General features: G+C 44.6%; 434 protein-coding genes, 4 pseudogenes, 3 riboswitches and 1 other annotated feature (2 of these 442 only partly in view). Of the genes and pseudogenes, 341 read left to right on the top strand and 97 right to left on the bottom strand.

The features are described 5' to 3' along the window. The 4 genes in view from thiO to BLW49_RS08480 are tightly spaced (at most 2 nt apart) and all read left to right on the top strand, a layout consistent with a single transcriptional unit that may run on beyond the window. Positions 1 to 928, top strand: the 3' portion of a protein-coding gene (thiO, locus tag BLW49_RS08465) for a glycine oxidase ThiO (protein WP_090724074.1). It extends 212 nt beyond the left edge of the window; the window shows 928 of its 1,140 coding nt (coding positions 213–1,140); its start codon lies off the left edge, out of view; it ends in the stop codon at positions 926 to 928. Continuing rightward, entirely contained in the window at positions 925 to 1,128 is a 204-nt protein-coding gene (thiS, locus tag BLW49_RS08470) for a sulfur carrier protein ThiS (protein ID WP_076312766.1), read from the top strand. The genes thiO and thiS overlap by 4 nt, the downstream gene beginning before the upstream one ends. Positions 1,129 to 1,130: 2 nt before the next feature. Continuing rightward, positions 1,131 to 1,898, top strand: coding sequence for a thiazole synthase (locus BLW49_RS08475; protein ID WP_090724519.1), 768 nt, complete (start codon positions 1,131 to 1,133; stop codon positions 1,896 to 1,898). Next, positions 1,895 to 2,956, top strand: coding sequence for a thiazole biosynthesis adenylyltransferase ThiF (locus BLW49_RS08480; RefSeq protein WP_305728140.1), 1,062 nt, complete (start codon positions 1,895 to 1,897; stop codon positions 2,954 to 2,956). The genes BLW49_RS08475 and BLW49_RS08480 overlap by 4 nt, the downstream gene beginning before the upstream one ends. Before the next feature lie 64 nt (positions 2,957 to 3,020). Here the strand turns inward: BLW49_RS08480 and BLW49_RS08485 are convergent, their stop codons facing one another. After that, positions 3,021 to 3,662 carry a thiamine diphosphokinase gene (locus BLW49_RS08485; RefSeq protein ID WP_090724077.1) on the bottom strand — a complete coding sequence of 214 codons (642 nt, stop codon included), beginning with the start codon at positions 3,660 to 3,662 and terminating at the stop codon, positions 3,021 to 3,023. A gap of 136 nt (positions 3,663 to 3,798) precedes the next feature. On the opposite strand from BLW49_RS08485, the gene BLW49_RS08490 reads away from it, so the two are divergent. Beyond that, positions 3,799 to 4,455: a trimeric intracellular cation channel family protein gene (locus BLW49_RS08490; RefSeq protein WP_090724521.1), complete on the top strand. Its 657-nt coding sequence runs from the start codon at positions 3,799 to 3,801 to the stop codon at positions 4,453 to 4,455. Between the two features lie 43 nt (positions 4,456 to 4,498). Then, entirely contained in the window at positions 4,499 to 4,966 is a 468-nt protein-coding gene (locus BLW49_RS08495) for a low molecular weight protein-tyrosine-phosphatase (protein WP_076312763.1), read from the top strand. 186 nt (positions 4,967 to 5,152) lie between these two features. Here the strand turns inward: BLW49_RS08495 and BLW49_RS08500 are convergent, their stop codons facing one another. After that, positions 5,153 to 5,887, bottom strand: coding sequence for an alpha/beta hydrolase (locus BLW49_RS08500; protein WP_076312762.1), 735 nt, complete (start codon positions 5,885 to 5,887; stop codon positions 5,153 to 5,155). Positions 5,888 to 6,146: 259 nt separating this feature from the next. On the opposite strand from BLW49_RS08500, the gene pdhA reads away from it, so the two are divergent. The 8 genes from pdhA to BLW49_RS08540 all read left to right on the top strand — a co-directional run bounded on the left by pdhA (position 6,147) and on the right by BLW49_RS08540 (position 17,309). After that, entirely contained in the window at positions 6,147 to 7,214 is a 1,068-nt protein-coding gene (gene pdhA / locus BLW49_RS08505) for a pyruvate dehydrogenase (acetyl-transferring) E1 component subunit alpha (RefSeq protein WP_047910617.1), read from the top strand. Between the two features lie 82 nt (positions 7,215 to 7,296). Continuing rightward, positions 7,297 to 8,277, top strand: coding sequence for an alpha-ketoacid dehydrogenase subunit beta (locus BLW49_RS08510; RefSeq protein ID WP_076312761.1), 981 nt, complete (start codon positions 7,297 to 7,299; stop codon positions 8,275 to 8,277). A gap of 114 nt (positions 8,278 to 8,391) precedes the next feature. Continuing rightward, a complete protein-coding gene (locus BLW49_RS08515) occupies positions 8,392 to 9,702 on the top strand; it encodes a dihydrolipoamide acetyltransferase family protein (protein ID WP_090724079.1) in 1,311 nt (436 codons plus the stop codon). A 4-nt stretch (positions 9,703 to 9,706) separates the two neighbouring features. Continuing rightward, the gene (gene lpdA, locus BLW49_RS08520; RefSeq protein WP_076312759.1) at positions 9,707 to 11,122 is read left to right on the top strand and encodes a dihydrolipoyl dehydrogenase; all 1,416 of its coding nucleotides are present in this window, start codon (positions 9,707 to 9,709) and stop codon (positions 11,120 to 11,122) included. A 258-nt stretch (positions 11,123 to 11,380) separates the two neighbouring features. Next, positions 11,381 to 12,175 (top strand): thymidylate synthase, encoded by a 795-nt coding sequence (locus BLW49_RS08525; protein ID WP_090724080.1) that lies wholly within the window; start codon positions 11,381 to 11,383, stop codon positions 12,173 to 12,175. Between the two features lie 19 nt (positions 12,176 to 12,194). Beyond that, positions 12,195 to 12,680, top strand: coding sequence for a dihydrofolate reductase (locus tag BLW49_RS08530; RefSeq protein WP_090724082.1), 486 nt, complete (start codon positions 12,195 to 12,197; stop codon positions 12,678 to 12,680). A gap of 377 nt (positions 12,681 to 13,057) precedes the next feature. Beyond that, positions 13,058 to 14,545, top strand: coding sequence for a glutamate synthase subunit beta (locus BLW49_RS08535; protein ID WP_076312756.1), 1,488 nt, complete (start codon positions 13,058 to 13,060; stop codon positions 14,543 to 14,545). A gap of 430 nt (positions 14,546 to 14,975) precedes the next feature. Further along, positions 14,976 to 17,309, top strand: a complete 2,334-nt coding sequence (locus BLW49_RS08540) for a type IA DNA topoisomerase (protein ID WP_090724083.1) — start codon at positions 14,976 to 14,978, stop codon at positions 17,307 to 17,309. Between the two features lie 113 nt (positions 17,310 to 17,422). Here the strand turns inward: BLW49_RS08540 and BLW49_RS08545 are convergent, their stop codons facing one another. Next, entirely contained in the window at positions 17,423 to 18,175 is a 753-nt protein-coding gene (locus tag BLW49_RS08545; protein WP_090724084.1) for an HAD family hydrolase, read from the bottom strand. A gap of 29 nt (positions 18,176 to 18,204) precedes the next feature. After that, positions 18,205 to 19,122, bottom strand: coding sequence for an ArsR family transcriptional regulator (locus BLW49_RS08550; RefSeq protein ID WP_076312753.1), 918 nt, complete (start codon positions 19,120 to 19,122; stop codon positions 18,205 to 18,207). 213 nt (positions 19,123 to 19,335) lie between these two features. On the opposite strand from BLW49_RS08550, the gene BLW49_RS08555 reads away from it, so the two are divergent. The 6 genes from BLW49_RS08555 to BLW49_RS08580 all read left to right on the top strand — a co-directional run bounded on the left by BLW49_RS08555 (position 19,336) and on the right by BLW49_RS08580 (position 25,365). Beyond that, complete coding sequence (locus BLW49_RS08555; RefSeq protein WP_256209666.1) at positions 19,336 to 20,517, top strand: MFS transporter; 1,182 nt, start codon at positions 19,336 to 19,338, stop codon at positions 20,515 to 20,517. A gap of 87 nt (positions 20,518 to 20,604) precedes the next feature. Then, positions 20,605 to 21,330: a phosphonate ABC transporter ATP-binding protein gene (locus tag BLW49_RS08560; RefSeq protein WP_090724087.1), complete on the top strand. Its 726-nt coding sequence runs from the start codon at positions 20,605 to 20,607 to the stop codon at positions 21,328 to 21,330. A gap of 20 nt (positions 21,331 to 21,350) precedes the next feature. Further along, positions 21,351 to 22,682, top strand: coding sequence for a hypothetical protein (locus tag BLW49_RS08565; protein ID WP_076312751.1), 1,332 nt, complete (start codon positions 21,351 to 21,353; stop codon positions 22,680 to 22,682). Continuing rightward, a complete protein-coding gene (locus BLW49_RS08570; protein ID WP_047910605.1) occupies positions 22,683 to 23,381 on the top strand; it encodes a response regulator transcription factor in 699 nt (232 codons plus the stop codon). After that, complete coding sequence (locus BLW49_RS08575) at positions 23,378 to 24,811, top strand: sensor histidine kinase (RefSeq protein WP_076312750.1); 1,434 nt, start codon at positions 23,378 to 23,380, stop codon at positions 24,809 to 24,811. The genes BLW49_RS08570 and BLW49_RS08575 overlap by 4 nt, the downstream gene beginning before the upstream one ends. Before the next feature lie 26 nt (positions 24,812 to 24,837). After that, positions 24,838 to 25,365, top strand: coding sequence for a GNAT family N-acetyltransferase (locus BLW49_RS08580; RefSeq protein ID WP_090724089.1), 528 nt, complete (start codon positions 24,838 to 24,840; stop codon positions 25,363 to 25,365). A gap of 81 nt (positions 25,366 to 25,446) precedes the next feature. On the opposite strand, the gene BLW49_RS08585 is transcribed toward BLW49_RS08580, so the two are convergent. Next, entirely contained in the window at positions 25,447 to 26,670 is a 1,224-nt protein-coding gene (locus BLW49_RS08585) for a glucose-1-phosphate adenylyltransferase (protein WP_090724090.1), read from the bottom strand. A 166-nt stretch (positions 26,671 to 26,836) separates the two neighbouring features. Here BLW49_RS08585 and glgB point away from each other — a divergent pair, with 166 nt between their 5' ends. Both glgB and glgA read left to right on the top strand, forming a co-directional pair. Next, positions 26,837 to 28,897 carry a 1,4-alpha-glucan branching protein GlgB gene (gene glgB / locus BLW49_RS08590; protein ID WP_371264547.1) on the top strand — a complete coding sequence of 687 codons (2,061 nt, stop codon included), beginning with the start codon at positions 26,837 to 26,839 and terminating at the stop codon, positions 28,895 to 28,897. 54 nt (positions 28,898 to 28,951) lie between these two features. Next, the gene (gene glgA, locus BLW49_RS08595) at positions 28,952 to 30,382 is read left to right on the top strand and encodes a glycogen synthase GlgA (RefSeq protein ID WP_090724092.1); all 1,431 of its coding nucleotides are present in this window, start codon (positions 28,952 to 28,954) and stop codon (positions 30,380 to 30,382) included. Between the two features lie 248 nt (positions 30,383 to 30,630). Here the strand turns inward: glgA and BLW49_RS08600 are convergent, their stop codons facing one another. Further along, the gene (locus BLW49_RS08600; RefSeq protein WP_090724094.1) at positions 30,631 to 31,803 is read right to left on the bottom strand and encodes a M20 family metallopeptidase; all 1,173 of its coding nucleotides are present in this window, start codon (positions 31,801 to 31,803) and stop codon (positions 30,631 to 30,633) included. A 235-nt stretch (positions 31,804 to 32,038) separates the two neighbouring features. On the opposite strand from BLW49_RS08600, the gene BLW49_RS08605 reads away from it, so the two are divergent. From BLW49_RS08605 to BLW49_RS08615, 3 genes are all read left to right on the top strand, one after another. After that, the gene (locus BLW49_RS08605) at positions 32,039 to 33,490 is read left to right on the top strand and encodes an ABC transporter substrate-binding protein/permease (RefSeq protein WP_177178683.1); all 1,452 of its coding nucleotides are present in this window, start codon (positions 32,039 to 32,041) and stop codon (positions 33,488 to 33,490) included. Next, on the top strand, positions 33,477 to 34,199 hold the full coding sequence (locus BLW49_RS08610; protein WP_090724095.1) for an amino acid ABC transporter ATP-binding protein: 723 nt from the start codon (positions 33,477 to 33,479) through the stop codon (positions 34,197 to 34,199). Before BLW49_RS08605 ends, BLW49_RS08610 begins: the two co-directional genes overlap by 14 nt. A gap of 158 nt (positions 34,200 to 34,357) precedes the next feature. After that, positions 34,358 to 35,023 carry a 3D domain-containing protein gene (locus BLW49_RS08615; RefSeq protein WP_090724097.1) on the top strand — a complete coding sequence of 222 codons (666 nt, stop codon included), beginning with the start codon at positions 34,358 to 34,360 and terminating at the stop codon, positions 35,021 to 35,023. 72 nt (positions 35,024 to 35,095) lie between these two features. On the opposite strand, the gene BLW49_RS08620 is transcribed toward BLW49_RS08615, so the two are convergent. Next, positions 35,096 to 35,920 (bottom strand): polysaccharide deacetylase family protein, encoded by an 825-nt coding sequence (locus BLW49_RS08620; protein ID WP_090724098.1) that lies wholly within the window; start codon positions 35,918 to 35,920, stop codon positions 35,096 to 35,098. 148 nt (positions 35,921 to 36,068) lie between these two features. Between BLW49_RS08620 and BLW49_RS08625 the strand changes: the two genes are divergently transcribed. From BLW49_RS08625 to mobB, 7 genes are all read left to right on the top strand, one after another. Then, positions 36,069 to 37,091, top strand: coding sequence for an NADH:flavin oxidoreductase/NADH oxidase (locus tag BLW49_RS08625; protein ID WP_090724100.1), 1,023 nt, complete (start codon positions 36,069 to 36,071; stop codon positions 37,089 to 37,091). A gap of 103 nt (positions 37,092 to 37,194) precedes the next feature. Continuing rightward, positions 37,195 to 37,863 carry a PspA/IM30 family protein gene (locus tag BLW49_RS08630; RefSeq protein ID WP_090724102.1) on the top strand — a complete coding sequence of 223 codons (669 nt, stop codon included), beginning with the start codon at positions 37,195 to 37,197 and terminating at the stop codon, positions 37,861 to 37,863. A gap of 128 nt (positions 37,864 to 37,991) precedes the next feature. Continuing rightward, the gene (locus BLW49_RS08635) at positions 37,992 to 38,396 is read left to right on the top strand and encodes a DUF350 domain-containing protein (RefSeq protein WP_076312739.1); all 405 of its coding nucleotides are present in this window, start codon (positions 37,992 to 37,994) and stop codon (positions 38,394 to 38,396) included. 35 nt (positions 38,397 to 38,431) lie between these two features. Continuing rightward, positions 38,432 to 38,938: a DUF4178 domain-containing protein gene (locus BLW49_RS08640; protein WP_047910595.1), complete on the top strand. Its 507-nt coding sequence runs from the start codon at positions 38,432 to 38,434 to the stop codon at positions 38,936 to 38,938. Between the two features lie 12 nt (positions 38,939 to 38,950). Next, a complete protein-coding gene (locus BLW49_RS08645) occupies positions 38,951 to 39,706 on the top strand; it encodes a DUF4247 domain-containing protein (RefSeq protein WP_076312738.1) in 756 nt (251 codons plus the stop codon). A gap of 177 nt (positions 39,707 to 39,883) precedes the next feature. Beyond that, positions 39,884 to 41,158: a molybdopterin molybdotransferase MoeA gene (gene glp / locus BLW49_RS08650; RefSeq protein ID WP_090724104.1), complete on the top strand. Its 1,275-nt coding sequence runs from the start codon at positions 39,884 to 39,886 to the stop codon at positions 41,156 to 41,158. A gap of 16 nt (positions 41,159 to 41,174) precedes the next feature. Then, complete coding sequence (gene mobB, locus BLW49_RS08655) at positions 41,175 to 41,702, top strand: molybdopterin-guanine dinucleotide biosynthesis protein B (protein ID WP_090724106.1); 528 nt, start codon at positions 41,175 to 41,177, stop codon at positions 41,700 to 41,702. On the opposite strand, the gene xerS is transcribed toward mobB, so the two are convergent. After that, the gene (xerS, locus tag BLW49_RS08660; protein WP_076312735.1) at positions 41,677 to 42,759 is read right to left on the bottom strand and encodes a tyrosine recombinase XerS; all 1,083 of its coding nucleotides are present in this window, start codon (positions 42,757 to 42,759) and stop codon (positions 41,677 to 41,679) included. The genes mobB and xerS overlap by 26 nt on opposite strands. Positions 42,760 to 42,981: 222 nt before the next feature. On the opposite strand from xerS, the gene BLW49_RS08665 reads away from it, so the two are divergent. Continuing rightward, positions 42,982 to 43,464: a GNAT family N-acetyltransferase gene (locus tag BLW49_RS08665; protein WP_076312734.1), complete on the top strand. Its 483-nt coding sequence runs from the start codon at positions 42,982 to 42,984 to the stop codon at positions 43,462 to 43,464. A 295-nt stretch (positions 43,465 to 43,759) separates the two neighbouring features. Continuing rightward, positions 43,760 to 45,346, top strand: a complete 1,587-nt coding sequence (locus BLW49_RS08670; protein WP_090724107.1) for a bifunctional metallophosphatase/5'-nucleotidase — start codon at positions 43,760 to 43,762, stop codon at positions 45,344 to 45,346. Positions 45,347 to 45,495: 149 nt separating this feature from the next. Here BLW49_RS08670 and phnE (BLW49_RS08675) read toward each other — a convergent pair whose 3' ends face one another. The 4 genes from phnE (BLW49_RS08675) to BLW49_RS08690 all read right to left on the bottom strand — a co-directional run bounded on the left by phnE (BLW49_RS08675) (position 45,496) and on the right by BLW49_RS08690 (position 49,129). Beyond that, on the bottom strand, positions 45,496 to 46,302 hold the full coding sequence (phnE, locus tag BLW49_RS08675; RefSeq protein ID WP_076312732.1) for a phosphonate ABC transporter, permease protein PhnE: 807 nt from the start codon (positions 46,300 to 46,302) through the stop codon (positions 45,496 to 45,498). A gap of 13 nt (positions 46,303 to 46,315) precedes the next feature. Further along, positions 46,316 to 47,131 (bottom strand): phosphonate ABC transporter, permease protein PhnE, encoded by an 816-nt coding sequence (gene phnE, locus BLW49_RS08680; RefSeq protein WP_090724109.1) that lies wholly within the window; start codon positions 47,129 to 47,131, stop codon positions 46,316 to 46,318. Further along, complete coding sequence (phnC, locus tag BLW49_RS08685) at positions 47,124 to 47,906, bottom strand: phosphonate ABC transporter ATP-binding protein (RefSeq protein WP_090724110.1); 783 nt, start codon at positions 47,904 to 47,906, stop codon at positions 47,124 to 47,126. Before phnC ends, phnE (BLW49_RS08680) begins: the two co-directional genes overlap by 8 nt. Before the next feature lie 116 nt (positions 47,907 to 48,022). Next, positions 48,023 to 49,129, bottom strand: coding sequence for a phosphate/phosphite/phosphonate ABC transporter substrate-binding protein (locus BLW49_RS08690; protein WP_256209667.1), 1,107 nt, complete (start codon positions 49,127 to 49,129; stop codon positions 48,023 to 48,025). A 371-nt stretch (positions 49,130 to 49,500) separates the two neighbouring features. Here BLW49_RS08690 and BLW49_RS08695 point away from each other — a divergent pair, with 371 nt between their 5' ends. The 3 genes from BLW49_RS08695 to BLW49_RS08705 all read left to right on the top strand — a co-directional run bounded on the left by BLW49_RS08695 (position 49,501) and on the right by BLW49_RS08705 (position 52,329). Next, entirely contained in the window at positions 49,501 to 49,755 is a 255-nt protein-coding gene (locus BLW49_RS08695; protein WP_090724112.1) for a hypothetical protein, read from the top strand. Between the two features lie 187 nt (positions 49,756 to 49,942). Continuing rightward, positions 49,943 to 50,839, top strand: a complete 897-nt coding sequence (locus BLW49_RS08700) for an aldo/keto reductase (protein ID WP_090724114.1) — start codon at positions 49,943 to 49,945, stop codon at positions 50,837 to 50,839. A 242-nt stretch (positions 50,840 to 51,081) separates the two neighbouring features. Beyond that, the gene (locus BLW49_RS08705) at positions 51,082 to 52,329 is read left to right on the top strand and encodes an MDR family MFS transporter (RefSeq protein ID WP_090724115.1); all 1,248 of its coding nucleotides are present in this window, start codon (positions 51,082 to 51,084) and stop codon (positions 52,327 to 52,329) included. Positions 52,330 to 52,404: 75 nt separating this feature from the next. On the opposite strand, the gene BLW49_RS08710 is transcribed toward BLW49_RS08705, so the two are convergent. From BLW49_RS08710 to BLW49_RS08725, 4 genes are all read right to left on the bottom strand, one after another. Then, positions 52,405 to 53,118: a 4'-phosphopantetheinyl transferase family protein gene (locus tag BLW49_RS08710; protein ID WP_083655858.1), complete on the bottom strand. Its 714-nt coding sequence runs from the start codon at positions 53,116 to 53,118 to the stop codon at positions 52,405 to 52,407. Positions 53,119 to 53,123: 5 nt separating this feature from the next. Then, a complete protein-coding gene (locus BLW49_RS08715) occupies positions 53,124 to 54,617 on the bottom strand; it encodes an amidase (protein WP_076312727.1) in 1,494 nt (497 codons plus the stop codon). Between the two features lie 166 nt (positions 54,618 to 54,783). Next, positions 54,784 to 55,185 carry a DUF4279 domain-containing protein gene (locus BLW49_RS08720; RefSeq protein WP_177178684.1) on the bottom strand — a complete coding sequence of 134 codons (402 nt, stop codon included), beginning with the start codon at positions 55,183 to 55,185 and terminating at the stop codon, positions 54,784 to 54,786. 19 nt (positions 55,186 to 55,204) lie between these two features. Beyond that, positions 55,205 to 56,164, bottom strand: a complete 960-nt coding sequence (locus BLW49_RS08725; protein ID WP_076312726.1) for a DMT family transporter — start codon at positions 56,162 to 56,164, stop codon at positions 55,205 to 55,207. Positions 56,165 to 56,308: 144 nt separating this feature from the next. Beyond that, positions 56,309 to 56,466: riboswitch (FMN riboswitch) on the bottom strand. Between the two features lie 277 nt (positions 56,467 to 56,743). On the opposite strand from BLW49_RS08725, the gene BLW49_RS08730 reads away from it, so the two are divergent. From BLW49_RS08730 to BLW49_RS08785, 11 genes are all read left to right on the top strand, one after another. Next, positions 56,744 to 58,129 (top strand): amino acid permease, encoded by a 1,386-nt coding sequence (locus tag BLW49_RS08730; RefSeq protein ID WP_076312725.1) that lies wholly within the window; start codon positions 56,744 to 56,746, stop codon positions 58,127 to 58,129. Positions 58,130 to 58,300: 171 nt separating this feature from the next. Further along, positions 58,301 to 59,566 carry a WD40/YVTN/BNR-like repeat-containing protein gene (locus tag BLW49_RS08735; RefSeq protein WP_090724117.1) on the top strand — a complete coding sequence of 422 codons (1,266 nt, stop codon included), beginning with the start codon at positions 58,301 to 58,303 and terminating at the stop codon, positions 59,564 to 59,566. Positions 59,567 to 59,682: 116 nt separating this feature from the next. Continuing rightward, positions 59,683 to 60,075 carry a DUF2500 domain-containing protein gene (locus tag BLW49_RS08740; RefSeq protein WP_076312723.1) on the top strand — a complete coding sequence of 131 codons (393 nt, stop codon included), beginning with the start codon at positions 59,683 to 59,685 and terminating at the stop codon, positions 60,073 to 60,075. 220 nt (positions 60,076 to 60,295) lie between these two features. Continuing rightward, positions 60,296 to 61,045 (top strand): SDR family NAD(P)-dependent oxidoreductase, encoded by a 750-nt coding sequence (locus tag BLW49_RS08745; RefSeq protein ID WP_076312722.1) that lies wholly within the window; start codon positions 60,296 to 60,298, stop codon positions 61,043 to 61,045. A 144-nt stretch (positions 61,046 to 61,189) separates the two neighbouring features. Continuing rightward, on the top strand, positions 61,190 to 63,139 hold the full coding sequence (locus BLW49_RS28755; protein WP_177178685.1) for a hypothetical protein: 1,950 nt from the start codon (positions 61,190 to 61,192) through the stop codon (positions 63,137 to 63,139). A gap of 396 nt (positions 63,140 to 63,535) precedes the next feature. After that, positions 63,536 to 64,555: a zinc-binding alcohol dehydrogenase family protein gene (locus tag BLW49_RS08760; protein ID WP_076312721.1), complete on the top strand. Its 1,020-nt coding sequence runs from the start codon at positions 63,536 to 63,538 to the stop codon at positions 64,553 to 64,555. A 63-nt stretch (positions 64,556 to 64,618) separates the two neighbouring features. Beyond that, a complete protein-coding gene (locus BLW49_RS08765) occupies positions 64,619 to 66,919 on the top strand; it encodes a glycoside hydrolase family 95 protein (RefSeq protein ID WP_090724118.1) in 2,301 nt (766 codons plus the stop codon). A 295-nt stretch (positions 66,920 to 67,214) separates the two neighbouring features. Further along, positions 67,215 to 67,637 (top strand): cell wall hydrolase, encoded by a 423-nt coding sequence (locus BLW49_RS08770; RefSeq protein WP_076312719.1) that lies wholly within the window; start codon positions 67,215 to 67,217, stop codon positions 67,635 to 67,637. Positions 67,638 to 67,675: 38 nt separating this feature from the next. Then, positions 67,676 to 68,122, top strand: coding sequence for a spore coat protein GerQ (gene gerQ, locus BLW49_RS08775; protein ID WP_076312718.1), 447 nt, complete (start codon positions 67,676 to 67,678; stop codon positions 68,120 to 68,122). Positions 68,123 to 68,156: 34 nt separating this feature from the next. Continuing rightward, complete coding sequence (locus tag BLW49_RS08780; protein WP_083655856.1) at positions 68,157 to 69,635, top strand: hemolysin family protein; 1,479 nt, start codon at positions 68,157 to 68,159, stop codon at positions 69,633 to 69,635. Positions 69,636 to 69,868: 233 nt separating this feature from the next. After that, positions 69,869 to 70,357 carry a DUF6147 family protein gene (locus tag BLW49_RS08785; RefSeq protein WP_076312716.1) on the top strand — a complete coding sequence of 163 codons (489 nt, stop codon included), beginning with the start codon at positions 69,869 to 69,871 and terminating at the stop codon, positions 70,355 to 70,357. A gap of 134 nt (positions 70,358 to 70,491) precedes the next feature. Here the strand turns inward: BLW49_RS08785 and BLW49_RS08790 are convergent, their stop codons facing one another. Further along, the gene (locus BLW49_RS08790; protein ID WP_090724120.1) at positions 70,492 to 71,424 is read right to left on the bottom strand and encodes a hypothetical protein; all 933 of its coding nucleotides are present in this window, start codon (positions 71,422 to 71,424) and stop codon (positions 70,492 to 70,494) included. Beyond that, entirely contained in the window at positions 71,402 to 71,992 is a 591-nt protein-coding gene (locus tag BLW49_RS08795; protein ID WP_076312714.1) for an RNA polymerase sigma factor, read from the bottom strand. The genes BLW49_RS08790 and BLW49_RS08795 overlap by 23 nt, the downstream gene beginning before the upstream one ends. Positions 71,993 to 72,189: 197 nt before the next feature. On the opposite strand from BLW49_RS08795, the gene BLW49_RS08800 reads away from it, so the two are divergent. Continuing rightward, the gene (locus tag BLW49_RS08800) at positions 72,190 to 73,326 is read left to right on the top strand and encodes a zinc-dependent alcohol dehydrogenase (RefSeq protein WP_076312713.1); all 1,137 of its coding nucleotides are present in this window, start codon (positions 72,190 to 72,192) and stop codon (positions 73,324 to 73,326) included. Positions 73,327 to 73,441: 115 nt separating this feature from the next. Here the strand turns inward: BLW49_RS08800 and BLW49_RS08805 are convergent, their stop codons facing one another. Beyond that, complete coding sequence (locus tag BLW49_RS08805) at positions 73,442 to 74,674, bottom strand: aminopeptidase (protein ID WP_076312712.1); 1,233 nt, start codon at positions 74,672 to 74,674, stop codon at positions 73,442 to 73,444. A 217-nt stretch (positions 74,675 to 74,891) separates the two neighbouring features. Here BLW49_RS08805 and BLW49_RS08810 point away from each other — a divergent pair, with 217 nt between their 5' ends. From BLW49_RS08810 to BLW49_RS09065, 52 genes are all read left to right on the top strand, one after another. Next, positions 74,892 to 75,158 (top strand): hypothetical protein, encoded by a 267-nt coding sequence (locus tag BLW49_RS08810; protein WP_256209669.1) that lies wholly within the window; start codon positions 74,892 to 74,894, stop codon positions 75,156 to 75,158. A 197-nt stretch (positions 75,159 to 75,355) separates the two neighbouring features. After that, positions 75,356 to 76,162, top strand: a complete 807-nt coding sequence (locus tag BLW49_RS08815; RefSeq protein ID WP_076312711.1) for an MBL fold metallo-hydrolase — start codon at positions 75,356 to 75,358, stop codon at positions 76,160 to 76,162. Between the two features lie 258 nt (positions 76,163 to 76,420). Next, entirely contained in the window at positions 76,421 to 77,434 is a 1,014-nt protein-coding gene (locus BLW49_RS08820; protein ID WP_090724122.1) for an aldose 1-epimerase, read from the top strand. 63 nt (positions 77,435 to 77,497) lie between these two features. Further along, positions 77,498 to 78,886, top strand: a complete 1,389-nt coding sequence (fumC, locus tag BLW49_RS08825; protein ID WP_047910561.1) for a class II fumarate hydratase — start codon at positions 77,498 to 77,500, stop codon at positions 78,884 to 78,886. 397 nt (positions 78,887 to 79,283) lie between these two features. After that, a complete protein-coding gene (nikA, locus tag BLW49_RS08830; protein WP_371264540.1) occupies positions 79,284 to 80,771 on the top strand; it encodes a nickel ABC transporter substrate-binding protein in 1,488 nt (495 codons plus the stop codon). Then, a complete protein-coding gene (gene nikB, locus BLW49_RS08835; protein ID WP_090724123.1) occupies positions 80,772 to 81,716 on the top strand; it encodes a nickel ABC transporter permease in 945 nt (314 codons plus the stop codon). Next, entirely contained in the window at positions 81,716 to 82,561 is an 846-nt protein-coding gene (gene nikC, locus BLW49_RS08840) for a nickel transporter permease (protein ID WP_090724125.1), read from the top strand. The genes nikB and nikC overlap by 1 nt, the downstream gene beginning before the upstream one ends. A gap of 1 nt (position 82,562) precedes the next feature. Then, positions 82,563 to 83,357: an ABC transporter ATP-binding protein gene (locus BLW49_RS08845; RefSeq protein WP_090724127.1), complete on the top strand. Its 795-nt coding sequence runs from the start codon at positions 82,563 to 82,565 to the stop codon at positions 83,355 to 83,357. Next, entirely contained in the window at positions 83,354 to 84,115 is a 762-nt protein-coding gene (locus BLW49_RS08850; protein WP_090724128.1) for an ABC transporter ATP-binding protein, read from the top strand. The genes BLW49_RS08845 and BLW49_RS08850 overlap by 4 nt, the downstream gene beginning before the upstream one ends. A gap of 87 nt (positions 84,116 to 84,202) precedes the next feature. Further along, positions 84,203 to 85,405 (top strand): staphylopine family metallophore export MFS transporter CntE, encoded by a 1,203-nt coding sequence (locus BLW49_RS08855; protein WP_090724130.1) that lies wholly within the window; start codon positions 84,203 to 84,205, stop codon positions 85,403 to 85,405. Positions 85,406 to 85,593: 188 nt separating this feature from the next. Beyond that, positions 85,594 to 86,019, top strand: coding sequence for a DMT family transporter (locus BLW49_RS08860; protein WP_090724131.1), 426 nt, complete (start codon positions 85,594 to 85,596; stop codon positions 86,017 to 86,019). A 23-nt stretch (positions 86,020 to 86,042) separates the two neighbouring features. Then, positions 86,043 to 86,513 (top strand): DMT family transporter, encoded by a 471-nt coding sequence (locus tag BLW49_RS08865; RefSeq protein WP_076312703.1) that lies wholly within the window; start codon positions 86,043 to 86,045, stop codon positions 86,511 to 86,513. Positions 86,514 to 86,705: 192 nt separating this feature from the next. Continuing rightward, complete coding sequence (locus tag BLW49_RS08870; RefSeq protein ID WP_090724133.1) at positions 86,706 to 88,313, top strand: PucR family transcriptional regulator; 1,608 nt, start codon at positions 86,706 to 86,708, stop codon at positions 88,311 to 88,313. 164 nt (positions 88,314 to 88,477) lie between these two features. After that, on the top strand, positions 88,478 to 88,984 hold the full coding sequence (gene uraD / locus BLW49_RS08875; protein WP_256209707.1) for a 2-oxo-4-hydroxy-4-carboxy-5-ureidoimidazoline decarboxylase: 507 nt from the start codon (positions 88,478 to 88,480) through the stop codon (positions 88,982 to 88,984). 5 nt (positions 88,985 to 88,989) lie between these two features. Next, entirely contained in the window at positions 88,990 to 89,973 is a 984-nt protein-coding gene (pucL, locus tag BLW49_RS08880; protein WP_090724137.1) for a factor-independent urate hydroxylase, read from the top strand. Then, entirely contained in the window at positions 89,973 to 90,329 is a 357-nt protein-coding gene (gene uraH, locus BLW49_RS08885) for a hydroxyisourate hydrolase (RefSeq protein ID WP_090724138.1), read from the top strand. The genes pucL and uraH overlap by 1 nt, the downstream gene beginning before the upstream one ends. A 62-nt stretch (positions 90,330 to 90,391) precedes the next feature. Continuing rightward, entirely contained in the window at positions 90,392 to 91,804 is a 1,413-nt protein-coding gene (gene allB / locus BLW49_RS08890; protein WP_090724139.1) for an allantoinase AllB, read from the top strand. Continuing rightward, positions 91,797 to 93,095 (top strand): M20 family metallo-hydrolase, encoded by a 1,299-nt coding sequence (locus tag BLW49_RS08895; protein ID WP_090724140.1) that lies wholly within the window; start codon positions 91,797 to 91,799, stop codon positions 93,093 to 93,095. Before allB ends, BLW49_RS08895 begins: the two co-directional genes overlap by 8 nt. Continuing rightward, positions 93,082 to 94,335: a pyridoxal-phosphate-dependent aminotransferase family protein gene (locus BLW49_RS08900; protein ID WP_076312697.1), complete on the top strand. Its 1,254-nt coding sequence runs from the start codon at positions 93,082 to 93,084 to the stop codon at positions 94,333 to 94,335. Before BLW49_RS08895 ends, BLW49_RS08900 begins: the two co-directional genes overlap by 14 nt. Beyond that, positions 94,329 to 95,924, top strand: coding sequence for a gamma-glutamyltransferase (ggt, locus tag BLW49_RS08905; protein ID WP_090724142.1), 1,596 nt, complete (start codon positions 94,329 to 94,331; stop codon positions 95,922 to 95,924). Before BLW49_RS08900 ends, ggt begins: the two co-directional genes overlap by 7 nt. A 66-nt stretch (positions 95,925 to 95,990) precedes the next feature. Continuing rightward, positions 95,991 to 97,325 (top strand): 5'-deoxyadenosine deaminase, encoded by a 1,335-nt coding sequence (locus BLW49_RS08910; RefSeq protein ID WP_090724144.1) that lies wholly within the window; start codon positions 95,991 to 95,993, stop codon positions 97,323 to 97,325. A 100-nt stretch (positions 97,326 to 97,425) separates the two neighbouring features. After that, entirely contained in the window at positions 97,426 to 98,493 is a 1,068-nt protein-coding gene (locus BLW49_RS08915) for an XdhC family protein (protein WP_090724145.1), read from the top strand. Further along, on the top strand, positions 98,441 to 99,097 hold the full coding sequence (locus BLW49_RS08920) for a nucleotidyltransferase family protein (protein ID WP_090724148.1): 657 nt from the start codon (positions 98,441 to 98,443) through the stop codon (positions 99,095 to 99,097). The genes BLW49_RS08915 and BLW49_RS08920 overlap by 53 nt, the downstream gene beginning before the upstream one ends. Before the next feature lie 21 nt (positions 99,098 to 99,118). Further along, on the top strand, positions 99,119 to 100,042 hold the full coding sequence (locus BLW49_RS08925) for an FAD binding domain-containing protein (protein WP_090724150.1): 924 nt from the start codon (positions 99,119 to 99,121) through the stop codon (positions 100,040 to 100,042). A 6-nt stretch (positions 100,043 to 100,048) separates the two neighbouring features. Then, positions 100,049 to 102,340, top strand: a complete 2,292-nt coding sequence (gene pucD / locus BLW49_RS08930; protein WP_090724152.1) for a xanthine dehydrogenase subunit D — start codon at positions 100,049 to 100,051, stop codon at positions 102,338 to 102,340. Further along, complete coding sequence (locus BLW49_RS08935; protein WP_076313499.1) at positions 102,340 to 102,840, top strand: (2Fe-2S)-binding protein; 501 nt, start codon at positions 102,340 to 102,342, stop codon at positions 102,838 to 102,840. The genes pucD and BLW49_RS08935 overlap by 1 nt, the downstream gene beginning before the upstream one ends. Positions 102,841 to 103,084: 244 nt before the next feature. Further along, positions 103,085 to 103,555: a GNAT family N-acetyltransferase gene (locus tag BLW49_RS08940; protein WP_090724153.1), complete on the top strand. Its 471-nt coding sequence runs from the start codon at positions 103,085 to 103,087 to the stop codon at positions 103,553 to 103,555. A gap of 231 nt (positions 103,556 to 103,786) precedes the next feature. After that, the gene (locus BLW49_RS08945; RefSeq protein WP_090724155.1) at positions 103,787 to 105,304 is read left to right on the top strand and encodes a glycoside hydrolase family 43 protein; all 1,518 of its coding nucleotides are present in this window, start codon (positions 103,787 to 103,789) and stop codon (positions 105,302 to 105,304) included. A 511-nt stretch (positions 105,305 to 105,815) separates the two neighbouring features. Next, positions 105,816 to 107,504 (top strand): ABC transporter substrate-binding protein, encoded by a 1,689-nt coding sequence (locus BLW49_RS08950; protein WP_090724156.1) that lies wholly within the window; start codon positions 105,816 to 105,818, stop codon positions 107,502 to 107,504. A 312-nt stretch (positions 107,505 to 107,816) separates the two neighbouring features. After that, complete coding sequence (locus tag BLW49_RS08955; protein ID WP_090724158.1) at positions 107,817 to 109,040, top strand: Bcr/CflA family efflux MFS transporter; 1,224 nt, start codon at positions 107,817 to 107,819, stop codon at positions 109,038 to 109,040. Positions 109,041 to 109,180: 140 nt separating this feature from the next. Continuing rightward, positions 109,181 to 111,082, top strand: a complete 1,902-nt coding sequence (locus tag BLW49_RS08960; RefSeq protein WP_177178686.1) for a PAS domain-containing protein — start codon at positions 109,181 to 109,183, stop codon at positions 111,080 to 111,082. Between the two features lie 253 nt (positions 111,083 to 111,335). Continuing rightward, positions 111,336 to 112,367 (top strand): ABC transporter substrate-binding protein, encoded by a 1,032-nt coding sequence (locus tag BLW49_RS08965; RefSeq protein ID WP_256209671.1) that lies wholly within the window; start codon positions 111,336 to 111,338, stop codon positions 112,365 to 112,367. A 92-nt stretch (positions 112,368 to 112,459) separates the two neighbouring features. Then, positions 112,460 to 114,457, top strand: coding sequence for a Fe(3+)-hydroxamate ABC transporter permease FhuB (gene fhuB / locus BLW49_RS08970; protein ID WP_256209672.1), 1,998 nt, complete (start codon positions 112,460 to 112,462; stop codon positions 114,455 to 114,457). A gap of 310 nt (positions 114,458 to 114,767) precedes the next feature. Next, entirely contained in the window at positions 114,768 to 115,427 is a 660-nt protein-coding gene (locus tag BLW49_RS08975) for a GntR family transcriptional regulator (protein WP_076312683.1), read from the top strand. Positions 115,428 to 115,502: 75 nt separating this feature from the next. Beyond that, positions 115,503 to 116,840, top strand: a complete 1,338-nt coding sequence (locus BLW49_RS08980) for an extracellular solute-binding protein (RefSeq protein WP_076312682.1) — start codon at positions 115,503 to 115,505, stop codon at positions 116,838 to 116,840. Positions 116,841 to 116,896: 56 nt separating this feature from the next. After that, complete coding sequence (locus BLW49_RS08985) at positions 116,897 to 117,796, top strand: carbohydrate ABC transporter permease (RefSeq protein WP_090724162.1); 900 nt, start codon at positions 116,897 to 116,899, stop codon at positions 117,794 to 117,796. Then, positions 117,796 to 118,659 carry a carbohydrate ABC transporter permease gene (locus BLW49_RS08990; RefSeq protein ID WP_090724164.1) on the top strand — a complete coding sequence of 288 codons (864 nt, stop codon included), beginning with the start codon at positions 117,796 to 117,798 and terminating at the stop codon, positions 118,657 to 118,659. The genes BLW49_RS08985 and BLW49_RS08990 overlap by 1 nt, the downstream gene beginning before the upstream one ends. A gap of 37 nt (positions 118,660 to 118,696) precedes the next feature. Beyond that, positions 118,697 to 119,764: a DUF6282 family protein gene (locus tag BLW49_RS08995; RefSeq protein WP_090724165.1), complete on the top strand. Its 1,068-nt coding sequence runs from the start codon at positions 118,697 to 118,699 to the stop codon at positions 119,762 to 119,764. A gap of 16 nt (positions 119,765 to 119,780) precedes the next feature. Next, complete coding sequence (locus BLW49_RS09000; protein WP_076312679.1) at positions 119,781 to 120,182, top strand: PucR family transcriptional regulator; 402 nt, start codon at positions 119,781 to 119,783, stop codon at positions 120,180 to 120,182. Between the two features lie 179 nt (positions 120,183 to 120,361). Beyond that, positions 120,362 to 121,342 carry an ROK family protein gene (locus tag BLW49_RS09005; RefSeq protein ID WP_256209673.1) on the top strand — a complete coding sequence of 327 codons (981 nt, stop codon included), beginning with the start codon at positions 120,362 to 120,364 and terminating at the stop codon, positions 121,340 to 121,342. Positions 121,343 to 121,367: 25 nt separating this feature from the next. Continuing rightward, complete coding sequence (locus BLW49_RS09010; protein WP_090724167.1) at positions 121,368 to 122,588, top strand: MFS transporter; 1,221 nt, start codon at positions 121,368 to 121,370, stop codon at positions 122,586 to 122,588. 273 nt (positions 122,589 to 122,861) lie between these two features. Further along, a complete protein-coding gene (locus BLW49_RS09015) occupies positions 122,862 to 123,176 on the top strand; it encodes a restriction endonuclease (protein ID WP_076312677.1) in 315 nt (104 codons plus the stop codon). 187 nt (positions 123,177 to 123,363) lie between these two features. Then, a complete protein-coding gene (locus tag BLW49_RS09020; protein ID WP_256209708.1) occupies positions 123,364 to 123,975 on the top strand; it encodes a TetR/AcrR family transcriptional regulator in 612 nt (203 codons plus the stop codon). Between the two features lie 68 nt (positions 123,976 to 124,043). Next, positions 124,044 to 125,285, top strand: a complete 1,242-nt coding sequence (locus BLW49_RS09025; RefSeq protein ID WP_090724168.1) for an MFS transporter — start codon at positions 124,044 to 124,046, stop codon at positions 125,283 to 125,285. Between the two features lie 521 nt (positions 125,286 to 125,806). Next, positions 125,807 to 126,310, top strand: a complete 504-nt coding sequence (locus BLW49_RS09030) for a nucleoside deaminase (protein WP_076312675.1) — start codon at positions 125,807 to 125,809, stop codon at positions 126,308 to 126,310. Between the two features lie 73 nt (positions 126,311 to 126,383). Next, positions 126,384 to 127,412: an ABC transporter substrate-binding protein gene (locus BLW49_RS09035; protein WP_090724170.1), complete on the top strand. Its 1,029-nt coding sequence runs from the start codon at positions 126,384 to 126,386 to the stop codon at positions 127,410 to 127,412. A 218-nt stretch (positions 127,413 to 127,630) separates the two neighbouring features. Next, the gene (locus BLW49_RS09040) at positions 127,631 to 127,960 is read left to right on the top strand and encodes a YnfA family protein (protein ID WP_081872244.1); all 330 of its coding nucleotides are present in this window, start codon (positions 127,631 to 127,633) and stop codon (positions 127,958 to 127,960) included. A 134-nt stretch (positions 127,961 to 128,094) separates the two neighbouring features. Then, positions 128,095 to 129,174 (top strand): class II fructose-bisphosphatase, encoded by a 1,080-nt coding sequence (gene glpX / locus BLW49_RS09045; RefSeq protein WP_076312672.1) that lies wholly within the window; start codon positions 128,095 to 128,097, stop codon positions 129,172 to 129,174. A 162-nt stretch (positions 129,175 to 129,336) separates the two neighbouring features. Further along, a complete protein-coding gene (locus BLW49_RS09050; RefSeq protein ID WP_256209674.1) occupies positions 129,337 to 130,410 on the top strand; it encodes a LacI family DNA-binding transcriptional regulator in 1,074 nt (357 codons plus the stop codon). A gap of 19 nt (positions 130,411 to 130,429) precedes the next feature. Continuing rightward, the gene (locus BLW49_RS09055; protein WP_076312671.1) at positions 130,430 to 131,599 is read left to right on the top strand and encodes a Gfo/Idh/MocA family protein; all 1,170 of its coding nucleotides are present in this window, start codon (positions 130,430 to 130,432) and stop codon (positions 131,597 to 131,599) included. Positions 131,600 to 131,710: 111 nt separating this feature from the next. Beyond that, the gene (locus tag BLW49_RS09060) at positions 131,711 to 132,433 is read left to right on the top strand and encodes a ThuA domain-containing protein (protein WP_076312670.1); all 723 of its coding nucleotides are present in this window, start codon (positions 131,711 to 131,713) and stop codon (positions 132,431 to 132,433) included. Positions 132,434 to 132,472: 39 nt separating this feature from the next. Then, entirely contained in the window at positions 132,473 to 133,579 is a 1,107-nt protein-coding gene (locus BLW49_RS09065; protein WP_076312669.1) for a Gfo/Idh/MocA family protein, read from the top strand. A gap of 167 nt (positions 133,580 to 133,746) precedes the next feature. Here BLW49_RS09065 and BLW49_RS09070 read toward each other — a convergent pair whose 3' ends face one another. Beyond that, entirely contained in the window at positions 133,747 to 136,278 is a 2,532-nt protein-coding gene (locus tag BLW49_RS09070) for a pectate lyase family protein (RefSeq protein WP_090724172.1), read from the bottom strand. A gap of 253 nt (positions 136,279 to 136,531) precedes the next feature. Between BLW49_RS09070 and BLW49_RS09075 the strand changes: the two genes are divergently transcribed. The 4 genes from BLW49_RS09075 to BLW49_RS09090 all read left to right on the top strand — a co-directional run bounded on the left by BLW49_RS09075 (position 136,532) and on the right by BLW49_RS09090 (position 140,586). Then, entirely contained in the window at positions 136,532 to 137,311 is a 780-nt protein-coding gene (locus BLW49_RS09075) for an AraC family transcriptional regulator (protein ID WP_090724173.1), read from the top strand. 185 nt (positions 137,312 to 137,496) lie between these two features. Further along, on the top strand, positions 137,497 to 137,850 hold the full coding sequence (locus tag BLW49_RS09080; RefSeq protein WP_090724175.1) for a hypothetical protein: 354 nt from the start codon (positions 137,497 to 137,499) through the stop codon (positions 137,848 to 137,850). 273 nt (positions 137,851 to 138,123) lie between these two features. Further along, the gene (locus tag BLW49_RS09085; protein WP_256209675.1) at positions 138,124 to 139,476 is read left to right on the top strand and encodes a cation:dicarboxylate symporter family transporter; all 1,353 of its coding nucleotides are present in this window, start codon (positions 138,124 to 138,126) and stop codon (positions 139,474 to 139,476) included. 240 nt (positions 139,477 to 139,716) lie between these two features. Next, positions 139,717 to 140,586, top strand: a complete 870-nt coding sequence (locus BLW49_RS09090) for an SDR family oxidoreductase (protein WP_090724178.1) — start codon at positions 139,717 to 139,719, stop codon at positions 140,584 to 140,586. A 141-nt stretch (positions 140,587 to 140,727) separates the two neighbouring features. On the opposite strand, the gene BLW49_RS09095 is transcribed toward BLW49_RS09090, so the two are convergent. Further along, positions 140,728 to 142,080, bottom strand: a complete 1,353-nt coding sequence (locus BLW49_RS09095; protein ID WP_090724180.1) for a lytic polysaccharide monooxygenase — start codon at positions 142,078 to 142,080, stop codon at positions 140,728 to 140,730. Between the two features lie 295 nt (positions 142,081 to 142,375). On the opposite strand from BLW49_RS09095, the gene BLW49_RS09100 reads away from it, so the two are divergent. From BLW49_RS09100 to BLW49_RS09125, 6 genes are all read left to right on the top strand, one after another. Continuing rightward, entirely contained in the window at positions 142,376 to 143,530 is a 1,155-nt protein-coding gene (locus tag BLW49_RS09100) for a type III polyketide synthase (RefSeq protein ID WP_090724181.1), read from the top strand. Further along, positions 143,517 to 144,230, top strand: coding sequence for an SAM-dependent methyltransferase (locus BLW49_RS09105; RefSeq protein WP_090724183.1), 714 nt, complete (start codon positions 143,517 to 143,519; stop codon positions 144,228 to 144,230). Before BLW49_RS09100 ends, BLW49_RS09105 begins: the two co-directional genes overlap by 14 nt. Positions 144,231 to 144,267: 37 nt before the next feature. Beyond that, complete coding sequence (locus BLW49_RS09110) at positions 144,268 to 145,449, top strand: NAD(P)/FAD-dependent oxidoreductase (RefSeq protein WP_256209677.1); 1,182 nt, start codon at positions 144,268 to 144,270, stop codon at positions 145,447 to 145,449. Positions 145,450 to 145,865: 416 nt separating this feature from the next. Beyond that, on the top strand, positions 145,866 to 146,201 hold the full coding sequence (locus tag BLW49_RS09115) for a hypothetical protein (RefSeq protein WP_090724185.1): 336 nt from the start codon (positions 145,866 to 145,868) through the stop codon (positions 146,199 to 146,201). 15 nt (positions 146,202 to 146,216) lie between these two features. After that, the gene (locus BLW49_RS09120) at positions 146,217 to 146,849 is read left to right on the top strand and encodes a hypothetical protein (RefSeq protein ID WP_143042097.1); all 633 of its coding nucleotides are present in this window, start codon (positions 146,217 to 146,219) and stop codon (positions 146,847 to 146,849) included. A 43-nt stretch (positions 146,850 to 146,892) separates the two neighbouring features. Further along, positions 146,893 to 147,393, top strand: coding sequence for an LURP-one-related family protein (locus BLW49_RS09125; RefSeq protein ID WP_090724188.1), 501 nt, complete (start codon positions 146,893 to 146,895; stop codon positions 147,391 to 147,393). 79 nt (positions 147,394 to 147,472) lie between these two features. Here BLW49_RS09125 and BLW49_RS09130 read toward each other — a convergent pair whose 3' ends face one another. Together BLW49_RS09130 and BLW49_RS09135 are read right to left on the bottom strand one after the other, a co-directional pair. Then, positions 147,473 to 148,714: an MDR family MFS transporter gene (locus BLW49_RS09130; RefSeq protein WP_177178687.1), complete on the bottom strand. Its 1,242-nt coding sequence runs from the start codon at positions 148,712 to 148,714 to the stop codon at positions 147,473 to 147,475. Positions 148,715 to 149,148: 434 nt separating this feature from the next. Beyond that, a complete protein-coding gene (locus tag BLW49_RS09135; RefSeq protein ID WP_090724190.1) occupies positions 149,149 to 149,700 on the bottom strand; it encodes a dihydrofolate reductase family protein in 552 nt (183 codons plus the stop codon). Between the two features lie 209 nt (positions 149,701 to 149,909). Here BLW49_RS09135 and BLW49_RS09140 point away from each other — a divergent pair, with 209 nt between their 5' ends. The 8 genes from BLW49_RS09140 (at position 149,910) to BLW49_RS09175 (ending at position 158,843) form a co-directional block, all read left to right on the top strand. Continuing rightward, positions 149,910 to 150,827: a TIM barrel protein gene (locus BLW49_RS09140; protein WP_090724192.1), complete on the top strand. Its 918-nt coding sequence runs from the start codon at positions 149,910 to 149,912 to the stop codon at positions 150,825 to 150,827. A 39-nt stretch (positions 150,828 to 150,866) separates the two neighbouring features. Further along, positions 150,867 to 151,355 carry a tetratricopeptide repeat protein gene (locus tag BLW49_RS09145; protein ID WP_090724193.1) on the top strand — a complete coding sequence of 163 codons (489 nt, stop codon included), beginning with the start codon at positions 150,867 to 150,869 and terminating at the stop codon, positions 151,353 to 151,355. 148 nt (positions 151,356 to 151,503) lie between these two features. Further along, positions 151,504 to 151,761, top strand: a binding site (T-box leader). A gap of 72 nt (positions 151,762 to 151,833) precedes the next feature. Further along, positions 151,834 to 153,498: a 2-isopropylmalate synthase gene (gene leuA, locus BLW49_RS09150; protein WP_076313576.1), complete on the top strand. Its 1,665-nt coding sequence runs from the start codon at positions 151,834 to 151,836 to the stop codon at positions 153,496 to 153,498. 205 nt (positions 153,499 to 153,703) lie between these two features. Beyond that, the gene (locus BLW49_RS09155; RefSeq protein ID WP_076313577.1) at positions 153,704 to 154,444 is read left to right on the top strand and encodes a FadR/GntR family transcriptional regulator; all 741 of its coding nucleotides are present in this window, start codon (positions 153,704 to 153,706) and stop codon (positions 154,442 to 154,444) included. 307 nt (positions 154,445 to 154,751) lie between these two features. Continuing rightward, positions 154,752 to 156,095, top strand: coding sequence for an MFS transporter (locus tag BLW49_RS09160; protein ID WP_076313578.1), 1,344 nt, complete (start codon positions 154,752 to 154,754; stop codon positions 156,093 to 156,095). A 166-nt stretch (positions 156,096 to 156,261) separates the two neighbouring features. After that, positions 156,262 to 157,095, top strand: coding sequence for a transketolase (locus tag BLW49_RS09165; RefSeq protein WP_076313579.1), 834 nt, complete (start codon positions 156,262 to 156,264; stop codon positions 157,093 to 157,095). Further along, positions 157,095 to 158,048, top strand: a complete 954-nt coding sequence (locus BLW49_RS09170; RefSeq protein WP_090724532.1) for a transketolase family protein — start codon at positions 157,095 to 157,097, stop codon at positions 158,046 to 158,048. The genes BLW49_RS09165 and BLW49_RS09170 overlap by 1 nt, the downstream gene beginning before the upstream one ends. Positions 158,049 to 158,084: 36 nt before the next feature. Beyond that, on the top strand, positions 158,085 to 158,843 hold the full coding sequence (locus tag BLW49_RS09175) for an SDR family NAD(P)-dependent oxidoreductase (protein ID WP_076313581.1): 759 nt from the start codon (positions 158,085 to 158,087) through the stop codon (positions 158,841 to 158,843). A gap of 74 nt (positions 158,844 to 158,917) precedes the next feature. Here the strand turns inward: BLW49_RS09175 and BLW49_RS28515 are convergent, their stop codons facing one another. Then, complete coding sequence (locus tag BLW49_RS28515; RefSeq protein ID WP_143042098.1) at positions 158,918 to 159,049, bottom strand: sporulation protein YjcZ; 132 nt, start codon at positions 159,047 to 159,049, stop codon at positions 158,918 to 158,920. Positions 159,050 to 159,096: 47 nt separating this feature from the next. Continuing rightward, entirely contained in the window at positions 159,097 to 159,240 is a 144-nt protein-coding gene (locus tag BLW49_RS28760) for a hypothetical protein (protein ID WP_177178688.1), read from the bottom strand. A gap of 778 nt (positions 159,241 to 160,018) precedes the next feature. Here BLW49_RS28760 and BLW49_RS09180 point away from each other — a divergent pair. The 5 genes from BLW49_RS09180 (at position 160,019) to BLW49_RS09200 (ending at position 167,633) form a co-directional block, all read left to right on the top strand. Next, the gene (locus tag BLW49_RS09180; protein WP_090724195.1) at positions 160,019 to 163,981 is read left to right on the top strand and encodes a S8 family serine peptidase; all 3,963 of its coding nucleotides are present in this window, start codon (positions 160,019 to 160,021) and stop codon (positions 163,979 to 163,981) included. A gap of 103 nt (positions 163,982 to 164,084) precedes the next feature. Then, on the top strand, positions 164,085 to 165,320 hold the full coding sequence (locus BLW49_RS09185; RefSeq protein ID WP_090724197.1) for an S-layer homology domain-containing protein: 1,236 nt from the start codon (positions 164,085 to 164,087) through the stop codon (positions 165,318 to 165,320). 165 nt (positions 165,321 to 165,485) lie between these two features. Then, positions 165,486 to 166,523 carry a serine hydrolase domain-containing protein gene (locus tag BLW49_RS09190; RefSeq protein WP_177178689.1) on the top strand — a complete coding sequence of 346 codons (1,038 nt, stop codon included), beginning with the start codon at positions 165,486 to 165,488 and terminating at the stop codon, positions 166,521 to 166,523. Positions 166,524 to 166,630: 107 nt separating this feature from the next. Then, positions 166,631 to 167,155 (top strand): GrpB family protein, encoded by a 525-nt coding sequence (locus BLW49_RS09195; RefSeq protein ID WP_177178690.1) that lies wholly within the window; start codon positions 166,631 to 166,633, stop codon positions 167,153 to 167,155. Positions 167,156 to 167,348: 193 nt separating this feature from the next. After that, positions 167,349 to 167,633 carry an HPr family phosphocarrier protein gene (locus BLW49_RS09200; RefSeq protein WP_090724533.1) on the top strand — a complete coding sequence of 95 codons (285 nt, stop codon included), beginning with the start codon at positions 167,349 to 167,351 and terminating at the stop codon, positions 167,631 to 167,633. A gap of 89 nt (positions 167,634 to 167,722) precedes the next feature. Here the strand turns inward: BLW49_RS09200 and BLW49_RS09205 are convergent, their stop codons facing one another. The 3 genes from BLW49_RS09205 to garR are packed head-to-tail and all read right to left on the bottom strand — an operon-like array spanning position 167,723 to position 171,474. Next, the gene (locus tag BLW49_RS09205) at positions 167,723 to 169,165 is read right to left on the bottom strand and encodes a four-carbon acid sugar kinase family protein (protein ID WP_090724202.1); all 1,443 of its coding nucleotides are present in this window, start codon (positions 169,163 to 169,165) and stop codon (positions 167,723 to 167,725) included. A gap of 41 nt (positions 169,166 to 169,206) precedes the next feature. Then, positions 169,207 to 170,550, bottom strand: a complete 1,344-nt coding sequence (locus tag BLW49_RS09210; RefSeq protein WP_090724203.1) for a GntP family permease — start codon at positions 170,548 to 170,550, stop codon at positions 169,207 to 169,209. Between the two features lie 30 nt (positions 170,551 to 170,580). Then, positions 170,581 to 171,474: a 2-hydroxy-3-oxopropionate reductase gene (gene garR / locus BLW49_RS09215; protein ID WP_090724205.1), complete on the bottom strand. Its 894-nt coding sequence runs from the start codon at positions 171,472 to 171,474 to the stop codon at positions 170,581 to 170,583. A gap of 280 nt (positions 171,475 to 171,754) precedes the next feature. Between garR and BLW49_RS09220 the strand changes: the two genes are divergently transcribed. From BLW49_RS09220 to BLW49_RS09240, 5 genes are all read left to right on the top strand, one after another. Then, positions 171,755 to 172,372, top strand: a complete 618-nt coding sequence (locus BLW49_RS09220; RefSeq protein ID WP_090724206.1) for a GntR family transcriptional regulator — start codon at positions 171,755 to 171,757, stop codon at positions 172,370 to 172,372. Between the two features lie 88 nt (positions 172,373 to 172,460). Further along, on the top strand, positions 172,461 to 172,670 hold the full coding sequence (locus BLW49_RS09225) for a hypothetical protein (protein WP_143042099.1): 210 nt from the start codon (positions 172,461 to 172,463) through the stop codon (positions 172,668 to 172,670). Between the two features lie 269 nt (positions 172,671 to 172,939). Continuing rightward, positions 172,940 to 175,174 (top strand): bifunctional alpha,alpha-trehalose-phosphate synthase (UDP-forming)/trehalose-phosphatase, encoded by a 2,235-nt coding sequence (locus BLW49_RS09230; protein ID WP_090724209.1) that lies wholly within the window; start codon positions 172,940 to 172,942, stop codon positions 175,172 to 175,174. Beyond that, positions 175,171 to 176,049 (top strand): UTP--glucose-1-phosphate uridylyltransferase GalU, encoded by an 879-nt coding sequence (galU, locus tag BLW49_RS09235; protein WP_047910485.1) that lies wholly within the window; start codon positions 175,171 to 175,173, stop codon positions 176,047 to 176,049. The genes BLW49_RS09230 and galU overlap by 4 nt, the downstream gene beginning before the upstream one ends. A 212-nt stretch (positions 176,050 to 176,261) precedes the next feature. After that, entirely contained in the window at positions 176,262 to 177,236 is a 975-nt protein-coding gene (locus tag BLW49_RS09240) for a phosphotransferase (protein WP_090724211.1), read from the top strand. Between the two features lie 24 nt (positions 177,237 to 177,260). On the opposite strand, the gene BLW49_RS09245 is transcribed toward BLW49_RS09240, so the two are convergent. Together BLW49_RS09245 and BLW49_RS09250 are read right to left on the bottom strand one after the other, a co-directional pair. Continuing rightward, positions 177,261 to 178,295 carry a serine hydrolase domain-containing protein gene (locus BLW49_RS09245; protein WP_256209678.1) on the bottom strand — a complete coding sequence of 345 codons (1,035 nt, stop codon included), beginning with the start codon at positions 178,293 to 178,295 and terminating at the stop codon, positions 177,261 to 177,263. A 144-nt stretch (positions 178,296 to 178,439) separates the two neighbouring features. Continuing rightward, positions 178,440 to 179,318, bottom strand: a complete 879-nt coding sequence (locus BLW49_RS09250) for a helix-turn-helix transcriptional regulator (RefSeq protein ID WP_090724212.1) — start codon at positions 179,316 to 179,318, stop codon at positions 178,440 to 178,442. 215 nt (positions 179,319 to 179,533) lie between these two features. Here BLW49_RS09250 and BLW49_RS09255 point away from each other — a divergent pair, with 215 nt between their 5' ends. From BLW49_RS09255 to BLW49_RS09265, 3 genes are all read left to right on the top strand, one after another. Further along, positions 179,534 to 181,477: a glycoside hydrolase family 127 protein gene (locus BLW49_RS09255; RefSeq protein WP_090724214.1), complete on the top strand. Its 1,944-nt coding sequence runs from the start codon at positions 179,534 to 179,536 to the stop codon at positions 181,475 to 181,477. Positions 181,478 to 181,561: 84 nt separating this feature from the next. Next, complete coding sequence (locus BLW49_RS09260; RefSeq protein ID WP_090724216.1) at positions 181,562 to 182,908, top strand: glycoside-pentoside-hexuronide (GPH):cation symporter; 1,347 nt, start codon at positions 181,562 to 181,564, stop codon at positions 182,906 to 182,908. A 586-nt stretch (positions 182,909 to 183,494) separates the two neighbouring features. After that, positions 183,495 to 184,172: a hypothetical protein gene (locus BLW49_RS09265; RefSeq protein ID WP_090724217.1), complete on the top strand. Its 678-nt coding sequence runs from the start codon at positions 183,495 to 183,497 to the stop codon at positions 184,170 to 184,172. Positions 184,173 to 184,274: 102 nt separating this feature from the next. Here the strand turns inward: BLW49_RS09265 and BLW49_RS09270 are convergent, their stop codons facing one another. From BLW49_RS09270 to BLW49_RS09280, 3 genes are all read right to left on the bottom strand, one after another. Next, positions 184,275 to 186,098 (bottom strand): UbiD family decarboxylase, encoded by a 1,824-nt coding sequence (locus BLW49_RS09270; protein WP_090724219.1) that lies wholly within the window; start codon positions 186,096 to 186,098, stop codon positions 184,275 to 184,277. 139 nt (positions 186,099 to 186,237) lie between these two features. After that, the gene (locus BLW49_RS09275; protein ID WP_090724220.1) at positions 186,238 to 186,774 is read right to left on the bottom strand and encodes a chromate transporter; all 537 of its coding nucleotides are present in this window, start codon (positions 186,772 to 186,774) and stop codon (positions 186,238 to 186,240) included. Positions 186,775 to 186,784: 10 nt separating this feature from the next. Then, entirely contained in the window at positions 186,785 to 187,414 is a 630-nt protein-coding gene (locus BLW49_RS09280) for a chromate transporter (RefSeq protein ID WP_256209679.1), read from the bottom strand. A 335-nt stretch (positions 187,415 to 187,749) separates the two neighbouring features. On the opposite strand from BLW49_RS09280, the gene BLW49_RS09285 reads away from it, so the two are divergent. The 3 genes from BLW49_RS09285 (at position 187,750) to BLW49_RS09295 (ending at position 190,692) form a co-directional block, all read left to right on the top strand. Continuing rightward, complete coding sequence (locus BLW49_RS09285) at positions 187,750 to 188,649, top strand: serine/threonine protein kinase (RefSeq protein WP_076313642.1); 900 nt, start codon at positions 187,750 to 187,752, stop codon at positions 188,647 to 188,649. Between the two features lie 34 nt (positions 188,650 to 188,683). Beyond that, positions 188,684 to 189,610: an AEC family transporter gene (locus BLW49_RS09290; protein WP_076313643.1), complete on the top strand. Its 927-nt coding sequence runs from the start codon at positions 188,684 to 188,686 to the stop codon at positions 189,608 to 189,610. A gap of 188 nt (positions 189,611 to 189,798) precedes the next feature. Beyond that, on the top strand, positions 189,799 to 190,692 hold the full coding sequence (locus tag BLW49_RS09295) for a chemotaxis protein (RefSeq protein WP_076314083.1): 894 nt from the start codon (positions 189,799 to 189,801) through the stop codon (positions 190,690 to 190,692). 69 nt (positions 190,693 to 190,761) lie between these two features. Here the strand turns inward: BLW49_RS09295 and BLW49_RS09300 are convergent, their stop codons facing one another. The 4 genes from BLW49_RS09300 to BLW49_RS09315 form a co-directional block, all read right to left on the bottom strand. Beyond that, entirely contained in the window at positions 190,762 to 192,081 is a 1,320-nt protein-coding gene (locus tag BLW49_RS09300) for an MFS transporter (RefSeq protein ID WP_371264541.1), read from the bottom strand. 161 nt (positions 192,082 to 192,242) lie between these two features. After that, positions 192,243 to 192,983, bottom strand: a complete 741-nt coding sequence (gene tatC / locus BLW49_RS09305) for a twin-arginine translocase subunit TatC (RefSeq protein ID WP_076313645.1) — start codon at positions 192,981 to 192,983, stop codon at positions 192,243 to 192,245. Then, entirely contained in the window at positions 192,980 to 193,219 is a 240-nt protein-coding gene (gene tatA, locus BLW49_RS09310) for a twin-arginine translocase TatA/TatE family subunit (protein ID WP_076313646.1), read from the bottom strand. Before tatA ends, tatC begins: the two co-directional genes overlap by 4 nt. A 65-nt stretch (positions 193,220 to 193,284) precedes the next feature. Continuing rightward, positions 193,285 to 194,961 (bottom strand): PhoX family protein, encoded by a 1,677-nt coding sequence (locus BLW49_RS09315; protein WP_256209680.1) that lies wholly within the window; start codon positions 194,959 to 194,961, stop codon positions 193,285 to 193,287. Between the two features lie 384 nt (positions 194,962 to 195,345). Here BLW49_RS09315 and BLW49_RS09320 point away from each other — a divergent pair, with 384 nt between their 5' ends. The 15 genes from BLW49_RS09320 (at position 195,346) to BLW49_RS09390 (ending at position 209,626) form a co-directional block, all read left to right on the top strand. Beyond that, positions 195,346 to 195,669, top strand: a complete 324-nt coding sequence (locus tag BLW49_RS09320; RefSeq protein WP_076313647.1) for a DUF3870 domain-containing protein — start codon at positions 195,346 to 195,348, stop codon at positions 195,667 to 195,669. A 222-nt stretch (positions 195,670 to 195,891) separates the two neighbouring features. Then, positions 195,892 to 196,716 (top strand): M55 family metallopeptidase, encoded by an 825-nt coding sequence (locus BLW49_RS09325; protein WP_076313648.1) that lies wholly within the window; start codon positions 195,892 to 195,894, stop codon positions 196,714 to 196,716. Positions 196,717 to 196,731: 15 nt separating this feature from the next. Then, positions 196,732 to 197,664: an ABC transporter permease gene (locus tag BLW49_RS09330; protein ID WP_090724223.1), complete on the top strand. Its 933-nt coding sequence runs from the start codon at positions 196,732 to 196,734 to the stop codon at positions 197,662 to 197,664. A gap of 3 nt (positions 197,665 to 197,667) precedes the next feature. Next, entirely contained in the window at positions 197,668 to 198,594 is a 927-nt protein-coding gene (locus BLW49_RS09335; protein WP_076313650.1) for an ABC transporter permease, read from the top strand. A 6-nt stretch (positions 198,595 to 198,600) separates the two neighbouring features. Further along, positions 198,601 to 199,677: an ABC transporter ATP-binding protein gene (locus BLW49_RS09340; RefSeq protein ID WP_076313651.1), complete on the top strand. Its 1,077-nt coding sequence runs from the start codon at positions 198,601 to 198,603 to the stop codon at positions 199,675 to 199,677. 104 nt (positions 199,678 to 199,781) lie between these two features. Beyond that, positions 199,782 to 201,407 carry a peptide ABC transporter substrate-binding protein gene (locus tag BLW49_RS09345; protein ID WP_076313652.1) on the top strand — a complete coding sequence of 542 codons (1,626 nt, stop codon included), beginning with the start codon at positions 199,782 to 199,784 and terminating at the stop codon, positions 201,405 to 201,407. A gap of 104 nt (positions 201,408 to 201,511) precedes the next feature. Then, positions 201,512 to 202,435, top strand: coding sequence for a S66 peptidase family protein (locus tag BLW49_RS09350; RefSeq protein ID WP_076313653.1), 924 nt, complete (start codon positions 201,512 to 201,514; stop codon positions 202,433 to 202,435). A gap of 70 nt (positions 202,436 to 202,505) precedes the next feature. Continuing rightward, positions 202,506 to 203,609, top strand: a complete 1,104-nt coding sequence (locus BLW49_RS09355) for a dipeptide epimerase (RefSeq protein ID WP_076313654.1) — start codon at positions 202,506 to 202,508, stop codon at positions 203,607 to 203,609. Continuing rightward, positions 203,606 to 204,700 (top strand): C40 family peptidase, encoded by a 1,095-nt coding sequence (locus tag BLW49_RS29120; RefSeq protein WP_256209681.1) that lies wholly within the window; start codon positions 203,606 to 203,608, stop codon positions 204,698 to 204,700. Before BLW49_RS09355 ends, BLW49_RS29120 begins: the two co-directional genes overlap by 4 nt. Positions 204,701 to 204,828: 128 nt before the next feature. Then, positions 204,829 to 205,869, top strand: a complete 1,041-nt coding sequence (locus tag BLW49_RS09365; protein WP_090724225.1) for a DUF1835 domain-containing protein — start codon at positions 204,829 to 204,831, stop codon at positions 205,867 to 205,869. Positions 205,870 to 205,927: 58 nt separating this feature from the next. Next, positions 205,928 to 206,800: a DUF1835 domain-containing protein gene (locus BLW49_RS09370; protein WP_090724226.1), complete on the top strand. Its 873-nt coding sequence runs from the start codon at positions 205,928 to 205,930 to the stop codon at positions 206,798 to 206,800. Positions 206,801 to 206,914: 114 nt separating this feature from the next. Continuing rightward, the gene (locus BLW49_RS09375) at positions 206,915 to 207,193 is read left to right on the top strand and encodes a YkgJ family cysteine cluster protein (RefSeq protein WP_076313658.1); all 279 of its coding nucleotides are present in this window, start codon (positions 206,915 to 206,917) and stop codon (positions 207,191 to 207,193) included. A 437-nt stretch (positions 207,194 to 207,630) separates the two neighbouring features. Next, positions 207,631 to 208,011, top strand: coding sequence for a GntR family transcriptional regulator (locus BLW49_RS09380; protein WP_076313659.1), 381 nt, complete (start codon positions 207,631 to 207,633; stop codon positions 208,009 to 208,011). Beyond that, a complete protein-coding gene (locus tag BLW49_RS09385; RefSeq protein WP_090724228.1) occupies positions 208,008 to 208,877 on the top strand; it encodes an ATP-binding cassette domain-containing protein in 870 nt (289 codons plus the stop codon). The genes BLW49_RS09380 and BLW49_RS09385 overlap by 4 nt, the downstream gene beginning before the upstream one ends. After that, positions 208,874 to 209,626 (top strand): hypothetical protein, encoded by a 753-nt coding sequence (locus BLW49_RS09390; protein ID WP_090724229.1) that lies wholly within the window; start codon positions 208,874 to 208,876, stop codon positions 209,624 to 209,626. The genes BLW49_RS09385 and BLW49_RS09390 overlap by 4 nt, the downstream gene beginning before the upstream one ends. Before the next feature lie 93 nt (positions 209,627 to 209,719). On the opposite strand, the gene BLW49_RS09395 is transcribed toward BLW49_RS09390, so the two are convergent. Further along, positions 209,720 to 210,496, bottom strand: coding sequence for a sporulation protein (locus tag BLW49_RS09395; RefSeq protein WP_076313662.1), 777 nt, complete (start codon positions 210,494 to 210,496; stop codon positions 209,720 to 209,722). 235 nt (positions 210,497 to 210,731) lie between these two features. On the opposite strand from BLW49_RS09395, the gene BLW49_RS09400 reads away from it, so the two are divergent. Together BLW49_RS09400 and bshB2 are read left to right on the top strand one after the other, a co-directional pair. Next, on the top strand, positions 210,732 to 211,076 hold the full coding sequence (locus tag BLW49_RS09400; RefSeq protein WP_076314085.1) for a YojF family protein: 345 nt from the start codon (positions 210,732 to 210,734) through the stop codon (positions 211,074 to 211,076). A 15-nt stretch (positions 211,077 to 211,091) separates the two neighbouring features. Further along, positions 211,092 to 211,742, top strand: a complete 651-nt coding sequence (gene bshB2 / locus BLW49_RS09405; RefSeq protein WP_076313663.1) for a bacillithiol biosynthesis deacetylase BshB2 — start codon at positions 211,092 to 211,094, stop codon at positions 211,740 to 211,742. Between the two features lie 73 nt (positions 211,743 to 211,815). Here the strand turns inward: bshB2 and hflX are convergent, their stop codons facing one another. After that, complete coding sequence (gene hflX, locus BLW49_RS09410; RefSeq protein ID WP_090724231.1) at positions 211,816 to 213,087, bottom strand: GTPase HflX; 1,272 nt, start codon at positions 213,085 to 213,087, stop codon at positions 211,816 to 211,818. Positions 213,088 to 213,684: 597 nt separating this feature from the next. Here hflX and BLW49_RS09415 point away from each other — a divergent pair. From BLW49_RS09415 to BLW49_RS09435, 5 genes are all read left to right on the top strand, one after another. Continuing rightward, positions 213,685 to 214,032, top strand: coding sequence for a hypothetical protein (locus BLW49_RS09415; protein ID WP_090724232.1), 348 nt, complete (start codon positions 213,685 to 213,687; stop codon positions 214,030 to 214,032). An 84-nt stretch (positions 214,033 to 214,116) separates the two neighbouring features. Continuing rightward, entirely contained in the window at positions 214,117 to 214,707 is a 591-nt protein-coding gene (locus BLW49_RS09420) for an SLOG family protein (RefSeq protein ID WP_090724234.1), read from the top strand. Positions 214,708 to 214,807: 100 nt separating this feature from the next. After that, entirely contained in the window at positions 214,808 to 215,134 is a 327-nt protein-coding gene (locus tag BLW49_RS09425) for an antibiotic biosynthesis monooxygenase family protein (protein WP_076313667.1), read from the top strand. A gap of 132 nt (positions 215,135 to 215,266) precedes the next feature. After that, positions 215,267 to 216,283, top strand: coding sequence for a pectinesterase family protein (locus BLW49_RS09430; protein WP_218145883.1), 1,017 nt, complete (start codon positions 215,267 to 215,269; stop codon positions 216,281 to 216,283). Positions 216,284 to 216,393: 110 nt separating this feature from the next. Beyond that, positions 216,394 to 216,849, top strand: a complete 456-nt coding sequence (locus BLW49_RS09435; protein WP_076313668.1) for a GNAT family N-acetyltransferase — start codon at positions 216,394 to 216,396, stop codon at positions 216,847 to 216,849. A 123-nt stretch (positions 216,850 to 216,972) separates the two neighbouring features. On the opposite strand, the gene psiE is transcribed toward BLW49_RS09435, so the two are convergent. After that, the gene (gene psiE / locus BLW49_RS09440) at positions 216,973 to 217,380 is read right to left on the bottom strand and encodes a phosphate-starvation-inducible protein PsiE (RefSeq protein ID WP_256209682.1); all 408 of its coding nucleotides are present in this window, start codon (positions 217,378 to 217,380) and stop codon (positions 216,973 to 216,975) included. Positions 217,381 to 217,553: 173 nt separating this feature from the next. Between psiE and BLW49_RS09445 the strand changes: the two genes are divergently transcribed. The 4 genes from BLW49_RS09445 to BLW49_RS09450 all read left to right on the top strand — a co-directional run bounded on the left by BLW49_RS09445 (position 217,554) and on the right by BLW49_RS09450 (position 221,701). Continuing rightward, positions 217,554 to 218,243 carry an N-acetylmuramoyl-L-alanine amidase gene (locus BLW49_RS09445; protein WP_090724236.1) on the top strand — a complete coding sequence of 230 codons (690 nt, stop codon included), beginning with the start codon at positions 217,554 to 217,556 and terminating at the stop codon, positions 218,241 to 218,243. Positions 218,244 to 218,307: 64 nt separating this feature from the next. Further along, a complete protein-coding gene (locus BLW49_RS28520) occupies positions 218,308 to 218,628 on the top strand; it encodes a hypothetical protein (protein WP_143042100.1) in 321 nt (106 codons plus the stop codon). 147 nt (positions 218,629 to 218,775) lie between these two features. Beyond that, positions 218,776 to 218,943 carry a hypothetical protein gene (locus BLW49_RS29125; RefSeq protein WP_256209683.1) on the top strand — a complete coding sequence of 56 codons (168 nt, stop codon included), beginning with the start codon at positions 218,776 to 218,778 and terminating at the stop codon, positions 218,941 to 218,943. Then, a complete protein-coding gene (locus tag BLW49_RS09450; protein WP_256209684.1) occupies positions 218,927 to 221,701 on the top strand; it encodes a family 10 glycosylhydrolase in 2,775 nt (924 codons plus the stop codon). The genes BLW49_RS29125 and BLW49_RS09450 overlap by 17 nt, the downstream gene beginning before the upstream one ends. A 78-nt stretch (positions 221,702 to 221,779) precedes the next feature. On the opposite strand, the gene BLW49_RS09455 is transcribed toward BLW49_RS09450, so the two are convergent. From BLW49_RS09455 to nirB (BLW49_RS09465), 3 genes are read right to left on the bottom strand one after another with little or no spacing between them, the layout of a single operon-like run. Next, positions 221,780 to 222,613, bottom strand: a complete 834-nt coding sequence (locus BLW49_RS09455; RefSeq protein ID WP_090724238.1) for a formate/nitrite transporter family protein — start codon at positions 222,611 to 222,613, stop codon at positions 221,780 to 221,782. 32 nt (positions 222,614 to 222,645) lie between these two features. Next, positions 222,646 to 222,969 carry a nitrite reductase small subunit NirD gene (gene nirD / locus BLW49_RS09460; protein ID WP_090724239.1) on the bottom strand — a complete coding sequence of 108 codons (324 nt, stop codon included), beginning with the start codon at positions 222,967 to 222,969 and terminating at the stop codon, positions 222,646 to 222,648. A gap of 22 nt (positions 222,970 to 222,991) precedes the next feature. Further along, positions 222,992 to 225,409, bottom strand: coding sequence for a nitrite reductase large subunit NirB (gene nirB / locus BLW49_RS09465; protein ID WP_090724240.1), 2,418 nt, complete (start codon positions 225,407 to 225,409; stop codon positions 222,992 to 222,994). A gap of 276 nt (positions 225,410 to 225,685) precedes the next feature. Between nirB (BLW49_RS09465) and BLW49_RS09470 the strand changes: the two genes are divergently transcribed. The 6 genes from BLW49_RS09470 to BLW49_RS09495 all read left to right on the top strand — a co-directional run bounded on the left by BLW49_RS09470 (position 225,686) and on the right by BLW49_RS09495 (position 235,654). Next, positions 225,686 to 227,479, top strand: coding sequence for a sensor histidine kinase (locus BLW49_RS09470; protein WP_177178691.1), 1,794 nt, complete (start codon positions 225,686 to 225,688; stop codon positions 227,477 to 227,479). Then, positions 227,454 to 229,070, top strand: a complete 1,617-nt coding sequence (locus BLW49_RS09475; protein WP_076313675.1) for a response regulator transcription factor — start codon at positions 227,454 to 227,456, stop codon at positions 229,068 to 229,070. The genes BLW49_RS09470 and BLW49_RS09475 overlap by 26 nt, the downstream gene beginning before the upstream one ends. 183 nt (positions 229,071 to 229,253) lie before the next feature. Then, positions 229,254 to 230,192 (top strand): ABC transporter permease, encoded by a 939-nt coding sequence (locus tag BLW49_RS09480; protein ID WP_076313676.1) that lies wholly within the window; start codon positions 229,254 to 229,256, stop codon positions 230,190 to 230,192. A gap of 21 nt (positions 230,193 to 230,213) precedes the next feature. Further along, positions 230,214 to 231,122 carry a carbohydrate ABC transporter permease gene (locus BLW49_RS09485; protein ID WP_090724243.1) on the top strand — a complete coding sequence of 303 codons (909 nt, stop codon included), beginning with the start codon at positions 230,214 to 230,216 and terminating at the stop codon, positions 231,120 to 231,122. 40 nt (positions 231,123 to 231,162) lie between these two features. Then, complete coding sequence (locus tag BLW49_RS09490) at positions 231,163 to 232,725, top strand: ABC transporter substrate-binding protein (RefSeq protein ID WP_090724245.1); 1,563 nt, start codon at positions 231,163 to 231,165, stop codon at positions 232,723 to 232,725. 373 nt (positions 232,726 to 233,098) lie between these two features. Then, on the top strand, positions 233,099 to 235,654 hold the full coding sequence (locus BLW49_RS09495) for a beta-mannosidase (protein ID WP_090724246.1): 2,556 nt from the start codon (positions 233,099 to 233,101) through the stop codon (positions 235,652 to 235,654). Positions 235,655 to 235,790: 136 nt separating this feature from the next. Here the strand turns inward: BLW49_RS09495 and BLW49_RS09500 are convergent, their stop codons facing one another. Then, entirely contained in the window at positions 235,791 to 236,852 is a 1,062-nt protein-coding gene (locus tag BLW49_RS09500; RefSeq protein WP_090724248.1) for an anthranilate phosphoribosyltransferase, read from the bottom strand. Between the two features lie 21 nt (positions 236,853 to 236,873). Then, complete coding sequence (locus BLW49_RS09505; RefSeq protein WP_076313694.1) at positions 236,874 to 237,461, bottom strand: ANTAR domain-containing response regulator; 588 nt, start codon at positions 237,459 to 237,461, stop codon at positions 236,874 to 236,876. A gap of 412 nt (positions 237,462 to 237,873) precedes the next feature. Between BLW49_RS09505 and nirB (BLW49_RS09510) the strand changes: the two genes are divergently transcribed. The 24 genes from nirB (BLW49_RS09510) (at position 237,874) to BLW49_RS09615 (ending at position 256,794) form a co-directional block, all read left to right on the top strand. After that, on the top strand, positions 237,874 to 240,300 hold the full coding sequence (gene nirB, locus BLW49_RS09510) for a nitrite reductase large subunit NirB (protein WP_090724250.1): 2,427 nt from the start codon (positions 237,874 to 237,876) through the stop codon (positions 240,298 to 240,300). 25 nt (positions 240,301 to 240,325) lie between these two features. Then, entirely contained in the window at positions 240,326 to 240,640 is a 315-nt protein-coding gene (locus tag BLW49_RS09515) for a Rieske 2Fe-2S domain-containing protein (protein ID WP_076313696.1), read from the top strand. Then, positions 240,637 to 241,419, top strand: a complete 783-nt coding sequence (cobA, locus tag BLW49_RS09520) for a uroporphyrinogen-III C-methyltransferase (protein ID WP_090724251.1) — start codon at positions 240,637 to 240,639, stop codon at positions 241,417 to 241,419. Before BLW49_RS09515 ends, cobA begins: the two co-directional genes overlap by 4 nt. A gap of 222 nt (positions 241,420 to 241,641) precedes the next feature. Further along, entirely contained in the window at positions 241,642 to 242,193 is a 552-nt protein-coding gene (locus tag BLW49_RS29130; RefSeq protein ID WP_256209685.1) for a serine hydrolase domain-containing protein, read from the top strand. Continuing rightward, the gene (locus BLW49_RS29135; protein WP_256209686.1) at positions 242,184 to 242,525 is read left to right on the top strand and encodes a serine hydrolase domain-containing protein; all 342 of its coding nucleotides are present in this window, start codon (positions 242,184 to 242,186) and stop codon (positions 242,523 to 242,525) included. The genes BLW49_RS29130 and BLW49_RS29135 overlap by 10 nt, the downstream gene beginning before the upstream one ends. Before the next feature lie 6 nt (positions 242,526 to 242,531). Then, complete coding sequence (locus BLW49_RS09530) at positions 242,532 to 242,999, top strand: NUDIX domain-containing protein (RefSeq protein WP_076313699.1); 468 nt, start codon at positions 242,532 to 242,534, stop codon at positions 242,997 to 242,999. Between the two features lie 32 nt (positions 243,000 to 243,031). Then, positions 243,032 to 243,412 (top strand): VOC family protein, encoded by a 381-nt coding sequence (locus BLW49_RS09535; protein WP_256209687.1) that lies wholly within the window; start codon positions 243,032 to 243,034, stop codon positions 243,410 to 243,412. A 24-nt stretch (positions 243,413 to 243,436) separates the two neighbouring features. After that, positions 243,437 to 244,306 carry a protein kinase family protein gene (locus BLW49_RS09540; RefSeq protein WP_076313700.1) on the top strand — a complete coding sequence of 290 codons (870 nt, stop codon included), beginning with the start codon at positions 243,437 to 243,439 and terminating at the stop codon, positions 244,304 to 244,306. A 792-nt stretch (positions 244,307 to 245,098) separates the two neighbouring features. Beyond that, complete coding sequence (locus BLW49_RS29460; RefSeq protein ID WP_143042109.1) at positions 245,099 to 245,224, top strand: DUF3977 family protein; 126 nt, start codon at positions 245,099 to 245,101, stop codon at positions 245,222 to 245,224. 57 nt (positions 245,225 to 245,281) lie between these two features. Then, positions 245,282 to 246,280 carry a phosphotransferase enzyme family protein gene (locus BLW49_RS09545; protein ID WP_076313701.1) on the top strand — a complete coding sequence of 333 codons (999 nt, stop codon included), beginning with the start codon at positions 245,282 to 245,284 and terminating at the stop codon, positions 246,278 to 246,280. A 152-nt stretch (positions 246,281 to 246,432) separates the two neighbouring features. Further along, a complete protein-coding gene (locus BLW49_RS09550) occupies positions 246,433 to 247,281 on the top strand; it encodes an MBL fold metallo-hydrolase (protein WP_076313702.1) in 849 nt (282 codons plus the stop codon). Positions 247,282 to 247,608: 327 nt separating this feature from the next. Further along, complete coding sequence (locus tag BLW49_RS09555; protein WP_143042101.1) at positions 247,609 to 247,827, top strand: hypothetical protein; 219 nt, start codon at positions 247,609 to 247,611, stop codon at positions 247,825 to 247,827. Positions 247,828 to 247,830: 3 nt separating this feature from the next. Then, the gene (locus BLW49_RS09560) at positions 247,831 to 248,307 is read left to right on the top strand and encodes an NUDIX hydrolase (protein WP_076313704.1); all 477 of its coding nucleotides are present in this window, start codon (positions 247,831 to 247,833) and stop codon (positions 248,305 to 248,307) included. Between the two features lie 78 nt (positions 248,308 to 248,385). Beyond that, a complete protein-coding gene (locus BLW49_RS09565; protein WP_090724253.1) occupies positions 248,386 to 248,886 on the top strand; it encodes a P-loop NTPase family protein in 501 nt (166 codons plus the stop codon). A gap of 255 nt (positions 248,887 to 249,141) precedes the next feature. After that, positions 249,142 to 249,624: a GNAT family N-acetyltransferase gene (locus BLW49_RS09570; protein WP_090724254.1), complete on the top strand. Its 483-nt coding sequence runs from the start codon at positions 249,142 to 249,144 to the stop codon at positions 249,622 to 249,624. Between the two features lie 32 nt (positions 249,625 to 249,656). Beyond that, positions 249,657 to 250,142 (top strand): hypothetical protein, encoded by a 486-nt coding sequence (locus BLW49_RS09575; RefSeq protein ID WP_143042102.1) that lies wholly within the window; start codon positions 249,657 to 249,659, stop codon positions 250,140 to 250,142. A 19-nt stretch (positions 250,143 to 250,161) separates the two neighbouring features. Continuing rightward, the gene (locus tag BLW49_RS09580; RefSeq protein WP_090724257.1) at positions 250,162 to 250,557 is read left to right on the top strand and encodes a DUF6508 domain-containing protein; all 396 of its coding nucleotides are present in this window, start codon (positions 250,162 to 250,164) and stop codon (positions 250,555 to 250,557) included. 185 nt (positions 250,558 to 250,742) lie between these two features. Then, entirely contained in the window at positions 250,743 to 251,180 is a 438-nt protein-coding gene (locus tag BLW49_RS09585) for a NucA/NucB deoxyribonuclease domain-containing protein (RefSeq protein ID WP_143042103.1), read from the top strand. Between the two features lie 166 nt (positions 251,181 to 251,346). Next, complete coding sequence (locus tag BLW49_RS09590) at positions 251,347 to 252,084, top strand: response regulator transcription factor (RefSeq protein ID WP_090724259.1); 738 nt, start codon at positions 251,347 to 251,349, stop codon at positions 252,082 to 252,084. Beyond that, positions 252,081 to 253,607, top strand: coding sequence for a HAMP domain-containing sensor histidine kinase (locus BLW49_RS09595; protein ID WP_090724261.1), 1,527 nt, complete (start codon positions 252,081 to 252,083; stop codon positions 253,605 to 253,607). Before BLW49_RS09590 ends, BLW49_RS09595 begins: the two co-directional genes overlap by 4 nt. Continuing rightward, positions 253,564 to 254,700 carry a LolA family protein gene (locus BLW49_RS09600; RefSeq protein WP_090724263.1) on the top strand — a complete coding sequence of 379 codons (1,137 nt, stop codon included), beginning with the start codon at positions 253,564 to 253,566 and terminating at the stop codon, positions 254,698 to 254,700. The genes BLW49_RS09595 and BLW49_RS09600 overlap by 44 nt, the downstream gene beginning before the upstream one ends. A 217-nt stretch (positions 254,701 to 254,917) precedes the next feature. Then, on the top strand, positions 254,918 to 255,346 hold the full coding sequence (locus tag BLW49_RS09605; protein WP_090724265.1) for a GNAT family N-acetyltransferase: 429 nt from the start codon (positions 254,918 to 254,920) through the stop codon (positions 255,344 to 255,346). A gap of 67 nt (positions 255,347 to 255,413) precedes the next feature. Beyond that, the gene (locus tag BLW49_RS09610; RefSeq protein ID WP_090724266.1) at positions 255,414 to 256,031 is read left to right on the top strand and encodes an AAA family ATPase; all 618 of its coding nucleotides are present in this window, start codon (positions 255,414 to 255,416) and stop codon (positions 256,029 to 256,031) included. Between the two features lie 154 nt (positions 256,032 to 256,185). Then, a complete protein-coding gene (locus BLW49_RS09615; RefSeq protein WP_177178692.1) occupies positions 256,186 to 256,794 on the top strand; it encodes a TetR/AcrR family transcriptional regulator in 609 nt (202 codons plus the stop codon). A gap of 50 nt (positions 256,795 to 256,844) precedes the next feature. Here the strand turns inward: BLW49_RS09615 and BLW49_RS09620 are convergent, their stop codons facing one another. Then, a complete protein-coding gene (locus tag BLW49_RS09620) occupies positions 256,845 to 257,615 on the bottom strand; it encodes an SDR family NAD(P)-dependent oxidoreductase (protein ID WP_090724270.1) in 771 nt (256 codons plus the stop codon). A gap of 672 nt (positions 257,616 to 258,287) precedes the next feature. On the opposite strand from BLW49_RS09620, the gene BLW49_RS09630 reads away from it, so the two are divergent. The 11 genes and pseudogenes from BLW49_RS09630 (at position 258,288) to BLW49_RS09680 (ending at position 266,059) form a co-directional block, all read left to right on the top strand. Continuing rightward, on the top strand, positions 258,288 to 258,872 hold the full coding sequence (locus BLW49_RS09630) for a GNAT family N-acetyltransferase (protein ID WP_218145884.1): 585 nt from the start codon (positions 258,288 to 258,290) through the stop codon (positions 258,870 to 258,872). Between the two features lie 39 nt (positions 258,873 to 258,911). Then, positions 258,912 to 259,439 (top strand): tunicamycin resistance protein, encoded by a 528-nt coding sequence (locus BLW49_RS09635; protein WP_090724272.1) that lies wholly within the window; start codon positions 258,912 to 258,914, stop codon positions 259,437 to 259,439. Positions 259,440 to 259,457: 18 nt separating this feature from the next. Then, positions 259,458 to 259,922: a DUF402 domain-containing protein gene (locus BLW49_RS09640; protein ID WP_090724273.1), complete on the top strand. Its 465-nt coding sequence runs from the start codon at positions 259,458 to 259,460 to the stop codon at positions 259,920 to 259,922. Then, positions 259,912 to 260,940 carry a phosphotransferase gene (locus BLW49_RS09645; RefSeq protein ID WP_090724275.1) on the top strand — a complete coding sequence of 343 codons (1,029 nt, stop codon included), beginning with the start codon at positions 259,912 to 259,914 and terminating at the stop codon, positions 260,938 to 260,940. Before BLW49_RS09640 ends, BLW49_RS09645 begins: the two co-directional genes overlap by 11 nt. A 21-nt stretch (positions 260,941 to 260,961) precedes the next feature. Beyond that, positions 260,962 to 261,624 carry an HAD family hydrolase gene (locus BLW49_RS09650; RefSeq protein WP_090724277.1) on the top strand — a complete coding sequence of 221 codons (663 nt, stop codon included), beginning with the start codon at positions 260,962 to 260,964 and terminating at the stop codon, positions 261,622 to 261,624. Positions 261,625 to 261,659: 35 nt separating this feature from the next. Further along, positions 261,660 to 262,187, top strand: coding sequence for a GNAT family N-acetyltransferase (locus BLW49_RS09655; protein ID WP_090724278.1), 528 nt, complete (start codon positions 261,660 to 261,662; stop codon positions 262,185 to 262,187). A 195-nt stretch (positions 262,188 to 262,382) separates the two neighbouring features. Beyond that, a complete protein-coding gene (locus BLW49_RS29465; protein WP_090724279.1) occupies positions 262,383 to 263,498 on the top strand; it encodes a pectate lyase in 1,116 nt (371 codons plus the stop codon). A 186-nt stretch (positions 263,499 to 263,684) separates the two neighbouring features. Continuing rightward, positions 263,685 to 264,165 (top strand): annotated as a pseudogene (locus tag BLW49_RS09665) (Type 1 glutamine amidotransferase-like domain-containing protein). Between the two features lie 147 nt (positions 264,166 to 264,312). Beyond that, on the top strand, positions 264,313 to 265,167 hold the full coding sequence (locus tag BLW49_RS09670) for an SPFH domain-containing protein (RefSeq protein ID WP_090724281.1): 855 nt from the start codon (positions 264,313 to 264,315) through the stop codon (positions 265,165 to 265,167). Between the two features lie 18 nt (positions 265,168 to 265,185). Continuing rightward, entirely contained in the window at positions 265,186 to 265,371 is a 186-nt protein-coding gene (locus BLW49_RS09675) for a type II toxin-antitoxin system antitoxin (RefSeq protein WP_090724283.1), read from the top strand. 265 nt (positions 265,372 to 265,636) lie between these two features. Continuing rightward, complete coding sequence (locus tag BLW49_RS09680; RefSeq protein WP_076313717.1) at positions 265,637 to 266,059, top strand: cupredoxin domain-containing protein; 423 nt, start codon at positions 265,637 to 265,639, stop codon at positions 266,057 to 266,059. A gap of 97 nt (positions 266,060 to 266,156) precedes the next feature. Here BLW49_RS09680 and BLW49_RS09685 read toward each other — a convergent pair whose 3' ends face one another. Further along, positions 266,157 to 267,389 carry a nitrate/nitrite transporter gene (locus BLW49_RS09685; protein ID WP_090724284.1) on the bottom strand — a complete coding sequence of 411 codons (1,233 nt, stop codon included), beginning with the start codon at positions 267,387 to 267,389 and terminating at the stop codon, positions 266,157 to 266,159. A 459-nt stretch (positions 267,390 to 267,848) separates the two neighbouring features. Between BLW49_RS09685 and nirB (BLW49_RS09690) the strand changes: the two genes are divergently transcribed. Further along, entirely contained in the window at positions 267,849 to 269,870 is a 2,022-nt protein-coding gene (gene nirB, locus BLW49_RS09690) for a nitrite reductase large subunit NirB (RefSeq protein WP_076313719.1), read from the top strand. 66 nt (positions 269,871 to 269,936) lie between these two features. Next, a pseudogene (locus BLW49_RS09695) lies at positions 269,937 to 272,068 on the top strand (molybdopterin oxidoreductase family protein). Between the two features lie 476 nt (positions 272,069 to 272,544). On the opposite strand, the gene BLW49_RS09705 reads toward BLW49_RS09695, so the two are convergent. Next, complete coding sequence (locus BLW49_RS09705; RefSeq protein ID WP_090724288.1) at positions 272,545 to 273,570, bottom strand: glycine-rich domain-containing protein; 1,026 nt, start codon at positions 273,568 to 273,570, stop codon at positions 272,545 to 272,547. A 154-nt stretch (positions 273,571 to 273,724) separates the two neighbouring features. Between BLW49_RS09705 and BLW49_RS09710 the strand changes: the two genes are divergently transcribed. The 6 genes from BLW49_RS09710 to rbsB are packed head-to-tail and all read left to right on the top strand — an operon-like array spanning position 273,725 to position 279,412. Then, positions 273,725 to 274,714 carry a LacI family DNA-binding transcriptional regulator gene (locus BLW49_RS09710; protein ID WP_090724289.1) on the top strand — a complete coding sequence of 330 codons (990 nt, stop codon included), beginning with the start codon at positions 273,725 to 273,727 and terminating at the stop codon, positions 274,712 to 274,714. After that, positions 274,711 to 275,598, top strand: coding sequence for a ribokinase (gene rbsK / locus BLW49_RS09715; protein WP_076313723.1), 888 nt, complete (start codon positions 274,711 to 274,713; stop codon positions 275,596 to 275,598). The genes BLW49_RS09710 and rbsK overlap by 4 nt, the downstream gene beginning before the upstream one ends. Further along, complete coding sequence (gene rbsD / locus BLW49_RS09720) at positions 275,598 to 275,993, top strand: D-ribose pyranase (RefSeq protein ID WP_090724290.1); 396 nt, start codon at positions 275,598 to 275,600, stop codon at positions 275,991 to 275,993. The genes rbsK and rbsD overlap by 1 nt, the downstream gene beginning before the upstream one ends. Before the next feature lie 30 nt (positions 275,994 to 276,023). Further along, a complete protein-coding gene (locus tag BLW49_RS09725; protein ID WP_090724292.1) occupies positions 276,024 to 277,508 on the top strand; it encodes a sugar ABC transporter ATP-binding protein in 1,485 nt (494 codons plus the stop codon). A 1-nt stretch (position 277,509) separates the two neighbouring features. Then, positions 277,510 to 278,478 (top strand): ABC transporter permease subunit, encoded by a 969-nt coding sequence (rbsC, locus tag BLW49_RS09730; protein ID WP_090724293.1) that lies wholly within the window; start codon positions 277,510 to 277,512, stop codon positions 278,476 to 278,478. A 16-nt stretch (positions 278,479 to 278,494) separates the two neighbouring features. Next, positions 278,495 to 279,412 carry a ribose ABC transporter substrate-binding protein RbsB gene (gene rbsB, locus BLW49_RS09735; protein WP_090724546.1) on the top strand — a complete coding sequence of 306 codons (918 nt, stop codon included), beginning with the start codon at positions 278,495 to 278,497 and terminating at the stop codon, positions 279,410 to 279,412. Positions 279,413 to 279,892: 480 nt separating this feature from the next. Here rbsB and BLW49_RS09745 read toward each other — a convergent pair whose 3' ends face one another. After that, positions 279,893 to 280,204, bottom strand: a complete 312-nt coding sequence (locus BLW49_RS09745; protein WP_090724296.1) for a hypothetical protein — start codon at positions 280,202 to 280,204, stop codon at positions 279,893 to 279,895. A gap of 18 nt (positions 280,205 to 280,222) precedes the next feature. Then, positions 280,223 to 280,651 (bottom strand): hypothetical protein, encoded by a 429-nt coding sequence (locus BLW49_RS09750; protein ID WP_076313730.1) that lies wholly within the window; start codon positions 280,649 to 280,651, stop codon positions 280,223 to 280,225. A gap of 30 nt (positions 280,652 to 280,681) precedes the next feature. Here BLW49_RS09750 and BLW49_RS09755 point away from each other — a divergent pair, with 30 nt between their 5' ends. Beyond that, positions 280,682 to 281,212 (top strand): DinB family protein, encoded by a 531-nt coding sequence (locus tag BLW49_RS09755; protein ID WP_076313731.1) that lies wholly within the window; start codon positions 280,682 to 280,684, stop codon positions 281,210 to 281,212. Between the two features lies 1 nt (position 281,213). Here BLW49_RS09755 and BLW49_RS09760 read toward each other — a convergent pair whose 3' ends face one another. After that, entirely contained in the window at positions 281,214 to 282,062 is an 849-nt protein-coding gene (locus tag BLW49_RS09760; RefSeq protein WP_090724298.1) for a helix-turn-helix transcriptional regulator, read from the bottom strand. 259 nt (positions 282,063 to 282,321) lie between these two features. On the opposite strand from BLW49_RS09760, the gene BLW49_RS09765 reads away from it, so the two are divergent. The 4 genes from BLW49_RS09765 (at position 282,322) to BLW49_RS09780 (ending at position 287,664) form a co-directional block, all read left to right on the top strand. After that, positions 282,322 to 284,619, top strand: a complete 2,298-nt coding sequence (locus BLW49_RS09765) for a beta-L-arabinofuranosidase domain-containing protein (protein WP_090724299.1) — start codon at positions 282,322 to 282,324, stop codon at positions 284,617 to 284,619. A 65-nt stretch (positions 284,620 to 284,684) separates the two neighbouring features. Next, on the top strand, positions 284,685 to 285,656 hold the full coding sequence (locus BLW49_RS09770; protein ID WP_090724301.1) for a glycoside hydrolase family 43 protein: 972 nt from the start codon (positions 284,685 to 284,687) through the stop codon (positions 285,654 to 285,656). Between the two features lie 264 nt (positions 285,657 to 285,920). Then, entirely contained in the window at positions 285,921 to 286,772 is an 852-nt protein-coding gene (locus BLW49_RS09775; protein ID WP_090724303.1) for an amidohydrolase family protein, read from the top strand. Positions 286,773 to 286,914: 142 nt separating this feature from the next. After that, entirely contained in the window at positions 286,915 to 287,664 is a 750-nt protein-coding gene (locus BLW49_RS09780; protein WP_076313735.1) for a glycerophosphodiester phosphodiesterase, read from the top strand. A 129-nt stretch (positions 287,665 to 287,793) separates the two neighbouring features. On the opposite strand, the gene BLW49_RS09785 is transcribed toward BLW49_RS09780, so the two are convergent. Then, complete coding sequence (locus tag BLW49_RS09785) at positions 287,794 to 288,651, bottom strand: helix-turn-helix transcriptional regulator (protein ID WP_090724305.1); 858 nt, start codon at positions 288,649 to 288,651, stop codon at positions 287,794 to 287,796. Positions 288,652 to 288,809: 158 nt separating this feature from the next. Between BLW49_RS09785 and BLW49_RS09790 the strand changes: the two genes are divergently transcribed. Continuing rightward, positions 288,810 to 291,515, top strand: coding sequence for an alpha-L-rhamnosidase (locus BLW49_RS09790; RefSeq protein ID WP_090724306.1), 2,706 nt, complete (start codon positions 288,810 to 288,812; stop codon positions 291,513 to 291,515). A gap of 135 nt (positions 291,516 to 291,650) precedes the next feature. Here BLW49_RS09790 and BLW49_RS28765 read toward each other — a convergent pair whose 3' ends face one another. Next, positions 291,651 to 291,821, bottom strand: a complete 171-nt coding sequence (locus BLW49_RS28765; RefSeq protein ID WP_177178693.1) for a hypothetical protein — start codon at positions 291,819 to 291,821, stop codon at positions 291,651 to 291,653. 146 nt (positions 291,822 to 291,967) lie between these two features. Then, positions 291,968 to 292,546: a TetR/AcrR family transcriptional regulator gene (locus BLW49_RS09795; RefSeq protein ID WP_090724308.1), complete on the bottom strand. Its 579-nt coding sequence runs from the start codon at positions 292,544 to 292,546 to the stop codon at positions 291,968 to 291,970. A 203-nt stretch (positions 292,547 to 292,749) separates the two neighbouring features. Between BLW49_RS09795 and BLW49_RS09800 the strand changes: the two genes are divergently transcribed. Then, positions 292,750 to 293,508 (top strand): SDR family oxidoreductase, encoded by a 759-nt coding sequence (locus BLW49_RS09800; RefSeq protein ID WP_090724309.1) that lies wholly within the window; start codon positions 292,750 to 292,752, stop codon positions 293,506 to 293,508. Between the two features lie 181 nt (positions 293,509 to 293,689). After that, positions 293,690 to 294,325: a DUF1796 family putative cysteine peptidase gene (locus tag BLW49_RS09805; RefSeq protein WP_177178694.1), complete on the top strand. Its 636-nt coding sequence runs from the start codon at positions 293,690 to 293,692 to the stop codon at positions 294,323 to 294,325. Here BLW49_RS09805 and nrdG read toward each other — a convergent pair. Both nrdG and BLW49_RS09815 read right to left on the bottom strand, forming a co-directional pair. Continuing rightward, positions 294,322 to 294,834 (bottom strand): anaerobic ribonucleoside-triphosphate reductase activating protein, encoded by a 513-nt coding sequence (gene nrdG / locus BLW49_RS09810; protein ID WP_076313741.1) that lies wholly within the window; start codon positions 294,832 to 294,834, stop codon positions 294,322 to 294,324. The genes BLW49_RS09805 and nrdG overlap by 4 nt on opposite strands. Then, a complete protein-coding gene (locus BLW49_RS09815) occupies positions 294,831 to 296,798 on the bottom strand; it encodes an anaerobic ribonucleoside triphosphate reductase (protein ID WP_371264542.1) in 1,968 nt (655 codons plus the stop codon). Before BLW49_RS09815 ends, nrdG begins: the two co-directional genes overlap by 4 nt. Positions 296,799 to 297,068: 270 nt before the next feature. Here BLW49_RS09815 and BLW49_RS29150 point away from each other — a divergent pair, with 270 nt between their 5' ends. The 9 genes from BLW49_RS29150 (at position 297,069) to BLW49_RS09855 (ending at position 303,957) form a co-directional block, all read left to right on the top strand. After that, on the top strand, positions 297,069 to 297,638 hold the full coding sequence (locus BLW49_RS29150; protein ID WP_256209688.1) for an MFS transporter: 570 nt from the start codon (positions 297,069 to 297,071) through the stop codon (positions 297,636 to 297,638). Beyond that, positions 297,608 to 298,597, top strand: a complete 990-nt coding sequence (locus BLW49_RS29155; RefSeq protein WP_256209712.1) for an MFS transporter — start codon at positions 297,608 to 297,610, stop codon at positions 298,595 to 298,597. Before BLW49_RS29150 ends, BLW49_RS29155 begins: the two co-directional genes overlap by 31 nt. Before the next feature lie 205 nt (positions 298,598 to 298,802). Continuing rightward, on the top strand, positions 298,803 to 299,636 hold the full coding sequence (locus BLW49_RS09825) for a hypothetical protein (RefSeq protein ID WP_090724313.1): 834 nt from the start codon (positions 298,803 to 298,805) through the stop codon (positions 299,634 to 299,636). Next, positions 299,636 to 300,232, top strand: coding sequence for a hypothetical protein (locus BLW49_RS09830; protein ID WP_090724315.1), 597 nt, complete (start codon positions 299,636 to 299,638; stop codon positions 300,230 to 300,232). Before BLW49_RS09825 ends, BLW49_RS09830 begins: the two co-directional genes overlap by 1 nt. A gap of 78 nt (positions 300,233 to 300,310) precedes the next feature. Beyond that, complete coding sequence (locus tag BLW49_RS09835) at positions 300,311 to 300,853, top strand: hypothetical protein (protein ID WP_090724316.1); 543 nt, start codon at positions 300,311 to 300,313, stop codon at positions 300,851 to 300,853. A gap of 299 nt (positions 300,854 to 301,152) precedes the next feature. Further along, the gene (locus BLW49_RS09840) at positions 301,153 to 301,629 is read left to right on the top strand and encodes a DUF2975 domain-containing protein (RefSeq protein ID WP_090724318.1); all 477 of its coding nucleotides are present in this window, start codon (positions 301,153 to 301,155) and stop codon (positions 301,627 to 301,629) included. 11 nt (positions 301,630 to 301,640) lie between these two features. Beyond that, entirely contained in the window at positions 301,641 to 301,871 is a 231-nt protein-coding gene (locus BLW49_RS09845; RefSeq protein WP_076313747.1) for a helix-turn-helix domain-containing protein, read from the top strand. 308 nt (positions 301,872 to 302,179) lie between these two features. Next, positions 302,180 to 303,244, top strand: a complete 1,065-nt coding sequence (locus BLW49_RS09850) for a copper amine oxidase N-terminal domain-containing protein (RefSeq protein ID WP_177178695.1) — start codon at positions 302,180 to 302,182, stop codon at positions 303,242 to 303,244. A gap of 203 nt (positions 303,245 to 303,447) precedes the next feature. Further along, the gene (locus BLW49_RS09855; RefSeq protein ID WP_076313749.1) at positions 303,448 to 303,957 is read left to right on the top strand and encodes a PTS sugar transporter subunit IIA; all 510 of its coding nucleotides are present in this window, start codon (positions 303,448 to 303,450) and stop codon (positions 303,955 to 303,957) included. 61 nt (positions 303,958 to 304,018) lie between these two features. Here BLW49_RS09855 and BLW49_RS09860 read toward each other — a convergent pair whose 3' ends face one another. Both BLW49_RS09860 and BLW49_RS09865 read right to left on the bottom strand, forming a co-directional pair. Next, positions 304,019 to 304,756 carry a class I SAM-dependent methyltransferase gene (locus BLW49_RS09860; protein ID WP_090724321.1) on the bottom strand — a complete coding sequence of 246 codons (738 nt, stop codon included), beginning with the start codon at positions 304,754 to 304,756 and terminating at the stop codon, positions 304,019 to 304,021. Positions 304,757 to 304,954: 198 nt separating this feature from the next. Continuing rightward, complete coding sequence (locus BLW49_RS09865) at positions 304,955 to 305,698, bottom strand: cupin domain-containing protein (protein ID WP_090724323.1); 744 nt, start codon at positions 305,696 to 305,698, stop codon at positions 304,955 to 304,957. Positions 305,699 to 305,911: 213 nt separating this feature from the next. On the opposite strand from BLW49_RS09865, the gene BLW49_RS09870 reads away from it, so the two are divergent. Next, complete coding sequence (locus BLW49_RS09870) at positions 305,912 to 308,155, top strand: AraC family transcriptional regulator (protein ID WP_076313752.1); 2,244 nt, start codon at positions 305,912 to 305,914, stop codon at positions 308,153 to 308,155. Between the two features lie 107 nt (positions 308,156 to 308,262). Here BLW49_RS09870 and BLW49_RS09875 read toward each other — a convergent pair whose 3' ends face one another. Further along, a complete protein-coding gene (locus tag BLW49_RS09875) occupies positions 308,263 to 309,159 on the bottom strand; it encodes a carbohydrate ABC transporter permease (protein ID WP_076313753.1) in 897 nt (298 codons plus the stop codon). A gap of 374 nt (positions 309,160 to 309,533) precedes the next feature. Between BLW49_RS09875 and BLW49_RS09880 the strand changes: the two genes are divergently transcribed. The 6 genes from BLW49_RS09880 (at position 309,534) to BLW49_RS09905 (ending at position 317,177) form a co-directional block, all read left to right on the top strand. Further along, entirely contained in the window at positions 309,534 to 310,439 is a 906-nt protein-coding gene (locus BLW49_RS09880) for an ABC transporter permease (RefSeq protein ID WP_081872274.1), read from the top strand. 35 nt (positions 310,440 to 310,474) lie between these two features. Further along, positions 310,475 to 311,989 (top strand): extracellular solute-binding protein, encoded by a 1,515-nt coding sequence (locus tag BLW49_RS09885; RefSeq protein WP_076313754.1) that lies wholly within the window; start codon positions 310,475 to 310,477, stop codon positions 311,987 to 311,989. A gap of 147 nt (positions 311,990 to 312,136) precedes the next feature. Next, positions 312,137 to 313,303, top strand: a complete 1,167-nt coding sequence (locus BLW49_RS09890; RefSeq protein WP_090724324.1) for a glycoside hydrolase family 88/105 protein — start codon at positions 312,137 to 312,139, stop codon at positions 313,301 to 313,303. Continuing rightward, positions 313,300 to 314,658: a glycoside hydrolase family 28 protein gene (locus tag BLW49_RS09895; protein WP_090724326.1), complete on the top strand. Its 1,359-nt coding sequence runs from the start codon at positions 313,300 to 313,302 to the stop codon at positions 314,656 to 314,658. Before BLW49_RS09890 ends, BLW49_RS09895 begins: the two co-directional genes overlap by 4 nt. Beyond that, entirely contained in the window at positions 314,655 to 315,554 is a 900-nt protein-coding gene (locus tag BLW49_RS09900; protein WP_090724327.1) for an alpha/beta hydrolase family protein, read from the top strand. The genes BLW49_RS09895 and BLW49_RS09900 overlap by 4 nt, the downstream gene beginning before the upstream one ends. Before the next feature lie 114 nt (positions 315,555 to 315,668). After that, positions 315,669 to 317,177, top strand: a complete 1,509-nt coding sequence (locus tag BLW49_RS09905; protein ID WP_090724550.1) for a glycoside hydrolase family 43 protein — start codon at positions 315,669 to 315,671, stop codon at positions 317,175 to 317,177. Positions 317,178 to 317,317: 140 nt separating this feature from the next. On the opposite strand, the gene BLW49_RS09910 is transcribed toward BLW49_RS09905, so the two are convergent. Next, positions 317,318 to 318,838, bottom strand: coding sequence for a phytoene desaturase family protein (locus BLW49_RS09910; protein ID WP_090724328.1), 1,521 nt, complete (start codon positions 318,836 to 318,838; stop codon positions 317,318 to 317,320). A gap of 170 nt (positions 318,839 to 319,008) precedes the next feature. On the opposite strand from BLW49_RS09910, the gene BLW49_RS09915 reads away from it, so the two are divergent. Further along, the gene (locus BLW49_RS09915; RefSeq protein ID WP_177178696.1) at positions 319,009 to 320,130 is read left to right on the top strand and encodes a glycosyltransferase family 2 protein; all 1,122 of its coding nucleotides are present in this window, start codon (positions 319,009 to 319,011) and stop codon (positions 320,128 to 320,130) included. Between the two features lie 26 nt (positions 320,131 to 320,156). Then, the gene (locus BLW49_RS09920; RefSeq protein WP_090724332.1) at positions 320,157 to 320,675 is read left to right on the top strand and encodes a glycosyl-4,4'-diaponeurosporenoate acyltransferase CrtO family protein; all 519 of its coding nucleotides are present in this window, start codon (positions 320,157 to 320,159) and stop codon (positions 320,673 to 320,675) included. Positions 320,676 to 320,699: 24 nt separating this feature from the next. On the opposite strand, the gene BLW49_RS09925 is transcribed toward BLW49_RS09920, so the two are convergent. The 3 genes from BLW49_RS09925 to BLW49_RS09935 all read right to left on the bottom strand — a co-directional run bounded on the left by BLW49_RS09925 (position 320,700) and on the right by BLW49_RS09935 (position 323,387). Further along, positions 320,700 to 321,263, bottom strand: coding sequence for a maltose acetyltransferase domain-containing protein (locus BLW49_RS09925; RefSeq protein ID WP_076313761.1), 564 nt, complete (start codon positions 321,261 to 321,263; stop codon positions 320,700 to 320,702). A 131-nt stretch (positions 321,264 to 321,394) separates the two neighbouring features. Then, positions 321,395 to 322,339, bottom strand: a complete 945-nt coding sequence (locus tag BLW49_RS09930) for an aldo/keto reductase (RefSeq protein ID WP_076313762.1) — start codon at positions 322,337 to 322,339, stop codon at positions 321,395 to 321,397. A gap of 49 nt (positions 322,340 to 322,388) precedes the next feature. Further along, positions 322,389 to 323,387 (bottom strand): Gfo/Idh/MocA family protein, encoded by a 999-nt coding sequence (locus BLW49_RS09935; RefSeq protein ID WP_076313763.1) that lies wholly within the window; start codon positions 323,385 to 323,387, stop codon positions 322,389 to 322,391. 127 nt (positions 323,388 to 323,514) lie between these two features. On the opposite strand from BLW49_RS09935, the gene BLW49_RS09940 reads away from it, so the two are divergent. The 3 genes and pseudogenes from BLW49_RS09940 to BLW49_RS09950 all read left to right on the top strand — a co-directional run. After that, on the top strand, positions 323,515 to 324,363 hold the full coding sequence (locus BLW49_RS09940) for an AraC family transcriptional regulator (protein ID WP_090724333.1): 849 nt from the start codon (positions 323,515 to 323,517) through the stop codon (positions 324,361 to 324,363). A 51-nt stretch (positions 324,364 to 324,414) separates the two neighbouring features. Continuing rightward, positions 324,415 to 324,741: a hypothetical protein gene (locus BLW49_RS09945; RefSeq protein ID WP_076313765.1), complete on the top strand. Its 327-nt coding sequence runs from the start codon at positions 324,415 to 324,417 to the stop codon at positions 324,739 to 324,741. Positions 324,742 to 324,902: 161 nt separating this feature from the next. Continuing rightward, positions 324,903 to 325,138: pseudogene (locus BLW49_RS09950) on the top strand (Tn3 family transposase); the annotation flags it as partial. Between the two features lie 118 nt (positions 325,139 to 325,256). On the opposite strand, the gene BLW49_RS09955 reads toward BLW49_RS09950, so the two are convergent. The 3 genes from BLW49_RS09955 to BLW49_RS09965 are packed head-to-tail and all read right to left on the bottom strand — an operon-like array spanning position 325,257 to position 328,047. Further along, positions 325,257 to 325,658, bottom strand: coding sequence for a hypothetical protein (locus tag BLW49_RS09955; RefSeq protein ID WP_090724337.1), 402 nt, complete (start codon positions 325,656 to 325,658; stop codon positions 325,257 to 325,259). Between the two features lie 48 nt (positions 325,659 to 325,706). Then, entirely contained in the window at positions 325,707 to 326,663 is a 957-nt protein-coding gene (locus BLW49_RS09960) for an NADP-dependent oxidoreductase (protein ID WP_090724339.1), read from the bottom strand. A gap of 25 nt (positions 326,664 to 326,688) precedes the next feature. Then, positions 326,689 to 328,047, bottom strand: coding sequence for an MFS transporter (locus tag BLW49_RS09965; protein ID WP_090724340.1), 1,359 nt, complete (start codon positions 328,045 to 328,047; stop codon positions 326,689 to 326,691). A gap of 122 nt (positions 328,048 to 328,169) precedes the next feature. On the opposite strand from BLW49_RS09965, the gene BLW49_RS09970 reads away from it, so the two are divergent. After that, complete coding sequence (locus BLW49_RS09970; protein ID WP_090724342.1) at positions 328,170 to 329,042, top strand: LysR family transcriptional regulator; 873 nt, start codon at positions 328,170 to 328,172, stop codon at positions 329,040 to 329,042. 75 nt (positions 329,043 to 329,117) lie between these two features. Next, a complete protein-coding gene (locus BLW49_RS09975; RefSeq protein WP_090724344.1) occupies positions 329,118 to 329,366 on the top strand; it encodes a hypothetical protein in 249 nt (82 codons plus the stop codon). A 62-nt stretch (positions 329,367 to 329,428) separates the two neighbouring features. Here the strand turns inward: BLW49_RS09975 and BLW49_RS09980 are convergent, their stop codons facing one another. Continuing rightward, positions 329,429 to 331,147 (bottom strand): ABC transporter substrate-binding protein, encoded by a 1,719-nt coding sequence (locus BLW49_RS09980; protein ID WP_090724345.1) that lies wholly within the window; start codon positions 331,145 to 331,147, stop codon positions 329,429 to 329,431. A 116-nt stretch (positions 331,148 to 331,263) separates the two neighbouring features. On the opposite strand from BLW49_RS09980, the gene BLW49_RS09985 reads away from it, so the two are divergent. The 21 genes from BLW49_RS09985 (at position 331,264) to BLW49_RS10080 (ending at position 347,697) form a co-directional block, all read left to right on the top strand. Further along, complete coding sequence (locus BLW49_RS09985) at positions 331,264 to 332,877, top strand: DUF4153 domain-containing protein (RefSeq protein WP_090724347.1); 1,614 nt, start codon at positions 331,264 to 331,266, stop codon at positions 332,875 to 332,877. A gap of 47 nt (positions 332,878 to 332,924) precedes the next feature. Continuing rightward, a complete protein-coding gene (locus BLW49_RS09990; protein ID WP_090724349.1) occupies positions 332,925 to 333,590 on the top strand; it encodes an HD domain-containing protein in 666 nt (221 codons plus the stop codon). Between the two features lie 81 nt (positions 333,591 to 333,671). Next, positions 333,672 to 334,175 (top strand): CYTH domain-containing protein, encoded by a 504-nt coding sequence (locus BLW49_RS09995; RefSeq protein WP_090724350.1) that lies wholly within the window; start codon positions 333,672 to 333,674, stop codon positions 334,173 to 334,175. Between the two features lie 157 nt (positions 334,176 to 334,332). Beyond that, a complete protein-coding gene (locus tag BLW49_RS10000; RefSeq protein ID WP_177178697.1) occupies positions 334,333 to 335,478 on the top strand; it encodes a copper amine oxidase N-terminal domain-containing protein in 1,146 nt (381 codons plus the stop codon). Between the two features lie 186 nt (positions 335,479 to 335,664). Continuing rightward, positions 335,665 to 335,853, top strand: a complete 189-nt coding sequence (locus BLW49_RS10005; protein WP_090724352.1) for a hypothetical protein — start codon at positions 335,665 to 335,667, stop codon at positions 335,851 to 335,853. Positions 335,854 to 336,023: 170 nt separating this feature from the next. Continuing rightward, the gene (locus BLW49_RS28530; RefSeq protein ID WP_143042104.1) at positions 336,024 to 336,428 is read left to right on the top strand and encodes a hypothetical protein; all 405 of its coding nucleotides are present in this window, start codon (positions 336,024 to 336,026) and stop codon (positions 336,426 to 336,428) included. Next, positions 336,326 to 337,171: a membrane protein insertase YidC gene (gene yidC, locus BLW49_RS10010; protein ID WP_090724354.1), complete on the top strand. Its 846-nt coding sequence runs from the start codon at positions 336,326 to 336,328 to the stop codon at positions 337,169 to 337,171. Before BLW49_RS28530 ends, yidC begins: the two co-directional genes overlap by 103 nt. Before the next feature lie 191 nt (positions 337,172 to 337,362). Further along, the gene (locus tag BLW49_RS10015; RefSeq protein ID WP_256209690.1) at positions 337,363 to 339,381 is read left to right on the top strand and encodes a bifunctional diguanylate cyclase/phosphodiesterase; all 2,019 of its coding nucleotides are present in this window, start codon (positions 337,363 to 337,365) and stop codon (positions 339,379 to 339,381) included. A 100-nt stretch (positions 339,382 to 339,481) separates the two neighbouring features. Then, positions 339,482 to 339,709 (top strand): hypothetical protein, encoded by a 228-nt coding sequence (locus BLW49_RS10020; RefSeq protein ID WP_090724355.1) that lies wholly within the window; start codon positions 339,482 to 339,484, stop codon positions 339,707 to 339,709. Positions 339,710 to 339,794: 85 nt separating this feature from the next. Then, positions 339,795 to 340,391: a hypothetical protein gene (locus BLW49_RS10025; protein WP_143042105.1), complete on the top strand. Its 597-nt coding sequence runs from the start codon at positions 339,795 to 339,797 to the stop codon at positions 340,389 to 340,391. Positions 340,392 to 340,638: 247 nt separating this feature from the next. Beyond that, positions 340,639 to 340,869, top strand: coding sequence for a hypothetical protein (locus BLW49_RS10030; protein ID WP_090724358.1), 231 nt, complete (start codon positions 340,639 to 340,641; stop codon positions 340,867 to 340,869). 258 nt (positions 340,870 to 341,127) lie between these two features. Beyond that, entirely contained in the window at positions 341,128 to 341,637 is a 510-nt protein-coding gene (locus tag BLW49_RS10035) for a DinB family protein (RefSeq protein ID WP_090724360.1), read from the top strand. A gap of 115 nt (positions 341,638 to 341,752) precedes the next feature. Continuing rightward, positions 341,753 to 342,175, top strand: coding sequence for an NUDIX hydrolase (locus BLW49_RS10040; RefSeq protein WP_090724361.1), 423 nt, complete (start codon positions 341,753 to 341,755; stop codon positions 342,173 to 342,175). A 112-nt stretch (positions 342,176 to 342,287) separates the two neighbouring features. Then, a complete protein-coding gene (locus BLW49_RS10045) occupies positions 342,288 to 342,758 on the top strand; it encodes a DinB family protein (RefSeq protein WP_090724363.1) in 471 nt (156 codons plus the stop codon). Between the two features lie 201 nt (positions 342,759 to 342,959). Then, complete coding sequence (locus BLW49_RS10050; protein ID WP_090724364.1) at positions 342,960 to 343,775, top strand: AAA family ATPase; 816 nt, start codon at positions 342,960 to 342,962, stop codon at positions 343,773 to 343,775. Positions 343,776 to 343,912: 137 nt separating this feature from the next. After that, positions 343,913 to 344,161 (top strand): type B 50S ribosomal protein L31, encoded by a 249-nt coding sequence (locus BLW49_RS10055; RefSeq protein WP_090724366.1) that lies wholly within the window; start codon positions 343,913 to 343,915, stop codon positions 344,159 to 344,161. Positions 344,162 to 344,190: 29 nt separating this feature from the next. Continuing rightward, positions 344,191 to 344,340, top strand: coding sequence for a 50S ribosomal protein L33 (gene rpmG / locus BLW49_RS10060; protein ID WP_076313791.1), 150 nt, complete (start codon positions 344,191 to 344,193; stop codon positions 344,338 to 344,340). Between the two features lie 66 nt (positions 344,341 to 344,406). Beyond that, on the top strand, positions 344,407 to 344,676 hold the full coding sequence (gene rpsN, locus BLW49_RS10065; RefSeq protein ID WP_090724367.1) for a 30S ribosomal protein S14: 270 nt from the start codon (positions 344,407 to 344,409) through the stop codon (positions 344,674 to 344,676). Between the two features lie 153 nt (positions 344,677 to 344,829). Beyond that, positions 344,830 to 346,035, top strand: coding sequence for a GTP-binding protein (locus tag BLW49_RS10070; protein ID WP_090724369.1), 1,206 nt, complete (start codon positions 344,830 to 344,832; stop codon positions 346,033 to 346,035). Positions 346,036 to 346,249: 214 nt separating this feature from the next. Beyond that, positions 346,250 to 346,774, top strand: coding sequence for a GNAT family N-acetyltransferase (locus BLW49_RS10075; protein WP_256209692.1), 525 nt, complete (start codon positions 346,250 to 346,252; stop codon positions 346,772 to 346,774). Positions 346,775 to 346,902: 128 nt separating this feature from the next. Continuing rightward, positions 346,903 to 347,697 (top strand): DUF2935 domain-containing protein, encoded by a 795-nt coding sequence (locus BLW49_RS10080; RefSeq protein ID WP_090724371.1) that lies wholly within the window; start codon positions 346,903 to 346,905, stop codon positions 347,695 to 347,697. A gap of 240 nt (positions 347,698 to 347,937) precedes the next feature. Here BLW49_RS10080 and BLW49_RS10085 read toward each other — a convergent pair whose 3' ends face one another. Next, positions 347,938 to 348,393: a hypothetical protein gene (locus tag BLW49_RS10085; RefSeq protein WP_090724372.1), complete on the bottom strand. Its 456-nt coding sequence runs from the start codon at positions 348,391 to 348,393 to the stop codon at positions 347,938 to 347,940. 433 nt (positions 348,394 to 348,826) lie between these two features. On the opposite strand from BLW49_RS10085, the gene BLW49_RS10095 reads away from it, so the two are divergent. Continuing rightward, positions 348,827 to 349,345 carry a hypothetical protein gene (locus BLW49_RS10095; protein WP_090724375.1) on the top strand — a complete coding sequence of 173 codons (519 nt, stop codon included), beginning with the start codon at positions 348,827 to 348,829 and terminating at the stop codon, positions 349,343 to 349,345. On the opposite strand, the gene BLW49_RS28535 is transcribed toward BLW49_RS10095, so the two are convergent. Beyond that, a complete protein-coding gene (locus BLW49_RS28535) occupies positions 349,342 to 349,470 on the bottom strand; it encodes a sporulation protein YjcZ (RefSeq protein ID WP_143042106.1) in 129 nt (42 codons plus the stop codon). The genes BLW49_RS10095 and BLW49_RS28535 overlap by 4 nt on opposite strands. Positions 349,471 to 349,669: 199 nt before the next feature. Here BLW49_RS28535 and BLW49_RS10100 point away from each other — a divergent pair, with 199 nt between their 5' ends. Further along, the gene (locus BLW49_RS10100) at positions 349,670 to 351,037 is read left to right on the top strand and encodes a PD40 domain-containing protein (protein WP_143042107.1); all 1,368 of its coding nucleotides are present in this window, start codon (positions 349,670 to 349,672) and stop codon (positions 351,035 to 351,037) included. Between the two features lie 100 nt (positions 351,038 to 351,137). Further along, the gene (locus tag BLW49_RS10105; RefSeq protein ID WP_090724377.1) at positions 351,138 to 351,665 is read left to right on the top strand and encodes a P-loop nucleotide/nucleoside kinase family protein; all 528 of its coding nucleotides are present in this window, start codon (positions 351,138 to 351,140) and stop codon (positions 351,663 to 351,665) included. Between the two features lie 91 nt (positions 351,666 to 351,756). On the opposite strand, the gene cyoE is transcribed toward BLW49_RS10105, so the two are convergent. The 3 genes from cyoE to BLW49_RS10120 all read right to left on the bottom strand — a co-directional run bounded on the left by cyoE (position 351,757) and on the right by BLW49_RS10120 (position 354,322). Then, complete coding sequence (gene cyoE / locus BLW49_RS10110) at positions 351,757 to 352,686, bottom strand: heme o synthase (protein WP_090724379.1); 930 nt, start codon at positions 352,684 to 352,686, stop codon at positions 351,757 to 351,759. Between the two features lie 244 nt (positions 352,687 to 352,930). Beyond that, positions 352,931 to 353,389 carry a DUF4385 domain-containing protein gene (locus BLW49_RS10115; protein ID WP_090724380.1) on the bottom strand — a complete coding sequence of 153 codons (459 nt, stop codon included), beginning with the start codon at positions 353,387 to 353,389 and terminating at the stop codon, positions 352,931 to 352,933. Between the two features lie 54 nt (positions 353,390 to 353,443). Beyond that, positions 353,444 to 354,322 (bottom strand): LysR family transcriptional regulator, encoded by an 879-nt coding sequence (locus tag BLW49_RS10120; protein ID WP_090724383.1) that lies wholly within the window; start codon positions 354,320 to 354,322, stop codon positions 353,444 to 353,446. A gap of 152 nt (positions 354,323 to 354,474) precedes the next feature. On the opposite strand from BLW49_RS10120, the gene zwf reads away from it, so the two are divergent. From zwf to BLW49_RS10165, 9 genes are all read left to right on the top strand, one after another. Then, entirely contained in the window at positions 354,475 to 356,031 is a 1,557-nt protein-coding gene (zwf, locus tag BLW49_RS10125) for a glucose-6-phosphate dehydrogenase (protein ID WP_090724554.1), read from the top strand. Positions 356,032 to 356,176: 145 nt separating this feature from the next. Continuing rightward, positions 356,177 to 356,842: a fructose-6-phosphate aldolase gene (fsa, locus tag BLW49_RS10130; protein WP_090724385.1), complete on the top strand. Its 666-nt coding sequence runs from the start codon at positions 356,177 to 356,179 to the stop codon at positions 356,840 to 356,842. A gap of 41 nt (positions 356,843 to 356,883) precedes the next feature. Next, positions 356,884 to 358,320 carry an NADP-dependent phosphogluconate dehydrogenase gene (gene gndA, locus BLW49_RS10135; RefSeq protein ID WP_090724386.1) on the top strand — a complete coding sequence of 479 codons (1,437 nt, stop codon included), beginning with the start codon at positions 356,884 to 356,886 and terminating at the stop codon, positions 358,318 to 358,320. 509 nt (positions 358,321 to 358,829) lie between these two features. Then, positions 358,830 to 360,470, top strand: coding sequence for a hydroxysqualene dehydroxylase (locus BLW49_RS10140; protein WP_090724388.1), 1,641 nt, complete (start codon positions 358,830 to 358,832; stop codon positions 360,468 to 360,470). 250 nt (positions 360,471 to 360,720) lie between these two features. Continuing rightward, positions 360,721 to 361,053, top strand: coding sequence for a hypothetical protein (locus BLW49_RS10145; protein WP_090724390.1), 333 nt, complete (start codon positions 360,721 to 360,723; stop codon positions 361,051 to 361,053). Then, positions 361,046 to 361,849: a lipase family protein gene (locus BLW49_RS10150; protein WP_090724391.1), complete on the top strand. Its 804-nt coding sequence runs from the start codon at positions 361,046 to 361,048 to the stop codon at positions 361,847 to 361,849. The genes BLW49_RS10145 and BLW49_RS10150 overlap by 8 nt, the downstream gene beginning before the upstream one ends. A gap of 1 nt (position 361,850) precedes the next feature. Beyond that, positions 361,851 to 362,996: a hypothetical protein gene (locus BLW49_RS10155; RefSeq protein WP_090724393.1), complete on the top strand. Its 1,146-nt coding sequence runs from the start codon at positions 361,851 to 361,853 to the stop codon at positions 362,994 to 362,996. Between the two features lie 111 nt (positions 362,997 to 363,107). After that, positions 363,108 to 366,572 (top strand): ATP-binding protein, encoded by a 3,465-nt coding sequence (locus tag BLW49_RS10160; protein ID WP_177178698.1) that lies wholly within the window; start codon positions 363,108 to 363,110, stop codon positions 366,570 to 366,572. Between the two features lie 57 nt (positions 366,573 to 366,629). Next, entirely contained in the window at positions 366,630 to 368,264 is a 1,635-nt protein-coding gene (locus BLW49_RS10165) for a GAF domain-containing sensor histidine kinase (protein ID WP_090724396.1), read from the top strand. On the opposite strand, the gene BLW49_RS10170 is transcribed toward BLW49_RS10165, so the two are convergent. Beyond that, entirely contained in the window at positions 368,237 to 368,995 is a 759-nt protein-coding gene (locus BLW49_RS10170) for a response regulator transcription factor (protein WP_076313810.1), read from the bottom strand. The genes BLW49_RS10165 and BLW49_RS10170 overlap by 28 nt on opposite strands. 240 nt (positions 368,996 to 369,235) lie before the next feature. On the opposite strand from BLW49_RS10170, the gene BLW49_RS10175 reads away from it, so the two are divergent. Then, positions 369,236 to 369,916, top strand: a complete 681-nt coding sequence (locus BLW49_RS10175; protein WP_090724398.1) for a CPBP family intramembrane glutamic endopeptidase — start codon at positions 369,236 to 369,238, stop codon at positions 369,914 to 369,916. A 100-nt stretch (positions 369,917 to 370,016) separates the two neighbouring features. On the opposite strand, the gene BLW49_RS10180 is transcribed toward BLW49_RS10175, so the two are convergent. From BLW49_RS10180 to tlp, 5 genes are all read right to left on the bottom strand, one after another. Next, positions 370,017 to 370,313 carry a putative quinol monooxygenase gene (locus BLW49_RS10180; RefSeq protein WP_076313812.1) on the bottom strand — a complete coding sequence of 99 codons (297 nt, stop codon included), beginning with the start codon at positions 370,311 to 370,313 and terminating at the stop codon, positions 370,017 to 370,019. 29 nt (positions 370,314 to 370,342) lie between these two features. Further along, the gene (locus BLW49_RS10185; RefSeq protein WP_076313813.1) at positions 370,343 to 370,771 is read right to left on the bottom strand and encodes a MarR family winged helix-turn-helix transcriptional regulator; all 429 of its coding nucleotides are present in this window, start codon (positions 370,769 to 370,771) and stop codon (positions 370,343 to 370,345) included. A 99-nt stretch (positions 370,772 to 370,870) separates the two neighbouring features. Further along, positions 370,871 to 371,509 (bottom strand): nitroreductase family protein, encoded by a 639-nt coding sequence (locus BLW49_RS10190; protein WP_090724400.1) that lies wholly within the window; start codon positions 371,507 to 371,509, stop codon positions 370,871 to 370,873. A 221-nt stretch (positions 371,510 to 371,730) separates the two neighbouring features. Next, positions 371,731 to 371,919, bottom strand: coding sequence for a hypothetical protein (locus BLW49_RS10195; RefSeq protein WP_047910314.1), 189 nt, complete (start codon positions 371,917 to 371,919; stop codon positions 371,731 to 371,733). Between the two features lie 39 nt (positions 371,920 to 371,958). After that, complete coding sequence (gene tlp, locus BLW49_RS10200) at positions 371,959 to 372,186, bottom strand: small acid-soluble spore protein Tlp (protein ID WP_076313815.1); 228 nt, start codon at positions 372,184 to 372,186, stop codon at positions 371,959 to 371,961. 302 nt (positions 372,187 to 372,488) lie between these two features. On the opposite strand from tlp, the gene BLW49_RS10205 reads away from it, so the two are divergent. The 5 genes from BLW49_RS10205 (at position 372,489) to BLW49_RS10225 (ending at position 378,848) form a co-directional block, all read left to right on the top strand. Further along, positions 372,489 to 373,841: an amino acid permease gene (locus tag BLW49_RS10205; protein WP_090724401.1), complete on the top strand. Its 1,353-nt coding sequence runs from the start codon at positions 372,489 to 372,491 to the stop codon at positions 373,839 to 373,841. Positions 373,842 to 374,117: 276 nt separating this feature from the next. Further along, positions 374,118 to 375,104 (top strand): ABC transporter substrate-binding protein, encoded by a 987-nt coding sequence (locus BLW49_RS10210; protein ID WP_076313817.1) that lies wholly within the window; start codon positions 374,118 to 374,120, stop codon positions 375,102 to 375,104. 32 nt (positions 375,105 to 375,136) lie between these two features. Beyond that, positions 375,137 to 376,372 (top strand): amidohydrolase, encoded by a 1,236-nt coding sequence (locus BLW49_RS10215; protein ID WP_090724403.1) that lies wholly within the window; start codon positions 375,137 to 375,139, stop codon positions 376,370 to 376,372. Continuing rightward, complete coding sequence (locus BLW49_RS10220; RefSeq protein WP_090724405.1) at positions 376,369 to 377,565, top strand: amidohydrolase family protein; 1,197 nt, start codon at positions 376,369 to 376,371, stop codon at positions 377,563 to 377,565. The genes BLW49_RS10215 and BLW49_RS10220 overlap by 4 nt, the downstream gene beginning before the upstream one ends. Beyond that, complete coding sequence (locus tag BLW49_RS10225; protein WP_090724406.1) at positions 377,562 to 378,848, top strand: amidohydrolase family protein; 1,287 nt, start codon at positions 377,562 to 377,564, stop codon at positions 378,846 to 378,848. The genes BLW49_RS10220 and BLW49_RS10225 overlap by 4 nt, the downstream gene beginning before the upstream one ends. A 127-nt stretch (positions 378,849 to 378,975) precedes the next feature. Here BLW49_RS10225 and BLW49_RS10230 read toward each other — a convergent pair whose 3' ends face one another. Beyond that, positions 378,976 to 380,637, bottom strand: a complete 1,662-nt coding sequence (locus BLW49_RS10230; protein ID WP_090724408.1) for a PucR family transcriptional regulator — start codon at positions 380,635 to 380,637, stop codon at positions 378,976 to 378,978. Between the two features lie 155 nt (positions 380,638 to 380,792). Between BLW49_RS10230 and BLW49_RS10235 the strand changes: the two genes are divergently transcribed. From BLW49_RS10235 to BLW49_RS10250, 4 genes are all read left to right on the top strand, one after another. Continuing rightward, on the top strand, positions 380,793 to 381,275 hold the full coding sequence (locus BLW49_RS10235; protein WP_090724410.1) for a hypothetical protein: 483 nt from the start codon (positions 380,793 to 380,795) through the stop codon (positions 381,273 to 381,275). Positions 381,276 to 381,454: 179 nt separating this feature from the next. Further along, entirely contained in the window at positions 381,455 to 382,918 is a 1,464-nt protein-coding gene (locus BLW49_RS10240) for a MocR-like pyridoxine biosynthesis transcription factor PdxR (protein ID WP_090724411.1), read from the top strand. Between the two features lie 32 nt (positions 382,919 to 382,950). Beyond that, entirely contained in the window at positions 382,951 to 383,895 is a 945-nt protein-coding gene (locus BLW49_RS10245; RefSeq protein ID WP_090724413.1) for a D-alanine--D-alanine ligase, read from the top strand. Next, on the top strand, positions 383,885 to 385,063 hold the full coding sequence (locus tag BLW49_RS10250) for an aminotransferase class I/II-fold pyridoxal phosphate-dependent enzyme (RefSeq protein ID WP_090724414.1): 1,179 nt from the start codon (positions 383,885 to 383,887) through the stop codon (positions 385,061 to 385,063). Before BLW49_RS10245 ends, BLW49_RS10250 begins: the two co-directional genes overlap by 11 nt. On the opposite strand, the pseudogene BLW49_RS10255 reads toward BLW49_RS10250, so the two are convergent. After that, positions 385,038 to 385,307, bottom strand: a pseudogene (locus tag BLW49_RS10255) (PhzF family phenazine biosynthesis protein); the annotation flags it as partial. The gene BLW49_RS10250 and the pseudogene BLW49_RS10255 overlap by 26 nt on opposite strands. 400 nt (positions 385,308 to 385,707) lie before the next feature. On the opposite strand from BLW49_RS10255, the gene nhaC reads away from it, so the two are divergent. Continuing rightward, positions 385,708 to 387,105 carry a Na+/H+ antiporter NhaC gene (nhaC, locus tag BLW49_RS10260; RefSeq protein WP_090724556.1) on the top strand — a complete coding sequence of 466 codons (1,398 nt, stop codon included), beginning with the start codon at positions 385,708 to 385,710 and terminating at the stop codon, positions 387,103 to 387,105. Between the two features lie 150 nt (positions 387,106 to 387,255). Here nhaC and BLW49_RS10265 read toward each other — a convergent pair whose 3' ends face one another. Both BLW49_RS10265 and BLW49_RS10270 read right to left on the bottom strand, forming a co-directional pair. After that, positions 387,256 to 387,771 carry a hypothetical protein gene (locus BLW49_RS10265; RefSeq protein WP_083655940.1) on the bottom strand — a complete coding sequence of 172 codons (516 nt, stop codon included), beginning with the start codon at positions 387,769 to 387,771 and terminating at the stop codon, positions 387,256 to 387,258. 279 nt (positions 387,772 to 388,050) lie between these two features. Continuing rightward, entirely contained in the window at positions 388,051 to 389,466 is a 1,416-nt protein-coding gene (locus tag BLW49_RS10270) for a catalase (RefSeq protein ID WP_090724417.1), read from the bottom strand. Between the two features lie 267 nt (positions 389,467 to 389,733). Here BLW49_RS10270 and BLW49_RS10275 point away from each other — a divergent pair, with 267 nt between their 5' ends. Further along, positions 389,734 to 391,047, top strand: coding sequence for an alkaline phosphatase (locus BLW49_RS10275; protein WP_256209696.1), 1,314 nt, complete (start codon positions 389,734 to 389,736; stop codon positions 391,045 to 391,047). A gap of 255 nt (positions 391,048 to 391,302) precedes the next feature. On the opposite strand, the gene BLW49_RS10280 is transcribed toward BLW49_RS10275, so the two are convergent. Beyond that, positions 391,303 to 392,178, bottom strand: coding sequence for a hypothetical protein (locus BLW49_RS10280; protein ID WP_076313827.1), 876 nt, complete (start codon positions 392,176 to 392,178; stop codon positions 391,303 to 391,305). A 315-nt stretch (positions 392,179 to 392,493) separates the two neighbouring features. Between BLW49_RS10280 and BLW49_RS10285 the strand changes: the two genes are divergently transcribed. From BLW49_RS10285 to BLW49_RS10295, 3 genes are all read left to right on the top strand, one after another. Beyond that, positions 392,494 to 393,072: a TetR/AcrR family transcriptional regulator gene (locus BLW49_RS10285; protein WP_076313828.1), complete on the top strand. Its 579-nt coding sequence runs from the start codon at positions 392,494 to 392,496 to the stop codon at positions 393,070 to 393,072. A 58-nt stretch (positions 393,073 to 393,130) separates the two neighbouring features. Further along, complete coding sequence (locus BLW49_RS10290; protein ID WP_076314099.1) at positions 393,131 to 394,612, top strand: DHA2 family efflux MFS transporter permease subunit; 1,482 nt, start codon at positions 393,131 to 393,133, stop codon at positions 394,610 to 394,612. A gap of 448 nt (positions 394,613 to 395,060) precedes the next feature. After that, on the top strand, positions 395,061 to 396,770 hold the full coding sequence (locus tag BLW49_RS10295; RefSeq protein ID WP_076313829.1) for an ABC transporter substrate-binding protein: 1,710 nt from the start codon (positions 395,061 to 395,063) through the stop codon (positions 396,768 to 396,770). A gap of 97 nt (positions 396,771 to 396,867) precedes the next feature. Here BLW49_RS10295 and BLW49_RS10300 read toward each other — a convergent pair whose 3' ends face one another. Further along, entirely contained in the window at positions 396,868 to 397,848 is a 981-nt protein-coding gene (locus BLW49_RS10300) for a YpdA family putative bacillithiol disulfide reductase (RefSeq protein WP_177178699.1), read from the bottom strand. Between the two features lie 231 nt (positions 397,849 to 398,079). After that, positions 398,080 to 399,558, bottom strand: coding sequence for a DHA2 family efflux MFS transporter permease subunit (locus BLW49_RS10305; RefSeq protein ID WP_076313831.1), 1,479 nt, complete (start codon positions 399,556 to 399,558; stop codon positions 398,080 to 398,082). Positions 399,559 to 399,725: 167 nt separating this feature from the next. On the opposite strand from BLW49_RS10305, the gene BLW49_RS10310 reads away from it, so the two are divergent. Beyond that, positions 399,726 to 400,289, top strand: a complete 564-nt coding sequence (locus tag BLW49_RS10310; protein ID WP_090724422.1) for a TetR/AcrR family transcriptional regulator — start codon at positions 399,726 to 399,728, stop codon at positions 400,287 to 400,289. A 73-nt stretch (positions 400,290 to 400,362) separates the two neighbouring features. On the opposite strand, the gene BLW49_RS10315 is transcribed toward BLW49_RS10310, so the two are convergent. Beyond that, positions 400,363 to 401,316, bottom strand: coding sequence for an L-lactate dehydrogenase (locus tag BLW49_RS10315; protein ID WP_076313833.1), 954 nt, complete (start codon positions 401,314 to 401,316; stop codon positions 400,363 to 400,365). A gap of 391 nt (positions 401,317 to 401,707) precedes the next feature. Further along, entirely contained in the window at positions 401,708 to 401,812 is a 105-nt protein-coding gene (locus BLW49_RS29160) for a DUF6254 family protein (protein WP_256209697.1), read from the bottom strand. Positions 401,813 to 402,088: 276 nt separating this feature from the next. On the opposite strand from BLW49_RS29160, the gene BLW49_RS10320 reads away from it, so the two are divergent. The 12 genes from BLW49_RS10320 to BLW49_RS10370 all read left to right on the top strand — a co-directional run bounded on the left by BLW49_RS10320 (position 402,089) and on the right by BLW49_RS10370 (position 415,996). Beyond that, the gene (locus BLW49_RS10320; protein ID WP_076313834.1) at positions 402,089 to 402,865 is read left to right on the top strand and encodes a TerC family protein; all 777 of its coding nucleotides are present in this window, start codon (positions 402,089 to 402,091) and stop codon (positions 402,863 to 402,865) included. A 267-nt stretch (positions 402,866 to 403,132) separates the two neighbouring features. After that, entirely contained in the window at positions 403,133 to 404,281 is a 1,149-nt protein-coding gene (locus BLW49_RS10325; protein ID WP_076313835.1) for a glycosyltransferase family 4 protein, read from the top strand. A 16-nt stretch (positions 404,282 to 404,297) separates the two neighbouring features. After that, positions 404,298 to 405,188: a patatin-like phospholipase family protein gene (locus tag BLW49_RS10330; protein WP_256209698.1), complete on the top strand. Its 891-nt coding sequence runs from the start codon at positions 404,298 to 404,300 to the stop codon at positions 405,186 to 405,188. Between the two features lie 14 nt (positions 405,189 to 405,202). Then, entirely contained in the window at positions 405,203 to 406,408 is a 1,206-nt protein-coding gene (locus BLW49_RS10335; protein ID WP_090724424.1) for an NAD-dependent epimerase/dehydratase family protein, read from the top strand. Positions 406,409 to 406,665: 257 nt separating this feature from the next. Next, positions 406,666 to 407,865 (top strand): MFS transporter, encoded by a 1,200-nt coding sequence (locus BLW49_RS10340; RefSeq protein ID WP_090724558.1) that lies wholly within the window; start codon positions 406,666 to 406,668, stop codon positions 407,863 to 407,865. A 37-nt stretch (positions 407,866 to 407,902) separates the two neighbouring features. Then, positions 407,903 to 408,079 carry a hypothetical protein gene (locus BLW49_RS28770; RefSeq protein WP_177178700.1) on the top strand — a complete coding sequence of 59 codons (177 nt, stop codon included), beginning with the start codon at positions 407,903 to 407,905 and terminating at the stop codon, positions 408,077 to 408,079. Positions 408,080 to 408,259: 180 nt separating this feature from the next. Then, positions 408,260 to 410,515 carry an ATP-binding cassette domain-containing protein gene (locus BLW49_RS10345; protein WP_090724425.1) on the top strand — a complete coding sequence of 752 codons (2,256 nt, stop codon included), beginning with the start codon at positions 408,260 to 408,262 and terminating at the stop codon, positions 410,513 to 410,515. A 73-nt stretch (positions 410,516 to 410,588) separates the two neighbouring features. Continuing rightward, positions 410,589 to 410,897, top strand: a complete 309-nt coding sequence (locus BLW49_RS10350; RefSeq protein WP_090724427.1) for a hypothetical protein — start codon at positions 410,589 to 410,591, stop codon at positions 410,895 to 410,897. Between the two features lie 324 nt (positions 410,898 to 411,221). Continuing rightward, a complete protein-coding gene (gene helD / locus BLW49_RS10355; protein WP_090724429.1) occupies positions 411,222 to 413,645 on the top strand; it encodes an RNA polymerase recycling motor HelD in 2,424 nt (807 codons plus the stop codon). 145 nt (positions 413,646 to 413,790) lie between these two features. Then, positions 413,791 to 414,975: a serine hydrolase domain-containing protein gene (locus tag BLW49_RS10360; RefSeq protein ID WP_090724430.1), complete on the top strand. Its 1,185-nt coding sequence runs from the start codon at positions 413,791 to 413,793 to the stop codon at positions 414,973 to 414,975. Positions 414,976 to 415,008: 33 nt separating this feature from the next. Further along, entirely contained in the window at positions 415,009 to 415,548 is a 540-nt protein-coding gene (locus BLW49_RS10365) for a LytTR family DNA-binding domain-containing protein (RefSeq protein ID WP_076313841.1), read from the top strand. Positions 415,549 to 415,558: 10 nt separating this feature from the next. Beyond that, positions 415,559 to 415,996 carry a hypothetical protein gene (locus BLW49_RS10370; RefSeq protein WP_090724431.1) on the top strand — a complete coding sequence of 146 codons (438 nt, stop codon included), beginning with the start codon at positions 415,559 to 415,561 and terminating at the stop codon, positions 415,994 to 415,996. A 144-nt stretch (positions 415,997 to 416,140) separates the two neighbouring features. On the opposite strand, the gene BLW49_RS10375 is transcribed toward BLW49_RS10370, so the two are convergent. Next, positions 416,141 to 417,472: an APC family permease gene (locus BLW49_RS10375; RefSeq protein ID WP_090724433.1), complete on the bottom strand. Its 1,332-nt coding sequence runs from the start codon at positions 417,470 to 417,472 to the stop codon at positions 416,141 to 416,143. Between the two features lie 253 nt (positions 417,473 to 417,725). Next, a riboswitch (guanidine-I (ykkC/yxkD leader) is annotated at positions 417,726 to 417,834 on the top strand. 71 nt (positions 417,835 to 417,905) lie between these two features. Between BLW49_RS10375 and BLW49_RS10380 the strand changes: the two genes are divergently transcribed. From BLW49_RS10380 to BLW49_RS10415, 8 genes are all read left to right on the top strand, one after another. Beyond that, entirely contained in the window at positions 417,906 to 418,631 is a 726-nt protein-coding gene (locus tag BLW49_RS10380; protein WP_090724434.1) for an urea amidolyase associated protein UAAP1, read from the top strand. Then, positions 418,631 to 419,305 carry an urea amidolyase associated protein UAAP2 gene (locus BLW49_RS10385; RefSeq protein WP_177178711.1) on the top strand — a complete coding sequence of 225 codons (675 nt, stop codon included), beginning with the start codon at positions 418,631 to 418,633 and terminating at the stop codon, positions 419,303 to 419,305. The genes BLW49_RS10380 and BLW49_RS10385 overlap by 1 nt, the downstream gene beginning before the upstream one ends. Further along, positions 419,298 to 422,915 (top strand): urea carboxylase, encoded by a 3,618-nt coding sequence (gene uca, locus BLW49_RS10390; protein ID WP_090724436.1) that lies wholly within the window; start codon positions 419,298 to 419,300, stop codon positions 422,913 to 422,915. Before BLW49_RS10385 ends, uca begins: the two co-directional genes overlap by 8 nt. After that, on the top strand, positions 422,912 to 424,645 hold the full coding sequence (locus tag BLW49_RS10395) for an allophanate hydrolase (protein WP_090724437.1): 1,734 nt from the start codon (positions 422,912 to 422,914) through the stop codon (positions 424,643 to 424,645). Before uca ends, BLW49_RS10395 begins: the two co-directional genes overlap by 4 nt. A gap of 164 nt (positions 424,646 to 424,809) precedes the next feature. Beyond that, positions 424,810 to 424,908: riboswitch (guanidine-I (ykkC/yxkD leader) on the top strand. 101 nt (positions 424,909 to 425,009) lie between these two features. Continuing rightward, complete coding sequence (locus BLW49_RS10400; protein ID WP_047910280.1) at positions 425,010 to 425,342, top strand: DMT family transporter; 333 nt, start codon at positions 425,010 to 425,012, stop codon at positions 425,340 to 425,342. Positions 425,343 to 425,345: 3 nt separating this feature from the next. Next, on the top strand, positions 425,346 to 425,660 hold the full coding sequence (locus BLW49_RS10405) for a DMT family transporter (protein WP_047910279.1): 315 nt from the start codon (positions 425,346 to 425,348) through the stop codon (positions 425,658 to 425,660). Between the two features lie 358 nt (positions 425,661 to 426,018). Continuing rightward, positions 426,019 to 426,594, top strand: a complete 576-nt coding sequence (locus BLW49_RS10410; protein ID WP_076313848.1) for a LysE family translocator — start codon at positions 426,019 to 426,021, stop codon at positions 426,592 to 426,594. Positions 426,595 to 426,615: 21 nt separating this feature from the next. Next, positions 426,616 to 427,401 (top strand): AraC family transcriptional regulator, encoded by a 786-nt coding sequence (locus BLW49_RS10415; protein WP_090724439.1) that lies wholly within the window; start codon positions 426,616 to 426,618, stop codon positions 427,399 to 427,401. Positions 427,402 to 427,452: 51 nt separating this feature from the next. Here BLW49_RS10415 and BLW49_RS10420 read toward each other — a convergent pair whose 3' ends face one another. Beyond that, complete coding sequence (locus tag BLW49_RS10420; protein ID WP_090724441.1) at positions 427,453 to 428,415, bottom strand: helix-turn-helix transcriptional regulator; 963 nt, start codon at positions 428,413 to 428,415, stop codon at positions 427,453 to 427,455. A gap of 109 nt (positions 428,416 to 428,524) precedes the next feature. Here BLW49_RS10420 and BLW49_RS10425 point away from each other — a divergent pair, with 109 nt between their 5' ends. The 3 genes from BLW49_RS10425 to BLW49_RS10435 all read left to right on the top strand — a co-directional run bounded on the left by BLW49_RS10425 (position 428,525) and on the right by BLW49_RS10435 (position 430,500). Further along, positions 428,525 to 429,004, top strand: a complete 480-nt coding sequence (locus BLW49_RS10425) for a GyrI-like domain-containing protein (protein WP_090724442.1) — start codon at positions 428,525 to 428,527, stop codon at positions 429,002 to 429,004. Between the two features lie 19 nt (positions 429,005 to 429,023). Further along, the gene (locus tag BLW49_RS10430; protein ID WP_090724444.1) at positions 429,024 to 429,503 is read left to right on the top strand and encodes a phage tail protein; all 480 of its coding nucleotides are present in this window, start codon (positions 429,024 to 429,026) and stop codon (positions 429,501 to 429,503) included. A 214-nt stretch (positions 429,504 to 429,717) separates the two neighbouring features. Continuing rightward, positions 429,718 to 430,500 (top strand): tyrosine-protein phosphatase, encoded by a 783-nt coding sequence (locus BLW49_RS10435; RefSeq protein ID WP_177178701.1) that lies wholly within the window; start codon positions 429,718 to 429,720, stop codon positions 430,498 to 430,500. A 97-nt stretch (positions 430,501 to 430,597) separates the two neighbouring features. Here the strand turns inward: BLW49_RS10435 and BLW49_RS10440 are convergent, their stop codons facing one another. After that, positions 430,598 to 431,368 carry an EcsC family protein gene (locus BLW49_RS10440; RefSeq protein WP_090724447.1) on the bottom strand — a complete coding sequence of 257 codons (771 nt, stop codon included), beginning with the start codon at positions 431,366 to 431,368 and terminating at the stop codon, positions 430,598 to 430,600. A 394-nt stretch (positions 431,369 to 431,762) separates the two neighbouring features. Between BLW49_RS10440 and BLW49_RS10445 the strand changes: the two genes are divergently transcribed. From BLW49_RS10445 to BLW49_RS10475, 7 genes are all read left to right on the top strand, one after another. After that, positions 431,763 to 432,407 (top strand): FusB/FusC family EF-G-binding protein, encoded by a 645-nt coding sequence (locus BLW49_RS10445; protein WP_090724449.1) that lies wholly within the window; start codon positions 431,763 to 431,765, stop codon positions 432,405 to 432,407. A 144-nt stretch (positions 432,408 to 432,551) separates the two neighbouring features. Further along, positions 432,552 to 433,460, top strand: a complete 909-nt coding sequence (locus tag BLW49_RS10450; protein WP_090724451.1) for a DUF3885 domain-containing protein — start codon at positions 432,552 to 432,554, stop codon at positions 433,458 to 433,460. 19 nt (positions 433,461 to 433,479) lie between these two features. Further along, a complete protein-coding gene (locus BLW49_RS10455) occupies positions 433,480 to 433,938 on the top strand; it encodes an NUDIX hydrolase (protein WP_090724452.1) in 459 nt (152 codons plus the stop codon). Continuing rightward, positions 433,931 to 434,614, top strand: a complete 684-nt coding sequence (locus BLW49_RS10460) for a hypothetical protein (protein WP_090724454.1) — start codon at positions 433,931 to 433,933, stop codon at positions 434,612 to 434,614. Before BLW49_RS10455 ends, BLW49_RS10460 begins: the two co-directional genes overlap by 8 nt. A gap of 168 nt (positions 434,615 to 434,782) precedes the next feature. Then, complete coding sequence (locus tag BLW49_RS10465; RefSeq protein WP_090724455.1) at positions 434,783 to 435,766, top strand: aldo/keto reductase; 984 nt, start codon at positions 434,783 to 434,785, stop codon at positions 435,764 to 435,766. Positions 435,767 to 435,820: 54 nt separating this feature from the next. Next, positions 435,821 to 436,354 carry a P-loop NTPase family protein gene (locus BLW49_RS10470; protein WP_090724457.1) on the top strand — a complete coding sequence of 178 codons (534 nt, stop codon included), beginning with the start codon at positions 435,821 to 435,823 and terminating at the stop codon, positions 436,352 to 436,354. Between the two features lie 73 nt (positions 436,355 to 436,427). Continuing rightward, the gene (locus tag BLW49_RS10475) at positions 436,428 to 436,790 is read left to right on the top strand and encodes a DUF423 domain-containing protein (protein WP_090724458.1); all 363 of its coding nucleotides are present in this window, start codon (positions 436,428 to 436,430) and stop codon (positions 436,788 to 436,790) included. Between the two features lie 151 nt (positions 436,791 to 436,941). Here BLW49_RS10475 and BLW49_RS10480 read toward each other — a convergent pair whose 3' ends face one another. Further along, a complete protein-coding gene (locus tag BLW49_RS10480; RefSeq protein WP_177178702.1) occupies positions 436,942 to 437,757 on the bottom strand; it encodes a MerR family transcriptional regulator in 816 nt (271 codons plus the stop codon). A 159-nt stretch (positions 437,758 to 437,916) separates the two neighbouring features. On the opposite strand from BLW49_RS10480, the gene BLW49_RS10485 reads away from it, so the two are divergent. Continuing rightward, a complete protein-coding gene (locus tag BLW49_RS10485; RefSeq protein WP_371264543.1) occupies positions 437,917 to 439,122 on the top strand; it encodes an MFS transporter in 1,206 nt (401 codons plus the stop codon). A gap of 59 nt (positions 439,123 to 439,181) precedes the next feature. Here the strand turns inward: BLW49_RS10485 and BLW49_RS10490 are convergent, their stop codons facing one another. Further along, the gene (locus BLW49_RS10490; RefSeq protein ID WP_090724463.1) at positions 439,182 to 439,541 is read right to left on the bottom strand and encodes a MerR family transcriptional regulator; all 360 of its coding nucleotides are present in this window, start codon (positions 439,539 to 439,541) and stop codon (positions 439,182 to 439,184) included. 120 nt (positions 439,542 to 439,661) lie between these two features. On the opposite strand from BLW49_RS10490, the gene BLW49_RS10495 reads away from it, so the two are divergent. Then, entirely contained in the window at positions 439,662 to 440,300 is a 639-nt protein-coding gene (locus BLW49_RS10495; protein WP_090724464.1) for a nitroreductase family protein, read from the top strand. Between the two features lie 123 nt (positions 440,301 to 440,423). After that, entirely contained in the window at positions 440,424 to 440,966 is a 543-nt protein-coding gene (locus tag BLW49_RS10500; protein WP_090724466.1) for a hypothetical protein, read from the top strand. A gap of 1 nt (position 440,967) precedes the next feature. On the opposite strand, the gene arsC is transcribed toward BLW49_RS10500, so the two are convergent. Genes arsC through BLW49_RS10515 form a run of 3 tightly spaced genes read right to left on the bottom strand, consistent with a single transcriptional unit; the run spans position 440,968 to position 443,055 of the window. Then, on the bottom strand, positions 440,968 to 441,390 hold the full coding sequence (gene arsC / locus BLW49_RS10505) for an arsenate reductase (thioredoxin) (RefSeq protein ID WP_177178703.1): 423 nt from the start codon (positions 441,388 to 441,390) through the stop codon (positions 440,968 to 440,970). A gap of 40 nt (positions 441,391 to 441,430) precedes the next feature. Continuing rightward, positions 441,431 to 442,723, bottom strand: coding sequence for an arsenic transporter (locus BLW49_RS10510; RefSeq protein WP_090724469.1), 1,293 nt, complete (start codon positions 442,721 to 442,723; stop codon positions 441,431 to 441,433). 14 nt (positions 442,724 to 442,737) lie between these two features. Then, complete coding sequence (locus BLW49_RS10515) at positions 442,738 to 443,055, bottom strand: ArsR/SmtB family transcription factor (RefSeq protein WP_090724471.1); 318 nt, start codon at positions 443,053 to 443,055, stop codon at positions 442,738 to 442,740. A 237-nt stretch (positions 443,056 to 443,292) separates the two neighbouring features. On the opposite strand from BLW49_RS10515, the gene BLW49_RS10520 reads away from it, so the two are divergent. The 4 genes from BLW49_RS10520 (at position 443,293) to BLW49_RS10535 (ending at position 446,743) form a co-directional block, all read left to right on the top strand. Further along, positions 443,293 to 443,628, top strand: a complete 336-nt coding sequence (locus tag BLW49_RS10520; protein ID WP_305728141.1) for an ArsR/SmtB family transcription factor — start codon at positions 443,293 to 443,295, stop codon at positions 443,626 to 443,628. Positions 443,629 to 443,693: 65 nt separating this feature from the next. After that, the gene (locus BLW49_RS10525; protein ID WP_090724474.1) at positions 443,694 to 445,025 is read left to right on the top strand and encodes an NAD(P)-binding domain-containing protein; all 1,332 of its coding nucleotides are present in this window, start codon (positions 443,694 to 443,696) and stop codon (positions 445,023 to 445,025) included. A 232-nt stretch (positions 445,026 to 445,257) separates the two neighbouring features. Next, positions 445,258 to 446,097, top strand: a complete 840-nt coding sequence (locus tag BLW49_RS10530) for a sensor histidine kinase (protein WP_090724476.1) — start codon at positions 445,258 to 445,260, stop codon at positions 446,095 to 446,097. Next, entirely contained in the window at positions 446,090 to 446,743 is a 654-nt protein-coding gene (locus BLW49_RS10535) for a response regulator (protein WP_371264544.1), read from the top strand. Before BLW49_RS10530 ends, BLW49_RS10535 begins: the two co-directional genes overlap by 8 nt. 107 nt (positions 446,744 to 446,850) lie before the next feature. Here BLW49_RS10535 and BLW49_RS10540 read toward each other — a convergent pair whose 3' ends face one another. Beyond that, positions 446,851 to 448,224: a PepSY-associated TM helix domain-containing protein gene (locus tag BLW49_RS10540; protein ID WP_090724479.1), complete on the bottom strand. Its 1,374-nt coding sequence runs from the start codon at positions 448,222 to 448,224 to the stop codon at positions 446,851 to 446,853. Between the two features lie 320 nt (positions 448,225 to 448,544). Between BLW49_RS10540 and BLW49_RS10545 the strand changes: the two genes are divergently transcribed. Genes BLW49_RS10545 through BLW49_RS10570 form a run of 6 tightly spaced genes read left to right on the top strand, consistent with a single transcriptional unit; the run spans position 448,545 to position 453,086 of the window. Next, complete coding sequence (locus BLW49_RS10545) at positions 448,545 to 449,930, top strand: right-handed parallel beta-helix repeat-containing protein (protein ID WP_090724481.1); 1,386 nt, start codon at positions 448,545 to 448,547, stop codon at positions 449,928 to 449,930. Then, positions 449,927 to 450,508, top strand: coding sequence for a nitrous oxide reductase accessory protein NosL (locus BLW49_RS10550; protein ID WP_090724483.1), 582 nt, complete (start codon positions 449,927 to 449,929; stop codon positions 450,506 to 450,508). The genes BLW49_RS10545 and BLW49_RS10550 overlap by 4 nt, the downstream gene beginning before the upstream one ends. Positions 450,509 to 450,528: 20 nt before the next feature. Further along, a complete protein-coding gene (locus BLW49_RS10555) occupies positions 450,529 to 451,350 on the top strand; it encodes an ABC transporter permease (RefSeq protein ID WP_090724484.1) in 822 nt (273 codons plus the stop codon). Then, positions 451,343 to 452,053: a heme ABC exporter ATP-binding protein CcmA gene (gene ccmA / locus BLW49_RS10560; protein WP_090724486.1), complete on the top strand. Its 711-nt coding sequence runs from the start codon at positions 451,343 to 451,345 to the stop codon at positions 452,051 to 452,053. The genes BLW49_RS10555 and ccmA overlap by 8 nt, the downstream gene beginning before the upstream one ends. A 10-nt stretch (positions 452,054 to 452,063) precedes the next feature. Beyond that, positions 452,064 to 452,588: a redoxin domain-containing protein gene (locus tag BLW49_RS10565; protein WP_256209699.1), complete on the top strand. Its 525-nt coding sequence runs from the start codon at positions 452,064 to 452,066 to the stop codon at positions 452,586 to 452,588. A 39-nt stretch (positions 452,589 to 452,627) separates the two neighbouring features. Continuing rightward, a complete protein-coding gene (locus BLW49_RS10570; RefSeq protein ID WP_371264545.1) occupies positions 452,628 to 453,086 on the top strand; it encodes a disulfide oxidoreductase in 459 nt (152 codons plus the stop codon). A 170-nt stretch (positions 453,087 to 453,256) separates the two neighbouring features. On the opposite strand, the gene BLW49_RS10575 is transcribed toward BLW49_RS10570, so the two are convergent. Next, positions 453,257 to 453,766, bottom strand: a complete 510-nt coding sequence (locus tag BLW49_RS10575; protein WP_143042108.1) for a hypothetical protein — start codon at positions 453,764 to 453,766, stop codon at positions 453,257 to 453,259. 130 nt (positions 453,767 to 453,896) lie between these two features. Between BLW49_RS10575 and BLW49_RS10580 the strand changes: the two genes are divergently transcribed. The 8 genes from BLW49_RS10580 to BLW49_RS10615 form a co-directional block, all read left to right on the top strand. Beyond that, entirely contained in the window at positions 453,897 to 454,649 is a 753-nt protein-coding gene (locus tag BLW49_RS10580) for an alpha/beta hydrolase (protein ID WP_090724489.1), read from the top strand. Between the two features lie 72 nt (positions 454,650 to 454,721). After that, the gene (locus tag BLW49_RS10585; protein WP_090724491.1) at positions 454,722 to 455,168 is read left to right on the top strand and encodes a VOC family protein; all 447 of its coding nucleotides are present in this window, start codon (positions 454,722 to 454,724) and stop codon (positions 455,166 to 455,168) included. A 117-nt stretch (positions 455,169 to 455,285) separates the two neighbouring features. Beyond that, positions 455,286 to 455,918: a LysE family transporter gene (locus BLW49_RS10590; RefSeq protein WP_090724492.1), complete on the top strand. Its 633-nt coding sequence runs from the start codon at positions 455,286 to 455,288 to the stop codon at positions 455,916 to 455,918. An 85-nt stretch (positions 455,919 to 456,003) separates the two neighbouring features. Next, on the top strand, positions 456,004 to 456,840 hold the full coding sequence (locus tag BLW49_RS10595; protein ID WP_090724494.1) for a manganese catalase: 837 nt from the start codon (positions 456,004 to 456,006) through the stop codon (positions 456,838 to 456,840). Between the two features lie 229 nt (positions 456,841 to 457,069). Then, entirely contained in the window at positions 457,070 to 457,642 is a 573-nt protein-coding gene (locus BLW49_RS10600; RefSeq protein ID WP_090724496.1) for a DUF6609 family protein, read from the top strand. A gap of 162 nt (positions 457,643 to 457,804) precedes the next feature. After that, on the top strand, positions 457,805 to 458,572 hold the full coding sequence (locus BLW49_RS10605; protein ID WP_090724497.1) for an IclR family transcriptional regulator: 768 nt from the start codon (positions 457,805 to 457,807) through the stop codon (positions 458,570 to 458,572). A 233-nt stretch (positions 458,573 to 458,805) separates the two neighbouring features. Continuing rightward, entirely contained in the window at positions 458,806 to 459,537 is a 732-nt protein-coding gene (locus tag BLW49_RS10610) for a type 1 glutamine amidotransferase (protein ID WP_090724499.1), read from the top strand. A gap of 223 nt (positions 459,538 to 459,760) precedes the next feature. Continuing rightward, on the top strand, positions 459,761 to 461,373 hold the 5' portion of the coding sequence (locus BLW49_RS10615) for a heavy metal translocating P-type ATPase (protein ID WP_090724500.1). 835 nt of this gene lie beyond the right edge of the window; only the first 1,613 of its 2,448 coding nucleotides appear in the window; it begins with the start codon at positions 459,761 to 459,763; its stop codon lies off the right edge, out of view.

Here is a 461,373-nt window from a genome sequence, read left to right on the forward strand (position 1 = left end):
AAAAAATTTGGCTGAACGCAGTCTTAAGCTAATCAAACCTTTAATTGATGATTTATCCGCTCTAACTCCTATCGATGTCGCATTGAATAGTGCTGGTTTTGTCTCACCGTTTATGAATGATTCTATGGAATCCATGAAAACGGATTATCAAGAGTACTGGAATCCACTCAAGCTTAGAAGGGAGATTCCCGCGATCTGTGACCAAGCAGAAGGCGCTTATTATTATCCTGATCAGCTTCAGCTGCTGCCTGCCCAATTGAATAGAGCTCTGATTGATGGAGCTAGGGTCAAAGGTGCACGTTATCTGGAGCAACAGCCCGTGGTTTCACTTAATATTCGGAATGGAAACGTTTGTGGTGTCGAAACATCAACAGGAAGCTACGCTTGTGACAACATCATTATCGCATCAGGACTCGGACTGGGTATCAGAGGGGGGCTGTCCAGCCTGGGGATCGATCTTCCTACAGTAGCTGTCAAAGGTGAAATTGTAGCCGTTTACTCACCTGAGATCAGATTGGATTATACCATTTATACACATGATGTTTATCTTGTACCTAAGCCAGGAGGGGAGATATGGATTGGGGCGACGAGCCTCCCTTTTCATAACGATAAGACGGTATCAGTAAAAGGAATACTTCAACTGCTCCAGAAGGGAAGCAAATGGATTCCGCAGCTTGAACACGCTGCTTATGCTCGTTGCTGGGCAGGACTCAGACCACAAACGATCGATGGATTGCCTTATATCGGCCAGTACAAAGGGATTACAGGATTATATATTGCGGCAGGGCATTATCGTAATGGAATTCTTCTAAGTGCAGTAACAGGAGAAATGATCAGCAGACTTGTCGCAGGTGAGAGTGAAGAAGAACTCGGAATAACCGAATTCTCACCTATGCGAAGCTTGGAGAAAGGCAGGTTGGTTCATTGAAGCTAGTCATTAACGGACAATATAAGCCAATTGACGATTCTATTATCTCGGTTAGCGATTTAATAGATTCTCTTGAGTTAGGTGTCAAAACGGTGGTGGTTGAGTGGAATGATCAAATATTAACAAAAGATTTGCATTCCACAACGAAGCTTACAGACGGAGACAAGATCGAGATCGTTCATTTTGTGGGAGGCGGTTAATGATGCTTAATATTGGAAATTATAGCTTTGGTTCACGGCTGTTATTAGGTACAGGTAAATTTGATGATCTGCATGTTCAGCGTAAAGCAGTTGAGATCTCCGAGACGGAAGTGCTTACTTTTGCAGTACGCAGACTGAATCTTGAGAAGAAGGATGAACCGCATTTTCTGGATCAGCTCGACTTATCCAAGTATACATTATTGCCGAATACGGCTGGAGCAAGAACGGCGGAGGAAGCTGTGAAAATAGCCAGACTAGCAAAAGCCTCTGGACTATGTGATATGATTAAGGTAGAAGTGATCGGGGATCAGACAACACTACTTCCAGACCCGCTGGAAACATATACAGCCTGCGAAACACTGCTTGCAGAAGGGTTTATTGTACTGCCATATATTTCGGACGATGTAATGCTTGCAAAGAAATTGCAGCAGCTGGGTGTTCACGCGATTATGCCGGGAGCATCCCCAATAGGTTCAGGACAAGGACTTAATAATCCGAGGGCACTGGAGCTGATCATTGAACAGGCGGCTGTTCCTGTTATCGTCGATGCAGGTATTCGTTCTCCTCGGGATGCATCCTATGCAATGGAGCTGGGGGCGGATGCCGTTCTACTGAACTCCGCAGTGTCTGGAGCAGGAGACCCTGTGAAAATGGCGGAAGCGATGAAATACGCGGTATGGGCCGGAAGGAAGGCCTACGAGTCTGGAATGATCCCGGTCAAACGCTACGCATCGGCAAGCAGTCCGATGGAAGGGATGATTCATACGTGAATAGACAGGATTTGAGCACAAATGCGTTAACCATACCTGATCGATACTCGAGACAGGAGCTGTTCGCGCCATTTGGCAAAGAAGGACAGCAGAAGCTGAAAAACAGCCATGTGGTCGTTGTTGGAGCAGGGGCACTTGGAACGGGAATTGCGGAAACGCTGGTTCGTTCGGGCGTAGGTCGTATAACGATCGCTGACCGTGACTATGTTGAATGGAGCAATCTCCAGAGACAGCAGTTGTTCAGTGAAGCAGATGCAATGTCCCGTCTTCCTAAAGCGATTGCTGCCGAGAACCGGCTTCGGCTTATTAATTCGGAAGTGCATATTAATGCTTATGTTCTGGATGTAGGCGCAGAGGAATTAGAAGAATTGATTACAGGCTCGGATCTGATCATGGATGCCACCGATAATTTCGATACCCGTCTGATCATTAATGATATCGCCCAAAAGCACAGTACGCCTTGGATATATGGGGGGTGTGTCGGCAGCTACGGTATTACATATACCATTTTACCTGGGAGAACCCCTTGCCTGAATTGTCTGCTGGGTGAGGTCCCGCTTGGTGGAGACACATGCGATACGGCAGGAATTCTTCCGCAGGCGGTCCAGATGGTCACTGCGAATCAGACAGCTGAGGCGTTCAAGCTCCTTACCGGAAACGATGAGGCGCTGAGAAGAAAGCTTCTTTCTTTTGACATGTGGCGCAATGAATATACTACGATTGGTGTTGATCTGGCGAAAAATCCGAGCTGCCTCTCCTGCGGGCATGAGAGAACATATCCTTATCTAAGTGCAGCAAATACCGATCGAACCGATGTGTTGTGTGGGAGGGATACGGTACAGATCAGGCCTGCACGCAGAAGAGAGCTTAACCTGCAAGAAACAGCCGATCGTTTGCGCGGTCTTGATCAAGGCAAGGTTGATGTGAATCCTTTTCTTGTCTCTTTTCAGCTAAAAGAAAAGGTTCGACTGGTCATTTTCAAGGATGGAAGAGCGCTGGTTCATGGAACGAAGGATGTAGCGGAAGCACGAACGATTTATCATCGATATTTTGGCTGACTCAATATAGCTGTAAAACAAAACAAAAATCCATTCCGAATCGAATGGATTTTTGTTGTTAGATTTAATCCTTGCTCTGAATGACAAGCAGAATGCCTTCCTTAATGCGAATCGTTCCTTTTGAGTTCACAATTTGATTGCTGATCCCTAGTGAATCCCCGATGGACAATACTGCGCCCGACAGAGGGTACATAAAGCCATCCAGATCAATACCGCGAACCTCAGTCGTTAAAGGGATTAGAGATATGTAGTCATATTCGCTTTTATGTATAGTAAGACAAGAATCCATTGCAGTAATCAGGTTGTTACGGTTTATGATACTGCAGCGTACACCTTGCTTGAGGGTCTTGGATAAGATCTGTATATTCGCCAGCGTATGATCGAGTCTCGAGCCTGTTGCGCCAAAAATAACAATTTCGGCTGGATGAAATGAGTAGGCATATTTTAGAGCAAGCTCTGTGTCAGACAGGTCCTTGTCAATGGGATCACACCTGACGACTTGGTGACTGTATTCTTCAATGCGTCTATATTGCTCCTCCGATACAGAATCAAAATCTCCAACCGCAATCGTAGGCTTGAGCTGCTGATTGACTAAGTACCAAGCGCCGTAATCGGCACCAATTAAGATGTCGTCTGCATTCAGCTTCTCAATATATTCCTCATGAAGCTCCCCGCCTGTAAAGATGGCAACTCGTGTGTTCAGCATTTGGTCACTTCCTTGCTACTTGTTATTCTTTTGAGTATAGTCCACAAATAAAGGTTGCACAAATGGATCGCCCTTGACTACAATGATACAAGTATTGAATATGACTTAATGAGTGAGGTATAGATCGTAAGTGGAAATGAATGTGTTTGAGATCTTTAGTATTATAGGCACAATTGCTTTTGCCATGTCCGGGGCGTTCGTTGCGATGGAAGAGGATTATGATATATTAGGCGTCGTCGTTCTCGGTATGGTTACGGCATTTGGCGGCGGAGTCATACGAAATATATTGATTGGTGTCCCCGTTACTACCTTGTGGAGTCAAGGCACGTTTATTATGCTTGCATTGTTCTCGATAGCAATCGCATTTATTCTGCCAAACTCATGGATCGGGCATTGGAAGAAGACAGAAATGTTCTTTGACGCGATAGGCTTATCGGCATTTGCCATTCAAGGCGGACTCTATGCTGCGGATATGAATCATCCGATCAGTGCGGTGATTGTTGCAGCAGTGTTAACAGGGATTGGCGGCGGAATTATTAGAGATCTGCTGGCTGGACGCAAGCCGCTGGTGCTCAGAGATGAAATTTATGCAGTGTGGGCTATTCTTGCCGGCTTGATGATTGGACTTCATATTGCGGAAGATACAGTAAGTTTACTCATTTTGTTTAGTTTGGTTGTCTTCTTCCGTATGCTATCTGTCCACTATCGATGGAGGCTGCCGAAGCGTACGCTGCAGACGGTTGAGAATGAAGCTCCGGTTACACCAAGCAAGCAGCACACTATGAATAAATAATATATTTGTTGATATAGCGTGGAAGAAGGGAAGAGTGCAAGAAATGATTCGTGTATTATTCGTATGCTTAGGCAATATTTGCAGATCTCCGATGGCCGAGGCTATTTTTCGCCACAAAGTAAAAGAGAGAAATTTAGAGAAACACATTCTCGTTGATTCTGCTGGAACAGGGGACTGGCATATTGGAAAGCCTCCTCATGAAGGGACACAAAAGATTTTAAATCTGCATTCGGTTAGTTTTGAAGGGATGACCGCAAGACAGGTTACAAACAGCGACTTCGGTTCCTTCGATTATATCGTGTGCATGGATAACTCGAATGAGCGAAATGTCCGTAAATTACCCGGTGCAGAACAAGCAAATATATTAAAATTCATGGATTTCCTTCCTGATGAGACACATAGAGAGGTGCCGGATCCATACTACACAGGGAATTTTGATGAAGTGCATAGACTGATTGATTTGGGGAGCGACGTGCTGCTGGATAGAATTACGACAGAGAAGTTGAAATAAAAACAGGCCGGCTCAAGGCAGAGCCGGTTTTTTTGTGTCAACAATTGGTGTATGATAGAACCTGGAATGTAAACGTTAACAAAGATTATGGGCAAATCGGGGAGGAAGAAGAGTTTCTCCTGAGCCGGATCTGTTTTTAGAACAGCTGTTGTGAACTACCTCATCCCCACACCCGTAGTGAATGTATTATTGTTTATCGAGGAAGTATTCGAGCGCGTCGGGCAGCTCATTTTGCCAGAAGCCCCACTGATGGCGGCCGTCTTTTTCTGTATACTTCACTTTTGCACCACGCTCTTCTAACAACTCACGAGTATCCTGATTCATTTCTACGAAGTTGAAGATGCCATGATCCGTCTCGAAGCGGTCTTCTTGCAGTCCCACGATCATCCAGATGCTGAGCCATGACAGATCGGTGGACTGTGCATACAGCTCTTGGGATTCGGGGTAAAAGGCACCGGACAAGCTGATAACCTTGCTGAACATTTCTGAATACATAAGCGCAATGTGAAGCGAAACACTGCCGCCGAGAGAGTCCCCGGCAAGAATTCTTTCCTCTTTTGTACGCCGAACCGGATATTTTTGCTCGATATAGGGAATGATTTCTTTCGCAAAGGCAGAAGTGTAAGCCTCAAATTGTTCTCCAAAAGGGGCATACTCCTGAGTACGAGTTTTTATGTCAACTTCAACGCCGACAATGATAAAAGGCTCTACACCTTCATCTAAGATCAAACGATTGGCGGTAGTAGCTATACGGCCGAAGTTGAAAAACTCCTCACCGTCCTGACAGTAGACGACAGGATAGCTTAATACTTCATTGTAGCCCGGCGGGAGGTAGATCCGGAGATTTCTTTTTGCGTTTAAAAACCGGCTTTCAATTTCATCCTTCAGGATGGTTCGTTTCAAATAGCGAGAATCCGTCATAAATCGTCACCTTTCTTCGTCTATGTTTTGCATTCGTTTTAACAATAAGATAAGATTAACCCTAGTTGCTCGGCTAGTACAAGCAACAGGTTTTTTCCACAACTGTTATACTAATATAAAACAACTGTTATACATACAAACAAAAGAAAAACTTGAAAAAATCAACGTTTATCTTTGACGTATGTGACAAAACAGGTGTATAATAATTCTATAACAGCGGAACTTGATATTCAAATTTTTTGTTGAGGTGAAGAAAAAAATGAGCAAGGTTCCTTATGAAGTTTATACAGAGGATGTAGAGGCTCTCTCCGTATTGTCTCCTGACGGTGAAATCGTTAACAAAGACAAAATGCCTGAGCTGTCCGATGATCAATTGAAAGAAATTATGTACCGTATGGTATTTACACGTACTTGGGACGACCGCGCAGTTAACCTGGGCCGCCAAGGGCGTCTTGGATTCTACGCTCCAGTATCCGGTCAAGAAGCTTCCATGATCGGCAGTGAGTTTGCCATTGAGAAAGAAGATTACGTAGTACCTGGCTACCGCGACATTCCGCAGCTTGTATGGCACGGTCTTCCGCTGTATCAAGCCTTCTTGTACTCCCGTGGACATCAACATGGTGGTCAAATTCCTGACGGCGTAAACGTTATGATGCCGCAAATCATCATCGGTGCTCAAATTTTGCATGCGATGGGTATTGCTATGGGCTTTAAACTGAAAAACCAAAAGAACGTTGCGATCACTTACACGGGTGACGGCGGTTCTTCTGAAGGTGACTTCTACGAAGGTCTGAACTATGCAGGTCGTTTCAAGCTGCCGGTTATTTTCTTCGTACAAAACAATGGCTATGCCATCACAACACCTTTCTCCAAACAAACTGCAGCTCTGTCTATTGCACATAAAGCAGTAGCAGCTGGTATCAAAGGCATCAAAGTTGACGGAATGGACGTATTCGCAGTAATCACCGCTGTTAGAGAAGCTGCTGAACGTGCTCGCAATGGAGAAGGCGCTACTTTGATTGAAGCAGTGACTTACCGCTACCGTCCGCATTCCCTGTCTGACGATGCTTCCAAATATCGTACAAAAGACGAAGAAGGCGAGTGGAACGAAAAAGATCCAATCAATCGTCTTGCTAAGTACCTGGAGAAAAAAGGTCTCTGGACTGAAGAAGATACAGCTCGCGTGAAAGATGAAGCGAAAGCGAAAGTGAACGATGAAATCAAACGCGCTGAGAAAACAGAAAAAATGACAATCCCTGGCTTGATTGACAGCATGTTCGAGCATACTCCAAAACATCTGGAAGAGCAAAAAGCTGATTTTCAATAAAACTTTGGTGTAAGTAATCGTTCCGCTGACCCGGAACTCATATAGGCACGAACTGTTAAATGTTTAAGGAGGATATGAAGCAATGGCACAAATGAACATGAAAGAAGCAATCCGCGACGCCATGCGCGTCGAGCTTAAACGCGATCCGAATGTCTTGATTTTCGGTGAAGACGTGGGTAATGTCGGCGGTGTATTCCGTGCGACGGAAGGTTTGCAAAAAGAATTCGGCGAAGAGCGCGTATTTGATACACCACTTGCAGAGTCCGCTATCGGTGGTCTGGCAGTAGGTCTTGGTGTGACGGGCTTCCGTCCAGTTGCAGAGATCCAATTCGTAGGTTTTATTTTTGAAGCACTTGACCAAATGGCGGTTCAAGCTGCACGTATGCGTTACCGCTCCGGCGGCCGCTACAACTCCCCGATCGTGTTCCGTACACCTTTCGGCGGCGGCGTAAAAGCAGCTGAGCTTCACACAGACTCCCTCGAGGGTTTGCTCACGCAAACACCGGGTATTAAAGTAGTAGTTCCTTCTAACCCTTATGATGCAAAAGGTCTTCTGATTGCGTCTATCCGTGATAACGATCCAGTATTCTTCATGGAGCACTTGAACCTGTACCATGCTTTCCGTGCAGAAGTTCCAGAAGAAGATTACACAGTAGAGCTTGGTAAAGCGAACGTGGTACGTGAAGGTTCTGACGTAACGATTATCGCTTACGGTATGATGGTTCACACTTCTGTTAAAGCAGCTGAAGAACTGGAAAAAACAAAAGGAATCAAGGCAGAAGTTATCGATCTTCGTACGATCAGCCCGATCGACATCGATACCATCCTTGAGTCCGTTAAGAAAACAAACCGTGCTATCGTGGTTCAAGAAGCTCAAAAGAGCTCAGGCGTAGCAGCTGAAGTCATTGCCCAAATCAATGAAAAAGCGATCCTGCACCTGGAAGCACCTGTACTTCGTGTGGCTGCTCCTGACACGGTTTATGCATTCGCTCAAATTGAGGACTCTTGGCTCCCAACTCCTAATCGCGTAATTGATGCGGTTAACAAAGTACTCGAATTCTAATAATTAGATGAACGAATGGACGAATCGTTCGTCCTAAACAGCATAAGGAGCTGAAGTATCAGCTCCTTATGTACAGTTCTTCTATGTAGTCATCTAAAGTAGGAGGTAATACAAGTGGCAAAATTTAATTACAAGTTCCCTGAGCTCGGTGAAGGTCTTCACGAAGGCGAGATCATCAAAATGCACATCAAACCAGGTGATAAAGTAACTGACGACGATATCATCATGGAAGTACAAAATGACAAGGCAGTCGTAGAAGTTCCTTGTCCAGTTAACGGTACAGTACAAGAAGTATTCGCTAAAGACGGCGACATCTTCACTGTAGGTGCTGTTGTGGCTGTAATTGATGCAGAAGGCGATATTCCTGAACAAGAGGAAGAAGAGCAAGCATCTCAAGAAGCTGACGCAGCTAAAGGCGGAGCTGATACAACTTCTTCTCCTGCAGCAAGCAGCCCAAGCGAAGCAAAAGAAGGCGGAGAGAAAGAAGTATCTTCTGCATCTGCAAAAGAAGTTCTGGCAACTCCAAGCGTTCGCAAATTTGCTCGTGAGCAAGGCGTTAACATCGCTGAAGTTACAGGTACTGGCAACAACGGTAAAGTAACGAAAGAAGATGTTGAAGCATTCAAAAATGGCGGCGGTCAAGCAGCTTCTGCACCAGCAGCATCTGCAGCTGAAGAAACGAAAGAAGCAGCTAGCGCACCGGCAGCAGCAGCGAATGCTCGTGCTGAAGAAGAGCGTGTACCATTCAAAGGTATCCGTAAAGCTATTTCCAATGCGATGGTTAAATCTGCATACACAGCACCACACGTTACAATCATGGACGAAGTGGATGTAACTGAGCTGGTTGCTTTCCGTACTCGCATGAAGCCAATCGCTGAGAAAAAAGGTACAAAAGTAACTTACTTGCCATTCATCGTCAAAGCACTTATTGCAGCTACTCGTGAGTTCCCTGTAATGAACGCAATGATCGACGAGCAAGCTAACGAAATTGTTTACAAAAAATACTACAACATCGGTATCGCTACAGATACAGACAACGGTCTGATCGTACCTGTTATCCATGACGCAGATCGTAAGAGCATCTGGATGATCGCGGACAGCATCCGTGATCTTGCTTCCCGCGGCCGTGATGGCAAACTGTCCCCTAACGAAATGAAGGGCAGCACAATTTCCATCACGAACATTGGTTCCGCAGGCGGTATGTTCTTCACTCCGATCATCAACTTCCCTGAAGTTGCAATCCTCGGAACTGGACGTATCAGTGAAAAAGCGGTAGTTAAAGACGGTCAAGTGGTAGCAGCTCCTGTTATGGCTCTGTCCCTAAGCTTCGACCACCGTATTATCGATGGTGCAACAGCTCAAAACTTTATGAACTACATTAAATCCCTGCTCGCTAATCCCGAGCTGCTGGTAATGGAGGTATAAAAACATGGTAGTAGGAGACGCTTCTCTCGATATTGATACTCTAGTCATTGGTGCTGGCCCTGGTGGTTATGTTGCTGCAATTCGTGCGGCACAGCTTGGACAAAAAGTGCTTATCGTTGACAAATCCGAGCTTGGCGGTGTGTGTCTGAACCGCGGTTGTATTCCTTCCAAAGCTTTGATCTCTGCAGCACATGCATTTGAGAATGCAAAACACGCGGATCAATTCGGTGTAACTGCTGAGAATGTAACAGTGGACTTTGCAAAAACTCAAGAATTCAAAAACGGCGTTGTTAAAAAGATGACTGGCGGCGTAAGCTCCCTTCTTAAAGGCAACAAAGTTGAAATATTCAACGGTGAGTGCATGTTCATTAACGAAAACGAAGCGCGTGTATTCAATGATCATGAATCTCCGCGTTACCGTTTCAAAAATGCAATCATTGCAACAGGTTCCCGTCCAATCGAACTGAAGCCATTCCCGTTTGGCGGACGCATTCTGTCCTCAACAGAAGCTCTGAACCTGCAAGAAGTACCTGGAAGCATGATCGTTATCGGCGGCGGCTACATTGGTGCTGAGCTGGGTCAAATGTACTCCAAATTCGGAACGAAAGTAACTATCATCGAAGGTATGGATACAGTGCTTCCTGGATTTGACAAAGACATGACTACGCTTGTTGCGAAGAACATGAAGAAAACAGGCATCGAAATCGTAACGAATGCAAAAGCAGAAAGTGCTGAGCAAACGGATAAAGATGTTACTGTTAAATACAGCGTAAACGGCGAAAGCAAAGAAATTACAGCTGACTACCTGCTCGTAACTGTAGGACGTCGTCCTAATACAGATGGTGAGCTTGGTCTGGATCTGATCGGTGTTGAAACAGACGAGCGCGGCTTCGTTAAAGTTGACAACCAAGGTCGTACTAACCATAAGCACATCTTCGCAATCGGCGACATCGTTGCAGGTCTTGCACTTGCACACAAAGCTTCTTACGAAGGTAAAGTAGCAGCAGAAGTTATCGCAGGAATGCCGTCTGTTGTTGATTATAAAGTAATGCCAGCAGTTGTGTTCACGGATCCTGAGTGCTCCAGCGTGGGTTACACGGAAAAAGAAGCAAAAGAGAAAGGATACAAAGTTAAATCCGGTAAATTCTCTTATGCAGGTAACGGTCGTGCCGTTTCCCTTGGACATCCTGAAGGCTTCGTGAAGCTGGTTGCTGACGAAGAAACAGGTCTTGTACTGGGCGGACAAATCGTTGGTCTGGAAGCTTCAAACCTGATTGCTGAAATCGGTCTTGCGATTGAGATGGGTGCTACGCTTGAGGATATTTCCTTGACGATTCACGCGCATCCAACACTTGGTGAAATCGTAATGGAAGCATCTGAAGTGGTACTGGGTCATCCAATCCACACAATGGTACGTTAATTAGTCACACTAAAGTTTCATTCATTAAACAGCATGCATTGATTTGGAGGCAAGAGAGCCATTCGTTCTCTTTGCCTCTTTTTTTCTGCTGACTGACCATGTTCCACATGGTAAACTGTTAAAATAGTGAATCCAATTCATAATACCTTTAGCTGCTTTATGAAATAGATTCTAGTGTTTTTACTATGATATAAATGACATCACATATTGAACTTCTATACTTATGGAATGGTTACTCAGAAAGGGGCAAGGTTTGTTGTGAAGGACTATCAAGAGCTGCTTAGAGATATTTTAGAGCATGGAGTTAAAAAAGAAGATCGCACCGGAACCGGCACGATCTCTGTCTTTGGACGTCAACTTCGGTTTGACCTGTCGAAGGGATTTCCGCTTGTTACCACCAAGCGTATACATCTTAAATCCGTCATCCATGAGCTGCTATGGTTTATTAGTGGGGATACGAATATCCGGTATCTCAAAGAAAACGGAGTTCGGATCTGGGATGAATGGGCCGATGAGAATGGAGATTTAGGACCTGTATATGGCTCACAATGGAGAGCCTGGGAGACTCCAGATGGGAAGTTTATTGACCAGATTGCGAATGTCATTGATTCAATTAAAAACAATCCGGATTCCAGAAGACATATTGTCAGTGCCTGGAACGTAGCCGAGATTGAGCATATGAAGCTGCCACCGTGCCATTTTGTGTTTCAATTCTATGTAGCCGGAGGCAAGCTGTCCTGTATGTTAACGATGCGTTCGGTTGATACCTTCCTGGGACTTCCATTTAATATTGCAAGCTATGCACTTCTGACACATATGGTCGCACAGCAATGTGACCTCGAAGTCGGCGATTTTGTATGGTCTGGTGGAGATGTTCATATTTATCTGAACCACCTGGAGCAAGTGAACACTCAGCTGGCGCGTGAGCCGTACCCATTGCCAACGCTTGTTATTAAACGCAAGCCGGATTCTATCTTCGACTATAAATATGAAGATTTTGAGTTTGAGAATTATGAGCATCATCCGGCCATTAAGGCACAGGTATCTGTCTGATTAGAATAGGAGGTGTACCATGGGAATTACGATGATATGGGCGATGAGCGCTAACGGTGTAATTGGCAGGGACAATGGCATGCCTTGGCGGCTTCCGAAGGATATGGATTTTTTCAAAGCACAGACCACTGGGCACACCATCATCATGGGCCGTAAAACCTGGGAATCCCTTAGGGGCAGAGCACTGCCTAATCGCCGAAATGTTGTGCTTACTCGTCAAGCGCTGGTGCTTCCGGGTGCAGAAGTGATTCATTCGGTTATGGAGGGTGTTGAGCTTGCGAAAGAAGAGGAATTGTTCGTCATTGGCGGTGCCAAGGTATATGAGGAGTTTCTACCTTATGCAGATCAGCTCATCGTCACCCGAATTCGTGAAACGATCGATGGAGACACCTACATGCCCGATATCAACTGGGATGAGTGGGATTTGATGGAAGAGATCCAAGGTGAGAAAGATGAGAAAAATCCATATGAGTTTTCGTTCCAATTTTATAGAAAAATCGTGTGAACAACTTAAGTGGTATGTTGGTACAAACACTTTTTGTGAAAACCCTGATAAATAAAATCGATCATAAGTTGACGCGATTTGTGATGAATAATACAAATTATTGTGCGCATAGTCCATTTAACATCAGGATTTGCGGGTGCTACTATAGTTGAAATATAGATTTAGGTGAGTTTCTGAATGTTGTTCTATGATAGGGATAATAGCTGTTTGTACATAAGGATTAAAAATTCGTTATTCCGATAAGTACAAATTATGCTTTTTTGTGATACAATAGTCAAAAACTCTACACGAACTGTCAACTATAGCGCTATTGTTCGGATTTTATAGGATAGCCCGTATCGTTGATGCAGATGAGAATGGATGGGGGAAATTGTAACATGTCTACACCTACAGGATTTATGGAGTATAAAAGACAGCTGCCGGCTGACAGACCTCCCGAAGAGCGGATTAAGGACTGGGAGGAATTCCACAAGCACATGTCAGAAGAAGAACTCCGTACTCAAGGTGCACGATGCATGGATTGCGGAACACCTTACTGTCACACCGGAATCGATATGATCGGGGGAACTTCAGGCTGCCCGGTGCACAACCTGATCCCTGAATGGAACAATCTTGTTTACCGTGGTCTCTGGAAGGAAGCGCTTGACCGTTTGCATAAGACGAACAATTTCCCTGAGTTTACGGGTCGAGTGTGCCCTGCCCCTTGCGAAGGTTCTTGTACGGTGGGCTTGATTGGTCAGCCTGTAACGATCAAGACGATAGAGGAAGCTATTATTGAAAAAGGATTTGAAGAAGGCTGGGTCGTTCCGAATCCGCCTGAAAAACGGACGGGCAAACGTGTAGCAGTCGTTGGATCAGGTCCTGCGGGACTTGCAGCAGCTGCACAGCTGAACAAAGCCGGGCATTTCGTGACGGTCTATGAGCGTGCTGATCGCGTCGGCGGACTGTTGACTTATGGTATTCCTAGCATGAAGCTGGATAAAGGTGTTGTAGAACGCCGTGTGAATCTGCTAAAAGCAGAAGGTATTACGTTCATTACGAATACGGAGATTGGTAAGGATATCTCTTCCCAGGAGCTTACGGAGCAGTATGATGCAGTTGTATTGTGCGGAGGAGCGACGAAGCCGCGGGAGTTCAATATTGAAGGAAGCGAGCTTAATGGTGTACATTATGCGATGGACTTCTTGAATGGAACGATCAAGAGCTACCTGGATTCCAATCTTGCCGACGGGAACTATATTTCTGCAGAAGGCAAGAAGGTCATCGTCATTGGCGGCGGCGATACGGGATCTGACTGCGTTGCCACTTCACTGCGTCATGGCGCCAAAAGCGTGACTCAATTCGGTACTCATGATAAGGCACCGCTTGAACGTGATCCGATTACGAATCCTTGGCCGCAATTCCCTAACGTGTACACGCTCGATTATGCTCAAGAAGAAGCAAAAGCCGTATTTGGCAACGATCCGCGTGAATTCTCCATCATGACAACCAAATTTGTCGGTGACGAGAAGGGTAACCTGAAGGAGCTGCATACCGTACAAATTCAGCGTATCGTCGATGAAACAGGCCGCAAAATCTACCAGCCGATCGAAGGCACGGAGCGCGTCTTTGAAGCGGATCTCGCTTTTATCGCCATTGGTTTTGATGGACCGGAGCAAACGATTCCTCAGCAGCTCGGACTGGAAACGACTCGGCGTTCGAATGTCAAAGCCCGCTATGGCAAATATACGACGAATGTGGATAAAGTATTTGCAGCAGGTGACATGAGACGTGGACAAAGCCTTGTCGTATGGGCGATTAACGAGGGACGCGAAGCCGCTCGTGAAGTGGATAAGTACCTGATGGGCTCCACTGTTCTTGTATAATTTATAACTTTGTAACAGAGATATTGCTATTATCTTTATCATCATATCAGCCCCTATCGAACCTTTCCCAGGTTCATAGGGGTTTTTGCTTCTTCCTTAACTTGATGTTCTCGTTTTATGAAAAGTTTGTCTTATTGTACTGCGTCGCTGTAGCGTAGGACATGGAATGGTCTTGAAGGAGCGAAGCGTGCGTTTTTGTTTGTTGATATTCACTGCTAATATTAATTAATAATATCAAGAAACAATTGGCGCCCGGAAGGACCATCCATGGACGAAGCGGTCATGCGAGCACCAGCAATCATGCTTGAAACTTACGAAACATCAAGTTTTCTGCTATAATGAGGTTACTTAGAAGCAAGGAGCTTCCGTCAAAATATGAGGGAAGCTCCTTTTTGGCTCGTACAGGGCTAAATTAGGGAGGAACGGACGGATGAAGACGCTCATAATCGCGGAAAAGCCCGACATGGGACGAACGATAGCAGCCGTGGTGGAACCGCGTGCCAAAAACAACCGAACGTATCTGGAGGGAGAAAGGTACATCATTACTTGGGCGATTGGCCATCTGCTGGGACTGGCTCAGCCGGAGGCATATGACTCCAAGTATAAGAGATGGAGTATAGATGATCTGCCCATCATACCGGATCGATTCAAGATTGTACCGAATCCGAAGACGAAGGATCAGCTCAAAACCATTGGGGAGCTCGCGCGAAGGGCGAATCTGATCATCAATGCGTGTGATGCAGGGCGTGAGGGTCAGTATATATTCGACCTCATTCAGCAGCAGCTTAAGCTGAACCAGCCTGTTAAGCGGCTATGGATTTCGGATTTGACCGCAGAGAGCATTAAACGCGGCTTCGACCAGCTGCATGACGCGTCGGATTTCTATCATTTGACGGAAGCGGCAAGAGCACGGAGCGAGGCAGATTGGTTGATTGGGATGAATGCATCTAGAGCCTTTACCACTAGACATAATGCTCTTCTGTCCGTCGGCAGAGTACAAACTCCTGTTCTTGCTCTTATTTATGACCGGGAGAAGGAAATTGAAGCATTTGACTCGCAGACTTACTACGAAGTCGCAGCCACCTTCAAGCAGGACAAGACGGAGTATCGAGGGGTATGGCAAGGAGATCGGTTGACATCGAGTGAGACAGCCCAGAATATAGCGGACAAGGTTAAGGGTAAGCCGGGTCGCATTGCCAAATACGATGTGAAGAATACGAAGGAATATCCGTTTAAGCTGTATGACCTGACACTATTGCAGCGAGAGGCCAACGCCAAGTTTGGTTTTCCTGCCAAAAAAACATTGGATATTGCTCAGGCACTGTATGAGAAGCACAAGATTATTTCTTACCCGCGGACGAATTCGAATTATGTGACCGAGCAAAATATTGATGGCATGCAGAAGACACTTCAGCTTCTAAAAAATGGGCCATATGCCGAGCTGGCGGGAGGAGCGAATCCTTCACTCGTGCACAAAGGTAATCGAAGCGTCTGCAATCCGCAGCGGGTCGAGGATCATCACGCGATTTTGCCAACACTTAAAAAAGCAGGCTCCTTAAGTAAGGATGAGAATCAGATTTATGATCTGATCGTGCGCCGTTTTCTATCCCATTTCTATCCTCCGGCAGAGTATAAGCAGCATACCGTGTTTACGGAAGTGGAAAAAGAGACCTTCAAAACGAATGTGAAGGAGCTGCTCTCCTTAGGCTGGAAGGTTGTTCTGCCACCCGAGGATACCGCTGCCAAGAAGCGCCGCAGTAAGAAAGACGGGGAAGATGAGGAGCAGGAGGAGCATACGTCTGAACCTTTCCATCTGAACAAAGAGCAGCCGGTCTCATGCAAGAAGAGCGAAATGAAGGAGAAGCAAACCCAGCCGCCTAAGAGCTACACAGAAGGAACTCTGCTGAAAGCGATGGAAAGTGCAGGGAAGCAGATTGAAAATGATGAGCTTCGAGATGCAATGAAGGATGCAGGTCTGGGAACACCAGCGACAAGAGCGGCGACTATTGAACGGCTTAAACAGGTTGGTTACATCCAGCTGACGGGCAAGAAGATGACGATTACGCAAAAAGGACGCACCGCTATAGAATTAATACGCAGTGCAGGAGTCGATCTGCTCGCTTCTCCCGAAATGACAGGACAATGGGAGCGCAGGCTGAATCAAATATCCAAGGGCGAGGCTGCACAGGACAAGTTCATGGACAATGTTAAACGGTTCACGATCTCCATTATTGAGAAGGTCCGTGTTCAGCAGCCTGCAGCAAAGGACGCTTTTGGTGATGAGGATATGAAGAAGAGAGGCAGAGGAAGCCGCAGCACTAAGGGCACCAAGCGAGGGACAAGCGTGTCAGCATCAGCTGGTTCGAGTACAATGTCTACGTCGAATACTTCCTCTACATCCAAAGGAAGTTCAGCTTCCCGAGTATCGACTACTCCAAATGCTCCTTCGGCAACCCGCACAACGACTACAGCCAAGACTTCTAGTAGGCGCACCGCACTCGGCAGCTGCCCGCGCCCGGGCTGCGGCGGGACGATCATTGAAGGCCGGAAAGGATATGGCTGCAGTCATTTCAAGCAAGGCTGCGGATTTGTCATATGGAAGGATTTTGCCGGCAAACAAATCTCAGAGAAGATGCTTGAGTCCTTACTATCCAAAGGCAAGACACAGCTGCTATCATTCAAGACAAGTACAGGAGCTGTCAATAAAGCCAGAGTGGTACTGGCAGACGCAGCATCTGGGAAGTTGACGCTAGAGCGTGAGTAGTAGCAGTTGATCCCGGATCAAACGAGTACCTAACCCACATTACAAAAAGAACTGTCTCACTCCCCAAACAGCAATCTTGAATGGGAGAGGACAGTTCTTTTTTAAATTACGCCTTAATTTTGCAGACCGGATAAGTATCCTTGAATTACATCAGGAACATCGACCAGCTTTTTGATCGTGTATAAGGAATAATTGTCCGGCTTGTTCAGCTGAATTACGTTATATTGCCATTCCACGTCCTGCTCGATGTAGATTGCATGGATTCCTGCAGTTATTGCAGGCTCAATATCCGTACGCAGCGAGTTACCAATCATCCAGGTGACGGAGCGGTCAAAATTCCCCTTCTGCATGATGGCTTCGAGTGCCTCGATATTTTTATGCTTCGTAATGTAGATTCGATCATCAAAGTACTCGCCAAGCTTCATTTGGTCGATTTTGCGCTGTTGGATCATACGCTCTCCACCTGTATACAGATGGAGCATATGACCCTGGTCACGGAGCAGCTCCAGCGTTTCTACCATGCCAGGATAAGCTTCAACCTCCTGTTCGTATACGCTCATACCAAGCGATTGGAGCTGGGCCTGTTCATCCTGGTCAATGGCTCTGTGAACTTTTTTGGAGAAAAATACGTATGTATCAATCAGGGATTGTGGAAAGTGCTGGGAGGCGAAGCCGAAAATTTTAACCCCGGACACATCGATCTCTATTTGCTTCGATCTCACTTCATCAATCGTAATGTTGTAATCGCAAAACCATTCCTGCATGAGTTCGTAAAACGCACCGAGCGTTAAATTGAAGTATTTGTTGCAGTGTATGAGTGTATCGTCAAGATCAAATATAATCTGCTGCGGTACGTAGGATTTCATTATTTTCACTCCTTGCTGTTCTAACGTTGTCATATTTGAATGTAAGCTTCCAGATACATGTTAAGCTCTGATAGTCCGTCGGTTCTAAGGCTATATTTTTCACTTTGGTCCTCACCTAAGTGGGTTTGCAGCAAGCCGGATACACGAAGAGCCATGAGATGGGGACGAAGAAATTCTTCGGACTGACCGAGCTCACTGGACATCTGTTTAATGGATTTAGGCTGATTGGATATATAACGAAGCAAGCGCAGTCTCTCAGGATCAGAAATGGCTTCGGTAAGTCTCAGCAAGCTGACAGGCGGTTCATCATCACGTTCTTCAGGCACATCAACCGGATACTGGATTAGCAGCATACCCTCATAGAAGCAATACATATTAATCGGCCTGTTATGAACGGTGGGAAACAATATAATTTTTTTTAACCCTGGTATGTCTTCCACGATAAGGCCTGCTGTTGCATAGTCAACCAGTCGGTCAGGACTCATCTTGGTCAATAGCAGTTCTTTCTCTGAGCTGTCTTCCTCTATTAGCTTCCGGTATTCAGGAAGGAGCGATTGATAATAATGCTTGTCCCATAGCTGAAGCAGGGGAATGTAATGATCACGAATGCGGGAAGCTTCTTCAATCGTCAGGCTTGGAAGCACGGAACGAACGATATGAAAGAGCTCCTCAATCGGTCTGTCAGACATTTCTTCAAGGAATGGCTGCACCTCGCTCGTCTGCTCTCGCAGCGCTGTCCATGCAAAAAGCACATCATAATCGCTGAAAGGCCATGCAGCGGCAGCTCTAATGGAATCCCGCACATCCAAGCTTAGTGTGCTGTCTATGTTCTCAATCCATTCTGGACCGAGATCAAGACTGCGAACCCATCTTCTCGTCACATAGACCATAAAGCTGTTCAGCAGCTCGTAAATGGGAGAAACGTCAACTTTCACCTGATAACTCATCTGTATAAACAGACCTCCTATCACAGGTATCAGCTTATCTTTTACAAAAAGTAAGCGTTCATTTCATTATCGCTTGTATTTGGGCGTATTGTCCACTATAATGTTGAATACTTTGTAACCCGTTTCCACTGTCTGAGGACTATAATAGAGGACAGTGACAGGTCGTCAGCGATGACGATTTTTCTTTTTGTTCAATTGAAAGGTAGGTTCGCATTGAAGAAGGGAATACACCAAGAAGGATCATCACGGCATTTTTTGATATTAATTGCAATCATTATTGTAGCAGGCTTAAGTCAAGGTTTATTATTACCCGTTCTTTCCATATTTATCGAGAAGATGGGCGTATCATCAAGTGTGAACGGCATGAATGCCGCAGTCATGTATGTCGGTTCTTTTGCCATGACTTTGGTTGCAGAACGAATTCTGGGTGCGGTCGGCTTTAAGAAATTGATTGTTGCCGGACTTATCGTCGTCATGATCCCGTTAATTTTATTTCCGATCATCCCGGACCTGAGGTTATGGTTTCTGCTTCGGTTTCTGGTCGGCATTGGAGACAGCGCATTACACTATGCAACACAGCTATGGGTTCTGCTGGTGACACCAACGGGCTCAAGAGGGAGAAATATATCTATCTACGGAATGTCATACGGTATTGGATTTAGTCTTGGGCCGTTAGGTATTAAATTGCTGGATACCAATCAAATGCTGCCGTTCGCCATATTGTTTCTGATCATGCTTGTTGTGCTGTTCTTTGCACTACGACTGCCGGATACACGTCCGGAGAAAATGAGTTCGACCGACCAGGTCAAAGGACGATACAGAAAAGGCTTCATTCTTGCGTGGTATGCACTCCTGCCCGCCTTTCTGTATGGTTATATGGAGTCGGGAATGAACAGTAACTTCCCAATATATGGGCTGCGGATTGGATTCACCGAGAATGATATTTCAACACTCCTGCCATTTGTAGGGATTGGCGGACTGCTGCTGCAGCTCCCGCTAGGTGCACTTAGTGACAAATACGGGCGTAAAAAGATACTGATGATCAGTGGAATATTAGGTGGTTTATTCTTTCTGATGATACCAGTGGTCGGCACTCATTTTTGGTATACCTTGATTCTTCTTACACTTGCCGGTGGACTGGTGGGTTCATTCTTCTCGCTGGGGCTCGCTTATGCGGCGGATATTCTTCCTAAGCAGCTGCTTCCATCTGCGAATGTCGTCGCTTCTTTTCAATTTAATATAGGAAGCATCCTAGGACCGAATCTAGGAGGTATCATGCTGGGCCTCGGTGCTCCGGGCGCTATGTTCTGGTTACTTGGCGGATGCTACTTGGTATTTGGAATAGCAGGCTTCTTTTTTCGATCGAAACAGGGATCAAATATAAAACGAATCTGAGGAATGTTTGTTCTCATATGGTAAATCGACTCTTTTTCCAATAAACTAAGAATATACAATCTACGGATAAGAGGAGTTTAAGCGTAAATGATCAGAGTAGAGAATCTAGCAAAAAGCGTAGGTCCGGACAAACTTCCGGTGCTTCGTGAGATAAGCTTTGACATGCAGCAAGGGGAATTTATCGGGATTGTGGGCGGCAGCGGCAGCGGCAAAAGCACGCTTCTTCGTTGTTTGGCCCTGAAGGAACAATGGGATAAAGGAAAATTTACGGTACATGGTACTGATATCTTTGGTGCTGGTTATGCTGGTAAAAAGCAGATTAAGCGCGAGTGGGCCTATTTAGAGCAGAACCCAGAGCTGTTCACGAATAAGACGGTGCTCAAGAATGTGCTTATTGGACGTTCTGGGCAAACGCCTTGGTGGAGAATGGTGACGGGAATGGTGCGTTCGGATGATTATATGGGAGCCATGGACATTATTGAGAGTGTTGGTTTGCTTGATAAAGCCCATATGAAGGCTGGACAGCTCAGCGGGGGAGAGCGGCAGCGTGTGGCGATCGCCAGAGCGCTCACTCATGGTGCCAAGGTTATCCTGGCAGATGAGCCTGTCATTGGACTCGATCCGAAGTCAGCAGACAGTGTGCTTGAGAATTTTAAAAAGCTGTGCTCGGAAGATAATGTTACCGTGATTGCCGTCCTGCCTATCGAGCTTGCGGAACGTCACGCGGCAAGGATATGGGGACTTTCCGAAGGAAGGATTGCCTTTGATATCCGGGGCCGGCGTCTGACCATGCACGAAAAAAACAAGATTTAACGAGTGGAAAGAGTGATCAGGTGTTAAATGCACAACATATAAAAAGGATATTTCATGCAGTGCTGCTGTTTGCCGTACTTATGCTGCTTACTGCCTGCGCGAACGGACTTGATTCTTTCAACGATCCCAAGTCGCTTATGAAAACGCCGCAGCTGACATCGGAGCGGGAGAATCTGCTCAGCGTTATTCAGGGGGAATTGCCTGAAGGCTCTACGATTACACAGCCAAGAGAGATGTCTAACAAGATTATTCAGAAGGATTTGAATAATGACGGAATAATGGAGGCTGTCGTCTTCTACGACACACCAGATGAAGAAGTAAAAATTCATGGGATGGTGCTAGAGAAGCGAGGGGTTACCTGGGTCAAGAAATTAACCTTTGATGGTCTTGGATCCGTCCTCAATTCCTTTCGGCTGCAGGACATCACAGGAGATGACGATCTGGAGATTATCGCCGGCTTCTCCAACAGTGTAGAGCAGAATGCTCAGAACTGGCTCGCATCCTATAGCTATAATGGCAGCACCCTTCAAAAAATACTGGAAATGCCGTACTCCAAGTATGTCATTGTAGATGAGTCCCGCAACCCGATGGACATGAATGGTGACGGAATTAATGATCTGACGATTATGAATATATTGCCGACAAGCGGTCAAGGGACCGTAACGGTCTATCAATATAAAGATGAAGTATTCGAACCGATTGACAAGCTGACAATCGAAACTCGCATGAGGGATTTCTACAACGTATCAGCGGGTAAAATTTCACCGAATCATACAGGTATTTTGCTTGATATTGGTCTAGATGCGTCAAATTCCTATACAGATGTTGTGTATATGGAGAACAACCAGCTTGTTGAGGCCTATAAAGGAATTGATATCACCTTCAAGCCACGAAAAATTATAAGTGAAGATATTAACAACGATGGAATTGTTGAATTTGGACTGCTGGAAATTCCGCCAGGATGGGAGATGTTCGTCGACAGCGAGAAGCTCTACTTCTATTCCTTCTATCAGTGGAACGGGAAGGATGACATGACCTTTGTCATGCAGCAGTACCGTGATGATCAGGATCGTTTTTATTTCAACCTTAAGCCTGAGCAGCACGGAAATGTTACACTGGATACGAAATCGGTCAAGGATAAATACCTTCGCTTCAAGCTGGTCGATACGGATGAGACCGTAGCAGAGATCAAATTCTTCTCACTTGATGAGTGGGAGAAAGTAAAAGTTGAATGGAAACAGATCGTCCGGTCGAGCAATCAGGTCATCGGATATCGTTTACCCAAACAGGCAGGTGTAACTGAATCGGATAATATCCCGCAAGAGATGGAACAGGAAGGAATGAGTGAATAAATGAGTAAAGTATTGATTATGGAAGACGAGGAATCGATCCGCAGTTTTATCGTGTTGAACTTGAAGCGAAACGGCTTTGAAGTGCTTGAAGCAGGAGACGGCATGGAGGCCATGAGAATTATCAACTCTGTAAATGATATCGATATTGCGCTTCTGGACGTCATGGTTCCTGGAATAGATGGCTTTGAAGTCTGCCGCAGAATTCGGGAAACAAACGAACGCATCGGGATCATCTTCTTGACAGCTAAGGTGCAGGAGCAAGATAAAGTCTATGCGTTATCCGTTGGAGCGGATGATCATGTCAGCAAGCCATTTAGTCCTACTGAGCTTATTGCACGGATTCAGTCATTGCTCCGGAGAGTGAACGTTCACCGTGAAACAGCTGCCAAGGTCACATTTGAATCAGGTCCGTTCTCATTAGATCTTATTTCTAAGCTGTTCAAAAGAAACGGTCAAGCAATTGAACTTACACCGACCGAATTTTCACTGGTGCAATTCTTCCTGGAGAAAGAAAATACACCGCTTAGTCGTGATGTGCTTCTAGATCATGTCTGGGGCAAAGAATATATGGGAGATCCCAAAATCGTGGACGTGAACATTCGGCGTCTGCGGCAAAAAATTGAAGACAACCCTTCAGAGCCGGAATACTTGCAAACGGTTTGGGGGCATGGCTACAAGTGGAAGGGTAGAGCTCAATGATGAAAGGCATACGCAGGCAAATAGTTCTGCAATATTTTATTCTCGTTCTGCTTGCGCTATTGCTGATCGAATCTATTTTCCTGGTTGCGATGCAGAAATATTATTATGACAGTATCTATAATTACATTGAATCCAATTCGAAAAATGTAATCCGATACTATAATTCTTCATTTATAGACAGCAGCAACGAAAGCTCGTTTATTTCCAATCTGATGTACTATCTCAAGCTGGACAATACCTCACTTGAGATATTGGATACAGAAGGAAATGTACTTGCCTTGTCCTCAGGCTTCGAGTCCGACCGGACAATTCAGACAAGTGACATACCTCAGGCACTGAAGGGAAGCACAGGGCGTTGGATCGGGAAAGACTCCGTAACGGGTGAGTCTGTAATGGCCGTGTCGACGAAGATCGACTACGGTAATGATAATGTGTACATCGCCCGTTACGTAACAAGCATGGAGCGTGTCAATGAAGCATTGATTGATATCCTTATCTGGTCCAGTCTGATTGTCGTTGGTGTCCTCGTGCTCGTCTTTACGATAAGTATCGGGCTTGCCAATTCCATTGTAAGGCCCATCAACATTATTACAGGAGTCTCCGCTGAAATGGCAAAGGGCCGGTTTGATGTTCGGATTGAAGGGGATTACAAATATGAGATTGGAGAGCTGGCCTCTACGCTGAATTATATGGCTCAAGAAATTGTGCGCAGTAACCAGGTCAAGGATGATTTTATCTCGTCGATCTCTCATGAGCTCAGGACGCCGCTTACCAGCATCAAAGGCTGGAACGAAACGCTTGAATCCGGAGGTTATGATCCTGATGAGACGCGGATGGGTCTAAAGATTATATCGAATGAAACGAATCGATTAATCGGGCTTGTAGAGGAACTGCTTGATTTCTCCAAACTGCAGCAAAACGAAATGAAAATGGTTAAAGGTCCGGTTAGTGTACGTGAAATCATGCAGGAAGTGATGCTGAATGTATGGGCCAAGGCAGAGCAGAAGCAAATCCAGCTGAAGATGGACGCTGAGGAAGAGGAATATCTTATTCTTGGCGATGGCAATCGTTTGAAGCAGGTATTTCTGAATGTCATTGACAATGCAATCAAGTTCTCGCACATGAATTCTTGGATCCACATTACACTTCAACGGGAAGATGAGTTCATCATCGTGTCGGTTCAGGATACGGGGATCGGCATCAGTGAAGAACACTTAGCAAGAGTAAAAGACCGCTTCTATCAAGTGGATCACCAGCATGGAGGTACGGGTCTTGGACTTGCTATCAGCCAGCAGCTCATCGAGCTTCATGGGGGCACCATGAACATGCAAAGTGAACTCGGCAACGGGACGACAGTAACGGTTCGTTTGCCTGCCTTGCAGGAAGAGTCTCATGAGGAGCAGGATCAGCAAGGAACCATTGAAGCATAAAATGGTTATTGAAGGGGAGAGAGATCGTGTTAGACAATCTGGAGCTCATTAAGCAAAGAGAAGAACAAGAGGGCATGCTTGTACTCGTTAAAGCCACCCCTGATGAAACGAATGATATTGTATTTCTATTGAAGGAAGCAGCGGAATGGATGGTCGCAAGCGAATTGAAGCATTGGACACCGGACATGTTTACACCGGAATCTGTCCGCTCCTATTTTGATGACCGTGAAGTATATGCCGCTTATCTGAACCAAGAACCAGTCGGTATGTTCACGCTGCAAGGCAGTGATCCATCGTATTGGGGCCCGCTTAATGATGATCAATACGGCTATCTGCATCGACTAACGGTTCGCCAAGCGTTCCGGAAACGTGGAATTAGTGAGTGGCTGCTTGAAGCGGCAGAAGAGATTGTCCTCTCCCAAGGTAAGAAGGCACTAAGGCTGGATTGTATTACGCACAGTCCTAAGCTGAACGCATTTTACCAAGGTCTTGGGTTCAAGCATCAAGGTGTAACGGATATGGGGGTCCGGGTCGTTAATTTGTACGAACGATAAGAACGTAAGTAAGCGCGGGTATTATAGAAAGTGAAAAGAGCACTCCTATAAGAGGGGTGCTCTTTTCATTTGAAAATGTTATTATGAGGATAAGCCTTCCGCACGAAGGCGGCCTGTTTTTTCATATACTTCTTTGAGCAGACGATTAGGCTGAGTACGTACCGCAGGCTTAGAAACGACGGTCTCATAAGGTCCAATGACCACGATTTCGTCCACTTTGCCTTTGATGACTGCGCCATCTCTTACGATGGCACCTTCGCCAATAATCGCGTGCTCGATTGTTACATTACGACCAATCTTCGCATTCGGCATCACTACACTGTCTTTAATGGAACTGGATTTACCAATCTCGACACCGTAGAAGATGACCGAACGGTCTGCATTTCCTTCAATGGCGCATGAATCATGAACCATACAAGTGTCGAAGCTGCTTGTTCTCGGTTTATGGGCACTTGGTTTGGTACGCCATTGGCGGGTAAACATCGGCCATGTTTGTTCAGTTTCCTTGTTTAAGGTTATTCCGTTCAAGAGGTCCATATGGGCATCCCACAGTGATTGAACGGTGCCAACATCTTTCCAGTACCCGTTGAAGTTGTATACATATAGCGGATCTTCGCTTGTAAGCATAGCGGGAATCAGGTCTTTACCAAAGTCATGCCCAGATTCCTGAATGGCTGCATCGCGAAGCAAATGCTCCTTCAAGTAGCTCCACTTAAATACATAAATACCCATTGAAGCTAGGTTACTCTCTGGTTTTGCTGGCTTCTCAACGAACTCGGTAACACGCATGTCTTCATCCGCACCCATCACACCAAAGCGATGCGCCTCATTCCATGGCACTTCAATAACAGCGATTGTAGCCTTAGCACCTTTGTTGGTGTGGTATTGAAGCAGCTCGCGATAATCCATTTGATAAATGTGATCTCCGGAGAGAATAAGTACGTCCTCTGGATCATGTTGGTCGATAAATTCCATATTTTTATATATAGCATCAGCAGTTCCGCAATATCCTTCTTCACAACCGATATTCCATGATGGAAGGAGTGATATGCCGTTTTCGCCTGATTGGTTCAGTCTCCAAGGCTCACCCTCACCAATATGCTGATGCAGTGATTCAGCCTCATATTGTGTTAATACTCCTACTGTATCGATTCCTGAATTTACACAGTTGCTGAGAGGAAAATCGATAATTCGATAATTTCCACCAAAGTGAACAGCAGGTTTAGCAATGCTCGATGTCAAAGGCGCAAGGCGCTTTCCTTCTCCTCCTGCGAGCAACATGGCGATGCAATCTTTCTTAGCCATTTCGTTTTCCCTCCCGAATGTTAATGTTGACGTTGAGATATTATTAAACGGCGACCTTCATCCGTGAAACAACATTTTCAGAAAACTTGAGAAATAAATAAAAAAATGTTTTTTGAGCTATTTTTGCTATTCAAATTGGTGAAAATGGGGTAATAATGTGTTTGAAATTCTAATTAAAAAAGCAGGTGATCTTTTGATCGAGAACAAATGGTTGGAACAATCCATCACTTCTGAAGATATTTATTATTTTCATGAAGGGACGTCTCATTTCAGTCATCACTTTCTGGGGGCACACCCCGTTGTGGAAGACGGAGTTAAGGGTTACCGATTTACGGTATGGGCTCCCAACGCGATAAAAGTGGGTCTTGCTCACGATCGGAACGGTTATCATGGCCTTGACGAGTCTGATCTCTTATATAAGATACCCGATTCGGGGCTTTGGACTCGTTTTTTTCCTGAAATAAAAGAAGGAATTTTTTACAAATATCATATTATTTCTCCCCAAGGTGAATCCTTGCTCCGTGCAGATCCCTATGCCTTCCATGCAGAAGTAAGACCGGCAACGGCATCGATAACAGCGGATATCGAAGGATATGTATGGCATGATGCGGCTTGGCGTCGCAAACAGAAGGAGCCTTATAATAAACCGCTCCATATATATGAAATGCATTTTGGAACATGGAAGCAAAAGGATGACATGAGCTTTTATACATACCGTGAAATGGCGGAGCTGCTCATTCCTTATCTTCATGAAATGTCCTATACTCATGTCGAGTTCATGCCGCTGAGTGAACATCCTTACGATCTGTCCTGGGGATATCAGAATACAGGTTATTTTGCCCCAACCAGCAGGTATGGTACTCCTAAAGATTTGATGTTTCTGATTGATCAGCTTCATCAAGCAGGGATAGGCGTTATTTTAGACTGGGTACCCGCTCATTTTGCCAGAGATGCGCACGGACTTCGCATGTTTGACGGTACACCGCTCTACGAATACGCGGATCCGCTCAAATCCGATAAGCCGGGATGGGGTACGCTGAGCTTCGATTATTCAAAGCCTGAGGTGAGATCTTTTCTGATCTCTAACGCCATTTACTGGATGGAAAAATATCATATAGATGGACTGCGTATTGATGCGGTTACCAGTATGCTAAGGCTGGATTTTGAAAAAAATGAAGGTCAATACGCTCTTAATGAGTTTGGCGGTGTCCAAAATTTGGAAGCCATTGATTTTATTAAACAGTTAAACACGACGATCTACCGCTATTATCCTAATGCGTTGATGATGGCTGAAGAATCAAGTGCATGGCCTGGCGTGACAAGCCCTGTATTCGCGGACGGACTCGGTTTTAACTACAAATGGAATATGGGCTGGATGAACGATACATTGGAGTATTTCAAAACGGATTTCCATGATCGGCCGAATAAACACAATTTGCTGACCTTTCCTGTCGTATATGCACAGGCGGACAACCACCTGCTACCTCTTTCACATGATGAGGTGGTGCATGGGAAGAAGTCGCTGCTGGACAAGATGCCAGGCAGCTATGAGCAGAAATTCGCAGGTCTTCGTACGCTCCTCGGTTATTTCATGACCTTTCCTGGCAAAAAGCTGCTCTTTATGGGAGGGGAATTCGGTCAGTTTATCGAATGGAAGGACGAAGAGCCCCTAGATTGGTTCTTGCTGGATTATGAGAGTCATCGTAAGCTCCATGCCTATTCTAAGGCGCTGAATGAACTGTATATTCGCGAAAAAGGACTATGGGAACTGGATCACTCGGGTGAAGGCTATGAATGGATATCAGCAGATGATCACTCACAAAGTGTTATTTCCTATCTCAGAAAAGGCAAGAAGCCAGGTGACACCCTGATCGTAGTCATTAATCTTCAGCCTGTGGCTAGACAGAATTATCGCATTGGAATTGCAAGACCTGGTTCATATACAGAAATTTTTAATAGTGACTATAAAGAATTCGGCGGAGAAGGGCAGCATGTAAATAACGAGATCCGCACAGAGAAAACTTCCTGGCATGGACAGCAGAACAGTCTAGTTCTCACGCTTCCGCCACTCAGTGTTGTTATTTTGAAGAAGACAACCCGTGGCAGAGTAAAAGCGGACGCTAAGCCTGTGGATCTCAAAAGTGAGACTGCACAGGATAAGAAAAAAGCTGTCAAGCCCAAAAAACGACAAACTAAGAAAGCACTGCAGGATGTCCCGATTGTATAAACACACCAGCAGTATATATGTAGAGCGAAAGCATCGATCAAGGAGGAAGCACTAATGAATGTACTATTCGCCGCAGCAGAAGGGCATCCATTCATCAAAACGGGAGGACTGGCCGATGTCATCGGCGCATTGCCTCAGGCATTGCGTAAAAATGGGGTTGATGTTCGAGTTGTGTTACCCAAATATAAAGGCATCAATGACCGTTACCGTGAGAAGATGGAGCCTGTAACGGTGGCCGATGTATACGTCGGCTGGCGCAAGCAGTATTGCGGAGTAGAGCGTCTCGTTCATAACGGCGTTACATTCTATTTCCTTGATAATGAATATTACTTCGGCAGAGATGGAATATACGGTTATATGGATGATGGTGAACGATTCGCCTTCTATAATCGTGCAGTTCTGGAAGTAATACCATATCTGGATTTCGAGCCGGATGTCATTCATTGTCATGACTGGCATACAGGAATGATTCCGCTAATCAAAAAGGCGCATTATGATCATCTCCCTGAATATCAGTCGATTAGAACGGTGTTTACGATTCATAATCTGTTGTATCAAGGTATATTCCCGTATGAGGTACATCATGACTTATTAAATTTACACGATCAGTATTTTACGATGGATGGTGTAGAGTACTACGGTAATCTTAACTTTATGAAGGCCGGTTTAGTGTACTCCGATCATGTGACCACGGTTAGTCCGACTTATGCTGAGGAGATTAAGACAGCTCACTACGGCTACGGTCTTGATGGACTGCTCCGATCGCTTGGCAACAAGCTGTCGGGAATCGTTAATGGGATTGATACGGACAGTTATAACCCTAAAACCGATAGAGATCTTGCTGCGGTTTATACCTCAGTAGATATGGATTTAAAACTAAAAAATAAGGCTGCTCTACAGCAGGAGCTTGGATTGCCCGTTCGACCTGAGGTTCCTGTTATCGCAATGGTTACTCGTCTTGTAGAGTCCAAGGGTCTGGATCTGGTATGCAGAACACTTGATGAACTATTGTATTATGATGATGTCCAGTTTATTCTGCTGGGTACGGGTGAACATGCATACGAGCACTGGTTCTATGAGGCAGGTCTTCGTCATCCTGAGAAGATGTCAGCGCAAATAAGGTTCAATGAAGGCTTATCCAGAAGATTCTATGCCGGCAGTGATCTGTTTCTGATGCCTTCCATGTTTGAGCCTTGCGGAATCAGTCAACTGCTCGCATTGCAGTATGGAAGCATCCCGATTGTACGTGAGACAGGCGGACTGAATGATACGGTACAGGCATACAACGAGTTTACAGGAGAAGGAACAGGCTTTACTTTCACCAATTACAACGCACATGACATGCTGTTTACAATTAGAAGAGCAATGCAGTTCTATGATCGAAAGGATCATTGGGAGAAGATCATGTCCAATGCGATGAACGGAGATTACAGCTGGGAAGTATCGGCAGAAGCCTATTTGGATATATACGATAGGCTGCGATAAGGTGATTTACATGAGACTTAACTTAGCGCTTCTAGCTTGAGCTCGTGGGTAGAATAAGGCTTTAACTTATTCGCTTCATAATAAAAAGGGTACCGAGAAATTACACTCGGTACTCTTTTTCTTTTGAGGGGAATTAATATATGTTATTTGAATCAATTTCATAATACCTTTAGCTGCTTCAATCAAGGGGATATATAGTTTCTAAGCCACCTTGATAATAATTGATGAAATTGATTCATTTGCTGAATTTAAATGTTATTTACTGCACGGTGGGCTGTTTTAATGCGGGTAAGCAGTTCTGGTTGTGTGATGACATCATACGCCGTGTTTCCGAGAGCCTTGGCAGCGAGAAGCATGCCTGAGAGTGCTCGTTCCTCCATAGCCAAATCTCTAAATTCTTTTGAATGAAGCGCATACTTCTCCTCAATAATTTTGATGTATGGATGGATGGCTGGAATTCTTAAAGATACATTGCCCATATCCATGGAGCCGTGATCGTCTCCGGTACTGATCTCGCCCTCGCTAATACCAAGCTCTATTAAGTTCGCGCTAAAGACATCAGACAAAATCTCATTTGTGTTCATTTCATCATATGAAGTTTCATAATTGGAGGTCTTCAAAGTACAGCCGGTTTGAAGAGCACTTCCTTCTGCAATTTTAATGACACGTTCCGTCAGCACTTCAAGCTCTTTACGTGTAGATGCCCGGACATAAAACTGGGCTGAGGCGTAATCCGGAATAATATTGGCAGCTTCACCGCCATGGTTAATAATGCCATGGATCCGAACCGTGCTCTTCACTTGCTGACGGAAGGCATTAATTCCGTTAAACGTTTGAATAACGGCATCAAGTGCGTTAATCCCTTCATGGGGGCTTGCGGCTGCATGTGAGGATTTACCAAAGAACTCAAATTGAATAGCATCCATGGCCAGGGAAGTACCTGATTTCTCATATGCATAGAACGGATGCGTCATCATGGCAATATCACAGTCATCAAATAATCCGGCAGCAGCCATGGGTACCTTGGCTCCTTTGGTTTCCTCCGCAGGGGTTCCGAATACTTTGATGGATCCCCCGATCTCATCAATGACGGATTTGAGACCAACTGCAGCGCCTAAGCTCATCATACAGATTAAGTGGTGGCCGCAGGCATGCCCTAGTTCAGGAAGGGCATCGTATTCACACAGCAGTGCAATTCGCGGTCCGGGCTTAGCAGCGCTGTAAGTACCGATAAATGCGGTCGAAAGGCCAAGCACAGGTGCTTCGACTTCAAAGCCATGGAAAATAAGTTCTTCCTTAAGTCTTGCGGATGCAAGAAATTCCTCGTTACCGAGCTCCGGGTTCTGACCAATATATAATGAAATCTCTTTGAAACGGGAACTATATTGATCAATGGTTTGATTAATGGTTTGTTTGCTCAATTCAAATCGCTCTCCTCGTGGCGGCCTGAATATAAACGGCCTTATTACACAAGCATTATAGCACTGTCAGCATAATGTCGTCTTTAACTTTGTCGAATTCATACTGTTTGAGTCGATTTCCGACGAATAAGCGTGAAAATTATTGGAAGTTCATTGCATATTCATACATTTTCACTTATAATGATGTTTCGATTATTAATAATTTAATTATATGTAAGTTAAGGAGAGACAAGGCTTGAAGAAAACATTTCGGTTGCTAATGCTCTTTATGTGCATGCTCATCCTGCTTCCTGCAGGACTTCAGACGGCTTATGCACAGGATGCTAATAGTGACAAACAGCTAATATTGGGAACTAGTGCAGATTTTCCCCCTTATGAATTTCATACAACGATAGATGGTCAAGATCAAATTGTAGGTTTTGATATCGAAATTGCAAAGGCAATCGCGGAGAAGATGGGAGCAGAGCTGGTCATCCAGGATATGGGCTTTGACAGCCTGCTTCCAGCACTGCAGAGCGGTCGTGTTGACCTTGTAATATCCGGTATGACTCCGACGGATGAACGTCGGCAAAGCATAGATTTTTCCGATCCATATTATAAAGCAAGACAGGTTGTCGTGATTCGTGCTGAAGATACTGAGAAGTACAAGACGATGGCTGATCTTGAAAATACGAAGATTGGTGTTCAGAAAGGCTCTGTTCAAGAGGAAATTGCGCAGGGCGTGCCGAATGCGAGTATAACCTCACTGGATAAGATCGGCGATATCATAATGCAGCTTGAAACGGAGCGGGTAGATGCGCTGATCGTAGAGGATACCGTTGCTGCCGGTTACCTAAATGATGACATTGTGCTTGCTGATGCTGTACCGGATGAATCGGAATCCGATGCTGCGATCGGTGTACAAAAGGGGAATACGGAGCTGCTGGCCGTCATCAATGAAACACTTGCTGAGCTTAAAGCAGACGACAGAATTACGGAAATGGTAGAGGAAGCAAGTCTTCTGGCAGCAGGCAAAACTGGAGACAAAAATATTTTTGAAGTAGCTTGGGAATACCGCAGCTATTATGCCAAAGGGATTGGATACACGTTATTGCTATCCGCTCTGGGTGTCATCTTCGGTTTCCTGATTGGTCTAATCATTACACTGGTTCGCATGTCGGGAATTAAGGTTCTTGCGTGGCTGGGTACTGCTTATGTTGAGGTGCTGCGCGGTACACCAATGCTCGTTCAGCTGATGATCATTCACTATGGTTTGGCCCTGGTATTTGGCATAAATCTGTCACCGCTGCAATCGGGTGTGATCACATTATCCATTAACAGCTCCGCCTATCTTGCAGAAATTTTCAGAGCAGGAATTCAGGGAGTGGACAAAGGACAAATGGAAGCTGCCCGTTCACTCGGTATGACGCGTGGAGCGGCACTAAGACATATCATTTTGCCGCAGGCGATGAAGACAGTCCTTCCTGCCATCGGTAACGAATTTATTACCATTATTAAGGAATCGTCTATCATTTCCGTTATCGGTATGATGGATATTATGTACCAGGCGAATACGGTTCGCAGTATTACGTATCAAGGTCTGAGCCCGTATATCATTGCCGCGGTCATCTACTTCATCCTTACCTTCATGCTGTCCAAGCTGTTAGGTGCATTTGAAAGGAAGTTGAGAACAAGTGATAAGCGTTAAAAATTTGCATAAATCCTTTGGGGATCTAAATATTCTGAAGGGAATCGACATCGAGATCGGTAAAGGCGAAGTTGTCGTCGTAATTGGGCCTTCGGGATCAGGCAAAAGTACATTTCTACGCTGCCTGAATCTGCTGGAAGTGCCGACAGATGGAACCATATTGTTCGAAGGTAATTCGATAACGGATCCGAAGCATAACATTAACTCTACCCGTGAAAAAATGGGCATGGTATTCCAGCACTTTAATCTGTTTCCACATAAGACAGTAGGAGAGAATATTACGCTTGCCCCAGTCACGGTTAAAAATATTGCTGCACAAGAGGCTGACAAAATTGCCGATGATCTTCTTAAAACCGTGGGATTGTCTGATAAGAAAAACATTTATCCAAACCAATTGTCAGGCGGACAGAAGCAGCGTATCGCGATCGCGCGAGCTCTTGCGATGCAGCCGCATGTCATGCTGTTTGATGAACCAACCTCAGCGCTGGATCCCGAGATGGTTGGAGAAGTGCTGGATGTCATGAAGAAGCTTGCTGAAGGCGGAATGACGATGGTCATCGTCACTCATGAGATGGGTTTTGCCCGTGAAGTGGGTGATCGAATTCTATTCATGGATGGCGGTAAGATCGTCGAAGAAGGAACGCCAGAGGAAGTATTCACAAACCCTCAGCATCCACGTACAAAGGATTTTCTCAGCAAGGTATTATAACGATTATATTCTGTAATGAAACTGCCCCAGACATTGATGTCTGGGGTATTTTTGTGTATGAATTAGACTGATTAATTTACGGTTTCCAACATTTACATAATACAAGGTTACAAAATTGTGATATATTTACGTCAGTCAAATTCATGAGGGAGGACAATATGTTTAAATCTTTCAAGAAGACTAGCATTGCTGCAGCGATCTTAAGTGCGGCTTTGATGGTTCAGGTTGTTCCCGCGCAGGCGGCAAAGATTCATACTGCTGTAGAAGGGGACACATTTTACACCCTATCCAAAAAGTATAAAGTAAATTTACAACAATTAATGAATGCAAATAATAATATCTCACCATACAACATCTATGGCGGACTGAAGATTACAATTCCAACGACATCGAAATTAACGGCTCAAGCGGCTGGCAGCAACAGCAACCAGGCAGTGACTGCAAGCTTAAATGTAGACAGCTCGAACAAAGTGGTAGAGGCTTGGGGCAAGACATTTGATTATAGCAAAACACTGAATGTCAAAGCGACAGCCTACTCCTCCGATCCTGCGGAGAACGGCGGATATGGAGCGGTCGATTATTTCGGTAATGATCTGAAGCTTGGTACCATTGCGGTTGATCCTGATGTCATCCCTCTTGGTACCAAGGTACTCGTAACAGGACATTCCCATGACGGGCTGCCTGATAAGGCTTATGTAGCCACGGCGACGGATATTGGCGGTGCAATAAAAGGTAACAAGATTGATATCTTCATTCCTGGAAGTCCGGGCTTTGTAAGTGAATTCGGAATACAGGACGTGAAATTATATTTCATTAAAGAATAAGCTAAGAATTTGAATTCAAATATTTGAATAATCAGCAAACTCGTGATGAGCCAGGGGCTTTCACGAGTTTTTTTATTTTTCCAGGCTGATTCCGAGCAGCTCAGGTACCGTGACAAGCTCATAGCCCAAGGCTTGGAGCCTAGTAATTACCTCAGGAAGAGCCTGAATCGTACCGCTGAGATCTGAGCCTACTCCACCTCCACCATGCTGAAGCACAATCGCTCCTGGTCTGATGTCAGACATAATGTTTTGTATAACCTCGTTTTTACCGAGTCCCTTCCAATCGAGAGAATCTACATTCCAATTCACAATACGATAGGAGTTGTCAGCAGCCCACTTTAATTGTTCCTCGGTAATCTCGCCATAAGGGGGACGGATCATTTTTGGATAATAATGAATAATTGGATAGGCAGCCTGCTCTGTTCTTTGAATTTCATTCACAAATTCAGGAACGGTCAATCGGTTAAAGTTAGGATGGGAGTAGCTGTGATTACCGATGGCGTGACCTTCTTCATGAATTCTCCTAAAAATGTCGGGATATTTCGCAATCCGATGACCATTCACGAAAAAGGTAGCTGTTACACCATGGCTCTTAAGAATATCGAGTATTTGAGGTGTAAACCTAGGATCAGGAACATCGTCAAATGTCAGAGCTACCTTATTAACTCTGGGTCCATTGGTCAGGAAGTAATGGCTGTATTTCTTGCGGAGCTGTCCCAGAGTCGGCGGATGATGTTTTGAGGAAGCATTTGAAGAATCAGGCTTCTGAATGGCTGCTGGCTGGTCAGCATTTGTATGATTCTTATAGAAGGCAGCCGATAAGTCAGTGGAAATCAAAGCACTAATAATGGCAACACAGGGCAATAAAATGAAGATGTAAAATGACAAACGCTTCATAAATCATTTAACTCCTTTTTATGTATTTGAATGGCTAAACGGCATCGCTTTATGCAACAACGTGAATAACTACAAGTCATTACCTGTTTGTTATAACCTTAGCAGGATGATATTATTCTAGAAAAAAGGACGAGGAGCTGAGGAGCACTTGAGCCAATTGTTTGAGCCAATTAAGATAAAGGGCCTGGAAATAAAAAATCGCGTGGTCATGCCGCCGATGTGTCAATACAGTGTTACGGAGGAGGATGGAATTCCTAATGAGTGGCACTACGTACATTATGTCAGCCGTGCTGTAGGCGGTACGGGATTGATTATTGTTGAAATGACGGGTATACATCCGGATGGAAGAATTACTAATCTGGATACAGGACTATGGAGTGATGATCACATTCCATCCTATCGCAGGCTGGTGGACGCTGTTCACTCCTACGGTTGTAAGATCGGGATTCAGCTGGGGCATGCAGGCCGCAAGGCTCAAGATGCGAAACCGCCTGTTGCACCTTCTGCCATTCCATTCAGCGAGCGGTATGATATGCCAAGAGCGCTTGAGTATGAAGAAGTGAAGCAGTTGGTTATTGATTATAAAGAAGCGGCGAGAAGGGCAGTAGAAGCTGGGTTTGATACGATTGAAATACACGGAGCACATGGTTACTTGATTCATCAATTCCATTCTCCTCTCACAAATATCCGTGAGGACGAATATGGCCAGGATTTGTCACGATTCGGTGTTGAGATCATCACTGAGGTAAAAGAAGTGATTCCAAGTGATATGCCGATCATCATGCGCATCTCAGCGAAGGAATATGTAGATCATGGCTATGATGTCCGTTATGCGGTTGAACTCGGGCAAAAATATAAGGATGCGGGTGTAGATATCTTCCATATTACCTCTGGAGGAGAGGGCCCGATCGGTTCGGATGGAGGTCCTGCGGCGAGAGCCGGATATCAGGTGGATCTTGCTCATATATTCAAGAATGAGCTGGAGCTTCCGGTAATTGCTGTCGGCCTGCTGGAGGATTATGAGGATGCGAGAAACGTGGTTGAATCGGGTCAAGCCGATCTTGTTGCGGTCGGTCGGGGAATGCTGCGTGATCCGTACTGGGCTCTGCACGCATCTCAAGCCATTGGCGGCAAGCAGTCTATACCCAAGCCTTATTTAAGAGGATTTTAATTATTTGAAACGCTTTTCAACTTGATTCGTAATATTGGATTAGAAGCAGCTTGCTGAGTTATGAAGAAGAATGCTTATAGAAAACCATTGGGAGGAATACGAAATGTCGTTTTTCAAAAGATTGCGTGATGTTACGATGTCTAACCTTAATGCACTAATTGATAAAGCAGAGGACCCGATTAAATTAACAGATCAATATATTCGTGATATGCAGGAAGACCTGGAGGACGCAGAAAAGGCGGTTGCCTCTCAAATTGCCCTAGAGAAGAAATTCAAAGCGCTGTACGAGGAACAAGAAGCGTTGGTTAAGAAGCGTGAAGAGCAGGCTCACACCGCTGCCAAAGCGCAGAATATTGATCTGGCGCGTCGTGCATTGGAAGAGAAGAAGAATGCAGAAGCGAAGCTTACAGAGTACAAGACAAGTTATGACCAGAACAAGGCAGCCGCTGATAATCTTCGCAGTAAGCTTGAGGAAATGCGTAAGCAGCTCGCTGAAATGAAGAGCAAGCGTGAAACTCTGGTAGCTCGATATAATGCAGCCAAAGCACAAACTGAAATTAACAAGGCAATGAATGATTTTAGCTCAGATTCCGCAACTGCAGGTCTGAAACGGATGGAAGATAAAATGCTGCAGGCTGAAGCTTTAGCAGAAGCAAGCAATGAAATGAACAAGAAGGATAAATCTCTCGACGAAGAGTTTGAGAATCTTGGCAAAGACCAGGCTGTTGAGGACGAACTCGCTGCGCTGATGAAGCAATACGACAATAAATAAGCGTTTTATTGATCAATCTAAGAATGGATAACAGGATCAGCACATATATAAGCGAGGGAGAGACCTTTAAAGTTTCTCCTTCGTTTTTCATGAGGAGTTATCTTGAACAGTGGGGGATGTAGGCCAAGATGGAATTTATGGATATTTTACGCATGCTGGTATGGACAGGATCGGGAGCTGTATTGCTTTTTATACTGATGTATATCGATTCGCTGTTTACGAAGTATAAGGATTTTGCAGAAGTGAAGGCAGGCAATATGGCGGTGACAACGAGACTCATTATGAAGCTGTTCGCACAAGGCTACATTTTGTCATCGTCGATATCTGTTTCGTATCATTTAGGAGACGCATTAATCGTCTCCGTTATTTCTTTTATCATTCTGCTTGTGATCGAAGCGGTTGTCCATTTCATTATTCGCAGGTTCGCTGCCTTTGATATTGATGGAGGCATGCAGCAGGGCAAGATTGGATATGGGTTGTTCTCCGGAACACTGCATATGGTAGGGGCACTGATCATTTCGGCTTCACTATAATTAGGATCGAGTAAGAAATAGGGGATTGATAGATAATGAGTATATGGAAAAGAGTAACGAATCTGCTGTCGAAGCCAAAGCCAGAACCGCAAGAGAAGAGCATGCTGCAGCTGGCTCCTGGAGATATATGCGAGGTATCACTTATCACTTACGAGGTCGTCGGCAGAGTGCAGAATCGTGGACGTAATGCAGTTGTGCTTACGCTTCAAGACGGCAATCAGCTTGCGTACCTGCATATAGAAGAGAGAGAACGACTCACCTACGGACTGTACCAGCCCATTGATGGGCGACTCGACAGCCCGGATGAAGTACCGACAACAATAGAGCTTGATGACAGAGATTATCATATGGAAGAACAATACGCAGGGCATGTACTGACAACAGGAAGAACTCCTTTCTCCCAGAGCGGAGAGCAGCATGTCTGGCAGTATCAGTCTGATGACAATCACCTGCTCAGGATTGAATGGCAAAATGGACGTTTTATGCTGTACGAGGGAGAGCACATCATTCCAGCAGATGTTAAAGTTATTCGGGCAACCTAGGAGAGGTTAACCATGAACAAGCGTTTTTTTTACATGATCAAAATTGTACTTGTCCTCAGTTTATTCGTCTCTGTACTTAGTGGATGTGGAACAGCATCTGCGGTCAAAGAGAGCTACCCGCTCGAATCTGTGAATGGCAGTGGCAATTCAACTTCGTATGTATATCGTGCCGCGGGTATGACCGTACCTGAGGTTGCAGATGAACTGATGGAAGAGAGATCACCGGAAGAAGTATCTCCGCAGGATACAGAGCGAATGTTCCTAGTATATCCTGATGAGTTATATCATCTGCAGCAAGACCCGGAAGCACCGGAAGATACGCTCATTGAAGTGGACTCGCAAGAATATGTCAGACAGAACTACAGCTCCTCTTTTCTCCAGGGTTATATAACGGCATCGATTCTCGACAGTATGTTTGATTCGTTAAAAGGCGCAGGGAAATATCGGGGTTACACAACTCAGAAGACTTATAAACCATCCCAAGGAACGTATCGGACGCCGACGGATAACGATAAGTCGATCGCACCTCCACTAACGACGAACAAGAGTGGATCCATTATTAGAAGAGGACTGGGAGATTCAGGAGATACAAGCAAGTCAACCTCAGGAAACAGCGTGCTCGAACGAGGCTCCTCATCGTCCTCTTCTTCTAGCAAAGGAAAGATTGAACGAGGGAAGAGCAGTGGATCAAGCATATTCTCATCTCCGAAGAAGAGCAGCCGGCCCAAAACGAAAATTGGTTCAGGGCGAATTACAAGGCGAAGGTAAGTAAAGGTAAACAGGGAACACAAACAAATAAGAACTGAGCTGAATTTAAAGTGCATTTGCACTTTAGATTCAGCTCTTTTTTTGAACAGAATTATGGAATCAGGCTGTGCAGGCCTTGCAGGGATCGTAAGAAGCCGCTACACTTTGGAAAAAGATGATAAACATAAGGAGTATAGGATGACAAATCTATCAACAGATCCCAAGTTTAATCGTAAAGCGATACAAGTCGAAGCTGCTCAGCAGATGATAACGAGTTATATACAGGAGATGGACACGGAGCTCATAAGTATTGATGAGGTGCATGGCCGTACGATTAGTCGAGATATTCACGCACCGCACCCCTACCCTTATTTTCGGAGATCAGGGATGGATGGATATGCTGTGAAGAGCAGCGATCTTCATGAGGCTTCGGGTACGAATCAAATATGGCTTCAAGTCATTGATGAGATTCCATGCGGATATGCGTCAGATAAAGTTATTCACTCTGGAACAGCGGCCAGAATTATGACCGGAGCACAAGTGCCGGATGGAGCCGATGCGGTCGTTATGATTGAGGCTACCGAGGTCCGAAATGAAGCTGAAGCTAAGGCTGTCGGTTTTAAACGTTCTATCACAGCCGGCACCAATATTACACCCATCGGATTAGAAATCTCAGAAGGTGACCTGCTGATCAAAAAGGGAACGCTGCTGTCTGCAGGAGAAATTTCGGTCCTTGCTACCTTCGGATTTCATGAGGTACCGGTATATCGTAAGCCACAGGTCGCTGTCTTCGCAACAGGAACAGAGCTGCTTCGTGTAGATGAAGAACTGCAGCCCGGCAAAATTCGAAACAGCAACAGCTATATGCTCGTATCTCAAGTGAAGCAGGCCGGCGGTGAACCGCATCTGCTGGGTTCGATCGTGGATGATATTGAGCTTGCGCGGCGCATGCTGGAGGAATCGGTACAGAAATACGATGTAATTATAACGACCGGCGGGGTCTCTGTCGGGGACTATGATATTATGGGCGATCTTGTTCGGCAGGATGATGTAGAAATGCTGTTTAACAAGGTCATGATGCGGCCTGGCAGTGTGACCACCGCTGCTGTCGTGCAGCGTAAATTACTGTTCGCCCTGTCGGGTAATCCAGGTGCATGTTATGTCGGGTTTGAGTTATTTGTAAGACCGACTCTTCGAATGATGCAGGCATCGGATTCGCCTTATTTGGAGAAGTGGACCGCAACCTTAGGAGAAGATTATTCCAAGGTAAACAATTTCACTCGTTATGTTCGGGGCAAATTAAGCATTAAGGACGGAAAAGTATACGCATCTGCGGCAAAAGTGGACGAGTCGAGTGTCATGGTCACAATTAAGGATAGTGATTGTCTCATTATAGTTCGTCCAGAATCCAAAGGGCTTAAGGCAGGGGACTCCGTAGAGCTGCTTAAGCTGAACACGGCAGCCGGATGCTAGAAGAAGGGGGAGCAGGATGAGTTCTCATGATACACACTGCGTTCAATCGAGGATTTGGCAAGTCATTGGGTATAAGAATGCGGGGAAAACGACGCTCATTACAAAATTGGTGCAAGAGCTGAGAGAACGAGGGTATACGACGGCTGTAATTAAGCATGACGGGCATAACCATTTTGATATAGATCATCCAAACACAGACAGTGGAAAATATAGTGAAGCTGGCGCGGAAGCCGTTGCAGTCATTTCTGATACCAGACATGCGGTCATCGAGAAACGGAGTGCATCGCTTGAGGATATCATCAAGCGATTCTCTGTCTATGATTACATTTTGGTGGAGGGCTTCAAGAATGCAGCTTATCCAAAGCTGCTGATGGTGCGAGAACAAGAGGATCTTGCTTTACTTAAGCTGGAACAGGTGAGAGCAGTTATTGCTGCCGAGTCAGAATGGCTGGATAAAGAACAGCTGCCTGAATCGGCAGCCTGTTACAATCGTGACGATGTCACGGGGATTGCAAATTTTATGATTCGGTGCGGCGTTCAATAGCTTCGGACATTGTTTTGTCGGTTAGATGGGCATAGACCTCTGTCGTTTCTGTAGAGGCATGACCCAGCTGCTCCTTGGTCTTATAGATATCATTCTGTAAATAGTAGTCGGTCGCAAAGGAATGGCGAAGCTTATGAACCGTGAGATAAGGCTTCCCAAAGCGTTTGGCATACTTGATAATCATCGCTTGAATGGCACGCTTTGTCATGCGTTTCCCTTCTTTTTGACCATTGGGGACCGTGACGAAGAGTGCTTTTTCTCTTTTGGGTGTATGGTAGCGAAGTGTCCGCAGCTGCATATAGGCGAGAAGATCGTCTTTTGCCTGCTCTCGGAAATAGACTGGATTCTTAAAGGTCTCATCGTTGTTACCCTTGCGGTATACATAAAGTACCTTGTTATTAAGATCAAGATCATCAACGTTTAGATTCACGACTTCAGATACCCGCAGTCCTGAATTGAGAATAAGACTAGCAATGCATGCATCTCTTTCCTTATTCTGTTCATGGGAGTACAGTGCTTGCTTGTTCTTCTCGACATCCTTCGCATATCCCTCTAATATGTAGCCGATAAATTCAAGCAGCTCATCCTCCTCGAGTATTTTACCTTTGAGCTTGGCCGCTGTATCCTTGGGTTTATGAACTCGCTTGATCTCGATTTTGGCCATAATATTGCGCTTCAGGAGCGGGTAAAACTCCTCATCCTCGGCAATCTGGCTGAGATAATGAAAGAGTGAGCGAAGAGAGGACAGCTTGCGGGAGATGGTAATTCGTGAATTCGCACCTTCTCTCTTCGTCGTTAAGTAGATCCGATAGCCTGTGATACTGTCCATACGGAGTACTTCCAGATCCTTCAAGGTGACATCCGAGTTCTTCTCCGCCGCAGATAATCCCTCTGCACGAAGCCAGGTAAAAAATGTATCGTAATCCCTGACATACTCCAGCAGAGTGGAGGGTGACAGGTCCGGCAGTTTGTAGTCAATGAATTGCTGAACGAACCAGGGCATGGTTACAACACGTTCATCAAGCTTCTTGCGGTCGGTTTCTTTTTGTATATGCATAGCAATGTAACCCCCGGTTTATTAGATTTATGGATTGACCTTATTTTACCACATTGATTTTTCAAAGGAAAAACACTCCGGCTTAGAAGAAGGAAGAAGATCAGACAGTACGCTTGAAGGTCAGAAACGAAAGTTTTATAGTTTAGTAGAATGGACTCGGTGTAATCGTGTTTAATAGACGTAGAGTGTATATAAAAAAGAACAAGCACGGGGTGATATAAAATGGAATTAAGCCTCACCATTGTATCCAGGGAAGAGAGCCAGGTTATAAGGCATTTGATGCAATTCTATTTATATGATTTTACCAAGTATTTAGATATTGATGTGAACAGTGATGGTGTCTTCCCCGAATATCCGAACTTGAACGAGTATTTTATCCGTTCGGACAAGTTCCCCTTTCTTATTCGAAGCGGACAAGTGCCTGCTGGATTTGCGCTAGTTGAACGATTGTCCGAACGCCGTGAAGGTGATTACTATATGACAGAGTTTTTTGTGATGCAAAAATATCGTCGCAGCGGTGTTGGCACCTGGGCAGCTCAGGAGCTGTTCCGCCGCTTCCCGGGGGAATGGAAGGTGTCGCAGGTCCGTACGAATGTTGCTGCCCAGGCCTTCTGGCGGAAGGTGATCGGTTCGTATACGGACGGCCAGTTCCGTGAGCGATTCCACCCCGAGTCAGGGAATCCAAGCCAGCATTTCGTGACTTGAACCTCGGTTCAGTCCATGTGGTATGTCCAGGTCTGATTGAGACAAATATTTTTGAATCACAAAAAGAATCGGAGCAAAAGGCTGGTTTGATTCTGTTTAAACCAAGTAGATAGCGCATTGTGAGGACCACCTTTTCCTGTAATGAGGGAAGGTGGTTCTTTAGTGTGCATACAGAGGACCATTGTAAACGGATAATTAACTTTAAATCAACAAATCTTTACGATGCGTTATTGGTTTTCTTTTACAATAGAATGGGAGTATTACGCATTTAGAGCATGGGAGGATACATAAAATAATGAATTCAACAAATACAGTAACGATTACACTGCTCCAGACAAGTGATGTACATGGTCATATCTATCCAACAGACTACCGGGGACCGGGGGATAAGCCGCTCGGCTTTGCCAAGCTGTCAGAGCTCATCCATAAAGAAAGGATGGAGGATCCGTCTCTGCTGCTGGTGGACAATGGAGATCTATTGCAGGGGACTCCCTTCATGTATCATTATGTCAAGTACGATAGGAAGGGTGTCCATCCTGCAGCGACTGTGTTAAATACGCTGCAATATGATGCAGCGATAATTGGCAATCATGAGTTTAACTACGGGCTGGACCTGTTACAGCGCACGATGGGGGATACGAAATGCCCTTATCTCTCCGCTAACATTGTGAATGAGACGGATGGCCGGCCGGCGTTTGGACAGCCTTATCGTCTATTTGAGATGCAGGAGGGCATTCGAATTGCTGTTCTGGGTGTGACGACCCACTATATTCCGAACTGGGAGGAACCCTCGAACATTCAAGGTCTGGCATTCGAGGATGCGCTTGCCTCCGCGCAGCGCTGGGTAACTCACATTCGGGAGATGGAGAACCCGGATGCCATCGTCGTAAGCTATCACGGCGGGTTTGAGCGTGACCCTCATACAGGAGACGCCACGGAGCCTCTGACAGGAGAGAATCAGGGCTATGAGATGTGTATGCGGCTTGACGGTGTTGATGTGCTGCTCACAGGTCATCAGCATCGTCTGCTTACCGGAGAGCTGAACGGCGTGATCTATGTACAGCCGGGCTCTTCAGGACAGGCGATATCCAAGGTGCAATTGATGTTTAGCCGCAAGCCGGAAGGTGGATGGGTGATCCGTGACAGGAATGTCATGCTTCTGTATGCAGAGGATGCACAGGCAGATCCTGAAATTCTTCAGATCTTTGCCGAAGGTGAACGAAGAACTCAGACATGGCTGGATCAGCCGATTGGCAGAGTCGAAGGGGATATGTCGATTGCAGATCCCATGGCCGCAAGACAGAGGGATCATGCCTTTACGGAGTTCGTTAACCGGGTACAAATGGAGACAACAGGGGCACCCATCTCCTGTGCAGCGATTTTTACCAATGAAGCGAGAGGGTTCACCGAGCACATTACGATGAGAGATGTCGTTTCTAATTATATTTATCCTAACACACTCAAAGTGCTGCTTCTGACCGGCAGCGATATCCGGGCTGCACTAGAACAGAATGCTCGTTATTTCAGTCTGGATGAGAATGGAATAGGTCTTAGAACCTCCGAGAGCTATCTTCAACCGAAGCCGCAGCATTTTAATTATGACATGTGGGAAGGAATCGAATATGAATTGGACATTTCCAGACCTGAAGGAAGCCGAGTCACGAAGCTGTTATTCAAAGGCTCTCCATTAGCGGATGACGCTGAATATGAAGTGGTCATGAACAGCTATCGGGCAGGAGGGGGAGGGAACTTCTCCATGCTGGTGAACAAGCCTGTCGTACGGGAGATCCCGACAGATATGACGGAAATTTTGGCAGACTATATCATGAAGCGAGAAACCATACATGCTTCCTGCAATAACAATTGGAGAGTTATCTACTAAACCAGCTGTACTCTCCCGCTCAGAACATAGTAAAGAAACCTCCGAATGCATTCGGAGGTTTTTGGCTTGCAATGATTTTTTTAATATAAAAGAATCGATTTCATAATACCTTTATCTGCTTAGCTCAAGGGTATATTTGATTCAAAAGATTAGCCATTAACGAGCTTGGAGCGAAGTCGATTGGACATCCATTCGATAAGAAGGATAAAAATCACTAAGCCAATCAGAATGGAGCCGACTTGGTTCCAGCGGTAGCTGTTCATCGCAAAGATAAGAGGAGCACCGATTCCTCCTGCACCAACGAGACCCAGGATCGAGGCTTCACGCATATTCATGTCGAAACGATAGATTGTCACCGACAGGAACAGTGAAAAGAGCTGTGGGATGATACCGTAGCGGATCTTCTCAAATGTGTTGCAGCCAAGAGAGGTCATTGATTCCAGTACCTGCTTGTCCAGTTCTTCAATGGAGTCAACATACAATTTGGACAGCATGCCGATAGAGGTGAGTCCGATGGTCAGCACGCCTGCAAACGGTCCGGGTCCAGTTACCCCAATGAACATAAGTCCATATACGAGCGCGGGAATCGTTCGAATCATAATGAGCAGCAGTCTTGTCAGCCAAGCGATAGGCTTTGGCACGATATTGGATGCTGCTAAGAAAGAGAGCGGAACAGACAGCACGGCACCGACAAGTGTTCCCAGTATGGCGATGGCTGTCGTTTGAAGCAGCAGGTAGAGCACTCCTTGCTCCGTTAGACTGAACAGCAGTTCGAGATCGGGAGTAACAATACCTGTTAATATATTTAATGCAATCGAAATTCCTTTTTGATTCACGTCCTCGAAGCTTACGGTGTCTAGTGACCAGATGAACAGAATCAGCACAATAATGGTAACCGTCAAAATATATCGATGATTCCGAGGGGAAGCACCCAATTGCTTCTCAATGGTTGTCATAGCATGGATCTCCTCATGTTAACTTTTTTCTGAAATGTTCACTGATCGATTCGATAATATAAACCGTGATAACCAGTGCAAAAACGATCATGCCAACGTTCGAATAATCACGCCAGCCCAGGTTCTCCTTGATGAGAAGACCGATCCCTCCGGCGCCTACATAACCAAGAATGGCTGCATAGCGAACATTCCCCTCGAAGCAGAACAAGGATGTAGATAGATACCGGGAGAGCACTTGTGGAAAAATAGCATAGCGAAAAGCTTCCACCCGATTCATTCCAATCGACTCCATCGCTTGGAAAGGTCCCATGTCGACGTTCTCAATTTGCTCATATAGAAGCTTACCGACATAAGATAGCGTGAATAAAATAATGGCGACGAGGCCTGCCATAGGTCCGAGTCCAAAGATAAAGGTCGCAATCAAGGCGGTGACCAGCGTCGGCAATGTTCTTAATAAGCTCATCATAATCTTGAAGATCGAAGTGATCACCTTGTTCCTCATCACGTTGGAAGAAGCGAGCAGGGCAAACGGCAGAGCGAGGATCGCTCCAATCATAGAGCCGAGCAGTGACATTTGCAGTGTCGCGAGAAGTGCTTCCAGCAGCTTCGGGAAGTAGCTCCAATTCGGAGGAACCATTTCACCTAATATTTTGAAGAAGTTTTTGATTCTCGAAAATAGCAATTGAAGATCAAAGCCGGTTAATTGAACGGATGCTGCAGTCAGAATCGCAAGAATAATAAGAATCAGCGGAAGTCGAGTTCTTTTTTGCATAACGACCTTGCCGTTATCCAGCACCATCTGTTTTGGCGGAAACAATTTATCATACATGAGTCAGTGCCACCTCCTCCGGGAGGGGAACATCCTTGAGGTTGCTGCCGTAAATTTCATCCAGGGTGTCCTTAGTGACTTCAGACGGTGGACCGTCAAATACAATTTCGCCTGCTCGAACCCCGATAATACGCTCCGCATACTCGAGTGCGACCTCCACATGGTGGATGTTCATAATGACAGAGATGTTCAAGGTTTCATTGATGTTCTTAAAGTCATCCATCACAATTCGGGAGGTGACCGGGTCAAGGGAAGCGATCGGCTCGTCCGCTAGGATGATGTCAGGATTCTGGGCAAGTGTCCGTGCAAGTGCTACCCGCTGCTGCTGTCCGCCCGACAACTGGTCTACCCGAACATAAGCTTTGTCGAGAATGCCTACTTTATCTAAAGCCTCGAGTGCTTTTATTCTCTGTTCTTTGGTGAAGATTCCGGTCAGCTTGCGCCACATCGGAAGATGCGGGACAAAGGCGACAAGGACGTTGTTGATCACGCTGATTCGGTTGACTAAATTGAAGGATTGAAAAATCATACCAATTCTCTTACGAAAATTTCGTACCTGCTTGCCTCTTAGCTTGGATACATCGACTTGATCTACAAACAGCTGTCCGTCTGTAATATCATGCATACGATTAATGCACCGAATGAGGGTTGACTTACCTGCTCCGGACAGTCCGATGACAGCAACGAATTCGCCTTGCTCAATCTTGAGGTTAATATTTTGCAGTGCAGTTGTGCCGTTCTGATAGGTCTTTTGTACATTGATAAACTCGATCATGGGTCAAACTCCATTCCTATGGTTTTTGCTGCCGAGATGAAAAAGGAGAACATCATTAGAAGCCTGATGCTCTCACTTTTTTTAAAAGCATATTATTTGGTTTGGTTCCGTTTATCTTATTGATTTTTCATGTTACGAATCAGCTCTTGTGCTTCTCTCTCACCGTCATAGTCAGAGGATTGAGCTTTTTGGTAGCCTTCGTGGCTGTATACAGCAATGACATTCTTACCTTCTTCTGTCTTCGCGATCTCGATAAATGCTTCCTGAAGAGCGGCTTTGAGATCATCGGTAATGACTTCACTGTTCTTGCTCACGCTGATTGTATCATTGTAGATTCCTTGGGTTACACCGATGACATTCGTCTCATCCCAGATCGGGCTTGTGCGGTTAAATTCACTAGTCCATTGTTCAGCGTAATCGCGTCTAGCGTCAGCAAATGCAACGATAACATCGACCTGCTCTGCAGCCAGTCGGCCAAAGGAGCTGCCGTAAGAATCGGATGTCACGACATTGGACAGATCCGTGATGCTCTTCTGGTAGTTGCTTTGCAGCCACAGCGTTGGATAAATATAACCTGCAGAAGAAGTTGTTGACATAACTGCCCAGTTAGCGTCATTCAATTCTTCCCAGGAGAGTTCTTCGCCGTTATTCACTTTCTCAGCAAGCTCTTGTCCTTTAGCAGATGGCCCTGCGATGACCAGGGAGCGATAATAGGTTGCTTGCTCACTAGTTGGTTCCGTTGGTTTGTTTTCATTCCAGTCTTTTGGAGCATCAGAGTCGTTAGACAATCCTGCACGAGTTGCGGTCAGAATGACATCAGCTCCGTCATCATACAGCGCGTAGGTTCCGCCGGGAATAAAGCCGATATCTGTCGTTCCTGCGGATAGTGCTTCACCGACAGCTTCATAGGTCGTACCTACATCGATGCTGATTTCTCCAACTTCAAAGCCTTGTGTAGAGAGCTGCTCCTTCAAGAGATCCTTAAGCGGGTCCGTTGCTGTAATAATATCTTCCGGGTCTTTGGAAGGAACAAAGCTGATTTTGAGCTGATCAATGGTTTGGGTTGTACTGGCTGCTTCGCCAGATGTTCCTGTGTTATCCGAAGTCTGTGAAGTGGTAGGCGCCGTTGGTTCTTGTGATGAAGTGCCGGCATTAGAGCCACAGCCTGCAATTAGAGCGGTAACCAGAGTAAAAGTAGTAAGAAGCATGTTTCTTTTTTTCAATTCATAACCCCCGATAGATTTGATTATTCAAGGCAAGGCGCGTATCCCTATCTTGAAAGACAAGCTCATTGTACCTTTGGAATGTTATATATTTATAAACGTAGTGTCAGAGGGATTATAAATTTGGCTAGGTTTCCATCAATTTCTACATATTGAGTCATGATTCGTGGTGTTTTTCGAGTACATTGTAAAATCATCTGTCTGTTGAGCCGCAATTTTCGCTTTTATACCTATGGTCGAATTTCAAAAAGAATTTACAATAATGAATGGAAAATGTAGCTATGTATACTAAATTGTAGATTTATCGTTCTCCTTCCTTGTAGTATAATTTCTTGGACAACAAGAATATTGCTGACTAGGAGATGAGAGAAATGCAGTTATTTAAGAGATTTAGTTTTTGGCTACCCGTCTTGAGTGTATTGGTGTGTATTTTTAATGCTACGGGCATAGATGACTACAATATGTTGTTGGTATTAACGAGTCCGCATTTGGCACTACTTGAAAATATTCCGTCTATTGGACGTCATTTAAGTGGGATGACAATTATTTATTTTATTAATGTCATTGGCTGGTTGGTCATTGGATTGATCATAGATTTGATCATTAATCAATTTAAGCCGGTTTAATATCACTTAACTAAGAAGTGCAGCAGTCATAATATACCGCTTTTTGTAGTCTAACTCAGGACGAAGCTTTGAAATTGAAATAAATATGGAGAGAGTACCTCGTATTGTTTCGCTTTTTCATGAGGTGGTAATACGAACATGTCAGATATTTTAATAAAATTGACATTAACCCAAGGAGGCTAGATTTATGGAACAGCGCTCTTATGGAAACACAGGAATGAAGGTCAGCGTACTGGGTTTCGGCGGGTCAGAGATAGGGTCTGGCATTTCGAAGCCTGAGGTGGATCGTCTGCTCGGAAGTGCGATTGAAGCTGGATTGAATGTGATTGATACGGCAGAATGTTACGGAGACAGTGAGGAATTGATCGGGCAGGTGCTTGGTCCCAAGAGAGAGGAAGTGTATCTGTTCACGAAATGTGGACATGCTTCCGGATATGACCAGCCGGATTGGGATCCGGTCATGCTGTCTAATTCGATCGACCGCAGCTTAAGAAGACTGAAGACAGATTATGTGGATATGATTCATTTGCACAGCTGCTCGGAGGAAGTGCTTCGGGAGGGCTCCGTCATTGAAGTACTGAATCGGGCCAAGGAAGCAGGAAAAACAAGATTTATTGGCTACAGCGGAGATCATAAAGATGCATTGTATGCCGTTCAGACGGGCGTGTTCGATAGCCTCGAAACTTCTGTCAATATAGCGGACCAAGAGGCTATTGAGCTGACCATTCCTGAAGCCCGGAAGAGGGGCATGGGCGTGACAGCGAAACGGCCGCTGGCCAACGTTGCCTGGACTTATGATACGCTTGAAGAAACGGCCTACCCATTCGTGTATTGGAATCGATTACGGGACTTGAATTACGGATTCTTAGGTGAGAGCAATGAGGGGGAGGCTATTGCTAAGGCGCTAGGTTTTACTTTATCTGTGCCTGGTGTGGATACGGCCATTGTAGGCACCAAGAAGCCAAATCGTTGGCAGGAGAATGCGGATTTATTACGAGAGCACCTGCTTGCCAAGGAAGATTATGAGATCATCCGTGAGCGGTGGAGAGAAATTGCATCCGATGACTGGACCGGTAGAACCTAATATCGTATTTGATCAGAACCTTAGGGTGAATAAGTCATCCTAAGGTTTTTTTATGGGAAATAACTTGAATTATTATATGATTATTACAACATATGAAAAATTCATAATAGAATAGTATAGAGGTATCTATTTACTATGGATTGTCATGCCTCTTGAGCGCGTGTTACATGTATTGACAGATAGCGGATTAGCTGAAATGATATGTATTAACTTACTTATTAGCAGATTCAGATGGAGGCAATATGAACAGTCATTTAAAACAGATTCACCCGCTCGCTTGGACCATTATCGTAGGAACGATGTTCGGAAGAATGGCCACCTCGATGAGTATTCCTTTTCTGTCGATCTATCTCATTAAATCGATGGAAGCAAGTCCAGCGGAGGCAGGTATGGTTGTCGCTGTCAGCTCGCTGATCGGCGTATTTGCCAGTTTTTATGGGGGATACATATCGGACCGAATAGGACGTAAAAAAGTTTTGATCTTCTCGATTTTTAGCTGGGCGCTTGTATTTATCGGCTTTGCCGTGGCCAATCAGATTTGGATGTTCTTTGTTATGAACGCATTGAATGGGCTGTGCCGAGCTGTTTTCGAGCCAACCTCACGAGCGATGCTGTCGGATATTACAGATCCGAAGAACAGGCTGTTAATTTTTAACTTGAGGTATGCGGCCATTAATGTCGGTGTCGTGATCGGTCCTTTACTCGGATTGCAGTTTGGAACCTCACAGAGCGGAGCCCCATTCATAGCCGCAGGGTTGGTATACATCTTATATGGACTGGTTCTTGTATTCCAGTTCGGTAGAAAAAGTGATATTGACCTTGGCCGTGCTGCCATAGCTCAGTCCGTATCTTTAAAAGAAGCTTTTATGGTGACTAGCCGTGATCGTACCTTTATGTATGTGCTAATCGGGTCTATATTCTGTGTGTTAGGATATGGACATTTTAGTTCGACGCTCCCGCAATATCTTGAGCTCAGCCCGAGCTTCGAGAATGGAGCAGAGATGTTTACTTACATGCTGTCCATGAATGCCGTAGTCGTGCTGATCGTGCAGTATCCGCTGGTAAGATGGTTTAAGAATTTTCCTCCTGCGGTATCTTTAATCGTAGGTAATGCTTTTGTGGCCAGTAGTTTGCTTGTATTTGGTTTGTTTGAATCCAGATGGATGCTGCTGCTTGGTGTCGTAATATTTACAATTGGAGAAGTGCTCATGTTTACGCTTATGGATCTATTAGTAGACAGGATCGCTAAACCAGAGCTGCGTGGGACTTATTTCGGTATGAGCGGATTTAACAATATGGGGAATGTACTCGCCCCGGTCATTGGAGGGTGGTTGTTAACCTCGCTATCTGTGGATCAACCGGTAATGATATTTATGCCTTTGACGCTAATGACAGCATGTGGCATTCCATTCTTGCTGCTCGCCCACTTTAAGATGCGTGATCGGAAGATGGATCAGCCAGCTGACAAACAAGCTAATGTCGCTAGTTAACATGAAGTGAGCTCATTAAGTTTAATATAAAATAACGCCAGCATGGTAATGACTCTGCTGGCGTTATTTTTATTTTTACGACTTGCTTCGGAGTATCGAATGACCTGCCAAGAGCTGATCCAAGGTCATGAAATCTATGGATTCTGGTACATGTCCTGATCGGCTGCAAACCGCGAGAGAGTAATCAGGGTCGATTGCATAACTTCTAAAGGACCAAGCTTCTTCGTTCCCCTCGTTAGAGCTAGAGAATGTGATTTCTCCCTGATGGGTTATATCAAATTCGAAAGAATCAAGGGGAATGGAAAGTCCGGCACCTTTCGCTTTTACATAGCTTTCCTTAAGCGTCCATAGGGAATAGAATATATGCTTCTGCTCTAAGTTGACCTGGTTATGCACCAGCTCCGCTTCGTTCCGAGTAAAGAATCGATCTGCTAGAGTCAGGTCCACATCATTTATTTCTTCAATATCAATACCAACAGGGTGTCGATCAAAAGCAGCTACCACCCATGCCCCTGAGTGAGAGATATTGTAATGATGCGTGGGATAATGAACAAATTCAGGTTTACCGAAGCGATTGATCTGCCTGTCCAACTGGTTAGGGGACAGATTCCAATGTTCGACAGCGTAGCTCTGAATTAGCAGCTCTCCGCATAGAGATCTTAATTGGTCCGCATACCGTCTGAACCTGCGAATCTTCTTTTGCTGTTCGCACGGCAAAGCTCCTACGATCTCATTCAAATCAATGGGCTGCTCCATTGCAGTGTGCAGTTTGACCCCAAGAATGTCCATTGGCCTTAATGTTCACCTCCGGGAGTCAAAGGAGAGATCCACAGGTCTGTATTCTCAAGCAGGTGAGCCAGCTGCAGCATCTCATGCTCTCTTCCTTTAGCAGACATAAACTGAACACCCATAGGCAGCCCAGACTTACTAAGATGAAGGGGGAGGCTCATAGCCGGTGTACCTGTCAAATTAGCAAGCTGTGTGAACGGAGTGTAAGTTAAGCTAGGTTCAAACATGTCATAGATAAGCTCTTGCTGCTTGTCCTTAGATAACTCACTTACCCTAAGCAACTGCTCAATCTTCGCTGGCCCAGGCGTCAGTTCACCAATCTGTGGAGCCGGATAAGCATTGGTCGGTGTGATATAGAAATCATATCGGTCAAAAATAGTGGCCATTTGTGCGGCAGCAACGTCCCACTCTGCAAGACTATGTACAAATTCCGCTGCGGACAATTTTCGGCCAGCCTCTAGGAGCACCCAGCCTTCAATTTCAATATCCTCTGAAGTAATGGTTCTTCCAAGTCCACGCTCCATCTTCAGTACCATAGCTGCCATCTCACCGCTGTTCATCATATAATAGTTCTCCATGAGATGAACACCGTTTACTGGACTTTGCTTTTCTTCGACAAGATGTCCTTCGGATTCCAGGTATTTCACGACCTTGAGCACTGCCTCCTTGGCATCCTCACTGACAGGCGTGCCTACTGGAGAATCCATCGTATAGGCAATTCGATATTTCCGTTCAAGCGATAAATACATATCCTCCAAGTGCCTTCCAGGGTACAGCGGAACTTGGAATGCAGCTTCGTTCTGAATCACCTGCAGTACATCGAGTAGTGCCGCACTGTCCCTCACCGTTCTCGATAGGGCAAAATCAATGGATGCACCCTGCCACTGCCGGCCAACCCCGGGGCCTACAGGAGTACGTCCACGGGTAGGCTTTAATCCAAACAGTCCACTGAACGAAGCGGGAATGCGAATTGATCCTCCGCCATCACTTGCTCCGGCGATGGGTACCATGCCGGAAGCAACGGCTGATGCCGATCCTCCACTGGAGCCGCCGGGAGAGTGGCCTGTATTCCATGGGTTTCTTGAAGGGCCGTGCAGCTTAGGCTCGGTAATATTCTTAAGACCAAATTCCGGGGTATTCGTGTGTCCGATCGGAATAAAACCGGCTCTCCGAAGCTTGGCTACATAATGAGAATCGTAGAGCGGCCTGTGTTCAGCAAATAATTTGGAGCCTGATGTCAGAGGCTCTCCAGCAATGGCTTGTGAAATGTCTTTGAGCAATATGGGGACACCTGCAAATGGCTGGGCGAGTGTGTTCACCTCACCTGCTTCTTGCAGTGCAGCTTCGTAGCGAGTACGGACCACCGCATTCAGCTCAGGATTCAACTGATCGATCTGTTCAATGGCAGCAGTTACAAGCTCTACTGGAGAAATTTGTTTATCTCTTATCAACTGGGCGAGCCCTACTGCGTCATATGATGTATACGGAAAAGAAGTCATAGGCTAATTGATCATCCCTTTCTAATCGTTCTCTCTATCATAACGCATATATCTGTCAGGTTTCCATGTGCAGTTGGAGGAGAGATGGAGGAGAAAGTGAAAATTCATTTAGATATAAAAAGTCGCCGTCCAAACGGACAGCGACTTTACAATAACTCTTTAAGATCTAAAAGACATAGAGATCAAAATCCAGCTCAGCTCCAATGTCATTCACGAATGAGATCGTATCAATATCTAAATAAATGGCGGGTGTCTGATTCTGTTCAATTTTTATAACGATAAAGAATTTATAAAATAAGTCATGTGATCTTTTTAATTCGAGCAATTCATTCTTTTTGTTTTTTAGGACAGAAATCAATTTATTCAACTGCATATTTATATCCAGAGATTCCTCGTATCCAGTACTGATCGACCATGCGGATTCTTTCCGAACGATGTCGCGGTTCTTTATTTTGTCTCCCTTAGTATAGAACTCTGAGGGTGCGATCTCTAGTTGACTTGTTATATCCTCAGCAGTGAAAAGTTCGCCGATGATTGAAAACTCAGTCATAACCGAAGTAGTATGCATCCTTCTTAATCCTTTCATCTCATGTCGTCCGCGAGACCAGCTGCTGGCTGCTCTGTTGCTGCTGACGAGCAAATATAAACAATGTTGTCCAGATCAGCACAAAACCAATGAGCTGAGCAGGAGTTACCAACTGTCCAAAAGCGATCCAGTTCACGAGCACACCCATCATCGGGAAGCTAAGCTCCGCAAGGGTAGCCATCGATGCTTTGGTCGAAGATAAGCCTTTATAATATAGCAGCAGACTGAGCAGTCCAGGAAGCAATGCCTGTGCCAACAAGTTAACTCCGATGCTTGCAAGATCCGCTCCTGCCTGTGGAAGATTCATCGATGCTCCTTCCAGCCAGGTCATGATGAGGAGTAAAGGCAGTGCGAGTACATATCGCAGGGAGGTTACCGTCTTGTATTGCGCCTGGCCAAGAAGCAGGCGTCCCATCACCGTGGATCCACCCCATAAAGCTGCGGCGAGTAAGGATAAGAGGCTTCCCAACTTAATCCATTCGCTATTCGTTCCAAAAGGAATGGTGAATCCAAAGGTAAGCAAATACGTTCCTACAATAGCAATGATGAAGAAGAAGCCGAAACGTTTGGGCAGCGTCTCCTTAAGAATCAGCTTTGCGAGCAGGATGGCAAAAATCGGCTGCATTTTTTGCAGCAGCACAACCGCATTCAGATCACCACTGGACAGAGCCATCGTAAAAATAACGGTAGCCAGTGCAGAACCTCCCCAAGAGATGACAAGCAGAGCGAATACATGCTTTAAACGCAGGTTTTTCAGTTCAGATCGATTGACCCATAGAATCGGTACAGCAACCAGACAGACAAGAAGATGCTCAATCAGGACGACTTGTGTCGAGGTCATGTAGTCCAGCAGATGAATACGGAACAGGGGACCGATGCCCCACAGTGCTGCCCCGAGTGCGACGAGCCAGAAGCCGGTTGAGCCGGCTGCAGGTAATGCTTTTTTGTTCGTGTGTTCCATAATCCAAACTCCTTCGTAATTGAGAATTTGAATATGGTATCTTCAGATAGTAAAAAACCCCCGTGAATACGCACATGTAGCCATGCACGATCAACAGGGGTGATCAAATAAACATGCGTATTAATATAACAACCGCATGTAATCGATGATCTTCTCTCATCCGGACTGTAACCGTCGGCCTTGGAATTGCACCAAGTCAGTCGCGTGCGCAAGGAATGCTTGAGCAGCGAGTCGCGGGCTTCGCTCTTCATTGCAAGAACGTCACCGCCGATTGGGAATTTCACCCTACCCCGAAGATCCATTATTCATTTATTAAGATAATATAAAATCGTAAGTAAATAATTAGTTGTAACCTACTCAAACATAATAATATAGAAAGCGCTATCGTAGCAACACTTATTTTTCGCCGGTTGGTCAATTAATAATAAAAATTCAAGTTCAGGGCAATCTGTTACCGAGGCTTTAGCCATATAATTCTAATTGAATGATGAAAGTTGACAACCCGTGCTAACTTTCGCATAATAATTGTTTGTGCTTAATTGCACTAAAGCGTTGCAACATTCATCTAGGAGTGACATTATGGATTTATTTCGCAAGAAGCATTTTGACCTGAACAAGGGAACCGGCCTCAAGAAGACACTCGGGGCGCTGGATCTGATATCACTTGGGGTCGGTGCTATTATTGGTACCGGTATTTTCGTCATTACCGGACAAGCCGCTGCAGAGCATGCTGGGCCCGCACTAATGATCTCCTTCGTTATTGCCGCCATCGCCTGTATTCTGGCAGCGTTGTGTTACTCAGAACTGGCTTCCACAGTTACTGTATCGGGTAGTGCCTATGCATACAGCTATGCTGCATTCGGTGAAGTGGTCGGTTGGTTAATGGGCTGGACACTGGTACTTGAGTATGGTGTTGCTGCGGCATCGGTAGCAAGCGGATGGTCAGCCTATGTACAAGGGCTGCTGGAAGGCTTTGGCATACATCTTCCCACCGCTATATCCGGTGCTTTTAATTTGTCGCAGGGACAAATCATAGATTTGCCGGCCGTTCTCATTATTATGGCTATATGCTTATTACTCACCCAGGGAGCGAGGGAAACGGCAAGATTTAATGCAATTATGGTTTTTGTCAAAATAGCAGTCATCATCATTTTCATTCTGGTTGGTGCATTTTATGTTAAGCCTGACAATTGGACTCCTTTCATGCCGTTTGGTTTCTCTGGGGTAATGAGTGGCGCGGCTGTTGTGTTTTTTGCCTATATTGGATTTGATGCGGTGGCTACAGCGGCTGAAGAAGTCAAAAACCCGCAGCGTAATCTTCCTATAGGAATTATTGGATCACTTATTGTATGTATGATTATGTATTCACTTGTTGCCGTCGTCCTGACGGGGATGGTTCCTTTTACGAATCTTGGAGTTGCAGACCCTGTAGCCTTCGCATTACGCTTTGTAGGACAAGACTTTGTAGCAGGACTTATTTCAGTGGGAGCCATTGTGGGTATTACGACGGTGCTGCTCGTTCTATTGTTTAGTCAGACCCGGCTCTTGTTTGCGATCTCTCGGGATGGACTGCTGCCTAAGTTCTTATCTAAAGTGGATGAGAAGAAACAGACCCCTGTTCGCAGTACATGGATGGTAGGCATTATTATCGCACTCCTGTGCGGATTGCTGCCGCTGGATCAGCTTGCCAGCTTGACCATCATTGGAACCCTGTTTGCATTTGCTGTCGTATCCCTTGGTGTTATTGGTCTGCGCAAGTCCAGACCAGATCTCAAACGAGGATTTTCTGTACCGTGGGTGCCGTTTCTTCCACTGCTGAGCGCTGCATTCTGTGTGCTGCTGATGCTTCAGCTGGACGGATCAACTTGGGGTGGATTTGCCGTATGGATTCTCGTCGGTCTAGGTATTTATTTCTTCTATGGATACCGGCACAGTGAGCTTGGAGACAAACCATCTAAGAAATAATAACAAGAATAAAGTACAACCATTTTCGCCCTTCTGATAGAGATCAGGAGGGCGAAATGTATTACAGAATAAAGAGGAACAAGTAACAGTTTTGACTCTCATTCAAAATAAAGTATGCTATAATGTCTAACTTAGAGGACAGCCTTAACAGGCACAAAGAGGTGGAATAGCATGCGAGAAACGACAAAGCGGGCTCTAGTATGTATGCTTATGATCACACTTGCGCTGACAGCTTGCACATCTTCGGAACCCGAGGAGGCTCAGCCAGTAGTCGTAAAGGAAGAGCAGCTGGAAGATGGCCAGACGATAACACTTATTGAACCTAGCAATTATGAAGTCGCTGAAGTAAACAAATATCAAATTCAGACACGATTAACAGATTTTCAACTAATCCATGGTTATGGCGGTCTGGCTTGGGGAGTGACGAGAAGCGAGCTTCGTTTATATTATACCCGTGACAATGGGGAGACCTGGACGAATATTTCTCCTTCATCTAATGTGAAGTTCGCGACGAATCCAGTTTACGGAGAGGATATTTTTTTCCTGGATGGCATGAATGGGTGGATTGTTCGTTCCGGAACAGATGGAACTGACAATGTGGTACTGCGAACAAATGATGGTGGAGAGAGCTGGATGATTTCTTCGCTCGAGGAAACTCAGAAGGTAACAGCGCTTCACTTTGCTTCAGCTAAGGAAGGCTTCTTAATGACAAGTGACAATGCTGGTACGGGTAAAGAGGAGAAGAAAATATTCTCGACGCTTGACGGGGGAATGAATTGGTCTGAAGTGATGACAAGTTCTCCGCTTCAGCAAACGAATCATGCCATACCGCTGCGCGGATATGCTGAGGGTATGCAGTTCATCGACGGAGAGCGCGGTGTTGTATCCGTGCTGGAGCTTGGGGCTCCTAAGATTTATTTAACCCAGAATGCGGGGAAAGCCTGGTCTATTAACGAGCCGTATTTCAACAGATCCTCATCATTGTATGAGTCCTGTTCTTCTTATTCTCTTGGCGAGATTGAGAGCTTAAGTACGGACCATCAGAAACTGTATCTTCCTTTAGGCTGTGCGGAAGGCAGCGGAGTTCAGTACAGCGGTCTGTTTACGACAGATGGAGGCTCCATATGGGAGCATGTCCAGTTTAATCTGCCTTCACAGAGTGGGGTGAACAAGGATTTGTATCCGACTTTTGTCAGTGAGTCTGAAGGCTGGGCATTGCAAGGCACTTATGTCTATCATACGAGGAATCAAGGCGAAGATTGGGACAGACTGCCTGTGAGTGAAGTTCTCTCAGAGAAGCTTGTAGAATATCCTGAGGTTGTCAAGCTGCAGTTCGTAAGCCCTAAAGTAGGGTGGGTGCTGCTTGAGAATGCTAGTGAGAAAAAATCAATATTAATGCAATCAATGGATGGCGGGACCAGTTGGAGTGTCCTTTAAGATTAATCCCATGAAGTATTTCTTACCCGAACTGACAAGTTGACCGTACTACGGCATATACATAAACAAGTAGTCGGTTATTTTCAGACAAGAATTAGAGGACGGGAGGAGACGGCATGGGATTTGAATCTTTCTGGATGTTTGATTTTTTCGGAACGGTATTCCCGGCGGTATTTGTCGTGATTCTCGGTATTATCGCATTGACCCTGGGAAAAGAGCTCCTTGCTTGGGGACGGAACAACAAGCAGCCGGTATTGACTGTCTCTTCAAGAATTACAGGAAGAAGGATTCAGGTATCACAGCAGAGTCAAAGCGAAGGGCAGAATACGCGGACACTCTATTTTATTACATTCGAAGTGGACAGTGGAGATCGGATTGAGTTCAAGGTTGGCGGAGATGAGTATGGTTTATGCTCTGAAGGCGATGAAGGCCAGCTTACTTTTCAGGGGACTAGATATCTCGGGTTCAAGCGCTATAACAGAGTATATACCGAACGTGTTCGAGGTTAGTATGTGAAGGATCAGCCGTCCCAATGGGGCGGCTTTTTGTTTTCCAGCTGAATTGTACCGTTTCAATTGAGATATACTGGATTAATTATTCTTTATTAGGGGGATTGTTTATATTTCGTTAAGAAATTGATTCGGATATATGTTAATACTTAAATTGTGTAATATATTGTTATCAGAGAACTATAGCTGGTTCTAATCTCTAGTCGTAAGGAGAGGTATCATGAAATTCAAAGATGATGTCGTCATCGTTACAGGCGCAGCGCAAGGTATTGGTAAAGTTGTAGCTGAAGCATACGCTGAGCAGGGAGCGAAGGTGGTCCTTGCCGATCAAAATGAAGAAAAAGGGGCCGCGGCAGCCGCAGCCATTCGTCAAAAAGGTGAAACTGCCATATTTGTTGCCTGCGATGTTAGGTCTGAAGAAGCAATTGTACATTTAATGAATACAGCCATGCGGGAATATGGGAAGATCGATATCCTGATTAACAACGCAGGTTATGGCATCTGGAAGTCTCCGCTTGAATTGTCCCTGAATGAATGGGATGATGTCATGAACACCAATGTTCGCAGCTGTTTTTTAACGACAAGAGAAGCGGCTAAATATATGGGGAATAATAAACAGGGCGGTGCTGTAATCAATATGGCCTCCACGAGAGCGACGATGTCCGAGCCGAACTCTGAAGCCTATGCTGCTTCCAAAGGAGCTATTGTTGCACTGACTCATGCGATGGCTGTTTCACTGGCAGATAAACGGATTCGGGTCAATAGTATTAGTCCGGGATGGATTGAAAAAGGAGACTACAGTAAACTTAGAGAAATAGATCATGTCCAGCATCCGTCGCAAAGAGTTGGCAAGCCGGAGGATATTGCAAGAGCTTGTTTATTTTTAACGGCACCTGACAATGATTTTGTAACTGGCGAGAACCTGGTCATTGATGGCGGTATGACAAGAAAAATGATATATGAGCCCTAATCCTGGGACTGGAATCGAATAATCAGGCTAAAGACCGAATATAGAAGAATGAGCCCAAGTTGAGCACCTGGGCTCATTCTTTTACTTTTGTCCACTGCTATAATAGCGTTGGTTCAAAAAAGAGAGGAGAATTGGAGGGAGGATATGATACGCAATCAATCCCGCGGTTTATTATGGGTTGTCTTATTCATAAGTGTTATATTTATGACTGCTTTTGAATCGACAAATTCATCTACGCGGGCAACATGGTTATGGCAGGCAGAGACCATTGCAGATGGCGGCCAAGATGTACTGGAATATGCCGACAATCAAAATATTGATCATATTTACTTAAGAATTGATATGAATCAGCCAGAGGAAATGTACCAGACCTTTGTACGAAATGCTCAGGAGCGGGGAATCAAGGTTGATGCACTCGCAGGCCATCCTTACTGGGCGACAGAAGGTGGAAGAGAACGGCTGCTTCAATTTGCTAACTGGGTTGTTGATTACAATGCTGAATCTGAGGAATCGGAACAGTTTGCAGGAATTCATCTTGATATTGAACCCTATGTCCTGAATGATTGGAGCGAAGACAGCGAGCCTGTCATTCAATCCTATTTAACCAATCTTGAGCTGTTTTTAGACATTGCGAATCAGGATGCTTCCCTAATCAGTGCCATTGATCTGCCTTTTTGGTATGACCAATATGAAGTGCCTGAGACCGATACGCCGCTAATTCAATGGTTCATGAGCAGGTTTGATCAAATAACTTTAATGGCTTACCGTGATAAAGCGATGGGTGACGACAGCATTTCTCATGTGATTGAGCAAGAGATGGAATGGTCGGAAGCTTATGATGCGAAGATGGTTGTCGCTGTAAACACAAAACCGATGCCAGGTGAAGAGTACACCTCATTTGCAGGCAAATCAGCGGAAGAAATGGAAGCTGTACTTAACGAGGTGTCATTATCACTGCAGGAATACCGCAATTTTGCCGGCGTAGCGGTGCATGATTATGTGTATTGGTCTAACCTTAGCGAAAACGGTACAGAACCTGAGCCAACGCCAGAACCTGAGCCAACGCCAGAACCTGAGCCAACGCCGGAACCTGAGCCAACGCCGGAACCTGAGCCAACACCGGAGCCTGAGCCAACGCCAGAACCTGAGCCAACGCCGGAACCTGAGCCAACGCCAGAACCTGAGCCAACGCCGGAACCTGAGCCAACGCCGGAACCTGAGCCAACGCCAGAACCTGAGCCAACGCCGGAACCTGAGCCAACGCCGGAACCTGAGCCAACACCGGAGCCTGAGCAGGGCTCTATTCGTGGGACGTACATTTGGCAAGCAGAGCAAGTGATTCATGACAGTGAACGCGTGCTCGAATTTGTAGAAGAGAAAAATATAAATTATTTGTATGTAAGACTTGATCTGGAGCAGCCGTTTGAGCTGTATCGAAATTTTGTCAGCCAGGCAGCAGCCATGGGGATTGAGGTTCATGCAATGGGAGGCCATCCGATATGGGGGCTTGAAGAGAACCGACCTCGTATTACCCGGTTAATCAATTATGTTAAGGAATATAATCAGCATGCTTCGGAGCAGGAGAAATTCCATGGTATCCATGTTGATGTAGAGCCGTATACAAATGAAGCCTGGCATATTGATCGTGACCGTGTACTTACAGAATGGGCTGCAAATATGGAATACTTTGCACAAGAAACCAAAAGAAATTCTGATCTGGAGACGAGTGCCGATCTTGCTGTATGGCTTGACGCATATGAGCTTCCAGGGAAAAATATGACGGTTAGCGAATGGATGATTCAGACACTTGATCATATTTCACTCATGGCCTTCCGTGATACCGCAGAGGGATCAAACGGGATAGCAGCAGTTGCAGCACGAGAAATGGAGATTGCAGACCGTTTAGGTAAGCCGCTTCTCGTCTCTGTTGAGATGAAACAAAGCCATGAAGGCGATCATATTACCTTCTATGAAGAAGGAGAAGCTTACATGGAAGAAGAGCTTGCTAAATTACCGGATTTGCTTGCTAACTATGAAGCTTACCAAGGGTATGTTGTTCATTCCTACGATTATTGGATTACTGCTAATCCTTAATGAAAATGATGAAATGCATGACAGATATTACAGAGCTGCCCACGTCAGGGCGGCTCTTTTTTTCGTCTATAGACGATTATACATATTTAGGATAGATAAAAAGAGACAAATCTGTTACACCACATGAACGAGGTGGAGAATTGGAGCAGATATCATTACAGATGCCCAAACCATGTTTATCATGGGGCAAATTGAGGAAGCAGCTTGGAAGGCCGAGGTTGAAAGATGGAGAACGAGCGCCGGAGATCAAATGACAGCAGAATATAAAGAATCCTACGAGAATACAAAATAAGAGTTACCGAAGAAGGCAATGGAGGTCTTTCCCGCGAATATTTGAATAGGAATAAACATTTAATTGTAACCGCATTCATTGAGAGTCGGGAGGGGAAATGAAGAATGAGAGGTATCCTTTGCGAACAAATCGGAACATTTCGTTATGCTACAGATTTACCGGAGCCAGAACCGGGGCAGGATGAAGCAGTGATTGAAATAAAGCGGGTCGGTATTTGCGGTACCGACCTGCACGCCTATAAAGGGAACCAGCCTTTTTTTGAATATCCGCGCATCTTAGGACATGAACTGGCTGGAATCGTCACAAAGATTAGCAACCGTGATCAAGGCATATTACCAGGAGACCAAGTTAGCATTATTCCTTATTTACACTGTAATCATTGCATAGCCTGCAGATCTGGCAGAACCAACTGCTGCATGCAGCTTCAAGTGTTGGGAGTACATGTTGACGGCGGTATGCGAGAAAGAATTAAGGTTCCGATATCACATTTATTAAAGACAGAAGGATTATCACTGGATCAGACAGCGATGATCGAGCCGCTGGCTATTGGTGCTCATGCGGTTCGCCGAGCCGGAATTTCTCAAGGTGCAGCAGTCCTGGTTATTGGAGGCGGACCGATCGGACTTGGTGTCATGGCACTTGCAAAAGAGGCAGGAGCAAGAGTCATAGCTATGGATGTAAACAAGGAACGATTAGCCTTTTGCCGCTCCTGGGCTAAGGTCGATCTTACCATTAACGCAGCAGAGGAGGATCTACTTGAGCAGGTCTCAAAGTTAACGGCAGGAGAGCTTGCACCCATCGTCATCGATGCAACGGGTAATGTGACATCTATGACAAATGCCTTCGATTATACTGCTCATGGCGGGACTTTGATATATGTAGGTCTCGTTAAGGGCAATATCACATTCAACGACCCAGAGTTTCATAAACGAGAACTAACCATTATGGGTAGCCGGAATGCAACAAAAGAGGATTTCGCTCACGTCATCAAGACCATTTCCACAGGCAGGATCGATATGGATCAGTACATTACCCATCGCGCTCCGTTAGAAGAGATGGCTTATTTGTTTGATGAGTGGCTAAAGCCTGAATCCAAAGTGATTAAAGCCGTAGTGGAATTATAGATGGAAGTCGATTGCAGCTAAAGTATAAATTATATAAATGACCTATATTTCAGGAGGAATCACATGTCTTTATCTGCCGAAACGATGCTATGGTACGACAAACCAGCTCAAAACTGGAATGAAGCCCTTCCGATCGGGAATGGAAGATTAGGAGGTATGGTGTTTGGATTCGTTGAAGAGGAGCAAATCCAATTTAACGAGGATTCGATCTGGTATGGAGGACCTAGAGATCGAAACAACCCGGATGCTCTAGAAAACCTCCCTCGTATTCGCGAGTTACTGTTTGAGGGAAAACTGAAAGAAGCCCATCGTTTATCAGAAGCCGCCTTTTCCGGAACACCACGCAGTCAGAGGCATTACTTAACGGCGGGGGACTTTTTCATTCATTTTGATCATCCTGAAGGGGAGCTGTCCAATTATCGCAGAGAACTCGATTTAGAAAAAGCGGTGACCGTCACAACCTATGAATACGGTGGAATTACCTATCGACGGGAGGTATTTTGCAGTTATCCGGATCAGGTGATGATGATAAGACTTGAAGCGGGCCGCCCTGGTGCATTGTCGCTCACTTCCTGGTTCGACCGGAAAAACGGCAAGCATATGGATGAGTCTCATCGGTATGGAACGGATACGCTTGTTATGACAAATGATTGCGGTGGAAGGGAGGGGCTCGTTTATAGCGCGGCTGCCAAAGCCATCCCTGTCGGTGGAACCGTTAGGGTAGTGGGTGAGCATCTGATGATAGATCAGGCAGATGAGGTTGTTATCCTCCTCGCTGTCGCGAGCACTTTTCGTTTCAAGGACCCAAAGAAGCAATGCTACGAGCTGTTGAATCAGGCCGCAGCTAAGGAATTTAATCTCTTAAAAGAAACACATATTCAGGATTATCAGCATTTGTTTAATAGAGTGCAGCTTAACCTTGGAAAGCCCTCCGAATCGCCTTCTGTTGAACCCGTAAATAAACGGCTGGAAAGGCTGCAATCAGGAGGGGAGGATAAGGGTCTATACGCGTTACATTTTCACTTTGGGCGATATTTGCTTATTTCTAGCAGCCGTCCTGGATCACTGCCAGCCAACCTGCAAGGGATATGGAATGATTCGATGTCTCCGCCTTGGGACAGTAAGTTTACGATTAATATTAATACCCAGATGAATTATTGGCCAGCGGAGAGCTGTAATCTTGCAGAATGTCATCAACCTTTGTTTGAATTGATAGAACGAATGAGGGCGAACGGCCGTGTAACAGCACAGAAAATGTATGGCTGCCGTGGGTTTGTTGCTCACCATAATACCGATATTTGGGCTGATACCGCGCCGCAGGATATTTATCCACCCGCTACACAATGGGTTATGGGCGGCGCTTGGTTGACGCTTCATCTATGGGAACACTATAAATTTAACCCTGATCCAGTATTCTTGGAACAAGCATATGAAACCATGAAAGAGGCTGCCTTGTTTTTTCAAGACTTTCTCGTCGAAAGTCCTGAAGGGTATCTTGTGACCAATCCCTCCGTCTCACCTGAGAATCGTTATGAGCTGCCGAATGGAGAGTCAGGTACACTATGCTATGGTCCTTCTATGGACACTCAAATTTTAACGGAGCTATTGAATGCCTGTATTGAGGCCAGTAAATTGCTGAGCACGGATGAGAATCGCCGTGAGGAATGGGCCATGATCATTTCTCGTCTACCTGATATGAAGGTAGGCAAATATGGTCAACTGCAGGAGTGGCTAGTGGATTATGAAGAACAAGATCCTGGACACAGACACATCTCACATCTGTTTGCTCTTCATCCGGGAACGACGATTCGTCCCGATTCTACACCGGAACTAGCAGATGCGGCCAGGATAACACTTCATAGACGATTGGAGAATGGAGGAGGACATACGGGATGGAGCAGGGCGTGGATTATTAATTTTTGGGCTCGTTTGTTGGACGGAGACCAGGCTTACTATCATACAAGAGAGCTGCTGAGGAAATCAACACTTCCTAACTTGTTTGACAATCACCCTCCATTTCAGATTGACGGCAACTTTGGCGCTGCTGCTGGAATTGCCGAAATGCTGCTGCAAAGTCATCTTGATGGTATTCGAATTCTTCCGGCCTTGCCACAAGCTTGGGAGCAAGGGAGTGTAACAGGGCTCCGCGCAAGAGGAGGCTTCACCGTAGATATGGAATGGAAGGAGCATAAACTGACTAACGGCGTAATTACTTCGGATTGTGGAGAGAAGCTTCGCATTTACTCGGATTCCCTCATCCGTATTACTTCACCAGATGGAAGAGAATTGCCGGCAGAACGCGTTGGGAATTTATTAGAGTTACCGACTGTAAAGGGCGATAAGTATATAATAACTGCTGAGTAAGTTCCTTTGTTGGATGAAGGTGGCCTTGTTATCTAGCGAAGAAGAACGCTATGTTGTATTTACAGAATATTTAAAGATGGAGATTAAGAAATTATTTGTCACTGGTGACACTCCTCCTATTAGGTTATTCGTTATTTTCATTGGTTTTGCTTATCCTGTACACGCTGCTTGATGCGGATACAGGATTTTTTTTGTATTTTTTTTGTAGAGAAGTGTCACGAACTGGGCGAATGCACAATAGGATATAGGGTATTAGGCGCGAGGCTTACGACTTACAGGGGAGGAGGGAACGTAATTGGCGGTTATTAAAGCAAATTCTGAGGATGTAAAAGTGCTCGCAAGGCTGATGAGAGCCGAAGCAGAGGAAGACGGCGAAACAGGGATGCTTCTGGTAGGGAATGTTGGTGTGAACCGGATCCTTGGCGGATGTCTTGATTTTCGTAATATTCGCTCCATTAATGATATGGTATTCCAGTCACCAGGCGGCTTTGAGGCGATTCAAAAAGGATACTTTTATCAAGCGGCGAGAGAGTCGGACATTCGTCTAGCCAGACGTGTAATTAACGGCGAGAAAATATGGCCTGCGAGCAATGCCCTCTGGTTCTTCAGACCAGCTGGAGCATGCCCGGCAACTTGGTATAATCAGCAGAATACGGGAAGATATCGTGCACACTGTTTCTTCAGCCCATCCGGGGCAGATTGTCCGGCAGTTTTTTAGCACAATGATGTACACCTTACTATTAGGGAGGTAATTAAATGTTTAACCAACCATATCAGCCTGTATCGTATAAGATCGGGAATTCGGGGCCTGCAAATGCTCCGAGAAACATGCAAGGGATGCAGGGAGGGATGACTGTCGTTCCACCAGAAGTTACGAGCGGAAGTGTAATGACGCCTAGTGGCACAGTCATCCAACAGAATATTCCGTTTACAGAGCAATCTTTTGTTGAAAATATACTTAGATTGAACCTTGGGAAATATGGTACTTTCTATGCGACATATGAAGGCAACAGAGAGTGGAATGCTAAAGTATTTCAGGGGATCCTTGAAGCAGCAGGCCGTGACCATATTATTATCAGTGATCCAAACACAGGTCAACGGATCATCATCCTGATGGTTAATTTTGATTATGCAACATTTGATGAGCCGCTGAATTATGAATATCCATATGCTCCAACAGCGCCTCGTGGCGGAAGACGTTAATAAATTGGTGTCACATTAAGAATTAGAATAGTCTTTGATCTCCAGTGGGTTAAGAAGTCTGGATATCAAAGACTATTTTATTGCCATTATTTCATCCGGAGCAGCATATATATCAGCAATTGTATGTGGTGTGATGACTCCATACTTGATAAAAAGGAGGTGGACCCGTTACCGAATTCGGGATACGGGACCTTATTTGAGTGACCCTCTATCGTTTGGGATTTATGCAATAATTATATTGGTATTAGCTCTGATCAGCGGGTTATTTGCAGCCCTTGACAGTGCAATTGGCCGATTGTCACTAGTGCGTCATAAGGTGAGCAGCCAGGAGACCGATCGTCAAGAAGCACTGACCATACTAGCAGCTGATAAAGCTAAATATCGCACCACCTGTCAGCTTGGCATATTTCTGCCTGTTATTGGGCTCGGCTGGCTCAGTGAAGCTGCAATCTCCTCGAGATTAGCGCCGGTTCTGGAAAATATGGGTTTAGATATATGGCCAGCGGCAGTGCTGTCTACAACTCTTGCCATTGTTGTCATTACTTTAACCTATCTTGGAGCAGGAAGATGGATCCCCTCCGTGTTGTCTTCTCATTTTCAAGAGCACCTCTTAAGGAAGTCAGGAAGATTTCTTATCTTGTTTACGTTCTTCATGTCCCCTCTCATTTGGTTCTTGAATATAGGAGTGAGAGGTCCTGCTCATCGGGAGAGTACACATCTATCTGTGAAGAGGGAAAAGGTTCAGAGTGAAGAAGAATGGCTGCAGCTTATGAAGGACAGTAAAAACGACGGAATAATTGACGCATTTGAATACACACTGCTTGATAACATATTCGATTTCTCCGCAACAACCGCTAGAGAAATTATGATTCCACGTACGGAGATGATCTGCTTGAATACCGAATGGACGATTCAAGAGAATTTGACTATCGCTAGCATGCAAATGCGGACCCGTTATCCCGTCTGTACCGGTGATAAGGATCAGATTATCGGCTTTGTTCACCTTAAGGATTTGTTTATGTCAGGGATGGAAGAGTATTTAACGACAATTCGTCCCATTCTTTCGGTTCCGGAATCGACCTCAATTGCCATTCTGCTGAAACAAATGAAGATGGAGAGAACTCAGATTGCCATTGTAATTGATGAGTATGGAGGAACCTCTGGACTAGTAACGCTTGAAGATATCGTGGAGGAGATTCTTGGTGAAATCCAAGATGAGTTTGATAATGAGAGGCCGCTTGTGGAATATATAGGAGCTTCTGAATATTCCATTGATGGACTCATTCTGCTGGAGGAGCTTAACCAGCTCTTGTCCCTCGATATTGAAGAGTCTGGCTATGACACCCTTGGCGGCTGGGTATTATCCATGCTGAATTCCTTCCCGCCGAAACCAGGGGATTGCATCTCGTATGGTGATTACCAATATCGGATTGAGGAAGTGGATCATCATCGAATATCCAGAATTGAGGTCAAGAAGAAGACAGTGAGCAATCATAAGGAAGCTGGGGCTTAATTTAATTTATTTATAGTATAGCCATTGTTTAATACTTTGCGGACATTACCGTAAAGTATTTTTTTGTGCCATAGAGTCAATTTCAGAATAACCTCAGCCGCTCTTCTAAGGATCTAAGAGATTCATAATTTTTTGTCATCACCAAATTACAATCTATTAACCTGTGGAACGAGTACAAAACTTCGTCCGTACTATTTGATAGATTTAACCAAATAACATAGTGAGGAATGGTGATGTTAATGTTCAAGTCTAAGAAAACTCAAAAAATGAATGTTGTATTTCCTCTAATGCTCATCTTATCTTTGTTTGCTGCCAGCTTAGCGGGAGCCGAAGAACAACGTGAACCCGGAGCATTAACGTCAAAGCCGCCTGAGGAATCGGGTTTTATTACACCGTTTGCGACTTATCAATATCTTGGTGGTTTTAAATCGGAGTTAACGATGAGTGCCAGCAGTATTTACATAGCAGGACATACAGAAGCGAAGCTTGCTGCTGATTTTGTCAGTGTGGATGTGGCACTGCAAAGATGGGATGGTTCGGCCTGGAGGAACGAAAGATTAATTTCAAATTCAACAACTCATTCCAATAATGTGGAAACTAGCCAGACGGTATACAATTTAACTAAGGGTTATTATTACAGAACGCTCTCTACGCATATGGTTAGAAGCAATGGTACCGTGGAAAAGGCTTCATATTATACACCTGGCTATTTGTATAACTAGCATCTAGAGAATGTGAAAATTCAACATTTAATACGAATAATTCAGATAACAACCATTAATCGAAAAGATAAATAGACCAACAGAACATGAAAAAGGTGTCCTACGTAAATGTAAGACACCTCTTTTTCTCTCAGCTATTCTTTCATTGGAAATTTATTCGTCTCTTGAATGATATTAGCAAATTGAAGGAGCTCTTCCTTTGAAATAGACTTGGACCCCGTCAGCATGACCATTACCAGATTGCTTCGGTAAGTCAGCTGATCATAATCGGAGTCCTCGTAGAAAACAGCGACTGTGCCATCGTCGAGTGTAACTTCCTCAGGAACTCCACTAAATGCTGGAGCTTGCTCTGGTGCACCAGGGTTCACCGAGAACATTTTTTTAATGGAAACCTTAGCTAATCTTTCATCTCCATCAAAGTATTCAATATAAATTTGATCTGATAAGTAGGGGTTTTCCGGATAAAGCGGATTCTCCTGGTCCAGAAGCAGTTGATACTTGATATGCGTTGGAGTCAGCGGGAGATCGAAATTGTTTATATGAAATGTGGTATTGCTGAACGCCTTTTCTTTGGGTACCTCCACGAGAAATAAATTGTGCTGTACACTGTCTTGATTCTCGAATTGGCTGTACAGCTCTTCTGGGTCCCCGCTGAAATTTTGGCTTGGATCCTCAAGCAAACCTGGAGGCGGAGCTGTCTTCGCTCCCGAGAAATCCTGCCTGGGTCCCTGGAACACAAGAACCAAATTATCGCCAACCTGCTGAAGTCTCTGAACAAACGTATTTGCCTGAGTTCCTAACGGAGAGCTGAATATGGTTGCACCTATCGTAATCGAAGCGGCGATAACACCTGCAAGCTGCCAGCGTTTGATTCTTTTCTTGCGTTTTTTTATATTCTTAATTTCGTGATTAACCTTGTTCCAGGATGCTGCCATAGCTTCCTTATTCACTGATGTGGAGGCAGCTGCAGCATTCTCGAAAGCGAGGTCGAAGGCCTCCTCAAACTCTCGTTCGTATACTTCGTCAAATGGCTCATCGAGCCAATCATTTGACTTTTCTTTGCTCATGTGCTGCACCCCACTCTCTATGCAACAATTTTTTGATGCGTTCTCTGGCGCGGAAGAGACGCTGCTTAATGACATCTTCTCTTGTGTCCAGAAGTTCTGCCATCTCACGATAGCTGAGTCCTTCCTTCCATCGTAATTCGATCAGAGACCTGTACTCGGGCTTGAGTTTATCCATATAGCGCTCTATGGATTCCTGCATCATCTTCGTTTCCACTACGGATTCAATTGAGACTGATGTCTGCTGCGCGGTCTCTACATCTAAGAAAACACTGTCCGCGTCAAGTTGGTTACGATATTTTTTATTTTTTCTCAAATAATTAATGGCCGTGTTTTTGGTAACAACCTTCAGCCATGCTTTCAGTTTGGCTTCATTTTCAAATTCGGGCTTATTTTTAATAATTTTGATGAATGCTTCCTGAATAATGTCCTCAGCGGCGGAGTGATCCTTCAACATATATACGATAAACCCGTACATCATCTGATAGTATTCATAGTAGATCTCTCTCTGCAGGGATTCGCCTAGATCATTATAGTCCGCAGCCAACAGCAGTTGGATCCGGTCTGACATAAATATCCCCTCTCTATCATGAAGCTTCTCTATTTTTGGGCAATCATTCCACTATTTTACTATAATTTGAAGGTTTACTCCATAATTTTGAAATATAAGTTGCTATTGTCATTTAGCTGATTCCGTAATAAATGTGATAAATCTGATAATTAATCAAGCCATATGGTTAAAATATGCGTGAAAGGAGTGATATTTAGATGAAAGCATTAACATATCAAGGTAAAAAGAAGGTAAAAGTGAAAGAGGTCGCAGATCCCGCCTTACAGGATAATAACGATATCATTATACGAGTCACTTCAAGTGCAATATGCGGATCCGATCTGCATATTTACAATGGGCTGATTCCTGGTATGCATGAAGATTATGTGATCGGGCATGAGCCCATGGGAATCGTAGAAGAAGTTGCCAAAGGAGTAACCCATGTCAAAAAAGGGGACCGTGTCATCGTCCCGTTTAACGTCTCCTGTGGAGAATGCTTCTTCTGTAAACACGAAATGGAAAGTCAATGTGACCATGCCAATGATACGAAGGACAGCGGCGGTTATTTAGGGTATTCAGATACCTATGGAGGATATCAGGGAGGCCAAGCGGAATATCTCAGAGTGCCCTACGGTAATTTTATGCCCTTTGTTATTCCGGAAGATGCTGAATTGGAAGATGACAAATTGTTGTTCTTATCGGATATTCTTCCGACGGCCTACTGGGGTGTCAAGAATGCGGGAGTGAAGCCTGGTGATACGGTGATCGTGCTTGGCTGCGGTCCTGTAGGACTCCTCACTCACAAGTTTGCCTGGCAGGCAGGTGCCAAACGGGTTATTGCTGTCGATCATTTGAATTATCGACTTGATCATGCAAAGTCGACGAATCAGGTCGAGACCTATAATTTTGAAGAAATCAAAGGCTTTGAAGGATATATGAAAGAAATTACGCACGGCGGGGCCGATGTTGTCATTGATTGTGTCGGTATGGATGCCAAGAGAACAGCTGTAGAGAAGGTGGAGACAGCACTGATGCTGCAAGGCGGTTCGCTTGGTGCGTTCAGAACTGCATCTGAGGTTGTGCGCAAGTTTGGTACCATTCAACTAATCGGTGTGTACGGGGCCAATTACAATATGTTCCCGCTCGGCCACTTGTTCGAACGGAACGTAGAGCTGAAAATGGGACAGGCTCCCGTAATTCACTTGATTCCAGAGCTGTACGCACAGATTAAGTCAGGTAAAATCGACCCGACCGATATCATAACACATCAGATGAGATTGGAAGATGCGGAGAGGGCTTACGAGGTGTTCAATAATAAGGAAGAAAACTGCATGAAGGTCATTCTCAAGCCGTAGCCTACCACAAACCTACGTGGATAAAAGGACATAAACGGCAAACCTCGTTCATGAGCACAAGTAAAGAGCCCAGGTCTTCTAAGGACCTGAGCTCTTTGATGTTTGTTATTTTAAATTAAAACGCCCAATTTCCTTTTAGGAAGATCGGTTCTTCCGTTCCATCCGCTGTAACGCCATAGATGTCCATTTCACCCGATCCAATCATGAAATCGACATGAGTTAGGCTCGTATTCAGTCCAGCTGCTGCAATTTGCTCCTGATCCATTTCTTTGCCGCCTTCGAGACAGAAGGCATACGCGCTTCCGATGGCAAGGTGATTACTCGCATTCTCATCAAACAAGGTGTTATAGAACAGAATGTTCGTGTCCGAGATCGGAGATTGATGGGGCACAAGTGCGACTTCACCAAGGTAGTGAGAGCCTTCATCAATTTCAACCAGGTTTTGCAGTGCTTCCAGCCCTTCTTCTGCGGTTACGTTTACGATTCGTCCATTCTCGAATGTGAGCGAGAACTTATCAATCAGATTGCCTCCATAGCTGAGCGGCTTCGTACTGGACACCGTTCCATTCACACCTGTCTTAAGGGGTGCTGTAAATACTTCTTCTGTTGGCATATTAGCTACAAACGTAAAGCCCTTCTCATTGATACTATCGCCTTGAGCCCAGAGATGTCCTTCCGGAAGCTCAATTGTAAGATCCGTACCCGGTGCCTTGTAGTGCAGCTTCTTATATTTCTTCTCGTTCAATGTCTTAGACTTGCTCTCCAGTGTGGAGAGATGTGTCTGCCAAGCAGCTACCGGATCTGCTTCTCCGATTCGAACGGTATGGAAAATAGCGTCCCATAATAACGATACTTGTTCTTCTTGTGGTGCATCAGGGAACACTTTAGCTGCCCATTCGGGTGATGGAACAGCGATGAGGCACCAGCTGAATTTATCAGCCTGCTGATAAGCACGGTACTTCGCCATCGCTTTGCCGCGTGCCTTTTGAGAAGCGACGATTCGTTCCTGCTTGACGCCCTTCAATAGGTCCGGATTCTCAGACAAGATATGTAACACGGCTGCACCTTGCTCAACGAGCTCGGTCATTTCTCCTGCAGTCCATTTCGGCTCTTTGGAGAATACTTCATCAGCTGCAAGTTCATACTGCATGCGGGTAATCTGCTCATCATTCCACTGAACCTTGACGAGAGCAGCTCCCGAATCATAGGCTTCCTTAACGATCAAACGAACGAATTCCTTGGATTCGACTGGAGCATGAACGATCAAGGTTTGGCCAGGCTGGATGTTGACGCCAACTTTTACAGTAAGCTCAGCATATGCTTTTAATTTTTGTTCGAAATCATTCATTTCATTAATCCTCCAATACTCGCTGTGAATTCACAGCGCAATAATAATTTACCTATGGTAGAAAAGAACAAGCTTCCCTAGTTTAACGTAAACGGGTTGCTTTCGCATATCTATTTTATTATTGTACAATATACGTGGTATTCATGAATAAAACCATTAAAAAATTCATTAAACCAGCTGCATTAAAAAATAGCTGTCTAATAAGGAGAGAAGAAAAGTGAGTTACAAAGTAATCAGAGCCTCTATGGGTAAGAATGAGGATAACGAATGGCTGGGCAGTACGGTATTTACGATGGATGAGAGTCCGGTGGAATATGAGATTTCATTCTACAGCAAGAAAGGAAAGGACTGGGATTACAGTCTTCATTTTGCCGGAGAGCCTGGAGAAGAAGAGGAATTTCTGAAGCTGGATGCCAGAATTGAAGAAGACGATGATCTGTTCGACGATTTGCTGGATGCGGCAATTGATACCATTCCGGAGTAAAGGAACGATAGAGACGGTTTGTAAGTTTAAGTCTTGGACCGTTAATACTTGGTCTATTCCTATGACATGCTGACTATATTTAATAAGGTGAGTTCTCTGCTGTTTGACCATGCATACCGGACTAAGGCTCGGGGTACTCTATAATCTGGTTACATAAAGGAGCGCATTCCAATATATTTATGGGAGGTATCCGTCATATGGAGTCTGACAATCTGATTACTGAGGGCAAGACGGCACTGGAAGAGGCTGCACCCGATATATTGAGTTTGCGCACGTTATTTGTCAATGTCTTGTTTGTAGGCATGCCTGGTACTAGACATTGGGTACTGATCGATACAGGACTTGCAGGCTTTGCGAGCGATATTATCCATATTGCTGAAGAAAGGTTTAAAGGACCACCGGCGGCAATCATTTTGACGCATGGACATTTTGACCATGTAGGCAATGTTATAGAACTGGTACAGCATTGGGGGTCGCCTGTGTATGCCCATCCAATGGAGCTGCCCTATCTGACTGGAGTAAGCGATTATCCTCCTGCGGACCCGTCAGCGAGCGGAGGGCTTCTTGCCAAGCTGTCTTTTGCATATCCGAATGAAGCGATTCATTTGGACGATCGGGTAGCTGAGCTGCCTGCAGATCATTCTATACCTGGAGCCCCGGATTGGCGCTGGGTTCATACACCGGGACATTCACCGGGGCATGTTTCGTTGTTTCGAGACGCAGATCACGCGCTGATAGCAGGGGATGCGGTGATTACCGTGCAGCAAGAATCTCTATGGCATGTATTATTTCAGGATAAAGAGCTGAACGGACCTCCTGCATACTTCACAACAGACTGGAAGCTGGCTAAACGTTCTGTTGAGAGCTTAAACCAATTACAGCCGGAACTGCTGATTACGGGTCATGGGCATGTAATGAGAGGCTCCCAAATGACTGAGCAGTTCGAAAGACTGGCTCGTAATTTTGAGATTCAGGCTGTCCCTAGGCATGGGAAATATGTGTAACAGATATTGTTGAGTAACTGATCAACTTAAATCATTGGAAGATATATCTAAGGAAGATTGCAGTCTCGACTGATGTAGAGCTGCAATCTTTTTTTCGTGTGTCTAGAGGCGCTCCTTACCTGTGCTGGATAGAATTTTTTTGAATAACATGGTATATTCGTTCAGTAGGTAAGTCATTTTCATATAAAAAAATGGATTCACGGTACTAGTTCAATACTAGATATGAAAGCGCTACATAATAGGAGGAATGATGAGAGAATGGCATTAGAACAAATTTATTCTGCAACAGAAGGTGTGTACGGCGGTCTTGCCGCGATCAAGCTGAAGCACGGTGCTTATGAAGCTGCGCTCATTCCAGAGATCGGGGGCAATCTTGTCTCTTTTCGAGATGTAGAGCGTAATCACCAGTATCTCAGAGAGCCTGGGGAAGACAACGTTGAAGAATTGAAGGCGAACCCAGGTATTTATGGTATCCCTGTACTGTTCCCGCCGAATCGATATGAAGATGGTAAATTTCCATGGAACGGCGAGGTTTATCAGCTTCCTGTAAATGAAGAAGCAACGGGCAACCATCTGCATGGATTTTTACACTACATCCCTTGGAATGTGGTCAGTTATGGTGCAAATGATCAGGAGAGCTATGTCACAGTTGAACAAGTGGTTCGAGAAGGTCATGAGTATTATCAATACCTCCCGTTTGAATATACGATTCGTTTACGCTATACATTGAGTGCAGCAGGTCTGCAGCAGCAGATCACGATACAAAATGAAGGTCAGACATCCATGCCGAATCTTCTTGCCTTCCATACCGCCATTAATGCACCGTTTGAACCGAATAGCACGGCTGCGGATTATGTAGCCAAAGCGACGATTGGACAACGGGTAGAGCTGAATGAACGCAATCTTCCAACGGGCAATACACAGCCTCTGACAGATGATGAAGTGCTGCTGAAGACGGAAGGAGTGAGCCCTTATTTTGCTTCGATGGACAACCATTACACTGCAGAGCCGCAGAACGGTCGCAATTACATGGAGCTGACGAATACGAAATCCGGAACCAAGCTTGTGTATGATGTAGGCACATCTTATAAGCACTGGATGATCTGGAACAACAATGCATGTGAGCAGTTCTTCTGTCCGGAACCTCAGATGAATTTGGTCAATGCGCCGAATGTATCAGGACGATCCTCCGAGGAGATTGGTCTTGTTGCCCTTGAACCTGGAGACATCTTTGAGGAGACAAGCCGTCTGTATATCGTGAATCCAAAGTAACGCCGAATCTATATGCCAAGATGATAAAACATCCTATCTCATATACCTAAGGAGGAGTTGCAAGTGGAATATCGCATCGAGAAAGACACATTGGGTGAAATGAAGGTGCCTGCTGACCGCTTATGGGGTGCACAAACGCAGCGCAGCAAGGAGAACTTCCCGATCGGGCAAGAGAAAATGCCAATTGAAGTGATTCGAGCTTTTGCGATACTGAAAAAAAGCGCAGCCGAGAGCAACTTGAAGCTCGGTAAATTGTCCGAGGACAAAGCAGCTGCCATCCGCTATGCAGCTGACGAAATTCTTGCAGGACGTATTGATGATCATTTCCCACTGGTTGTATGGCAGACCGGAAGCGGTACACAATCCAACATGAACACGAATGAGGTTATTGCCAATCTCGGGAATAAATGGCTTGCTGAGCAAGGCAAGGAAGAGCGACTTCATCCGAATGATCATGTAAATATGTCTCAGAGCTCTAACGATACGTTCCCAACAGCGCTGCATGTCGCGGGTGTACTGGCAGTTGAGGATCAGCTCCTTCCTGCGATCTCCGTGCTGAAAGAAACATTCCGCAAGAAATCAGAGGAGTTCCAGGATATTATCAAGATTGGCCGTACTCACTTGCAGGATGCAACTCCAATTACATTAGGACAAGAAATAAGCGGCTGGGAAGCGATGCTGGCCAAGAGTGAGCGAATGATCAAGACGAGTGTAGAATCCATGAAAGAGCTCGCCATCGGCGGAACGGCTGTTGGAACGGGAATCAATGCGCATCCTAAATTCGGTGAAATGACTGCTGCCGAAATTAGCAGTATAACGGGTAAAGATTTTGTATCGGCTCCGAACAAATTCCATGCGCTGACAAGTCATGACGAAGTCGTTTACACTCATGGGGCAGTCAAGGCACTAGCGGCGGATCTAATGAAGATTGCTAATGATGTACGCTGGCTTGCGAGTGGTCCGCGCAGTGGACTTGGTGAGATCACCATCCCTGAGAATGAGCCGGGCAGCTCCATCATGCCAGGTAAAGTAAACCCGACACAGAGCGAAGCGCTGACTATGGTTGTAACTCAAGTCATGGGGAATGATGCGGCAATCGGTTTTGCTGCAAGCCAAGGAAATTTTGAACTGAACGTATTTAAGCCGGTCATTATCTATAACTTCTTGCAGTCTGTCCAATTGCTGGCGGACTCCATTATTGCATTCAACGACAAGTGTGCAATCGGGATTGAACCGAACCGTTCGCAGATTGAACACAATCTGAATAACTCACTGATGCTGGTGACCGCGCTTAATCCACATATTGGATATGAGAACGCGGCAAGCATTGCCAAGCTGGCGCATAAGAAAGGCCTTTCCTTAAAGGAAGCAGCTCTGGAAACAGGACTGCTCACAGAAGAGCAATTCGAGGAGTATGTGGTTCCAGCCAAAATGATTGCACCAAAAGCATAATCATATGATCGATTCTAAGCCAGAGCATAGTTCTCTGGCTTTTTTTGTGTGGGAAAGAAGAGGTAGATAAGTTAATAGCAAATTAAGAAAATAGTAATTGACAAATCGTAAGGATTACGATAAATTAATTTTTGTTATTCGTAAAACTTACGGAATGATAGCTTATAAAGCATTACAGACACTGGTGAGTTATTATTTCTTGTCAGTTTCTTTTAAAAATACATAACGCATGGTCTGATTAATAGAATGATAGACAATAAGCGTGCTGTTGCTCTCAATTAAAATACTGGTGCTCAAAGGAGAACTACTCACTATGGAATCCAAATTGTATCATCCGATTTTAAAAAAACACAAAACTAATTTAAGAACTTACCTTCTTAAGGTAAGTATGTTGTTAATGAGTATTTTCTTAATTACTGCTTGTTCTTCTCCCTCAGAAAGCAGCAATGGAGAGAAACATCTCCATTTTCTATATAATTTTTCAACGAACTCGTTAGACCCACATGTGGATTCGAGCTACGTTCCTTTAAGAGCGGGGATCACAGAAACTTTAGTACGTCTAGATGAAGATAATCTGACGGTTGCTCCCTGGCTGGCTGAAAGCTGGGAGGGCGAGGACGGACAGCATTGGACAATTAAGCTAAAGGAGAACATAAAGTTTCATAATGGAAATACAATGGATGCGGCAGCAGTGAAGGCTTCCCTTGAACGTGCACTGAATGAAAGTGTCGCTATACAAAATGCACTTAAAATAGACCGTATTGAAGCTAATGGATATACGTTAGAAATTACGACAAAGGAACCGTTTCCTGAATTTATCTCTGAACTTGTCAATCCTAATGTCTCCATTATTGATGTTACAGAGACAGATTTTATTAACAAGCCCATAGGAACCGGCCCGTTTGTATTAACATCCTTCGCACCTGGCAGTAAGCTTGAGCTTGAACGTTTTGATGATTATTGGGATGGTCCTTCTAAGCTGGATTCGGTTACGTTCTCGTTTAATGAGGATGCCAATGCCAGAACACTAGCTTTGAAATCCGGTCAGGTTGATGTCGTGTATCGCCCAGAGACCGAGAGCTTGGAGTCACTTCAGGCTCAAGGCGGAATAAAAGTGGAGTCTACTGCGACCTTTCGTGTTCATCAGATGACAATGAATATGGAGCGGGAGAGTCTGCAGGATATCCATGTGCGACGTGCCGTAGATGCCCTGATTAATCGCCAGAAGCTTGTTGATAGTATTCTGTTAGGACATGCAGAACCGGCCGTCGGTCCATTTTTACCATCGCTGCCATTTGCCCCAACTTATGAAGCGAGTGAATCAGGAGCGGAAATTGCGGCCCGGCATTTGAATAATGCTGGATATTCTCTAGTTGATGGCGTTATGCAAAAAGACGGTAAACCGCTTCAGTTTACCTTACTGACTTATAGTGCAAGAGCAGATTTGCCGCTGATTGCACAAGTTTTCCAATCGGATGCCAAACAGATAGGTATTGAGGTTGAGATTCGACAAATTGATGTTCCAGAGGACTACATGGCCTCTAACCGTGATTGGGATCTTGCAACATACAGCAATCTTACTGCCCCTCGCGGCGATGCTGGGTACTACTTAAATGCAACTTATCATCCAACAGGTGCACTTAACTTTAGCGGTACGGAGGAGCCTGAATTGACAGCGATTATTGACGAGCTTAACCGAACTGTTAATCAAGAAGAGCGAGCAGCATTGGCAGAGCAGGCTGCCGACTACGTCCACGAAAATGTGATTAATTCGTTTGTACTGCATCCTTCGACGATCGTTGCCTACAACGAGGATAAAGTGAAAAATTGGGTGACGACTCGAAGTGAATACTACATGATTACAAATCAGTTGGATGTGAATTAAATGCTTCAAATCTTAGTTCGTAAATTTTCAGAGGTTCTATTCTTTATATTGTTCATTACATTTATCAGTTTTTTATTTATTCGGCTTGCACCTGGCGATCCGGTACTGACCATCCTTAATGTGGATGAATTGTCTGTTAGTCAGGAGCAGGTTGAGACTGTCCGAGAGGAAATGGGATTCAATGAACCGCTGCTTGTTCAATACGGACAATGGCTGCTCAATTTTATACAGCTTGATTTTGGAAACTCATATATAACGGGTCAACCTGTAATGGATGTCATTCTAACCGGCGTTCCTGCGACATTAGAGTTAGCTGCTGGAGCCTTGATCGTCATGCTGATAATAGCTGTTCCGCTGGGTTCTCTATCTGCACTGTACAGGAATAGCTGGATTGACCATATAAGCCGAACTCTCTCGATCCTGGGAGCGGCAGTTCCTAGTTTTTGGTTAGGCCTGATCTTGATTGAATGGTTTGGTGTGAATCTTCAATGGCTTCCGACTATGGGAAGAGACGGCTGGATCACTCTAATCCTACCGTCTCTTACGCTTGGTTTAGCGATCTCAAGTGTGTATGTACGTCTGCTTCGTTCCAGCTTGCTAGAGTCCCTCAGTCAGGAGTTTATACGTGCAGCAAGAGGTCGTGGAATGTCAGAGAAGAGAATATTTATTGTTCATGCATTTCGTCACAGCCTTCCGCCAGTGATTACATTTTTCGGAGTCAGTCTCGGAAGTCTGATTGGCGGTGTCGTTGTCATTGAAGTATTATTCGCTTATCCGGGAATTGGGAAGCTTGTTGTGGATGCAATACGCCAGCGTGATTATCCCTTAATTCAAGGGTACATTTTGATTATGGCGGTTATTGTGTTTATCATTAATACATTTGTAGATATATCTTATCGTTATCTAAATCCTGAAATGAAGCTTAAAGAAAGGGAGACATACTAATGAAAGGCTTGACTCTACAATTGCCAAGATCTAAAAAGCGTATATGGCAAGGAGGAGCAGCAGTCTTGAGCATACTTCTTATCCTTCTTCTTACCATGTATGCATTCTTGTTCTTACGGCATGATCCTAACTTAACAAACTTAGATCAGCGGCTACAGGGAATGAGTCTACAGCATCCATTGGGTACGGATCAGCTGGGCAGGGATGTTCTTACACGCCTTTTACTGGGTGCTCAGCAAACGATAGGCTTCAGTCTTCTTGCATTAAGTGTATCCCTTTTGATCGGAATCCCATTTGGTCTTATTTCAGGCTATAAGCGTGGAATAGTCGACCGTATTTTTATGCGGGTAGCTGATGGATTTCTAGCATTGCCTGATACCATCGTGGCCATTGTGCTTAGTGGCTTACTTGGAGCAGGCATTAACAACCTTGTTCTTGCGATCGTGATGGTGAAATGGGTTAGTTATGCGCGTCTAGTAAGAAGTACAGTACTCTCCGAGTCTCAAAAGGATTATATTCTGATTGCAAAAACGAATGGGCTGTCTTCTGGGAAAATTATGCGTAAGCATCTGTTCCCTCACATTGTGGGACATGTTCTGGTTCTTGCCAGTCTGGACTTGGGAAAGATCATTTTACTTATCTCTGCCTTTTCTTATATTGGACTCGGTGCTCAGCCTCCTACTCCCGAATGGGGTGCTATGTTAAATGATTCACGTCCTTATTTCCAGTCTAAGCCAGAGCTTATGCTGTTTCCCGGACTATCAATTGTATTTGCTGTACTGCTGACCAATATGCTCGGCGATTATCTGCGCGATTATTTTGATGTTAAGAAAGAGGTGCGATAATATGCTATCGATTGATCAAGTATCAGTAAGCAGCAAAGAAAAGAAAATTGTCAATCATGTATCACTATCCATCCGTGAGGGAGAATGGTATGCATTAGTGGGGCAAAGTGGAAGTGGAAAAACGCTACTCTCCCAAGCTATCGGTCGAATGCTGCCAGCTAATTTGCAGGTACATGGGAATATTCGGTTTAATGAACAGGATCTCATGTCTTTGACAGCAAAAGAGATGAGATCTCTTCGGGGTAAGAAAATATCTTATATTTTTCAAGATTATCAAGGCTCCTTTACTCCGTTTAGAACCATCGGTCAGCACTTTGATGAGTACCAGAAGGTTCATGATATCTCAGATGCTTCAACTAGGCTAAACCAAGCTGTGGAGGCATTACATTCCGTTGGTTTAGAGGAATCGCTATTAAAAAGATACCCATTTCAATTAAGTGGAGGACAGCTTCAACGTGTATCCATTGCGACGGCACTTCTACTGTCACCTGATCTAATTATTGCAGACGAGATAACTACCGCACTTGACAGCATCTCAGGCCACAAGATACTTGAATTACTGGCAAGACGTCAAAAGGAAAGTGGCTTTGCCATCTTATTTATCACACATGATTGGCGTCATGTAAGACGTTATGCGAATCATCTAGCTGTGATGAAGGAAGGGCAAATCGTTGAAGCAGGTCAAAAGGACCAAATTCTTTCTAATCCACAGCATGAATATACCAAGGAACTCATTAAGGCAGCTCCAACACTTCAGCGCAGCGTTTTAAACATACGGAAGGGGGTCACTATATGAAGCTGCTTACTGTTAAACATTTAACTAAATCATATAAGGGACAAAAAACAGCAGTAGACAACCTTTCCTTGGAGCTGAATCAAGGGGAATGTTTAGGCCTGGTTGGGGAGAGTGGATGCGGTAAAAGTACACTTGCCCGATGTTTGCTTCGAATTGAACCGATCAGTGGAGGTTCTATATATTTTAAGGATCAAGCTATTGAGAATCTGAATGAACGCAAGCTGCAGCCCTTTCGTCAGAAGATGCAGATCGTTTTTCAAAACCCGTCGGCAGCCTTAAATCCAAAATTAAAAATAAAAGATTCACTAATCGATCCCTATAAGCAATACCATAAAAAGCTCCAACTCCAGCATTTTTCCTACACTTCAAAGGAAGCCTATGTTAAGCAGCTTCTGGAGGCGGTCGAATTACCCGAGAAGCTTGCCCATCAGTATCCGCACGAATTGAGCGGCGGACAACGTCAGCGCGTAACCATTGCACGTGCCATAAGCATCGAACCGGAGTTGATTGTATTAGATGAACCTACCGCAAGTCTTGATGTAATATCTCAAGGTGCGGTTCTTTCTTTATTGACAGAGCTTCGTCAGACCTTGAATCTCTCATATCTGTTCATCTCTCACGATTTAGCGGCTGTAGCACAAATGAGTCAGCGTATTATGGTGATGAGAGATGGAAAAATAGTAGATCAATTCAGCCTTGATCATTTGTTTTCAGACGAAAGACATGATTATACTAAAGAACTTATTTCAATTTTTTAAAGAGGATGATATATCCTCATTATTAAGAAGCTCATATGAGGCCGCTGTTATAGTAGGCCTTTTATATATTAAGGAGGAAGACCAGCATTGAGTCAGCTTAAGCCTCTTTCTATATCCTTTATTCGTTTATATTTGTTAGCACTACTGTTTTTTGCCGCTAACTCCTTATTCACTATTATTTTGCCGCTGCAAAGTGAAGCCGAAGGCATCGGACAAGCGGAAATCGGTCTTATGATGGGGGCATATATGCTGACATGTATGTTTCTGCGTCCCTATGCTGGACAGCTGATGGGAAAATATGGACCCCTGACCGTGATGAGAGGCTTACTGCTTGTTCACGTTCTATGTCTCTTTTTATATACCCTCAGCGGAGTGGAAGGTTATATTTGGCTGCGTGCGCTGCAAGGAGCAGGAACGGCGTTCTTTTCCATGACGATGCAGACCGGCATTGTTGAAAGATTGGCAGATCAAGACCGCGCTCAGGGCATGTCCATGTACACGCTCTTCACGATGGTTCCCTCTCTATTTGTACCTATTGTGGCAATGGAGGTATGGGAGAGCGGTATGGGCTGGGTCTATACGCTGGTTGTGATCTCGATCGGAGCGCTCACCCTCTTGGTAGGCTTCAACGTACCACTTCCAAAGGAGACAGAGCACAAGAAATCATATACCTTAACGGAAATGTTCAAATCGTTTGCAATGATGGGTAAGAGCAGGCCGCTTCTGATCAGCTCGATCGTTATGCTTCTAGGCTCTTGTATTTTTGGAGCGACGGCCACCTTTCTTCCGCTGTACATGGTGTCAAGTGGATCAGGCGGTGCAGGTCTGTATTTAATGATACAAGGGATTGTCGTGGTTGGCTGCAGATTTGTGCTGCGCAAAAAAATTCCGTCCGATGGAAGCTGGAACACGGCTCTGATCTCTTCGATGCTTCTATGTGCCGCAGCAGGATCCTTCCTGCTCGTATTGATGGATTCGATCGGGGGCTTTGTGTACATCTCGGCCGTCTTTAACGGAATTGCCGTTGCACTGCTCTATCCAACCCTGACAACGTATCTGTCCTTTGTGCTGCCTGCCGAATCAAGATACGTATTGATGGGATTGTTTATGTCCTCCTATGATCTCGGATATTCTTTGGGCGGACTACTCATGGGGATCGTTATACAGGTCATGTCATATCAAGCGATGTTTGTGGTTTGTACCATACTCGCACTTACAGCAGTGCTTGCAGTATGGTGGAGCAAGAAGCAAATGGAGAATACTCCGAAGCACTCATCCCTAAGCGTTTAGAGAAAGAAGCTCGATATATATAGGATTCAAAAAACACGGATAACGGTATCCTAGAGACGATACGGTTATCCGTGTTTTTTTATTTTGAGGACATATGTCCTTTTCGAATGCTTTTTCGTGTTATTTAATAGAAACAGTCTTATTCCACAAAGTAAGCTACACGTAACGCAGAAAGGGGAACACAGCAAGTGAAAGGTATATTATATGCAGCATTGGGAGGGGCTTGTATTACATTGCAAGGAATTGCCAATGCAAAGATCAGCGCCGATGTAGGGACATGGCAGGCTGCGACCATTACACAGCTAACCGGATTTATCTTGGCTTTGTTTATTCTCATGCTGGTTCGCGATCGAAGCTGGAAAGAGCTGAAGAATGTGAAGCCGCTCTATATAACAGGTGGCGCCATGGGGGCCATTATCATTTTCAGCGAAGTTTCGGCTATTCAGCAGGTTGGGGTTACCTTGACCATATCAGCACTGCTGATTGCACAGCTCAGTCTTACGTATCTTATTGATACAAACGGGTGGTTTGGTGTTATAAAACGAAAAATAACGCTTCCCGGCTTAATTGGCATCGCAATGATGATATCGGGTGTTATCATATTAAAACTGTAAAACAGAAAGGAATATATATTATTATGGCACTTGGAATTATATTGGCGTTGGTTGCCGGTGCATTCGTAAGTCTTCAGGTCATCTTTAATAGCAAAATGAATGAGCACACCGGCTCTTGGTTGACTACAACCATAGTACTGGGTCTTGGAGCGGTAGCTGCCTTGACTGCCAGCCTTATCTTTGAGGGAGCGGATACGTTCCAGCTTCAGCATATGAAGCCATGGTACTGGTTCAGTGGTATGATTGGAGTAGCCGTTGTGTTTAGCCTGATGCAGGGCATCAAGCTGCTCGGCCCGACCTTCTCAACCTCGATCACACTCACCTCCCAGCTTGGCTTTGCCGTGCTGTTTGATTCCTTGGGACTGTTTGGACTGGACAAAATCGATTTATCAGTAAATAAAATGATCGGTGTTCTCATCATTGTAGGAGGAATCCTGGTGTTTAAATACGGTGAACGTCTGGGGGATAAGAAGAGGGGCAGAGCAGTAGAATAACAGTTCTGTAATCGTTGGAAATAAAATAAATATAGAACAGGAACGACTCTAGATGTGGATGAGGGTCGTTCTTTTTTTTGGAGAAAAATATTTTTTGTTGTATATTCCCAAACAGCATTTTGATGTTATAATAGTTAACAATACTCAGTTTAACATTACATAGGATGTTAGATATGAAAGAGGTGGGTTCCAATGCAGTTAACGGTAAAAGAAGCCTTATCCATATATCCGCTTTCGGAAGCGAAGCTTGTTGCAGGTGCTGAAGGGACCATGCGTACACTCAAGTCAGTGAATGTCATGGATGCACCTGATATTGCAGATTGGATCAAATCAGGCGAGTTGTTGTTCACTACCGCTTTTGTCATGAAGGATAGCGAGGATGATGCAGTTAAACTGCTGCGCAGGTTGAATGAACGAGGCTGTGCCGGACTCGGTGTGAAGCTGGGCAGATTCTGGCAGAACATTCCTGCACAGATCATTGAGGAAGCGGACGCGCTTCAGCTGCCGCTGCTTGAACTGCCTTTTCAATTTACTTTTTCAGATCAGATGAATGCCTTGTTTAAGGCTGAATATGAACGAAATACACGAACGCTGGAGACGGTTGTAAACAAGCAAAAGCGACTCATGCAGTTTGCGCTTGAACAGGATCAGAAGAACGATGTTTTCTCTAAATTGGCTGCTGTTCTGAACTATCCCATTGCGGTGATCGGCTCCCGGGGGCATCTGCTGTATGTCAGTGAGGGAATGAGGGATACGAATATCCAGCAGGGCTGGCCCTTCAAAAATGTCATGCATCGTGTCAAATGGGATCACGGAAGCTGTTATCGTGTACCCGTGATGCAGAAGGATGAGGATTATGGATTTTTGTTGATTTATACAGATGGTGCATACGGACTTAAGGCTGAGGAGGAGTTGTTTCAGCAGGCGTCCGAGGTGCTCGCATTTTATATGGATATGACCTATCGGGAGCACATTAACCCTACGGTTCAAGATGAAATTAGAGTGATCGTGAGGCAGTATCTGGATCGCAAGGTGGGCTGTGAGGAGCTGATGCGCAGGTCGGAGGGACTAGGAGTTCAATTGTTTCAGGATTCCGGGACGTATCAATGTGTGCTGACGACAATCGAGTCGGAGGGTTATGCAGAAGGGAAGCTGATCAAGCAGGTGCATCGGGAGCTTCAGTATAATCCGATGATGCAGCTGACTGCATCGCACCATATTCAGATGGATGAAGGGATTCTGTCCATCTACGCATGTCCGGCTGACAAGGATTACGGTGAAGAGCTCTCGCGATTCCTGACTTCGCGATTTGAGGATTTGATCGGAGGAAGGAAGGCAGGGGGCACTGGACCAAGATTCTGGATCAGTAAGATGAAGCATGAACCCAAATCACTGCGTGAAGCATTCCAGGAGTGCCTGGATACACGGGCCATCGCTAGCCGGTTCGGAATGAAGGATACAGCGCTGCAATTTGAGATGCTGGAATTCGCCTATGTGTTTCAGCATGTTCCTGAATCCATCATGGAAAATTATTGCAACAAAGTGCTTGAACCTCTCTTAGTGAAGGATGGAGATCCGACACAGGTGCTGATGAACACGCTTGAAGCGTTTATCGAAAATGATGGACTGATTAATGAGGCTGCCAAACAGCTCTTTGTGCACCGTAACACAGTGACTTACCGAATGGATAAGATAAGCAGTCTGCTGCAAATGGATTTCAAAAAATCGAATGATCTGCTTAAGCTCAAGCTTGTTTTCACTTTCCGCAAATTTCTTCAGGATCAAGGCGTGCATAAGTAGTTGTTGTGAAAATGTAACAATTAATACGTGCATGAGACACAAAGGAAATGGCTTGCGTTATTTTATATAACAAATCGACGTGATTTATATTGTCATACATTCTCTCCCCACACTACAATGCTCATATACATTCGATCCAGAGGTGATTCTTTCTGAAATTATCAATTGATGATGTTAACTCTTATACCAAGGAACAATTCCTAGAAGCCTTCGGCACTTTATTCGAACATTCGTCCTGGGTTGCAGAAGAGGCGTACAGCAAGAAGCCATTCACATCCATGAATCAGTTACACCAACAAATGAAGAATGTCGTTGAATCGGCGGATACGGAACGAAAGTTGATCCTTCTGCGAAATCATCCGGATTTGGGAGCCAGAATCGCAATGAGCGATCATTCTGTTCAGGAACAAGCCGGCGCTGGGCTACAAGCCTTATCAGAGGTACAGCACAGTGTGCTGTCCGAATTGAACCAGAAGTATACGCAGACCTTCGAGTTCCCATTCATTATTGCGGTGAAGGGGAAATCCGCTGACGAGATTATCGCCGCGATTAAGAATCGTGTCCATAACAGCTATGAGACGGAGTTTGAGACAGCCCTGCGAGAAGTATATCTTATCAGCTGGTATCGGCTTGAAGCATGGATGTTAGAACATATGGAAGAGGAGAGGTAATCAATATGACAAGAGATCAGCTAGGATCCAGAACGATGTATTACGGTAAGGGAGATGTGTGGGTGTTCCGTTCCTATGCTAAACCACTCACAGGGATTACAGTCATTCCGGAATCCCCTTTCCGCAGCCGAGAGAATGTGCTGTTCGGTATGAATATCAAAATTGCGGTAAAAGGCGAGGAGTTTCTAACCTCCTTTACAGAAGGCGACAATTCCCTTGTTGTTGCAACGGATTCAATGAAAAATTTCATATTGAGACATGCCGCTCACTATACGGGAGCCACGATGGAAGGATTTTTGGAGTATGCAAGCCGTCGTTTCATTGAAACCTACCCGCAGATGACCGGAGTTCGTATGAACGCTACACAAGTGCCATTCGAAAATGTACAGATTGGCTCTCCTGACGGCAATATCCCGAGCGATCTTGTCTTCAAATACTCGCACAACGAAAGTGCAGGAGCGATTGTAGAGGTAGAGCGCAGCGGAGAGGATATCGAAATAACTTATGCACAGAGCAGTGTCAAAAATCTACGCCTGATTAAAGTGAAAGGCAGCGGGTTTGCAGGTTTTGTCCGGGATGAATATACAACACTACCTGAAACTTCTGACAGACCGCTGTTTATCTTCCTCGATATTCATTGGAAATACAAGAATCCGGCGGACGGACTTGATGATACCCGTAACAGCTACGTTGATGCAGAACAGATCCGCGATATTGCAGCAACCGTGTTTCATGAGAATAACTCCCCATCCATTCAATATCTCATCTATCTGATCGGCCTTCGTATTTTGAAAAACTTCAGTCAATTGGAGGAAGTATCGTTTGAGTCCAATAACCGTACGTGGGAAACGATTGTAGAAACTGTAGATGAAGGTCCGGGCTCTGTATTTACTGAACCTCGTCCACCTTATGGCTTCCAAGGGTTCTCTATGACGCAGGAGGATCTTGCTGCTTATGAGAACAAGCCTCAAGAAGCAGGGAGTGTATAATGGCAGGCAGACTGACGACCCACGTGTTGGACACAAGCAGAGGTATACCGGGAAGAAGTATGAAGGTTGAGCTGTATTTCATTGAGAGTACAGGTGAGGCGAAGTATTTAGCGTCCGCTCAAACGAATGACGATGGAAGAATCGATGCTCCCTTTCTAGAGGGGGAGCTGACTATTGGCACTTATGAACTCCGGTTTTATGCAGGGGAGTATTTTGAATCTTTTTTGAATGAAACGGGAATTCGCTCGATCTGGGATGTGATTCCGCTGCGGTTCTATGTTGCCAGCGCTGAGGAGCATTATCATGTTCCATTACTGGTTTCACCTGGAGGCTACAGCACCTATAGAGGAAGTTAGTATAAGACGGCAGATGCCTCAGCTATAGTTAAGAGCTATGCGTCTACAAGGGAGGGCTTCTGATGAAATCGAATTATGAGGTCATTATCCAGGGCGGGCACGTTGTATTGCCGCATGGAGTAGAGAAGATGGATATCGGCATTAATGAAGGAGTCATTGTCGCGCTGGAGCCTCAATTGATTCCAGACGGGGACACGATGATATATGACGCAACGGACCTTGTCGTGATGCCGGGAGCCATTGATGCGCATGTCCATTTCAATGAACCGGGACTGGCTTCATGGGAAGGATTCGAGACAGGCTCTGCATCCCTGGCTGTGGGGGGGATTACAACATATATTGATATGCCGCTGAATGGTGTGCCCCCCACGACAACGATGCGCGGCTGGGAGATGAAGGAAGCGCGGGCGAAGGGTCACAGTTATGTGGATTATGCTTTTTGGGGAGGTCTTGTTCAAGATAATCTCGAAGAGCTTGCGCCGCTTGCAAACGTTGGTGCTGCCGGCTTTAAGGCTTTTATGTCTGAGCCGGGTGGTGAAGGAGAAGAAATCTTTACACGTGCAAATGATCAGACGCTGATTAAGGGGATGGAGCGTATCGCCGAGATCGGCGGGGTGCTGGCACTTCACGCAGAGAGTGATGAGATGACGAGCGCATTATCTTATGCCAAGCAATCGCGAGGGCAAGTCACTGCTAGAGATTACCTGGACTCGCGTCCACCGGAAGCGGAGATCGAAGCCGTTCAAAGAGCGTTAGTCTATGCCAGACAGACCGGATGTCCACTTCACTTTGTACATATCAGCACTCGGCAAGCCGTTGAGCTTATACAGACGGCGAGGATAGCTGGACTTGATGTCACGGTAGAGACTTGTCCCCATTACCTGGTATTGACCGAGGAGGATGTGCTTGAGCTAGGAGCCATTGCGAAGTGTGCACCTCCGCTGCGAACCTTAACCGAGCAGGAGCTGCTGTGGGAAGCCATAGAACAAGAACAGATTGATATCATTGCCTCTGATCATTCACCGTGCCTTCCATCCATGAAAGAAACCGATAACTTCTTCGAGATCTGGGGAGGTATTGCTGGTGCCCAGAGCACTTTGCTCCTAATGCTTGATGAAGGGTACGTGAAGAGAGGAATACCGCTGACGACAATTGCAAGACTACTCTCGGCAAATCCAGCGAAAAGGTTCGGACTCGCTGCAACTAAGGGGGAAATTCAAGTCGGTAAGGACGCAGACCTTGCAATCGTCGATTTTAATCAAGGATATGTTCTTAACGAACAGGACATTCGTTACCGGCATCCGCAGTCTCCCTATTTGAACAGAAGCTTCTCGTGTAGGATTAAAGGTACATTCAGTCGTGGCATTCTCGTTTATAATGATGTTACAGGATTAATAGAGCAGAAGCCGGGAAGATTCATTCCGGCTGGATTAAGGAAGACAATGGCAAGCAAAGGGGGAGATCTGTATGCCTGATTCTGCTGATATTACATCATTGCCGCTGCTTCAAGAAGAAGCGCTCGAGGCATATTCAACTCTTCTACATAAGTTACTGGATGATCTCGAAGAAATGTCCGCCAGTGAGGCGGGTGGATGCACTAGACTGCTGTACTCTCCTTCCTGGCTGGAAGCCCAGCATTATTTGGCGGCATTCATGAAGGAACGAGGGCTGGGTGTATCGTTTGATGAAGCCGGCAATCTGTATGGATGCCTGCAGGGAACAAGGAATGATGCTCCGCTGTATACAGGCTCTCATATTGATACGGTACAATCTGGCGGTAAGTTTGACGGTGCGCTGGGTGTGGCAGCAGGCATAGCCGCATTATTGTATCTGAAGGAGACATACGGAGAACCAAGCCGTTCGCTGGTTGCCTTATCGCTCAGCGAAGAAGAGGGCAGCCGATTTCCCTTTGCTTTTTGGGGATCAAGGAGCATCACAGGGCTCAGCAGTTGGGCTGCAGCCGGAGAGCTTAAAGACGCGGAAGGGATAACTTTACAGCAGGCAGCTGAAGCGGCGGGATTTGGACCTGATTCAGGACTTCGTTCTGGAATTGAAGCACCTGCCGGTTATGTGGAGCTTCATATTGAGCAGGGATCGGTACTGGAGCGAACGAATACATCCATTGGTGTCGTCACTGGAATCGTTGGGCAGAAGCGAATTGATATCACAGTTCAGGGTGAGGCCAATCACGCGGGCACGACGCCGATGTCCTATCGAAAGGATGCACTCGCTGGAGCAGCCGAGATGATCAGCGAAGTAAGGAAGCAGGCGATAGCCTATGGTGATCCGCTGGTAGCTACCGTCGGTAATATAGAAGTATTCCCTGGAGCTGTGAATGTGGTGCCGGGCACAGCACAATTTACACTGGATATCAGACACACGGATCAAGCTATCCTTCACGAATTTACTGAGTTCATCTTGCAACGAATTCAAACCATTGCAGATTGTTATGAGTTAATAGCCAGTTCAGAGGAGCATCTAGCTGTTGAACCGACGCCAATGAATCCGGCATGGGTAGAGAACACCGTAGAAATATGTGAGCAATTAGGGCTCAGTTATCGAAAAATGCCAAGTGGAGCAGGACATGATGCTCAAATATTTGCGAGCAAATGCGATGTTGCAATGATCTTTGTGCCAAGCAAGGACGGCATCAGTCATAATCCACTGGAGTATACGTCACGCGAACAGATTGACCAAGGATTTAAAGTGCTCATTGAGCTGCTGCATCAATATGGCTACAGGGGGAAGACAGATGAAGAAATATAAGGAACTAAACCCGTCACTTCGAACAATTATGACGCCTGGGCCCGTGGAAGTAGATCCGCGTGTGCTCCGAGCCATGTCATTTCCTATATTGGGTCAATTTGATCCCGAATTTACGTCCTTAATGAATGAAACGATGGAACTTGTCAGGGAAGTATTTCAAACGAATAATCAGTGGAGCTATCCCGTAGATGGTACGTCCAGATCCGGACTCGAAGCAGTGCTTGTAAGCATTATACAGCCTGGAGATAAAGTGCTGGTACCGATCTATGGCCGATTTGGGCACCTGCTGGTTGAAATTGCGGAGCGCTGCGGGGCAGACGTCGTTCACATCGAGACGGAGTGGGGCGGTGTATTTGATCCAGAGACGGTGATTGAGGCCATTCATGAGCATAAGCCCGGCATCGTAGCGATGGTGCATGGGGAGACCTCTACAGGGCAGATGCAGCCGCTCGCCGAGATAGGCAGAACATGCAGAGAGCTTGATATTCTCCTTGTTGTTGATGCAGTCGCTACCATTGGCGGAGTACCGGTCGAGACCGATAACTGGATGCTTGATGCGGTTATGGGAGGTACACAAAAATGTATTTCTGTTCCTTCCGGTATGGCTCCGATTACTTATAATGACCGAATTGAGCGTAAGCTCTTGTCCCGTAAAAGGGTTGAGCGGGGACTCAGAGACCCGGCTAATGTTGAACTTGCGAATGATGGACAGATGATCCGAAGCAACTATTTTGATCTGAGTCAGATTCAGGATTACTGGAGTGCTGCAAGGCTGAATCATCATACAGAAGCAACATCCATGCTTTACGCTCTTCATGAAGGGCTCCGAATTCTGCTGGAAGAAGGTCTTGAAGCCCGATTCCTAAGACATGAGCATAATGCCAGAGCGCTCGTGCAAGGAATTAAAGGGATGGGTCTCACCTTGTTCGGTAATGAAGAGAGTAAGCTTACTTGCGTAACTTGTATTAATATACCGGAGGGAATTGATGGAGAAGCTGTTCGCAGCAGATTGCTGCATGATTTCGGAATCGAGATCGCAAGTTCATTCGGTCCGTTAAAAGGAAAAATATGGAGAATTGGTACGATGGGCTTCAGCTGCAACCAGAAAAATGTGCTTCACACCTTGGGTGCATTAGAGGCTGTACTCATCCGGGAAGGGTATCGCTTGCCGGCTGGTGAAGCGGTACAGGCCGCACTGGATGTCTACTCTGTGGTCAATAAGGAGGAAATTTCATGCTGAATCAAATGCCTGTAGGTATGGAAGTCATGGTTACCTCACCACATTATTTAGCCAGCAGTGCGGGAGCAAGAATGCTGGCAGATGGTGGTAATGCCTATGATGCGGCGATTGCAGTAAGTGCTGCGCTGGCTGTCGTTTACCCCCACATGACGGGACTGGGGGGCGATTCTTTTTTTCTGACTTATAACGCAGCATCAGGAGAGCTATCTGGATACAACGGTTCAGGCCGCTCACCAGCTATGCTGACCAGAGAAATGTTTGAACAGATGCAGCTTCGATCCATTCCGCAGCGTGGTGTGTTAAGTGCGCTCACTGTGCCAGGGATGGTGGATGCCTGGTGGGAAGTATCTCAGAAGTTCGGGAAGCTGTCATGGTCCGATTTGCTTGCTCCTGCAGTCTTCTACGCAGAGCACGGCTGTCCGGTATCGCGCAACTTGAGAGAATGGCTCATCAAGGATGAGCAGTTTATTCGAGCGGATCAGGGTTTAGCTTCCGTCTTTTTGAAGGATGGAGAACTGCTCAAGGAAGGTGACATTCTTGTGCAGCAGGAGCTGGCTGCATCTCTCAAATTGCTGCAAAGCGGTGGGAAGGACGCCTTTTATAAGGGGGCGCTTGCAGACCAGATCACGAGTGCGGTGAAGAAGGATGGCGGCTTTTTGCAAAAAGAAGATTTCGAGAATCATACCGGGCAATGGGTAACTCCTGTATCTACGGATTATCGAGGTTATGAAGTCTATCAAATGCCCCCGAATTCGCAAGGCTTCTCCGTACTAATGATGCTGAATATGCTTGAGCATAAGGACATATCCTCCATTGAACGCATTTCAAGCAGTTATTATCATCTCATGACAGAAGTGACGAAGAAGGCATTCCGTGATCGTGATCGATATTTAACAGACCCGGATTTCAGAGAGATTCCACTTAAGGAGCTATTGTCTAAGCCATATGCCGATAAGCTATGGCAGGAGATTGAACAGCACCCGAATAAGGCGGAGCCGACATTGTCCAAAGCCATGGGCCAGGATACAGCTTATGCAGCGGTAGTCGACCGTGAAGGAAACGCAGTCTCCTTCATCCAAAGCCTCTATTTCGATTTTGGCTCAGGATATATGCCTCAGGGAACCGGTATCGTTTTACAGAACAGAGGTTCATTCTTCTCTCTAGATCCAAGTGAAGCCAATGTACTGGAACCAGCCAAGCGCTCCTTCCATACCTTGATGCCTGGAATGGTATTTAAAGATGGGAAACCATACTTGCTGCTAGGGACCCAAGGCGGTGAAGGTCAGCCGCAAACCCAGCTGTCACTTCTTACGGCTGTACTGGATTACAACTTGTCCGTTCAAGAGGCGATTAGTCTGCCTCGCTGGGTGTATGGACGTACTTGGGGAGAAGAAGGAGATGAGCTGAAGCTGGAACAGCGGTTTAATGATGAAATATTGGATGAGCTCAAAGAGATGGGTCATAAGGTACGGGCTCTTGGTCCCTGGGACGATCTGATGGGGCAGGCTCAGGGAATTTTGATTCAAGAGAACGGATTGCGCAGCGGGGCTGCTGATCCGCGCGGCGACGGAGCTGCGATCGGCTGGTAAGAGAATATATGAATTCGTAAAGAGCACCTGTACACATTTGAATCTTGATCAAGGGGAGGTCGTTATATGGGAACGATCCTCATTAAAGGGGCTCAAATCGTCACCATGAATCCGAATGAAGAAGTGTTGATAGGTGACTTATTAATAGAAGATAACCGGATCAAGGAAATCGCGGCAAGCATTGATGTTACAGCGGACCGCATCATTGAAGCGGGCGGCAAAGCACTTCTGCCTGGATTCATACAGACGCATATCCACTTATGCCAGACCTTGTTCCGCGGAAGGGCGGATGATCTGGAGCTCATGGATTGGCTTCGCAAGCGGATCTGGCCGCTGGAAGCAGCACACGATGAGGAGTCGGTCTATTACTCTGCTCTGCTCGGGCTGGGTGAACTCATAGCGAGCGGCACGACCACCATTCTGGATATGGAGACTGTACACCATACGGAATCGGCCTTTCAAGCCATTGCACAAAGTGGAATCAGGGCCCTCTCTGGAAAGGTCATGATGGATCATGGTGATGAAGTGCCTCTGCCGCTGCAAGAGACAACTGCGGATTCCTTGCAGCAGAGCGTCGCTCTACTTGAGAAATGGAACGGCTTTGGTGGAGGAAGAATTCAATATGCCTTCTGCCCGAGATTTGTTGTCTCTTGTACAGAGGAGCTTCTAACCGAGGTTCGTGATCTGTCGGCACAATATAATGTGAAGGTGCACACCCATGCCTCTGAGAATCGGGGCGAGATTGAGCTTGTCGAGAATGAACGGGGGATGCGGAACGTCGTATATCTGGATCATATCGGACTTGCGAATCAGCGGCTCATTCTTGCACATTGTGTGTGGTTGAGTGAGGAAGAGAAGGAGATTATACGCAAGCGGGATGTCAAGGTAACACATTGTCCTGGCTCAAATATGAAGCTGTCTTCCGGCATCGCTGACATTCCGGATCTGCTGAACCGGCAGGTTCATGTGGGCATCGGAGCAGACGGTGCTCCATGCAATAACAATCTGGATATGTTCCAGGAGATGCGATATACAGCTCTTATTCATAAAGTAGAGCATGGACCGACAGTTATGGACGCGAGGACAGTCCTTCGCATGGCTACGATGGGCGGTGCTGAAGTGCTTGGTCTGGCCAAAGAGATTGGCAGCCTTGAGGTTGGGAAGAAGGCAGATCTGGTCCTGCTCGACTTAAATGATTTTCATACGTATCCATCCCATGAGGTTGATGTCTATTCCCGTGTCGTATATTCAGCCACACGAAGCAATGTAGATACCGTCATAATTGATGGGCAGATTGTCCTTGAGAACCGTATGGTCAAGACCATTGACAGGGGCATTGTGCTGAGAGAAGCAGATCTGAGTATAGCCCGGTTAATGAAGAGAAATAAACATATATCTTAACATGGATTGTCCCGGATACGGGCGGCAGCTGCCGCTCGTATTTATGCATTCTGAAGCCATGTCAGCTTTATGCAGCCAATATCATTAGGAGGGAATCGGTATGGAAATGCATGATATCTGCAAGCTGGTTCAGACCACGGAAACAAAGCTTGTGCTTGCTACCGCTGTATATGTAGAAGGTCATGCCTACCGCAAACAAGGTGCAACTATGCTGTTCGCAGAACAGGGGCTCATGTATGGAAGCATTAGTCCTGGATGTATAGAGACCGATCTCTCCTTGCATGCAGAGTATGTAATGTCTACTGGATGTCCACAAAAAATCGTCTACGATATGCGCCCGGACGATGACCTCTCTTGGGGCGAAAATATGGGCTGCGGCGGCTTGCTCCACATTTTGCTGGAGCCTGTCGATGCGTTATTGAAGCAGATACTGCTGGAAATGGGCGGGCTGCTAGATCGTGGAATTCAAGTTGACCTGCGTAGAACCTGCTCTGCGGACGAGGGAGCAATTCGAGATTATTCCGTTCAATACATTCCCCATAAGGATAGCGAATCTTCAAAATCACATGCTAAAATAACCAGCCATCCAAGTCTCGCAGCTCAAGAGTGGCACAGTGGGGGATGGCTATACTCTCATACTTACACACCGAAGCCGAGGCTTATTGTAATCGGTGCGGGAAATGACAGCCTTCCCGTCGTTCGTATGGCAATAGCCTCCGGGTTTCGAGTAGTGGTAGCTGACTGGCGTGAAGCGCTTGTCAGTGCAGACCGATTCCCGGGTGCAGAGCTCTTGGTTGGTTTTCCAAATGAAATCTATCGACATCTCCAAATAACAAGCCAGGATTATATATTGCTGCTAAGTCATCATTATCCTCATGAACGCAGCTTCCTCGAATTGTTGTCAGCTGCGTCTTACACCTATTTAGGTATTTTGGGTTCCCGGACGAGAACTTCCAGATTGTTAGAAGGACTTCCTGCCTTGCCTCGACTACACGCACCGGTGGGCTTAGCTATTGGATCAGAAGGACCGGAGGAAATTGCGATTGCTGTTGTCGCAGAGCTTATTTCCGTTAAGCGAGGTCAGCCATGGAGTACCGGTAAGGAGGGGAAGACAGATGCGAAAGGCAGGAATCATTCTGGCTGCAGGAAGCAGTCAGCGAATGGGTGAACCCAAGGTGAATCTTCCTCTGATTGATGGGATATCGATGGGAGCCGTGGTACTTCAACAGGCAATTGCTTCTGAGCTCGACTTCATCGTCGTGGTCGTTAGACCGGATGATCCGCTGACATGGGTCAGTACAGCTGAAGAGCAGAAGGTATATATGTCCGTGTGCCATGAAGCACGGGGTGGAATGTCTTATTCGCTGCGGGAAGGAATCAGTTCTGTGAAGGAAAAAGGAGCCGATTGTGCCATGATACTGCTTGCAGACCAGCCCCTCATTCAACAGGCGCACATCAATCAACTGATTGCATGTTTTAAGTCTTCTCCTGATCTTGATTATGTAGCGGCCAAAGATCATGACGAGCTTAAGCCGCCCATTTTGTTTAGCCGTACCATGTTTAACTCTTTAATGCAGCTCAAAGGGGATGAAGGCGCGAGGAAACTACTGCGAAGCAGTTCTTTTCAAGGCATCGGCATTTCTTTTGAGAGTGATATGTTCCTAGATGCGGATACAAAGGAAGAACTTGCTGTAATCAAACAAAAATTGTCGCAGGAAAGCAAGCTTGTACATTCGCATTCAGATGATCTCTATCAAGATCAAGATACATAGGAAGCTGGAGGGGGTACTTCAATGTCATTGAATGAGCATAATCCTATAACTTATCCAACCGTATGGCGGCCTGGAGATCTATATGAAGCAAGGAATGTAGCAGAAAAATTGAATGCAGGCTATGTCTGGGCTTCAGGTACAACGCTTCTGCGAACACAGTGGGAGATGGGTACCGCGCTGATGCCGGGTCATCTGATCAGCCTGGATCGAATCCAGGAGATTCGGAACATATCAGAAGATCCGGAGAAGCTGAATATTGGAGCCATGTGCAGGCTCCGGACATGTACCGAGGACATTCGAATTCGGGACAGCTTCCGACTCATTCATGATGCAGCTGAAGTCATCGCGGCTCCTTCTATTCGAAATCTAGCCACCATCGGGGGCAATGTCGCTTCAGGTGTGGGAGATATCATTCCAGCCCTTCTCGTCTACGATGCTTCACTGCTATGGCTAGCCGAGAAGGGGCTGGAAGAAAAGAGCCTTCTGTCCTGGCTTGAGGAATGGAGAACAGGACAGCGGAATGCTTCTGATCTGCTGCTGAACATCTATATTCCGTTAGAGACGAGAATCCATACGCATGGTCAGAAATACCGACCTGTCTCCTTCTTCCACAAAATCGGCAGAAGAGAAGCTTTTACTCCTTCATTAGTGACCGTTGCAGTTCATGGATTCATAAATGAGGCAGGCACGTGGGATTCCATAGCGATTGCAGCAGGCGGAGGCTCCGGTCAAGCGATGAGGCTTAGAGAAAGTGAAGCCTTGCTGCGCGGACACAAGCTGGAGGAGTCCTCTCTAACCAAGCTTGCTGAAACGATTGAAGCGGAGTTCGTAACCTATTCAGATTTGTACGCCTCAGAAGCTTACCGCAAGCAGTTGGCTTCGAATCTGATTGTATCCGGATTATGGAAGTCCATGAAACAGGTGTCCATGGGAGAAGGAGTGTGAAGCTTAATGCGGCTAAACAAGGAAAACAGTGGAAAGAGATGGTATACCCGACCAGATGGCAAAGAGAAAGTAACGGGTACACTACAGTATTTAACCGATAAATCACTTCCCGGCATGCTGTATGGAAGGGTACTTCGAAGCATCCATCCCTATGCGAGGATCGTTAGTGTAGATACTGCGGCTGCTGAAGGTCTTCCTGGTGTGCAAGCTGTGCTTACCCATAAGGATGTTCCAGGGATGAACGCCTTCGGCATCGCTACCCCTGATCAGCCTGTCTTCTGTGATGAATTGGTTCGTTACACAGGAGATGCCGTCGCAGCAGTAGCTGCAGACACACTGGAAATAGCGGAAGCTGCCCTTAAGCTGATCAAGGTCAAATATGAAGTGATGTCACCACTCAGCTCCCCAGAAGCAGCGCTTGCTCCAGATGCGCCTAAGCTACACCCGCATGGGAATATTTTGCATCGTACGGAAGTGAAGAGAGGGAATGCGGAAGCTGCGTTTACAGAAACAGAGCATATCATCAGAGAGACATACTATACGCCTCGTCAAATGCACACCTATATGGAAACAGAGGGAGGACTGTTCGTTCCGGAAGAGAACGGCAGACTCAGTGTGTACGCACCGACCCAGCATGGTTACAAAGACAGAATGCAGCTATCCCGTATTTTAAATATGGATGAGGAAATGATTCGGGTCGTCTCCAGCCCAATAGGCGGATCGTTTGGAGGCAAGGATGAGCTGAATGTTCAGCCCTACGGTGCGCTGCTGGCCCTGAGAACCAAACGTCCAGTCAAAATTCATAATTCTCGCAAAGAGTCTGTGCGTGCCGGGTTGAAAAGGCATCCGATGAAGATTGTGATGGAGACCGGATTTACGAAGGAAGGGTTGATAACTGCTCATCGTGTAAGAATTACAGCCGATACAGGAGCCTATGCGACGCTTGGTGCGCCTGTATTGAACTTTGCGACAGAGCATTCCATGGGCCCTTATTCAATTCCACATGTAGATGTGGAAGGGCTATCGGTCTATACCAATAATGGAGTTTCGGGTGAGTTCAGAGGGTTTGGCGGGAATCAGGCGATCTTTGCTATGGAAGGACAGATGGATCGTGCTGCTGCACAGCTGGGGATAGATCCATGGGAGCTAAGAAGACGGAACCTTAGAAGTAACGGTGATCCAGGACCACTGGGTCAGCAAATTCTGGTTACAAACGGGCTGCAGGAAGTATGGGAAGCCGTTCATCATTCAGATTTATGGATACATGAGGAGCGTACCGAGCTTCCACCTTGGATCCGTAAAGGGAAGGGTGCTGCGATAGCAATGCACGGAGCGGGTCTTGGTTATGGCATTCCCGATCCTGCGGGAGGCAGATTGCGGCTGAATGAGGAGGGGAAGATTGAGGCGGCCTTCAGCTACGAGGAATTTGGGCAGGGACTCGTATCGACCCTCGAGATCATGCTGTGTGAGCTGTTTGACTGTGTCCGGGAGGATCTTGAGATTGTAATTGGAGATACCGATCGTGTACCGCACAGCGGTTCGAGCACGGCTTCCCGGTCAACCACGATGGCTTGGATGGCATTGCAGCGGTTAAAGTCACCGTTCCGAGACAAGATCACTCGTCTCACCAGCGAAGCGACCGGGATTCCCGCACATGAGCTTGTCACCGGACCAGGGGGAATTTGGCGCAGGGGCCGGGAGAATGGACAGGATCAATACAGGGTTCTGTCATTTCTAGAAATCACACAGCTTGCGTCAGCTGAAGAGCTTACCTTTGATACCAAATTTGACTATCCCACAACCCCCGACGAAGTCGTTGGTGGACATTATTTATATACCTATGCCGCGGTTATGGCAGAGGTTGAGGTGAATACCTTGTCAGGTCAAGTGAAGGTTGATGACATCAGACATGTCGTAGCGGCGGGTCCGGTTATGAATCCCATGGGTTATGTCGGCCAGATTGAAGGCGGCAGCGGGATGGCCCTCGGGTTTACACTGATGGAAGATTCCCTCATGGAGAATAGTGAATACATGACAACAAATCTGGACACGTATCTCATTCCAACTATTCAAGATATGCAAAAAAGACTGGATGTAGAGGCGATTGAAAATTTGCCGGAAAATGATCCATTCGGACCGAGGGGCATAGGAGAGATTGGATCTGTTGCTCTGGCTCCTGCTATTGTCAGTGCTATATATCAGGCAACCGGAGTCTGGCTTAATAAGCTGCCTGTTCAGAGAGAGCAGCTGATCAAGCCCGTATTCAGCGATAAAAAGGAAGGGGTGCAGCCATCATGATGGGAAACGAAATGATGGAGTGGAGCTGTACGATAAATGGAAGTGATGTTCAGCTGACGGTTCCGGCTACCGAGAGACTGGTGACGATCCTCCGGGATCGTCTTCAACTGACAGGTACGAAAATAGCCTGTGAGATTGGCCGCTGTGGAGCCTGCATGGTGCTATTAAATGATGAGCCGGTAAATTCCTGCCTGCTTATGGCTTATCAATGTGACCATCAGCAGATCGTTACGATTGAAGGTCTCGCACCTTCTAATGATGATGAGCTTCATCCTATACAGCAGGCCTTTATCGATGAAGGAGGATTCCAGTGCGGATATTGCACACCAGGCATGATTTTGACGACCAAAACATTACTGGATGCTCATCCTGAACCAAGCCTGGAGCAGATTGAGAAGGCCCTTTGCGGTAACTTATGCCGCTGTACCGGTTACGGAGGGATTATACGAGCCGTACAGCAAGCAGCCTGTACGAAGGCGGCGAAGCCTTTGCAGGAATAGCATAACTTGAATAGCTTGGCGACTACTCATATCGATAGGATATGAGTTGTTTTTTTGCAGGTACTGCGAGTTGGAGGATGGGAAGAGGAATTTATCACCAGTATAGTCCACATCAATTGTTCTTAAGAATGAATGGCTTAATGCATTGTCTGATCAAGAGATTTGCACTATGATACATAGCAGAGAAGTCCACCGAGAAACAATGAATTATTCAATTATCCATGCATATAGGAGAGTTTACATCATGTTATTAAGAGAGATTGAAGAGAGAGATAATAAGCAAGTGGAGGATTTGATTAGAACCTGTCTAATTGAATTTGGAGCGAATAAGCCGGGAACGGCGTGGACAGATCCGAATCTGGGGGATTTCTATCATCTATACAACCACGAAGGCTCTAAATATTGGGTCGTCGAGAAAGATTCCAAGATTATAGCGGGCTGCGGCATTGGACCCATCAGTGGTTTTCCACATATATGCGAGCTGCAGAAAATGTATGCTTTCAAAGAAGCACGCGGTACGGGAGCAGCAAGCCAGCTGCTGGAGGCGGCGTTGGATTATGCCAGATTGTACTACAATGAGTGTTATCTTGAAACGTTTAACAACATGGTAGCTGCTAATAAATTCTATCAGAAGAACGGTTTTGTGGCCTTAACGAAGCCACTGATGGATACAGAACATTTCGCATGCGATGCGTGGTATATCAGATCACTGTAGCTGGGTTAGGTAAGGGATTCTACTCCGATCAGTCTAACAATAAGGTTAAACCGATGCCTGATGGATATGATCGAGCGGCTGTTATATACGGCCGTTTTTTTGTTTATATAAAATCCCGGTCTAAATCGTGCTAGAAACGTGACTTATTAATCAAGGTTTATAGCGTCTGAATACACTAGAATGATGTACATCTAAAGCTATTAAGCTAAAAGATAGAATGGAGTGCATCGCATGCAGTACATAAACCCCGTTATTTCCGGATTTCATCCGGATCCCAGCATTTGCAGAGTGGGCGAAGATTACTATTTAGTTACCAGCTCATTTCAATACTTCCCAGGTGTACCGATATTTCATAGCAACGATCTTGTGAATTGGGAGCAGATTGGACATGTACTCACCACAGAAGAGCAGCTTCCCTTAACGAATGTACCGAGCTCATGTGGTATCTTTGCTCCTACAATCCGATATCATCAGGGTTGGTTCTATATGGTAACGACAAACGTCGGGGGCATCGGTAATTTCTATGTGAAGACACAGGACCCCGCAGGAACATGGTCAGCCCCGATTCGTGTAGCACAGGATGGGATTGATCCTTCCCTTTTGTTTGATGAGGATGGCAGCGTCTATTTTCAGTCAACCCGTTCCGGAGATCAAGGGGATGGAGTCTATCAATGTGAGATTGACATAGAAACCGGACAAATGCTGACAGACAGTCGTCTGATCTGGACGGGAACAGGAGGCGCCTATCCAGAAGCCCCTCATTTGTACCGAATAGGCGATTACTACTATTTAATGCTGGCCGAGGGTGGGACCGAGTACGGTCATATGGAGACCATAGCGAGAAGCAAAGAGCCTTACGGACCATTCGAAGCTTGTCCCCATAATCCCATTCTGTCTCATCGTAGTCTGAAGAGCAGCATTCACGCTACAGGCCATGCTGATATCATTGAAGCTCATGACGGCAGCTGGTGGGCTGTGTTTTTGGGCATCAGGCCGGCTTCTTACCCAATGCGCCACCATTTGGGAAGAGAGGTATTTCTCGCACCTGTGACTTGGACTCCAGATCAATGGCCAATCATTGGGGAGGATGGACGAGTTGAGCCTGTAATGCAAGCACCGGAATTCATGGGGCATCCGTTACCAAACAAACCCATTAGAGATGACTTTGACCAAGCTGAGCTTGGAGTGGGTTGGGCATTTCTGCGTAATCCGAGAACGGATCGGTGGTCATTGACGGAACGGGCAGGTTATCTAACGCTCCGAGGAGATTCGGTTACACTCGACGATGTCGGATCTCCAGCATACGTTGGGCGCAGGCTTAGTCATTTCAACAGCAGAGTAACGACTTCTATTGAGTTTGAGCCTGTGCTAGATGGAGAAGAGTCGGGACTTACTGTTTATATGAATGAGAAATACCATTATGAACTGGCGATCACTTCTGTGAATGGATGCAAGAAGATTATATTCAGAAGAACCGTAGGTTCCTTGAAAGTCGAAGAGTATTATGACTGCCCTTCAGGACCTGCTCAGCTTGAGATTCAAGCCGATCGAGAATACTTCACCTTCTCCGTTCGTGATGCGGCTGGTTTAGTGTTGGTTACAGCAGGAACGGCAGAGACGGCCTTTCTATCTACAGAAGTTGCTGGCGGTTTTACGGGGGTTATGATTGCGATGTACGCGACAAGTCCTGCTGGTCATTCTACACCTTCCTATTTCGATTGGTATGAGTATGAACCTAAGGATGAATAGTAGAACGAAGAAAACTCGATTTACTGAACATCCGATATTATTGAATATAGTTTTAAAATGAAAAAAGAGAGAGATTGACATCAAGAATGACGTCGATCTATCTCTTTTTTTGCATTACTCATCATTAGATATTGCGCTTATCCATCAGGATGAATCACTTTGCCTGAATGCTTTGGGGGATAATCCATATGCTTTTTTTTAAAACTGTCTAGTCGCAGATTTTATAATCCTGCGGATCCTTGTATCCATGGACCGTTTCACCGTTAATGACAAATACATGCCCTTCCTTGATAAAAGATACTTCATTTATTGACGATATGGGTTGCATTTAATTGAACCTTATTCACAATACCGCCACCGAGCTGTACATGATCATGTCTATATCATCCTATATTGCTGACTGAAAAATCAAGGTTTGTGTTCTGTTAATTCCATATACTGTGATTAAGAATTTGTTGTAAACGCATTCATCCAAAAGATTAGAAGTTCATAAGAAATAGGGGGTTATAATATGAAGAAAAAGAGATTCGTAGCTTTGTTACTCACAAGCACCTTACTCCTGGCTGCTGGATGCGGCAGCTCCACAGGGAGTGATGCACCCGAGAGTACAGATGAAGATAGGCCGATTACATTCACATTCTTCGGAGCAGATGCCAGTCCCAATTGGAACAGAATGCAGGATGCCGTAGGCAAGAAGATCACTGAAATGACGGGTGTAACCATTAATGCGGAGTTCGATATTTCCAGCGGAGGCGGAAATGACCGGATTTCACTCATGGCTGCGAGCGGCGAATATCCCGATTTAATCTTTCCTAAAGGGAACTTATCCAGACTTGTCGAAGCGGGGGCCATGCTCGATCTTACAGACTTAATTGAAGAACATGCGCCAAACATAAAGAAAGCTTATGGTGAGCATTTCAATCGATTAAAGTACAGCAATGAGGATCCATCAATTTATTGGCTTCCAACCAATGGTGCCATTGACCAGACGTATTTTGATGCGACTAATGGAGTTGCGATTCAGCACCGTGTTGTCAAAGAGCTGGGGTATCCCGAGATCAAGACGATAGAGGATTACGAGAATGTGATGAGAGAGTATTATGAGCTGCATCCAACTACAGAAGATGGTCAGCCGACCATCCCGCTCACACTTAGCGCAGATGGATGGCGTCGGATGATTACCGTGACAGACCCGGCGGTTATGGCTACCGGTGGTCCTGGTGATGGAGAGTACTTTATTAATCCTGAGACTTATGAAGCGCAGCTTCATTACAAGCGCCCTGAAGAGAAGGAATATTTCCGTTGGTTAAACAAGCTGTGGAATGATGGTCTAGTTGATAAGGAAAGCTTTGTTCAGAAGGATGATCAATACAAGGCCAAGATCGCTAGCGGTCGTGTACTATCTCTCTTCGATCCGAACTGGGGATTTAGCGATGCAGAGAATGCGCTTAAAAGCGCGGGTCTAGACGAAAACACTTATGGATTTTATCCAGTTACCTTGGATGAGTCCTTCAAGCGTGCAGACTTTCAGCCTATGGGCTTTGATGGATATGGCATTGGTATAACGGTGGATGCGGAAGATCCTGTTCGTGCTATCAAGTTCTTGGATTGGTTGTCCTCTGAAGAAGGGCAAATTTTAAGAAACTGGGGTATCGAAGGCGAGCATTATGTTGTAGAGGATGGGGTTCGGAAGATTCCGGCAGATATTCAAGATCGGAAAAACAACGATAACAGTAACTTTACCAAAGAAACAGGGATTGGCCTCTACAATATATTTGGAGCGCATTATGGTGACGGGGTGAAGGATTCGTCAGGTAACTATTTCACGACCAATTTCCCGGAGCAGATTCAAGAGGGTTATTCAGCAGTTGAGAAGGAAGTGCTTGCAGGCTACGGAATTCGTACCTGGAAGGAACTGTTCCCATCCGAGGATGAATTCCCGGTAAAAGAGTGGGGGGCTGCATATAATATGCCGATCCCAACGAACAGTGGAAATTACAATGTCATCTACCAAAAAACGCAAGATATTATTCAGAAGCGCATTCCCGAAGCCATTATCTCAGCACCAGATCAATTTGATGCCATCTATGATAATATGCTTGCTGAGCTGGATAAAGAAGGCGCGGTTGAAATGGAGCAGCAATATACAGAATGGATTAAAGATCGAGTAAGATTATGGACAGGTAAGGATATAGATTAAGATGAATACATGGGTAAGAGGTTGTTGAATCGCCTGAATATCAAAGATTGGATTAGAAAGTCGCCTTCCTTCATGGCGGCTTTTTTCTATATGGTCAAGCTTGAGCTACTATGCCCTATATGGATGAAACGCATAGTGATAAAGAAATGTCTTAACAAATAGACAATCAATGCTTATAATGTTCAGAGCTTTGTCTTTTTTCGGAATCTCATGCTTGTGCATGCATCTTCAGAGGGACAAGCCAGTGGCTTGTTATTTACGACCGAAACAAACGTAAGCTAAATTTCATAAGAAATTAGGTGTATTCTGCGCATGCTGCATAATCCAACAGGTAAAGAGCGATTAGCATTAGCATTTTTGTTAAGCTTGCTCGGCATATTAGGGCCGTTCAATATCGATATGTATCTTCCCAGCTTCCCCGAGATTGGCGAGGATTTGGGTGCAAGAGCTTCTTTGGTTCAGTTAAGCTTAACCTCATGCTTGATTGGTCTGGCTGTAGGTCAAATCATTGTGGGTCCCATCAGTGACGCACGTGGTCGAAAAATTCCGCTTCTCATTTCACTCAGTTTATTTGCTTTGTCATCGCTATTTTGTGCACTCGCGCCCAATATTTCTCTGCTGATTGCGGCAAGATTCCTTCAAGGCTTCACCGCTGCTGCTGGACTTGTGATTTCACGTGCAGTCGTACGAGATGTGTTTGACGGCAGAGAGCTCACGAAGTTTTTTGCGTTGCTGTCGGTCATTAATGCTGTAGCTCCAATGGTTGCACCGATGTCAGGGGGAGCTATACTGCTCTTTCCATCAGCGAATTGGCAATCCATCTTCTATTTCCTATGTTTATTTGGGCTATTGATCGTGCTGATTATAGGGATGCGTCTCAAAGAAACATTGCCTCCAGAAAAAAGGATGCCAAGCTCGCTTGGACATTCTGTGAAGACGATGGGAGAATTGTTCAAGGACAGAGTATTCATTGGATACGCTTTGACTGTCGGATTTGTTCATGGCGGGAGCTTTGCATATGTCTCAGGTACGCCTTTCGTTTACCAGGAGATCTACGGGGTGTCACCACAAGTATTCAGTGTATTATTTGGCATTAACGGGATAGCAATCATCTTCGGAAGCTTTCTGATTGGCCGTTTTGGCGGCATTGTTCCTGAACGCACACTGCTCAGAATTGGGGTATGGGTTGCTGTCAGTGCTACACTGCTGCTCTTAGTGACAACCGCATTTCGCGGACCTTTATTCCTCGTCGTAATATGTATCTTCGTTTATATGATTACCATTGGAATAGTCGCTACAAGCACATTTACGCTGGCAATGGAGCATCAAGGACATCGGGCAGGGAGCGCCAGTGCTGTATTAGGATTAGTACCGCTTCTTATCGGTTCTGCCGTTTCTCCTCTCGTCGGAATTGACGAAACAACCGCAGTGCCCATGGGAGCTATTTTATTCGTTACAGCCTGCCTGGGAGCTTTCGTATTTACGAAGCTGACTGGTGAGAACAAGCTAACTGCTATTGGCAAATATGAGTCATGAGGCAGCCGAATAGGCTGTCTCTTTTTTATATCAAATCCCCGTATGAAAAATCATTAAATTCATTTGTATTTCTTCGTTTTGAATTCGGCTGCTTCCGGTTATAAATAGAATAGTTCTTGAAAAAAATGAGGGGGAACTTAATGTCTGACTTAGTTACAAAAAGCAAGCATTGGGAAAGTTTGTTCTACAGAGCTCCGATTCCCTCTGCAATTGTGTTGGAAGAAGATGGCGTATGTATCAAAGTGAATAAGGCAATGGAGAACTGGCTGGATATAAGCGGCGGTCGAGCGAACTCAAAACTGACTTTATTTGATATCATGGCGAACCCGAATCCTACGGAGTTCAATCTTATCCATATTGTACAGCAGCTGAAGACTACTGAAGAAATGTCAACAAGCCGGCGGCTGCAATTCGTGAATCAGCGGGGCGTTGTCAGTACAGCAGACATGTGGATCAGTCTTGTAGAGGAAGAAGAAGGGTGTGTCATCGTACAATTTGTCCCTTCTCCATCGAAGAGTCCAGTAAGGAAGGTAGAGAGGTTAGAGTCTGAGGAGATGGAGCGGGAGCTGCTGGAATATAAATCTTTATTTAAATACAACCCGCTTGGGGTAGCGTCTTTAGATCTTAATGGTAACCTGATTCGAGTTAATGAAGGCCAGTGTGCGTTGACAGGGCATACCCAGGAGGAGCTGTTAACAGGTCATTTTTCACCCTTAATTGATCCGGACAGTTTACAGAAGACTCACTATCACTTCGCTCAAGCAGCCAAAGGAATTCCCCAGGAGTACAATATCAAAATGCTGCATAAATCCGGTCATGCCTTTGAAGCACACGTCATCAATGTGCCTATTATTATGGATGGCCGTGTCGTAGGCGTCTATGGCATTACCGCGGACACAACAGAAAGCACCGTCTATTTGAAGCAGATCGAGAATCTGGGCAAACAGCTCGAGTTAATCCTGAATACGGTTAAGGATGCGATCTTCGGTGTGGACTCGGAAGGACGGATATTGTATTTAAATAAAGCGGGTGCGAAGCTGCTGTCAATGAACGAGGATGTGGTAATCGGATCTCGGCTGGCGGATTATCTAATCCAGTTTAATGAAAACTACTATCCGTACGACAAGAATCAGATGCCGATTCACAGAGCGATTCTATCAAATGAAGGGCACACTTGTGTGCAAGAGGCAGTCTTTGGAAAAGAGGATGGCAGCACTTTTATTGCCGAATATCAAGTGCATTCTATTATAGATCAGGACAAAAAGGGTTCTGTCGTGGTTCTCAGAGATTTGACTTCAATGAACGAAATTATGAAAGCAAAGGATGAGGCGGAACGGGCAGAGAAGGAAAAATCCGAATTTCTATCCATCATGAGCCATGAAATACGAACACCGATGAACGCCATTATGGGTATGGCTTCTCTGCTTGTTGATACGAATCTTAATGAAGAACAGCTCAGCTATGCGGAAATTATACTTAGCAGCAGTGATTCACTTATTCAAACATTGAATAATATTCTGAATCTGAGCAAGCTGGAAACTAGCCGGGTAGAAGTTCAGCAATCCTCATTTAATTTTCATGACGTGTTAGATGAGGTAACGAATCTCTTCAGTGTACAAGCAAGAAATAAAGGAATCACACTAACGAAGGAATGTGATACAAGAATACCGTACAATATGATCGGTGATGAACCAAAAATAAGGCAGATTCTCATCAATTTAATCAGCAATGGAGTGAAATTTACGGAATCAGGCGAGGTACTGATTCGGGCAGAAGCCGTTCATATCCCTGGGCGCAAGCGAGTACTGCTGATGGTTCAGGTTCAAGACACAGGAATCGGCATACCGAGACACAAGGAACGGCTGCTGTTTCAATCCTTCTCTCAATTAGATCCTGATATCAGCCGGAATTACGGAGGTACGGGTCTGGGACTGGCTATAACTAAACGTCTCGTTGAGCTTATGGGAGGCAGTATTAGTGTTCAAAGTACAGAAGGAAAGGGCTCGACATTTCAGTTTCTGCTAGAGCTGGAACATATCTAAAATGAAAAATATAAATAGGAAAAGCAGGCCAAACATCAGGTGTAAACCTCATGATCGGTCTGCTTTTTCGTTGTTCTTAAGAAGTGATTAAGATACGATTCATGGAACTGTTATACCAAGCAAGAATTTATATTGACATAATCTAGTGGAGTATCTATTATTGTAAACAGTGATGATAATGATAACCATTATCAATAATAATTATCATCTAGTATTAATTATAAAATACATAGAGGTTTGAGGGGGAAATGCAGTGCGTAATGCAAAGAGTTTGGTGTTCATCGTTTTAATGTTTGCTCTGGTGCTTGCTGGTTGTGGAGGTGGTTCAGGTACCGCTTCAAATGAGACTTCCGGGTCCGGAGAATCAACAAATCCACCTGCACAGAGTGCAGATAGTAATACAACCGAGCCTCAGACAAGAACCATTAAACATGTGCTCGGAGAAACAGAAATTACAGGTGTACCTCAGCGTATCGTTGCACTGGAGTGGCTGTATGCTGAAGATGTGATGGCGCTTGGGGTTCAGCCCGTTGGGATTGCTGATATTGAAGGAATGAATACATGGGTTGATATTCCGGTTGAAATTGGTGCCGATGTGACGGATGTGGGTACCCGTCAGGAGCCTAATCTGGAAATCATTGCGTCACTGAAGCCTGACCTCATCATCGGGCTCAAATCCAATCTTGGCTCCAATTACGAGGCTTATACCAAGATTGCTCCGACGCTTGTGTTTGACCCTTATCCTGCTGAGGGAGATGGAGATCAGTATGAAGAGATGCTGAGTACTTTCAATACGATCGCAGACGTGCTCGACAAGAAAGACGAAGCGGAAAAAATACTCAGTGAGCTGGATCAAACCTATGCTGACTCCAAAGCAAAATTGGAAGCAGCGGGTATGACAGAGCGTCCATTTGCACTTGCGATGGGCTTCAGCAACCAGAATGCAGTAACATTCCGCATATCGACGGATAATTCACTTGCGGTCAAGATTCTGGAGCACATCGGCTTGAAGAATGCATATAAACCAAGCCAATTTGAAGTTTACGGCTTCACAACGACGGATGTAGAAGCTCTGCCCGCTCTGGAGGATACGAATTTCCTTCATATTATTCAAGAAAGTGATAATGTCATCGATAATCAGCTGAAGGACAATCCGGTCTGGAACGGACTGAATTTTGTTAAAGAGAATCGTGTATATGCACTTGGTGGTGATATGTGGCCATACGGCGGCCCATTATCCGCACAGGTCATGGCACAGAAGACGGCTGATTTGCTTACACAATGAATTTAGGGAAATATCGAGCTCAAGGTTCTGGGCCTGCGAGCATTCATCCAGCCCCCTCCGTCGATTCACGGAGGGGCTGGAAGCCGTTATGGATGTTAATTGCAGGAGCTGTATCACTCTTATTCCTTACATTTCTTAGTTTGACTCAAGGTTTAGCTGATATATCCGTCAAGACCGTCGTGCAGGCTCTGGCAGCTCCTCAGGATCTGGCAGAACATAATATGATCCGCAGTGTTCGGCTGCCCAGAACAGTAATCGGTCTCTTGGCGGGTGCAGCACTTGCGGTATCAGGTGTACTGATGCAAACTGTTACACGAAATCCGCTGGCATCAGAGACGACCCTTGGTGTTAACGCGGGTGCTTATCTGGCTGTCGTTGCAGGAATGATCTTCTGGCCTGGACTTCAGCATATGTATGCCCTGCCCTTGGCTGTCATCGGGGGGACTCTAGCTGCCCTGTCCGTGTTTGCGCTTGCGGGCAAAACAAAGGGTTCTCCGCTTCGGATTGCCTTGTCAGGCATGATCGTAACACTCGTGCTATCCTCGGTGACGAGTGCGCTGCTGCTGCTGAATCAGCAGACGACACAAGGTATTTTTTTATGGGGCTCAGGATCACTGATTCAGAATGACTGGGACGGAGTCAACTTTACATGGCCTTGGATTATAGGCGGGCTCATCGTACTGATCATGGGAGTGCGGCAATGGGATGTGCTGACACTAAACGAGGAGTCTGCTCGTTCCATTGGACAAAAAGTAGGGACGATACGCTTCCTTGCTATGGGGGCTTCCGTACTGTTAGCCTGTGTTACGGTAAGTGTGGTCGGTCCCATCGGATTTATCGGACTCGTTGCACCCCATCTTGTGCGTTTGTCCGGAGTGAATCGGCACGGTGGGTTAATTCCGCTTGCCGCCCTATGGGGGGCAGCACTGCTAGTGGGTGCGGATACCATTTCCCGCACGTTCGTGGATGCATACGGTGAATTGCCAGTTGGCGCGATAACGGCTATGATTGGAGCTCCTTGTCTCATTTGGCTTGCCTTGCGTGTATCCCGATCGATGATTGGCAGCAGTGATAGTTCTGGCAGTTCCATGATGACAGGGACCAGTCTGCGTCGTCTGCCATATCCTTTGCTTGTTGGCATATTCAGTGCATTGTTGGTACTTGTATGGATCGTCAGTCTGATGAATGGGAGCTTGTACATCCCATTTGCGGAAGTAGCCGCACTATTCACCGGAGGCGGTGACGAATTGTATCGCTCAATCCTGCTGGATAACAGGCTGCCTAGGCTCCTGACCGCTGGATTGTCTGGTATGGCGATTGCCGTCAGTGGATGCTTGCTGCAAAATGCCGTTCGTAATCCGCTGGGCGATCCTCAGGTCGTCGGAGTTACTAGTGGTGCAGGAGCTGGAGCATTGCTCATTATGGTTAGCTTTCCGGCATTATCTGCGAATTGGATACCTGTCGGTGCGGTTATTGGTGGAATCGTCGCTGCTGCGATTGTCTATGCGGTATCTTGGAAAAGGGGGCTTCATCCAACGGTTCTTACACTCGTTGGAATCGCTGTGGCTGCCTTTGGATCCGCAATTATTAATTTAATGATTATCCATGCCGAGCTAGATGTCGCACCTGCCTTGTCATGGATGGCAGGCAGCACCTACAATCGAAGCTGGACAGAGGTCTTGCGCATTCTTCCCGCAATCCTGATACTGCTGCCGCTCGCAGCATGGCTGGGACGAAGGGTTGACCTGCTGACCTTCAGTGAAGATACATCCAATGGTCTTGGGCTTCATGTTCGGAATACGCGTATCTATGTTGCGGTCATTGCCGTACTCCTTGCTTCGATTGCAGCGGCTAATGTCGGTTCAGTTGGATTCATCGGTTTGCTTGCACCTCATGCGGCAAGAATGCTGGTTGGTTCTAACCATCGGAAGTCAATGGTGATCGCTGCTTTGATCGGCGGCATCCTCCTGGCCGGTGCGGACTTGATCGGGAGAGTGGTGATCATTCCGAAGGAATTGCCTTCGGGCATTGTCACTGCCCTGCTGGGAACACCTTATTTATTATATTTGATGAGTCAACCAATAAGCTGAAGCGAAAATAAATCACCGAATGGTCAATTTAAGCATCACACTAAAGCTATCCTAAAAGCGTAATAACGCAGGGATAGCTTTTTTTGCAAGTAATCACAGATTTTTAATTTAAACTGACATGCGGTGTAAGTGCAGATGCTCCATGATCGAAGCGAAGACACAAAAACCTCTATCCATCCATAATTATTGTGCATAATTCCGAAATAGTGTTAATTATATTGACCTGATGAAGCACTAAAATTATCATAATAGCAAATTAAGAAATTAATCTTATTCGAAAAGTAACTAATCTACAGGATGGAGTGAAAATATGAGCAAGCGAAAGGAGATGGAAATCTACAAGGCAATCAAATTGGCGATAACTCAACATAAGCTTCTTCCGAATACACAATTAGTTGAGGACTCGCTCGCTGAAGCTTTTCAGGTCAGCCGCACTCCAATTCGAAATGTGCTTCGGCGATTGGCGATGGAGAAGCTGGTTACGGATATTCCGTACCGAGGTGCTTTTGTATCCTGTCCCAGTGCCCAAGAAGCGAGAGAAGTGTTTGAGATGAGGCGGGTTATAGAGTCCTCGATGGTCAAAAAGCTCTGTACCATTGTCAGGCCAGAACAGCTCGGTCCACTGGAGGCTCTAGTACAGGAGGAACATAAGGCCAGCCATGAAGGGGACATTGTAGGAGCGCTTGATGTCACCGTAGATATTCATTTGAAGCTGGCTGAGCTGGCAGATAATTATTACTATTTTCACTTCTTAGAGGAATTAATATCACTAACTTCTGTCATTATCGCAATATACGGAACCAATCAAAGTTTCTGCCAAGATCATCAAGAGCTGATTAAGGCTATTATCCGTAAAGACGAAGAAGAAGCAGTGCAGATTATGACCGATCATTTATGGCAAATAGAGCGTTCGCTAAATTTTACGGAGAAGTCAGTAACCATACTGAATTTCAAAGAAATTTTTCAGTAAATTTTTTTTGCAGCGGATTGTATCCAATTTTGGATTCCAAATCTTCCTGAAATGAATACAAAGGAGTGGGGAGAGTTGAAAAGGACACCTGTTATGCTGGCTTTGATCCTTGCATTATCGAGCGGACTGACTGCATGTGGTGGATCTACAGATAGCGAAACGATGAGCGGCGACGAAGATCAAATTACGATTACATTAATGCACAGGTATCAGAAATCGAATATAGGTAAGAGTCCTGAGGATACAGCCGTGCTCGATGGTCTTGAAAGATTCAGAAAAGATTACCCTGACATTGAAGTGATAGAAGAGCAGCTGCAGAATGAGGATTATTCAATTAAGGCGCAGGCGCTTGCGGCAGCAGATGATATGCCGGACGTATTCATCGTACCTGGATCGTGGATGACCAACTTCGTAAATAATGAGATTGTGCTTCCGCTGGATACAGAGCTGGAGAAACGACCTGAGTGGAGAGATGGATATCGGCCTGGAACGCTGGATGCAGGGACAAGAAATGGTCAGGTGTATGGAATTCCGATCGCCGCAGGTCCAACACATTTAATTTACTATAATGCAGAATTATTTGCGGAAGCCGGATATACCGAATTTCCATCCTCATGGGATGAATTGATGGAGGCTGGTGGAAGACTTGCTGATAAAGGAATCAATCTCTTTTCATACGGTGACAAATCTAAAGGCTATGCTATATCCAGCTGGATCAGTGCGCTGACAGACCGGTTCACTGGCCCTGAATGGACGGAATCGATACTAGCAAAAGGCGGCGCCAAGTTTACGGATAATGGGTTTGTAGAGGCTGTTACTGTGATGAGTGATCTAGCTAGCGCCGGATACCTAAACAAGGATCTCAATTCGATTGATACCGAGACGATGGTCAATTACTATTTCGAAGGACGTTCTGCAGCTTTTGTCAGCGGAATATGGTCGGCAATGAACGTTGTCAACAATGCGCCAAGCCATATTAAGGAGACTACAAGAGTAGCTGTATTCCCAGGAGTAGAAGGGGGACTAGGTCATTCACTAAGTTCATCTGGCGGAGCGGGTGTGTACTACAGCATCAACTCTAAAGTAGAGGCTGGAGAGAAGCTGGATGCAATGATGACGCTGCTTGAGTATATGACAGGAGCGACCAGCGCAAAGCTGATGGCAGAAGTTGGCGGCTTTCCAGCTTACGATCCCGGAACGTTTGACACTTCCAAGCTTCATCCCGTAGCGCTCGCTGCCTATGAAGCTAGTGCGGCAGCGGAAGCGACTAAGATCTTCGACCTGTGGTTTGATGCCTCCATAGTAGAAGTCATAAACACGGAGATCCAAGGAGTTATGGCAGGATCCATTACACCTATGGATTTTGCAGAACGCACTCAGCGTGCATACGAGACCTATTTAAATAAGCCTTAAAAGTCCTATACCTAAGTAAATGAGGATCAAAAATGAGTAGGTGGTGATCTTAACTTATGGGAAAGGCGCTTCGCCCCAAGGGGTGGTTACTTCTGCTATACCTGCTTCCCGGATTGTTAGTTTATTCTTTTGTCGTCCTGTTACCCATCCTTGCAGCCTTTCGCGACAGCTTCTATTCATGGACAGGCGGGCCGAAGAAGACGTTTATTGGAATGGACAATTACAAGGAGCTGCTGCAGGATGAGGTGTTTTGGAATGCGTTTGTGAACAATGTATGGATGACGGTGTATGGATTGATTGGGCAAGTGGGGCTGGGCTTTGTATTTGCTCTCCTGCTCATGTCAAAGCTGGTTAAGATGAAAGGGCTGCACCGTACAATGAGTTATTTTCCTTCTACGCTTGCACCCGTTATTATCGCCTTTTTATGGATGATGATCTACAACTACAACTACGGTCTGTTAAATGGTGGTCTTCGTGGAGCAGGACTTGGAGAATGGGCACAATCTTGGCTGGATTTGACGGGTCCTATTGTGCTGTTAGTATCCATACCGTTGTCCTGGCAGAATATCGGTTTTTTTACTCTACTCATGCTTGCCGGCCTGTCGTCCATTAACAAAGAAGTACTTGAAGTAGCAGAACTCGATGGAGCTACGGGCGTTCGCAAAGCTTGGTATATCATGATTCCACTAGCCAAACCAACACTTCTCGTCGCATCCCTCCTATGTATTGCCAACAATATGCGTGGTTTTGAACATGTATTTGCGCTAACCGGCGGTGGACCGGGCAATGCTTCCTCCGTCATGGCTCTCTATGCGTATGAAACATCCTTTCTTCGATTCCGTTACGGCTATGGATCAGCACTGGCGATCGCCATCATTACGCTGACTATGCTGATTATCCTCTTATGTACACTATTTATGCAGAAACGTCAGAACAAGAGTGGGGGAGCCTTGTAATGGAGCTGGAGCTTAGGAAGCAGCGCCGTATTCTGAAGATCGCCCCAAGGTTCGCCAGCTTGGCGGTTAATGCCATTATGTTTATCTTTACCTTCAGTTGTATTTATCCTCTTGTCTGGATTGTCTATTCATCTCTCAAGACACAACCAGAATTCGCGAACAGTATTTTGAGCCTGCCGAAAAATCTCCATTTTGCAAACTACGTAGAAGCACTTGAGCTGACCAATATGCTGCAGCTGTCATGGAACAGTGCAAGGGTGACCTTCTTATCTGTTCTTGGCATCGTAATTGTCTCATACGTAACGGGTTATATTGCAGCCCGCATTGATTTTAAAGGAAAAAAATTAATGATCTTCTATTATTTGTTTGGTATGCTAGTGCCAATTCATGCTCTATTGGTTCCAATCTATTTGTTATTCAAAGATTGGGGACTGGCTGATCAATGGTACACGCTGATTATTCCGTATATTGCCTTCAATCTCTCCATGCCGATTATGCTGATCTACAGTTATGTGACAGGGATTCCGAGGGAAATAGAGGAGGCTGCGGCTATTGACGGTCTAAGCTTCAGCGGTACGATGTTTAAAATTGTTGTCCCCATAGCAGTACCTGTGCTTACCACCGTTGCTATATTACAATTTTTTGCTTGTTGGAATGAGTTCTCATTTGCACTTGTGTTACTGAATGATGAATCGCTCCGAACGGTACCCTTGGGAATGTCGTATTTTAAATCCCAATACAGCACCAATTATCCTCAGCTTATGGCAGGAATGGTAATGTCCATGCTTCCGGTAGCCGTCGTATATTTCGCGTTCAGCTCTCGTATCATTGCGGGTGTGATGAGCGGAGCAGTGAAAGGGTAGCATGCAAAAAATAAGATTGATATGGAGGGAACATGTCATGATTAACCAGTATCCATACGTAACAGGAAAGATAGAGTCAGTACAACCGCGATTACCGGATCGTTCCAAGTGGAATGAGTCCTTTTACAGAAGATCAATGGAGCTACCAGATGAGCTGCTAATCGGTGCGATTGACAGCCATGTTCATGCGGGACCCGTTCTGAACTCCAATCCAGGACATATGGACCCTATCCAGGTTGCCCAGGAGGCCGCAGCTGCTGGTATGAAAAGCATCGTTTATTATGATGTATTTGGCTGGGCATCAGGCATGGCATGGATTGTTAACAGACATGTGCCGGGAATACATACCTATGGCGGCTATCTTATGAATTCCTGTCACGGTGGTATTAATCCCCGTTCTGTAAGGACAGCGCTGCATCTGGAGGAAGGCTGCCGTTTCATCAGCTTCGGATCACACTGCACCCGGTTCTCTGCTGAGCGGGAGTCCACACTGATTGATGGCAAGCTGGTTCCTTTTAAAGATGCCTTCCCTAAGTTTGCCGAAGAGGAGCTGCCTGTTGCGACATCCATACCTCTGGAAGGACCCATTTCAGAAGAGCTGCATGAAATATTATCAATGATTTCAGAGCGTCCTGAGGTCTATTTAAATACAGGGCATGTATCGGTGCCGGAAGCGCTTAGACTACTGGATCTGGCGGAAGAGTACGGAATCAGCAAAGTATTGATTGCCCATCCGGTGCGTGGACAGATGACGATCGAGCAGCAGAAGGCAGCTGCTGCAAGAGGTGCGTTTCTCGAAGCCTGCCTTGTGGACTGGCTGTATCCGGATGTACCTAGAACACATTATTATGTTGAAAAAGAATACATGGACATGGGAGCGGAGTTGGGGCGCTTCTCTAATGCCACTGCTTGGATGAAAACAATCAGAGAAGTAGGCATTGATCAGTTTGTGCTCGGAACAGACTATGGTATTCGTGCCGCTCCGACTCCGGTTCAAGGCATGCGCACGATGATTGCGACAATGCTCGATTACCAATTCTCCCCTGATGATATTTACCGGATGGTGGCAACTAACCCCGCGAAGCTGATAGGTATGGATGATTAGAAGGAGGTATGCTGCTGTGACAGACAATCGCTTCTCTGCTGTGCAATCGGATCTGATTGCAATACTGGAGGATATTCCTCCAGAGCGTATGCGGCTCTATGTCGACCGATATTTGGGAAAATTACAGGAGACCGTCATAGCTGATCCTGATCTGCTGTTAACACTCGAGACTTATGTTTCATGTCACGGTCAAATGAATGAGCTTTCTTCAAAATTATTCATTCACCGCAATACTGCCGCTTATCGGCTAATGAAGCTGGAACGGCTGCTGAATATGCAGCTAAAGTCCACGGACAGTCTGCTGCTGCTGCATCTGGTGTTTATGTTCCGCAGCATCTTAGATATCAGGGGGAAGGAAGCTAGTCTGCCTGAAGTGGATATGAACACAACTCCTTACAAGTTAACTCGAAAGGTATAAAAAAAGATTAGCCGAGGCTCAATTTGCTTGAGCCTCGTTTTTTGTTCCTTATTTCAGAAGGTATTGACATAGCCTTCAATGCAGTATATATATTAATAGACTTTATAAAGTTTATTTATAAAGTCTATTTTACAAATGGATAGCAGGTGATCGCTATAGAAAAAGCGAGTGCAAGTCTGATGAAACAAATGAACTTGAACATGATTCGGCGAGTGATGAAACAGATTGGAGCTGGAACGAAGCCGCAGCTTGCAAATAAGACAGGGCTAAGTGTAGTCACAATTAATTCTCTCGTGAAGCATTTGGTAGACAGCGGCGAGTTGTTTGAAGATAAGAACCAAGTGTCCAGCGGCGGCAGGCCTGCCCTTACTTATCGATTCAATTATAACTACAGTCTTGCACTAGTGCTTCATATGGTGGAGGAGCAGGGTGAAGATGTGATCAAGGCTAGTGTAGTGAATCTCAATGAAGACATATTGAAGCAGGAGAGATATGTTTATCAGGAGTTTAACCCAAGTATCGTATTCCAATGTATAGATCGGTTGCTGGAGCAATTTGAGTCAATCAAAGTCATCGGAGTCGGGATTCCGGGCCAATCTGTTGACGGAGTGATTACAGTTACAAGTCATAAGCTGCTGTATGGGGTACGATTGACGGAGCAGCTGGAATCAGCTTATGGATTACCTGTTATTGTTGAGAACGATGTCAATGCAGCTATAAGCGGGTATGCTTATCGGAAGCAAGTATCTGATGATCAGTGTATCGTCGGTATATACTTCCCGGAGAAATATCCGCCGGGTATGGGTACATATCTAAGTGGAAGAGTCATTAAGGGGAAGTACGGAATGGCCGGTGAGATTAAATATCTTCCTATCGATGTAGATTGGAGCAAACCGCTAGATGTGGGAGCCTTTAATGAAGCTGCGTGCCGCATCATGCAAAGTGTGAACGCCGTCTTGGCGCCCGATACCATCGTTATATATAAGGAGCAGATTGATGAAGAAGCGTTCCTGAACGAATGGAATAGCTATCTAATAAGTCATGCAATTCCGACTTGCCCTGAGCTTGTTTTGGAGCCGTCTGTGGCTCGTGATTATGCGGATGGATTAAAATGGCTGGCTTTGAACGAGTTAGAGCCCAAGTATACAGAACTTAGTTAATGAGAGCTAGGAGAGGGATGGAGAAATGGCAACTTGGTTTTTGATTATTATCTATTTAGCATTTATTAGTCTTGGGCTTCCGGATTCCATGCTGGGTGCAGTGTGGCCGGTCATGCAGCCTGATATTGGAGCCTCCTTTGAGTCGGCAGGGCTGCTGTCTATGATTGTTGCAGCAGGTACCATTGTATCAAGTCTCGCAAGCGGGAGGCTAATACAAGCTTTTGGAACAGGGAAGATTACTTTGTTCAGCTGTATACTGACCGCAGGAGCGCTGATTGGCTTCTCATTTGCACCTTCACTTGCATGGCTGATTATACTGGCAATTCCCCTTGGTCTAGGAGCAGGTGCAGTCGACTCTGCACTGAATCACTATGTAGCATCTAACTATAAAGCGCATCATATGAGCTGGCTGCATTGCTTCTGGGGAATAGGAGCAACCGGTGGACCTATTATTATGTCTTATTATATCGCCGAGCAGAATTCCTGGAGAGATGGGTATTTCGCCGTCTCCATGATTCAGTTCAGTCTTGTACTCTTGCTCTTCATCACACTTCCTTTGTGGAAAAAGGTGGCTCAGCTGCATCAATCAGATCAGCTGAAGGAACAAGCGAATGTCGAAGACATCACTCACTCGGCGCCCAGGGAGATGCTAAATTCCAAACCTCAGCACCCCCTTCGGATGACAGGTGTCAAGTACACACTGGTTGCCTTTTTATTCTACTGTGGGGTGGAGATGACTGTCGGTTTATGGGGAGCGAGTTATCTGGTAGGGGAGAGAAATGTATCGGCAGATACTGCCGCAGTATGGATTTCGCTCTATTACGGCGGAATTACCATCGGCCGTTTCATTACCGGATTTATTACATTGAAATTAAGCAATCGGGTGTTAATACTTGCAGGTCAGCTCATAGCGGTCCTTGGCGGTCTGTTCTTATTGCTGCCGCTGCCGGAGATCTTCCTTCTTGCGGGCTTCGTTCTCATTGGCCTCGGATTTGCTCCAATCTACCCTGGATTTATTCATGAGACGCCTGCAAGATTCGGCAAGGAGCATGCTGCGAAATTAATCGGCTATCAAATGGCTGTTGCTTATACAGGAACCACTTTCCTTCCGCCGTTATTCGGACTTCTCGCTACAAACTTCGGCATCAGCCTATTCCCGGCTGCCGTATTGCTGTTAACCGTTCTCATGTTAGTCAGTTCGGAACGAGTGAATCAATTATTGCGCAATAATCGCCGACAAAATTAGAGTTTACCTGGACTTGGATTTGCACGGTTGGATAGATGCCGTTCCAATCTCTGCATTCCATTGTCGATCCTTCGAGCGAGCAATGGAACCGATACGGAAGGGATCAATGCTAAGCTCCTTCTAGGAGTTTAGCATTTTCATCCTTTTTTAGGGATAGTATGCACAGTGAGAAGTAGATAAATCCATCCATTCTGGATTGAAGATGAATATCAAACAAGTAAATCTCTTAAGCTAAATAGACTTGTTCATCGTATTCAGAGGAGGTTATCGCAAGTGAAGGATTCAGTAAGGCAAGCTAAGCCGTGCGAATTATGCGGCAGGATTGTACCCGTAACGACCGAGCATCATCTAACCCCACGTGAATTAGGTGGAAGCTACAAGGGGACGGCGGATCTCTGTATTCCATGTCATAAGCAAATTCACCATCTATTTACGAACAGGGAGCTTGTTGTTCTGGGTTTGACTTCCATTGAAGCGCTGCAGGCTGACCCGAAGATCCGTTCTTATCTAAAATGGATATGCAAGCAGGCACCGACCACGATTCCAAAATCGATTAAATCAAACCATGTCCGCAACCGCGGGCGCTAGATTAATCGTCATATTTTCTATGAAAGATGGTGACATTCTCAGCAAACTTAGCAAAACTTTACGTTTAACGCAGCTTGCAAATCACGTGTAAATATGGTGATATGTAAGAGGGTACATATTGGAAAACAACCGTTTTAAGGTTATAATACTAACAGACTGACCAGTCAGTTTTTTGGAGGGGTTATCGATCGAAGTTAAACGCAGAAAAGATGTAGCTCAGATTAAAAAGGATATCGCACGAAATACAAAAGAACTCTTCGCTCAAAAGGGATACAATGCTACTTCGATGGAAGAGATCTGTACGGTTAACAATCGAAGCAAAGGCAGTATATATTATCACTTCAAAAGCAAAGAGGAGCTGTTCATGTTCTTGATCAAGCTGAATAATCAAGAGTGGATGGATTCTTGGCAGGAGAAGGAATCACAGTACGAAACTACCGTCGAAAAGTTATATGGTCTAGCGGACCACTATGTAGATGATTTGGCAAACCCGCTGAATCATGCCATTAATGAATTTGTTTCTGGTCAAGTCGTCAGTCAAGATGTGCTGGATGAAATGCTGTCACTTATACGTATCCCTTATGTAACCTATGAGCGTATCATCATTCAAGGAATTGAACGCGAGGAATTAAAGCCTAGTGACCCACAAGATCTAATGTATATTATTAATGGCTTATTTAACGGGTTAGGTACGCTATATTATGAAAAAGACTTATCAGAAATTCGCAGATTGTATAAACTAGGAATCGCAAACTTGCTGACGGGAATTCAAAGCACAAGTAAAACAATGAAGGACTGATATCTACTTATCAGTTTTTCTTTTATAAATTAGTAGACCGAATAGTCGGTTTAAAAAAGGAGATAGCTATGAATAATCTATTTAAGAACCGTGCTTTCCTTGTAATTACCTTTTCTGATCTGCTTCAAAATTTAGCGATCTGGATTAGAAATATGGCTATTCTTTACTTTATTATGGATCAAACCCAGGGGGATCCGATCGCTGTATCGCTTATTACTGTACTGGAATACGTTCCGATCTTTGTATTTTCCTTTATTGGAGGAGCACTTGCTGATCGCTGGAATCCCAAACGGACCATGATACTTGGAGATATTCTCAGTTCACTTTCGATTGTGCTTATACTCGCAGTAATGGCTTCAGGATATTGGCAGGCACTGTATGCTGCCACTTTTGTATCATCCATTGTCAGTCAATTTTCCCAGCCCTCCTCTGTTAAGATCGTTAAACGAAATGTTGAAGAGGAGCATGTCCAGTCGGCTATTGCGATCACACAGAGCTCTCAATCGTTATTTCTTATCCTCGGCCCCATCGTAGGTACGTTCATATATACTACACTCGGAATTCAAGCTTCCATGTATTCCCTGATCGTTCTGTTTATATCTTCGGCTCTCATATTAACGCTTCTGCCCAAAGACGAACCGATTTCCGCTGCGCGATCCTCACTCATTAGTGAGATGAAGGAAGGGTGGAAATACGTCCTGGGGTCCAGCTCTTTAAAGTTCCTGACTCTCTTATTTATTATTCTGGGGTTATCTTCGGGTCTGATCAGTCCTTTAGAAATCTTTCTGATTACAGAGCGACTCGGTCTTGAACAAACTTCAGTTCAGTATCTAACGGGTGCATCTGGCTTAGGGCTGCTCATCGGTGGAGGCATTGCGGCCGCATTAAGCAGCAAGCTGGATCAAAATCGTACGCTTGTTCTAGGAGTTGTTCTTCTGGCGATCACAACACTTGGAGAGGTATTATCAGGTTGGCTGTGGCTCACCCTGGTCATTAGCTTTTTTAGCTCTCTATGTCTTGCTTTTGTAAATGTAATTATCTCGACATTTCTCGTTACCAAAATTGATGAACAAATGATTGGACGCATAAATGGAACTATAACCCCTATGTTCATGGGTGCAATGTTGGTCGGGTCCTCCTTAGCAGGCGTAGTCATGAGCAATACTTCGTTGTTGACGGCTTACATCCTATCTGTTCTTGTGCTTACTGTTGGATTAATTCCAGGAATCAAGATTAAATTTGACAGCAGCAAAGATAACGTAGAAGCACCCAACCCAGCAGATCAAGAGCTTAGCCGGGCTTTGGAATAGAGGGGGCAGCTATGAAAAGGATCCACTTGTTCTGTTTTCCTTATGCCGGAGGATCATCCATGATGTACTTTCGCTGGAGGAACCAACTGAAGGAGACCATATTTTTATTAACAAGCATTATGAGGTTATTGCCGAGCAGATAAAGAGGGTACTACTATAAAAGAATTGCTGGAGAAAAAAATGGATCAGATGAAACATATAGCGAGCTGCCGATGAAACGGCAGCTTTGTTTTGTTTGCGGAGAGGTTTTAGCTAAGATGAACAATCTGAATATAGGTTATATAACTCTTCCTATGACCTAACATATATATTACACTTCGTGTTAATTAAAATAATGATCGGCATAGAGTTAGGCGAGTTTTCTTTTGATCTAATTTTGTTAATCCCAGACGCATATGTGCTTTTTCACAAAAATATCGACACTTATTATTCAAAATGATAAATATATGTAAGATTAATTGACGTTAATTGGCCATTCATCTAATATCAAATCATATTCAGAGAGGTAAGGGGAGAAGAAAATGGGGAGTCAGACAGTGGAACTCAATCATGTTGTATTTTTGAAGCGCTGTGTAGAAGTATCACGTTTGGCCAGAGAGAGTGGGAATACACCGTTTGGCGCGCTGCTCGTAGATAAAGAAGGTAATATCCTGCTGGAGCAGGGAAATGTCGAGATTACGGAGCATCGCTGTACGGGTCACGCTGAAACTGCGTTGATGGAAAAAGCATCCCATACATATGACCCTGCATTTTTATGGGAATGTACCTTGTATACGACAGCAGAGCCTTGCGCCATGTGCGCAGGAGCGATGTATTGGGGAAATATCGGGCGGGTCGTATACGGCATCTCCGAGAAGGAACTGCTGGTGCTGACAGGCAATGATCCCCAGAATCCGACTTTTGACATGCCTTGCCGTGAGATCTTTGCCAAAGGACAAAAAGAAATTGAAGTGATCGGGCCGTTCCCGGAGCTGGCAAATGAGATCGTCGCTGTTCATGAAGGTTACTGGAGCCCCGACGAATAGCTGTCAAATATAGCAGAACATCACTCAAAAAATATCAGTATATCTAAAAAAGATGAGCGGAGTGTGAAGGGTAATGTGGAAGAAACCGGTAAAGTGGAGTAATAATAGAACAAAGATAAGCGGAGTGCTTCTGGCTGTATCGTTAGCTTTAACCGCATGCGGCGGCGGAGACACGGGATCGGATACCACGAGTGCCTCGGGCGAATCAAGCGAAGTAACTCCAGTTAAGGTCGTGCTTAATTGGTTCGCTAAGTCGGAACATGGCGGGTTCTATGCAGCCGAAGAGAACGGGATTTATGAAGGGAAGAATCTCGACGTAACGATTGAGCCGGGAGGTCCTCAGGTCTCGTCCATTCAGATCGTTGCTTCCGGTAAAGCGGAATTCGGAGTAGCCCATGCGGATCAGATTCTGCTTGCTCGTGAAGAAGGCATTCCAATCGTCGCCTTGGCGACGACTTTTCAGATCAGCCCGCAGGCTCTCATGTTTCATGAAGAGTCCGGTATTGAAGATTTTGACGATCTGAACGGTCGAACTGTATTTATTCAGCAAGGGCAGCCTTACTGGGAATTCTTGAAGCATAAGTACAGTCTGGATACGGTTAAGGAAGTCGCTTATACAGGTCAGCATGGTAACTTTATTGAGGACCCTCAGTCTGCTAGCCAGTCCTTCGTTAATGGTGAACCGTATGTTGTGGAGAAGCAAGGCATTCAGGTAGGAACGAAGCTCATTGCTGATTCCGGATATGAACCATATGCTGCCGTAGTATACACCACTGAGAAATATTTAGAGGAGAACCCGGAGACAGTCAAAGCGTTCATTAACGGTACGGTAGAAGGCTGGTACAATTATAAAGAGAATTATGAACAGATAAATAAAAAGATTCTTGAAATTAATACCAACCTGGCAGAAGATGAGATTGCCTTTGGAGAAGAACAACAAAGAGAATTTGTATTTGGCTACGAGGCGGAAGCGAACGGCATGGGCTATATGACCGAGGCTCGATGGAATGAGCTTAAGGATCAGCTGCTGGAGATCGGCTTGCTGACCAAAGATTTAGATGTTAGTGAAGTGTTCACGACAGAATATTTACCTGCCAAATAAGTGGATGCTGGATTATTAGCATGATAAGATTTCATTAGGCTATAATTCGATAGACAAAGGCACAGAGTACATTCATTATTGAATGAGGCTCTTTGCCTTTTTTTATTGAGCTGCGAATTCGATTCAAATGAAATTCATGACATAAAATTGAGGTGCATGACAGCCTCGGGATGAATACTTAATCCGATTATTTCATTATAGAGGAGTAGAGAATCTCAATGGGTGTATCTATCATTTTGTTTATACTTGCCGGACTTGCCGAAATTGGCGGAGGATATCTAGTGTGGCTGTGGCTCAGAGAAGGAAGACATTATTTCTATGGAATTGCAGGAAGCTTAATTCTTGTACTCTATGGCATCATTCCTACGCTGCAGCAATTTCCCACATTTGGAAGAGTGTATGCAGCATATGGAGGCGTCTTCGTCATTATGGCAATATTGTGGGGCTGGGGAGTCGATAAGAAAACACCGGACTTCTACGATTGGCTTGGCTCCTTCATTTGTCTTGCGGGGGTTGCAATTATTCTATGGGGACCAAGAAACGGTTAACTCTTCACTTGTATAAAGGGAATATTCATTCAAAATTCATCCATTTCATTATAAAATAAGGGATGATTTGGTAGATTTATGCTTCCTATTCTATTATGATAAGACTCAAATGGGAGAAAGGATGTGGAAGCATAGTGGAACGTGAATTGGCGCTTGAGATAGTCAGAGTAACAGAACTAGCTGCATTGGCATCAGCTCCTTGGATGGGCAGGGGGGATAAGAATAGTGCGGATGAGGCCGCCACTCTGGCGATGCGCGCCATGTTTGACTCTGTATCCATTAAGGGAACGGTAGTCATTGGTGAAGGGGAAATGGATGAGGCTCCAATGCTGTATATCGGTGAAGAAGTAGGCAATAGTGAGGGGCCGGAAGTGGATGTTGCTGTGGACCCGCTGGAAGGAACCGAGATTGTAGCCAAGGGACTTAATAATGCGTTATCCGTTATCGCTGTTGCAGGCAAAGGGAATCTGCTTCATGCTCCAGATATGTACATGGAGAAGCTCGCGGTCGGACCAGCGCTGGTTGGTAAAGTCAGCATTGAGGATCCGATCGATGTTACCCTGCGCAAGGCGGCCACTGAGTTAAACAAGAACATCTCTGATCTAACCGTTATGATTCTAGACCGCGATCGCCACGAGAGCATCATTAAGACGCTGCGCAAAGTAGGCGTTCGAATCAAGTTTCTGAGTGATGGAGATGTGGCTGGAGCGATGGCGCCGGCATTCCCGGAAGCGGGGATTGATATTTATGTCGGTTCAGGAGGGGCGCCGGAAGGAGTGCTTGCTGCTGCAGCGCTGTCTTGCCTCGGAGGAGAGATCCAGGGCAGATTAATGCCTGCGAATGCTGATGAATATCAGCGCTGCTTGAAGATGGGAATTACGGAGCCTTATCGAGTTCTGACAATGGAGGATATGATTGGCAAGGACGATGTTATTTTTGCAGCCACGGGAGTCACTCCAGGTGAAATTCTCGGCGGAGTCAGATACCTGGCAGATGACAGAGCCGAGACGCAGTCGATTGTCATGAGAGCCAAGACCCGAACCATCCGCTACATAAGAACACAGCATTTTCTTCCGGGCAAAGAGGTACTGCATAAAGTCAGACAAGCCCAGTCCTCAGAATCTGCGCCTGGCAGCACGCTGAAGAAGCAGCCCAAAGCGAGTAAAACGGAAAATGCTGCGGGCTCCGTAAAAGAAGCAATGAATCAAGGCTGATGTAAACGGAGTATAAACCGTTATCCATATATATACGCTCATGAACTTATAACACCTGATCATGAATAAAGAATTTATTCAGGGTCTGGTAGAGATCATGGGCGTATTATTTTTGTAAAATATGTTTCAAATCAATTGACAATCGGACCTCTCCATGAGAAAATGTACGCGCGTACATTAGATAAGGAAATGAGTGGATCTATTATTGCAACACGAAGAGAAGTTGCTGATTTAGCGGGTGTATCTGAGGCTACGGTTTCCCGAGTACTGAATGGCGTGGGTCCTATTAAAGAAGAGACGCGGATCAGAGTTCTGGATGCTGCCAACCAGCTTGGTTATGTGCCCAGTAATCTCGCGCGCAGCTTTGCCCGCCGCAAGAGCGGGAATATTGGCGTAGTTCTGCCTTATATTCCGAAGGCAAGACTGTTCTCAAGCTACTATTTCTCTGAAATACTCAGTGGCATGGGAAATACGGTGCGGGAGCAAGGCTACGATCTTCTGGTTCTGTTTCGCAGTGGAGAGGAAACACCGGAGTATGAATCATTTTTCCGGATGCAGAAGGTAGATGCTCTTGTTGTGCTCGGTGCAAAGGATGAGCCGGGAGAACGGGAAGCCCTTCGAAAGCTGCGGGAGTCAGGGCATCCCTTTATTGTGGTCAATCAGCATTTTGACGGGGAGAATTTCCCGGAAGTGGATGTAGATCATGAGGAAGGAAGCCGAATGGCTGTTGAGCACTTAATTGATCAAGGTCATCGCAGAATTGCATTTCTAAACGGACCACTCACGTATTCAAACAGTCTGGATCGTTTCAAGGGTTATGAGAAAGCGCTTCAGCAGAGGGGTCTTGAACGGGATGACAGACTTCTATTTGAAGGGAATTTTGGCAGACGAAGCGGCTATGCCATAGGTGATGAAATTGCGAAAAGGATTGAAGAGGTCGATGCCGTCTTTGTTGCAAATGATCGGATGGCTGTCGGTCTGCTTCAGAGGCTGAGGGAATTACTCCCGGATCAGCATCGTTTCCCCGCGATTGTCGGTTACGATGATTCGGATTCTGCGGACATTTGTGTACCTCCGCTCAGCAGTGTTAGAGTTCCCTTTTATGAGATGGGGGAGCTGGCCGCACGATTGATGCTGACGGCATGTGAAGGTCCATCCAATGGGTCCGAGGTACTTAAGGAGCATCCCAGATATTTGTTACAAGCTGAACTGATCGTTCGAGATTCATCCAAATAACGTACAGGAGGGTAATTTCATGAGTTCTGTTCGCGTAGGTATGATTGGATATAAATTTATGGGTAAGGCGCACAGCAATGCGTATCGCAGTGTCCCTATGTTCTTCCCACAAGTGGTGAAACCTGAAATGTCGGTCATTTGCGGCCGTGACCCCAAGGGAGTAAAGGAAGCGCAGCAGCAGTTCGGCTGGCAGGAGAGTGTGACCGACTGGAGAGAGCTTGTAACTAGAGAAGATATCGACCTTATCGATATCAATGCGCCAAGTGATGTCCACAAAGAAATTGCCATTGCCGCAGCACAGGCAGGCAAGCATATTTTCTGCGAAAAGCCGCTTGCCCTGAATCTTAAGGATTCCCGCGAAATGCTGGAGGCTGCCGAAAGAGCAGGCATTAAGCATATGATTGGCTTTAACTATCGTTTCTCACCAGCGGTGCAGCTGGCCAAGGATCTTGTGGAGAGCGGCAGACTCGGGAAGATTTATCATTTCCGTGCAAATTTCCTGCAGGACTGGATCTTGGACCCTGAATTCCCGCTTGTCTGGAGACTACAGAAGGAAATTGCTGGCTCTGGTTCACATGGCGATCTGGGAGCACACCTGATTGATATGGCTCGCTATTTGGTTGGAGAATTTACAGAAGTTATCGGTATGAGCGAGACCTTCATTAAGGAGCGTCCGATTGCATCAGAGATGACAGGACTTACGGCGAAGGGCAATAGCAGCACGGAAAAAGGACCCGTAACCGTAGATGATGCGACACTGTTCTTAGCCCGGTTTGAAAGCGGTGCCATCGGCAGCTTTGAGGCAACCCGCTTTGCGGCGGGTCATCGAAGCACTAATTCGTTTGAAATTAATGGCAGCTTGGGCAGCGTAAAGTTTGATTTTGAACGAATGAATGAGCTTGAGGTTTACTTTGTAAATGATGCAGAGGATGTGCAGGGCTTCCGCCGCGTCATGGCGACAGATGGGGTTCATAAGTATGCGGAGGCATGGTGGCCTACAGGACATCCGATTGGATTTGATCATACCTTCACGCATGAGGTTGTGGAATTTATGAATGCGATTGAAGAGAATAGGCAGCCTGTGCCCAATTTCCATGACGGAGTTGCCTGTCAGGCGGTTCTTGAAGCGGTAGAGCGCTCGGTGGAAGAACGCCGCTGGGTGACGCTGTCTGAAATGGCTGATGTCTAAGAGAGTCCTAATCGCTTAGATCTCTAAATGATCCGAGTATTGATCAGTTGATCAGTTGTTTAGCACGAGTCCATTGTTTGATCCAATAACGTTTAAGGAGTGTGTATCAGGATGAAAAAAGCACTAATCGTATGGGGCGGCTGGGACGGCCACGAGCCAGAACAGGTATCAGCATTGTTTAAAGCATGGCTGACGGAGCAGAATTTCGAGGTGGAAGTCGCGAATACTCTTGAAGCCTATCGTGATGCGGAGAAACTGAAGAATTTAGATCTCATCATTCCCTGCTGGACTATGGGTGAGATTGAGAAGGAGCTCGCAAGCAACGTTTCTACCGCTGTAATGGAAGGGGTCGGCCTGGCAGGGCTGCATGGAGGAATGTGTGATGCCTTCCGTACGAATGTTGACTGGCAGTTTATGACGGGTGGCCAGTGGGTAGCCCATCCGGGTAACGACGGAGTGGAGTATACGGTAAATATCAAGAACAGCTCCAGCACACTGCTTGCTGGCATTGAAGATTTCCAAGTGAAAAGTGAACAGTATTACCTCCACATTGATCCCGCTGTCGAGGTGCTGGCTACGACAAGATTCCCGATTGTAGAGGGGCCGCATTCTACGAACGGTGCTGTTGATATGCCCGTCGTATGGACGAAGCGCTGGGGACAAGGGAGAGTGTTCTACAATTCGCTTGGTCATCACGCGGATATTGTGGAAATGCCACAAGTCAAAGAAATCATGGTTCGTGGCTTCCTGTGGGCTGCAGAGGGTAAGCAAGCAGCTGCGGCGAAGCAGGGTAAGGCAATACAATATACAGGTATGGGCGATAGTCAGATCTAATATGAGACCTTACATGGGTTGAAGGGAGAACAGCATTCGATGGATAAAGTAAAGGTAGGTATTGTCGGCTGCGGTAAAATCAGCAGCATCTACATGGAGAACTGTAATAAATTCGAATGTCTTGAATTAGTGGCTTGTGCTGACCTTGACCTGTCGAGAGCAGAAGAGCAGGCCAAGGCGTACGGTATACCAAGAGCGGTCAGTGTTCAGGAGCTGTTGAATGATCCAGAGATTGAGCTGGTCATCAATCTGACGATTCCCGCCGTGCATGCAGATGTTTGTCTGCAGGCAATAGAAGCGGGCAAGCATGTTTATGTCGAGAAGCCTCTGGCGGTTACTCGGGAAGAGGGAGCTGCGGTACTTCAGGCTGCAAAGGAGAAAGGACTGCTCGTTGGTTCTGCACCCGAAACGTTTTTTGGCACAGGCATCCAAACTTCACTGAAAATCATAGAAGAGGGACTTATCGGCACTCCTGTAGCAGTGACCGCTTTTATGATGAGCCGTGGTCATGAATTCTGGCATCCGGACCCTGAATTTTACTATGCCAAAGGGGGAGGCCCGATGTTTGATATGGGGCCTTACTACCTGACTGCACTCATTCAATTACTAGGGCCGATCTCGAGCATTACAGGGATGACAGGTAAGGCGCTTGAAGAACGTACGATCAGCAGTGAGAAGAAGTACGGTCAGAAGATCAAAGTGGAAATTCCTACCCATGTCGCAGGTTTACTTCGGTTTGAACAAGGTGCCATCGGCACCATTGTAACCAGCTTTGATATTTTTGGAGGAAGCCAGCTTCCTAATATTGAGATTTACGGAACACAAGGGACACTTCGTGTGCCGGATCCGAATACGTTCGGCGGACCTGTACTGCTGAAGCGTATGGGAGAGCAGGATTGGGAAGAGGTTGAGCTCTTGCCAGGCTACGATCAGAACACACGGGGAATTGGACCGGCAGATATGGCGTATGCCATTCGGAGTGGACGTGAGCACCGGGCCAGCGGTGAACTCGCTTATCATGTCCTTGAAGCCATGTGGGCCTTCCATGACGCATCAGATGATGGTCATCACTACACCATGAAGAGTACGTGTAAGCGTCCGGCTTCACTACCCGCAGATCTGCCACTGTATACGCTGGATAGCTAGTCATCATTCGGGAGTATATATTGATACGATTGTAAAATAAAAATGACCACAATAGCCGCTTATCTGCGGCTATTTGTTTTTGATTATCATAATAAAAGCGCCGGGGCTTGTAACTCGCAGCCGGCGCTTTGCATATAGGAACAAGAATTATATGATGGCTTCATCAACTAATTAGTTATAGGATCAAAGCCCTCGGTCAAGGAAAGATTAGAGAACTTTGCATAATTCAACTGTTCAATTTCATTAGCAACATCATTACTGTCAACCGCAAAGCCGACATAAACGGAGTCTGGCATGGCAACAGTCTTCTCCCCGATCTTACTCCAGTCGGTTCCGTTCGTAGAACCATAAGCATAGAAAGTGTCGCCCTTTCGGCCAAGCTTGAGCCAGTATCCCTGTGAGGCACCGCTCACTTTGAAAGGAATGTCGGCTAACAACTGGATGCCGGCAGATTCAGCTGCCGCTGGACTATCCAGCGTCTCAGTCAGCTCATCAAATGGGGCTCCCGCCTGATTTCTACCGGCCAGATAAGCTGACCAGCTGGTGTCCTTCGACAGCTTCACCCAAGATAGACCAAGTACGGCCGCCGGGCTGTCCATACGGAGATCCTCACGAATCATCAGTCCAGTAAAAGCGTGGTTATCGATTGAGCCGATGTCTTCCAGTTTTGCGGTAAGCTCCATATCGCCACTCATCTTCTTGTATACAAAATGGAAATCGTCCTTGGCAGCATCTCGCTCAGGTGAACGTTCACCGCTGCCTTCGCTTTTGCCTAGTTTACCGTTCCCTTTTACCGTCAGAACTCCTTCGGTTATACTACCCGAGCCTCTGAGATCTGGTGAGCCGATGTCCTTGGAAGACCAGCCTGCTTGATCAAGCGTCTGATCGCTCGTATTCACATGAATGCTGGCAGCTGTCGTTTGTGTCTCATGACCCTCTGAATCGGTCACTCGGGCAGAGATAAAGTAAGAAGCATCCTTCAGTCCCTTGATCGTGTACTGATACGTATTTCCTCTCTTCACAGCGTCTCCAAGATACTCAGATCCGTTGTATATTGCAACTTTCTCGATTTTATTCTTGAACTTGGAAGCAGCATTGACTTTAACCTGAATAGGTTCTCCGAGCTTAAATTGCTCATTATTAGAAGGTGCTTGGAGCTTCGCTTCAGGGTTCTCCGCAGCGTGCTCCATATCAACCAGGCTGTTTATATATAGCTCGAGCCAAGTATAGCCTGAACGCGTAACGGTCTTGTATGCATCCTCAACACCCCAGATTTTGTTCTTCTTCTCCCACTTGTCTTCAATTCCATTAAGGTTGGAATCATATCCATCCGAATGCTGATCTTCGATGACACCGAAGCTGCTAATATATCCACCAACCTCGTGCTCCGTATTGATATATCTTCCGAGACCTTGCTCTACTTCGGCTACAATCCGAGCATCGATGGCATCTCGGCGGGGATACGTTGCTCCGGCCTGACGAAGAATGGTACTCAGCAAATGTTCATTGGCATCGAATACGCCTTGGAGGACATGCTGGTCGAAGCCCTTGTTCGTTACGCCGTGATTAACCCCTGTGCTGTCCGCGGATAAATAAGGCTCGGCTGCAAATGTCGTTAACTGATCACCACTTGCGTCACCCGAGCTTTTTACATAAGCCGATGAACCATCCAGCCAGCCAGTGAGCTTACCGTTGATCCGGTTACCCGAAATATAAAAGCCGCCCAGCTTGCCGGACTCTCCTGCATCAATGACTCGATCGGATACATTATCCCTGGTGCCGGGACCTGCAATTTCAATATTGTTCATAAAGTTCGTGAAATTGAAGCCTCCACCGTATGTGCCATTGAAGCCCCAATTGTAGATTACATTGTTAGCAAATTGGACAACGGCCACATGATCCTTGTCTGCTTTACCAGCATATCCACCCCCCAGTCTGGGGTTTCTGGACGTATGACTCGTGTATAGATTGTGATGGAATGTCGTTTTGTCACCGCCCGCTATGCCGCCATAACCATGTCTCCCCTTGGAATGTCCAGATAGCGTCAAGCTTTCGGAGATGATCGACCACTGAACGGTCCCATTCTCACCCCGGTATAACGACAAGGTCTCATCTGTGTTCCAGCTGAAGGAGCAGTGGTCAATTATAAATTGTTTATTGTCCCTGCCCCAGAGTGCATCCATGGAATCACTGCCATTAAATACGTTGGTAGCACCGGGCCTAAAGGATAGGTAACGAATAATGATGTTTTCTGAATTGCTGATGTTCGTATCCCAGCCCGCAATCGTTATGCCGTTACCAGGGGCGGTTTGGCCTGCAATCGTCAAATTTTTAATATTGTTTAATCGCAAGGAGCTCTCAAGCTCAATCGTGCCGGAAACATGAAAGACAATGGTGCGTCCTTCTTGCGGCGTGGATAAGATACCGTACCGCAGAGAGCCTTCAATAGGCTCCTCATTTTCCTTATAATCTTCTAGGTTAGTCACGATGTATACATCTCCACCCCGGCCGCCTGTTGCATAAGCCCCGCCGCCTTCCGCACCCGGAAATGCAAGAACAGAGGCATCAGGAACAGGTTTCTTAGTGGCCTCAAGAGCCATGGCAGCAGAAGAGGATTGGACACCCATTATTGAAAGCGCTACCGAAAAACTCAACCCGATAGACATTAATCCTTTGAATCGCTTATGATTCGATTTCATATGCAAGTTGTCTCCCTTCGATTTGTTTAGTTAGATAGAAGGTTACGTATCCGCCATTCACTCCTCCTTATAGATCTTCCTTACAACTATATACTTTAAGGCTTTTGGTAAATATTTACCTGCCACTATTTTGCGCTTACGTGCCAAAAATTGATCTTTTCACTTGTACTTAGGAGGAAGCTCATATTATGTTTTTGTTAACGTGATATGTAAAATTTGCAGGTGCTTCTACACTGGGTCGGAGGGATCGTATATGAAGATTAAATATCAGCAGCGTGACCAGCAGTTCCATTCATTTATATCCAGGAATAACACGTATCCGCTTCATTTGCACAAGAATGTTGAGATCGCCACAATTCTTTCGGGGAGCGTGCAGGCGAATATCAGCCGCGACACCTATTTGCTCACGACAGGGGACATACTCCTCATTTTTCCGAATCAGCCTCACAGCTATAAGACCATTGAGCACAGCGAAATGATGCTCATCTTCTTCGATGCTGCCTTTCCGGGGGATTATACAGGGGATCTGCTTCATTCTGCTCCGAGTTGTCCTATGATAAAGGAGAATGACTTGCTGAATAAATTCATGTGGAAGCTATATCATCTCTATAAAGAACAGGGCGAACAGCGGCTGCTGAAGGCCTACACCTCGGTCATACTAGGGCACGCTATGCCCCTTCTATCCTTGCGTAAAGTAGATTATTTGAAAGAAGTAGATGAAGTTCAGAAAATTTTAGCCTATATAGATCGTCACTTTTTGGAACCCCTTACATTGGATGTGCTAGAAAAAGAGCTTGCCATTAATAAATATCTTATTTCCCGAATCTTCTCAGAGCAGTTCCATGTCTCCTTCCGTGATTATATCAACGGTTTGCGTGCGGCGTTTGCTAACATGCTGCTAAGATCTACGACGGATGCCGTAACCGATATCGCCTTTGATTCAGGCTTCAACAGCCTGCGCTCTTTTTACCGTGTCTTCAAAAAGGAGTATGGGGTTACTCCTAATGAATTCCGGCGTCACGCAAACATGTAAGGTATATCACATGGGAGTGAATTAAATTAGATTAGAATGATATAGACAAAGACAATAAAGGTAAGGACACAATTCGTAACCGAAGTGAATCCACTCTTACATGAAAATCATTTGACCTCTTGAAATTCTTATAAAACCTAGTATAATACTCGGTAAAAGAGAGTAAAGGAGACACTGGATCAATCATGACAAAACAACGGATGACGAATTCATTACAAATAGATGATTATTTGGATCTCCTAAATTATGCGATCCGAATTGATGACACAGAATGGCAGCAAGAAATTATAAATTTGATGAAGAATTATACAGAGCAGAAGAAGAATATGGATACACCGGTATTGCGAAATGAGTTATGGTTGCAATTCGACGCGCTGAATGACGAGCTGTTATCTTTGTTTAAGCAGTTAAGTCTGGAGAAGGATGAAGCGGAGAAAGCCAAAGTAACCGAACGGATATGGGAATTGAAATATGAACGCGTTATGATCTCCCAGAAGCTGGAGTCTATTGTAAATAGGAAGCATCATTCTTCTAAATAATAGGGAGATAGATTATGGAAAGAGCCGGATTGCATTTGCGATCCGGCTCTTTTTAATGGAAATGACAGAATGATAGCGAAGGTAACGTGAATATCAAATAAAATAACAATTAATACCATTAATTATATTATATACTTGTATTTTTTGTGTAGCATGCCTAGTTTAATTTTGCTAAATAAGCATTTCTCCAAAATTGTGTTAGATAAATTGACGTCATATATCGCCCGGCATATAGTTATAAAAAAATAACAGGATGGATATGGGGGCGTTATTGTGGAGGTTGCACAAACGATGGAGAGGAAGCCTTTTTACAAAGGATTGTTTTTTCAAATCATAGTGGCCATTGCACTGGGGATTGCGGTAGGTTATTTCTGGCCTTCCTTCGGAATAGCACTCAAGCCACTCGGTGACGGATTTATCAAATTAATTAAGATGATTATATCACCGCTTGTCTTCGTCGTCGTTGTGCTTGGCATCGCAAAGGTAGGTAACATCAAAACCGTCGGCAGAATTGGCGGAAAGGCCTTAATCTATTTTGAGGTGGTTACCACCATCGCACTCATCGTCGGTTTAGTGGCAGCAAACGTCATGAAGCCAGGACAAGGCATGAATGTGGACCCGGCCAGCCTGTCCGTTGACGCGGTTGGACAGGCCACGAACAATTCTGAGCTTCCAACAAAAACCGAGTTTATCATGAACATCATTCCTGAGAGTGTCGTGTCGGCATTCGCATCGAATGCCATGCTGCAGGTTCTGCTTGTCTCTTGCTTATTCGGTTTTGCACTCGTTCGGATCGGGGGCCGAACCTCTGAATTTCTGATTGATCTGCTGGATCATGTCAGCAAAGTTATTTTTCAAATTATGGGCTTCATCATGAAGCTGACCGTTATTGCAACCTTTGGAGCGATGGCTTATGCGGTAAGTCAATATGGAATGCAGACCCTGCTCTCATTCGGCAAGCTGTTTCTGGCCATGGCGGCTGCATGCTTCATTTTCCTGCTCGTACTTGAAGTCATAATGCGGCTCTTTGTGGGTATTGGCTTGTGGGGAGTAATCAAACTGATTCGGGAGGAAATAATTTTCTCTTTCGCTACCGGTTCAACAGAAGCGGTTATGCCGCAGCTGATGACGAAGCTGGAGAAAGCAGGATGTGATCGATCCGTCGTAGGTTTGGTGGTACCCACAGGCTACTCTTTTAACCTTGACGGAGCCTCTATCTATTTGTCACTCGCACTCGTATTCTTGGCCCAAGCAACAGGAACAGATCTCGGCTTGTACGAACAGCTTGTGCTGCTTGCTGTGCTGCTGCTTACATCCAAGGGAATGGCAGGTATACCGGGCTCTGCGTTTGTTGCCCTGTCCGCAACGGCTGCAAGCACAGGCTTCATCCCCATCGCAGCTGTTGCACTAATGCTGGCTCCAGACCGGATTATGGGGAATTTCCGTACGACAATTAACTTGATAGGTTATGCCGTAGCGACGTTTGTCGTTGCCAGATGGGAAGGACTTTTCAATAAAAAGCAGGCTGTACTGGTGATGAAATCTGGATTGATTGCAGAAGAAGAGGTAACTCCTGCACCGACTGTTACTGATCTGCCAGCAGCAAGAAAATTAGAAGTAGAGTAATTGTATTGAAATGAAATAGAAGCCGCTGACTCTGATAAACCGCTGAAAAGGAATGATTATTTCCATTCAGCGGTTTTTTTGAATGATACATACTCTTGATTAAATCAGCTAAAGGTATGATGAAAATAATTGGATTTAACTACGACAGGTTTTGTCATATTTCACATTTACAATAAGTAGGAAGGACTACAGAAGTCCTGATGTATAAGAAAAAAGAATAATAGAGGAGTGAAAGAATAAGTGACATCCTTAAAAGGTAAAGTTGCAGTTGTAGCAGGTGCCACCCGGGGAGCAGGCAGGGCGATTGCCGTTCAACTGGGAGCGGCCGGTGCCACAGTTTATTGTACAGGACGCAGTACTCGCCAGGATAAATCGGATATGAACCGAATGGAAACCATTGAAGAAACGGCAGAGTTGGTGACAGAGGCAGGAGGAATTGGAATTGCAGCCCAAGTCGATCACACGGATCCTGAGCAGGTGGAAAGGCTGTTTGAGCGAGTCGCCCGAGAAAGAGAAGGGCGGCTGGATATCCTCGTAAATGATGTGTGGGGAGGTGATCCGCTGACAGACTGGTCCAAATCGTTCTGGGAGCACTCGCTGGAGGATGGATTAACGATGCAGAAGCGGGCAGTCCATTCGCACATGATCACAAGCAAATTTGGAGCGCCGCTGATGGTAGCAAGGAAGCAGGGGTTAATCATAGAAATAACGGACGGTATTGATGATAAATATCGAGGTAATCTTTACTACAGCTTAGCCAAAGTATCGGTTATTCATCTGGCAAAGGCTATGGCCGAAGAACTGAAGCCGCATAACGTAACAGCGCTGGCACTTACCCCCGGTTTTTTGCGTTCAGAAGCTATGTTGGATTACTTCGGTGTAACCGAAGAGAACTGGAGAGATGCAGTGCGTACGGAGCCGCATTTCATTGCTTCGGAAACACCTGATTATGTAGGCAAGGCAGCTGCGTGTCTCGCGGCAGATCCCAAGGTGCATGAGAAGAGTGGGCTTGCACTCAGCTCATGGGGATTGTCTGATGAGTACGGATTTACAGACAGGGATGGTAGCCGGCCTCACTGGGGCAGATATGCAATAGAACAAGGACTGTAATTATATACTCTGGATTAAAGCAGTTTAGGAGATTATAAAATGAATTGATAGAAAAAATATTAAAACAATAAAACAAACAAAGCTCCAGGAAAGCAGGAGCTTTGTTTGTTTTGTTAATCTTTTTAACTCACTGCATATGTGTTAATTCTCGATCCAAAGCGCTAAAGTGGTTGCGGGTTCCCATCCAGCCAAAGCCGTATGAGCTTGACGGCATTTGTACACTACTCCGTTGTAAGTCACAAGATCATTCACTTTATACGCTGTTCCTGGTGTCCATGCAGGTGCTGTCGTTGAAGGCGGCGCTGAAGTGGAGAGGGTTAGTGTATTGCTCGCAGGAGAGATGTTGCCTGCCGCATCCTTGGCTTTTACTGTAAAGGAATAGCTCGTATTGGCAGTAAGACCCGTGACATTATATTCCAAGGTAGTACCGGATACCGTAGCGACCAGTGTGGAGCCTCTGTAGATTTCATATCCCGTTACGGCTGTATTATCCGTAGCTGCTGACCACATTAGGGAGACAGAGCTCGCGGTTACACCCATGGAATGCAGCCCGCTTGGAGCTGATGGAGCAGAAGTGTCCGGTGTACTCGCGCCGGAAGTTGTAATGCTTAATGCGTTGCTCGCTGCAGATACATTGCCTGCCGCATCCTTCGCCTTAACCGTGAAGGAATAGCTGGTGTTGGCTGTAAGACCTGTAGCATTGTATGTCAGTGTAGAGCCCGATACGGTAGCGACCAATGTGGAGCCTCTGTAAATTTCATACCCAGTGACACCTACATTGTCTGTCGCTGCTGACCACATCAGGGAGACGGAGTTAGCAGTAACACCCATGGAATGCAGTCCGCTTGGTGCTGTAGGAGCTGTCGTATCGCCAGGGTTTCCTCCACCACCACTTAAGTTGACATCAATCGTGTTATAAAATGCATTCCCTGTATCTGCAACTTCCCATACGGCAAGAATAAGATGGTAGCCGCTGCGGTCAGCAGGAATGTTGCAAGTATGTGTTACGGTATAATCCGGTTTTTTACCACCGTCATTGATGGAACAGAACAATTCAATATCGGAGCGTGCAAGTGCTTTGCTTTGATCCCAGCCCGGTTTCGTAATGTAATACTTCCATTCCTTTGTCGCATGAGCAGCTGTAAGCGTCCAAGTAAATGTGTTTGAACCTGTGTTCATGTTGACCTTATTCCAGCGAGTAGGAGACTGTTCATTCATCTGAGGGAAGATTCCAGCTCCTGAGATCTGTCCGTCGGCAGGTCCTCCTGTCGGGAAATTACCCTTCGCCTCTAAGGACTGGGGCTCATACTGTACGTTTCCGCAATTGGTGTTCTGACCGAGCTTACATTGATATGCACGGCTCTGCGGAGCACTTATGTAACCATGAGCCGAGGCAATCTCTGCAACAATCAAGCATGTGATGAATGCCAATACGATTCCAAGCAGCAATCGAAAGTGGAATTTCTTTTTGCTTTGGACCAGAACATTTTCCATTTATAAATTTCCTCCTCAACATTTTTGGCGGGCGAATTCTGTTTTTCGCCTCCTATTTCTTATTTTAAAGATTCCAAATGAGTTGGTAAGGGTAAATAGTTTTAAAACAGGGGATAAAAATATAAAAAACATCACAGTGATGACCGTTTTATTAACATTTTATGTAACTAAAATTGGTTAAAAAGTACGTTGTCAACAGAAGATATGGAGTAGTGAAGGGCTTGTACAAAATTCTGAGTGTGGGGACTGACCTCTATCTACAGGCATATACGCAAATATTAGGAGGAAAATTTGGATGAACGATATGTTAAACTCACGTATTTCTATAATAGGACTTGGGACTGCACTTCCTACTCATGCTTTATCACAGACAGATGCAGCCAAGCTAATGGAATCAACACTCGGCGAGAAGCCAGAGCTGGCTCGTTTCGCGAGAAGAATATTCAGATCCTGTGGTGTTGAGATGAGATATACATGTGAGCCCAGCTATACAGGGAACCCAGAGGACTGTGAGTATCTGCCTTACACTCAAGATCGAGAGGTTCCAACTACGGAAGAGCGCATGAATACATATAAAAAAGAAGCGGTCCCGCTTGGAATCCAGGCCGCGGAAAAAGCACTTAAAGATTCAAATACGGCACCTGAGGCAATTACGCATTTGGTTACCGTCAGTTGTACCGGACAATTCTTACCTGGGCTGGATGTGCTATTGATCAAACATTTGGGCTTATCCCCACGGACGACACGTATTCCACTGATCTTCCAAGGATGTGCGGCAGGGCTGAGAGCTATCCAAGCAGCAAGGGATATAGTACAAGGCGATCCAAGTGCGAAAGTACTCGTTGTGTGTGTGGAGCTGTGTACACTTCATTTTCAACCCGTGATGGAACGGGAAGCGCTGTTCGCCGCTTCATTCTTCGGAGATGGCGCTTCCTCATGTGTCGTGAGCATGGCTGAAGATCAGCATCAGCATTACTATCAGCTGGGTAAGGGCTACTCCGTTCTATTACCGGATTGTGCCGAGGATATGACCTGGGATGTGGGAAACACCGGCTTTGATCTGTATCTGTCTCCGCGAATTCCCAAGCTGCTCGGAACCCATCTAGCCGAAGAAATGGATTATCTGCTCGAAGGTGCACCACAGCCTGAATTATATGCTATTCATCCGGGTGGCAGAGGAATTGTGGATTCGGTTCAGGAAGTCCTCGGACTTCGTGACGATCAGACCAAATACAGCAGAGACATCCTGAAGAATTACGGCAACCTGTCTTCTGTGACCATTATGTTTGTGCTGGATGCGATGCGCAGCGAGCTGAGATCTCAGCGGCGTGAGACAGCAGAAGGTGTGGCGATGGCATTTGGCCCCGGGTTAACGGCTGAGCTTATGAGATTCACCTATGTTCCTTCGTACAGTTTTTCATCTGTAGAGGCAGATCATGTCTATCTTTAGGAAGCTGGATCGGAGAGCGAAGGAAGAGGAATTGATGGATGATTTCTCCTTGGGCGGAGAGGAGCTGACCGAAGCGCTCAAACATTTAAGGAGATTAAATAAAATCTTCGCTGCTCCAGGACCGACGAAATATGGAGTTGAGAAGCTGTGGAAGGAGATGGGCAGGCCGAGCAGCTTGTCAATTCTGGATGTTGGTGCAGGGTCGGGAGACGTGAACCGCAAGCTGCTTCGCTGGGCCGATGAACGCGGTGTCCAGCTGAGTATCACGCTTGTAGACATGACACCAGAAGCATGTGATGAAGCAAGGGCTCTATTCAAGGGAGAGAACAGAGTCACTGTCCTGCAGGCCGATGTATGTGACCTGCCGGATGCATCAGCAGATATCGTCACAGGCTCCCAGTTTGTACATCATTTTGACGGTGAGAAGCTCGTTGAGATCGTATCCCATATGCTGCGTGCGTCCAGATACGGGGTTGTGATCAATGATATTCACAGGCATACCGTTTCCTATACAGCAGTATGGATTACAACACGGATCATATCGAGAAATCGTTATATACGGCATGATGGACCGCTGTCCGTCGCAAAAGGATTCAAAGGCTCGGATTGGAAGGAGCTGCAAAAACGGCTTGATCATCAATCCATGACCTATAACTGGAAGCCCTTGTTCCGATATGCCGTAATTATCCCAAGACAGTAAGAGAGAGGCGCCAACAGAAGAAGGGAAGGTGAGGCATATGGACAACCAAAATGAATTACACATGGAACAACAAGTGGATATCATTGTCATAGGAGCAGGAATTGCGGGAAGCGCATGTGCTGTACAGCTTGCAGGTATGGGATATACCACGGTATTGTTAGACCGCAAAGCATTTCCAAGGCATAAAACATGCGGGGAGTTCATGTCACCGGAGACTTTAGAGATGCTGGCTTATGTGGGTGTTGATCCGTTCGCTTTTCAAGTGGAGCCCAGCGTGATGGACAGTGCAAAGATCATCATGCCAAATGGAGGCGAGATCGATTCAGCCCTTCCAGGCAAAGCCTGGGGAATCAGCCGATATGAGCTGGATATGATGCTGCATCAAAAAGCCATCGAGGCGGGTGCAAGCATCGTAACCAAAGCGATGGTGCTGGATATTGTACAGCTTGACGACCACAGCTATCGAGTATCCGTACGGCAAGGAAAGGATGTCGTCCACTATCATACCCGATCTGTTATCGGCGCCTATGGAACCCCTAGACCCAAGTTTGTTCAAGGTATGGAGATCAATACCCCTCAAGATTCTGAAGTTTATGTCGGCGTTAAATCCCATTATACAGGCATCAAGACAGAGCCGCGGGTGGAGCTGTATTTCTGTGAAGGCGGTTATGTTGGAATATCTCCTATCGAAGGAGGAGAGAAGGCGAATGTCGCTGCGCTGCTTCCACTAAAGACGGTTCAGCGTATTGGGAAGTCCGTATCCGATATATTACAGGCGGCAGCACAGGATAATGAGAAGCTGTCGGTCAGACTGAGCACAGGGGCCCCTGCCCCAGGATCGCAGGTATCCATTGCTCCGGTCAAATTATCTACGGTTCCCGAGCCGTGGTCAATCTTCCCTCATATAGGAGATGCGTTAATGGTGATTCCTCCATTATGTGGTGATGGCATGTCTATCGCGTTAAGATCATCTATCATCTGCTCGACTGTAACAGATCGATATTTAAGATCTGAGATTACCTATGAAGAGTGGCAGAGCGAGTATACTTTGGAGGCGAACCATCATTTTGGCAAGCTCCTGAAACGGGCTAAACGTATTCAGAAGCTGGCTTTTGCCAAGACCAATCGTCTATATCCTGGGGCTGCAAAATTGTTCCCGAGTCTAGCTTCTTATCTTGTGAAGGCGACTCGTTTGACCGAGATGGGAATTCAACGATAAATTAAATCTTCATGAGCTGAACCCAGTTTGATTAATAAGCTGGGTTTTTTAATTGTGTCAACCAACAAAGTTAAAAGTTATATTCAGAAAATACATCATATGAAAAATTCAAAGTAGATCATGTTTCTTAAATTATACGGTTATAACATGCTTATAACTTCTGTTATGGCAGTTGGAGTGTTAAAACAGAGCTGATCCACGTATTATTTCTCGGGCAATCGCACAATTCTGTATTTTTCGACATGGATGAATTAAATTTCCCTTACTAGTAAGATGAAAATATTAATCATTCAACTATTTAATTAACTGAGAATAAATGGTATTATAATTAATATTAGCTATGACAAGTCATTCAAAAATAACTTTTGCTGCTTTATTAAAGTGTAAGTATAAATAAGAGAAAAGGAGTGGAGAACATGGATATTCAAATCAACAAAGATCTTATTGAAGATGATCGCGGCAATATTTATCTGGTCGTCGATAAGAGTCATGACACCTTGATGCTGGTTAACGCTTTTGTCCATGCATCATTTAAGCATCGGATCATGTTTGATACAGCATTTAAGGACCAGTTCAAAGATTACGAAGGACAATACATAGGCAAACCGGCCATGGATGAGGTTAGACATGATTATGTGTTTGCACTTCATGAATGGGAAGGGAAATTATTTTCACTTAGCGAAGTGGAGAGCAACTATTCATTACAGTTCATTAAGATGATTGAGTATTACAAGCATCCGGGGACGTTATAAGTGAGGGGAACGATAATGATGTATTTTTGGAAAAAACATAAGAGTAAAGTAATCATAGGATTGCTATCGATCTTGCTCGTTGCTAGTGCAGCGCTGAATATTCATCTAATGGATTACAAGGAGGCTCAAAGGGAAACAAACGAAAGATTATGGAATGAAGCGGTTGGCAGGGGGTTCACTTTGCCGATAGAGGATATTGCCTATTTGACAGAGAAGCTTAAGACAGATGACTTACTAGAGACCGATGAGGTGGTGAGTCGACTTGATGCGGCAGCACGCAGTCTGGAACTGGGCAGCATGTCGCTTCAGCAGATGGAGCCTTACTTTAGACAGCAAAACAGTGCATCTACCCGAGTGATGGCAAATCTCTTGCAGGACTACCACCAGTATGTTGAGAGTGATCTCTTGCAGCCATTGCAATCGACAAATAACTTGCGTCATAAATCACATCAGCTGCTTCTAGAGGATCTGGATCGCCTGCAGGAGGATCTGGTCTATCTCAAGGGCGTGATGAGCAAACAGTCTGTTACGAAGGATAAGCCCACAGTTATCCAGCAGACTTGGAAGCAGGCCATTCAGAGGATGGTCGAGCAGAATCCGGATCATGCCTTTCATCAGGGGATAAGAGAGAAGTATGACTGGATTTAAGTTATTTTAAGGTGTGTATTACCTTACGGAGAGGGGAAGCGGAATGGAGCTTAATTTCAGGAATAACTTTTTCAGCTCGGGTATGACAGAAATTGTGGATGGCACGGGTCAAGAAGCTGGAAGTATCGATTTAAAGAGTGCTTTCGGCACTTCTCTGGACATTTATGGACCATCCCGAGATTTGGTTTATTCAGGTAAATTTCGTGCGTTCTCGGGAAAGTGGAATGTAATGGATTCTGGGGAAGAGATTATTGGAATCGTCAGGTCCAAGATGAGCTTTTTCACGAAAAGGTATGAATATCATGCGGGTTCACGAGGAATCTATTCCATCACTTCTCCGGCCTTCTCCAAAGAATATACGATTGAGGATGAATCGGGGAATGTAGCTGCGACCTTTACAAGAACCTCTGGCTTCTTCGGTCCGGGCTCCTACCGTCTAGATAACCTGTCAAGTGAAGTGGGTTCTTATGAATGGATCGCAGTTGTCATGGGAGTTCACTCGATTCAGGCCAGGCAGAATAATGCTGCGAATGCAGCAACTTAAAGACGTAAGAGACACAAGCGCTGTGTCTCTTTGTTTGTTATAGGGCACTTACATGCCATATTTCGGATGCTGGTGCGATTTACACGCCCCTTGATTGAAGTCCTCGAAATAACGCATAGTACAGTAGTGCACTGATCAGCGACGAAGCAAAAATAAGGCTGAAGATACCGAGCGGTGCAACCCAGGCAGATAAAAAAACAGTAATGGGTGCAAAAAGACGGCCGGCAATATACTGCAAATGGTCAGCTCCCATATATTGTCCTCTGGCGTGCTCTGGAGCATATTGGCTTATGAAGCTATGCATCACGGGTGATCTTACGATCTCTCCAATTGTGAAGATGATTGTGCAGCCAAATAAGTACCAGATATTCGTGCCCAGTCCGAGTAGAAATGTACCGATTCCTGTCAGCAATGCAGATAGAATGAATACGTTACGGTCTTGTACAGGACGCAGCCATCTGGTGACTGGGAGTACAAACAGCACAAACATAAGACCGTTCAAGCCCAGAACCCAGCCCAATATTTCAGTATGTTCCAACCGGATGTTTATATCAAACATAGAGATTAAGGACTGTGCTGGAACGTAATTGGTAATATAGACTGCTAAATAAAGATCCAGCTGCATGATTGAAATGAGCGAGAATACTCCTGCCAGCAAGTAGAGAAGAAACATTTTATCTCGGAAAATAATCCCGTAGCCTGTCCATTGTTCCCTTAGTAAACTTAGAAATGATTGGGATGATGTACGATTGGTAACAGATTCGGGCTTGCTCTCATGAACGAAGAAAAAGATCAGAGCCGAGTAGATCAGCATCATGGTGGTACAGCACCACAGCAGCTCTTGCCGATATTCGAAGAAGAATACAGCGCCTAAGGCGGGGCCAAGCACGGCTCCTAAATTGTTCGCCGTCGTATAAGCAGCAAATACTTGTCTGCGGTCCTTCTGCGGGACCAGATCTGCGACCATCGCGGAACTGGCGGGTTTGTACAAGGCGGAACCCAAGCCAATTCCTATAAAAGCCGCATAATCCACTACATGATGAGTCGATGCGGCAAACAGGGCAAACATGATGGTCTGCAGTGCTGTACCGATAAGCATCACTGTACGTCTGCCTAAACGGTCAGCCATGTATCCGCCAATTAAGCTGCCGGCCAAACTGAACAAGGGAGGCACTGTCATCATAAGCCCAGCTGTCTGTAATCCGAACACTTCGCTGAAATAAACCGTAATGAAAGGGAAGTACATCCAGTACAGCATGTTGAACAGCGATTCACCAAATAATCGGATCTTCAGATTGGTGTTCCACAACCGAATCTTCACTTTAAAGCTAGCCTCCATTCTTGCACATTAATATATTCACCTGGCCAGGTCTATCAAAATATAGATGATTTTTTTGGAAAAATATAGACTTATATTTATTCAGGATTTATACTAATAATATGAAAAGCAAGGCGACGCCTGTCTAATTCCGAAGCTGCAAATATCGAACATATGTTCCATTGGTGTTAAACTGAACAAACCATTCGCTCAACCTGATGTTACTCATACAGCTGTTTTCAAGTAGTTAAACTATTTGAAAACAGCTTTTTTTGCTTGAAAATCATTTATAATACGAATTTGCATAGCAACCGCGCAGAAAATGAAGAAAGGATTGAAGAAATGATAGCGGTCCAATTCTGTATATGATGCACCCCCCTTTAAGAAAAAAAAGAACCCGAGTCTTTACAAAAAGACCGGGGTTCTCCAGAATAGTCCTAAGTATAAATGATATTGTAGGTTGATTTGATAACTCCACTAGAGTATTGCTTCATTTCCACTAACTTTAAGTTAAGACGCGGCTTTACGCTTCCAAATAGAGAAATACCTTCACCAACTATAATGGGATTAACCTTCAGCACTAATTGATCAATGAGTTTATGCTTAATCAACGACCCAGCTAATTCTCCACCTCCACATAGCCAAATTTTTCCGTTCCCATGCTGTTTAAGATTTTTAATAAATCCTACTGCATCACCTTTAACAAGCTCGACCTCTTCGTTTGACTCAAACTGCATGGAGTTTGAAAATATGTAATGCTTTATGCCCTTATAGCCAGGTTCACCTGGCTTAGCACCAAGTTGAAATCCAAACTCATATGTTTTTCCACCCATCAATACGGCATCGTATTGTTGAATATCGGATAAAAAGTCTGGGACATGATCCCCATCAAATAAAAAGCTGGAATTATTAATCTTTCCATCGATCATACCTTGATCCGCAATAAAGTTATCTAGTGAAACTGCAACATGATAAATCAATTCGGCCATTCAGTCATCCCTCCAAGAAAATGAATTATCTAAATCAATTCTATAAAGCAGGTTTCAATCCCTTTTCTTATTAATCTCTTTAACTTTATTTCGTTTCCGAATATCCATATTTCTCTATATTTCCTTTCATTTTCTTTTGCAAACTATAGAGGTTGTATATGATATAGTACTAAAGAAATATCACTTATACGTATGAGGAGAGACGTTAGATGCCTGCCCAATTTTTAATCGGACAATATGGTGGTTTTGATCTCGGTAAATATGAAAGAGATTTCAAGAGTCACTTTTTTGGAATTGAAAATTGTTTATATGAGTCTGTGGAGGATTTTGATAGGCTTTTGTCCTTGTCCCATAAGGATGGATTCAAGTATGGATTTCATTTCGCTCCTCGTGCTGGGCAACATGATTCTCGGGATGCGCTCTTTATGTCATCAGATGAGAACACTAGAGAAGAAGCATTCCGTTTCATTGAACAAGAGCTGGAGTTTTTGCGTGATAAGCAATTAACACCAGAATATGTACTGTTTCATTATCCTAAGCCGGTAAGACTGGATCCGCAGAAGGATTGGGGGCTGTGGTATTTTGACAATGAAGCGGAGTATGAATGGGAGAGCGAGCATTCGAACCTATCCTTTGAAGCCAGAAGTGAAGAGGTATTTCAGAGATTATCCCATTATGGGGAGCAGTACGGTTTTACGCCGGTTCTTGAATTTGACGCTGTACCGAGTGTCATTGTGGAAACCGATCTGCTGATTCGACTACTGGAGAAGTATCCCTCTATTCGAATCTGTCTGGATACGGCCCGATTGTTTCTTCAGTCCTTGACCGATCCGGATTTTGATGCGATGAAAGTAATTCGCAAGTACACTCCCTATGCCAAGCTCATTCATTTATCCAATGCCCGTTACACAGATAACGCGGTTCTAAGGCATCATCCGGTGCTTCCGAGTTTATCTCCTATTGATGGCTGGGCACCGATCGAGGATTATCTAATCGCCATTCGGGAGCTGAATTCGGATGTCCTTATACTATTCGAGCACCAATCTGATCGTATCACGGATGCTGAGCTTGCGGAATGCTATGAGTGGGTAGATGGACTCATGAACAGGGAAAAAACAGCTTGTTAAGATATAACTGCAAGCATGCTGCGAGAAGGAGTATTCATTATGAATCTAATAGAGGAAGCCATTAAATTAAGAAATGAAGGAAACAAGGAAGAAGCGCTGGAAAGACTACTTCATATTAAAAATACAATTGAAAATGACCAATCGGCGCAAATAAGCTATCAGATTGCTTGGACTTACGATTCATTAGGACTTGAGAAGGAAGCTGTTCCTTATTATTTGGAGGCCATCTCCATGGGGATACAGGGAGAAGATAGATCAGGAGCTTTGTTGGGACTGGGCAGTACATATCGAAGCTTGGGTCAGTATGAAGCTGCCGAGAACATATTAAGGCAAGGTATAGAAGAATTCCCGAATCATAGAGAGTTTAGAGTCTTTCTTGCAATGGTTCAGTATAATCTCAAAGAATATGCATCCGCCATGAGGCTGCTGCTGAAGGAAATTGCTGAAAATTCTAATCATTCCGGAGTTCAGAGCTACAGACAGGCCATTGCCTTCTATGCGGATAAGCTGGATCAGCGCTGGGATTAACTAGAAAATGTCCTTTCGTTGAAGAAACGTTAAGTATTCAGCTCTCGAATTTTCAAAACTTCGATGTCATTTATTTTACGGAACTTGTAAGTTTTTTCGTGATTTCACTTGCTAACTTCAATTTTGTAGTATAAAATGACATCAATATTTAAATACGATGAAGAGGAATAGTACATCAATTCCAAGCGATCAGAGAGCTGTTGTCCGGTGCAAAACAGCCGCATAGGAATGTTGGAACTCGCCTTGAAGTAGCTCGCTGAACTGGAGTAGGTGGAGCCGGAGTCCTAACCGTTATCAATTAGGGGATATAAGTTCATTGCAACTGGACCTGTATCTGCCTGAGTGCATACCTTATGGTATGAATTAGAGTGGTACCACGTAAGATGTAAAGTCTTTCGTCTCTTATGAAGAGATGGAAGGCTTTTTTTGCATCCATAAATCAGATGTACATACTATTGGGAAAAGGGTGGTCGTTACGATGAAAAATGTGGAGAAATATGCAAGAGGTTATTTTATGCCCCCGAAGACAAGCATGAACTGGGCAAAAAAAGAATATATTTCCGAAGCACCGACCTGGTGTAGTGTCGATCTTAGAGATGGAAACCAGGCGCTCGTGGTGCCTATGAACCTTGAAGAGAAGCTGGAGTATTTTAATCTCCTTGTGGACATTGGATTCAAAGAGATTGAGGTCGGCTTTCCAGCTGCATCCGAGACAGAATTTGCTTTTCTTAGAACCTTAATTGAGCAGAACCTTATTCCAGATGATGTAACGATTCAAGTACTTACCCAATCCAGAGAGCATATTATTCGCAAGACCTTTGAATCCCTTAGAGGAGCCAAAAGTGCGGTCGTCCATCTGTATAACTCCACAAGCCTTGCTCAGCGTGAGCAGGTGTTCCGCAAATCCAAGAAAGAAATTATTGATATTGCGGTATCCGGAGCAAAGCTGTTGAAGCAGTGTGCCCAGGATACAGAAGGGAATTTTAAGTTCCAATATTCGCCTGAGAGCTTTACCGGTACGGAGATAGAATTTGCTCTTGATATCTGCAACAGTGTACTCGATGTATGGCAGCCTACAGCAGACAATCAGGTGATTATTAATCTGCCTGCTACCGTATCGATGTCCATGCCTCACATTTATGCGAGCCAGATCGAATATATGAGTGAACACTTAAGCCATCGGGAGCATGTAATCTTGTCGGTCCATCCGCACAATGATAGAGGAACCGGTGTTGCAGATGCGGAGCTGGCGATGCTGGCAGGTGCACAGCGGGTAGAAGGAACCTTATTTGGTAATGGAGAACGTACAGGGAATGTAGATATCGTCACTCTAGCACTGAATATGTATTCTCACGGAGTAGATCCTCAGCTAGATCTTACCAATATTCCTCAGATCATCTCGGTATATGAACGCCTGACGAAAATGAATGTGGATGAGAGACATCCATATGGCGGGGAACTTGTATTTACGGCCTTCTCAGGCTCACATCAGGATGCGATCGCCAAAGGGATGAAATGGCGTGAAGAGGAGCAGCGTACCCACTGGTCCGTTCCTTATCTGCTGATTGATCCGATTGATATCGGCCGTGAATATGAAGGTGACATTATTCGTATCAATAGTCAATCCGGCAAGGGCGGTATCGGGTTCATTTTACAACAGAAATATGGCCTTGATCTTCCGCCGAAGATGCGCGAAGACTTTGGTTATGTCGTCAAGAATGTGTCAGACCGTACACAAAAAGAGCTGATGCCAAACGAAATTTACGATATCTTCATGCAGGAATATGTAAACATTTCAGTACCGGTCGAATTTGTGAAATACCAGTTCCCGGATGATGAGGACTTCCATACAATTGTAACGATTCAAACGGGTGGAGAATTAAAACAAATTACAGGTAACGGTAACGGAAGACTGGATGCCATCAGTAATGCGCTTCAGAATCATTGTGGACTAGAATATAAGGACCTGGTATACCGCGAGCATGCACTTGAGACGGGCTCCAAATCACAGGCTGTTTCTTACATCGGTATTACATCCAGTAATGGAACCGTATTCTGGGGCTGCGGCGTTGACGCCGATATCGCCAAATCCTCTGTCAAGGCTTTGTTTAGCGCGGTGAATAAAATGAACCAGAAGCAGTAACTATTTCATTTACAAGGTCATATATCGTTTGATTAAATCCCCTTCCAAAAAACTGGGTGAATAAGCCATCACAACAATTCAATGGTGATGAGCATACTCCAACCTTAGCGGAAGGGGAATATTTGTTTTTATACTAAATACTCATTATGTTGTCTTACAAGTTACTGCTATAATATAATACATATTGAATAATAACTAATAGAATATGAAATCAAGCAGAAGGGATGTGATCTGTATTCAATTCAACCGAGTGACTAGCAGCAAGCTGTATATACAAATCTATGATCAAATCTTGTCTCAAATACAGTCAGGAACATTTGATATAGGTGACAAATTGCCAACAGAACGAGAACTCTGTGCTCAGTTTGGTGTAAGTCGTGCGCCGATTAGACAAGCATTGAGCGCTTTGGAAATGAACGGTTATATTTATTCACGTCAAGGAGAAGGTGTTTATGTAAAGAGTACTCAGAGTCCTTCAGAATCAGCTTCCTCTGAAACGTCTTTTATGCTTGAATCTATTGCACCAGAGGATATTGTTGAGGCGAGAATGAATATCGAACCATTGATTGCCAAATATGCTGCACTAAGAGCATCGAAGGAAGAGATTGAAGCTCTTCGCATGACCGTGGCGCAGATGGAATTAGAGACAGCCCAAGGGGAATATGTGCCAGAGACGGATGAAAGACTGCATACCGAAATCGCTAAAGCTTCTCATAACGACCTGTTTCTTCAGTTTGTAACCGCTATAGTGGAGGCCATGAAACAGCAGGAAATGTGGAAGTTTATCCGTGATCGCACGGTTACCCGTCCGGATTATAGAGACACGAATTTCCAAGAACATAAAGAAATTATTTCAGCCATTGAGCAGCATGATGGAGATCGGGCGGAGAAGCTTATGACTTCGCATATGCAAAACCTATATGACCGCTATTGGAAACATGAATAGCATGAATCAATCCTCTGTTCAAAGAAGGGATGAACGGAGGATTTTTCTATGAAAAAGATCCTATTATTGAACAAGTCGTGAATAAAGTGTTGACATATTTATTAAGCGAGTTTTATACTAGGGATGCAAAACACTTAGGATACAAGTTAACAAGTAGATCAATTTACAAAAACTTGTATAATGTTCATGGAAGAAGGGAGAGAGGAAATTTATTTTTTTAGTTTTTGTAAGCGGTTAATTTAGCGGGTTCGCCACCGCAGGTCAACCTAGATAGCATGATTATTACACCTTTATGGGGGAATTTGTTATGGATATTCAGCAGCTAGAGAAATCAACGACCCGCAAGGTTACGCTTCGATTAATTCCGTTTTTGTTTCTATGCTTTACAATATCCATCCTTGACCGGGTAAATATTGGATTTGCTGCACTTCGTATGAATGAGGATTTAGGCTTCTCGGATGCGGTATATGGCTTTGGAGCCGGCATCTTTTTTGTAGGTTATTTTCTGCTAGAAGTACCGGGCAGTGCGATGATGACCAAAATCGGAGCAAGACGCTGGATCAGCCGCATTATGATATCGTGGGGACTCATTGCGATCATTATGGCTTTTGTCCAAACTCCGGTGCAATTTTATATCGTTCGATTCCTGCTTGGGGTAGCAGAGGCAAGCTTTTACCCCTGCATGGTTCATTATCTGAGTGGATTTTATCAATCCAAGCATCATGCCAAGGCAATTGCTGGCTTCATGATTGCCATTCCCGCAGCGAATGCGATCGGATCACCACTCTCTACATTTTTACTCCAGATTGATTGGTTAGGACTTTCTGGTTGGCAATGGCTATTTATTTTGGAAGCGATTCCAGCAATTCTGCTAGGTATTATCTGCTACTTCTATCTGACAGATCGGATTGAGGACGCGAAATGGTTGACGAATGAAGAGAAAACGTGGCTTATCGACGTAACGACGAAGGAAGCGCAAGCGAAGCAAAAGGTGAAAAACTATACGTTCTGGCAAGCAATCAAAGACCGTGACGTCATTATATTGTCATTTGGATACTTTTTTTGGATGTTCGGTTACTACGGAATAAATATGTTCCTGCCGACGATCTCTCAAGGATTAACACAGACGACAGGGTTGTCTTTGCAAAATATGGGATGGGTGCTTGGAGCCATGTATCTGTTCGCCATGGTTGTCATGTTTTTCGTAGGTAGAAGCTCAGATAAAACCAATGAACGCAGGCTGCATGTAGCAGGATGTCTTATCATAAGTGCTATTGCGATGATCCTTAGTGTGTTTATTGCTGAATACAGTATTGTAGGCGCATTCATTTTGTTGACGATCAGTTTGTGCGGAGCTTTTGGAGCCTATTCTCCGTTCTGGGCTATTCCGCCGTCCTTCTTGACAGGGGCTGCAGCAGGTGGAGCGATCGCTTTCATTAATAGTATCGGTAATCTTGGAGGCTTCTTCGGTCCCTATTTTGTAGGGTTCATCAATGACCTTACCGGAACACATAATATGGGAATGATTATTCTGGGAATTAGTATGATTGTAAGTGCCGTTATTGTCGTTACTCTTGTGAAGCAATCCGGCAAGAACAACACTGCCGAGAGTCAGGCTCCAATAAAAAATACGAGTGATACTTTAGTATGATTCTATTCAAGTGCAGATTAACAACCAAATTAGAAATAAGCGAGTATAAATAAGCAGATTTACTTCTATACTCGTTTTTATTTAAAGTAACTTAGGAGACAAGTAGACAAAATTACAAATGCGAAGTCTATATTTTTCATTTCACTAAAACATGAGGTGATCATTCATGCAGCAACCGAGTATTGAACAATTAAAGAACATGGCTGTTGAATTACGGCAAACTGCTCTGACCATGATTTACGAAGCACAGTCCGGACATCCCGGGGGATCTTTTTCGGCAGCCGACATTATCGCAGCTCTATATTTTAAGGAAATGAATATTGATCCTGCAAACCCGAAATGGGAGGATCGGGACCGGTTCGTTTTGTCCAAAGGACATGTATGCCCAATCCAATATGCGGCCCTGCTGCATAGAGGCTATGTACCTTTTGAGCATGTCCATACGTTACGTAAATACGGTTCTCCATTTCAAGGTCATCCGGATATGAAAAAATGCCCGGGCATCGATATTTCTACCGGTTCGCTAGGCCAAGGGTTATCCTGTGCAGTCGGTATGGCGATTGCAGGTAAACGGGACGAAAAAGATTACAGGGTATTTGCGATGCTGGGTGATGGAGAGTGTCAAGAAGGACAGATCTGGGAAGCCGCACAAACGGCCAACAAGTATCAATTAGACAATCTGATTGTCTTCGTTGACGATAATAATCTGCAGATTGACGGCACCTGCGATGAAATTATGCCAAACCTTGATCTAGAGCTGAAATTCCAAGCGTTCGGTTTTGAGACTAAACGAATTGACGGCCACGATATGGAGCAGATTGTGAGCACCTTGGATGAAATCCGAGACAAGCAGAATGGTAAACCTAAATGCATCGTTTGCAACACGGTAAAAGGCAGAGGAGTTTCATTTATGGAAAATGTTTGCGGCTGGCATGGAGCTGCTCCAAAAGAAGCTGAATATTTAGATGCTATGAAAGAAATTGCGGGAGGTTTGAAATGATGAACACATCCAAAACAAACACGCAAAATAAGAAAATAGCGACGAGAGACGCCTTTGGTCACGAAATCGTTGAATTGGGCTTGCAGAACAAAAATATTTATGTTGTCGATATAGATATTGGCAAATCATGTAAAACGACAGATTTTGCAGCTAAGCTGCCAAATCAGCACATCAATGTCGGTATTGCTGAGCAGAATGCAGCAGGCCTTGCAGCAGGTCTCGCAACAACAGGGAAGATTCCTTTTATTAGCACTTATGCGGTATTTGGGTCACTGCGTATGGCTGAACAAGTCAGGCAGGAGGTGTGCTATCCGAATCTTAATGTGAAAATCGCCTGCTCCCATGGTGGACTTACCCCTGCAAATGACGGAGGCAGTCATCAGGCGATTGAGGATATGGGGGTCCTGCGTACTATACCTAATATGACAGTTATTATGGGAGCGGATTATTATTCCACTCGTAAGCTGGTTGCCGCTGCAGCGGAGCATGATGGTCCTGTCTATCTGCGTTTTACACGGGATACCATTCCCGTCATATATGATGAAAATGAAAAATTTGAGATCGGAAAAGCCAAGCAGCTGAAGAATGGCACAGATGTAGCCATTATTGCCAACGGAGATACTGTCCATCTAGCTATGGAAGCAGCAGAAGATCTGGAGAAGGAAGGTATTTCTGTAAAGCTGCTTGATATGCATACCCTTAAACCGCTCGATCGGGAAGCCGTGGTCGATTGCTTGTCTATCGGAAGAATCATTACTGTGGAGGATCACAACATCTTGAATGGACTTGGCAGTGCAGTGAGTGAGGTGGTCGCAGAAGAAGGCGGAGCCATTGTCAGACGGATTGGTGTACAGGATCGCTTCGGTGAATCTGCCCCTTACGAGAAACTGCTGGAGTTGAACGGTATTACCGTGCAGAACATTGTATCTACGGCTAAATCAATGTTGAAATGACGAAATCAAAATTACAGGTACAGGAGTGTTTACATCATGTTTGAATTAACGAACCAGACAGCTGTTGTTACAGGAAGCGGATCTATAAGAGGGATTGGGCGTACTATTGCAATGACCCTTGCAAAGCAGGGAGCAGCAGTCGTTGTGGCTGACCTTGATATGAATGGAGTTCAGGATACCGTTCGGGCCATTCAAGCTGCAGGTGGAGAAGCATTGGGTGTTGAGCTGAATGTTACCAGTGAAGATTCTGTAAAAGCGATGATGAATAAAGTGATGGAAGTTTACGGACGAATTGATATTCTTGTGAATAATGCAGGCATATCGCAGAAGGTAACTGTCGAAGAAATGAGTCTGGCAGATATGTCACGTGTCTTTAACGTAAATATGTTCGGATTATTCCTATGCTCACAGGCTGTACTCGAACCAATGAGAAAACAGAAATATGGACGGATTATCAGCTTGTCGTCCGTGTCCGCGAAACGAGGAGGCGGGGTCTTTGGAGGAGCTCATTACTCCGCATCCAAGGCAGCCGTACTCGGATTCTCCAAAAATTTAGCCCGTGAGGTGGCAAGCGACGGTATTACGGTCAATTGTGTCGCTCCAGGCCTAGTGAATACGGATATTTGGAAGTCGATGGAAGCGTCTGCTGCAGAGGCTGTAATCGCCGGAATTCCAGCTGGTCGACCGGGAGAAACGGAGGAAATTGCAGCAGCAATTGCTTTCTTAGCTTCCAAAGAAGCAGCTTACATTACGGGTGAGGAGATTGATATTAACGGCGGATCTCATATGGATTAATTTATTCATCATGATACAACAAGCACAAAAAAGAGGCATTCCTTATATGGAATACCTCTTTTTTGCTCAGTCTATTAGTAACCTCCAAATCCGCCCCATTTAAAGGATGCGGAAATGATAACCAAGAGAATAAACAGTACAAGAACAGCTCCGATTGTGTTATCGCCGCCATGGCCGTACCCAAAGCCTCCAACTAAACCGCTCACAGCAATTCCTCCTTTATATCAGGTTAAGAAAATTCTATGCTGGATTATTAGTAACCACCAAAATAGCCTTTACCAAAGGATGCAGCAATGATAACCAAGAGAATAAAGAGTACTAAAATAGCGCCGACCTTATTCCCACCGCCGTAACCACCCATACCGTAACCGCTGTAAGATTCAACAACTCCGCTCATCTCAATTCCTCCTTTAACCGAAGATAAGATAGGGTATGACAGAAAAATGGAATTGATCTAGACGAATGTGGAATTGTCGAATTACATTCCATCGTTTCGTTTTTGCAATAAAATGAATTATATATTCAAGAAGAACTCCTTGGGTATGTCTACACGGAAGGAAATGAAGAGCATGCTGAAGGCAGTGTGGAATATATTGCAGTAGCTGCTGCAGCTCGAATTCTACATTCTAAATACTTAAGAATTGTGAGTGAAGCCCATATTTATCCTGGAATCAGGAGGATATGGGCTTTTTTATGTTCTAGTTGTAATATACAGCTGCATTTATCCTAGTACATTTCGACTAAATCTTTCATTAGCTCGATACAAAATGTAGCGCTAATTTCCTGTTTTTCTATTTTAGATTCCGAGATTCTGAGTCGATCTGACAAAAAATCTATCCATTATACAGCATTCAACCAATGGTTGATTAGAATGGATGTCAAATAACTTCACCTAAGCAGTTTGCTATGTTCGATTTTATGCGAAAATAGCTCGAGTTTTATGTAAAAACAAGGTGTTTGACAACAATTCTACCATCATATAAGGCATATCAGGAAATTCTACAATGTTTTTAAGCGTGTTGAATTAAAATAGTTTTCGAAGAACGAACCGCGTTACTTCAAGCTACATAAGTAGAAGTTTATCGAAAAAGGAGACATGCGATGAGGAGAAGACATGAAGATTGATAGAGTATTGCAGAAACTTAGCTTACATTGAATCGTATAGGAGGAGTAGTATGCAGTCTAAGCCCATTCGACGCAGATTGATGTCATTATCGGTTGTCTCCACGTTATTCCTTTCCACAGTATTTCCCGCAGTAGTCTCCGGAGCAGAAGCAACGAATAGGAAGTTTGATCCTTCCATATTTAATGTAGACGAGAGTAATTTATTATCTAGTATTGAAGGTAAATCATTAAACTATAATCAGAAGCTAGAAGCAATGGAACGTTCGGGCGGCAGTACGAATTCCACTCCTAGATCAAAACCGGTACCGAACAGTGAACTATCCGGTCTTTCATCCTCTCAGAGTGCACCTCAAAATTTTGTTCCTGAATCCGACAGCACCAGTACAATCAGTGTAATTGTAGAACTATCCCAAGACCCCGTAGCCCTTCACGAATCCAAGGTAACTCAAGGCTTAAGCTCCTCAAGAAGCGACCAGCGTAGTCTGATTAAGAAGGAACAGCAATCTTTTGCTTCGGCAGCCAAACGACTTAATGCAACCATCAAGACAGACTACTCCGTCGTATTCAATGGGTATGCAGTCGACATAAGAGCGGATCAAGTAGAGTCTCTGCTGACATTACCTGGCGTTAAAGCGGTCTATCCAGATTCGGAGATGTTTGCAACACCACTGGACAGCATGACACCGAATATGGACGACAGTGCTCCAATGATAGGTTCTCAGCAATTCTGGGATATCGGATACGATGGCACCGGGATTAAAGTGGGTGTACTTGATACAGGAATTGATTATGACCATCCGTCTCTTCGAGATGCATACAAAGGTGGCTATGACTTCATCGATAATGATGACGATCCCTATGAAACACCACCAGATCCAAGAGATCCAGATGCCCAGACCGATCATGGTACCCATGTAGCCGGTACGATTGCGGGTCGAGGCAATCCATTAGACCCTGAAGGAGATACCGGTTGGGTTAAAGGGGTAGCTTACGGAGCAGATCTGTATGCTTACCGAGTACTGGGTCCAGGTGGATCAGGTCCAACATCAGGCGTTATCGAAGCAATAGAACAATCGGTATTAGATGATATGGATGTCATTAACCTATCTCTAGGCAGCAGCATCAACAATGAGATTGATCCTGCTTCTGTAGCCTTAAATAATGCAGCTCTCTCGGGAGTTGTCGCAGTTGTTGCTAACGGTAACGATGGTCCGGATGGATATACACTGGGTTCACCAGGTTCAGCTGAAATACCCATTTCAGTAGGTGCTTCTGCACCGGTGTTAAATCTACCTACAGTGACTGGAGAAGGATTGATTAAATCTTTCGGAAGTCTCATGACTTTCTCTCCCGACATTACTCCTTTAGAAGGACAAGCACTTGAGGTGGTATATGCAGGTCTGGGCACGACAGGCGACTTTGAGGATAAGGATTTAACAGGAAAAGTTGCACTCATTCAAAGAGGCGGCATATCCTTCACGGAGAAGTCTGTAAATGCTCAGGCTGCTGGGGCTGTAGCTGCACTCGTGTATAACAATGAGCCAAGAAACTTTGGAGGAACCTTAGGTGCTCCGGGTGACTACATTCCTACGTTAAGCCTCTCACTTGAAGATGGAGAAGCGCTTAAATCAAAAATCGAAGCAGCACCTGGTTATACCATTACATTAAATACAGAAATGAAACAGGATTATATCGGAGATTTCAGTTCCAGAGGTCCAAGTTTGCCAAACTATATAGTTAAGCCGGATATTTCGGCACCAGGAATCGCAATAAGATCCTCTGTACCTGCTTATGGTGGTGATTACACAGATGCTTATGCAGATTTTCAAGGGACAAGCATGGCCGCACCACATATTGCCGGGGCTGCTGCACTACTGCTCGATAAGGACGAGTCTTTAAGTCATTATGAAATCAAAGGACTCATGACGAATAACGCATTGAAGATTAATGACCTGTACGGCAATAGACACAAGCATAATGAACAAGGGGCGGGTCGTATTGATCTTGAAAGTACGCTTGAAGCCAAAGCAGTAGCGCTGGTTCAGGAGACGACGACAGCCGTAGAATCGAGAGAGGAAACACCATATGAAACCGGTCTTCTTAGCTTTGGGGTGCTTGGTGAAGGTGCTGAATCCTCCAGAACCGTTGATGTAAGTGATGTGATCGGTGAGTCTTCTTCCTACAGTGTATCAACACAATGGTATGGAGCAGAGCCAGGAACACTTACTGTAAGTGAGAATTCAATCTCCGTTCCTGCGAACGGTGAATCCTCTTTTGACGTGAGCATTGCAATGAATGCTGAAGTTCCAGAAGGCAATTATGACGGGGAGATTATTTTGACAGAAGCCGGCGGTCACCAGCTTCAAATCCCAGTAAACGTCTATGTAGGAGAGCCGGTGAAGAATCCTGAGGTAATTACAGAACTCGATCCGCAGTACTTCTCGCCAAACGGAGACTTTGTCAGCGATGTGACGGATGTCTATTATTATGCCAGCATAGACACGAACTATATATCACTTGATGTATATGATCTTTATACTGGTGATTGGGTTGGTGTAATTGATGAGGTCGAAGATGAAATCAGATCCGGTGAATATGTTGTTGAGAATTGGGATGGGACCGTAAGTGATTATGATCTGGAAACGGAAGATTCTGAGCTTGAACAGGGTGTCTACGCTGTGGTTCCATGGATTGAACTGAATGGTGAACTCGTAGGTTTGTTCGAACACGCATACCCATTTATTTTAGATGTTGAGGCTCCAACTTCCACACTTAGCGATCCTCAAATTACAGTTGAAGGAAATATCGGCACGATCTCTGGGCAAATTGGAGAAGATCTGATGATCGACGCGCTAGGGAGTTACTCGGGCATCGTGGTCGAAGCAGGTTATGTTGTGGACGGTGAATGGGAATATGTCGAAGGCACGATCTCTGGAAATGGTAAATTTGAAGTCGAAGTGCCCATCGTAGAAGGTCAGAATGAATTTGAAGTGTATGTGTATGATCTTGCGGGTAACGGATTCTTAACCCCTTCTTATATTGTCGAATATGAGAGTGACGGTGAAGAACCCGGAGAACCAACTCCAGGTGAAATCTCCTTAACGGTTGAACCTTCCGCCGATGAAGTTGGTGTCAATGAATCCTTCAATCTGGATATCGATTTCTCCGAAGTGGAGGATCTCTATTCCGCTCAGTTCAGCTTGACGTATGATGAAGATCTAGTAAAAGGTACAACAGCACCAAGCGTGGTTCTCGCAACTTATCAGGAAGAGCAGAATCCAGGTGTAACTCCATACGTTTATGAAGAAACAACGGCACTCGGTAATGGATTAGCGAAAACAGACTATGTCATTACGCTGGTTGGACTGGAGTCCGGTTACATCGGAGATGGTGCACTCGCATCATTTAACTTCGCTGGCTCAAGTGAAGGCGAGTATGATTTCGAGTTATCAAATATTCGTGCACTGAACAGTACTTCTGCAGATATTGCAGTGGGTGATGTAACCGGAGCGTCAGTCACGGTAACTAGTGATCCTTCACCTGGTCGATACTCCATTACAGGCAGCATTGATGCGGAAGCCTTCGCTGACAGTGTTGACTATAGCGAGACTTGGTACCAAGGTGCAGATGGAGTACACAAGGTTGTCGTTGAAGCGGTTGGTAGCAACGGTTCAGTAGCAGGTGTGGGTACGGTTCGTGCGGATGGTACTTACACGATTGAGGTTCCTGAAGGAACTTACACCGTTCGCGTTGTTGTTCCAGGTCACATTACAGAAACAGCAGGCGTAACCGTAGACGGCAGTGAAACGTTGAACTTTGGACCGCTGACAGCAGGTGACGTTAATAATGACGGTGCAGTGAATCTCGTGGATCTGCAGCTGACAGCCAAAGAGTTCGGCAAAACGAAAGGTTCCGCTTGGCCAAATGCTAAAGCCTCTGCAGCGGATATCAATCGTGACAGTGCAGTAGACCTGCTGGACATCTCATACATCATCGGCAACTACGAGCTGTAATTATTTGATCCTAGCAATATGTAAATTTCGAAAGAAACAGTAAGCTGGAGGGAGGACTATTAGTCCTCTCTCCTTACATAACAAGAAGACAGGAGCTGCACTCATGATGATGAAAACTCCGTTATCAAAGAAGTTAGCAACGATTCTACTGGCGAGTGGTCTGATCCTTAGCTCGTATCCTGCTGCCATGCTCGCTGCAGAATCCACAGCCGTTACTTCAGCCTCGAACAGCCAATCCGATCTTCCGATAGTTCGTCTCGTGCCCTCTTCATACCATGTCAAGACAGGAGATATTGTTGAAGTTGCAATTTGGCTGCAGGGTTTTACGGGAGACTACAGCAAAGTACAGGGCTATGAGGTTCACTTGAATTTTGATAAAGCACTGCTTGCGCCTGTCGAAGGAGAGAACAAGCTTACGCCAAGCGTTTTTAAGAAGACAAGTAATCCGATGAGCCTGCTTAATAAAGTGAATGCGTCAGGTACCGTACAAATTGCCGAGGCCATTACATCAAAGAATGCGAAGCTGTTTACGGGCTATGGAAAAGTAGGAACGGTGAAGTTTCGTGCATTGAAGGCGGGATCAGCCAAGTTAACCCAGTCCAAATCCATCATTATTCAGCCGAATAATCCTGGCATCAACATCATACATCGTGTGAACCATCCTACAATTACAATCTCAGGAAACGGATCGGGAACAGGTAAAGTAAATGAAGTCGTTGAGACTGTGGGGGATCAGGCTGAGAAAAAAGTAAGCCTGCCGACAAGTAAAGAAATCATCTCCGGGTTTAAAGATCAGTCGGCATTAACCAAAGTCAAATGGGCGGAGAACGCCATCATTCGTCTAGCTACAAGTGAAGTGCTTGTCGGTACGAACGAAGGCAACTTTGAACCGCTCCGTAATATGACTAGAGCTGAATTCGCCAAAGCGGTTGTAACTGCACTTCAGCTTGATATGGCTCAGACGATGGCACCCTCATTCTCGGATATCCAAACGACCGATTGGTATTATGATTATGTGGAAACCGCTGCGAGTTACGGTCTGATTCAAGGTTCCAAGGATAAGAGCGGGGCGCTGACGTTCAAGCCGAACGCTCCCATTACAAGAGCAGAATTAGCTGCGATCCTATCCAGGCATCTCACGACAGGGACAAGTGAGTCGACCGTTAAAGCGGCACCATTTACTGACATTCAGAATCACTGGGCCCAATCGGCCATCTCTTATCTGTACAATAACCAGTTGATTCAAGGCAAATCTCAGTCTAAATTCGCACCAAATGATATGGCGAATCGTGCTGAGGTCAGCGTCATGCTGAATCGAATTCAGGAGTGGACCTACTAAAGGTTCTGCTCCCGAAGTTTCATAGGATCATCGTCTGCTTCCTTTTGCTCAGGAGCAGACGTTTTTTTGTAACCAATAAATTTCCGTGTTACGATATGTGATGGGCTAGTAGTAAGCACGGCAAAATCAGCCCCAAATTTACATATTTAGATGGAGGTATCAGGAGTGAGCCAGCAATTAAGTCAATTTGAACCCATGTATCGTTACATCGAACAGAAAGTGCAGGCTGGAGCATGGCCATCTGCTGTACTTGGCATCACAGATAAAGAGTATTCCATTGATCTACGGTCTTATGGCATGCATGATCATGGAAGAAATATAGACGGTACAAGCACTTATCCGGTATTCTCCATTACGAAGCCTATGTTTGGATTAGCTATTATGCAATTATGGGAGCAGGGTTTACTTCATCCCTCCCAGCTTATATCTGAGCTGCTCCCTGAGTTCGGTGAGCAGGGGAAAGACAAGCTTGCCCTATGGCATTTGCTGACCCATACGTCAGGGCTGGATGAGTCCTATATGGCAAGGTGGGCACAAGGCAAGCTCGAAGCAGACGGTATGAATCATGCCAAGATCTTTACTTCTCTCGTATCCAGTACCTTGACAGCTGCTCCCGGTACGGCAGTAAGCTACAACAATATTGCATTTACCGTGCTTGCGGAGATCATCGAGCGTGTCAGCGGTATGACCTATGAAGACTATCTGAAGACACATATTTTTGATCCGCTGGGCATGAAGGATACCAGCTTTGGTGAACCAGGGGCAGATCAGTCCCGGATGGCACCTATAGGAAGCTTTGAAGCGATAGCGGGGCGAATGGACCAGCTGATGAGTGCTAAGCTGCCCTTTGGCGGCTTGATTAGTACAGCGGATGATCTGATGATCTTCGCGAAAGCCATGCTGAATGAAACGAAGTATGCGGAAGACAAGCGTCTTCTACAGCCGCTGACATTCAGGCAGATGGTTACACCGCAGACGCTTCATATTGACGAGGTCGAATCGGATTACGGATTTGTATGGAAAATGCCGGTACGTCACAAAGGGTACATCGAACGAGATATTTTTGGTCATAACGGCATAGGCGGCTGTATGGTCTGGATGTATCCGAAGCAAGGATATGCATTTGTGCTGATGACGGCGCAGCTGGCCAAAACGGTGGACAATATTCATGTGCATAATGTGTTTGCTTCTTGTCTTTCATAGAAAGTTTACTTTATTATGAAGTTATGATGTTATAAAGAAGCTAGAGTTAAACCAAAGCAGTCCGTTGTGGACTGCTTTGTTCTATCCTAATCTAGTAATAAGGGGGAATGATTGTGAAAGTAAATGTCGTCAATTATAACGAGTATTGGATTGAACTTTTTGAAGTAGAAGCAAAGAATCTGAAGGTCATATTGGGTGATCAACAGGTAGACATCCATCATATAGGCAGTACCTCAGTTCCTGGATTACGTGCCAAACCAATTATCGATATCATGCCTGTCGTGCACCGAATTGATCTTGTCGATACATATAATCCACAGATGGAGCGGCTAGGCTATGAATGTATGGGCGAGTTCGGAATGCCAGGTCGAAGATACTTTAGAAAAGGTGGGGATGATCGTACGCACCAAATTCATATTTTTGAAGCCGGTGATGTCAATGTAGCTCGTCACCTCGCATTTCGGGATTACTTGAGAACACATCCAGAAGATGCTGCGAAATATGCTTCATTAAAAACGGAATTAGCACAAAAATTTCCTAACGACATACAGTCCTATTCCTATGGGAAGGATGCATTGGTCAAAGAAATTGAAGCAAAAGCTCTTACTTGGTACGAGGGACAAAAATCTTAATCGGATAGGGTATAAAATGTAACCGTTTACCAAATGGTTAGTTTCGATTAGAATATAGCTTATAATCATTTTGAATACGCTTCATAATTGTGAAGCGCTTATGAATGAATAGAGGCTCTGTAAGCCTGTATCACCAAATCATTTGTATCTGCATAAAGCTATAGACATAAAAGACAGACGAAGGGTGATGGATGTGAGGGTACATGAATTCATCGTGCAATCTGATTATGACCAGCAGGAACTCATTCAAATTTCGAATCTGGCATCAAGCTTTATCTCACAAATTATCATCACGTACACAGACCCTAATGACAACGAGCATGTGATAGATGTGAAGAGTCTGCTTGGTATGATCCTGCAGCCCATTCACGCGGGGACGAGGATTCGCTTGTCTACGAGAGGGAAGGATGAGCTCGAGGCGCTGGAAACGTTGATTGATTGCTTTAGCAGAGTACAAGGATTGGAAGCGGAGCATTAGCTTCATATTGGATTTATATAACATAAAAAGGGCTGACGGATATCCGTCAGCCCTTTTTTTATTGAATACGTGATAATACTCTTGATCTATTATTGCTCTAACAACTCCACGACCGTATCTTTGAGTGTGTCTTTATCCCCGACATTACCAGGGAAGATGATATAAGGAATGTGAGGGAACTTGCTCTCTTCACCTGTAATCCACACCGGAACGCCGGGTTTGATCTGACCAGCAACGGTAGCACGCCGCACCTCGAGTCCCTTGGTCCCGATATCGCTCGAAGTAATACCGCCCTTGGCTACGATAAAGCGCGGACGCACCTTGAGCTGCTGGACGATACTTGTTACGGCATCGGATATTTTTACAGACTGCTTCAATTCCTCATTCTTCAAGCCTTCACCGAGATCCAGCCGTTCACGGCGAGTATATACGGTACAGGTCTTGCCTGATGCAATGGCTTGCTCGGCTTCCAAGATGACCCGTTTTGTTTCAGCTGCAAATGCGGTGTCATCGGTAACGAGATGTACATCAAATTCGATAAATGCGATATCCGCCATTGTTTTTAGTTGTTCAAGCTGTTCTGTCGTCTTTTGAACATGTGAACCGACCAGAATCAGCCCGCCTTCATTAGAAGGGGAGGGGATTAGCTCTTCCCTGCTTAGCAGCGGCTTGTCGCTGATTCCTCCAATGACCTTGGTGAAGGAGGCTGCTGTACGGAACATGAAATTTTTCCCGCTGCGGATGGCACGGATCAGCGCTATTGTAAAGACCTTCACATCTACATCGTCAACGGCGTTAACCACAACTTTGTTAAAGTGCTGGACCTGCATAAGCTGCTCTACAATCGTATCAATATCCATAGAGCGAAGTGTATCTAGAGCAATGTAAGTGGTGTTCTTGGCCAGATAAGCACCCTCAGATTTCTCCTCAACCCAATCCCCCAGATGGGAGCTGGTATAACCAAAGGTTCGATCCTTGGCAAATTCAGTTTCGCCAGCAGGAACTAGCTTCTCACCATACTGTACATAGTGAACGTTGTCGATCGTATAACGTCCCCCTGCCTTGAAATAAGGAAGAATAACTTCCCCATCAAATGTGGAGCCTGACTCTGCTTGAATCGTATCCTTCAGTGTATCTGTTTCCAGCGGATAATGGCCCCGTAATGTGGAATCACCTCGGCTGATGATGAGAAAAGGCTTGTTAAGCTCTTTAGAAGCCGCAACGGCATTGCGGGCAATTTCCTTGTGAGCCTCTTCTGATTCAGTGGCCACCATGGCACGGGAATTCGTCAGGATGAAGAACATGGACTGCTCCTCGCGAAAACCACTCAGCATGGTGGACAAAGACCAGTCCGTGTATACAGATATGCCGTGTACGGTCTGCACTCCTGTCGGATCATCATCCAAAACGATAATTTTTCGGCCCAGCTCCTTAATTTCTATGGACAGAAGCTGCTGCACCATCTCATGATCTAGTGAAGGGAGCTGGTCTAATATTTTCGCAGCATCTCGTTTCTCTGTAGTTCCACTCATCGTATCCACACCTTATCTATATATTGTAATTATGGTATTGATTAAATTCCCGGCAGAATTCCGCTGAACAAGCTTAATACATAGACTGTCGCAAGCGCTGTCAATCCTGCGATAAATCCACCCAGTGTCCATACCTTCAGAGTCTGGGTAACCGTCAGCTTACCAAACCGGTTAACAACCCAGAATCCGGAATCATTCGGAAGGGACAAGCCGATACCCCCGGCACAGATGGCCAGTCCAAGCAGGATCGGAGATACACCAAGATCCGCAACGAGCGGTCCCATAATGCTTGATGTAGTAACAAGGGCAACAGTTGAAGAACCTAAGGATGCTCTCAGAATTTGTGTGAATATGAATGCCAGCAGCAGCACAGGTATGCTCCAGCTCTGCATCGTCGTAATCAGATAGTCACCAATTCCGCTGTGATTAATGACAGCACCGAACGCGCCGCCGGCACCGGTAATCAGAATGATCATACCGCCCGTTGCGATGGCTTCGGTGTACAATTTGCCTGAATCTTCTGCAATATAAGGGCGAAGCAGGACAATAGCAGCTAATACACTGATCAGCAAGGCAACGTTCTTGTCTCCCAGAAATCCGAACAATGTTTCAATGAATGTCCCAGGAAACAGCATCTGTGAAATTGTGTTGGCAAGGATCAGGATGATCGGAAGGGAGAGCATGCCGAAGGACATCGCAGTGCTGATTTCCTTACGCGGCAGTTGTTTAACTTCTTCCTCAACGGATTCAACTTCATCTTCCGTCTTGATTCGCTTTCCTATGAACAATCCATAGATGTATCCCCCAACAAGAGTAGCCGGAATCGCTACGATAATGCCGTACAGAATAAATAGTCCTAAATCCGAGCCTGTATTCTCAGCAACAACCATCGGACCTGGCGTTGGCGCAATCATATTATGCGCGGTAATTAGTCCGACTCCGAGAGCGGTTACAAAGGTAACGATTGAGATACCTGTTCGTGAAGCAAGACTCTTAAGCAGTCCGCTCAAAATGACAAATGCAGCGTCAAAATAGACGGGAATCGACACCACGGTACCGGACAGTGCCAGTCCTGCCGGCGATTTTTTGATGCCGAATATTTTCAGCATGGAGCTGGCAATTTTCTCAACGGCACCGGATGCCCCCAGAAATTGACCGAAAATCACACCAAGACCGATTAATATACCGACCCCGGTCAGTGTGCTTCCGAAGCCGGAGGTAACAACGCCGGGAATCTCCTTCATAGGGATGCCAATGGCAATCGCTGTGGCAAATGCAGTGAAGGCGAGAGCCAGGAACGGCTCAACCTTCCACTTGATAATTAGAAGAAACAGAAATACTAATGCAATCAGAAAAACGACGATCAGCATTGGTCCTGTCAACATGTTGTTTCCACCTTTACTAGAAGATTAGGATTATTGCTGCGCTTTGCGGACTTCTATACCAGCCAGCTTCTCATAATATTGCACAATGCCCCCATGATCATCAGCTTGTTTTCCTTCATTTTTCAGGGACTCGAATATATGCTTCACGTGTTCAGTAAGAGGGAGTGACATCTCATATGCATCTGCTGTCTCCATGACATTGGTCAGATCCTTCAAATTAATGTCGACACGTCCTCCGGCTTTGAAGTTGCGTTCGATAATCATGGGAAGCTTGGCATCCAATACAGCGCTTCCAGCCAGTCCGCCGCGAATGGCGTGATACATTTTCTCGATGTCAATCCCGGCCTTGGCTGCCAGTACTAGAGCCTCTGACATCGCGGCGATGTTTACGTTTACCATAATTTGATTCGCCAGCTTGGCTGTTGCTCCACTGCCGCTCGGACCAACCCAGGTAATATCCTTACCCATGCAACCCAGAATGGGCTTAACTTGATTAAATGCGTTTTCATTTCCACCCGCCATAACAGACAGGGTTCCGTCGATCGCTTTAGGTTCTCCACCGCTGACAGGTGCATCCAGCATTTCGATCCCTTGCTTCTTCAAAGCCTCGGCAATTTCAGTTGCCGCAACCGGTGAAATGGAGCTCATATCAACGACGATCGAGCCTTCCTTCGCTCCATGGATGATGCCTTCTTCACCCAAAATAACACTTTTAACAATCGCATTGTTAGGAAGCATGGTGATGATGATATCGCTTTCAATTGCAACCTGCTTAGGAGTGTCGCCCGTGTCTGCCCCAAGTGCCTTCAACTCTTCCACAGCCGAACGGTTTAAGTCATTGACGATTATGCTGTATCCCTTCTTTAAGAGATTCGCTGCCATCGGCTTACCCATAATTCCTAGTCCTATGAAGCCAATTCTCATGATGAAATCCTCCTTGTATGATCATTTGACCATCATTGTGTAATTTTGTTTTGGTCTTAAGATTTCGTTATTTCAAATGTATTGTACACAAAAAGTTCAAATTTGTACACATTAAATAAAAAATTGTATACAAAAATAATTAAAATGAATACAAAACATCATTGACCTTCTGCTTTATTTTGGTGATTTTGCTTTTATTAGAACGGATTTTCCCCTATAATGAAGGTCAGATTCCCATTTATAGAGGGTTTTAAGAGGATGAAAAGGATGAGAACAACATATGGCAAAGCAAGGTTTACAAGCGGCGTACCTCCATTGCTATGAGCAAATTAGAGACAAAATCTTAAACGGGGATCTGCCTGCTGGTACAAAGCTCGTGGAGGAGAGACTGGCAGAAGAGATGGGAGTCAGCCGTACGCCGGTCAGAGAATCCATTCGGAAGCTGGAGCAAGAGGGACTGATTAAACGCAAGCGAGTCGTTAGTCCGACGGATGAGGACCTGCGGCATATTTTTGAAGTGCGGATCCTGCTTGAGGGATATTCAGCTCGATGTGCAGCGATATATATGGACGAGGCTTCCCAGAATCAACTTCAGCATTGTATTGATATGGCACAGCACGGTAAGGTGGAGGAGACGATGGAAGCGAACAAGCTGTTCCATGATATCATTGTCAAGGCAAGCCGCAACCCTGAGCTGGTTAACATTATTGAACGCATGCAGTCCATCATTTACTTATTCCGCAAAGCAGTCGTCCACTACAAGCGTCCTTTTTTGATCGAGGAGCACCAGCAAATTCTGGATGCCATTAAGGCACATAATGGGGAAGAGGCCGAGCGGCTGATGAAGATTCATCTTGAGTCTGATCTTAATTTCTATCTGCATTTAAGCAAAGATTGAAGAAGCTGCTATCCACATATTAACATCACGATGCTCAGAACATGAGCACATAAAGCTATTATTAAAAGACAGACGAAGGGTGATGGATGTGAGGGTACATGAATTCATCGTGCAGTCTGATTATGACCAGCAGGAACTCATTCAAATTTCGAATCTGGCATCAAGCTTTGTCATCCTGCAGCCCATTCACGCGGGGACGAGGATTCGCTTGTCTACGAGAGGGAAGGATGAGCTCGAGGCGCTGGAAACGTTGATTGATTGCTTTAGCAGAGTACAAGGATTGGAAGCGGAGCATTAGCTTCATATCGGTTTTTATATCATACAAAGAAAATGACCTGGAAACACGATTTCCAGGTCTTTTTGCTGTGCTCGCTGCCCTAATTAAGCACTTGTCTATGGTTCGGAAAAAGACCGCCACAATCATGTTCATTCCTTACGCTTGAGTCATTTTTGTTGAAAGCGGGTATGAAAGTTACAGGTAACTTGCTTGGAAGAGCGCAATTTCAAGCAAAATCAAAATATATAATCTAGAAAATAGAGAGACTTTTACTGGAAAGGGGATCCACATTGAGTAAACTTATTTTTGTATCAAATCGTCTGCCTGTTACTGTCAAGAAGAACGAGTCCGAACTCACCTATAGTAAGAGTATTGGTGGTCTGGCAACGGGACTAAAGAGCTACCATGAGCAAGGAAACAGCGTTTGGGCCGGATGGCCGGGAATCTCCAGCAATGAGCTGTCTGATGTGGATCAAGCATCCATTAACACCGAACTGTCAGAGCAATACAACTGTGTTCCTATTTTTCTATCTGAGGAAGAGATCGATCAATATTATCATGGCTTCTGTAACGAAACGATCTGGCCTTTGTTTCATTACTTCACGAGCAATACGGAATACAGCATAGATACTTGGGATGCCTATAAGCGAGTTAATCAGAAGTTTTTTGACGTACTGGATGAAGTCATTGAGCCTGATGATACGATATGGGTGCATGATTATCAGCTGATGCTGCTGCCGCAAATGATTCGAGAGAAATACCCGAATGCCAAAATCGGCTTTTTCCTCCACATACCTTTCCCTTCTTTCGAAATATTCAGACTATTGATCTGGCGCAAAGAGATACTTCAGGGATTGCTTGGGGCTAATTTGATCGGCTTCCATACTTACGATTATGTCCGGCACTTCCTCAGTACCGTACGCAGAATACTCGGGGTGGAACACAGCTTGAACAAGCTCAGCTACGAGACACATACCGTGCAGGTTGAAGCTTTCCCAATGGGTATTGATTATGAATATTTCTCCAATACGGACACAGTGGAATTGTCGAGCGAGCTGCAGGATTTTGTAGAAAGCACACGCACCATCCAGAACATCTTGTCTATTGACCGGCTGGATTATACCAAGGGCATTCCTGACCGAATCAAAGCCTTTAAGCGGTTCTTGACGAAATATCCGGAATATCACGAGAAGGTTCGTCTGAATCTGATTGTTGCACCGTCACGAGTGGAAGTGGAAACCTATGACACGTTAAAAAAACATATCGAAGTGCTCGTCAGTGAAGTCAACGGTCAGTTCGGTACGGTCAACTGGATGCCGATATGGTTCTTCTTCCGCACGTTCAGCCAGGACGATCTGATCGCCTTCTATCGCCATAGTGATGTGCTTCTGGTCACTCCGCTTCGAGACGGTATGAACCTGGTAGCGAAGGAATATATTGCTTCCCGAAATGATTACAAGGGCATGCTGGTGATGAGTGAAACAGCGGGCGCGGCGAGTGAGCTGGGCGAAGCGGTTATCGTCAATGCGAATGATCACGGTGCCATTGCAGAAGGACTTAAGACCGCGCTTGATATGCCGGATCATGAGAAGATTGAGCGTAATAAAATGATGCATCATCGTCTATCCAGATACAATATTAACTTCTGGGCAGATGAATTTATTACAGCTCTGGGGAATAGCGAAACAGGGGTCCTGCAAACGAAGCCTTTGGTCGATGTCTCTGATTCTTCGGTGATAAAAACTGCCTATACGGATGCAGAGCGGCGCCTGATCCTTCTGGATTATGATGGAACGCTTGTCGGCTTCAAGCCGACGCCGGATCAAGCCAAGCCGGATGAGGAGCTAAGGCAGCTGCTGGCTGGTTTATCACAGGATCCGAAGAATACCGTCGTTATTATTACCGGCAGAGATCGCGGCGTTATCGAAAAATGGCTTGGAGATCTGAATCTCCATTTGATCGCCTCCCATGGATTGTGGTTTAAGCAAGCTGGAGGGGAATGGATCAAGACCATTAATGTCGATAATGATTGGAAGGATAAAATTCGCCACATTCTCGAAATGTATACAGATCGGATGCCAGGCTCGTTAATTGAGGAGAAGGAATATTCCCTGGCTTGGCACTATAGGCAGTGTGAGCCTGATGTCATCGCACTCAAGCGGGATGAGCTTAGAGAAGCATTGATATCCATTACGCAGTCCATGAGCCTTGGTGTACTTGAAGGAAATAAAGTGCTCGAGGTGAAGGACAGCCGAATCAATAAGGGACATGGGGTTCATTTGCTGACACGGGCAGAGGCCTTTGATTTTATTATTGGTGCGGGTGATGATTATACAGATGAAGATATGTTTAATGCACTTCCCGAAGAAGCATTCTCTATTAAGATTGGCTCCGGGAACACAAATGCCAAATATCAGCTGAAGACCAACAAGGAATTCAGAACACTGCTTAAAAAGCTTGAGGAACTAAGTGACACAGCTAAGCCCGCATCCACAACAGCAGCAATGAGGAGGAGAACAACATGAAAATTCGTAAAGCGATTATACCGGCAGCAGGTATGGGAACTCGCTTCCTGCCGGCAACAAAAGCAATGCCCAAGGAAATGCTCCCGATTGTCGATAAACCGACGATTCAATATATTGTAGAGGAAGCTGTTGCTTCCGGTATTGAGGATATTATCATTGTAACAGGAAAGAGCAAACGGGCCATTGAAGATCATTTCGACAATTCGTTTGAGCTAGAGTATAATCTGGCTGAGCAGCATAAATGGAAACTGCTGGATGAAGTGCGCAAATCGTCTGAAATGGCAGACATTCACTACATCCGCCAAGGTGAACCACTTGGACTCGGTCATGCGATATGGTGTGCCCGTAAATTTGTCGGCAATGAACCCTTTGCCGTAATGCTTGGGGACGACATTGTAGAGTCCAAGGTGCCATGTCTCAAGCAGATGATGGACATATACGAGAAGCATGAATCTTCCATTGTCGGCGTACAGCCGGTGCCTTGGGAGCAGGTCTCGCGATATGGTCTCGTCGATGGTGAAGAACTGTCAGAGCGAGTATACAAGGCGAATCGTTTTGTAGAGAAACCGAAGCGTGAGGATGCACCGTCCAATCTGGCCATTCTCGGCCGTTATATTTTGACGCCTCGTATTTTCGATATTCTGGGTGAAACTCCAGCCGGGGTTGGCGGGGAGATCCAGCTGACCGATGCGCTCGCTAAATTAGGACTTGAAGAGGATCTGATCGCGTATCACTTCGATGGTACTCGTCACGATGTAGGCGAGAAGCTGGGCTTCATTCAAACGACCATTCATTATGCCATGCAGAATGAAGAATTGAAGGATGACCTCGCGGTTTATTTGAAGAAGGTGCTTGAGCAGCGTGAATTGGTTTAAGGGATTGCCCTGCGCTAATCAAGAGTAACGATGCATACGCCTCATTGCTGCAGTACTGTTTCATTGCCCTTTAACGGCAGGAAGCAGAGACTGAGCAATGAGGCGTTACTTTTTCCTGTCCAATTAGAGTATACTTGCAGCTAAAGGCATTATGAGAATGATTCACTTAATGCTAATTTAAACTTCTGTTAACAAAAGGGAGATGCTTGAGATTGAACGGAACATTACAATCCGGGGATAGGCCCCTCCCTAAAGGGATGCTTGATCAGGGGTTCATTGTCCGTAACCGTGCAGTGCTGCATGTCGGGCTGGAAGGACGACAAGTAGAGCGTCTGACAGGGGATGATACAGTCAGTTATATTTTAAAATACCTTCCAGACGAGACGGTTCTTACAGGTGAAAGCTGGGCCTATGCCAAAGTACTGACACAGCTTCCTGTCATCTATCCTCGACTAATTGCTCAATCGGATCAGGAGGGAGAGGAGAGACCTTGGCTTCTTTTTGAAGATGTAGGCACCATTAGTCACGAAGCAGAGGAAGAGGTACTGATCCAAATTGCCGAATGGATGGCGATATGGCATGCAGTTCCGCTAGATTCGTATCCGGAGCTGCTACATGCGGGTCAGAAGCCGCGGCTTAAGCAAGTAGTATCGGATCTCTTGGCCCAGCAGACCAGGATTGGCAATGTGTTTGCTTCACTAGGCTTCAATGGGAATGAGGTACATACATTTTATCAATTGCTGGAGACATTTCAGCTCCTCCAAACAGAGGTCTACTCGCACGGCGATCTGCATCCCGGCAACTATGGAAGGACGTCTTCCGGAAGGGTCATTGTGCTGGATTGGGAGCATAATCATCGTAATACACCTATGTGGGACTTATACCATCTGCTGGACATATCACATCCGCTGTTTCCAAGAACTCATAACAACCAGATACGCAGCAAGGTGCTGGATACTTATCTTCTGTACTCCAAGCAGCTCGGTAACGACTACGAGGAAGAGTTGTTCAAAAGGGAGTATCAACTGTTCTCAGTCGCCTTCTCCCTATGGATGTTACTTTTGATTGACCGGGACATACAGGATCCAACGTCCATCTGGCCCCAAGACAAGCTAGTCACACAGCGGGAGGAGACATTGCTGTCGATCAGGGAGCTGCTGTACATATTATTGGTGGATCATGCCTAGTTTAAAGGATAGTGACAGTATGACCTATGCTTTAAAAAAATCTTGCTCAATCTCCCGGATGATCTCATAAGCGCTGTCTGATTGATTCGAGCACACGACAACATGCAGCGACGCATCAGGATAGAACAACGCACGGAAGTTAATTCCGGGATCATAGCCCATAAGTATGTATTTCTCAATCTGATCGGAAGCTGAATGCTTCGTCATCCATACCCCGTATCCATAACTTGTATGATCATCCACCTTGGCATGCGGTGTCAGCAGCAGCTCTGTCATTTCTGCACGAATGAGCTGCCCGCTGCACATGGTTTCCCACAGCTTCATCATGTCACCCACTGTTACATAGGCACCTCCATCAGACCCTCCTCTTGCCGGAAGCGAATAGATGTTAGTACGATAGCCATTTTCCGTCTGGATGTAGCCAAGCGCTGTCCGTTCAGGCAAATTATCCATTTCAAAATAACCCGAATCCATTATTCCTGCCTTGGCAAAAATATGTGCTTCCACGTATTCCTGAAAACCCATTTGGCTTATCTGCTCGACAATGAGTCCAAGCAAAATATACCCAGCATTGTTGTAATGAAATGAGCTCCCGGCTGAATGCTTCATAGGCTCATTCTGGAACAAGGGGAGGAAATCCTCCAGATGACGAATATGATACATGGGCCGATTAATCCATAACTCTTCATAATCGTCCATCGTGTCCTCATCAAAATAGTCGGGGATACCTGAAGTATGCGTCAGCAACTGATGAACGGTTATATGCGGATCAAAGTGAGGAAAGGAATAGGCGCCTAAACACTCATTAATCGTTGTGTTGAAGGTAAGCTTTTTCTGCTCAACCAGCTGGCAGATGGCAATCGCAGTGAACAACTTACAACCCGAAGCCATACCGAAGCGAGTATTCTCTTGGTTTAGAATCTGCTCTGAACGATTTGCGTAGCCATGACTGAGCTTAAGCACATCGGAATTGTTAGATTTTACGTAAATGCTTCCTGAAAAATGAAGTTGTTCCATTTGTCTCTGAATTCGCTCCTGCAGCGTGTTCATATCATTCATATCATTGATCTCCAATCTAAGTAAGTGTACTCATCCATGTTAGCATGGTAATCGCCGCCAAAGTGGTGATAAATCAATATAATGGTTTTTTACAAGACTTAATGCTAGGACAGCTAATTCGTACAGTGGCTGTTTGATTTTGCTCTACAACATCATCGGTTTAGAATATTGTCTGCGGTATCTTAGCGGCGACAATCCATTCTTCTTCTTAAAGCATCGAGTAAAGTAACTCACCTGGGAGAATCCCGTTTCCTCTGTAATACGCTGAATCGACCAATCTGTCTGAAGCAGTAATATCCTTCCTTGCTCCAATCGATACAACATCAAATACTCCAGGGGAGTACAATGAAAAGCAGACTTCATACACCGGGCCAAGTAATTCTCATGTACATGAAAATAATCTGAAAGATCCGCGTTGGTGATGGGGTGCTTGTAATTTTGCTTCAAATAAATTTCGATCTGCTCTGCCAGCTGAATAGGACTGTTCTTGTAATACTGATCATATTCGAGACTTTGGAATATCTTGACGAAGGTCTGCTGGGACTCCCACAGTGCGAGCTTCCTCGGCTTAAGTGTGGAGGATAATAATAAATCCAGTGAAGCAAACAGCTCATGAGGATTCATCGCAGTCTGATATTTGGGCAGATGAATTGTCGTATGTTCTGAATGAAAATGTAAGGTTGGAACGGGCGACTTGGGCGTAATGCGATCAGGCTCCTCTTGACTGCACCAAGTGCTGTTTGTTTGGAAATGGAACCAATAAAATGTGGTGTCCTCTTCACAGGCCTCAATTGGAAAATGATGTTTATCCGGTTCCAGAATTAGAATGGAGTTCGCTCTTAACTTCCACCCCTGATCTTCCTCACCAATATGAAGCATGCCTTCCTTTACAATAATGACGTCAAAATACCCTAACTTAAATCGGTTTGGATGCAAATCCCCCTTCGAATATTTCGTAATATTACCCTCAATAAAGTAGGGCATTGGAGGTACTAAAAAAGACAGATAGGTTGAATCGCTCATGATGTCTCCTCCTTTTAACTGGGTCCGAATATAAGCGTGAAGTGTGAAATCGTACAACTTTTAGTTGGATATCCTGATTTTTTTGAGTGAAAGTGATTGTTACAATGAAGCTGTACTCAAATAAATCGGGTTAGCGCTAACGGTTTTATTATTACTCTACTCCTATTACAGCAAGAATGAAAGCGTTACTACGTACCAAGGAGGAACTTTGCTAAATGAATATTGCTAGAAGTATCAAGCGTGTCGCTGTTCAGGATACATTTTGGAAAAAGTACAAAAAAATTGTGGCTGAAGAAGTCATACCTTATCAATGGAGAGCTCTGAATGATGAGCTGCCGGATACAGAACCAAGCCATGCAATTGAGAATTTCAAAATTGCTGCCGGTGAATCGACCGGTGAATATTACGGTACCGTATTTCAGGACAGTGATGTCGCAAAGTGGCTGGAAACGGTAGCTTACAGCCTGCGGGACTTCCCTAATCATGAGCTTGAGCAAAAAGCGGATGAAGTCATCTCCCTGCTGGGAAGAGCTCAAGCTGAGGATGGATATTTGAATACGTATTATTTGTTGAAAGAACCTAATAATCGTTGGACCAATCTTAGAGACAATCATGAGCTGTACTGCGCTGGACATTTCATCGAGGCAGCGGTTGCTTATTATGAAACAACGGGCAAATCAGAAATGCTTCAGATTATGGAGAAATATGTGGCCTTGATTGATGAAGTGTTCGGGGAAGAGGAAGGCAAGCTACACGGTTACGATGGTCATGAGGAAATTGAGCTGGCATTAGTGAAGCTGTATGAAGTAACGGATAACAAGAAGTATTTAAGATTGGCTCAATACTTTATAGATCAGCGGGGCCAGCGTCCGGTTTATTTTGAGGAAGAGAAAGAAAAGCGGAGAACGATAGATACGGCTCCAACCTGGAATGATGAGGAGAATGTTAACTTTGGCCTCGGCTTCGAGTACCAGCAGGCACATCAGCCCGTGAGAGAACAACAGGAAGCTGTGGGACATGCAGTAAGAGCGATGTATCTGTATATTGCAATGGCTGATCTGGCTGCCAAAACGGGAGATGTGAACCTTCTTGAAACCTGTGAAACACTCTGGGATGATGTGATAGCTCACAAGATGTATATTACGGCAGGGATCGGTTCCTCCGTCAATGGAGAAGCATTTACCTGCAACCACGATTTGCCGAATGACAGCATGTATTGTGAGACATGTGCATCCGTAGGACTCGCATTCTGGGCAAACCGGATGCTGCGATTAGACCCGAATCGGAAATATGCAGATGTACTGGAACGTGCTCTATATAACGGCACCTTGAGCGGCATGGATTTAGATGGTAAACGATTCTTCTATGTTAATCCGCTTGAGGTTAATCCCTTCCAGAGCGAGCGAAAGGATCAGGAGCATGTCAAAACCGAACGGCAAAAATGGTTCTTCTGTGCCTGCTGCCCTCCGAATTTGGCGAGAATGATCGCTTCTGTTGAAGACCTGATCTATACCCAGACCGAGAACACAATTTACACCCATTTATATATCGCAAGTCAAGTGCAAACAACGCTGAACGGTCAAGATATCAGCATTACTCAAACGCATGAATATCCTTGGGATTCTCGTATTAACTTGACGATTCATACGGATGGTCCTGCCGAATTTACGGTTGCACTTCGAATACCAGATTGGTGCAAACAAGCCGAGCTGTCTGTTAATGGGGAGTTCATCTCTTTGGAAGATTTGGATAAAGGTTATGCAAAGCATAGCCGGGTATGGAACGATGGGGATATCATTTCGCTTGTACTGTCCATGCCAATTGAGCGGGTGAGAAGTCATCCGCAGGTGTCAATGAATCAGGGGCAGATTGCTCTGCAGCGCGGACCTGTCGTTTACTGTATTGAAGAGTGTGATAATGGGTCAGGCCTTGCGGCTCTAAGATTGCCCCGGGATGCTTCAATAGAAGATCAATTTGTTCCCGATCTGCTAGGAGGAATTGTTCGAATTCAGACAGAGGGTTATCGATTAAATGCTCCAAGATCACTCTATTATACGGAGGAACCAGAGCTCATTCCTCATACGATTACTGCCATACCTTATTATGCATGGTGCAATCGTGAGAAGGGTGAAATGCGTGTCTGGATTTACGAAGATTAGGAATTAGTCCGATCTAAGGCGAGGATCTTGTGATCCTCGCGTACGTTATCGATCGCCAGTAATTAATTTTGAGGTGAGGTCATCATGAGTAAACAAAATGAAGCACATGGTTCAGTACCTTTGCATCGCAAGTTAAGTTACTCCTTGACAGATACCGCGGGTAATCTGCTGTACTGTGTTATCTCCAGCTATTTATTGTACTTTTATACAGATGTATTTGGGCTCTCCATCGGCGTTGCCGGTACCCTATTGCTTGTAACCCGTATCCTCGACGCCATTGATGCTCCGATGTGGGGGATTCTAATTGATAGAACCAAATCGAAGTATGGACAGAGCCGGCCTTATTTCTTGTGGCTGTGTATACCCTTCGCTGTGTTTATGGTGTTAACCTTCACTACACCGGATTTGAGCGAGACTGGGAAAATTATATATGCCTGCGTAACCTATATTATTGCCGGTGTCCTGTACACGGGAATCAGTACGCCGATCACTTCTATATTACCTAACTTGTCAACAAACTCTGATGAGCGGGTTGTACTCAACTCGTTCCGGATGGTAGGTGGAAATGTTGGATTCTTCATAGCGACCACATTTACATTGCCGCTCGTTGCTTTTTTTGGACAGGGTAATGATCAGAGAGGTTTCTCATTGACGGTAGCCTTGTTCGGTGTGCTGGCAGTTATTATGTTCCTCGTTGCTTTTGCTGATTTGCGAGAGGTATCTGCTGTGAAGACGAAGCCGATACCCATTCGTAAAAGCTTCGGTGCGATCAAGAGAAACTGGCCGTGGATGCTCGTTGTCGCTGCCAATCTATGCTACTGGATTGGGCTGAATGTAAGGTCATCCACCGTAATCTATTACTTTGAATATAATCTGGGCAGTAAGGAGCTTGTTCCGCTTATTAATGGTTTAACTTCATTGCAGTTAATATCCATGGTACTGATCCCATTCTGTGTGAAGAAGCTCAGCAAGAATACGGTTATGATTGTTGGCCTTGTGCTGGCGGCTCTTGGACAGGTTATGATTCTGATGGGAACTACGAATCTTACGGTTATTATTATCGGCTGGATTATCGGTGCGCTGGGTTCCGGGTTTGCCTGCTCACTCCCGTTTGCTATGCTGTCAGATACCGTAGATTACGGAGAGTGGAAGAACGGAATTCGTGCAAGCGGATTCTTAACATCAATTGGAAGCGCCTTCTGTATCAAGGCAGGCAGCGGTATCGGTGGATCGGTACCCGCGTGGATAATGGGCAGCATGGGTTATGTTGCTGGGCAATCCCAGACCGCATCAGCTCTATCCGGTATCCAGTTCAGCTTCATATGGCTGCCGTTCATTGTGTTCCTGATCGGGACAATTCCGATGTTCTTCTATAAGAAATTTGAACGAAATGAACATCAAATTCAAGGGGAACTCGCTGCAAGAAGATAGTATTATCATGTGATTACTGTAGTTAGGAGTACAGTATCTTGAGTAATTATAGACAAGCAAGGCAAGCTCAAACATACCTGAGCTTGCCTTGCTTGTCTAATGCTGTTCACTTTATCAAAAACATCACCTTTAAACATCACGCCCTGGGCTAAATACTCCGTTATGCTCTTAAGTACTGGAGAATCATGCTCACAAATTGTGCTGGCAATCGTTGATTTGAATCTCCTTCTTTGATTGCAGTAATACTTAATTTTTGGAGGAGACCCATCATGGATGTGAATATAAAGATGGCAGTGCTTGAAGGATCGATATCCTCTTATAACGAACCGTCACGGACTCATAGGTACATTAGATTGACCTGAATAAGCATCAGAACTAAAGCAATAAAAGTCATTATTAAAGATAACCGGATAAGCCGAATTTCCCCAAGTCATTGAATGAATCGATGGAGCAGCTGTAATTGGCTGCCTGCTAATAATCGCTTCTCTTCCGTTAAAGTCTCGGGCATAAGATCATTTTACTGACATGCACGTTAGGCGAGTGGTCAGCATAGTTTAGCCCATAAGTATAGTATGGGAGGACAAAAATGACATCTTCTTTAGTTCCATATCATTACAACTTTTATCGTTCGGATAAGCCAATACCGTATGAAGAGGTTGCCGACTTAGGTGATGCTATTGATTTAAAGGACCTGCCAACAGATGAGCAACAAAAGCTTCTGAATTCAATGCCACAATTCTTCATTACAACTCCAGACCCCGAGGAAGTCGGGTATACTTTTGTGGATTTGGAGAGTCATCTGAGCTTGCCAAACGAGCAGAATCTTGTCAACAAAGAATTTCATGCTCAGAGATTGCTAGGTGTTACGGTTCCTGAGTTCAAAGTCGTTCCTTGCAAAAAAACCTTTAAAACACCATTAGGTAAAGTTAATTTTACCTATCCTTGTTTAAAAAGACGTGAATCTGAATTTTGTATCTACGCTTACATCTACTATCCAAAGGGTTTGGATCAATTTATTGTGAATGAAATGATGGCTTGTCTTGAATTTGCATCCATGACGGCGGCTGAAACAGCGAGCTATACGTTTAACTCAACCTCTGGTTCTCCTATTGAACGTGTCATCAAAGCCGTTCCTAAGACTTTGGAAATTTTTAAATCTACATTTAGTAACTGTGTCTCTAATGCAGAAACATGGGATTATTTGAAACATGATGTTGAGTATGGAGTGGATTACGCTAGCATAAAACTGACGGATTGGTATTAATCCAATTCATATAACAAGAAGCACACAACAGGGCAGCCGTCGAGCTGCCCTGTTGTGTGCTGTGGTCCAGTTCTGTCTCTTCAGATTCGTGGAATCTTATAGTTAGAGTATGCCATGCAAACTTCCGTTTTTCGCAAATAGCTTCTCAATTCTATTCTCGACAGCCGGATCCAGAACGAGCGGAGGTGCATGATGTGGCTTCGTTCTTGCATCAATAATGACGTTGTTACAGCCCCAATGCTTATACGAGTATTCCGCATTCACTCCGTACATGTCATGAGATGGGTTGCTCCGCGTAAAGGTTGCCCATAAGAAATTATCAATGGATGCACTTAGAAAATTGCTGTCATCGCACAAAATAATGAGCGGGCATTCCGGCATGTCTCCGCGCATACGAATTGCATTTGTCAGTTCTTCAAGCTGCTGAGCTGAATCTGCATAGCTGCCAAAAGCAGGACCTGTAATTGCAACAACACCTGGCATAACAAGTCTAGGATTAATGAAGTGGCGGAGGTCCTGAAGCTGTTCTGGAGCTTCCGTACAGAGCTCCCGCTTCTTGTCTCCGCAAGCCGCAAAGATGACTTTGCTTCCTTGATTCAATCCGCTGCCTGAATAATCCAGCGTATCAATCGTCGTATTCGTCTGGAAATGAATATCCCGCTTGAGATCAATACGCTCAAGTAAGTAAGAGAAAAATTCCGGTATATGATGTGTACTTATCGGCTGCTCTTCCTCAGCGGTAATAAATAAATACTTGGCAAGGCTGAGCTGTCCCGTGCCGAGAATCCGATTGGCAATGGTAAGGAGCTCCGCAGGCTGTTTAACCTTGGTATAAGGTGTATATCGTTCTGATCCAATCGCCAGCAGCAGAGGATGTACGCCTGCTGCATCCACAGCATGAACCTCTTTGACTCCAGGTACCTCCTGCTTAACTGCACCTCCGGTTAACTGATGAATAAGTTCACCGAATGCAGTGTCTTCCTGTGGAGGGCGGCCAACGACAGTGAACGGCCAGATGGCATTCGGCTTGGCGTAGACCTTCCGAACACGCATCATCGGAAACAGATGGGTTAAGCTGTAATAGCCCAAGTGGTCTCCAAACGGCCCCTCCGGCTTTGTTTCTCCTGGGTGAATCTCTCCCGTAATGACAAAATCAGCATCCTGACTGATGCAGTATCCGTCCGCATCATATCCGTAGCGAAATCTTCTTCCCGATAATAGACCTGCAAATAAGAGCTCGCTGAGTCCTTCAGGAAGCGGCATAACTGCAGAGAGCGTATGTGCGGGGGGGCCGCCTATGAAGATGCTTACTTTGAGCGGTTCCCCTTTACGATTAGCCTTGTGCTGGTGAATTCCGATTCCGCGGTGAATTTGATAATGCACGCCAATATCTTCGTTTGTCTTGTAATCATTCCCTGTAAGCTGCACACGATACATTCCCAGGTTGGCTTTCATAATACCCGCTTTGTCAGGATCTTCTGTGTACACTTGGGGCAGTGTCACGAAAGCTCCTCCATCCATGGGCCAGTGCTTGATTAAGGGAAGATCGGATATTTTAATCTCCTTGAACCCGGATATCCCCTGCTTAAGAGGCAGTGCTTTCATTGCCGAAGTCGCCGCACTGACGTGGCGAATCGGATTTTTAAGTGCTTTCATGGGATCGTTGCGGAGCGCAATCACATTTTGAGTTGAATCCCAGGTCTGCCGGAACATAAATTTGCTGCGTTCAATGGTTCCAAATAGGTTTGATACCGCACGATATGACGAGCCTTTTACATTTTCAAATAAGAGAGCGGGGCCTCCTGCTTCAAATACTCTCAGGTGGATGGCGGACATTTCAAGCTCGGGATCGACTTCTTCCCGTATCCGAACCAGATGTCCGTGGCGCTCTAGGTCAATTAAACATGATTCCAGTGTTGTGTACATTAAAATAAAGTCACTCCTAGCTGAGCCTATTCTACATGTTCTGACGATATGAAGCTGAGCTAAATACAATGGCTCTTCCTTTAATAGTACTTTCCAGCCATTAAATACTCAACTTCATATTGCTTAATTCGCTGATTTGTCAAAATAAGACGATTCCGGCACATGCAGAGAGCAGAATGACCACGAGTGGGTGCAGCTTATATTTGATAATCGCCAGAAAAGCAGCTGCAGCCGTGAGTAAGGTGGCAAATGTACTCCATTGAAAAATTGTTTCACCATTTCCACTGAAGCCGAAATGAAGGGCAGCATAGACAATCAGTCCGGTAATGATCGGACGAAGTCCGTAGAACGAGGATTGTACCAGAGGATTCTTGTTGATCTTGAAAAAGAAGGCGGCAATCAGTATGACCATTAGCAGGGAGGGAAGGATGATGCCTGTTGTTGCTGTAACTGCCCCCGGAATGCCAGCGGTATGATAGCCTATCAATGTAGCGCTGTTGGTAGCAACCGGGCCAGGGGACATTCCGGCGAGAGAGACGATTCGTTGAAACTCTTCAGCGGAGAGCCAGCTATATTTTTCAACCTCGAACTGAACCATCGGGATAACAGCGTAGCCACCACCGAAGGATAGAAGGCCGATCTTAAGAAAAGTAATGAATAATTCCCAGTACAGCATAGTAAGTCTCCTAAATGTAATATTCGATTGTTGCTGCATGTTCCGAAGCCGATTTTTTCTCCGTTTGTACGCTCATTCCGAGTTTTTTCTTAACAGAGATAATGATCATCCCTAGTACAAGTCCCATGAGAATCATGAGGGTTGGATTGATGCCCGTTACAAGTAATACGATTAGAGAAGCTGCGGCAATAATGGTCGTGGTACGATCAAACAAGGCATTTTTGCCCATCTTATAGGCTGCAACGGCTATTAGACCGATAATGGCCCCGTGGATACCCTTCATCGCGGCCTGAACCTTCGGTTCATGCTGAAAGACAGAATAGATGCTGCTTAGAATAAAAACGATGAGAAAGGTGGGAAGCGTAATCCCAACGGTGGCGGCAACAGCACCTGGCACTTTACCTATCCGATACCCGATAAAAGCAGAGGCGTTAACGCCAACACCACCTGGAGCAGACCCGGCCAAGGACATTAAGTCATTCATTTCCTGCCTGCTGATCCAGCCCCGCTTCTCCACCATCTCCCGTTCCAGCACGGGAATCATAGCATATCCTCCGCCAAAGGTTGACGGTCCTATCTTAAAGAAGAGCCAGAATAATTGTAAATAACGTGAAATGCTGTTCTTCATGCCTGATGTCATGCGGTGTCTTCACCTCTTGTTGACTGAATATATCGTTATTATAGCATCTTTTTATCAAAATGAAATTAACTACTGGTAAATTAGCGATTATGCGTGAAATTTCCACCTCATGAATCGAATATATTTGTAAAATTTAGTAATCTTTATTCTAAAATGGGATAAACTTCGTCTGTACTCATGTACTATTGGCTAACCCTCTCATTATTGAAGATATCGAAAATTATCCTGGCGTAATCGCGGAGTCCACGTTCACGGATTGGTGCTATAATAGATGGGCAATGCGAACATAAGAAATAGCGTTCACAGTCTATTCATCAAAGGAGAATCGTTGATTTATGCGTTTTTTTTCATTCCTGAGCTCATTCTTATCCGCGTGGCGGGATTATCCTGCAGAAATAAATACGGTGCTTGGGGATCGTTATGTCAATTTGCAGCTGCTTGGTGAAGGAAGCTATGGCATGACTTACAAATGCTTGGATCAGAAGAGTGGAGCGGTCGTTGCTCTTAAGCAGTCGAGGCCCAGTAAAGGGGAATATGCAGAACATTTGCTTAGAAGAGAAAAGAATATACTTCAGGCGCTCGGTCATCCGCAAATTCCTGAATTGCTGGATTTTTTTGTTGAAGACAAGCATACCTATCTTGTCATGACTTATTTGGAGGGAGATACACTCGAGGATCTGATCTTTGAGCAGGGCTGCATATATGATGAAGCCTCTTGTATTGAGATGACACTGAAGCTGCTGGATGTAGTCCAGTATATTCATAAGAAGGGATATGTTCATCTGGATTTGCGAATTCCGAATGTGCTTTTTCAAGAGGAGAGGCTCTCTGTAATTGATTTTGGTCTGGCAAGACAGATCGGTGAAGAACCTCCGCTAGGGTACCAGAGGAATCGAAAGGGCCTGATAACATCCAAAAAGATGAGGAAGACAAGGAGGCCAGAGACGGCTAAGCCTCCGAAGTCTGCCCGCAGTGCCAATGGAGCGCAGTTCAAGCTGGCAGAGGAGCAATCCGATCTTGCAGATATTGGACATTTTATGCTGTTCATGCTGTATTCGACCTATGAATCTGAGGATGGCGCCGATACCGAGCGGAGCTGGCAGGAGGAGCTGTCCATTTCGTCTGAGTTACAGGAGGTCATTGAGCGGCTGCTTGAGCTGAAGGAGCCTTATTCAAGTACAGATGAGTTCTATCATGATTTGCATGTTTTGAAACAAAATCATTCCTCTAAGTAGAGGAAGTCTTCTTCTATAGAAAGGAAATTACATCATGGCCTTATTTTTAAACATTTTGCTAAACAACGTTATTCCCTTATTTCTTGTTATTGCTGTGGGCTTTATTGTACGACGTACGAGAGGACTTGATGTCAAAACCTTATCCAACATTAACTTTTACATCCTGTCCCCGGCTGTAGTGTTTAATCTTTTATACACAACAGACATTACCATGTCTCTCTTTGGGCAGGTGATCGGCTTCTTCTTTATTTTCATGCTTCTGCAATATGTCGTATGTTCTGTCGTTATCAAAATTCGCAAGCTGGAGGGTGGAATGCCTGCAGCACTGCGAAACAGTGTCCTGTTCGCCAACAGCGCAAATTATGGGCTGCCGATTAACCAGCTTGCCTTCTCGGGCAACCCGCTGACGCTTGGAGTGCAGGTCATTATTCTTATGCTTCAATCATTTATACCCAATACATATGGAATTTACAGCGTCAATGCGCACCGTGCCAAGCTGAAGGATATTTGGAGAACCATCGCCGGACAGCCTGTAATCTACGCGATTCCCGCAGCGCTTCTGTTGAGGTTCCTTGAAGTACCTCTTCCGAATAGCATCCAGACGCCGCTGAATTATTTATATACTGCCTTTATCGGTATGGCATTACTTACGCTCGGTGTACAGCTCGGAGCGATGAAATGGACTTTTGCGAAAAAGGGCAGCACGAATGTAGCCATATCTGTGTTCTTAAGACTCATTGCCGGTCCGCTTCTCGCCGCACTAACCGTATGGACGATGGGGATTGAGGGGCTGGTTGCCAAGGCCTTGATCGTTTCGTCTGCGGTACCGACATCACTCAGCAGCATGATTCTTGCTGTACAGTTTGATAATGAACCGGAATTTTCTTCGCAAACGGTCTTTTTTTCGACACTCTTGAGTACGCTGACAGTAACGGGAACGATCGCAGTGCTGCAAATTTAAGCCAGACTCGAACTGGAAAATAAGACTTATGACTAATGGTCGATTGAATCTCCATCGTATACAATAAGGGAACATACATACCCATATCTCCATGAGTATTCACTTCAGGATTGTTCATCATTCGGTTTTATGAAGCTCGTGAATGTGTAGCTCTATTGTCTGATTAATGATGGAGGGAGAGGGTGAAGATGCAGAAGATTGCGGTCATTGTGGTGCATGGACTCGGGCTTCAGAAGAAGGAATATGCCGAGAAGTTCATGAAGAAGCTGGACAAAACCTTCTCAGATATAATGCAGGTGCCTTCCGCCAGGCCATATATTGAAGTAGAGCCTGTATATTGGGCGGATGTATTCGGTAAGGAGGAGGAACGGATCTATCAGGAGCTGGTGTTAAGTAAAAAGCTTCGCTACAAGTTTTTGCGTCGTTATCTGATCTATTACTTGGCGGATGCTGTCGCTTATCAGCCAGTAGATACGAACGGGCATAATTACGATGCGGTGCACCAGGCGATCAGTAATGCACTGCACAGCTTATCCCAAAGAGCAGGGAAGAAGGCGCCTTTATGTGTTGTGTCCCACAGTCTGGGCAGTGTCATTGCGAGTAACTTTTTCTACGATTTGCAGTACAAGTCGAGGCACTTTCCTGGAGTAATCGATACGACTTCTCCCTTGGAGAGAGGAGATACTTTGACGCATTTTTATTCTTTGGGTACAACACTTCCGCTATGGAGTCTGAGATACCGTGATTTTAGCAAGCCGATTGTGGTGCCTTCAAGGGAAGGACAAGAGATTTACCCTGGTCTTCAAGGGGAGTGGGTTAACTTTTTTGACAAGGATGATATTTTGGGGTATCCGCTTCGCAATATTGATCCTGCCTATGAGAAGGCAGTAAAGCAGGACATTGATACGAATGTGGGTAATCCGCTGAGCTTCTGGAACCCTTTCTGTCATAGTGGATATATGAAGAGCCGCAAGGTGGTTAGGCACATTTCTGAGAAGCTTGCAGAAACATATACGTTCATTAATCAAGGTCAGGACTCGAGGAAGCGCAGTTCTCTAACAATAGGACAAAAAAAGAAATAATACAGAAGCGATTTGCTGGACGGATTGATTGTAGATTCGTTTATAGCAAATCGCTTTTTTTTAATTCGTTCATATGGAGGAGGCTTTGTGCCCACCAGAAGACTCCTTCTTATGGGTTTGTTTTTTTTGAAACACCATATAGAACCAGGTAGAAGCCAAGACATATAAAATTCCTGTGATCGTGAAGGTGATGGCATAGCCCTGATAGCTGCCGTAGGTTGTAACGAGATAGGATTGGACAGGTCCCATGGTAGCCCAGCCGATCATAAAGGCAGTCTGCATGAGTGAGTTCGCAATACCTCGTCTTCGATCTGACACATGGTCAATTAATATCGATGAAAAGATTGGATTGGCTGCATTCATGAGCGCTTGTCTAAATAAGAAGCTGACGGAAGCAATGAGCACAGAATAAGTGAAGCCGGTCAGCAGCAGGAAAGGCAGAGACATCGTTTGGAATATGAAAACGGCTCGCACGGGTCCTACCCGATTGACAAGAGAAGGTCCAATCATCATCGAGATGATGGTCATCACTTGGCCTAAAGATATCAGGGCGCTCATCAAGCTGAGACTGATATGAAACCGGTCCGTAAAATACAAATTTAAATAAGGAACGACGAGGCCTGAACCAATGCCGATCAGCAGCTGTGTCATCACAAAGTGCTTAATAATTCGAAAGTCCGATTTGGACTGCTCTGCTGCCGTGTTGGAATGTACACTTGTGTTCATATTCGATTCAGAAACGGTGCTCGAGCGAATAGCAGATACAGGGTTATGTATGACGGGTGAGTCTTTTACTAGAAATAACGGAAGCGTCCCAAGAAATGTAGCTATGCCGCCCAGGAGCAGAACAATCTGTAAGCTGGAAATGCTATGAATCCCAATAAACCCAAGCACATCAGCAAGTACCCCGCCGCCGAAGCTGCCGATGACCTGGGCTGCCAGCACGAGGGAAGCGTGAATGCTAAACAGCCGAAGTCGATTATGCTCAGAGACATTGGCCGCTAGAAAAGGGATCGCGAGCACTTGAAAGAAGGAAGCAAATAATCCTGAAGATACAGCCAGCCATAATAGGTGGGGTTCACCTATAGCAAAGGCCCGTCCAATGAAGGTTAGTCCGCTAAAGAGTGCTCCAATAACGAGAATCGGCTTCTTGCTTATACGGTCCCCGAGCAGACCTATGGGGATGAACATGATTGCCGTGGCAATGGATTGCACGCTGATAATGGTGCCGTTCATCGTTGCATCGTAGCCCAGATCTTGTATGTACAAATTGTAGAGCACGGAGAACATGCCTCCGCCCATTTGATATAGGATGTTTGCAAGAAAAAAAAGCTGGATATTGCGGGGCCAGCTTCTGATTTCCGCTTTCCATTTTTGCCAGATACTCAAGATGTCTTCTCCTCCTGTACTCATCTATTAAGCCTCTATGCAGAGCTGTTTGTCAAGATAAGGATGATAAAACAAAAACAGCCCTGAGCATGCTCCACCCGGGAATGAAGGAGCATGCTCAGGGCTGTTGGTGATGTAACCTGAAAAGCGGAACGGTCAGCTTACGCGGCCAGGCTCGTCTCAGACTGAGACCGAAGCTGCTTGCGGTAGACCATTCTTGAGATCGTCAGACTTACTTCATAGAGTAAAAATAAAGGGATAATGACAAGAATATCGGACATGATATCCGGCGGTGTGATCGTGACGGCAACGACGACGAGAATAAAATAGGATACCTTGCGTGCCTTCGCGAGCTTGGCCGGATTTAATATTCCGAGCTTGGTCAGGAACATGACAACGACAGGCATTTCAAACAATAGTCCAAACGGGACCGTCATGTGAATCATAAACGTGAAGTATTTCTGTGCGGTATACATCGTCTCAAACGAATCAGCTGCCATTTCATTCAGAAAATGAAGCACCATCGGGAACAAAATGAAATAACCGAAGGAAATGCCGAGAATGAACATTAGAGTAAGTACGGGAATAAAGATCAGCGTAGACCGCTGAGCAGCAGTCGGTACAGCAGGCTGAACGAATTTCCATATTTGATAAGCAGCCACAGGAATCGTTAATGTAACAGCAACCACACCTGCGATCATGAAGTACACCCACATGACATCTGAAGGACCAAGAATGATCAGCTTGCGCTCCATATCCGAGACGAGAATATCATAGATGTCCTTCACAAAGATAAAGGCGATGACCATCCAGAGCAGGAAGGTGACGAGCGTCCGAATGAGCCGGCTTCGCAGCTCATCCAGATGCCCAATCATATTTAATTCGTTTGGATTGTTACTCATTGTGACTTCGTTCCGGAACTGCTAACCGAAGCAGAAGTGCCAGCTTCGGAATGTTTTTTCTTCTCATCCTCATCGTTGTCCCCGCCCATGAGTCCACGGGTGGCTCCCTTGAACTCACTGAGCGTCCGGCCAAAGGCCCGTCCAAGCTCAGGCAGCTTCGATGGGCCAAATATGATAAGTGCGATAATAAGAATCAGAATGAGTCCGCCGATTCCGATATTTCCGATGCCAGGCATAATATATCATCTCCTGTTGAATGTTAGATTACAATATGATCGAAGAAAAAGCTTATCGTCGAAACTTACAGTCCGAGCTTGAATCCGCTAATTGCCGCAACGCCACAGCGGGCCTTCTTATCTCCCTTACGGTGAGGCCATGTGCTTGTTGGGTTGTTCAGGTCTGTAGTCATTTCGCCGGGATGCTGTACAGAGATAAACAGTGTTTGTTCATCTGGTGTAAAGTATGGACCGGTCAGCTCCGAATCCTTAGGGCCAGATGCGAATTGCAGTGCTTGTCCCTGGCTCTTGCCGCTTGTAGGGATGACGAACAAACCGTTGTTCATGAACGATTTATATACGCCCTTGTTGTGACTGCTGGTGGAAATGTCAGTTACGACCCACAAGTTGCCATTCGAATCGAACGCAAGGTTATCTGGGGAACTGAAGCCGGATTGTCTGCCGCCGGCAGCAAAGATTTCAAAGTTGAATTCAAGAGATCCGAGATCATCGTTGTTTTCAAAAATACGTGTAATATGACCGTGGATATTGCCATGAATATCGTTATTCGTGTGGCAGATAAAGACGGTGCTGTCGAAAGGCGAAATTTCAATATCCTCCGGACGATCGGTTGGAGTGCCGCCAACAATTAGAGCAGCTTGATTGCAATATGTAACGACATCCGCTTGGGAAGTGAACTTTTTCAGCAGCTCTTCCTTCGTACCCGTTACGCCATAAGGATTCTTATAGCTGTCGGAGGAGAGAACCTCCTTCACGGCCTCAATTGTAACAGGAGCCCATTTACCTGATTTGAGATTGGCAACATATAGTGTGCCTTCTTCAAGCAAGGCAGAATTGGAACGGCCGATGGCTTTGTTGTATTTCCCTTTGCTAATAAATTTGTATACGCAGGCATCCTTCTTGTCATCGCCCATGTATACAACAACACGTCCGTCCTTGGCAATACCCATTGCCGTATTCTCGTGATTGAATCGACCCAGAGCAGTATGCTTTTTGCGGAAAGAGGCTTCAAAAGGATCGATCTCCACGACCCAGCCATAGTGGGTCTCTGGCAGCTTTGCTTGTCCGGCAAGCTCTTCAAAATTTTCCTCACAGGACAGCACCGTATTCCATAATGTGACCCCGCCGGAGCAGTTGGCAAATGTACCCTGTGCTTTGGTTGCATTTCCAATTGTTGCGGAGCCTTTGGCAGGACCTGTGATGTCGAAGGAGGTGAAGCCTGTGATACGGCGTGCATATTTTGAAGTCGGATCAAGCTTCCATACCCCTTGCTCATCCCGGTACACTTCAGTTACGGACATCCCTTGGTAATAGAGGCTTTGCTCGATTTGTTTCTTGGTCGGACCGCTGTCCGCTACAGGACCGATTGCAAAGATGTTGGTGTATTCATGATTCGTAACAAGGAGTCCTCGCGTATTCGAGCCTTCAATGGGGAAAAATGCGTTGTAATCTGCACCCTGCCCAAATTTTTCTCCTGCTGGGTTAATAATATCGTCGAAGGCGGCTACCACGTCATACTTAAAGTTCTTTGGCAATACGAGCTCGTCTTCCATAGTAGGCTCAATTGGATCAAAGAAGCCTGTAACTTTGTTCGTGTTAAATCCGAAGAGGTGGTTCGCACTCGAAGCTGCGGAGGCTTTGCCGTCAAGTGTACCAAGACCAGCAGAAGCGGCAGCAAGTGCAGCAGCACCTGTACCTAGATAGGATAGAAAGGTTTTGCGATCGATCGTTTTTTCGCTCAAAAGAACACACTCCTTGTCATTTATCAGTCGGATTTTGCCAAATCCTCATGTAAACAAGCATAAGTGTAGTTTGTAAATTCTAAATCATCCCAGTGCAATTGAAATGTAAAATTAACAGATTTGAATGGATGATTTCCAGCTGTTATATAACATACAACTGACATGTTCTAAGCTTGAATGAAGAGGGGGAAGGAGACCATTGATCATAATTTTACATAGCTGAAACAAATTCACAAAGGTTATTTACAAATAAGTGAGTTTGTTGTTAGAATAAATTACACAATTCATCTTCAGTTGTCTAATCAAGTCGCAGGAGCTCGGGACAGGACTCATTTGCATCCTTGATTAACCCTTAAACTGAAGCTGATCCAGGAGGACAAGCCATTGGACTATAATACGGATACGATATATATCGTGGGCGACGCACAGACCTCGGTCAATAATCCGATTACTCAGCAGTTCAGTGCTTTTTTTATCGGTCTGGTGATTGATACGACGAATGATAAGATTGTAGATGCCGGATGCTCTTCGACCATTCCGCTCACCTCGGCCTTTGTCAGAACCCTGTTTGTCGGGAAGACGATGCATGATCTCGATTCGATCAGCGAGCAGGTTCGTTCGAGATATCACGGGTCTTCTCAGAAGGCGATTATTGTCGCCTATAAGGATGCACAGAAGAAATATCGTTCAATTGTTAACCATAATTAAATATAGAGATAGGCTGCTTTATTTATTCGCATGTACCGGCTGTGTCATCTTTTCAGGCCTTGCGTACAGCACATCGTAAATGAAATCCAGCAAATCATAATCGGGGTCAGACATGTTCTCATGCTAGGAGCAGCTGCCCATGTTATGGTTTGCTGTTTTTTTATATTCAAGTAAGACCTTAACGTCAGAATTAAAATTACGACTAATAGGGGGCCAATCAGCATGAAACTGTACATTTCGATAGATATGGAAGGTGTCACGGGTCTTGTGGATGACACTTTTGTCGATTCTGCGAAGCGGAACTACAACCGGGGGCAGCGGATTATGACGGCTGAAGCCAATCATGTGATCGAAACGTCGTTTGGTGAAGGAATTCATGAGGTTGTGGTTAATGACAGCCATTCCAAAATGAATAATTTAATTATTGAGGAGCTGTATCCAAGAGCTCAGTTAATATCTGGAGATGTGAAGCCCTACTCCATGATGCAGGGTCTCGATTCCAGCTATGGGGGTGCTGTTTTTCTAGGCTATCATTCCAGAGCGGCACGTCCGGGAGTGCTGAGTCACTCGATGATCTTCGGTATTCGTAATATGTACATTAATGATGTGGCCGTAGGAGAGCTTGGCTTCAACGCTTATGTCGCAGGACATCATGGCGTTCCAATCCTGCTTGTGGCAGGGGATGATGAGACTGCCGCGGAAGCCGAGGAGCTGATACCACATGTCACAACGGCCATCGTGAAAAAACAAATCTCACGCACGTCAGCCCTGTGCTTGACACCCGCCCAGAGCGGTGAACTCCTGCGGGAGAAGACGATTCAGGCCATAGCGAACAAAGAGCGGGTTCATCCGCTGACTCCACCAGAGAAGCCGCTACTAACATTAGAGTTTGCCAATTATGGTCAAGCAGAGTGGGCCCATCTCATGCCCAAAACCCGGATGGAACGTTATTCCCCGGTGGTATCCTATCAGGCAGACGACATCCTCGAAGCCTACCAAGCCATGCTTGTGATGACTGAGCTTGCAATGAGAACTGCATTTTGCTGATAAAGGAGCCCTGTCATGGCACAATATATTCTTCGGAAATTCATATCGATGGTCGTCACGTTATGGCTGATTATCACAATTACCTTCCTATTGATGCATTCGATTCCAGGGTCACCGTTTGATCGTGACGGCAAGGAAGCGAATGCCAATGTCATTCAGAACATGATGTCCTTCTATCATCTGGATGAGCCTCTTTACATTCAATACTTTGAATATATGAAATCTCTTCTCACCCTAGATCTCGGACCTTCGATATCTCATTATCCCGACAGCGTGAACAGTATGATTGAACGCGGATTTCCCGTTTCATTTCAGCTGGGCATAGTCGCCATATGCATCTCCATTCTCATCGGCATCCTTCTGGGAACCATTGCTGCTCTGCAAAAAAACGGGATCATTGACCATATCGCCATGATTCTTGCCGTAATTGGTGTTGCCATTCCAAGCTTTGTGCTTGCCCCGCTGCTTATCAAATATATTGCGGTTGAACTGAAGCTTCTGCCGGTAGCCACATGGGGAACCTGGAAGCACATGGTATTGCCTGCTATGGCTCTAGCGGCAGGACCGATTGCGACAATCGCAAGGTTAACTCGAGCAAACCTCATTGAGGTACTCACTCAAGATTACATGGATACCGCTAGATCCAAAGGCCTTCCACCCCTCGTCATCGTCGTGAAGCATGGTCTGCGCAATGCAGTACTTCCGGTGATTACACTGCTTGGCGTGCTGCTGGCTAATGTGCTGACAGGAAGCTTTGTCATTGAGAAGATCTTTGCCATACCGGGTATGGGAAAATACTTTGTTGATGGCATTAACAACCGGGATTATTCCGTCATTATGGGAACGACTGTATTCTATAGTGCTTTGCTCATTATGATGATGTTCCTGGTTGATATTTTGTACGGCTTGATTGATCCGCGTATCAAACTTCATAAGAAAGGGGCCTAGGTTATGCAAGCATCCAACGTACCTGATCATCTATTTGTACCCATGAAGCGTGAAGCTGGAGAGGCTGAGGCGATCGTTAGACCCCGCATTCCCGCATGGAAAAGGGCATGGATACTGCTGTACAAGAACAAGCTTGCGTTTGCAGGACTTATTGTCATTATTCTTCTTGGTATTCTCGCTGTGTTCGGTCCTCTTATAGCTGAACACGGCTATGCAGAGCAGAACTTGGTGAATGCCAATCAGCAGCCCTCTGCGGCCCATTGGTTTGGGACGGACGATCTCGGACGTGATGTATTTGCCCGTATTATATACGGGGCGCAGATTTCGCTCGGCGTTGGTGTGATTGCGGCTGTTATTGATTTTGTAATCGGCGTTATCTACGGAGGGATTGCCGGATACTTCGGCGGAAGAATCGATAATGTCATGATGCGGTTTGTAGATATTTTGTACGGAATACCCTATTTGCTCATCGTTATTCTGCTCATGGTCGCCATGGGTCCCGGGCTGCTTACAATTATCGTGGCACTAACTGCGACGGGATGGATTGGAATGGCGCGCATCGTGCGTGGACAGGTTCTGCAGTTGAAATCCTCTGAATATACGCTTGCTGCCAGAGCACTGGGGGCAGGATCGTGGAACATTATTCGAAGACATTTGCTGCCTAATGCGTTCGGTGTCATTATTGTGCAGGTTACATTCTCGGTTCCGTCGGCCATATTCTCAGAAGCGTTCCTCAGCTTCCTCGGTCTTGGTATACAGGCGCCGCTTGCAAGCTGGGGGACGATGGCCAATGACGGGATGTCTACGATTTTGTCCGGATATTGGTGGCGCTTGCTCTTCCCATCCTTATTTATCTCTTTGACGATGCTGGCATTTAATTTGCTGGGTGACGGTCTCCATCAGATATTCGATCCGAAACAGAGGAGGTAACACAAGATGGCAACGAGGAATGATGGGGCAGATCCGCTGCTCGAAGTCCATAACCTGCATGTTTCGTTTGCTACATACGGCGGGAGTGTACAGGCTGTGCGAGGCGTTGATTTAACCCTCTATAAAGGAGAAACGCTGGCGATTGTAGGGGAGTCTGGAAGCGGCAAGAGTGTGACCGCGAGAAGCATCATGCGTCTCTTACCCAAGCAAACAGCTACGATTAACAAGGGCAGCATTAAGTATAAAAATACGGAGCTCGTCAGCATGAGCGAGAAACAGATACGAAAGCTTCGCGGAAGCGAACTCACGATGATCTTTCAGGATGCGATGACGGCACTAAATCCCACAATCTCGATTGGCGAGCAGCTGATGGAAGGAATCAGGCATCATCAGAAGCTGTCCAGAGGAGAGGCGAAGAAACGCGCTATGGATATGTTACAGCTCATCGGTATTAAAGATCCGGAGGCGCGGATGAAACAGTATCTGCATGAATTCAGCGGCGGGATGAGACAACGGGTCATGATTGCGATCGCTGCCATAGGGAATCCTTCCATTCTTATTGCAGATGAGCCCACAACAGCACTTGATGTAACGATCCAGGCACAAATATTGGACTTGTTTAAAATGCTGCAGGCAGAAACCGGTGTATCCATTATCATGATTACTCATGATTTGGGAGTTGTTGCTAATTTAGCCCACCGTGTTTGTGTCATGTATGCAGGTAAGATTGTGGAATCCGGTACGGTAAGGCAGATCTTCTATAATCCAAAGCATCCGTACACGCAAGGACTGCTTGCATCCATGCCCCGTGTAGACGGTGATCGCAGCAAGCCGCTTATATCCATACCCGGAACCCCGCCGGATTTATTTTCTCCACCCAAAGGCTGTCCATATACTGCCCGTTGTCCATATGTAATGGAAGTGTGCGATTCTTATGATCCGCCGTCAGTCAGCATGGACGGAGCGCCTGAACATACAGCCGCCTGCTGGCTGCTCGACGAACGCTCCAAGGGTGTGTTTCCGAAGAAATCTGTACCTACACCAAAAGTGCTTGAACCGGCGATTCGTTCTTCTATTAGTTGAGCGAATAATAGACACATGTATTGCCGGAATTCGAATCAATTTCAATATGAAACAGCTATGAAATTGATTCCATACACATTCATAAACTTAAGGGGGAGTAATCAATGAAGAAACATCGGTCCATGCTGTTGTCGTGCTGTATTGTGATCCTGTGTCTTGTGCTGGCGGCTTGTGGAGGAGAGGGTAGTGGAGCAGACGGAGACGCTGCTGATGCGAACAGTAAGATTCTGCTCGTTAATAATGGTAAGGAGCCGACGTCTCTTGATCCGCCTGTTGGTTTTGATCAGGTCTCAAATGATGTGTTGAATAATTTCATGGAAGGTTTGACCCGTCTTCAGGAAGACCACACCCCAGGTCCAGGAGTAGCCAGTGAGTGGACAGTTACAGAAGATGAGAAGCAGTATACGTTCACATTGCGGGAGGATGCGAAGTGGTCTAACGGTGACCCGGTTACGGCTTCGGATTTTGAATTTGCATTCAAACGCATGCTGGATCCAAATCTTGGCGCTGCATCGGCAACGCTCGCCTATGTTATTGAAGGAGCTGAAGCGTATAACTCGGGAGAAGGAACTGTAGATGACGTACAGGTTACAGCAGTAGATGAACATACCCTCGAAATAAAGCTGAACAAGCCCGCTCCCTGGTTTCTCGGTATGATGTCGAACCCTGCATTCTTCCCCGTACATAAGGCAACCGTTGAAGGAAATGCGCAGTGGGCAGCGGAGGCTTCTTCCATTCTAAGCAACGGACCGTTCAAATTGACGGAATGGAAGCATGATGCTGAGATTCAAATGGTGAAAAATGATCAATATTGGGATGCTGAAAATGTTCAGCTGGATGGCATTACGATGAAGATGGTAGATGATTCGACGACAGCTTATCAGCTGTATGAGAGTGGAGAATTGCATATTACGGGAACCCTGCCGCCGGATGTAATTCAATCTCTGATCGACGAAGGTAAAGCAACAATTGAGGATTCAGCAGGAACGTACTTCTATCGTTTTAATACTACGATGGAACCTTTCACAAATGCGAAGATCCGTAAAGCCTTTACCTTGGCTGTAGACAGACAGCAGATTGTAGATCTGGTGATCAAGCAGAAGCATAAGCCGGCAACCGGGCTGGTCTCCTATGGCCTGCTCGAAGGTGAGAACGGAGGGGACTTCCGTGAACAGGGCGGCGAGCTGGTAAAGTTTGATATTGAAGAAGCGAAACGTCTTCTAAGCGAAGGGATGGAGGAAGAAGGATATGATACGCTTCCGTCCGTTACTTTATCCTACAACACGAATGATCTTCATCAGAAAATTGCGGAAACAATGCAGGCCATGATTAAAACGAATCTAGGTATTGATATCACACTGGCGAGCAAGGAGAGCAAGGTACTGACCGATGAGCAGAAGAGTCTTCAGTTCCAAATGTCAAGAAGCTCATGGCTCCCTGACTTTGCTGACCCGATTAACTTCCTCGACATATTTGTATCCGGTAGTCCTAATAACCGGACAGGCTGGAGCAATAGTGAGTATGACCAGCTGATAGAAGCTGCTTACAGCGAGCCGGATGTAGAGAAACGATTTACGTATTTGCATGAAGCAGAGAGCATACTTATGGAAGAGATGCCGATCATGCCGATGTATTTCTATAATTCCGTGTACTTGCAGAAGGATCATTTAACTGGGGTGCTGAGGCATGCATACGGATATATTGATTACAAGTACGCAGAGTTACAATAAGCAAAGACTTCATACATGCTAATGCTTGCAGGTTCTCCCGGTGATCGAACCAGATCACTGGGAGTTCCTTTCTATACGTGCCCGAGAGGAGTTGAGCGAAGGAGATGAATACAGAGTTTAATACGATATATCCTGATCCATTACGTATGGGGGATAAGGTCGGAATTATGGCTCCGGCAAGTCCGGGGGACAGTGCTCGTATAACGAAGGCAGCCGATCACCTGCTCCGTCTTGGCTTACAGGTTCAATTTGGCAAGACAGTCTACAACGAATACGGATATTTGGCCGGAACGGATGAAGACAGAGCTCAGGAACTGAATGACATGTTCGCCAATCCAGAGATTAAAGCGATTGTATGCGCCAGAGGCGGATATGGAACGGCAAGAATGTCAGATCTGCTGGATTATGAGCTTATTGGGCGTCATCCGAAATTTTTCTGGGGCTACAGTGATATTACATTCCTGCATAACGCCATTTTTCAGCGTACGGGTCTAATCACATTTCATGGACCTATGCTGACCTGTCTGGCCGCTGATTCCGTTGATCCACTTACCCTACAAGGCTTTGATATATTGTTCGGTAAGGATATACCACCCTATACAGAGGCAATTTCTCCACTTGAGGTTCTCTTGCCTGGAACGGCAGAAGGAGTTATCGTCGGCGGCAATCTCTCGCTGCTTGTGACGACACTTGGCACTCCTTACGAGATAAATACGGAAGGCAGGCTTCTCTTGATCGAGGATATTGGCGAAGAGCCTTATCGCATAGACCGCATGCTGAATCAGCTTCTTCAAGCAGGCAAGCTGACGGAAGCAGCGGGTATCATCGTTGGTGATTTTCATCATTGTGATCCAGTTAAGCGAGAAATGTCCCTATCACTGGAAGAGGTAATACAGCATTATATTACGAAGGCGGGCAGACCCGCCATGGGTGGGTTTCGAATCGGCCACTGTTCCCCGAATATCGCCATTCCTTTAGGGCTTCCTGCACAGCTGGATACAAGTCGCAAGCTGCTCCAGTTCGGGTAGGTGTTGAATGAATTGTTCTTGTGGGATTTAGGATAGATCCTGGCTTAAAATATCAAGGAGGTACATTAAAGTGCGAATACAGAATATTGAGGTCATGCGCAAATATACGCCATTAATCAAGCCTTTTAAAACCGCATTACGAACTGTTACGCAAAGTGAATCCATATTGGTTCGAATGACAGCCAGTGATGGACGAATTGGATGGGGTGAAGCACCGGCTACCGTTGTAATAACAGGAGACAGTCTTGACAGTATTGAGTCAGCTGTACTTCATACCCTGGGGCCTGCTATTCAGGGCAGAAGCCTGCTTGCTTACGAGCAGCTATTACAGACAATACATACGGTCATGGTCGGCTCGAGCAGCGCAAAAGCGGCAGTGGATATGGCGATTTACGATTTGCTCGCACAGTACAGCGGTATGCCTCTATATCAATTCCTTGGGGGATATCGGGACCGGATTGAGACGGATTTTACAGTAAGTGTGGGAACGATGGCAGAAATGGCAGATGATGCGGAGCGCTGTGTAGCTGAGGGCTTCAATGTGCTGAAGATTAAAGTGGGGAAAGATCCGATCGAAGAGGACATTGCCAGAATTCAGGAAATTCGCAGCCGTGTCGGTAACGAGATAGGGATCAGGCTGGATGCCAATCAGGGCTGGCAGGTAAAGGAAGCGATTCGTTGTATCCGCAAGCTGGAGGATCTCAACCTGAATATTGAACTGGTGGAACAGCCCGTGAGAGCGGGTGATCTTACAGGGCTCAAGACCGTAACAGACGCTGTGGATACGCTCATTATGGCTGACGAAAGTGTATTCACTCCAAGTCAGGCGCTTGAAGTGCTTCAACATCGTGCTGCCGATTTGATCAACATTAAGCTGATGAAAGCCGGGGGGATCTACAAGGCTCAAATGATTAATCAGCTTGCCGAAGAATACGGTGTAGAGTGTATGGTGGGAAGCATGATTGAATCCAAAGTAGCGGTAACCGCGGCCGCCCATTTTGCAGCCAGCAAGAAAAACATAACAAGATTTGATTTTGACGCGCCGCTAATGATGGATGGCAGAGATATAAACGGCGGTGTTGTTTATGACGGCAGGATTATCCGATTTACGGATGCAGCTGGACTCGGAATTCATGATGTACGCATTCAAGAAGGAATGGGGGTAACCGGATGAAACCTTTTGAATACAGGCCCGGACTGAAAAACATGACAGTGAGTGTTCCGGTTGCTGCGGTATGGACCACACCGGAGTCCCCGCGGGCAATGGATGTGAGCGTGCTGCACAATCCAATGGATATGAGAGGCTGGATTGGCAGTCTGACTACGGATGAACGGCTGGATTTGTGCATATCCAATCGCATCCAAACCCAGGTTCTATATGCCGAGGAGGTAGTAGTCTTAGAGGTGAGAGATGGATGGGCGAACATCCGCATACCTAACCAAGCGACAACGAAGGATCCGCTCGGATATCCGGGCTGGGTTCCTTATATTCAGCTCACGGAATGGAGCCGTGACGTTGCACATGACAGCGGAGTGCGATTAAATGCACAGGTGCAAATCAATTCATATGAGCAGAAGAGCGCTGAGGCTCAAGAGCAAATGAATGCTCAGGTGCAGATTAACGATCAAGAGCAAATGAATACTGTGGTTAATACTCGTATGCATGCTCAAGTTCAAAATAAGCGGGTTCAAGTTCGTGCTAAATTTGCCAGGATGGCGTTATTATCAGAAAAGGCAGGAGTATCTTACTTGGAACTCAGCTATTTAACAAGGCTTCCATTAATGGAAGTGAGAGATACAGAGGTTTATGTTCATTCTCCTCATGGAGTAGGTGTACTCAACAAAACGGATGTTACTATCTTAGATCACTGTATTGGAACAGGCTTAGACCTAGGGAGCCGCATTGCGGCAGAAGCAAGTCGATTTCTGGACCTGGCGTATTTGTGGGGGGGGCTGTCCTCATATGGCTATGATTGTTCGGGTTTTGCATATAGTATGTATGCGTCTCAAGGAATTACCATTCCGCGGGATGCTTCAGATCAGGCTCTAGCAGGAACAGAAGCAGCGAGTAATCAGCTGCGTCCGGGAGACCTGCTTTTTTTTGCATATGAAGAAGGAAAAGGCCGCATTCATCACGTAGGTATATATATAGGAGACGGGAAAATGATTCATTCTCCGGATTCGAAGAGCTGTATTGAGGTGGTGGAATTAACAAGTTACAAATTGATTAAAGAGCATTGCGCATCCAGAAGATACTATGACTAGCCGGTATTTAAACCATGTGATTCTACAGTACTTTATGATTTATTACAAAATTTTATCATCTAACCATTTTACAACTATAGAAATGGGGACTTACAATTAGGGTTAATTATAATAATGAAATTAACGAGATGGATCACTATAGATTAAAGCAATTTGTAGATTGGGTGCTGCAACAAAGCGATTGTTCAATCGGAGATTCAGGCTCGGAGAGCGAAGAACTGGGCCGTAGAATTAAGGAAATGTGGCGTGAATCTTTACAAGAATCTCGAATCGAGAAATTAACTCAAGAAGATCCTCCTAGAATCTATATAACTTCTAATTTATCCACTGCAGGTAAGCTAAAGGTCTCCTTGTCGAAGGCAGGGCTTCGGCAGGAATCCATAGTATACAGCTTGGAGGATTTCTATGCGGTTGGACCGTTGCGCCATATTGACCAGCAGCAATATGAAACAGAACGTTACATGTGGATGATGAATCATATGGGCTATGATCATTATTATAGTAACGGACTACATCATATTGCAGCAATGAAGCCGATTCTAGAGAATATTCCGGATCATAAATTGATTACGATATGGGCAGGAAGCAATGCACATGACTATATATTTTCACGTTTAGTTTTGCATTTGCTTCGTGGAGTCAAGGCAGAAATCCGGATCTTAAATCCTGAAGAAGAGTATAAGCGTCTACTTGCGCTAAATCTTTTACCCGTTGTTGATAAAGAATTGGACCACACGGTCTTACATCAGCTCCAAACGGAAGATGTCTCTCAGCTCATACAGAGAATTCAGGGGGATTTGTTATCAGAAGAGGATAGAGCACGATATGCCAGTGAATGGCGGGATATTTCAGGCCGCAGTGAAATGCTGCGCGTATTAATAGAAGGTAAACTGCTGTTTTTGGCGGAAGATGCCTACGATTCTGTAATCATGGAAGTCATTCACGAACAATGTAACCTTCTTCATAGGGTGGAGGATAAATATATTCATAACGAGGAATATGTGTCAGCAGGACTATTGATTGATCCTATACTTGAGCGTTATCCTGAATTAATGAGTGCCCATCTGATATCATATCGTTTTCGATCATTAATAGCGAATAAGAAGCTTGAATTTGTTGGTGTTCCTAATGAGACTCACCAGTATTATCTGAAGCCTGCGAAGGTATAACATTCGTCGTACCGGGAATGGCTGAATTACATCCCTATTTTAGAAAGAGGTGGCATACATGACGGAGCAGCATGTTCATTTAATGTTTGGGATGTCAGAGCAGGGAGTCATGAAAGCTGCATTACATAAAGCGGAAATTCGTCATTCACACAAATTACTCTCGTTTAATGACTGGTTTGCATATGGACCACTGTCTGGCATCGATCTTACGGATGGAGAGAGCAGTCGTATATCGTGGATGTCCCAGCGATTGTCCAATTATGACAAACTGTATACGTACAATCCCGAGCATCAGATAGGAACGGTCATCAGAGCAATCAAGGCGATTCCGGAAGGCAGCAGAATTACGATCTGGCATGGAGATCATGCACATGATCAGATCGGTTTGCGGTTTGCGGTTTATTTGCTACAAGATCGGGAAGTACAGATCGTATTAAACAATGCTGCTGAGGAATACCAAACGCTATTTTTAAGTGAAGTTAGTGACAAAGAGGCTCAGAATAAGATGCCTGTTCTATTACCCGTCAATCTAGCCCAGCTTAAAAAGGAACATTTTATTCCAATGCTGGGTCGGTTGGAACAGAAGGCTTCACTAAGTGATGAACAAAGAATCCAGCTTACCAACGAATGGCAAGATCTCTCTCTAAAGGATCTACCGCTCCGACTATGGGAGAACAATCAGTTTAAATGCAGCGATGAGAACGCACTGGATGATATCATTGATGAGGTTGTGACAGAGCTGGGTTTACAATTTGATGATCACTACGTTCCTGCTTCCAAGGTTGTGGCTGAGGTGCTTGTTAAGCTTCATCGCTATTATTTGCGCAAAGACTTCTTGGAATTTAGACTGCGATCACTGATTGAAACCAAGAAGCTGCAGTTCAAGGGAGCACCCGGACAGCTGCATCGTTATAGTGTAAAGACAGGCTAGATTCAGGTTCTTCAAGTTCTATAAAACAAGCAGTTATAATGCGCTATGTCTTTCGCATAAGCTAGTACAAATAAGCCTTGGCTTGCGAACTGGCTATAATGAGAGGTGTAGAAGATGGAATGTAGAACCGGTTGTGGGGCATGCTGTATCGTGGTGTCCATATCATCTCCGATTCCAGGGATGCCTGAAGGTAAACCCGCCGGCGTAAGATGCGTTCAGCTGACGGAGGACAACAAATGCAGGCTGTTTGGCCTTCCCGAAAGACCCAAAGTATGCAGCAGACTAAAGGCTGAACCGACGATGTGCGGTGATACGAATGATGAGGCCTTCAGCACGCTGACGGAATGGGAGAGATGGACTGCACCAGCTCCCAAAATGACAAGAACAAGCTGATATAAGAGGCGGAGAACGATCCATAACACACGTGATTACGTTGCAACCGTCCTTGGTTATTACCGAGGACGGTTGCTTTTTTGTACGTCCAGAGGGGAACACTGGACGCTAACAAACACTCCGAGTGGAATTTTTGGATGACGAACGACTTTCGCGGAGCGACCGGAGAGAGACAGCCAAAAATGGAAAGAGCCTGGTAAGGCTGAGCAGCTTCCTGCCTCATTTCTGATTAGCTGATAATTGAATCGATCTCTCAACGAATATGACATGAGAAAAAGGCTGGATAAAGAGGACTGGACTCTTTTTCAGTCTTTTTTGTATTTAGGCAAATCAGGTGTCAATTCAACTTGACTTGTCATAAATATGTGATATGGTTATATACATGACTATATAACCATATATCGAACGACGGATGGTGAACAGGTGGTGAGCGTAAATTGAGTAGAGGATTAACGGATAACAAACCTATTTTTCAGCAAATCAAGGAAAAGATCGAAGACCAGATCGTGAACGGTGAGATTAAAGAACACGAACAAATTCCATCAACCAATCAACTCGTGCAGTTCTATAAGATTAACCATCTTACCGTTTCGAAAGGGATCAATCTTATGGTCGATGAAGAGATTATTTATAAAAAGAGAGGTGTAGGCATGTTTGTCGCGGAAGGGGCAAGAGAGAAGCTGCTTGAAGGGCGTAAAGGTGCTTTTGCGGATCAATACATCCTGCCGATGCTGCAGGAAGCAGAGAAGCTCGGAATGACAGATCAGGAGCTCATTAAGTTAATTGAACAACGAAGAGCAAGGGGGACGAATTCATGATCATTGAGATGAATCAGCTCGGTCTGAAATATGGGAAGCATGTAGCGCTCGATAATTTATCCCTGAGTTTGGACAGTGGCAAAATATATGGGCTGCTGGGGAGAAACGGTGCGGGTAAGACCACCTTATTAACCATACTCGCATCGTTTAGACGCCAGACACAAGGTACTCTTCGTATTGATGGAGAGAACGCTTATGAAAATGCCAAAATTATGCGTCATGTGGCTTTTGTGTACGAGATGGATTACTCGGCTGAGACGGAAAAAGTAAAAGGAATGCTGGAATCGGCTGAACGCTACAGACCCTACTTCGATATGGATTATGCCTTGTATTTAGCGAAACGCTTTAAGCTTCCACTGAATAAGGCGATGAGCAGTCTATCCAAGGGTATGCAGTCTGCCGTTAACGTAACGATTGGACTTGCGGCTCGAGCTCCCGTTACTTTATTTGATGAAGCTTATCTAGGAATGGACGCACCGACTAGAGAGCTGTTCTATAAGGAGCTGCTGGAGGATCATACGAACCATCCTCGGACGATTATCATGTCTACACATCTGGTATCTGAAATGGATTATTTGTTCGAAGAAGTCATAATCATCAACAAAGGACAGCTTGTACTCAAAGAGACTTCAGATGAGATCTTGTCTCGAGGAGCTACTGTCACAGGAGCAGCTTCCACCGTCGATGCATTTACGAAGGGGATGAAAGTGCTGAATGTACAGCAGTTAGGCGGTACGAAATCAGCAGTCATCTATGGGGAGTTATCACAGGAGCAGCGCCTAACTGCTCAGCAATTGGGGCTGGAATTAGGGAATGTCCCGCTGCAGGATTTATTCATTCAATTAACGGAGGAGGAAGAATCATGATGGAAATGAAACCTTTTGAGAACAGCAAGAAGATCGCGTTCGATCTGTTTTATGTCCAGCTGGTTTGGACCCTGTGGTTTGTTTCATTTTTGTTTCTGTTTCAGTTTTTGATACTTCTGCTTCCGGATTTCATCAAGCTGAACGTTTCTGAAATGGAATCACCAGCCTCCATGTATTTTATGAATTTTGGACTTACTGCATCTAAGACCTACATGCTCGTAATCGGGATTATATCCTCTTATGCTTTCCTGAAGCACTATATTCATCAAGGGGTAACTAGGAAGGATTATTTTGTAGGTTCTACAATAGCTGTCATTCTTCTATCCATCCTTCTCCCGATCCTCATGTGGATTCTTTCAGGTGTTCAGTACTTGATATTGGGATGGGCTGGAATACCCCGTCAAGAATCCGTTGTTATTGGATATGAGATGTTTAGCTTGATGCCGTTTATAATATTTACATTGCAGTTTCTAGTTTATTATTTAGCAGGATGGATGGTTTCTATGAGCTTTTATCGCTTTGGCTTCTACGGCGGGTTGCTATCGATACCAGTAGGACTCGCTGGTCTAATCCTCCTTGATATGGTGTGGGGCGGCGGTGATGCAGTGGAGCTGCTGTCTGACTGGCTTCCAATCTATCCTATAGAGCCCACGACGACAACGGCGATGCTTACTTCATTGGTCCTTGCTGCTGTGTTTATCCTCCTCCACCGATTGATATCCCGAAACATCGTTATCAAAATAAAGTAGCGCGTGTAACAAGAATGCTTTTACCATCATACGACGAAAAGAACGCTGGTTCTCTCACTCGAAGTGAGAATAAACCAGCGTTCTTTGTATAAGTTATCTGGATTGATCATGAATAACACGCTCAATCTGACGAGCAATATGCTCTGTGCCTTGGGCAATGTCCGACCGGTCGAAGTATAGTCTGACATGACGCTCATCCAAATCGAAAGCCTGTTCGAAAAATCCTCCAAGTCCGCGTGCTCTGCGGTCAACCTCTACTAGCACATGTACGCCGTCATGATCCAGATTCATCATGAGCTCAAGCTCTTTAACGCGTCCAGAGAAGGAACTGCTCGGGTAATATTCAAACTCTTGTACAAAAGGAACACCGCGGCCTAGTTTAGACGCATGCTCACAGGATGAAGTTTTGTATCGGAATCCGAGATATTCTACGGCTTCAAAAATAGCAGACATATAATGATGTGGCTCGACTTGAATTGAATCATGGTCTTTGGGATCAATAGCCATCTCAATATCAAGACCTGTACTCAGCCAAACCGGCTGACGATTATATGTTACCGGTGTTTCAAGCGGCAGTGGGAAGGAGAATGGAATCTCCAGCTGCTCGTTACTCTCAATCCGAAGGTTCTTCGATACGTTGAATTTGGCAAGTGTGTAGTTATATTCTACTTTACGATCATCCTGTTCACGAATGTAGCGTGTCATCAGCTGAATATATATTTTCTCGATTTCTTGTTCAACACTGCCACCTTTTATGCGAACCACACCTTTCACCGTTTCACCGGGTACATAAGATGTTTTTTCTAATAGCGTGTCAATTTCTGCAGCCCCAATTCCGACTTTGGCCAGCATTTTATTAAAGAACGACATAGAATAAGCAGCCTCCTTATAAATTCATACATTACTCTTCCATATACGCAGTATAAGTCAGACTAGTTTCGTTGAGATGGAATAAATTTATAATGAATCATTTTATTTTCGCTTTTTTTTAAGCTATACTGCTATAAGAGCCTGTTAACGAATAAGGAGTATCGTGAAGGCTAGGAGAAGTCATACCTGTGATCTGCAAATGCTCACGGATGGCAGGAGTAACGGAGGAATTGTTATGCAGCTAATAAATATAGCCATGGTGCAGGAGCAGCTTGACCGGTACGCGAACGAAGATTTGTATCTTCATATGGAAATGACGATGGGTGCCTATGCAGCCCATAATGATAGCTCGAAGCATCCAGCCGCAAATTTCATCAAGAACGTGCCGGTGAGATACAGCAAAGGAACCATTGTTGGTGATACCTACTATAGAGTTGGCTTGAAGACACAAGAAGGCTGGGTTTATACAGAAGGTTTGACGCATTGGGAAGAAAATGAAGAAGGACGCATTCTGCTGGCAGGCCATGACAAAGAAGGTCGATTGATCGTATCTTTGCTGCTCAGTAGAACGTTGTTTTAAGGAAGTGGGGTTCTTATGACGCAAAATATATTAGTAGTACTTCCGCATCCGGATGACGAATCTTTCGGAATGTCAGGAACACTGGCCAAATTTGCAAGCGAAGGAGCACAGGTTACATATGCCTGTCTTACTCTGGGCGAAATGGCGCGGAATATGGGGAATCCTCCAATAGCGAACCGTGTCACGCTGCCCGAAATTCGCAAAGAAGAGCTGAAGCAATCCTGTAGAGCGATCGGAATTCAAGATTTACGGATGCTTGGCTTCCATGACAAAACGATCGAGTTCGAAGACCGTGATCTGCTGGATGGAGCGATTTCTGCACTGATTGAAGAATTGAATCCTTCGATTGTATTTACATTTTATCCAGGCTACAGTGTACATCCAGATCATGATGCAACGGGTGCAGCGGTTGTCAGAGTGGTTGAAGCAATGGATCGGGAGCGAAGACCAGTTGTGCAATGCCTGGCTTTCTCCAACGGTCACAAGGAAGCTATCGGTGAACCGGATGTATTCTATGACATTCAGAAATTTAAGCTCAATAAGGTACAGTCCATCGCAGCACACAGCTCACAGTTCCGTATCTTATCAGGTGAGTCGCTTCTCAAGGACAAGCAATTTGCAGAGCGGCTGATGACGGAATACTTCTGGACTTACCCTCTAAAATAACAGATGCTTATACGGATAATAAAGATAATAGCCAATCCCTTCGTTACAAGGGGTTGGCTATTTTTTTATCTTCTTATTCTGCTTGCAGATGGCTCCATTTCTTCACTTCAACAGGCGAAGCCTCTATGGTCAGCTTCGTGCCATCCTCTTCATAATGAATCGTCTCGACATTCGCATGCTCATGGAAATAGGAGAGAAGATGTCCTTGGTCATATGGAATGTTTAGCGCCACTCGCTCATAATGCCCAAACAGCTGCTGCTTGATAGCAGCTTCCAGCTGATCCAGTCCTTGACCTGTTTTGGCCGATACAAAGACAGCTGGCTTACGAACCTGGATCTCGTTCATTAATTCGCTGCTGAGATCGATTTTGTTATAAACATAGACAACCGGAATTTTATCGGCACCCAGCTCCTTCAACGTTTGATTGGTCACTTCAATCAGCTGCTCGGCATCGGGATTGCTCGCATCTACAACGTGCAGAAGCAGATCGGATTCAAGCACCTCTTCCAGTGTTGAACGAAAGGCTTTGACGAGATGATGCGGAAGCTTGCTTACAAATCCAACCGTATCGGTCAGCAGAAATCTCTTTCGATCCGGGAGCGAGATTTGTCTGACCGAGGTCTGCAAGGTGGCAAAGAGCATATCCTTGGCCAGTACAGCCTTCTCATTTGCAGCATCGTATCTATCAAGCATGGCATTCATGAGACTGGACTTGCCTGTATTCGTATAGCCGACCAGACTCACTACCGGCATTTCGGTCTTTTGGCGTCGTCTGCGCTGCGTTTGACGCTGGGATACGAGCAGCTCCAGTTCACGGTTCAGCTCTGTAATCTTCTCTTCAATCCGTCTTTGGCTTAGCTCCAGCTTGGTTTCTCCTGAACCTCTGTTCTTCGTGCCGACCCCGCCGCGTTGTCTGCCTGAGGAAGAACTGATTCCAGACAATCTAGGTAGTACGTATTGAAGTCTTGCCAGCTCTACTTGAAGCTGGGATTCTCTTGATCTTGCACGCTCCGCAAAAATATTCAGGATCAGTGTTGTCCGGTCCAGGACAGCGGCATCCAGTTTCTTCTCGAGGTTACGAACCTGAGAAGGAGAGAGCTCATCATTAAAGATCACAATATTGGTCTCCAGCATCTTCAGCAGATTAGAAAGCTCCTCAATCTTCCCGCTGCCTATATAGTGTGCTGGGTGAATACGCTCTGCCTTTTGTGTGAGCACGGCTGCGACCTCAATGTCGCAGGCGTTGGCGAGATTGCCAAGCTCCTCCATGGAGTGTTCAAAATCCTCTTGGCTGTTCATTTGTAGTCCTACAATTACTGCTTTATCTTTAAATGGTTGTGTCATACCATCGTCCTCCTTATGATTACACCTGAAATATAAAAAAACACAGGCTAAACCTTCTGCCTGTGTACAGGTTCAAGAGAACTCGGAGTTACTACGGGAGTACAGCCCGGTAAGGGACTAGATCTGTGAACAAGCATTAAACATCTGAAATAGCCAGTGCTTAACTGCGATTTCCACAGCATTCTATACCGCATGGGTCCTAAAATCACACCGCACGCACAATAGGCATGGTTACATGGTTAAGGACACACCCGTTTATTTGTATAACAAAAGAGGCCAGGGATCTCACTCCTGTCCTCTTCGTCTATCTTCTGTGAAATACCAGCATATGGATAGATCGAATCCGAGTTCTCTGCCTTACACATAAGAGCAGAGTCTTTGCCTATTTAGTTAAGGGCAAAAGAAAATCTAACTCGAATCCAATTAATCATAGCGGTATCCCTCCGTTCCTAAAGTTAACGCTATCTTAGCATAGCTCTATACATAATTCAATGGGCATGCATTGACTATAGCTGTTTTCTACCCGTTAAGCTGTTGATCTGTCGTTGAACCTGGGCTTATTGCATACACATCTATAAAGAGGAGCGTGATGATGAGATGATGGATCAAATGGAGCGTTATTTTGAGCTGAAGAAGCTAAAGAAAGATATAGATGATGAGCTGTCGAGCCTGCGCCTGGAGATGATTGATCATCTTACAGCAGAGAATGCGGTCCGTATGGAGCATGGAGAATATGAAGCCAGAATCGTTGTCCAGAACAGGAAGGAATATGATGACGAGCTGCTGTATAAAGCATTGCCGGATCCAGAGGTGTGGAAGCTCCTGTCGAAGGCGGATAGTGGAAAAATAGCAAGCCTGATTAAACTGGGAGTCCTCTCCGAGGAAGGGATCTCGCATACGTATGAGACACGAAGAACAGAGCTGCTTATTGTGAACAGAAAATAGCGGGAGTTATTATGAAATGGATTCATGTATGTTAGGATATATAGAAGCACATGACATTGAAGGGCGGTATGACAAAGACAGGCTATGAAAAACGTGTTAGTTACTGGATACCGGGCCAATGAGCTCGGCATCTTCAATCAGAAGCACCCGGGTATTCCTTATATTAAGCAAGCAATCCGATCCAAGCTGATTACGCTTATTGAGGAAGGCGCAGAGTGGATTATCACCCCGGGTCAGTATGGTGTAGATTTGTGGGCATGCGAGGTGGTCATTGAACTTAAGAAAGAATATCCGCAGCTGAAGCTGTCCATTATATCTGCATTTATGAATCCGGAAGAGAAATGGTCTGATGACAATAAGGAATATTACGAAGAAATTATAAGAAATGTCGATTATTATGGTATTGTCAGCAAGCAGCCCTATGCGGGTCCATGGCAGTTTGCGGCGAGAGACGAGCTTCTCTTTCGGAAGACAGATCATATTTTACTGGTTTATGATGAAGAGAACGGTCCCGGGAGTCCACGGTATATAAAAGAAAAAGCGCTTAAGAAGCATCAAGAGGACGGCTACGGAATGACTCTGATCTACTCGGAGGATATTCAGAATATGGCAGACGAAATGAGTGCTTCTATAATGCTCGAGGATAGACAGGGCGAGGATGACGAGTGGATGTGAATTTACAATTTTGCAATCAAAGAACACTCCTTCATTGACACTGATAATCATTATCGTTTACTATATTTTTATACTTGTCTATGATATGGAGGATGTTCACATGCTGATTCAAATAAGAGCAATTACCGTTAAAGAAGGCTACAGCGATGCTGTCGTTGAGCGTTTCGGCCAGCCTGGCGGTCCGATGACTGAAATTCCTGGATTTATTGACCGTACTGTGATGGTGAAGAAAAATCGCAAGAAGGACGAAGAAGTAGAAGAGGTTGTCGTGATGATCCGCTGGGAATCTGAAGATGCCTGGAAGGCTTGGGAGAAGAGCCCCGCTCATATTGCAGGACATCGGAACAGCCGGAATCAAGAGAAACCGGATTATCTGCTGGAGACGAAAGTATCCATGTACGAGGTGAAGGCGACGGTTGCTGAATAACTACCTCTCTATTAATATGTTAATATCAACCACTGTCGTTGAATGACGATGAATAATGAATAATAAGCCATAGGAGAACTCATTCAGTCTAAGGATTGATCGGGTTCTTTTTGCTAAAGGAGGGCTAATCAAGTGATTGAAATAACGGTATCACAAGATGGCACGGCTGACTTTACTTCAATTCAGGAAGCGATGGATCAAATCCCCAATCTTAGAGCCGGGAGCTCTGAGCGCTGTACCATATATATAAGAGCAGGTACATATCAAGAGAAGATTCATCTAAGCCATCCAGGGATTCATCTTGTAGGCGAGGATGCGGAAGAGACCATCATTACATACGGAGATTATGCACGCAAGTTATTTTCGGACGGCAGTCCATATCACACGTTTAATACATATACCCTCTTAATTTCCAGTGATGATGTAACGGTCAGTCATCTGACCATAGAAAACAGTGCAGGAAATGGGGAGTCGATTGGTCAAGCCATCGCGGCCTATGTGGATGGTGATCGGGTATCTTTTTACCATTGTCGATTGCTTGGACATCAGGACACTCTATTTACGGGGCCGCTTCCGGAACAGCCGATCGATCGAGGCAGCTTTGGAGGTCCGCGTGACATTTTCCCTAGACTCCCTGTGCGTCAATATTATGAGTCCTGTTATATCGAAGGAGATGTTGATTTTATTTTTGGTTCGGCGACGGCGGTATTTGTAGAATGCGAGGTGTTCTCCAAGCGCAGAAATGTAAATGGAGACGGAATTATAGACAGTACAGCCCCAGGATATATAACCGCTGCATCGACGGCGAGAGACGTGAATTTCGGGTATGTGTTCTGGAACTGCACCTTAACGGGTAATGCAGAGCCGAAGTCAGTGTATTTAGGCAGACCATGGCGTGAATATGCCAAAACCGCATTTATAAACTGTGAACTCGGGCAGCATATTCACACCGCAGGCTGGCACAATTGGGGGAAGCGGGAGCGAGAGCAGACGGTAGGCTATGTGGAGTATGACAGTCATGGTCCTGGCGCTGAAGGTGAGAGAGTCGAATGGGCTAAGGAACTTAAACCAGAGCAGCTTCATACCTATTCACCAGCTGAGGTTCTACAGGGGAATGACGGTTGGAATCCGGCTCTGAAGAAGAGTTGAACCACCCAGCGGCAGCAGAAAAATACTACTTTTGTACATCCTCATATCCTGTTAAGATGAATTCAGATCACGAGATGATGCTAATAAAAACAGGAGTGTGACAGATACGGATGGAGATTAGAATTGACGATTTAAGCGGTGTGGAGATTCAACATTTGATAAGACATCATATAGCAAGCATGCTCGATCATTCTCCTCCTGAAAGCGTACATGCGCTGGATCTGAACGGCTTGAAGCAGCCTGAGGTCACGTTCTGGAGTGTATGGGAAGACGGTGAACTGCTGGGGTGCGGAGCTCTTAAGGAACTCGATTCTGAACATGGTGAAGTAAAGTCCATGCGAACCGCTGATGGGCATCTGCGAAAGGGTGTCGCCAGGCTGATGCTGAATCACATTATAACCGAGGCGAAGAATCGTGGATACGGAAGACTTTCACTGGAAACAGGATCGACGGATGATTTTATCCCCGCAAGGATCATGTATGAACAATGCGGCTTTGAGTACTGCCCTCCGTTTGCGGATTACATAGAAGATCCATATAGTGTCTTCATGACAAAAGTGTTATAACGTACAGCTGTGCGGAATTTTCAATAGCTTGATTGGACTTTCTTGAATATGTAAACTTCCAAAAAGCAAGGATAATGCTCCCTTGCTTTTTTATTTTTTTGATAAATGTGCAGCTTACTGATATTAATTCGCATCTAAATTCCTCGTATTTGCTATAAAGAGGGTAATCACAAGAACAAGAATAGAGAGACAATACGTAAAGGTATCGATTGGATCTTCATGGTTAATAATGATAAGCCGAATAATGGCAGTGATACCGATATAGATGAAGTACCTCAGAGGGAAGTGGTAATTATGCGTAAAGTATTTCACAATAAGAGATAGAAACTCAAAATATAGAAAATAAACCAATATTCCTTCGGTAAGATAGTAGTAGGAGGTTGGCTCGCTTTGAATCAATAAGCTGTCAAGAATGACCATCGTTTTACGGACAAGAAACATAGACAGGATAATTGCAAGCAGTAAGAGCATGACGTTTAACAGCTGTTGTAAATACTTGGCGATGAAGGATTCCCTTTTGGCTTCTTTCACTTCAATCACTCCTAACCTCAAACAAGGCATATAGCTTGTATAGCTTCTATGAATCAATAACTAGCTTATGCATATCAGTCCAATTACAGAAGTAACTTCTCTCTACGAATCGACTGGAAGTGTCCAAGCATAAGTCAGCACAAAATCATAGAATGGGAGTGGAGGTGATCAATATGGTCAAAATATTTATTGATCCGGGCCATGGAGGAACAGACAGCGGAGCTGTAGGGAATGGACTTCAAGAAAAAGCGCTGACACTTACCATTGCATCCAAGATCCGCTCGATCCTGCTGGCTGAGTATCAGAATGTATCTGTACTGATGAGCCGTACAGGCGATGAGACCGTCACACTGACGCAAAGAACCGATGCTGCTAACGTTTGGGGAGCAGATTACTTCTTGTCTATTCACATTAATGCCGGCGGGGGTACAGGCTATGAGGACTTTATTTATCCAGGTTCGACAGCTCCCACCACAACCTATCAGACGAACATTCATACAGAAATCATGAAGATGATCGCAATGACAGATCGGGGACGTAAATCGGCTAATTTTCACGTATTAAGAGAATCCAATATGCCAGCAATTCTAACTGAGAATGGATTCATAGATTCCGCAGCGGATGCTGCTTTGCTCGCGTCTAATGCACATCTCGATGCTGTAGCTCGTGGACATGTGAATGGACTCGTAAAAAATTTTAACCTGGTCAAGAAAACAAATGTTATTTATCATACGGTCGTAAGCGGAGATACGGTGTATGCGCTGAGCCGGAGGTATGGCAGTACCCTTGCGGATATTAAGGCGTGGAATGATCTCGATGCGAACTATACCATTTATGTAGGGCAAGTACTGCGAGTGAAGTAGAGATGATGTAATTACCATATTGTGGTATAATAGCTGGAATTGTAGCAGATAGGGAGGCACCGCTGTGGGACATACTAGAACTATATTCTGTGTACACTGTCATGCAGAGATTGAATCCAGACACGATTTGGTCGTCAGCTTATCATTCATGTCATTATTGGCTTACCATAATGCTTGTTATGCCAGCGCTCTCAAGGGATGTCAATCCTTCGTTATCAGTGATGAGCCGATCAACGGGACCGCATCCAATTGGATGACTGCTGTATCAATTCTGCTCTCCATCATTTCATTTATTTTTATTAATGGATATGTGGGTGCTATCTTTCTGCTTGTTCCCCTAGTTCGATTCTGTTCGTGGTTTATGTACGAGCGGCATCTAGACTAATACTCCTTTTTTTGATGAGTCGGCCTTTATTTAGGCTGATTTTTTTGTGCTGGGAGTTTTGCATAATAATTCATAGACTTAGAACATATGAATAGATTGGAAGAGAGCTTTAGCGTACAAGATGCAGCCTTAACAGGAGCTGCGGTCATGACGCAAGTTACAACAATCCGCCTTTACGAAGGAGTGATCAGTAATCGTGTCAATGCACAACAAGTTTTCATTGAAGCAGCTACTGTCATGCATACTCATAATCTCTTTATTTCTAATGCTGGGAAGCTCCAGTCTAAGATTAACAACGTTGACAGCTTACGCTGAGGATAATCATACAGAGCGATATAAGCAAACGATTGAAGAATTTGAGTCACTCCGCCTGCTATCCAGCTTCTATGTGGGAGCCAATTCGGCCTCTTTGTCCCTCGTAGACAGACCCCAAACGATATATTATGGTCATCATGCCGTTAATCTTACCTATGATTTCACTGGAAAATCTGGAACCTCTGCTGCATATATGCAGTTTAAGAATGATCAGGGAGGAATCGGAAAACCTCTGCCCGGAATGCCGTCCAAACTCGGTATATGGGTGTATGGTGATGGTGGTAATCACTGGCTCAGAGCACAAATAGAGGACTCCCTCGGAACCAAAACCGCTGCAGATTTCACCTCAGCTTCAGGATTAAGCTGGACCGGCTGGAAGTACATTACCCTGCAAATCCCGGCTGCGCTTACTCCCCCGCTCAAACTCAACCACATTTATGTGGCAGAAACAAAAGATACCAACAAAAATAGTGGTGCTCTCTATTTCGATCAACTGAGCGCTTTTTATACGGATCAGGATATCTATGGGCTTGATATTATCGGAGGACAGCCTATTCAAGCGGGAAACTCCGCTGAACTAACGACCTATGCTACCTACGAAGGAGGAACTCACCCGGTTCTGCTCGAAGAAGGGGTCACTTTCACTAGCAGTAACCAATCGATCGCTACAGTTTCTAGTGATACCTATGGAACAATTCACGCTATATCACCAGGCCGAGCACTCATTACGGCTGTCCATAACGGCGTATCCGAAGAGATTGAAATAGAAGTGACGGAAGGTGAGGTTCTTCCTATATCTATTCATATGTCCGGACCCTCTCAGCTGGAAATAGGCGATTCTGATACCCTTCGGTTGTATGCCGAATATGCGGATTATGCTTCACCTTTTCTAATAACGAATGAAGCTGAGCTCATTAGCCTCCATCCGGAAGTGCTGACGGTAGACGAATACGGCATGATTCAAGCTCATACAGCCGGTACGGCGAAGCTTATTGCTGAATATGGCGGTCACAGAGCTGAGCTTACGGTTAGGGTAACTGAACCTGTACCTGTGCTGCAAAGCTTGGAGCTTATTGGACCCTCGGCTCTTACCATCGGAAATACAGATGAATTCCAAGTGAATGGGATCTATTCTTTGCTTCCAGAGCCGGTGCCAATTACAGAAGGACTTCGCTATACCAGCAGCCGGCCGGAGATTGTCTCGGTGTCCGAGGATGGTGTATTGACAGGACATGCTGTGGGTGGTTCTCGAATCACGATAACTTACAACGGGATCAGTGCCTCAGCTTATATCGTAGTAAACCTTCCACAGGAGGCACCGAAGCGTGAAGTACGCGCAGCGTGGATTGCAACCGTAGAGAATATAGATTGGCCGATCAAAGGAACAACTCAACCGATAGAGCAGCAGAAGCAGTTCCGTGATCTGCTCGACCGGCTTGAAAACACCGGCATTAATACATTGATCGTACAAGTGAAGCCGACAGCAGACGCTTTCTATCCGTCCGAATATGCGCCATGGTCTGAATGGCTTACGGGAGTGCAGGGTGTGGATCCAGGATATGATCCGTTAGCGTTTATGCTGGAGGAAGCGCATCAGCGTGGAATGGAATTTCACGCCTGGTTTAATCCTTATCGAGTCAGCATGCACAACGATATCACCAAGCTGACAGAGGATCATCCGGCAAGATTGCATCCAGAATGGGTAGAATCTTACGGAGGCAAGCTGTATTTTAATCCGGGTGTCCCTGAGGCGAAGGAATATATCATCGACAGCATTATAGAGGTTGTAAGAAATTACGATATTGATGGTGTTCATTTTGATGATTATTTTTATCCATATCCCGCTGCAAGCGGAGAATTCCCAGATCGTGATACGTATATGGAATACGGTAACGAGTTCGCAAGCATTGCAGATTGGCGCAGGGATAATGTGAACCGCTTTGTTCAGGAAGTCGGAGAAGCGATCAAGCAAGAGAAGAGTAATGTAAAATATGGTATCAGCCCTTTTGGAATATGGAAAAACAAAACGACAGATCCATCTGGTTCAGATACGAATGGTCTTAGCAGCTATGATGCGATTTATGCCGACTCTAAGAAATGGGTCGATGAAGAGTGGATCGACTACATTATGCCTCAAATATATTGGTACATGGGTTATGGACCGGCCGCATACGACAAGCTGACAGATTGGTGGAAAGGCATTGTCACGAATAAGGATGTTCATCTGTATATAGGGCAGGCACTATACCGTAATGGCACAGTAGATGGCTGGCTGAACCCCGAGGAAATTCCGAATCAGATTGCTTATAACCGGAATTATGAGGAGGTCAAGGGCGGGGCCTTCTTCAGTGCAAAATGGTTTACAGATAATGTGCTTGGAATCACGGATCGACTTAGTAATGACCTCTTTAGTGCACCGGCACTTGTTCCGGAGATGCCATGGCTTGATAATCAGGCACCAAACGCTCCAGTTAAAGTGAAAGCCAACTCCACCAAAAAAGCAGTAAGGCTGGAGTGGAATTCAGGAGGCGGTGATGAGGGCTATTATGTCATCTATCGCTTCATTGGAGATAGTGCAGGTAACTTGGATCATGCGGAAAATATAAGAAAGATCGTACAGCGATCGGATCAGAAAAAGCAGAGCTTTGAGGATGCGGGGATTCCGCCAGGAACTTACACCTATGTCATTACGGCCGCAGATCGGCTTCATAATGAGAGTCTAGGGAGCAGGGCAGTTACGATTACACCCAAAAAATAAAACAATAGGAATGGCTCTGTGGATCATCCACAGAGCCATATTTATTAGTTTGTGTTAATCCATCATTACAGGATGAATCTATGATACATGCTTATGAACGGCGTCTGCATGTTCCGTAGGAGCATTGGATACTTTCTTGGATTTTACCGGCGAGATAAACCAGTAAGCCATGCCCATAAACAAGATCCCCCCAACCATGTTACCAAGGGTAACCGGGATCATATTGTGGAGCCAGCCTCCAAGTGTGATCACTTCGGGTGCATTTGGAAGCAGGGAGGCGAGTGACAGTAAGGTCATATTAGCGACACTGTGCTCATAGCCGCTGGCGATGAATGCGAACAGGCACCACCATATGAGGACGAGCTTTGAGATATCGTCCTTGGCCCGGAAGCTCATCCAGATGGCAAGGCAGACGAGCCAGTTACATAATATTCCTCGAAAGAACAGCTCGGTTAAAGGAGCGGTCATTTTATTCGCTGCAGCTGTAAATATAAGGTGCTCGGCAGGAGCTGCCTTGAATAATCCGGTACCGAGAATCAGAAGACATAGCAGCAATGCGCCGATTAAATTGCCGACAAATACGATTCCCCAATTCTTGAACGTATCCTTATACGTCGTTCTTCCAGCCAATGTGCTCATGGTAAAAAACATATGGTTACCTGTAAATAGTTCTGATCCTGCGAATATGACCAGGGTGAGGGCGAGTCCGAAGGATGCACCCATGACCAAGCCCTGGAAGGGAGATCCGGCTGCCGCTAGTGGGCCTCCCAGGGTAAATATTAAGATAATGGCTAGACCAACATAGGCTCCTGCAAGCAGGGTGGATATAAAATATCGGGGCAGCTGTTCATTCATATAATCTCTCTTGTTTACCGCTGCCTCGATGATGGCTTCTACAGTAGGTTTAAACATGGATTCGATTCCTCCCGCTCCTATAGGGTGTGCTAGACTGCAATCCAGACGGTATTATTCTCGATTTTTACAGGGAAGACCTGAACCTCACCGGTATCGGGTTCCTGTACTTGACCAGTGTACAGGTCAATTTTCCAATCATACAGCGGATCGTACACATAATGACCTGATACGATGCCTTCTGCAAGAGGACCGCCTTTGGGATGAGGATTATGATTCTCTACAGCACAGATATCCCCGTTCGACAGATGGAAGACGGCAATCTCTATACCCTCAATAGTAACAACCCGGCCTAATTGTGCAGGGAAATCAGAGATTTGTCCTGCGGTGTGGAATGTTTTAGCCTCAGTGTTCATGCGGAGCATTCTCCTTTCGAGATCAATTCACTTTCACGCCATACAATTGCTGCTGTACTTCTGTGTCTCCAAGAACCTTCTTCCATGGATCCTCTACATAACGAAGGGCCAGCTCGACTCTGTCTTGAAGTGCCTTGCGCTCTTCTTCATTATCCATGACAACGGCTTTGATCTGTTCAAGTCCCATTCGTTCAACCCACTCAGACGTTCTTTCGAGGTACTTGCCGGTTTCACGGTAATACTGTATTACAGCACTGCACACTTCAATAAGCTCTTCATCTGTCTTCACTTTACCGATGGAATCTGCAAGACGAGCCTTGATTCCGCCGTTGCCGCCGATAAAGATCTCCCAGCCGCCGTCATTGCCGACAATCCCGATATCCTTCGTGCACGCTTCTGCGCAGTTCCGTGGACATCCGTTAACGGCCATTTTGAATTTGGCTGGAAAATCGAGCCGTTCAAATTTGTGCTCCAGAAGAGAGCCCATACTCATGGAATCCTGCGTTCCGAATCGGCAGAACTGGGAGCCAACACAGGTCTTGACGGTTCTTAATGATTTGGCATATGCATAACCTGATGGCATATCAAGCTCTTCCCATACTTTAGGAAGGTCTTCCTTCTTGACACCTACCAGATCCAGGCGCTGGCCACCCGTTACTTTGACAAGCTTCACATTGTATTTCACAGAAACATCGGCGATCTTCTTGAGATCCTCAGGAGTCGTCATACCGCCATACATCCGAGGTACAACCGTGTATGTGCCGTCTTTTTGAATGTTGGCGTTCAAGCGCTCGTTAACAAAACGCGATTCTTTCTCATCTTTGTGCGTTCCCGGATGAACCATGCCTAGATAATAGTTAATGGCAGGGCGGCATTTGGAGCAGCCTTCTGGCTGCTTCCAGCCAAGCACATTCATTACTTCTTTGGTGGTGCTGAGCCCTTTTTCACGTATTTCCGCGACAATCTCATCTCGGCTGAGATCGGTGCAGCCACAAATTCCTTGTTTGGCATTAGCTGCAAATCCGTCTCCAAGCACATATTGCAGAATCTGTTCTACGACAGGCTTACATCCTCCGCAGGAGCGTGTAGCACCAGTGCATGCCTTAATTTCATCGAGAGTGGTCTTGCCTTCAACGGTAATGGCATTGACAATTGTACCTTTGGTAACGCCATTACATCCGCACACAATTTCATCATCAGACATGGTATCCACTGCGCTTGCTTTCTTATGACCGCCGCAGCCGGTTCCCATCAGGGAGCTGTACAGTTCATCTGTCATAACAGCGTGCTGCTTGATCAGCTTCTGAAGCTCGGCAGAGCTGTCAATATTTCCGAACAAGACGGCTCCGACCATTACATTGTCTTTAAGCAATATTTTCTTATACGTACGTTTCCAATCGTCCTTCTGGGAGATAACCGTGTGCTCTTGTCCTTCGATAAATTTACCGGTCGAGAACACATCCACACCCGATATTTTGAGCTTCGTGGATACCACAGAGCCTTCATAAGGAGCTGTATCTGCTCCGCTGATGTGCTTGGCAAGCACCATACCTTGCTCAAACAGAGGAGCGACAAGGCCATAACAAGTGCCGCGATGCTCTGCACATTCTCCGACCGCATAGACATCTTCCATAGAAGTGCGCATATAATCATCGACCACGATACCACGATTTACATCAATTCCGCTATCCCGTGCAACACCGATATTTGGCTTGATGCCAACTGCCATAACGACAAAATCGGCTTCCAGCTCCGTATCGTCAGCAAATCGCAATCCTTGAACCCTGTTGTCACCGTACAGCTCTTTCGTTTGTGCTCCCATCTTGAACTTAATTCCTTGCCGCTCAAGCTCTGCTAAGAGCATCTGTGAAGCATCTCGATCCAGTTGACGCTCCATGAGGGTGTCCATCAAGTGAACTACAGTAACGTCCATTCCGAGCTGGACGAGTCCTTTCGCAGCTTCAAGACCGAGCAGTCCGCCGCCGATTACGGCCGCTTTGCTATATTGTTTAGACGCTTCAAGCATTTCATTACAGTCAGCAATGTCCCGGAAACCAACCACACCTTGTTTATCACTGCCTGGTACAGGAAGGATAAAGGAGTTTGAGCCTGTAGCAATGATAACCTTGTCATAGGGTACCTTGAGTCCATTCTCTGTAATCACTTCACGCGTATTTGCGTCGATGCGTTCCACTTTGGTTCCTGTATAAAGACGAATACCTTGATTGTCGTACCATTCCAAATCGTTCAGAATAATATCCTCTACCGTCTTGCTGCCTTCCAGAACATAAGATAACATAATCCGATTATAGTTCGGATAAGGCTCGCTGCCAAAGACCGTAATATCAAATCTTGTTGTCAGCTTAAGGATCTGTTCTACCGTGCTGATCCCTGCCATACCATTGCCGATGATGACCAATTTTTCCTTCGTTGTATTCATCATGCTTGCCCCCCAGGTAATCCGTTATTTATGTCATTATCATAATGAAAGTGAAGAGAATATATTGTGATTCATATCACATAAATTGTAATTCTATAACTTGTTATGTAACCTTCATGACAATGCGCTTGGAATGATTGACAATTGAAATTCATTCATAATTTTCCTTAAATTATGATGAACAGGAAAAAGGATTCCTTATTATTCCAGCGAATTAGAGAAGATGCTATAGTTGATAACGTTTTCATTCGTTATAGAAAGTGGAGAGTGCAGCAGATGAAACTCCGTTCAAGATCATCCTTGCGTTTTAAATTTATCACCGGCTTTTGCTTGATTATGGCTCCGCTCGTGCTGTTTCTATACTTTAACAATGTGTATGCGATGAGTGTGGTTCGCGACCAGGTATCTCTGACAAACCGAAACTATGTCCTCAAAAATGTCGAAGAGAACGAGCGCATCCTTAAAGAAACTAATCGCTACTTATATAGTTTGGGGGAACAGGATCCAGATATCATTTCGTTGTTTTTTCTGCCCTATGGCAGTGGTGACTACACGATTGCTAAGCAGAGGATCGTAAATAAATTCAGGACAGATCTCGGGTTCTATGATCTCCTGGACGGCTTGTTTCTGTATGATACCGTTCATAAGGATACGCTGCTAGCTACACAGCGGGGGTATGATGAGAAAATAAATGCTCTCTCAGCCATTATGCCTGCAGCTGCTTCGGTAGACGCAGAAGTCCCGACACATAAATGGGAAATTGTTCAGACCAAGGGAACCTATCATCTCGTAAAAACGGTGCGTATTAACGAGCAATTCATCGCTGGGGCCTGGGTGCCGATCAACAGCTTAAATGAGCGTATACACCGTGCGGATTGGGGCGAAGGCGGAGGATCGGTTATTTTATCAGGAGAAGGGGAGGCGCTCTCCGGCACAGTGGTGCCTGACAATGTGGTGAAGCTTGCGTCCGCATTTCAATTAGAGAAGTCAGAAGAGGATTCGCTCTACGAAATCGTAGGTGATTCTGAACGAGAAGAACGATATTTACTAATTGACGTTCCCGCACATGACGGAGCCATTCATTATGTTGTCATGCTGCCCGAAGCGAGCATTGTACGGAACCTGCCTGTATTTCAGCAGATTATCCGGTTTATCCCAGTCGTGGCTGTTCTACTGCTTGTCTCTGTATTGTTCTTCTTGAGACAGGTGTTGTTTAAACCGATGAATACACTGATAACCGGAATGAGAAAGGTCAGCAGGGGCGATCTGAGTGTGAAGCTAAGACCATCCTCTTCGCCTGAATTTACTTTTGTAACAGATACGTTTAACCAAATGACCGAAGAAGTCCAGCAGCTGAAGATAAGCATGTACGAGGAGCAGCTTCGTGTACAGGAGGCTGAGCTCAAGCAGCTTCAAATGCAGATTAATCCGCATTTTTATCTCAATTCACTTCACATTATTCATAGTCTTGCCGCACTTCACAAGCATGAGCTCGTTCAGAAGATGGCGGAGCATCTTGCCGGCTATTTTCGCTTCAGTATGCAGGCGGATCGAAGCCTGATTACGATCAAGGATGAAATCCTGCATATTAAAAATTATCTCGAAATTCAAAAGCTGCGTTTTCCTGAACGTCTGCAATATGGGCTGACCATGAATCCGGATATTGAAGAAATGCTGATTCCACCGCTCACCATACAGCCTTTTGTAGAGAATTCAATTGTCCATGGCTTCCGAAAAGGGAGGAGCATACTACATTTGGATATTATGCTTGATTATGTCCCCGATGAACAGCAGCTGACAATACGAATTCAGGATAACGGCACGGGTTTCTCCGAGGACGTACTCGTAAGGCTTCAGCAGGGAGAGCTGCATCCTGAAGAAGCAACCGGACGAAGCATTGGAATATGGAATGTCAAGCATCGGCTTGAGAAAGTCAAGGGATTCGAGCCTCGGATACAGTTTGAGAACGGCCCTGATGGCGGAGCCTTAGTATACTTGACGATTAACTATACAGAGAGCAGCAACGTGAGAGAGGAGAATAAGGATGTACAGCTTGCTCATCGTGGATGATGAATATTACGCGCTGGAAGCCATGAAGCATGCCGTGGATTGGAGTGATATCGGATTTGACAGGTGTTATACGGCGATGTCGGCTGACGAAGCAAGAGAGGTTCTCATACAAGAGAAGATCGATATCATGATCTGTGACATTGAAATGCCGGAGGAGGATGGGCTGTCACTCCAAAGCTGGGTCCGGGAGCAAGTGCCGCAGCTGGAGACCATCTTTTTAACAGGGCATGCTGAATTCTCTTACGCGCAGAAGGCAATTCAGATGCACAGCTTCGATTATTTGCTAAAGCCGATTCAATCCGCTGATCTGATCCATACCGTAAAGCGTGCTATGGAGAAAAAGAGTCTTGACGATGAATTTGCTCGATTAAAAGAACAGTATAGGGATTATCTAAATGAAGAGAGATTCTGGAGTACGAAGCGAATCACTAAATTCTGGAAGGATCTATATTCGGGCCGTTCTCCGCTCACAGAATCTCAGTTTCATGAGCTGAAGCTGATCTATCACGCAGATGTTGAGGGAAGTGCGAGCATACTGCCAATTCTATTCAAAGTCGAGGAGTGGCTCAGAATATTCCCGGCCAAGGACCTGGATATCCTGGAGTTCGGGCTCTGCAATGCGGCAGAGGAGATTGTGCTCAGCGGTGCAGCGGGACATGTCATTCTAGATCAAAGGGGATATGTCCTTATCCTGCTCCAGGAGCCGCTTCCTGCCCATCAAATACTGGATCATTGCAAAGATTATATTGCCCGATGCAGTACATATCTCTCGGCCCGGATCTCATGCTGTATCGGAAATTATACAAGCATATGGAAGCTTCCCGATGCTTATAAGATGCTGATGCAGGAGCATCGGCACCATATCGCAGGAAGTGAGGATGTTTATTATCTCCGCTCAGACCGCGCAGGACATACAGATGTGAAGGAACTGGTGCCTCTGCCTTGGATCGAAGATATCGCCGTGCTGCTGGCAACCGGAAAAATCAAAGAAGTACTGCAAAAGACAGATGAGCTCATTGACTGGATGCAGCAACAGAGCTCGCTCACCGCTGAGCTGCTGGAGTCATTTTATCACGCGCTGCTTCACACCATCATTTCGCTTCTGCACAAGAACGGTATTGCTCTACACAGCTTATACTCAGGAGATGAGCCTATGGAGAGAGAAGTGACACGCTCGATCCAAACGCTCAGAGATTGGGCGCATCAGTTAATTACACGTGCATTTGCACTTCTCCATCCAGAAGGGGAGGATACGTATTCTGCGATTGAGAAGGTCTGTCTGTATATTAATGGAAGGCTTGATCAGGACTTGGGCAGGGAGGAGCTGGCTGAGTTTGCAGAGCTGCATCCGGCTTATTTATCAAGGCTTTTCAAAAAAGAAAAAGGCTTGTCCATTTCGGATTATATTGCGCAGGCGAGGATTGCAAAGGCGAAGGAGCTGCTCTGTACAACCCTGTCGACAGTAACCGATATTGCAAGTAAAGTCGGGTATTACAATTATCAACATTTCACGAAGATGTTTAAGAAGCATACAGGTATGACTCCCCAGCAGTATCGAAGAGAGTACAGTCAGCGGATAGAAAGGCAATAAACACAAAGGACGGTCGTTTAAGAACGGTCGTTCTTTTTGCATAAATGACGGATGTCATGAAAACACATACCTGGGGTTACGAGACGTGATATTCGGCAGGCCCGACACCTTCTTATAATAAAGCTACCGCTGCAGTAGGAGGGGCTGTGAAGCTTATGAGAAGGGGGAGTCGAAGGTAAAGCTATGCCACACACAGTAAAGAAAAAAAGGACCATACTGTACAACCTTAAGAAATACAAGGTGCTGTACCTTATGTTTTTGCCGGGTGTCGTATTTTTGCTGATCAACAATTATTTGCCGATGTTTGGGGTTGTCATTGCTTTCAAGAATGTGAACTACGCGGATGGAATTATGGGGAGTCCGTGGGCGGGGCTGGACAATTTCAAGTACTTGTTCGGTACCTCTGACGCATGGGAGATTACACGCAATACACTGGCCTACAACGTCGTATTCATTCTACTCAATCTGGTGCTTGGTGCAGGCCTGGCGATCTTGCTCAGTGAAGTAAAGGGGAGATTCTCATCCAAGTTCTATCAATCCGTGATGCTGCTTCCTTACTTCCTGTCCATGATCGTCGTAAGTTATCTGGTGCTTGCCTTCCTGGGCAAAGATTCAGGATTTATGAACACCAGCTTCCTGCCGTTATTCGGCAAGGAGCCAATTGATTGGTATACGGAGACGGAATATTGGCCTTACATTCTGCCTTTCGTCAATACCTGGAAGAACATTGGCTATTATGTGGTTATTTATTTGGCTGCGGTCATTGGCATTGATGAAGAGTATTATGAGGCTGCTGTACTGGATGGAGCGGGGAAATGGAGTCAGGTATGGTATATAACCGTGCCGTTCCTCTATCCGTTAATGATTGTTATGACACTGCTTCAGATCGGACGTATTTTCTATGCAGATTTCGGGCTGTTCTATCAGGTACCGCTTGAATCCGGTGCGCTGTTCCCGGTCACTAACGTGCTTGATACGTATGTGTACCGTACGTTCCTGATTGGTGGAGACATCGGCATGTCGTCAGCTGCAGGTTTGTATCAGGCTGTAGTTGGATTTGTGCTTGTATTGGTGTCCAATTCCATCGTCCGCAGGATCGATAAAGATAACGCACTATTCTAGTCAAGGAGGAGAGTTCCTGATATGAGTTCCCGTAAACCGCTGCATATATCGGGCAAATCGAAGGTTGTCATTCATGCCTTTTTTATCTTCTATGCCGCTATATGTATTCTGCCGCTTGTGCTTGTGCTGTCTATTTCCCTCTCAGATGAGACAACAGTCATCGCAAACGGATACAAGTTCATTCCCGAGCAGTTTAGTATAAGCGCTTACGATTTCTTGTTCAAAGATATGGAGCAGATCGTTCGCTCTTACGGAGTATCCATCTTCGTAACCGTTGTTGGAACCGTCATCAGTGTAGCGTTGACCGCATTTTATGCGTATCCGCTGTCGAGGCGGGACCTGCCGTACAAAGGATTTTTCGCCTTCTTCATCTTCTTCACCATGCTGTTTAACGGCGGATTGGTACCTTGGTATCTCGTTTATGTCAATCTGCTTGATCTGAAAAATACGTTATGGGTTCTGATCATGCCGATGCTGATGTCTCCATTTTTTGTACTCGTCATGCGGACCTTCTTCGCCAATTCCATACCTGTCTCGATTCTTGAATCCGCGAGAGTGGATGGAGCCGGAGAGCTGCGGACATTTATCAGAATTGTGCTGCCGTTATCACTTCCCGTACTTGCTACGGTAGCGCTGTTCAGTACGCTGAATTATTGGAACGATTGGTATCTGAGTATGATCTTTATTTCGGATAACAAAACGATCAGTCTGCAGTATTTAATGTACCGTACTTTGCTGGATATCCAGTATTTAACGAGCAATTCCAACGTTGCTTCGCAGATATCTTCACAAGGTGGAATGCTGGATCTTCCGAACAAAACGCTGCAGATGGCTATGGCGGTCGTAGGGATTGGACCAATTGTGCTCGCATATCCGTTCTTCCAGCGTTATTTCATCAAGGGTCTGACTGTAGGAGCTGTAAAAGGCTGATTTTATGTTTTCATAAATCATTATTGGGAGGTCTATGCAGATGAATCAACAGAGAAAGGCTCGGGGGACACGTGCAAGGAGGAAGCCTTTATTCCTCGCTGCAATTCTAACCTTCGTCATGGTGCTGAGTGCTTGCGGAGGAGGAGGAGAAGCGGAGCCTGTGAGCAGTAATACAGGAACGAGCGGAGGTACAGATTCAGGTGGTAAAACGGAGAAGCCTTATGAAGTCTCCCTGTTCTATCCTGGAACTCCGCAGAAGGACGTTGCACTTGTAGAAGCGGAGATCAATAAGTATATGGAGCCAAAGATTGGCGCAACGCTGAAGATTAATGCCATCGATTGGGGTCAATGGGATAACAAGCTGAACCTCATGATCTCGTCGGGGGAGAAATCGGATATTATCTTTACGGCAGCCTGGCAGAATTACACAGTCAACGTGGCGAAGAGCGCGTTCCTGCCGCTGAATGATCTGCTGGAATCGCATGGACAGGAAATTGTCAAGAATTTGGATCCTGCCTTCCTCGAAGGCTCCCAGGTCGATGGAAAGAATTATGGCGTACCGAGTAACAAGGAGCTGGCAGCGACCCGTGGTGTCCTCGTCAGAAAGGATCTGCTGGAGAAGTACAAATTGGATATAACCAATGTGAAGACTTGGGCAGATCTGGAACCGCTGCTCAAGACCATCAAAGAGAATGAACCGGGCGTGACTCCATTCTACATGTCCAACTCTACAGGAAATGGTCTGCTCGATAACCTGGATTGGGACTATCTCGGCGACGCCTCTGTTCCGGGTGTTATACGTAAGATGGGTTCCGAAACTACAGTGCTGAATGAGGTGGAGACACCGGAATTCAAGGAAGCGGCTGCGCTTGCCCGCAAATGGTATGAGGCCGGCTACATTAATAGTGATGCAGCGACCTCAACCGTCTTCCCTAAGGATCAGGCCAAGGCAGGTAAAGTGTTTATGTGGACGGACGGGATGAAGCCGGGCAAGGACAAGGAAGAAGAGAGCTATGTCGGATTCCCGCTCACTCAGATTGAGATGACGCAGCCAACCATAACGACAGGTGATACCTCAGGAGCTATGCTAGCCATCTCCCGCACTTCCGAGAATCCGGAAAAAGCGATGCAGGTCATTAATCTGCTGCACTCCGATCCGGTTGTCAATAATTTGCTTAACTTTGGAATTGAAGGCACACATTATGTGAAAAAAGAAGGCAGTGACAACATCATCAGTCTTCCTGAAGGAACCGATCCGAACAACAGAACCTATAACCCGGGTGCTCAGTGGCAGCTTGGAAACCAATTCCTAAACTACTTGTGGGATAATGAGGACCCGGAGAAATGGGATAAATTTAAAGACTTTAATGCCAGAGGTGTGAAATCGCCTGCACTCGGATTCACATTCAACAGCCAGCCGGTCAAGAATGAGATTGCTGCTGTCAACAATGTTAACAAGCAGTTCAAGCCTGCACTGACCTCCGGTGCCGTAGATCCAAATGAAATGATTCCAAAATATGCAGAGAAGCTGAAGGCAGCGGGTATCGATAAGATCATAGCGGAGAAGCAGAAGCAGCTTGATGCATTTTTGGCCAAGAAATAGAATCGTAATGTAATTAGAGCAGATTGTTATAGAGAACAGCATCCGATCCGATATGCTCCCATCATAGTAGACAGTAGAACTCTAAAACACTACTTCTACCGTGATGGGAGTATTTGGCTACTTTATTGTTTCGAATATATTGTCTCATTTTTATTGCTTACCTGTTGATTCTGAATTGTTAGTTTCGGTATGGACTTTCCTTTTCATCACCCGCATTTGCTGCTAATTTGAATGCATGGCTATAGTCGTTCATAACCATTTTTCTGTTAACGCTTCCATTATAGTAGGCAGCGTTGTACACTTACAGATGGAGTTGAAAATTCCCTAGTCGAATAGGTACATACAATTAAATAAGAGGAGTGGCATACTGGAGATGGAACTGTCAGGTATATGGAAGCTGATGCATTTTGACGTTGGGGAGAAGAATCCGCTTGAGCTTGCCGCACCAGGATTCGATGATCGATTCTGGATCGGGGCGAGTGTACCGGGAGATGTTCATACGGCTTTAGTGGAACGGGGGATTATTGATCCGCCGTATTACGGTCATAATGACATCAAGAGCCGGTGGATTGAGCAAAAAGAATGGTGGTACCGTACAACGTTCACCTTGGATCAGGTCAGTGAGGCCGGAGAGAAGACCGAGCTTCAATTTGCAGGTCTGGATACGTTCGCGACCATCTATGTGAATGGACATGAGATTGGCAAGACGGACAATATGCTGATGTCGCATCAGTTTGACATAACCCGAATTGCCCGTAAGGGGTGGAATTCAGTAGCAATCAAGTTTGATCCGCTGTCGCTGCATCATAAGGACAAGGAGTTATTTGATTGGTCTTCCTATACCAAAGAGCGTCCATGGATTCGGAAGGCAGCCATGAACTTTGGCTGGGATTGGGGTCCCCGCATGGTCACTGTCGGTGTGTGGGGTAAAGTCCATGTGAAGCAATACCGCCATGCCAAGATTGAACATATCGCGTCAGTGACCGCAGCTCTATCGGAAGCAAAGGCAGAGGTTCATGTGAGCGCTGCTATTAAAAGATATGTAAAGCAGGCGGATTATCGCCTTTCTATAAATATTGTAGAGCATGATGGAAGGATCGCTGCTGCAGCTGAGCTTCCAGTCGAACAAGCGGGTGCAGACTTTAAGCTTGAAATTCCTGCGCCTAAGCTCTGGTGGACGCATGATTTGGGAGAGCCGTATTTGTACCGAATTGAGGTCAAGCTGTATGAGGGCGATGACTTGCTTGATACCTATGAAGAAGCCTTGGGTATTCGGACACTCGAGCTGGCGCTGAAGGACTCGCAGGATAGAAATTCGTTCGCATTTATACTAAATGGCGTCAAAGTCTATGCCAAAGGTGCCAACTGGATTCCTGCCGATCATCTGATCGGATCGATCCCGGATCAGAAGTACCGCGATCTGGTTGATCTCGCGGCAGAGGGTCAGATGAACATGCTGCGTGTATGGGCAGGCGGCATTTATGAGAAGGACGTTTTCTATGAGGCGTGTGACCGCAGAGGCATCCTCGTATGGCAGGATTTCGCTTTTGCAAATGCGCTGTTCCCTGATTTTAACCGGGATTTCATGGATAATGTGAGACGCGAAGTGGTAGATAATGTGCTGCGTCTGCGGAATCACCCATCTCTTGCATTGTGGTGTGGAAATAATGAGATTGATTGGCTCTATGACATGAAGACGTCAAGTGGTGATATCCGGAGTCCATTCTACGGGGAGAGCATCTATCATGAGCTGATTCCTGAATTGCTTGAAGAGCTGGACCCTTCCCGTCCGTACTGGCCTTCATCACCTTATGGCGCTGAGTCAGGACAGGATGCGAATGATCCCGCTACAGGAGATCGGCACAATTGGCAGGTCTGGCACGGCTCAGTCTATCCAAGAAAGCATGGAGAAGAGCCCGTGCTGGATTACAGCATTCAAGGGGTAACCTTCAAGAATTATAAGCAAGATTATGCGCTGTTTAGCAGTGAATTTGGCATGCATGCCTCAGCTAATCGCTATACACTTGAGAAAAATATGCCCCCAGGCGAGTTCTATTGGGGAAGCCAGGAAATGGCTTACCGGAACAAGGACACCAATCATCAGAAGGGGATATTGTTAATGGAAGGCTATACAGGCATTCCGTCCGATATTGAAGAGTACATGAATTTCTCTATGCTTACACAGGCGGAAGGACTGAAGTATGGCATAGAGCATTTCAGACGAAATAATGACCGCAATAGTGGTGCGCTGGTCTGGCAGTTAAATGACAGCTGGCCGGGAACAAGCTGGGCGATGATTGATTATGAGCTTCTGCCTAAGGCCTCTTACTACTACGGGAAACGATTCTTTCATCCTTTGCTCTTATCCCTTGAATATGAAGCTGGTGAACCGCTTCGTTTATGGCTTGTCAATGATACGCCGAAGTCCGAGAGTGGAGTAATTGACCTGAAGGTATATACTTTTGATGGAGAGATCATTTATGCGGCTTCCTATGAGGCACAAGCAGATCCAATCTCGTCGAAGGTGTATGCTGTGCTTGATGAAGCAGATATCCTGCAAGGATTCGGTCCTAGTGAAGTTATGATTGAGTTATCATCCAGCTCGCTGCAAGTCCCTGCCAATCGCTATTACTTAAGAGACCCGAAGGATCTAAGTCTGGAGAAGACTCATCTTCACGTTCAGGTAGATGAGATGAATAGCACGGTAACGATAACGGCTGTGGACCATATGGCTCGATTTGTCAAGCTGGACCTGCCTAAGGGAAATGTCAAATTCAGTGACAACTACTTTGATCTGCTTCCTGGTGAGCAGAAAGTTGTAACGATTACACATCGTCATGGAGAAGATTTGCCTTGGTCAGAGCTTAGAGTCAGTGCACTTAACGAGGCATCAGCTACTCAAGTGAAGCAGACGAGTCGTATTCATTAATTTTATGGATGAAGCGGCAGCTGATGTAACTCCGTACTGAAAGCTCAGAATAACACGCTGCACACACAAACAAGCCCTTCCTCCAATGATTACTGGAGAGAGGGCTTGTTTGTTATACGGTTTACTTCACAATGATTCATTTCAACTCCGTCACGACACTTGCCGGCTCCGGGTTCGGGGTGATATGCTCACGGAACAACTGATAAGTATTCCAGGCGTCTCCATTCTCAAGTAGAGATTTGCTGATATAAATACCTTCCTCGATCGAAGGTGCATGCTCTGCGATATATAACCGGACTCCTGCATTAAAGATGACTTGATTCATAAACGGCATCATCCCTTTGCCTTGCAGAACTTCGAGCGTGACTTCAGCCTGCTTGGCTGCGGTCCATTTTATATCAGGAACATAAGAATCAATATCATACATTTCGGGATCAAGCACGAGCAGTGTGGTCTGACCATTCTGCGCAAGATAGGTCCGGGTTGGCCTGTGGATATGCAAGTCTTCGGAGCCTTCCGATCCTTGAATGATCATAGCCCTTCGATAGTTCAAATCCGTCAACAGCTTGGCTGTTTTCTCAAACACGGTATTATGAAAAATACCAAACACCAGATAAGGAGAGTGGCTGTAATCAATCAGCTTCTCTGCAGTATTAAAGATGGTGCGCAGCCCCATTTCCTCACGGAGCTGACGAAGCCCGCTCAGCCTACCGCTGTATCGTTCTGCTTGTACGAAGCGTACGCCGCTCGCTTCCGCTGCCTGCTGGCAGCTGGCGTCATCAGCGGTATCTGTGTTGATACCGAGTGCTCTGAACAATACCGGATAGGTTACTCCCCATTTGGGAGGAAGCGGCTCGGAGCCATGTAGTGTTACTTTGACACCGGCAGCTGCAACGACAAACGCGGTCGCTAGTGAAGCGTAATAAGAATTACTGCGTCCATCATATGGCCCGGCAAAATCAATGCCTTCATGAACATAGCTGCGATCAGCATATTTGCGGCAGATGTCAACAAATGCTTTTAATTCATCCGTGCTTTCCATTTTGAGTCTTGCTGATGCAAGGAAAGCACCGATCTGAACAGGCGTTGCCGTTTGTGACAAGATTAGCTCTGCACACCTAGCGGCTTCCTCGTAGGTCAAATCACGAGAGCCTCTTTTACCTCTGCCCACTTCCTTAAGAAAATGGTTCATATTCATAGGGTTACCTCCTTACGATGCTTAAGCTTTGAGCATTTGATGGGCCTTGACGATGGAGACAGCGACGTCTACGATCCGTTTTCGTTCATTCATCGCCTTTTTGCGGAGAAGGTCGTAAGCCTCGGATTCACTAATACGATTAATATCACTAAGAATACCTTTAGCCATGTCAATCCATTTACGATCCTCGATCCTGGCGAGCAGCTGTTTGCGTTCACTGGCCCATTCCTGTCTTTCGAAAAAACGTTTCTCACTAAAGTGCAGCGTCCAATCAAGCTCATGCTCCTTCATGGCAGGAGTCAATATTCCATCAATGGGTGCCTCGACTTCACAGGAAGTGATAGAAGCACTAGCTGCATCCGGACTGCACCACCACAAGAGAGGCAGAGGCTTGATCTGAATCAGCTTCTCGCTCCACGACTGAATCTCGTACACAGGCAGGTGCAAGATGGCGGCGTCTGCCTTGGATATATGCGCGTGGATGTCGGCTTCATTACCCGCAGCGAGAACAAGATAACCACTGGACTCCAGCAGGGATTGGGGGCGAGTATGCTCTTGTGTCAGGCCGGCATCTTGGACATGGGTTTCTACAAGTAATAAAGAACGCATGGAAGCCTGGGCACCTCCTTATTTGTTGAAAAATCATAATGCCATGGATTGGTTCCGTTTCATCATTTTGTTCATTTTCTCTCGTTTGTTTCCAAAAAGCAATCCTTATTTTGTGAAAAAACACACTGTTATTATTAAATTTGTGAGAAAACCTCACGTCAAATCAGTTTATTATACATAGATATTAATGTAACACGGATCACTGCGTAAAGTATATTGACATAAAATAAAAAACAAATTATAGTAATAACATCAAATTCATAAACGTCTTCGAATACAATGGCGTATTCGTCTAGGAATGGCAACGAAGCCTGACCTCGTTTGATCCAGGGAACAACTGTGTTCTCTGTTGATAGCGCGGCAGGCTTTTTTTGTTCATAAAGAGAGGGATTTCGGAAGGGAGAGGTACAATATGTCTGAACGCAGCAAATTAGTACTTATCGGTAACGGGATGGCTGGTATTCGAACCATTGAGCATCTGCTCAAGCTTGCACCGGAGAAATACGAAATAACCGTTTTCGGGGAGGAGCCTTACCCAAATTACAATAGAATCATGTTGTCTTCGGTACTCGCGGGTGGAACGTCAGTAGATGACATTATCATAAATGAATGGTCTTGGTATGAGGAGCATCATATTCGCTTATATACAGGGGATCCTGTTATTGAAGTCAATACAATGAAGAAGACGGTCACTTCCGCATCAGGAGTAGAGGCGCCATATGATCAGTTGATTTTTGCAACAGGATCTAAAGCATTTATACTCCCTCTGCCCGGCGCGGATAAAGAAGGCGTTATCGGCTTCCGAGATGTGAAGGACTGTGAAACGATGTTCGAAGCTTCCGCTAATTATAAGAAGGCGGCCGTCATCGGGGGAGGATTGCTGGGCCTAGAAGCGGCGCGTGGTCTCCTGAATTTGGGCATGGATGTGACGGTCATTCATAACAGTGAGTATCTAATGAACCGACAGCTCGACATTCCAGCATCAACCATGCTGCGCAAGGAGCTTGAAGGGCAGGGTATGAAGTTCTTACTGAATAAGCAAACGGCAGAGCTAGTCGGACGGAGGCGTGTAAGTGGGCTCAAATTCCGGGATGGGGAGAAGCTGGCTGCTGACCTGGTTGTCATGGCTGTCGGCATTCTGCCCAATGTAACACTTGCTAAGAGTGCCGGACTTGCGGTGAAACGTGGAATCATCGTAAACGACAGTATGGAAACCAGTATACCGGGGGTATATGCGGTAGGTGAATGTGCAGAGCACAATGGAATTACTTACGGGTTGGTAGCACCCCTTTATGAGCAAGGGAATGTGCTGGCTAAACATTTGGCGAATGTGGAGCACCAGGGTTATCACGGCTCCGTTACTTCGACGAAGCTGAAGGTGTCCGGTGTCGATGTATTCTCGGCAGGTGATTATCTGGATGCAGAGGATACCCGTTCCTTGCGTTACCAAGATGATATCGACGGTGTTTACAAAAAAATCGTGCTCCGCGGTGATCAGCTGGTTGGAGCCGTATTGTTCGGAGATACAAATGATGGAGCTTCCTTGTTCTCGCTTATCCGCAGCGGGGAGTCGATTGCGGGACGAGAGAAAGAGCTGCTTCTTGGAATGAAGCTGGATACGGCCTCTGCAGGTGCCAAAATCATGGATATGCCCATGGACGAAATCGTCTGCGGCTGTAACGGCGTTACGAAGCAGACTGTCGTTGATGCCATTGGTCAGGGCTGTCATAGTGTTGCTGAAGTCAAGGGCTGTACCAAAGCATCAGCATCATGCGGCGGCTGTAAACCGATTGTTGAACAGCTGATAACCGCTTATGCAGGGGATGCAGCGAAGACAGGGATGAAGGAAGGGATCTGTTCCTGTACAACACTTGATCGCGAGGAGATCATTGCAGGTATTAAGGAAATGGGTCTGAAGAATGTGAAGGAAGTCATGAACGTCATGGGCTGGAATGAGCCGGAAGGCTGTACCAAATGCAGACCCGCACTGAACTATTATCTTGGCATGCTATGGCCGTCTGAATATGTAGACCAGAAGGAGTCCCGTTTCACGAACGAGCGTTATCATGCGAACATTCAAAAGGATGGAACGTTCTCAGTAGTACCACGGATATATGGCGGTGTTACTTCTCCGGGTGAACTGAAGCGGATTGCTGAGGTTGCGGAAAAATATGATGTACCTATGGTGAAATTCACAGGTGGACAGCGTCTCGATCTGCTTGGTGTCAAGAAAGAAGATTTGCCTAGCATGTGGGAGGATCTCGATATGCCTTCTGGTCATGCTTATGGCAAAACACTCCGCACGGTCAAGACCTGTGTGGGATCAACCTTCTGTCGATTTGGAACGAAGGACTCCATCGCGATGGGCATCCGGCTTGAAAAGACATTCGAAGGATTAAATGCTCCGCATAAAGTGAAAATGGCGGTATCCGGTTGTCCTCGTAACTGTGCCGAATCCGTAATTAAAGACGTGGGTGTGGTCGCACTGGATGGAGCATGGGAGATCTATGTTGGAGGTAACGGCGGGATTAAGGTTAGAGCCGGAGAGCTGTTATGCACAGTGAAAACAGAGGATGAAGTCGTCGAATGGTCTGCTGCATTCCTTCAATATTATAGAGAACAAGCGAGCTGGGGTGTGCGTACTTCAGATTGGATCGAAAAAGTTGGCCTCGAGTCTATCAAGGAAGCACTAGCTGATGCACAGTATAGAACTGAGCTCGTGTCGCGGATCAATGAGACATTGGCAAAAACGGTAGATCCATGGAAAGAGATCGCTCAGAACAAAGAGCTTCGGAAGAACTTCGAGCCGCTGAATCGTTATCAGCTCTCACATGAATAGGGATAAATAGGGGGAGACATAAGCCATGAGTCATAAATATTTGGTAGCATACGAATCCGATATTGATGTCCTAGGAACAAGAGTTGTGATGATTGAGAACACCGAGGTTGCTCTGTTCAAGCTGAGTGACGGTACCATTAAGGCGCTCGAGAATCGTTGTCCCCACAAGGGAGGGAAGCTCTCGGAAGGGATGGTATGCGGCAGTAATGTGCACTGCCCGCTTCATGACTGGAAAGTCCATCTCTGCAGCGGAGAGGTTCAAGCACCGGATGAGGGCAAGGTTGATGCCTATGCGCTCGAAATAGATCCGGCGAGCGGTGCCGTTTATGTAACGTTATGAAGAAGAACAGCGGATATGTAAGCATAGTTGGTGCAGGTCCTGGAGACCCTGAGCTGCTCACATTGAAGGCACTTCGGTGTATGGAGAAGGCAGATGTTATTCTGTATGATCGTCTGGTGAACGAAGAGATTCTCAGCTATGCGCGGCCTGAGGCAAGGAGAATCTACTGCGGCAAAGCGCCTGGTGTTCATGCCATGACTCAGCAAAAGATACAGCAGAAGCTTATCGAATACGCAGCAGCAGGCCATCATGTCGTCAGATTGAAGGGCGGAGATCCATTCGTCTTCGGCCGAGGAGGCGAAGAGGCGCTTGCTCTGGCTGAACGAGGAATTGCTTATGAAGTCATTCCTGGAGTTACTTCCGCGATTGGAGCCGGCAGCTCCGCTCTTATTCCACTTACGCACCGTGGCTCAGCGGTTTCGTTCGCCTGCATAACAGCAAGCCGAAAGGAAGAGGGCGGAGATCAGCAGGAGATAGGCAAGCTTGCCATGTATGTGGACACCTTGGTTATATATATGGGAGTGAGTCATATCTCTACTATTCGCACTGAGCTGATCGCATCCGGAAAAAAAGTGGATACACCGGTTGCTATCATTGAGAGAGGGACCACGGAGCAGGAGCGAATCATGGTTACAACTTTGGATCAGCTCGAGGAGACTGCCAAGATCAATGCGATTGAGAATCCGGCTCTCATTATTATTGGTGAGGTTGTGAAGGTGAGGGAGGAGCTGCTGCAGTTACAGCAGCAGCTGCCTGCTCGAATGGAGCAGATTGGATAAGGGAATAGTTATGGTAGTTTATACACCATCATTTTGAAGAGCATGCCAAGAGATAGGCGATTACGTCTACCTTGGTGTGCTTTTTTAGTATGCTAGAGGTGTGAAATGATGGACATGAGATTGCGAGTTACAATATTTACATTATATTGCTATAATTTAGTTTGTTTCGTCCTGAAAACACTATTTGCTAAGTTAATAGATTGAGCGAAAGGAGTTGTTCGATTGAGTAGTTTAGACACCCTTGAAAGAGCACTTAGAAAAGATAAGATCGTTAGCTGTGTTGTATATAAAGGTGAATCTGTCATTTTTGAATATTACAAAAACCGGAAAGCCAAAGAGAAACCCTTCAAAATCAATTCGGTTACCAAGAGCATAACGTCCGCATTGTTCGGGATCGCGATTGAGCAAGGCTATATTGAGAACGAGGATGTTTCGATTGGTCATTATTTCGAAGACATGGATAGTACAAAGAAGAACATAACGATAAGACACTTACTAACGATGTCCTCCGGCTTGAAATGGCCAGGTAATGAAGCGATGATCCCATCCAAGAACTGGGTGAGGTTTGTTCTCGAACAGCCCGTTGAGTCGGAGCCAGGAAATGACATGAAGTATAGCTGTGGTAATTCACATCTGTTAAGCGCTATATTGCAGAAGGCAACACAAATGAATACAGTCGATTTTGCGAAGAAGAATCTGTTTGGGCCGTTAGGTATTGAAATTGGTATCAGGATGCCCAAGGGATTACAATTGGTGGATTCAGCATGGCAATGAAGACGGAAGATCTGCTGAAATTCGGCATGCTATATTTACATAACGGGAAATGGAATTCGAAACAGCTGATTTCTGCCGAATGGATTGATAAATCAACAAGAAGCCTGTCGGTAGAGGAAACGTCATATGGCTACCATTGGTGGATATTAAAAGACAAGAATCCCTTAAGCGAAGAGGATAAGACCTTCTATGCTATGGGGATGGGCGGGCAATACATATTTGTTAACAAACAGAGACAATTAGCTGCTGTGTTTACAAGTAATCTAACCGATGATGTTTCAAGTCCTATCCATTATTATCAGAATTATATTTTGAAGCTGCGAGAGGGATAAACGAAGATGAAAATTATTGTAACAGGTGGAGCTATTATACGAGATAAGCTCGGCCGGATATTAATGCAGAGAAGATCGGATTATGAGGATTGGGGGCTCCCAGGTGGTGGAATGGAGGCTGGTGAGTCCATTGAAGAGACGATGATCAGAGAGGTGTTTGAGGAAACAGGCCTTTTGGTGAAACAGCATGAGCTTTATTCCGTTTATAGCGGCTCACGAATGAAATATCGGTATCCAGATGGAAATGAAGTCGTTTTTGTCATGTTTATTTTTCATGCGGAAGCAGACTTGGAGGGCAGGATTGCTGAAGACGACCGTACTCTTATTTATAACGATGTCGATCAGGAATCTCTAACTCTTGAATTTAAATTCCTTGAAGAGATTGTAATAGAGGATATAAGCTCCGTGCAAAGACCTGTATTTGAAGATTTGAAGAGAGATCAGCAAGGGACAGTGATTAATATGAGGAAATAAAACGGAATATCACACTAGAAGGAGATGCTATTATGTCTATGAATATGAGGTTTAGAGAAGTGATTCCTATCCTACGGATCTTCGATGAGAGGAAAGCAAGAGAGTTTTATATCGAATATTTAGAGTTTCAGGTGGATTGGGAGCATCGTTTTGAGACGAATCTACCCTTGTATATGCAGATATCCAAGAATGGACTTAGGATACATTTAAGCGAGCATTATGGAGATTGCAGTCCAGGAGGAGCCATTCGAATCGAAATAGATGATATTCAACAATTTCATCAATATCTGCTAGCCAAACAATATCACTTCTCCAGGCCTGGATTAGAAAGCATGCCATGGGGCAGTGAGGAATGCTGTGTCATTGATCCATTTGGAAACAGGCTTATTTTTTACGGGTCCACAGTTAAGTAAGTAATTACGAGCAGGAGGTGAAGAATGAGCAGTCCTATCGTCTATCAAATAGATCAGGTTTCCTTTTGCCTTAAGGAACATCTTGATTTCAGTTGGCTTAGTCAGCTTGGAACTGTATTTACGGTGTTTGATCAGCAGGATTCAGGTAATATCAGCTTTGGGGTAGAGCAGGCAGGAGAGAAGCGTTTTGTAAAATTTGCCGGAGCCCGGACGATGGAATACGAAGGAGACCCTCAGTATGCAGTCGCTAAATTGGTGGAAGCTGCCTCATTGTATGAGGAGCTAAAACATCCGGTCCTAGTGGAGCTTATCGATCATTATGAAGTAGCTTCAGGCTATGTGGCAATATTTAAATGGTTTGATGGCGAATGCCTTCATTCTCACTGGGCTTATCCTCCTCCAGCCAAATATACAGATCCTGATTCTCCCTTCTATAGGTTCAAGCATTTATCCATCGAGAAAAGACTTCGGTCATTAAATCGCATCTTTGACTTTCATGTTTTTGCAGAGGGAAAAGGTTATGCCGCCATTGATTTCTATGATGGAAGTGTTATATATGATTTTGTGAATGATGAAACTAGAATTTGTGATATTGATTACTATGAGAAGAAACCATTTTACAATCAGATGGGAAGATTATGGGGATCATCCAGATTCATGTCTCCAGAAGAATTTGAACTCGGTGCAGAGATTGATAGTCGAACCAATGTGTATACCATGGGAGCAACGGCATTCGTGTTATTGGGCGGTGAGCTTGATCGAACCCTTGAGAGATGGGATGCAAGTGAAGCACTGTATAAGGTGGCGCGGAAAGCAACTAGTCAGGACAGGCGCAAGAGGTACAGCTCTGTAAAAGAGTTTTATAAGGCTTGGAATGAAGTGGTGAATTCGTAATTTGAAAAGCACCAAATAACCCTCCAAAGGAGTTTAATTTCACATGGAGGGTAGTTAGTTTTAGCTCTTAATTAATGAATGGTCTGAACTCTTTAGCCACTCTGTCAAATTCCTGAGAAAAATCTCTTGTATTGTTGAGCTCTTTCGGTAATTCGTCCATTAATAAACGGACTTGTTCTCTTAACTCAGATTCGTTTGGACGTTGGATGCGTCTGGATTTGAAACTTGATTTCTTACCAGTCCTATATATTGATGCTTCAGTAAGTGAAACTCATTATCCAGATTAGCCAGTTCGAGAAAGTTATTTGTATTTTTTTGTACAAAAAGATCTAATCGATCACACACCATATTAATATAAGCTATAACATCAACCATCAGTGGAGAAATTTCATCAGGCTCGTCGCTTTCCTCAATAAGAGCTAAGGACCGATCCAGCGATTGGAGACTTAAAACAAATCCGTTATAGTAGGCTTTAGCCTCGTTTTTTGACTGATTATATCCGTTTAGAAAAATAATCGATAGTAGAAAAAGAACTATAACGACTAAAACAATGATTATAGCGTATTTTTTTTACTCATAACAGTTTAAGAAGCTCCTTTCCGCGAAGGAGTGATTTTCCAGTGACACCATATCCTCTAAAAAATCCTGTGAAATGTATGTGTTATTACCTTCTTTTTTCTTCATCAATATCCCCCTGTTCATTTGTTATTCAAGATTCATTATCCAGAATAACAAATGGAGCGTACCATATATTAACAAGAAATAAAAGACAATTTTTACTAATATAATTCAATCGGCAATCGATGGTTCATCCGAACCGAATTAGAGCATGAGGATGGATCGGAAAGTGAGATCAAGGGCTTTACGAGACCATTCAAGCTGAAATCGGTATATATTACCAGTAAAAATATGGTATGATTCTTTCGAGTCAGGTAGCAATACATAATGTATCAATGAGACGGAGGATCATAAGATATGACGACAGTAACTTATAACCACTCAGTAGTTTCCTCAAATTCGTTACTAATTCTGGTGAATGAGTTGTATTCGATTGGGGAAGTGAAGGAGTGTCGTTTTCTTGTAAACGGATTAAATGATACATATTTAGTCAAAACTCTCGCAGAACAATATGTTCTGAGGATTTACAAAGCCCATTGGCGTACCAAAGCAGATATTTTGTTCGAGGTGGAGCTTCTGAATGATTTGAAAACAAAGGGAATATCCGTCTCTTCCCCGGTACCAACAAAAAATAACGAATATTTGTATGATTTACAGGCGCCAGAAGGTTTGCGTTACATGGTGCTATTTACATACGCAGACGGTGAGTATTCTGAAGCAGAGGATAAAAGTGAATGGTTTGGTGAAGAGGTAGCTCGAATGCATCTTGCTATGAATGATTTTAAAAGTGAACATACCAGATTTGAGATTGATCTGAATCATCTATTGGATGAACCGTTGCAGAATATACGTCCTTTTTTATCGCATAGACCTGAGGACTTCGATTACTTGCAAACGTTATCCGTCGAACTACGAAGTCGAATTGAAGAATTATCACATGATCTTGAGTGGGGTGTATGTCATGGCGATCTCCATGGAGGAAATGTACATTTTCATGAAGATACGCTGACGCAGTTTGACTTTGATTGCTGTGGATATGGATACCGATCGTATGACGTTTCGGTGTATCTTTGGAACAAAGTGATGCATAAAGATAAGGATGCTTTTGAGAACAAGAATTGGACATTATTTATTAACTCCTATCAAAGGATCAAACCCCTGTCGAGTACGGAACTCAGCGCTATTCCTTTATTCGTAGCGATCAGAGATATTTGGCTAATGGGTCTTCATACAGGCAATGCACCGATATGGGGAGCTTGGCAAAATGATCATTATTTTAATGAACATATTAAGTTCTTACGGAATTGGTGTGAAGCTCAAGGAATTGTCGTACAAAATCAAGCCATTAGCGGCTAGTAGAGAATGTGATAAATTTGTAGCCAGCGGTATTTAATATGAAAAGTGAGGTGCTTCCATTGGTAACGAAATAAAATGAGAGAATCTAAATGTGAAATAGCATGTGAATTTTCTCTTGTTAGGTTTAGAATCAATCGAAGAGGAGAATGGACATGCTGAATAAATTAAGTGAATCCATCTATTATCTATCTAATCAAAATGATAAAGAAAGACCAACATTGGGGTTAATTTGTGGAGAAAAGTATAGCCTCGTGGTCGATGGTGGGAGCTCCGCTGTACATGCTAGACAATTTTTGAAGGAAATCGAACATTTAGATGTACCGCCTATCAAATACTTGGTTATCACTCATGCCCATTGGGATCATTTCTTAGGGATGAATGAATTCAATACGACGGTTATTGTGAATAGCTTAACCCATCAAAAAATGGATGTTTGGCGAAAGTATTCCTATGATGATCGTTCACTCCAAGAGTATGTAGAGTCTAATAAAATAACTTCGCAGTGTATGGAAATAATTCAGCAAGAAATACCGGAGAGAGATCAATTTAAATTAAGCTCTCCCGATTTAGTGTTCGAAGAATCTCTAACTGTTGATCTGGGGAATAAGGTCTGTATTCTTGAACGGATTAGAAGTACGCACACGGATGATTCTACAATCGTTTATGTCCCCGATGATAAGACTATTTTTCTAGGTGATAGTGTGTATGGGACGACTACGGATGCTATATTTCATTATAAAGCCTCTCAATTACTACCTATGATCGAAGATATCCAAAAGTATGATGCAAATCATTTTCTGCTCGGCCATGAATCCATTTGTGATCTGGATGAGATGAACGTATTCTGGAATCAACTCACCTCGTGCAATAGAGCTGTGAAATCCATATCATTGGATCATGCGATTGAGTGTTTTGAACAAAATAATCTTAGAAGTCCTCAGGGTGACGAGCTTTTCTTCCTGAAAGCCTTTGTAAATGATCAAATATTGATATCGAAATAAAAGAAGTTGGCAGCCACCAGCCTTGGATAAGAAATATCTAGGGCTGGTGGTTATGAATCTACATTAAATACCATCATAAGTCAGAGGCAGAACAAATATCATTTTAGGCTTAGAGGAGATTTGAATGTCAAATATCATATTTATAGGTCCCATTAGTACAGGGAAATCAACAATTGCTGAATTAGGGAGAAATATAAATATTGGAAACCGTTTGAAGCTCACTTGGTGGTCAGGGTCCTTGAGGAATACAGAGATCATATTATTGATTTTGGAGCAGGTCATTCTGTCTATGAAGACCCAGAGTTATTTGGGAAAGTGGAGAAAGCAATGTTAAATGAACCTTTTGTCTTCTTGTTAATTCCTTCACAGAATCGTGAGAAGTCAGCGCTAATTCTATGTGAACGGTCGGGGCTTGATTTCAACCGACATTTTGTTGACCATGAATCGAATTATAAGCTGGCCAAGCAAATCGTATATACCGAAGATCGAGAACCGGAAGAAACGATGAAAGAGATTTTAAATCAAATTTTGAATGAAAAGAGGTAGTGTATGATCACATTTGAGCAAAACAACATTAAATTTAATTTTAGGGTTGCTGGTATCGCTGTTCATCAAAATAGAATACTTTTACATACGACTCTCACAGATGACTTCTGGAATTTACCTGGTGGCAGGGTAGAATTTAACGAATCTACAGATCAGACGATTAGTAGAGAAATGGAAGAAGAGCTGGGTATCAAAGTTAAAATCAAAGGACTGTTATTTGTTAACGAGGACTTTTTTGAGTATGATGGCAAATTGTTTCATGAGATTGGCTTCTATTATTTGATTGATTTTCCTGAGGGACATGAAATTACAGAGATTCAGGATCAATTCATAGGCATTGAAGAAGGCGGGAAATTAATATTTCAATGGTTTACTATCGATCAATTGGAGCAGTTGAATGTATATCCTCGAATTTTGAAGAGCCAGTTATTGAAGTTAAAAGAAAAGAATGAAATTCAACATATAATAAATCGACAATAGCAGGAAGATATTATTGAATACTAAGAAATATCGAAGAGAGATCCGTGGTGCGTTATGTGAAAAGAAAATATTCAGGAGGTGATTATCATTCGAATTCATATCATTGGTGGTGCAGGAAGCGGTAAGTCTCATATTGCTAATCTTTTGCAAAAGGAGTTAAATATACGACACTACGATCTGGATGATATCTTTTGGGATAATTCTAGTGAACATTATGGGGTTAAGACTCCAGAGGATGTTAGGAGAAGGAAGCTTGAAAGAGTACTACAGTTCGATCAGTGGATACTTGAAGGAGTCTACATTAAATGGGTTGAACCAAGCTTATCTACTGCAGACAAAATATTCGTATTAAAGCCTTCCTTAGAATTGCAAGAAAGGAGGATCTGGCATCGATATTACAAACGATTAGCGGGTGAACTGCCAAGTAAAAAGAAGGAAACGAAGGAAGGGATATATAAACTAATTGACTGGAATAGAAATTACAATGATACAAAGTTATCGCAATTTATACAGGAGTTTTCTTATAAAGAGAAGTTAATCGTCCTTGAGAACAATATGGATATATATAAGTATTTATAATTAGGATGAGAAAAAATGGCTCTCAGGATACATATTCAAATCCAGTCTGAACTATTTGTAGTCAGGGGTGGTTAAACAGGAGTGAACGTGTGATGTGTGAGGCATCAGCAAATAATCGACTAGAGAGAATTAGGGGGCTTGCTCACGAAACGATTGAAGCCATGGCTAGCGAGCGGTAATCCGATTCCAACAATTTGACTGCCCCTTGAGTTTTCATAAGTCTTGGTAGCCATTAAGTGAAAAGGAGTGAATGGTATGTATGTTCATCGCAGTCTGGAAGAGCAGGATCTTGAGATCATCAGTTCATTTCCACAAACTGAAAAAGAATTAAAATATGTAAGTCCCAAATTCACGTATCCACTAACACCCTCGCAAATACTTCAAATATCTGAGGATCGGTTAGAGCTAACGGTAGTACTGGATCAAAGAACTAGCGAAGTGGTTGGCTATGCCAATATTTATAGGGATAATTCGGACGAAAGCGTTTGCTGGCTGGGTAACGTTATTGTTTCGCCTATTTATAGAGGTCAAGGAGCAGCTCCGTATTTAATTGAAGTCATGCTGAGCAAGGCTAAATACAACTTGGGGTATCATTGGGTACGATTAGCATGTCACAGCACGAACTCGAGAGGTTTAGCTTTTTACACCAAGCAGGGCTTCAAACCGTTCGATATTAAATTAATGAACTTTGGAAATGAGAGATTGATAACGATACATATGCACAAAGAGCTTATTTGAAATTTTATAAAACGGAAAAAGAAAGGATAAACATGAAAATTAAAAACATTGTTATCATCATTTCTGTTTTATTAAATCTAGGCTTGATTGCTTACATTTATTCAAGGTCGGATCATATGGAAGATGTCTATTCGGGCATGTCCTTCAATCTTCAGCATGAATTGATTCAGTTAGAGGACTCAATTGGTTACCAAATAGAGAAGGCTTGGTCAGAAGCGGACACCGTAATTGAAAAAATAGAGGATATCAATGAGGATATTGATACGTTAATGGATACCGGTAAAGCATTGGCCTTGATCTCAAAAGAGCAGGAAGAAGATTTATGGAATCTTTCTCGTTATTTTTCACAGTTTCCGACATATTCCGGATATCCTAAAACAGATTTAACTGCTAGTGATATGAATGGACTTGTAGAACTCAGAAATAATCTTAGGTCAGTCGGATGGGGTATGCACATAGGGTACTCTGGAGATTGGGACAGCTTCTCAGCAAAAATAAATGAATTGATCCGGCTATAATGAAAGGGGGATATAACATATGCCATACGATGCCGTAATAACGAGTAAAGAAATAAATATATTGGTAGAGTACCTTCCTTATTTTGAAGACCCGGACTCTATTTTTTTCACTGAGAAAAATGGGTATGTGCTAGAAAGCGAAGAAGTGTTAAGGTTCCGCAAAGAATTAGATCGTACCGGATTTCTCATGGTCTTTGATTGGACAGCGTGGATCAGTGAACATGAGATTTATAGAAATGTGGAGCACGATATTCAAGACCACATTATGAAGTTAGATATGGAAGCCCTTAGAAAATTAATGACCAGCTACATCCGTGGTGATCGATTCAATGAAGGATTGTTTATACATGCCATAATTAAAGGACATATCACGCATATATTGCGTAGAACCAAAGAACTTTACAAAATATTGTAGCTCTAGTTAAAACCACGAAGGGAATCGTATCGCTATAATGTCTTCATTTCGAAAGTTGGAAAGAATTCCTTTTTTGAGATATGATGAAACTGCCATATGGATACGAAAAAGGAACAAATTCATTATTACACTCCTAATCCAACAAGACAATCGCATCCAGATTATACATAGGAGGAAGCAGAGCTTTGAAGAAGTTAGTTCAATCAGCAATTTCTGTCATCATCGGGCTATTTATATTGGCAGGCACATTACAGTATCTTGGGGAAGATTCCTTACCATATCCGGCTTCAAACGATGAGGATGTTGTTCAGTTAGTCTTTCCTGCAAATAAATATCCGGAGACAGCAGAGCATATCCAAGCTGCAATAGATGAAGGTCTATCCCATACATGTACCATTGATCGCGGCGGGGCAGATGAGAACAGGCAAGAGTCATTAAGAGGGGTCCCGACGAAGCGTGGTTATGATCGTGATGAATGGCCCATGGCCATGTGTGCGGAAGGCGGAGAAGGAGCCAGCATTGAATACATAGATCCGTCTGATAATCGGGGAGCGGGCAGTTGGGTTGGTAACCAGTTGGAGGAATACCCGGACGGAACAAGAGTTGAATTCATTTTTAATTGAAGAATTAAAGGAGGGATAGCATCTATCTCTCCTTTTGCTTTTTTACTCGAATTGAATCAATTTCACAATTGATTTAAGCAGCTAGATTCAATTTATAAAGTATTTATTAACTTTTCAAAATCTGCAGTTAAACAGCTTAGAATGAATGTCAAGGGGAGGATACAGCATGGAGAAGACAAATGGCAATGGATATCTTGAAACCAAAGGCAATCTGCTGATCGTTGAGGATGATCCTGGCATAGGAAGGATTGTGAGAGATCATTTGCGGCGGGATAACTACTCGGTAACCTGGGCGACAACGGGTCTGGAATGCTGGGAGGACTTCTGCAGCGGGGAATATGATTTGGTCTTGATAGATTTAATGCTGCCTGAAATGGACGGATTTATGCTATGCAAAAATATTCGACTCAAGAGCGAGGTTCCCTTGCTGATCATGAGCGCGAGGAGTGAGGATGAGAGCAAGGTCCGGGCTTTTGGACTTGGTGCTGACGATTATATTACGAAGCCCTTCAGCTTAACCGAGCTCTCTTTGCGAGTGGAGGTTCACCTGAGAAAGTTCCGTAAATATCAGAAGGACACCGAGGGAAAATCTCATATTTTAACCTATTATGGCGGTCTCACCATTGATCCTGTGCTGAAACAGGCTATGGTTGAAAATGAACCGATCGCGCTCACGAGCAAGGAATGGCAGCTGCTCATGCTGCTTGCTTCGCATCCTGGTCGACAATTCAGCAAAAGTGAACTGTATGAGCATGTATGGCAGCAGGAGGCGATTGACGGTGGAAATACGGTAACTGTGCATATTAAGAGCCTGAGAATGAAGCTGCAGGATAATATCCGAGATCCCAAGTATATTCAGACCGTATGGGGCAGTGGATATCGCTTTATCGGTGAGCCCGAATGAAGCTGAGAACATGGCTGCTGATTGCCTTTGTAATTCTAATGCTGCTCCCCCTTGCGGCTGGAATCGTCCTGTATCAGCTGATTAACAAACTGGATGAACAGCGTTCTTTTACAGATTATATGGCTGCTTCATCGGAAATATCTGCAGCGGAATCCTATTTGCAGAACCCGGAGCTTTATCGGTTCAGAACGGTATGGGATGTACAAGAGCTTGACCTGCTCACGAATGACGCGTTAAAGGTTGAACTGTTTAATCCCTATGGTGTGTTGATCTATTCCTCAATGGAAGATAGTGAATATACAGGGTTCGTGCAAACCAGCGAAAGATTGTACAGCAACATGTACGAAATGCAGATCAATCCCCGCAGTTATATGTTAAAAAAACCAGTGTTTGAGAATGGCAGTCTGGCTGGAATCTACCAGATCACACTAGCTCGCCAGGAATGGAGAGCGGATATTAGAAGCCGTACGGTTTGGGTAGCGGGAATCCTTGGCATATTTATAGCTGTTCTGTTTGTTATTGTTCTGCTCCTCACCCGTCGCAAGCTGATTCTTCCCATGCGTATACTTACCAAGCAGATGAGCTCCTTTGCAGCGAATGAGCCGGTTCCTCCATCTGAGTACCGAGGGGGCGGGGAGATGCGTGAGCTGATGGCTCACTTTGAGGATATGAGACGAACCATAGAAGCCTCACGTAAGAAGCTTTCACAGCAGCAAGAAGAGAAAGCGTTCATGACTGCCGCTCTTTCCCATGATTTGAAGACACCGCTCACCTCCATTCGAGCTTATGCCGAGGAGCTCGCCACGAATAGGCTTACAATTGAAGAGCGTCAGGAGTATCTTGGCTTCATGATGGGGCAGGTGGATCGGATGAGACACATGCTGGATGATTTGAACCTCTATGCAACGCTGGAATCCAAAATTACGAATAAAGAGCGTGCTCTTGTCGATAGTGAGGAGTTCATGGAAATGCTGCTTACGGGTTATGAGTCACTGGCGTGGAGCAATAACATTCAACTTGAAACGTCTATTTCAGTGAGTGGGGATGCTGAACTCGACCCTCAGCTGATCCTGCGGATGATGGATAACCTGATCGCGAATGCGATCAAATATTCACCATCAGGAGGCAAGCTTTATCTTGCAGCATTATCCCCTGGGTGCAGCGTTCCGGAATGGATTTTTCCTCCGTATAGATCCAGAGTAGAACAGCAATTGAATGCTCCGATTAAGAACATATTGCTGCTCATTCAGAATGAGGGTGAGTCCATACCATTCGAATTTCAGGACAGACTATTTGAGCCGTTTTATCAAAGAGAAACGTCGAGGAATCAAGCAGGTTCAGGCAGTTTTGGCCTGGGTTTGACGATTGCTAAGAAAGTCATTGAACAGCACCAAGGAACGATCAAGCTTATGTCAGAGGATCCGTATGGGACGCTGGTTGTATGCGGCCTGCCTCTTCATAATAAGGAGATGAGAATAAATGGGACAAATCAAGTATTCAACGATGAGCACACGAAAAGGTAATCAGGTGATGGGAATCCTCGGAAGTATATTACTTACAGGGCTGCTGTTAACAGGCTGTCAGTCAGGAGAAGCTTTAGCATATACGGGTGAAGAGATGGTGGAGAAAGCAATCCAAGAAAGTAATAAGCCCGTCTCTTATTATGCCGAAGGAGTGATGACCCTTTTTGAAGGAGAAAACAAAACAGAAAGCATGACGATCAAGGAGTGGTATAACGCTGATAATGGCAACAACCGCAATGAGATTGCTACACCGGATACGGGGAAGAGTATCTCTGTAAACGATGGACAGCAAATCATCGTATATGAGGAAGCTCAAAATACCGCCTACACAATGGATTCTCTTGAAAACGAAGCGATGCAGAGCTCGCCAAAGGATAAAATGTTAAGCCAACTCGAACGTATGCGCAGCACACATGCCATTGAAACCGTAGGCAAAGAGAAGTGGCTCGATCAAGATGTATATCATATTAAGGCCACTCCATTAGATAAGGATGCGAACAACTTGATCGGTTCACAGGAATACTGGGTGAATGCTACAGATTGGATGGTTGTGAAATCGAAGGTCACCTCGGGAGATATTACGACGGAATTTGCTTATACGCTGCTGGATAAGTCTCCGGAATTCACGCCTGATACATTTAAGCTGAGTATTCCAGAGGACGCCGAAATCATCGCCTTGGACAATATGGGGCCTCAAACCATAACGATCGAAGAAGCCAGGGAGGCCTTAGGTCAATCTTTCTTGCAAATGCCTGCTGAAGGCTTTGATCAAGTATCCGTAGAAATGTACGAAGCAAGCGGAGAGCTGGATCGAAATGAAGTTTCAATCAATTATTTGGTAGAAGGTAAGACACCGCTGAGTCTGTCTATTTTCAAATCTCCCGGAGAGGATGTTCAGGATGGTGGATTTGGAGAAAAGGTCACGGTAAGAGGTCAAAAAGGGGATTATATGAAAGAGATCAATATCATCAGCTGGGACGAGGAAGGTCTCAGGTACAGTCTAATGGCTGAGCAGCAAGGCGCTAAAGCCGAGCTTGACCAGCTGCTTGAATGGGCGGAATTACTGACAGAGGATCCGGACGGAGTAGAGTAACCCATCATAGTTATGACATAGGACGATTTAGCGCTGCTAGATCGTTCTTTTCATTGTATATGATATAAATTTAACTTGCTGAGCGCACGAGATAGATTCCTTAACCAGAGGAGATTATTGCTTTTAAAGTACCCTTGTGATGTAATAAAATGGATATAATTGTCTATCTGTAATATGTGGGTAAACAATTACAAAAATTTTAAAGGGTTGGTTCTGTATGATACGTGAAGCTAGACGAGAAGATAGGGAACAACTGTATGATCTATATAGGATGCTTGTTCCAAACAGCAGAAAAATGAATGTTGTTGAGGATCAAATTGAAAGAATTAGACTTGACCCTATGAATTTTTTGCTAGTATTCGAGGATCAAGGGGCTATATTAGGAACGTTAACCTTAAATATTTGTCTTCAAGCCTTGCATGGTACCAGACCTTATGGATTGATTGAAAATATTGTGGTTCACGAAAATCATCGCAGCACAAAAATTGGACAACAGTTGTTAGACTATGCAGAAGAGTATTGCCGAACCATTCATTGTCACAAGCTAATGCTTCTAAGCAGCTCAAAGAGGGAGCGAGCACATGGCTTTTTTGAACGATGTGGCTATAGTGGTTCAGTAAGTAGAGGATTTAAGAAATACTTATAGTTAACAAATGTTGAATTTGCACGACTGAGGTTTTTTAAATGAGGTAAATGGAAGGAGGCGGCATATTGTGAGCAGGTTAGTCATTATCACCGTAGGTAAGACACATAGTGGAAAAACGACGTTTGCCCGAGCTTTGGAGCAAGAGCTCCATCCCTCACTCGTCATCGATCAAGATAATCAAGCAGCATTTATAAATACATACTATAGAAACTTGCTGCCTAAACATGGACCTAACCATATTAAATTCGCTGTCACTCAAACCATTGTAGATTATGCGGTAGAGCAGACAGACTATCATCTCATTCTATGCAATTCAAATCGGAGCTATAAGAGTCGTTTAGATATGCTGTCCAGATTTCATAAAGGTGGATTTATCAGCGTCATTGTTCATTTAGACCCTCCGGATCATGTTCTTGAGGAGCGAGTTGCTCGTAGTCAGCGGGATACAGCGATAATTAGAAGTGCATCCTCTTTTAAAGAGGTCCTTCACCGACAGCAAGCTGAGACAGGGAATACTGATGTGGTATTACCATCCGAAGGAGAAGCAAATTATTTGTTTCATGTAACTCATCCGGATGAAATTCATAAGACCATCCATGGCATTATTGATCTGGCCAATCTAAATTTGTCATCTTTAATGGATAAAGCAGCCGGAAAATTGCAAGAACATGACGCAGAGGCATGAATACAGATTATTATTCAGAATTACTTTTAGTATGGAACTACTCTCGTTTTATTATTTTTCCTCTAATAGTATAATAAATGTATCTCTTAATAGATTGAACAAAAACTAGAACGCTTCTTTGGTAAATCTGTTAGATAATTAAAGGGGAATGGTTATGATTAAAACACAGCCAGTTGATCGGAGAGTGACTAAAACCAAACATGCACTAAAGGAGTCTCTGCTGAAGTGGATGTTATTCAAATCATTTGATGAAATTACAATAACAGATATTGTAATGTCGGCAGAATTAAATCGAGGTACTTTTTACAAGCATTACTCCTGTAAAGAGGAGCTGTTGGAGGAAGTTTTTGAGGATGTTCTATCTGATCTGATCATTGCGTATCGGAGCCCTTATATGAATTATCAGAACTTTAATATACAAAGCCTAGATCCTTCAGCCATTAAAATTTTCGACCATGTGCAGCAATTTCGTTCGTTCTATACTTTATTAGTAAAAACAAATATATTGCCGGAATACCATACTCGCATATACGAAGCGCTAAAAAGTTTATATATGGAGGATGTAACGATAATTTCTCCTAACCCGGCGATTGATAAAGAACTCATGGCATGCTATCAGGCCAACGCTGTCCTGGGAATTATCACAGAATGGGTGCAAAGTAATTATAAGTATAATCCTGCGTATATGGCTGAGCAGCTGCTGGAATTGACAAGGCTTAATCGTTCGAATGAAACATATCACACAAATTTTAGTCAGGTTTAAAGTAAGAGCTTCGGTTGTTAATCACCGAAGCTCTTACATAGCTTTATTTATCAGTTGCTTGTCCAGCCGCCATCGACAGGTAGTTCAACGCCAGTGATGAATTTGGCTTCATCGGAAGCAAGGAACAAGTAAGCATGAGCAATATCCATAGCTTCACCTGCATGAGGGGGGAGAGGTGCCAAATTCTTGTAGTGCTCACCCATCTCTACTTGTGATTTAATCCCGGCCTTCTCAACCATTCCAGTAAATATAGCTCCCGGGTGAACAGAGTTAACACGGATGTTATCTTTTCCGAACCATTGAGCTGCATGCTTAGTCAATGAACGGACTGCACCTTTAGAAGCACTGTATGCAGCACCTTGTGCGTCAGCGATACCGCCAATAATTCCTGCAATAGAAGAGGTATTTACAATAGAACCCTTTCCGTTCTTTTGCATGTGTGGAATTACAGCTTTCATACCAAGCCATACACCAGAAGTGTTAATGTCCATAACCTTATTCCAATCGGGTACTTCAGCATCGAGTATGCCTTTAGCAATATGAATTCCAGCATTGTTAACTAGAATATCGATCTTTCCATATTTAGCGATCGTTTCTTCCACAACGACATTCCATGATTCAGGATTTGATACATCAAGCTTAAGTGCGACGGCATCCCCTCCTGAAGCGATGATTTCGTTTACTTTTTCTTGTAGGACGTCTTGGACGACGTCTGTAGCTACCACCTTTGCTCCTTCTCTTGCAAAGAGTTGGGCTCCAGCAAGACCCATGCCGCTAGCTGCTCCGGTGATGATCGCTACTTTGCCTGTTAATCTTCCCATGTTAAAACATCCTTTCTATTAATACATCAATAAGGTATAAAAGTGGTGTATTCCATTCGTGTAGAATGTCGAATTTCCTAACCCTACGTGTTACGGTATTAGTATAATTTGAATGCTACTGAAGCTCAATCAGCAAATGAAAGCGCTTTTGTTGCTTAAGCAATACATACAATTGTTGTGATGATTATGTTAGGTAATATGTATGATAACGAACAGATTTATAGTAAAGTGTTTATTTTTGTGTTGTTCTTATTATCAGAATACTGGGGGCCGTTATGCAAAATTTATGCGATCAAGTGACCCGTTATTTATCAATACTTAATGTCCCGTTACAGAAACCGTCTTACAAATATCTAGAACAGATATGCCTGGCACATTTGAATGCGTTCCCTTTTGAAAATGTTAGCAAATTACTCTATTATCATCAAAATAAAGATAGGAATATAAGGTGTCAATTATATCAAACGGATCAGAAGAGAAGCGTCTCTCTAGTGAACAATAAATTTAGCGTTCAATATAGTAATGGAGAAACCGAGATTAAGTACTTGAGATCTTCCCAACAATGGATGAGGAATTTCGGTTGCCCAAACTGCCTGTAAGAGAAGCAATTGAAGTATTGAATGAGTTAGAAATTAACATCTTTGCAGATCAGAGAAGTGGAGGGAACTGAACGTGAACGTCGATCAGCTATTCGAAACTGAACCGGAGTTTGAAACGAGTAAGCTGTTATTAAGAAAAATAACAATGGATGATACAGAGGCGTACTATGAGCTGGCATCTGATCCAGCTGTTGCTACGTATACCTTGTGGGACAAGCATCAATCGATTACAGATTCTAGGGCATTTATTAGTCGTTTAATCCAAAAATATAGCGAGAAAGAAGCATATCACTGGGGGATTATTGATAAGGTCGAAAATAAGCTGATCGGCAGAACAGGGCTAATACAGTGGGATCTGACTCACGAAAAAACTGAGATTGGATTTGCCCTTTCACGTTCGTATTGGAATCAAGGTATAATTACGGAAGCGACCCGTCTGATCATCGAGTATGGCTTTATGCTCTTGGGCTTTAATCGTATTGAGGGTAGATGCAGTTATAATAATGCGGGTTCCGCGCGTGCGATGGAGAAGCTGGGTATGAAATGGGAAGGGATACTAAGAGGTCAGCTGAAAATGAAGGGCGAGTTCGTAGATCAAAGAATGTATGCCATTTTAAGGAATGATTTTGATAGCGTTAACAATAGTTCTACATTATAAGTTCTCAAATTCTGATATCAACAACAGGAGGAAATAACAATGATCGTTATGATCAATGGGGCATTTGGGGCAGGAAAGACGACGCAAGCAGAGAATATTGCCAAGCTTATTCCTAACAGTATGATCGTTGATCCGGAGCTGTCTGGTTATTTGCTGAGAGAGTTAATACCTGATTCGATGAGACAGGAGCACGAGCGAAGCGGGGATTTTCAAGATTTGGACTTGTGGAGAGTGCTTGTCGTGGAAGTCGCTAAGATGGTCAAGCTCAAATATAACAGGAACCTGATTGTTCCAATGACGCTGTATAAACCATACAATTTTAATTACATTAAGGATGCGTTTGAGATGCTGGATAAAGTATACCATTTCACTCTAATGGCTTCTAAGGCTTCGATCCATGAGAGGCTAACCATTCGAGGGGATACCGTAGGGGGATGGCAGTTTCAGCAGACAGAAAAATGCTTGAGTGCTCTTCAAACTAGTGCGTTCGCAGAACATATTGATTCCGAAAAACTCAATGCAGATGAAATTACGCAGTACATACTGAAGCAAATTGAATTACAATGATTGTTAGGAGGGGTTAGATTGAAACCACTCACTGTCATTTCCCGATTAGGTGAGTTTCAAGGATATGGAACAAGCGAGGTTGCATTCTTTGACCGCTATGATGAGCTATCCCGTAAAGTTATTCGCCATTATATTCTTATCCTTGAAGGAGTCAAAATAATGCATGAACCATGGGGATGGACAAACGAATGGTATGTTGATTTGGTAGATATTAAATTGAATGACGCTGAGATGGTACTAACAGATTTATACATAGATATAGTTGTAGAAGGCAATGGACCGACTTATAGATTAATCGACCTAGAAGAATATGCAGATGCGGTTAGCCAAGGTCTAATCGATATGAAGGATATGAACAAACACTTGACTCAAGTTCAAATGTTTCTTGAAAATTATCTTCATAGAGGAAAAGTGTTCCCGCCAAAACAGATTGGAGATCTACACAAAATTAAAATAAATCAAGAGGACAACTATGATGTCTAATGGGCAGATATTTTCTCAAATCCAGGAGTTATGTACGAGTCTACTACTAGGTAATATAGAGGGTGAGCCTCGACGGGTTGCTGGTGGTTTGCTCCACAAGATGTTTTCCATCGAGACTGACCGCGGAACATATGCCATCAAGATGTTAAATCCAGAAATAATGCAGAGGCCCACAGCACTTCAGAATTACAAAAATGCCGAACGTATTGCCAGAATGGCTGCAATGAATCAAATATCTGCATTGCCGGCGATTACAGTCGATGACGAGTCTATTCATCTGGTTGGATCTAACTTTTATCTCATATTTGAATGGATTGAAGGTGGAAGCTTGAGCCTAGATCAAATACGACCGACTCATTGTGAGATCGTTGGGGATTTGCTGGCAAGGATTCATGCTGTTGATTTTGCGGTTATAGGTGTTGTTGATCATACTTCACACGAAGCTTCCATTATTAATTGGAACTATTATTTAGACAAAGGAAGGATCACTAGCGCGGTTTGGGCTAACCTGTTAGAAGAAAATGTGGATCTACTGTATGAGTCGAATGCACAAGCAGTGGCTTCAGTTAAGGTATTAAGTACAGTGGATCGGGTTATTAGCCATCGAGATTTAGATCCCAAGAATATAATGTGGCATGATGATCTACCTGTAATTATTGATTGGGAAGCAGCGGGTTACATAAATCAATGGCAGGATATGACGGAGACATTACTCTATTGGTGTGTAGATGCACAGGGACGAATGATTCCTGAAAAATTTACAGCGTTTATGAGAGGATACAAGAAGCAGCCGGTTTCGATAGAGATAGACTGGCGGGCTGTGCTGTATAATGGATTGATAGGGAAGCTGGATTGGCTGGAATATAACTTAAAACGATCTTTGTATATGGAATGCAGGGATGCACAGGAACAACTGCTAGGAGAGGAGCAGGTTCTATTAACGCTCAAAGAAATCCAGAACTTTATCGAATTCATTCCTTCCTTTGAGGAAGTGTTGAAACATGAGTTTAATACATGAGTGTAAAAAAGGAGAATAGAGATGTCATACACCAATCTATTGTTTGACCTGGACGGCACATTGACTGATCCGAAGCTGGGAATTACGAAGTCGGTTCAATATGCGCTGGGTAAAATGAATATTTCTGTTGCCAGCTTGGAAGAGCTGAACAAATTCATAGGGCCGCCGCTGCGCGTTTCCTTCAAAGATTTTTATCAATTTGATGAGGCACAGATTGAAGCTGCTGTTGATTATTATCGAGAATATTTTAGTGTTACCGGACTCTTCGAGAATGCTGTATTTCCTGGAGTTAGAGAGATGCTCGATCGGATAAGCTGCGACCCACAGATGCGGTTGTTTATTGCGACTTCCAAGCCGGAAGTATATGCGAAGCAAATATTGGAGCATTACGAGCTCAGCTCCTATTTTGAATACATATGCGGAAGCGAGCTGGACGGAGCACGATCTGCCAAAGCTGAAATTATCGGATATCTCATGGAGAATTACAATTTGGATCCAGACCAAACGGTAATGATTGGTGATCGTAAACATGACATTATCGGTGCTCACCATCAACATATTGCCTCCATTGCTGTGGGATTTGGATACGGAAGCGAGGAAGAGTTGACCGCTGAGCAGCCCGCCCACTATGTAAAAAGCGTTGTGGAATTAAACAATTTCTTAACGTTAGTACACAATGGCTGATTACTTATCTAATAACAGAACATTGGAGGATGATCATGATTACTTATCGCGAACTTACCCCTGCGGATGTACATCAATTGAAGGAGATTGATCGCTCCGAGCATATTGAACTTATATACGAAATGGACAATGATCAGTTGGTTGAGATCAAGACGGATCACGAGTGTCCGACTTGGGACGCCATGTTGCTGCGTGAAATGGAGGAAAGGTTCATTTACGAGCTTGAAAAAGGCGGGATGGCAGTGGGTGCATTTGCAGGCGATATCATGGTCGGCTTCGGTGTGCTTGCCCACAAGCCTAGAGGCGTTCGTCTGGATCAACTACAAGTGGATCTGATGTATGTGTCGAGACAATACAGGAGACAAGGCATTGGGACTCAGCTGTTGGATAGGCTGTCAGAAGAGGCCAGGTCCAGGGGAGCTGCCGCTTTATACATCTCGTCAACGGAGACAAGATCAGCGGTTTCTTTTTATCAGAGTAATGGAAGTCATTTATCTAAAGAAATCGATGAAGAGCTGTTTAACAAGGAACCAAAGGATATTCATATGATGATTAATCTTTAGGAACGGCTTCATACTGTAGTAGTTAATTTAGATATTAATTAATTAAATTTTTTTTGGCGATTTTACTTCGAAAACGTTTCATATATATTCCATATTTGTTTTATTGTGTGTTATATTAATAATGTTTCAATTATGAAAAGAAAGGAGATTGCAGGCGTTCGATTTATTTATTCGAAAATAATAGGAGGTGTCCCGATGATTAGAAAAAAACTCTTCTCAGTTCTGGCATCCGTAACGCTTATTGCAACTTCTCTGTTTATTCCACATCAGCCGGCTGAGGCGGCAAGCATCACAAACAATGCAACATATCAACTGATTAACCGCAACAGTGGTAAGGCGCTTGAAATCTTTGAGTATTCGCATGACAACGGTGGAAATGCGGTTCAGTGGGCTGATCTGAATGGTGACAATCAGTATTGGCGCTTTGTCAGTGTTGGAAGCGGTTACTATTCTTTGGTTAATGCGAATAGCGGTCGTGCTCTTGAGGTATTAGGCTGGTCTACAGCAGACGGCGGTAATGTAGTACAATGGCAAAATTTTAGACAGAATTACAATCAGCACTGGAGATTGGTCGATATTGACGGACATGTACAATTGATCAACCGTCATTCAGGCAAGGCGCTCGAGGTGTATAATCATTCGACTGCAGATGGAGCTAATGTTGTACAGTGGACCAGCACAGGGAATCCTAACCAGCAATGGAAGTTGGTCAAAATATCTCCGAATGATACGACGACGGTGAACTCAACCATTGTCGTTGAAGCGGGACAAGTATTTGATGGGCTCGGCCGGCGCTATGTCGCTGGTTCTGCACTAGGTGATGGCAGTCAGGATGAGGGTCAACATCCAGTGTTCCGACTGGAGAATGGAGCAACACTGAAAAACGTAGTCATTGGTGCTCCGGCAGCGGATGGTGTTCACGTATATGGGAACGCTTACTTGTCCAACATTGTGTGGGAAGACATTGGTGAAGATGCCCTCACGCTGAAAAGCTCTGGAACGGTAACTCTAAACGGTGGGGCTGCTTACAACGGAGCAGACAAAGTTATCATGTTAAACGCACCGGGTCGGTTGAATGTATACAACTTTGTCTCAAGCAATGCAGGGAAGCTCATTCGTCAAGTTGGAGGATCTACTTTTAAAGTTGAAGTCTTTATTGATAGTTCTGACATCTCCAATATGGAAGAATCAATATTCCGCACAGATAGTACAACCAGTACGGTGTCTATGACGAATACAATCTATTCGAATGTTGGTCAGAAATGGTACAATGTGAAGAATGTATACGAGAACAATAACACGGAGTATTAAATGAAAGAGCAGAGAAGTACTTAATAAAAAGACGTAATCTAATAATGAGTGGGACGTTTTCTAACATTTAGAAGCGTTCCATTTTTCTTTTGACCAATATTTTCTAGCACACTTAAATAGATTATATTAAAGCTAGCTCCAATTCGTTAATTACGGACGACAACATAATGAATAAGAGGTGAGTGGATGAAACAAATTATTGCGATGGGCGGAGGCGGTTTTTCAATGGAACCGGACAACCTACTGCTGGATAAGTACATATTAGAGCAGGCAGGAACAGCTTCACCAAAAGTATGTTTTATCCCTATGGCCAGCGCTCGCAGGGCTTAGCGCAGGATCTATTTGCTGGTTTGAAGAGGGACTGACCGATCCGTTAAATGCTTCGGTATATAAGCTGAATGGCTTAGGCCTCTTAGAAGGGAGCCACTGCCCGCATTATGACGGTGAGGTCAATAGAAGGCCTGGCTACCACAAGCTCATTTCGGAAGGAGTGATGAAGCCGGGGTATGGTGTGGATGACGGGGCTGCGCTGCATTTCGCAGACGATGTGTTATTAAGAACAGTCAGCTCTAGAATTGGTGCCAAGTCCCACTATGTGTCCATTAACGACCAGCAAGAAGTGGATGAGCAAGCCCTGAATGTATTATTTCTAGGGGAACGAGTATAACATAGGGAGTCCATCCATGAGATGGGCTTTTTTTATGTTCATTTGTTCAACAATGTATTAATTTATAAAGTTACGTTTACAATTAAAGTAAAAAGTGATATCATAAATATATCAAAACAATATTGTAGAGAGATGCGGTGATGTTTATTGTTCCAGGAGAAAAAAGTATTTCGTGTAAATGGATTTGTAGGTCTGCTTGTAGTTCTTGTGCTAATCGCTATAGGAGTCTTTGCCTTTAGTACAGGTGAAACTGCAGGATATATTAATGGCTCCATTCTTGCTGTCGTTGCTGTCTTGCTGGCTACGGGGATGACGGTTGTTCAGCCGAATCAAGCGATGGTGCTTACATTTTTCGGTAAGTATATGGGGGTTATCCGCGACAGTGGGTTTTATATGACCATTCCGCTCTCGGCACAGAAGAAGGTATCGCTTCGTGTCCGTAACTTCAACAGCTCGATGCTAAAAGTAAATGATGTGGAAGGGAATCCGATTGAGATTGAAGCTGTGGTTGTCTTCTCCGTCGTGGATTCCGCGAAGGCGTTGTTTGAGGTTGATGATTATGAATCCTTCGTTGAAATTCAGAGCGAGACCGCACTGCGCCATGTGGCCAGTAAATATGCATATGATAATCTTGACGGGGCTGGATTCTCTCTGCGAAGCAATGCGGAGGAGATCGCCATGGAGCTCACGAATGAGCTGCAGGCTCGTCTGGAAATTGCAGGAGTTAACGTGCGTGAATCCCGCTTGACACATCTGGCGTACTCTACAGAGATTGCAAGCGCGATGCTGCAAAGACAACAGGCGTCTGCTATTATCTCCGCTCGGGAGAAAATTGTAGAAGGTGCGGTCACGATGGTACAGCTTGCAATTGAACGGCTTGAGAAAGAAGGAGCTGTTGAACTTGACGAGGAACGCAAAGCTGCGATGATTAATAATCTGCTTGTTGCTGTCGTTTCTGATCGTTCTGCCCAGCCGGTCATTAACACCAGCTCACTTTATTAATGAGAGGCATCCGCATTAATGGCAGGTAAGAAGAAGAGCTTCCCTCTCCGCCTCGACCAGGCTACGTATGAGGCTTTGGAGCGCTGGGCAGCTGATGAATTCCGAAGCGTAAATGGTCATATTGAGTTTCTGTTAAGAGAAGCTCTAAGAGATGCGGGGAGACTACCCGGCCCCAAGCGGATTACTAACAATAACGAAGAGTGATAAGAGCATCACATCAAGATTTAACATCAGTTAGGTTAAGTCTTGACACTAACGTATATAATATGGAATAGGAAGAAGAGGAGCTGTCTTTAGATGACGCTGCTCTTTTCCTCATTTCAAGACTTCATTCACATAATGTTTATATTTTTGACAAAACAATGTAATGAAATAGCTACAAAGAGTCATATAGTTCATTGAAAAGATGGTTTATGCTTAAGATATAAATATATTACTTTAGATATTTCTCGAGGGGACTTGTTTAGTTATGAACAAAAAGTTAGTAAAATGGTGGCCGTTCCTGGCACTGGGACTTGCGGGTGTACTTGTTATAGGTGGTTTAATCTTATTCTTCCAAGGTAACAGCATGGTTCCATCTGCACTGGATAGAGGTCAGACCGTGCAAGAAGAAGAGGATCTAAGCAATTATGAGATCGTAACCGTCGAAATTAATGATAAGGGCTTCTCTCCTAGTCACATCGAAGTGAAGCAAGGTGTACCAACGAAGATTAACTTTAAGAAGGTGACGAACCTTACTCATATTACCAGCCTTGTCTCAGAGGATATTGATATGCTTCAATATTTGCAGAAAGGCGACAATTATTATACCGTGGATACAACACTCGAGCCGGGGACTTATAACTTTAATTGCGGAATGTATATGACCTTTGGCACGCTGACGGTTAAATAATAAGATAGCAAGAAGCAGTATCTTATCCTTTAAGATAAAATACTGCTTCTTTTTTGCAGCTTAATGATCGTTTTGGTTGTGGTACATGTTTTATAATTTATGCATTGAGTTCAGCAGCTATGGCAGCGGACTTCTTGCCCTGCTTCTGCAGCCATGTTTTTCTCCATTGCAGACTCATGGCAATGACCAGAATACAAGCAGCTGCAGCGACGACGCTTAGAATCAAGAATCCAGGGGTGTAGCTTCCAACCGATTTGTATAGGTTTCCGAGGAGAAGCGGCAGCGCATACCCACCTAATCCTCCGGCCGCACCGACAATTCCTGTCATGAGACCAATCTCAGCGCCGAACCGAAGCGGAACGAGCTGAAACACCGAACCGTTACCGGCACCAAGGCACATCATGCCGATGAACAAGAGCACAACGACGACTGGGAGTGGAGGCAGGAATGAAACACCTACCAGCATGAGAGCAGCTCCTGCATAGAGGAATGTTAGAATACGTGTTCCTCCGAAGCGGTCAGAGAGCATGCCTCCGACTGGACGGAAGAAGCTGCCCGCAATAATACAGAATGTTGCAATATCGGCTGCCTGTACAGCAGATAGGCCATATTGCGTATTGAAGAAGATCGTTAAGTAATTGGATAGACCGACAAATCCACCGAAGGTAACACAATAAAATAAACAGAGAATCAGTGCGTCTTTTTGTTTTAAGACATGGGCATATTGAGCAAAGGTCTTAGGAGCAGGGCGATTCGGGCTGTTCTTGGCAAAGATCGTAAAGAGGATAAAGACGATGATGATGGGAATCATGGCGAGTCCGAATACGACTTCCCAGCTTCCGAAATGTGTAGCAAGTCGGTTGGCAAATAGAGTGGCAAGTACGGTTCCACTATTACCTGCTCCGGCAATTCCCATGGCCAGACCTTGGTGCTCTTTTGGATACCACTGGCTCGCCAGTGGAAGTGCTGCAGCAAAGGAAGCGCCAGCTACACCAAGGAGCAGTGCAACAACATACAGCTGATCGAGTGAGCTGACCCATTGCCAGCCGAGAATTAAAGGAATCAAGGTGACGATCATCCCGATCTGCGCAGTAAGCTTGGGACCAATGTGGTCGGTCAGATACCCGAAGAGCAGTCGAAGTATGGAGCCGCTTAATACCGGAAGTGCAACCAGATTTGCTTTTTGGGCTGCATCCATCGGGTAATCTCCTGCAATGACAACACTAAGCGGACCAATCAAGCCCCAGATCATAAAACTGATGTCGAAATAGAAAAATGCACCGAAGAGTGTGGGGTTATGCCCGCTTTTCCAGAAACTTTTTTTCTCCATCCTAATCTCTCCCTTTTATCTTTAAATAGATCAGATCCATCATGAAGAGGGATCTCAACTGCATCAAAAATAGCCGCAATTCGCCCCTTACTTAAAGGGTTCGAGCTGCGGCCTCATTGCCGTGACATATGATTCACTTCATTGTGAATCGCTATGTATTCTGTTTGGATGACTGTACACTGAATTATAGAAATTGATTTTCGATATGTCAAGATACTTAACGCAATTTATTGAAAAAAATGAAAGTAATCGTATGAAAGCATTTTGTGTTAAAAATATTGACATAGAATCGGGTATCCTATATTCTCTTATATATAAGTTCAGCACAACGGAGTGCTGTTTCGTGAGGCAGCGCAGCCCCTTTTTCTTTTTTTGAAAAAGGGGCTTTTTTGTTCTTTTTCACTCATATAAAGATCGTGGTTTCTCTACAGAGATAGGCATGGGATGGAGGAATACTAGATGAAGAAGCAGTTGGTTGTCGTTGGAAACGGAATGGCCGGCATGAAATGTATAGAGGAGATTATTCAACTGAATCGTGGACTTTATGAAATAACGGTAATTGGCGCAGAGCCGAGGCCGAACTATAATCGGATCGAATTGTCCAAAGTGCTTCAGGGCGGAACTTCATTTGAAGATATTATTATTCATGACTGGACCTGGTACGAACAGAACGGGATCAAACTTTACACGGGAGAGAAGGTCACACGGATTCATCGGAAGAAAAAAAGGATAGAAACTTCCTCTGGAATGAAGCTGTCTTATGATGATCTTCTGATTGCGACAGGTTCATCAGCCTTTATACCACCGATCCCGGGAAGTGATCAGGAAGGTGTTATTGCTTTTCGAAGCATGGATGATTGTCTTCTTATGATGGATTATGCCAAGAAGTTTAAGAAAGCCATTGTTATTGGCGGAGGGCTGCTGGGACTGGAAGCTGCAAGAGGACTGCTGAACCTGGGGATGGAGACCGAAGTGATACACAATGCAGCGTACTTGATGAATAGACAGCTGGATCCGATGTCTGCAGGACTGCTGCAGACGGAGCTGGAAGCGCAAGGAATGAAATTCCGACTTGGTCAGCAAACGGTGCAAATCATTGGAGACGGCCGGGCTAAGGGAATTCGGCTTGCCAATGGAAACAAGCTGATGGCGGATCTGATTGTTTTTGCCGTGGGAATCAGCCCTAATGTAGACATTGGGAGAGACAGCGGACTTGCCGTGAGTCGCGGGATTATTGTTGATGATTACATGCAGACAAGTGATAAGTATATCTATGCGGTCGGAGAATGTGCCGAGCATCAGGGAATCTGTTATGGACTGGTTGCACCGCTGTACGATCAGGCGAGAGTTCTGGCACGTAAGCTGTGCCATATGGAAACCGAAGCATATCAAGGCTCAATTCCCTATTCCAAGCTGAAGGTGTCCGGTGTCGAGCTATTCTCTGTTGGGGAGATTGGACCGGATATCGGTATAGCAGTTCAGGAGTATGACCGGCTGCAGTTCAAATATAAAAAAGTGACGATGCGTGACGGTAAGCTTGCTGGTGCTATTTTATATGGAGATACAACCGAATCCCAGACCATGCTAGGATATATCAAACGTCAAGCAGACGCCACTGAGCTTGCGGCAATGAAGCCTGCATCAGCTGGTGAGAACCGGATGGAAGCTCTTGTTGCTGCGATGCCGGGAGGCGAGACGGTATGTGCCTGCAACCAAGTGTCCAAATCAGCGATTGTGAAGGTAATGGAGAAGGATGGTCTTACGACTGCGGATGAAGTGAAGCAGAAGACGAAGGCATCCGGATCATGCGGCGGGTGCAGGCCCATGCTGGAGGCGCTGGTGAAGGTAACGCTGTCAGGTGCTTCGATGCCAGCCAGCGGTGCGGAGCAGGAATCTGTAACAGATCACAGCATCTGCTCCTGCATGTCTACCGGGCACGAGGAGCTGATACATCTCATTCGTACGACAGGTGTTAAATCGTCAGCAGAAGTACGAGAGTTACTTGATTTAACTGCAGATCAAGAAGAGGGGTGCCGGACCTGTGAAGAAACGATTGCATACTACATACAGCGAAACCGATCGCAAGGAGCTAAGCATCGCTCATTACCGATAGATACATTTGATGAATTTATAAGCTGGTGCGCTGAGCAGCAGGTTCCAGCTTCAATCTATGCTGCTGCCTCAGAGGAAGCTGAGTCCGTGTTCGGGATCTTGCTGCATGATATTGCTATTCAAGCGTGCCCCGCTGGATACGAAATCTACGTAGGAGGTCATGCAAGGCATCCTGTAACAGAGGGACAGCTCTTAAGTATCACTGACACGAGAGAAGGGGCAATACGTGCTGCTCAATACACTGTGGAGCTCTACAGCACCGAGGGCTGGTTCAACGAGAAAACGTGGGAATGGGTGGAGCGGACAGGGATTGGGAGCATTCGAGAACGCGTTATGGAGCTGGAGTATAAGCTGCTGGAATTTGCTTGAACGATATCAATGTGGTGATAAAAAGGAGTGGAATTCAGCATGAAAATAGCAGGCTCTTCAGAAGTGATGAATCATTATCAAGAAGCTGCTTCAGTACTGCCCGGTGCAATTCATCATGCAACAACCCAATGCCCATTCTGCAGTGTGCAGTGCAAAGCGGAGGTTACGATAGAATCCCGTGAGGATGTCTCTAAATCGACAACCCGCGTATTTCAGTACGTAACAGAATCCAAAGGAACGCTGAACAAAGCTTCCGAAGGAAGAATATGCGTCAAGGGCATGAATGCGCACCAGCATACGACAAGTGCCAGACGAATTACGTCTCCGTTAATCAAAAAGGATGGGGAACTGACGGAAGCTACCTGGGAGGAAGCGATTCAGTACATTGCAGGCAAGATACAGTCGCTGCCAAGCAATGCTGTCGGCGTATACGGCGGCGGATCACTGACCAATGAGACAGCCTACATGCTCGGGAAATTTGCGCGGATTGGCATCGGCACCAAATACATCGACTACAATGGACGGTTTTGTATGTCTGCTGCTGCATCAGCGGGTGCTAAGGTATTTGGAATGGACCGTGGTTTAACCTTCCCATTATCGGATATTGAGGATGCAAAATGTATCATACTCGCCGGTACCAATATTGCAGAGTGTCAGCCTACACTTATGCCGTACTTTACTAGAGCTCAAGAAAAAGGTGCGGTGATTATTGTGATTGATCCGCGCAGAACATCGACAGCTGCTATGGCTGATCTTCATCTCGCTGTTCGTCCGGGAATGGATATGCTGCTTGCTGATGGAATGCTGAAATGGCTGAGGGAGCAGGGGCTCTTGGATGAAGCGTTTATTGCAAATAGAACAAACGGCTATGAACAATTGACGGCATATCTTGATAAGCTGGATTGGAAGTATATTACGGATAATACCGGTGTATCTGAGGAGAATTTGAAGCTTGCTGCTGATATGTTCGGTAAGGCGAAGACAGGTATGGTACTAACGGCGAGAGGCGTGGAGCAGCAGACAGATGGACATCTCGCGGTCAGGCATTTTATTAATTTGCTGCTAGCGACAGGAGGATCGGCCGACAAGGCTGCGGGTACGGAGCGATCACAGGACAAGGGAATGGTCAGGGAGGCAGAGAGCATGGTCAAAAGGCTGATCAGCTCCCTGGATATCGCTCCATTGAGGATGAGCAGGACCGTAATTACATCGCTTCTGTGTGGGGCGTTGAACCTGATGAAATTCCTAGAAAGGGAGTATCTGCTTACGAAATGATGGAGCTCGTTCATACAGGGGCAATTGAAGCGCTGTTTGTGATGGGCTCGAATCCCATTGTTTCGAATCCTAACGCTACACTCGTCGAAGAAGCACTGGAGAAGGTTCCTTTCTTGGCGGTGGCAGATATGTTCCTATCCGAAACGGCACGCTTAGCGGATGTTGTTCTTCCCGTAAGCTCATATATAGAGAACACGGGTACGCTCACGAATCTGGAAGGGCGGGTACTCCTGCGTGAAGCGGTGACGCCGCCGCCCGGGAATTGCAGGCATGATTGGGAGATTCTTCGGGAGCTTGCAGCAGCTCTTGGTAAAGGCAAATACTTTGACTATACCTCGGCAGAGGAAATATTCAATGAGCTTCGAATCGCCAGTAAGGGTGGTATTGCCGATTATTATGGCATCACTTATGATCGTCTGCGGAGGGAAGAAGGAGTGTACTGGCCTTGTCCTGCGGAAGACGAAGAGGGAGCCGGCAGAATTTTTGAAGAGCGATTTGCACATGCTGATGGCAGAGCTGTATTTACAGCAGAAGAAAGTGAAATGGTTAAGGAAAGATTGTCCAAGGAATATCCTCTTATGCTGACGAATGGCCGGGTACTGTCTCATTATCTGACAGGAGTACAGACAAGACTGAGTCCAGGACTTGCTTCGCGTCAGGTCGAAAACTTCGTCGAGATTCATCCCGATACGGCACGTCACTATATGATTAAGGAACAGAGCTGGGTAAGAATCACCTCTCGATACGGAGAGTTCCAGGTTCGGTGCCGTTTCAATGAGCAGATCCGAAAGGATACCTTATTTGTACCAATGCACTGGGGAGGGGTCCAAAATGTGAATCGAGCCACACGCGGCGAGCTGGACCCTTTTTGTAAAATGCCGGGATTTAAGACGACAGCGGTGCGAATCGAAATGAGCTATTAACACGAATGTGAATCATCTTGATTAGTATGGTTCTATAACGAAGCTCATTTATAAAAATATCAAAGGCTCCTTCCAGCATTCCGCTGAGAGGAGCCTTTGATTCTAGAGAACAGATTTAATGGAGTAAAGCTCTATTTAATGGTTAATCACTTTTTCAGCTAAATGTATGTCGCTTTTTTTTACGAAGATTTCATACTGTGCGGAGAATCCGCCCAAACTGACTCCAGAGGAGCCGGTATCTGTTATTTGTGTCTTATAATCAACCTGATGGCTGTTTAGCTTATAAATGATTTTCTGGAAGTGTTCTTGATTGTGTGACATGTAGATACTAATTGTGTATCGAGAAAAGATCCTTCGCCAGAGAACAAAGAGTAACTTATCTAGATTTCCAATCATCTCACCACTCCTATATACATTCACATAGATGCCTATATCAGAATAAAGAAATGTGTATCTGCAGAATTCAGCTGCAGAATTCAGCTGCTGCATCCGCCGCCACAGGAAGAACCTCCGCACGATGAACCTCCATCCGATGTATCACTTGGTGAAGAGTCAGAAGCATTTGAATCGGACCGTTCATGTTCATTCGAGTGGAAGCCGGAACATCCGCCGCCACCGCTGGTATCTTGCGCTTTACGAAGCTCTTCCTCAGAAGGTGGAGCCTCCTCGAATAAGTAAGAAGTAGACGTAGATATGAGCAGGATAGAGAGGATAGGGTCCATCGCTGCATTGCTTCGTAACACATTCGGTGAAGTCTTCTGTTGGTTTTTTGCAGACAACGTATCTTGTCTTAACAAATCATCCAGTTGCAGGTGAGCTTCTCTGATCTGATGGCTAAGTGTAAGCAGCAGCTCCTCCTGAAGCTGCTTCACATCGAGATCATTTGTTACCCTAAGTCTTGCGGTTATCACTTCATCGTTCGGATCATGCTCTATTCTCCTGAGGATCCCTTCCTCTATAGGCTGCTTGAAGAAAGGTCTGGATAATTGCTCGTTCTCTGGAAAGATTATAAAGAGGCGGCTGTATAGGAGATCGTACCAGGCTCTCTCACTGATACGTTCAGCTTCGCTTGGCTGTACACTATGCGGCTGATGATGGATGAAATCACCGGTGAATTTCCGGCAAAAGTCCTCATAGTCTCGTGTAAACATCAGCATTTCATGCCAAATGACGTCCGTATCATTGCTATACATCGGCACATTTTTGAGTACAGCGCAGAGAATAAAGTATCGCTTAAGTTCAAGCAGCATCCAGTTATATTTCTCGGCTGAATAACGATGCTTGGACATAACTCGGTCTCTCACCTGATTCATATATGTATCGTTTAATGCATCCTCAAGACGGGCAGCCAATCTGTTCAGTGAATGGACAGATGACACGATTCCTAATTGCTCGGGAAGGTTATGTGAGTAGATAAATTCAGGCGTTTCAATCCTCTTCTTCGGATTAGGCTTGTGCTCATTTGTACCAAATAGGGAAGTGATCTTTTTAAATAATCCCATGGCCTTATACCTCCTATCCATAAACTTAAAGCTTACTTCCATCTTACCATGAAATAATATGACAGAATATAGGTGTTCATTTTGAGCTTGCAACATGTGAGCAACTATGTTATCTTATACCTGTAACCGGTTACACATAGTCGAGGTGACAGAGATGGCAACAATTAAAGATGTAGCGCGTCAAGCAGGCGTATCGGTGGCCACGGTGTCCCGGGTACTCAATAGCGCAGGATATGTTCATGAGGATACACGCAAGAAAGTAGAGGATGCCATCCTGGCATTGAATTATTCACCGAATGAAGTTGCGAGATCTTTATATAAACGTAAGTCGAAGCTGATCGGACTGCTTATTCCTGACATCACGAACCCTTACTTCCCTCAGATCGCCAGAGGCGTGGAGGATGAAATGCGGGAGAATGATTACCGTATTATTATTGGAAACAGTGATGAGAATGAACAGAAAGAGCTGGAATACTTGCAAACGTTTACTCAAAATAATGTGGTCGGCGTGATCACGCTGACAAATAATCCGGATACGAATACGTACGCTTCCTTTAGCCTGCCTGTTGTATTCCTAGACCGGACATCTCATGATAAACCTTCGGTTTATGCAGATGGATGGCAGGGAGGCAGACTTGCCGCGGAAGCGATTATAGCCGGGGGCAGCAGAGAAGTTACGGTGATGCAGGGTCCTGCTCATGTCAAACCGGCTCAGGATCGATACCAAGGAGCATTAGATGCTCTCAAAGAAGCGGGAATGGATTATCATGTAATCCAGACTTCTAGCTTTTCATTTCATAACGTAGATAGACTGGCTACGAATCTGTTTGATACTTATCCTTCTACGGACGGCATTATTGCAAGTAATGATCTGGCAGCGATTGCAGTGATTCATGAAGCCGTAAGACGAGGCAGAAGAGTTCCAGAGGATGTGCAGATCGTCGGATTTGATGATATTCCGATCAGCGGATTGTTATCACCGGCACTGTCAACCATTAGACAACCTGCATATGAGATGGGAAGAGCAGCAGCCCGGCTGTTGATAAATTTAATCGATAACAAACATAATATGGAGGCCTACATTCAGTTTCCAGTTGAGTATATTGAACGGAATACAACCCGAAAGGTGGCGCAAAATAAATGAGTAAAAAAGCAAAAGTAACGGTCATTGGCAGTTCCTCCATGGACCTTGTCGTGACGTCTAGTAAACGCCCTGGTGCAGGAGAAACGGTGCTTGGAGAATCCTTCAAGACGGTGCCGGGGGGCAAAGGAGCGAACCAGGCAGTCGCTGCAGCCAGACTCGGTGCTGAGGTTACGATGATCGGGCGTGTGGGTGATGACCATTACGGCAAGATCATCTTGGACAATTTTAAACAAAACGGAGTCATTGTCGACTATGTGGAACCGGTTACAGATATGGAAAGTGGTACGGCTCATATTATCTTGGCAGAAGGTGACAACAGCATCGTTTTTGTGAAAGCAGCGAACGATGAGGTGACACCGGCTTATGTAGAGCAGACCGTAGAAGTGATCAAGAATTCGGATATCGTGCTGATTCAACAGGAGATTCCAGAGGAAACAGTGGAGCATGTTGCAGCACTGTGTAGTGAGCTTGGCGTGCCGCTCATGTTAAATCCGGCACCTGCCCGGCCTGTGAGCGATGAACTCATTGAGAAGGCTGCCTATATTACACCGAATGAGCATGAAGCCAAGATCATCTTTGACGGAGCAAGCGTGCATGATTCCCTTCGTAAGTATCCGAACAAGCTGCTTGTTACCGAAGGGAAAAACGGAGTCCGCTTCTATGATGGAGCCGAAGAGATTCTGGTTCCAAGTTATGCTGTGGAAGCAGTCGATACAACCGGTGCAGGTGATACCTTCAATGCTGCCTTTGCCGTTGCACTGGCGGAAGGCAAATCACTGCAGGATAGTATTAAATTCGCCAACCGTGCGGCATCGCTGTCTGTCATGAAGTTCGGTGCACAAGGCGGAATGCCGACACGAGATGAAGTGGAGGCGAATCTGTAATGAAGAAGCAAGGAATAATTAATAGTCATATCACCAAGGTGCTTGCGGATTTAGGACACACGGATCAAATTGTGATAGCGGATATCGGACTTCCTGTGCCTGAAGGTGTTCATAAGATCGACCTTTCCATAAAGCTGGGCACACCCAGCTTCATGGAAGTAGTAGAGGCGATTGCTGAAGATATGGAGATCGAGAAGGTCATTCTGGCGGAAGAGATTAAATCGGAGAATGTGGAAGCGCTCCATTTTATACAAGAGAAGTTTATTAATCAGTCGGTGGAATATCATTCGCACGAGCAGTTCAAAAAGCTGACACAGGACGCTAAGGTTATTATTCGCACAGGGGAAGCAAAGCCTTATGCTAATTGCATCTTACAGTCCGGTGTGTACTTCTGACAGATTCGTCATCAAGGAGGGAAATCATATATGCATATTCAGATGAAAGGAATTCATAAGGCATTTGGAACGAATCAAGTGCTGACAGGTGTGGATTTTGATCTGGTTGAAGGTGAAGTACATGCGCTCATGGGTGAGAATGGAGCCGGCAAATCAACACTGATGAATATTCTAATCGGACTGCATCCGCGGAACGAGGGAACGATTCTGATAGACGGGAAAGAGACTTATTTTTCTAATCCCAAAGAAGCAGAGCAGTTCGGTATTGCCTTTATCCATCAGGAGCTGAACATTTGGCCGGATATGACGGTGCTGGAAAACTTGTTTATCGGCAAAGAGCTGACCAGTAAAGCAGGGTTTTTAAATACGAAACAGATGAAAGCGCTGGCAAAATCGCAGTTTGAGAAGCTGGCCGTCAGCATTCCGCTGGATCAGGATGCCGGAGAATGCTCGGTAGGACAGCAGCAAATGATTGAGATTGCCAAAGCACTCATGACCAATGCTAAAGTCATTGTAATGGATGAGCCGACAGCCGCACTGACAGAGCGTGAGATCGAGAAGCTTTTTGCGGTCATTAACTCACTTCGCAAGCAGGGTGTATCCATCGTTTATATCTCGCACCGGATGGAGGAGATCTTTACGATCTGTGATCGAATTACGGTGATGCGTGACGGGAAGACCGTGGACACCAAGCCAATTCCAGATACGAGCTTTGAGGAAGTCGTTAGAAAAATGGTTGGACGAGAATTAACGGAACGTTATCCTGCCAGAAACCCGAAACCGGGTGAGGTCGTACTGGAAGTCAAGAATATCGGCCGCAAGGATGCTTTTGAGAATGTAAGCTTCAGCGTCAGATCTGGTGAAATTGTGGGCTTCTCTGGGCTCATGGGTGCAGGAAGAACTGAAATTATGCGTGCCCTGTTTGGGCTTGACTCCCTTCATAGTGGAGAGATGTGGGTACGAGGCAAGAAGGTTAATATCCGCAAGCCTGATGATGCAGTGAAGCATGGAATTGGCTTTATTACGGAAGATCGTAAGGATGAAGGTCTGGTGCTTGATTTTTCTATACGTGAAAATATGGTGCTTCCTAATCTGTTCAGCTTCAGTGGCAAAGCAGGTCTAATCTCCAGTAAGAAAGAGAAGGATTTTGTAGATACTCTGATTAAACGGCTTCTGATTAAGACAGAATCTTCTGAAACAGCTGCCAGAAATTTATCGGGTGGGAATCAGCAAAAAGTCGTTATTGCTAAATGGGTAGGTATCGGACCAAGTGTCCTAATCCTTGATGAACCGACACGAGGCGTTGACGTGGGTGCCAAGCGGGAAATCTATCAGTTGATGAATGAGCTGACAGACCGCGGTGTTGCGATTATCATGGTATCTTCTGAGCTGCCGGAGGTGCTCGGTATGAGTGATCGGATCATCGTTGTCCACGAGGGACAGATCAGTGGAGAACTCAGCCGCGAAGAAGCTACACAAGAGAAAATTATGACACTAGCAACAGGAGGACAATAACATGACCAGTGTAAAGGAAACGAGTAATAAAAAAGGACTTCAGTTGTCACAGCTTGCAGGGAAGCTTGGGCCGCTGCTCGGACTCATCCTGCTTATCGTCATTGTAACGATTATGAATCCGGGATTTTTGGAACCGCTTAACATATTGAATTTGCTCAGACAGGTATCGATTAACGCACTGCTTGCATTTGGTATGACCTTTGTCATTTTGACTGGCGGTATCGATCTATCCGTCGGTTCGATCTTGGCACTGTCCAGTGCCATTGTCGCTAACCTGATGCTGTCTGGTCTAGATCCGATTCTTGCCATCATTGTCGGGGTATTGCTGGGCGGAATTATGGGGATGATGAACGGACTCATGATTACCAAAGGTAAGATGGCACCTTTCATTGCAACACTAGCCAGTATGACGATCTTCCGGGGATTAACCCTAGTGTACACGAACGGGAATCCGATCACGGGTCTTGGGGACAACATGGCATTCCAGCTGTTTGGACGTGGATATTTCCTAGGCATTCCGGTGCCGGCCATTACGATGATGATTACATTTGCTATTCTGTGGGTCATTCTGCATAAAACATCATTTGGACGCAAAACGTATGCCATCGGCGGTAATGAGAAGGCTGCGCTTGTATCCGGTATCAAGGTCGATCGTGTCAAAATTATGATCTATTCTCTTGCAGGTATGATGGCTGCACTAGCGGGTGCCATTCTGACTTCCCGTCTTAACTCTGCACAGCCGACAGCCGGTGATTCTTATGAGCTTGATGCAATCGCTGCTGTCGTATTAGGAGGTACAAGCTTAACAGGAGGCCGCGGGCTTATTATAGGGACTTTAATCGGGGCACTGATTATCGGAGTTCTTAACAATGGTCTGAACCTGCTCGGTGTATCATCATTCTATCAAATGGTCGTCAAAGGTGTCGTGATCGTTATTGCGGTACTGATTGACCGTAAGAAATCTGCATAAGAGGAGTAGAGACATGATGAAAAAATTAACTTTATTGTTCACTGCAGTACTCATGATCATTATGACGGGCTGTTCCATGCAGCCGCCAGAGTGGGCTAAACCGAACAACAACGGTAACACAGATGATATAAAAATCGGACTATCCATATCTACTTTGAACAATCCATTTTTCGTTGCCTTAAAAGACGGTGTTGTTGCTGAAGCAGAAAAGCAAGGGATCGAGGTTGTTATTGTAGATGCACAGGATGATTCGGCGAAGCAATCCAATGACGTGGATGATCTGATTCAGCAAGGCGTGAACGCATTGCTCATTAATCCGACGGATTCGGCGGCGATCTCGAACGTAGTACAAACGGCAAACTCGCTCGGTATTCCTGTTATTACGCTGGACCGTTCAGCAGACCAAGGTGAAGTAGAAGCATTGGTGGCATCAGATAACGTGAAGGGTGGAGAAATGGCAGCTCAGTATATTATAGAGCAGCTTGGCGAAGGAGCAAAAGTCATTGAGCTGGAAGGTGTGGCAGGTGCGTCTGCGACACGGGAGCGTGGTCAGGGCTTCCACAATATTGCCGATGAGAAGCTTGATGTCGTGGCTAAGCAGCCGGCCGATTTTGATCGGACCAAAGGGTTGAATGTCATGGAGAACCTGCTTCAAGGCAATCCGGATGCGGAGGCCGTATTTGCCCACAATGATGAGATGGCACTTGGAGCACTTGAGGCCATTCAAAGCTCAGGCAGAGATGTCATCGTGGTTGGTTTTGATGGTAACGAGGATGCGATTAAATCCATTAATGCCGGAGGGCTGACCGCTTCAGTTGCACAACAGCCGGCACTCATAGGTGAACTCGCTGTTCAAGCCGCAGCGAATGTGCTTAAAGGCAATGAAGTGGAAGAAATGATCGCCGCACCACTGAAATTGGTGACGAAAGAATAAGAAGAGTTTGGCTTCATATTGAAAACACCTTCAAAAACATCTATCGACTATCTGAGGTCGGAGATGAACTTGGAGGTGTTTTTTTTGGTTGGAAGGTTAAAACAAGCACAATTGTGTTATTATGAGAAAAAAATATTGTAAGGATCTACCATATATAATAGACGAAACTATACTATTAGTGGGGTGCTTATTGTGAGTGTTTCAATGATGACTCTAATGATCATGGGAATAATAATCTTTTATGCCATTGTAATCATACTTATTGTAAATTTCATTGGCCGGAGATTTTTTAAGGACAAAACGAATATGATTTTTGTATATGCTGGCATCATATGGGTATTTCAAATGTTTGTTGTAATTAAAGCTTTATTGACTAATCAGGCTATTGATCCCTTCAGCATTATCTTTTTCTGTATTGGATTGGGTTGGATTGTTCAAGGAATCAGAAAAAAGCGAGCAAATAATCAATAGAATTATCCGTTAAATGTATATCTTAGCTTCAGGTTTTAGAGCATCTGTATTTTTAATTCTTACAGCAACTCTAGCATTGTATTTCTCCACATTGATCCAGGCGATCAATTGATCAGGTCCATATGTATTTACATAATCAGCGAATATGACTTCACCATTACATTCAACAATCTCAGTATATGATCGGAAGGGATGATTTCCCTCCAGGCTGCTTAGAAAACGATCAAATTCATATTGCAACGCTTGTAAATTGTGCCCGACTTCTTCAATCACGTCATAGTAGGCGGCAGTATTATGCTCATCAAGAATGGCAATGATCATCTAGAACCTCCTTAGCCCTCAGCTTAATTTTATAATCTTCATGCCCTCTATCAAATCTTGAGACATGTCAATGCGAGCTAGCAATTGTTCTCTCAATTCTTGCTCAGAGAGGAAAGCGATATACTTGCTATGCTTGCTAAGCAGTTCTTCTTCGTTTTCTGTAATTGCCATTTCTATAATTTCAACGGATTCATCGCCGTTGTTTAAATAACGATGTCGTATACCTCTCTCATGATATCCTATGGATGCAATTGCATAGATAACCCTTAAATCGATCAACGAGCACTCATCTAAGATTTGTTCAAGCACTGACTGTTGGCTGTCCCATAGATTTCGATTCTCGAGATCTGAAATTTTGCCAGATTTTACAGCATTTCTAGAGAGCCTATATACATCAACGATTTGTTTAACGACTGCAGCATTTTTCTGTGCTGTCCTAAAATCCATTATTTATCATCTCCTAGGAGGAATCTTCTCATGTTTGATTTGAAAAGTGACTCAAGTATGTCTCCAATCGTAGGTATGTTGTATTCGGCTGTGGAACAAAATTGCGAGCGCCTTCGGATGATTACACAAGGGATGACGCAAGATGAGCTGGATTACAGAGGGCCTGACGATCGTCATAATAGTGCTGCCCAGCTGATTAAACATCTCATGTATGTAGATTTGAACTGGGTGTACAGAATTAAGGGACAACCCTTGCCTTCAACATATAGGGATAAATACGGCCCCATGATTGATGAAGATGGCAGACTTCCCATGATTGCTGGAGTCTCAGTTGATACATTTATGTCAGATTATACAAACGTATTAGCGCTGTTACGAGATACGTGCAGGAAGCTGACTGATGCAGATCTGGAACAAGTCGTCAGGTTCGGACATGAGAATGAGAAAGAAGCAACGATTCGTTGGGGGATATGGCACATGGCAGACCATAACCGTTATCATCAGGCACATATTAACCAGCTTCGTAAATGGTATCGAAACAATGAAACAAGGTCCAAGTGAGTCACTTGTAATACAGCAGTCTGTTTGCAGCGGCGTTTCGGAAGTCCGTTGGTGTGAGATGAGTGATCTGTTTGAAGGACTTCATAAAATGCTGGCTGTCATGGTATCCGAGCTGCATGGCTATCTCTTGAACTGTCTGATTTGTGTCCGACAAGAGAAAGGCAGCCGCTTCCATCTTCTGCTGTATAATATACTGTTTAAGGGTGACGCCTGCAACAGATGCGAACAGGTGTGACAGGTATTTCGAGTTATATCCGAAATAATCAGCAATTGCCGATACCTTAAGTGCTTCAAATCGATTCCAGTTAATATAATCTACAATATCATTATAGAGCTGAAGCTGTTTCAGCTTCTTGCCGGATATATTGTCCTCAGCATAGGACTGATGATACAGCTCACACAGAATGGTGGTCGCCATACAATTACCGAGTGTAGGATCCTGATAACTGCGCATGGAGTCCTGCAGCTGTTTCATCATGATGACAATCTTGTCCATGCCTCGAAGGCGGCCTTTATGTGGAATGAAGATGTGGTGCTGAACAGGCTGATAATCTCGGATTGGAATGGTGCAGGAGGGTTCTTCAGATGTGAAATGAAGCCAGTAAAAGCTGCAATCGGATTCCTTGTAACCGAATTGCTTCGTTCTAGGCGGCATCAGCAGAAAATCTCCTTCTTCGAGCACATGCTCTCCCCGATCATCTGCGATGAACAGCCTGCCCTTGGTCTGGACGAACAGCTCGTAATCCATCAGTATTCTACTCATATGTACCCAGTCCGGAGCAGGTGATGCGAACTTTCCTGTCATTTGCATTATTAGGGGCTTCTCTATATTAAATGTGTATCCATCCATCGATGTATGTCCTCCGTAAGTATCTGTCTTTTTCACACCTTCAGCTTACTATATCTTATTATAATATATTGGTATGAAATGGCACCACTTGTTGATCTCAACTATGAATTAACATTCTATACTCCTATGCATCTATACGTCATTATCTGACTTTTTTACACGAATTCGAACGTTTCTCCACTTCACTCCTACATATGAAATCGTTATTCTGAAAGAGCAAGCTGAACCGTATAGAAGAGTCTCGGAAGGTGGTAGAAGGATGTCTGCAAAGGAAGAAGCAGTAAAAGGTCATGTATTGCAGGATTTTGCTATGAACCAGGTGCACTTAACTGGAGAGTTTCATATCAACGCATTTGCGAAGGAACTCGACTATTTACATAGCTATGATCTGGATCGTCTGCTCGCTGGATTTCGGGAGAACCGAGGTCTTCCTCCTAAGGCAGAGAAGTATCCAGGATGGGAGGATACCGAGATTCGGGGACATACGCTCGGGCATTTCATGACTGCATGTGCTCAAGCTTATGAGCAAACGAGTGATCCGGATCTGCTTAAGAAATTGGAATATATCATAGCAGAGCTTGCCCAATGTCAATTTGAAAGCGGTTATTTGTCGGCATTTCCCGAGAGCTTGATCGATAATATTGAGAAGAGACAACCCGCCTGGGTTCCATGGTACACCATACACAAACTGATCGCCGGACTTATCGCTGTTTACCAAGGAACACAGTTGGCCGATGCCAAGCGCATTGTCTGTAAATTAGGAGACTGGGTTGCATTACGCACCTCCCGCTGGTCACATGAGCTGCAAACGATCGTGCTTTCTGTAGAATATGGCGGAATGAATGACTGCTTGTATGATCTATTTAAAATATCGTCAGATCCGAAGCACTTGGAAGCGGCTCACAAATTTGACGAGATCCCCTTGTTCAAAGCAATCGCTCAGGGAGCAGATATATTAAAAGGCAAGCATGCGAACACAACGATTCCTAAATTTCTGGGAGCGCTTAACCGTTATCGAACGCTTGGTGAGAGTGAAAAATTTTATCTGGAGGCAGCCAAGAAATTTTGGGATATCGTGGTTAATCATCACACATATATAACGGGCGGCAACAGTGAATCCGAGCATTTTGGAGAGCCAGATATTCTGGATGCAAGACGCTCCGATATTACATGCGAGACCTGTAACAGCTACAACATGCTGAAGCTGACTCGTGAGCTGTTCAAACTAACCGGCGACAAGAAATATGCCGACTATTACGAAACGAGCTACATAAATGCGATTCTCTCCTCGCAAAATCCCGAAACGGGAATGACCATGTATTTTCAGCCGATGGCTACCGGTTATTTCAAAATATACAGCTCTCCATTTGAGCACTTCTGGTGCTGTACAGGTACGGGGATGGAGAGCTTTACGAAGCTGAATGACAGCATATATTTTTACAATGACAACGAGCTGTACGTGAATCAATTTATTAGCTCCAGGCTCGATTTTGCACAAGAGAATATGAGCATTACACAAACCGCCTCTATACCGGATCGTGATGATGTCCAGTTTACGATTGAAACCACAGATGGCCGAGACAGGGCAATGAAGCTCTATGTAAGAGTACCTAATTGGGTCAAGGGTGAAATGACTGTTTTACTAAATGGCAAGCGGTTTGAACCTGAGATCAAAAATGAATATCTGGAGGTAGACCGCACCTGGCACAGCGGAGATGTACTGGATTTAGTTCTGCCCATGAAGGTGCTCGCCTGCAGCCTCCCTGACAATCCGGCAGCAGTGGGTTTCCAATACGGTCCAATTGTTCTCAGCGCAGCTCTAGGAAATGAAGATATGACGTTATCCAGCACAGGCATCATGGTGCAAGTGCCAACGAAGCGGATGCGGATCAAGGACTTTATCATTCCAAACGGAATGACTCCCAAAGAATGGATTCAGTCCGTAGAAGAGCATGTGGTCAAAGACGAGGATCGGATGGAGTTTCGATTAAGGAATACCGATGAGGATGAACGGTTGATCTTTACACCTCATTATAAGCAGCATAAAGAACGATATGGTATCTACTGGAACATGGTTGAACCAGATTCGGAGGAGCTGAAGCGTCATTTGGAGCTTGGCAGACTTGAGAACCTTACTAAGGAGGCAACGATTGACAGCGTTCAGGTAGGCAATGATCAGTATGAGCTCCAGCATGGGATCAGAGGAGAGAATACGTTCAGCGGAGCTTGGGATGGCCAGAATGGCAGGCTTGCAAATGACAAGGGCTGGTTTAGCTATACAATGGCGGTTGATCCAGATGATGTGAATGTGCTCCAGGTGACGTACTTCCTCATCAACCATAATCGTGCCATGAACATTTATGTGAATGATCAGCTTCTCGCGCGAGAGGAAACCGGTTATGAACGCAGAAGAGAGTTTGTAACCAAGGAGTATCCGATTCCGCAAGCCTTAATCAACAAGAGCAGTCAAATTGTCGTTAAGTTCATGCCTGAAGCAGATTTGAATGGAATTTATGGTGTGCTGCGAACAATGCGGCCGCTTAACAAGGAAGCATAAGTTATCAAGTACTAAAAATAACACAATGGATCATTCCCTTAGAATTCAAAAGGAGGAACTTTTTAATGGACGCTTATTTGTTTGTGCATTTTAAAGAAAAGAAAACACCAGATGGTGAACAGGTTTATTTTGGTTTGAGCAGGGATGGTCTAAACTGGGAGCAGGTCAATGATGGAAATCCTGTGCTGTGGAGTGAACAGGGAGATCGAGGAGTCAGAGATCATACCATTGTGCGGACGAGAGAAGGGAAGTTCTTCATCATTGCAACCGATTTGAGTCTGGCAAACGGATTTAACACGAAGTACAAGAGCAGCTGGGCCAGCATTTCAAGAGAAGGAAGCAAGTGCTTGTCGTTGTGGGAGTCGGAGGATCTGGTGAACTGGTCTAAGCAGAGAATGATTGAGCTTGGAAATGAGGACTTTGGCTGTCTGTGGGCACCAGATGTCATTTATGACACCAAGAATGAGGACTATGTTCTCCATTGGTCTTCAGCACATGCTTCAAATAATTTCGGACATAAGGCGATCTATTACTCGCGAACGAAGGATTTCGTTCACTTCTCGAAACCGGAGATGCTGTGCCGCAAAGATGGGAGCGGAATTATTGATTCCGCGATTTATGAAGAGAACGGATTCTTATATCGTTTTCTAAAAAGCGAGAAGGATCCAGAGGGAATCATTCTGCAAAAGGGCAGTACGCTGACTGGAGAGCATACCCGGATTGAAGCCTTTGATGAAGAAATGGCGAAGCTGGGACATCACGCTTATGAAGCGCCAACGGCATTTAAGGTAAAGGATGGCAGATGGTGTCTGCTGCTCGACTTTTTCGGTGTTGAAGGTGAAGGACAAGGCTATGTGCCATTTTTGGCAGATGATATTGACAGTGGAAGGTTTATTCGTTCTGACGAGAGCTTCAGCTTCCCATATGGCTTCAAGCACGGAACCGTGCTGCCGATTACCATGGAGGAGTATGAGCGCATTCAGAATTGGAATTTTGCACGGGATCGTCTGACGAAGCAAGAAGCGGAAATACGATAGTTGAAGTTGAAGTTGAAGGAACGGATAATTCATGATTGAAAAAATACAGCTGGTTTAAATGATAGATAACGTAAGACGGACTGCATGGTTACTAGAGTCTGTCTTACGTTTATTTTGTTCTTTCACTGCTTACAGGCTGTGCTTCCATAGACGAGGCCGCTTGCCAACGCTCTTAAAGCATTTCGCGTACAGGAATTCTAGATGAAGAAATCGAAAAAGATGAGAAGGAAATGAAAGAATAGATTCATAGAAAGCAGGGATGTAATGAGCACAGTTCGTATCGATGCCCATCAGCATTTTATTGATTATGCATCCGGTGATTACCCATGGATTGATGATCGTCATGGGGCATTAAAAAGGCCGTTTATGCCAGCGGACTTAAAGCCTCTTCTCGATTCCATGTCATTTAACGGTTCAATCGCCGTTCAAGCTAGACAATCACTTCATGAAACCGAGTGGCTTCTCTCGCTTGCGGATGAATTCGACTTCGTTTACGGTGTGGTTGGCTGGGTCGATCTATGTTCGCCTGCGGTGTCTGCGCAATTGGAGAGATTCGGTGCTCATCCCAAGCTGAAGGGAATCAGACATGTGATTCAGGATGAGCCTGATGATCGCTTTATGCTGCGGGATGATTTTCTTCACGGACTTAGTCTCTTGGGCAGGTACGGATTAACTTATGATCTGCTTATACATGAGCGGCATCTTCCGAATGCGGCAGCCTTAACACAAATGTTCCCGGAGCAGAAGTTTGTCTTGGATCATTTAGCAAAACCTAGGATTATGGAGGGGAAGGGGCAACTGGACTCATGGAGAAGCGGTATACAGGAGCTCGCCAAATCACCAAATGTGTATTGCAAGCTGTCTGGAATGGTAACCGAAGCAGACTGGGAACATTGGAGGGTGGAGGATTTTGTCCCTTACCTGGATACCGTCTTTGAAGCCTTTGGTCCGGATCGGTTGATGATTGGCTCCGATTGGCCCGTTTGCACGGTGAGCCGGGATTACAGAGCAGTGATGAACGTAGTCATCACATATATTAATCAGCTTCCAACAGAGATTCAAGACCGTATTCTGGGCGGAAATTGTGCACGATTCTATAACATCGATGAAATGTAAAGCCGAGTTAGAAGCTGCAAACATCATTTAACACAAAAAGGTAGAACTCATCTCCTGAACTCCATATACTTAACATGAACGACTTGTCCGTACAGGCCTGTAAATAAGCAATGAATCTAATGACAATCAGGGAGTGTGACCAATGAATACGACGATGCCTATCATTATCGCACACAGGGGAGCAGCAGGAGTTGCACCGGAAAATACACTGGCTTCTTTCGAGCTTGCTCTTACGCAAGGCTGTAATGCATTTGAACTGGACATTCATCTCTCCAAGGATGAGGAGATCATAGTCATTCATGATTACACCATTGACCGTACAACAGATGGTACGGGAGCGGTTCAGGATATGACCTTAGATGAACTGAGAAGCTACGATGCCGGGAGCTGGTATGATGCACAGTATCAAGGGCAGAAGATTCCCACGCTCAGAGAAGTTTTCGAATTAGCTCCTAAGGATTTGATGATTAACGTTGAAATTAAAGGCGGACTGGAAGCGGGAATCGAGCAGAAGCTGGTAAACCTCCTGCGGGAATATGACCGGACAGAACAGGTCGTCGTTTCTTCCTTCCACTTTGGTGCTTTGCAGAAGCTACAAGCTCTGGATTCTTCAATTAAGCTCGGACTTCTGTACCATCAGGATTTTCAGCATCCTGAATATTTACCAGATGCAGTAGGCGTCAGTACGTATTCCCTTCATCCTTACTATAAGCAGCTTACAGATAACCAGCTAAATGCGGCTCTGGAAAAAGGACTTGAGGTGTATCCTTGGACGGTAAATGAAACAGAGGATATGAAACGTATGGTAGAGCTTCGAGTAAGTGGAATCATTACAGATTACCCGGAGAGATTACAGCAAGTATTGGGTGAGCTTCAAGCGAGTCTGAAGTAGACTAGTATAGAGAATTCATCAGACCTGTGCGAATGGCTTTGCCTATATAAATACGATAAAACAGTGCTTGGATGAAGACATGCCTATCGTCCAGACAAGCACTGTTTTTTTGCGGATTCAAGTTGATATTCATATCATCCGTCGGTACTCAAGTGGAGTGCAGCCTGTCTTCTGCTTGAATAGGGCATTGAAATAGGACACATCCTGATAGCCTACAGCGGATGCGATGTTACTGACTTTTTGCGAGGTCGTACGAAGCAGACGTCCTGCCGCATGGATTCTTACATTTTGCAGATAATCGGTCATGTTCATCCCCATATGGCGTTTAAATACCCGGTGAAACTGCCGCTCGCTGAGCCCCATTTTACGCGCCATCTCCTGTACGGTGATTCGATAGCCATATCCTTCATGCAGCTCACTCAGTACAGCTTCCAGATGGATGGAATTCTCATCTTCTCTAAGATCATCTGCCGTTTCCATCCGGTTGATCAGCAGGAGCAGTTGTAAGATGCCGCTGTAGAGTGCTAGTTCTCTTCCAAGCCTGTGGACTTGGTATTCTCGGTGTAATTGCTGGAATAAAATTAGTAGTTCTCCATATTTATCACTGTACTGGCGATATTCATGCATTGTCAGCAGAGGATTCAGCACATCACTGCCAGGAATGGGAGCCACGGTCTGTCTAAACTCAGCCAGCGCCAGTACGCAATTGTAGACAATAAGCGGCTGTCCCTTAGTTATGCCGTGAGGTCTGAAGACATGAGACGTGCCTTGAGGCAGTAAAAAGAGATCCCCTTGCTTAACCGGCAGGGTAATACCGCTCAGGATATGTGTACCGCTGCCTTCAGCAACATAGCTGATCTCAAAGAAGTCATGCTGATGCTCGGATAGCTCATATGATTCTACACTGCGATTGAGATATAACGGTAAACCCTGTGAAAATAAGGATTCGCCTCGTATCATATCTATTCTCCGTTTGGCACTAATCATATCACCTGTCTCCTTATGTATCGTCTCTTCCTAAATAATGTCCGATTAGCCAGCATGATTTGTCTGATTACACCATATAAAGCGCTATCAATCATCGTAGAATGAAAGAGAGGAAAACACAAGGGAAGATATTCGACGAAGGAAGGCAGGAGAGGTTGATGAATCCACAAGCAGCACTTTCAGTGAGCCAAGTCACCTGTGAATATCGTGAGGAATTACTCGGGAGCAATCAGTTCGTCCCCCGATTTGGATGGAAATTGAATTCGAAGGAAAGAGGAATCAAGCAGCAGGCGTATCATCTTGTTGTCTCAGATCTGCCTGACTTCAGCTTATATCTATGGGATACCGGAAGAATTGAATCCGATCAATCCATTCATATTGAATATGGCGGTCCCGCTCTACAGTCCAGAACACGCTACTATTACCGAGTTAAGGTGTGGGATCAGCAGGGCAATTGTTCAGAATGGAGCAGTACAGGATGGTGGGAGACCGCATTCCTTAGCTCTAATGAATGGCAGGCAGAATGGATTATGCCGAAGCAGCTGCCCGTTGTCCAGCAGGCTCAGGAATGGCCCGATTCTCCACCTGTTTCGCTGCTCCGAACAACGTTCCAGCTGAAGCAGAATATCGTATCTGCCCGAGTGTATGCTACGGCAGCAGGCTTGTACGACTTGCATTTGAATGGAGAACGCGTCGGGGAGGAGCTGCTTGCCCCAGGATGGACCAGTTATCATCACCGGCATCAATACCAAACGTACGATGTAACCCGTTATCTGCATGCAGGCGGCAATGGTATTGGTATTCAAGCAGCAGACGGCTGGTATTCAGGGCGTATCTCCTGGGAGAAGGGATTTCGCAGCGCTTATGGAGAACACCGTGCAGTGCTGCTGGAGCTGCATGTGCAATATGCAGATGGCACTGAAGAGGTTGTAGTCACGGATACGACATGGAAGGCATCCGAAGGGCCTATTCGCTACACTAGTATCTATGATGGTGAAATTTATGATGCGAGACTTGAACAGGCAGGATGGAGTGAGTATGAATATGATGACAGCGGATGGGAGGGTGTTTCTCGATCGGATATGCCTTATCATCCGCTGACTGCACAAGAGAACTGGCCAGTGAAGGTAACGGAAACGATTCATCCTATATCGGTACTGCATACCCCCCGTGGTGAAACGGTGCTCGATATGGGACAGAACATGGTTGGGCGAGTCCGAATAAAGATGAATCTGGATGAAGGAACGAAGATTACGCTATATCATGCGGAAGTACTGGATCGGGAAGGGAATTTTTATACCGGGAATCTGCGAAGTGCGAAGCAGTTAGTCGAATATACCGCACGGGGGAATGGTGAAGACAACTATGCACCGGCCTTTACCTTCATGGGATTCAGATATATTCGTATTGCAGGACTCGAGAAGCTTGATGATTCGGTTATCATAAAGGGCTTCACGGGGGAAGTCATGCATTCTGATATGGTTCAGACCGGGCAATTCGACTGCTCTGACGAACGGGTGAATCGGCTTCAGCAAAATATCGTTTGGGGACAACGCGGCAACTTTGTAGATATTCCAACCGATTGTCCGCAGCGGGATGAACGTCTTGGATGGACGGGCGATGCTCAGGTATTTATACGTACAGCAGCATTTAATTATCAGGTGGCTCCCTTCTTCGCCAAATGGCTGCGAGATCTGGCGGCTGATCAGAGAGAAGACGGGAGTGTACCCTTTACGATTCCGAACATCTTGAAATGGAATAAAGATACATCGGCAGCTTGGGGGGATGCGGCGGTCATATGTCCCTGGACACAGTATCAATGCTACGGAGACATCAGACTGTTATCCGAGCAGTATGACAGCATGAAAGCTTGGGTGAACTATATTCGAGGCGAAGGTGAATATGAATATTTATGGAACACAGGTCACCATTTCGGTGACTGGCTTGCCCTTGATGCGAAGGAGAACAGCTATGTGGGGGCAACACCACTCGATCTGATTGCTACATCCTTCTATGCATATTCTGTTGATCTTGTAAGAAATGCAGCTGTTGTTCTGGGCAGATCCGAAGATGTGAAAAAATACAGTGATTTGCTGTATCAGGTACGGAGAGCTTATCTGAATGAATTTGTCACTCCAGCAGGTCGTCTGGCTGCTCCTATGCAGACTGCACATGTGCTTGCTCTGATGTTCGGTCTTGTAGAAGGAGACGCGAGAAGAAGAACAGCAAGTGAGCTTAATCGAATGGTCGTGCAGAACGGCTATCATTTAACAACAGGATTTGTAGGTACTCCTTATTTGTGCATTGTCTTGTCTGAAAATGGCTATCATGAGACAGCAGTCAAATTACTGCTGCAGGACAGTTATCCATCATGGCTGTATTCGATTACACAAGGGGCTACAACGATATGGGAGCATTGGGATGGCATCAAGTCTGATGGATCTTTTTGGAGTGATGATATGAACTCCTATAATCATTATGCCTACGGTGCAATCGGGGACTGGATGTATCGATATCTTGCAGGTCTTGATATGGAGGATTCGGATATCGCTTATAAAAAGATTCGCATACATCCAAGATTTGCAGCGGGACAGCTTAAGCATGCTTCAGCTAAGCTGGATTCTCCTTACGGAAGGATTGAATCCTCATGGCTAGAAGATAAGGGACTTAGAACGGTACAAATTCAGATCCCTGTAAATACAGAAGCTAAGATTATTCTGGAGGGAGCGAATCTCGATCAGCTATTGGAAAGTGGTTATCCCGTAAAGGATGTGGAAGGGATCATTGATATAACCCGCACAGCTGAAGCAGTAGTGCTTAGAGCAGGCTCAGGTAAGTATGTGTTCAGCTATAAATATTCATAATTACAAATATACGAAAAGAAAAAGAACGTATAAGCCTACTATTCATCAGTAGGCTTATATGTCTTATGAGAATGATGAAGCGCGGAATAGCTGCGTCGATATGCGGATGAGAGCCATATACCCCGCGCTTCCTGCTTATCGCTTTTTTGTTTTTTGTTCCTCATCCGGCGCCTCCAGTATATCTTCGGTCAAGTTGGCTTTGGTTATAGAACCGGATTGATCAAGCAGGTCAAAAGGCTTATGGTTCTCGTCTGATTCAGGAATCGGTTCCACGCCAGCTCCGCGATCGGTTTTATCGTGAGTCACTAGAATCACCCTTTCCATTCTTGACTTAGTATGCACGCTGTACAGCGTAAATATGTACGTCATTACCTCGGTTTCGGATCAATGAAACATTCGAGCAATGACAGATGGACCAAATTTCCCAAATGGTATTTGCATAATCATCGTTGTTATGCCTTATTCTGACTTACAATCTCAAGCAGCTGTTCAGACATATACTCTGGGCTGTAGGTAAGGCCACCATTAATCCATTCAATAATAATCCCGAAGATGGCATAAGCAATGTAGCTGGCTTGGATGTCAGGATTGATCTTCGTATGTGGTCCGTGCTCAGCTATGCTCTCCAGAGATAGATCCTTCAGTACGTTGCATATACGATTCTGGAAACCGGATAACTTGTCTGATTTAACGATCAGAATATAGAAATCAGCGAACTTATATACATGATCAAATACCTTTACAGCAGCAGAGGTTAATTTGCTGATATCCAGCACTTCGACATGCATATAAGGATCACGATAGGATTCAATCAGATCGGAAATCACATCATCTAAAATTTCCTCTAAGATATCTTCTTTATACTGATAATGCTTGTAGAAGGTGCCGCGGTTAAGATTAGCGACACGAACCAAGTCAGTGATCGAAATCTCTTTAAACTCTTTTTCTTTCATCAGTTGAATGAGTGCATCTTTCAGTGCCTGCTTGGATTTAACGATTCTACGATCTATGGAATCATGTATATCCGTCATTCTCGAGGTCCTCCTTTTGAGGTATAGATTGTGTTAATAGACATTAAGCAGTTTAATTGTATGTTAGTATACAAAACGCTGTTTTTTTGCTGATTGAATAATGGTTTGCTCATTCATTATAATATAAAAGTGAACACTTAATGAACAATTGTTCGTTATTTTATTAATGTAAACGTATACGATAATATAGGAGGTTATACAAAATGAGACTTCAAAACAAAGTGGCTGTTATTACAGGTGCAGCTTCCGGTATGGGTAAAGAAACGGCGATTCTGTATGCTCAAGAAGGAGCGAAGGTTGTCGTGTCCGATTTGAATCTAGAAGGTGCAAATGCAACTGTTGAAACGATTAAAGCTGCGGGCGGAGAGGCATTTGCAATTAAGACCAACGTCGCTTCTCTCGAAGATATTAATACGCTGATTGATACAACAGTTGAGAAATACGGTACGGTTGATGTTCTGGTGAACAATGCCGGAATTATGGACAACTTTGAACCCGCTGGTGAGATTGAAGATGAGAAATGGGAGCGTATCTTCGCTATCAATACTACGAGCGTAATGCGTGCAACACGTAAAGTGCTTCCGATCTTCATGGAGAAGCAAAGCGGTGTTATTATCAACATTGCATCAGCTGGAGGACTTCAAGGTGCTCGTGCAGGTGCATCTTATACAGCATCTAAGCATGCTGTTGTCGGCTTCACCAAAAATACAGGCTTCATGTACGCCAAAGAAGGAATCAGATGTGTGGCCATTGCTCCAGGCGGAGTAGAAACGAACATCAGCGCTTCCATGACTGGCGTTAGTCAATATGGCATGGGCCGCTCCCAAGCAGGACTGGCTATCAATCCACGTATCGGTAAACCATCTGAGATTGCACAGGTTGCGTTGTTCCTTGCATCCGACGAAGCCAGCTTCGTGAACGGAACGGTTATTAGTGCAGATGCTGGGTGGATGGCATACTAAGATCGTTGAGTACTAGTAGAATTAATAAGGCCCGCTGTTTGTCAGCGGGCTTTTTACTTATGGGGAAAGGTCTTATATCAAATACATCAATTTAATAAAAATAGATTGGAATACAAGCAGCCTCGGCTCTAACTTAATCTACTATAAGGAGATGTGAATTAAAAAGGAGGATCCTACCCTAGTGAAGTGGGCAGATATTAAAGGGCACTATGACGTAGCATATAGTCTTGGTCACAATTGTCTGGCTGCAAGTCAATTGAATCACAGCCGAATTCGTACAATGGCAGGCGTCATCGACTGGATGATTACACCTCAGCTGTCAGGTGTAACGGAGCTGCTTCGTAATCGCTTCAAATATATGATGCAGCCTGAGAATATGTCTGTAATCGGTGTTAATCCACTGGCAGAGTGCTATATTGTGAGAGATGCTGCATATGACATATACTCACATCATGATTTTCCACTGGTATCGAACACTCCACATCATTTAGCCAGCTATTCCATATTACAAGATAAGATAGAGCGTAGATCTGCGCGATTTTTGAATAGAATGATCCTTAACAAGAAAACTTTGTTTTTGCGTACAGAGGCTACACGGCATGAAACGGCGGAGCTGATTGATGTTTTGCAAAAGATGACAGCAGGTGAATTCAGGCTCTTGGTAGTTAACCATGCTTCTGTTCAAAATGTGGTAGAAATGGATTGGGAGCTCCCCAACGTTTGCACCCTGCTGATCCCTCAAGTCGATAATATGTTTGAAGACAACCACAGCATCTGGCGGTACATTCTTCAGGATATATATGCGACGAAATATTAACAACTTACTCCCTCGTTATACAGCACAATGCTGTTGCTCCTCAAGCTGTTACGTACATCAATAATTCTCTGATTACGGCTTCCCCGATAGAGTAGACTTACGTCCTTCTGCTCCTCTATAAACCTCCCATCGATAAGAATGTCACACAGAAGCAGGAGCTGTTTACGTTTCTTGTTGGCAAGCAGTGCTTCAAAGGTAAAGCCAGAATAAGCCCAAATCGTTTTGTCAGGACATTTCGCTTTAAAATGCTCGACAAATTGAATACATTCCTCTGCCGAGAAGAATGGATCTCCGCCGCATAGAGTCAAACCATCTACAAGGGGATTATGTTTAACATCTTGAATGATGCGTTTCTGTTCTGCATCTGTAAATGGAGTACCTGCATCAAAATTCCATGAGTCCTTATTAAAACAGCCTGGGCAGGCATGCCGGCACCCACTGATAAACACGACGGCTCGCAGTCCTGCCCCTTCATTAACGGATTCAGGGATATACCCGCATATATTCATTGATGCTTCACCCGGTCTCGTACTTCGGCTTGCTTCGCTTCGTTAAATCGGAGTGTATAATCACCGGTCAAATATCCTGTAACCCTCCGCAGCCGGCTGAAATGCACTTGCTCTTCAGTCACACCACAAGAGGGACACGTCGTGCCGATGACCCCTTCATACCCGCAATCAGGACAACGGTCAATAGGGTGATTAACAGAGAAATAGCCCATATTCTGTGTGAGCGCATATTGAATGATTTTGCGTAAAGCGATTTGATTATGGCGAACATTTCCATCCAGCTCTACATAGGAGATCGCACCAGCATTGCACAATTCGTGAAATGGAGCCTCAAGCTCTATCTTTCGGGCACTGCTAATGGAGTAATAGACGGGCACGTGAAAGGAATTCGTATAATATTCCCGATCCGTGACTTCAGGTATCTGTCCATATTGTTCTCTATCCATCTGTGTGAATTTACCGGATAATCCCTCTGCCGGAGTGGCGAAGAGCGTAATATTAAGGTTATACTCTTCGCTTTTGCGATCACAGAATGCCCGCATCGTTTCTATAATTTTCAGTCCTTCGTTATAGGCGAGCTCACTCTCTCCATGATGCTGTCCGAGAAGGGCCTTGAGGCATTCAGCCAGCCCAATGAATCCGATGGAAAGTGTTCCATGCTTCAGGAGATTGCCAACCGGCTCGTCAGGATGAAGCTGATCTCCACCTTCCCAGACGCCTTCTCTCATCATGAAGTCTGAAGCTTTAGCAGGCTGTATAGATTGAAGTGAGTATCGATGGAGCAAACCCGAGAGCGCAGTCTCCATGGAGTAATGCAGATTTTTATAAAAACCGTTCAGATTGGCAGCGTGTCGTTGATGCAGAATAATACCTTGCTCGATGCCAAGTTTGACCAAATTGACCGTATTAAAGGAGAGATTGCCCTTGCCAGACAGTCTGTTTCTGCCGAAGCGATCTGCAATCGTTCTCGTTCTGCAGCCCATCGTGGCCATGATCGTATCTGGTTCTCCTTCCCGATAGTAAGGGAGGTTGAAAGAAGCATCGATATTTATAAAATTCGGGTACAGCCTGCGGCTGGTGCAGTCTACGGCCTTTAAAAACAAGTCATAGTTTGGATCGCCTTCCCGCTGATTTACACCTTGCTTGCACTGAAAAATATGCTGCGGAAACACAGGTGTTTCCCCATGACCCAAGCCTGAGATCGCTGCATCGAGAAGAGAGTGGGATACGAGTCTCCCCTCCGGTGAGGTGCACATTCCGTAATTCAATGATGTGAAAGGGATCTGACCACCAGCGCGACTGCTCATGGTATTCAAATTATGGATCAGCGATTCGGCAGCTTGTCTTGTTTCTGTGATGGTTTCATCATGAGCAAACGTGAAGGATTTGGGCGATAGAGTCCGGGCCTTCTCGCTCGCAAAGTGAATATCCACATCTTCAATCTCTCCTGTTTCTTCAAACAATTGCTGGCCTTTGCGGTAATGCTTGATGAATGAGCGATTGACATATGGTGCCAGGTCCCAGTCGATCTTGCTGGCGGATACACCGCCGAACTGGCTGTTTTGTTGAGATTGAAAAATAATGGCGACCAGTGCCATGGCTGACATAATCGATCTTGGTGTTCTTACAGAGCCATTCCCCGTATTAAATCCTCGTTCTAGCAGGCGGTCAAAAGGAATAAATATACAATTTGTGGTGCCCAGTGCATATTGGTCCAGATCGTGAACATAAATATATCCTTGTTCAACTGCTCGTGCGACATAAGGGGGGAGAATATGCTTTAATGCGTATTCCTTGGATGCTTCAGAACCAATCTTGCTCATCTTCCCGCTGAAAGAGTCCCCGTTCAAGTTCGCATTCTCGCGAAGCACATCCTGTTCTTTTGAGTCTATAATCCGTTTTATGATATCGGTGAGGTCATCTGATTCCTTTTTCACCGTCATTGCAGCTTCAATTTGTGCCATTTTGCTCCTCCTTTGAAATTTGAATATATGAAATGAGGTAGACATACATACAATATGTAGGTGTTTATAATTATCATAATCACTATATATAGGAAAGGGTATGAAAAATATCACAGTGGCTTGCTGCTGTTTATGACATATACTTGCCTTAAAGCAGGATGGTAGAAAATGATTTAAGACATAAACCACCGATACAAAGCTGGGGAACCATGCTATGTTTGGATTGCGTATTTTCTTGAACGAATAAAACAAAGATGGAGGAGGATGGGAGTGGAAGCAAATATGCAGGCAGGAATATCAGCGAGCGGTGAGGATAAGAAGATTCCGAAGGTCGGCCAATTACTTGCCGTCCTGCTGTCAGGGGCATTTGTCGCCATACTTAATGAGACACTGCTGAACGTTGCGCTGGTTCAAATTATGGGAGATCTCAGCATTGAGCCGCATTTGGCGCAGTGGTTGTCAACTAGCTACATGCTCGTGATCGGCGTATTGATTCCGGTGTCTGCTTACCTGGTTCAACGTTTTACGACGAGACAGCTGTATTTATCCGCTATGATTCTATTTTTAACAGGTACGTTAATTGCCGGCTTCAGCGCAAACTTCGGAATATTGATAACAGGACGTGTTGTGCAGGCCATTGGTACAGCAGTGCTCATTCCCTTAATGACGAACATTATTCTGGCTGTCATACCGATTGAACGAAGAGGCGCTGCGATGGGACTGGTGGGGCTTGTGCTTATGTTCGCACCTGCAATGCAATCGGACCTACCTTATCTGGTTTTATTCTTCAATTTTTATCGTGGAGATGGCTGTTTTTCTTGGTTGCTCCGATTGTATTGATGACCATCCTATTCGGATATTGGAGACTCAAGAACGTTACACGGACTTCCAGACCGAAACTGGATATCATCTCGATTATACTGTCAACCATTGGCTTTGGTGGATTGGTATTTGGCTTCGGAAGCCTTGGAGAAGGCGGCGGTGAGGGGGCAGTCAGCAGTTACGTTTACTATGTGCTTGGTGCAGGTGCAATCTCCTTGATTCTCTTCGTATTGCGTCAGATAAGATTGAAGACACCAGTCATGGATATGCGGGTGTTTCGTCATTCCATGTTTACCATTGCAGTCGTGTTATCCATCATTATGACCATGACGATGTTCGCCATGATGCTGGTATTACCTATATATCTGCAGCAGGTCCTTCTCTACAGTACCTTAACAACAGGTCTTGTCATGCTGCCAGGAGGTCTTCTTAACGGATTGATGTCTCCCGTGATGGGCCGCTTATTCGACAAATATGGACCAAGGGTGTTACTAATTCCGGGGATCAGCATGCTCATCTTGACGATTATCGGGTTTATGCAAACCGAGCTGCTCGAATCACCATGGATCGTGATGGGACTGCAAACGGTGCTGATGATTTCGATTGCGATGATTATGATGCCTTCCCAAACGAACGGACTCAATGCTCTGCCTGCTGAGCTATATCCTCACGGAACCGCAGTGCTGAGCACATTGCAGCAGACATCTGGTGCGCTTGGAGCGGCTGTGTTCATATCCATCATGCAATCCGGTCAGAATAAAGCACTTGCAGGCATTGCAAACCCAGGTCAGGCAGAGCAGGCTGCCGCGATGACAGCTGGAGTGCAGGATGCATTTATGATCGGGCTCATTCTTGCCTGTGCCGGTTTTGTAATTGCTTTGTTCGTGAACAGAGTTCACACAGGCGGAGGTTCCCACGGAACGCCTGAACATAAGGAAGAAGTGAAGGAACTGGCCGCGAATCCGGCCGTAGAATAGTGCAGTAGAGCGACAGAACAACAGAGCAACAAAACAGAAGGAACCAGTTATTTAGTTGCAAAATAGGTGGAGTTTAGAAAAAAGGAGCAGCCGCGCATCATTAAATGCGCGGTTTTTTTCTGCAGTTTGGGTCTGTAAAGTTAATAATTATGGTAATATATAGTCTTGCAGAAAAACACAAACTGAAAGGGAAAGGAAGTAAGGATTGCTTAAATTTACATCACACAAGAAATCGGTATGGAAATGGACCTTCTTTTTCTTGCTGCTCCTGCTTAGCTGGGTATGGAATCTGGCTTATTACAACAGCATGCAGCTGGATAAACCGTTATTTCCTAAGCAGTATATGACTGCCATTAATCAACTTACGGAGATCAAGGTTTATTATTTGGAGAATAAGGATCAGGGGAAGAAAGTAAGCCAAATTCATATTAAAGAGCTGCCTCATACCGCAATCGAAAGTCCAACAACCCAAATAGAATATGATTACCAGAATCTTAAACGGTTTTATATTGATCTCAGACCGGAAGAGAATACGAAGATAGATACAGAACAGGACAAGGACATCGTCATTCGGGAGATTGAGGTGTATTATGATGATGGTTCTACAGAGACAGTTCCGATTGGAGAGATCGTTGTTCGGCCTTATCCTGATAAAGGATATGTTACGGATATGGGTTCAAGCGGTGCATCCTCAGATGGAAGCGGTCATGATTACCTGAGAGTGGTCACTAAAGCTTGGCTGACGAAGGTAGAGATGACCCATACGGAAGAGCTCTCTTCACTCATTGATTATACACTGTACGGTAAGCCGGCAGATCAGGTTACTTATCCGAAGGAAGTGGTCCCTGACGATCGCATCACCTTAAGATATCAGTGGAAGCTGCCTGAGGATACTAGTGAGTTCAAGATCTACGAAGCGTTGGCGTTAATGTATTTTGATACACCAGAAGGTAAAGAAATTGTAGATTTCAGCTTCATGAGCAATAATCTAAGTTATTCCGAGGAACAGATCCGCTCCATTGTACAGGAGGTGAACTAATGTCTCCATCCAGACGAAGCACGACGGCACCCCTTCGCAAAATGGGATGGGGATTTCTATTTGTGCTCATTGATCTGAACGTAGGTCCTATTGATATCCTGCCTGATTTTGTAGGATTTATCTTGATATACTTCGGCTTAAGCCGGCTCGGTGAGCGTTTCAAAGATTTTAGCCGAGCTAAAGGATTCAGCCTTATTTTATTATTCATGTCCATAGCCGGTATATTTGTTCCGCCAGTCGATTATAACAGCTTTGCTTCTATTCCTCTGTATGTTCATTTATTTGCGGAATTACTTAGTCTGCTTACGTTGGTCCTGCTTGTCTTTATATTTAGAGGACTCACCGCAATTGGAGAATCCGGTGTGTTTCACGATGTAAAGATTCAGGAAGTGATCAGTCTCAGAAAAAATGGATTACTTGGTCTACATGCCCTTCTTATGATCATGTATCCCTTGGCATTTAATATGGACGACACGATATTAACGGTTATATTCATATTTACTATCATTCAGATTGTATTCTATCTTCTGTTCATAGCTCTGCTGTTCCGGATGGCCAAAACCATGGAGAAGTGGAGCGAATCTGTCAGCATATAGACCGCTCGTTGATTCATGACTGAGCTTCTAGAGATTGGTTTAAAATAACGATATAACTGTAGGAAGGAGGGGAAGCGTATGGCAAGGGAAGTCTATTCCGTTCCCTATGGATATGAACCCCAGGAGGACGAGATCAAAGGAACTTTGATCTATTATGATGATTTTGACGGGGTGGAGGACAAGGAGCTCGCAAACGCATTAGAATTAACTGAATCGAAAAAATTTAAGAAGCTGGTTCTCTATCCCCTTCACGATGCTACCATTAACCGCATGCTGAAGCACAGTACACAGCCCTTCTATAAGAGAGAGGACCGGCTGCATGACTGGAAGCGTGACCAGTCAAATGAAAGGCTCATTATGGTTGAGGGATGGGAGGGCAAGCGGAAGAAATATACACCGATGGAGGCTGCTTTACGGCATTTGACAGAGTACTATCCAGCACCTCATTTTGTATTTATCTCGCCTTTGTATGCGAACTTGTTCGCTTCTTACTCCTTCTTTGATGAATGGATCAAGAAGATCCGATTAATTATAAATGATAAGCCGAGAGAGCTTCATCCCAACCTAATGAAGTACGAGAATCGTTGGGAGATTATCACAGGCCGAGATGAGAACAAATAACATTGATCCCAAACCGTTTCCTTGAATAAGGAGCGGTTTTTTTTATTGTTATTGGAAACCATTAGGTTCACTCAACACCTGAAAAATTCATACTAAGATTATAAATATTTTCTTTAGTCCATACCAACTTACGCGATCTTGTAGATGTACCTATATCAGAAATATAGATAAAGAGAGAAATTCAAATCCAGAATAATCCTTTAACAATAATTATATAATAAATTAAAGTAAAAATTTATTGTTAAACGATAAATAATATGCTAAATTCAATAAGAAATTTATTTTGGTGAGGTGTTTGTATGAAACAAGGTTCAACATTATTTCTAAAAGCAGCTGTTTTTCTTATCGGAATCCCGGTGCTTGTGCTCTGTATTGTTGGTCTGCCTTGGTTACTGAGTAACCCAGCGAATCCAGAATTTGCGTATATGCTGTATCCGATTGTAATCATGCTGTATGTGTCTGTGATCCCTTTCTTTATAGGGCTCTTTCAGGCGTTTCGGCTTCTAAGCTACATTGACAAGAATAAGGCGTTCTCTGTAATCTCAGTTAAAGCTTTAAAAACGATTAAAATCTGTGCATTCTCGATAAGCATCCTGTATGTTATCATCCTGCCGTTCATTTTTCTATTGGCTGAGAAAGACGACGCACCTGGCCTAATTATTATAGGCATGGTATTGATCTTTGCTCCCCTGGTGGTAGCCGTATTCGCCGCTGTTCTCCAGAAGCTGATGCAGGAAGCGATTGATATTAAATCAGAAAATGACCTAATCATCTGAGGTGGAATAATATGGCCATAATTATAAATATTGATGTCATGCTGGCGAAGAGAAAAATGAGTGTTACTGAGCTCTCCGAGCGAATCGGGATCACGATGGCGAATCTTTCTATACTGAAGAATGGAAAAGCCAAAGCCATTCGGTTAACAACGCTGGAGGCGATATGTAAAGCATTAGACTGCCAGCCAGGAGATATTTTGGAATATCGAATGGATGATGATTCAGCAGAAGTAGAGCTCTGATTAAAATGACATCTATTAGTACATCATTTCAGCCGATCCGTTAACGAACCCTGTGAAGTAAGTAAGAAGACTTACGGAAGGGTAAGCGTTGACCAGGTCGGCTGATTTTTGTTAGGGATAAGAAGTTGCGTCAGTTTACATAATATCTAATATGTGTGACTTTATAATGTTATGGTGCCTAAGCTTATTCCTAACTTGATTCAATGTTATTTCTAGATTGATTTATTGACCAACAGAATATCCTTTCTTAAAATGGTTTAATTAGGTTGTATCTTCAAACTTTTAAAGAAATGAAAGAAGGCGGACTGATGAACTGGAAACGGATCGCTCTAGCGGGTGTGATTACGACGCTATTATCTACTGTCCACGGATTTCCCCACCACGAGGCATCAGCAGCAGAAAATAAAACGATACAAGTGAATATTGATGACGAACAAGTAAGACTGACAGCTTCTTCTTATCTTGAGCGGGGTACGGTAATGGTTCCAATCACGATGCTTCACAAGCTGTCGAAAGCACAGATCCAGTGGAATAATGCGAGCAAGACAGTTACTGTGCAGATGAACGGACAATCCTTTGTTCTTAATCCGGGTGTAGCGAAGGTTTCATATGCTGGTAAGTTGTACAATTTAAAAGAAAAGGTTCAATTAATCAATCATCGCGTAATGGTGCCTGCGTCATTTCTCAGTGAAATCTCAGATTCATCTATGCGATTTGATAAAATGGACCAAATTTTATATCTCACCACAAACCGATATTACACCATGACCGCTCCTCAGCATGGAGAAATTCAATTACAAGCGGCACAGGTGAATAAGTATGATTATGTAAAGGGAATGAACCTTATCATTAATGGAGAGTCTCATCCTTTTACGAGTTGGGAAGGCATGTGGAACTGGAGCTATAAGCCTGATATTTATGTGGAGGACCTTACGAATGACGGACGAGAAGAGCTTGCAGTCATTAATACACTCGGATATGGAACAGGACTCATGGAGAAGGATGTCCACATTGTAAATCTGCACAATCACAAGGAAATTCCGATTGAATCCTTCGAGGATATTATCAAAGAACAGATTGATTCCTCTATTACAACGCAGGATGGGAAAGTTACTGTGTCTCTGAAGATAAAAGAACAAGAGGAAATCAAGCACGTACTTGAGGAATATACAGGGAATCCTCCGGATTATTTCTATTCTGAGCTTGGCTTCGGAGCCATTGTCTATTATTTTATCGATAATGGACAGCTTAGTGCACGTCTCGGGGCTTCGGCAAGCACCGTTACTTTCTCGGGAGATGTGATCATTGATTACAAATATGAGGGCGGTCGTTTCCTAGCAGACAAAGTGAGTTATACGCCTTATCAGAAATAAAGCCATCACATCATGTGTATATAGCCCATCTGGTATCAACTTTTTAATATGGGAATAATTACAATTGATGTGTGAAAAATTCATGATAAAGACAGGATTTGTTTTCGAACGTTTTTCGGAATTGTGTTATGATGAATGACGGAGAGATTTTTATCTAAATATAAATAAATACAAATGAATGTTTGGTTATTGGAGGAGATTCGATGTTTAAATGGTTAAAAGGTAAATCTGCTGAAAAAATGGATGTACTTGAGATTTCAGCCCCGCTGACAGGAACCGTAGTTCCACTTGCGAATGTTCCTGATGAAGCGTTCGCTTCGAAGGCAATGGGTGAGGGAGTAGCGATCGAGCCGACAGAAGGCAAGGTTGTAGCTCCTTTTGATGGCAAAGTCGCTCATTTGATTGAGAAGAGCAAGCACGCTGTTATTCTTGAGCATGCAACAGGAGTACAAGTACTTATTCACATCGGTGTTAACACCGTTTCTATGAAAGGTGAAGGCTTCAAGGCTCATGTCAGCACAGGGGATGAAGTAAAAGCAGGTCAGCTTCTGATCGAATTTGACATCGCAGCCATTCAAGCAGCAGGATACCCGGTGGTTACGCCTGTATTGATCCCGGCTGGCATTGATGCAGTGAAAAGTGTGGAGCCGAACGAATCCGCTGGCAGCGTAAGTGCGCAGTCCGGCAGTGTGATTAAAGTTCATCTAAATTAGGTTGAACAAGGACCTCATTTCTTACATCACATAAGAGATGAGGTCCCTTTTTCATGCAGGATCACTGTTTCTTAACCGCAGAAATGAGCATAAACATAGGTCTTCTCAGCTCTTCTTCGTATGCTGGGCTCGACCTTAACATCTCAGGTGTTGGCTTCAGCTCGGATAATCGAGTCAACTGAAAGCCTGCAGACAAGAGTTCATTTACATAGGTGGAAACTGTACGATGGTATTTCATCACCGTATGACCTAGAAAATCAGCTTCACGGATACCCTCAAGGTGGTAGTTGTCAACAGGCCAGTGTAATTTAGTGCCCTCGGTATCATAATAGAAATCTTGGGCTGCTAGTGCTGTAAACATCGGATGCTCCACAGAGAAAACAAAATGACCATCAGGCGTCAGTATTTGATGTACTTTATGACATAGTTGTTTAAAGTCTTCAATATAGTGGATTGCCAGCGAGCTGATTACGACCTCGAATGATTCATCGCTCACACTCAGATCTTCAATTGCCGCTCTTCTATATTCTATATGCTGATGATCAGTCAGAGCTCTGGCACGTTCCAGCATTTTCGCTGATATATCAATTCCAAGTACATATGTAGCACCTTGTTCCTCAGCATAGCGACAGTGCCAGCCATAACCACAGCCTAGATCAAGGACGGATTTGTCCTTAAGGTCTGGGATCATTCGTCTCAGCTCGGGCCATTCCCCAGCTGCCTCCAATCCGCCGGTCGAGCGGGGCATACGGCTGTATTCGTTGAAAAAGTTCGATTCATCATACTTATTTTGCTTCATAACAGAAGGCTCCTTCTCTAGTCATCTCCCTATTCATACTCTACGGACTTAAGGTCAAAGATTCTAGACTATAGACTAATTATAATCATTTATTACCTTGAGAAGCAGTCTATCCAATATGAAAAAAACCGCAGTTCACCCCGTATGACGGGTAATGAAAGTGCGGTTTAATGTCTGTTGAAGAAAATGTATAAATGACTACGGCTGATAGTGTGAAGAGCTGTGAGGATAATAATAATGATACGGACTGGCCTTAACCCATTCGTAATCATCGTCTGCATATCCTTGAGGACCATAGCTTGATTGGTGAAAAACACCTTGAGGAGGGATATTTTTTCCCTGTCCAGCTGTTCCTTGGGTGTGATTCACAGTCCGATGAGTGCTGTTCTTTCCTTGCGTGCTGCTCTTTGCTTGTTTACAGCCAGGCGGTGGACCAAGAATAACAGATTCTTGAATAGGTAGGGCCGCTTCCGCATATTTTTGTTCATCTACACAGTAAGCAAGATTCATAATTTCTTTCGGTGTGAACCGAAGGAAGTCAGAGCCGTACACAATGTCAGGTGTCGGTTCATCAAAGATCGTAAGAAAATGTGTGTTGTCCTTCATGGACACAATCCAGTGGAACCAACCTTTAGGAAACATGGAGACCTGACCGGGCCTCAGCCGATAGGACATCAGCTTTTGTGTAAAAGGATCAAACACGGAGGTTACGACTTCTCCGCTAATGACATACACCAGCTCATTGACGTTCGTGTGCCAGTGAGGCTGAACGATGATATTCTTGCTCATATGTGCATTGAAAAAACCAGTTTCAATTGCAGGCATTTGCTCTGCAAACATCTGTGTAATGTAATTATGCGCATCTCTCTTATAAGTAGTGACCGCATTGGAATCCCCGCTAAGATTGAGGGATGGAGATTGTAAGACTGGATTGGTCTTCATGAGCTGCTGTTCCTCCCATTCTGTACACCACATTCTGTACGTGAGCAACTTTTTTTCAGCATATGCCTAGATCATTTGATTTGCTCCTGGGTGCTATAATTTTTAATCGTTTTAGGAAAAAGGTTTGTCGAAATTGATATGAAAGCGCTATAATTGAAATTAATGTAAAAAGAATATCCAAATTCATATCATGGGGTTAAGGGAGCGGAAATAATGAGAAAGAGCAAGACCTTCTATAATATATTCATTCCTGTTCTCATCCTGAGCTTGGGACTCGTTATATCCTTTGGAAGTTATATTTATGTGTCAACTACTAACTCTGTCGTTGATCGGATTAGTGACAGTCAGCAGAGTCTGATCTCCCAGATTCGTAACACACTGGAGCAGAAGATTCAGACGATTGAATATGCCTTCAACACCTACAGTACAACCAAATCCTTCACTGATGTAATCAATAACCCGCTTACAGAGCAGGAATTCCAGACCTATCAGGAGGTAAACTCCCAGCTGAACTACATTGCTTCACTTGGGCTGGATGGAGTTCAATATTCTCTCATTAGTCTCAAGCAAGACTGGAGCATTACCAATGGCTCCTTATCCCGGCTGACAGATGAAGAGAAAAGTGAATTGTACAATAAATATATAAGCGAAAAGAGCGAGGATCTATTCTGGGTAAAGACCGAGGACGGAATTCAATTTGTACATACCCTGCCCGTATTCTCGAACAATAAGCAAGCCATTGCACTGTCTTCTATATCGTTAAAGACGCTTAATAACACACTGCAGTCACAGCCGGATACACCCGTTTATATTTTGAACAAACAGGGTGAGCTTCTGTATTCGGCGGATACGGAACACCCGCAGCTGAGTGATGTCCAGATCAAACAAATCATGGATGCAGCCTCCAGTCGGCCGCAGACAGGGAAGCTGACGATCCCGGGCGATACGCAGGCAGAAGTGAATGTCATTTATGCCAAATCCTCGTATAATAACTGGACGTTTGTGACGCTGCTGGATGATAAGGCGGTTAGTGAAGCGATGTCTGCCACTCGCATCGGTATCGTAGTCATGGGGTTAATCATCATGATATTAATTTTTATCATCGCTTATTTCTTGTCCGTATACCTGTCTAAGCCGATTCGCAAGATCCAGCGCAGCTTAGCGCACAGCTCAGAACCGATGATGAAGGATGAGGTAGACTGGATCATCAGATCTATTGACTCGATCGTGTCAGAGAAGGAAAGTCTGGAGCATTTGATGGAGGCGGAGAAGCCGAAGCTCGAAACACAGTTTGTTCTGAATTTGCTGCATAACCGATTAACGTCTGATGAGGCTTGGCGTAGTATGTCCCGCTTCGGATATCGAGTCCAAGAGGACAAGGTCTATGTCACCATGCTTGTACAAATGGACCGCTATCATGATAAACAATTGTCCGATAAGGATGTTTTGCTGCTCGCGGTAAACAATCTAGTACAGGACATCGTTCCTCAGGGAGGAAGACTGCTCCCTGTTGTTATGAATGAGCGTACGCAAGCTACGATCCTTATGTTCGAAGGAGACAGTGAGCAGGAGATCCGTAAGAAGATCATTGCCTATGCCAAACAGATTATCCGATCCTCACGAGAATATCTAAGACTGCCTGTCAGTATCGGTGTAAGTCAGAGCTATACCGATTTACTTAAGAGCCGTGAAGCTTGCGAGATGAGCATAGAGGCTCTTCATCAGAGACTTAATTTAGGAAAAGAGTCGATCATCTTCTTTGATGATATCTCCACGGTCATCTCAGGACCAATGGTTCTTCATTATCCAGCAGAGCTTGAGACACAGCTGTTTGATGCGATTCGGCTGGGTGATGAGAGTGCCGTTCTTCGTGCGCTGTATCCATTGCTCGCTGACATGATGAAGCACAGCAAGAACCCGATGAATCTGGAAGTGACACTGATGCGCTTCGTTAATAATTTGATTCAATTGGAACAGCACATTGGTGCTGAAGTGCTCTTAACTCCGGATAACGCTAATTTATACCACCGCTTATTGAATATTCGCAACCCGGAGGAGATTGAACGTATTCTGGTCGATGAAGTGATACTGCCCATGGTTAAATGCATGAAGGAGAAGACCAATCACCAATTCAGGTCAATCGCAGACCGCATTGCATCCATCATCCGAGCTGAATACGATCAGGAATTGTCGTTGGAATCCATCAGTGAAAGACTTCATTATAGTCCCAACTATCTAAGCAGCATCTTCAAAAAGGAGTATGGCATGACGTTTACGGAATTTCTGATGAACTATCGATTAGATATCGCAAGAAAATGGCTGGTGGATACGGATATGACCATTAAAGATATTGCCGAGCGATTACAGTATCAGAATCCTCAGAATTTTATTAGATCCTTCCGCAAGAAAGAACATGTGACACCTGGAGCTTATCGAAAAATGAAGCTTCAAGCATGACAATCAGGCTTGAAGATCAGGGACTTTGTCATGTCAAACAAAAGAAGTTCGGAGCAAGCGAGCAAAATGAAATGCGCGCAGACCGAACTTCTTTGTTTTATATTCAACTATCCTTTTACTGCACCGAGCAGTGCGCCTTTGGTAAAATGCTTCTGCACGAATGGATAAGCAATCAGCATGGGAAGTGTAGCCACAACGATGACGGCCATCTTGATGGTCTGTGCAGGCGGGATAATATCAACCGCAGAGCTGTCGCCTTCCATGCCGCTGGAGACAATAACGATTTGTCTCAGAAGGACCTGCAAAGGCCATTTGTCTGAATCCGTCAGGTACAGAATGGCATTCGTGTAGGTATTCCAATAGGTTACCCCATAGAACAAGGACAGTGTAGCAATCGACGGAAGGGCGAGCGGCAGCATAATGCTCCCTAGAATTCGGAAATCATTCGCTCCGTCGATCTTGGCAGATTCTTCGAGACTATCCGGCAGTGCTTGGAAGAAGTTTCTCATAATAATCAGGTTAAATGCATTGATTGCAACGGGCAGGATCAACGACCAGTACGAATCAATCAAGCCGGTGGCTTTGACCACCAGAAAAGTAGGAATCATACCACCGCTGAACAGCATGGAAAATACGACAATGAAGTTAATGAAGCTTCTTCCATATAAATACCTGCGGGACAAGCCATAAGCCATCAGCGCAGTCAGGAGCATACTTACAGCCGTTCCCACGATTGTCGTACCAATCGATACCGCAAGACCTTGGAAGATCGTCGAGGTCGAGAAGATGTACTTGTATGCATCCAGGGAGAACGTTGTAGGGAATAACACGAACTTCTTCTCAACCAGCTCCTGCGTAGATGCAAACGAGCTTGCGAGTACATTAATGAAGGGAAGCAGACAAGCCAGGGCGATCAGTGCTAGCAGCGTGTAATTGACAACATTAAATATGCGGCTTCCCAGGGACTCTTTTTTATAGGCGGGTTTCTTGGCAGTTGCAGCCATAGGATGAGGACCTCCTTCTATTTCGGATGTAAGTATTATTGAGATATATACACCTTATCAAGGAGACCAAATTCCGTATATAATCATGTCCTACGGCTTTCATTTCACGTTAAAAAGCGGCTTCTTACACTGATAATCCTGATATTAAATAATGATCATGAGCTACATTAATCCCTGCTAAACCCGCATTCCAGCAGTGAATATAGCTGATGATTATATACGTAACGGACCATATGAGGGTATGCTTGGCTTCGAACAACCGACTCAGCATCATTGCATGTTGAAGAAGTATTTTTCAAGGAGGTCGACAGCGATTGAAGGAAGCAGATACCCCGGCCGTTTCATATCAGGTGGGCACACGTAAGAAAAAAGAGATGTTTCAACCCTTTCATTTTTTGAAGAAATACAAGCTGCTCTATTTAATGATTTTACCCGGATTTCTATTCTTTGTTGTATTTAAGTACTTGCCAATGGGCGGACTCATTATTTCCTTTCAGGATTATCAGCCCTATCTTGGTATTCAAGGGAGTCCTTGGGTCGGCTTCAAGCATTTCATTAGGTTGTTCACTGAACCGACATTCGCCATGCTCCTCAGCAACACCTTAATCTTATTTGCACTTGAGCTTGTCGTCTTCTTTCCATTACCTATTATACTTGCACTCATGCTTAACGAAGTCAGACACAAGCTGTTCAAGAGCTCGATCCAAACGATCATTTACATTCCGCATTTCATGTCTTGGGTTATCATCGTCTCCATTACATATGTATTTCTGAATGTGGACGGCGGTGTTGTAAATGAGATCATTGCTGCATTAGGCGGTCAGAAGATTAGCTTCTTGACTTCGCCGGAGTGGCTGCGTCCAATGTACATCGGTCAAATCATCTGGAAAGAAGTCGGCTGGTCTACCATTATCTATCTGGCAGCGATTACAGTAGTAGATACCCAGCTCTATGAAGCCGCTGAAATGGATGGTGCGAGCAGGCTTCGTAAGATTTGGCATGTTACCTTGCCGGCCATTAGACCCGTGATCATTACACTGCTCATACTTAAGATCGGCAACACGCTTGAACTAGGATTTGAGCATATGTTCCTGCTCCTGAACTCACTCAATCGGGAGGTTGGGGAAATCTTTGATACTTATGTATATACTGCCGGTCTGAAGAATGGACAGCTCAGCTTCAGTACCACAGTAGGCTTGTTTAAAGGGCTGGTAGGACTTATCCTCGTCATGATTGCCAATAAGCTGGCGAAGAAGTTTGGAGAAGACGGTGTGTATTAATCTTTTTTTATCATATATAAAAAGGGGATATGTACATGAAACAAAAACAATTATCTAAATTGTTAGCGCTTACTATTGCAGGTGGACTTGTGCTTAGTGCTTGTGGAGGAGATACGTCAGGATCTTCTGAGCCGTCCGTTGATGCGGATGGCAAAGCCAATATTACCTGGCTGAATATTCTTCATACGGCATCGCCGCCAACAGAAACGGTGCTGAACAAGATTGAAGAGGCAACCAATGCAAACATTGAATTCTCATGGATTCCGGATGCTTCGAAGGAAGAGCGTCTGAATACGTCACTTGCTTCGGATTCTCTGGCTGACATTGTAACGATCACATTGATGGAGAACTCCTCTGTCCGTAACGCACTAAAAGCGGGTGTGTTCTGGGAGGTTGGTCCTTACCTGGATGAATTTCCGAACCTAGCGACGATTTCAGAAGACATGCGGAATTCCGCGTCCATTGAGGGCAAGCTCTACGGAATTCCGATGCAGAAGCAAGTGGCGAGAAATGGTGTCGTCATTCGGAAGGATTGGCTGGACAAATTAGGACTTGAAGTGCCGAAGACGACAGACGAATTAATGGAGGTTGCCAAAGCCTTCACAGAGCAGGATCCTGATGGGAACGGTGCGAAGGATACGACAGGCTTCATGGACCGCAGTGACCTGATCTATGGCGCATTCAAGACCTTGAGCTCCTATTTTGGCACACCAAGTGTATGGAGTGTAGGAGAGGATGGCAAGGTAACGCCTGAGTTTGAGACAGAAGGCTATGTTAAAACGATGGATTATATGAAAGAGCTATATGAGAACGGATACATTAACCAGGACTTTGCTGTTACAGCGAAGACAGATCAGCAGCAGAATTTTGCTCAAGGTAAAGCCGGTATTTATGTAGGTGCTCTATTCGACAGCAAGAACCTGCTTAACATGGCCAAGGGGGTTCAGGACGATATGGAGCTCACGCTTGTCAACGACATTACATCGACGGGCAATGAAGCGGATCGCGCAATCTGGTCGATCTCCAATGGGGTTGGCGGATTGCTGGCATTCCCTAAATCGGAAGTCAAGGACGAAGCTGAGCTCAAACGCCTTCTGCAATTCATGGACGATCTCATGTCCGAGGAAGTCTACACACTGATGACCTACGGTATTGAAGGAACACATTACACGGTAAATGAGGAAAAAGCAGTAACGATTACGAACACAGAATTGTGGCAGCAAGAGGTTCAGCCATTCGCCTCCTCCAGACCTAACGAGACCGGTTACGAGATTCATGACAACGATCCACTGAAGAAGGAATCTGATCGCTTGATCGAGGAGAATTCAACGTTTGCCGTGCTGAACCCTCTGTATTCGCTCGAATCCGCTACCTTCTCATCTCAAGGATCTGAGCTGCAAAAAACGATCGTTGATGCAACCTACAAATATATTCTGGGCAAAATCAACCTCGATCAATTTAATGAAGCCGTAAGCAGCTGGAGAAAAGCAGGTGGTGATCAGATTATCTCAGAATACGAAGCTGCTTACCAGGCTGTGCATGGTCAATAACCCGATCCTTATGACATATTCTTCTTGATCACTGCGGATGTATTTCAACTAGTTTCATAGTCGTTAAAATGTATTGCCGCTTCGTTCTTCAGCAGGACCTATTGAAGACGGAGCGGCTTATCGATCACAAAGGAGGATGTATTTGAGATGAATCAAACAAACCAGACTAGCTGTGCGCACAGAATGGCACATTCTATTATGGAGCGGACACCAAGGCTGTATGAGGATAAAGGATATAACGAGAAGTGGTCCTATGATTACGGGGTTATCCTCAAAGGATTTGAGCGCTTATGGCGTACCACCGGAGAACAGAAATACTTCGATTATATTAAGAGCAATATGGATCACTTCATTCAGGAGGATGGATCGATTCGAGGCTATAGGCAGGACGAGCATAACATTGATCACTTGAATAATGGCAAGCTTCTATATGTCCTGTATGAGGAAACGGGTGAAGATAAATACAAACTTGCAGCCTCTACTTTGAGGAAGCAGCTGCTGACGCATCCCCGGACTTCCGAGGGGGCTTTTTGGCATAAAGAAATATATCCTTATCAGATCTGGCTGGATGGCTTATATATGGGCTCCCCGTTCTACTTGGAGTATTTGCTTACGTTTGAGACCGAGGGGGATCTTGGTGACGTAACGAAGCAGTTCATTCTATGCGAGAAGCATACGAGAGACGACAGAACCGGGTTATTATTCCACGCTTGGGATGAGAAACGTGTACAGCCGTGGTGCGACAAGAGTACCGGACTGTCACCGAATTTCTGGGGCAGATCACTGGGCTGGTTCCTCATGGCCATCACTGACGTTCTTGAGCTCCTGCCTAAGGAGCATGCGGACTATAACGAGCTCGAACGAATATTCAAGGATACGCTGACGGCAGTAGCAGACTTTCAGGATGCGGATTCCGGAGTATGGTACCAGGTTGTGAATGAGGCTGGACGCAAAGGTAACTATTTGGAAGCCTCGGCTTCCAGCATGTTCACCTATGCGATGGCGAAGGGAATTCGACTGGGACTTCTCGGTTCTGAATGGAACAATTCATTAGAGCGGGCATTCCAGGGGCTCATTGCTGAATTTATATTAGAAACCAAGGAAGGCTGGCTCAATCTTAACAAGACTTGTCAAGTGGCGGGACTGGGTGGTGCAGATCGTCGTGATGGGACCTATGCGTATTACATTAGCGAACCGATTATTACGAATGATCAGAAGGGACTCGGTGCTTTCCTCTTGGCTTGTGCTGAATACGAGGAGCTGGTTCAGGCTGGTGAGTTAAGTCTGCCCGTAACGGGAGGAGCTCAGCAATGACCATCTATAACATTGATGACTACGGTGCACATAAAAACAGCGGTCAGCTGTCCACCAAAGCCATTACAGCGGCTATCACTGCTGCTGAAGCAGCAGGGGGAGGAACAGTAGTGATCCCTGCGGGTACTTATACTACAGGAGCAGTTATACTTCGGAGCAACATCCATCTGTATTTAAGTCCTGGCGCTACATTGTCCTTCAGTGACAAGCCAGAGGATTATCCTGTAGTCACCTCTCGCTGGGAAGGTGTGAAACGGGAGGTTCACGCTTCCTGTATCTATGGTGAACAGCTGGAGAATGTAATGATCTCAGGGACTGGCCGGATTGAAGGCAATGGTGCATTGTGGTGGGATAAGCAGCGGAATCGTCCGGAGGAGCTCACATATCCTAGACCGAAGCTGATCAGCTTCGACAGCTGCCGCCGAGTCACGATCAAGGATGTACAGCTGTTTAACTCGCCAAGCTGGACAGTGAATCCGATTCTATGCCATGACGTCACTATTGATAATCTCTCGATTCTGAATCCCGCCGATTCACCGAATACAGACGGCATCAATCCCGAATCCTGTTCGAACGTCAGAATCAGCAATTGTCATATCGATGTCGGAGATGACTGTATCGCGATCAAAGCAGGTACGGAGGATACAGCTCACCGAGTTCCGTGTGAGAACATCACGATTACGAACTGTACAATGGTTCACGGGCATGGAGCTGTCGTTATTGGCAGCGAGATGAGCGGCGATGTGCGCAATGTGGTGATATCAAACTGTGTCTTCAAGCATACGGACCGGGGCATTCGTCTTAAGTCAAGACGGGGACGGGGCGGCACGGTTGAAGATATTCGCGTAAGCAATATCGTCATGGAGGATGTCATCTGTCCATTTATATTAAATCTATACTACTTCTGCGGTCCTCGCGGAACAGACAAATATGTATGGGACAAAAATCCGTATCCTGTGACGATTGAAACTCCACGATTTCGGCGGATTCATTTCTCAGGGATTACGGCCCGTAACGTTCATGCAGCAGCAGGGTTTATCTATGGTCTGGCAGAGCAATATGTCTCTGAAATTACATTTGATCAGATTGATATTACCATGGCTGAAAATGCGACACCCGCTGTCCCTGCCATGATGGCGGGAATCGAAGAGATGAATAATCGAGGGTTCTTCCTTGGGAATGTAAGGGATGTTCGGTTTCGAAACGTGACGATCGAGAATCATCAGGGGCCTGCCTTTTATGTGGAGAATGGAGACACCGTTAAATTTGAGGGCTGTGAGTCGAGAAATACGGACCGTGCAGAAGAGCTCATTCATGAAGCTGCGGTAAAGCCTTCTCAGGAGAATCCGGTATGAAGCCATCACAGGCAGATCCACTGTGGCAGCTGTTAGGAGACCTTCCTGAAGGAGGCGTATCGAACTCACGATTGCTGGCTGAAGAGGAGAAGGAGGGCTATCTTCTTCAGACAATCATGCTAGAACTGTATGGAATGGAGCAGGTATCTATATCAATGGCGCTTCCGTTAAACCAGAAAGGTCCATATCCTGTCGTTGTATTTAACCATTCCCATGGCGGCAATTATGCGGGAGGACGCAACGAATTTCTAACGAGCAGTCATTATCTGCAGCAGCCATCCTTTGCCAAGACACTGACCTCTATGGGATATGCGGCTTGTTGTATGGATATGCGTGGATTCAACGAGCGCTCGGGCCGAACAGAAAGCGAGCTTGTCAAAGAAATGCTGTGGCGGGGAGAAGTATTATGGGGCAGAATGCTTCGTGATAATCAATGCTTGCTTGACTATATTTGTACGCGAGAGGATGTAGATTCCAGCCGCATCGGTACGATCGGCATGTCTATGGGGGCGCTTATGGCGTGGTGGCTTGCGGCACTGGATGATCGAATCAAGGTGGTCGTTGATATTTGTGGTCAGGTCGATGCCCACACCTTGATTATGAAGAGAGGCCTTGATCATCACGGATTCTATTCATATGTTCCCGGCTTGCTTAAGCATTTCACAACCCTTTCCATTCAGGAAAGGATCGTCCCGCGCCCCAGACTGAGCCTAAACGGGCGGGATGATCGGTTATGTCCTTATGAAGGAGTCATGCTGCTGGCTGATGGCCTTGAATCTGCATATGAGAAGGCTGGATATCCTGAGCATTGGCAGCATATAGAGACCGGATCGGGACATATGGAAACCGCAGAGATGCGTTATGCCTGGAAGGATTTCTTAGTCAAATATTTGTAATCTACTATTCATCTTGTATAGGGAGGCGTTAGCTTGATTACGAACAATACGAAAGAGACGAATATCAAGACCATTCAGAATCCGATACTTCCCGGATTTAATCCTGACCCTTGTATGATCCGTGTGAACGATATGTATTATATTGCGGTTTCTTCCTTCGAATGGCTGCCGGGTGTTCGAATCTATCAATCGGATAATCTGGCGGATTGGGAGTTTTGTACGGATGTGTTAACAGATCAAGTGAACCTTAAGGGTAATCCCAAGAACTGCAGTATCTGGGCTCCACAGATCAGCTACCATGAGGGTCTGTATTACTTAATGTATACTGATGTGAAGAGCACGAAACGACCTTTTAAAGACACCCATAATTACCTCATTACATCCCAGTCAATTACAGGGCCATGGTCAGAGCCCATCTATTTGAACAGCAGCGGGTTTGATCCATCCCTGTATCATGATGACGACGGGCGAAAATGGCTGTTAAACTGCTTGTGGGATTATCGAATTACGGAAGGGAATAAGTCCAGCGGAATTGTCATTCAAGAATACGATCCGGAGCAGCAGAGATTGATTGGAGAACCCATTAAGCTCTTTGATTGTACGCCGCTCAAGAAGACGGAAGCTCCTCATATCTATAAACGAAACGGATATTACTACTTAATTACAGCGGAAGGTGGAACGGGCAGCGGACATGCGGTTACTGTAGCCCGGTCTACGGAGCTGCTCGGTCTTTACGAAGTTGATCCTCAATATCCAATGCTGACTTCAAGTGATAACCCGGAGCTTGAGCTTCAGTGCGCCGGGCATGGGAGCTTGATTGAAACGCCTGAGGGTGAGTGGTACATGGCTCATTTATGCACTCGGCCGGTTGAAGGAAAGTACCCTATTCTGGGCAGGGAAACCGCATTGCAGCAGGTCTACTGGGATTCAGAAGGCTGGCTTCGATTAACTTCTGGTGGTCACTCACCTCAGACAGAGGTTCCTCTTCCCAAGGGCGCGGTAGTTAGAGGGAAGCGAAGCACAGACTTTTATGATGATTTTACGGGAGCTGGGCTGAGGCCCGAGTGGAATACACTTCGTATCGTGGCAGACGATCGATGGTGCAATTTATCAGAAAGACCCGGTTATTTGAGAATTCATGCAGGAGAATCGGCTCAAAGTCTGTTCGAGCATCATATCTTAGCAGTTCGACAGGCGGATACGCATTTCCGAGCCGAAACAGAGCTGGACTACGAGCCAGCGATGTATCTGCAAATGGCAGGACTCATGCTGTATTTAAACGAAGACAATTATTGGTTTGCTTATGTAACTCGAGAGAAAGAACTGGGTAAAGTGCTGCGTCTTATGCGCTGTGAAAAAGATGAATTTACACTGGAGCCCGTCATTGTGAAGCTGGAAGAGGGTAAGCCTTTAAAGCTCGCTGTCGATATATCCGGCGTAAATGGACAATTCTATTACCGGACAGAGGAAGGCGAATGGAATGAGCTCGGTGAGGCCCATCATGTCGGATTTTTATCCGGAGGGTTCACGGGGAACTTTGTTGGAATTGCAGCTCATGATATGAATCAGTTCATGGGCAGCTATGCGGACTTTTCATATTTTCGTTATACAGGCCAGAAATAGTTAAAGCACAAATAAATGACAGTGAACAAAAATAAACAAGGCATGAGTCATCTTTCATCCAAAAAAGAGACTCGTGCCTTATTTTTTATGCATACATACGAGCTGACACAGGTTCAAACCTTATCGCTCATATGAAAGCTTCAGTTCGCTTTTTTGGCTTTTCCTGACTTTGCGGTTTTTGAGTACTGTTCCTTGATAAGATCGGCAGTTAGCTGGCCAGATAGAGTAACCATAGGAACGCCTCCGCCTGGATGCGTAGACCCGCCGACAAAAAACAGATTCTCAATCAAATCACTGCGGCTGGGCACCTTGAATCCACCGTTCATCTTTCGGTCTGTGACCACACCATAAATGGAACCGCCATTAGCGCCATATAACCGCTGAAGATCGTCGGGGATAAAAGTATACTCGAATTCGATGTGCTGGCGTATATCCGTAAGTCCCATTCGTTCAAGCTTATTCAGGACAAGCTCCCGATACGCTTCTGCATTGGATTCGAAGCTCTTACCCGGCTTAAGCGGCGGAACGTGGGTGAGGACGAACAAATTTTCTTTTCCCTCCGGAGCTTGAGTGGCGTCCGATTTACTGGAAACCCCGATGTACACCGTTGGATCATTGGAAGGAATGCCCTTGTTAAAGATATCATCAAATTCCTTCGCCGGATCCTGAGAGAAGAAGAAGTTATGATGGAGCAGCTGCTCGTACTTCTTGTTGACCCCTAATAGCAGAACAAGCCCGGATACGGTTGGCGCGAATTTATTCAGCTTTTTAGCTGAGTTCAGAGCCCCGTTCTGATCCTTCAATAACGAATGATAGGTTGGGATGGCCTCCAAATTCGATACGACAAGGTCTGCATCCAGCACGGTTCCATCGTGCAGCGTTACGCCAGTTGCTATATTATCCTTCGTGTTAATCTTCGTTACCTTGGCGTCGGTACGTACAGTTACGCCTTGCTCATGGAGAACCTTCAGTATTCCCTTAGCTATATTGTACATTCCGCCTTCCACATAATAGATCCCGAGTCCGAGCTGCACATAGATGAGCTGAGACAGGACAGCAGGAGCATGGTAAGGGGAGGAGCCAATATACATAATAAAGAAGTTAAACAGCTGTCTTAAATGCTTGTCTTTTAGATATTTGTCGGTGCTTTGTGCCATGGTACGAAGCGGGTCCATCGCCAGCAGCTCTTTGATTGAATGCATCCCGCGAAGCTCATCAAGACCTGAGAGACTTCTGGCATAAATGCTGCGTCGATTCATATCGTACTGCTTCTGACAGTACTGAAGATATTTTAAGAAATCTGCGGCATCCTCTGAAGAAATATCCTTAATGGTGGACAGCATCTCCGGCAAGTCACTGGTTACGTCAATGGATACACCATCTTCAAAAAAAGTTCGCCACTGCGGCTCAATTCGTACGAGCTTCATATAATCGGACAGCTGGCGTCCAGTGCTCTCAAACAGCTGTTCCAATACCCATGGCATCGTCAATATAGATGGACCTGTATCGAAGGAGTAGCCTTCACCGGATCGAACGTTCAGCTTACCCCCGGCACGTTCATTTTTTTCTAGGACAGTTACTTCATGACCATCGGCTGCAAGTCTCATTGCTGCTGACAGCCCGCCCAATCCTCCGCCGATGACAATCATTTTTTTGCGCATATTTATTCTCCTCTTCTCGTTCTCTGATCTCGTTGCACCGTATAAAGTAGGTGATGTACGGATCATAATTGAAGTAAAAATGCTTAATTACCATACTTACCGGAAGTGAGATGAAATAAACGGCAGGTGACGTTCAATTTCCTGCTCATAGATAGAGGAGGATGCATGTGATGTCACTGATATGGATATTGGCTGGCCTGATCTCCGGCATCTTGTTATGGTCAGAGCTTAGGCTGCTGCCGGGAAGCAGCGTATGGCAACTAGGGGATAATAATGATCGAGAGCAATCCCTTGGTAAATCGGCGCACGAAGCGAAGAGAATGACCATAAGTGTGATCATTCCTGCTCGGAATGAAGAAAAAAATATTGGCAGGCTACTGAAGTCCTTGCGAGAACAGATGAATCCACAAGATGAAATCATTGTCGTGGATGATGATTCGTCAGATCGTACGGCCGAGATCGCACACCGTCGGGGGGCCATGATTATTAAAGCGGGTCCGCTTCCGAGAGGCTGGATGGGAAAATGTCATGCCTGCTGGAGAGGGGCGGCGGCTGCGAACGGAGAAATGCTGATCTTTCTAGACGCGGATACTTATCTGAAGAAGGGTGGGCTTAGTCAGCTGGTAGATGCTTATCCATCCGGCCTGATGTCCGTACAGCCGTTTCATGACACCTGGTCTGCTTACGAGAAGCTGTCCGGGATATTTAATATCATTGTCGCGGTGTCTGCCGGAAGCGGCAAGAAGGGAACAGGAGCTTACGGTCCATGTGTAGTGACCAGCAGAGAAGCTTATGATAACGTCGGCGGACATGAGCAGGTAAAGGGTGAGATATTGGATCATCATGCACTGGCTCTTCGATTTGAAGCCGCAGGATATCCGGTTGTTAATTATATTGGCAGAGGAGCGCTTCATTTTCGGATGTATCCGGGAGGCGTTAGAGAGCTGTTTCAGGGCTGGATTAAGAGTATGGCTTCCGGCGCAGCAGCAACTCGATTCTCCAAGCTCTTTACTGTCGTTCTATTTCTGATGGGTGCATTCACGGCAGCTCTATCCCTGCTATCCTGGGACTACGGCATCATGTCTGTTGTTGTGTACGGACTGTATTCAGCACTTATGGCTGGGCTCCTTGGCAAAGTAGGGAAGTTCGGAGCTATATCGGCCATATTTTATCCGGTTTCACTGCTTGCTTTTTTCAGTGTATTCTCCGTATCGATGCTTCACACCTTTGTTAACAGGCAGGTTCGCTGGAAGGGAAGGGAGCTGACCCTTGATCCTGAGGAGAATCAATAAGGATAACGAACAGAAGAGGGATGTCCATGGATTCACAGATGTCGAGTGTTATATGTAATATAGGAGTCAATGCAGGGGCTTGGCTTCTCATTCACCTGCTTGTGACTGCAGTTCACGCCAGGCTGCCGGATCGCTGGTTTGCAGTCACTGGATACCCGGCTTCTAAAAAGGAACTGTTATTCTACACGAACGCGCTGAAGATCAAAGCTTGGAAGAATCGTCTTCCTGACGGTGGAGGCTGGTCGAAGCAAGGCTTTCGTAAAAAAAGGATCGAAGAGAGGAGTGAAGCCTACTTGGAGCGGTACCAGCTAGAGGCTCATCGTGGGGAATGGTGCCACCTCATTTCGATGCTGCCTTCACCTTTGTTCTTCCTCTGGAATAGTCCCATGGTTGGGATGATGATGGTCCTATATGCGCTGGCGGCCAATCTGCCCTGCATATTTGCCCTCCGGTATAACCGGGCTCGGATCCTCCGTCTTCTGGATAGAAGAACAGCTCCGATGTCCAGCGATTCTGTTGTACAAATAGACCCAGGCACAAGATGATCGCCTGGGTCTGATAGAAGGTGCTTATACTTCAATGGATTTGATGATGCGGGCAGGGTTGCCCCCAACGACGACGTTGTCTGGCACATCCTTGGTGACAACGGCTCCACTGGCAACGACGACGTTATTCCCGATGGTTACCCCTGGATTAATGATTGCGCGACCGCCGATCCAGACGTTGTCTCCAATGGTAACCGGTTTGCCGAATTCCTCATATCGTTCACAGCGCGACACTGGATCAAGTGGATGCGTTGCCGTGTAAATATGTACACCTGGCGCAAGCAGACAATTTTTACCGATTCTTACCTCGCACACATCAAGGATAACGCAGTCAAAGTTGGCGTAGAAGCCGTCTCCGACATGAATGTTGTAACCATAATCGCAGCGGAAGGTCGATTCCACATAAATATTGTCTCCAACACTTCCAAACAATTTACGAAGCAGATCACTCCGGTGCTCGCGGTCGCTTTCAATAGACTGATTGTAGAGCCGGGTCAGCCTTCTAGCGTGCTCACGATCCTTTGTTAGCTCGGCGTCACCCGCCAAGTATAACTCCCCTGCAAGCATTTTCTCTTTTTCTGTCCTCATGGTGAACTTTCCTCCTGGCGTAATTCATTCAATATATGATTATCGCGAAATATAAGATCTCGTGCAAGGAGGAAGTACGTGAACTCATTCCTTCTTATGACTGCTGCGATGACGGTGATCCCTATGGATTGCTAGTACTGAACACCTTCACTTGTCAAGTCCAGCCATTCTACTTCCTGCTGTGACAGCTGAACGTTGGCCCCTTGATCGCAGGAAGCCAGCTCCGCTGGATTGCGTGCGCCGATCAAGGCACAGGTAGGGTAGTTCTGATTCAGTACATACGCCAGTGCGATCTGAATGACGGTAACGCCTTTATCTTCTGCAAGCTGCTTCGCTCGACGGAGCCGCTCCCAGTTCTGATCATTATAGAACACACGCACAAGATCAGCATCATCCTTGTTATCAGGTGTAAATTTACCAGTGAAAAATCCTCGGGCCTGCGACGACCAGGATAACAGAGGGAGCTGGGTTTCTTCATGCCACTTACTCGTTTCTTGATCGACGGATACACATCCCGGCCAGAAGGGTTCATTCGCCTTGGCAAGACTTAAATTCGGACTGCTGAATGTAAAACCGGCAAGTCCATTGCTTGCCGCATATGCATTCGCTTCCGTAAGACGCTGCCAGCTCCAGTTGGATGCACCTGCGGCTCCAATCCGGCCGGCAGCAATATGCTCATTCAGTGCATCGATGATATGCTCGACAGGAATAGACGGATCATCCCGATGAAGGCCGTACAGCTCGATGTGATCGGTCTGCAGACGCTCCAGGCTGACAGCCAGATCGTGATCAATAGCCTGTTTGTTCACCCGCGGGCCCTGTCTGTCGTGATGAGCCCCCTTTGTGAAGATGGCAATCTTGTCCCGATTGCCTGACTCCTGCAGGTAGCGTCCGATAACCTCTTCACTTTGACCTCCGGTATAGATATGTGCAGTATCGATCGTGTTGCCGCCGATGGCCAAGAATGCTTCAATATTGGTCACGACCTGATCATAATTTTCATGCATGAAATAATCGGAACCTTTAATCAAACGAGAAATAGGCTTCTTTGATCCCTGAATCGAAATATATTCCATAACCGTTTCCTCCTTAAGAGTAATGTGCAGAATTGTTCTTCTTGACTAATTAGAGGGTAATTCTTTCCCGCTTCGTAGCCGAGACAAGAGCGGACTCAACGACTCTCATATTGCGGACGGCATCTGACGGTGTAAATGCAGGTGTACTGCGTTCAAAGACGACATCGGCAAAATGATCGACCATAGCAGAGTATTGATTAATGACCGGCACCTCGATCTCACGTTTGCCCAGCTTGCCATTCACGATAAACCCTGCTTCGCTGTCATGACTGCAAACGAAGGCAGATGGGACTTCAATGGTTCCGTCCGTCCCAAGCACTTCAAGCCGATTTCGGAAGGACGCCCACATACCACAATCGAAGATCAGTGAGACATCATTCGGAAATTCGAGGAAGCCGGAAGTCATCATGTCTACATCCCCGTGCTTCGGCGAGAAGAACGATTGTGCTGTTACGGCATCCGGCTCCAGTCCGGTCAAGAAGCGGGCAGCACTAATTGGATAGCAGCCGACATCATATATAGACCCGCCGCCCATCTCCTTGTTAAAGCGGATGTTGTTTGTACTTTCTCCGCTGTTGAATGTAAAGTTTGCATGGAGACCACGAACGGTGCCGATCTCACCGGAAGCGATTACATCTTTGATCATTTGATATCTGGGATGATGACGATACATGAATGCCTCAGCCAAATGAACGCCTGCTTGCTCACAAGCGATTACCATTCGCTCCGCTTCCTCAGCCGTTAACGCGATGGGTTTCTCACACAGCACGTGCTTACCTGCTTCGGCAGCTTTGATCGTCCATTCCATATGCAGATGGTTCGGCAATGGGATATAGACAGCATCGATGTCGTCTGAGGCAAGCAGCTCTTCATAGCTGCCATAAGCATGTTGGATGTTCAGTTCCTTGGCGGCTTCTTCTGCTTTTGCTTGATCCCGGCTGGCGATCGCAGTGACTTCATTAAACTGGGAGTATTGCAGTCCGGGAATGACGGATTTTCTTCCTATATTGGCAGTGCTGAGTATACCCCATCGAAGTTTTTTACTCATATGCTTTATATCCTCCTGACTAAATATTATGATGATATTGTCATTGTATTGAATTTGGAATGAAATTAAAATAATACGATTTTGTGTTCGAATAACACAATATTGTTCTACATTGGAGGAGTAGGCGATGCAGCGGCAAAGTCACTTGGTCACAACTCAAAATCCTCGGTTTTTTTGTTATCCCGAATCGGTAGGAATGTACAGCGATATGCCTAAACATACGGTGACAAGACAGAAGGGAGCATTAAACAATTTTAATATTCACTATATTGCTTCCGGTAAGGGCTACATCGAAATTGATGGCATGCTGCAGGAGCTTGGTGCGGGTGATGCCTTCTTGTACTTCCCGCTGCAGGAGCAGCGATATTTCAGCAATGAGCAAGAGCCTTGGGACATTCGGTGGGTTCACTTCTATGGAAGCAATATGACAGAATATATGCTGGATCAGGGATTTCAGCATCATCGAATATGGACCCTGCGGAATGGGGCCGAGTGGGAAAAAGCTCATCTCGAGCTATTGACCGAAGCGGAAAATAACAAAATGTTGAATCCTACAATGCTGTCTACGCTTACTTTTGCCGTCGTGACGGAGTTTGTCCATCAGGCTGTCCCGCGCACGGGTAATGGCAGTAAATCCGGAGGATCCATTCAGCGTATTCTAGATCTGCTGCCTGAGCTTCAACAGGAGGCGGTAAAGCCGTTCGAGCTTGAACTGTGGGCAAATAAAGCGGGAGTTAGCGTTCATTATTTTTGCAAATTGTTCCGTAAGGCCATTAATATGACACCTATGGATTTCGTAACCCAGTGCAGACTCCAATATGCGAAGCAGGCGCTACTGGTACAGGAAGAGCGTACAATAGGAGACATCGCCTCAGAAGCGGGGTACCCTAGCAGCAGCTACTTCAACCGGAAGTTCCTGGAGCATGAGGGAGTGACGCCCACGGAGTATCGGAGATTATTTGGCAGGACGAATTGAAGATCAGGATATATTTCCAATGTAATGCAACCTGGAAGGAATATTACATCTATGAGATTACGAACACTCGTCTTACTATCCATTATACTTGGCTTCTTGCTAGCGGCGGCATCACCCATGCTCGATTCCAAATTGATTACGGATGCAGAACAGTTAAACCATCATGAGCTTGGGCTGCCTTTTCCGTTTCTCGTTCAGCATACGACACTGACACCAATGGAGGGCGCTTTTCCATTTGAGCTTGGACTGCTTGATCCAAGAGAGCATCCGAGCAGCATTATTCCTTTTTCATATTTTCTAAATGGATTGTTTTATTCCGGAACGGTTTGTTTAATCTTGTGGATCGCGAACCGAGTGTACATTATCATTCGGAGATAGGAACTGAATAGTAATTGTAATAGAGCCGCTGACTTAAACTTGACCCCTGTTGCTGGACAACATTCTAACAGCTGGAGGTTGAGTTCAATTTAGCGGCTTGATTTTAATTTCCAAACGCGTGGTCTAAGTGTGGGAAATGACCACATACATCTACTATTATCAGTGGGATCCGCTCAAACTCCATCGAAGATCAAGAAATTTCTGCGTTATCCTTTCAGTTGCTCCAAAACTGTTTGGTCTACATGAACACATTAATGATGCAAGAAGTTCTCATGACGAGGATCAATACTGGCTGAAGAAGATGATACCAGAAGACTTTAGGGGATTGTCTCCCTTGTTTTATCATCATGTGAACCCATATGGGATTTTTAAACTGAATATGGAAAAGCGAATTTGATATAGGAAAATTCAAGAACAACATCAAGTAGTTTCTCCATAGGAAACTACTTGATGTTGCGAGAAAGAAGTCAAAAGGTATTTCGTTTTGTAGAGCATGAATGTGAAACTTATCTGTACTACTCAGCTCCTTTGTAGTTTTTTGCTTTCAAAAGGAGCTGATAACTTGTGATATGTGCAAAAAGAAGATATATATTTAGAAAACCAATTACCAAGGAAGGGAGGATGGATTTTATATCCAGAAATGCATGGAATAGCACCATATTTACGGAAATAGGGATGAGCACAACGAGTGTTAATGGGACAAAACGATTGATCAAAAGGGATAAACCTACAAGAACCATTAGGCAATAGACCATTTCCATCATATATCCTGTCTCTACTAAAGCTATCATGAACTTATTTGCGGGCTCTGTAAACTCCATAGAATCCGACGGATTTAATAAATTATTTAAACCTAGTACTAACAACAATAATCCAAATACAATTCGTGCAATTAAAGTGATTTTTTGCTTCAACATTTTTCACTCCTTTAGTCGTTTTTTCCTTTTACTTTCTTGATTTATTTTCTAATAAGCAATGTGGAGAACAATTCGTCCTCGTCCATGCCCAGTTTGGCTAAGCTCATGAGCTTGTTGAACTTCATGTAAGGGAAATTTTTTGTTTATAACGGATTTTATTTTGCCTTCTACTATCAATTGAGCAATTTGCTGAGAAATTTCTTGTTGTTTTTTAGGTGAAGGCATAGAATTTAAACTTGGTTTTATTACATGGATCCCACGTTCTTTTGCTTTTTCTTGGGATGGCTCCTCTACAATAGACAGAAGCCTCCCTCCCTGCTTTACAACAGACCATGACCGTTCTAATGTTTGCCCACCTAATGTATCAATTACAAGATCTACATCTGAAGCTTTTTGTTCGATCCGTTCAGAAGTATAATCGATCACAGTGTCTGCTCCCAAAGCATGCACAAAGTCAACATTATTTGTTGAACAAGTGCCGATCACATGGGCTCCCTTCCATTTCGCAAATTGAACTGCTAACATTCCAAATCCGCCAGCTGCTGCATGAATTAACACTCTTTGACCGGTCATCAATCCACCATTATGAAATAGAGTTAACCAAGCGGTCAAGGCGCTTCCTGGTATCGTAACTGCCTCATCAAAAGTTAATTTTTCTGGTTTTAGAGAAAGTCCTTTGATGGGAGCTGTTGTATATTCAGCATAGGTACCTTTCTCGCTACGACCAAAAACCGCTTGTTCTTTACGAAAATCAGTTACATCTGCGCCAACCTCTTCTATGATTCCCGCAAAGGAAGAACCAGGAATATACGGGAATTTAGCCGGACGAAACTGTTTGAATTGTCCTTGGCGATATTTCCAATCATAAGGGAGAACACCTGCGGCATAAATGCGAATCAATACTTCTCCTGCTAATGGCTTTGGACGTGGAATGTGTTCTAATTTTAGTTGTTCTGGTCCTCCATATTGATGAACACGTACAGCTTTTATCATAGGAATACTCATAATAAAATTCCTTTCTATTTCAGATTCAAATCATTTTCTTTTCGGATTTATACATAAATTTGTATAAAAAAAGCAAATTCAATAGCGTTAGTAAGAAGAAAAACAAGTACACATTGCTATAAACTCCTGATTCCCTTGATATCGCGAAAGGATTGAGCGATGAAACCTTGGTATATTCAATAGCTTTGGTTATAATCGTACCTGAAACGGCAATCGTAAAAAAATTGGATAGACCATATACTCCCATACCAATTCCCGAATGTTCTTTGGGTAGACGAGAAGAAACCAACTTTGTGATGGATGGCTGCATAAAAATATAGCCAACCTCGGTAAAAATCAAGAAAATAGAAATGCTCCAAGATGTATATCCTGCGAAAGTAGAAAGTAACAAAAAACCAATGCTGAGTAGAATGATGGAAATCGTTAATACATAGCGATTACCTTTACGATCCGTCAGTGACCCGCCATATTTACCTAATAAAGCAGAAACAGCAGCTGCTGGAGCTATTAATAATCCAATCCAATATCCATTTAAGCCATAAACTTCACTGAGAAATAACGGTGTAACAAGGAAAACACCAAAATTAGTAGCCATGTTTAAAGCACCCATAAACATCCCTTGGCGATAAGAAGTATGATGAAATAAGTGAAAAGGAATAAACGGATAGGAAGATTTTTTTTGTCGCAAAAGAAAGAGAACAAAAAAAACTAAACTTAAAACCAGTAACCAATAATTCAATAGAGTGATCGATTCCATTAGAGACACAATAAAAGCTACTAGCAATCCTGCACTGAAAATATCTATTTTCTCTTTTTGTTTAGGAACTTCATTGGGCAACCATTTCTGAATAAAAGGAAGAGTAAGGATAATACTCAAAGAGAAGAGAAACAAATATCTCCAATGAAATCCTGTAAGTATTCCACCCAAAATAGGACCGATGACACCCGCAAATGCCATCACAGATGTGATTATCCCCATCGCTTTTCCGCGTCTTTCCTCTGCAATATAACGAGCAGGAATGGTCATAGCTAAAGATGGAATGGAAGAAACACCAATTCCTTGGATGATGCGGCCGACGATTAGCAACGAATAATTCGAAGAAAAGAAACATAATAGAGAACCGATAGAAAACAGCAGTACGCCAAAAGTAGCCAGGTTCCTAATACCATAATAATCGGCTAACTTTCCGTAAATCAGAGCTCCAAGGGCTGATATGATTCCTGATATGGTGACCACCCAGCTGGTAGTAGAGGGACTAATTTCAAATTCTCTTGCTATATCGGGCAGTGCAACATTTAACATATAACTATTGATGATGGCAAATGGAACAAGGAAACAAAGTAAGCGAACGATTCTCGTTTCTTCTGCGATGGATACATTCATTTTGCTTAAATCCTCCTTCACTACTTTTGAATAACTCTATTGTAAGGTTGATCCAGCATAATTAAAAATGTATATTTAATTATATAATCATAATTACAAACTTATGATAGGAGTCGATTGAAATGGATTTCCTTCAACTAAAGTATTTTCAGAAGGTTGCACGATTAAATCATTTGACACAAGCTGCGCAAGAGCTACACATCACGCAGCCTTCTCTAAGTCAAACCATTGCGAAGTTAGAGAAAAATTTAGGAGTTCCTTTATTCGAACGTCAAGCCAGACAAATCCGCCTCAATAAATATGGAGAAGTTTTTCTGGAAAAGGTTGAAGCAGCACTGAAATTACTTGAAGAAGGGCAACGAGAAATTGTAGATATGGCGGGATTAGAACGAGGAACAGTCTCGATAGACACCACTTTTTTACCGCAATTTTCTGATATAATAAATATTTTTCGCTCCTCCTATCCTGAAGTGCGTTTTCGTATTTCACAAGTTTCTACAAAAGAGAGGCAAGAGGAGTTACTGGAAAATGGAGAATTAGACTTTTGCATTTCTTGTAAGCCAATTAAACGGAATGGAATTCGAAATTTACCTATATTCACGGAAAAAATTGTACTAGCAGTCCCTTTCACACATCGATTTGCAAATCGGCAAAGTATTAAATTAAGTGAAGTCGCGAATGAAACTTATATTCACTTTAAAAAGGGACATTCTTTTCGCGAGGATACCGATGAATTATGTCAGAAGGCAGGGTTCACACCAAATATTGTCTGTGAAACAGATGACTCTAAGACAATAATAGAATTGGTTAAGTCAGGGATGGGAGTTGCTTTCTGGTTAGAAACTCTATTAGAAAAAGAAAACTCCTTTCACCATTTACGCATTATAGAGCCCATTTGTCAGCGTACCTATCAGTTAGCATGGTCCGAAAAACGTTATTTATCTTTGGCAGCAAGTACTTTTCGTGACTTGCTTATCGAACATTTCGCTAAATGATAGAAGTAGTATTCCAGTAAGTTCTTCATCGCATGGGGAGACATTAGTGTCTCAATTGTCGTAGGAGTTGATTTAATGCTTAAGAAGTTTGGATTTTGGTTACCATTATTCAGTCTATTCGTGTGCTTATATAATGCTATAGGCGAGGATGACAAGAACTTATTACTATATTTCACGAGTCCTCATCTAATGTATATTGAAAGTTACACCTCCAATGGGCGTCAATTCGACGGTATGTTAGCCATATACTTGATTAATATCGTCGGATGGCTTGTAATCGGTATCATGATTGATCTAATCGTAAAAGCGATAAAACGAAGATAAAAAAAGGCAGCATTTCAAGCAGGGGGGAGTTCCACCTATCACTTGACTGCTGCTATTTTTATCTAAATCGACTCACTCTGCCCCGTGTCAGGCGGGAACCAGAGATACCGCAAATCAACCCATCCTTGAGATCCCGGCCTGATGCCTCGGACAGAGGGAAGGAAGGAGGTCTGAAAGGGACGGTCGTACAAGACGTACAGATGATCCTGTTCGATCAGTTGTTCTTCGATCTGCTGCAGCATACGTAATCTCGCATTGGACTCCCGGGTCAACATTATCCGGTTGAGTCCTTCTATGATGTCTGCTTCAACAGAACACTCTACATGGGAGGATAAAGTTAAGTATAAGTCATGACGACGGAGAGACTCGTCCCTGTCCATAAGGAGAGAGAACAGAATGAGATCCGACTCCATCCGAATAGGACCTTTAAAATCCTCAGGCATAAACACCTTTACTCTGACTTCGTAACCAAATCGCTCTAGGCGCTCCTTAATATTCATCGCGTCCGGTCGATATTGCGGAATCGTGATAAGTACAAGGTAGGTTCCATCTACGGCGTCTGGCTGCGGGGATTCTGAAATGATATCGGATCTGATCGGATCTTCATACTTAATACACTGAAAAACATGTTTGCGTACATTGGGATCTTTCAGCGGTCCCTGTTTTCTCGTATTGCAGGTAAGCAGCTTGCGTACCGTGGTATGTGAACTATACTGGCTACGGTTCTGCTGAACATGGTTGCTGCCAAGCAGTACATGAAAGAGCGGGTCAGCTCCGTCCTGAGCTTCCGTATTCTGTTCCGGCAGTGACCAAGGAATCTGAATAATCTCCACAATGTCCAAGTGAGGACGCGAGATAAAATAAGCCGAGAACGCCTCAAGGATACACATGCTGGAATTAAACTCGGTTACCTTAAAGGGGCCCGTTCCACTGAATCTGATCTCATCGTGCTCTGCTGCTTCGTCCAGGCCGAAAGGAACGATCACAGCCCTGCTTGTACACAAGAACGGCAAAAAGTGCTCATTCGGAGTGTTCAGCGTAAACCTAACACAGGTGCTGCTGAGCGCTGTAACGGATGCGATGGACTGAACGATAAAATTATATAGCAAAGGCTCTTGATGCAGTCTTAATCGCTCAAAGGTGTAGACGATATCGTCAGCAGTGAGCGTATTCCCATGATGAAAGTAAACATCCTTACGCAAATAAAATACCCACGTCATTCGGTCCTCACTGACATCGTAGTCATGAGCAAGATGAGGAATAACCTCTCCCGTCTCGTTCCGAGTCAGAAGTCCGTCATAGATGTGACTTGCGACAAAAGACTCTGCCAGCAGATTCATAGCCAGCGGGTCAATCGTATGAATTTGCTGACGTAATGGCAGGCGAAGAATATCGATCTGCTCTTTATCCTCGTTCACTTGGGTGTGATGTCCGAAATATCGCATAAGCCATCCTTGTAGACGACCAGGCAATTTTGCAGAATCAGTATATTCCTTAATATCATCCATCACTTTCTTAATCTCATGGCGGTCAATTGCCTTAATCATGGAGATGGCGGCAATCTCCTCTGGATCAACCCGAAATTTAAGCTCAGAGCGCTTACCTCGTCCTCGTTGTGAATGCCACTCAATCCAGCCTTCGGCTTCCATTTTGCGAATAATATTAAGGGCATTGCGGTGTGTGCATTCCAGCGTTTCTGCCATCTCATCGAGAGTGATCTGTACGCTTGCTTCGCTTCCATAGTAACCATGCAGCCGTAAAAATTGGGAATGAAGCTTCATTCGTCATTCAGCCCCTTACTAAAATACGAAACTTATATAAGTTTAATTTCTATTTATTTTCATATTTTATCACCTAAAATTAGGATTATAAACCTAAAGTTTTGGGGGACGCTCAAATGAAGTTAAATTTACCTGTCATAAAATCACCTGCGCGCAGTTTATTCACACTCCTGGGTGCTGTGATTCTTGCGATAATCCATCAGTATTTGTTCTTCGAACATGCTCCTGGACTATCCATTCCTATATTTATCCTGCTGTTTTATGGCTTTATACTGGGATTTGCCGGGGACCGGCTGCACGAACGATCACCATTTGCTATTTTTTTGTTTGCTGTTATTTCTATGCTGTCGTTAACGTACTTGCTATTTGATAATCCGATATTTTATGTGCTCAATATTCTGATCCTCCCCGTCCTGGTTGCTTACCATGTGACATTGCTGCTGGGTTACAATCCTCAGGTCTGGTGGAAGACTGGAATTATTAAAGATATATTATCGCATTTAATCCCTAGGACCCTTAGACATATCCCTACCGCCTTTGCCAGTGTCAGTTACGCATACTCCAAGCGGGTTAATGAAGGCTCAAGAGCAGTCAGCCGTAAAATCGTATTCGGTCTTGCCATCTCCGCGCCGCTAGTTATTATTGTGATCTCCTTGCTGTCTTCTGCTGACGGTATGTTCGAGAGAGTGATGTTCGGTATTCCGAGGTGGCTGGATGAAATTACTTATAGCGAAGGCTTTTTTCGATTCATGTGGATCTTGTTGCTCACCTTGTTCTTCTTCGGTTATGTATATGGATTCATTCAGCCGGTGTCCGTAAGGAAGACAGATCCGGAGACCGGGCATTGGAGAGAGGAAGATATCACAGATACTCAAGAAGGAAGTGTATCGAAGGGTGAACCTGAATGGAGATTAGTAACAGAAACGGCGGGTACTAAGAATAGAATATCCGAGAGCAACCGAGATTCTCTGCATCTGCGACTGGATCCGATTATTGCATCCACTGTTTTGACGATGGTGAATGTCGTTTACCTGGTATTCGTTATCCTGCAGTTCACTTATTTGTTTGGAGCCTTTGAGGGAGCGCTGCCCGAAGGTATGACTTATGCGGATTATGCAAGAAGGGGCTTTGCCGAGCTGATGCTGGTCGCACTGCTTAATTTCGGAATTTTGATGGGGGTACTCCTATATACGGATGATAAAGGCTCTGCTGTACTTCGTATTTTTCAAAAAGTGCTGCTCTACATTCTTGTGATCTGTTCGATCATCATTTTGTATTCGGCCTTTTCCAGACTGGCACTGTATGAAGAAGCCTATGGCTTTACTTATCTCCGATATCTCGTGCATGCGTTCATGTTGCTTCTCGCCATACTTATGGTTATTGCCGGCCTGCGGATCCATTTTGAACGAATTCCTCTGGCCAAGTGCTATATCGTCTTCGGGCTTGCAGCGTATGTTGCGATTAATTATGCAGGGATGGACACCTATATTGCCGAGAAAAATATCGAGCGGTACCACATCCACCAGAAGATGGATCCGTATTTCCTTAGTTCATTGTCCATGGATGCTGTGCCTGTGCTTATAGAATTTAGCAGCGAGTATCCCGAGATTCAAAATAATCTTCAGGCAGACTATAATAGACTGAATGAGAGAGAACAAGCATGGCCGTCCTTCAATGTAGCCGAATATCGGGCACATCAGGCACTGAAGGCATATTTTGAGCAGGAGTAGGGCCATATCTTTCACTTACAACTTATAGATCGTGGGGATATTAACGGATGGCAAATTTGTCAGAAATCGAACAGAGCATATTAAAATCTGCTGAGGCATATGTGAAGCATGAATTGGGGCAGGAGAAAACAGGCCATGACTGGTGGCATATTCACCGGGTCGTAAGGTCAGCTGAAAAGATAGCTGCCGCAGAGCAGGCGGACATGTTCGTCTGTATGCTTGCTGCCTATCTTCATGACATTGCTGATGAGAAGCTGAATCCTTCCAAAGAGGCAGGAATGGCCAAGGTTGAGAACTGGCTTCAGGAGCATTCGGTAGCGGTTAAAGATCGGGAGCATATTCTGGAGATTATCTCCACCATGTCCTATAACGGCGGTCATAACCCGCCAATGCGCACGATTGAAGGTCAAGTGGTCCAGGATGCGGACAGGCTGGATGCGGTTGGGGCAATATCGATTGCCAGGGCGTTTGTATATGCAGGCGCCAAAGGTCATCTGATTTATGATCCATCCATTAAGCCAAGAGAAGCCATGTCGACAGATCAATATCGCAATGAAGATACTACTGCGATTAATCATTTTTATGAGAAGCTTCTGAAACTAAAAGATCTAATGAACACCGAGTATGGACGAAAGCTGGCAGAACAAAGACATGTCTTCATGGAGCAGTATTTGGAGCAATTTTTTAACGAATGGAAAGGTGAAGTGATTTAAGCAGCTATAGGACATATGAAATTGATTTTGGTAGTGTATAATGGTTGCAAATAGATTAGAAGACAGAGGAGCTACATCACAATGGGATTAGAAATCGAACGCAAATTTATGCTTACAGCCTATCCAATAGCCTTCATACAAGCTGGAGATATTGTCATTATGAAAGAGCAGTTTATAGAACAGACGTATCTGGCGCTGGACGGGGATCAGGAGCTGAGAGCCCGGAAGATAACAGATCTGAGCACAAACGAAGTAGAATATACCCATACCTTCAAGAAAGGGTGGGGCTTGGCACGAGAAGAAGTCGAATACCATATCTCAGAAGGGCTGTACAAGCAGATTATGGAGGCTCACGGGACCATTCCGCTGACGAAGAAGCGAACTACGGCTGCGTGGAATAACAGAGTTATAGAGATCGATGAATATGACCAGATCCAGCTGGCGGTGCTGGAGGTGGAATTCCTGACTCTAGAGGAAGCAGAGAATTTCATTGCACCCGAATGGTTCGGCCGGGATATTAGTACGAGCAAGGAGTACAGTAATAAGAAAGTATGGAGTGATCTGCAGAACCGGGGCGAGCAATAGAACATGAGCAGTCTGGAATACATCAGAATTGGTCGTATGCAGGAGATAGAAGTCGGCGAAAGCCGGCTTTTTTCTCATATACACGAACTATCTTGAAACATATTTTATTATTTAGACGTTAAGCTCTATGAGGTTTGAATAAATGGAGGGATATGAAATGAACTCGGGATTCAAAAAAGCAGGTGCGGCCCTTGCTGCCAGCGCCATCCTTTTATCAGCATACTCGGTAGAGCCGACTGCTGTCAGAGCAGAAACGGACATAAAATATGAACTGTATTTGGATTCAAATGAATTAATCAGCGGCAGTACAGTCGTAGACAAGGGATTAGCCTATTTGCCTTTGAAGACAATAGCCGAGCAGCTAGGAGCAAACGTTGTTCAAAACGGAAATCGTATTACAGTAAGAGGCAAGGTGTATTCCTTTGCAATTCGGATTGGAAGCAATACTGCGGTGTTAAATGGTAAAAGTACGAGGATGAAGGGTTCTCCATGGACAAGGAACGAGGAAGTTTTTGTGCCTGCTAAGTTCTTGGTAGACGCTCTAAAAGGTACGGGTCTGAAATATGAACCTGAAGTGAAAACCATTGTTGCTTCGGATATCTATTCTGGTCACAACAAGAGTCATTACGGAGGTTTGAATTATCGTATTTCTAGTGACGGGAAATTATCAGCAACGAATAGCGAAGGTGTAACAAAACAGCTATATGATTTCGAAACAGAGACATATAATCCACATAACTTCGAATTTACAAAAACAAATCAAGGGCTCCTTATCCTAAGGATCACAGATATTTACGGCGAGCCCATGGTTCAACAGCAGGTATTTACCGTGATCATGAAGAACGGTGCAGTAATCAGGCAATCCAAGGTAAATTATTTTAAACGATTCGCAAATAATGCGGCAGTATCTGTGAACGGAAAAGAACTTGTGCTTACCGATGGGATAAAGCTTCGGATATTAGAGGACCATACAGGATCTGTGAAGGAAACCTATGATCTGATCGAGCTCGGCGGAGTAGAGGGTAAATATGCTGTCGAAGCAGTGGAGGATGATTTCTTGTTAATTCGCTCCAATACCAAAGGTCTCCTAACATATATTGACAGGCGGACAAGGGAACGAATTGTACTGTACAAGGAGTTGCTTCCATTAGAAGAGCAGCAATATGCAGAGAATAACGATGTCCCCTATTATGGTGATGAAATCTATTTTTTAAGAAGAACAGAACAAAATTTGGAGTTCAAAATTACAGAAGAACTGAGTGGAAAGCAGTATACGAAATCATTAAATATTTCCTCATTATAGAGCTTAGTGAAAGTCAATAGGGCCGCAGTTCAATCCATTTCATATCATTATCAGCAGTCGGTCCGCATCCCGTTTACAAGCAATCTGGTTACCTCAACTCTTTTTATACTTATGTGAAAATAATCACAAGTCAACAATAGGATTCATGTTACATTGTAGTCAAGAGATAAGAAGGAGATGAGAATAATGAGAGACTTAATGCCCGATCAAATAACGCGTTTGTATTTACAGAACTGTTATACCTGTGAGGATGCTGCATTATGCGCTACAGAAGAAGATTGCCTCAATTGTTGGACAGAGCAGGGCTTGATTGACAACAGGGAAGAAAAAGCAGCGGAGAATACACAGCATTATTTACGGATGATGCACGTGTAATGAATGGAGAGAATGAGCGCCTTAATTAAATATAGGCTGAATAGCAGCTGATCCAAAGCATGGAGGCGTATGCTTACGACGACATGCTTTTTTTTGTTGGCGAAAGCTTCCCCTTATATCCTGGGATTAAAAAGAGTATAATGATAGATATCTAAAGGAGGTGAATCCTTTTGCTATGGTTTGAGCTTCAAGATCTGCATCATTTGATTCCATATTTGGCATCTGCCGGCTTGGTATTTGCCGTAACCTGTGCATCTCTGCTTCATCTGATGGGAAGGCTCGAGGAATTTGGGATACGGCGAACTGCCGAATGGCCGGAATTCATTCCACCTCAGCGCCTGACTGGTGAAAAACGGGCTGTACGCTCCATATTAAGAATGATTCGTAGAATTAAAATTTCTCCTGATGATGATTCAGATGAGTGCCTTCACTCGTTGATAACACGCAAGATCGATCAACGAGGAGGATATCAATGGACAAATCAAAAGGATTCCCTGGACGGACGTTACGGTTATACGGCATTATCGCAAGTGTGCTCATCGCATTATTGTTATCAGGCTGCGGTTCGAATGTAACAGAGATTACGAGTAGTACGCCTGGCTTTTTTAATCATTACATTGTGTTTCCCATATCTTATGTCATAACACATATGGCGGGATGGTTTCAGGGAAGCTACGGGCTTGCGATTATTGTATTGACTATTGTTGTACGCTTGCTGCTGTTCCCGCTCATGCTCAGACAGACGAAATCTCAGCAAAACATGAAGCGTGTGATGAAGGGAATGCAGCCAGAGCTGGATGCACTCAAGAAAAAATACGAGAATAAGAAAGATCCGGAAAGTGCGCAGAAGATGCAGCAGGAGATGCTTGAGCTCTACAAGAAGCACAAGTTCAACCCGCTTAATATTGGCTGTCTGCCGATTCTAATTCAGCTGCCTATATTGACTGGTGTATATACCGCTATTAGGCTTATGCCGGAAATGAGCAGTCACACCTTCTTGTGGTTCACACTTGGAGAGCCGGATGTGATTCTGGCGATCATTGTAGCGGCGATCTACTTGCTGCAGACCCGAATTTCGATGAAGAACATGCCTGCAGAGCAGCGGAAGCAGTTTGCCATAATGGGCTATATATCTCCGATTATGATGGCGTTCTTCTCGATCAGTGCACCTGCAGCGATTCCATTATACTGGATGGCAGGAGGAACTTTTCTTATTGTTCAGACCCTGCTGTTCCAAAAGATGTATCCAATGGAGCCTGTTGAAGATGACAGTCTTGCTTCCCCAGCACCCAAGACCAAAGGCACGAACCCGGCTTAATCAGGATAAAGCCCTTTTACTTCGCTTATGAAGTAGAAGGGCTTTTTTGCTTGAGAAGGATAACACAGTGTTTCTGATCTTATAAAAATAAAATCACTTAAATGGTTCTGATCATTTTGACGATATTATATAGAGTCTGCTCTATTATCATGCTCTGATCGGAACATTATTGAATACATAGGAGTGAAATAATGATTATTCAAGGGGGTTACAACTACTATATTGTAGTGCTCTCCGTTATTATTGCAATTTTGGCCTCTTATTCTGCGCTCAGTATCACGTCTAAAATATCAAATTCCAAAGGCAAAATGCAGCTATTCTGGCTGTTTGCAGGAGCTCTTGTGATGGGAGCTGGAATATGGTCTATGCATTTTGTCGGAATGCTGGCTTTTCATGTTCACACGGCCGTGAAATATGATGTGTGGCTTACGGTGCTCTCTATGGTGGCGAGTGTCGTTTCATCCTTTATTGCGTTTTACATCACCAAGCCTCAATATGTCAACCGGTTAAAAATTGCATTCGGTGGGTTCTTCATGGGCAGCGGGATCATTATGATGCACTATGTCGGGATGGAAGCCATGATTATGCCGATGGACATCAGCTATGATCCCGTGCTCTGGATCCTGTCCGCCCTCATCGCTTATGCCGCATCGTATGCAGCGCTGTTCTTGTTCTTGAAATTTCGGAATCAAGCCTCTGCCAGCTGGTTGAAATGGGTATCCTCCATCGTTATGGGCTTTGCTGTTTGCGGAATGCATTACACAGGTATGAAGGCCGCTACATTCACAGGTCATGAACAGATGCAGATACATGATCACGCAGCTTCGGTGGATTTGTTTTTACTATACGGCGTGACGGTATCAACATTCATTATTTTACTTGTGTCATGGTGCGCCTTATTTCTTGACCGCCATGTGCTTGAGAGAATGGCCTACGAGGACAGTCTTACAGGGCTCCCTAATCGTAATGAGATGAATCGATTCTTTGATACCTATGCAGGTGATGAAGAGCTGGCGGTGTTATTTCTGGACTTGGATCAATTCAAAGCGATTAACGATACACTGGGTCATGACATCGGTGATCTGCTCATTCAGGAGGTAGGCTCCCGCTTAAAACCGTTTACAGATGTTGATCTGCAGGTTTTTCGAATCGGTGGGGATGAGTTCTTGTTCATTATTAAAAATTGCAGCCTACAGCAAGCAGAAGCTTATGCGGAGAGGATCATCAAAGAAATTAAGAAGGTTCATCGCATTGAAGGAAATGAGCTCTATGTGACGGGCAGTATTGGAATCAGTGTCGGATCTCTTCAGCATACTGAGCGGCCTAGTCTACTGAAAAATGCGGATACCGCCATGTACAAGGCCAAAGGACTCGGCAAGAACCAATACTGCATCTATACGGAGGATATGGGTGTCAAAGAAGTAAGGAAGATGGAGCTGGAGAAGGATTTGCAGCTTGCAATCGAGCAGCAGCAGTTCTATATGGTGTACCAGCCGAAGTGTAATGTGAGGACGCACAGCTTGGTCGGATTTGAGGCATTGATTAGATGGCAGCATCCTCGATTAGGCCAGATATCTCCAGGTGAATTCATTCCGATTGCCGAAGAGACAGGACTTGTGATACCTATGACCAAGTGGGTGCTGTTAGAAGCTTGCCGCCAGTGTAAAGAATGGCAGTCACAGGGGATTTATCAGCCCATCTCGGTCAATTTATCGGTTCGGTTGTTTCAGACAGATAATCTGACGGAGTTAATCCCATGGGTACTGCAGGAGACTGGGCTTGAGCCAGAAATGCTTGAGCTCGAAATTACGGAGTCTATGGTCTTCCACGATATCAATGACATCATTCTGCAGCTGCATCGAATTCGAAATACAGGAGTCCGTATCTCCATGGATGATTTTGGCACAGGATATTCTTCAATAGGGTTGCTGGACCGACTCCCTATCGATACATTGAAGCTCGATCGTCTATTCACTTACGATCTGGACACGCCCAGCAAACGTGCGATTGTTCACGCTATTATATTAATGGCGGAGAAGCTCCATCTCGAAGTCATCGCGGAGGGTGTAGAGAACGAGGAGCATATCGAGTTCTTAACTGAGCTTGGTTGTTATGTCATGCAAGGCTATTACTATGGGAAACCGATGAAGAATGAGCAGATTGGAGAGTGGATTCAAGACTTCCAAGTACCGGAGAAAGTGAGTAGTTAAGTATACATAGAGACTGCCATCATATGGCGGTCTTTCTTTTTAATATGGAGCTAACAACTTTCAATATAGACGAAACGTCTTTACTTAGGGAGGGATTAGTATGAACGAGAATGAGAAATCTGTAAAATTTAGCAAATTCGTATTATGGGTCATCATTAGCACCATAGCTGAAATAATTTCCTTGTATGTTCTTAGTTTAATGAATCCACACGATGACGGTTTTAATGCCTATTTTCGTTCCGCCAGCGGTTTCTTGGCATTTTGTATAAAATCGATCATTCCACCAGTCTTATTTGGAATTGTGCTAGAGAAGGGCTGGCTCAGATAAACTTAAAAGTTAGGTTACTAGATCAGGAGTTCATTGTATTATTAGGAAGTTAGACACCATGCATTATTCTTATAGAAGCACTGTGATGGTTGTTGAACAAAATAATTTAAGAAGGATGGGACTGATGAGGTTGCTTAAAAAAGAAGTAACTGAATATTTGGTTTCTATTCTTAGAAGAAATAGACCAATACATGAATTCGAAATTTGGTTGTATGACAATGAAAAACTGCTTGAAGAATCTTTAGGCGAAGCAGTGTACTTTGAATTAATAAACTTAAATTACAAATCGAAATTCATATTAGATGATTTAGAACCGATACTTATTCGAATTATAGATTATAGGTCATACGAGGAGTTTAAGATTAGAGATTTATTAACAAGTCTTGTCTATGTGGATAAAGACTTTTTAAGTTCATGCAGACAAATATATAGCGAATATTGTAATGGTTATACTTTCTTAAGAATCATTGCACTTAAATTTATCGACTTTGATTACGATCTCCAATTGAATGATCTAAGGAAGTATAAGGAATACATAGATCAATATAGACATGAGATTATTGAGGAAGGAAAGAGATTACTTGCATTTTTCGAATCAAGTGGGTTAGAGATTGTTGGTGATTACGAATACATCGATTTAAGAAGTATAGAAGACAAAATTGAAGAACGATATTGGACGTAACTTAAGGAAGGCACCGGCATCATATAACATCATATCCACGCATCGGAGCCTGGCGGCTTCTCGGTCCGCCCTAGGAGTTTGGCAGACTGCATTCGCGGTGGGACGTCGTGGATACGGTAACGTTATAGAAAATCGGCGAAATAATATGAAAGATGATAAAAAATACGATGAGAATACTGAACTACAAGTATGATAAAATCAAGATAGGAAAAAAAGAATCGGGAAGAATTTGTAGGAGGTAGAACGAATGAAATGGCAAGAAGTAAGAGAACTGTTTCCTGACCAATTTGTTCTGGTTTCCATACTTAATTATCTTGAGGAGGGCAACAAAAAAATAGTAGATGAAGTTGCGCCAATTCGTACTATATCAGAACAAGATGCGAATAGAGAATTTTTTCAAGCAGAGCCTGGGAGTTTGGTGTACCATACTTCAAATCAAGATTTTGTGATTCATCTTCGCCGGGACCCATTAATGTGAGTGAGACGTAGTAGTAATGAAATCGGAGAAGGCGCAGACATCATATAACAATACATCTACGTGTATACTACATCATCTCTTCTTCATTTGGATTATATGGATGGATATTAGCAAAGAATGTTGAAATTAATAAGATGGACAAATTGGAGTATAACTTGCAGAAGACAAGAGCTTTTTTTAACAACATACTCACGTCGGTGGAAATATATGAAATTGAGAGCTATAATCTTCCATATATTCATAGAGAGGGGACCACTCATGAACCAAAAGCCGTCACAAGAAGAATATGCCGGTGACATCGGTGATTATATCAGGCTAGTGCCAGAAGGCAACATCATTGACATCCTGCTAGCCCAGGAGAAGCAAATGACAGAGCTTCTAGCATCCTTGACAGAAAGCCAAGGTGCTTATCAATATGCCGAAGGAAAATGGACGCTTAAAGAAGTCGTGGGCCACATTGTGGACTCGGAGCGGGTCATGACGTATCGCCTGCTCCGGTTTGCAAGAGGGGACCAGACGCCTCTGCCTGGTTTTGACCAGGAGGTGTTCATTCCTCCTTTTGGAGGCTGGACAATCGCTCAATTGGCCGAAGACTACAAGGCCGTAAGACAAGCGACGATCACGCTGCTACGCGGGCTGCCGGTGGAGGCTTGGTCTCGTAAGGGCACGGCCAACGACGTAAACATAACGGTGCGTGCCCTCGCGTACGGTATTACGGGACATGAACTGCATCACTTGGGGGTCATCCGCACTCGGTACCTGGGTTAGTTGTTTAGAAAAACAGGACGGAACCTGCATATATAAGGCGGCTTCCGTCCTGTTTTTCCATGCCCATCCCGCCTCGCCCAAACGCGGATAAGCAATCAGAAGGGAAGTAGAATTAGTGAAACGAGTCGATGTAGCGTACTCTCTAATAACAGATCAATCTAAATCTAAAGTACTCGCAGTCAAGAATGTGGGCCGCTCGAGTTGGTCTCTGCCTGGCGGTGCTGTCGAGCCCAATGAATCATTAGAACAAGCTGCTGTTCGAGAAGCCAAGGAAGAAACAGGGCTTGATGTTAAAGTCTACGGTATTGTAGCGATCAATGAATGCCAATTTGATAAGCTAAAGGAGCATGCACTTTTTATAACCTTTAGAGCAGAGATTATTGGAGGGATCGAAAAGATACTGAGACCAGATGAAATTTCGGAGATTGCTTGGTTGGATATCGAACTGGCAGATGAATTAATGCCTTATCATAACAACGGCTTTAGGAGCTTAATTTACGGCAATGAAATTACATATTTTAATGAAGGGATCAAGTAAACGAGATCAACGGGATTTCATATATAAGAACACTTGTACGTAGTAATAAATTGAGGTAAAATTTTACTGGCATCAAATCTAGCGTTGAACAAAAAATGAGGTGTTATATCTAATGAAATCCACGGACCTGATTATTCTAAATTTTGAAGAAGTAAGAAGAAGAAGTATTAAAGTATGGACATCCATACCTTCTGAGTATTTGAATTGGAAGCCAGATGATCAAGCAATGAGCTGCATTGAAATGATACGTCATGTATTAGAATCGGAATATTATTACCATTTAGCCATATTAAATCGTGGAAGTTTAAAGAGCTTTGATTCACCATTTGAGTCACAACCATATACATCTGTGGAGAACGAAATTGAATTCGCTAAGCCATATAGAAATGCATTTCTCGAAACAGTCAGTTCATTTGAACAATCCGACCTGGTGGATATAAAAATTGATCGCTCAGATGTTGGGTATATAAGAGCACTCGGAGATATGTTACTAAGAATTGCATATCATGAATCTGTACATACGGGTCAATTGCTTGATTACTTACGGACTGCAGAGGTTCCCAGAATAAAAATATGGGATTAATATAGAGTCGTCCATGAGTGATAGATTGACGAATAGGCCGTTTCCTTCAACAGGGACGGTCTATTTCTTTTTCCTGCAGTATCAGTCATCTACTGACTAGACCTCTTAAAACTTTGACAAAAATAAAGAAATGCAATACTATACTCTTAGTTAATCGTAATAATTACTAATAAATGAAAGTATATATGACAGGAGAATACCATGGGTCAACAGAAAAATAAAGCAAAGATGCTGCCAAAATCAAAAGGGATCGATGCTGCATCCGTATACAGTGCTGCTGAGTGCAGAAGAAAGGTAAAGCATATTGTACTGAATGAAACGAACGCCATGATTGTGGAGGAGTTTTTGCATATTCAACAAATCCGGGATAAATTTGAAGCTGCTGATGTGCCGATGCCGAATAAGATCGTCATGTTCGGACCTCCGGGCACAGGTAAAACGCTGACTGCTTTTTATATCGCTGAACGATTGAATCTGCCGCTCATCATGGTTCGCTTGGATGCGATTATTCACAGTCACTTGGGGGAGACAGGCAGTAATTTGCGCAAAATATTTGAATATGCGAAATCTACTTCATGCGTACTGTTCTTGGATGAAGTGGATGCTATAGCCAGAGCCAGAGATTCAATTGATGAAGTTAAAGAGATGGCTCGCGTGGTTAATACTCTGCTCCAGTGCCTGGACGAATTTGATGGCTCCAGTATATTTGTGGCTGCCACCAATCTTCAAGCTGAACTTGATCATGCTATTTGGCGCAGATTTGATACGCGGATGCATTATGATCTGCCTGAGGAAACGGAGTGTAAGAGTTATATATCCAAGCTATTGGAGAGTGAGGCTGTGGAGACCACTATAATTGATGATGCTGCTCAGTTGTTAAGAGGTTGCAGCTTTGCAGATATGGAGCAGGTGATGATCAAAGCCAGACGCAAAGTAATCATTGAAGATAGCAGCATGGATTACGTCAAGATAAAAAATGCCTTTCATGACTATTTTCCGAACATGATTGTTCAATAAACCAAGAGTCACAGAAGTATCAGCCGCATTCTTTTTTCGTCTTATGTTGACAGAAGTGAAAGAATGTAATAAAGTGTTTTTAGTTAATCGTAATAATTACGAATAAATAACGACAGGCAAAGAAAGAGAGGATCATGATGCAAAAAGGAATCCACCCAAACTACCAAATGGTCATATTCTTGGATGCAAGTGCAGACTACAAGTTTCTCAGTGGCTCTACTAAGACTTCATCAGAGTTCATGGAATGGGAGGACGGTAACAGCTATCCCGTCATTCGTGTAGATTCCAGCTCAGCGTCCCATCCGTTCTTCACCGGAAGACAAAAGAATACGGAAATTGGCGGGCGTGTTGATAAGTTCAAACAGAGACTTAAGCATAAGAAGTAAAAATTTATTATAAAGGGACGTGAAACGCAATGAGAGTAATTGTGACTTTGGCTTGCACTGAGACCGGTGATCGGAATTATACTACGACGAAGAACAAACGGAATCACCCTGAAAGATTAGAGATGAAAAAATACAGCCCGAGATTAAAAAGATATACGCTGCATCGTGAAACTCGTTAATTCATAAGAATTGCAATATGTCTGACATACGAGTGTTGAATAAAAGGTCGAAAGAAGGTTATTTCGTTGGCAAAGAAATCTAAAGTAGTGAAGGAACTAAAGAGACAGCAAATGGTTCAAAAATATGCGGATAAACGCAGGGAGTTAAAAGAAAAAGGAGATTATGAAGCGATGCAGAAGCTGCCCCGAGATTCTTCACCAACAAGGCTCCACAATCGATGTGCAGTGAGCGGAAGACCAAGAGGATATATTAGTAAATTTGGTGTGTCCCGCATTGTATTCCGAGAACTGGCGCACAGGGGTCAGATTCCTGGAGTAAAGAAATCCAGCTGGTAATCTTACATTAGTAAAGCTCACAATTTGGCCCACGTAATGGATACTCAATAAGGCTTCCTTACTTATATGGAAGCCTTATTCTACGAAGTAGTGATCAATACCACTATAGGCTAATAATCACTCCAGAAATTATAATGGAAAGGGAGCTGAATCATGGAATTGCATAAGGCTGCAAACGATGGCAGAATTCCCGTCACTGTGCTAAGTGGATACTTAGGCGCTGGAAAGACAACGATCATGAATCACGTGTTAAACAATCGAGAGGGTCTTAGAGTAGCAGTCATCGTTAATGACTTGGGCGAGGTCAATATCGATGCTGATTTGATACGAGATGGAGGCGGCTTATCTCGTACAGATGAGAAATTGGTTGAGATGTCTAATGGCTGTATCTGCTGCACACTGCGTGAAGATCTTCTTGTCGAAGTGGAACGACTTGCTAAGGAACAAAAGTTTGATTACATATTAATAGAATCAACCGGGATCGGAGAGCCCGTACCCGTAGCTCAAACCTTCAGCTATGTTGATGAAGAGAACGGTATAGATCTGACTAAATATACTCGACTCGATACGATGGTAACAGTGGTGGATGCTGCACAGTTTTGGATCGATTTTAATTCTAAAGAATCTTTAAAAGACCGAGGACAGGCAGTCGGTGAAGAAGATCAACGTGGAATTGTACACTTATTAACGGATCAGGTCGAATTCTGTGATGTACTGATCCTTAATAAGGTAGATCTTATTTCGAAAGAGGAGTTGATTCGTCTTGAGAAGGCACTAACTGCCTTACAGCCCGAGGCGAAGCTGATTCATGCAGTACAAGGACGTGTAGATCCACAAGATATTCTAAATACAGGCCGTTTCAACTTCGATAAAGCAAGTCAGTCTGCAGGCTGGATTAAAGAAATGTTAAAGGAAGAACACGTACCTGAGACAGAAGAATATGGAATTCACTCCTTTGTGTATAAACGCAAGGTACCCTTTCATCCGGAAAGGCTGCTCCGCTGGATATCTAAATATCCTTCGACGATTGTTCGATCCAAGGGACTGATGTGGCTCGCTACCCGCAATAATCTAGCCTTATCATTTAGTCATGCGGGGACATCGAAACAGCTCTCTCCAGCAGGAGTGTGGATTGCTTCACTGAGCCAGGAAGAAATTGACTTTCATTTCAATGGGAGGATCCCGGATATTCCCGACTGGGATGATGTGTGGGGAGACCGGATTACTAAGATGGTGTTCATTGGAATTGATATGAATCGCACCGAAATTGAGGGGAGTCTTGATGCAGCACTATTAACTGAAGCTGAGCTCCTCTCCAATTGGAGAGAATTCAAGGATCCATTTCCTAAATTCCAATAAACACATTACTATGTTCTATTCAATGATATCTAGCGAATACTAACAGCGAAGTCCTTGAGAGCAAGCTTACTTAGGGACTTCTTTTTTATGGAATGAAAGCTCCCCTCATCGTTGTATCGTCTATATCTAAAATAGTATCTTATTATATAGCTGCACATTATACATTTAGGATACAATAACTTTACAACAATACATACAAACAGAAGGAGTATATATGAACAGCATCAATGTACCGAAGGCCTACACGATACGCAAGATCGAAGCAAAGCCTTATGATCAAGTTATTGCATTTGTCATGAAAATAAGGAAGGAAGTATTTCCTATGCTGTCATCAGAACAGCTTCCACAGGATTTAGATCAATTTGAGCAGCATTATGTGCTTAGAAAGAATGCCGCATTTTTTGCGGCTATAGCTGAGGACGGTTCTGTGCTGGGTACGATTGGAATCTGTCCATATGATGGGAGACTTAAGCAGATCGAAGGAAGGTATGACTTATCTACAACCGCTGAAGTCGTCAAGTGTTACACGGACTCCACTTGTCGCCGTTCAGGCATTGGTACGGCGTTATTCGAAGCAGCGGCCTCTTTTAGCCGGGATGCTGGTTATGAAACGTTATATTTGCATACGCATGCTTTCTTACCAGGCGCCATACCTTTTTGGACAGCAAAAGGCTTCACGGACAGATTGGCTGAAGAAGATCCTGTGTGGCAGACGCTGCATATGGATATGACATTATGACAGACTATTAAACCTGTGCAGTAAGGATATATGACAGGCAAATAAGAGCATTGATCTACCAGCGTTCTACTTAACCTCAAACAGCATATATTTTGGAGAATAACGGCTGTGAGAGGAGGATAAATTTGATGAGTGATGCGTTGTATGAGCATCGGTTTTGGCTGCAAATTCTTGGTGATCATTGTCGGTTTATATTTACTGCGCTTTCACCTAAGGAAAAAGGGGATGTCGCCACCGCAGAACGTTTGATAAACCGATTTGATACCCTGCTCGATGAAGCGAGACGTTCGGATGCATCGACAAATATATCAAATCTGACGTATGAAGCCAATCGAGCCACAGAAGAACTTCGAAATTTCAAATTATATTTGCTGGAACGTCAGCTTAAAGGTAAGGTAGATATCCTTCTGACGCCTTCCTTCATTAATCACATGGTAAACGAATTAGAGGAGTATCAGCGGATATTAATAGCGCTGCTTGAAGGGCAAGGTGTCCCAGTATTTCATCCGCTCCATTATGATATGCTATGGCTGCAGGATGCATATGGCCATGCAGCCAGTCTGGCTGCTGATTTGGATTTTGCTGAAATGCAGCTTATTGAGAAAAGTAATACATTTCAGAACAATTTCAAAGGATTTTACCTCAAGTCAGTGGAAATGGCAGGATATTTACGTACGCATTTAAAAGACTTTCCTGCACTCACAAAATTTCATGCGGATATAGACCTTGAAATGAAAGTATTCATGCACTTTCTGGCAGAACTTGAGGAATTGGAGCTGCGCGGTGAAGTGTTGGATCGAATAAATCCGTTAATGCCAGACCATATGTATCGAGAAGAATGTTATTATTTATCAAAGCTGGCTGCACTGGGTGAAATTCAAAGCCCCAATTGTGATCCAACTAAGCCAAGGGTTTCTAACTAAGGGGACTTGAAAGGATGACTTCTGATTGCATCGGAGGTTGTCTTTTTTAATTCGAATAAACAGGATTTATATAAGTAATATCGTTTCCTTGCTCTCTTTTATCATTATGTTTATCCCTGTTGAGAAAGCGAATTGTATTAAAAACGATATGGATTGTGACCATATAGTCTTTGCTAAATGCGGATGGCCGCAAGAATCCTAGGCCTTTTTGTGAACTAGGACTTTAACGGCCGGATATTCTTAATATTCTTTCTTCCTACGATTACGAAACATACGAACAACCGCGACGATTACGATAATCCATAATGCAAAACTGAGCAAAGAGAGCACGGGGGCGCCCAAGGAGAAGCCTGCGAATGGATTAAACAATGATCCTATAATGGTACCTAATGCCAACCCACCGAATAGGCCGCCAAGACCGCCAAATCCAGTTCCTCGTGTAGGCGTCGTTCTGGGTTGGGAAGGATTGTTCACATTATTATCCTGTCTTCCCTGATTTGTGCGATTCGGGTTACGAATTCCGGGATTATAGCTGCGTCTTGGTGAACGAAAACTGCCGCGTCGAAAAGGTTCAAAAGTTCCACTTTGTTCCATTTGATTGGATTCCTCAGGTGGATCGGGAGTGGCGTTAACTTCAGCTACTGAAAATCCATTCATTATGATAAAGATAAGGAGTACGATCATCCATTTTCTCATATGTTTATCACCTCACCCGTAGTTTACCCCTAATGCCATAGAACATTCGAAATAAAAGAAGTGAGTAACATACCGAAATTTGGTAAGGATTCTCGAAAAGTAAAGCAAAAAGAGTGGAAGAACTACACGACAACGCGACTAAGAAGTATCGAACAGGCTGATCTTATACGGGCAGCTTGTAAACAAGAGTATAACTCTAGATGATGGTACTGTGATTACGGTTGAGAGGGTAATAGCCGATGATAATGCATTCACTATGCATTACTCTATTGATCAACCAAAGGGAACCGTATTTAGTAGAAGGAGTCTATAGCTTTGAGCCAATCAGTCCCTTCTCTAGAACATTAACCGTCACATTTAATGAGTGGCTTGATAATGGAGAAAGTGCATCATATCCAATTTCTTTCAAATTTGATGCCAGCAAAGCAAAGCAATGAAGAGCCTGGTTAAAGAGAAAGTTTCTCAATCTGTTTCTGTGGATCCAGGAGTAATATATTTTGAATCCATAACTGCTTCACCAAGCTCAATCCTCATAAAAGGGCATATTAGAATAGAAGAAGAGCAAGAACATTGGTTTTTCGGCAGGTCACTGCTCTATGTAAATGGAATCGAAATGCAGCCTACCACAACTCAAATCCAATTTAACAACACTACCGGCTTAAATGATTTTGAGCTTAGATTTGATACGTTGCAAACTGAAGAAATAAGTAGTCTTGAAATATTGGTTAAAGATTCCAGTGGGTACTATAAAACACCAGAATCCATCTCTCTTGCCTCACCATCTGATCAATCCATTAAAATGGGTAGTGAAAGAATTTCGATTCGAAGTATGAGCAAAACGGATACAGGATATGATGTCGTCATTGAAGCTAGCCGATCCAGCTATATGATGGAAAAGCCCATCCGACATGCAAATCGGATGGGCATATTTTTTGCGACTACTACTTATTAATATCCTTTAAATGCCTTTGCAATGATAACTAGCAAAATGAAGAGAACGAGGATCGCAGCAATGCTGTTTCCATCTTTATGAGAACCACCGTTGTAAGTTCCGCCAACATATTCATATCCGCTCATTTACTTCACCTCCTTGCTGGTCATGCTTACATTCTATGCATTTTCATTTGATTTGACTGGTTAAATGTCCCTACAGTGTAAATATCCTCAAATGTCATAAAGGGGTGACAACTTCACCAATACGTGACAGTAGCCTAATTGAGCTTCACTGAATAATCTAGAACGTATGATGAATCAGGTCTAGGAAAGGATGTTGGTCATGCAAGCGGGTTCTCAAGACATTGAAAAAGGGTGGATCGCGTACACTTCAAACCGTGTCGGATCTTATGATATCTGGCTATACCAACTGAATGGAGGTTTAAATTCGAGGTTAACGGATGGGATGGGCATGGAATTCTCTGTCCCTTACTGGGCTCCGGATAACAGCAAAATTGCTTTCATTGGTGTGAATAATGTAGTCTTTGTGCTCGATATCGCGACGCGTGCGATCGCCAGAATCGATCAGATAGAACCTTACACACTGCTCGATTGGTCACCAGACAGCCGGTCACTTGTTTATGTGAAGAATGGGCGAATCATGATCTATGATACCTTCACACACCGGAGTTATTTCTTATTAGAGGTAGGAGCTAGTGATGCACAGTGGTTCCCTTCCGGTAAAGAGTTAATATTTGCAGCTCCCGACATTAACGGAAATACACAAATTTACCGCATTCGGACTGATGGTTCAAATCGGAGACAAATTACGCGAAATACGGGCGGTCCGCTTCATCAGCTTCGGATTTCTCCAGATGGCAAATTTATATTGTATACCTTCCCGGGTGCAAGCATATCATTGATTTCGGTTGTAAATTTAGAAACCGGGGCTACGAATACTCTAGCAGGGGGATCACTTTCTAAAAATTATTTTCCTGCCTGGTCACCTGATTCACAAAACATCGCATACAGTGCAACCGAATTTAATGAGCCTACTTATTATTCACACATCCAGATCGACAGTTTCATGGGCAACAATCAAAGGACGATTACGATATCTAATTGTTTCTCCACACCAGTTGACTGGTCTCCAGACGGTAAAAAAATCGCATACTTATCAGGATGCACCAATGCAGAAAGGGCGAGTCAGCTCTGGATTGTGGATATCAGTGAGCAGAGGCCGGTAAACCTGATTAACGGAGGTCAAATTACTGCTCTTCAGTGGTCCCCTAAGATTCGAAGGTCGCCACATTATACTTTCACAAGCTTCATCTACATGGTATCCTTTCCATATCCCGCTAACTGGAGTCAGGTGAGTGAGGAGAGGTACGAAGGACCAGACGGTTTTTTTCAAGTATCTGCCATATCCGGCAGTGAGGATATTTCCGAAGTATGCAGTTCCGAAGCCTATCATCCCTTAATGCCCTATGGCTCTTCACCAATGGTGATCCAGACATCGATTCAACATCAAGAGGCATGCTTCATTTACCCATCGGCAGATCAGCCTCCAGAAATGAATCAACAAGCAGCGCTTATTGTCAGATACCCACGCCCTGTTCAAATTGGAGGGACCTATTATAATTACTTTATCTTGTATGCTGATGTGAATCATATTCGGTCAATCGGAGGAAGACTGACATTTATTCAGTAGAATGCAGCTGAAAACAACTTCCTAAATGACCGATTGTAACTTAAGTGTTATGGATCGGTCATTAGGATCCGTTGATTATTTATAGTGAGGAGGCTAGCTCTTGATCCAATTGGAAAAAACATCATCCGTTTATCTAATCTCTGGTCCACTGGGAGTTGGGAAATCGACAGTATCCAAGGCTTTGGCTGATACAATGAACCAGTGTGCTTTAATCGAAGGAGATCTGCTTCTTCATGTATACCGTGGAGATACTGAACCCGAATGGGAGGAGCGCCTTCGAATCGCATGGCTAAATATTACAGCAGTTACAAGGAACTTGATTCAGAACGGAATTCCTGTCGTTATTGATTTTGTCGTCGAAGATGAGCTTGAGTGGTTTCGCGAACAGTTATCTGATATGGGTGTGGAACTTCACTACGCAGTACTGCATGCAGAGCCGGATACGCTGAACACACGACTTCAACAGAGAGGGGATGGACAGTACATCGAGCGATCACTCTTTCTGCGAACCAAATTGATATCTTCTTCTAGCAATCAAGCCTTCCTGTTGGATGCCGGTCATAAGCGTCCAGATGAGCTTGCAAAGGATATTTTAGAGGATATGAGGTTTCGTCTAACTCATACATAAATTCAAATAAAAAAAGCCCTAAGCTTTTCTATGTTAAGAAAACCTTAGGGTTTTTTTGCTATTCGATCTTTCAATATGCAATGATTTCACACTATCTTAGCATTTGAGCAATCAGGGAGAAAATAATGACGATCAGGAACAATAAGGTCATATGATTCAAGGAGAAGATAAACATCTTCTTCGCCCAACCCGTAATGTCTGATTTGCGATAGCTCACCAAGCTGAAGATAAACCAGGCAAGACTTAAGGCAAAGGCAATTCCGGCAATGTAAGGGTTAAATGGCCAGAACAGAGCACTTGAAGCGATAAGCAATATCAGATAAAAATTCGTTTGGAGATAAGTTCGTTTGACTCCTTTTACAACAGGCAGCATAGGTACTTTGGCTGCTTTGTACTCGTCCAATCGTCGGATGGCGATCGCATAGAAATGCGGCATTTGCCATATGAGCATCGTCGCAACCAGCGCCCAAATTTCGAAATGTCCGAGCTCGCTCGAGATAACAGACCATCCAATAAGCGGCGGAACGGCTCCGGATATACTGCCTACTTCCGTATTGTAAATGGTTGTCCGTTTGGTCCACATCGTATAAGGCACTACATATAGGAATAATCCGAGAAATCCAAAAAACGCAGCCATCGGTGAGCTAAAATAGAGCAGCAGTATACCGAGAGCACTCATCAGGAATCCGAGGATAAGACCTGACTTTGTATCCACTTTGCCTGTGACGGTCGGGCGATCCTTGGTTCGCTGCATAATGGCATCGATGTCCCGGTCGTACAGATTGTTAAATGTACCCGCAGAACCGATAACGAGCGAGGAACCAATAATCGACAAGATAATAGCGCCCAAATGGTCAATAAACGAAACATTGAATACATAGAGCGCCATACTAAGTCCGGCAAACATCGCGATGAGATTTGATTTTATGATTCCTGTCTTAATGGTCGCAAAGAAAACCTGTGGCAGGGATTGAACATCCGCTTGCGCACTTGATCCTGAACTGTTATTAATTGTACTCATAATTCCACTCACTTCTATGATTAAATTAGTATATCTATATAGATTGAACTAAATTTGATCTACTGTCTAGCCTGAATGTTACATGTTTCTGTTAAATCTTTAGTTCAACTGTATACAGCATACCAATTTTTAAAGGAAAAATGTTTGATTGTTAAATATTTAATAATTCATTCAATAAATTGTGAACTTCTTATTAACTTTTTCATAAAGGTATTTTAATATTCAGAAAATGTGTTCTTCCTACCTATGCGTTTTCATACTTTTGTCGATGAATGCCTTTCATTTTTACATAATCTGGATCTTTCTTTGCAATCTCCCACTGGGCTTTGAATATAGCCGCTGCCTCCGCCTTTACCGGATCATTCTGAAATGGCAGAAGGGAGCCATCCTCCTTGGCATATTTTCTGCCGCCTTTATGATTTGCATATCTCCTTGCACGTGTGTAGCCCATTTGTAAAAATTTCCGTGCCATGTCCATTCCTACAAAATCGTCCTGCTTCTTATATTGAAGAAACATGTCGTATATCTTCTTGGAGGATTCCTTCGCTATTTCGGGTGTTTTGAATCTCCAGTGGGGGAGAATCTCACTCTTGTAGGGCTCAACAAGCAGGACACCTTGTTCACCACGGCCAATCGTATAGAGTTCCGGGTGCTGTCTAAGGTCAAGCTCGTCATATTTTAAATCATAATCGAATGGTTTCATCGGAGATCAGACCCTCCTGTTCGCTGAGTATACTTCTATATACCCTGCCTAGAGTCACCTCACCATTTCAAGGAACCTTGTTGCTGCGCTGGATATGGGCATATTACGCATAATCATAACGCCTACCTTGGATGGAGGCAGATTAATATCCAGTTCAATCTCAAATAAAGAACCTTCCCTCAGTTCTTTGGACACGAATTCACGAGTGACATACGATATCCCTAAACCCCTTCGGGCAAATTCAATAAGCAAGTCCACACTGCCGACTTCAATCTCAGGCTTCAGCTCATATCCATATCGTTGAAACAGCTCAGTGACGGCCATTCTGGCCCGGCTGTTACGTGAGAATAAAATGACGGGATATTCCATCAGCTCTTCCATAGACAGCTGTACCCCTTTGAGCTCTGCATAATGTTCTCCTGCGACAAAACAATCCTGTAGCTGAATACTTTCGGTTACTTCAAGATGGGAATCGACGATTGGCATTCGGACGACTCCGAGATCAATGCGGCCTTCTTTGAGGTAAGAAATGACCTCAGGTGTGGTTCCATGGTTAAGATGCAGCTTGACGCCCGGGTATTTCGCGTGATAATCCTCGAGAAATGGAAGCAGGTAGTGTTTAAATAACGAATCACTGCCTCCCACACGGAGTTCTCCGCTGTCCAGATTTTTTAATGCTGCCATTTTTTCCTCGGCAAGTGAGATCATAATTTGAGACTGTTCTATATATGAAAATAGAATGGTTCCTTCCTGCGTTAGATTAACTCCCTTGGAGGTACGGTAAAACAGAGTCACGCCAAAGCTCTCTTCAAGCTGTTTAATGGCATGGCTTACGCTAGGCTGTGTAAGGTACAATGCTTTTGCTGCCTGGGTTAAACTCCCTGTTTTGGCAGCCCAATAGAAAACTTTGTATAGTTCATAATTATTTGTCATAGATGTGGTCTATATCTCCTCTGAAATATATTAATTACATGTATAACTGTGCTTTGTATTATAGTGTATCTAAGAAATAGATACCAGAGATGATCGCAGCCATACAAAATTTTCGGTGACTGTGTACTCTCAGCAGGAAGGAGATAATGGAAGTGAACCCTACAACTTTTGTATTGTTTGGAGCTACAGGCGATTTGGCCAAACGAAAAATATATCCAGCACTATATCATTTGTTTCTAAACGGAAAGCTGCCAGAGACATTTTCTCTGATTGGACTAGGAAGAAGAAGCTTATCTGATGAAACCTTCCAGGCCCATGTTAAGCAGTCTCTTTTTGATTTTTATCGTTTCGAAGTGAAGGAAGATCATACGTTACAAGCATTTCTAAGCTTATTCGGCTTTAATATTTTAAATATTGATAAACAAGAGGATTTTGTTCAATTAAAAGAACGCGTTCAAGCGTGGGAGCAAGCTCATGGAGGCCGTGCGAATCGTTTCTTCTACCTTTCTGTAGGACCCGAGTTCTTCGGAACGATCGCATCGCAAATCGAGAACAGCGGACTCGGTGAGGTTACGGGCTGGAAGAGACTTGTCATCGAGAAGCCTTTCGGACATGACCTGACTTCAGCCCGAGTTCTGAATGCTCAGCTCAGCGAGGCATTCTCTGAAGAGGAAATATACAGAATAGACCATTATCTTGGCAAGCCGATGGTTCAGCGTCTTGAAGCATTACAGCAGGCCAACCCGGTCATTCAGGCCTTGTGGAATAATCGTTACATTGCGAACGTTCAGATTACGGCTGATGAAACCGTTGGAGTGGAAGAACGCGCAGGCTACTATGATCATGTCGGTGCTGTACGTGACATGTTCCAGAACCATATGCTGCAGCTGCTCATGATGCTGGCCATCCAGGTACCTCAGAACAGCCCAACTGCAGAGAATGTCAGATTGAAGAAGAAAAAGGTGCTTGAAGCCCTTGAACCTCTGCAGAGACAGGATGTTGCCACACGCATCGTGCGCGGACAATACACTGCTGGAACACTTCATGGAACGCCAGTCCAAGGATATGCTGCAGAGCCAGGCATTGCAGAAGACTCGATGAATGATACGTTTATCGCTGCCAAGCTTAACATTGACAACTACTACTGGCGTGGAGTTCCGTTCTATATCCGTACGGGCAAACGTTTGAAATCCAAGCACACACGGATGGTTGTTGAATTCAAAGATCCGATTAAATCACTTGGAAGTGCTCAGCAATCCATTACGCCTAATCTGCTCATCTTTGATATTGGTCCAGATGAAGGAATCACGCTGCAGCTGAATACGAAGGACCGTGAGCATCATGGTGGGTTCAAGCCGGTCAACATCGATCTATATCCTGACCGCACCGAAGCACCTGAAGCTTATGAGACCTTGATTAACGATGCCTTGATTGGCGACTCGACCTTCTTCGTGCACTGGGATGAAGTGGAGCTATCCTGGAAATGGGTGCAACCGATACTTGAGGCTTTTGCTGAGAATGAAGTGCCGCTTCATCCGTACCCTGCAGGTTCTCATGGTCCGGCAGCAGCAAATGAAATGCTTGCTCATGACGGTTATATATGGTGGTTTGATGAGCCGGATGAGACCTTTGCCTTACTTGAAACGGAGTCTACTGCTGAAGATGAATCTTCAGAAGCTACTCCCGTTGCACAAGTTATTGTAGGATAAACTTTGGGTAAGTTCTGTTCATCTGAATGAATTTCACATTCTTAGTCCAAGATGTGAGATGCGAGATGTGAGATTCATTCGTCTACAGATTAATTTATATATTTACCAAATCCATATTAATACACATTACAGGAGGCTACACAAAATGAAATTCTTTATTGACACAGCGAATGTACAGGATATTAAAACAGCTTATAAAGTCGGAGTGCTATCTGGAGTAACAACGAATCCATCTTTGGTAGCCAAAGAAGGCGTGAAATTTGAAGATCGAATTGAAGAAATTTTGCAGCTTGTACCTGATGTAGAATCCGTATCTGCAGAAGTAACGCCTGACGCGATATCAGCAGAAGAGATGATTGAGCAGGCAAATGAGCTCATTAAGATTAATAACAACGATAAGAACATAACGATCAAGCTGCCAATGACCCTCGCAGGTCTTGAAGCGTGCCGTTATCTTGCCAATAAAGGTGTCAAAACTAACGTTACATTGATATTCACAGTTAACCAAGCGCTTCTTGCTGCACGTGCGGGTGCGACTTATGTATCACCATTCCTTGGCCGTTTGGACGATATCTCAGAAGATGGCGTTCAATTGGTATCCAAAGTAGCTGAATTGTTCCGTACGCACAACCTGGATACACAAATCATCGCAGCATCTGTGCGCCATCCGGATCATGTAACACGTGTTGCTATGGCAGGTGCGCATATCGCTACTGTACCTTTCTCCGTTATTGAGCAAATCTCTAAGCATCCACTGACTGATCAAGGTCTTGAGAAATTTGCAGCGGATTGGCAAAAAAGCGTGAAATAATCCAAGTAAACTGGAAACCGAAACAGGAGGAGAAGAGATTCGTGAGCAAACAACAAATCGGGGTAGCTGGCCTTGCGGTGATGGGTAAGAATCTGGCCTTAAATATGGAGAGCAAAGGCTTCACAGTAGCTTTATATAATCGTTCGTCAGAGAAGACCAAAGAACTGCTGGCAGAAGCAGAAGGTAAAAATTTTGTGGGCACATACAGTATTGAGGAATTCGTAGCATCCCTTGAAACACCGCGCAAGATCATGATGATGGTCAAAGCCGGCGAACCGACGGATGCGCTTATTGAACAGCTTGTGCCTCACTTGGAAGAGGGAGATATTCTGATTGACGGTGGAAACGCCTATTTCCCTGACACCGAACGCAGATATCAAAAGCTCGCAGCCAAAGGCCTTCGGTTTATTGGAGCTGGTGTTTCCGGCGGTGAAGAAGGAGCACTTAAAGGACCTGCCATTATGCCTGGCGGACAAAAAGATGCTTATGATCTCGTGGAACCTATTCTTACAGCCATTTCTGCAAAAGTAAATGGAGACCCTTGCTCCACTTATATTGGAGAAGGCGGCTCCGGTCATTACGTGAAAATGGTTCACAATGGTATCGAATACGGTGATATGCAGCTGATCGGTGAGGCGTATCACTTACTGAAGGATGTTCTTCACCTGAACACAGATGAGCTGCATGAGATCTTCACAGAATGGAACCGCGGTGAGCTGGACAGCTACTTGATCGAGATTACAGCCGATATCTTCTCCAAACAAGATCCTGATACAGGCAAGCCGATGGTTGATGTCATTCTGGATGCTGCAGGTCAGAAGGGTACTGGTAAATGGACAAGTCAAAGCTCTCTTGATCTAGGGGTTCCGCTCTCCATCGTAACTGAGTCTGTATTTGCTCGCTTCCTGTCCGCAATGAAGGAAGAGCGCGCAGCGGCCAGCAAGATTCTGAGCGGTCCTGATACTAAACCTTATGATGGTAACGCTAAAGAATTTATTGAAGCGGTTCGTAAAGCTTTGTATGCGAGCAAAATTGCTTCTTATGCCCAAGGATTTGCACAGCTTCGCTCTGCATCAGATGAATACAACTGGAATCTGAATTTCGGAAGTATTGCTATGATCTTTAGAGGAGGCTGCATTATCCGTGCCCGTTTCCTCGAGAATATCAAGGAAGCTTATGACAAGAATCCAGACCTCAAAAATCTGCTGCTGGATGATTACTTCGGCTGGGTAGTGAACAACTATCAAGAAGCTTGGAGAAAAGTAGTCTCTATCGCCGTTCAGTATGGCATTCCGGTTCCAGCGTTCGCTTCTGCGCTCGCATATTATGACAGCTATCGTACAGAGCGTCTTCCGGCAAACCTGCTGCAGGCTCAGCGTGATTACTTTGGCGCGCATACGTTCAATCGTGTGGACAAGGAAGGAACCTTCCATTACCAATGGATGGAGTCTGCTGAGAAGGTTCTGGAGACGAAATAGAATTGCAATTATAAGACGATTCATAATTGTCAGAGTGCTCATGGTTACCATCAGGTAGCCGTGAGTACTCTTTTTCAATATCAGCGATTTCACATAGTGTTCAATCATCTGTCGCAGATAGAAGGTTATAATACACTGTAGACAACCTTATGGATCATAAGGGAATGGGGAGGAACGTTACAGGTGTATGCAGGTGTATTTTTTGCGATAGGTGTTATTGCAGTAATATTGATAGGCAGAGTCGTATTCGAAAAGATGACGAAGGAACCAGATACCGACAAGAATAATCAAGAAGATAGCAAATAAATCTTTTGGATGAAATATAATAGAAGAGCTTTGGATTAAGCATTTCTTAATTCAAAGTTCTTTTTTTCACATACAACTATATTTTGGACGGCATGAAAATACGATGATATTGATTCTATTTTCAAAATAGATGAAATACTTTTTTGTCGAAATTTGCTATGATGAGGAAGAATTATACTTCAGATAACATGGGGAGGGGAAGTATGGGCAAGAAAGTAGCAGTATTAGGTGGAGGAGTTGCAGGTTTAACGGCCGCACATGAGCTCGTCGATCGCGGTTTTGAAGTTGAGGTGTACGAATTCAAAGCCATTCCAGGGGGGAAGGCACGCAGCATGCCATATTCCGGTTCTGCTGTAGGAGATCGTTCGGATCTTCCAGGCGAGCACGGATTTCGGTTGTTCCCGAAGTTCTATAGACATGTCATTGATTCGATGAAGAAAATCCCTTATGAAAATGGGAAGGTGGTATACGATAATTTGGTGGAAGTGCCCCGTCTGGATATTTCTACAGATACACATCCACTCGTTCCACTCGTGACCGAGGTGAAATTCTCACTTGATGATCTCCGAGATTTAATCAAATTGCTATTTGATAATGGACTAGGCTTAACAGAAGCTGATCTGGAACAGTATACATCCAAGCTATGGCAGGTCATGACCAGCTGTGATGAGAGACGAGAGAATGAGTATCAGGACATACCTTGGTGGGACTTCATTGAAGCAGACAAATATTCTCCAGCCTTCCGCAAAGTGTTTGGCAATATTACGAAGACGCTGGTCGCGTGCAAGTCCACTAAGGCGAATACCAAAACGGTAGGTACGGTTGCGGCACAGATGACGCTGGATATTTTGACCCCAGGCTTATCGTTTGTGCGCATTCTGGATGGACCTACGAATAATCGCTGGATTGACGCTTGGGTTCATTATATCGAGAGCAAAGGTGCGATCTACGAAACTGAGGCGCAGGTGAAGGAACTCCACTATAAGAACGGTCAGATCAGCGGGGTTACGGTAGTGAAGAATGGAGAGAGCAGCACGATTACAGCTGATTATTATGTTGCTGCATTTCCAGTTGAGATTATGGCAGACTTTATTACGAACGAGATGGCATCGGCTCATCATGAATTAGCGAACATCCGCCTGCTATCGAAGTCCATTGACTGGATGAACGGTATTCAATTCTATTTGAAGGAAGACGTTCCAGTGGCCCCTGGCCATGTGATGTATTTTGATTCTCCATGGTCATTAACCTCCATATCGCAGGCCCAATTCTGGGATGGCTTCGATTGGAGTAATTATGGAGACGGACAAGTTAAAGGCGTATTGTCAGTAGATATATCTGATTGGGAAACCGAAGGAATACATATTCGCAAACCGGCTATGGATTGTACACCGGAGGAGATTAAAGAAGAAGTATGGGAGCAGCTAAAGAGGGGATTGAATGTAGGCAGCACCATTTTGCGTGATGAAGTGCTTCATTCATGGTTCCTGGATACAGATATACATTTCGAGAATCCGCATCATACGGTAAATCTGGAGCCCCTATTGATCAATGAGGTAGGAACTTGGGAACTGCGCCCGAATGCGTATACCTCCATTCCAAACTTATTCCTCGCCTCCGACTATGTTAAGACCAACACGGATCTCGCTACGATGGAAGGTGCAAATGAAGCGGGTCGAAGAGCAGTGAATGCCATTCTTCATGCAGCAGGCTCTAGTCAGAAGCAGTGCAAGATTTGGGAGATGTATGAATATGATCTTCTCGGTGTTGATTATTTGGCACCATGGCATGCACATGACCGTCACCGCTATCACAAGGGACTTCCTTGGGACGGTAAAATATAACCCATAATTACCCAAAGCATCGTCTTATAAAAGACGGTGTTTTTTTATGCTTAAATTTAGCATTCCCAGATTCAAATTTAGCATTTTAAGGTTTAAGTTTATATATCCCACTCTAAAATTTAAGTTTTTTAACTAAAGATTAAGAACGATCTTTAGCTAATCTTTAGATTGGCTTGAACGTAACTTTAACCGATTCTTGTAAGATCATAAGTACCAAGTGAGGAACCCCAATATAGAAAGGAAGATTTTGATGCATACCCAATCAATTCCTGTAACAAAAGTTATCGTCAGATTGGCGAAAGGGGAGGAAACGTTTGTTGCTGTCAGTAACGATTCGGGTTCTGCCGGATATGACTGGAGAGTTGAACCGGGTTCACCGATAACGGTAACCAGAGAGGTATACACCCCTGTTCCCGTTAAAGATCATGCATCATTATTACCTTCCGTTCTGCATGTATTTACTCTAAGGCTTGAACAAGAATTGACTGGAGAGTGGATCGAGCGTATTGAGCTGATCTCGCCGGCACTGGGCGAGACGATTCGAGTGATTGAAGCTCATATTGGAGCTGTTCATTATGGTTAATCCGGTGCTTAATCGAGATGAGGCAATGCGGTGGGGAAACATGATCAAGGCTTTGTATACAGCAGATGATGGGGCTTCAGATGCGGGTACGACTCCAAATATCTCATGTCCTTCTAATTGGCGTATCATTGCCAATATTACGCTTGAGCCTTCTCAATTCCAATGGCAATCGGAACAATGTATCGGTTGTATCATCCAATCGATCACCGATCCTTCCATCTATGCAATCTTGTTCCGCGGGACAGCTGTGCTGCTTAAATGGGCAGAGCATTATGATTTCTTCCTGCTGTCCTATACTGAACCAGGTGGAATCGGCAAAGTGGAGGAAGGATTCGCAAGGATGTATCGATCCTTGAAGGTCTGCTGTACGGCGACAAATAAGATTCAGATGCTCACAGCGTACATTGAGGATATGAATGCTTCTCATTTGACAGTGGCAGGCCATAGTCTCGGGGGTGCATTAGCTAAGCTCACTGCTTTTGCAGCCGCTTTTTACAATATAGATACAGAGGTTTACACTTATGGTTCACCCATGGTAGGGGATCGAGTGTTCACAGAGACATATGAACAGGCTGTTCCTCGTACGTTTCGTATATATAATGTGCCTGATATCGTTCCGAAGCTGCCGAGCTGCGAGCTGGGTTACGTTCATCCAGAATCAGGATTTCAAGTCGATTCCTTGAACAATCCCGCGATTGGGCGAGGCATTACCGAATATCACAAGCTTGATACGTATCTGTCATGTATTGCTCAAATGAAGTTAGAGCACGATCAGAATAAAGAAAGAGTTGGATGATATGCTGAATTTATTCCGGGACAATCATAAACGTAGAGCAAGGTGGATTGAGCTGTATGCTGATATAGAATCCCTGCTTCACCAAATGAAGGAGAAGTATAAGCATTTCAAGGAATTAAACGATGAAATTCATGATAAACTGGGTCTGCTATATACAGAGCATGACTTTGCTCCACAGGCAGAGCTCCATGAAATATGGAAGCTGTCTGAATTGACACATGATACTGGGGCTAACCGTACGCCGATGAGGATTTCCAGTTTAATGATGTGTACGGCTGCAGTGATTGGTTCAATTCTGCTGCTTGCTCCTCAAGCTACAGCACAGCACATCGGAGCCGGATTATTTGATTCGGCTTGGGCTGCGGAGCTCGCTGGCTCAGCCTTCGGTCCAGAGGTGAGCGTCGGTCTGACTGCAGGCGCATTGACAGCAGGTGCTGTCGCAGCGATGGCGGCCGCTGGAATCCGTGCAGTACAGCAGATGGTGCTGGGAAATAAACTTCGCAGAAATATTCAGCATCTGAATCATATTCGGGCAATGAAGCTATTGACCTTGAATCGACTAGACATCATCATTCGCTCTATCCACTACATAAAGTATCAATTAGACCAAATGCAGGACAGAGGGGATGCTGTTACACGTGTCACGTTGCAGCAGATGGTCGTGAATTTTGTAGAACCTGCAGTAACCAAGGCAAACGCGCTTCAGCTGTCAGATGCGGTGCTTCAATTGAATCAAATGGACCAGGCACGGGCCTCATGGACGCAAGACGATGTGGTACCTACAGCTTCACCTAAACCTCAGCGTTTTTTCCAAATTGACCAGGTTCCGATCCAATTCTTACCTTCTATTCCAGCGGATCTAAAGGCACTGAGCCTGACTTCACCGGACACCTTTGAACCCAAAGAGGTTTATCCTGTCTTAAGATCCAATAGCTATACCTATTGGCCGCTCAGCTACGCAGATCATCGAATAGGGATGGCCATTGTCGTGTTTGACTCAGAGGGGAATTTGATTAAACGATGGGATAAGATCGGTGCGAGGTATATTGTTGATATCACGGCCAATCCGACAAATCATGCGATGATCTTCAGAGGAGAATCCAATCATTATTTTTCGATGTCGTGGTCAGAACTGGGGGCAATGTAGATAGAAGTTTTTATGTCGAATAATGGAAGAAAACTCCTTCTCACTGACAACGCTTTTACGTATAATGATCTCAATGCCTGTGCCATAAGTATAAGTGAAAAGGTGAAGAAGATGAGAATTGGCGAATATTCCGGTTACGAACGATTGAATGACGGGAAGTATGCAAGTGTTTTTCGAGCACGCTCTAGTAAGAATAATCAGAAATACATACTTAAAGTACCGAGAACAGAACCTCCTATTGTCGAAGAATGGCAAAAATTAAAGCAAGAATACGACATGATCAGGAATCTTTCTATACAAGGGATCGTCAAATCGATCGAGTTAATCCCATACTACAATGGATATGCACTTGTGCTTGAGGATAATGAGGGTGTATCCCTTCAGCAATTGATTAAAGAAAATTCGCTAACGCTTGAAGCAACTCTAGAGATTGCCATCTCAATTGCTTCCATCGTCGGGCAGTTACACCGACATCGAATTATTCATAAAGATTTGAAGCCAAGAAACATTATTGTAGAGCCGGAGAGCTGCAATGTTTGGATTACAGATTTTGGTATAGCGAGCCGCTTTCAGTCTGAGTATGTAGGATCGACAGCTTATGGGCAATTAGAAGGAACGCTGTCCTACATGTCACCTGAGCAGACGGGGCGGATGAACCGAATGGTGGATTATCGAACGGATCTGTATTCCCTTGGAGCAACCTTCTACGAAATGCTCACAGGTGTACCCCTATTCCAGGCGGAATCGCCGATGGAATGGGTTTATTGTCATTTGGCGCGTACACCGATACCGCCTTCTCATCTGGATGCTCGAATTCCTTCGGTCTTGTCTGACATTATCATGAAATGTTTGTCCAAGAACCCGGAGGATAGATATCAAAGTGCACAAGGCTTGGAGCATGATCTGTCCCACTGCCTTAATGAATTGGAGCAGCATGGATATGTAACCGAATTTGTAATTGGAAAGCAAGATAAGAAGGACGTCTTCTACATACCAAGCGGCCTGTATGGGCGAGATAAGGAAGCAGCAAGACTTAGACAGCTGTACGAGCGCCTTCAGTTTGGAAGCTCGGAATGTGCGATGGTAAGCGGGCTTGCCGGTTCAGGGAAGTCGAGCTTGGTTCAGGAACTCATGCTCGATGTAACACTTGGGGGAGGACTGTTTGTTTCCGGTAAATTTGATGTCTTGAAGCGTCAGGTTCCTTATAGTGGTGTGCTGCAGGGATTGCGTGGAATCTTACGCTCCCTATCATCTGAAACCGAGGATGAGCTTGCTGTATGGAAGGATCGAATTACCCAGAAGCTCAAGGAGAGCACGCGTGTGCTTGTTCATATGCTGCCTGAATTAGAGTGGATTATTGGTACTCAAGACACGTCGGATTCGCTGACGGCGCTATCGGCTGCAGAAGCGAAAAATCGTCTGCATTTTGCGGTATTTCAGCTGCTGGAGTGCTTGGCAGAGCACAGGCCGATCGTATGGTTCGTGGATGATCTTCAGTGGGCAGATCCGGGCTCGCTGCAGCTCCTGCACTTCTTAATGACGGCATCAAATGCGCCTTCACTGATGCTGATCGGTGCATATCGGGCAGAGGATTGGGAGAAGGAGCATTTGCTCAGATGGTTCGTTGGAGAGCTTAATTCCCGGATAAAGGGAATTGAACTTATTACACTGGCTCCTATGGATGAAGAGATAATCCATGCACTGCTTGAAGATACATTTGGATTGGGTATACAGCAGTCTCATCGCTTCCAGAAGCTTGTAATGGAGTATACCGGAGGCATCCCATTTGATGTGAAACAATTTATATATAGTCTTATCGAACAGAATTTAATGTGGTTGGACGAGAAATCGGGAACCTGGATGTGGGATGAGGAACAGCTGTTGACAAGGAAGGTATCCGATCAGATGTCAGGCTTCCTCTTGCAGCGAATCGATCAATTGGCAGAATGCGAGAAGGAAACCTTGAAGTATGCTTCATGTATTGCAGATCGATTTGATTCGGAGCTTCTTGCTGATCTACTGCAAATTGATATGGCACAGCTTCAGCTTCATTTGAATCCGTTAGTTGATCTAAGATTAATTGCACCCTCTGGTCCCTATGAATATATCTTCCTCCATGACCGAATTCGCGACTTCTTCTATCATCTGTTGAATATGGACGAGAAACAGCAAATTCATCTTCAGACGGCAAGACTCATTGCACGCAGTACGGCTGGAGATAGCGAGGAACGTTTATTTCTATCCGCACATCACTACCGGCTAGGCTTGTCATTGCTGAATGATGAATCCGAGAGGCTGCACATTGCTCAGATCTTTCAGCTTGCTGCGGAGCAAGCCAAAGCCTCCGGTGCATACGACTCGGCTGCAGAATGGTATTCTTGTGGAATTGAGCTTCTTGAGGAGCGGGATTGGGAGCTTTCCTATGAACTGGCATTCCGTTTATTTCTCGGGAGATGGGAGTCCAATTCACTGCAAGGAAGATTTGAAGAAACGGAACAAGGATTTGAAGAGATTCTCGAGCTGGCAAAGACTTCAACCCATCGTGCAGCGGTCTACACCGTCATGATCAATCAATATACGCAGAGTGGTCAGCACGAAAGAACGATATCCATGGGAATGGAAGGACTGAACCGTATCTTTGGACTTCAGTTAAATGCTGCTCCAAGTCAAGCTTCTCTGCATTTGTCTCTATTCGATATTATGTACCAAAGGGTTAGAAAAGGAAGCAGAGAGAAGCGTAACTTACGGGCTCCCCAGATTCAAGATGAGATCAGAAGTCAGATGAAACTCCTCATGGACACAGCGACATCTGCTTACTTCGTTAATCCAACTCAATATTTATACATGATGCTGACGATCGTCAAATATTCGATCCATTATGGTAATTTTACCGAATCGTCTAACGCTTATAACGCGATGGGACTGTTGTTAGGCTCTGGATACGGAATGTATAGCCGCAGCTATGAGCTAGGTTGTTATGGGGTGGAGCTTAGCAACCAGTTCAAACATCCAGGACTTCGCTGCAAGACACACTTTACCTTTGCTGTATTTATTTCTCCCTGGAAACGTCACTTACGTCATACTGTCGACGACCTATGGACTTCCTACCATGCCGGAATGGAAGCGGGGGATTTGGTGTACGCAGGCTATGCAGTGACCTATATCCTTCTTGCGCATGATTTTCTTGGTCTGCCTGCTGAGCGATGGATTGAAGAGGCGGACAGGCATTTGCCTTTCTTGAGACAAACGGGCAATCCAGAGACAGTGCATATGATTGAATTAGTACGTAAGACACATATTCGCCTTACAGAAAGCTATGGCCCAAACGTCATGCTGTCTGATCGCGAGGCCGAGGAAGAGATATGGATTAAAGAACTGGAGGGAATCCAGAACCAGGTTGTCATCCAGGTCTTTTACATGAAAAAAATGATGCTGTCTTATCTATCAGGAGATTATGAAACCGCGTATGACATGTCACGAAGATCAAAGGGGGCGCTGGCCGCTTCGTTCGGCTTGTTTCATAAGGTAGAACATGAATTATACACGGCGTTAACGATATATTCGCTGATTGAGTAGGTTTCGAAGGATCGGAAGAAGCCCCTGCTTCAGGAAGCGCGTCAGTGCGAACGCAAATTGTATCGCTGGGCGCGAGAAGCACCTGAGAACTATCAGCACCTCTATTTGCTGATCAAAGCAGAAAGATACCGTGCTGAAAGTAAGTTGAAGCAGGCCGAGAGAAGCTATGAACAAGCCGTGGAGGGGGCTAGAGCTAACGGTTTTCATCATTTTAACGCAATCGCTGCTGAACGCATGGCAGACTTCTGTTTGGCTGAAGGCCGGATGACGGCAGGCCGTCTGTACATGGCGGAGGCTTACAATTTATATGAGCAGTGGGGTGTCGTGCACAAGGTGAGAAGAATCGGAGATATTTATCCGGAATTTAAATCAGGCTCGTATAATACAACCACGACGATATCGACAGATTTTCTGGATCTGGAAGCCATAATGGGCGTCTCACAAGCTCTGTCTCAGGAAATTGTGCTTCAAACACTACTTGAGAAAATTATGACAATCCTGATTCAGATATCAGGTGCAACCAGAGGCGTACTCGTTGTTAAACAAGCAGAGGGTCTCTATGTAGAAGCCGAAGGAGAAGGCGGAGGCAAGGTTGGAGATGGTACAGCCAGACACACAGCAGCTGAAGAGATCCATACCTATAAGGAAGTTCCGTTGTCCATTGTGCAATATACAGCGAGAACAAGTGAAGATGTAGTGCTTGATGATGCTTCAAGACAAGGATTGTTTGTCAAAGACCCCTATATACAAAATAATGAAGTGCGCTCCATCCTGTGTATTCCAATTCTGCATCAGGGTACATTGAATGCGATTGTATACTTGGAGAATCGGTTTACTTCTCATGTATTTAACGATGAGCGGAGAATGGTTGTGCATATGCTGGCAGGTCAGGCTGCAATATCCATCGAGCATGCGAAATTGATATCAACACTGGAGCATAAGGTCAAAGAACGAACAGAAGAATTGATGCAGATGGAGAATGATCGGCGGAAGCTCCTCGCTAATATATCGCATGATCTTGGAACACCACTGACCTCGATTCAAGGCTATGTCGAAGCCATCCTGGACCGTGTCGTGACAGAAGAGGAACAACAGCGCAAATATTTAAAGGTGATTCATTCCAGAGTTCTCAGTATACAGAGATTATTCAAAGATTTGGTGCAGCTGAGCCGAATGGAGGCCAAGCAGTTAACGATGACCAAGACTCCAATGCATGCGGGAGTATTCGTACAATGGTTATCACAGAAATATGAGCTCGATATTGAGCAGGCGGGAATTGAGTACATGGTGAGTCTTGACCCTACTATGATGGATGCAGCCCCTGGGGAAGACATGCACATCTTGGTGGATCGGGAGCGGATGGGACAAGTATTTACGAATCTGATCAGCAACGCCATCAATCATACATCTCAGGAAGGTTCGATTGCTTTGTCGGCGGTCATTAGCGATGAAGGTCCCCATTTAGTTGTACAGGTGAAGGATACGGGGGTAGGGATTTCGGAAGAGGATATACCTTATGTATTTGAAAGGTTCTATCGCGCTTCGAAATCCCGCAATTCAAAGTATGGTGGAAGTGGACTGGGTCTTGCTATAGCCAAAGAAATTGTTCAATTGCATGACGGTGAAATCTGGGTAGAGAGCACATTGGGTCAAGGCAGTGCGTTCTATGTTAAACTTCCTTTTATTTCTTGAGCACCTGAAGCAGCCGGCTGTGCGTGGAATTTATAACCTACTCCGCGTACAGTCTGGATATATTGCGGCATCGATGGATTGGCTTCGATTTTTTTGCGTAAATTGCTGATGTGAACCATTACGGTTCTGGTGTCACCGTAGTGGTCTGCGCCCCATATAAAGTCAAATAGCTGCTCAGTTGGAAAAACACGTCCCGGCTGGCATGCTAGCTTATGCAGGATATTGAATTCCGTAGCAGACAGCTGCACGGCTGTTCCGCGAATATGTACTTCATGCGTCGTTTCATTAATTAACAAATCTCCGAAGTCTAGAATATGACGATCATAGATTACCTCATTGCTAGTGACTACAGGCTGAGGCTGTCGATGGACCCGGCGAAGATGTGCCTTAACTCTGGCAACCAACTCTCCCGGACTAAACGGCTTCGTCATATAATCATCAGCTCCTACACTTAATCCACTAATCTTATCCCAGTCCTCACCTTTGCAGCTCAAGAAAAGAATGGGGGCAGGGGTATGATCTCTAATCTGTCGGCAAATTTCTAATCCGTCCATGTCAGGAAGCAGAATATCAAGAATAATCAAATCAGGCTGCAGCTCGTAAACGGCTTGAATCGCTGCCTGCCCTGTACTTACCGTGGTTACATGATACTGTTCTCTTTCCAGGTATAATCGGATAAGTTCACTAATTTCGAGCTCGTCATCCAGAACGAGAATGGATTCATGGGACATGCTAATTTCACCTTCTTGCAATATTTAATAGTCAAATTATACCTGACCTGCGTCAGATGCGAAATAACTTCTGGATAAAATGACCTATGAAATTTGACGTGCTTCAATCCATTCAAGTATAGTTTGATGGTGATAAGGTATGGTAGAGAGGGGTTTTCACTGCAGTTTTACTTTATCTTATGAAGAAGAAACTGTCATGTAGACGTAGAATATTGTCGAAATCGGGTTAGGAGATCTAAAATGTTAAACTCAAGGAAAAATTGGGTGAGTATAATACTCATTGTGGTATTCAGCTGTGTCATCATGGGCTATGTCGATGCAGTACTTAAACCGGATTATGCTGTTAAATCCATCATCAAAATCATGCTGTTTCTCACCTTACCGGCGCTGTACGCCTATTTTAGCAGGGAGGTTTCTTTTCGGGCCTTATTCAAATTCGATAAGAAGAGTCTAAAGTTTGCCATGCTGCTAGGCATCGGAGTATTTATATTCATTTTGGGAAACTACTTTCTCATAGGACCTTACTTTGATTTTACCCTAGTTACGGGAGCACTGCAGAATAATATGGGGGTTAATGCGGGAAATTTTGTATTCGTAGCCATCTATATATCAATTATAAATTCATTGCTCGAAGAGTTCTTCTTCAGAGGATTTGCGTTCTTAACTTTGAAAAAACTTGCCGGCCGCAGGCTAGCTTATCTGTTCAGCGCAGGAGCGTTTGCAGTCTATCACATCGCGATGATGACAAGCTGGTTTACGATTCCTTTGTTCGTCTTACTGATTGTCAGTCTCTTCGTCGCAGGTATGCTCTTCAACTGGTTGAATGAAAGAAACGGGAATATCTATGCTTCCTGGATGGTACATATGTGTGCCAACCTTGCTATCAATACCATCGGTTTCATCCTGTTTGGGATCATATAAAATGAATTGAATTACAAGAAAGACCTTGGGATACTGTATATTCCCAAGGTCTTTCTTGTAATTTAGGTGTAATAGGTGATATATACCTATATACGTTAGATTAAACTTCTAGAGGTTCGCCGCTGAATATTTTGAGTTCCATGGGTGCAGACAGAAGCTCTTTGGCTTTGTGAGTGAAGGCAGTGAAGTGTGCACTTGCATTATGTGCTCCTGCTGCCTCCATATCCTTCCACAGCTCAACCATGGTGTACTTATGTTCTTGCTCCGTTGATTTCATGAGTTCATAGCTGATGTTTCCTTCCTCAGCTCGCGTTGCTGCAAGAAGAGAATTGACTTCTTCAAGAAATACAGCTTCCTGGTCCGGTTTAATAAATAAATTAGCATGAACGATGATCATTATGATGACCTGCCTTTTCTAGTAGTCATTTAGTATTCACTAATATTGCTCTGCATGCGTTGCAGCATATCATTGAGAACGTCGACTTCTTCCTTGCTGAAATCCATCAGCATTTGATTCACGAAAGTTGTCTTTTCTTTCTTGTAATTGACGATATGCTTCCGACCATCTTCGGTCAGTCGAACAAAGGTTACTCTTTGATCAGAAGGGTTGCGTCTTCTGGCGACCATGCCGTCTGCTTCCAGTTGTTTCAGATGACGAGTAATGGCGGCACTGTCAATATTGATCGCTTTCTGCAGGTGAGTCTGGTTGACCTCATCTGCAAGATACAGCTGATATAATAAGTCATAACGAGATGAGCTGATTCCCGTGCATCTTTCAAACTTGGGGCTGATCTGATTATTCAGATTTTTAAGCAGATGCAGAATTTGCTCCTGCTCTGAGAATGAACATTCCATATAATTGACCTCCACTCATTATTTGAGCTATCAATTAATATAATGCAAATCCCCAAAGAGTGCAAGGTAACCATACCGCATATTCCATCTGCTTACCGATTATTTCCACACAGCGACTTTGTCGGCAGGCAAACGATAAGAGGTGAATCCTTCACTTGCTGCTTTACCGATGGTAATTAGCATGACCGGTAGATAACGGTCTTTGTCCAAGCCGAATGCTTCAGCAATCTGATCCTTCTCAAATCCGCCGATTGGGTTAGTATCATAGCCATGGGCACGTGCTACAAGCATGAGCTGCATCGATACCAAACCGGAATCCAGTAGAAGAATTTCACGCATAGCTTCATCCGACATGTTTTCATACATCGGTTTAAAAGCACCAAGCTGCATGTCTTTGACTTCCTGAGGCATATAGCCAAGCTCTACGGCTTTACCATAGATTTCTTCAGCGTAATCAAAATTATTCATGTCCCCGAAGACCGCAATCACTGCAGAAGCGGAAAGTACTTTGTCTTTATTGAATTTTGCAAGTGGAGCAAGTGTAGCTTTGGCCTCATCACTTTCGATGACCACAAAACGCCACGGCTGCATATTAATTGACGAAGGAGCTGTAACCGCCTCTTCCAATATCTCGGTCATTTCTTCTTTGCTGATCTTTACAGCAGGGTCATATACTTTGATGGAACGACGTCCATATACAATCTCGTTAAAATCATTGGTTTGTTGATATTTGCGCATGTCACTAGACACTCCTTAATAAAAAATTAGTTGATGACTCAATATTTGAGTAGTCAATATTTGATACGTCAATTAATATAATGCACTTCTGCAGAATTTGCAACACCTAATTTTCAGCAATAACAGATGAACCGAGGGGAATCCTATGCTCTTCAAGGACTTGATATATCAATTAAGCCGATCCACACGGGATCGGCTTGGTTACTCGGGTCAAGATATAGTCAAGCTCTTTTATTTTCGACCGATTTCATGCGGTTCTGATCATCAAGCTTGCGGTCCGTACTGAATTCCTGTCCTGCTTCTAGTTCCGTATGACCTGATGCACTGCGCGCAAATTTGGTAAACTGTTCTTTCTGCTCATCCAGCTTGTGCTTTTGCTGCAGCAGCTCCTGTGGATCCTGTTTTGTCATATGAAGCAAACCTCCTCTGGAGTCAAAGTGCAAAATACCTTAAGAATGTGACTGATGATCGGCTTCATCCTTAATTTCCTCACGGAAACCGGAAATGCTATGCTTGCGGCGTTCATTTTTCTCTTGAATTTGGGCTTTTTCCTGAGCAGGAATCTCATCTCCGAACTCTTCGAGATAGCCCTCAGCTTCACGGTAGTTCTCTATGGTGTTTTGTACTGCATTTTGCAAATGCTCAACATTATCCTTGCGATTATCCGGCTTAGCCATACGAAATACCTCCCATAAATGATGATATTGGATTGAGATTTGTAGTTAAATCCTTACGTAGGAAGTTTTCCTTAAGACAGAGATGCTTATGCATTCAAGCTTTATTTTTATCATGTACATGTGGAAGGATGAGCTTAAGCGCAATGTGTAATAATAAGCAGGATACAGGAGGATAAGCCCATATAGTTATCATATTCGTTCCATTTACCTATGTAATTGAGAGCTGAAGCAAGTATGATATAAAAACGGGAGATTGAGCTGTCAACCGAATTGACACCAGAGAAAGAGAGTGAAGCTAACCCATGGTACAGGATGAGAATTTGACAAGAGGGTTAAAAAACAGACATGTGCAGCTTATCGCCATAGGTGGAGCAATTGGTACCGGCTTGTTTCTGGGTGCTGGCAAATCCATTCATTTAGCAGGTCCCTCGATCCTATTTGCTTACATAATAACGGGCATCATATTATTTTTCATTATGCGGGCTCTCGGCGAATTGTTATTAAGCAATCTGAATTACCACTCGTTCGTTGATTTTGTTAAAGATTATATGGGAAATGGAGCCGCCTTTGTCACAGGCTGGACCTACTGGTTCTGCTGGATTTCGATCGCCATGGCAGACTTAACGGCCGTCGGTCTATATACTCAATTCTGGTTTCCAGAGATCCCTCAATGGATGCCGGGACTTATTGCGCTTGTGATCCTGCTGATTATGAATTTGGCAACCGTGAAGCTGTTTGGTGAAATGGAATTCTGGTTTGCCTTAATTAAAGTTATCGCAATACTAGCCCTCATCGTCATTGGAATCGTGATGATTGTGAGAGGGTTCTCTACAGATCAGGGTCCTTCCAGCTTCACGAATTTGTGGGCGCATGGAGGCATGTTTCCGAATGGAATGCACGGCTTTTTACTATCCTTTCAAATGGTAGTATTTGCTTTTGTAGGGATTGAGCTTGTCGGTCTGACAGCGGGCGAGACGGAGAATCCGGAAAAGGTCATTCCGCAGGCAATCAACAATATCCCCATTAGAATATTGATCTTCTATGTTGGTGCACTGCTGATCATTATGAGTATCTATCCATGGAATGCGATTAATCCGGATGAAAGTCCGTTTGTTCAAGTATTTCTGGCTGTAGGTATTACTGCAGCAGCAGCAGTCGTTAATTTTGTCGTGCTAACATCTGCGGCCTCAGCCTGTAACAGCGCTATTTTTAGTACGAGCCGTATGGTGTATTCCTTGGCCAAGGACGAGAATGCTCCTGAACGTCTAAGTAAACTGAACAGGAGAAGCGTGCCTTCAAATGCTTTGTATTTCTCTTGTGCGGTCATATTAATCGCCGTCATTTTAAACTATGTGATGCCGGAGGGAGTATTTACATTAATTACGAGCATTTCGACCGTATGTTTTCTTTTCGTCTGGGCGATGATCATTATCAGTCATTTGAGGTACCGTAAGATGAAACCGGAATTGGCACGCAGCAATAAGTTCAAGCTGCCGCTGTATCCGTTCTCTAACTATTTGGTCTTGGCCTTTCTTGCCTTTGTGCTTGTCATCTTGGGGCTGGCCGAAGATACGAGAGTCGCTTTGTTTGTAACTCCGGTCTGGTTTATCATCGTCATCGCAATTTATCACATTCTTAAGAAGAAAATAGCATAACGATATTCTTCACGAGAGCCGAGGCCATATTTGCCTTGGCTCTTTTTGTGGTTCCATTCTATCTGATTAGAATAGCAGCATATACGAATAAATCGTTACTTTTCAGTTTTAATGTTATATTAAATTACTTATAAAGTTATATACATGAATATATTTGTACTAATCCAATAAAAATGCACCCTTATTTTGTATTCATGATCTAAAGACGTGAAGAAATATAACATTTATAATTGCTTCAAGGTACAGATCAATTCCAGAGAAAAGGGTGGAGAATATATGGGAATCAAGTGGCTGGGTAAAAAAGTAACGGGTTTACTGGCAAGTGTGGCTGTCGTCACGGCTTTAAGCGGCTGCGGAGGGACAAATGCTTCTGGAGTCCAAGAAGTAAAGGTCGTGTTGAATTGGTTTGCTGCTCCAGGGCATGGAGGGATCTACGCTGCCAAAGATCAAGGATATTTCGAAGAGAAAGGACTGGATGTGACGATTGAGCCCGGCGGTCCTCAAGTATCTTCCATTCAGATTGTTGCTTCTGGCAAAGCAGAGTTTGGTCTTGCCCATGGAGATCAGGTGCTCATCGCACGTAATCAAGGAATTGATCTGGTCGCACTGGCTGCTCTTAATCAGCGAAGCCCGCAAGCATTTATGTTTCATAAGGGGCATGGGATTGAGAGCTTCGAAGAGCTGAATGGACGAACCGCCTATATTCAGACCGGAATACCGTACTGGGATTACTTGAAGTCACAATATGATCTCAGCAACGTGAGAGAGCTTCCTTACTTAGGCGATTCTACGAATTTTATCAATGACAAGGAGTCCGCTGAACAGGTATATATCTCAGGTGAACCGTATTTCATGAAGGAGCAGGGGATTGAAACGGAAGTTAAGTTTATTTCGGATTCAGGCTATGATCCATATAATTATGTGCTCTACACGACGAGAGAATATTTGGATAAGAATGAAGAAACGGTGCGCGATTTCGTGTCTTCCATGGTAGAAGGCTGGTCTTACTACAAGGATTCTCCTGACGATATTCTTAAGATCATTAATGAGTTCAATCCGGATATGACCTTCGATTCGCTGAAGTTTCAAGAACAAACGTTAAAAGAGTATATTTATGGATTTGACGCCGCAGAGCATGGGGTAGGTTACATGACTGAGGAACGGTGGAATACACTCATTGATCAGCTGCATACCGCTGGCCTGCTGAAGGAAAAATTTGATGCTTCTGAAATGTTCACGACAGAATACTTAGATGCGGAATAAACGAGGACAGAGCAGATAGGAGATTAGAACAGATGCATAAAGCCTATTGGTTAGTCAATATCAGACTTGAAGATGGATATGAGGTGGAGGATAGCACTCCTGTCAGAACGTTAACGAAGCAATATCATTTATTCGTCGAAAATGGAAAGATCGCAAAAATTGTTTCGGCGGAAGAGCAGATCAAAGATCATCATGACAAGATAGAGGGGGGTGGAATGCTAGCTCTGCCGCCTATCGCTGACAGCCATTTTCATCTGGATAAATCATATTATGGAGAGGAATGGAAGGCAGCAAAGCCGGCGGCTCATTTACTTGATCGACTCGAAGAGGAAGCGAAGATTCTGCCCGGCAAGCTAAATACGGTAGAAGTAACTGCCCGTCTGCTGATAGACAAAATCATGGAGGCCGGTACGACTCATATTCGAACTCATGTGAACATTGATCCGTATGTAGGACTGAGACACCTCGAGATTGTGCGGGAGGTTCTAGACGATTATCGTGATCGTCTTACGTATGAGATTGTGGCTTTTCCACAGCAAGGACTACTGAGGACAAATGCAGCAGCGCTCATGCGTGAAGCAATGAGGAATGGTGCTACTCATGTTGGGGGCTTGGATCCTGGCGGCATCGATCGAAACATCGAGCGCTCCCTGGCCGATATGATGGATATTGCGGTAGAAGCGAATGCAGACATTGATATTCATCTGCACGATCCAGACTATTTGGGACTATACACGATAAATAAGCTGCTTTCACTTACGGAGGAAGCAGGGTGGGTAGATCGGGTCGCTATTAGTCATGGGTTCGCCTTAGGAGGAGTCACGCTGTCGGAAGCTCAAGAAACGGCAGAACGGATGGCCTCATGTGGGGTTCGTCTAATCTCAGCTGCTACGATGCGAGCAAGAACGACGCTCCCGCCTCTGGAGGAATTGAAGGCGAGGGGAGTGCAGGTAGATCTAGGCTGTGACAGTATATTCGATTGGTGGGGTCCTTTTGGAAATGCAAGCATTATTGATCGTCTTAGCCTGCTTGCCGAATATAACAGCTGGATTGATGAGCGCTCTCTAGCAGAATCACTAGGTTACATTACGAGAGGTATCACGCCGCTCAGCGCCGCGGGCGATCGAGTATGGCCGCAGGCAGGTGATGATGCGAGTATGATTCTGACAGAGGCACGGTGTTCTCCTGAATTTATAGCCAGAAGATCACAAGCTGTGAAGATCATTCATCAAGGCGTGCTTCAGAATAAGAGGGGGGAATCTGCTTGATATCAACTTGGAATAGAGTAAGAGTAGGCAGCCGGCTGTATAATTTGGAGATAGAGAATGGCTGTTTCTCCGCGATCACTCCTTATCATCACGAACAAGCATCAGCAGGATCTTCGAGAGGAAATACTCATGATGCAGAAGGTTTATTATACATTCCCGCTATGAAGGATATGCACTGTCATCTGGATAAGCATTTTTTGAATGAACCGAAATGGTACTCGCGTCAAACCATTGATACACTGCCTAATCAATTGAGACGGGAAAAAGAACTGCTCGGGCAGCTGACCCAGAGCGTCGAAGAACGGGCCAGAGTCATGCTGGATACCATGCTTCAGTTAGGTACGACCCAGATTCGAACCCATGTTGATGTAGATCATGAGGTTGGACTCAAATCACTGGAGGCCGTACTCAAAGTTCGAGAGGAATATGAAGGCACCATTGATATCGAAATTGTCGCCTTTCCCCAGCAGGGGCTCATTCGTTCACATGCCCTGCCGCTGATGCGGGAAGCGATGCAGATGGGTGCTGACCTTGTCGGAGCCGTGGACCCTGGCGGACTGGATGAGGCAATTGATCCTTGTTTAGAAGAAGTCTTCGGTCTCGCGGTCGACTATCAGGCCGGTGTAGACATTCATTTGCATGATCCAGGTCACCTAGGTGTATATACCATTGAGCGAATGACAGAGTTTACGGCACAAGCCGGACTTAAGAATCGAGTAGCGGTAAGTCACGCCTGGGGTTTGGGACATATCTCGGATGTGGAGCTCAGTAGGCTCGCTGACAAATTAAGAGAGCAGGGTGTAGCCATTATCAGCAGCGTTCCCATTGACCGTCCGATGCCGAATTTGCCCTTGCTTCGTTCACTTGGCGTAGCAACAATGATCGGTACCGATAATGTACTCGATGCTTGGTCTCCATATGGTAATGGAGATATGCTTCAGCGTACCTCCAGACTGGCTGAACGATATCATTGGGTCGAGGATGAGCAATTATTGGGAGCATTTAACTACACAGCAGTTGGAGCAATAGAGCCCAAATTAGGTGAACGCGCCGATTTCATGCTTGTGAATGACGCTATTAATGCAGAGCACGCCTTGTGTAAAGTACCAGAAAGAGAGTGGGTAGTGTCCCATGGCAAGATTGCAGGCGGGATAAGGGCAGGTACAAGGCAGAAGAGAGCGTTAAGCCGATGATAATGAATGATCGGAGCGAGCACAATAAGGTTCAAATCATTTATAATTGCCGACTTCCAGAGCAAACCGGGTTTTTTGACGTTACCTTACGTGGAGAGCATATTGAACAAGTAAGTTCACGGGTAGGTGAAGACATAGCATTAGAGTCCGTATTAGAAGAAGATCTGATCTCCAATGAAAGGAAGATCGATGCTAGAGGCGGACTGCTGATCCCTGGATTAATAGAACCTCATATTCATATGGAAAAAGCAATGCTTCTCCATCGGATGCCAAAGGAAGCTGCCTCGCTGCAGGAAGCTATTGCGATGACGGTCAAGCTAAAGGAAGGCTTTACCAAGCAAGACATGATTGCACGTTCCTTGGATGTAGCTTATAGAATAAACTCTTATGGAGTAACAACTGCCAGATGTCATGTTGAGGTAGATCCCGTCCTCGGTCTATCGGCAATAGAGAGCTTGCTGGAGGTAAAAGACAGGGTAAGTGACCGCATGGACTTAAACATCGTGGCCTTTCCACAAGAAGGCATCTATGCTGCACCAGGAACTGCTGAGTTAATGAAGGAGGCAGTCAAGCTCGGGGCTGATGCTGTCGGTGGAATTACGTATATGGATCCTGATCTGGACGAACACTTAAGCTTTGTATTCAGATTGGCTGCCGAATATGATCTCCCGCTTGATTTTCATGCCGACTTTTCACTAGATCCTTGTGACCGCGGGATCATGCAAATCGCCCGTAGAACGAAGGAATTCGGATATGAAGGCCGTGTAGCGGCAGGCCATGTTACCTCTCTCGGAGCGATGCCTAGAGAAGAGGCTGTACTCTGTGCACAGCAAATCGCTGAGTCAGGTGTTCACATCATTACCTTGCCTGCTACAGATCTCTATATGAACGGAAGGCAGGATACAGATAATGTCCGCCGCGGACTAACTCCGGTAAGACTCCTGCTAGAACAAGGAGTGAATGTCCTCTATGGCGCTAACAATATCCGTAATGCCTTTACGCCGTTCGGAACCGGTAACGTGATGGATATTGCCTGGCTTCTGGCTCATACGGCATATATGGGAAGTGAGAATGATGCCAAGCTGCTGGTCAAAATGGGGACAACACTGGCAGCACAGGTACTCGGAATGTTTAATTACCGCATTTCAGCTGGACAGACTGCAGATCTTGCGCTGTTTCCTGTCGCTTCCGAGAGAGAACTGCTGATTGAACGACCTAAACCCTTAGCGGTCTGGAAGAATGGAAAGATGCTGAGGCCTATCAAAACGGCTGAGGATTACTAGTATACATGAATAATGAGTGTGACAAGAAACCCGCCTGCCAGGCGGGTTTCTTACGCAGTCCCATGTTGTTTCCTGTAGCATGAGCGCGCTCTTCTTCTGTGTTGATTAGTTCTTCCTAACATGCTCCTTATAATCCACCTTGAGGAAATATCATGGATTCTATGGCAAATGCCATTCGAAAGCGGAGGCTGGTCGAAGGGTCCTTCAAACGGAGTCCGGTGATCTTCTCACATTTATCCAATCGGTATACGACGGTGTTTCGATGAACATATAGCTGCTTGGAAGTTTCCACGAGCTGGCACTGGGTATCATAGAAAACCCTTAAAGTACGCAGTAATTCTTCGCGCTCCTGCGGGTCCACCTGATAGAACGAGCGCAATGTGTCCTCATAGAATTGGCGCAGTTCATCATGAGGCAGCATCCGGAACAGGTAGGCTGTGTCCTTGGATTGAAATGATTCGACGAATCGATACATGTTCATCTGATAGCCATACTGCAATGCTTTGACTGCCTCGTTATAAGAAAGTCCGATATCCAGCACACTTGTAACGAGATTCCCTATTCCGATCGATATGCTGATCCCAGCATCATCGAATAAGGCATCAACTCTCCCTCTCAGCTCTTCGATTAGAAGGTGCTCATTCCATGTGATCTCGTCAATCGCAAGCAGGATTGCAAAATTGTCATTCTTGGTGAACATCTTAAATGGATATCGAAGCCCTTGAAGCTGCCATTTAATGAATTCGTACTGCACGTCTCTTTCTGATATGGACAGCTCATTCAGATTCGAACCACGCTTGTGTAAGGAGCGGGTGCGATCAGGCTCGTCTATTCTGGCAGTTACTACAACCCAGTTCACATTAGGAGTTAATCCAAATTTCTTCCCAGAATGAAACACTTCAGCTTCTGTACTATAGTAACCTTCAATTAGATCAGAGAAGAATTCGTTCTTGTATCTCCTCGAGCGTTCCTTCACGGCCTGTGCTTTAGTCAGCTCCATCCCGATGACATTCACTGCCTGCTCCATCGTTAGACCATAACGTCTTGAAGGTGATGGGGATCCGTGAAATGACAGAAGATACCCTTCAAGTCGGTAAGTATGGACAGGATAGAGAAGTACATGTGAATAATGACGGAACCTGGTTTCCAATAAACAAAACGTACTAGAAGCAGTACCAAACTGAGTAGAATCGAGCGCAGATCCGATCATCCTGGTTATTTCCTCAAGCTGGGAAGAAGGGAGATTCGAGCTTGCGATCAGCTGGCGTTTGTCGTTCAGCAGCACGATTGGGGAGGATAACAGCTTTGCGAGTGCGGCAACGAGGTCAGCAATGCTCTTGCCCTGCATCGACATATCACAGAAGCGCTTGTGAATATGAAGCGCATATTGTAATTCCTCATTTTTGTTGTCGAGTATAAGACTCGTGGACCGCTGCAATATCTCGCCCAGGGATAATTTGGATTCAGAGATCTCAATGATAGGGAACTGCAGCCGTTCTGCTTCAGCAATGACGTCATCCGGAATCGTGATGCCGAAACGTTTTGTTTTGATGGCGATTCCCGAGCACTTCAACTGCTGCATATCGCTGATCAGCTTGGGTAACGTATCCGGCGCAGCCTTAAAAAAGAACCCATTGGTGAGCAGCAGTTCATTTGGCTTCAGGAAATGTATGATATCCGGTGTGTCCATAATATTGACGGTTTCAACCTGACGAGACATGCCTTCTGCTCCGGCAAGAATTTGTGAGCTGTCATAAATATCACTGCGAATTAGTTCATCTAAATGCATAACTCACCTCTATTCCAACGATGCTTCTGTTATCAAAGCTAGCACTATGCTCTGAAGTAGTAAATACATATGTTAGATATCAATTTAGAACGGAACGAAATTGCAGATTATGTAGTCTATACTTTATAACGGAGATCATGATGAAGGAGGTAAGTATGCATAAGATCATATGTCTTATATTATTCAGTGTAGCGCTCATGACGGGATGTGAAAAAGGGGGTTCAAGTCATTCTCCGCTTACAGGGAACAAGCCTCCTGGAGTGCAGATCAAAATAGCAGATCAATTCTACGATACGAAGCTAGGTACATATTGCTGGTCCAGCAATAATCAGGGAATCTGTGTAGATACAGCGGGACCTGTAGAGCTGCTGCAAGATGTAACACCGCTTAGGGTATCACCGGAAGCCGCGATACAGTTTGTAATGAACTATGAGCCTAAGCCCAATCAGTGTTCGCTGCAGCAATATAGCGGGGAGAATATTCATAAGGAAGTAAGTATTGAAAATAACGCCTTTACTGCTCCGACTCAAGAAGGCACTTATTATTATTCATATGGAGTCTGGTGGATGGATGAGGAGAATGAGCAAGTATCTCATGGGGATGCATTTTATCATTTTGTAATAGAGGTTGAAAAATAAACGTTTATTACTACTAAACACAGCTATAAATGTGAGGTTGACGGACCATTCGATTAGGTGATCGAAAGGTCTTTTTTATTATAATAGAACAAACCACTGCCAGCGAGAATATGTGACATCGTGGATCTAGTGGTCTGACAGATTATATGCGATGATGATGTCGAAGGGGCTGCTGAGAAATGTATTCGGATTTTGTACTTGCAAATGAGCGACCGGCTTATATACAGGTCAAAGATTATATGAGACGGCTAATAACGACAGGGGCGCTGCAAGGTGATCAGAAGCTGCCTTCTACCCGTGAACTATGCGGACTCCTCCATGTTAGCCGTAATACCGTCATAAATGCTTACTCGGGGCTTGAAGAGGATGGTTTTATTTATACTGTGAAAGGTCAGGGGCATTTCGTTACTCTGTCTGCTGCACCTTCGGATTCTCTATTTCAGTCACACGATGTGAAGATTAACTGGAGTACGAAATTAAATGACTATGCCAGGCTGGCCGAAGAACATGATCTAATGAAGCATGGTATTCGCGGACAGAAACAAGCCATTTCTTTTACCAGTATTGCACCTGATGAGAAGCTGTTTGATCTGCAAAATGTAAAAAGGGCCTTTATGGACCGAATGTCATTAGAGGGAGACGTGCTTCTGAATTACGGCTACGCCAAAGGCTACAAACCGCTGATCGAATATCTGCTGAGCTACATGGAGAACAAAGGCGTGGACCTAGCGGGTAAGGATCTGCTCGTGACGAGTGGTTTCACGGAGGGACTCAGTCTGGTATTGTCCAGCTTCAAGCAAGGAAGCGGACGGATTTTGTGCGAGAACCCTACTCATCATACAGCGATCAAAGCATTTAAAATGCATGGTTACAAGATTACCGGAGTGCCTATGGAGAGGGATGGAATCAATCTCAAGGAGCTTTCACGTGAGCTTGCCTCACAAGCTTATGATTTGGCTTATCTTATACCCTCTTATCATAATCCGACAGGTATCGTCATGTCTCATCCAAAAAGAAGAGAAGCGCTGCGGCTTCTTAATCAATATCACGTTCCCATTATCGAGGACGGATTTAATGAGGAGCTCCGATATTCAGGATCGCATATTGCACCGCTTGTCGTGAGTGCGGGTAGTGGAAACAACAGTGTAATCTATATAGGGAGCTTCTCTAAAATACTATTTCCCGGTTTGCGTGTCGGGTGGATTCTTGCTGATCAATCTTTGATTGATTATCTGGAGAGCGTGAAGCGTGCACGAACTATCCACACATCAACGCTCGATCAATCCTTGTTGTATCAGTATTTATATAACGGCAATTTTGAGAAGTATCTTAGACGAGCGAAGGCGGAGTACAAGCGAAAATACGAGCTGGTCGTCAGAAGCTGCAAAGAATGGCTGCCTGCACATCAGCTGTCAAGTGATGGAGGGCTTCACGTATTTATTGAGTTTGCAGCCGGCTTTGATACAAGGGAGCTGTTGAAGCTCTGCTCAGAACAAGGGGTTTTATTTACACCGGGTGATATTTTTTATACAGACGGCAGGGGTCAGAATACACTTCGGCTTGGGTTCTCACGTGTATCGGAAAGGGATATTCAGAAGGGAATCCAAATCATTGGTTACTGTGCGGAGAAGCTGCTGTCATAACCGCACCGTATGAATTCAAGGGAGGTATTGTTGTGAAGGTTGGCATTTTGATGGGCGGAGTATCTTCCGAAAGAGAAGTTTCACTCCAAACAGGCAAGCAAATGATGGTTCATCTGGACCAATCCAAATATAGTCCGATACCAATTGAGATTAGGGATAAGCGTGACATGATCACGAAGACAGAAGGGATTGACGTCGCTCTGCTCGCACTTCATGGAGCTTTTGGTGAGGATGGAAGAGTGCAGGCCACCCTGGATACATTGGGGATTCCATATACAGGAAGCAGCGTTCTCTCCAGCAGTATTTGTATGGATAAAGACATGAGCAAGAAGCTGCTGAGGCAAGAAGGTGTTCGTACACCGGACTGGATGAATGTTAGCAGCTTGGAAGAGCTGGCGACCGTAGATTTCGAAACTATTGCATTTCCGGTCGTCGTCAAGCCGAATAGCGGCGGGTCGAGCATCGGAACTCAAATTGTTCGCTCGGCTGAGCTTCTTGAGGAAGCAGTAGCAACAGCATTGAAGTGGGACGGTCATGTCATGATAGAGCAGTATATAGAAGGAGAGGAGCTAACTTGCTCTATATTAGACGGTGAGCTTCTGCCGATCATATCGATTAAACCCAATGCTGAGTTTTTTGACTATGTGTCCAAATATGAGGCAGGGGAAGCGGAGGAGCAGGTCATTCAACTCACAGATGTGCTGCAAAACGAGGTGAGTGACGTGGCATTAAAATGCTGCTTGGCCCTAAAATGCAGCGTATATGCCAGGGTGGATCTTATGCTGAAGGACGGATTGGTCTATGTGTTAGAAGTAAATACGCTTCCGGGAATGACTCCAACGAGTCTGTTTCCGCAGAGCGCCAGAGCAGCTGGCATAGAGTACGAAGAGCTGCTGGATCGAATCATTACAGCCTCCTTGAAGGAAAGAAGCAAAGAGAATGTACGTATTGGGGGGACCGATGATAATGAATCTTAAGAACCGATTCCTATCCCCTGTCGTACAGACGATGCCTCCGTCGGGAATACGCCAATTTTTTAACGCAGCCGAAGCAGATCCCGAGGTGATCTCTCTAGGTGTTGGAGAACCTGATTTCGTTACACCTAAGCGAGCAATAGAAGCATGTGTTAAGGCACTTAACAATGGAAAAACCATGTATACACCCAATGAGGGACTCATGGAGCTTCGGGAAGAAATTGCTGAATATTTGAACGAGTATTTTAACATGAGCTACGATCCTATAGATGAGATTCTCGTCACCGTTGGCGGTAGTGAAGCAATTGATCTGGCACTGCGCGCACTTATAACACCGGGTGATGAGGTTGTCATACCTGTGCCAGGTTACGTGGCTTATTCACCGCTTGTACGTTTAAACGGTGGCGTTCCGATTGAGCTGGAGCTGCTCTATAAGCACGATTTTAAACTGAACGAAGAGTTACTAGAGCAGGCCATTACTTCAAGAACGAAAGCCTTGATCGTCAATTTTCCTAGTAATCCCACAGGTGCAGTGATGAAGAAAGAAGATTGGCTGCCGATTGTACGCTTGGCAATACAGCATAACCTCATCGTAATTACGGACGAAATGTATGCTGAACTCACGTATGATGGTCATCATGAGAGTATCGCATCAATGCCTGGTATGAGAGAACGAACGCTGGTGGTCAGCGGCTTCTCCAAAGCATTCGCGATGACAGGATGGCGAGTAGGTTATTTATGCGGACCTAAGCAGCTCCTGCAGGAAATGGTTAAGATTCACCAATATACGACCTTATGTGCACCTATTATGGGGCAAATTGCCGCAATGGAATGTCTAAGGAACGGACATGAAGAAAAAGAAGCAATGAAGCGTGCTTATAATGAGCGGCGAAAAATGTTCATTCAGAGCTTAAGTGAAATGGGTCTGTCCTGCCGGCAACCGAAGGGAGCCTTCTATGCCTTTCCAGACATTACGTTGACAGGAATGAGTTCTCAGGAGTTTGCAGGCAGGCTGCTCCACGAGGGTAAAGTAGCCGTGGTCCCTGGTCAAGTGTTTGGCAGTGGCGGCGAGGGTTTCGTCCGATGCTCATATGCCTCTTCATTCGCTCAGCTGGAGGAAGCATTGGAAAGAATCAGCCGCTGGCTCAGATTAACACAGGGAATTCATTGACATAAACCGCACTGCCCGTGATCTCGATCGTGTCGCCGCCGGTCACATTTACTCTTACTCGGCCATCCTTACCTAACTCCTGTCCTTGTTCTATGAGCAGCTCGAACGTTGAAGCTAATTCCTTCTTGATATACTTTGCATAGTAAGCCCCCAATACACCAGAAGCTGTGCCTGTAACCGGGTCCTCGATCGTACCTGAATACGGGGATGAGAAATGCCGGGCATGGATATGAGCAGCTTCATCTTATATTTCCCATATAACCTCCAGTAATTTGTAAGACGTCCGCTATAATCGTTTGTGATCCTAATAATCGACATTTAGCTTAGAGTACCTTTACTACTATGCTCGCTGTCCAAAATGTCAATGGATTTTTGACAGGAGTAATGAATTAGTGTAAAGTGATGTCTGCACACACGGTTTAACGCTTAAAAGCATTTTAGCATTTTAGTGATAAAAGAGGATAATGAAATTTGTCGTCAACCGATGGATTTATTTCGCACCTAGACGGTAACAAGCTTACAGAGAGCAGGAGTTCTAAGTTATTCATCCGCGATAAGAGCGGAGCCTAATGAGTCCTTTCGTCACTAAAGCGAAGGGGCTTTTTTATGTTGATGTGCATTACGATTTTGATATGGAGGCAAATATGAATCAAGAAAATAAGGTATTAAAGATCCATCCCATAGAAGCGGTAGTGATAACGGCTCTGTTAATGGGACTGCTTGGGTACCTAATTATTGGAGTTAAAGCAGTTCCTCATATGGCAGTGATATCCGGTATTGTACTTCTGTTAATTTACGGTGCTATAAAGAGGGTGGGGTTCAAAGAATTGGAAGGAGCCATGGCAGATGGGGCTAAATCCGGGATTGGTGCTGTCATGATCTTCTTTTTCATCGGGATGCTGATCAGCAGCTGGATGGCTAGTGGGACGATTCCGACCTTCATCTATTTATCTGTTGAGCTGGTGTCGGGTAGATTCTTCTATGCGATCGTCTTCCTAGTTACCGCTATTATCGGAGTTAGTCTTGGCAGCTCACTAACGACGGCAGCAACCTTGGGTGTTGGGTTCATAGGTGCGAGTACGGCACTGGATATGTCACCGGTAATCACGGCAGGAGCCATTGTTTCAGGAGCATTTTTTGGGGATAAGATGTCACCTCTATCAGATACAACAAACCTTGCTGCTACGGTAGCGGGTGCGGATCTATTTGATCATATTAAAAATATGGCCTGGACGACAATTCCGGCATTTATTATATCATTCATCGTATTCCTAGTGCTGTCTCCTGAACAAACGAGTACAAGTATAGAACAGATTGAGCTGGTAAAAGAGACCTTGATCCAGTTGAATCTTGTTAACGGATATGCACTTCTTCCATTTGTCATCCTTGCGTTGCTTGCTTTTATGAAGGTGCCTGTTACCGCTGCCTTGCTGGGAGGTGCGTTGTCGGCATTAATCATCTCCATCTGGACGGGTAATGGCATGGAAATGAAAGGAATGCTGGAGCTGCTCTATTCTGGTTACCAATCTGCCAGTGGTGTGGAGGATGTGGATTCCATGCTGACTAGAGGCGGAATAGAAAGTATGATGTTCAGTGTGTCTGTTATACTGCTCGCGTTAAGTATGGGAGGCTTGCTGTTCAGACTTGGAATTATACCTGCGTTATTGTCTATCGTACAGCGGTTCTTAAATCGTGTTTCGATCCTCATTTGCTCTACCGCAGGAATGGCTGTAGCCGTCAATTTTATTATTGGAGAGCAGTATTTGTCGGTCTTACTGCCCGGAAATGCGTTTAAAGATTACTATAAGAAGGCAGGGCTTGAACCAAAGCATTTGTCACGTGTGCTTGAGGATGCGGGAACGGTAGTGAATCCCCTTGTTCCATGGAGTGTATGTGGTGTGTTTATTGCTTCTGTGCTGGGAGTTTCCGTTGTGGAATATGCACCATTTGCTCTGTTCTGCTTGCTATGTCCATTAATAACTGTTTTCTATGGATTTACAGGCATCTCTTTGCCGAAATCCATCAAAGATACACAGAAATAAGGAAGTCGTCTAATGGTTAATATATAAGCAGCCGAATACAGAGCACTATTATCTGTTGTGAGGGAATCTACAGCAACGAATAATTAGTGGCTCTTTGCGGCTGCATATATATTAGTAATGTTGAGCTAGTTTACGCGTTGTCTGTTTGACTCAATCCCAATACTTTACGGAGCCGGAGCCGCTGAAGCTTTCGTATACATAAAATTCTGCCTTTTTGTTGTCACCATCTACATAGCTTCCGATTCCCCTATAGATAAGCGTGTCGCCAGGGTACAACAAGTACTCGTAACCAGTTACAAGCTCGTCAGCATTACTGCCTGGATCATATTCACGTAACTGATACCAAGTGCCACCACTTGGACCGCTGGCAACTTGGAATTTGAAATCACCACCACCAGAGTGGACATAGTTTGTAGGGTTTTGAGAGGATACGGTAGATCGCTGACCGAGATAATCCCATTCGCCTTCTGCCATAGGAGAAATAACTTCACCATTGGCCCGAATAATGGTCACGTTAGGTGCTGCAACAGCAGATTTATCTACTTGTCTGACTTCAGCTGCAGAATCCTCAGCCATAACCGATGAAATGGGAATAGCCACTGTTAATGTTAGAGCTGCAACCGCAGCAATCAACCACTTCGACTTCGATTGGTTCAAATACTTCACATCATCATCCTCCATATCGTAATTTATATTTAAAACCAGAGATAATGTAGCATGTATCGAGTGTCGAAGTAAGTAGAAAATAGCAAAATAATTCCATAAAAACAAAAATAATACTTTAGTCTTATTCTATACTCTAATAGTCTTATGATACAGAGCTTTTCGCAGGAATGAATTGATGTATAGATCACTAATTTCATACCAACAACATGCAAACAACCATAGTCCAGACCTGGACTATGGTTGTAGTCAAACTAAATTTTACACAGAAAAAAGTAGTCTCTATTTAATTTGTGATTGAATTAGCCTTGCGACACGTTCACCTAGCTCAGGAGAGGCTTGATAGAGATAGCCAAGAACGATGCTCGTCGTTTCTTGAGATACAGCTTCAAGATCCGCGGCGAGATTATCTGCTAAATGTTCTTGCTGTACAGGAGGCAGGCTTAGATAGTATTGACCTGCTTGGGTAAAATCATCTTGCTTCGGTATATCAGACCTCGTCAAATGACCCTCAACAAATCTGCCATTGCCGCTCGTAATAAGCTCATCGGTGGTCCAGTTCTGCTGATGGTTAACAGGAACACTGCGGAAATCAGGACCGATCCTTCGGCGTTGTGAATCCCAGTAAATATTCGCACGACCTTGCAGCATTTTATCATCTGAGAGTTCGACGCCTTCAAGCAAGTTTGAAGGGGAGAACGCGATTTTTTCAACCTGTTCCATATAATTATCTGGATTGCGGTTCAATACCATCCTGCCGACTGGTATCAAAGGATATTGCCGTTCATCCCACACCTTCGTGTCGTCAAGGGGATCAAAAGGCAGAATCGCTTCATCTGCAGGATTCATCAGCTGAACGTACAATCCATACTCTATTGTTTTTCCTGCGGCTAAGGTATCATAGAGGTCTTTCCCTGCATAATCTGGATTTTCACATGCAATTCGAGCTGCTTCTTGACGATCGATATATTGCACGCCTGCTAAAGGAATCCAGCAGTATTTAACATAAGTACGTACACCCTGTGCATTTCTCCAAACATATGTATTCACACTGTTTCCCGGTATATGACGGAGACTCTTTACCGTACCGGCGTCGGAGTAGAGCCAAACCAGGAAGTTCATCGACTCCGGCGCCCTTGCTACAAAACTCCAGAATCGTTCAGGATCAATTAGATTGTTAACTGGTGAAGGAAGAAACGCTTTGATTGATTCTGGGAAGCGGATAGCATCTCGCACGGAGAAGACAGGGATATGGTTGCAAATAAGATCAAAGACACCCTCCTCTGTGTAAAATTTAGTTGAAAAGCCTCTTACATTACGGGAAGTGTCAGGAGTTCCTTTGTTACTGACAGCGAGCGAGAATCTGACCGTGACTGGGACTTGCTGCCCAGGCTGCTGTAAAAAATGCAGCTTAGTATATGCCGACATCGAATTTACCGTCTGAAAGTATCCGAAAGCACCGTAGCCTTTGACGTGTACAGGCCTTTCAATAATTTTAGTATGTACGAAGGTTTCCAGAGTTTCATGTAATACATTGTCCTGCTCCAGTACGGGTCCCCGGCTGCCGACTGTTTGAGAATGGAGCTCGGCGGGAATGTCGCCAGCCCATTTCGAGCCTGCTCCTGTATTCTGATATCCTTGATTTTCGTTTGTAGAAGGATTTCGAGAGAAATTTGATTTAGTAGAGTTTTCGTCCATCATTCAAGCCTCCTAATCAAAAGTTGACAAGTGAATAACGAAATAGCGTTGATATATTATGCTTAAATGCAGAATGTCGTTCTTTCATCCTTATTCTTTCATGGATAGAAATAGTACTGCAGATCGGACTCTGCTTACAAAATAATTCGATCTCAATCCAGAAAATATAACGACGATATTATTACAATGAGAAAACGTTTAGAAAATATAGAGTTAATACTTCAGCTTTATATTTTAATAGATTTGATAATTAAAGGAGGAATAATAGTGAACAAATTTAAAAAAAAGGCAATAACGATTACGGCAGCATCTGCAATCACTCTTGGCACAATAACTGCCGGAAGTAACTTACCCATCTTAGATGCAAAGGGGAATCAGAATAATAATAGAAAAGTCGATAATGTCATCTTTATGGTTCCGGATGGTTTCTCTGCTTCTTATGCAACAAATTACCGTTGGTATAAAGGAGAAGAAACAGCACTGGATTCGATATTAGTTGGCATGCATCGTACATACTCTGCAAACTCTGAGATTACAGATTCAGCTGCAGCAGGCACCGCTTTTGCAACAGGTGTAAAAACAAATAACGGCATGATCAGCACTTCCCCTGATGGCAAAGAGCTCAAAACCATCCTGGAAGCAGCTGAGGAAAAGGGCAAGTCTTCTGGTTTAGTTGCGACTTCCACCATTACACACGCTACACCGGCTGTATTTGCCTCTCACGTAGCCAGTCGGGCAGATGAATCGGCCATTGCTCCACAGCTTATTGATAACGATGTTGATGTAATTTTGGGCGGAGGTAAAAAATACTTCCCTGACTCACTTATCAATGAAGCAAAAGAGGATGGATATCAGTACATCTCAAGCAAAGCTGATTTGAAGCGTGTTGAAAGATCGGACAAAGTGATTGGTTTATTTGCAGAAGCTGGCATGGCCCCGGAGTTGGACCGCGAAACGACGAATGAGCCTAGCCTGCAAGAAATGACAGAAACGGCATTGAAAGTTCTCGACAAGGACAAAGACGGATTTTTCCTTATGGTAGAGGGAAGTCAGATTGACTGGGCAGGTCATGATCATGATGCAGCCTGGGCTATGAAGGATTCAGAAGCATTTGAGAAGGCTCTGGAGTCTGTATTGGAATTTGCCAAGAAGGACAAGAACACACTGGTTATCGTCGCAGGGGATCATGATACAGGAGGGATGTCCGTTGGAGGAAACGGCCCAGGGGATGTAGATCTTGAGGTGATTCGTAATGTAACGGCTACCGGTGATTATATGGTTACCAAGCTGAATTCCACACGCAGTAATGTCAAAGAGATTGTGAAGGAATTTACTGCACTTGAACTTACAGATGAAGAGGCTCAATTGATCAAGACCTCAGAACAACCGGCGATTACGATAAATGAAGTTGTATCTGCCCGGGCAAATATTGGGTGGACAAGTCTTAATCATACAGGTGTAGACGTACCGCTGTATGCATATGGCCCGGGTGCAGAGCTATTCTACGGACTTCATGAGAATACAGATTTGCCTGTGTTAATGGCAGAAGCGCTCAAGATTAAGTTTACACCAGGAAAATAAACCAGCTGTAATTTCCATTGCTCTGAAAGTAAAAGATCACTTGGGAGGTGAGAAGATACCAATCCCAAGTGATCTTTTTCAATGAAGAGCAGACTATCATCCATTGTAAATAGAAAAATGGCTATTCACAGCACGTAAAATATAAGCGTGAATAGCCATTACATTATGTAGTTCATTGTTGGCAAGGAGATCGTTAATTATTTAGGTCTAAACTCAGAACCGTGATCTAGAAGCTGGATTGAATTTGGTACAAAGTCAGGATAAACTACGAAGATGAACAGACCCAACACTGTCAGAGCGGCTAGAATACCTTTTTTCATTAGGGAGATCTCCTCTCATAAGAATTTTATTGAGTATATCATAACACGTTTTGAGCTGAGAAACAGTACCAAATTTCCTAAGAATTTCAAACAAAGAAATTGCCTTTTTGAAATACTTGTCATTTCTCATTTCATCGGCAGCATCCAGAATATGAAGGGTAATATCAATAGCGGTTGAATGTTCCTCATTCATATTTCGGTATAGTGCGAGCTGGTACTGGTAGGACAAATAATGTGCTGCTTTTACTTTATCATTGTAATGCTTGTAATCTTCTACGTAGTTTGATAGGTGTGTTATGATCGAGTCCACGTCATAATTAAATTGATTCGCAGAACGAAGGATATTGATTAAGCCTTGAAGTACTTGATCGGGGTTAGCGTCTAGGAATTGTACATATTCGGGAAGCCTGTCCTTCTTGCCATCCAGAATATCCAGCTGTAGCTCATTGGCAGAAGAAAAGAATTTAAAGTGTTCGATCAGATATTTGCCGGTTTCTGTGGAATCATCAAGCCAGTCCAGATTGGCATAGAAGGAGATATACTCTCTTGATTTGGTGAAATCACCCAGCTTCTGATAGGAGAGACCACTCATTAGATGACTGTATCCAAAGTAATAGATGATATGGTCTTTATAAACATGTGACGTGGAGTCTGTCTCTATAAGCTCTTGATGAACTTCCTTAGCTAGCTGCATGAGCTGATCGGATAAGGATAGAACCTCTTCCCAATTCTCGATTGTATAATTTGATTGGATCAAATTTACTAGAGAGTCCAAGTCCAGAGGCTCATCGTAAGGAAAATGTACACTCATTTATTCCTCTCCTCGCCATAATTTTCATAATATTTACTTTATATTACAGGAGAAGAATTAGGAGGTCAATAAAGCTTTCGTAGGGGAAAATTACTTCTTAAAGATTGTGCTCCATAGATTTAACACGGATTTGATTATGATCATGTACTGGATACATAAAGGCATTGTAAGATGGTGCATGTTGAGCAATAATTTGATATTATCCGCACTATAACGATGCGAACTACCCTTCTCAAAATAATGCTTGACAGTAAGCAATGATATGGTTTTAATTATATAGACCAATCGTTATAATGCTTAAGGATGTGACTCTGCTTGAGTGAGAAGTCTAATGCGAAGGAATGCATCGTAAATACAGCAGCAAGACTGTTTTTTTCACAGGGATATCACGCGACCGGGCTGAATCAGATTATTAAGGAAAGCAATACACCCAAAGGCTCGTTGTATCACTACTTCCCGCATGGTAAGGAAGAGCTCGCCCATGTATGTATCCAAAAAGCGAATGAGGATATTTTGCAGAAATTTGAAGCTTGCTTTGCAGCCAGCGACAATACCGGAGACGCTATACAACTCTTCGTTCATAAGCTTGCCGATGAGACTGAAGCAGCTGGATTTACAGGGTTTTTGCCATTCAGCTTCTGGGCTGCTGTCGAAACATCGTGCATCAGTCATCAGCTGCGAGAAGCTTGTCAAAGCGTATTTGCAGATTGGCAGCAAGTGATTGCCAAGAATCTCATTAAGGATGGCATTAGTGAACAGAAGGCACGAGAAACAGGGTTATTGGTCATTTCCTTGCTCGAGGGAGCACTCATTATAAGCCTCACCAACCAAGACAAACAGCCGATGCTGACGGCTGCAGATTATTTGTCGGTTGTTGCAAAGAACGCGAGGTAGATTTAGAGAGAGATAAATGATTATAGATTAAGAGGAGGATGGAACCGTGGAGGTTACCATGAAAGCTGATACTGTACAAGAGAGGCAGGAACAAAAACAATATAAGGTACTGCCCATTTTGTTCGCCATGCTGCTCAGCGGATTTATCGGTCTATTTGGAGAAACGGCACTTAATGTAGCGATGACTCCGCTGATGGATCTGTTAGAAGTAGGGCCTACAACCATTCAATGGCTGACTACTGGTTATTTGCTGATATTGGGTATTTTAGTACCTGTGTCTGGATTGCTGCTACAATGGTTTACGACGAGACAATTGTTTACAACTTCATTAATTTTTTCAATTGCAGGTACTCTGGTAGCTGCGTTGGCACCAACCTTTGAAATGCTATTAATTGCAAGGGTGCTTCAAGCAGTGGGTACAGCTTTGTTGCTGCCGCTGATGTTTAACACCATATTGATTATTTTCCCGATTGAGAAGCGGGGTTCTGCGATGGGTCTGATCGGACTGGTTATTATGTTTGCGCCAGCGAGCGGCCCGAGTATTTCCGGTTTGATTCTTGCGAATCTGACCTGGCACTGGATCTTCTGGATTTCTTTGCCGTTCTTTATCATTTCGCTGGTGTGCGGCTTAATGTTCCTGCCGAACATCTCGAAATTGACGAAACCCAAAATTGATGTACCTTCCATTGTCCTATCCACACTTGGTTTTGGGGGCATCGTTTACGGATTTAGTAGTGCGGGCGGACACGGAGAAACCGGCAGTGGCTGGGGAAGCCCCGTTGTTATAGGTACACTGTTAGTCGGAGTATTGTCTTTGCTCATCTTCAGCATCCGACAGCTCAGAATGAAGCAGCCGATGCTGGATCTTCGGGCATTCAAGTATCCAATGTTTACAATTGGGCTCATTCTCATCTTCTTCTGTATGATGATGATGTTATCGTCCATGCTGATATTGCCAATGTATTTACAGCAGGGACTTGCGGTTACTGCCCTGACAGCTGGTTTGGTACTATTGCCGGGCAGCTTGCTGAATGGATTTTTGTCTCCCGTGATGGGTCGTTTGTTTGATAAATTTGGTCCTAAATGGCTTGTTCGTATTGGACTCGTTGTAGTGGCTGCTGTCCTGTTTATGTATTCTGGCATTGAGCCAACTACACCGCTCGCTATGATTATTACAATGCATTTATTCATGATGATCGGTATTTCCATGATTATGATGCCTGCACAGACGAATGGACTTAATCAGCTTCCACCGGAGTATTATCCGCACGGAACAGCTATTATGAATACACTGCAGCAGGTGTCTGGAGCGATCGGAACTGCGGTCGCAGTAAGCATTCTGAGTGCAGGTCAGGCAAGCTACTTGAGTGGAGTGACGAATCCGGAAAGTCCGGAGAATCAACTCGCTGCATTTACAAGCGGCGTACAAAATGCCTTTGTATTCGCATTAATCTTGGCTGTCATTGGTCTAGTCATCTCTTTCTTCGTTAAGCGGGTGCAGGTTACTGGACAACAAAGTGGTCAAGGTCCTATGCATTAATCATATAAGTTATATAGAAAGGGAGGCTTCCCGCAGTACTGGAAGCCTCCCTTTTTTGTATAGTTTAGGTTGATTCCATTTCATAATGTTCTTTGGTTTCTGCAAACAAGAGGATGACGATGTGATTATTCCAAGTGAATGATAATGCAGAATATTTTTAAAAAATAGGATTGACTTATTGAATGATATTTCATACACTGAATGCAATGAAAGCACTTACATTTAGGTTCGAAAACGTTACCTCATTTGATTTCCCGAAATGCTTCCTCTTTTTCTCTAGTACACTGCACTGCAATCAGCAATGCTCTATTCATCAATTTCATTATGTTCCTAAAGCGCTTTATTTCAAGGCTTACAAGGGTATGTATGTTTCCTTGCTTTTCAATTCGGTATAGACAGGGATGCCTGTTATACATATAAAAAAGCTATCTAAGGGGGATTACAGCAAATGAAACACAAAGCGCCAAAAACGGTTGCCATGCTTCTACTTGCAAGCACAATGTTGTTTACTGCTGCCTGTGGAAATACGAATGATGGAGCAAGTACTGGAAATGAAGGGGCTTCATCGGAATCGAATTCGACAGAACCAATCACCTTTACGTTCTTTGGAGCGGACGCAAGTCCGAACTGGAACAAGATGCAGGATGCAATAGGCCAGAAGATTATTGAAGAGACAGGTGTAACGATCAATGCCGAGTATGATGTATCAAGCGGGGGCGGAGATGAGAAGATCCCTCTGATGGCAGCAAGCGGTGATTATCCTGATCTCATCTATCCTAAAGGTAACTTGTCCAAACTGGTTGATGCAGGTGCGATGATTGATCTTACGGATCTCATTGAAGAGCATGCACCGAATCTGAAGAAGGTTTACGGAGATCAAATGAATCGCCTTAAATACAGTAATGAAGATCAATCCATATATTGGCTTCCAACGAATGCGGGAGTTGGAGAGACCTTGTTCGATGCAGGAGGCGGTTTCTCAATACAGCATCAAGTGGTGAAGGAGCTGGGTTATCCAGAGATCAAAACCCTTGAAGATTTTGAGAATGCGATTCGTGCATATTATGAAAAGCATCCAACAACAGAAGATGGACAGCCAACGATTCCGATCTCACTCAGTGCAGATGGATGGAGAATTATGATAACGGTTACAAATCCAGCCTTCGGTGTAACTGGAGCTCCGGATGATGGCGAATATTACATTAATCCTGAAACCTACGAAGCGATGTTACATTACAAGCGTCCAGAGGAGAAAGAGTTTTTCCGCTGGTTGAACAAAATATACAACGAAGGCTTGCTTGATAAAGAGAGCTTCATTCAAAAGGATGATCAGTACAAGGCTAAAATTGCAAGTGGACGCGTACTTGGGTTACTTGACCAGGATTGGGGATACAGTGACGCAGAGAATGCTTTGAAATCTGCCGGAAAGTATGAACAGACCTATGGTCACTACCCTGTATCTTTGGACGAAACCTATAAACGTGCCGATTTCCAAAGCATCGGTCTGGATGCATACGGTATCGGAATCACAACGAGCTGTGAAGATCCGGTTCGTGCCATTAAATTCCTTGACTGGCTCGCTTCTGACGAAGGCCAGGTGCTTCGTAATTGGGGTATTGAAGGAGAACATTACGTTGTAGAAGACGGAGTTCGTAAGATACCGGCAGAGGTTCAAGAGAAAAAGAACAACGACAATGCAAACTTTACGAAGGAATCCGGAATTGGCCTGTATAACATCTTCAGCGCGCGTTATGGTGATGGGGTAAAAGATTCAACAGGTAATTACTATACAACGAACTTCCCTGAGGAAATCATTAAGAACTATAACCCAGTTGAGAAAGAAACCCTTGCAGCATATGGGGTAGATACTTGGAAAGGCTTGTTCCCGACGGAAGAGGATTTCCCTGTGAAAGAGTGGGGGGCAGCATACAATATGCCGGTTCCATCGGATACAGAATACAATGTTATATTCCAGAAAACACAAGATATTATTCGCAAGCGAATTCCAGAAGCGATTGTCTCATCACCGGATCAATTTGATCAAATTTATGACAGCATGCTGGCGGAGATTGATAAAGCGGGTGCGGTTGAGATGGAGCAGCAATACACAGAATGGCTTAAAGAGCGTATTAAATTATGGACAGGAAAAGATGTGTAGTTATATCAAATCTTTGAAGGATATTTATAACGGGAACGAAGAAGACAGCCGAATGTTGATGCTCGGCTGTCTTCTGTTGTATTCATCCCAATAGCTGTTACACGGATACAAGCAGTCTCTTTTGTACCTCGTCCGCAATCTTTCCCCCATGAAATCTGCCGTCCTCGATATATACACGATTCGTCGTTCCACCTGTAACAACCCCAGCCAGAAACAAGTTGGGAACGTTGGACTCATACGTATCAGCTCGATAGGAGGGCACAGAGGTCAACGCATCCACTTGAACACCGGCTTGACTGAGCAGACTAAAGTCTGGCCGATAGCCTATTAATGAAAATACGATGTCATTAGGTATGCTGACCAGCTCTTCTGGAGTGCGTATAGAGACTGTACTGTGGGTGATTTCTTCCACATGGGACAAGGGATAAAATTTAATTTTTTCCTTCTCTACAAGATTGCGAATGTCAGGAATTAGATAAGGCTTTATGCCGACATGTGCGGATTCTCCTCGATGAACGAGTGTAACATGGGCTCCAGAGCGATAGAGATCAATAGCGGCTTCAATAGCTGAATTCTTACCACCAATCACCGTAACCTGTCGTCGGTAATATGAATGCCCTTCCGTATAGTAGTATTTTACTTTGTTCAGATCCTCACCTGGTATATGCAGCTTTCTTGGATTATCATAGATGCCTGTGGCAACGACAAGAAATTTACTATGGTATGTATGCTGGTTTCCTTTATCATCCACCGCTTGTACAGTGAATAAGTCAGGGCTTGAAGTTATACCGACCACATTCTGATAACAGTGTACGTTTAGCTCCTCGCGCTCTGTTACAAGTCGGTAATATTTCAGCAGCTCCGATCGGGTTGGACGTGCTTCCTGTGTAAGAAATGGAGTTCTGCCGATTTCCAAACGATCCGAAGTACTGTAGAACCGCATATCGGCTGGGCAATTGACAATGGAGTTAACAATCGCTTCTTTTTCGAGAATGAGATAGGAAATCCCTTTTTCCTGCAATGCTAAACCCGCTGCTAACCCGCAAGGTCCTCCGCCAATAATAATTACATCCACCATGTATATTGCCTCCCTTAACTCAAATGCTGATTTATTGAAATTGCCTTCACTCATATCGTGTTACCTATTCTATCATACGTGCTACTTTTTAGCTCTATTTTTATAAAAAATGGGATGTGAGATCGGTCTGATGTCATAATTAATACCGCAAACGTTTTGGAAATCAACAAAAAAAGAAGATGGACAGCAACAATGGCTGATCTCATCTTCCTCCATTTTTATGAAAAAATGCTATTTAGATAACACCGTCTCTTTGTTCCCTACAGCTTGCTCCGTTATCTGCTTTTGTGCCTTTTTGCCAGGCATGAGCAGCGTCAGTACAAGTGCAAGGATCCCTATAATCATCATAAAATAGTATGCATCGCCTGAGCCTAATATGGAGGACAAGGTCGCGATGAATTCAGATGAAGCCGTGGGATTCTGACTCTGAACTTCAATCGAATGACTTGCTGCTTGAGCGGTATAGATGGTGATCACAACAGCTGTACCAATTGCTCCTGCAATTTGCCGAACCGTATTGTTCACTGCGGAGCCATGTGTGCCCAATTGTCTTGGCAAGGCATTCAAACCGGCCGTGTTAAGCGGCATCGTAATAAAGCTGAGACCAATACGCAAACAAATGGTTCTGATCATTAAATACATATAAGAAGTGTCACCGGATAAGTCAGTCACAGCCCACATGGATGGGATAATGAAGAGAAGACCTGTAACAAACAGTGGTTTTGCACCGAATTTGTCATACAGCTTACCTGTAACTGGAGATAGCAGGGCATTAATCACTGCACCAGGCAGTAATAACAGTCCAGCTTCAAAGGCGGTAAAGCCTTTGCCGCTTTGGAGATACATCGGCAGCAGGATCAAATCCGCATACATCAGCATAGTAACGAGAACATTGATGATAGATGTGAAGGTAAAGATCTTATTCTTAAATACATCAAGGTTCAGCAAAGGATCCGGGGACTTGATTTGCCGCATACAAAATAGAGACGTAAATACGAGTCCGATGATTAAAGATAGGATTACACTTAAGGAATCCCAGCCTTTACTCCCAGCGGTACTAAATCCATATAATATAAAGCCGAAGCCGATCGTAGACAATACAACACTCACGACATCAAGCTTGGCTTTGACGGTTTGAGAAACGTTAGCCAAGAATTTTAATGATAGTAAAATGACAATGGCCGCAAAAGGCACCAATCCAATAAAGAGCCATCTCCAGGAAACGTATTCGATGATAAATCCCGCCAGCGTAGGGGCAATTGCAGGTGCAAATATAATGGCAAACCCGATTAAGCCCATGACACTGCCTCGTTTTTCAATAGGGAAGACAATGAGGATAACACTCATCATGAGTGGTGTAATTATTCCTGTACCTGCAGCTTGGATCATTCTCCCTGTAAGCAGAATACTAAAATTAGGAGATATTGCACATATGACGCTTCCGATTAACAGCAGCAGCATGGAGCTCACAAATAATTGTCTGGTGGTGAATCGCTTCATGAGGTAGGCCGTGGCGGGAATCAACACACCGTTAACCAGCATAAAGCCAGTTGCAAGCCACTGTATGGTTGTAGCCGATACTTTGAATACATCCATCAGATCATTTAGAGCTACATTGAGCAAGGTTTGATTCAAGGTCGATAAAAAACAACCTAAAATTAAAATAAATAATAGTATTCCTTTTTTTACTTCTGGTTTCTCTTGTTCCATTAAGATACTCCTTCCAAGCATTGCTTTATCAACACCGTATCAATAAAATAGATAGTACCACAATGAAAATGAATTGACTATTTGCAAAATTTTTCAAACCGTCGTTTAATCAGCAGGGAAGGGGAAACCGATTATAATCATCGATTTAATCGACAAAGGAGAAGGAAATGTCTATGAGGAAAAAGGAAGATCCACGAGCGATTCGCTCTAAAAATATGTTTAAACAAGCTGCGCTTTCGCTTCTGATCGAGGAACCATCTATGACACAGGTCACGGTACAGAAGGTAGCCGACCGTGCTGAATTAAATAGAGCCACATTTTATTTGCATTATGAAGATATTCATGATCTGATCACCAAGGTAACTAATGAAATCTTTGACGAGCTGTCAATAAAGATAGAACCGCTTGTCCAGTCGGAAATCATGGATAACGAAGAGGACCTTACACGATTTTTGGATTATATATACGATAATAGGAAGCTCTTCGCTGTACTGTTTGAGCATAAAAGCTATGAATCGAGGTTATTTAATCTGTTCAAGAATTTGATTGAAACGAGAAGAGATAAAGCATTGATCACGAGAGGGTTACCAGAACACTTGGTATCGATCGAGATTCTGACAGCTTCCATTATTGGGGTGATCATGTGGTGGATTCGAGACGGAATACACTTTAGCTCAGAGCATATAGCGAATCAAATTTCAATGATTTACAAAAGGTCACCTATAAGTTAGCCATAAATTCAATATTGAACATGAAAATAAATGAACATAAAAAAGAACCCTCCATTAAGGAGGGATATATGATTTACGTATTATATATTGTGCCAATCATTTCTTTGAGAACGGAGGCAGAGTGATTGAATTTCTCGGTTTCTGTCTTGTCCAGTCCAATTTCGATGACTTCTCGAATTCCACCGCGGTTGACTATTGCGGGTACGCCGATATATACATCTTCTTGGCCATATTGGCCTTCCAGCAGACAGGATACGGTAAGAATGCTGTTCTCGTTTCCAAGAATGGCCTTAGTGATCCGAACGAGGCACATTCCGATCCCGTAGTAGGTAGCTCCCTTTCGCTCAATAATATGATAGGCGGCATCCCGTACATTGACGAAGATCTCATCAAGCTTGGATTGGTCTTGTGGATTATTACGGCGCTCCAGCACTTTGGACAAGCTTTCAATTCCGATGGATGCTTGGCTCCATACCGCAAATTCGGTATCCCCGTGCTCCCCGATAATCGCTGCATGTACATTACGAGGGTCGACCTGCAGGTAATCACCAATCATGTAGCGGAATCGTGCCGAGTCCAGGGTTGTACCGGAACCAATGACGCGCTCCTTTGGCAGACCTGATTCTTTCCAGGTCACATAAGTGAGTATATCTACGGGATTGGTAGCTACGAGAAAAATCCCGTCAAATCCACTGTCCATAATCTCGCGTATAATGGTCCGAAATACTTTCGTATTCTTATCAATGAGATCGAGTCTAGTCTCGCCAGGCTTTTGAGGAAGTCCTGCTGCAATAACGACAAGATCTGCAGAGTTGCAGTCTGCGTAAGTACCGCTCCACACTCGGGTTGGTGTTAATGTAAAGGCCATTCCATGATTCAGATCCATGGCTTCGCCTTCTGCTCTGCTCTCGTTAACATCAATTAGCACAAGCTCTTCTGCCACGCCTTGATTAATCATGGAATAGGCGTAGCTGCATCCTACTGCTCCTGTTCCAACAAGTACTACACGGTTGACATTATTCTTCAAGACAGTCACCTTCCTTTATATGTTTTATTAACCATATCATAGAAGTCTGTTTCATTTTATCAGCTGATGAACATTCATGAAAGCTTGTCATGCATAGTACAATCCAGAATCGTCATCATAAGGAAAACGAAGGGCGAAGGAGACAGAAATAATTTGCTATGCCTTGTTCAAAAGAGCAGCCGAGAGGGAGGAGGGATCGCAGAAGGGCAGAGACAGTCAAGGAATCAGCAGGATGCGTTATTTCATGGTTCGGTTTCTGGGCGAAACTTTCAGGTTATTGTTATAGATAAGGAGCTGTTGAATAAATTGAAATGATAGTAACTGCAATCATAAAAGACTGCCGACGATACATGCCAGCAGTCTTCTTCAGTAATCGCAGTAAGTCCATCTCTTACTCGCTTGACAATTCCTTGAGCGATTTTACTTTACCATGTGGATGCTGTTCTTGCTTTCGTGACTTCCAGGCAGCTTCTTTTCGTCTCTTCTGGTTGGTCATAACAGTAATCCTCCTTAGGCAAATGAGATGTATACTACTTCTTTAGGGTGTCATTGCGCGGTGAATTTCATTCGTCTATATCAAGTTAGGCAGCTCCAATATAACGAAGTTTGTTAAATTTTTTCTGATAACGAAACGAAATGGGACTTAATGTCGTACATAAAAAAGGAAATAAGTGAAATCATGTAAGTATTCATTTCCTGTCATGATGAGAATCATGAGGTATGTACTAGAGTCATCAGCAAGAACATTCTAAATGGAGAGAGGGTAACACGATTGGAGTCTATTTGGCTGGAGTATGCATGGGCGCTGCTAATTCTTATTGGATTGGAAGGATTGTTATCAGCGGATAATGCCCTTGTTCTGGCGGTAATTGCGAAGCACTTGCCGGAAGAGCAGAAGAAGAAAGCGATCAATTATGGAATTATGATGGCCTTTGTGTTTCGTTTTGGTGCCTTATTCGCCATCTCGTTTATTGCAAACGTTTGGCAAATACAGGCCATCGGTGCAGCGTATCTTCTATACCTCGGATTAAAGCATGTTATCAAAGCAAAATTCGGGAAGAAAAACGAGAAAATTCGTGAGGACGTCAAGGAAAAAGCTGCCGGAAAAAGCTACTGGGCCACTGTTGGTAAAATCGCGCTTGCCGATATCGCCTTTGCGATTGACTCTATACTGGCTGCAGTAGCTCTTGCCCTCGGACTTCCGGATTCACCGCTTGGCAATTTCGGAGGAATGGACGGTGGTAAATTTATCGTTGTAGTGCTCGGTGGTATCGCTGGACTGGTACTCATTAAGTTTGCTGCCACATGGTTTGTGAAGCTGCTTGTTGACCGCCCGGCACTGGAAACGACAGCCTATGCAATCGTTGCATGGGTTGGTGTGAAGCTGGCTGTAATTACCCTTGCCCACGAGGACATCGGAGTGCTGGATCATCACTTTCCACACAGCACAGGCTGGACGCTTGTATTCTATGGGGTGTTGGTTGCTATTGCACTGTGGGGCTGGTTTGCTCCAGCGAACAAGAAGCAAGCGGCAGAAGATATTGTATAGTTTCAACCTGCTGTCAGCAGAGAAATATAACTTGTCGTTGACAATATGAGCATGGAATTCCAGGAGCTGCGAATGACGCGGCTCTTTTTATATTTTATATCCGCTTGTTCTTACCCTATGTAGGGCTGATTTGATATTATACATAGTGAAACAATTAATAACTCAACAGCAATTCACTTCATTTTTTCTATAGTATTGTGAAATTAACTCAGCCTTAATAGAAATTGGGTATCATTAGTGTTGGATCAACTAAGGAGGAAGTGTACTATGAAAATTGCGATCATAACAGAAACATTTCTGCCTTCTACTGACGGAATAGTGACCCGATTAACAGCGTCGATTCGCCATTTTCTCGCCGAAGGTCATGAAGTGATCGTTATTGCGCCGGATCTGGGAGTCACAAGCTTTGGTGAAGCGAGAATTTATGGCATCCCAGCACGTCCACTTCCGTTATACAGAACGAAAAACTTTGCAATGCCGAGCCCTAAAGTAGGTAAGCTGCTGAAAGAGTATGACCCTGATGTTGTGCATGTTGTCAATCCGGCTCTACTTGGGGCTGCCGGAATCTATTACTCGAGAAAGTATGGTTACCCATTACTGGCGTCGTATCATACCAACCTGTCGCAGTATCTTGATTATTACAAGCTCTCTTATTTAAAAGGATTGATGTGGTCCTATATACGATCACTTCACAACCGGGCAGCCGTCAATCTGTGCACTTCCCATACTGTACAGGAAGAACTAACGTCGCGGCAGTTTCGGAATGTACTGCTCTGGAAACGCGGTGTCGATACCGAATTGTTCAGCCCGACTCAATACAGTCCGGTTATGCGTGAACGGCTGTCTCAAGGACAAGAAGGCAAGAAGATATTGCTCTATGTAGGCAGATTGGCAGTAGAGAAGGAAATAGAGAAGCTTAGAGATCTGTTTGATGCTTCTGATCAATTTGTTCTGGCCATTATCGGAGATGGACCGCATCGACAGGCACTGGAGAATCATTTTAAGGGTACTCCGACACTCTTTACGGGCTTCCTGTATGATCAAGAGCTGGCACAGGCGTTTGCATCCTCCGATGTATTTGTTTTCCCATCAACGACGGAAACGCTGGGACTTGTCCTCCTGGAAGCCATGGCGTCCGGTCTTCCTGTTGTTGCTGCAAGAAGCGGGCCAACAGTTGAACAGATTAGACACGAGCATTCAGGATTATTGTATGATGCTAACGATCACAACGATTTTATCTCCGCTGTCTGTCGGTTTGAAGATGAAGCTGTAAGAAAAAGGATGGCAGAGGCTGCTTATCAAGAAAGTATAGGCAAGGGGTGGTCAGAGGCGGCAGAGCAGGTGCTTGGCTATTACAAACAGACGATCTTAGAAAGGAAGCTCAAGCATAACGAGGAAATCTTGAATTCCAATTAGAAGGAGAGATGACGGCTTGAATTCAGCGGTGAATGATATTGGACTTATCCTGGAAGGCGGGGGAATGAGGGGGTTATACACGGCAGGTGTATTGGATTGCTTAAGCGATTGGGGCATCGAATTTCCGATTGTTGTATCTTCATCCTCCAGCGCGCTCATTGGAAGTTATTATATTTCGAATCAGAAAGGGAAGATATACAAGGCCTTTAATCAACTGCTGGATGGTCGTAGTCTTGTTTCACTGAAGCGGATGCTGACCCATCAGGAGCTTTTTCATATGGATCTGATATTTAATATTCTGCCGACGCAGCTGGCACCCTTTGATTATAATACCTTTTCTCAATCGAATGCATTGTTCCTGATCACGACGACGGATATGGCAACGGGATCTGCAATGTATCATGATCAATATGATTCGGCGGAGCATCTGTTCAACCTGGTCCGTGCTTCAAGCAGTCTACCTGTACTCTCTCCAAGTGTATTGTTCCAGGGTAGACGTCTTCTTGACGGCGGCGTAGCAGATCCAATTCCGATTCAGCCTTCCATTGATCGAGGCTACAAACGTCATCTTGTCGTTCTAACCCGAAATAAAGGGTATATAAAAAAGCCCGAGCCTTACGGCTGGATGTATTATGGATTGTTCAGACAATTCCCTCATCTCCAGCATCAGCTGAAGAAAAGACATCATTACTATAACCAGACAACAAAGCGATTGATCCGAATGGAGAAGGATGAAGAAGTATTCATCATCCAGCCTGAACACCCTTTGATTGCAGGGAGAACGGAGCGCAACAAGCGAGTGCTTATGCAGCTATACTGGCAGGGCTACCGTGAAACAGAGCAGCAGAAGGATGCCCTCTTCCGATTTTTGTTTAATTCACATAATAAGAACAGATTGAATGCGTAAAGGATGGGTTAAAGATGACAAACATGGATGTACATAAAAAAATAATTGTATTTGGCGGCGATGGCTTCTGTGGTTGGCCGACCAGCCTTCACTTGTCCAGTTTAGGACATGAAGTGATTATAATTGATAACCTATCCAGAAGAAGAATTGATGAGGAGTGCCAGACCAATTCTCTTACACCAATTCAGTCCATGGAAAATCGTCTTGAAGCCTGGAAGGAAGTATCAGGCAAGCACATCCAGCATTATCTTCTAAATGTCGCCGAGGATTACGATGACCTGTTAAATGTCATAGTGGAGGAAAAGCCGGATGTAATGATCCATTTTGCAGAGCAGCGATCTGCGCCTTATTCTATGAAGTCCTCTCGTTTGAAGCGTTATACAGTGAACAACAATATTAATGCTACTCATAACATACTCAGCGCAATCGTGGAGAGCGGCTTAGATATTCACTTGATTCATTTAGGAACGATGGGTGTCTATGGCTATGGTACGGCAGGGATTCCGATACCTGAGGGGTACCTAGATATTGAGGTAGTTACTGAAGCCGGAGATCGTGTGCAGCAGCAAATTTTGTACCCTACCCATCCGGGATCTATCTACCATATGACCAAATCTCAGGATCAGCTGTTGTTTGCTTTTTATAACAAAAATGATAAGCTTCGCATTACTGATCTTCACCAGGGAATTGTATGGGGAACGCATACCCGAGAGACTCAATTAGACGAAAGACTGATTAATCGCTTCGATTATGACGGAGATTATGGTACAGTTCTCAATCGATTCCTCATGCAGGCAGCGATCGGGCATCCGATTACCGTACATGGGACCGGTGGTCAAACGAGAGCCTTCATTCATATTCAAGATACCGTACGATGTATACAGCTTGCGGTTGAACATCCTCCTGCAACAGGTGATCGAGTGCTCATCATGAATCAAATGACCGAGACACATCGAGTTATTGATCTGGCTGAGATAGTGAGTCGGTTGACCGGCACTGAAATTGCTTATGTTCCGAATCCAAGACAAGAGGCGGCTGAGAATGATCTCCATGTCGAGAATGGTCTCTTTCTATCCAAGGGACTGGTTCCGATTACGCTCAATGAGGGGCTGTTGTCGGAAATCACGGAGATTGCGAAGAAGTATGCCAATCGTGCCGATCATTCGAAAATTCCTGCCATGAGTACGTGGACGAAGCAGCAGAAGCCGGGATTGCTGTAATCTATTATTTCTATAGAACATGGGTAGAAAAGGAGCAGCAGCCGTTCGTGCAGACGCTCCTTTTTGGCTTAAAAGAAATTTTAAGTTCCTTATTTTTATATGCAACCGTATTAATCTTATATTTATAACTCGAGCGGTTCGGTCTAATATATAGCAGCGAAGGATATTGTCTAACTCGTGCAATATCGCAAAGTGAGTACATAAGGAGACTTCTTAGAGTGAATAAACGTACAGGAACATTCAACAAAATTTATGCGATGCAACTGGCAACGATATTTATTGGCTTCATCATATTCGGCTTGTCAGAGAACATTAAAGGTCCCGCCATCCCCCGCATTCAATATGACTTCATGCTGGATGAATCTCAGCTCGGTACATTGTTATCTCTAAATGCGCTTGGCTATTTAATTGCCTGCTCATTCACTGCTTATCTAACAAGATTATGGGGGATCAAGGTCATAACGGTGTTATCCTTTGCTGCTATGGCGATCTCGGGAATATTTATATTCCTATCACAGCAGTATGCCTTATTCTCAGCCTCCTATTTCTTGATGTATATCGGTAACGGCATGCTGGAGATTGGGCTCGCCATTCTTGGTGCTCGTATATTTGTGAAGAACACGGGAACGATGATGAATTTGACCCATGGATTCTATGGCCTGAGCTCGACAGTGGCTCCTCTAATTGCAACAGGACTTATGGAGGTTACAATTAACGGATATACGCTGGATTGGCGAGGAATGTACCTTGTCATGCTGCTTTTGTCTGTTATTCCTATCATTTTTGCCCTGTTCAGTTCTTTTCCTGGTGATGATGTCGCACAGGAGGATCGTTTGCCGCTAAAAGTTCTCCTGAAGGACCCCGTGCTATGGCTTATGGTGCTGGTGTTATCATTCGGAGTTGTATCTGAATTGGCTGTCGGAGGGTGGCTCGTTAACTTCCTTGAGAAGGCTTACGGCTGGGATACTGTGTCGGCTTCAGGTATGTTATCAACCTTCTTCCTATGCTTCGCTCTGGCGAGATTGATCTTAGGTCCTGTTACAGACAGAATCGGATTTACCCTATCTTTAATTATTTTCTCTGGAGTATCTGCAATCTGTACATTTATTGCTATATTTGGCGGAGAACATCTTGCATTTCTATTTGCGGCTTCAGGGATCGGTATTGCGATGATCTATCCAACGGTGATGGCCTTCATCGCTAGACGATATCCAAACGGAAGTGATACCGCCATTACGTTTACCGTCACGCTTATGGGAGTAGGCAGTGTGATCGGGAACTATCTTATTGGAGCTATTACAGAGTGGACGAAGAGCTTCTTTGGCGCAGATACCCAGCTCGGGCTATTCCGGGGACTGCAGGCGGGTTATGGATTCATCGGATTATGTGCCGCATTATGTGCAATTACAGGGGTCATTCTATATATTTATTTGTCCAAACGTAAGCAAGTCATATAATGAGATCATACTCTTTGATGAAAGGATCGTAATTTACATGTATTACAAAGGTGCGCTTCCAGGAGTTGATAATTTGATCTATTTCAAGAGCGACGTTCAATTGAAAGAAAATGACGTCGTTGTCTTGAACGATCAGAAATATTTCATTCAAAGTATAGAGAATGGATTGCTGCTGCTTCTGAGAGTTGGTTCGATTGTTACGGTAAGTGTGTAACAGCATGTGATAGATATTAAGACTAAGTCGCCTGATTTGGCGGCTTTTTTCGTGTGATTTGGTTATCGGTGATTCACGTTGACATGACCTGATTGGAGTCTTATAATCGTTTCGTCAACAAACGGTTTTTTTAGATGTAAAGTGTGCATATATCGAAAATGATGATAAAGGAGTGTAGGCATGGCAGAATGGAATCAAGAGTACATTGTACTCTCCGGGGCAAGGGAGAATAATTTGAATGATGTGTCCTTAAGCATCCCGAAGCGAAAGATTACCATCTTCACCGGCGTGTCGGGATCGGGCAAGTCATCTATTGTATTTGATACAATCGCCGCAGAATCTACTCGCTTGCTGAATGAAAATTTCAGTATGTTTGTACGCAATTTTCTCCCTCGTGTGCCGCAGCCGGATACGGATTCGATTGAGAATCTAAGCATGGCCGTTATTGTGGATCAGAAACGACTGGGGGGAGGGTCTCATTCCACGATGGGTACAATTACCGATATTTCTCCGATCCTGCGCCTTCTGTTCTCTCGAGTCGGTCAGCCGCATGTTGGGGCAGCGCATATGTTCTCTTTTAACGATCCGCAAGGGATGTGTCCGGAGTGCAGCGGCTTGGGACGGAAGCTGGGTGTTAACATGAATAAGGCCATCGACATGTCCAAGTCCCTCTCGGAAGGAGCTATTATGCTGCCTGACTATTCGGTGAACGGCTGGGAATGGAATATGCTGATGCAGTCTGGAGACTATGATCCAGATAAGAAGCTGAGTGATTATTCGGAGGAAGAGCTGGATCATCTGCTCTATTCCAAAGCACGGAAAGTGAAGATGGATTTTGCCGGAAAGCCAACAAATGTGACGGTAGAAGGTGTCATTGAGAAGTTTACCAACAAATACATCAAGCAGGATGTAAAGACCAAATCCGAACGGACACAAAAAACAGTCGCACCCTATATCTCTGAAGGCCCTTGCTCGAGTTGTCACGGTGCGAGACTCAGTCAAGCCACTTTAAGCTGCAAAATTAATGGGCTTAACATTGCGGATCTGTCCTCTATGGAAGTGGGAGAGCTGCTTAATGTGATTCAAAATATTGACGAGCCGATTGCAGCTCCCATTGTTAAATCGCTGACAGAGCGGCTTCAGCATCTTGTCGATATTGGACTCGACTATTTGACACTGGATCGTGAAACAGATACCTTGTCCGGGGGTGAGTCTCAGCGGGTCAAGATGGTCAAGCATTTAAGCGGGAGTCTGGTTGACGTAACTTATATTTTTGATGAGCCCAGTGTGGGTCTTCATCCAAGGGACGTGCATAGACTGAATGAATTACTGCAGAAGCTGCGCGATAAGGGCAATACGGTGATCGTAGTTGAACATGATCCTGATGTCATCAAGGTCGCGGATCATATTGTGGATGTAGGTCCTTATGCCGGAAGTCGCGGCGGGAATATCGTATATGAAGGCAGCTACCAAGGTCTGCTTGAGTCGAATACGCTCACGGGCAACCATATGAAGCTTCCGCTTCAATTGAAGCAGGAATCGAGACGCCCCTCAGGACATCTCTCGATCAAGGATGCATCGCTGCATAATTTGAAGAACGTGAGTGTTGATATTCCAGCAGGCATTCTGACCGTTGTTACAGGAGTTGCTGGTTCGGGCAAAAGTACGCTGATTAACGATATATTTCTCAGCGAGCACCCTGATGCAATCGTGATCGATCAATCCGCAGTTGGTGTCTCAACACGTTCAAATCCGGCTACCTACACGGGGATTATGGATGATGTGCGCAAAGCGTTTGCTTCCGCAAACAAAGTAAACCAAGGCTTATTCAGCTTTAACTCCAAAGGGGCTTGTGAGAATTGCCAGGGGCTGGGGGTTGTATATACGGACCTTGCATTCCTTGACAGTGTGAAGCTGCCGTGTGATGTGTGTGGAGGCAAACGCTTTAAGGAAGAGGTGCTGGAGTACAAGCTGAACGGCAAATCGATTGCCGATGTACTGGCAATGACGGTAGAGCAGGCCCTGGAATTCTTTGAGCTTAAGGAAGTCGTCCGTAAGCTGCAGGCGATGAGTGATGTAGGACTAAACTACGTTACACTGGGACAACCCCTCAGCACATTGTCTGGCGGAGAATGTCAGCGTATCAAGCTGGCAAGCGAGCTGCACAAGAAGGGCAGCATCTACGTTATGGACGAGCCGACAACGGGTCTCCATATGTCCGATATTGGCCACCTGCTAGCGATCATGAACCGACTCGTAGATGCTGGCAATACGGTCATTGTCATTGAGCATAACCTTGAAGTAATCAGTCAAGCGGATTGGATTATTGATCTGGGGCCTGATGGAGGAAGCAAGGGCGGTCAAATCGTGTATGAAGGTCCCCCAGCACAGATTCTTCATGCGGAATCGTCGATTACCGGACGGTACCTAAGGTAAAGGTGGTACTTTCTTCGATTATTGAACGATGTATGTTAGAATAACAGCTTAACTTACTTCTGGAGGATATAGAATGAATCAACGATTTCGAATTACAAGATCGATGCAAGATGCTGCGGAAGCTCTTGAAATTTCATTAGATGAGTGCAAAGCCTATTTTGCAGAGAAGGATGATTTTACTTATGAGACTGTACTGACTGTCAAAGGTCCGGAGAGCACGATGTCAATTAAGGGTGATTTCTTCATGTGGGAGCTGAGAGAGATGCGGATTCCGTTCCGGCATTATAATGGGGATATTTATGTAGCCATTTCTCAAGAAGAGGTTGTACCTAAGATGATGGAAGTCGCGTCAGATCTACGTGCAGACATTGTGGAAGGTTAATGAAGTTCACATCAGGGGTTAATGAGAAAATAATAAATACTTTAAATCAGAGCCACCTAACAGGGTGGCTCTATGTATTATAAAGGGAGCGTGTTAGACACAGCAGAAGCTGGAGTATACAAAAAAACAGACCCGACTGGCTGCCGAGTCTGTTTATAAATAAAAAATGATTTGCACACAAAAAAGCAATGTGATACTATGTTGAAACGAATGTCTCAATACATTGTCACAAGGCATAATGAACCTATTTTTTATCTCACACTATTATCTTATCATATGCCTTGTGGATTGTCAAATCTCGAATGAAGGGCGGATCTGCAAGTGATGAATACTAAAGAATGGAACCTAGAGCAGGAACGGTTAAATCAGGTTGTACGGGAGCTGGAAGCGAGAATCATTGAATTGGAACCGGAGGTTACTGGGCTGCATGATCAGGTAACAGGTATTCGCCGTCGTTTCTGGGAAGAAGTGACCGTCAACACCAATACGCATGAGGACTTTGAAGAAACGTTTTACAGCATAAGGCAGCAGGAGGCGCTATTGTCAGAGCGGGAGAGAAGCCACAAGCTTCGCTTGCAGCAGTTGAGGAATATGAAGCGATTACTGAAATCGCCTTATTTCGGCAGGATTGATTTCAAGGAAAAAGGGATGAGCGTCACGGAGAAGGTTTATATTGGCGTTTCTTCCTTTGTAGATTCGGAAGGGATGGATTTCTTGGTTTATGACTGGCGCACGCCCATAGCAAGCATGTATTACGATTATGAGCCTGGAGCGGCCAGCTATGATACACCCAGCGGACAGATCGCGGGTATGATGACGCTTAAGAGACAGTATCAAATTCGGCAAGGTGAGCTGTGCAATGTGTTTGACACAAGTCTGACGATCGGGGACGAACTATTACAACAGGTGCTTGGTCAAGGTGCAGACCATCAGATGAGGAGTATAGTAGCCACAATACAGAAGGAACAGAACGCAATTATTCGTAACGATACCAGTCGAATGCTGATCGTTCAGGGTGCAGCAGGCAGCGGCAAAACTTCAGCAGCGCTTCAGCGGGTTGCATATCTTCTCTACAAGCATCGGGAGAGATTAACCGCAGATCAAGTCGTTCTATTTTCACCCAATCCGATGTTCAACAGCTACGTGTCGACTGTACTGCCTGAGCTCGGCGAAGAGAATATGCAGCAGGTGACCTTTCAGGAATATCTTGATTATTCGCTCAGCGACACATTTCATCTCGAGGATCCGTTCGATCAAATGGAATATGTATTGACAGCACAACGATCTCATGAAGAAGAGTACGCAGCAAGGTTAAGCGGTATAAAATACAAAGCTTCCGAGGGATTTCTAAATGTGATACAAAATTATGCAAATTGGCTTACGCACGAAGGGATGCAATTTAGAGCCATTCGGTTTCGTGGACGTGATCTAATCTCAGCAGAGCAAATAGAATCTAAATTCTACAGCTATGATGCTTCCATTCGACTTGCCAATCGGATTGCTCTGTTGAAGGAGTGGCTGCTAAGTGAACTTCGTATTCTTGAGAAAAAAGAGCTGGAAGCTTTTTGGGTACGAGATGAGCTTGATTATCTTGATCAGGATGCATATGCCGAAGTATATCGTGAATTGCATAACGAGAGGGCGGTCTTTGACTTTGCCGAACAATATGAAGAGGTCAGAGAGAGATTAAATAACCGGCGCAGGGCGGATGAAGGGGATTTTGATTTCGCCGATCGAGAGGAAGAGCTGCTGCGAGTAATGGTTGTGAAAGAGAACTTCTCACCTGTAAAACAAAGTGTAAAGCGGTTGTCATTCATTGATCTAGCTCAGATATATTCGAATTTATTTGAGGAAGAGCGTGTGTTTGGGCAGATGGGAGATCAAGCAGATATGCCGTCATTATGGCCGCAGATTTGTCAGCAGACGAGGGATAAGCTCGGGCAGCTTGAATTATTTTACGAAGATGCTACACCCTATTTGTTTTTAAAAGAGCTCATTGAAGGCGTGCGGACAAATACCCAGGTGCGGCATGTGTTCGTTGACGAAGGACAGGATTATTCGATGTTCCAATATGAGTACCTCAAAAAAATGTTTCCTCGTGCTCGAATGACGATTTTGGGTGATTTCAGCCAGGCCATCTACACGCAGGCAACGGAGCTGCATGGTGTGGACTCCCCCCTCATTCGGCTATATGGTGAAGCAGACACAAGTGTATTTCACCTGGTTCGGAGTTATCGTTCGACGAGAGAAATTGTTGAATTTACCAAAGCGTTGCTGCCCGAAGCCAAAGAGGTCATCCCTTTTGATCGCAGTGGCAGGAAGCCTGACCTATATAGAGTTGAAAATGGAGAGAATCGGATCATTCGTATTGCTGAGCACCTCACTTCTCTTAGGGAAGAAGGACTCACCTCGATTGGTATCATTACAAAGACGGCAGCCGAGAGTAAAGAGGCATATGAGCTGCTAACTGCAAGTGGCTGCCAAGATGTGAAGCTGGTAACGAAGGGTACGCTCACCTTTGAAGCGGGTGTGTCGATCATCCCTGTCTACTTGGCAAAGGGTGTGGAATTCGATGCTGTCCTTATCTATGATGCGTCTGCTGATAGTTATCAACAGGAGAGTGAGCGTAAGTTATTTTATACAGCCTGTACACGTGCGATGCATCGGCTGCTGCTCTATTCAACAGGAGAATGGACACCATTCGTCCAATCACTGAATGCAGATTTGTTTGTGGTGACCCAGTCATAACGAGTGCTGTTCGTAGCTGCTTTGAGCCATCCCAAAAGATGACTTAGCCTTAAAAAATGACCACTTACCGTAGAACGGCATCTATTTTCCAATTTACGGATTAGATTATGTATATAAATACATGAATCGAAAGGTGGTTCACACGTTGAGAATTGTCATTAGCATTTTGGCAGGAATCGTCATTATTGCTGTATTAGGATGGGTCATATTAGCTGTGATGAATAGGCCGTTGTCAGAGGAAGAAGCCAGTGAACAGATCCGCAGCCATTTATCCAAAATCGTCAATAACAACCGTGACTTATCGAGTGTCTTACTAACGATTTACTCCAACCAAACGGGATACCATGGACAATTTGCGGTAGGAACAATAAACCGTTCTTCACAAAAACCTGTTCATGCTGACAGTCCGTATCATTCTGCCAGTATCGGTAAAACGATGTGCGCTGCTGTCTTTGGTTTACTGGTGGATGAAGGCAAGCTTGAATATGAAGATAAGATCAATAATTGGCTCGATCAGGATATACTTGAGAGATTATTTGTGATAGACGGCATAGATTATAGTGATCAAGTAACGATTAGACATCTCTTGAACCATACTTCAGGAGCTGCAGATTACTTTGAGGGTCCCGTACTGCACGGGGAACCGATGCTGACAAGAATCTCATCAGATCCAGATCTTGCCTTCACTCCCCAGGAACTCATCTCATTCACAAGAGATTATCAAGAACCCGTGGGAATTCCGGGTCAACAATTTTATTATTCGGATACGGGCTATATTTTGCTTGGACTTATCCTGGAAGCGGTGGAAGGTCGGCCTTACTCGACAATTTTAGAAGAAAAAGTATTTAAACCATTAGGCATGGATCATAGTTATTTGTTCACTAAGGATCGACCGGCGGCGGCTGAATTACTTGGAATCTACATCAATGATATTGACTTTAGCAGAAGAGATGCATTATCGGTTGACTGGGCAGGCGGAGGAGTGGTCACGACGATGAATGATCTATTAAAGTTCATGCGAGCACTGGAGGATGGAGAATGGTTGTCTGATGAGGTATACCGTCAGATGACGAGCTTTGATCAGCAATATGAAAAAGGGACTCATTACAGCATGGGCATGATGTTATTTGATTTTAGTGAGCTGTCCTTTCTGCTGGGCTCAATGACCGATCTGTATGGCGGTGTCGGCGCTACTGGGACTTATATGCTCTATGATAAACAAAAGGATACGTATTTTATTGCGAATTTCGGTTCTCTGGAATACAAGAAAAAAGGGATTGAGGAGTTAATAAAAATCAGGATGATCTATGATAGGATGGTTGTAGAATAACGAATTTTGTATGCTGTCAATAGGAGACTTCGGATGGTTCAATTGATATGTTCAGATAAGGTTCGGGATAAATTAAGGCAAGAATTGATCAAGTATCAGATAGAAGTCTCGCAGGACAGCAGTATTGCACTCGTAGAACGAGGTCATGATCTGCCCAAGGAGAAGCTCAGTATTGTTTTTGATGCACTGGATTATATGGATGTAATTAAGCTGCTCGTGTCCGGTATTCGTGATGATCATCAGATCAGGAATACACTAACCGGATTTCTGGATAATAAATTTGCAGTCATCGATCCAACAGATGTCTTATATCTAGAAGCGGGATCGGAGGGGATTATGGCCTATACGGTCAAAAATCAATATAGTATCAAAGAGACGCTGCAGTATTACGAGAACCTGTGGGCAGCAAAAGGATTTGTCCGGATCAATAAATCCCAGCTTGTGAATCTGCTGCATGTCAAAGAGATTATTCCTTGGTTTAACTCCAGATATGTCATTCGTATGGACAACAACACAGAACTAGAAGTATCAAAGATGTTCTCGAAGAAGCTTAGGAACACACTTAAAATATAGGAGAATCACGATGGAAAAGATTCATTATGCAAACATTATAAAGTCATTTTTTCTGGGCCTCTTCATGGGTGTGATTCTCCAGTTTCTAGACACATCAGATACAGCGTTCACTTATAGAGCAATGGTTGTACTGGCCAGCGGAAGTATAGGGCTCATCATTGGGTTTCTTACGGAATGGGTCACAGCTCTTCTTCCGATTAACATTGCAAATTCTCGAACCTACTTTTTCATTAACAATCTGATTGCCCTGCTGGTGACAGCATGCATAATGATTACTTTTTATATGTTAAGCAGAGGCGAAATAGAGAGCAGAGGAGAATTCACCTCGTCCCTGCTGATTGTGCTTGCCATCATTTGTATTGCGAATGTATTGGATTATGTAATGTACCGACGAGCGCAGAAAAGGTTGGAGAGGTTTAAGAATGTAGTTAAGAGGAATAACCTGTAGCTGAGAAGCGTTATGTCATAAATAGGGCATGGATTGACCGCCCACTTCACTGAACAATATTCTAGTGAGTTGATTATTGTGAAGAGTATTACAACAAAACAGCAGCTTTTGGCTGCTGTTTTTACTTTATATCAGGAATACAACCTATACTGCCTTTTCAATCTCGCCTAAGACCACGCCTTCTTTTACCGATCTCGCTCTGTTAATGGTATACAATATGAGTCCTAGTATGATCCAGCCAGATCCGAGCAGAAGAGAAGAAAGCTCAAGCAAGGTAATCAGATAGAATACAAATCCAGCACCAATGAGTGGGAATACAAGGCGGAATACGAGGTCTCTAGGTTCTCGCTGCTTATTCCGGATTATGTAATGAAATATGACAGATAAGTTTACGAACAGGAAGGCGGTTAGTGCCCCGAAGCTGACAAACATGATGGCAGTTTCAAGACTGATAAACATAGCGAACAAGGAAATGATACTGACGAGTACGATGTTAAACACCGGGGTCCGGAATTTAGGGTGAATAGAACTGAATTTGCTCGGAAGCAGGGAGGATCTGCCCATGACCAAGAGAAGACGTGACACCGTAGTCATGGAGGCCATTCCTTGTGCAAGTATGGAGAAGATAATAACAAAAGTGAATATCGATGCAAGTATACCTCCGCCAATCATCTGCATGAGTTCGAATCCGGCAGCGTCGATATGACTAAATGTGAGGGAGGGATATAGCTGCTGTATGAGGTATGCTGTCACAAAATACATGATACCTGCAGCGATCACAATAATCATGATGGCACGAGGAATGGTCTTCTTGGGGTCTTTGGTTTCTTCCGCCATTGTTGTAATCGAATCGAAGCCAAGAAATGAGAAGCAGACAAGGGAAGCGCCGGCCAAAATAGAGGAGAAAGAAACTCCCGTCGTGCTGCTCAGCGGATTCAATCCGGCAGTAAATCCTTCAGTTACTGCTTTGTAGGCAAGAAATGCGCAGAAGCTGGCGATAAACAAAATTTGCATCATTACAAAAATCTTGTTTATGTTTGCTGAGGTCTTTATCCCAATTACATTAATGGTCATGACGACAAGCGTCAGCAGGATGATCCATACATAAGAGGGTACAGTCGGGAACTGGGCATGTAAATTAATGCCAAACATCAGAACGGCGACAATACAGGAGAACAAGTAATCCAGCAATATGACCCAGCCGACAATGAAGCCCATAAAAGGATTCATTGCTTTGCTTACATAGGTATAGGCAGAACCGGATACAGGAAATGCTCTTGCCATCTGACCATAGCTTGCTGCGGTAAATAAAATCGCTGCGAAGGCCAGAACATAGGCTGCCAGGAGCATGCCTCCTGAACCTTCATGAAGCACGCCGAAGCTTGTAAAGAAAATCATGGGGGACATCCAGGCAAGTCCCATGGTCACAACATGAGTGAGTGATAGGTCTCTTTTTAGTGTTATGGTTTGTGACATATACATCCTCCTCCAATAGCTTATTTATCCGCAAATTCTCGCATGTCATTTCTCCTCACTTTGTTTCAGGGTTTTTTTCAAAAATCAAGCATTATTTTTGATGATAATAGAATCATATGTTCTGATTTAGTGGAAAACACAAGAATAATAGTACTTTAATGCAAATAAATTTGAGGTATTTCTTTATTTTCCGGAAATATATATTGCATTATCGGATATTTAGAGTTAGTATTTATGACATCAACAATTACATACTAAAGTTTTCTAGGGTTCCGGGTCGTATAATCGACTGGCTGGTCCGAGAGAAAACGCATCAGCAGCTTATCTACTGATGTACACGGCGGGAAAAAAGCCCGGGAGAATCCATCAAAGTGTTCTTTGATGTTTCTCCCGGGCTTTTTTATATTTATTTGCACATAGGAGGAATGAGATCATGACAGCATTATTCTCAATTACAGTAGAGCCGGGCGGCAAATGGTCGGCGTATGTGGGCAGAGGTAAATCCATTACCTTTACAGCGCAAAGTGACAGAGCCAATCTGTCCGCGTTATTATTTCACGCACCTTATCCATCGGAAAGATACAATATGCCAGATACGCTGAAAGCTCAGCATACTGCATTTTTGACACAAGGACATGTGTTAATGAGTGATCAGGGCAGAGTACTGGCCTCGATTACTGAGGATTCGGTTGGTTGGCATGATCCGCTCTCCGGATATACAACAAAGCAAATGACGGATGACAAGTATGGTGTCACAAGTTATCAGAAGGATCGGAACCAGCGGCTGCGAAATGGGGAAGAGAATTTGATTGTGGAAATGTACAGACACCATTTGTCTCCGCGGGATTTGAGCTCCCCCATCAACTTCTTCTCGAAAGTCATCTGTGAGCTGGACGGAACGATGAAGTATGTCTCTCAATCCACGGCAGGTAGATCGGTGACCCTTCGAACGGAAATGGATGTGCTGCTGGTCTTGTCTAACACGCCTAATCCATTAGATCCTACGACAAAGTATCCTGCATCGAGTGTTCAAGTGGATGTCGCGGATGCGGCGCCTGTTACTGAAACCGATCCATGTGTAACGCTTTGTGATGAGAACAGACGAGCGTTTGAGAATACCTGGAATGCTTACGCATTGATGAAGGGAGCGAACGAATGATGAGTACAATTAATCCTAATTCCGTAACAAGCAGTCTCAAGCCAGAAGATGCAGTATACAAACAGATCATTCCGGCAGGTGAGGGCTGGCTCTATGATCTGAAGCAGGGGCAGGTGCTGCGAATCGTTGATGTGGAAGGGAATCAGGCCGTGGACACCCTTTTTTATTCAAGTGAGAATCCAACCGATCATTATAGTGCTGTACGCACCATATCAAATCAGGGCAATATTTATCTAACAACAGGCTCCACATTGCTGGCTGAATCCGGACAGGAGCTGCTTCGCATTACGGCTGATACTTGCGGCAGACATGATACGATCGGAGGAGCTTGTTCGGCGCAGAGCAATACGGTACGTTACGCACACGACAAGCTGCCGATGCATAACTGCAGAGACACCTTCATGCTGATGTTATCTGAGCGGAGTGAGTACACCAAGCGGGATCTGGCTCCTAACGTAAATTTCTTTATGAACGTACCTGTTACACCGGAAGGTGAGCTGACTTTTGCAGATGGAATCTCTGGTCCAGGGCGATATGTAGAGCTCATTGCTCTTGTGCCCGTAACCGTGCTGATCAGCAATTGTCCGCAGCTGAACAATCCGTGCAATGGCTATAATCCTACTCCGGCGGAGGTTCTAATCTGGGAAGCGAAAGGGGAGCAATTCGATGTTTAAAAAAGTACTTGTTGCCAATCGCGGTGCTATTGCGGTTCGAATTATTCGCACATTGAAAAAGATGGGGATTTCATCTGTGGCTGTCTATACGAAGGCAGATCGCGACAGCCTTCATGTCGAGCACGCGGATGAAGCTGTTCTTATCGGGGATGGACCCGCTAAGGAAAGCTATGTGAATGCAGAGCTCATATTGAATACGGCTCTAGAGTCAGGTGCGGATGCCATCCATCCGGGATATGGGTTCCTAAGTGAGAATGCGTCCTTTGCCCAAGCCTGTGCGGATCATGGGATTGTCTTTATCGGCCCATCTGCAGAACATATTGAGCTCTTTGGTCTAAAGCATACAGCACGTGCCATGGCAGAGGAAGCGGGTGTTCCGCTTCTTCCGGGAACCGGGCTGATCGATACAGTTGAAGCAGCCGCTCAGCAGGCAGCAGCGATCGGTTATCCTGTCATGCTGAAATCTACAGCAGGCGGCGGAGGAATCGGAATGCGGATCTGTGAGGATGAGTCTGTGCTCCGAGCCGCCTTTGATTCGGTAACTCGCCTCGCGATAAGCAACTTTAATGATGGCGGCGTTTTTCTCGAGAAGTACATTGCCAGAGCGCGTCATGTGGAGGTACAGATCTTCGGAAGCTCGAACGGTGAAGCAGCAGCCCTTGGCGAACGAGATTGCTCTGTACAGCGACGGAATCAAAAAATCATTGAAGAGACACCAGCACCACAGCTTCCTGAACATGTGCGGTCAGCGATGCTGGACAGTTCACGCAGGCTTGCTGTGACAGCAGGTTATCGGAATGCGGGTACGGTTGAATTTTTGTACGATCCAGAGCATGAACAATATTATTTTCTCGAAGTGAACACTCGTCTTCAGGTAGAACACGGCGTCACGGAAGAAGTGCTGGGTATAGATCTGGTGGAATGGATGGTAAAAGAGGCAGCGAATGAGCTTGATTTATTAAATACAGATATGCCTCAGTCCAAGGGTCACAGCCTTCAGGTTCGTTTATATGCCGAGGATTGTGTCCATGATTTTCGTCCAAGTGATGGCCGGATTGATGCGATTCATTGGCCGGAGGGTGTACGTGTGGAATCCTGGATTCAAAAAGGTGTGGAGATCACGACGCTGTATGATCCGATGCTGGCCAAGATTATCGTCCATGCAGATACAAGATCTGAAGCCATTGCGAGAATGACAGAGGCTTTACAACGTCTTCGTATATATGGAATCACTACAAATCAATCTTATATTGAGGCGTTCCTCCAAACCGAGCTCTTTCAAAAAGGTGAAGTCTACACGCGCATGCTCGGCGGATTCATGCCTGATGAACGTGCGATCGAAGTGCTGGACGGTGGTGTGCAGACGACGGTACAGGATGTTCCGGGGAGAACGGGATATTGGGATATTGGTGTACCCCCTTCAGGGCCGATGGACCGTCTTGCTTTTCGGATCGGCAACAAGCTCCTTGGTAACAAGGAGGAAGCGCCAGGTCTTGAACTGACCCTTCGAGGTGGAGAATATCTGTTCAGAGAGAAGATTACATTCTGTATCACGGGTGCAGATATGGGGGCAGAACTAAATGGTGTGCCTATAGAATTGTATACACCGACGGCAGCACCTGCAGGGGCGATTCTTAAATTTGGTGAAGCTAAGAAGGGGATGCGAGCTTATCTGCTCGTAGCAGGCGGTCTTGATATGCCTCTCACATTAGGTAGTGCATCGACCTTTACACTAGGCGGCTTCGGAGGACATACGGGGAGCGCTCTGAGAGCCGGCGCTGTTATTCGTGTATCCAGCCAGACCGATGGAGGAACGCTGCAGCCACTTGCTGAAGGTTCGCGTCCGATGTACACAAGAGAATGGACCATTGGAGTTATACCGGGACCGCATTGTACGTCAGAGTATCTGCTTCCTGCATATTTGGACCAGCTGACAGGAACAGAGTGGGAGGTTCATTTTAACAGCTCAAGAACAGGTGTGAGATTGATAGGCCCTGCGCCGCTGTGGGCGAGAGAAGACGGGGGAGATGCAGGACTGCATCCTTCAAATATCCATGACAATGCTTATGCGGTTGGTGCGCTGGATCTAACGGGTGATATGCCTATATTACTCGGACCGGATGGCCCAAGTCTAGGTGGATTCGTCTGCCCGGTAACAACGGCATCGGCAGAGCTGTGGAAGATCGGCCAATTAAGTCCAGGGGATAAGGTACGATTCCAGCTGATTACGGTAGAAGAAGCAGAGCAGCTAAGATATGAGCAGGAGCAGTACTTGAATTCTCTATCACGAGACTCCGTATTGCCATTGCTGCCAGAGCATTCTACGGAAGAATACATGCCTGTACTGGCATTTGATGAGGAGCATAGACGGTTTCCAATTACCGTCCGTTGTTCCGGGGATGAGAACATTCTGATTGAATATGGAGATCGTGAACTAAATCTTCTCTACCGCTTCCAGGTGTATGTGCTCATGCAAGCACTGCAAGAAAACGGAGAAATTCCTTATATTGAAATGACACCTGGCATTCGTTCCTTGCAGGTTCATCTGGATGCTTCAAGGATGACCGTCAAAGAAGCTGCAGCTCGAATCATGGAGATTGATCTGCAGCTTCCGGAATTAGAGTCCATTGAAGTGCCTTCTCGGATCGTGAAGCTTCCTTTATCCTGGGATGATCCGGCGACGAGGCTGGCCATTGAACGTTATCAGCAAAATGTTAGACCGGATGCACCTTGGTGTCCGAGCAACCTAGAATTCATTCGCAGAATGAATGGACTTGGTTCCTTGGAGGAGGTTGCGGAGATCGTATTTAATGCTTCTTATCTGGTGATGGGACTTGGCGATGTTTACTTGGGAGCCCCTGTTGCCGTACCGCTAGATCCAAGACACCGGCTAGTCACGACGAAATATAACCCGGCGAGAACATGGACACCGGAGAATGCGGTAGGAATCGGTGGAGCTTACCTCTGTGTGTACGGTATGGAAGGCCCTGGAGGATATCAATTTGTCGGTCGAACCGTTCAAATGTGGAACAAATTCCGGGAAACAGACAATTTTGAACAAGGCAAGCCATGGCTGCTTCGTTTCTTTGACCAGCTTCGCTTCTATCCTGTATCCGAGGAAGAGCTGCTGCAGATGAGAGAGGATTTCCCGAGAGGTGAGTTCAAAGTAGAGGTTGAGGAGACGACCTTCAAACTGGGTGAATATTTGCACTGGATCGAGAGCATCGAGAATGAGTCAGGTGAATTCCGTCATCAGCAGCAATCGGCCTTCCAGGCAGAGAGAGCTTATTGGAAGGAGCTTGGTATTGCTGAGTATGTAGCTGAGCCTGAGGTGCATGCTTCATTTGGAGAGGAGGAACTGCCCGAAGGGAGTCTCGGAGTTAACAGCTCGATGTCGGGTAGTGTATGGAAGGTATTAGTGGAAGAAGGGCAGCAGGTTAAGAAAGGCGATACCATTATAATAGAAGAAAGTATGAAAATGGAGTTTCCACAGACGGCTCCATTTGACGGAATCATCTCATCTATTTACGTAACCTCCGGTGACCAGGTTCGCTCCGGTGACTGTATTGCTGCAATTACACCGATTGAACAGGAGGCGACAGCATCATGACATGGAATGCCGTACCGTTTAACATGACATTGGAATCCTTACGGACAGGGTATTTGAACCAGCAGTTTACACCGCTTGAGGTTATTGAGGTCATTATTCAAAGAGCGGAAGAAGACAAAGACAAAAATATATGGATCTTGCCGCCATCCATTGAACGGATATCTTCATATATACAGCAGCTGCAGCATTTAGATGTGGCGGAACACCCTTTATGGGGAATCCCCTTTGCCATAAAGGACAATATCGAGGTTGCCGGCTGGCCTGTGACGGCCGGGTGTCCGGACTACTCCTATACTCCAGCTGAGCATAGCGAAGTCGTTGCGAGATTGATTGCAGCCGGAGCTGTTCCTGTCGGCAAGACGAATCTGGACCAATTTGCGACCGGTCTCGTCGGTACAAGAAGTCCCTATGGAGAAACACATAACGCACTGAGGAAGGAATTGATTAGCGGCGGCTCCAGCTCAGGATCGGCCGTAGCTGCTGCCCGGGGGCAATGTGCTTTTTCACTTGGAACGGATACGGCTGGATCGGGTAGAGTTCCAGCGGCATTAAATGGATTGGTAGGCTATAAGCCGGCTGTAGGTGCATGGCCGTCTGCAGGCTTGATTCCGGCTTGCCGAAGTATTGATTGCATAACCGTGTTTGCCCACAGTGTTGAAGATGCTGAGAAGATCGATCACTTGGTTCGCGGTAAAAAACAAGGTGATGCGTATTCCAGAGATCTTCTGCTTGGAAATTCCGTGCTCCCTGAGAAATGGCTGCTTCCCCGAGGAGAGCTTACCTTCTATGGCCCTTTTGCTGCTGCATACAAGAAAGCATGGGAGGAAGTAAGACACAGCATCACTTCATCCGGGCATCTAGTGGAGGAAGTCGATATTTCCATCTTGCAGGAAGCAGCTGCACTGCTCTATGAAGGTCCCTTGGTCGCAGAGAGATGGTCTGATCTTGAGTCATTTATTGAAGCCAATCCAGACGCTGCCTTCCCCGTAACAGAGCAAATTCTTAGGTCTGGAGCCAGAGAAGATTTTACTGCCGCCGCATTGTTCCGTGCACAGCATAGATTGGCTGAAATGAAAGAAATAACCAGGGGAATGATGATAAATGGTGTCTTGGTTCTTCCTACATGCGGAGGCACGTGGACACGTGAGCAGGTTCGTATCGATCCGATTCATACCAATAGTCAAATGGGACTTTATACGAATCATTGCAACCTATTGGATCTGAGTGCAGTTGCTATTCCAGCAGGGGAGGCGGAGGAGGATTTACCGTTTGGAATCACGTTGTTCTCACTGCCTGAAGAGGAATCAAGCATGGTCGAGGCAGCGAAATGGTATCAGCAACATGAGGAGCATGTCACAATTGCAGTGTGTGGACTTCACATGAAAGGTATGTCGCTGGAGAAACAAATGACCGCACTTCGTGCCGAGTTTATTGAAGAGACCTATACCTCTTCACATTATCAGCTGTATAAGCTGGATACATTGCCTCCGAAACCGGGTCTGGTTCGAGTGAATCATAACGGAGCGGCGATTCAGCTTGAGCTGTGGAAAATGCCTGTGGCCTCGTTCGGTCGATTTACGGCTTCTATTCCATCTCCCCTTGGAATTAGCAAGATCGAACTCGAGGATGGGAGATGGGTATCTGGATTCATATGTGAAGTAGCGGCAGTTCAACATGCGCTGAATATAACAGCTTCCGGCGGCTGGAGACATGCTGTCGTTCATAACTAACCTAATGTATTGGAAATAATGCCTATACTCATGATGATTTCATGAGTATAGGCCATTTTCATATTGATTATTACAAGGTGATGTATCTGTTGCTATAAATTGTAAATTAAATATTTATTGAATTTAATGATAAAGTGTGTATAATTCTAACCATAAGTTAATAACCAAATGTTATCTAGGGTTCCGCGATGATGTATCGGCTGGTCCGAGAGATAACTCACAGCCTTACGGTTGTGTCACGGAGGGATAAAAGCCTGGGAGATAAACTGTCTGAATGACAGTTTGTTTCTCAGGCTTTTTCATATTTTAGCTGCATTTGAAAAATAATATATGCAGTGTAATTTTAAAAAGGAGTGTGATACACATGAACAAAACGTGGTTGTCTGTTATTATCGCCGCAGTGTTTGAAGTAGGTTGGGTTATTGGGTTGAAGCATGCGAGCGGGATCCTCGAATGGGGGGCTACCGTGATTGCCATCATCGTAAGTTTTACCTTGATGATCAGAGCTTCCCGCTTCCTGCCAGTAGGTACGGTTTACGCCGTATTCGTTGGGTTGGGCACCGCAGGTACCGTGCTGGCTGAAATTATACTGTTCGGCTCTCCTGTGCAACTGGAGAAGATGGCGCTGATTGTATTGCTGCTGCTAGGTGTCATTGGACTTAAAATGCTGAGTAAAGAAAAGAAGGAGGCAGCGTAAATCATGGATTGGTTTTATCTTATATTAGCGGGTCTCTTCGAAATGTTCGGTGTTCTTATGATTAACAAGCTCAACAAGGATCGGAATGTCGTCTCATTTCTACTGCTGGTCGCTGGATTTGGACTGAGCTTCTTGTTCTTATCTCTTGCTATGAAAACTCTGCCGATGGGAACAGCATATGCGGTATGGACAGGAATAGGGGCATCGGGTGGAGCCATTTTGGGTATGATTTTTTACGGTGAGCCAAGGAATATTTTAAGAATTGTGTTCATTGCCATGGTACTGGGATCAGCAGTTGGATTAAAGCTGGTCAGCTGACCCGATTTCAGATTCTGATCTAGAAGCGGCCCATTCTTGGGTCGCTTACTTTTTGTACCTATTAGGTTTTGAAACCAAATCAACGCATGATTATTTCAACATATGAAAAATTCACAATAGTAAAACGCAAAATATCTATCACATTTACATATTACCAAACTTATATCGAATCTATATCCTTATCATTAGAAAAAGGGATTGCACAAGGTCTAGATAAAATGCAACTGTAATTTTGCAGCGAAGTACGTAAGTTTACATAATATTTACTATGTGTCTACTTAAGCAGCTGCAATAATGTACTATAGGCTCAATAATCCAAGATGTATGATATGAGGACCACATATGGAGAGAGGTTCTTGTGAATATGACATCTTTTCTGATCTATTGCATCATCGCGACATTTACTCCGGGGCCTACCAATATCGTCATTATGTCGACGGTACAGCAATACGGAACCAAAAGAGCAATCCAATATACGTATGGGGCGACGATAGGTTTTGCCTTATTACTGCTCTTATCTGCTATATTAAATTCAGTGCTGACAACAATACTGCCTAAAATATTGATTGTCATGCAAATCATTGGAAGCTTGTATATGGTGTATCTTGCTTATCTGATCTGTATGAAGAAGTCATCTGACGCAGGTCCCAGGCAGCTGGCTACGTTTTGGTCCGGCTTACTTATGCAATTTCTCAATCCTAAGGTAGTGCTGTTCACACTGACAGTTATACCGACTTTTATCATGCCCTATAATAACTCAGCAGCGGTAATGATGTTTGGTATTATGGTTATTACACTCGTCGGATTTGCGGCATTTATGACATGGGTTATCTTCGGAACTTTGTTTAAAGCATTTCTGCAGAAACATCAGAAGCTCGTTAACTTGATCATGGGGATCTGTCTCATGTATGCAGCATTCATGATATGGATATAAGCAAGTGAGGAGGTATGACGAATGGATCAGTTTATATATAAAAAATCAGCAGGCATTACAGTGTTATCAGAGAATATGACCGAGTTTAAATATAAAAAACATGCACATGAGGAGTATGCCATTGGTGTTACCTTGAGAGGTATACAGCATTATACTTTGGATGGAGGCTTACAATTATCGTATCCGAACGGGGTCATGATATTTAATCCGGAACAGGCACATGACGGGATGGCTCATGATCATTCGGGACTGGAATATGTGATGCTCTATGTGGAGCCCCATTTATTTTTGGAGGCCGCTCATCAAAAAGATGTTGTACAGTTCTCACAGCCTATTGTGTATGATCGCATGCTAAAGCAGCAAATATTAAGCCTGTCTTATCACGTGTTAAATGAGAAGGATGAGGCACTGTGTAACGAATTGTTTCTCTCCCTTACAGATCGTCTATTTCAAGTCGATTCTATCGCTATCGCTGATGCCAAACAAGACAACAGGTTCATCTCCATTGCAAAGGATATGCTTCGTGCCAATCTAGATCAGGTTCTCATGCTGGATGATATATGCAGGGAACTGGAGTGCTCCAAATTTCAGTTTATTCGGATGTTCAAAGCCCATACTGGCATTTCACCGTATCAATACTTTCTGAACTGTAAAGTAGAACGTGCGAAGCAGATCATTGAAGCGAGCAGAGATATTTATCTCGCCGTAGCTGCCTGCGGATTCGTTGATCTCACCCATTTGAACAGGCATTTCAAAAGTGTGTATGGCTTAACCGCATATGAATATATGACTCATATACATAGGTGATGGCCTAATAACTATAGCTTAGCTTGAAAGCTGTGCATTAATGAACATGATCTATATGCGGTATATTCCTAGCCTTTCCTCTATCTCGATTGAAATTGCAGCAGGCACTTCACGCAGCTTAATATCCTTACCTAAGAAGAGCAGCCAATCTGTTATCTCAGTGAGCTCTTCCGGGTGATGAGTATTTACGAACATCTTAAGCAAGGCCGTGGTTTGATATGGATTCGTGTAGGATATGGAGACATGGAGCGGATGATATTTTTTATACTGCGTAATTGCCTTAGGACCAAGCTCAACAACAAGATTATTGACTTCCTCCTGCTTATTTAATTTCCCAAGGATTTTTTTCTTGCTTTCTCTTCTCTTCACAGGGTAGGTCACCACGTCAAGCAGATGATCGACAGGGATGATCTGCCTATTTTCTTCCTCTAAATTAAACCCTTCGATTAGCCACACACTTTTCTCACGGTACAAATGCAAGAGATAAATAGGGTAGGATCTTATTTCCGTCGCTTCCTTAACGGTAACCAGCAAATAACAATCGGACAGCAATATTTGAATCAGCTTCTCTAATACAGGATGCGGCAGATCCGACAGATCAAGCAGGTCAGGATTATGAGGGTTCGTACCTTCAAATCGCAGTATTTGATTCAGAACAACAAGATCCTCCTGCAGGTTCTGGGAGAGGAGACCGAGTAATTTTTCAGTTAAAGAGTGGCGGCTCTTTAGATAAGGAAGCTGTTGGTTTCTTGTTGCCATAAATGCGATAAATAGAGCTTTGATCTCATTATCGGTAAAGCGGACTGTAGGAAGCACCGAGTTATTCATTACAAAATAACCTCCGTCTCTTCCAACCTCCGCCACAAGCGGCATGCCCATGGCTTCAATCTCTCTAATGTCTCGAATCGCAGTTGAACGAGAAATATTGAATTCTCGCATGATTTCCGAAATCGTAAATCGGGCACGGTTGTTGATATATCTCATGATGATATTTATTCTTTCTACTTTTTTCATCCGGCACCTCTAAACAGTATCATTTTTTGACATGATTAAAGTTTATTATAAACCCATCAAGTGAAAACTCAAATTATACTAAAAAGATGAAGAGGGAAGGGTGCTTAACATGAGTAATTATATGATCGAGGAAAAAGAAAGCTTTATCGTATTAGGAATTGGCACTGAGCTAAAGAGTGACTATACGGATTATGCGGGTATCAATAAGGAGAAGACGGAATTCTGGAACACCATTGAGCAGGATGGCAGATTTGAACGTTTAAAATCAGTGGCTGAGAATGAGTATGTATTCGCTGTAAACGAAGCCGTAAATAACAAAATGATGTACTATGCAGGCGTGATGACAGAGGCAACGCTGCCGGAACAGACCCGAATCATCCAATTTCCTGAAGGGGAATATCTGGTTGTCAGAGGAGAAGCGAACACACCAGGTGAACTCAGCAGTATGCTCACAGGAATTGCCTTCGGTCAAGTATTGCCTGAAGTGAACGAAGTGGCTTATGTCGGAGGCCCCAATGCTACAGTTGAAATGGGAGAACGAGATGGCCATGTTTATGGAGAGATGTGGATTCCTGTCGTTAGAAAATAGATAAAGTGAGGTGGAATAAATGTCCTATATAGTAGACTATACTCATGTGTCCAGAGCTGGCTTGGAGTCTTCAGCCGCAGCTGAAGCGCTTGCCGGGCTGCGCGCCAATGAAGCTCGATATTTTATGAACAAGTATAAGCACGTGTTTACGGTGATTCCTGCCAGCGAGAGCCAAGACACACTGGATTATGTGAACCGTATATTGCGTGAAGAACGTGATATTCGCTTTGCAGCTAAGCCTTTGGAAACCTCGCGATTCCAGGTGGAAAATATGAAGTTTGCTTATGTATTTTACGACAACGGTCTTTCGGTCAATGTAATGTATGCAGTCGATGATCCCAAGAAGCGTGCGGTTGGATTCAAGCTGTCGGAAGGAATTGAAGTGCAAGAGGAGCTGGAAGGGAAGTTCAAGTTCGCGAGGCAAAAATCGAAACTGGCCGGCACGATTCGCGGATCATTCTTTGTCATCAAGGGAGAATATGAGATAGAGAATATGTAAGATACAACATAAAGATTAGCTCAGCTCACAGTCTGCTTGCTTGCAGGCAATTGGGTCTGGGCTGTTTCTTTTTATTTTGGATTTGATAGGTGTTTAATGATTTTACAATAAGCGTAGTTTAATAAAACATTCTTCATACAAATCATCGTTATGATGAATTCATAGAACTTACATACAAGTTGCATACAAAATTAAACTTAAGAGGTGTATGATCATGTCGATGATATTAGAGCATTATCCGAATAACCGTGTACTTCCGTTTGAAGGGGTATTGAACTTTCGTGATATGGGTGGATATGAGAGCATGGACGGCAGGAAGGTGAAATATGGTTTGTTTTTCAGATCGGCGGAGCTTACCGGAATGACAGCTAAGGATGTAGAGCTGTTTACATCACTTGGTATCAAGACGATTTTTGATTATCGAACAGATAAAGAAGCAGAGCAGAAGCCGGATCCCGTGTTTCCAGGCATATCCAATCTGCGGTTTACGGTGCTGGAACAAGAGGTTCCTGTAGATGATAAAGAAACGTATCATGCAAGCTATCTAAAGAGCATGACACCGGAAGCTCTGGAAGCGATGTATATACAGATGGCGATCAAGAATGAATCCTACCGAAATCTGATGACGACGATCATGAACACAGACAATCTGGGCATTCTTCATCACTGCGCAGGTGGACGTGACAGAACCGGTGTGGGCGGAGCACTCATCCTGCTGGCACTAGGTGTCCCTGAAGAAACGATTATCGAGGACTACCTGATCTCTAACACCACGCTTATTCCGATGAATAATAAGATGAGAGAACAGCTTGCCTTCGTCCTATCGCCAGAAGAAGTCGATGAGGTCATTGCCAATCTTGAGCTTCGCCGGGAATTTATGGAGGCTGTATTTGCAACGATCAAGAATAGCTATGGGACCATTGAGGCATTCCTGGAACAAGAATTTGGTATGACAGCAGAGCTGCGAGCACAGCTGCAAGATTTCTGCTTGGAGTAAACATCTGAACCATTCGTAGAAATAGATTCGTAAAACAGCTCAATTCCAGTTCACTGCGGTTCTAGCAGTTAAACGGAGTTGAGCTGTTTCTTATTTTTTATATGGGGTCCATTCGATAGCTAGTACCCTTATCCTCAGCATCATCATGTAATCTGCGCATTCGGTAAGCATTCATAGCGAATTCACGGAGCTCTTCAAGGATCGTATAGTTCGCCCATGCCCCTGCAATAGCACCGATTCCAGGCACCATCTGCAGCATTTTTCGAAAATCAATCGCATCTCGGTATTCCTTCTGAAAGGACTCCCAGTCCATATTCTTGGAATAGTCAGCGTCAGAGAGCCATTGCTCCTTCTCGATATGCCAATGCTTGATGGAATCGAGCAGATCGGCACGGTTCTCAGCACCCGAATAGGTCATCTGAAATACCTTGAGAATAAATATTCTCTCGGAGAACTGCTTGGTGTCATAACCGTACACATGCGCGGTTTCGAACAAATACTTCATTTTGATGCCGATAAGAGCCGGAAAGTCTACCATACTGAACATAATTCCGCCCGCACCGGTTCCAGCACCTTCAGCTACCGCGATTTTTTGGTAGAGGGTAAACAGTTCCTTGGCTTCCTCATCCGCAGTTGCTAGATCTAAACCATGCTGAACTGAACGTCTCGGTGTATATTCCGCGCCAAAAAGTGCCGTACGAACAATGGATTTGATGGTCGTCGTTATAACGGTGTGCACCTTCGGAGGGATGATGTGGTTAATTCGAGTACCGATTGTTTTCGATGTTTTTTCGAGCCATCCCGGTGGTTTAAAGAGCTGGCGTTCCCAATCTTCCACTTCTTTCTGAAGTTTAAGCTCATCATTCATTCTTAATCGCTCCTCTAAAAGTCTTGGCTCTATTTTAATGGATAATTCGCTGCAGGGGAACAGACCATAGCAGGTTAGCAGACTCGACTAAAGTCCAGTCTGGCAAGACATAGCACCTCTAATTACTTGTCTTGACCATGATCGTTGCTCCCATGCGTTTATCCGGTTATAATTTTCTTACATTATTTGAATTGGGGGTTATACCGTGGCAATGTTGGCAGCAGTGCTGGATTGCTCGTTCACTAGAACGCCTTACGCAAAGCCTGAATAGGGCGAGCTTTGTGTAGGGCGCAATCAGAATCGTATCTAGACCGCCCTTGTTATCGATATGCTTTGCCCGCATTTGGCTTTGCACCTTATTCATTTACGACTATATAATAAGGGGCTAAAGACGATGCAAACACCATTTATTCAGAATCATCAATATAATGAAATTAAGAAACAAGTAAACTTCCTGTTGAAGGCAATGCGCACCGTTGCGGATCGGAAGGTGCTGGATACAGTCAGAAGTACGACAGTCAGCAATGCAATTGCGGCTTTTGACGAATTGAACGTTGAAGAGCTTCATCTTTTGGAACAATTGTCTAACCACGAGGCGGCACATGAGCTGCAGAATTATTTGGATAGCCTGAAAGCCTATATTTTGCCATTTCCACATGTGACACAGAAACAGATACAGAAGCTGTTCCCGAAAGTGAAGAAGCTCAAAGTACCGGATCTGGAAATGATCGATTACAACCATACCACGTACTTGAGATGGATTGATATCGCCACGAACCGCTTGTTTATCGTGTATCCTTATAAAGGACAATTAGTCGGTCTCGAAGGTTCCATCACACCGATAAACAAGAAGGGGTACTGTATGTTCTGTAACAGGCAGCATGAGCTTGGATTCTTCAATGTCAAGACAAAAAAAGGCGGATCGCAAGACAATTTCTCATCGATAGGCCAGTACGTTTGTATGGATGGGGAAGCATGTAACCATAACATTACAGATCCTTCTGTCTTAGAAAGATTTATTCTTACGGTTCGGAAATAGAATTTGATATGAAGTGGAGCAGAGTGCCGATCGGTAATGCTCCACTTTTTCATAAAATAAACCACTTCATAATTTAGGCAAGCTATTATCTATTACTTGATCTATACATACAAACAACAAAGATAATGAAGGGAAATACAGCGAGTGAATATTGTTGAAGAGATGATTACCAAGGGTGTAAGTATTCGATATGAACTTGGAGTGGAGTCTTTAAAGGATGAGGAATATCGTATAGAGTGTATCCATCGTGCACATACGATATTGTGTTCGATTTTTAACCCGGAGGATGATGTGACCTTCATACATCGCACATTCCATGATGTAAAGGACAAGCCAACAGATAAGATTCGCTTAAAGCGATTCTTCAGAACGCAAATAAAACAGCTGCGGTCTTACACCACGTCTCACTGGTATGAAGAACCAGATGATCAAATGTATATACGACAATGGGCTGTGGATGTCAAAATGAAAGATATCCGTATTGCCTATGTCATTGAATGTATCTACAACTCAGATTTTGCGCGAAAACCAACTTCCGATGGTCAAATCTATCTTTATAATAAGAGAAACGGCATACTGTTTCATATGTATGATGATCGCGGATGTGATGTTTGCAGCTTGGATCAAAATGTCTTGTTACCGCTCTATCACCTGCATCGAAAATGGATCTTGGATTACGACCGATACGACATCGATCAGCTTTTTAATGAAGGACTAACGGGTATTACTGAGACAAAGGAAGAGAGAGAACTTCGACAGAAACTGAATGACCAAAAAGTAACTGACTCCAAAATGGATCTTAATATAGATAACACTTCAAATGTATCTCATCATTTTGAGATTCCTACGGCTCATGCAACTAAGTTTGCAGAAGAAGTTTCTTTAACTGGTTTTACAGTTCGTCAGATTTCTGAAGAGAATAAAAGGACTAAGTTTGAAGTAAGCAAAGTTGAAATGATCACTCTTATTGATTATCAAACCCATCTTATGAGCATGTATGGTAAGAAATATGGAGCCTATACTGGCTGGAGCTATCAACAAATGAAAAGATAGAACGAAGGGGTGAAGGGCCTTGAATCCACGTGCCAATGCGCTTGGTATTGTAATTCGAAATACACAGATCCTTGTTGAGGAGCAATGGGGTAAGCATTCCCAAGGAACAGGTACTTACTATCGTCCCATTGGTGGAACCATTGAATTCGGCGAATATTCTCAAGATACCATTGTAAGAGAGTTCCTTGAAGAAATCGGTGCAGAGATCAAAGTGAAGCAGTATTTAAAATGCATAGAGAATATCTTCTCAATTGATGAGAATATCGGACATGAGATTACACAAGTATATGCCGTTCAATTTATTGATCCGGATCTGTATGAGGTGGAGCAATTTCAAGTAACTGAGCAAGATAAGATAACTATCGCAAAGTGGATATCCATATCGGAATTTATAAATGGAGAAAAGTTCTTATACCCTAACGGTTTAACCGAGTTGCTGACATTGATCAACTTGGAGAGTGGTGAGAAAAATGAATAAAGCTGCTACGATCTTGGCTTCATTGCTAATGTTAAGTGTCATTATGGCTTGTAACAACGATGACTCATCCAACCCCATTAAGGTGCCGTCTGATCGTTATTCGGATAGCGAGGCGCGAGGTGTTGAAACGATATTTCCTAATTCGGAGTATGCCAATATGATTACGGTAGACACAGTGAACCCAGAGGGCACCATTAGAGCACGAAGCAGTACTGCATTAGGAGAACTAGTCGTCATAGCAAGTGGACAGGAAGAGGAAGGACATCTAAATACACCAAGTACGGCAGGTGTAGAAGGAGATTACACTTTTCAGGGGAATTACAAGGTGATCAATAAAATTAATGGGAAAGAGCAAGTGGTAAATGAACTAAAAGAACTGTCTTTTATTCAGACATCCAAAGAACCTATTAGCTTTGAAAAAGTGAACTTTGAAGAGGCGGATGTTTATTTCCTGACCCCTCAGTATACAGGCGGTCACGGTTTATCTGCTTATGCAATTGTGGTTAACAAGGATAATGGAGAGGCTGCACCTCTTAAGTTTGTTAATCATGGAGCAACAACCGATACTTTAAACTACGCCATGGAACATTTTCCACTCAATAAGAATGGAGCTTTAATCGTCACTCCAGGAACGTCGGCTGGTACATCCGAAGCTAAGGCGGAAATAGTTCAATAGAGATTGGATGTGGTCAACCAGTATTTTATTGCAGACTAGAATAGGGTTGTTGGAAGGATATGACTTGTCATAAATGTAAGCGTTATATTATTCTGGTTTAGAGCGGTTATGAATAGGTGAAACCGAGTTCATGTAGATGATTTTTTTGTGAGAGGGGATTGTTATAATATGATTTATCGCGAATTAGGAAATACCGGCATGAAGATCAGTGAAGTAAGCTTTGGAACATGGGCAATTGGAGGCTCCTGGGGAAAGACAAGTGATATGGAAGCGTTAAGATCTCTGGAATATGCAATGGAACAAGGGGTGAATTTCTTCGATACAGCTGATGTATACGGAGATGGTCACAGCGAACAGTTATTAGCTAAGGCAACAAAGGGCAAAGAAGATCAAATATATATTGCGACTAAATTCTGCCGCCAAGGAGATATTGCAGATCCAGCGAATTACAGCTATGAGCAAGTATCTGCGTATTGTGAAGATAGTCTGCGCAGGCTAGACAGAGAGGCGATCGACTTATTTCAAATTCACTGCCCGGCAACAGAAATCCTGAAGGATGGACATGTATTTGAAGTGCTCGATCGTCTCAAGGAACAAGGGAAGATCCGGCACTATGGCGTAAGTGTGGAATCGGTAGAAGAAGGGCTCATATGCTTGAAGTATCCTAACATGAAGAGTCTGCAAATTATATTTAACATGTTCCGGCAGAAGCCATTAGAACAACTGATTCCTGAAGCTTATCAGAACGGCGTCGGACTTCTCGTCAGGCTGCCTCTCGCCAGTGGACTGCTGACAGGTAAGTTTACTGCAGACTATACGTTTGAAGCGGATGATCACCGCCGATTCAATGAGAACGGAGAAGCCTTTAATGTAGGGGAGACTTTTGCCGGACTTGGATTCAAGAAAGGGGTGGAGCTTGCAGATCAGTTACGGTGGATTGGAGAAGGCCGTCCATCTATGGCTAGTGCTGCTCTGCGCTGGATTCTGGATCATAAGGAGATCACTTCTATTATCCCTGGATTTAAAAATGTCCAGCAGGTGAAGGATAATCTCACGGCACGGGAGACCCAGTCATTTTCAGAAGAAGAGCATCAAAAAATACAGCAGTTTTACCAGGAGAAAGTCGTTGATTACATTCGAGGACCATACTAATAAATGAAGTGCCTCATAAGTATGCTATCCGATTGGATATAAAGGGATGATTCAATGAACAGTAAGGCTTCAAATCCTGCCAATGCCGAAATCGTTGGAAGTAAGATTCTTATTATCGGCATTGTCGCGAGTGGCAAGACTACCTTGGCCCAAAACTTAGCCCAGCAACTCGGTATACCTTGGTATGAGCTCGACTCTATTGTCCATCACCTGACTCCTGCAGGCAGATCTAAACGCACGCCAGCAGAACAAATGGAAGTGATCCGGGAAATTGACGCGAAAGGAACATGGATATTTGAAGGAACCGACCGGGATTCTTATCAAAGTCTATATGCGATCGCGGACAAGATTATATTCCTGGATCCTCCCCTATGGAAGCGAAAAATTCGGATCATGACCCGATTTATTAAACAAAAGCTTGGGATCGAACGATGTCACTACAAGCCGAATTTGTCGATGCTCAGAAGGATGTACATATGGACGAGGGAGTTCGAACAGAACCGGGAGCATTTTGAATCAAAGCTTCAGCGATACGATGAGAAAGTGATCCGGTTGAGAGATACGAAGGACATCCTCCTCCTGCGCTAGCCTTCTTAAATTGGCCTCATGTGTGATACAATCAGGTCATTGTTGTTGAAATCATTAGAGGAGATGAACTTAAGTGCAAATATTGATTGTACTTGGAAGTATACTGATGGTTATAGCCGTGGCTCTGGGCGCATTTGGTGCGCACCTACTTAAGAGTAAATTCGAAGAAGGGAAACAGAAAGTATACGAAACCGGTGTCCAGTATCATCTAATTCATGCGTTAGCGATCATCATATTGGGAATTCTGGCGGGTCAGTATCCGGAAGCAGGACTGCTCATAACAGCAGGGTGGTTGATGGCCGTTGGAATTCTGTTGTTCTCCGGAAGTTTATACATACTCAGTCTGAAAAAGATCCGAATTCTCGGTCCCATTACACCACTGGGCGGGCTTTCCTTTATCGTCGCCTGGATCCTTGTTGCCATTGGCGTAATGTAGAGAATGAAAGAAGTTGTAATAAGATATCATATATCATCAATTAGGAATGCTCCTATACCAAACCGCAGAAGCCGCAAATTGATTTCACAAGAACAGGTGAACCAGGATTCGTACTGGTTCACCTGTTCCACTGTTAAATTGCCCGATTTTATTAAGAAATACCGACTGAAATTCGAATGATGAAGTTGTTATGATCCTTTTCGGTAACATAGTTTAACAGATCCTCCTCATACACCTGTCCCGTTATCCTCCTGTTTTGACTCGTTATAAACTCTTTTAACCTCGAATATGTCGTATTCATGGTTTCATAAGACCCAACATGATCCATAATGGCATATAAGCCTGTCGGTTTAATGATGGTCTTCTCTCCTGGAATCGGCTCCTGGATCTTGTTCGCAACATAATTCGGATAATAGTTCCCTGATATAAATGTTTCTCTCTGCATAATGGTCCAGGCTGAAAATGAATGAATAATATAATGATCTTCACAATATTTACGATGCTCGCTTAATTTTAAGGCGAAGTCTGTATCACTATTTTCCTCTATACTAGTGGCAATATAATATTCTTCCTCACAATACTCTTCAACCGGTATGTTTCTAAGTCCCTTTTTCGCTTTTTCCGTCATATGCAGAGCATCTTCCAACAAATTTTCCATTTGCAGCATCCTTTGGAGCTCGATCTTGAGATCCTTCTGTTTTTGCTGTATAAGATGAACGAACTGATCTGTACTTTGATTGTGCAAGAATGTCTTGATCTCCTTCAGAGAACTCCCTGTCTTCTTTAATACATCAATAATATCAAGGGTATAGCATTGCAGAATAGAGTAATAACGGTACCCGTTCGTATGTACGTATTCAGGCTTCAACAGTCCAATTTCATCATAGTGAAACAAGGTATGCTTGGTGACGCCGCAGATTTTAGCAATCTCACTGGTAGTAAAATATTTATTCTGGATTTTTGACAAGCAAGGCAGCTCCTTTGATTTGTAAATATTTTTCTCTAATTATAAAGATCAGCAGGGCACTTGACTATAGGGTTACCCGATAGTTTATGGTTTAGTGTAGTGTGATGATTTCACAACTTAGAAGAGAAGGGTAGTTAGAGGTGGAGTATGAATTCTTTAATGAAAAACAGAGTATTTCTTATCGTACTGTCAGCGGATCTGCTACAGCAGATGGGGATATGGATTCGCAATATGGCACTGCTGTTTTACATCATGGACCAAACGAACAATAATCCGACCGCAGTTTCGCTGCTAACTGCCCTAGAGTACTTACCGATCTTCATTTTCTCCCTGATTGGTGGTACCTTTGCAGATCGCTGGAATCCCAAGAAAACAGTAATATTAGGCGACACGTTAAGTGCTTTATCCATGTTAGCCATCCTATATCTGGTTTCCATCGGGGTATGGCAGGCGGTATTTGCAGCTACCGTTGTCTCAGCGATTGTCAGTCAGTTCTCACAGCCTTCATCTGCCGTATTATTTAAAAAGCACATTCCAAATGAGTTGGTGGGCACAGCTGTTGGATTTAATCAGAGTCTTATGGCTATGTTCACCATTTTCGGACCGATGCTGGGAACGTTTGTGTATACGCAGCTGGGAATTACGTCTTCCATTACTGCATTGATTATTATCTTTACAATAGCGGCCATTATTCAGCTATTCCTGCCGTCATCGAGCCGAACCGAACGAGTGAGTAAGACCTCACCGCTAAAAGATATCAAAGAAGGTTTTGCGTATGTAATGAGCAACACAAATTTGAAGCTCATTGCAATTATGTTCCTCATATCGGGTCTTGGGTGGGGGATAACGCAGCCGCTGGATGTGTTCGTAACCATGGAGCGCTTGGGACTGCCTAAAGAGAACGTCCAGTGGTTTGCAGCATCGGAAGGTGTGGGCATGCTGGTCGGCGGAGCCATCGCAGCTGTGTTAGCAGCGAAAATCAGCCGTCACCGCAGAGTCATTATATCCGTCACAATGGTTATATGGGCTTTCATTACCGTGGTTGAAGTCCTCTCTGTATGGCCGCTGGTTACAGCAAGCGCGAGAATACTCTCCGGTGTGGCGACCGCTTTCTTTCAGGTCACCTTTAGTGCGATGATGATCCAAGAAATCAAGGAAGAGTATATTGGAAGAACGAATGGCATTATGATTCCGCTAATGATGGGAGGTATGCTGCTCGGAAGTGCATCCTCTGGATTTATTGTGAATCATTTAGATCTTATGGGTACCTACTTCCTGGCAGCCGGTATCACCTTATCCTGTGTCATTTTTACACTTCGCTTAAAGACCAATCCGATGAAGGATGATGTTGTGAGTAATGTATGACCAAAAAAGTGTGGGAACGATCCCGCGCTTTTTTGCATTTTCGAGGAGCTTCCACGGTCTCAGCACTCTTTGTGAAACTTTGCTGTACCTTCCAAGATCGTTTTCAAATATTGCTCAGACCGGTTCAATTGATTCTTAAGGTCATTGATTTCTTTGACTTTTTGCTTAACGAGCTTAAGCTTGTCCTCATATGATAGGTTAATCTCCTCATTTACTAGCAGACTCAGCTCTTCTATAGAAAAATCTGCAGATAGCAGTGCCTTCACATCGTTCAGATACTCCACAATTTCCTCTGAATATACACGATAATTATGTATATCTCTATACATATAGCTGCCCGGAATCAGCTGCTTGCGCTCATAAAATCTTAAGGTAGATATCGGCAGACCCGTTAATTTCGAAACATCATTTATTCTCATAATGATCCCTCTTTAACTTCTTGCTATAAACTTAGGTTCATAGCTCATAATGTGATCATGATAACGAACGGCATATCAAATGTCAAAAAAAACTAACGTTATCACGAAGGAGAGAGTCATATGTTCAACTATATTCAAAGTAATGATTTCACGGATATCGTGAAGGGACGTCGTTCAGTTCGCAATTATGATGAGCATTATAAAATTCCGAGAGAAGAGATTACTGAAATAATATCGGAAGCCAGCCTGGCTCCTTCCTCAGCTAATATGCAGCCATGGCGAGTCGTCGTCGTGGACACTCTGGAAGGGAAGAATAAGCTTACACCCTTAGTTCGGTTTAATACACTTCAGAATAGTACCTCTTCAGCGATGCTATTAATTTTTGGAGACACATCAAGTTATCTATATGCAGAAGAAATATACAACACGGCAGTAGAACAAGGATTAATGCCTGCGGATGTGCGAGATCGGCAGCTTGAAACCATATCGTCGATTTTTCCAACACTGACAAAAGAAATGAAAGTGGAAATTGCGAAAATAGACAGCAGCCTCTTTGCGATGCAGCTTATGTTAGTCGCCCGCGCACATGGATATGATACCAATCCAATGGCAGGCTTTGAAGCAGATCAGTTAGCCCGCGCGTTTGAATTAGATGAGGAGCGTTATGTTCCGGTTATGATCATCTCCATCGGTAAGTCCAAAGAGGAGGGATATGAATCCATTCGATTAAATGCCGAGAAGATTACATTTTGGGCATAACCTCTGATATGCATATAAGGCTGCTGATGATTCCGCAGCCTTATTCCCGGGTGCAGGATTGTTGAGTGACAACATAGAATTACAACATTTGACAATTGATTTCTTCGAGAGGTGGCAACCCCTATGGCTAGAATGATGAACAAACGAGAATTTATTGAGATTACCGTGAGAGAGGAACGCTCTGTTGTCATTAGAGTCAAAGATCATAATGAACTTGTCCGTGGCGTTTCCAAACATATGAATGATCACTGCTTGTTCATAGACTCAGAAGAAGGTAACCGTCTGCAGTATGAGATGAATGATATCATTGAAGTCTTCGCGATCCAATCATTGACTCCTTCTCAAATGTCGGTACAAACTCATCTTGCCCAGTCTACCGATAGCGATGATGACCTAGACATCCTGGTACAGGAGTTCAATGGTTTAACTGAAGATCATCAGCTTCGGCTAACGACCAGATTATCTCAAATATTTAAAAAGGATGTGCTCATTTCAATCTCGGAGCTGGAAACCTACAGTCCTGCCGAGATTTGCATGCTTACGGACATCATAAACGGATATATTCTTACTGTAAGAACACCAGATCTATTTCCTAAATCAATTCACACGATGGATTTACCTTCAAGAATTGAGTTTGGACATCGCCCACCCATGGAAGAGGAATAAGTTAATTGCCAGACTCCACAAAACTTTGAATGCGTGCTTTAATGTCATCACGGACAGATCTGAACTCGCTCATGATTTCTTCTTCCGTTCCTGTTGCTTTTGCCGGATCCTCAAATCCCCAATGCCATTTGATAACCTCTGGATTGGATATTACCGGACAATGCTCATCTGCGTGACCGCATAGAGTTATGACATAATCAGCACGGTTAAGGATAGCTGGATCAATTACATCCGAGGAGTGACTAGTGATGTCAATTCCTGCTTCTTTCATCACTTGCACAGCTCTAGGATTAAGACCGTGAGCTTCTAATCCGGCGCTTTTCACTTCATACTTGTCACCGCCAAGCTCCTTCAAGAATCCATCGGCCATTTGGCTGCGACAAGAATTTCCTGTACATAAAAAGTATACGAGTTTTTTCTCCATGTTCATTCTCCTTTGGTAATCTTCGTTTGTATATTTGCAATCAATAAATTAGGGTTAGCCAAAGGTACAGGCCGAGCAAAGTAATTAAGAGTACCGGCAAGGTAAGTACAATTCCAACCTTGAAATAATATCCCCATGTTATTTTGACGTTCTTCCTAGCCAGCACATGCAGCCATAAGAGGGTTGCGAGCGAACCGATAGGCGTAATTTTTGGGCCGAGGTCCGAACCAATGACATTGGCATAGATGAGAGCTTCTCTTAATACACCTTGTGTGTTGGTTGCTTGAATCGCTAGAGCATCAATCATGACCGTTGGCATGTTATTCATTACGGAAGAGAGCAAGGCGGCTACAAAACCAGCACCGATCGTGGCAGTAAGAAGTCCTTGATCCGCAAGCCATTGGAAGAGGTGGGCAAGCTCATCCGTCAAACCTACATTACGGAGACCATATACAACCACGTACATGCCGATCGAGAATAACACAATCGACCATGGCGCTCCTTGAATGACCGATTGAACGTTGACTACCGGACTGTATCTAGCTCGTACATTAAATACAATTGCAGCAACTCCAGCCATGATGGATACAGGGACATTGATAAATTCACTCAGCAGGTAAGCAGCGAGCAGCAGCCCAAGAATCATCCAAGATAACTTAAACATACGCGGATCTTTAATGGCTTCTCTTGGATGCTTAAGCTGTTGCAGATCTACCGTTTTGGGAATGCTCTTTCGAAATAGCAGAAATAATACGAGCAAGCTGCTGCCAATGGAGAACAATGTCGGTACGATCATTCTGCTAGCATACTCGACAAAACCAATGCCGAAGAAATCCGCCGAAACGATATTTACTAAGTTACTGACGATTAGAGGAAGGGATGCAGTATCTGAAATAAATCCGCTGGCCATGATGAAAGGTAAGATCATTCGATCATTGAACTTCAAGGCTCTAACCATAGCTAATACAATCGGAGTTAAGATAAGGGCTGCTCCATCATTGGCAAAAAATGCAGCAACAGCAGCTCCAAGCAAGATCACATAGATAAACAACACTCTTCCATTTCCGTTGGAGAAGCGGGCCATATGAAGGGCAGCCCATTCAAAGAACCCGATCTCATCCAGAACGAGGGAGATCAGTATAATGGCCACGAAGGCAAGCGTCGCATTCCAGACGATGCCGGTCACATCCCAAACATCCTGCAGACTCACAATGCCGCACATCAGTGCTAAGACCGCACCACCCATGGCAGAATAACCGATGTTTAATCCTTTAGGCTGCCATATTACAAAAACAAGAGTAACCAGAAATATAAGGCTTGCTGTCAATAACATCATTTCCTCCTTAGCTACCGGCAACAATCAGGATCCAGCTGGTCGATTTGCTTCTTCATTGAAGGCATCTCATCCAATATCCCCTGTAGGTAAGGCTTTTCATCCATATTGAGTGAATAATAAACCCATTGCTTCTTTTTGGTCTCCGTTACAAGTCCTCCGTTCTTCAGCTTTCTTAGGTGCTGACTTACATTGGGCTGTGTCGTTTGCAGAAGATCGACCAGATCACACACACATAATTCTTTTTCCTTGAGAAGTGCCAAGATCGTTAACCTAGTTCCATCAGAGAGCAATTTCAAAGTGCTGGCTATCGCTTCTATGTCTTGAGACAAATGTATTCCACCTCACGATCAATTCCATCTTGTATTCGTCATGTCTTCATTAATTATACATAGGATTGAATATAAGTAAACAGTTATATAATCAAATGGTTATGTGATCTTTGATTAATCAAGAATTTTTGATTAAATATTGACTGTTATCTGATTTAAGTGATACAGTATAAGCGTAAATCAAATTATTTTGATATAAGCTATAAAATATGAAACAAGGAGGGTAAGCGTTTGAACATTAAGTTTCCCGATACCAACGAGAACCCCATTGATTTTTCTAAATATGAAGCAAAGTTCAAAGCACTGGCGGATCAGAAAAGACTGCAAATTATGTACGTACTTACACAGAGAGGTAATACATGTGTATGCGATTTGACCGAGATCTTTGATATGCAGCAATCCAAGCTGTCGTACCATTTGAAGATACTATTAGATGCGGGACTGATTAAGCGTGAAACAAAGGGAACTTGGAGCTATTACGAATTAAATAGTACAGAGGTAAACACTCTTCTCTCCCCGGAGCTGTGCTGTATATTCCGGAATGTAGAGGATCAAACAGGCGATTGTTGTTAAATCGCTTTTATTTTTTATGATTAATCAAAAAAAATTGATTTATTTCAAATAAGGAGGGTTTTAACATGAGTAATTGCTGTAATAGCTTGAATAAAATTGCTGTAGCTATGAATTCATCTGTGGAGCTTGTAAATGCGAATAGCGAGCTACCTGTGGCCATTATTGGAGGGGGACCAGTTGGCTTAGCTGCTGCTGCACATCTCGTTTCACAAGGCCAGCGTTTCATTTTATTTGAATCAGCTCATCAAGTTGGGGGAAATGTGACTACATGGAGTCATGTTCGTTTATTCTCACCTTGGAAGTACAATATAGATAAAGCGGCGAAGCAATTATTAGAAGTAAGTGGCTGGACGGCGCCGGATGATGAAGAGCTTCCCACAGGATCACAGCTGTTAGAACAGTATCTGATCCCTTTGTCGAATCTACCAGAAATACAGCCTTATTTTCATCTTAATACTAAAGTGACTGCTGTGAGCCGAAAAGGTTTGAGTAAAATAAAAACTGCTGGTCGCAATAACCTTCCATTTGTTCTACATATTCTTGAAAATGATATTCATACGGTGGTCGAAGCGAGAGCAGTCATTGATGCTTCAGGAACATGGGGTTCACCGAACCCCGCCGTATCCGACGGGAACTGGACAGATAGCGAGCTTAAGATACAGCACAAGATGTTCTACGGCATTCCGGATGTATTAAATGAGTACCGTACTCGCTATGCGGGTAAGCATGTGCTCGTTGTTGGCAGTGGTCATTCAGCCATCAATGCACTCCTTGCTCTGGAAAGTCTGCAGCAATTGGAGCCTTTAACCCGAGTAACCTGGATTCTGAGAAAAGAGAGTGTAAGTGAAGTTTACGGAGGTCAAGAAAATGATGCTTTGGCTGCACGCGGAGCTCTGGGCACTCAATTATATAAGTTTATAGCTTCCGGAAAGTTACAAGTATTTTCTTCATTTCAAATTGAAAAATTTCAATACGCTGCTGACCAGATTACGATATACGGAATGCATCATGGACAAGAGATCAGAGTAAATTCGGTTGATGAGGTCATTATCAGTGCAGGTTCTCGTCCAAACCTGAGTTTTCTTAGAGAGATAAGATTGGACATGGATAATGCGATCGAAAGTGTTCGTGCACTTGCGCCACTCATTGATCCCAATATACACAGCTGCGGAACGGTAAGGCCTCATGGTGAACGAGAGCTCCGCCAACCAGAATCCAACTTTTATATCGTAGGAGCCAAGAGCTATGGCAGAGCACCGACCTTTCTACTGACGACGGGTTATGAACAGGTAAGATGCATTACCGCTGCACTCGTAGGTGATTACGAGGCAGCAGATAAGGTTGAATTAGTCCTTCCTGAAACAGGGGTATGCAGTAGCTCTAAAAGTATAAATTAAATGAGAAGCAGCTGAGAAGTGTCGTCAGCTGCTTCGATCTTTATTTCACCGAAACAAGCTTTATTTCATCAAATTCTACACCAACTTGTTTTTAAATTCATTTCATTGTAAATACACAAACTTTTCATAGTTATCTGTACATATAGCCCATTGGGGCTAAAGCGAAATCGGATCTGTTCAGCTACATTTATATAGAGACTTCAATCTCTGTGAATTAGGGGAGCGTATTCGGATGAAATATAAACAAATTAAATGGATGATATTATTTATCCCAACGTTTGTCGTTGGTCTGTGGGAGTATGTGAGACATCAGTTCCTGCTTCCGTACATTTCAATGGAGCTGGGAAATTGGCTGACACCCATCATTCTATATATGGTCAGCATCACTCTATTAAACAAGCTGTTTCATATTCTCGAGAAAAATCAAAGAGAGCTAGAGAAAGCTCGATCCATCAAAGCTGTACTAGAAGAAAGGGAAAATCTAGCACGGGAGCTGCATGATGGTATTGCTCAGTCACTGTTTCTGCTATCCGTCAAGATTGATCTTCTTGAAGGAAATGATAGCTTGAAGGATAAAAAGGAAGTATATCAGGTCAGAAAAACGGTTCATGAGGTAAATCGGTATGTAAGACAAGCTATTGCAGATCTAAGGCAAGAGTCGGTTTCGGCGGATAAACACTTGGAGCGAGAGACGATCACAATGAAGCTAAATACGATGGCACAACAATCCTTTGTTAATTTACATGTGGAGTGGTCCATCCCGGAAGACAGCTTTACGATGAAAGAGAAGGTGGAACTGCTGGCATGCATTAGGGAGGCTGTTTCGAATATTGAAAAGCATGCTGGTGCATCCAAGGGCTGGATTACGGGACAAATGTCCGATCATGGATGGGAGGTTACGATTACGGATAATGGACAGGGATTCGAGGGTGATCCATTTCAATATATCGACAGGTACGGCTTAAGCATCATGCGAGAAAGAGCAAGTGCATTGGATTGGAAGATGAGCCTGGAACGTACGGATCAGAACACGAGTGTACATCTTATGAAAGTGAGGATTAATCATGATTAAACGTGTGTTAGTTGTTGACGATCATGCTCATGCAAGGGAAGCAATATGCTCAATTCTTGGTTCAGATCCGGCGTTTAAAGTAATTGGAGTCGTGACCAATGGACAAGAAGCAATACAATTTACTGAGCAATATTTGCCGGATCTGATCTTAATGGATATTCAGATGCCAGTAATGAATGGTTTGGATGCCACACAGCACATCAAGCTGATGTATCCATACGTTAAGATCATTATGATTACGGTATCCGATGATATGGTGTATCTGCTCGAAGCTTTAAAACGGGGGGCGCAAGGCTACTTACTTAAGAATTTGGCGCCTTCACAGTGGCTGGCATACCTTCGATCCATCGTTAACGACGAAGAACCGATCAGCAGGGTCATTGCATATGAGATCCTAAAGGATGTACACGTGGAAGAACGAAAACAACCGGCGGTGCACTTGACTTCCAGAGAGAAAGATATTCTATATGGAGTAGCCGAAGGGTGGACCAATAAGGAAATCGCAGACAAGTACGAGATTTCAGAATATACGGTGAAGAACCATTTGAAGAATATACTGCAGAAGCTTCAGATGCAAAATCGAGTTCAGCTCACTAGATATGCGATAGAGCAAGGGCTGACACTTGAAAATGATAAGCGGATTTAGCACAAGGGAACTCTCAATATGGACTATTATATTGCAAATAAAAAAGCAGGCAGCTGGCTCGGTATAGAAGAGCCTGCCCTGCTTTTTCTTATTCAGTCTGTAATAGTTTAGCCTGCAAATGTTGTTGTTTTTTTATTTTTAGTCGAAATATAGATAATACTCTCAATAACAAAGATAACTAACACAGACAGACCAAACAATGGCATAAGAATGCCTAAGATCAGTAGGGTCAAGACCGCGCCAATGGACCAAGGTTTATTTGTTCGCTTCGGCAGGTTAAGATTACCTGGCTGGATTTTTTTCATCCATGACAAGAATCCCATCACTATAGCTGTGAGAAAAGCGATACAAACGAGTAAGTTCATGATTTTATTCGCCAGTCCAAATAAGTGCCCTTCATGAAGAGGAATACCCCAAGTAAACCATTTTCCAATGATTCCATAGTCGTCAAAATTCACTCTAGCAATGAATTCGCCCGAATACTGATCGAAATAAGCGGTCGTTTCTTCATACGGACTAACATCTAGACCTGTGACCCCGGTATTGCTGCCTTTGGATACGGTGAACACACCAAGTTCATCCACTGGGTACACAATGGAATAAGGCTTGGTGATATTTTCATTTTGAACATTACTGATGATGTGCTCCAAGCTTTGCTGATTTGGATTGCTTGCACGGGTATGTACTGCAGGGTGATGATCCCCATGTCCTGCTGTATGCTCAGAAACAGGTGGATTCAAGCTTCTAGTAGCCCAAGGTATCTCATCTATATCGGATTGAGGCGGGTTATTACGCAATTCTGTCCTTCCTAATTGAGGATACTCTTGTCCGAGCTTACTAATGTGACTCCCCATAAATACTGACCATGGGATTCCCGTTATAATGATAACGATTAAAGGTATGGTGATGACGAGTCCGATCATGGCATGAATCTTCTGAAATTTCAGTTTGTTGGAACTTTTTCCTGCTTTCTTTGCAAGCAGCTTCTTTTTGAATGTCATATAAATGCCTGAAATGATTAAAAATACGGTCCAGCATGCTGTTAATTCAACTAAGTATCGTACAAAAGTGCTCTCCGTAAGAAGTGAGCTATGAAAATTACGCATGAAATTTGAGTAGGTGTTTTTGGTATTCTGTGAGGTCACGATTTGATTGTTGTCATCTAGGAAAATATAAAGCGAATCTCCATCTACATTACTAATGGTGACTCTGTCGTTATAAGGCTCATCCATCATACTGATTTTACTTACAAGGTATTCAGGATATTCTTTTTCGATCGCTTGAATGGCTTCATCGATGCTTTGCTGTTCTTGTAACGGGCTTGATCCGAAGAATTCTTTTTCATAGATACTATTCTCAATATCAGTATAGAATAAAAAACCGATACCTGAGAGTGTTAATGTGAGTAGTAGAGGTGTAATGAACCAAGCTGCATAAAAGTGAAGTCTACGGAACGGATTAAATGTGTTTTTGTTGTTCATACCGGTCTCCTTTTGATAAGTACAGTTAAGTTAGTTCAATCAGAATAAGTCTAGTTTAATCGTGTGTAAATTTGAATGACCCAGAAGAGCTAGTAGAGTCTCAATGTATAAAATAGCTGTATATATCAGGGGGGATCAGGAGAATATTTAATGGGTTGCTTGTCGATTATGAGAAGGAAACTTCCGAAATTGACACATTTAAAGTGGATTTATAGCCATAGTGAGCTATATGGAAATTCATTCATATTCAGTAAAATAGGATCTGGAAATATGGCGGTATAGAAAAAGGAAGGGAGGAATACGATGGAGTCGTTTGAACGATGGGGATGAAGAAAGAAGTGACGCTTCCTAGATTTATCTTCATTTATATTGTAATCTTCGTCATCTTCTTAGGATGCTTGCTCTACACTCCTGCACAAGATCGGGCCCTCGCTTCCAGAGCGTCCGATCCTAATGCTGAAGTGACGAAGCTGCAGCCCCTGATCGATCAAGCGGGTGAGGGAGATCAGCTCGTTCTTCCTGCTGGCACTTATGCTGGGCCTGTGGTCATTGACAAGAAGATATCGATTATTGGAGAAGGAATCGTACAAATTATCAATAGAGAGAATAAGCCGGCTGTCGAGATTACACAGGATCATGTAACGATGAACAACTTAACGATCCGCCATGAGAGTAAAGGAAGAGAAGCAGGAGTGCTAGTCAGAGCAGATTATGTGACGCTCGAAGGCCTTCAGATCAGATCAGAAGGATACGGTATTGTACTTCGAGATGCACACTATAATCTGATTCATAACAACAACATTGAAGGTACCGAGGTTCGCTCTCTGGAGAACCTGAATAATGCAAACGGAATTGACTTGTTTAAGTCCAATCATAATGATATTCAAAACAATGAAATTCGTTATGTGATGGACGGTATTTATATTGAAAGCTGCCAATCTGTTCATGTCGCGTCCAATAACATATCAGATGTTCGTTATGCCGTACATTTCATGTATGTGAATGATTCTGAGATGCTGAATAATACAGGGCAGAACAATGTGACGGGAGCCATGGTCATGGGAGTGAACAACGCAACCATATCAGGGAATATTTTTCGCAAGCAAAGCAAAAACGTCAATGCACAAGGGATGTATCTATTCGATGTACATGATTCAATAATTGAGCAGAATCGATTAGAAGGAAATCGGATTGGTGTCTACATACAGAGCTCTACACATAATCAATTCAGGGAAAATGCACTGATCGAAAATTTCGTAGGCATTCAGGCGATCCATAGTGAACAAAATGTCATTGAATCAAATGACCTTATCTCCAATGTGAATGAAGCCGTTGCCATGGGCAGTAAAGATAACCAAATGAGTTCGAATTACTGGGATTCCTTTCAAGGTATAGATTCCGATGGTGACCACAGTAGTGACATTGCTCACTCGATCAATCCCTTTTATCTGAATTTGGTGAATCGAAATTCTGCTTATCAATTGTTTTTTCAGTCACCAGGATTGACCTTTCTAAGTGAGATGTTCACTCAAGACCAGCGTGCATGGTTGAAGGACCCGTCACCAGTACTCATGACCAACACAGATTTAGTTGCTGATACGAGCGAGTCAGAACGTGACTCCAATCTGTTCCTGCTTCTAGCTGGTCTGTCTATATTGTTAATTTCAGCTTATATCATTCTCTTTCTGGGGGTAAAAAGATCATGAAATTTTGGAAACTGGGGCTTACTCTTATTGCCAGCATACTAATCTTGACGGCATGTGGAGGCACAAAATACGAAGCGGTTCCTATTAATGAAGAAGTGGATGTGTGTGTAATATGCAATATGCAAGTGAAGGATGATGCGTATGCAACACAGCTCACGACCAAGGACGGCAAGAACTACAAATTCGACGATATCGGTTGTATGAACGAATGGAAAGAACAAAATGGAACAGAAAACATAGGGATGGATTTTGTGCGTGATTATAATGACAAGGAATGGATTGAGTTCAGTAAAGCAACGTATGTGTATGATGAATCCATTCGCACGCCGATGGCCTATGGTATCGTTAGCTTCAAAGACAAGGAATCAGCTGAAGCTTTTGTCTCGGAACAAGGCGTAGGGACGATTTTGACAGCAGAAGATCTGGGTAGTCATACATGGGATCAAGGGGAAGGCATGATGGATATGTCAGGAGAGGGACACGGGCATAGTCACAGTCACGATGAATCCGAGCACAGCCACGAAGAAGAGAGTCACAATCATGAAGCGGACACGGACGAACACTCAGATCACCAATAACAATTATAGGAGTTGTGATCATGAGAAACATGCTGATTGTGGCCAGACGAGAGATCAAGATGGGCTTCCGTAACCCATGGTCCTACTCTTTCCTCATTCTCTTCAGTCTATTTAGCTTGAGCTTAATGTTCATCCATGCTCAAAATTTAGTCGAAGGATATTCCGGTGTTACGAGTTCAATGTTAACCCTTGTCCTCTATTTATTACCGTTAATGACGTTGTTTATTGGCTCCTTCTCACTCACGAGTGAGAAGGAGGATGGCAACTGGGACCTGCTGACAACCTATCCATTACATACCCTTTCGTTTATTGCTGGAAAATATGTAGGATTATCAGCAGTGCTGTTCACCATTGTGGCGTTTGGCTATGGGCTGATGGGGCTTATCGGTGGTTTATCAAGTAACAGCATGACACCGAAGACCTTCATTTTGTTTATTGTCTTCTCCGTAGGACTTATTTTGCTCTATTTATCCATCGCTTTATTTGTTGGATCTGTGTCGAGGAATCGGTGGCAGGCACTGACGATCTCGGTTTCGATATGGTTCTTCACGGTCATCGGTTGGCAAACCATTCTCATTGCTGTCCTTGGACTCTTGCCTTATATATGGGTTAAGCCGCTGCTTCTAACGTTGACTGTCTTAAATCCTGCAGAGCTTATCCGATTATTTGTTGTTGTTAAATTAGGAGGAGGGTCTGTGCTGGGGCCTGAGTATTATGAATGGGTACAGTGGATTCAGCAGCCCGTCGGGACATGGATATTCCTATTGATCCTATTGATATGGATTACCTTTTCTATAACTGCAATATATGTGCTATGGGAAAGGAGCAAATCCTATGGATGAATTGGTCATAGTGAAACAACTGAACAAGTTGATTAAGAAAAAATGCATCGTCGAAGAGCTGTCGTTTACGCTTGCCGCAGGAGAAGTGCTTGCGCTCTGCGGCGGAAATGGAGCGGGGAAGAGCACGGTTCTTCGTATGCTCACCGGCATATCAGAGCCAACTTCGGGAGAGATCAGCGTTAATAAGCGCTCAAGAAGTACAGATCGTATGAAATATGCCGAGCAGCTAGGCTATATGCCGGATGATTACTCTTTCCAGCAGGGACTAACCGCCAATGAATCGCTTAAATTCTGGGCATCCATTAGACGACTGCCTCAAACAAGAGTTCAAGAAGTACTGGCGATCGTGGGGCTTGAAGATCAGAAGGAACAGAAAGTATCTACTTTCTCAAAGGGAATGAGTCAACGTTTGTTATTTGCACAAGCGATATTGTCGAAGCCGCGTTTGTTGATTATGGACGAGCCAACTAACGGTCTGGACCCTTATTGGATGAAAGAGCTTGTCAGCATCCTGGTGGAAATGAAGCAGCATGGTCAGACCGTTATTTTCTCAACTCACCAGCTGGACATCGCGGAGGAAGCGGCAGATAAGGTCATCTTCTTGAATAACGGTAAGAACGTTGGGGAAGGAACCGTATCTATGTTCAAGCAGAAGCACGGCTCACTATCCGCTGCTTTTCACCACAGTCTTGGATTGAAATGAGGTTTACCACTTGAAAAATAATACGCTTCACGTACGTAAAGTCGTTACGATGATTATTATGCTCGTCATTGTCATTGCTGTAGTATGGGCAGTGTTAGATGCTGCAGAAGATAAGAAAGCCCGATCACTTGCCGGAGGATTTGAAGTCGGAAGTACAGCCCCTGAATTTGAAGTAACGAATATGCAGGGAGAACAAGTACAGCTGCAGGATTATTTGGGTAAAAAGGTCATTATGAATTTCTGGGCTTCCTGGTGCGAGCCTTGTGTACGAGAGATGCCGTTGATCTATGATATCTATCAGTCTGGAGGGCAGGATACAGAGGTGCTGTTCGTCAATGTAGGAGAGTCCAAGGGGACGATAGCTGAGTTTCTGGAAGATCATAAGTTCGACTTTCCTGTAATTATTGACGCTACTGGAAAGGTATCTAATCTCTACCGTGTCAGTGGATTGCCAACGACGGTAACGATTGATAAGCAAGGGCAGCTGGAACAAGTTATAACGGGGGAGATAACAGATTATAGCATGTTAGAATAAAAATATATAATTGCTAACCTATTCCTGGATGGAATAGATGTGATAAGGAAGGAAGGATATGATTTGAGATTCTCGATGAAGAGTGAACATCGCTTGTATGGTGCCTGGATCGTTTCTATGGCAGCGACGTTTGGAAGCTTGTATTTCAGTGAAATCAAAGGGTATACGCCATGTGATTTGTGCTGGTATCAACGTATTTTTATGTATCCACTCACGATTATACTCGCGATCGCCTGTTACCATAAGGACCGTTCCATTACACGCTATGTCCTTCCGCTATCATGGATCGGAGGAGGTATATCTCTATTTCATATCCTGTACCAACGCTTTCATGCATTTTTTGAGGATAATTCGATCGTAGCCTGCGGTCCGACGCCTTGTGCGAGTAACTATTTTGTATGGTTCGGTTTTATTACCATTCCGGTAATGGCATTAACTGCATTTATCCTGATTACGTTGCTATTATGGAAGCTGCCCCAGTCGGAAGAAGAGGAGTAAAGCTAATTATTTGCGATTTGCGTATTCTTTAGATGAAAAAGGACAACCTTCCACCCTATTCGTGGAAGGTTGTTTGTTGTTAGTTTTTTTTAACATGTTGATTGACACTAATCCAATTTTTTCATTCGTTTTACCGCTATTAAATTTACCGATAGTATAAGGAAGACTTGTTATGGAGTCTTATTCTTGTTGATCATCGCTGCGTCAATTATATCGTAAACAATCTCCGTATTATAAATATCGTTATTGACTCTCCAGTCATCATCCTCTTTTAACATATAGATGGTTCCTTCTAGATCTAGTGTTTCATCAGCAACCGAAACTGTACCTGTATAATTCAGTTCAATTTGTGTGTCTGCTACGTTTCTTTCGGTAAATTCGAGATTGGACAGTCGCACCTCACTTTCTTTTAATTGTGCCAATTGAGATCCACGTATAAATACTCGGGTACTAACTGAACGTTCATAGAAGCTTTGAGTTGATAAAGGCTCCATTACCTCATACTTTTCGGATAGGGTTTGTTCTGTAATCTCATGAATTTGAGGGCTTTCCAATTCTGCTAGCTTATATTTCTCGGCCGCCTCAACTGCGCTTGATACATTCGAATTAGCGCATGCGGAGATCAGGAATAGCATTGTGAGTAATGCAGCTATCATGATTAAACGAGACTTTTTCATCATTAGCTCCTCTCTGGTTTGTTTAAAGGTATTTTACCATATTTAGGATAATCAAGACATACACTCACCTCGTGTTAACTTCTACTGTTTGATATACTAAATAGAGCAAAAATGTATACAAGGAGATGGACTTATGCGGGGGAATATGACAACATATCAGTTTGAGAACAGAAACATTTATATCTACACACCACCATCTTATGATGAGAATGATACGGTTTTGTTTCCCGCTGTAATCGTCCAGGATGGCAGCTATTTGTTTGCAGACTCAATGGAAGAATTGGAGTCGGATTTTGCAAGCGGTGCTACGCAAGAGGTTATATTTATTGGGATTGAACCGAACAGGCGCGATTGCGAATATACTCCATGGGAGGCAGAACCTCTGCAGGAAGGTGAAGTCTTCGGTGGAGAAGGGGATAAGTACTTGGACTTTGTGACAGAGCAAGTGATTCCTTATGCAAGGGAACGGTATCGGATTACGGAGGATACCTCCCAGATTGGAATTACGGGAGGGTCATTGGGAGCGTTGATATCGCTGTATGCTGCTTTTCAAGAGCCAGACCATTTTGGACGATTCATCATGATGTCAGCATCTCTATGGTTCGAGAAATTTGTTGCGTTTGTGGAGAGCCGTACCTTTATTCAAAATGATGTGCGCTTATACATGTATGTCGGTGAGACAGAGGGTGTAGGGCGGGATAATCTGCAGCAGTATATGGTTCCGAATACGAAGAAGGTCTATAGCATCTTAAAAGACAAAGTTCCCGGTGGAACGGATCATATTATGCTGGAGACGGACCCTGAAGGTGTTCACAGTCACCAATATTTTAACAGGTATTTCCCACATGGAATGAGATTTGCTTACCCCGGTCGCAATGTGAATTAGCGAGCTTAGTATACTTCGAATTAGGAATAGGGAAAATGATAAGATAAAAAATAGATTAGGAGCGTGTAGAAGATGGTTGGAGTAGAACTGGATATGGTCGTAACAGACAGCTTAAAAGCACTGGAGTTGTACGATGGTATATTCGATATTGAGCTTGTGGAAGCCTCAAAGCTTGCTCGAGGTGAAAATGAGGTGGTTTTTACTCTATATGGCTTCCGATTTCATCTATTAGATGAGAACCCGCAATTTCATCTGATTGCACCAACTCCTGAGCATCCTCAAACGAGCTGGGTAAATGTCACCGTTCCTCATATTAGAGAGACATATACGAAAGCGATGGAACTTGGCTGTACAGAAATACAGCCGGTAACGGAGCTGCCTGACTACGGTGTAGCTAATGCTATTTTTACAGATCCGTTCGGTTATGTGTGGATGCTGCATCAAGTATATAAAGAGGTTAGTCATGAAGAACGAATTAGGCTGTGGGAAGAGAAAAAGAAAGAACATACTAAGGATTAAGCTTGAACATTTGACCCTCAACTGAGATAAACGGTTTCTAAAATAAATTAGTCGTACAAGCCTTCTCCTGCGAATAGGATATAACGATGTAATGTTGCTATCTTAAGGAGGAGGCATATGTTAACAAGTGCTTATATTGCCTATATGCTGCTTGGTTTGTCGCTCGCCGCTCCCATTGGCCCATTGAATGCAGCTCAATTAAATATTGGGATTAGGCGGGGATTCTTTCACTCCTGGGTATTTGGTCTCGGAGCTGTGCTGGCTGACGTAGTTTATATGCTGCTTGTGTATTTGGGTGTGGTTCATTTCCTAGATACTCCGTTTGTTCAGACGTTCCTATGGTTATTCGGCTTCTTTGTCTTGGTTTATACTGGTGTAGAAAGTCTGCTGAGCAGCGGTCAAATCAAGGAGTCGCATACTTCAGAAAAAGAGCCGCTTGGCAGATCATTTCGAGCAGGATTCTGGATGTCTTTGTTTAATCCTATGTCCATTTTGTTTTGGCTTGGCATATTTGGCTCCGTACTTGCACAGGAGACTGCGGCCAAGAGCACTTCGCAGATTGTATTACTTAGCTTGGCTATTGTCGCTGGTATCCTTGTGTGGGATTTTACGGTTGCTGCCACATCAAGTTTTTTTCGTAAAGTGCTAAGTAAGACTCTGCTTAGAGGGATATCGATTATATCTGGTCTGTTTTTAATAGGTTTTGGTATCCATTTTGGTTTACAAGCCGTAAAGGTTTTATTCTTCTAGTATTTTTATATTCTGTTTAATTCTAATCTATTGGTTTAATTACAAATTAGAAAATTGTAAAAACCTTTAGATTAGGAGTGATAGGATGTTTCGGCATCAGAAAGAACTACAGTTTGAAGTAAAGGTTGATCGTCCAGATCCGATGCTGGCACGTCAGGTACAAGAAGTACTTGGAGGCCAGTTCGGAGAAATGACCGTCATGATGCAGTATTTATTCCAGGGGTTTAATTGCCGTGGTGAAGAGAAGTACAAAGATATGCTGATGGACATCGGTACCGAAGAAATTGGGCATGTGGAAATGCTCTGTGCATTGATTAGTCAATTGCTTGACGGTGTATCTCCAGACGAACAGGATGAGGCTTCGAAAGATCCAGTAACCGCAGCGATTATGGGCGGGGTTAACCCACAGCATTTGATCGTGAGTGGTCTCGGTGGACTGCCAAGTAATTCAAATGGGGTCCCTTGGAACGGCTCTTACATTGTAGCTAGCGGCAATTTGCTTGCAGATATGCGTTCGAACCTTCATGCCGAAAGCCAAGGCAGACTTCAAGTGGCAAGACTCTATCACATGACAACGGATGAAGGGGTTCGGGCAACATTCCGTAAGATGCTTGCACGTGACCGCTACCATCAATACCAATGGATGGCGGCCATTCAAGAGCTGGAGGAGAAAAATGGAGTTGTCGTTCCAGCTACCTTCCCTCCGGAAGCAGAATTAGAGTCACAGCCGGAAGCTTATGAATTCTGGAATCTGTCTGAAGGCAATGAATCCTCCGAAGGACTGTGGGCTACGGGAAGTGCTCCTGACGGAACAGGTGATTTTGTATATGTAGCAGAACCCGTTGCTAAGGGCCAAGTATATAAACCCGTAGTCCCGCCAGAATCCGTTCATCATGATCTGAATCCACAAAACAAACTTTAATCCGATCATAATCAAATTTCAGCCTTATAATTGCATGCATTATTGCAATTGTAAGGCTTTCTTGCTGAATAACTGACGAATGGATATAGGGCGGCAATTAGATAGGATATGTAAATTTTCTGTATCATGGCAGGATCAGGTTATGCTGTGCAGAATTAATCATTGATGCAGTCTGCTAAACATAGTTAGACATGATCAACCTGTTCACATTTTAAATTAGGAGGCGGATATGTTTCAAAAACTAGGATATGATCGTACGGTTCCCTTGCAATTCAACTACAAAAAGGTCTGTGGATTATGGCTGGCAATCATCGGCTCTGTCATCATCGCATCAACCATATTTGGCGGATCTTTTTACTTGAATCCTTTCATCTTTATGATAGGTTATTTCATCGGTTTCTATATTTCTTTTTTTAATGCGGGAGTTCAGCGCAGATTAGCTGAGGGTCCGAGCACTCCTTTTCAGGATCGGATGGGAAATATTGGTGTTATCGCTCTGTTTGTTTTGATGTTCTTGATTGCAGGTCCTTTTTTTCCTAGCTTAGATTGGCGGATGATCTGGCTGGGTACACTCTTGGCAACAGGTATTCATTTTTTCCTTTTTTATTATGTCCACGGTAAGTCGATGCTTGTTATCGGTTCGTTGGGCACAGTGATCGCAATAGCTGGGATGTTACTCGAATCGGTACCCTTCTCCTACTTTGGAATTGCAGATGGCGTCGCCAAGCTCGGAGTTGGTCTTTATTTATTGTTCTATTCCAAGCCAAGCAGCCAGAGCAGGGTACATCACCTTTCAGCATAACAGAGTTAACAGCATCTAGGATTACACTACAGGTAAATAAGAAGTATCTTTAAGCACAAGTACATAGATAGATTAGCAATCGCCGATTCGTTCAAGATCGATATCGTTTCACGCTTGATATGATATAATCATGGCAAAGTCCTGGACGAGGAGATGTGAACGTTGTCTGGCGTTATTAACAAAGTAGTTCAAATCTTGGATCTATTATTACCACAAGGTACCGAAAAAGATATGAGTGTAACGGAGATCAGTAAAGCGTTGAATATGCCGATACAGAGTGCACATCGATTACTCACTTCTCTAGCGGAACATGGTTTTGTGTCACAAAATGAGAAAACGAAACGATATAAACTTGGCTTGTCTCTGATGAAGTATGGCTTCCTCATGTGGGATAGTCTGATGCTGCGAACGATCGCAAGACCGTTCATGGAAGAACTATCGAAGCGCACCAAGGAAACGGTATACTTATCCGTTCGTGAAAATGCGGAAGGGATCTACGTTGATTCTGTAGACTCTCCGCAAGTTCTGAAGATCTCGGAGCCGATAGGGCTGCGCTTGCCATTATTTATTGGAGCATCGAATAGAGTGATTTTAGCCTTCCTAACGCCTCAGTTACAGAATTCATTGCTGGATTCGTTTGATTGGGAAGACGTCCCTTCTCTGAAACCGCTATCCCGATCCTATATCGAGCAAGAGCTTATAGCGATTAAACAACAAGGATATGCTATCACCACGAATGAGGCAACAGAAGGGACAACGGGAATTGGAGTTCCGATCTTTTCCTACGAGAATACAGTTATCGGTTCATTGAACGTGGCAGGACCTTCAATTCGATTCGGAGAAGAGAATATTGGTAAATATTCAAATTTGGCCCGTAAATATGCCAGCCTCATATCACACGAGCTTGGTTATCGAGGACAACACCGTTAATGATCTTCAGCTAAATCAAAATTCTAAGAAACGATCCTTTTTCTATAGAATCGTAGCAGACCCCTTCATTTTATGATTTGGGGTCTTTTTCTATGGTTGTTATCTCACTATGCGGGATACATAACAAAATTATCAATAATTAATTGTGTTAATCCCACTATGTGGGATAGCAACATTGATATTATCGTAAATTGAGATACTATAAAATTATACATATCATTCGAGGTGAGCCCATGAAAATTATTGTTTTTCGTCATTTTTCATTTGATGATCCATCTGTGATGGTGTCGTGGTCCAAGCAAGCCGGGCATGATCTAATCATACATGATCCTGCCAACGGGATACCGCAGGAATGGCTTCATTCATTTGATCTTCTTGTCATTCAAGGGGGCCCTATGAGCGTCTACCAGGAGAGTAAATACCCTTGGCTAATACAAGAGAAGTTGTTTGTAAAAAAGGCGATTGAGGCGGGGAAGAAGGTGCTTGGAATATGTCTGGGGGCACAGATGATCGCAGAAATTTTGGGAGGAGCTGTATCTCCGATTGGTGTTAATAAGGAAATTGGCTGGCATCAAATTCACAGAAATGAGGAACGTCATCCGTGGCTGACCCAGCTTCCGGAACATTTCATTTCTTTCTCATGGCACGGAGATACCTTCTCATTGCCAGAAGGCGCCAGACTATTGATGTACTCAGAAGCTTGCGGCCAGCAAGCATTTGCCTATGGTGATCATGTCCTGGCCTTACAGTTTCATTTAGAGTCGACACCCGATTGCATCCAGGAAATGCTGTCCAGATGGTCAAATGAACTGATCGATTCACCGTATATTCAGCATGATACTGAAATACGTCAAGGTATGAACCATAGCGAGCATGCGAATAGACTGTTAAGGGGAATTCTGGATCAGATTCAGATTAATGAATGTGATCACAAAACAATGGAATCTTGTATTCCACAAGCTTAAACATTTAAGATACGATTTATTGAGAAGCCTTTAATCCTATGAAAATGTAGGGTTGGAGGCTTTTTTAACCCTATGAAAGCAATGAATGCTCTTTGATGGAACAGAATAAACATTTAATGAAGGGGAATAAACGCATATAGCCCTTACGAGCCATCATGAGGATAGAAGGTACAGCGTATGATATTTAGAGGATAACGTGTAGTGAAGGAGAGCTCTATATCTTATGGACCGACTTTCGAATAATGGACACTCTACGAATCATAGACTAACAGACAAAACCTATCGGCATACGAAGCTCAAAGTGACGGGGATGTCGTGTGCAGCATGCTCAGCTCGTATTGAAAAAGCATTACTGAGATTAAACGGAGTCCATCAAGCTCATGTTAATCTGGCCACGGAAGAGGCTAAAGTGGAGTACAATCCTGCAGAGGTTAATGTAGAGACTCTTCGGAGCAGGATTGAGAATCTAGGCTTTGGGACCGTGACGGCAGTTGTTGACTTAAACATTGCAGGTATGACCTGCGCCGCATGCTCAGCCCGAATCGAAAAAAGTCTGAGCAAGCTTCCAGGTGTTACGGGTGTAAATGTGAACCTTGCATTAGAATCAGCTCATGTTGAGTTCATATTAGGAACGCTAAAAGCTTCAGATCTTATCAACCAGATCAGGCAATTGGGATATGAGGCTTATGTCCAAACAACGGATGAAGAAGCCAATGCGTTAAGAGAAGAGGAGCTACATCGAAAAAAATGGAAGTGGATCTTGTCAGCCTTACTTTCTTTTCCCTTGTTTTGGTCCATGGTTTCTCATTTTTCGTTTACTTCTGAGATATGGGTCCCTGATGTGTTCATGATCCCTATTGTTCAGTGGTTATTGGCTACGCCGGTACAGTTCTATCTTGGCGCAACATTCTATAAAGGTGCATATAAAGCGTTGAAAAACAGAAGTGCGAATATGGATGTGCTTGTCGCGCTTGGGACAAGCTCGGCTTATTTGTATAGTGTATATCAAATCTTAGGAAACAGCTTTCAACTCTATTTTGAAACGAGTGCCGTGCTGATTACGCTAATTTTGTTCGGGAAATGGCTGGAGGCTCTAGCTAGAGGAAGAACGGTAAAGTCTATCCACAGTTTGATGCAATTAGCTCCGCATACAGCAAGAGTCGTTCGAAATGGCGAAATTATTGAGATGCCTTCTGAATATGTCCACTCCAATGATCTTGTTCTTGTGAAACCAGGTGAGAAGATTCCTGTAGATGGCATCGTGGAGGAGGGAGCCTCCTCAGTAGACGAATCCATGTTAACCGGAGAGAGCTTGCCGGTGGACAAGAAGCTCGGCGACTCTGTAGCTGGAGCAACACTTAATATCAATGGCCGTCTTATCATTCGGGCGACCCAAGTAGGTAATGACAGCGCCTTAGCAAAAATCATTCATATCGTAGAGCAGGCACAGGGATCAAAGGCTCCCATTCAGCGTGTTGCGGATACCTTATCAGGAATATTCGTACCTGTCGTCATTAGTCTGGCTGTCATCACCTTTTTATTTTCATTGTTATTCGAAAGCTCAGGGAACTTGAACTCCGCTCTGGAAAAGGCAATAGCTGTACTGGTCATCGCTTGTCCCTGCGCTCTTGGCCTAGCTACTCCGACATCCATCATGGCTGGTTCGGGTCGTGCTGCTGAATTCGGTATCCTGTTTAAAGGGGGGGAATACATTGAGAATGCGGGTTACATTCAGACCGTCCTATTAGATAAAACAGGGACCGTTACTCATGGAAAGCCGATTCTGACCGATGTGATCACTTCACATGACTGGTCTTCTAACGAAATGTTGAAACG

Origin of the sequence: Paenibacillus sp. PDC88, from assembly GCF_900106725.1 — a bacterium.
In the GTDB taxonomy this organism is placed as follows: domain Bacteria; phylum Bacillota; class Bacilli; order Paenibacillales; family Paenibacillaceae; genus Paenibacillus; species Paenibacillus shunpengii.

Coding starts and splice junctions, on each gene's coding strand:
- BLW49_RS08475 (WP_090724519.1), top strand. CDS start 1,131: ATGCTTAATATTGGAAATTATAGCTTTGGTTCACGGCTGTTATTAGGT.
- BLW49_RS08485 (WP_090724077.1), bottom strand. CDS start 3,662: ATGCTGAACACACGAGTTGCCATCTTTACAGGCGGGGAGCTTCATGAG.
- BLW49_RS08490 (WP_090724521.1), top strand. CDS start 3,799: ATGAATGTGTTTGAGATCTTTAGTATTATAGGCACAATTGCTTTTGCC.
- BLW49_RS08495 (WP_076312763.1), top strand. CDS start 4,499: ATGATTCGTGTATTATTCGTATGCTTAGGCAATATTTGCAGATCTCCG.
- BLW49_RS08500 (WP_076312762.1), bottom strand. CDS start 5,887: ATGACGGATTCTCGCTATTTGAAACGAACCATCCTGAAGGATGAAATT.
- pdhA (WP_047910617.1), top strand. CDS start 6,147: ATGAGCAAGGTTCCTTATGAAGTTTATACAGAGGATGTAGAGGCTCTC.
- BLW49_RS08510 (WP_076312761.1), top strand. CDS start 7,297: ATGGCACAAATGAACATGAAAGAAGCAATCCGCGACGCCATGCGCGTC.
- lpdA (WP_076312759.1), top strand. CDS start 9,707: ATGGTAGTAGGAGACGCTTCTCTCGATATTGATACTCTAGTCATTGGT.
- BLW49_RS08530 (WP_090724082.1), top strand. CDS start 12,195: ATGGGAATTACGATGATATGGGCGATGAGCGCTAACGGTGTAATTGGC.
- BLW49_RS08535 (WP_076312756.1), top strand. CDS start 13,058: ATGTCTACACCTACAGGATTTATGGAGTATAAAAGACAGCTGCCGGCT.
- BLW49_RS08540 (WP_090724083.1), top strand. CDS start 14,976: ATGAAGACGCTCATAATCGCGGAAAAGCCCGACATGGGACGAACGATA.
- BLW49_RS08545 (WP_090724084.1), bottom strand. CDS start 18,175: ATGAAATCCTACGTACCGCAGCAGATTATATTTGATCTTGACGATACA.
- BLW49_RS08550 (WP_076312753.1), bottom strand. CDS start 19,122: ATGAGTTATCAGGTGAAAGTTGACGTTTCTCCCATTTACGAGCTGCTG.
- BLW49_RS08560 (WP_090724087.1), top strand. CDS start 20,605: ATGATCAGAGTAGAGAATCTAGCAAAAAGCGTAGGTCCGGACAAACTT.
- BLW49_RS08570 (WP_047910605.1), top strand. CDS start 22,683: ATGAGTAAAGTATTGATTATGGAAGACGAGGAATCGATCCGCAGTTTT.
- BLW49_RS08575 (WP_076312750.1), top strand. CDS start 23,378: ATGATGAAAGGCATACGCAGGCAAATAGTTCTGCAATATTTTATTCTC.
- BLW49_RS08585 (WP_090724090.1), bottom strand. CDS start 26,670: ATGGCTAAGAAAGATTGCATCGCCATGTTGCTCGCAGGAGGAGAAGGA.
- glgA (WP_090724092.1), top strand. CDS start 28,952: ATGAATGTACTATTCGCCGCAGCAGAAGGGCATCCATTCATCAAAACG.
- BLW49_RS08615 (WP_090724097.1), top strand. CDS start 34,358: ATGTTTAAATCTTTCAAGAAGACTAGCATTGCTGCAGCGATCTTAAGT.
- BLW49_RS08620 (WP_090724098.1), bottom strand. CDS start 35,920: ATGAAGCGTTTGTCATTTTACATCTTCATTTTATTGCCCTGTGTTGCC.
- BLW49_RS08630 (WP_090724102.1), top strand. CDS start 37,195: ATGTCGTTTTTCAAAAGATTGCGTGATGTTACGATGTCTAACCTTAAT.
- BLW49_RS08635 (WP_076312739.1), top strand. CDS start 37,992: ATGGAATTTATGGATATTTTACGCATGCTGGTATGGACAGGATCGGGA.
- BLW49_RS08640 (WP_047910595.1), top strand. CDS start 38,432: ATGAGTATATGGAAAAGAGTAACGAATCTGCTGTCGAAGCCAAAGCCA.
- BLW49_RS08645 (WP_076312738.1), top strand. CDS start 38,951: ATGAACAAGCGTTTTTTTTACATGATCAAAATTGTACTTGTCCTCAGT.
- glp (WP_090724104.1), top strand. CDS start 39,884: ATGACAAATCTATCAACAGATCCCAAGTTTAATCGTAAAGCGATACAA.
- mobB (WP_090724106.1), top strand. CDS start 41,175: ATGAGTTCTCATGATACACACTGCGTTCAATCGAGGATTTGGCAAGTC.
- xerS (WP_076312735.1), bottom strand. CDS start 42,759: ATGCATATACAAAAAGAAACCGACCGCAAGAAGCTTGATGAACGTGTT.
- BLW49_RS08665 (WP_076312734.1), top strand. CDS start 42,982: ATGGAATTAAGCCTCACCATTGTATCCAGGGAAGAGAGCCAGGTTATA.
- BLW49_RS08670 (WP_090724107.1), top strand. CDS start 43,760: ATGAATTCAACAAATACAGTAACGATTACACTGCTCCAGACAAGTGAT.
- phnE (WP_076312732.1), bottom strand. CDS start 46,302: ATGACAACCATTGAGAAGCAATTGGGTGCTTCCCCTCGGAATCATCGA.
- phnE (WP_090724109.1), bottom strand. CDS start 47,131: ATGTATGATAAATTGTTTCCGCCAAAACAGATGGTGCTGGATAACGGC.
- phnC (WP_090724110.1), bottom strand. CDS start 47,906: ATGATCGAGTTTATCAATGTACAAAAGACCTATCAGAACGGCACAACT.
- BLW49_RS08695 (WP_090724112.1), top strand. CDS start 49,501: ATGCAGTTATTTAAGAGATTTAGTTTTTGGCTACCCGTCTTGAGTGTA.
- BLW49_RS08700 (WP_090724114.1), top strand. CDS start 49,943: ATGGAACAGCGCTCTTATGGAAACACAGGAATGAAGGTCAGCGTACTG.
- BLW49_RS08705 (WP_090724115.1), top strand. CDS start 51,082: ATGAACAGTCATTTAAAACAGATTCACCCGCTCGCTTGGACCATTATC.
- BLW49_RS08710 (WP_083655858.1), bottom strand. CDS start 53,118: ATGGACATTCTTGGGGTCAAACTGCACACTGCAATGGAGCAGCCCATT.
- BLW49_RS08715 (WP_076312727.1), bottom strand. CDS start 54,617: ATGACTTCTTTTCCGTATACATCATATGACGCAGTAGGGCTCGCCCAG.
- BLW49_RS08720 (WP_177178684.1), bottom strand. CDS start 55,185: ATGCATACTACTTCGGTTATGACTGAGTTTTCAATCATCGGCGAACTT.
- BLW49_RS08725 (WP_076312726.1), bottom strand. CDS start 56,164: ATGGAACACACGAACAAAAAAGCATTACCTGCAGCCGGCTCAACCGGC.
- BLW49_RS08730 (WP_076312725.1), top strand. CDS start 56,744: ATGGATTTATTTCGCAAGAAGCATTTTGACCTGAACAAGGGAACCGGC.
- BLW49_RS08735 (WP_090724117.1), top strand. CDS start 58,301: ATGCGAGAAACGACAAAGCGGGCTCTAGTATGTATGCTTATGATCACA.
- BLW49_RS08740 (WP_076312723.1), top strand. CDS start 59,683: ATGGGATTTGAATCTTTCTGGATGTTTGATTTTTTCGGAACGGTATTC.
- BLW49_RS08745 (WP_076312722.1), top strand. CDS start 60,296: ATGAAATTCAAAGATGATGTCGTCATCGTTACAGGCGCAGCGCAAGGT.
- BLW49_RS28755 (WP_177178685.1), top strand. CDS start 61,190: ATGATACGCAATCAATCCCGCGGTTTATTATGGGTTGTCTTATTCATA.
- BLW49_RS08760 (WP_076312721.1), top strand. CDS start 63,536: ATGAGAGGTATCCTTTGCGAACAAATCGGAACATTTCGTTATGCTACA.
- BLW49_RS08765 (WP_090724118.1), top strand. CDS start 64,619: ATGTCTTTATCTGCCGAAACGATGCTATGGTACGACAAACCAGCTCAA.
- gerQ (WP_076312718.1), top strand. CDS start 67,676: ATGTTTAACCAACCATATCAGCCTGTATCGTATAAGATCGGGAATTCG.
- BLW49_RS08785 (WP_076312716.1), top strand. CDS start 69,869: ATGTTAATGTTCAAGTCTAAGAAAACTCAAAAAATGAATGTTGTATTT.
- BLW49_RS08790 (WP_090724120.1), bottom strand. CDS start 71,424: ATGAGCAAAGAAAAGTCAAATGATTGGCTCGATGAGCCATTTGACGAA.
- BLW49_RS08795 (WP_076312714.1), bottom strand. CDS start 71,992: ATGTCAGACCGGATCCAACTGCTGTTGGCTGCGGACTATAATGATCTA.
- BLW49_RS08800 (WP_076312713.1), top strand. CDS start 72,190: ATGAAAGCATTAACATATCAAGGTAAAAAGAAGGTAAAAGTGAAAGAG.
- BLW49_RS08805 (WP_076312712.1), bottom strand. CDS start 74,674: ATGAATGATTTCGAACAAAAATTAAAAGCATATGCTGAGCTTACTGTA.
- BLW49_RS08815 (WP_076312711.1), top strand. CDS start 75,356: ATGGAGTCTGACAATCTGATTACTGAGGGCAAGACGGCACTGGAAGAG.
- BLW49_RS08820 (WP_090724122.1), top strand. CDS start 76,421: ATGGCATTAGAACAAATTTATTCTGCAACAGAAGGTGTGTACGGCGGT.
- nikA (WP_371264540.1), top strand. CDS start 79,284: ATGAGTATTTTCTTAATTACTGCTTGTTCTTCTCCCTCAGAAAGCAGC.
- nikB (WP_090724123.1), top strand. CDS start 80,772: ATGCTTCAAATCTTAGTTCGTAAATTTTCAGAGGTTCTATTCTTTATA.
- nikC (WP_090724125.1), top strand. CDS start 81,716: ATGAAAGGCTTGACTCTACAATTGCCAAGATCTAAAAAGCGTATATGG.
- BLW49_RS08845 (WP_090724127.1), top strand. CDS start 82,563: ATGCTATCGATTGATCAAGTATCAGTAAGCAGCAAAGAAAAGAAAATT.
- BLW49_RS08850 (WP_090724128.1), top strand. CDS start 83,354: ATGAAGCTGCTTACTGTTAAACATTTAACTAAATCATATAAGGGACAA.
- BLW49_RS08865 (WP_076312703.1), top strand. CDS start 86,043: ATGGCACTTGGAATTATATTGGCGTTGGTTGCCGGTGCATTCGTAAGT.
- BLW49_RS08870 (WP_090724133.1), top strand. CDS start 86,706: ATGCAGTTAACGGTAAAAGAAGCCTTATCCATATATCCGCTTTCGGAA.
- pucL (WP_090724137.1), top strand. CDS start 88,990: ATGACAAGAGATCAGCTAGGATCCAGAACGATGTATTACGGTAAGGGA.
- uraH (WP_090724138.1), top strand. CDS start 89,973: ATGGCAGGCAGACTGACGACCCACGTGTTGGACACAAGCAGAGGTATA.
- allB (WP_090724139.1), top strand. CDS start 90,392: ATGAAATCGAATTATGAGGTCATTATCCAGGGCGGGCACGTTGTATTG.
- BLW49_RS08895 (WP_090724140.1), top strand. CDS start 91,797: ATGCCTGATTCTGCTGATATTACATCATTGCCGCTGCTTCAAGAAGAA.
- BLW49_RS08900 (WP_076312697.1), top strand. CDS start 93,082: ATGAAGAAATATAAGGAACTAAACCCGTCACTTCGAACAATTATGACG.
- ggt (WP_090724142.1), top strand. CDS start 94,329: ATGCTGAATCAAATGCCTGTAGGTATGGAAGTCATGGTTACCTCACCA.
- BLW49_RS08910 (WP_090724144.1), top strand. CDS start 95,991: ATGGGAACGATCCTCATTAAAGGGGCTCAAATCGTCACCATGAATCCG.
- BLW49_RS08915 (WP_090724145.1), top strand. CDS start 97,426: ATGGAAATGCATGATATCTGCAAGCTGGTTCAGACCACGGAAACAAAG.
- BLW49_RS08920 (WP_090724148.1), top strand. CDS start 98,441: ATGCGAAAGGCAGGAATCATTCTGGCTGCAGGAAGCAGTCAGCGAATG.
- BLW49_RS08925 (WP_090724150.1), top strand. CDS start 99,119: ATGTCATTGAATGAGCATAATCCTATAACTTATCCAACCGTATGGCGG.
- pucD (WP_090724152.1), top strand. CDS start 100,049: ATGCGGCTAAACAAGGAAAACAGTGGAAAGAGATGGTATACCCGACCA.
- BLW49_RS08935 (WP_076313499.1), top strand. CDS start 102,340: ATGGGAAACGAAATGATGGAGTGGAGCTGTACGATAAATGGAAGTGAT.
- BLW49_RS08940 (WP_090724153.1), top strand. CDS start 103,085: ATGTTATTAAGAGAGATTGAAGAGAGAGATAATAAGCAAGTGGAGGAT.
- BLW49_RS08945 (WP_090724155.1), top strand. CDS start 103,787: ATGCAGTACATAAACCCCGTTATTTCCGGATTTCATCCGGATCCCAGC.
- BLW49_RS08950 (WP_090724156.1), top strand. CDS start 105,816: ATGAAGAAAAAGAGATTCGTAGCTTTGTTACTCACAAGCACCTTACTC.
- BLW49_RS08955 (WP_090724158.1), top strand. CDS start 107,817: ATGCTGCATAATCCAACAGGTAAAGAGCGATTAGCATTAGCATTTTTG.
- BLW49_RS08960 (WP_177178686.1), top strand. CDS start 109,181: ATGTCTGACTTAGTTACAAAAAGCAAGCATTGGGAAAGTTTGTTCTAC.
- fhuB (WP_256209672.1), top strand. CDS start 112,460: ATGTTAATTGCAGGAGCTGTATCACTCTTATTCCTTACATTTCTTAGT.
- BLW49_RS08975 (WP_076312683.1), top strand. CDS start 114,768: ATGAGCAAGCGAAAGGAGATGGAAATCTACAAGGCAATCAAATTGGCG.
- BLW49_RS08985 (WP_090724162.1), top strand. CDS start 116,897: ATGGGAAAGGCGCTTCGCCCCAAGGGGTGGTTACTTCTGCTATACCTG.
- BLW49_RS08990 (WP_090724164.1), top strand. CDS start 117,796: ATGGAGCTGGAGCTTAGGAAGCAGCGCCGTATTCTGAAGATCGCCCCA.
- BLW49_RS08995 (WP_090724165.1), top strand. CDS start 118,697: ATGATTAACCAGTATCCATACGTAACAGGAAAGATAGAGTCAGTACAA.
- BLW49_RS09005 (WP_256209673.1), top strand. CDS start 120,362: ATGAAACAAATGAACTTGAACATGATTCGGCGAGTGATGAAACAGATT.
- BLW49_RS09010 (WP_090724167.1), top strand. CDS start 121,368: ATGGCAACTTGGTTTTTGATTATTATCTATTTAGCATTTATTAGTCTT.
- BLW49_RS09025 (WP_090724168.1), top strand. CDS start 124,044: ATGAATAATCTATTTAAGAACCGTGCTTTCCTTGTAATTACCTTTTCT.
- BLW49_RS09030 (WP_076312675.1), top strand. CDS start 125,807: ATGGGGAGTCAGACAGTGGAACTCAATCATGTTGTATTTTTGAAGCGC.
- BLW49_RS09035 (WP_090724170.1), top strand. CDS start 126,384: ATGTGGAAGAAACCGGTAAAGTGGAGTAATAATAGAACAAAGATAAGC.
- BLW49_RS09040 (WP_081872244.1), top strand. CDS start 127,631: ATGGGTGTATCTATCATTTTGTTTATACTTGCCGGACTTGCCGAAATT.
- BLW49_RS09050 (WP_256209674.1), top strand. CDS start 129,337: ATGTACGCGCGTACATTAGATAAGGAAATGAGTGGATCTATTATTGCA.
- BLW49_RS09055 (WP_076312671.1), top strand. CDS start 130,430: ATGAGTTCTGTTCGCGTAGGTATGATTGGATATAAATTTATGGGTAAG.
- BLW49_RS09060 (WP_076312670.1), top strand. CDS start 131,711: ATGAAAAAAGCACTAATCGTATGGGGCGGCTGGGACGGCCACGAGCCA.
- BLW49_RS09065 (WP_076312669.1), top strand. CDS start 132,473: ATGGATAAAGTAAAGGTAGGTATTGTCGGCTGCGGTAAAATCAGCAGC.
- BLW49_RS09070 (WP_090724172.1), bottom strand. CDS start 136,278: ATGAAATCGAATCATAAGCGATTCAAAGGATTAATGTCTATCGGGTTG.
- BLW49_RS09075 (WP_090724173.1), top strand. CDS start 136,532: ATGAAGATTAAATATCAGCAGCGTGACCAGCAGTTCCATTCATTTATA.
- BLW49_RS09080 (WP_090724175.1), top strand. CDS start 137,497: ATGACAAAACAACGGATGACGAATTCATTACAAATAGATGATTATTTG.
- BLW49_RS09095 (WP_090724180.1), bottom strand. CDS start 142,080: ATGGAAAATGTTCTGGTCCAAAGCAAAAAGAAATTCCACTTTCGATTG.
- BLW49_RS09100 (WP_090724181.1), top strand. CDS start 142,376: ATGAACGATATGTTAAACTCACGTATTTCTATAATAGGACTTGGGACT.
- BLW49_RS09105 (WP_090724183.1), top strand. CDS start 143,517: ATGTCTATCTTTAGGAAGCTGGATCGGAGAGCGAAGGAAGAGGAATTG.
- BLW49_RS09110 (WP_256209677.1), top strand. CDS start 144,268: ATGGACAACCAAAATGAATTACACATGGAACAACAAGTGGATATCATT.
- BLW49_RS09115 (WP_090724185.1), top strand. CDS start 145,866: ATGGATATTCAAATCAACAAAGATCTTATTGAAGATGATCGCGGCAAT.
- BLW49_RS09120 (WP_143042097.1), top strand. CDS start 146,217: ATGATGTATTTTTGGAAAAAACATAAGAGTAAAGTAATCATAGGATTG.
- BLW49_RS09125 (WP_090724188.1), top strand. CDS start 146,893: ATGGAGCTTAATTTCAGGAATAACTTTTTCAGCTCGGGTATGACAGAA.
- BLW49_RS09135 (WP_090724190.1), bottom strand. CDS start 149,700: ATGGCCGAATTGATTTATCATGTTGCAGTTTCACTAGATAACTTTATT.
- BLW49_RS09140 (WP_090724192.1), top strand. CDS start 149,910: ATGCCTGCCCAATTTTTAATCGGACAATATGGTGGTTTTGATCTCGGT.
- BLW49_RS09145 (WP_090724193.1), top strand. CDS start 150,867: ATGAATCTAATAGAGGAAGCCATTAAATTAAGAAATGAAGGAAACAAG.
- leuA (WP_076313576.1), top strand. CDS start 151,834: ATGAAAAATGTGGAGAAATATGCAAGAGGTTATTTTATGCCCCCGAAG.
- BLW49_RS09155 (WP_076313577.1), top strand. CDS start 153,704: ATGAAATCAAGCAGAAGGGATGTGATCTGTATTCAATTCAACCGAGTG.
- BLW49_RS09160 (WP_076313578.1), top strand. CDS start 154,752: ATGGATATTCAGCAGCTAGAGAAATCAACGACCCGCAAGGTTACGCTT.
- BLW49_RS09165 (WP_076313579.1), top strand. CDS start 156,262: ATGCAGCAACCGAGTATTGAACAATTAAAGAACATGGCTGTTGAATTA.
- BLW49_RS09170 (WP_090724532.1), top strand. CDS start 157,095: ATGAACACATCCAAAACAAACACGCAAAATAAGAAAATAGCGACGAGA.
- BLW49_RS09175 (WP_076313581.1), top strand. CDS start 158,085: ATGTTTGAATTAACGAACCAGACAGCTGTTGTTACAGGAAGCGGATCT.
- BLW49_RS28760 (WP_177178688.1), bottom strand. CDS start 159,240: ATGAGCGGAGTTGTTGAATCTTACAGCGGTTACGGTATGGGTGGTTAC.
- BLW49_RS09180 (WP_090724195.1), top strand. CDS start 160,019: ATGCAGTCTAAGCCCATTCGACGCAGATTGATGTCATTATCGGTTGTC.
- BLW49_RS09185 (WP_090724197.1), top strand. CDS start 164,085: ATGATGATGAAAACTCCGTTATCAAAGAAGTTAGCAACGATTCTACTG.
- BLW49_RS09195 (WP_177178690.1), top strand. CDS start 166,631: ATGATTGTGAAAGTAAATGTCGTCAATTATAACGAGTATTGGATTGAA.
- BLW49_RS09205 (WP_090724202.1), bottom strand. CDS start 169,165: ATGAGTGGAACTACAGAGAAACGAGATGCTGCGAAAATATTAGACCAG.
- BLW49_RS09210 (WP_090724203.1), bottom strand. CDS start 170,550: ATGTTGACAGGACCAATGCTGATCGTCGTTTTTCTGATTGCATTAGTA.
- garR (WP_090724205.1), bottom strand. CDS start 171,474: ATGAGAATTGGCTTCATAGGACTAGGAATTATGGGTAAGCCGATGGCA.
- BLW49_RS09220 (WP_090724206.1), top strand. CDS start 171,755: ATGGCAAAGCAAGGTTTACAAGCGGCGTACCTCCATTGCTATGAGCAA.
- galU (WP_047910485.1), top strand. CDS start 175,171: ATGAAAATTCGTAAAGCGATTATACCGGCAGCAGGTATGGGAACTCGC.
- BLW49_RS09245 (WP_256209678.1), bottom strand. CDS start 178,295: ATGAATGATATGAACACGCTGCAGGAGCGAATTCAGAGACAAATGGAA.
- BLW49_RS09250 (WP_090724212.1), bottom strand. CDS start 179,318: ATGAGCGATTCAACCTATCTGTCTTTTTTAGTACCTCCAATGCCCTAC.
- BLW49_RS09255 (WP_090724214.1), top strand. CDS start 179,534: ATGAATATTGCTAGAAGTATCAAGCGTGTCGCTGTTCAGGATACATTT.
- BLW49_RS09260 (WP_090724216.1), top strand. CDS start 181,562: ATGAGTAAACAAAATGAAGCACATGGTTCAGTACCTTTGCATCGCAAG.
- BLW49_RS09265 (WP_090724217.1), top strand. CDS start 183,495: ATGACATCTTCTTTAGTTCCATATCATTACAACTTTTATCGTTCGGAT.
- BLW49_RS09270 (WP_090724219.1), bottom strand. CDS start 186,098: ATGTACACAACACTGGAATCATGTTTAATTGACCTAGAGCGCCACGGA.
- BLW49_RS09275 (WP_090724220.1), bottom strand. CDS start 186,774: ATGCTGTACTGGGAATTATTCATTACTTTTCTTAAGATCGGCCTTCTA.
- BLW49_RS09280 (WP_256209679.1), bottom strand. CDS start 187,414: ATGACATCAGGCATGAAGAACAGCATTTCACGTTATTTACAATTATTC.
- BLW49_RS09285 (WP_076313642.1), top strand. CDS start 187,750: ATGCGTTTTTTTTCATTCCTGAGCTCATTCTTATCCGCGTGGCGGGAT.
- BLW49_RS09290 (WP_076313643.1), top strand. CDS start 188,684: ATGGCCTTATTTTTAAACATTTTGCTAAACAACGTTATTCCCTTATTT.
- BLW49_RS09295 (WP_076314083.1), top strand. CDS start 189,799: ATGCAGAAGATTGCGGTCATTGTGGTGCATGGACTCGGGCTTCAGAAG.
- tatC (WP_076313645.1), bottom strand. CDS start 192,983: ATGAGTAACAATCCAAACGAATTAAATATGATTGGGCATCTGGATGAG.
- tatA (WP_076313646.1), bottom strand. CDS start 193,219: ATGCCTGGCATCGGAAATATCGGAATCGGCGGACTCATTCTGATTCTT.
- BLW49_RS09325 (WP_076313648.1), top strand. CDS start 195,892: ATGAAACTGTACATTTCGATAGATATGGAAGGTGTCACGGGTCTTGTG.
- BLW49_RS09330 (WP_090724223.1), top strand. CDS start 196,732: ATGGCACAATATATTCTTCGGAAATTCATATCGATGGTCGTCACGTTA.
- BLW49_RS09335 (WP_076313650.1), top strand. CDS start 197,668: ATGCAAGCATCCAACGTACCTGATCATCTATTTGTACCCATGAAGCGT.
- BLW49_RS09340 (WP_076313651.1), top strand. CDS start 198,601: ATGGCAACGAGGAATGATGGGGCAGATCCGCTGCTCGAAGTCCATAAC.
- BLW49_RS09345 (WP_076313652.1), top strand. CDS start 199,782: ATGAAGAAACATCGGTCCATGCTGTTGTCGTGCTGTATTGTGATCCTG.
- BLW49_RS09350 (WP_076313653.1), top strand. CDS start 201,512: ATGAATACAGAGTTTAATACGATATATCCTGATCCATTACGTATGGGG.
- BLW49_RS29120 (WP_256209681.1), top strand. CDS start 203,606: ATGAAACCTTTTGAATACAGGCCCGGACTGAAAAACATGACAGTGAGT.
- BLW49_RS09365 (WP_090724225.1), top strand. CDS start 204,829: ATGGATCACTATAGATTAAAGCAATTTGTAGATTGGGTGCTGCAACAA.
- BLW49_RS09370 (WP_090724226.1), top strand. CDS start 205,928: ATGACGGAGCAGCATGTTCATTTAATGTTTGGGATGTCAGAGCAGGGA.
- BLW49_RS09375 (WP_076313658.1), top strand. CDS start 206,915: ATGGAATGTAGAACCGGTTGTGGGGCATGCTGTATCGTGGTGTCCATA.
- BLW49_RS09385 (WP_090724228.1), top strand. CDS start 208,008: ATGATCATTGAGATGAATCAGCTCGGTCTGAAATATGGGAAGCATGTA.
- BLW49_RS09390 (WP_090724229.1), top strand. CDS start 208,874: ATGATGGAAATGAAACCTTTTGAGAACAGCAAGAAGATCGCGTTCGAT.
- BLW49_RS09395 (WP_076313662.1), bottom strand. CDS start 210,496: ATGTCGTTCTTTAATAAAATGCTGGCCAAAGTCGGAATTGGGGCTGCA.
- BLW49_RS09400 (WP_076314085.1), top strand. CDS start 210,732: ATGCAGCTAATAAATATAGCCATGGTGCAGGAGCAGCTTGACCGGTAC.
- bshB2 (WP_076313663.1), top strand. CDS start 211,092: ATGACGCAAAATATATTAGTAGTACTTCCGCATCCGGATGACGAATCT.
- hflX (WP_090724231.1), bottom strand. CDS start 213,087: ATGACACAACCATTTAAAGATAAAGCAGTAATTGTAGGACTACAAATG.
- BLW49_RS09415 (WP_090724232.1), top strand. CDS start 213,685: ATGATGGATCAAATGGAGCGTTATTTTGAGCTGAAGAAGCTAAAGAAA.
- BLW49_RS09420 (WP_090724234.1), top strand. CDS start 214,117: ATGAAAAACGTGTTAGTTACTGGATACCGGGCCAATGAGCTCGGCATC.
- BLW49_RS09425 (WP_076313667.1), top strand. CDS start 214,808: ATGCTGATTCAAATAAGAGCAATTACCGTTAAAGAAGGCTACAGCGAT.
- BLW49_RS09435 (WP_076313668.1), top strand. CDS start 216,394: ATGGAGATTAGAATTGACGATTTAAGCGGTGTGGAGATTCAACATTTG.
- BLW49_RS09445 (WP_090724236.1), top strand. CDS start 217,554: ATGGTCAAAATATTTATTGATCCGGGCCATGGAGGAACAGACAGCGGA.
- BLW49_RS29125 (WP_256209683.1), top strand. CDS start 218,776: ATGACGCAAGTTACAACAATCCGCCTTTACGAAGGAGTGATCAGTAAT.
- BLW49_RS09455 (WP_090724238.1), bottom strand. CDS start 222,613: ATGTTTAAACCTACTGTAGAAGCCATCATCGAGGCAGCGGTAAACAAG.
- nirD (WP_090724239.1), bottom strand. CDS start 222,969: ATGAACACTGAGGCTAAAACATTCCACACCGCAGGACAAATCTCTGAT.
- nirB (WP_090724240.1), bottom strand. CDS start 225,409: ATGAATACAACGAAGGAAAAATTGGTCATCATCGGCAATGGTATGGCA.
- BLW49_RS09470 (WP_177178691.1), top strand. CDS start 225,686: ATGAAACTCCGTTCAAGATCATCCTTGCGTTTTAAATTTATCACCGGC.
- BLW49_RS09475 (WP_076313675.1), top strand. CDS start 227,454: ATGTACAGCTTGCTCATCGTGGATGATGAATATTACGCGCTGGAAGCC.
- BLW49_RS09480 (WP_076313676.1), top strand. CDS start 229,254: ATGCCACACACAGTAAAGAAAAAAAGGACCATACTGTACAACCTTAAG.
- BLW49_RS09485 (WP_090724243.1), top strand. CDS start 230,214: ATGAGTTCCCGTAAACCGCTGCATATATCGGGCAAATCGAAGGTTGTC.
- BLW49_RS09490 (WP_090724245.1), top strand. CDS start 231,163: ATGAATCAACAGAGAAAGGCTCGGGGGACACGTGCAAGGAGGAAGCCT.
- BLW49_RS09495 (WP_090724246.1), top strand. CDS start 233,099: ATGGAACTGTCAGGTATATGGAAGCTGATGCATTTTGACGTTGGGGAG.
- BLW49_RS09500 (WP_090724248.1), bottom strand. CDS start 236,852: ATGAATATGAACCATTTTCTTAAGGAAGTGGGCAGAGGTAAAAGAGGC.
- BLW49_RS09505 (WP_076313694.1), bottom strand. CDS start 237,461: ATGCGTTCTTTATTACTTGTAGAAACCCATGTCCAAGATGCCGGCCTG.
- nirB (WP_090724250.1), top strand. CDS start 237,874: ATGTCTGAACGCAGCAAATTAGTACTTATCGGTAACGGGATGGCTGGT.
- BLW49_RS09515 (WP_076313696.1), top strand. CDS start 240,326: ATGAGTCATAAATATTTGGTAGCATACGAATCCGATATTGATGTCCTA.
- cobA (WP_090724251.1), top strand. CDS start 240,637: ATGAAGAAGAACAGCGGATATGTAAGCATAGTTGGTGCAGGTCCTGGA.
- BLW49_RS29135 (WP_256209686.1), top strand. CDS start 242,184: ATGGCAATGAAGACGGAAGATCTGCTGAAATTCGGCATGCTATATTTA.
- BLW49_RS09530 (WP_076313699.1), top strand. CDS start 242,532: ATGAAAATTATTGTAACAGGTGGAGCTATTATACGAGATAAGCTCGGC.
- BLW49_RS09535 (WP_256209687.1), top strand. CDS start 243,032: ATGTCTATGAATATGAGGTTTAGAGAAGTGATTCCTATCCTACGGATC.
- BLW49_RS09540 (WP_076313700.1), top strand. CDS start 243,437: ATGAGCAGTCCTATCGTCTATCAAATAGATCAGGTTTCCTTTTGCCTT.
- BLW49_RS09545 (WP_076313701.1), top strand. CDS start 245,282: ATGACGACAGTAACTTATAACCACTCAGTAGTTTCCTCAAATTCGTTA.
- BLW49_RS09550 (WP_076313702.1), top strand. CDS start 246,433: ATGCTGAATAAATTAAGTGAATCCATCTATTATCTATCTAATCAAAAT.
- BLW49_RS09555 (WP_143042101.1), top strand. CDS start 247,609: ATGTTAAATGAACCTTTTGTCTTCTTGTTAATTCCTTCACAGAATCGT.
- BLW49_RS09560 (WP_076313704.1), top strand. CDS start 247,831: ATGATCACATTTGAGCAAAACAACATTAAATTTAATTTTAGGGTTGCT.
- BLW49_RS09570 (WP_090724254.1), top strand. CDS start 249,142: ATGTATGTTCATCGCAGTCTGGAAGAGCAGGATCTTGAGATCATCAGT.
- BLW49_RS09575 (WP_143042102.1), top strand. CDS start 249,657: ATGAAAATTAAAAACATTGTTATCATCATTTCTGTTTTATTAAATCTA.
- BLW49_RS09580 (WP_090724257.1), top strand. CDS start 250,162: ATGCCATACGATGCCGTAATAACGAGTAAAGAAATAAATATATTGGTA.
- BLW49_RS09590 (WP_090724259.1), top strand. CDS start 251,347: ATGGAGAAGACAAATGGCAATGGATATCTTGAAACCAAAGGCAATCTG.
- BLW49_RS09595 (WP_090724261.1), top strand. CDS start 252,081: ATGAAGCTGAGAACATGGCTGCTGATTGCCTTTGTAATTCTAATGCTG.
- BLW49_RS09600 (WP_090724263.1), top strand. CDS start 253,564: ATGGGACAAATCAAGTATTCAACGATGAGCACACGAAAAGGTAATCAG.
- BLW49_RS09605 (WP_090724265.1), top strand. CDS start 254,918: ATGATACGTGAAGCTAGACGAGAAGATAGGGAACAACTGTATGATCTA.
- BLW49_RS09615 (WP_177178692.1), top strand. CDS start 256,186: ATGATTAAAACACAGCCAGTTGATCGGAGAGTGACTAAAACCAAACAT.
- BLW49_RS09620 (WP_090724270.1), bottom strand. CDS start 257,615: ATGGGAAGATTAACAGGCAAAGTAGCGATCATCACCGGAGCAGCTAGC.
- BLW49_RS09635 (WP_090724272.1), top strand. CDS start 258,912: ATGATCGTTATGATCAATGGGGCATTTGGGGCAGGAAAGACGACGCAA.
- BLW49_RS09645 (WP_090724275.1), top strand. CDS start 259,912: ATGATGTCTAATGGGCAGATATTTTCTCAAATCCAGGAGTTATGTACG.
- BLW49_RS09650 (WP_090724277.1), top strand. CDS start 260,962: ATGTCATACACCAATCTATTGTTTGACCTGGACGGCACATTGACTGAT.
- BLW49_RS09655 (WP_090724278.1), top strand. CDS start 261,660: ATGATTACTTATCGCGAACTTACCCCTGCGGATGTACATCAATTGAAG.
- BLW49_RS29465 (WP_090724279.1), top strand. CDS start 262,383: ATGATTAGAAAAAAACTCTTCTCAGTTCTGGCATCCGTAACGCTTATT.
- BLW49_RS09675 (WP_090724283.1), top strand. CDS start 265,186: ATGGCAGGTAAGAAGAAGAGCTTCCCTCTCCGCCTCGACCAGGCTACG.
- BLW49_RS09680 (WP_076313717.1), top strand. CDS start 265,637: ATGAACAAAAAGTTAGTAAAATGGTGGCCGTTCCTGGCACTGGGACTT.
- BLW49_RS09685 (WP_090724284.1), bottom strand. CDS start 267,389: ATGGAGAAAAAAAGTTTCTGGAAAAGCGGGCATAACCCCACACTCTTC.
- nirB (WP_076313719.1), top strand. CDS start 267,849: ATGAAGAAGCAGTTGGTTGTCGTTGGAAACGGAATGGCCGGCATGAAA.
- BLW49_RS09705 (WP_090724288.1), bottom strand. CDS start 273,570: ATGGGATTATTTAAAAAGATCACTTCCCTATTTGGTACAAATGAGCAC.
- BLW49_RS09710 (WP_090724289.1), top strand. CDS start 273,725: ATGGCAACAATTAAAGATGTAGCGCGTCAAGCAGGCGTATCGGTGGCC.
- rbsK (WP_076313723.1), top strand. CDS start 274,711: ATGAGTAAAAAAGCAAAAGTAACGGTCATTGGCAGTTCCTCCATGGAC.
- rbsD (WP_090724290.1), top strand. CDS start 275,598: ATGAAGAAGCAAGGAATAATTAATAGTCATATCACCAAGGTGCTTGCG.
- BLW49_RS09725 (WP_090724292.1), top strand. CDS start 276,024: ATGCATATTCAGATGAAAGGAATTCATAAGGCATTTGGAACGAATCAA.
- rbsC (WP_090724293.1), top strand. CDS start 277,510: ATGACCAGTGTAAAGGAAACGAGTAATAAAAAAGGACTTCAGTTGTCA.
- rbsB (WP_090724546.1), top strand. CDS start 278,495: ATGAAAAAATTAACTTTATTGTTCACTGCAGTACTCATGATCATTATG.
- BLW49_RS09745 (WP_090724296.1), bottom strand. CDS start 280,204: ATGATCATTGCCATTCTTGATGAGCATAATACTGCCGCCTACTATGAC.
- BLW49_RS09750 (WP_076313730.1), bottom strand. CDS start 280,651: ATGGATTTTAGGACAGCACAGAAAAATGCTGCAGTCGTTAAACAAATC.
- BLW49_RS09755 (WP_076313731.1), top strand. CDS start 280,682: ATGTTTGATTTGAAAAGTGACTCAAGTATGTCTCCAATCGTAGGTATG.
- BLW49_RS09760 (WP_090724298.1), bottom strand. CDS start 282,062: ATGGATGGATACACATTTAATATAGAGAAGCCCCTAATAATGCAAATG.
- BLW49_RS09765 (WP_090724299.1), top strand. CDS start 282,322: ATGTCTGCAAAGGAAGAAGCAGTAAAAGGTCATGTATTGCAGGATTTT.
- BLW49_RS09770 (WP_090724301.1), top strand. CDS start 284,685: ATGGACGCTTATTTGTTTGTGCATTTTAAAGAAAAGAAAACACCAGAT.
- BLW49_RS09775 (WP_090724303.1), top strand. CDS start 285,921: ATGAGCACAGTTCGTATCGATGCCCATCAGCATTTTATTGATTATGCA.
- BLW49_RS09780 (WP_076313735.1), top strand. CDS start 286,915: ATGAATACGACGATGCCTATCATTATCGCACACAGGGGAGCAGCAGGA.
- BLW49_RS09785 (WP_090724305.1), bottom strand. CDS start 288,651: ATGATTAGTGCCAAACGGAGAATAGATATGATACGAGGCGAATCCTTA.
- BLW49_RS09790 (WP_090724306.1), top strand. CDS start 288,810: ATGAATCCACAAGCAGCACTTTCAGTGAGCCAAGTCACCTGTGAATAT.
- BLW49_RS09795 (WP_090724308.1), bottom strand. CDS start 292,546: ATGACGGATATACATGATTCCATAGATCGTAGAATCGTTAAATCCAAG.
- BLW49_RS09800 (WP_090724309.1), top strand. CDS start 292,750: ATGAGACTTCAAAACAAAGTGGCTGTTATTACAGGTGCAGCTTCCGGT.
- nrdG (WP_076313741.1), bottom strand. CDS start 294,834: ATGAATATATGCGGGTATATCCCTGAATCCGTTAATGAAGGGGCAGGA.
- BLW49_RS09815 (WP_371264542.1), bottom strand. CDS start 296,798: ATGGCACAAATTGAAGCTGCAATGACGGTGAAAAAGGAATCAGATGAC.
- BLW49_RS09830 (WP_090724315.1), top strand. CDS start 299,636: ATGTCTCCATCCAGACGAAGCACGACGGCACCCCTTCGCAAAATGGGA.
- BLW49_RS09835 (WP_090724316.1), top strand. CDS start 300,311: ATGGCAAGGGAAGTCTATTCCGTTCCCTATGGATATGAACCCCAGGAG.
- BLW49_RS09840 (WP_090724318.1), top strand. CDS start 301,153: ATGAAACAAGGTTCAACATTATTTCTAAAAGCAGCTGTTTTTCTTATC.
- BLW49_RS09845 (WP_076313747.1), top strand. CDS start 301,641: ATGGCCATAATTATAAATATTGATGTCATGCTGGCGAAGAGAAAAATG.
- BLW49_RS09850 (WP_177178695.1), top strand. CDS start 302,180: ATGAACTGGAAACGGATCGCTCTAGCGGGTGTGATTACGACGCTATTA.
- BLW49_RS09855 (WP_076313749.1), top strand. CDS start 303,448: ATGTTTAAATGGTTAAAAGGTAAATCTGCTGAAAAAATGGATGTACTT.
- BLW49_RS09860 (WP_090724321.1), bottom strand. CDS start 304,756: ATGAAGCAAAATAAGTATGATGAATCGAACTTTTTCAACGAATACAGC.
- BLW49_RS09865 (WP_090724323.1), bottom strand. CDS start 305,698: ATGAAGACCAATCCAGTCTTACAATCTCCATCCCTCAATCTTAGCGGG.
- BLW49_RS09870 (WP_076313752.1), top strand. CDS start 305,912: ATGAGAAAGAGCAAGACCTTCTATAATATATTCATTCCTGTTCTCATC.
- BLW49_RS09875 (WP_076313753.1), bottom strand. CDS start 309,159: ATGGCTGCAACTGCCAAGAAACCCGCCTATAAAAAAGAGTCCCTGGGA.
- BLW49_RS09880 (WP_081872274.1), top strand. CDS start 309,534: ATGTTTCAACCCTTTCATTTTTTGAAGAAATACAAGCTGCTCTATTTA.
- BLW49_RS09885 (WP_076313754.1), top strand. CDS start 310,475: ATGAAACAAAAACAATTATCTAAATTGTTAGCGCTTACTATTGCAGGT.
- BLW49_RS09890 (WP_090724324.1), top strand. CDS start 312,137: ATGAATCAAACAAACCAGACTAGCTGTGCGCACAGAATGGCACATTCT.
- BLW49_RS09895 (WP_090724326.1), top strand. CDS start 313,300: ATGACCATCTATAACATTGATGACTACGGTGCACATAAAAACAGCGGT.
- BLW49_RS09900 (WP_090724327.1), top strand. CDS start 314,655: ATGAAGCCATCACAGGCAGATCCACTGTGGCAGCTGTTAGGAGACCTT.
- BLW49_RS09905 (WP_090724550.1), top strand. CDS start 315,669: ATGATCCGTGTGAACGATATGTATTATATTGCGGTTTCTTCCTTCGAA.
- BLW49_RS09910 (WP_090724328.1), bottom strand. CDS start 318,838: ATGCGCAAAAAAATGATTGTCATCGGCGGAGGATTGGGCGGGCTGTCA.
- BLW49_RS09915 (WP_177178696.1), top strand. CDS start 319,009: ATGTCACTGATATGGATATTGGCTGGCCTGATCTCCGGCATCTTGTTA.
- BLW49_RS09920 (WP_090724332.1), top strand. CDS start 320,157: ATGGATTCACAGATGTCGAGTGTTATATGTAATATAGGAGTCAATGCA.
- BLW49_RS09925 (WP_076313761.1), bottom strand. CDS start 321,263: ATGAGGACAGAAAAAGAGAAAATGCTTGCAGGGGAGTTATACTTGGCG.
- BLW49_RS09930 (WP_076313762.1), bottom strand. CDS start 322,339: ATGGAATATATTTCGATTCAGGGATCAAAGAAGCCTATTTCTCGTTTG.
- BLW49_RS09935 (WP_076313763.1), bottom strand. CDS start 323,387: ATGAGTAAAAAACTTCGATGGGGTATACTCAGCACTGCCAATATAGGA.
- BLW49_RS09940 (WP_090724333.1), top strand. CDS start 323,515: ATGCAGCGGCAAAGTCACTTGGTCACAACTCAAAATCCTCGGTTTTTT.
- BLW49_RS09945 (WP_076313765.1), top strand. CDS start 324,415: ATGAGATTACGAACACTCGTCTTACTATCCATTATACTTGGCTTCTTG.
- BLW49_RS09955 (WP_090724337.1), bottom strand. CDS start 325,658: ATGTTGAAGCAAAAAATCACTTTAATTGCACGAATTGTATTTGGATTA.
- BLW49_RS09960 (WP_090724339.1), bottom strand. CDS start 326,663: ATGAGTATTCCTATGATAAAAGCTGTACGTGTTCATCAATATGGAGGA.
- BLW49_RS09965 (WP_090724340.1), bottom strand. CDS start 328,047: ATGAATGTATCCATCGCAGAAGAAACGAGAATCGTTCGCTTACTTTGT.
- BLW49_RS09970 (WP_090724342.1), top strand. CDS start 328,170: ATGGATTTCCTTCAACTAAAGTATTTTCAGAAGGTTGCACGATTAAAT.
- BLW49_RS09975 (WP_090724344.1), top strand. CDS start 329,118: ATGCTTAAGAAGTTTGGATTTTGGTTACCATTATTCAGTCTATTCGTG.
- BLW49_RS09980 (WP_090724345.1), bottom strand. CDS start 331,147: ATGAAGCTTCATTCCCAATTTTTACGGCTGCATGGTTACTATGGAAGC.
- BLW49_RS09985 (WP_090724347.1), top strand. CDS start 331,264: ATGAAGTTAAATTTACCTGTCATAAAATCACCTGCGCGCAGTTTATTC.
- BLW49_RS09990 (WP_090724349.1), top strand. CDS start 332,925: ATGGCAAATTTGTCAGAAATCGAACAGAGCATATTAAAATCTGCTGAG.
- BLW49_RS09995 (WP_090724350.1), top strand. CDS start 333,672: ATGGGATTAGAAATCGAACGCAAATTTATGCTTACAGCCTATCCAATA.
- BLW49_RS10000 (WP_177178697.1), top strand. CDS start 334,333: ATGAACTCGGGATTCAAAAAAGCAGGTGCGGCCCTTGCTGCCAGCGCC.
- BLW49_RS10005 (WP_090724352.1), top strand. CDS start 335,665: ATGAGAGACTTAATGCCCGATCAAATAACGCGTTTGTATTTACAGAAC.
- yidC (WP_090724354.1), top strand. CDS start 336,326: ATGGACAAATCAAAAGGATTCCCTGGACGGACGTTACGGTTATACGGC.
- BLW49_RS10015 (WP_256209690.1), top strand. CDS start 337,363: ATGATTATTCAAGGGGGTTACAACTACTATATTGTAGTGCTCTCCGTT.
- BLW49_RS10020 (WP_090724355.1), top strand. CDS start 339,482: ATGAACGAGAATGAGAAATCTGTAAAATTTAGCAAATTCGTATTATGG.
- BLW49_RS10025 (WP_143042105.1), top strand. CDS start 339,795: ATGGTTGTTGAACAAAATAATTTAAGAAGGATGGGACTGATGAGGTTG.
- BLW49_RS10030 (WP_090724358.1), top strand. CDS start 340,639: ATGAAATGGCAAGAAGTAAGAGAACTGTTTCCTGACCAATTTGTTCTG.
- BLW49_RS10035 (WP_090724360.1), top strand. CDS start 341,128: ATGAACCAAAAGCCGTCACAAGAAGAATATGCCGGTGACATCGGTGAT.
- BLW49_RS10045 (WP_090724363.1), top strand. CDS start 342,288: ATGAAATCCACGGACCTGATTATTCTAAATTTTGAAGAAGTAAGAAGA.
- BLW49_RS10050 (WP_090724364.1), top strand. CDS start 342,960: ATGGGTCAACAGAAAAATAAAGCAAAGATGCTGCCAAAATCAAAAGGG.
- BLW49_RS10055 (WP_090724366.1), top strand. CDS start 343,913: ATGCAAAAAGGAATCCACCCAAACTACCAAATGGTCATATTCTTGGAT.
- rpmG (WP_076313791.1), top strand. CDS start 344,191: ATGAGAGTAATTGTGACTTTGGCTTGCACTGAGACCGGTGATCGGAAT.
- BLW49_RS10070 (WP_090724369.1), top strand. CDS start 344,830: ATGGAATTGCATAAGGCTGCAAACGATGGCAGAATTCCCGTCACTGTG.
- BLW49_RS10075 (WP_256209692.1), top strand. CDS start 346,250: ATGAACAGCATCAATGTACCGAAGGCCTACACGATACGCAAGATCGAA.
- BLW49_RS10080 (WP_090724371.1), top strand. CDS start 346,903: ATGAGTGATGCGTTGTATGAGCATCGGTTTTGGCTGCAAATTCTTGGT.
- BLW49_RS10085 (WP_090724372.1), bottom strand. CDS start 348,393: ATGAGAAAATGGATGATCGTACTCCTTATCTTTATCATAATGAATGGA.
- BLW49_RS10095 (WP_090724375.1), top strand. CDS start 348,827: ATGAAGAGCCTGGTTAAAGAGAAAGTTTCTCAATCTGTTTCTGTGGAT.
- BLW49_RS28535 (WP_143042106.1), bottom strand. CDS start 349,470: ATGAGCGGATATGAATATGTTGGCGGAACTTACAACGGTGGTTCTCAT.
- BLW49_RS10100 (WP_143042107.1), top strand. CDS start 349,670: ATGCAAGCGGGTTCTCAAGACATTGAAAAAGGGTGGATCGCGTACACT.
- cyoE (WP_090724379.1), bottom strand. CDS start 352,686: ATGAGTACAATTAATAACAGTTCAGGATCAAGTGCGCAAGCGGATGTT.
- BLW49_RS10115 (WP_090724380.1), bottom strand. CDS start 353,389: ATGAAACCATTCGATTATGATTTAAAATATGACGAGCTTGACCTTAGA.
- BLW49_RS10120 (WP_090724383.1), bottom strand. CDS start 354,322: ATGACAAATAATTATGAACTATACAAAGTTTTCTATTGGGCTGCCAAA.
- fsa (WP_090724385.1), top strand. CDS start 356,177: ATGAAATTCTTTATTGACACAGCGAATGTACAGGATATTAAAACAGCT.
- BLW49_RS10140 (WP_090724388.1), top strand. CDS start 358,830: ATGGGCAAGAAAGTAGCAGTATTAGGTGGAGGAGTTGCAGGTTTAACG.
- BLW49_RS10145 (WP_090724390.1), top strand. CDS start 360,721: ATGCATACCCAATCAATTCCTGTAACAAAAGTTATCGTCAGATTGGCG.
- BLW49_RS10150 (WP_090724391.1), top strand. CDS start 361,046: ATGGTTAATCCGGTGCTTAATCGAGATGAGGCAATGCGGTGGGGAAAC.
- BLW49_RS10155 (WP_090724393.1), top strand. CDS start 361,851: ATGCTGAATTTATTCCGGGACAATCATAAACGTAGAGCAAGGTGGATT.
- BLW49_RS10160 (WP_177178698.1), top strand. CDS start 363,108: ATGAGAATTGGCGAATATTCCGGTTACGAACGATTGAATGACGGGAAG.
- BLW49_RS10170 (WP_076313810.1), bottom strand. CDS start 368,995: ATGTCCCATGAATCCATTCTCGTTCTGGATGACGAGCTCGAAATTAGT.
- BLW49_RS10175 (WP_090724398.1), top strand. CDS start 369,236: ATGTTAAACTCAAGGAAAAATTGGGTGAGTATAATACTCATTGTGGTA.
- BLW49_RS10180 (WP_076313812.1), bottom strand. CDS start 370,313: ATGATCATCGTTCATGCTAATTTATTTATTAAACCGGACCAGGAAGCT.
- BLW49_RS10185 (WP_076313813.1), bottom strand. CDS start 370,771: ATGGAATGTTCATTCTCAGAGCAGGAGCAAATTCTGCATCTGCTTAAA.
- BLW49_RS10190 (WP_090724400.1), bottom strand. CDS start 371,509: ATGCGCAAATATCAACAAACCAATGATTTTAACGAGATTGTATATGGA.
- BLW49_RS10195 (WP_047910314.1), bottom strand. CDS start 371,919: ATGACAAAACAGGATCCACAGGAGCTGCTGCAGCAAAAGCACAAGCTG.
- tlp (WP_076313815.1), bottom strand. CDS start 372,186: ATGGCTAAGCCGGATAATCGCAAGGATAATGTTGAGCATTTGCAAAAT.
- BLW49_RS10205 (WP_090724401.1), top strand. CDS start 372,489: ATGGTACAGGATGAGAATTTGACAAGAGGGTTAAAAAACAGACATGTG.
- BLW49_RS10210 (WP_076313817.1), top strand. CDS start 374,118: ATGGGAATCAAGTGGCTGGGTAAAAAAGTAACGGGTTTACTGGCAAGT.
- BLW49_RS10215 (WP_090724403.1), top strand. CDS start 375,137: ATGCATAAAGCCTATTGGTTAGTCAATATCAGACTTGAAGATGGATAT.
- BLW49_RS10225 (WP_090724406.1), top strand. CDS start 377,562: ATGATAATGAATGATCGGAGCGAGCACAATAAGGTTCAAATCATTTAT.
- BLW49_RS10230 (WP_090724408.1), bottom strand. CDS start 380,637: ATGCATTTAGATGAACTAATTCGCAGTGATATTTATGACAGCTCACAA.
- BLW49_RS10235 (WP_090724410.1), top strand. CDS start 380,793: ATGCATAAGATCATATGTCTTATATTATTCAGTGTAGCGCTCATGACG.
- BLW49_RS10240 (WP_090724411.1), top strand. CDS start 381,455: ATGTATTCGGATTTTGTACTTGCAAATGAGCGACCGGCTTATATACAG.
- BLW49_RS10250 (WP_090724414.1), top strand. CDS start 383,885: ATGAATCTTAAGAACCGATTCCTATCCCCTGTCGTACAGACGATGCCT.
- nhaC (WP_090724556.1), top strand. CDS start 385,708: ATGAATCAAGAAAATAAGGTATTAAAGATCCATCCCATAGAAGCGGTA.
- BLW49_RS10270 (WP_090724417.1), bottom strand. CDS start 389,466: ATGGACGAAAACTCTACTAAATCAAATTTCTCTCGAAATCCTTCTACA.
- BLW49_RS10280 (WP_076313827.1), bottom strand. CDS start 392,178: ATGAGTGTACATTTTCCTTACGATGAGCCTCTGGACTTGGACTCTCTA.
- BLW49_RS10290 (WP_076314099.1), top strand. CDS start 393,131: ATGAAAGCTGATACTGTACAAGAGAGGCAGGAACAAAAACAATATAAG.
- BLW49_RS10295 (WP_076313829.1), top strand. CDS start 395,061: ATGAAACACAAAGCGCCAAAAACGGTTGCCATGCTTCTACTTGCAAGC.
- BLW49_RS10300 (WP_177178699.1), bottom strand. CDS start 397,848: ATGGTGGATGTAATTATTATTGGCGGAGGACCTTGCGGGTTAGCAGCG.
- BLW49_RS10305 (WP_076313831.1), bottom strand. CDS start 399,558: ATGGAACAAGAGAAACCAGAAGTAAAAAAAGGAATACTATTATTTATT.
- BLW49_RS10310 (WP_090724422.1), top strand. CDS start 399,726: ATGTCTATGAGGAAAAAGGAAGATCCACGAGCGATTCGCTCTAAAAAT.
- BLW49_RS29160 (WP_256209697.1), bottom strand. CDS start 401,812: ATGACCAACCAGAAGAGACGAAAAGAAGCTGCCTGGAAGTCACGAAAG.
- BLW49_RS10325 (WP_076313835.1), top strand. CDS start 403,133: ATGAAAATTGCGATCATAACAGAAACATTTCTGCCTTCTACTGACGGA.
- BLW49_RS10335 (WP_090724424.1), top strand. CDS start 405,203: ATGACAAACATGGATGTACATAAAAAAATAATTGTATTTGGCGGCGAT.
- BLW49_RS10340 (WP_090724558.1), top strand. CDS start 406,666: ATGCAACTGGCAACGATATTTATTGGCTTCATCATATTCGGCTTGTCA.
- BLW49_RS28770 (WP_177178700.1), top strand. CDS start 407,903: ATGTATTACAAAGGTGCGCTTCCAGGAGTTGATAATTTGATCTATTTC.
- BLW49_RS10345 (WP_090724425.1), top strand. CDS start 408,260: ATGGCAGAATGGAATCAAGAGTACATTGTACTCTCCGGGGCAAGGGAG.
- BLW49_RS10350 (WP_090724427.1), top strand. CDS start 410,589: ATGAATCAACGATTTCGAATTACAAGATCGATGCAAGATGCTGCGGAA.
- helD (WP_090724429.1), top strand. CDS start 411,222: ATGAATACTAAAGAATGGAACCTAGAGCAGGAACGGTTAAATCAGGTT.
- BLW49_RS10365 (WP_076313841.1), top strand. CDS start 415,009: ATGGTTCAATTGATATGTTCAGATAAGGTTCGGGATAAATTAAGGCAA.
- BLW49_RS10370 (WP_090724431.1), top strand. CDS start 415,559: ATGGAAAAGATTCATTATGCAAACATTATAAAGTCATTTTTTCTGGGC.
- BLW49_RS10375 (WP_090724433.1), bottom strand. CDS start 417,472: ATGTCACAAACCATAACACTAAAAAGAGACCTATCACTCACTCATGTT.
- BLW49_RS10380 (WP_090724434.1), top strand. CDS start 417,906: ATGACAGCATTATTCTCAATTACAGTAGAGCCGGGCGGCAAATGGTCG.
- BLW49_RS10385 (WP_177178711.1), top strand. CDS start 418,631: ATGAGTACAATTAATCCTAATTCCGTAACAAGCAGTCTCAAGCCAGAA.
- uca (WP_090724436.1), top strand. CDS start 419,298: ATGTTTAAAAAAGTACTTGTTGCCAATCGCGGTGCTATTGCGGTTCGA.
- BLW49_RS10395 (WP_090724437.1), top strand. CDS start 422,912: ATGACATGGAATGCCGTACCGTTTAACATGACATTGGAATCCTTACGG.
- BLW49_RS10400 (WP_047910280.1), top strand. CDS start 425,010: ATGAACAAAACGTGGTTGTCTGTTATTATCGCCGCAGTGTTTGAAGTA.
- BLW49_RS10405 (WP_047910279.1), top strand. CDS start 425,346: ATGGATTGGTTTTATCTTATATTAGCGGGTCTCTTCGAAATGTTCGGT.
- BLW49_RS10415 (WP_090724439.1), top strand. CDS start 426,616: ATGGATCAGTTTATATATAAAAAATCAGCAGGCATTACAGTGTTATCA.
- BLW49_RS10420 (WP_090724441.1), bottom strand. CDS start 428,415: ATGAAAAAAGTAGAAAGAATAAATATCATCATGAGATATATCAACAAC.
- BLW49_RS10425 (WP_090724442.1), top strand. CDS start 428,525: ATGAGTAATTATATGATCGAGGAAAAAGAAAGCTTTATCGTATTAGGA.
- BLW49_RS10430 (WP_090724444.1), top strand. CDS start 429,024: ATGTCCTATATAGTAGACTATACTCATGTGTCCAGAGCTGGCTTGGAG.
- BLW49_RS10435 (WP_177178701.1), top strand. CDS start 429,718: ATGTCGATGATATTAGAGCATTATCCGAATAACCGTGTACTTCCGTTT.
- BLW49_RS10440 (WP_090724447.1), bottom strand. CDS start 431,368: ATGAATGATGAGCTTAAACTTCAGAAAGAAGTGGAAGATTGGGAACGC.
- BLW49_RS10445 (WP_090724449.1), top strand. CDS start 431,763: ATGCAAACACCATTTATTCAGAATCATCAATATAATGAAATTAAGAAA.
- BLW49_RS10460 (WP_090724454.1), top strand. CDS start 433,931: ATGAATAAAGCTGCTACGATCTTGGCTTCATTGCTAATGTTAAGTGTC.
- BLW49_RS10465 (WP_090724455.1), top strand. CDS start 434,783: ATGATTTATCGCGAATTAGGAAATACCGGCATGAAGATCAGTGAAGTA.
- BLW49_RS10470 (WP_090724457.1), top strand. CDS start 435,821: ATGAACAGTAAGGCTTCAAATCCTGCCAATGCCGAAATCGTTGGAAGT.
- BLW49_RS10485 (WP_371264543.1), top strand. CDS start 437,917: ATGAAAAACAGAGTATTTCTTATCGTACTGTCAGCGGATCTGCTACAG.
- BLW49_RS10490 (WP_090724463.1), bottom strand. CDS start 439,541: ATGAGAATAAATGATGTTTCGAAATTAACGGGTCTGCCGATATCTACC.
- BLW49_RS10495 (WP_090724464.1), top strand. CDS start 439,662: ATGTTCAACTATATTCAAAGTAATGATTTCACGGATATCGTGAAGGGA.
- BLW49_RS10500 (WP_090724466.1), top strand. CDS start 440,424: ATGGCTAGAATGATGAACAAACGAGAATTTATTGAGATTACCGTGAGA.
- arsC (WP_177178703.1), bottom strand. CDS start 441,390: ATGGAGAAAAAACTCGTATACTTTTTATGTACAGGAAATTCTTGTCGC.
- BLW49_RS10510 (WP_090724469.1), bottom strand. CDS start 442,723: ATGTTATTGACAGCAAGCCTTATATTTCTGGTTACTCTTGTTTTTGTA.
- BLW49_RS10525 (WP_090724474.1), top strand. CDS start 443,694: ATGAGTAATTGCTGTAATAGCTTGAATAAAATTGCTGTAGCTATGAAT.
- BLW49_RS10530 (WP_090724476.1), top strand. CDS start 445,258: ATGAAATATAAACAAATTAAATGGATGATATTATTTATCCCAACGTTT.
- BLW49_RS10535 (WP_371264544.1), top strand. CDS start 446,090: ATGATTAAACGTGTGTTAGTTGTTGACGATCATGCTCATGCAAGGGAA.
- BLW49_RS10540 (WP_090724479.1), bottom strand. CDS start 448,224: ATGAACAACAAAAACACATTTAATCCGTTCCGTAGACTTCACTTTTAT.
- BLW49_RS10545 (WP_090724481.1), top strand. CDS start 448,545: ATGGGGATGAAGAAAGAAGTGACGCTTCCTAGATTTATCTTCATTTAT.
- BLW49_RS10550 (WP_090724483.1), top strand. CDS start 449,927: ATGAAATTTTGGAAACTGGGGCTTACTCTTATTGCCAGCATACTAATC.
- BLW49_RS10555 (WP_090724484.1), top strand. CDS start 450,529: ATGAGAAACATGCTGATTGTGGCCAGACGAGAGATCAAGATGGGCTTC.
- ccmA (WP_090724486.1), top strand. CDS start 451,343: ATGGATGAATTGGTCATAGTGAAACAACTGAACAAGTTGATTAAGAAA.
- BLW49_RS10575 (WP_143042108.1), bottom strand. CDS start 453,766: ATGATGAAAAAGTCTCGTTTAATCATGATAGCTGCATTACTCACAATG.
- BLW49_RS10580 (WP_090724489.1), top strand. CDS start 453,897: ATGCGGGGGAATATGACAACATATCAGTTTGAGAACAGAAACATTTAT.
- BLW49_RS10585 (WP_090724491.1), top strand. CDS start 454,722: ATGGTTGGAGTAGAACTGGATATGGTCGTAACAGACAGCTTAAAAGCA.
- BLW49_RS10590 (WP_090724492.1), top strand. CDS start 455,286: ATGTTAACAAGTGCTTATATTGCCTATATGCTGCTTGGTTTGTCGCTC.
- BLW49_RS10595 (WP_090724494.1), top strand. CDS start 456,004: ATGTTTCGGCATCAGAAAGAACTACAGTTTGAAGTAAAGGTTGATCGT.
- BLW49_RS10600 (WP_090724496.1), top strand. CDS start 457,070: ATGTTTCAAAAACTAGGATATGATCGTACGGTTCCCTTGCAATTCAAC.
- BLW49_RS10610 (WP_090724499.1), top strand. CDS start 458,806: ATGAAAATTATTGTTTTTCGTCATTTTTCATTTGATGATCCATCTGTG.